This window comes from Rhizobium pantanalense (assembly GCF_030182525.1).
In the GTDB taxonomy this organism is placed as follows: domain Bacteria; phylum Pseudomonadota; class Alphaproteobacteria; order Rhizobiales; family Rhizobiaceae; genus Rhizobium.
In genome coordinates this window covers 224,381-627,081 of record NZ_JAQJCH010000006.1, presented here as the reverse complement: position 1 = coordinate 627,081, position 402,701 = coordinate 224,381, and the positions used below count along the sequence as shown (strand labels likewise).

384 protein-coding genes, 8 tRNA genes and 1 pseudogene are annotated in these 402,701 nt (G+C 59.6%); 186 read left to right on the top strand and 207 right to left on the bottom strand.

The window, feature by feature from the left end; translation table 11 throughout:
- The 4 genes from PH558_RS18995 to PH558_RS18980 all read right to left on the bottom strand — a co-directional run.
- Positions 1 to 240, bottom strand: a 240-nt coding sequence (locus tag PH558_RS18995) for a GTP-binding protein (protein ID WP_234836723.1), incomplete at its 3' end; no start/stop codon positions are given.
- Positions 241 to 637: 397 nt separating this feature from the next.
- Positions 638 to 1,066: a DUF3597 domain-containing protein gene (locus tag PH558_RS18990; protein ID WP_095434657.1), complete on the bottom strand. Its 429-nt coding sequence runs from the start codon at positions 1,064 to 1,066 to the stop codon at positions 638 to 640.
- Between the two features lie 216 nt (positions 1,067 to 1,282).
- A tRNA-Gly gene (locus PH558_RS18985) sits at positions 1,283 to 1,356 on the bottom strand.
- 25 nt (positions 1,357 to 1,381) lie between these two features.
- Positions 1,382 to 1,466: transfer RNA gene (locus PH558_RS18980), tRNA-Tyr, on the bottom strand.
- Positions 1,467 to 1,664: 198 nt separating this feature from the next.
- Between PH558_RS18980 and rlmB the strand changes: the two genes are divergently transcribed.
- Together rlmB and PH558_RS18970 are read left to right on the top strand one after the other, a co-directional pair.
- Positions 1,665 to 2,573 carry a 23S rRNA (guanosine(2251)-2'-O)-methyltransferase RlmB gene (gene rlmB / locus PH558_RS18975; protein WP_285206010.1) on the top strand — a complete coding sequence of 303 codons (909 nt, stop codon included), beginning with the start codon at positions 1,665 to 1,667 and terminating at the stop codon, positions 2,571 to 2,573.
- Positions 2,574 to 2,613: 40 nt separating this feature from the next.
- Positions 2,614 to 3,303 carry an AprI/Inh family metalloprotease inhibitor gene (locus tag PH558_RS18970; protein ID WP_095434569.1) on the top strand — a complete coding sequence of 230 codons (690 nt, stop codon included), beginning with the start codon at positions 2,614 to 2,616 and terminating at the stop codon, positions 3,301 to 3,303.
- A gap of 58 nt (positions 3,304 to 3,361) precedes the next feature.
- Here the strand turns inward: PH558_RS18970 and PH558_RS18965 are convergent, their stop codons facing one another.
- The 3 genes from PH558_RS18965 to PH558_RS18955 form a co-directional block, all read right to left on the bottom strand.
- The gene (locus PH558_RS18965; protein WP_152094270.1) at positions 3,362 to 3,655 is read right to left on the bottom strand and encodes a hypothetical protein; all 294 of its coding nucleotides are present in this window, start codon (positions 3,653 to 3,655) and stop codon (positions 3,362 to 3,364) included.
- Between the two features lie 145 nt (positions 3,656 to 3,800).
- Positions 3,801 to 4,070, bottom strand: a complete 270-nt coding sequence (locus PH558_RS18960; protein WP_285206007.1) for a hypothetical protein — start codon at positions 4,068 to 4,070, stop codon at positions 3,801 to 3,803.
- Between the two features lie 133 nt (positions 4,071 to 4,203).
- Positions 4,204 to 4,279 (bottom strand) — tRNA-Thr (locus PH558_RS18955).
- A gap of 158 nt (positions 4,280 to 4,437) precedes the next feature.
- On the opposite strand from PH558_RS18955, the gene PH558_RS18950 reads away from it, so the two are divergent.
- Positions 4,438 to 5,211 (top strand): NAD kinase, encoded by a 774-nt coding sequence (locus PH558_RS18950; RefSeq protein ID WP_285206006.1) that lies wholly within the window; start codon positions 4,438 to 4,440, stop codon positions 5,209 to 5,211.
- Between the two features lie 106 nt (positions 5,212 to 5,317).
- Here PH558_RS18950 and prfB read toward each other — a convergent pair.
- From prfB to PH558_RS18935, 3 genes are all read right to left on the bottom strand, one after another.
- Positions 5,318 to 6,449, bottom strand: a protein-coding gene (gene prfB / locus PH558_RS18945; RefSeq protein ID WP_112303558.1) for a peptide chain release factor 2 whose coding sequence is annotated in 2 segments (ribosomal slippage) — positions 5,318 to 6,379 and positions 6,381 to 6,449 — 1,131 coding nt in all. Because the reading frame shifts where the segments join, the coding sequence is not laid out codon by codon here.
- A gap of 126 nt (positions 6,450 to 6,575) precedes the next feature.
- Positions 6,576 to 9,038, bottom strand: a complete 2,463-nt coding sequence (locus PH558_RS18940; protein WP_095434565.1) for a penicillin-binding protein 1A — start codon at positions 9,036 to 9,038, stop codon at positions 6,576 to 6,578.
- Between the two features lie 258 nt (positions 9,039 to 9,296).
- Positions 9,297 to 10,547 (bottom strand): N-acetylmuramoyl-L-alanine amidase, encoded by a 1,251-nt coding sequence (locus PH558_RS18935; RefSeq protein ID WP_483314165.1) that lies wholly within the window; start codon positions 10,545 to 10,547, stop codon positions 9,297 to 9,299.
- A gap of 642 nt (positions 10,548 to 11,189) precedes the next feature.
- Between PH558_RS18935 and PH558_RS18930 the strand changes: the two are divergent.
- Positions 11,190 to 13,617, top strand: a pseudogene (locus PH558_RS18930) (Rne/Rng family ribonuclease); the annotation flags it as partial.
- A gap of 667 nt (positions 13,618 to 14,284) precedes the next feature.
- Here PH558_RS18930 and PH558_RS18925 read toward each other — a convergent pair.
- The gene (locus PH558_RS18925; RefSeq protein WP_285206001.1) at positions 14,285 to 15,442 is read right to left on the bottom strand and encodes a pyridoxal phosphate-dependent aminotransferase; all 1,158 of its coding nucleotides are present in this window, start codon (positions 15,440 to 15,442) and stop codon (positions 14,285 to 14,287) included.
- A gap of 212 nt (positions 15,443 to 15,654) precedes the next feature.
- Here PH558_RS18925 and PH558_RS18920 point away from each other — a divergent pair, with 212 nt between their 5' ends.
- From PH558_RS18920 to PH558_RS18890, 7 genes are all read left to right on the top strand, one after another.
- A complete protein-coding gene (locus PH558_RS18920; RefSeq protein ID WP_285206000.1) occupies positions 15,655 to 16,422 on the top strand; it encodes a DsbA family protein in 768 nt (255 codons plus the stop codon).
- A gap of 207 nt (positions 16,423 to 16,629) precedes the next feature.
- Positions 16,630 to 17,067: a type II 3-dehydroquinate dehydratase gene (aroQ, locus tag PH558_RS18915; protein WP_069614924.1), complete on the top strand. Its 438-nt coding sequence runs from the start codon at positions 16,630 to 16,632 to the stop codon at positions 17,065 to 17,067.
- Positions 17,068 to 17,091: 24 nt separating this feature from the next.
- Positions 17,092 to 17,562 carry an acetyl-CoA carboxylase biotin carboxyl carrier protein gene (accB, locus tag PH558_RS18910; protein ID WP_285205998.1) on the top strand — a complete coding sequence of 157 codons (471 nt, stop codon included), beginning with the start codon at positions 17,092 to 17,094 and terminating at the stop codon, positions 17,560 to 17,562.
- A gap of 9 nt (positions 17,563 to 17,571) precedes the next feature.
- On the top strand, positions 17,572 to 18,924 hold the full coding sequence (accC, locus tag PH558_RS18905) for an acetyl-CoA carboxylase biotin carboxylase subunit (RefSeq protein ID WP_285205996.1): 1,353 nt from the start codon (positions 17,572 to 17,574) through the stop codon (positions 18,922 to 18,924).
- Between the two features lie 2 nt (positions 18,925 to 18,926).
- Positions 18,927 to 19,571 (top strand): leucyl/phenylalanyl-tRNA--protein transferase, encoded by a 645-nt coding sequence (gene aat, locus PH558_RS18900; RefSeq protein ID WP_285206037.1) that lies wholly within the window; start codon positions 18,927 to 18,929, stop codon positions 19,569 to 19,571.
- A 49-nt stretch (positions 19,572 to 19,620) separates the two neighbouring features.
- Positions 19,621 to 20,580, top strand: a complete 960-nt coding sequence (locus PH558_RS18895; protein WP_285205994.1) for a DUF2167 domain-containing protein — start codon at positions 19,621 to 19,623, stop codon at positions 20,578 to 20,580.
- A 336-nt stretch (positions 20,581 to 20,916) separates the two neighbouring features.
- Positions 20,917 to 21,552, top strand: coding sequence for a DUF1062 domain-containing protein (locus PH558_RS18890; RefSeq protein ID WP_285205993.1), 636 nt, complete (start codon positions 20,917 to 20,919; stop codon positions 21,550 to 21,552).
- A 66-nt stretch (positions 21,553 to 21,618) separates the two neighbouring features.
- Here the strand turns inward: PH558_RS18890 and PH558_RS18885 are convergent, their stop codons facing one another.
- From PH558_RS18885 to PH558_RS18860, 6 genes are all read right to left on the bottom strand, one after another.
- The gene (locus PH558_RS18885) at positions 21,619 to 22,059 is read right to left on the bottom strand and encodes a DUF2155 domain-containing protein (RefSeq protein ID WP_285205991.1); all 441 of its coding nucleotides are present in this window, start codon (positions 22,057 to 22,059) and stop codon (positions 21,619 to 21,621) included.
- A gap of 103 nt (positions 22,060 to 22,162) precedes the next feature.
- Positions 22,163 to 22,561 carry an NADH:ubiquinone oxidoreductase subunit NDUFA12 gene (locus PH558_RS18880; protein WP_113233007.1) on the bottom strand — a complete coding sequence of 133 codons (399 nt, stop codon included), beginning with the start codon at positions 22,559 to 22,561 and terminating at the stop codon, positions 22,163 to 22,165.
- 106 nt (positions 22,562 to 22,667) lie between these two features.
- A complete protein-coding gene (locus PH558_RS18875; protein WP_285205989.1) occupies positions 22,668 to 23,135 on the bottom strand; it encodes a GNAT family N-acetyltransferase in 468 nt (155 codons plus the stop codon).
- A 20-nt stretch (positions 23,136 to 23,155) separates the two neighbouring features.
- Entirely contained in the window at positions 23,156 to 23,659 is a 504-nt protein-coding gene (locus PH558_RS18870; RefSeq protein WP_285205984.1) for a GNAT family N-acetyltransferase, read from the bottom strand.
- Between the two features lie 3 nt (positions 23,660 to 23,662).
- Positions 23,663 to 25,168 (bottom strand): Asp-tRNA(Asn)/Glu-tRNA(Gln) amidotransferase subunit GatB, encoded by a 1,506-nt coding sequence (gatB, locus tag PH558_RS18865; RefSeq protein ID WP_285205982.1) that lies wholly within the window; start codon positions 25,166 to 25,168, stop codon positions 23,663 to 23,665.
- An 86-nt stretch (positions 25,169 to 25,254) separates the two neighbouring features.
- Positions 25,255 to 25,764: a GNAT family N-acetyltransferase gene (locus PH558_RS18860; RefSeq protein WP_285205981.1), complete on the bottom strand. Its 510-nt coding sequence runs from the start codon at positions 25,762 to 25,764 to the stop codon at positions 25,255 to 25,257.
- 300 nt (positions 25,765 to 26,064) lie between these two features.
- Here PH558_RS18860 and PH558_RS18855 point away from each other — a divergent pair, with 300 nt between their 5' ends.
- Positions 26,065 to 26,322, top strand: coding sequence for a YjhX family toxin (locus PH558_RS18855; protein WP_113406664.1), 258 nt, complete (start codon positions 26,065 to 26,067; stop codon positions 26,320 to 26,322).
- A 74-nt stretch (positions 26,323 to 26,396) separates the two neighbouring features.
- Here PH558_RS18855 and PH558_RS18850 read toward each other — a convergent pair whose 3' ends face one another.
- The 4 genes from PH558_RS18850 to PH558_RS18835 all read right to left on the bottom strand — a co-directional run bounded on the left by PH558_RS18850 (position 26,397) and on the right by PH558_RS18835 (position 31,239).
- Positions 26,397 to 28,397: a DUF4139 domain-containing protein gene (locus PH558_RS18850; RefSeq protein WP_285205975.1), complete on the bottom strand. Its 2,001-nt coding sequence runs from the start codon at positions 28,395 to 28,397 to the stop codon at positions 26,397 to 26,399.
- A 216-nt stretch (positions 28,398 to 28,613) separates the two neighbouring features.
- Positions 28,614 to 30,095 (bottom strand): Asp-tRNA(Asn)/Glu-tRNA(Gln) amidotransferase subunit GatA, encoded by a 1,482-nt coding sequence (gene gatA / locus PH558_RS18845; RefSeq protein ID WP_285205972.1) that lies wholly within the window; start codon positions 30,093 to 30,095, stop codon positions 28,614 to 28,616.
- Between the two features lie 58 nt (positions 30,096 to 30,153).
- A complete protein-coding gene (gene gatC, locus PH558_RS18840; RefSeq protein WP_015339557.1) occupies positions 30,154 to 30,441 on the bottom strand; it encodes an Asp-tRNA(Asn)/Glu-tRNA(Gln) amidotransferase subunit GatC in 288 nt (95 codons plus the stop codon).
- Positions 30,442 to 30,528: 87 nt separating this feature from the next.
- Positions 30,529 to 31,239, bottom strand: coding sequence for a metal-dependent hydrolase (locus PH558_RS18835; protein ID WP_285205970.1), 711 nt, complete (start codon positions 31,237 to 31,239; stop codon positions 30,529 to 30,531).
- 205 nt (positions 31,240 to 31,444) lie between these two features.
- Here PH558_RS18835 and ruvX point away from each other — a divergent pair, with 205 nt between their 5' ends.
- Complete coding sequence (gene ruvX, locus PH558_RS18830; RefSeq protein ID WP_285205968.1) at positions 31,445 to 31,942, top strand: Holliday junction resolvase RuvX; 498 nt, start codon at positions 31,445 to 31,447, stop codon at positions 31,940 to 31,942.
- On the opposite strand, the gene PH558_RS18825 is transcribed toward ruvX, so the two are convergent.
- The 6 genes from PH558_RS18825 to PH558_RS18800 all read right to left on the bottom strand — a co-directional run bounded on the left by PH558_RS18825 (position 31,876) and on the right by PH558_RS18800 (position 35,601).
- On the bottom strand, positions 31,876 to 32,211 hold the full coding sequence (locus tag PH558_RS18825) for a DUF6105 family protein (protein ID WP_285205967.1): 336 nt from the start codon (positions 32,209 to 32,211) through the stop codon (positions 31,876 to 31,878). The genes ruvX and PH558_RS18825 overlap by 67 nt on opposite strands.
- On the bottom strand, positions 32,208 to 32,357 hold the full coding sequence (locus PH558_RS18820; protein WP_168192534.1) for a hypothetical protein: 150 nt from the start codon (positions 32,355 to 32,357) through the stop codon (positions 32,208 to 32,210). Before PH558_RS18820 ends, PH558_RS18825 begins: the two co-directional genes overlap by 4 nt.
- 154 nt (positions 32,358 to 32,511) lie before the next feature.
- Positions 32,512 to 33,168, bottom strand: a complete 657-nt coding sequence (locus PH558_RS18815; protein ID WP_095434544.1) for a TetR/AcrR family transcriptional regulator — start codon at positions 33,166 to 33,168, stop codon at positions 32,512 to 32,514.
- Positions 33,169 to 33,322: 154 nt separating this feature from the next.
- A complete protein-coding gene (locus PH558_RS18810; RefSeq protein WP_285205966.1) occupies positions 33,323 to 33,622 on the bottom strand; it encodes a type II toxin-antitoxin system RelE/ParE family toxin in 300 nt (99 codons plus the stop codon).
- Entirely contained in the window at positions 33,612 to 33,857 is a 246-nt protein-coding gene (locus tag PH558_RS18805) for a type II toxin-antitoxin system ParD family antitoxin (RefSeq protein ID WP_095434543.1), read from the bottom strand. Before PH558_RS18805 ends, PH558_RS18810 begins: the two co-directional genes overlap by 11 nt.
- Positions 33,858 to 33,942: 85 nt before the next feature.
- On the bottom strand, positions 33,943 to 35,601 hold the full coding sequence (locus PH558_RS18800) for an acyl-CoA dehydrogenase family protein (protein ID WP_285205964.1): 1,659 nt from the start codon (positions 35,599 to 35,601) through the stop codon (positions 33,943 to 33,945).
- Between the two features lie 185 nt (positions 35,602 to 35,786).
- On the opposite strand from PH558_RS18800, the gene PH558_RS18795 reads away from it, so the two are divergent.
- From PH558_RS18795 to rpmG, 10 genes are all read left to right on the top strand, one after another.
- Positions 35,787 to 36,743: an aspartate carbamoyltransferase catalytic subunit gene (locus tag PH558_RS18795; protein ID WP_095434542.1), complete on the top strand. Its 957-nt coding sequence runs from the start codon at positions 35,787 to 35,789 to the stop codon at positions 36,741 to 36,743.
- Positions 36,740 to 38,029 (top strand): dihydroorotase, encoded by a 1,290-nt coding sequence (locus tag PH558_RS18790; protein WP_285205961.1) that lies wholly within the window; start codon positions 36,740 to 36,742, stop codon positions 38,027 to 38,029. The genes PH558_RS18795 and PH558_RS18790 overlap by 4 nt, the downstream gene beginning before the upstream one ends.
- Positions 38,030 to 38,063: 34 nt before the next feature.
- Positions 38,064 to 38,681, top strand: coding sequence for a glycerol-3-phosphate 1-O-acyltransferase PlsY (plsY, locus tag PH558_RS18785; protein WP_285205959.1), 618 nt, complete (start codon positions 38,064 to 38,066; stop codon positions 38,679 to 38,681).
- The gene (gene dprA / locus PH558_RS18780; RefSeq protein ID WP_285205957.1) at positions 38,681 to 39,829 is read left to right on the top strand and encodes a DNA-processing protein DprA; all 1,149 of its coding nucleotides are present in this window, start codon (positions 38,681 to 38,683) and stop codon (positions 39,827 to 39,829) included. The genes plsY and dprA overlap by 1 nt, the downstream gene beginning before the upstream one ends.
- 280 nt (positions 39,830 to 40,109) lie before the next feature.
- On the top strand, positions 40,110 to 42,782 hold the full coding sequence (gene topA, locus PH558_RS18775; protein WP_285206035.1) for a type I DNA topoisomerase: 2,673 nt from the start codon (positions 40,110 to 40,112) through the stop codon (positions 42,780 to 42,782).
- Positions 42,779 to 45,157 carry a ribonuclease R gene (gene rnr / locus PH558_RS18770; protein WP_285205954.1) on the top strand — a complete coding sequence of 793 codons (2,379 nt, stop codon included), beginning with the start codon at positions 42,779 to 42,781 and terminating at the stop codon, positions 45,155 to 45,157. The genes topA and rnr overlap by 4 nt, the downstream gene beginning before the upstream one ends.
- Before the next feature lie 32 nt (positions 45,158 to 45,189).
- Positions 45,190 to 45,645: a DUF983 domain-containing protein gene (locus tag PH558_RS18765; protein ID WP_285205952.1), complete on the top strand. Its 456-nt coding sequence runs from the start codon at positions 45,190 to 45,192 to the stop codon at positions 45,643 to 45,645.
- 35 nt (positions 45,646 to 45,680) lie between these two features.
- On the top strand, positions 45,681 to 45,959 hold the full coding sequence (locus PH558_RS18760; protein WP_285205951.1) for a hypothetical protein: 279 nt from the start codon (positions 45,681 to 45,683) through the stop codon (positions 45,957 to 45,959).
- Positions 45,952 to 47,136 (top strand): MFS transporter, encoded by a 1,185-nt coding sequence (locus PH558_RS18755; protein ID WP_285205949.1) that lies wholly within the window; start codon positions 45,952 to 45,954, stop codon positions 47,134 to 47,136. The genes PH558_RS18760 and PH558_RS18755 overlap by 8 nt, the downstream gene beginning before the upstream one ends.
- 96 nt (positions 47,137 to 47,232) lie before the next feature.
- Positions 47,233 to 47,400: a 50S ribosomal protein L33 gene (gene rpmG / locus PH558_RS18750; RefSeq protein WP_003587245.1), complete on the top strand. Its 168-nt coding sequence runs from the start codon at positions 47,233 to 47,235 to the stop codon at positions 47,398 to 47,400.
- A gap of 822 nt (positions 47,401 to 48,222) precedes the next feature.
- Here rpmG and PH558_RS18745 read toward each other — a convergent pair.
- Positions 48,223 to 49,596, bottom strand: coding sequence for a PleD family two-component system response regulator (locus PH558_RS18745; protein ID WP_285205947.1), 1,374 nt, complete (start codon positions 49,594 to 49,596; stop codon positions 48,223 to 48,225).
- A gap of 16 nt (positions 49,597 to 49,612) precedes the next feature.
- Complete coding sequence (locus PH558_RS18740; RefSeq protein WP_028754034.1) at positions 49,613 to 49,984, bottom strand: response regulator; 372 nt, start codon at positions 49,982 to 49,984, stop codon at positions 49,613 to 49,615.
- A 131-nt stretch (positions 49,985 to 50,115) separates the two neighbouring features.
- Here PH558_RS18740 and PH558_RS18735 point away from each other — a divergent pair, with 131 nt between their 5' ends.
- Both PH558_RS18735 and PH558_RS18730 read left to right on the top strand, forming a co-directional pair.
- Positions 50,116 to 50,424, top strand: a complete 309-nt coding sequence (locus tag PH558_RS18735) for a DUF3572 domain-containing protein (protein WP_285205944.1) — start codon at positions 50,116 to 50,118, stop codon at positions 50,422 to 50,424.
- A gap of 2 nt (positions 50,425 to 50,426) precedes the next feature.
- Positions 50,427 to 51,074, top strand: a complete 648-nt coding sequence (locus tag PH558_RS18730; RefSeq protein WP_095434532.1) for a hypothetical protein — start codon at positions 50,427 to 50,429, stop codon at positions 51,072 to 51,074.
- Between the two features lie 21 nt (positions 51,075 to 51,095).
- Here PH558_RS18730 and PH558_RS18725 read toward each other — a convergent pair whose 3' ends face one another.
- Complete coding sequence (locus PH558_RS18725) at positions 51,096 to 51,674, bottom strand: GNAT family N-acetyltransferase (protein ID WP_095434531.1); 579 nt, start codon at positions 51,672 to 51,674, stop codon at positions 51,096 to 51,098.
- 83 nt (positions 51,675 to 51,757) lie between these two features.
- On the opposite strand from PH558_RS18725, the gene PH558_RS18720 reads away from it, so the two are divergent.
- From PH558_RS18720 to PH558_RS18710, 3 genes are all read left to right on the top strand, one after another.
- Positions 51,758 to 53,047, top strand: a complete 1,290-nt coding sequence (locus PH558_RS18720; RefSeq protein ID WP_285205942.1) for a DNA polymerase IV — start codon at positions 51,758 to 51,760, stop codon at positions 53,045 to 53,047.
- A gap of 190 nt (positions 53,048 to 53,237) precedes the next feature.
- Positions 53,238 to 54,281: a glycoside hydrolase family 25 protein gene (locus PH558_RS18715; protein WP_285205940.1), complete on the top strand. Its 1,044-nt coding sequence runs from the start codon at positions 53,238 to 53,240 to the stop codon at positions 54,279 to 54,281.
- 194 nt (positions 54,282 to 54,475) lie between these two features.
- Positions 54,476 to 55,747, top strand: a complete 1,272-nt coding sequence (locus PH558_RS18710) for a L,D-transpeptidase family protein (RefSeq protein ID WP_285205938.1) — start codon at positions 54,476 to 54,478, stop codon at positions 55,745 to 55,747.
- Here PH558_RS18710 and dnaE read toward each other — a convergent pair.
- A complete protein-coding gene (gene dnaE, locus PH558_RS18705; protein WP_285205937.1) occupies positions 55,744 to 59,238 on the bottom strand; it encodes a DNA polymerase III subunit alpha in 3,495 nt (1,164 codons plus the stop codon). The genes PH558_RS18710 and dnaE overlap by 4 nt on opposite strands.
- Before the next feature lie 355 nt (positions 59,239 to 59,593).
- Between dnaE and PH558_RS18700 the strand changes: the two genes are divergently transcribed.
- Together PH558_RS18700 and PH558_RS18695 are read left to right on the top strand one after the other, a co-directional pair.
- Entirely contained in the window at positions 59,594 to 60,187 is a 594-nt protein-coding gene (locus PH558_RS18700) for a hypothetical protein (RefSeq protein ID WP_285205932.1), read from the top strand.
- Positions 60,188 to 60,266: 79 nt separating this feature from the next.
- Positions 60,267 to 60,734 (top strand): DUF5680 domain-containing protein, encoded by a 468-nt coding sequence (locus PH558_RS18695; RefSeq protein ID WP_095434526.1) that lies wholly within the window; start codon positions 60,267 to 60,269, stop codon positions 60,732 to 60,734.
- 9 nt (positions 60,735 to 60,743) lie between these two features.
- Here the strand turns inward: PH558_RS18695 and PH558_RS18690 are convergent, their stop codons facing one another.
- The 25 genes from PH558_RS18690 to PH558_RS18570 all read right to left on the bottom strand — a co-directional run bounded on the left by PH558_RS18690 (position 60,744) and on the right by PH558_RS18570 (position 84,836).
- Entirely contained in the window at positions 60,744 to 61,427 is a 684-nt protein-coding gene (locus PH558_RS18690) for an ABC transporter ATP-binding protein (protein WP_095434525.1), read from the bottom strand.
- Between the two features lie 14 nt (positions 61,428 to 61,441).
- Positions 61,442 to 62,752 carry a lipoprotein-releasing ABC transporter permease subunit gene (locus PH558_RS18685; RefSeq protein WP_095434524.1) on the bottom strand — a complete coding sequence of 437 codons (1,311 nt, stop codon included), beginning with the start codon at positions 62,750 to 62,752 and terminating at the stop codon, positions 61,442 to 61,444.
- A gap of 26 nt (positions 62,753 to 62,778) precedes the next feature.
- The gene (gene proS, locus PH558_RS18680) at positions 62,779 to 64,101 is read right to left on the bottom strand and encodes a proline--tRNA ligase (RefSeq protein WP_285205929.1); all 1,323 of its coding nucleotides are present in this window, start codon (positions 64,099 to 64,101) and stop codon (positions 62,779 to 62,781) included.
- Positions 64,102 to 64,723: 622 nt separating this feature from the next.
- The gene (locus PH558_RS18675) at positions 64,724 to 64,999 is read right to left on the bottom strand and encodes a DUF1467 family protein (protein WP_095434522.1); all 276 of its coding nucleotides are present in this window, start codon (positions 64,997 to 64,999) and stop codon (positions 64,724 to 64,726) included.
- A 149-nt stretch (positions 65,000 to 65,148) separates the two neighbouring features.
- On the bottom strand, positions 65,149 to 65,553 hold the full coding sequence (gene mce / locus PH558_RS18670; protein WP_285205927.1) for a methylmalonyl-CoA epimerase: 405 nt from the start codon (positions 65,551 to 65,553) through the stop codon (positions 65,149 to 65,151).
- A gap of 30 nt (positions 65,554 to 65,583) precedes the next feature.
- Positions 65,584 to 67,257 carry a ribonuclease J gene (locus PH558_RS18665; protein ID WP_095436240.1) on the bottom strand — a complete coding sequence of 558 codons (1,674 nt, stop codon included), beginning with the start codon at positions 67,255 to 67,257 and terminating at the stop codon, positions 65,584 to 65,586.
- Between the two features lie 14 nt (positions 67,258 to 67,271).
- Positions 67,272 to 68,036 carry a biotin--[acetyl-CoA-carboxylase] ligase gene (locus tag PH558_RS18660; RefSeq protein WP_285205924.1) on the bottom strand — a complete coding sequence of 255 codons (765 nt, stop codon included), beginning with the start codon at positions 68,034 to 68,036 and terminating at the stop codon, positions 67,272 to 67,274.
- Positions 68,036 to 69,478 (bottom strand): NADH-quinone oxidoreductase subunit NuoN, encoded by a 1,443-nt coding sequence (nuoN, locus tag PH558_RS18655; RefSeq protein ID WP_095434519.1) that lies wholly within the window; start codon positions 69,476 to 69,478, stop codon positions 68,036 to 68,038. Before nuoN ends, PH558_RS18660 begins: the two co-directional genes overlap by 1 nt.
- A gap of 18 nt (positions 69,479 to 69,496) precedes the next feature.
- Entirely contained in the window at positions 69,497 to 71,008 is a 1,512-nt protein-coding gene (locus tag PH558_RS18650) for an NADH-quinone oxidoreductase subunit M (RefSeq protein WP_095434518.1), read from the bottom strand.
- Complete coding sequence (gene nuoL, locus PH558_RS18645; protein WP_285205922.1) at positions 71,008 to 73,002, bottom strand: NADH-quinone oxidoreductase subunit L; 1,995 nt, start codon at positions 73,000 to 73,002, stop codon at positions 71,008 to 71,010. The genes PH558_RS18650 and nuoL overlap by 1 nt, the downstream gene beginning before the upstream one ends.
- 7 nt (positions 73,003 to 73,009) lie before the next feature.
- Positions 73,010 to 73,318 carry an NADH-quinone oxidoreductase subunit NuoK gene (gene nuoK / locus PH558_RS18640; RefSeq protein ID WP_007689961.1) on the bottom strand — a complete coding sequence of 103 codons (309 nt, stop codon included), beginning with the start codon at positions 73,316 to 73,318 and terminating at the stop codon, positions 73,010 to 73,012.
- A gap of 31 nt (positions 73,319 to 73,349) precedes the next feature.
- Entirely contained in the window at positions 73,350 to 73,964 is a 615-nt protein-coding gene (locus PH558_RS18635; protein WP_095434516.1) for an NADH-quinone oxidoreductase subunit J, read from the bottom strand.
- A gap of 149 nt (positions 73,965 to 74,113) precedes the next feature.
- Positions 74,114 to 74,605 (bottom strand): NADH-quinone oxidoreductase subunit NuoI, encoded by a 492-nt coding sequence (nuoI, locus tag PH558_RS18630; RefSeq protein WP_069614971.1) that lies wholly within the window; start codon positions 74,603 to 74,605, stop codon positions 74,114 to 74,116.
- A 40-nt stretch (positions 74,606 to 74,645) separates the two neighbouring features.
- Positions 74,646 to 75,689, bottom strand: a complete 1,044-nt coding sequence (gene nuoH, locus PH558_RS18625) for an NADH-quinone oxidoreductase subunit NuoH (protein WP_285205918.1) — start codon at positions 75,687 to 75,689, stop codon at positions 74,646 to 74,648.
- Between the two features lie 12 nt (positions 75,690 to 75,701).
- Complete coding sequence (gene nuoG / locus PH558_RS18620; protein ID WP_285205917.1) at positions 75,702 to 77,783, bottom strand: NADH-quinone oxidoreductase subunit NuoG; 2,082 nt, start codon at positions 77,781 to 77,783, stop codon at positions 75,702 to 75,704.
- Positions 77,784 to 78,021: 238 nt separating this feature from the next.
- Entirely contained in the window at positions 78,022 to 78,780 is a 759-nt protein-coding gene (locus tag PH558_RS18615) for an NADH-quinone oxidoreductase subunit E (protein ID WP_285205915.1), read from the bottom strand.
- A 9-nt stretch (positions 78,781 to 78,789) separates the two neighbouring features.
- Positions 78,790 to 80,094 (bottom strand): NADH-quinone oxidoreductase subunit NuoF, encoded by a 1,305-nt coding sequence (gene nuoF, locus PH558_RS18610; protein ID WP_095434513.1) that lies wholly within the window; start codon positions 80,092 to 80,094, stop codon positions 78,790 to 78,792.
- 10 nt (positions 80,095 to 80,104) lie between these two features.
- Entirely contained in the window at positions 80,105 to 81,226 is a 1,122-nt protein-coding gene (locus PH558_RS18605; protein WP_285205913.1) for an NADH-quinone oxidoreductase subunit E, read from the bottom strand.
- 15 nt (positions 81,227 to 81,241) lie between these two features.
- The gene (locus PH558_RS18600) at positions 81,242 to 81,559 is read right to left on the bottom strand and encodes a hypothetical protein (protein WP_095434511.1); all 318 of its coding nucleotides are present in this window, start codon (positions 81,557 to 81,559) and stop codon (positions 81,242 to 81,244) included.
- Positions 81,559 to 82,749 (bottom strand): NADH-quinone oxidoreductase subunit D, encoded by a 1,191-nt coding sequence (locus PH558_RS18595; protein ID WP_037194239.1) that lies wholly within the window; start codon positions 82,747 to 82,749, stop codon positions 81,559 to 81,561. Before PH558_RS18595 ends, PH558_RS18600 begins: the two co-directional genes overlap by 1 nt.
- Before the next feature lie 69 nt (positions 82,750 to 82,818).
- Positions 82,819 to 83,421 carry an NADH-quinone oxidoreductase subunit C gene (locus tag PH558_RS18590; RefSeq protein WP_095434510.1) on the bottom strand — a complete coding sequence of 201 codons (603 nt, stop codon included), beginning with the start codon at positions 83,419 to 83,421 and terminating at the stop codon, positions 82,819 to 82,821.
- 18 nt (positions 83,422 to 83,439) lie between these two features.
- Entirely contained in the window at positions 83,440 to 84,021 is a 582-nt protein-coding gene (locus PH558_RS18585) for a NuoB/complex I 20 kDa subunit family protein (RefSeq protein ID WP_285205907.1), read from the bottom strand.
- Complete coding sequence (locus PH558_RS18580; RefSeq protein WP_028754004.1) at positions 84,012 to 84,377, bottom strand: NADH-quinone oxidoreductase subunit A; 366 nt, start codon at positions 84,375 to 84,377, stop codon at positions 84,012 to 84,014. The genes PH558_RS18585 and PH558_RS18580 overlap by 10 nt, the downstream gene beginning before the upstream one ends.
- 257 nt (positions 84,378 to 84,634) lie before the next feature.
- Positions 84,635 to 84,711 (bottom strand) — tRNA-Asp (locus PH558_RS18575).
- A 48-nt stretch (positions 84,712 to 84,759) separates the two neighbouring features.
- Positions 84,760 to 84,836 (bottom strand) — tRNA-Asp (locus PH558_RS18570).
- Positions 84,837 to 85,225: 389 nt separating this feature from the next.
- Between PH558_RS18570 and PH558_RS18565 the strand changes: the two genes are divergently transcribed.
- Positions 85,226 to 85,301, top strand: a tRNA-Val gene (locus PH558_RS18565).
- Positions 85,302 to 85,333: 32 nt separating this feature from the next.
- On the opposite strand, the gene PH558_RS18560 is transcribed toward PH558_RS18565, so the two are convergent.
- The 4 genes from PH558_RS18560 to PH558_RS18545 are packed head-to-tail and all read right to left on the bottom strand — an operon-like array spanning position 85,334 to position 87,385.
- Entirely contained in the window at positions 85,334 to 86,101 is a 768-nt protein-coding gene (locus PH558_RS18560) for a tyrosine-type recombinase/integrase (RefSeq protein WP_285205905.1), read from the bottom strand.
- Positions 86,044 to 86,469 (bottom strand): hypothetical protein, encoded by a 426-nt coding sequence (locus PH558_RS18555; RefSeq protein WP_285205903.1) that lies wholly within the window; start codon positions 86,467 to 86,469, stop codon positions 86,044 to 86,046. The genes PH558_RS18560 and PH558_RS18555 overlap by 58 nt, the downstream gene beginning before the upstream one ends.
- On the bottom strand, positions 86,466 to 86,735 hold the full coding sequence (locus PH558_RS18550) for a helix-turn-helix transcriptional regulator (RefSeq protein WP_285205901.1): 270 nt from the start codon (positions 86,733 to 86,735) through the stop codon (positions 86,466 to 86,468). The genes PH558_RS18555 and PH558_RS18550 overlap by 4 nt, the downstream gene beginning before the upstream one ends.
- A complete protein-coding gene (locus tag PH558_RS18545; RefSeq protein ID WP_285205900.1) occupies positions 86,732 to 87,385 on the bottom strand; it encodes a hypothetical protein in 654 nt (217 codons plus the stop codon). The genes PH558_RS18550 and PH558_RS18545 overlap by 4 nt, the downstream gene beginning before the upstream one ends.
- 352 nt (positions 87,386 to 87,737) lie before the next feature.
- On the opposite strand from PH558_RS18545, the gene PH558_RS18540 reads away from it, so the two are divergent.
- Genes PH558_RS18540 through PH558_RS18530 form a run of 3 tightly spaced genes read left to right on the top strand, consistent with a single transcriptional unit; the run spans position 87,738 to position 88,835 of the window.
- The gene (locus PH558_RS18540) at positions 87,738 to 88,190 is read left to right on the top strand and encodes a hypothetical protein (protein ID WP_285205898.1); all 453 of its coding nucleotides are present in this window, start codon (positions 87,738 to 87,740) and stop codon (positions 88,188 to 88,190) included.
- Between the two features lie 46 nt (positions 88,191 to 88,236).
- Complete coding sequence (locus tag PH558_RS18535) at positions 88,237 to 88,560, top strand: type II toxin-antitoxin system RelE/ParE family toxin (protein ID WP_285205897.1); 324 nt, start codon at positions 88,237 to 88,239, stop codon at positions 88,558 to 88,560.
- Positions 88,557 to 88,835 (top strand): helix-turn-helix domain-containing protein, encoded by a 279-nt coding sequence (locus tag PH558_RS18530; RefSeq protein ID WP_285205896.1) that lies wholly within the window; start codon positions 88,557 to 88,559, stop codon positions 88,833 to 88,835. Before PH558_RS18535 ends, PH558_RS18530 begins: the two co-directional genes overlap by 4 nt.
- Here PH558_RS18530 and PH558_RS18525 read toward each other — a convergent pair.
- The 18 genes from PH558_RS18525 to PH558_RS18440 all read right to left on the bottom strand — a co-directional run bounded on the left by PH558_RS18525 (position 88,826) and on the right by PH558_RS18440 (position 112,235).
- Positions 88,826 to 89,536 carry a hypothetical protein gene (locus tag PH558_RS18525; RefSeq protein ID WP_285205894.1) on the bottom strand — a complete coding sequence of 237 codons (711 nt, stop codon included), beginning with the start codon at positions 89,534 to 89,536 and terminating at the stop codon, positions 88,826 to 88,828. The genes PH558_RS18530 and PH558_RS18525 overlap by 10 nt on opposite strands.
- Positions 89,537 to 89,642: 106 nt before the next feature.
- Positions 89,643 to 89,960, bottom strand: coding sequence for a hypothetical protein (locus PH558_RS18520; RefSeq protein ID WP_285205893.1), 318 nt, complete (start codon positions 89,958 to 89,960; stop codon positions 89,643 to 89,645).
- On the bottom strand, positions 89,920 to 92,004 hold the full coding sequence (locus PH558_RS18515; protein WP_285205891.1) for a histidinol-phosphatase: 2,085 nt from the start codon (positions 92,002 to 92,004) through the stop codon (positions 89,920 to 89,922). Before PH558_RS18515 ends, PH558_RS18520 begins: the two co-directional genes overlap by 41 nt.
- Before the next feature lie 135 nt (positions 92,005 to 92,139).
- A complete protein-coding gene (locus tag PH558_RS18510; protein WP_285205890.1) occupies positions 92,140 to 93,180 on the bottom strand; it encodes a major capsid protein in 1,041 nt (346 codons plus the stop codon).
- Positions 93,181 to 93,184: 4 nt separating this feature from the next.
- Positions 93,185 to 93,559: a head decoration protein gene (locus PH558_RS18505; RefSeq protein WP_285205889.1), complete on the bottom strand. Its 375-nt coding sequence runs from the start codon at positions 93,557 to 93,559 to the stop codon at positions 93,185 to 93,187.
- A gap of 9 nt (positions 93,560 to 93,568) precedes the next feature.
- Positions 93,569 to 94,573, bottom strand: coding sequence for a head maturation protease, ClpP-related (locus tag PH558_RS18500; protein WP_285205888.1), 1,005 nt, complete (start codon positions 94,571 to 94,573; stop codon positions 93,569 to 93,571).
- Positions 94,570 to 95,094, bottom strand: a complete 525-nt coding sequence (locus PH558_RS18495; protein ID WP_285205887.1) for a hypothetical protein — start codon at positions 95,092 to 95,094, stop codon at positions 94,570 to 94,572. The genes PH558_RS18500 and PH558_RS18495 overlap by 4 nt, the downstream gene beginning before the upstream one ends.
- On the bottom strand, positions 95,094 to 95,438 hold the full coding sequence (locus PH558_RS18490) for a hypothetical protein (protein WP_285205885.1): 345 nt from the start codon (positions 95,436 to 95,438) through the stop codon (positions 95,094 to 95,096). The genes PH558_RS18495 and PH558_RS18490 overlap by 1 nt, the downstream gene beginning before the upstream one ends.
- Before the next feature lie 50 nt (positions 95,439 to 95,488).
- The gene (locus tag PH558_RS18485; protein WP_285205884.1) at positions 95,489 to 95,968 is read right to left on the bottom strand and encodes a hypothetical protein; all 480 of its coding nucleotides are present in this window, start codon (positions 95,966 to 95,968) and stop codon (positions 95,489 to 95,491) included.
- Between the two features lie 146 nt (positions 95,969 to 96,114).
- Entirely contained in the window at positions 96,115 to 96,639 is a 525-nt protein-coding gene (locus tag PH558_RS18480; RefSeq protein WP_285205883.1) for a hypothetical protein, read from the bottom strand.
- Positions 96,606 to 97,334 carry a hypothetical protein gene (locus PH558_RS18475; protein WP_285205882.1) on the bottom strand — a complete coding sequence of 243 codons (729 nt, stop codon included), beginning with the start codon at positions 97,332 to 97,334 and terminating at the stop codon, positions 96,606 to 96,608. The genes PH558_RS18480 and PH558_RS18475 overlap by 34 nt, the downstream gene beginning before the upstream one ends.
- Positions 97,331 to 97,597, bottom strand: a complete 267-nt coding sequence (locus PH558_RS18470; RefSeq protein WP_285205881.1) for a hypothetical protein — start codon at positions 97,595 to 97,597, stop codon at positions 97,331 to 97,333. Before PH558_RS18470 ends, PH558_RS18475 begins: the two co-directional genes overlap by 4 nt.
- Before the next feature lie 361 nt (positions 97,598 to 97,958).
- Positions 97,959 to 99,254, bottom strand: a complete 1,296-nt coding sequence (locus tag PH558_RS18465) for a capsule biosynthesis protein (protein WP_285205879.1) — start codon at positions 99,252 to 99,254, stop codon at positions 97,959 to 97,961.
- On the bottom strand, positions 99,251 to 100,828 hold the full coding sequence (locus tag PH558_RS18460; RefSeq protein WP_285205877.1) for an LTA synthase family protein: 1,578 nt from the start codon (positions 100,826 to 100,828) through the stop codon (positions 99,251 to 99,253). Before PH558_RS18460 ends, PH558_RS18465 begins: the two co-directional genes overlap by 4 nt.
- A gap of 131 nt (positions 100,829 to 100,959) precedes the next feature.
- Complete coding sequence (locus PH558_RS18455) at positions 100,960 to 101,814, bottom strand: SDR family oxidoreductase (protein ID WP_285205875.1); 855 nt, start codon at positions 101,812 to 101,814, stop codon at positions 100,960 to 100,962.
- Positions 101,815 to 101,832: 18 nt separating this feature from the next.
- A complete protein-coding gene (locus PH558_RS18450; RefSeq protein ID WP_244575317.1) occupies positions 101,833 to 103,191 on the bottom strand; it encodes an aminotransferase class I/II-fold pyridoxal phosphate-dependent enzyme in 1,359 nt (452 codons plus the stop codon).
- Positions 103,192 to 103,253: 62 nt separating this feature from the next.
- Positions 103,254 to 110,714, bottom strand: a complete 7,461-nt coding sequence (locus tag PH558_RS18445) for a type I polyketide synthase (protein ID WP_285205874.1) — start codon at positions 110,712 to 110,714, stop codon at positions 103,254 to 103,256.
- Between the two features lie 342 nt (positions 110,715 to 111,056).
- Positions 111,057 to 112,235, bottom strand: coding sequence for a polysaccharide biosynthesis/export family protein (locus PH558_RS18440; protein WP_285205872.1), 1,179 nt, complete (start codon positions 112,233 to 112,235; stop codon positions 111,057 to 111,059).
- A gap of 638 nt (positions 112,236 to 112,873) precedes the next feature.
- Here PH558_RS18440 and PH558_RS18435 point away from each other — a divergent pair.
- From PH558_RS18435 to PH558_RS18405, 7 genes are all read left to right on the top strand, one after another.
- Complete coding sequence (locus PH558_RS18435; RefSeq protein WP_285205870.1) at positions 112,874 to 113,710, top strand: class I SAM-dependent methyltransferase; 837 nt, start codon at positions 112,874 to 112,876, stop codon at positions 113,708 to 113,710.
- Positions 113,711 to 113,850: 140 nt separating this feature from the next.
- A complete protein-coding gene (locus PH558_RS18430; protein WP_285205869.1) occupies positions 113,851 to 114,915 on the top strand; it encodes a hypothetical protein in 1,065 nt (354 codons plus the stop codon).
- A 1-nt stretch (position 114,916) separates the two neighbouring features.
- A complete protein-coding gene (locus PH558_RS18425; RefSeq protein WP_285205867.1) occupies positions 114,917 to 116,200 on the top strand; it encodes a KpsE/RkpR family capsule polysaccharide export protein in 1,284 nt (427 codons plus the stop codon).
- A gap of 13 nt (positions 116,201 to 116,213) precedes the next feature.
- Complete coding sequence (locus PH558_RS18420) at positions 116,214 to 116,867, top strand: ABC transporter ATP-binding protein (protein ID WP_095434501.1); 654 nt, start codon at positions 116,214 to 116,216, stop codon at positions 116,865 to 116,867.
- Between the two features lie 95 nt (positions 116,868 to 116,962).
- On the top strand, positions 116,963 to 118,162 hold the full coding sequence (locus PH558_RS18415) for a KpsE/RkpR family capsule polysaccharide export protein (protein ID WP_244575190.1): 1,200 nt from the start codon (positions 116,963 to 116,965) through the stop codon (positions 118,160 to 118,162).
- 17 nt (positions 118,163 to 118,179) lie between these two features.
- Complete coding sequence (locus PH558_RS18410) at positions 118,180 to 119,286, top strand: hypothetical protein (protein WP_285205866.1); 1,107 nt, start codon at positions 118,180 to 118,182, stop codon at positions 119,284 to 119,286.
- Positions 119,287 to 119,342: 56 nt separating this feature from the next.
- Complete coding sequence (locus tag PH558_RS18405; protein ID WP_095436238.1) at positions 119,343 to 121,529, top strand: glycosyltransferase family 2 protein; 2,187 nt, start codon at positions 119,343 to 119,345, stop codon at positions 121,527 to 121,529.
- Positions 121,530 to 121,535: 6 nt separating this feature from the next.
- Here the strand turns inward: PH558_RS18405 and PH558_RS18400 are convergent, their stop codons facing one another.
- On the bottom strand, positions 121,536 to 124,991 hold the full coding sequence (locus tag PH558_RS18400; RefSeq protein WP_285205865.1) for an ATP-binding protein: 3,456 nt from the start codon (positions 124,989 to 124,991) through the stop codon (positions 121,536 to 121,538).
- Entirely contained in the window at positions 124,991 to 126,226 is a 1,236-nt protein-coding gene (locus PH558_RS18395) for a metallophosphoesterase family protein (protein WP_285205863.1), read from the bottom strand. The genes PH558_RS18400 and PH558_RS18395 overlap by 1 nt, the downstream gene beginning before the upstream one ends.
- Before the next feature lie 221 nt (positions 126,227 to 126,447).
- Between PH558_RS18395 and PH558_RS18390 the strand changes: the two genes are divergently transcribed.
- Positions 126,448 to 127,434, top strand: a complete 987-nt coding sequence (locus PH558_RS18390; protein ID WP_095434496.1) for an aldo/keto reductase — start codon at positions 126,448 to 126,450, stop codon at positions 127,432 to 127,434.
- A 140-nt stretch (positions 127,435 to 127,574) separates the two neighbouring features.
- Positions 127,575 to 128,312: an SDR family oxidoreductase gene (locus tag PH558_RS18385; protein ID WP_095434495.1), complete on the top strand. Its 738-nt coding sequence runs from the start codon at positions 127,575 to 127,577 to the stop codon at positions 128,310 to 128,312.
- A 144-nt stretch (positions 128,313 to 128,456) separates the two neighbouring features.
- Here PH558_RS18385 and PH558_RS18380 read toward each other — a convergent pair whose 3' ends face one another.
- Positions 128,457 to 128,975, bottom strand: a complete 519-nt coding sequence (locus PH558_RS18380) for a winged helix-turn-helix transcriptional regulator (RefSeq protein WP_095434494.1) — start codon at positions 128,973 to 128,975, stop codon at positions 128,457 to 128,459.
- 89 nt (positions 128,976 to 129,064) lie between these two features.
- On the opposite strand from PH558_RS18380, the gene PH558_RS18375 reads away from it, so the two are divergent.
- A complete protein-coding gene (locus PH558_RS18375; protein ID WP_095434493.1) occupies positions 129,065 to 129,706 on the top strand; it encodes a dihydrofolate reductase family protein in 642 nt (213 codons plus the stop codon).
- 208 nt (positions 129,707 to 129,914) lie between these two features.
- Here PH558_RS18375 and hupB read toward each other — a convergent pair whose 3' ends face one another.
- From hupB to clpP, 4 genes are all read right to left on the bottom strand, one after another.
- Complete coding sequence (gene hupB, locus PH558_RS18370; protein WP_015339480.1) at positions 129,915 to 130,190, bottom strand: DNA-binding protein HupB; 276 nt, start codon at positions 130,188 to 130,190, stop codon at positions 129,915 to 129,917.
- Between the two features lie 203 nt (positions 130,191 to 130,393).
- Positions 130,394 to 132,814: an endopeptidase La gene (gene lon / locus PH558_RS18365; protein ID WP_095434492.1), complete on the bottom strand. Its 2,421-nt coding sequence runs from the start codon at positions 132,812 to 132,814 to the stop codon at positions 130,394 to 130,396.
- A gap of 419 nt (positions 132,815 to 133,233) precedes the next feature.
- Entirely contained in the window at positions 133,234 to 134,511 is a 1,278-nt protein-coding gene (gene clpX / locus PH558_RS18360; RefSeq protein WP_047627083.1) for an ATP-dependent Clp protease ATP-binding subunit ClpX, read from the bottom strand.
- A gap of 298 nt (positions 134,512 to 134,809) precedes the next feature.
- The gene (gene clpP, locus PH558_RS18355; RefSeq protein WP_015339477.1) at positions 134,810 to 135,442 is read right to left on the bottom strand and encodes an ATP-dependent Clp endopeptidase proteolytic subunit ClpP; all 633 of its coding nucleotides are present in this window, start codon (positions 135,440 to 135,442) and stop codon (positions 134,810 to 134,812) included.
- 403 nt (positions 135,443 to 135,845) lie between these two features.
- On the opposite strand from clpP, the gene PH558_RS18350 reads away from it, so the two are divergent.
- Entirely contained in the window at positions 135,846 to 137,099 is a 1,254-nt protein-coding gene (locus PH558_RS18350) for a GGDEF domain-containing protein (protein WP_095434491.1), read from the top strand.
- Between the two features lie 127 nt (positions 137,100 to 137,226).
- On the opposite strand, the gene pstB is transcribed toward PH558_RS18350, so the two are convergent.
- The 7 genes from pstB to PH558_RS18315 all read right to left on the bottom strand — a co-directional run bounded on the left by pstB (position 137,227) and on the right by PH558_RS18315 (position 143,652).
- Positions 137,227 to 138,063 carry a phosphate ABC transporter ATP-binding protein PstB gene (pstB, locus tag PH558_RS18345; RefSeq protein WP_095434490.1) on the bottom strand — a complete coding sequence of 279 codons (837 nt, stop codon included), beginning with the start codon at positions 138,061 to 138,063 and terminating at the stop codon, positions 137,227 to 137,229.
- 29 nt (positions 138,064 to 138,092) lie between these two features.
- The gene (gene pstA, locus PH558_RS18340; protein WP_095434489.1) at positions 138,093 to 138,944 is read right to left on the bottom strand and encodes a phosphate ABC transporter permease PstA; all 852 of its coding nucleotides are present in this window, start codon (positions 138,942 to 138,944) and stop codon (positions 138,093 to 138,095) included.
- A gap of 10 nt (positions 138,945 to 138,954) precedes the next feature.
- Positions 138,955 to 139,926, bottom strand: coding sequence for a phosphate ABC transporter permease subunit PstC (gene pstC / locus PH558_RS18335; RefSeq protein ID WP_095434488.1), 972 nt, complete (start codon positions 139,924 to 139,926; stop codon positions 138,955 to 138,957).
- 76 nt (positions 139,927 to 140,002) lie between these two features.
- On the bottom strand, positions 140,003 to 140,974 hold the full coding sequence (pstS, locus tag PH558_RS18330; protein WP_244575315.1) for a phosphate ABC transporter substrate-binding protein PstS: 972 nt from the start codon (positions 140,972 to 140,974) through the stop codon (positions 140,003 to 140,005).
- Positions 140,975 to 141,289: 315 nt separating this feature from the next.
- Positions 141,290 to 141,640 (bottom strand): cupin domain-containing protein, encoded by a 351-nt coding sequence (locus tag PH558_RS18325; protein WP_446740070.1) that lies wholly within the window; start codon positions 141,638 to 141,640, stop codon positions 141,290 to 141,292.
- Positions 141,641 to 141,772: 132 nt separating this feature from the next.
- A complete protein-coding gene (locus PH558_RS18320) occupies positions 141,773 to 143,056 on the bottom strand; it encodes an O-acetylhomoserine aminocarboxypropyltransferase (protein ID WP_095434486.1) in 1,284 nt (427 codons plus the stop codon).
- Between the two features lie 167 nt (positions 143,057 to 143,223).
- A complete protein-coding gene (locus PH558_RS18315) occupies positions 143,224 to 143,652 on the bottom strand; it encodes a CoA-binding protein (RefSeq protein WP_015339469.1) in 429 nt (142 codons plus the stop codon).
- Positions 143,653 to 143,765: 113 nt separating this feature from the next.
- Between PH558_RS18315 and PH558_RS18310 the strand changes: the two genes are divergently transcribed.
- From PH558_RS18310 to PH558_RS18270, 9 genes are all read left to right on the top strand, one after another.
- A complete protein-coding gene (locus PH558_RS18310) occupies positions 143,766 to 144,092 on the top strand; it encodes a hypothetical protein (RefSeq protein WP_285205861.1) in 327 nt (108 codons plus the stop codon).
- Positions 144,093 to 144,914: 822 nt separating this feature from the next.
- Positions 144,915 to 145,751 carry an EamA family transporter gene (locus tag PH558_RS18305; protein WP_285205860.1) on the top strand — a complete coding sequence of 279 codons (837 nt, stop codon included), beginning with the start codon at positions 144,915 to 144,917 and terminating at the stop codon, positions 145,749 to 145,751.
- A gap of 237 nt (positions 145,752 to 145,988) precedes the next feature.
- Complete coding sequence (rplM, locus tag PH558_RS18300; protein ID WP_004122374.1) at positions 145,989 to 146,453, top strand: 50S ribosomal protein L13; 465 nt, start codon at positions 145,989 to 145,991, stop codon at positions 146,451 to 146,453.
- A gap of 2 nt (positions 146,454 to 146,455) precedes the next feature.
- Positions 146,456 to 146,926: a 30S ribosomal protein S9 gene (gene rpsI, locus PH558_RS18295; protein ID WP_075852256.1), complete on the top strand. Its 471-nt coding sequence runs from the start codon at positions 146,456 to 146,458 to the stop codon at positions 146,924 to 146,926.
- Positions 146,927 to 147,067: 141 nt separating this feature from the next.
- Positions 147,068 to 147,331 carry a hypothetical protein gene (locus PH558_RS18290; protein ID WP_285205859.1) on the top strand — a complete coding sequence of 88 codons (264 nt, stop codon included), beginning with the start codon at positions 147,068 to 147,070 and terminating at the stop codon, positions 147,329 to 147,331.
- Between the two features lie 64 nt (positions 147,332 to 147,395).
- Complete coding sequence (locus tag PH558_RS18285) at positions 147,396 to 147,773, top strand: antibiotic biosynthesis monooxygenase family protein (protein ID WP_113229628.1); 378 nt, start codon at positions 147,396 to 147,398, stop codon at positions 147,771 to 147,773.
- On the top strand, positions 147,754 to 148,707 hold the full coding sequence (gene speB, locus PH558_RS18280) for an agmatinase (RefSeq protein WP_285205858.1): 954 nt from the start codon (positions 147,754 to 147,756) through the stop codon (positions 148,705 to 148,707). Before PH558_RS18285 ends, speB begins: the two co-directional genes overlap by 20 nt.
- A 137-nt stretch (positions 148,708 to 148,844) precedes the next feature.
- On the top strand, positions 148,845 to 149,777 hold the full coding sequence (argC, locus tag PH558_RS18275) for an N-acetyl-gamma-glutamyl-phosphate reductase (RefSeq protein ID WP_285205857.1): 933 nt from the start codon (positions 148,845 to 148,847) through the stop codon (positions 149,775 to 149,777).
- Between the two features lie 430 nt (positions 149,778 to 150,207).
- Positions 150,208 to 151,518: a DUF2778 domain-containing protein gene (locus PH558_RS18270; protein ID WP_285205856.1), complete on the top strand. Its 1,311-nt coding sequence runs from the start codon at positions 150,208 to 150,210 to the stop codon at positions 151,516 to 151,518.
- Between the two features lie 23 nt (positions 151,519 to 151,541).
- Here the strand turns inward: PH558_RS18270 and PH558_RS18265 are convergent, their stop codons facing one another.
- Positions 151,542 to 152,645, bottom strand: a complete 1,104-nt coding sequence (locus PH558_RS18265; protein ID WP_285205855.1) for a COX15/CtaA family protein — start codon at positions 152,643 to 152,645, stop codon at positions 151,542 to 151,544.
- A gap of 112 nt (positions 152,646 to 152,757) precedes the next feature.
- Between PH558_RS18265 and PH558_RS18260 the strand changes: the two genes are divergently transcribed.
- Positions 152,758 to 152,967, top strand: coding sequence for a DUF2842 domain-containing protein (locus PH558_RS18260; RefSeq protein ID WP_069616272.1), 210 nt, complete (start codon positions 152,758 to 152,760; stop codon positions 152,965 to 152,967).
- A 134-nt stretch (positions 152,968 to 153,101) separates the two neighbouring features.
- The gene (locus PH558_RS18255) at positions 153,102 to 154,358 is read left to right on the top strand and encodes a GNAT family N-acetyltransferase (protein ID WP_285205854.1); all 1,257 of its coding nucleotides are present in this window, start codon (positions 153,102 to 153,104) and stop codon (positions 154,356 to 154,358) included.
- Here PH558_RS18255 and PH558_RS18250 read toward each other — a convergent pair whose 3' ends face one another.
- Positions 154,359 to 156,617: a GumC family protein gene (locus PH558_RS18250; RefSeq protein ID WP_285205853.1), complete on the bottom strand. Its 2,259-nt coding sequence runs from the start codon at positions 156,615 to 156,617 to the stop codon at positions 154,359 to 154,361.
- Between the two features lie 192 nt (positions 156,618 to 156,809).
- Between PH558_RS18250 and PH558_RS18245 the strand changes: the two genes are divergently transcribed.
- The 6 genes from PH558_RS18245 to PH558_RS18220 all read left to right on the top strand — a co-directional run bounded on the left by PH558_RS18245 (position 156,810) and on the right by PH558_RS18220 (position 163,022).
- On the top strand, positions 156,810 to 157,385 hold the full coding sequence (locus PH558_RS18245) for a polysaccharide biosynthesis/export family protein (RefSeq protein WP_069616269.1): 576 nt from the start codon (positions 156,810 to 156,812) through the stop codon (positions 157,383 to 157,385).
- Positions 157,386 to 157,397: 12 nt separating this feature from the next.
- A complete protein-coding gene (locus PH558_RS18240; protein WP_095434474.1) occupies positions 157,398 to 158,543 on the top strand; it encodes a glycosyltransferase family 4 protein in 1,146 nt (381 codons plus the stop codon).
- Positions 158,544 to 158,619: 76 nt separating this feature from the next.
- Complete coding sequence (locus PH558_RS18235) at positions 158,620 to 160,176, top strand: undecaprenyl-phosphate glucose phosphotransferase (RefSeq protein ID WP_095434473.1); 1,557 nt, start codon at positions 158,620 to 158,622, stop codon at positions 160,174 to 160,176.
- The gene (locus tag PH558_RS18230; protein ID WP_285205850.1) at positions 160,173 to 161,435 is read left to right on the top strand and encodes an O-antigen ligase family protein; all 1,263 of its coding nucleotides are present in this window, start codon (positions 160,173 to 160,175) and stop codon (positions 161,433 to 161,435) included. Before PH558_RS18235 ends, PH558_RS18230 begins: the two co-directional genes overlap by 4 nt.
- The gene (locus tag PH558_RS18225; protein ID WP_285205848.1) at positions 161,432 to 162,667 is read left to right on the top strand and encodes a glycosyltransferase family 4 protein; all 1,236 of its coding nucleotides are present in this window, start codon (positions 161,432 to 161,434) and stop codon (positions 162,665 to 162,667) included. Before PH558_RS18230 ends, PH558_RS18225 begins: the two co-directional genes overlap by 4 nt.
- A gap of 64 nt (positions 162,668 to 162,731) precedes the next feature.
- Positions 162,732 to 163,022: a helix-turn-helix domain-containing protein gene (locus tag PH558_RS18220; RefSeq protein ID WP_285205847.1), complete on the top strand. Its 291-nt coding sequence runs from the start codon at positions 162,732 to 162,734 to the stop codon at positions 163,020 to 163,022.
- A gap of 70 nt (positions 163,023 to 163,092) precedes the next feature.
- On the opposite strand, the gene PH558_RS18215 is transcribed toward PH558_RS18220, so the two are convergent.
- Positions 163,093 to 164,115 carry an extracellular catalytic domain type 1 short-chain-length polyhydroxyalkanoate depolymerase gene (locus tag PH558_RS18215; RefSeq protein WP_285205846.1) on the bottom strand — a complete coding sequence of 341 codons (1,023 nt, stop codon included), beginning with the start codon at positions 164,113 to 164,115 and terminating at the stop codon, positions 163,093 to 163,095.
- Positions 164,116 to 164,338: 223 nt separating this feature from the next.
- Positions 164,339 to 164,551, bottom strand: a complete 213-nt coding sequence (locus PH558_RS18210) for a hypothetical protein (RefSeq protein ID WP_069616263.1) — start codon at positions 164,549 to 164,551, stop codon at positions 164,339 to 164,341.
- Positions 164,552 to 164,787: 236 nt separating this feature from the next.
- Between PH558_RS18210 and PH558_RS18205 the strand changes: the two genes are divergently transcribed.
- Together PH558_RS18205 and PH558_RS18200 are read left to right on the top strand one after the other, a co-directional pair.
- Entirely contained in the window at positions 164,788 to 165,183 is a 396-nt protein-coding gene (locus PH558_RS18205) for a hypothetical protein (protein ID WP_285205845.1), read from the top strand.
- 93 nt (positions 165,184 to 165,276) lie between these two features.
- Positions 165,277 to 165,972, top strand: coding sequence for a thermonuclease family protein (locus PH558_RS18200; RefSeq protein WP_285205844.1), 696 nt, complete (start codon positions 165,277 to 165,279; stop codon positions 165,970 to 165,972).
- A gap of 35 nt (positions 165,973 to 166,007) precedes the next feature.
- On the opposite strand, the gene PH558_RS18195 is transcribed toward PH558_RS18200, so the two are convergent.
- Both PH558_RS18195 and PH558_RS18190 read right to left on the bottom strand, forming a co-directional pair.
- A tRNA-Pro gene (locus tag PH558_RS18195) sits at positions 166,008 to 166,084 on the bottom strand.
- Between the two features lie 86 nt (positions 166,085 to 166,170).
- Entirely contained in the window at positions 166,171 to 166,581 is a 411-nt protein-coding gene (locus tag PH558_RS18190; RefSeq protein ID WP_285205842.1) for a BA14K family protein, read from the bottom strand.
- Between the two features lie 174 nt (positions 166,582 to 166,755).
- On the opposite strand from PH558_RS18190, the gene PH558_RS18185 reads away from it, so the two are divergent.
- Entirely contained in the window at positions 166,756 to 167,016 is a 261-nt protein-coding gene (locus tag PH558_RS18185) for a hypothetical protein (RefSeq protein WP_095434466.1), read from the top strand.
- 119 nt (positions 167,017 to 167,135) lie between these two features.
- Here PH558_RS18185 and PH558_RS18180 read toward each other — a convergent pair whose 3' ends face one another.
- From PH558_RS18180 to PH558_RS18145, 8 genes are all read right to left on the bottom strand, one after another.
- On the bottom strand, positions 167,136 to 167,465 hold the full coding sequence (locus tag PH558_RS18180) for a hypothetical protein (protein ID WP_069616257.1): 330 nt from the start codon (positions 167,463 to 167,465) through the stop codon (positions 167,136 to 167,138).
- A 248-nt stretch (positions 167,466 to 167,713) separates the two neighbouring features.
- Positions 167,714 to 168,817, bottom strand: coding sequence for a porin (locus PH558_RS18175; RefSeq protein WP_095434464.1), 1,104 nt, complete (start codon positions 168,815 to 168,817; stop codon positions 167,714 to 167,716).
- Between the two features lie 354 nt (positions 168,818 to 169,171).
- Positions 169,172 to 169,717, bottom strand: coding sequence for a MerR family transcriptional regulator (locus tag PH558_RS18170; protein ID WP_092710757.1), 546 nt, complete (start codon positions 169,715 to 169,717; stop codon positions 169,172 to 169,174).
- Positions 169,718 to 169,948: 231 nt separating this feature from the next.
- Positions 169,949 to 170,287 carry an integration host factor subunit alpha gene (locus tag PH558_RS18165; RefSeq protein WP_069616254.1) on the bottom strand — a complete coding sequence of 113 codons (339 nt, stop codon included), beginning with the start codon at positions 170,285 to 170,287 and terminating at the stop codon, positions 169,949 to 169,951.
- Between the two features lie 107 nt (positions 170,288 to 170,394).
- Positions 170,395 to 171,366, bottom strand: coding sequence for a beta-ketoacyl-ACP synthase III (locus tag PH558_RS18160; RefSeq protein WP_095434463.1), 972 nt, complete (start codon positions 171,364 to 171,366; stop codon positions 170,395 to 170,397).
- Positions 171,367 to 171,385: 19 nt separating this feature from the next.
- Positions 171,386 to 172,432: a phosphate acyltransferase PlsX gene (plsX, locus tag PH558_RS18155; protein ID WP_095434462.1), complete on the bottom strand. Its 1,047-nt coding sequence runs from the start codon at positions 172,430 to 172,432 to the stop codon at positions 171,386 to 171,388.
- A gap of 102 nt (positions 172,433 to 172,534) precedes the next feature.
- A complete protein-coding gene (locus PH558_RS18150; protein WP_095434461.1) occupies positions 172,535 to 173,092 on the bottom strand; it encodes a YceD family protein in 558 nt (185 codons plus the stop codon).
- A 2-nt stretch (positions 173,093 to 173,094) separates the two neighbouring features.
- Positions 173,095 to 173,658, bottom strand: coding sequence for a ubiquinol-cytochrome C chaperone family protein (locus PH558_RS18145; RefSeq protein WP_113406671.1), 564 nt, complete (start codon positions 173,656 to 173,658; stop codon positions 173,095 to 173,097).
- A gap of 280 nt (positions 173,659 to 173,938) precedes the next feature.
- Here PH558_RS18145 and PH558_RS18140 point away from each other — a divergent pair, with 280 nt between their 5' ends.
- Positions 173,939 to 174,448 carry an outer membrane protein assembly factor BamE gene (locus PH558_RS18140; RefSeq protein ID WP_095434460.1) on the top strand — a complete coding sequence of 170 codons (510 nt, stop codon included), beginning with the start codon at positions 173,939 to 173,941 and terminating at the stop codon, positions 174,446 to 174,448.
- Between the two features lie 79 nt (positions 174,449 to 174,527).
- On the opposite strand, the gene PH558_RS18135 is transcribed toward PH558_RS18140, so the two are convergent.
- The 3 genes from PH558_RS18135 to PH558_RS18125 form a co-directional block, all read right to left on the bottom strand.
- The gene (locus PH558_RS18135) at positions 174,528 to 176,666 is read right to left on the bottom strand and encodes a sodium-translocating pyrophosphatase (RefSeq protein ID WP_285205838.1); all 2,139 of its coding nucleotides are present in this window, start codon (positions 176,664 to 176,666) and stop codon (positions 174,528 to 174,530) included.
- A 249-nt stretch (positions 176,667 to 176,915) separates the two neighbouring features.
- A complete protein-coding gene (gene nusB, locus PH558_RS18130; protein WP_015339432.1) occupies positions 176,916 to 177,398 on the bottom strand; it encodes a transcription antitermination factor NusB in 483 nt (160 codons plus the stop codon).
- 3 nt (positions 177,399 to 177,401) lie between these two features.
- Positions 177,402 to 177,857 (bottom strand): 6,7-dimethyl-8-ribityllumazine synthase, encoded by a 456-nt coding sequence (locus PH558_RS18125; RefSeq protein WP_069616248.1) that lies wholly within the window; start codon positions 177,855 to 177,857, stop codon positions 177,402 to 177,404.
- A 198-nt stretch (positions 177,858 to 178,055) separates the two neighbouring features.
- Between PH558_RS18125 and PH558_RS18120 the strand changes: the two genes are divergently transcribed.
- Genes PH558_RS18120 through PH558_RS18110 form a run of 3 tightly spaced genes read left to right on the top strand, consistent with a single transcriptional unit; the run spans position 178,056 to position 179,623 of the window.
- Positions 178,056 to 178,565 (top strand): cupin domain-containing protein, encoded by a 510-nt coding sequence (locus tag PH558_RS18120; RefSeq protein ID WP_095434458.1) that lies wholly within the window; start codon positions 178,056 to 178,058, stop codon positions 178,563 to 178,565.
- A 36-nt stretch (positions 178,566 to 178,601) separates the two neighbouring features.
- Positions 178,602 to 179,120 (top strand): GNAT family N-acetyltransferase, encoded by a 519-nt coding sequence (locus PH558_RS18115; protein ID WP_285205834.1) that lies wholly within the window; start codon positions 178,602 to 178,604, stop codon positions 179,118 to 179,120.
- A 20-nt stretch (positions 179,121 to 179,140) separates the two neighbouring features.
- Positions 179,141 to 179,623 (top strand): GNAT family N-acetyltransferase, encoded by a 483-nt coding sequence (locus PH558_RS18110; RefSeq protein WP_095434456.1) that lies wholly within the window; start codon positions 179,141 to 179,143, stop codon positions 179,621 to 179,623.
- A 49-nt stretch (positions 179,624 to 179,672) separates the two neighbouring features.
- Here PH558_RS18110 and PH558_RS18105 read toward each other — a convergent pair whose 3' ends face one another.
- From PH558_RS18105 to PH558_RS18075, 7 genes are all read right to left on the bottom strand, one after another.
- Entirely contained in the window at positions 179,673 to 180,293 is a 621-nt protein-coding gene (locus PH558_RS18105) for a riboflavin synthase (RefSeq protein ID WP_285205832.1), read from the bottom strand.
- The gene (gene ribD, locus PH558_RS18100) at positions 180,293 to 181,402 is read right to left on the bottom strand and encodes a bifunctional diaminohydroxyphosphoribosylaminopyrimidine deaminase/5-amino-6-(5-phosphoribosylamino)uracil reductase RibD (protein ID WP_285205831.1); all 1,110 of its coding nucleotides are present in this window, start codon (positions 181,400 to 181,402) and stop codon (positions 180,293 to 180,295) included. The genes PH558_RS18105 and ribD overlap by 1 nt, the downstream gene beginning before the upstream one ends.
- Positions 181,403 to 181,404: 2 nt before the next feature.
- On the bottom strand, positions 181,405 to 181,881 hold the full coding sequence (gene nrdR, locus PH558_RS18095) for a transcriptional regulator NrdR (RefSeq protein WP_015339425.1): 477 nt from the start codon (positions 181,879 to 181,881) through the stop codon (positions 181,405 to 181,407).
- A 9-nt stretch (positions 181,882 to 181,890) separates the two neighbouring features.
- A complete protein-coding gene (glyA, locus tag PH558_RS18090; RefSeq protein WP_015339424.1) occupies positions 181,891 to 183,189 on the bottom strand; it encodes a serine hydroxymethyltransferase in 1,299 nt (432 codons plus the stop codon).
- A gap of 175 nt (positions 183,190 to 183,364) precedes the next feature.
- A complete protein-coding gene (locus PH558_RS18085; protein WP_285205830.1) occupies positions 183,365 to 184,678 on the bottom strand; it encodes a L,D-transpeptidase family protein in 1,314 nt (437 codons plus the stop codon).
- Between the two features lie 513 nt (positions 184,679 to 185,191).
- Positions 185,192 to 185,707 (bottom strand): transcriptional regulator LdtR, encoded by a 516-nt coding sequence (gene ldtR / locus PH558_RS18080; protein ID WP_069616333.1) that lies wholly within the window; start codon positions 185,705 to 185,707, stop codon positions 185,192 to 185,194.
- A gap of 133 nt (positions 185,708 to 185,840) precedes the next feature.
- Positions 185,841 to 186,281 carry a DUF6163 family protein gene (locus PH558_RS18075; RefSeq protein WP_092710715.1) on the bottom strand — a complete coding sequence of 147 codons (441 nt, stop codon included), beginning with the start codon at positions 186,279 to 186,281 and terminating at the stop codon, positions 185,841 to 185,843.
- 143 nt (positions 186,282 to 186,424) lie between these two features.
- Between PH558_RS18075 and hemB the strand changes: the two genes are divergently transcribed.
- From hemB to PH558_RS18045, 6 genes are all read left to right on the top strand, one after another.
- Positions 186,425 to 187,438: a porphobilinogen synthase gene (hemB, locus tag PH558_RS18070; RefSeq protein ID WP_285205829.1), complete on the top strand. Its 1,014-nt coding sequence runs from the start codon at positions 186,425 to 186,427 to the stop codon at positions 187,436 to 187,438.
- 179 nt (positions 187,439 to 187,617) lie between these two features.
- On the top strand, positions 187,618 to 188,076 hold the full coding sequence (locus tag PH558_RS18065; RefSeq protein WP_075852219.1) for an RDD family protein: 459 nt from the start codon (positions 187,618 to 187,620) through the stop codon (positions 188,074 to 188,076).
- Between the two features lie 181 nt (positions 188,077 to 188,257).
- Entirely contained in the window at positions 188,258 to 189,037 is a 780-nt protein-coding gene (locus PH558_RS18060) for an arginyltransferase (protein WP_285205828.1), read from the top strand.
- Positions 189,038 to 189,934, top strand: coding sequence for a DMT family transporter (locus tag PH558_RS18055; RefSeq protein ID WP_285205827.1), 897 nt, complete (start codon positions 189,038 to 189,040; stop codon positions 189,932 to 189,934).
- Positions 189,935 to 189,984: 50 nt separating this feature from the next.
- Positions 189,985 to 190,206 (top strand): AbrB/MazE/SpoVT family DNA-binding domain-containing protein, encoded by a 222-nt coding sequence (locus PH558_RS18050; protein ID WP_069616332.1) that lies wholly within the window; start codon positions 189,985 to 189,987, stop codon positions 190,204 to 190,206.
- Positions 190,206 to 190,595, top strand: coding sequence for a type II toxin-antitoxin system death-on-curing family toxin (locus PH558_RS18045; RefSeq protein ID WP_285205825.1), 390 nt, complete (start codon positions 190,206 to 190,208; stop codon positions 190,593 to 190,595). Before PH558_RS18050 ends, PH558_RS18045 begins: the two co-directional genes overlap by 1 nt.
- Before the next feature lie 184 nt (positions 190,596 to 190,779).
- On the opposite strand, the gene parC is transcribed toward PH558_RS18045, so the two are convergent.
- Positions 190,780 to 193,038 carry a DNA topoisomerase IV subunit A gene (parC, locus tag PH558_RS18040; RefSeq protein WP_285205823.1) on the bottom strand — a complete coding sequence of 753 codons (2,259 nt, stop codon included), beginning with the start codon at positions 193,036 to 193,038 and terminating at the stop codon, positions 190,780 to 190,782.
- Between the two features lie 230 nt (positions 193,039 to 193,268).
- Here parC and PH558_RS18035 point away from each other — a divergent pair, with 230 nt between their 5' ends.
- Positions 193,269 to 194,456: a YdgA family protein gene (locus tag PH558_RS18035; RefSeq protein WP_095434445.1), complete on the top strand. Its 1,188-nt coding sequence runs from the start codon at positions 193,269 to 193,271 to the stop codon at positions 194,454 to 194,456.
- 66 nt (positions 194,457 to 194,522) lie between these two features.
- On the opposite strand, the gene PH558_RS18030 is transcribed toward PH558_RS18035, so the two are convergent.
- The gene (locus PH558_RS18030) at positions 194,523 to 195,179 is read right to left on the bottom strand and encodes a TetR/AcrR family transcriptional regulator (protein ID WP_285205822.1); all 657 of its coding nucleotides are present in this window, start codon (positions 195,177 to 195,179) and stop codon (positions 194,523 to 194,525) included.
- Positions 195,180 to 195,245: 66 nt separating this feature from the next.
- Between PH558_RS18030 and PH558_RS18025 the strand changes: the two genes are divergently transcribed.
- Entirely contained in the window at positions 195,246 to 196,415 is a 1,170-nt protein-coding gene (locus PH558_RS18025; protein ID WP_285205821.1) for a serine hydrolase domain-containing protein, read from the top strand.
- A gap of 74 nt (positions 196,416 to 196,489) precedes the next feature.
- On the opposite strand, the gene aspS is transcribed toward PH558_RS18025, so the two are convergent.
- Positions 196,490 to 198,280 carry an aspartate--tRNA ligase gene (aspS, locus tag PH558_RS18020; RefSeq protein WP_285205820.1) on the bottom strand — a complete coding sequence of 597 codons (1,791 nt, stop codon included), beginning with the start codon at positions 198,278 to 198,280 and terminating at the stop codon, positions 196,490 to 196,492.
- Between the two features lie 394 nt (positions 198,281 to 198,674).
- On the bottom strand, positions 198,675 to 199,031 hold the full coding sequence (locus tag PH558_RS18015; protein WP_095434441.1) for an endonuclease domain-containing protein: 357 nt from the start codon (positions 199,029 to 199,031) through the stop codon (positions 198,675 to 198,677).
- Positions 199,032 to 199,218: 187 nt separating this feature from the next.
- Between PH558_RS18015 and PH558_RS18010 the strand changes: the two genes are divergently transcribed.
- The 4 genes from PH558_RS18010 to PH558_RS17995 all read left to right on the top strand — a co-directional run bounded on the left by PH558_RS18010 (position 199,219) and on the right by PH558_RS17995 (position 204,690).
- On the top strand, positions 199,219 to 200,610 hold the full coding sequence (locus PH558_RS18010; protein WP_285205819.1) for a multicopper oxidase family protein: 1,392 nt from the start codon (positions 199,219 to 199,221) through the stop codon (positions 200,608 to 200,610).
- A gap of 169 nt (positions 200,611 to 200,779) precedes the next feature.
- Complete coding sequence (rnd, locus tag PH558_RS18005) at positions 200,780 to 201,925, top strand: ribonuclease D (protein ID WP_113329047.1); 1,146 nt, start codon at positions 200,780 to 200,782, stop codon at positions 201,923 to 201,925.
- A 191-nt stretch (positions 201,926 to 202,116) separates the two neighbouring features.
- On the top strand, positions 202,117 to 203,169 hold the full coding sequence (locus PH558_RS18000; RefSeq protein WP_285205818.1) for an adenylate/guanylate cyclase domain-containing protein: 1,053 nt from the start codon (positions 202,117 to 202,119) through the stop codon (positions 203,167 to 203,169).
- A gap of 162 nt (positions 203,170 to 203,331) precedes the next feature.
- Positions 203,332 to 204,690 carry an esterase-like activity of phytase family protein gene (locus PH558_RS17995; protein WP_285205817.1) on the top strand — a complete coding sequence of 453 codons (1,359 nt, stop codon included), beginning with the start codon at positions 203,332 to 203,334 and terminating at the stop codon, positions 204,688 to 204,690.
- Positions 204,691 to 204,842: 152 nt separating this feature from the next.
- On the opposite strand, the gene ppx is transcribed toward PH558_RS17995, so the two are convergent.
- The 4 genes from ppx to PH558_RS17975 form a co-directional block, all read right to left on the bottom strand.
- Complete coding sequence (ppx, locus tag PH558_RS17990; RefSeq protein ID WP_285205816.1) at positions 204,843 to 206,363, bottom strand: exopolyphosphatase; 1,521 nt, start codon at positions 206,361 to 206,363, stop codon at positions 204,843 to 204,845.
- A gap of 11 nt (positions 206,364 to 206,374) precedes the next feature.
- The gene (locus tag PH558_RS17985) at positions 206,375 to 208,576 is read right to left on the bottom strand and encodes an RNA degradosome polyphosphate kinase (RefSeq protein WP_285205815.1); all 2,202 of its coding nucleotides are present in this window, start codon (positions 208,574 to 208,576) and stop codon (positions 206,375 to 206,377) included.
- Between the two features lie 75 nt (positions 208,577 to 208,651).
- Complete coding sequence (hdaA, locus tag PH558_RS17980) at positions 208,652 to 209,365, bottom strand: DnaA regulatory inactivator HdaA (RefSeq protein ID WP_285205814.1); 714 nt, start codon at positions 209,363 to 209,365, stop codon at positions 208,652 to 208,654.
- Positions 209,366 to 209,367: 2 nt separating this feature from the next.
- The gene (locus tag PH558_RS17975) at positions 209,368 to 210,498 is read right to left on the bottom strand and encodes an AI-2E family transporter (protein WP_350223814.1); all 1,131 of its coding nucleotides are present in this window, start codon (positions 210,496 to 210,498) and stop codon (positions 209,368 to 209,370) included.
- Between the two features lie 222 nt (positions 210,499 to 210,720).
- Here PH558_RS17975 and purM point away from each other — a divergent pair, with 222 nt between their 5' ends.
- The gene (gene purM / locus PH558_RS17970; RefSeq protein WP_285205812.1) at positions 210,721 to 211,794 is read left to right on the top strand and encodes a phosphoribosylformylglycinamidine cyclo-ligase; all 1,074 of its coding nucleotides are present in this window, start codon (positions 210,721 to 210,723) and stop codon (positions 211,792 to 211,794) included.
- Positions 211,791 to 212,462, top strand: a complete 672-nt coding sequence (gene purN / locus PH558_RS17965; protein WP_285205811.1) for a phosphoribosylglycinamide formyltransferase — start codon at positions 211,791 to 211,793, stop codon at positions 212,460 to 212,462. The genes purM and purN (PH558_RS17965) overlap by 4 nt, the downstream gene beginning before the upstream one ends.
- A 271-nt stretch (positions 212,463 to 212,733) precedes the next feature.
- On the opposite strand, the gene PH558_RS17960 is transcribed toward purN (PH558_RS17965), so the two are convergent.
- From PH558_RS17960 to PH558_RS17950, 3 genes are all read right to left on the bottom strand, one after another.
- Positions 212,734 to 213,903: an alpha-D-ribose 1-methylphosphonate 5-triphosphate diphosphatase gene (locus PH558_RS17960; RefSeq protein ID WP_285205810.1), complete on the bottom strand. Its 1,170-nt coding sequence runs from the start codon at positions 213,901 to 213,903 to the stop codon at positions 212,734 to 212,736.
- A 147-nt stretch (positions 213,904 to 214,050) separates the two neighbouring features.
- A complete protein-coding gene (locus tag PH558_RS17955) occupies positions 214,051 to 214,644 on the bottom strand; it encodes an NUDIX domain-containing protein (protein WP_285205809.1) in 594 nt (197 codons plus the stop codon).
- The gene (locus PH558_RS17950; protein WP_285205808.1) at positions 214,641 to 216,764 is read right to left on the bottom strand and encodes a molybdopterin-containing oxidoreductase family protein; all 2,124 of its coding nucleotides are present in this window, start codon (positions 216,762 to 216,764) and stop codon (positions 214,641 to 214,643) included. Before PH558_RS17950 ends, PH558_RS17955 begins: the two co-directional genes overlap by 4 nt.
- 81 nt (positions 216,765 to 216,845) lie before the next feature.
- Here PH558_RS17950 and PH558_RS17945 point away from each other — a divergent pair, with 81 nt between their 5' ends.
- Both PH558_RS17945 and PH558_RS17940 read left to right on the top strand, forming a co-directional pair.
- A complete protein-coding gene (locus tag PH558_RS17945; protein ID WP_285205807.1) occupies positions 216,846 to 217,697 on the top strand; it encodes a 23S rRNA (adenine(2030)-N(6))-methyltransferase RlmJ in 852 nt (283 codons plus the stop codon).
- Positions 217,698 to 217,725: 28 nt separating this feature from the next.
- On the top strand, positions 217,726 to 218,319 hold the full coding sequence (locus PH558_RS17940) for a glutathione S-transferase (protein ID WP_113406616.1): 594 nt from the start codon (positions 217,726 to 217,728) through the stop codon (positions 218,317 to 218,319).
- Between the two features lie 104 nt (positions 218,320 to 218,423).
- Here PH558_RS17940 and PH558_RS17935 read toward each other — a convergent pair whose 3' ends face one another.
- On the bottom strand, positions 218,424 to 219,056 hold the full coding sequence (locus PH558_RS17935; protein ID WP_095434428.1) for an outer membrane protein: 633 nt from the start codon (positions 219,054 to 219,056) through the stop codon (positions 218,424 to 218,426).
- Between the two features lie 364 nt (positions 219,057 to 219,420).
- Between PH558_RS17935 and PH558_RS17930 the strand changes: the two genes are divergently transcribed.
- The 5 genes from PH558_RS17930 to PH558_RS17910 all read left to right on the top strand — a co-directional run bounded on the left by PH558_RS17930 (position 219,421) and on the right by PH558_RS17910 (position 223,880).
- Positions 219,421 to 220,188 (top strand): SDR family oxidoreductase, encoded by a 768-nt coding sequence (locus PH558_RS17930; protein ID WP_285205806.1) that lies wholly within the window; start codon positions 219,421 to 219,423, stop codon positions 220,186 to 220,188.
- Complete coding sequence (uvrC, locus tag PH558_RS17925) at positions 220,185 to 222,224, top strand: excinuclease ABC subunit UvrC (protein WP_285205805.1); 2,040 nt, start codon at positions 220,185 to 220,187, stop codon at positions 222,222 to 222,224. The genes PH558_RS17930 and uvrC overlap by 4 nt, the downstream gene beginning before the upstream one ends.
- 206 nt (positions 222,225 to 222,430) lie before the next feature.
- Positions 222,431 to 223,018, top strand: a complete 588-nt coding sequence (gene pgsA / locus PH558_RS17920; RefSeq protein WP_069616214.1) for a CDP-diacylglycerol--glycerol-3-phosphate 3-phosphatidyltransferase — start codon at positions 222,431 to 222,433, stop codon at positions 223,016 to 223,018.
- The gene (moaD, locus tag PH558_RS17915) at positions 223,018 to 223,272 is read left to right on the top strand and encodes a molybdopterin converting factor subunit 1 (protein WP_095434425.1); all 255 of its coding nucleotides are present in this window, start codon (positions 223,018 to 223,020) and stop codon (positions 223,270 to 223,272) included. The genes pgsA and moaD overlap by 1 nt, the downstream gene beginning before the upstream one ends.
- Before the next feature lie 140 nt (positions 223,273 to 223,412).
- Positions 223,413 to 223,880: a molybdenum cofactor biosynthesis protein MoaE gene (locus tag PH558_RS17910; RefSeq protein ID WP_285205804.1), complete on the top strand. Its 468-nt coding sequence runs from the start codon at positions 223,413 to 223,415 to the stop codon at positions 223,878 to 223,880.
- A 3-nt stretch (positions 223,881 to 223,883) separates the two neighbouring features.
- Here PH558_RS17910 and PH558_RS17905 read toward each other — a convergent pair whose 3' ends face one another.
- Positions 223,884 to 224,780 (bottom strand): branched-chain amino acid ABC transporter permease, encoded by an 897-nt coding sequence (locus PH558_RS17905; RefSeq protein ID WP_285205803.1) that lies wholly within the window; start codon positions 224,778 to 224,780, stop codon positions 223,884 to 223,886.
- Positions 224,781 to 224,847: 67 nt separating this feature from the next.
- Between PH558_RS17905 and PH558_RS17900 the strand changes: the two genes are divergently transcribed.
- Positions 224,848 to 225,396, top strand: a complete 549-nt coding sequence (locus tag PH558_RS17900; RefSeq protein WP_285205802.1) for a CGNR zinc finger domain-containing protein — start codon at positions 224,848 to 224,850, stop codon at positions 225,394 to 225,396.
- Positions 225,393 to 225,914, top strand: a complete 522-nt coding sequence (locus PH558_RS17895) for a hypothetical protein (RefSeq protein ID WP_285205801.1) — start codon at positions 225,393 to 225,395, stop codon at positions 225,912 to 225,914. Before PH558_RS17900 ends, PH558_RS17895 begins: the two co-directional genes overlap by 4 nt.
- A gap of 73 nt (positions 225,915 to 225,987) precedes the next feature.
- Here the strand turns inward: PH558_RS17895 and ndk are convergent, their stop codons facing one another.
- Positions 225,988 to 226,410 carry a nucleoside-diphosphate kinase gene (gene ndk, locus PH558_RS17890; RefSeq protein WP_069616210.1) on the bottom strand — a complete coding sequence of 141 codons (423 nt, stop codon included), beginning with the start codon at positions 226,408 to 226,410 and terminating at the stop codon, positions 225,988 to 225,990.
- 192 nt (positions 226,411 to 226,602) lie between these two features.
- Between ndk and PH558_RS17885 the strand changes: the two genes are divergently transcribed.
- The 6 genes from PH558_RS17885 to PH558_RS17860 all read left to right on the top strand — a co-directional run bounded on the left by PH558_RS17885 (position 226,603) and on the right by PH558_RS17860 (position 234,132).
- Entirely contained in the window at positions 226,603 to 227,112 is a 510-nt protein-coding gene (locus PH558_RS17885; RefSeq protein ID WP_285205800.1) for a DinB family protein, read from the top strand.
- Positions 227,113 to 227,269: 157 nt separating this feature from the next.
- On the top strand, positions 227,270 to 227,770 hold the full coding sequence (locus tag PH558_RS17880) for a hypothetical protein (RefSeq protein ID WP_285205799.1): 501 nt from the start codon (positions 227,270 to 227,272) through the stop codon (positions 227,768 to 227,770).
- 49 nt (positions 227,771 to 227,819) lie between these two features.
- On the top strand, positions 227,820 to 229,709 hold the full coding sequence (locus PH558_RS17875) for an ABC-F family ATP-binding cassette domain-containing protein (RefSeq protein WP_095434418.1): 1,890 nt from the start codon (positions 227,820 to 227,822) through the stop codon (positions 229,707 to 229,709).
- Positions 229,710 to 229,814: 105 nt separating this feature from the next.
- Positions 229,815 to 230,708: a polysaccharide deacetylase family protein gene (locus PH558_RS17870; RefSeq protein WP_285205798.1), complete on the top strand. Its 894-nt coding sequence runs from the start codon at positions 229,815 to 229,817 to the stop codon at positions 230,706 to 230,708.
- Between the two features lie 116 nt (positions 230,709 to 230,824).
- On the top strand, positions 230,825 to 232,879 hold the full coding sequence (locus PH558_RS17865) for a prolyl oligopeptidase family serine peptidase (RefSeq protein ID WP_285206033.1): 2,055 nt from the start codon (positions 230,825 to 230,827) through the stop codon (positions 232,877 to 232,879).
- 143 nt (positions 232,880 to 233,022) lie between these two features.
- Positions 233,023 to 234,132, top strand: coding sequence for a TRAP transporter substrate-binding protein (locus PH558_RS17860; protein ID WP_095434416.1), 1,110 nt, complete (start codon positions 233,023 to 233,025; stop codon positions 234,130 to 234,132).
- 95 nt (positions 234,133 to 234,227) lie between these two features.
- Here PH558_RS17860 and PH558_RS17855 read toward each other — a convergent pair whose 3' ends face one another.
- Both PH558_RS17855 and PH558_RS17850 read right to left on the bottom strand, forming a co-directional pair.
- Complete coding sequence (locus tag PH558_RS17855; RefSeq protein WP_285205797.1) at positions 234,228 to 235,997, bottom strand: TRAP transporter large permease; 1,770 nt, start codon at positions 235,995 to 235,997, stop codon at positions 234,228 to 234,230.
- The gene (locus PH558_RS17850) at positions 235,997 to 236,572 is read right to left on the bottom strand and encodes a TRAP transporter small permease subunit (RefSeq protein WP_095436231.1); all 576 of its coding nucleotides are present in this window, start codon (positions 236,570 to 236,572) and stop codon (positions 235,997 to 235,999) included. The genes PH558_RS17855 and PH558_RS17850 overlap by 1 nt, the downstream gene beginning before the upstream one ends.
- A 204-nt stretch (positions 236,573 to 236,776) precedes the next feature.
- Between PH558_RS17850 and PH558_RS17845 the strand changes: the two genes are divergently transcribed.
- The gene (locus PH558_RS17845) at positions 236,777 to 237,700 is read left to right on the top strand and encodes a Gfo/Idh/MocA family protein (RefSeq protein ID WP_095434414.1); all 924 of its coding nucleotides are present in this window, start codon (positions 236,777 to 236,779) and stop codon (positions 237,698 to 237,700) included.
- A 75-nt stretch (positions 237,701 to 237,775) separates the two neighbouring features.
- The gene (locus PH558_RS17840; RefSeq protein ID WP_015339373.1) at positions 237,776 to 238,321 is read left to right on the top strand and encodes a GrpB family protein; all 546 of its coding nucleotides are present in this window, start codon (positions 237,776 to 237,778) and stop codon (positions 238,319 to 238,321) included.
- 25 nt (positions 238,322 to 238,346) lie between these two features.
- Here PH558_RS17840 and PH558_RS17835 read toward each other — a convergent pair whose 3' ends face one another.
- Together PH558_RS17835 and PH558_RS17830 are read right to left on the bottom strand one after the other, a co-directional pair.
- The gene (locus PH558_RS17835) at positions 238,347 to 238,796 is read right to left on the bottom strand and encodes a DNA polymerase III subunit chi (RefSeq protein WP_095434413.1); all 450 of its coding nucleotides are present in this window, start codon (positions 238,794 to 238,796) and stop codon (positions 238,347 to 238,349) included.
- A 132-nt stretch (positions 238,797 to 238,928) separates the two neighbouring features.
- Positions 238,929 to 240,425, bottom strand: a complete 1,497-nt coding sequence (locus tag PH558_RS17830) for a leucyl aminopeptidase (protein WP_285205796.1) — start codon at positions 240,423 to 240,425, stop codon at positions 238,929 to 238,931.
- A 202-nt stretch (positions 240,426 to 240,627) separates the two neighbouring features.
- On the opposite strand from PH558_RS17830, the gene PH558_RS17825 reads away from it, so the two are divergent.
- From PH558_RS17825 to rsmA, 7 genes are all read left to right on the top strand, one after another.
- Positions 240,628 to 241,410: a phosphatase PAP2 family protein gene (locus PH558_RS17825; RefSeq protein ID WP_285205794.1), complete on the top strand. Its 783-nt coding sequence runs from the start codon at positions 240,628 to 240,630 to the stop codon at positions 241,408 to 241,410.
- Between the two features lie 102 nt (positions 241,411 to 241,512).
- Entirely contained in the window at positions 241,513 to 242,691 is a 1,179-nt protein-coding gene (gene lptF / locus PH558_RS17820; RefSeq protein ID WP_285205792.1) for an LPS export ABC transporter permease LptF, read from the top strand.
- Complete coding sequence (gene lptG, locus PH558_RS17815; protein WP_095434409.1) at positions 242,688 to 243,773, top strand: LPS export ABC transporter permease LptG; 1,086 nt, start codon at positions 242,688 to 242,690, stop codon at positions 243,771 to 243,773. The genes lptF and lptG overlap by 4 nt, the downstream gene beginning before the upstream one ends.
- Positions 243,774 to 246,167, top strand: a complete 2,394-nt coding sequence (locus tag PH558_RS17810) for an LPS-assembly protein LptD (RefSeq protein WP_285205789.1) — start codon at positions 243,774 to 243,776, stop codon at positions 246,165 to 246,167. It abuts the gene before it with no gap.
- Positions 246,168 to 246,476: 309 nt separating this feature from the next.
- A complete protein-coding gene (locus tag PH558_RS17805; RefSeq protein ID WP_095434407.1) occupies positions 246,477 to 247,421 on the top strand; it encodes a SurA N-terminal domain-containing protein in 945 nt (314 codons plus the stop codon).
- Positions 247,422 to 247,427: 6 nt separating this feature from the next.
- Positions 247,428 to 248,453 (top strand): 4-hydroxythreonine-4-phosphate dehydrogenase PdxA, encoded by a 1,026-nt coding sequence (pdxA, locus tag PH558_RS17800; protein ID WP_285205788.1) that lies wholly within the window; start codon positions 247,428 to 247,430, stop codon positions 248,451 to 248,453.
- Positions 248,453 to 249,280, top strand: coding sequence for a 16S rRNA (adenine(1518)-N(6)/adenine(1519)-N(6))-dimethyltransferase RsmA (gene rsmA, locus PH558_RS17795; RefSeq protein ID WP_285205786.1), 828 nt, complete (start codon positions 248,453 to 248,455; stop codon positions 249,278 to 249,280). Before pdxA ends, rsmA begins: the two co-directional genes overlap by 1 nt.
- Positions 249,281 to 249,282: 2 nt before the next feature.
- On the opposite strand, the gene gmk is transcribed toward rsmA, so the two are convergent.
- The 7 genes from gmk to fabD all read right to left on the bottom strand — a co-directional run bounded on the left by gmk (position 249,283) and on the right by fabD (position 255,982).
- Positions 249,283 to 249,945 (bottom strand): guanylate kinase, encoded by a 663-nt coding sequence (gmk, locus tag PH558_RS17790; RefSeq protein ID WP_069616193.1) that lies wholly within the window; start codon positions 249,943 to 249,945, stop codon positions 249,283 to 249,285.
- A gap of 3 nt (positions 249,946 to 249,948) precedes the next feature.
- Positions 249,949 to 250,836, bottom strand: coding sequence for a YicC/YloC family endoribonuclease (locus PH558_RS17785; RefSeq protein ID WP_285205784.1), 888 nt, complete (start codon positions 250,834 to 250,836; stop codon positions 249,949 to 249,951).
- A gap of 110 nt (positions 250,837 to 250,946) precedes the next feature.
- Positions 250,947 to 252,161, bottom strand: coding sequence for an endolytic transglycosylase MltG (mltG, locus tag PH558_RS17780; RefSeq protein ID WP_095434403.1), 1,215 nt, complete (start codon positions 252,159 to 252,161; stop codon positions 250,947 to 250,949).
- A 213-nt stretch (positions 252,162 to 252,374) separates the two neighbouring features.
- The gene (fabF, locus tag PH558_RS17775; RefSeq protein ID WP_285205783.1) at positions 252,375 to 253,637 is read right to left on the bottom strand and encodes a beta-ketoacyl-ACP synthase II; all 1,263 of its coding nucleotides are present in this window, start codon (positions 253,635 to 253,637) and stop codon (positions 252,375 to 252,377) included.
- A 114-nt stretch (positions 253,638 to 253,751) separates the two neighbouring features.
- Entirely contained in the window at positions 253,752 to 253,988 is a 237-nt protein-coding gene (locus tag PH558_RS17770; protein WP_004122114.1) for an acyl carrier protein, read from the bottom strand.
- 286 nt (positions 253,989 to 254,274) lie between these two features.
- Positions 254,275 to 255,012, bottom strand: a complete 738-nt coding sequence (gene fabG / locus PH558_RS17765; RefSeq protein ID WP_095434401.1) for a 3-oxoacyl-[acyl-carrier-protein] reductase — start codon at positions 255,010 to 255,012, stop codon at positions 254,275 to 254,277.
- Positions 255,013 to 255,037: 25 nt separating this feature from the next.
- Positions 255,038 to 255,982 carry an ACP S-malonyltransferase gene (fabD, locus tag PH558_RS17760; RefSeq protein WP_095434400.1) on the bottom strand — a complete coding sequence of 315 codons (945 nt, stop codon included), beginning with the start codon at positions 255,980 to 255,982 and terminating at the stop codon, positions 255,038 to 255,040.
- Positions 255,983 to 256,177: 195 nt separating this feature from the next.
- Between fabD and PH558_RS17755 the strand changes: the two genes are divergently transcribed.
- Entirely contained in the window at positions 256,178 to 257,221 is a 1,044-nt protein-coding gene (locus tag PH558_RS17755; RefSeq protein ID WP_285205780.1) for an aldo/keto reductase, read from the top strand.
- Between the two features lie 78 nt (positions 257,222 to 257,299).
- Here the strand turns inward: PH558_RS17755 and PH558_RS17750 are convergent, their stop codons facing one another.
- Positions 257,300 to 258,043 carry a histidine phosphatase family protein gene (locus tag PH558_RS17750; protein ID WP_285205779.1) on the bottom strand — a complete coding sequence of 248 codons (744 nt, stop codon included), beginning with the start codon at positions 258,041 to 258,043 and terminating at the stop codon, positions 257,300 to 257,302.
- A 390-nt stretch (positions 258,044 to 258,433) separates the two neighbouring features.
- Between PH558_RS17750 and rpsF the strand changes: the two genes are divergently transcribed.
- The 4 genes from rpsF (at position 258,434) to rplI (ending at position 260,884) form a co-directional block, all read left to right on the top strand.
- The gene (gene rpsF / locus PH558_RS17745) at positions 258,434 to 258,880 is read left to right on the top strand and encodes a 30S ribosomal protein S6 (RefSeq protein WP_069616186.1); all 447 of its coding nucleotides are present in this window, start codon (positions 258,434 to 258,436) and stop codon (positions 258,878 to 258,880) included.
- A gap of 13 nt (positions 258,881 to 258,893) precedes the next feature.
- A complete protein-coding gene (gene rpsR, locus PH558_RS17740) occupies positions 258,894 to 259,142 on the top strand; it encodes a 30S ribosomal protein S18 (protein ID WP_004122103.1) in 249 nt (82 codons plus the stop codon).
- Positions 259,143 to 259,307: 165 nt separating this feature from the next.
- On the top strand, positions 259,308 to 260,285 hold the full coding sequence (locus PH558_RS17735) for a DUF2232 domain-containing protein (RefSeq protein ID WP_095434397.1): 978 nt from the start codon (positions 259,308 to 259,310) through the stop codon (positions 260,283 to 260,285).
- Positions 260,286 to 260,305: 20 nt separating this feature from the next.
- On the top strand, positions 260,306 to 260,884 hold the full coding sequence (gene rplI / locus PH558_RS17730; RefSeq protein ID WP_069616184.1) for a 50S ribosomal protein L9: 579 nt from the start codon (positions 260,306 to 260,308) through the stop codon (positions 260,882 to 260,884).
- A 185-nt stretch (positions 260,885 to 261,069) separates the two neighbouring features.
- Here the strand turns inward: rplI and PH558_RS17725 are convergent, their stop codons facing one another.
- From PH558_RS17725 to PH558_RS17715, 3 genes are read right to left on the bottom strand one after another with little or no spacing between them, the layout of a single operon-like run.
- Positions 261,070 to 262,137: an HlyD family secretion protein gene (locus tag PH558_RS17725; protein WP_095434396.1), complete on the bottom strand. Its 1,068-nt coding sequence runs from the start codon at positions 262,135 to 262,137 to the stop codon at positions 261,070 to 261,072.
- Between the two features lie 17 nt (positions 262,138 to 262,154).
- Positions 262,155 to 263,801: an MFS transporter gene (locus tag PH558_RS17720; RefSeq protein WP_285205778.1), complete on the bottom strand. Its 1,647-nt coding sequence runs from the start codon at positions 263,799 to 263,801 to the stop codon at positions 262,155 to 262,157.
- 8 nt (positions 263,802 to 263,809) lie between these two features.
- On the bottom strand, positions 263,810 to 264,253 hold the full coding sequence (locus PH558_RS17715) for a MarR family winged helix-turn-helix transcriptional regulator (RefSeq protein WP_092710521.1): 444 nt from the start codon (positions 264,251 to 264,253) through the stop codon (positions 263,810 to 263,812).
- Positions 264,254 to 264,583: 330 nt separating this feature from the next.
- Between PH558_RS17715 and PH558_RS17710 the strand changes: the two genes are divergently transcribed.
- On the top strand, positions 264,584 to 266,080 hold the full coding sequence (locus PH558_RS17710; RefSeq protein ID WP_069616180.1) for a replicative DNA helicase: 1,497 nt from the start codon (positions 264,584 to 264,586) through the stop codon (positions 266,078 to 266,080).
- A 62-nt stretch (positions 266,081 to 266,142) separates the two neighbouring features.
- Here the strand turns inward: PH558_RS17710 and PH558_RS17705 are convergent, their stop codons facing one another.
- The 3 genes from PH558_RS17705 to PH558_RS17695 form a co-directional block, all read right to left on the bottom strand.
- Entirely contained in the window at positions 266,143 to 266,445 is a 303-nt protein-coding gene (locus PH558_RS17705) for an AzlD family protein (protein WP_285205777.1), read from the bottom strand.
- Entirely contained in the window at positions 266,442 to 267,146 is a 705-nt protein-coding gene (locus PH558_RS17700) for an AzlC family ABC transporter permease (RefSeq protein ID WP_285205776.1), read from the bottom strand. Before PH558_RS17700 ends, PH558_RS17705 begins: the two co-directional genes overlap by 4 nt.
- A 190-nt stretch (positions 267,147 to 267,336) precedes the next feature.
- Positions 267,337 to 268,158, bottom strand: a complete 822-nt coding sequence (locus tag PH558_RS17695; protein ID WP_095436230.1) for an AraC family transcriptional regulator — start codon at positions 268,156 to 268,158, stop codon at positions 267,337 to 267,339.
- A 225-nt stretch (positions 268,159 to 268,383) separates the two neighbouring features.
- Here PH558_RS17695 and PH558_RS17690 point away from each other — a divergent pair, with 225 nt between their 5' ends.
- Together PH558_RS17690 and alr are read left to right on the top strand one after the other, a co-directional pair.
- On the top strand, positions 268,384 to 268,884 hold the full coding sequence (locus PH558_RS17690) for a GFA family protein (RefSeq protein ID WP_285205775.1): 501 nt from the start codon (positions 268,384 to 268,386) through the stop codon (positions 268,882 to 268,884).
- A 286-nt stretch (positions 268,885 to 269,170) separates the two neighbouring features.
- Complete coding sequence (gene alr, locus PH558_RS17685) at positions 269,171 to 270,334, top strand: alanine racemase (protein WP_285205774.1); 1,164 nt, start codon at positions 269,171 to 269,173, stop codon at positions 270,332 to 270,334.
- A gap of 21 nt (positions 270,335 to 270,355) precedes the next feature.
- On the opposite strand, the gene PH558_RS17680 is transcribed toward alr, so the two are convergent.
- The gene (locus PH558_RS17680) at positions 270,356 to 270,991 is read right to left on the bottom strand and encodes a LysE family translocator (protein WP_095436229.1); all 636 of its coding nucleotides are present in this window, start codon (positions 270,989 to 270,991) and stop codon (positions 270,356 to 270,358) included.
- A 153-nt stretch (positions 270,992 to 271,144) separates the two neighbouring features.
- Between PH558_RS17680 and radA the strand changes: the two genes are divergently transcribed.
- The 12 genes from radA (at position 271,145) to rarD (ending at position 282,861) form a co-directional block, all read left to right on the top strand.
- The gene (radA, locus tag PH558_RS17675) at positions 271,145 to 272,548 is read left to right on the top strand and encodes a DNA repair protein RadA (RefSeq protein WP_285205773.1); all 1,404 of its coding nucleotides are present in this window, start codon (positions 271,145 to 271,147) and stop codon (positions 272,546 to 272,548) included.
- Between the two features lie 91 nt (positions 272,549 to 272,639).
- A complete protein-coding gene (locus PH558_RS17670; RefSeq protein ID WP_069616173.1) occupies positions 272,640 to 273,260 on the top strand; it encodes a CvpA family protein in 621 nt (206 codons plus the stop codon).
- Positions 273,261 to 273,424: 164 nt separating this feature from the next.
- The gene (gene purF / locus PH558_RS17665; protein WP_095434389.1) at positions 273,425 to 274,909 is read left to right on the top strand and encodes an amidophosphoribosyltransferase; all 1,485 of its coding nucleotides are present in this window, start codon (positions 273,425 to 273,427) and stop codon (positions 274,907 to 274,909) included.
- 78 nt (positions 274,910 to 274,987) lie between these two features.
- A complete protein-coding gene (locus tag PH558_RS17660) occupies positions 274,988 to 275,728 on the top strand; it encodes an SDR family NAD(P)-dependent oxidoreductase (RefSeq protein WP_095434388.1) in 741 nt (246 codons plus the stop codon).
- A gap of 223 nt (positions 275,729 to 275,951) precedes the next feature.
- Positions 275,952 to 277,343: a cysteine--tRNA ligase gene (gene cysS / locus PH558_RS17655; protein WP_285205772.1), complete on the top strand. Its 1,392-nt coding sequence runs from the start codon at positions 275,952 to 275,954 to the stop codon at positions 277,341 to 277,343.
- 11 nt (positions 277,344 to 277,354) lie between these two features.
- Entirely contained in the window at positions 277,355 to 277,723 is a 369-nt protein-coding gene (locus PH558_RS17650; RefSeq protein WP_285206029.1) for an endonuclease domain-containing protein, read from the top strand.
- Positions 277,720 to 278,202: a GFA family protein gene (locus tag PH558_RS17645; protein ID WP_285205771.1), complete on the top strand. Its 483-nt coding sequence runs from the start codon at positions 277,720 to 277,722 to the stop codon at positions 278,200 to 278,202. Before PH558_RS17650 ends, PH558_RS17645 begins: the two co-directional genes overlap by 4 nt.
- Positions 278,199 to 278,690, top strand: a complete 492-nt coding sequence (locus PH558_RS17640; RefSeq protein ID WP_095434385.1) for a GFA family protein — start codon at positions 278,199 to 278,201, stop codon at positions 278,688 to 278,690. The genes PH558_RS17645 and PH558_RS17640 overlap by 4 nt, the downstream gene beginning before the upstream one ends.
- Positions 278,683 to 279,159, top strand: coding sequence for a GFA family protein (locus PH558_RS17635; protein WP_285205770.1), 477 nt, complete (start codon positions 278,683 to 278,685; stop codon positions 279,157 to 279,159). The genes PH558_RS17640 and PH558_RS17635 overlap by 8 nt, the downstream gene beginning before the upstream one ends.
- Entirely contained in the window at positions 279,156 to 280,115 is a 960-nt protein-coding gene (gene pip / locus PH558_RS17630) for a prolyl aminopeptidase (RefSeq protein WP_285205769.1), read from the top strand. The genes PH558_RS17635 and pip overlap by 4 nt, the downstream gene beginning before the upstream one ends.
- 91 nt (positions 280,116 to 280,206) lie before the next feature.
- Positions 280,207 to 281,823 (top strand): citramalate synthase, encoded by a 1,617-nt coding sequence (cimA, locus tag PH558_RS17625; RefSeq protein WP_285205768.1) that lies wholly within the window; start codon positions 280,207 to 280,209, stop codon positions 281,821 to 281,823.
- A 108-nt stretch (positions 281,824 to 281,931) separates the two neighbouring features.
- Positions 281,932 to 282,861 (top strand): EamA family transporter RarD, encoded by a 930-nt coding sequence (gene rarD / locus PH558_RS17620; protein ID WP_285205767.1) that lies wholly within the window; start codon positions 281,932 to 281,934, stop codon positions 282,859 to 282,861.
- Between the two features lie 11 nt (positions 282,862 to 282,872).
- Here the strand turns inward: rarD and PH558_RS17615 are convergent, their stop codons facing one another.
- On the bottom strand, positions 282,873 to 283,496 hold the full coding sequence (locus PH558_RS17615; RefSeq protein WP_285173529.1) for an LOG family protein: 624 nt from the start codon (positions 283,494 to 283,496) through the stop codon (positions 282,873 to 282,875).
- A 155-nt stretch (positions 283,497 to 283,651) separates the two neighbouring features.
- Between PH558_RS17615 and PH558_RS17610 the strand changes: the two genes are divergently transcribed.
- The 6 genes from PH558_RS17610 to PH558_RS17585 all read left to right on the top strand — a co-directional run bounded on the left by PH558_RS17610 (position 283,652) and on the right by PH558_RS17585 (position 290,990).
- Positions 283,652 to 285,715 carry a LysM peptidoglycan-binding domain-containing protein gene (locus PH558_RS17610; protein WP_285205766.1) on the top strand — a complete coding sequence of 688 codons (2,064 nt, stop codon included), beginning with the start codon at positions 283,652 to 283,654 and terminating at the stop codon, positions 285,713 to 285,715.
- 204 nt (positions 285,716 to 285,919) lie between these two features.
- Positions 285,920 to 287,806 carry an ABCB family ABC transporter ATP-binding protein/permease gene (locus PH558_RS17605; RefSeq protein WP_285205765.1) on the top strand — a complete coding sequence of 629 codons (1,887 nt, stop codon included), beginning with the start codon at positions 285,920 to 285,922 and terminating at the stop codon, positions 287,804 to 287,806.
- 133 nt (positions 287,807 to 287,939) lie between these two features.
- Positions 287,940 to 288,638 carry an acid phosphatase gene (locus tag PH558_RS17600; protein ID WP_285205764.1) on the top strand — a complete coding sequence of 233 codons (699 nt, stop codon included), beginning with the start codon at positions 287,940 to 287,942 and terminating at the stop codon, positions 288,636 to 288,638.
- 304 nt (positions 288,639 to 288,942) lie between these two features.
- Positions 288,943 to 289,641, top strand: a complete 699-nt coding sequence (locus PH558_RS17595; RefSeq protein ID WP_285205763.1) for a phosphatidylserine decarboxylase — start codon at positions 288,943 to 288,945, stop codon at positions 289,639 to 289,641.
- A gap of 20 nt (positions 289,642 to 289,661) precedes the next feature.
- Complete coding sequence (gene pssA / locus PH558_RS17590; RefSeq protein ID WP_285205761.1) at positions 289,662 to 290,522, top strand: CDP-diacylglycerol--serine O-phosphatidyltransferase; 861 nt, start codon at positions 289,662 to 289,664, stop codon at positions 290,520 to 290,522.
- Positions 290,523 to 290,849: 327 nt separating this feature from the next.
- Positions 290,850 to 290,990, top strand: coding sequence for a hypothetical protein (locus PH558_RS17585; RefSeq protein ID WP_015339320.1), 141 nt, complete (start codon positions 290,850 to 290,852; stop codon positions 290,988 to 290,990).
- Between the two features lie 75 nt (positions 290,991 to 291,065).
- Here the strand turns inward: PH558_RS17585 and PH558_RS17580 are convergent, their stop codons facing one another.
- Both PH558_RS17580 and PH558_RS17575 read right to left on the bottom strand, forming a co-directional pair.
- A complete protein-coding gene (locus PH558_RS17580) occupies positions 291,066 to 291,830 on the bottom strand; it encodes an SOS response-associated peptidase (protein ID WP_285205760.1) in 765 nt (254 codons plus the stop codon).
- Between the two features lie 43 nt (positions 291,831 to 291,873).
- Positions 291,874 to 292,194, bottom strand: coding sequence for a YnfA family protein (locus PH558_RS17575; RefSeq protein ID WP_285205759.1), 321 nt, complete (start codon positions 292,192 to 292,194; stop codon positions 291,874 to 291,876).
- Between the two features lie 163 nt (positions 292,195 to 292,357).
- On the opposite strand from PH558_RS17575, the gene PH558_RS17570 reads away from it, so the two are divergent.
- The 7 genes from PH558_RS17570 (at position 292,358) to PH558_RS17540 (ending at position 296,651) form a co-directional block, all read left to right on the top strand.
- Positions 292,358 to 292,777, top strand: a complete 420-nt coding sequence (locus PH558_RS17570; RefSeq protein WP_095434373.1) for an NUDIX hydrolase — start codon at positions 292,358 to 292,360, stop codon at positions 292,775 to 292,777.
- A 94-nt stretch (positions 292,778 to 292,871) separates the two neighbouring features.
- Complete coding sequence (locus PH558_RS17565) at positions 292,872 to 293,306, top strand: TIGR02301 family protein (protein WP_095436226.1); 435 nt, start codon at positions 292,872 to 292,874, stop codon at positions 293,304 to 293,306.
- Positions 293,307 to 293,410: 104 nt separating this feature from the next.
- Positions 293,411 to 293,668 carry a hypothetical protein gene (locus tag PH558_RS17560; protein WP_068385602.1) on the top strand — a complete coding sequence of 86 codons (258 nt, stop codon included), beginning with the start codon at positions 293,411 to 293,413 and terminating at the stop codon, positions 293,666 to 293,668.
- Between the two features lie 16 nt (positions 293,669 to 293,684).
- Positions 293,685 to 294,443 (top strand): hypothetical protein, encoded by a 759-nt coding sequence (locus tag PH558_RS17555; protein WP_095434372.1) that lies wholly within the window; start codon positions 293,685 to 293,687, stop codon positions 294,441 to 294,443.
- Between the two features lie 176 nt (positions 294,444 to 294,619).
- The gene (gene ygfZ / locus PH558_RS17550) at positions 294,620 to 295,459 is read left to right on the top strand and encodes a CAF17-like 4Fe-4S cluster assembly/insertion protein YgfZ (RefSeq protein ID WP_285205757.1); all 840 of its coding nucleotides are present in this window, start codon (positions 294,620 to 294,622) and stop codon (positions 295,457 to 295,459) included.
- A complete protein-coding gene (locus PH558_RS17545; protein ID WP_095434371.1) occupies positions 295,456 to 296,073 on the top strand; it encodes a YfbR-like 5'-deoxynucleotidase in 618 nt (205 codons plus the stop codon). Before ygfZ ends, PH558_RS17545 begins: the two co-directional genes overlap by 4 nt.
- On the top strand, positions 296,070 to 296,651 hold the full coding sequence (locus PH558_RS17540; RefSeq protein ID WP_095434370.1) for a tyrosine phosphatase family protein: 582 nt from the start codon (positions 296,070 to 296,072) through the stop codon (positions 296,649 to 296,651). Before PH558_RS17545 ends, PH558_RS17540 begins: the two co-directional genes overlap by 4 nt.
- 10 nt (positions 296,652 to 296,661) lie before the next feature.
- Here PH558_RS17540 and PH558_RS17535 read toward each other — a convergent pair whose 3' ends face one another.
- From PH558_RS17535 to PH558_RS17525, 3 genes are all read right to left on the bottom strand, one after another.
- Positions 296,662 to 297,324, bottom strand: coding sequence for an EF-hand domain-containing protein (locus PH558_RS17535; RefSeq protein ID WP_285205756.1), 663 nt, complete (start codon positions 297,322 to 297,324; stop codon positions 296,662 to 296,664).
- Between the two features lie 238 nt (positions 297,325 to 297,562).
- Positions 297,563 to 298,075 carry a superoxide dismutase family protein gene (locus tag PH558_RS17530; protein ID WP_113390074.1) on the bottom strand — a complete coding sequence of 171 codons (513 nt, stop codon included), beginning with the start codon at positions 298,073 to 298,075 and terminating at the stop codon, positions 297,563 to 297,565.
- Positions 298,076 to 298,222: 147 nt separating this feature from the next.
- Positions 298,223 to 298,561, bottom strand: a complete 339-nt coding sequence (locus PH558_RS17525; protein ID WP_285205755.1) for a hypothetical protein — start codon at positions 298,559 to 298,561, stop codon at positions 298,223 to 298,225.
- Positions 298,562 to 298,855: 294 nt separating this feature from the next.
- Between PH558_RS17525 and PH558_RS17520 the strand changes: the two genes are divergently transcribed.
- From PH558_RS17520 to PH558_RS17510, 3 genes are all read left to right on the top strand, one after another.
- Positions 298,856 to 301,615: a DUF2339 domain-containing protein gene (locus PH558_RS17520; RefSeq protein ID WP_483314164.1), complete on the top strand. Its 2,760-nt coding sequence runs from the start codon at positions 298,856 to 298,858 to the stop codon at positions 301,613 to 301,615.
- A 70-nt stretch (positions 301,616 to 301,685) separates the two neighbouring features.
- The gene (locus tag PH558_RS17515; RefSeq protein WP_446740068.1) at positions 301,686 to 302,339 is read left to right on the top strand and encodes an HD domain-containing protein; all 654 of its coding nucleotides are present in this window, start codon (positions 301,686 to 301,688) and stop codon (positions 302,337 to 302,339) included.
- Positions 302,340 to 302,347: 8 nt separating this feature from the next.
- Positions 302,348 to 303,196 (top strand): MOSC domain-containing protein, encoded by an 849-nt coding sequence (locus PH558_RS17510; RefSeq protein ID WP_095434366.1) that lies wholly within the window; start codon positions 302,348 to 302,350, stop codon positions 303,194 to 303,196.
- A gap of 131 nt (positions 303,197 to 303,327) precedes the next feature.
- Here the strand turns inward: PH558_RS17510 and recO are convergent, their stop codons facing one another.
- The 11 genes from recO to rpoZ all read right to left on the bottom strand — a co-directional run bounded on the left by recO (position 303,328) and on the right by rpoZ (position 312,566).
- Positions 303,328 to 304,107 (bottom strand): DNA repair protein RecO, encoded by a 780-nt coding sequence (gene recO, locus PH558_RS17505; protein ID WP_095434365.1) that lies wholly within the window; start codon positions 304,105 to 304,107, stop codon positions 303,328 to 303,330.
- 58 nt (positions 304,108 to 304,165) lie between these two features.
- Complete coding sequence (locus tag PH558_RS17500; RefSeq protein WP_285205753.1) at positions 304,166 to 304,675, bottom strand: response regulator; 510 nt, start codon at positions 304,673 to 304,675, stop codon at positions 304,166 to 304,168.
- A gap of 192 nt (positions 304,676 to 304,867) precedes the next feature.
- Positions 304,868 to 305,620: a Crp/Fnr family transcriptional regulator gene (locus PH558_RS17495; protein ID WP_095436222.1), complete on the bottom strand. Its 753-nt coding sequence runs from the start codon at positions 305,618 to 305,620 to the stop codon at positions 304,868 to 304,870.
- A gap of 87 nt (positions 305,621 to 305,707) precedes the next feature.
- Complete coding sequence (gene era / locus PH558_RS17490) at positions 305,708 to 306,652, bottom strand: GTPase Era (RefSeq protein WP_285205752.1); 945 nt, start codon at positions 306,650 to 306,652, stop codon at positions 305,708 to 305,710.
- Between the two features lie 20 nt (positions 306,653 to 306,672).
- Positions 306,673 to 307,392, bottom strand: coding sequence for a ribonuclease III (rnc, locus tag PH558_RS17485; RefSeq protein ID WP_112337959.1), 720 nt, complete (start codon positions 307,390 to 307,392; stop codon positions 306,673 to 306,675).
- Entirely contained in the window at positions 307,389 to 308,135 is a 747-nt protein-coding gene (lepB, locus tag PH558_RS17480; RefSeq protein ID WP_069616145.1) for a signal peptidase I, read from the bottom strand. Before lepB ends, rnc begins: the two co-directional genes overlap by 4 nt.
- Positions 308,136 to 308,249: 114 nt before the next feature.
- Positions 308,250 to 308,654: a holo-ACP synthase gene (gene acpS / locus PH558_RS17475; RefSeq protein ID WP_015339297.1), complete on the bottom strand. Its 405-nt coding sequence runs from the start codon at positions 308,652 to 308,654 to the stop codon at positions 308,250 to 308,252.
- A 39-nt stretch (positions 308,655 to 308,693) separates the two neighbouring features.
- A complete protein-coding gene (locus PH558_RS17470; protein WP_069616144.1) occupies positions 308,694 to 309,281 on the bottom strand; it encodes a DUF2062 domain-containing protein in 588 nt (195 codons plus the stop codon).
- Positions 309,282 to 309,502: 221 nt separating this feature from the next.
- Complete coding sequence (locus PH558_RS17465) at positions 309,503 to 309,652, bottom strand: DUF3563 family protein (RefSeq protein WP_015339295.1); 150 nt, start codon at positions 309,650 to 309,652, stop codon at positions 309,503 to 309,505.
- A 192-nt stretch (positions 309,653 to 309,844) separates the two neighbouring features.
- Positions 309,845 to 312,067, bottom strand: coding sequence for a RelA/SpoT family protein (locus tag PH558_RS17460; protein WP_285205750.1), 2,223 nt, complete (start codon positions 312,065 to 312,067; stop codon positions 309,845 to 309,847).
- 100 nt (positions 312,068 to 312,167) lie between these two features.
- Positions 312,168 to 312,566 carry a DNA-directed RNA polymerase subunit omega gene (rpoZ, locus tag PH558_RS17455; RefSeq protein WP_069616142.1) on the bottom strand — a complete coding sequence of 133 codons (399 nt, stop codon included), beginning with the start codon at positions 312,564 to 312,566 and terminating at the stop codon, positions 312,168 to 312,170.
- Between the two features lie 311 nt (positions 312,567 to 312,877).
- Here rpoZ and PH558_RS17450 point away from each other — a divergent pair, with 311 nt between their 5' ends.
- Complete coding sequence (locus tag PH558_RS17450; RefSeq protein WP_095434358.1) at positions 312,878 to 313,462, top strand: LabA-like NYN domain-containing protein; 585 nt, start codon at positions 312,878 to 312,880, stop codon at positions 313,460 to 313,462.
- Positions 313,463 to 313,743: 281 nt separating this feature from the next.
- On the opposite strand, the gene smpB is transcribed toward PH558_RS17450, so the two are convergent.
- Positions 313,744 to 314,223, bottom strand: coding sequence for an SsrA-binding protein SmpB (smpB, locus tag PH558_RS17445; protein WP_069616140.1), 480 nt, complete (start codon positions 314,221 to 314,223; stop codon positions 313,744 to 313,746).
- A gap of 128 nt (positions 314,224 to 314,351) precedes the next feature.
- On the bottom strand, positions 314,352 to 315,236 hold the full coding sequence (gene dapA, locus PH558_RS17440) for a 4-hydroxy-tetrahydrodipicolinate synthase (RefSeq protein WP_095434357.1): 885 nt from the start codon (positions 315,234 to 315,236) through the stop codon (positions 314,352 to 314,354).
- A gap of 217 nt (positions 315,237 to 315,453) precedes the next feature.
- On the opposite strand from dapA, the gene PH558_RS17435 reads away from it, so the two are divergent.
- Both PH558_RS17435 and PH558_RS17430 read left to right on the top strand, forming a co-directional pair.
- Positions 315,454 to 317,508 (top strand): lytic transglycosylase domain-containing protein, encoded by a 2,055-nt coding sequence (locus PH558_RS17435; RefSeq protein WP_285205748.1) that lies wholly within the window; start codon positions 315,454 to 315,456, stop codon positions 317,506 to 317,508.
- Positions 317,509 to 317,634: 126 nt separating this feature from the next.
- Positions 317,635 to 318,528, top strand: a complete 894-nt coding sequence (locus PH558_RS17430) for an alpha/beta fold hydrolase (RefSeq protein WP_285205747.1) — start codon at positions 317,635 to 317,637, stop codon at positions 318,526 to 318,528.
- A gap of 125 nt (positions 318,529 to 318,653) precedes the next feature.
- On the opposite strand, the gene PH558_RS17425 is transcribed toward PH558_RS17430, so the two are convergent.
- From PH558_RS17425 to PH558_RS17410, 4 genes are all read right to left on the bottom strand, one after another.
- Entirely contained in the window at positions 318,654 to 319,652 is a 999-nt protein-coding gene (locus PH558_RS17425) for a porin (RefSeq protein WP_285205746.1), read from the bottom strand.
- 442 nt (positions 319,653 to 320,094) lie between these two features.
- On the bottom strand, positions 320,095 to 321,066 hold the full coding sequence (locus PH558_RS17420; protein ID WP_285205745.1) for a porin: 972 nt from the start codon (positions 321,064 to 321,066) through the stop codon (positions 320,095 to 320,097).
- Between the two features lie 542 nt (positions 321,067 to 321,608).
- Complete coding sequence (locus PH558_RS17415; protein ID WP_285206027.1) at positions 321,609 to 321,860, bottom strand: Atu4866 domain-containing protein; 252 nt, start codon at positions 321,858 to 321,860, stop codon at positions 321,609 to 321,611.
- A 68-nt stretch (positions 321,861 to 321,928) separates the two neighbouring features.
- Positions 321,929 to 322,657 carry an SDR family oxidoreductase gene (locus PH558_RS17410; RefSeq protein ID WP_285205744.1) on the bottom strand — a complete coding sequence of 243 codons (729 nt, stop codon included), beginning with the start codon at positions 322,655 to 322,657 and terminating at the stop codon, positions 321,929 to 321,931.
- A 119-nt stretch (positions 322,658 to 322,776) separates the two neighbouring features.
- Here PH558_RS17410 and PH558_RS17405 point away from each other — a divergent pair, with 119 nt between their 5' ends.
- Positions 322,777 to 323,691 carry a LysR family transcriptional regulator gene (locus PH558_RS17405; RefSeq protein WP_285205743.1) on the top strand — a complete coding sequence of 305 codons (915 nt, stop codon included), beginning with the start codon at positions 322,777 to 322,779 and terminating at the stop codon, positions 323,689 to 323,691.
- A 71-nt stretch (positions 323,692 to 323,762) separates the two neighbouring features.
- Here the strand turns inward: PH558_RS17405 and PH558_RS17400 are convergent.
- The 3 genes from PH558_RS17400 to PH558_RS17390 all read right to left on the bottom strand — a co-directional run bounded on the left by PH558_RS17400 (position 323,763) and on the right by PH558_RS17390 (position 326,457).
- A tRNA-Ser gene (locus PH558_RS17400) sits at positions 323,763 to 323,852 on the bottom strand.
- A gap of 127 nt (positions 323,853 to 323,979) precedes the next feature.
- Complete coding sequence (locus PH558_RS17395) at positions 323,980 to 325,197, bottom strand: NAD(P)/FAD-dependent oxidoreductase (protein ID WP_285205742.1); 1,218 nt, start codon at positions 325,195 to 325,197, stop codon at positions 323,980 to 323,982.
- Positions 325,198 to 325,338: 141 nt separating this feature from the next.
- A complete protein-coding gene (locus PH558_RS17390) occupies positions 325,339 to 326,457 on the bottom strand; it encodes a Gfo/Idh/MocA family protein (protein WP_285205741.1) in 1,119 nt (372 codons plus the stop codon).
- Between the two features lie 233 nt (positions 326,458 to 326,690).
- Between PH558_RS17390 and PH558_RS17385 the strand changes: the two genes are divergently transcribed.
- The 5 genes from PH558_RS17385 to iolB all read left to right on the top strand — a co-directional run bounded on the left by PH558_RS17385 (position 326,691) and on the right by iolB (position 333,507).
- On the top strand, positions 326,691 to 327,563 hold the full coding sequence (locus PH558_RS17385) for a MurR/RpiR family transcriptional regulator (RefSeq protein ID WP_285205740.1): 873 nt from the start codon (positions 326,691 to 326,693) through the stop codon (positions 327,561 to 327,563).
- 178 nt (positions 327,564 to 327,741) lie between these two features.
- Entirely contained in the window at positions 327,742 to 329,676 is a 1,935-nt protein-coding gene (locus PH558_RS17380) for a bifunctional 5-dehydro-2-deoxygluconokinase/5-dehydro-2-deoxyphosphogluconate aldolase (protein ID WP_285205739.1), read from the top strand.
- Between the two features lie 125 nt (positions 329,677 to 329,801).
- Complete coding sequence (gene iolD, locus PH558_RS17375) at positions 329,802 to 331,652, top strand: 3D-(3,5/4)-trihydroxycyclohexane-1,2-dione acylhydrolase (decyclizing) (protein WP_285205738.1); 1,851 nt, start codon at positions 329,802 to 329,804, stop codon at positions 331,650 to 331,652.
- A gap of 66 nt (positions 331,653 to 331,718) precedes the next feature.
- Positions 331,719 to 332,636: a myo-inosose-2 dehydratase gene (gene iolE, locus PH558_RS17370; RefSeq protein ID WP_285205737.1), complete on the top strand. Its 918-nt coding sequence runs from the start codon at positions 331,719 to 331,721 to the stop codon at positions 332,634 to 332,636.
- 73 nt (positions 332,637 to 332,709) lie between these two features.
- Positions 332,710 to 333,507 carry a 5-deoxy-glucuronate isomerase gene (iolB, locus tag PH558_RS17365; RefSeq protein ID WP_285205736.1) on the top strand — a complete coding sequence of 266 codons (798 nt, stop codon included), beginning with the start codon at positions 332,710 to 332,712 and terminating at the stop codon, positions 333,505 to 333,507.
- A 63-nt stretch (positions 333,508 to 333,570) separates the two neighbouring features.
- Here the strand turns inward: iolB and PH558_RS17360 are convergent, their stop codons facing one another.
- The gene (locus PH558_RS17360) at positions 333,571 to 334,938 is read right to left on the bottom strand and encodes an MATE family efflux transporter (protein WP_095434343.1); all 1,368 of its coding nucleotides are present in this window, start codon (positions 334,936 to 334,938) and stop codon (positions 333,571 to 333,573) included.
- Positions 334,939 to 335,003: 65 nt separating this feature from the next.
- Complete coding sequence (locus PH558_RS17355) at positions 335,004 to 335,438, bottom strand: glyoxalase superfamily protein (RefSeq protein WP_095434342.1); 435 nt, start codon at positions 335,436 to 335,438, stop codon at positions 335,004 to 335,006.
- A gap of 310 nt (positions 335,439 to 335,748) precedes the next feature.
- On the opposite strand from PH558_RS17355, the gene PH558_RS17350 reads away from it, so the two are divergent.
- Positions 335,749 to 336,147, top strand: coding sequence for a PilZ domain-containing protein (locus tag PH558_RS17350; protein ID WP_173002491.1), 399 nt, complete (start codon positions 335,749 to 335,751; stop codon positions 336,145 to 336,147).
- A 16-nt stretch (positions 336,148 to 336,163) separates the two neighbouring features.
- On the opposite strand, the gene PH558_RS17345 is transcribed toward PH558_RS17350, so the two are convergent.
- Positions 336,164 to 337,072 (bottom strand): AraC family transcriptional regulator, encoded by a 909-nt coding sequence (locus PH558_RS17345; RefSeq protein WP_285205735.1) that lies wholly within the window; start codon positions 337,070 to 337,072, stop codon positions 336,164 to 336,166.
- Positions 337,073 to 337,169: 97 nt separating this feature from the next.
- Between PH558_RS17345 and PH558_RS17340 the strand changes: the two genes are divergently transcribed.
- Positions 337,170 to 337,922, top strand: coding sequence for an SDR family oxidoreductase (locus tag PH558_RS17340; protein WP_285205734.1), 753 nt, complete (start codon positions 337,170 to 337,172; stop codon positions 337,920 to 337,922).
- Positions 337,923 to 338,047: 125 nt separating this feature from the next.
- On the opposite strand, the gene purN (PH558_RS17335) is transcribed toward PH558_RS17340, so the two are convergent.
- Complete coding sequence (purN, locus tag PH558_RS17335) at positions 338,048 to 338,827, bottom strand: phosphoribosylglycinamide formyltransferase (protein WP_285205733.1); 780 nt, start codon at positions 338,825 to 338,827, stop codon at positions 338,048 to 338,050.
- Between purN (PH558_RS17335) and PH558_RS17330 the strand changes: the two genes are divergently transcribed.
- Positions 338,826 to 339,938: a pyridoxal phosphate-dependent aminotransferase gene (locus PH558_RS17330; RefSeq protein WP_285205732.1), complete on the top strand. Its 1,113-nt coding sequence runs from the start codon at positions 338,826 to 338,828 to the stop codon at positions 339,936 to 339,938. The two genes, purN (PH558_RS17335) and PH558_RS17330, sit on opposite strands and share 2 nt — an antisense overlap.
- 134 nt (positions 339,939 to 340,072) lie before the next feature.
- Here PH558_RS17330 and PH558_RS17325 read toward each other — a convergent pair whose 3' ends face one another.
- Entirely contained in the window at positions 340,073 to 340,336 is a 264-nt protein-coding gene (locus PH558_RS17325) for a sel1 repeat family protein (protein WP_015339268.1), read from the bottom strand.
- A gap of 463 nt (positions 340,337 to 340,799) precedes the next feature.
- Here PH558_RS17325 and PH558_RS17320 point away from each other — a divergent pair, with 463 nt between their 5' ends.
- From PH558_RS17320 to PH558_RS17310, 3 genes are all read left to right on the top strand, one after another.
- Entirely contained in the window at positions 340,800 to 341,138 is a 339-nt protein-coding gene (locus PH558_RS17320; RefSeq protein WP_183811594.1) for a DUF2147 domain-containing protein, read from the top strand.
- A gap of 203 nt (positions 341,139 to 341,341) precedes the next feature.
- Positions 341,342 to 341,518 carry a hypothetical protein gene (locus PH558_RS17315; protein WP_168192547.1) on the top strand — a complete coding sequence of 59 codons (177 nt, stop codon included), beginning with the start codon at positions 341,342 to 341,344 and terminating at the stop codon, positions 341,516 to 341,518.
- Between the two features lie 119 nt (positions 341,519 to 341,637).
- Positions 341,638 to 343,140 (top strand): AMP nucleosidase, encoded by a 1,503-nt coding sequence (locus PH558_RS17310; RefSeq protein WP_285205731.1) that lies wholly within the window; start codon positions 341,638 to 341,640, stop codon positions 343,138 to 343,140.
- A gap of 17 nt (positions 343,141 to 343,157) precedes the next feature.
- On the opposite strand, the gene PH558_RS17305 is transcribed toward PH558_RS17310, so the two are convergent.
- Positions 343,158 to 343,388 (bottom strand): hypothetical protein, encoded by a 231-nt coding sequence (locus PH558_RS17305; RefSeq protein ID WP_285205730.1) that lies wholly within the window; start codon positions 343,386 to 343,388, stop codon positions 343,158 to 343,160.
- A gap of 156 nt (positions 343,389 to 343,544) precedes the next feature.
- Between PH558_RS17305 and PH558_RS17300 the strand changes: the two genes are divergently transcribed.
- The 4 genes from PH558_RS17300 to PH558_RS17285 are packed head-to-tail and all read left to right on the top strand — an operon-like array spanning position 343,545 to position 345,927.
- Positions 343,545 to 343,904, top strand: a complete 360-nt coding sequence (locus PH558_RS17300) for a YciI family protein (RefSeq protein ID WP_285205729.1) — start codon at positions 343,545 to 343,547, stop codon at positions 343,902 to 343,904.
- Between the two features lie 10 nt (positions 343,905 to 343,914).
- The gene (locus PH558_RS17295) at positions 343,915 to 344,277 is read left to right on the top strand and encodes a YciI family protein (protein ID WP_095436218.1); all 363 of its coding nucleotides are present in this window, start codon (positions 343,915 to 343,917) and stop codon (positions 344,275 to 344,277) included.
- Between the two features lie 16 nt (positions 344,278 to 344,293).
- Complete coding sequence (locus PH558_RS17290; protein ID WP_095434335.1) at positions 344,294 to 344,671, top strand: YciI family protein; 378 nt, start codon at positions 344,294 to 344,296, stop codon at positions 344,669 to 344,671.
- Between the two features lie 11 nt (positions 344,672 to 344,682).
- Positions 344,683 to 345,927 carry an RNA polymerase sigma factor gene (locus PH558_RS17285; protein ID WP_285206025.1) on the top strand — a complete coding sequence of 415 codons (1,245 nt, stop codon included), beginning with the start codon at positions 344,683 to 344,685 and terminating at the stop codon, positions 345,925 to 345,927.
- 16 nt (positions 345,928 to 345,943) lie between these two features.
- Here PH558_RS17285 and PH558_RS17280 read toward each other — a convergent pair whose 3' ends face one another.
- Positions 345,944 to 346,912 carry a lysylphosphatidylglycerol synthase domain-containing protein gene (locus PH558_RS17280; protein ID WP_285205728.1) on the bottom strand — a complete coding sequence of 323 codons (969 nt, stop codon included), beginning with the start codon at positions 346,910 to 346,912 and terminating at the stop codon, positions 345,944 to 345,946.
- A gap of 96 nt (positions 346,913 to 347,008) precedes the next feature.
- Here PH558_RS17280 and PH558_RS17275 point away from each other — a divergent pair, with 96 nt between their 5' ends.
- On the top strand, positions 347,009 to 348,028 hold the full coding sequence (locus PH558_RS17275) for a glycosyltransferase family 2 protein (protein ID WP_285206024.1): 1,020 nt from the start codon (positions 347,009 to 347,011) through the stop codon (positions 348,026 to 348,028).
- A 31-nt stretch (positions 348,029 to 348,059) separates the two neighbouring features.
- Here PH558_RS17275 and PH558_RS17270 read toward each other — a convergent pair whose 3' ends face one another.
- Positions 348,060 to 349,427 carry an aspartate aminotransferase family protein gene (locus tag PH558_RS17270; protein ID WP_285205727.1) on the bottom strand — a complete coding sequence of 456 codons (1,368 nt, stop codon included), beginning with the start codon at positions 349,425 to 349,427 and terminating at the stop codon, positions 348,060 to 348,062.
- Between the two features lie 128 nt (positions 349,428 to 349,555).
- Between PH558_RS17270 and PH558_RS17265 the strand changes: the two genes are divergently transcribed.
- The gene (locus PH558_RS17265; protein ID WP_095434330.1) at positions 349,556 to 350,896 is read left to right on the top strand and encodes a glutamine synthetase family protein; all 1,341 of its coding nucleotides are present in this window, start codon (positions 349,556 to 349,558) and stop codon (positions 350,894 to 350,896) included.
- A gap of 5 nt (positions 350,897 to 350,901) precedes the next feature.
- Here the strand turns inward: PH558_RS17265 and PH558_RS17260 are convergent, their stop codons facing one another.
- Positions 350,902 to 351,849: a diacylglycerol/lipid kinase family protein gene (locus PH558_RS17260; protein ID WP_113229469.1), complete on the bottom strand. Its 948-nt coding sequence runs from the start codon at positions 351,847 to 351,849 to the stop codon at positions 350,902 to 350,904.
- A gap of 317 nt (positions 351,850 to 352,166) precedes the next feature.
- Here PH558_RS17260 and PH558_RS17255 point away from each other — a divergent pair, with 317 nt between their 5' ends.
- Positions 352,167 to 353,384 carry an MFS transporter gene (locus PH558_RS17255; RefSeq protein WP_285205726.1) on the top strand — a complete coding sequence of 406 codons (1,218 nt, stop codon included), beginning with the start codon at positions 352,167 to 352,169 and terminating at the stop codon, positions 353,382 to 353,384.
- Here PH558_RS17255 and PH558_RS17250 read toward each other — a convergent pair.
- A complete protein-coding gene (locus tag PH558_RS17250) occupies positions 353,349 to 353,753 on the bottom strand; it encodes a winged helix-turn-helix transcriptional regulator (RefSeq protein WP_285205725.1) in 405 nt (134 codons plus the stop codon). The genes PH558_RS17255 and PH558_RS17250 overlap by 36 nt on opposite strands.
- A 105-nt stretch (positions 353,754 to 353,858) precedes the next feature.
- On the opposite strand from PH558_RS17250, the gene PH558_RS17245 reads away from it, so the two are divergent.
- Complete coding sequence (locus PH558_RS17245; RefSeq protein WP_285205724.1) at positions 353,859 to 354,872, top strand: zinc-binding alcohol dehydrogenase family protein; 1,014 nt, start codon at positions 353,859 to 353,861, stop codon at positions 354,870 to 354,872.
- Positions 354,873 to 355,226: 354 nt separating this feature from the next.
- Positions 355,227 to 356,600 (top strand): magnesium transporter, encoded by a 1,374-nt coding sequence (gene mgtE / locus PH558_RS17240; RefSeq protein WP_285205723.1) that lies wholly within the window; start codon positions 355,227 to 355,229, stop codon positions 356,598 to 356,600.
- 47 nt (positions 356,601 to 356,647) lie between these two features.
- Here mgtE and PH558_RS17235 read toward each other — a convergent pair whose 3' ends face one another.
- Complete coding sequence (locus tag PH558_RS17235) at positions 356,648 to 357,121, bottom strand: Lrp/AsnC family transcriptional regulator (RefSeq protein ID WP_285205722.1); 474 nt, start codon at positions 357,119 to 357,121, stop codon at positions 356,648 to 356,650.
- Positions 357,122 to 357,266: 145 nt separating this feature from the next.
- On the opposite strand from PH558_RS17235, the gene PH558_RS17230 reads away from it, so the two are divergent.
- The 3 genes from PH558_RS17230 to PH558_RS17220 all read left to right on the top strand — a co-directional run bounded on the left by PH558_RS17230 (position 357,267) and on the right by PH558_RS17220 (position 358,831).
- A complete protein-coding gene (locus PH558_RS17230; RefSeq protein ID WP_285205721.1) occupies positions 357,267 to 358,169 on the top strand; it encodes a DMT family transporter in 903 nt (300 codons plus the stop codon).
- Between the two features lie 102 nt (positions 358,170 to 358,271).
- Positions 358,272 to 358,469 carry a type II toxin-antitoxin system VapB family antitoxin gene (locus PH558_RS17225; RefSeq protein WP_069616104.1) on the top strand — a complete coding sequence of 66 codons (198 nt, stop codon included), beginning with the start codon at positions 358,272 to 358,274 and terminating at the stop codon, positions 358,467 to 358,469.
- Positions 358,466 to 358,831: a type II toxin-antitoxin system VapC family toxin gene (locus tag PH558_RS17220; RefSeq protein WP_285205720.1), complete on the top strand. Its 366-nt coding sequence runs from the start codon at positions 358,466 to 358,468 to the stop codon at positions 358,829 to 358,831. Before PH558_RS17225 ends, PH558_RS17220 begins: the two co-directional genes overlap by 4 nt.
- A gap of 1 nt (position 358,832) precedes the next feature.
- Here PH558_RS17220 and PH558_RS17215 read toward each other — a convergent pair whose 3' ends face one another.
- Positions 358,833 to 359,360: a GNAT family N-acetyltransferase gene (locus PH558_RS17215; RefSeq protein ID WP_285205718.1), complete on the bottom strand. Its 528-nt coding sequence runs from the start codon at positions 359,358 to 359,360 to the stop codon at positions 358,833 to 358,835.
- A gap of 6 nt (positions 359,361 to 359,366) precedes the next feature.
- Complete coding sequence (locus PH558_RS17210; RefSeq protein WP_285205717.1) at positions 359,367 to 361,031, bottom strand: electron transfer flavoprotein-ubiquinone oxidoreductase; 1,665 nt, start codon at positions 361,029 to 361,031, stop codon at positions 359,367 to 359,369.
- 290 nt (positions 361,032 to 361,321) lie between these two features.
- Between PH558_RS17210 and PH558_RS17205 the strand changes: the two genes are divergently transcribed.
- The 7 genes from PH558_RS17205 to PH558_RS17175 all read left to right on the top strand — a co-directional run bounded on the left by PH558_RS17205 (position 361,322) and on the right by PH558_RS17175 (position 369,907).
- The gene (locus PH558_RS17205; RefSeq protein WP_285205713.1) at positions 361,322 to 362,110 is read left to right on the top strand and encodes an SDR family oxidoreductase; all 789 of its coding nucleotides are present in this window, start codon (positions 361,322 to 361,324) and stop codon (positions 362,108 to 362,110) included.
- Between the two features lie 425 nt (positions 362,111 to 362,535).
- The gene (locus PH558_RS17200; protein ID WP_095434319.1) at positions 362,536 to 363,768 is read left to right on the top strand and encodes an efflux RND transporter periplasmic adaptor subunit; all 1,233 of its coding nucleotides are present in this window, start codon (positions 362,536 to 362,538) and stop codon (positions 363,766 to 363,768) included.
- Positions 363,765 to 366,884 carry an efflux RND transporter permease subunit gene (locus PH558_RS17195; protein WP_285205712.1) on the top strand — a complete coding sequence of 1,040 codons (3,120 nt, stop codon included), beginning with the start codon at positions 363,765 to 363,767 and terminating at the stop codon, positions 366,882 to 366,884. Before PH558_RS17200 ends, PH558_RS17195 begins: the two co-directional genes overlap by 4 nt.
- Before the next feature lie 227 nt (positions 366,885 to 367,111).
- On the top strand, positions 367,112 to 368,401 hold the full coding sequence (locus tag PH558_RS17190) for an Hsp70 family protein (protein ID WP_285205711.1): 1,290 nt from the start codon (positions 367,112 to 367,114) through the stop codon (positions 368,399 to 368,401).
- Between the two features lie 55 nt (positions 368,402 to 368,456).
- Positions 368,457 to 369,353, top strand: coding sequence for a uracil-DNA glycosylase (locus tag PH558_RS17185; RefSeq protein WP_285205708.1), 897 nt, complete (start codon positions 368,457 to 368,459; stop codon positions 369,351 to 369,353).
- Positions 369,354 to 369,491: 138 nt separating this feature from the next.
- Positions 369,492 to 369,683 (top strand): hypothetical protein, encoded by a 192-nt coding sequence (locus PH558_RS17180; RefSeq protein WP_092710297.1) that lies wholly within the window; start codon positions 369,492 to 369,494, stop codon positions 369,681 to 369,683.
- 59 nt (positions 369,684 to 369,742) lie between these two features.
- Entirely contained in the window at positions 369,743 to 369,907 is a 165-nt protein-coding gene (locus PH558_RS17175) for a hypothetical protein (RefSeq protein ID WP_285205707.1), read from the top strand.
- Between the two features lie 33 nt (positions 369,908 to 369,940).
- Here the strand turns inward: PH558_RS17175 and PH558_RS17170 are convergent, their stop codons facing one another.
- Complete coding sequence (locus tag PH558_RS17170) at positions 369,941 to 370,792, bottom strand: hypothetical protein (protein ID WP_285205706.1); 852 nt, start codon at positions 370,790 to 370,792, stop codon at positions 369,941 to 369,943.
- Positions 370,793 to 371,260: 468 nt separating this feature from the next.
- On the opposite strand from PH558_RS17170, the gene pepN reads away from it, so the two are divergent.
- Both pepN and PH558_RS17160 read left to right on the top strand, forming a co-directional pair.
- Positions 371,261 to 373,909, top strand: a complete 2,649-nt coding sequence (pepN, locus tag PH558_RS17165; protein ID WP_285205704.1) for an aminopeptidase N — start codon at positions 371,261 to 371,263, stop codon at positions 373,907 to 373,909.
- 229 nt (positions 373,910 to 374,138) lie between these two features.
- A complete protein-coding gene (locus PH558_RS17160) occupies positions 374,139 to 376,454 on the top strand; it encodes a PAS domain-containing sensor histidine kinase (protein WP_285205703.1) in 2,316 nt (771 codons plus the stop codon).
- Here the strand turns inward: PH558_RS17160 and PH558_RS17155 are convergent, their stop codons facing one another.
- The 13 genes from PH558_RS17155 to PH558_RS17095 form a co-directional block, all read right to left on the bottom strand.
- The gene (locus PH558_RS17155) at positions 376,455 to 379,412 is read right to left on the bottom strand and encodes a bifunctional [glutamine synthetase] adenylyltransferase/[glutamine synthetase]-adenylyl-L-tyrosine phosphorylase (RefSeq protein ID WP_285205702.1); all 2,958 of its coding nucleotides are present in this window, start codon (positions 379,410 to 379,412) and stop codon (positions 376,455 to 376,457) included.
- A gap of 152 nt (positions 379,413 to 379,564) precedes the next feature.
- Positions 379,565 to 380,980 (bottom strand): sensor histidine kinase, encoded by a 1,416-nt coding sequence (locus PH558_RS17150; RefSeq protein ID WP_095434310.1) that lies wholly within the window; start codon positions 380,978 to 380,980, stop codon positions 379,565 to 379,567.
- A complete protein-coding gene (locus PH558_RS17145) occupies positions 380,977 to 381,735 on the bottom strand; it encodes a response regulator transcription factor (protein WP_374815905.1) in 759 nt (252 codons plus the stop codon). Before PH558_RS17145 ends, PH558_RS17150 begins: the two co-directional genes overlap by 4 nt.
- 104 nt (positions 381,736 to 381,839) lie before the next feature.
- Entirely contained in the window at positions 381,840 to 383,396 is a 1,557-nt protein-coding gene (locus PH558_RS17140) for a Do family serine endopeptidase (RefSeq protein ID WP_095434309.1), read from the bottom strand.
- A 167-nt stretch (positions 383,397 to 383,563) separates the two neighbouring features.
- A complete protein-coding gene (locus PH558_RS17135) occupies positions 383,564 to 384,016 on the bottom strand; it encodes a cytochrome c-type biogenesis protein (protein ID WP_285206023.1) in 453 nt (150 codons plus the stop codon).
- 53 nt (positions 384,017 to 384,069) lie between these two features.
- Positions 384,070 to 386,058, bottom strand: coding sequence for a heme lyase CcmF/NrfE family subunit (locus PH558_RS17130; RefSeq protein WP_285205701.1), 1,989 nt, complete (start codon positions 386,056 to 386,058; stop codon positions 384,070 to 384,072).
- A complete protein-coding gene (ccmE, locus tag PH558_RS17125) occupies positions 386,055 to 386,504 on the bottom strand; it encodes a cytochrome c maturation protein CcmE (protein ID WP_174174013.1) in 450 nt (149 codons plus the stop codon). Before ccmE ends, PH558_RS17130 begins: the two co-directional genes overlap by 4 nt.
- A complete protein-coding gene (gene ccmI / locus PH558_RS17120) occupies positions 386,501 to 387,643 on the bottom strand; it encodes a c-type cytochrome biogenesis protein CcmI (RefSeq protein ID WP_285205700.1) in 1,143 nt (380 codons plus the stop codon). Before ccmI ends, ccmE begins: the two co-directional genes overlap by 4 nt.
- Positions 387,644 to 387,738: 95 nt before the next feature.
- Positions 387,739 to 388,170 (bottom strand): hypothetical protein, encoded by a 432-nt coding sequence (locus tag PH558_RS17115; protein WP_285205699.1) that lies wholly within the window; start codon positions 388,168 to 388,170, stop codon positions 387,739 to 387,741.
- Positions 388,171 to 388,261: 91 nt separating this feature from the next.
- Positions 388,262 to 389,656, bottom strand: coding sequence for a sensor histidine kinase (locus tag PH558_RS17110; RefSeq protein ID WP_285205698.1), 1,395 nt, complete (start codon positions 389,654 to 389,656; stop codon positions 388,262 to 388,264).
- The gene (locus PH558_RS17105) at positions 389,646 to 390,317 is read right to left on the bottom strand and encodes a response regulator transcription factor (RefSeq protein ID WP_015339225.1); all 672 of its coding nucleotides are present in this window, start codon (positions 390,315 to 390,317) and stop codon (positions 389,646 to 389,648) included. The genes PH558_RS17110 and PH558_RS17105 overlap by 11 nt, the downstream gene beginning before the upstream one ends.
- Before the next feature lie 123 nt (positions 390,318 to 390,440).
- Positions 390,441 to 390,695 (bottom strand): hypothetical protein, encoded by a 255-nt coding sequence (locus tag PH558_RS17100; RefSeq protein ID WP_113229446.1) that lies wholly within the window; start codon positions 390,693 to 390,695, stop codon positions 390,441 to 390,443.
- Between the two features lie 562 nt (positions 390,696 to 391,257).
- Complete coding sequence (locus PH558_RS17095) at positions 391,258 to 391,566, bottom strand: Dabb family protein (protein ID WP_285205697.1); 309 nt, start codon at positions 391,564 to 391,566, stop codon at positions 391,258 to 391,260.
- A gap of 153 nt (positions 391,567 to 391,719) precedes the next feature.
- Between PH558_RS17095 and PH558_RS17090 the strand changes: the two genes are divergently transcribed.
- Entirely contained in the window at positions 391,720 to 392,049 is a 330-nt protein-coding gene (locus tag PH558_RS17090; RefSeq protein ID WP_285205695.1) for an MmcQ/YjbR family DNA-binding protein, read from the top strand.
- Here the strand turns inward: PH558_RS17090 and PH558_RS17085 are convergent.
- On the bottom strand, positions 392,027 to 392,515 hold the full coding sequence (locus PH558_RS17085; protein ID WP_285205693.1) for a YcgN family cysteine cluster protein: 489 nt from the start codon (positions 392,513 to 392,515) through the stop codon (positions 392,027 to 392,029). The two genes, PH558_RS17090 and PH558_RS17085, sit on opposite strands and share 23 nt — an antisense overlap.
- A 163-nt stretch (positions 392,516 to 392,678) precedes the next feature.
- Here PH558_RS17085 and PH558_RS17080 point away from each other — a divergent pair, with 163 nt between their 5' ends.
- From PH558_RS17080 to PH558_RS17070, 3 genes are all read left to right on the top strand, one after another.
- The gene (locus tag PH558_RS17080) at positions 392,679 to 394,898 is read left to right on the top strand and encodes a transglycosylase domain-containing protein (RefSeq protein WP_285205692.1); all 2,220 of its coding nucleotides are present in this window, start codon (positions 392,679 to 392,681) and stop codon (positions 394,896 to 394,898) included.
- A gap of 210 nt (positions 394,899 to 395,108) precedes the next feature.
- The gene (locus tag PH558_RS17075) at positions 395,109 to 395,696 is read left to right on the top strand and encodes a DUF1214 domain-containing protein (RefSeq protein WP_285205691.1); all 588 of its coding nucleotides are present in this window, start codon (positions 395,109 to 395,111) and stop codon (positions 395,694 to 395,696) included.
- A complete protein-coding gene (locus tag PH558_RS17070) occupies positions 395,689 to 396,237 on the top strand; it encodes a DUF1254 domain-containing protein (RefSeq protein WP_285205690.1) in 549 nt (182 codons plus the stop codon). The genes PH558_RS17075 and PH558_RS17070 overlap by 8 nt, the downstream gene beginning before the upstream one ends.
- 182 nt (positions 396,238 to 396,419) lie before the next feature.
- Here PH558_RS17070 and PH558_RS17065 read toward each other — a convergent pair whose 3' ends face one another.
- Positions 396,420 to 396,587, bottom strand: coding sequence for a hypothetical protein (locus tag PH558_RS17065; protein WP_167078219.1), 168 nt, complete (start codon positions 396,585 to 396,587; stop codon positions 396,420 to 396,422).
- A gap of 526 nt (positions 396,588 to 397,113) precedes the next feature.
- Between PH558_RS17065 and PH558_RS17060 the strand changes: the two genes are divergently transcribed.
- Complete coding sequence (locus PH558_RS17060) at positions 397,114 to 397,320, top strand: hypothetical protein (protein ID WP_285205688.1); 207 nt, start codon at positions 397,114 to 397,116, stop codon at positions 397,318 to 397,320.
- A 442-nt stretch (positions 397,321 to 397,762) separates the two neighbouring features.
- Positions 397,763 to 398,770 carry a DUF2336 domain-containing protein gene (locus tag PH558_RS17055; protein WP_174718590.1) on the top strand — a complete coding sequence of 336 codons (1,008 nt, stop codon included), beginning with the start codon at positions 397,763 to 397,765 and terminating at the stop codon, positions 398,768 to 398,770.
- 7 nt (positions 398,771 to 398,777) lie between these two features.
- Here the strand turns inward: PH558_RS17055 and PH558_RS17050 are convergent, their stop codons facing one another.
- The 3 genes from PH558_RS17050 to PH558_RS17040 all read right to left on the bottom strand — a co-directional run bounded on the left by PH558_RS17050 (position 398,778) and on the right by PH558_RS17040 (position 401,773).
- Positions 398,778 to 399,137: a DUF1491 family protein gene (locus tag PH558_RS17050; protein ID WP_069616307.1), complete on the bottom strand. Its 360-nt coding sequence runs from the start codon at positions 399,135 to 399,137 to the stop codon at positions 398,778 to 398,780.
- Between the two features lie 97 nt (positions 399,138 to 399,234).
- Positions 399,235 to 400,248, bottom strand: a complete 1,014-nt coding sequence (locus tag PH558_RS17045) for a peptidoglycan-binding domain-containing protein (RefSeq protein ID WP_095434297.1) — start codon at positions 400,246 to 400,248, stop codon at positions 399,235 to 399,237.
- The gene (locus PH558_RS17040; protein ID WP_285205687.1) at positions 400,220 to 401,773 is read right to left on the bottom strand and encodes a sensor histidine kinase; all 1,554 of its coding nucleotides are present in this window, start codon (positions 401,771 to 401,773) and stop codon (positions 400,220 to 400,222) included. Before PH558_RS17040 ends, PH558_RS17045 begins: the two co-directional genes overlap by 29 nt.
- 452 nt (positions 401,774 to 402,225) lie before the next feature.
- Here PH558_RS17040 and PH558_RS17035 point away from each other — a divergent pair, with 452 nt between their 5' ends.
- Positions 402,226 to 402,690, top strand: a complete 465-nt coding sequence (locus PH558_RS17035; RefSeq protein ID WP_095434295.1) for a DUF5330 domain-containing protein — start codon at positions 402,226 to 402,228, stop codon at positions 402,688 to 402,690.
- Positions 402,691 to 402,701 lie beyond the last annotated feature (11 nt).

Below are 402,701 nucleotides of genomic sequence, written 5' to 3'. Positions count from 1 at the left end.
GTGGCCGGGGCAGTCAACGTGCGCATAGTGGCGGTTCGGCGTCTCGTATTCAACGTGGGCCGTCGAGATCGTGATGCCACGAGCCTTCTCTTCCGGAGCAGCGTCGATTTGGTCATACGCCTTGAACTCGCCGAAGTACTTCGTGATCGCTGCCGTCAACGACGTCTTGCCGTGGTCAACGTGACCGATCGTCCCGATATTAACGTGCGGCTTATTGCGCTCAAACTTACTCTTTGCCATTTGAATGCTTCCTATGAACGTAATGAGTGACCCCGGCGAACCGGTTTAGTGCCGCCGTTTAAGGCTTTCATCGCATTTGCGCAAGACTTAATTGCAGGCCCTATTCCGGGCGAAGCCTGGCCGATGGCGGATGATCTCAAGCCATCAACATTCCTTCGCCGCATAAGGTCCGCCGGCCGATCCGGAAAGACAAAAAAGCATTTGCCGGTTCAGGCGCTTAGATAGGGAGGCACGGTTAAGAATTCCAGTGCCGATAGAGGGCGAGGCATTCGTCCGCTCTTAAACGCAAAGCGCCCTTCCGGCAGGAAAGGGCGCAGAATTATCAAACGATCAAGCGTCGCTTGTCACGATGCATCATTCGACGCGGCCGACCGGACACGCCGAAGCTTTGCAGCGATCAATCGAGAAGATCGGCCGGCACCTTGCCGCCATTGTCCGCTAGCTTCTTCAGAAGAGCCTTGTGGAGGAATATGTTCATCTTGGCGGAATCGCCGGCATCGCCGGTATAGCCGAGCTCCTGAGCGAGCTCCTTGCGCTCGGAAAGGCTCGCATCCATGCCGAGTGCCTTCATGAGGTCTACGATCGAATGTTTCCAGTCCAGCTTCTGGCCGCTCTTCTTGACGGCAGCATCGAGGATCGAGGCGATATCCACTGGAGCGGACGGCGCGCTGGTGGCAGGCGACGTTGCTGCCGTCGTCGCTGAAGGAGCCGGCGTCGGCGCAGGCGCCGGATTGGCAGTTGCAGCTGTCGTCGTCGGTGCAGGAGCGGCCTCCGCAGCCTTTGCTTCTCCCCAGATTGCACCCTTGATCTTGTCGAAGATACCCATTTGCGCTCTCCCGTTTCGGTTGCCTGAGCAATATGTATCGCTCGCGCAAATATAAGCAACCCTTCATGTCAAATATGCAAAGACGGGAATGCCGGGGCGCGCCGGCAAGGCACGCCGTGATCAAAGCGGCCATGAGGGCACCGACTAAGGATTGCAAGCACAATACCGTTTCCGCGTGGCGAAGAACGAGTGAAGATGCTAACAAATTGAAATTCTTGGAGCGGGTAGCGGGAATCGAACCCGCGTATTCAGCTTGGAAGGCTGCTGCTCTACCATTGAGCTATACCCGCGGGATGGTCAAGATCCGGCACGGAATGGTGGAGGGAGTTGGATTTGAACCAACGTAGGCTGAGCCAACGGATTTACAGTCCGTCCCCTTTAACCACTCGGGCATCCCTCCAGTTTTCCGACTGGATCTTGCGACCAAGCTTGCTAGACGTTAGCGTCGCCGCCGTCATCTGCGCCGCGTATATGACCGGACGATTTCCGTCTGTCAACACAAGGAATTGCCAAAAATGACGAAAAAATTTCGGCCTGTGGGAAAAGCCCGGCACTGAAAGAGGCTAGGCGCTCAGGAAGGCGCTGGTTATAAAGCCGCATGAGCAAAGACAAATCATCCGGCCGTCAGGGCCAAGACAGCACCGCCGGCGACCGCTCGGCCAAGGACACTCATTATGCTACGCTGCGCCGCGCGCATCGCGATGCCAAGCGCGAGCGTGGCGAAATCCCGACGCCCACGCCACAGAAGCGCAAGAAGGCCGGCGCTGACGATTGGAAGCCGCCGGCGCTCGCGCCCGATCAGGTCTTTCTCTATGGCCTGCATACGGTTCGGGCGGCGCTGAGCAATCCACAACGCAAGAACGTCAAGCTGTCCACGACGCAGAATGCCCTGGTACGGCTGGAGGTTGGCCCCGCCGATCAACTCGGCATCCCCGTCGAGATCGTCTCGCCGCAGGATATCGACAAGGTGCTTGGTCCGGAGGCTATTCATCAGGGCGTCATGCTGGAAACGCGCCCCCTGCCCGTGCGCCGCCTCGAGGCATTGAAAGACAGTCCGCTGCTGCTGGTTCTCGATCAGGTGACGGATCCGCACAATGTCGGCGCCATCATGCGTTCGGCCGTCGCTTTCGATGCGGGTGCGGTCATTACCACGCAGCGCCACAGCCCGACAGAATCAGGCGTGATGGCAAAATCGGCCTCGGGCGCGCTGGAACTCATACCTTATATACAGATCACCAATCTCGCCGATGCGCTCGGGGAGCTGCACCGTCTCGGCTTCACGACCATCGGGCTTGATTCGGAAGGCCCGGCACCGCTGGAAGGCACCTTCAGCGGTGACAAGATCGCGCTCGTGCTCGGCTCCGAGGGCAAGGGCCTGCGCCAGAAGACCCGGGAAACGGTGAATGCTCTCGCTCGGCTCGATATGCCCGGCGCCATCAAGTCGCTGAATGTCTCGAATGCCGCCGCGATCGCGCTATATGCGACGCGGTCCTATCTCAAATCATAGTGGCGCTTTTGGCGGCCGCAGCACGTTGGGAGAATTTGCTTTGATTCGTCTTCTTGGTCCCGCGGCGATTGCCGCCGCCCTTGCTTTGACCATGGTCCAACCGGCACATGCTGCCGATGACGAAATGATCCAGGCGCAAGCCGGTGTCTGGCTGGTTGCGCCGGAAAGCGGCGCCAAGGGCTGCCGCCTCATCTTCGGGACGAATACGGTGTCCGGCGGCTACGAGATTACGGGGGCAGACGCGTGCACGACGCCGCTCCCCGCACTCGCCACGGCCAAGATATGGAATTTCACCGATGACGGATCGCTGGCGATCGCGGATGGTGGGGGCAAGCCTCTCGTGCGCTTCCAGCAGGAGGAAGGCTCGCCGTGGGAAAGCGAGGGCGGTGACCCGACCTGGCTGCTGCCGGCGCTCGGCGATGTCGATCATGTGCCGACCACTGCAAGCCTTGCAGGCGCGTGGCGCATCCAGACACCGGACGGCAAGCCCGTCTGCGATATCACGCTCACCACCGACAAGGATCAGGACGGCACCGCCAAGATGTCTTCGAGCGGCAACTGCTCCGGCGAAGTCGGCGACCTCAAGCTTTCCCTTTGGGCGACAGAAGGGTTCGGACTTGTCATGCTGGGCAGCGATGGCTCCTCGCTCTCTTTTGATATGAAGCCCGACGGCAGTTTTCAGAAGTCCGAGGAAGAGGAAGGCGAGCCGCTGCTGCTGGTCCGCAAATAGGCCGGCTGAAGCATATCTAAGCACGCTCACCGCGAGCGCTAAATCAAGCACGAAACGCTTATCGTACGATCATCGGCGCCGGGTGCCAGGCCGATTGGCGCCAAAGCACCCTCTCGGTAACGGGGCAGCCATCCTGCAGCTTCGCCCAGGAGGTGACATTGAGGTTCATTTCGCACTGCGCGAGGTAGCTCCGCCCCCCGACGGTCATACAGGCGACCTCGCCGACCGCATGCTGCTTTCCATCCGCATTTTTACAGTAGCAGTTTTCACCAGCCAATGCTGATGCGCCTGTAAACGCCGTGATCATGACGAGCGGCAATCCCAAGACGACATGCCGCGATATCTCGCGCATGAACGTGTCCTCCCCACCATTCATGGATGAAGTGTATGCCGATTTCCGACGTTGTAAATGCGTCCACAATCCCGAGTAGGCAGGCGAATGGATGCGCGAAGAACCGAGAGCGATTTGATGTGCTCGCCAGGACCTATCGGCAGGTTCAGTGAACCATAGGGTCCGCTTCGTCGAAGAACGACCGGATGCCGTCGCGCGCAATCGTCGCAAGGAACTCGTCGAATGCGTCGCGGTCGGTCGCGAAGGGCTCTTCCCATTCGATCAGGTCTTCCTCCGGCGTGATGACCTCCATCCGCCAGTCGGCATTGGTGCCGGCCGGGCGAAATATATCAACCAGGACGGTCACGCCATCGTCAGTAAATTCACCCGAAAGCTCGGAGTGTTCGAGTTTAGGCTTCTTGGGCTTGCTCGGCATATGGTTCCAGGCACACGAATATAGGATTGATGACTGTGACGAGCGTTCGGAGCCCGTTAGCAACGAGATATTATGTCGTTGCCGCCGGTTTTCCATAGCGGAGATGAAACGATCGACGATATTCAGGAAAAAATGGTGCCCCCGGCAGGGTTCGAACCCGCGACCCCCTGATTACAAATCAGGTGCTCTACCAACTGAGCTACAAGGGCGTATGGGCATGCCAAATAACAGACTTTGAAATCCTGTAAAGGGAAAATCGGCCGATCCACGTTAAAGCTGGGGATCGACCGATTCACCAGTTCGAGCGAAACGTCTTGTCGCGGCAGGGGAATAACATTACGAAGAATCGCTATTCAGAGGACATTGCATGTCGCGCAATCTTCAATCCGTTTGTTTTCTCGCCTCCCCCGCGCCAGAGGCTCAAGCGGCGCAGGAGGAGCTTATTCGCCTCTACGGCCAGGCACCGCAGGAAAATGCGGATATTGTCGTGGCTCTCGGTGGCGATGGCTTCATGCTGCAGACGCTGCACAAGACGATGAACACCGGTAAACGCGTTTATGGGATGAATCGCGGCTCCATCGGCTTCCTGATGAACGACTACCGCACGGATGGCTTGGCCGAGCGCATCGAAGCAGCTGTCGAAAACGCATTTCACCCTCTGCAGATGACCACCCGCAATGCTGACGGCAGCTCCTGCGTCGCGCTCGCCATCAATGAAGTCTCGCTGTTTCGTCAATCCTATCAGACGGCAAAGCTGAAGGTGGAGATCGACGGGCGGGTTCGCCTGCCAGAACTGATCTGCGACGGGCTGATGGTGACGACGCCGGCTGGCTCCACCGCTTACAATCTCTCCGCCCACGGCCCCATCTTGCCGCTGGAAGCGCCGCTGCTTGCCATGACGCCCGTCAGCGCCTTCCGTCCCCGCCGCTGGCGCGGCGCGCTCCTTCCGAACAAGGTGACTGTCGACATCACCGTGCTTGAAGCGGAGAAGCGTCCGGTCAACGCCGCCGCTGACAATACCGAAGTCAAGTCGGTCCTCGGCATTCAGATCCGCCAGAGCGAAGATACGACGGCCCGCATTCTTTCCGATCCGGACAGGTCTTGGTCGGACAGGATCCTGGCGGAACAATTCTCGGATTGAGCGAGACATCTGTGCCAAGCCCAAAAGGGCAGAAGCAACAAGGCAGGATGTACCGTAAAAAAAGCCCCGGAGACGGGGCTTTTTTCATGCGTGAGCGGATACGACCTTATTCGACGTCGTCGATGACGGCATCGGCAGCACCGCTGATGCGATGCGCAAGGGCTGCTTCCATGAACTCGTTGAGATCACCATCCAGAACGTCGCTCGGCGCCGTGCTGGAAACGCCGGTGCGCAAGTCCTTGACCAGCTGGTAGGGCTGCAGGACATAGGAGCGGATCTGATGACCCCAGCCGATGTCCGTCTTGGAGGCGGCTTCGGCATTGGCAGCCTCTTCCCGCTTCATCAATTCGGCCTCGTACATGCGGGCGCGCAGCATGTCCCATGCCTTGGCGCGGTTCTTGTGCTGCGAACGTTCCTGCTGGCACTGCACGACGATCCCGGTCGGGATATGCGTGATGCGCACGGCCGAATCGGTCGTGTTGACGTGCTGACCGCCGGCGCCCGACGAGCGGTACGTATCGATGCGGCAATCGCTTTCGTTGATCTCGATCTGGATCGAGTCGTCGACGACCGGGTAGACCCAGATCGACGAGAACGACGTGTGACGGCGCGCATTGCTGTCATAGGGCGAGATGCGCACGAGACGATGCACGCCCGATTCGGTCTTCAGCCAGCCATAGGCATTGTGGCCCTTGACGAGCAAAGTCGCGGACTTGATGCCGGCTTCTTCGCCGTCATGGACTTCCAGCAGCTCCACCTTGAAACGCTGGCGTTCGGCCCAGCGGGTGTACATGCGCAGAAGCATGTTCGCCCAGTCCTGGCTCTCGGTGCCGCCGGCGCCGGAGTGGACTTCGAGGTAGGTGTCATTGCCGTCGGCCTCGCCCGAAAGCATGGCTTCCACCTGCCGGCGCGCGGCCTCCGCCTTCAAGCCCTTGAGCGCTTCTTCAGCCTCGCGAACGACATCGGCGTCGCCTTCTTCTTCGCCAAGCTCGATCAGCTCGACATTGTCGGCGAGCTGCTGTTCCAGCGCGCGCACGCCACTGATGCCGTCGTCAAGCTGCTGGCGCTCGCGCATCAGCTTCTGCGCTTCAGCAGCGTCGTTCCAGAGGGTCGGATCCTCTGACTTGTTGTTCAACCAGTCCAGTCGTCTTATCGCCTGGTCCCAGTCAAAGATGCCTCCTCAGCAGGGTGATAGCCTGCTTGGTTTCATCGACTATTTTCTCGATTTCGGCTCGCATAATCCCACTTCTTCAGTTCACCGCTCAAGACAAGCGGTCATCCAATTCAAAGAGTGCTGGTGACATAGATATACATGCCGCTGGTGTAAAGCCCCGCGGCATGTCGATCAGACAAATAGGGTCGGATCAGAAGAGACCGCCGGATCCGGAGGTGACCGCCTGGTTCGCCTGCGGCGATGTTCTGAGGATTTCCTCGGGCGCCACCTGAGCCGCGGCATCGCCGCCGCCAATGACCTGCAGGCTGGTAGCCGGCCCTGTGCCGGGCTTGAAGGCTTCCATGATGGCATTCGGTTCGCCGGGCTGCGCGGCCATGCCGGTTGCGCGGTTGACGGCAACCATCGTCATGCCGGCCGGAACCTGGAACTTCTCAGGCGCCTCATCCTTCGTGGCGGCCTGCATGAACTCGTTGAAGATCGGCGCGGCAAGTCCGCTGCCAGTGCCACCGCGACCAAGCGGGGTCGGCGTATCGTAGCCGACGTAAAGGCCGGCGACGAGGCTCGGCGTGAAGCCGACGAACCAGGCATCCTTCTCTTCGTTGGTGGTGCCCGTCTTGCCGGCGACATCGGTGTTGAGCTTGATCTTGCCGGCGGCCGTGCCGCGGATGATGACGCCCTGCATCATCGACGTGACCTGATAGGCCGTCATGGGATCGAGCACCTGTTCGCGATTGTCGGCGATCACGGGCTCGTCCTGATTCTGCCAGGCGCTGACGTTACAATTGTCGCAGACGCGTTCCTCATGCCTGAAGATGGTCTTGCCGTAGCGGTCCTGAATGCGGTCGATCAGCGTCGGCTTGATCTGCTTGCCGCCATTGGCAATGACCGAATAGGCCGAAACCATGCGCAGCACCGTCGTTTCGCCGGCGCCGAGCGACATGGCCAGCACCGGGTTCATATGGTCGTAGATACCGAAGCGCTCGGCATATTCGGCAACCAGCGGCATGCCCATGTCGGAAGCGAGACGCACCGTCATGAGGTTGCGCGAGTGTTCGATGGCGAAACGAAGCGTATGGACGCCGCCGCCCTCGCCTTCGTAATTCGTCGGCTTCCAGACATCGCCATTGCTAAGCGTGATCTGCAGCGGATCGTCCAGAATGACCGAGGCCGGCGTATAGCCGTTGTCCATGGCGGCAGCGTAAACGAAGGGCTTGAACGACGAACCCGGCTGACGCTTGGCCTGTGTGGCGCGATTGAACTCGGACTGCGCGTAGGAGAAGCCACCAACCATGGCGAGTACACGGCCGGTATGCGGGTCCATGGCAACGAGACCGCCCTGCACCTTCGGCGGCTGGCGCAGGCGATAGCTGCTCGAATCGGCATTGCCGGTCTTCTGCACGTAAATCACGTCACCGGGGCTCAATACGCCACTTGGCGATTTGACTGACTTGCCGCCAGCCGAGCGATAGGCCCAGCGCATGTCGGCGGGAGCGATCGTACCGCGCGTCCGCTCCGTCGATACCTTGCCGGCGGCATCGACGCGGGGCTGCAGACCGATATCAACGCCTTGATCGGATACGGAAAGGACGACGGCAACCTTCCATTCCGGCACGTCGGTCAGGCTTGGCACCTTGGCGAGCTCGGCGCCCCAATCCTGCGAGGTGGCAATTTGTTTGAGCGGGCCACGGTAACCGCGGCGCTCGTCATAATCGATCAGACCATCCTGCAGCGCCTTGCGGGCTTCCAGCTGCATCTGCGGATCGAGCGACGTACGAACGGAAAGGCCGCCTTCATAAAGGGTCTTTTCGCCATACTGGTCAATCAACTGGCGGCGAACCTCTTCGGCAAAATAGTCGGAGGCAAAGAGCGAAGGGCCGCTCTTCGGCGGCACGACGCCGAGTGGCTGCTTCTTCGCCTCTTCGCCGTCGCTCTGGCTGACATAGCCATTCTCGACCATGCGATCGATCACCCAGTTGCGGCGGGTGAGCGCTGCCTCGGCGCGGCGGAAGGGATTGTAGTTCGACGGACCCTTCGGAAGAGATGCCAGGTAAGCCGATTCGGCGATGGTCAGTTCGTTGACCGACTTGTCGAAATAGGTGAGTGCTGCGCCGGCGATACCGTAGGAATTGAGGCCGAAATAGATCTCGTTCAGGTAGAGCTCGAGGATCTTGTCCTTGCTGTAGGCCTGTTCGATACGGAAGGAGAGAATCGCTTCCTTGATCTTGCGGTCGAAGGTCTGGTCGGCGGACAGCAGGAAGTTCTTGGCGACCTGCTGCGTGATGGTCGATGCACCGACGAAGCGACGGCCGGAACCGATATTCTGCAGGTTCACGGCGACGGCGCGGATGAGGCCACCTACATCGACGCCGGGATGATTGTAGAAATTCTTGTCTTCCGCGGAAAGGAAGGCCGCCTTGACGCGATCGGGAATGGCCTGGATCGGCACGAAAAGCCGGTTCTCGCGCGAATATTCCTTCATCAGCGCGCCGTTTCCGGCGTGAATGCGTGTCGTTACCGGCGGGGCGTATTTGGCAAGCACCTCGTAATCGGGCAGTTCCTTCGAGACAACGCTCAGATAGATGGCAGCCGCAGCCGCAGCACCCAGAAATAGGAGGCAGCCGAGGCCAAAGAAATATCCAATCAGTCTGATCATCTGATACTACCGGTGCTTGTTCTTCATGCGGCACGTGCGCGAGATCATCGCATAATCACGGGCGTTTTGCACGCTCGCGGCGTGAATGCAAGACGGCAATGGGACAAAGCCGTGCTTCATACGCGAGCAAATGATACTTCGCTGTAACGGCGGGAATGTGAGCAAAATAGGGCTCGCCGTCGGTATTCCAATTTCATCCAATCCTAAAATGCATCGCTGTTACATGGAAGCCACGGCCCTCGGTCCATTTCGATGCGTTCAGCCGCCGTTTGCGATAATCGATACGCGATATTGCTTCACCGCCTCCGTCAGCCGGTCGGCGACCTTCTGCCGCCAGTCGGGATCGAGCAGCAGCTTCTCGTCCTCCTTGTTGGAGAGAAAGCCGAGTTCGAGCAGGATCGAGGGCACGTCCGGCGCCGTCAGAACCTGGAAGCCGGCATGACGATGCGGATTGTTGATCATGGAGATCTGGCCATTGAACGAGGACAGGACATCCTGCGCCAGTGAAATGGAGAAGGCTTGGGTCTCGCGGCGCGTCAGATCCATGAGAATGTCGTTGACGGCGGCCGGCTGGGTCTGAGCCTCGGCACCGGCGATCTGATCGGAGTTGTTTTCACGATCGGCCACTTCGCTGGCGAGCCGATCCGACGCCTTATCCGAGATGGTATAGACGGTCGCGCCGCGAATATCCTTCTGCTTCAGCGTATCGGCATGCAGCGAGATAAAGAGCGAGGCGCGATTCTGGCGAGCGATCGTCACGCGTTCGGACAGGGATAGATACTGATCCTTGTCGCGCGTCAGGAAAGCCTTGATCCCAGGCTGCGCATTCAGCTTGTCGGCAAACATCTTCGCAAATGCGAGCGTGATGTCCTTTTCCTGCGTGACGCCGTCCGTACCGGTCGCGCCCGCGTCGATACCACCATGACCGGCATCGACTGCAACGAGGAACACATTCGGATCGGCCTTCTGCGTCGGCTCGACCGGACCGACATCCTTGGCGGTGTCGTCGCTCGTCCAGTTCTGCTTCTTCACGAGTTCTGCGAATTGTTCCGCCGGCAGCATCTCGGCATCTAGCACGAGGCGCTGCCCCTTGCCGCTTTCATCGGCCTGAACCTTGGCCGTGACCAACTTTACCGCTTTCTTTGCCGTCAGCACGATGCGAGCGCTGTCCGCATCCATCGTGCCGTAGCGAATATCCTTGAAGAGGCCGGTCGGCTTGAGATTGGCGGTCGGAAAGCCGAATGCGGTCGCCGGAAGATCGACGACGATGCGGACGGGATTGTCAAGATAATGAACCGTGAAGGTGGGAGCCCGGTCCATGTCGACGACGATACGTGTGCGGGCATCATCACCGGCAATGCGGGCACCATAGGCGAGCACGGTATCATCCGCCGCCGCGGCGGGCGCAAATGTCGAAACCGAACCCAGAATCACCAGAGCGAAGGCCGCTGCCGCAAATCGCAAAGCCCTCACGCCACTCTCCGCCACATGCCGCAATCCCTTTACCAAGTGCTCAACGCGCCCCATATTGGTTTCGACGTTGTTTTTGAAGTCCCAATAACGGGAACCAGGTTTGACCTGATGGCTGCATCGATGATGCGCCGGGAGACGAATCGACAAGACATCCTCCCGCGTCCTCATCATCCGACGAATCCATCAATATTATGGCATACTTGGCTTTTCCCTTGCTATTGTGACAGATAAAACATACAACGCATATTAGGGTAGAAGTGTTGACGGGATAGAGTCGTCGCAAAGGCAGCCGCCTCGAGTACCAGGCGCCAATAAGCGGCATTCATCCGCCGTCTGCAGTACTTCCGCTCGAAACAGTGGATATCTGAATTTCCGGCTTCAAACGGGAAATTCATCGGTGGAGAGCCACCAAACGCTCTTTAGAGAGCACATTCATCGGACCCATTTGTGGGTCTAAGGCATAGTCGATCTCGCTTGGTTACGGATGTTACCGCAGCAGCTTTTTCAGAAAGTGAACAGACCCCAGGGAAATGATGCCCCGGCTGCCGTCTGGATGCTGTCATCGCCGAACCAATCGCGACTTTCATTATCCGGTGCAACAATTGCGGATCATACCCGGCCTGTCCCAGCGACAGGCAGGCCCCCATCCGGTTGTCTGCGCCGAGGAGCACAGCTTTCATGGCAGACAAAATGCTTATCGATGCGTCTCACGAGGAAGAGACGCGCGTCGTTGTCGTTCGCGGGAACCGCATAGAAGAGTTTGACTTCGAGTCACAGCACAAGAAGCAAATTCGCGGCAACATCTATCTTGCAAAAGTGACGCGGGTAGAACCTTCGCTTCAGGCCGCCTTCGTTGATTACGGCGGCAACCGGCACGGCTTTCTGGCCTTTGCCGAAATCCATCCCGATTACTACCAGATCCCGCTGGCCGACCGGCAGGCGCTTCTGAAGGCGGAGGCCGAAGAGCATCGCCGCGACGATGATGTCGAGCATGTCGAGACGGCGCTCGATCTTTCGCAGCAGGAACAGCCCGATATCGGCATCGTGGCGAAGGAAGGCGAAGAAGCCGAGGTACCGGCTGCGATCGGCGAAGAGGCCCCTGCCGCAGAGGCAGCCGCGCCCGCCGAAGAAGCAGCTCCGGCCAAGAAGGCAAAGCCGCGCCGCAGCCGCAAGAAGGCAGTAGCGGACGCGCCCGCCGAAGAAACCCCGGCTCCGGAAGCAACGTCTGCCATCGATACGCCGAGCGAGGAAGAGGAAGGACCGTCCGGCGAAATGGCCGCGATGGTCGAAACCGATTCGATCTCCGAAGACGTCGCGACCTCCAAGCGCCGCCACGATGACGACGATGATGATGACGATCATGACCATGAAGAGGAAGTGATCGAATCCGTCGGCGCCGAAGACGCGATGGAAGAAGTTCCCGATCGCGCCCAGCGCAAGCCGCGCAAGCAGTACCGCATCCAGGAAGTCATCAAGCGCCGCCAGATCCTGCTGGTGCAGGTGGCCAAGGAAGAGCGCGGCAACAAGGGTGCGGCGCTGACCACCTATCTCTCGCTCGCAGGCCGCTATTCGGTTCTGATGCCGAACACGGCGCGAGGCGGCGGCATTTCCCGCAAGATCACCAATCCGCAGGACCGCAAGCGCCTGAAGGAAATCGCCAAGATGCTCGAAGTGCCGCAGGGCATGGGCGTCATCCTGCGTACCGCCGGTGCCAACCGCACCAAGGTCGAGGTCAAGCGCGATTTCGAATATCTGATGCGCCTCTGGGAAAACGTCCGCACGCTGACGCTGGCTTCGACCGCGCCGTGCCTCGTCTACGAAGAAGGCAGCCTGATCAAGCGCTCGATCCGTGACCTCTACAACAAGGATATCGGCGAGATCATCGTTGCCGGCGAAGAAGGCTATCGTGAAGCCAAAGACTTCATGAAGATGCTGATGCCGAGCCATGCCAAGGTGGTTCAGCCCTATCGCGACATCCATCCGATCTTCTCGCGCTCCGGCATCGAGGCGCAGCTCGACCGTATGCTGCAGCCACAAGTCACGCTGAAGTCCGGCGGCTACCTGATCATGAACCAGACGGAAGCGCTGGTATCGATCGACGTCAACTCCGGCCGTTCGACCCGGGAACATTCGATCGAGGACACCGCGCTCCAGACGAACCTGGAAGCCGCCGAGGAAATCGCGCGCCAGCTGCGCCTGCGCGACTTGGCCGGCCTAATCGTCATCGACTTCATCGACATGGAAGAGAAGCGCAACAACCGCGCTGTCGAGAAAAAGCTGAAGGAATGCCTGAAGAACGATCGCGCCCGCATCCAGGTCGGCCGCATCTCGCACTTCGGTCTTCTGGAAATGTCGCGCCAGCGCATCCGCGCCTCGGTTCTCGAAAGCACAACGCAAATCTGCTCGCATTGCGGCGGCACGGGTCACGTGCGCTCGCAGTCTTCCGTCGCCTTGCACGTCCTGCGCGGCATCGAGGAATATCTGCTCAAGAACACGACGCATGACATCACCGTGCGCACGACGCCGGACATTGCGCTCTATCTGCTCAATCACAAGCGCCAGACGATCATCGATTATGAAAGCCGCTTCGGCGTCGCCATCGTGATCGATGCCGACAATGCCGTCGGCACGCAGCATTTCGCGATCGACCGCGGTGAGCCGGTCGCCAATCCGGTGAAGATCGAAAGCCTGTTCAACTTCGCAGCCATACCGGACGACGATGACGACGATATCGTCATTGAAGCGGACGAGGAGGAAGACGAAGAGCTGGAAGAAAAGGCTGCGAATACCGAGCAGCAGCCATCGGCTCGCTCCGAAGGCAATGATGGCAACCGCAAGCGCAAGCGTCGTCGCCGGCGCCGTGGCCGTAGCAACGATACCCAAGCTGCCCCGGCTTCCGAGGCAGGCTCAGCCGCCAGTGTCGCTGAGGATGCGGACGGTGAAGAAGGTGACGACGACGAAGCTGATGCCGGTGCGGAAAATACCGCATCCTCCGGCAGTGACGATGACGCACAGCAGAAGCGCAAGCGCCGTCGTCGCGGCAAGCGTGGCGGCCGACGCAATCGTGAAAACGAAGGCAACGAACAGATTGCAGCAGGTGAGGAAGCCGGTTCCGGCGAAGCTGATGAAAATGATGCAGAAGACGGCGACGACGCAACCTTAACGGTGGCCGAGATCGCGGTTGCCGAAGGCGAAGCCGCCGTCGAGGCGCAGCCCGCCATGGCAGCGGTCGAAACGGCAGCCGTCGTTACCGAAGACGTCAAGCCCGCCAAGGGGCGCGGTCGCCGCAAGGCAAAGGCTGTCGAAGCATCGCCGGTCGAGACGCCCGCTGTCGAGGAAGCGCCTACAGCGGATGTCGAAATCGAGGCAGTTGCCGAGATCGCCGACGTTATGGACAATTCGGCAGACGCGGCGGCGTCCGAAGCGTCTGAGGAGGTAGCCAAGCCGGCTCGCGCCAACCGCGAATCCAACGTTTCCTCCTCTGCTCCGGTGGTGAAATCCACTCGCGCTAACGAAGGTAGCGAGAGCGACGGAGAGCCGACCAAGCCGAAGAAAGCCGGCTGGTGGCAACGCCGCGGCTTCTTCTAAGAAGATCAATTCGCGATGAATTCAAAATCCGGCCGTGGCGACGCGGCCGGATTTTTTGTCTCACAGGCTTTTACGCATATGGCCACAGGCTCCTGCACATCCCTTCAGCGCCGCGCGTCATACGTGACGCACAAAGGGTCGCTGCAGCACTTTAAAACTGCTGTGTAATTGATTGATTCCAGAATCTATTTCAGCCAGGCGGCCATGCGTTCGGTGGCTTCCTCGATCTCGGCATTCGAGCCGGCATAGGAGATGCGCATCGCGCGATGTCCTTCCACGGGATCGAAGTCGAGGCCAGGCGTGGTAGCGACATTGATTTCCGCCAGCATCTTTCGGGCAAAGGCCATGCTGTCGTTCGTGAAGCGGCTGACATCGACATAGGCGTAGAAAGCGCCATCCATCGGCGAGGCGATGCGGAAGCCGATTTCCGGCAGTCGGCGCATCAGGAAATCGCGGTTGCGGCCGTAGCTCTCGCGATAGACATCCAGTTCGGCACCTGCGCCGAGCGCCGCCTCGGCGGCAATCTGCGACAGTTCCGGTGCGGAAATGTAGAGGCTCTGGGCCACGCGCTCGATGGGGCGAACCAGCCGCTCCGGCAAGACCATCCAGCCGATGCGCCAGCCGGTCATGCAGTAATATTTCGAGAAGGAATTGATGACGATCGCCTCGTCCGTCAGCTCCAGCGCGCTCGTCTCCTCGCCGACGAAGGTCAGGCCGTGGTAGATCTCGTCGGAGATGAAGGCGATGGAACTATCCGCGCAATAATCAGCCAGCGCCTTCAAGGCCGCCCTGCCCGTCACCGTGCCTGTAGGATTGGCGGGGCTTGCGAGCAGCACGCCCTTCAGGCGCTTACCGCTTTCAGCCTGTGCTGCCTCCAGGCTCTCGGGCGTCAACGTAAACTGCGTCTCCTCTGTGACCGGCACCTCGACGACATCGAGACCGAGTGCGGCAAGAATGTTGCGGTAAGCCGGATAGCCCGGGCGGGCGATCGCGACGCAGTCGCCGGCGTCGAACAAGGTCAGGAAGGCAAGATTGAAGCCGGCCGACGATCCGGTCGTGATCGCAATGCGCTTCGGATCGATGCTGAGGCCGTGGCGTACTTGGTAATGGGCGGAAAGCGCCTGCCGCAGGGCCAGAGTGCCGAGCGCATCCGTGTAACCGATGCGGCCATGGCCGAGAGCTGCGCGCGCCGCCTCCAACGCCGCTTGGGGCGCTGGATGTGAGGGTTGCCCAACCGCCATGGAAATGACGGAATGCCCAGCCTGGCGACGCCGCGTCGCTTCCGCGAGCACATCCATGGCATGAAAGGGTTCGACATCGCTGCGCTTGGATAGGGAAAACAAGATCAATTCTCTCTCGGATCGGATTGGCAAGCGACATTTGCCGCAATATCGGCTCGTTCACAATCCTGCGATTGCGGCATTGTCGTGAAAATTCCTGTTTCTGGAAGTAAGGACGCACCGTAAATTGTCGATGCCTATTTGCGGATGTTAACCCGACGATGTTATTGCGCATGCGAGAATGACGTCTCCGCCCAGATCCAAACGAGGACCCAATGACCTTTTCTCTCAAACGCCTGCTGACGGTTTCGGCGATTGCCCTGACAGCGTCCTTCGCCATGATCCAGCCGGCCGCCGCGCTGGACGACCAGCAGAAGAAGGAAATCGGGGATTTCATCAAGGAATATCTCGTCGAGCACCCGGAGGTACTGCTCGATGCACAGGCCGCGCTTGAAAAGAAGCAGGATGAAGCCCGCATTGCGCAGTCGGCCCAGGTGATCACCCAGAACAAGGATACGATCTTCAACTCCAAGGATGACGTGGCCATCGGCAATCCGAAGGGCGATATCACCGTCGTCGAGTTCTTCGACTATAACTGCACCTATTGCCGGCATGCGCTCGGCGATATGGACAAGCTTCTGCAGCAGGACAAGAATGTTCGTTTCGTGCTGAAGGAATTCCCGATCCTCGGTCAGGATTCAGTTGCCGCTTCCCGGGTATCCAGCGCATTCCGCCTGCTCGCGCCGGAAAAATATGCCGAGTTCCATCACAAGCTGCTGGGCAGCGACGGCCGCGCTTCCGAAGACACCGCCATCGATGTCGCCACCTCGCTCGGTGTCAGCGAAGCGGCCATCCGCGCCGAAATGGCAAAAGCGCCGAACACCGACATGATCAAGGCGACCTATCAGCTTGCCTCCGATCTCAACGTCACCGGCACGCCGGCCTATGTCATCGGCAACGAGATGGTTTCGGGCGCCATCGGGCTCGATGCCCTCAAAGAGAAGATCGCCAACGTTCGCAGCTGCGGCAAGACGAGCTGCTGAACGGAGCAAACACCCACTCTCAAAAGCGGTAATCAAGAGGCCTATTCGCTTTTTTAAGAGCTTCGGAGCGGTTCCGCGACACAGCATGGCGCAAAAATGCCAAAATCGCGGCGTTTCCACACCTAGAGGCACGCAACCTTCGTGCCAGGGCTTTCCTACAGAGCCTTGGGAGTCTATAGGTTGCGCTGCACTTTGACGGAACCTCTAATGGCGCAAACTATTTTCGTCCTGAACGGACCCAATTTGAATGCTCTCGGCAAGCGCGAGCCGGGCATCTATGGCGGCAAGACGCTCAAGGATATCGAAGCCGACTGCAAGGCCGCAGGTGAAAGCCTGGGCTTCATCGTCGATTTTCGCCAGAGCAATCACGAAGGCGTGCTGGTCGACTGGATGCACGAAGCCGGCGACAAGGCAGCCGGTGTCGCGATCAATCCCGGTGCCTACGGTCATACGTCCATCGCGCTGCATGACGCGATCCGCGCCATTTCCATTCCCGTCGTGGAGGTGCATATCTCCAATATCCACGCACGCGAAGAATTCCGGCACAAATCGATGATCGCGCCCGCAGCAAAGGGCATGATTTGCGGTTTCGGACCTCATAGCTACATCCTGGCGCTTCAAGCGCTGAAATCCATCACCCAATAACAAAAATACAGGGCAAGAAATCCAATGGCTGAAAAGAAATCGGGTATCGACCAGGCGCTGATTCGCGATCTCGCCAATATTCTCAACGACACGGATCTCACCGAGATCGAAGTCGAGCAGGAAGATTTGCGCATCCGCGTGTCGCGCGCCGGCACGACTCAGTACGTTCAGGCGCCGATTGCCGCCCCGGCCGCTTACGCCGCTCCTGCTGCCGCAGCAGCGCCGGCCGCCGCCGCTCCCGTCGGCAAGACCCGCAATCCCGACAACGTCGTCAGTGCGCCGATGGTCGGCACTGCCTATCTGGCGCCGGCACCGGGCTCGGCTGCCTTCATCCAGGTTGGCGCATCCGTCAAAGAAGGCCAGACGCTGCTCATCATCGAAGCAATGAAGACGATGAACCAGATCCCTGCTCCGAAGTCCGGTACGGTCACTGAAATCCTCGTTCAGGACGGCCGTCCGGTCGAGTACGGCGAAGCCCTGGTCGTCATCGAGTAAGGTCGGCCCATGCCCGTTATTTCGAAGATTCTCATAGCCAACCGCGGAGAGATCGCTCTGCGCGTGCTGCGCGCCTGCAAGGAGCTTGGCATTGCGACCGTTGCGGTGCATTCGACCGCGGATGGCGACGCTATGCATGTGCGCCTGGCGGATGAAAGCGTTTGTATTGGTCCGCCGCCGTCGCGCGATAGCTATCTCAATATCCACCAGATTGTTGCCGCTTGTGAAATCACCGGCGCGGACGCCGTGCATCCCGGCTATGGGTTCCTGTCGGAAAATGCAAAGTTCGCCGATATTCTCGAGGCGCACGGCATTACCTTCATCGGTCCGACAGCGGAACATATCCGCATCATGGGCGACAAGATCACCGCCAAGACCACGGCGCAGCAGCTCGGCATTCCGGTCGTTCCCGGTTCCGACGGCGAAGTGAAGACCGAGGCGGATGCGCTGAAGACGGCGCGCGAGATCGGCTATCCGGTGCTCATCAAGGCAACCGCCGGCGGCGGCGGTCGCGGCATGAAGGTCGCCCGCACGGAAGAAGACCTGATCGAGGCCTGGTCGACGGCACGCACGGAAGCGGCAGCCGCCTTCGGCAACGAATCCGTCTACATGGAAAAGTACCTCGGCAAGCCGCGCCACATCGAAATCCAGGTTTTCGGTGACGGCGAAGGCAACGCCATCCATCTCGGCGAACGCGACTGCTCGCTGCAGCGCCGCCACCAGAAGGTCTGGGAAGAGGCCAACTCCCCGGCGCTCAATGTCGAGCAGCGCATGAAGATCGGCCAGATCTGCGCCGACGCGATGAAGAAGCTGAAGTATCGCGGCGCCGGCACCATCGAATTCCTCTATGAGAACGGCGAGTTCTATTTCATCGAAATGAACACCCGTCTGCAGGTGGAACATCCAGTCACGGAAGCCATCACCGGCATCGACCTCGTGCACGAGCAGATCCGCGTCGCTTCCGGCGGCGGTCTTTCGGTCACGCAGGACGAGGTGCATTTCCAAGGCCATGCCATCGAATGCCGCATCAATGCCGAAGATGCTCGCACCTTCGTCCCCTCGCCCGGCACGATCACGCATTTCCATGCGCCCGGCGGTCTTGGCGTTCGTATCGATTCCGGTGCCTATCAGGGCTACAAGATTCCCCCCTACTACGACAGCCTCATCGGCAAGCTGATCGTGCACGGGCGCACCCGCGTCGAATGCATGATGCGCCTGCGCCGCGCGCTTGACGAATTCGTCGTGGACGGCATCAAGACCACCCTGCCGCTCTTCCAGGATCTGGTTTCCAACCAGGATATCGCCAACGGCGATTACGATATCCATTGGCTGGAAAACTACCTGGCGAAAACATCGGCCTAGCAATGCCCGGAGCGCGCGGCAGACATCCCGGCATTACCCCGGAGATCCTGTTGCGCGCCTATTCCATTGGGCTTTTCCCGATGGCCGAATCGGCAGACGATCCGGAGATCTTCTGGGTCGAGCCGGAATTGCGAGGCATCATCCCTCTGGATACGTTTCACGTCTCCAAGAGCCTCGCCAAGAAGATCCGCCAACGTCCCTTCGATATTCGCTTCGACACAGATTTCGAAGCAGTCATCGCCGCCTGCGCTGAAGAGACGAGCGATCGCCCCAGCACCTGGATCAACGACACGATCCGCACACTTTATGCCACCTTGCATCATATCGGCCACGCCCATTCCGTGGAGGCCTGGGACGGCGATCGGCTGGTTGGCGGGCTCTATGGCGTTTCGCTGGGATCGGCCTTCTTTGGCGAAAGCATGTTTTCCCGCCGTACGGACGCCTCCAAGATCTGCCTCGTCTATCTGGTGGAGCGCCTGCGCGAACGCGGCTTCACCCTGCTCGACACGCAATTCACCACCCAGCACCTGAAGACATTCGGCGCCATCGACGTGCCTAAGGATGCCTATGCCAAGATGCTGGAGAAAGCGATGGAATCGCCCAATCTCAGCTTCTCCGACGGTGGAAATCTGCCCGAAATGAATTGATTCCGAAACGGACTGCCCTAAGTTCGGCACAACAGCCGAGGGTAGAATCGTGAAGAATCATATTGCAATTGTCTTTCTCGCCGCGCTGACCATTGCGACGCAGACCAACGCCAAATCATTCCACGACATGTTCGGAGTCGAGCCGCCGGCGGGCGACGAAGGCGCCGTGCTTAAAACGCTGGATTTCCAGCAGGGCGCGATCAAAATCCCCACCGCCAATGCCACGCTGAATGTCTCTGACCAGTTCTACTATCTCAATCCGCAGGATTCGAAGAAGGTGCTGGTCGAGCTCTGGGGCAATCCGGAAAGCTCGGTCGGCAATCCGCTCGGCATGATCTTCCCGGCCAAATACCTGCCGACCGACCCACAATCCTGGGGTTCCGTCATCGATTATGACGGCAGCGGCTATGTTTCCGATGAGGATGCCGCATCGACCGATTACGACGACCTGCTGAAGAATATCCAAGACGCGATCAAGGAAGCGAATCCCGAACGCGAACGGCAGGGTTTCGATCCGATCACACTAGTCGGCTGGGCAGAGCCACCGCGTTACGATAAGGCGACCCATGCCCTCCACTGGGCGCGCGATCTGATTTTCGGCAAGGATCCCAATGCCGGTCACACGCTGAACTATTCCGTGCGCGTGCTGGGACGCGAGGGCGTCACCGAGCTCGATTTCGTCGCCGGGCTGGATCAGCTGCAGGAAATCAACGCCGCTATCCCCAACGTCATCAACACCGTGCAATATGACAGCGGCAAGCGCTATGCCGACTTCACCAATGGCGACAAGATCGCCGCCTACAGCATGGCGGGCATGATCGCCGCCGGTGCGGGCGTAAAGGTTGCGGCAAAGCTTGGCCTGCTTGCAGTCGTTCTCGGCTTCTTCAAGAGTTTTGGCGTTGCCCTTCTGGCAATGAAGAAAGGCCTCATCGTCGTGCTGGCGGGTGCAGTCGCGGCCGGCCGCAAGATCCTGAGTCTGTTCCGCCGCAAAGGAAATAGCGACGCCTGAAGCAATCCACGCCTGAAGTTTTTACGACTTCAAATCCTGATTGTGGTCTGCTAACACTCCTGGCGAAGAGCGTGGGGGCATAGAGGTTCCACTTTGCCGTCGTAAATACCGGTCTCATCCAAATCACCCCGTGCATCGGGGCGGCGTGGCGCCGTCCGATGCATATTCATGTCCATCGGGTGATGGCCTGAGACCGGTTTGGCATTGTCAAAACGCGCCTAATGCAGCCACCGCTGTCTCAGCTCTTCAGCCGTCCCGCAATATCGCCATACCGCGCCCTGACGGGCTTGTCTCACCGCCAGCTTGGTGGACTTCCAGACGGAAGACCAAGACGGCATGTGCAATATTCTTCAGGTCCGTTGGACCATTTCGCCCAAAACATCGCCTCAACCATGGATCGCCTGTAGCGGCTGCCGATCTCCAAAACCCTTCAGATCGAGCGGCAAGATCAGGCTCAACGCCAATGGCAAGCGGCTCGATGCCTGGCTCGTCTACAAGTGCATCGATTGCGACAAGACCTGGAATCGAACGCTCTTCGAGCGCCGGACTGTTCACGATCTTGCTCCCTCCACGCTCGAGGCGCTGCAGCGCAGCGATCCGGAGTGGGTGCGAGCGCAGGAATTCGACCTCGATGGATTGACGCGGAAAGTAAAACGTATCGACAAGCCGCCCGACGTTATCATCCGAAAGGAGGCGATACGTGCGGCAAGCGACTGGACTTTGCTTGATATCGAGATATCAGCCCAATTCCGGATAAACCTGCGTCTTGATCGGCTGCTTGCATCGGAGTTGGCCATCTCGCGCTCGCGGCTTCAGGCCCTTTGCGATGGAGGCAGATTGAGAGCCCATCCGGACCGGAATGGCGTGTTTCGTCATAAGGTCAAAGATGGCATGAGGATCATTCTCGACTTATCGGAGGTTGCCGATCGTCAGGCGATAGGTGAAGCCGCCGCCAATTCGGATCACGGTTAAAACGAAGCCCGCAGGAGCAAAGCTTCTGCGGGCTACATGATCCTGGTGTGAATGTTTCGAAATCGATTACTTCGCGCCGGCGGTATCCGGCGCCGGGACGTCCGACTTCTGTTTGCACTCTTTCAGCCAGACGTCATAGATCGGATGCTCCACGGCGTTGAGGCCGGGGCTGTCGGCGAACATCCAGCCGGTGAAGATACGGCGGATACGGCGATCGAGGGTGATCTCGTCCACCTCGACGAAACCGTCCACCTTCTGCTGCTCGGTATCGTCTCGCGAATAGCAGGCGCGCGGCGTCACCTGCAATGCACCGAACTGCACAGTCTCGTTGACATAGACATCGAAGGTGGTGATGCGGCCGGTGATCTTGTCGAGGCCGGAGAAAACGGCGACCGGGTTAGCGATGCGGGCAGCCTCGGCGGTGGAAGCTGCCAAGATGCCGGCGACGAGAACAACGCCAGCTACGGCCAGTGCACGCAAAGAAGCGCTCCGCGTGAAAATCATCATATCCGCCACTCTCCGCTTGGTCTCGGTCAAGGCGCCGAGCAGAAGCCGGCATATGTCGCGCCTAAAGCCCAATTGTGGCCAAAGGACGAGCCGGCTGTCGCGCTCAGTTGCCTGGGGTCCAGGCGTCGTAATCACCGGTCACGCGCGGACGCTCGCCGGCAACGGCGAGAGAGCCCGGCGGGCGATAGGCCTGCGGCGAGCCTGTGGGATTGGCGCGGTGTTCCTTCTGCCAGTCCTTGGCGACGTAATTCTCCTTGGACGGAGGAACGTCGGTGCGATGATGCATCCAGCCGTGCCAGCCCGGAGGAATGGCAGAAGCTTCGGCATAGCCCTTGTAGATCACCCAGCGCTTCGGAAGGCCGTAGGAGGACGTGCCGCCTTCGTAATAGACGTTACCGAATTCATCCTCGCCGACACGCTTGCCAAAACGCCAGGTCGCGAAGCGCGTGCCCATGGTCTGACCGTTCCACCAAGTAAATGTCTGTACGATGAAATTCCACATGTCTTTTCCTCGATACCCGCTGAGGGGCGAGCGATACCAGAATTCGATAGTTTGCTTATGCCGCCAGCGGACCGGCTTGTCCAGTGATTCCAGCAGGCAAACGGCTTCATTTCAATAGCATCTTGAAGCCTAGATGCGTCGGCTTGAAACCCAGTCTTTCATAGAAGCGGTGCGCATCCTTGCGAGCCGCATTCGAGGTCAGCTGTACCATCCGCATGCCGCAGCGTTTCGCCTCCTCGATACAGAAATTGATCATCGCCGCCCCGATCCCCTGCCCGCGCACGTCGCCACGCGTCTGGACGGACTCGATGATCATCACGGACGATCCCCGACCGTGCAGCGAGGTGACGACAATTGTCTGAAAGGTGCCGACGATCTCGCCAGCGAGCTCTGCGGCGTAGAGTGCCTGGTTCGACGATGCGGCAATCACGCGAAAGGCATTGGCATAATCGTCATGGGCCGAGGGATCGGCGGTATCGCCGTGACCGCCCATGGTGTCGGCGGCGAAGAGCGCGATCAGGGCATGAAGGTCGGAATCTTTCGCTTCGCGGATTAGTAGGCGGCCGGCTTCCATGAATGATCTCGCCTATTCTTTCAGTGGCCCGCCAGTGGCTTCTCGAATATCAGTGCCGGAATGCCCGACTGCCCGTTGCCGCAGTTTTCCGTGCGGCCGACCTCGATAAAACCGTGGGCCTTGTAGAAGGCGATCGCAGGCGCGTTCTGCGGATCGACCTCGAGGCGCATGATCTCCGCATCCGGGAAGCAAGTCTCCAGCTCAGCGAAAATATCGCGGCCGATACCCTCGCGCTGATGCTCCGGGCCGACATAGAGCATGTGAAGCATGACGGTTTTCGTCATCTCTTTGGACATGGCGGCATAGCCCATGCCGGCGATCGTCCTGCCATCGTCGGCCACCAGGAATTCCGAGTTCTGGTTCGCCAGCCGCGCCTTCAGCGAAGCCGGCGAATGCCAGGAGGCATGCAGCTCGCTGACCTTTTCCGGCCCGTAGATCCGGTCATAGGTCGCATGCCAGGTTTCGCCGAGCAGAGCGCGGACCTTTTCCAAGTCCTGCTCGCTGGCGGTGCGAACGAAGAACACCGACTATTCCTCTTCGATGCCGAGCTTGGCCTTGACCAGCGCCTGCACGGCCTGCGGGTTGGCCTTGCCGCCCGTCGACTTCATCACCTGACCGACGAACCAGCCGGCAAGCGTCGGCTTGGCCTTGACCTTGGCGACCTGATCCGGATTGGCGGCGATGATCTCGTCAACGGCCTTTTCGATCGCGCCCGTGTCGGTGACCTGCTTCATGCCGCGGGCTTCGACGATCTCGGCGGGATCGCCGCCCTCGTTGAGTACGATTTCGAACAGATCCTTGGCGATCTTGCCGGAAATGGTTTCGGCCTTGATGAGATCGATGATCGCGCCGAGCTGGGCGGGCGAAACCGGAGTCTCTTCAATGTCTTTGCCGGTTCTGTTCAGAGCGCCCAGCAAGTCGTTGATGACCCAGTTGGCCGCCATCTTGCCATCACGGCCGGCAGCAACAGCTTCGAAATAATCGGCGATGGCCTTTTCCGAGACGAGCACGGAGGCGTCGTAGATCGAGAGGCCGAGTTCGCGGACGAAACGTTCCTTCTTATCGTCTGGCAGCTCAGGCAGATGCTCGGCAAGCTCAGCAACGAAAGCGTCGTCGAATTCGAGCGGCAGCAAATCCGGATCGGGGAAATAACGGTAGTCATGCGCATCTTCCTTGGTGCGCAGCGAACGCGTCTCGCCCTTGTTCGGATCGAACAGGCGGGTTTCCTGATCGATGGTGCCGCCGTCTTCCAGAATGCCGATCTGACGGCGCGCTTCATATTCGATCGCCTGACCGATGAAGCGGATGGAGTTGACGTTCTTGATTTCGCAGCGCGTGCCGAATTCGCCGCCCGGACGGCGGACCGAGACGTTGACGTCGGCGCGCATGGAGCCTTCGTCCATGTTACCATCGCAGGTGCCGAGATAGCGCACGATCGAGCGCAGCTTGGTCATATAGGCCTTCGCCTCGTCGGACGAGCGGATATCCGGCTTGGAGACGATTTCCATCAGCGCGACACCGGAGCGATTCAGATCGACGTAGGACATGGTGGCGTGCTGATCGTGCATCGACTTGCCGGCATCCTGCTCGAGGTGCAGGCGCTCGATGCCGATCTCGATATCCTCGAACTGGCCCTGACGGTCCGGACCGAGCGAAATCACGATCTTGCCCTCGCCGACGATCGGATCCTTGAACTGCGAGATCTGATAGCCCTGCGGCAGGTCGGGATAGAAATAGTTCTTGCGGTCGAAGATCGAACGCTTGTTGATCTGCGCCTTCAGGCCGAGACCGGTGCGCACGGCCTGTTTGACGCATTCCTCGTTGATAACAGGCAGCATGCCGGGCATGGCGGCATCGACGAGCGACACGTTGGAATTCTGAGGATTGCCGAACTCCGTCGAGGCGCCGGAGAAGAGCTTGGACTTGCTCAGCACCTGGGCGTGGACTTCCATCCCGATAACGACTTCCCAATCACCGGTGGCACCGGGAATGAAGCGTTTCGGATCTGGCGTACGGACGTCGACAATGGTCATGGGAAGCTCTTGTATAATGCTGTTTTCTGCTTTGGTGAGGTAGAGCAATTGGCGAGGCGGCGCAAGGCTTTCGGCATCGACGCTTGCTATATGCCCGGGCCATAGGCGCCGTCGCTGTCATCGATCAACGATTTCGAAAGCCCGACCGTCGGCACGTCGCTGTCGAGCTTGGGGGAATAGACGATCGACAGCCAGCGGATTTCGTAGCCGCGTGCCCTGAAGAAGGCGATGGCATCGGTATTCCCCGCATGGCTCTGCAGCGAAACCTTCTCCAGTCCCTGCCCGCGTACATCCGCTTCGATCCGTGCCAGAAGCGCCGAGCCGAGGCCGCGCCTGACGAAATCCGGATCGATCCAGAAATCGGAAATCGCCTCGTCCAGCGCCTCGCGTGCCGCCCAGCCGGCCGCCTCGCCGTTCAGCTCGATTACCGTGATCGTCAGCCAGAGATTGCGGGTGAAGTTGGAAAAAGCCTCGCTGGCGCTTTCCAGCAGCTCGCTGGTGCCGCCGATCGCGCCCATGGCCTGCTGCCAGGAGCGCAGGCCGATGCTCGCCAACACCGCTGTTTCACCTTCATGGGCATTGCGAATGTGGATCATCGGGCCCCCGCCATTTGGAGACAGTAAAGCATCCGCGAAAGGCTTTTGCCAGCGGCGAGATTCATCATTTTAGCTAATGGTAAAAGGCGAAGCCGGGTTGAAGCTTGACTGTGGAGCGCAACCTGTTTTAGAGAGACGCATCAATGGAGTTTTGATGTCCACCTTTTGTCAGTGCCGGTAAAGGCCTCGCTCGCAAGTTCTCTTGCGTGCCAGGCCTGAAAAACGAAGCCCCGACTTCCCTTGAGGGAAGCTTCGGATCGTTTTGTTGCGCCCTTTGGCGCATTACGGATTCTGACTCCAATGGATATTTCACGCGCGGAACAGCGCATTCTCCACCTGCTCGCCCAGGGCGGGCGCATCGAACTCGAACGCACCGAAAAGAAGAAGATCGAGACCGCCCACTGCTACACACGGGACGGCTGGCTCTATCCCGATTTCGGCATTGAACTCTTTCGCCGGCTCAGACGGCTGAAAGCCATCCGCTCTACCGACGGTCAACCCTACCGGATCACGGAAAAGGGGCTGAAGCTGGTAAGGGCACAGCTGGATAACAGATAGCAAAAGCATGAGAGCCGCCCGGTGGGTGGCTCTCATCTGCCGATGCGGTCCGGGACAAGACACTCCGATAGCGATCAGAATGTCCTGATGATGTCAGTCACATGGTCGTCGCGACGATCGCTTTCCTGCTGCACCGTATCGCGCCTTTCGTTCATGGCGGCGATTTGATCCTCGCTATCCGCCAGAGCCTTCAAATAGCGTTTCTTCATATCGCTGTTATCAGGCACGGCGCCGAGATTGCGCCTTATCCGCTCCTGCTCATTGACGGTTTTCTCGATCTCGCTATCGAGGCTCGCCAGTTCGTTCTGGATCGCGACCTGCCTTTTGCGCGCGTCTGCGAGATTGGCGAGCTTGTCGGTCAGAGCCTTGTCATGGGTCGAGGCCGACCACCTGAGCAGCATGTCCGGATCGGTATCGACCAGAGCGTAACTGTTGCTCTGAAGCTGCTCGTCGACCGCCGTCAGCACTTTCTCGGTGCCTGCCGGCACGTCCGCCTTGAGCCGCTGATGCGTTGCCGTCTTGCCGAAACCTTCAGACGAGGAGAATGACCAGCCGTCCCGGATCGGATGCTCGATGATAACAGTCCGTTCGCCGTCCAGCGCGCCCGATACGGTATATGTCGTCGTCTGGCGGTATTTGACGGTGGCGTTCATCACGCCATCGGCAACTTTCAGGGAGGCAATCTCCTCCGTCGGCGTCTGCTGCTCGCTGATCGTTACCTTGCGATCGGTCGCGAAGCTCGCGAGACGCGTGTCGTCCTTCGGCAGCGCCGATAGCTGAGAATCGCCGATATAGCCGGTCTTGCCGTCGTAGAGCGTCAGAATTCCCGCCGGCATGCTGACGCCGGTGCTGTTCTTGAGCATCACGGCAGCGATGGGATTGCGATAGACACTGCCGGCCCGGTACATGTCGACCATGTCGGCTTCCACATCCGCATCCATGATCGGCACCGATAAGGTATCGCCATTGGCCAGATCGTAGGTCCCCGGAAGCTCGAAAGTGGCGGAAATATCGCTTTCGGTCGCCGTGGTCGGGTTTCCGGCGGCAACCTGCATTGGTTCTGCCGGCCGCGCCAATTCGTCGGCTTCATAGGCCGGCGCACCTGCAATTCTTTTGGCCGCGGGCCGCATTGCTCCGGCGGGTGCAGGCGCTGCGGTGCTCGATGCCAGACGCTGCCTGTTGGACAGATCGCCGCTATCGGGATCAGGAACATTGTTCGACGCCGTGTTGACTGGCACCTCCTGCCGCTCGCGCCAATAGAGCTGGTGCAGACCCTGCTTCAGCGTTACCGGTTCGGCCGAGGTCAGCGTCACTTTCACGCCTTTCCAGTCTTCGCCGCTGGCATTCTCCAGCACCGTCCATGCCTGCAGGCGCGCCTTATTCTTTTCGTCGATCACAACCTTGTAAGCCGTTTTCCAGATAGGAGACGGCACGACATAGGTCAGGCCGACGGCGCTGTTGTCGTTCACACCGTTCACCTTGATGTCGATGGCACGGGTGCGATCGTTCTTGCCGTGGGCGATGGCTGCCGCTGCTTTGGCGATCTTCGCTCTCAGTTCGGCATCCTCAAGCCGGACGGATGCGTCCTCGCCTAATGCCAGCGTCTCCACTGCGCCATCCCTATCGATAACGGTCAGCAGGTAAGCCGCTGCTTTATCGTCAGACTTTCTCGTCTCGATACCGAGAATATTTCCCTCGACGGTCTTTCCCCCGCTGGTAACGGACACCCTGGCGCCCTGCATCGATGTCAGAAGCGACGGCACGGACGAAAGCGCTTCGGGCGTGAATGGCAGGCCCTTGAAGGTCTCCTGCAACGGCCGAGGCCCCGCCAGCGACATGCCGGCCACAGATCCTGCAGACCCGTTGACCATGAGGCTCTTCAGGATGTCATCGACCTGATCAAGGGGAACCTCGATCCGGATCACGCCGTCGCTATTGACATCGGCCGATCGGGAAACCTGGGCCAGACCACCCGAGGACAGGGTAATGGATCGAATGGCTCCATTGTCGGCTGCCAGCGATATCGCTGGAGATGACACGCCGAGGAGCAGGATCGCCGTGACTTGCTTGAGCATGAAGAGACCTTCCGATTCGGTTGCAGAGGACGAGACCACGCGGCTCTCTGCAATTTATGATCGTATTTCGGTCCAAAGTGTGATGGCGTTCAGGCGGAATATTGGCATGTACAAAAAGAGCCGCCCGGATTTCCGGGCGGCCCTTATGATAAGTAGCGTCAGACGTCACGAAGCTTGACGAGATTCGTCATCAAGCCAATCGTCTCATTGCAGTGCTTACCACCACTTCGCCGGCGTGAACTTGCCGGCGGCCTGTTCGATGACGTGGGCGGTCTTGAAGAGGGTTTCTTCTTCGAACGGCTTGCCGATGAGCTGCAGGCCGAGCGGCAGGCCCTTGGGGTCGAGACCGGCGGGAACGGCGATACCAGGCAGGCCGGCCATGTTGACTGTCACCGTGAAGATGTCGTTCAAGTACATCTTTACCGGATCCGAAGCGAGATCTTCGTCGGCGATGCCGAAGGCCGAGGATGGGGTGGCGGGCGTCAGGATGGCGTCGACGCCGGCGTTGAAGGCCAGCTCGAAGTCGCGCTTGATCAGCGTGCGAACCTTCTGGGCGCGTAGGTAGTAGGCGTCGTAATAGCCGGCCGACAGAACATAGGTGCCGATCATGATGCGGCGCTTCACTTCCTGACCGAAACCGGCAGCGCGCGTCTTTTCATACATGTCGACGATGTCCTTGCCGTCGACGCGCAGGCCGTAGCGGACGCCGTCATAGCGGGCGAGGTTCGAGGATGCCTCGGCGGGGGCGACGATGTAGTAGGCCGGCAGCGCATATTTCGTGTGCGGCAGGGAGATGTTGACGATCTCGGCACCGGCGTCCTTCAGCCAAGCGATGCCCTGCTGCCAGAGCGTCTCGATCTCTTCCGGCATGCCATCGACGCGATATTCGTTCGGGATGCCGATCTTCATGCCCTTCAGCGACTGGCCGAGCGCGGCTTCGTAATCCGGTATCGGCAGGTCGACCGAGGTCGTATCCTTCGGGTCGACGCTGGCCATCGACTTCAGCAGGATGGCAGCATCGCGCACGTCGCGGGCGATCGGACCGGCCTGGTCGAGCGACGAGGCGAAGGCGACGATGCCCCAGCGCGAGCAGCGGCCATAGGTCGGCTTGATGCCGACAGTGCCGGTGAAGGCAGCGGGCTGACGGATGGAGCCGCCGGTATCGGTGGCTGTCGCGCCGGCGCAGAGATGTGCGGCAACGGCTGCGGCCGAACCGCCAGACGAGCCGCCGGGAACGAGCTGCTGGTTCGAACCCTTGGCGCGCCAGGGGTTGATCACCGGGCCGTAGTAGGAGCTTTCGTTGGAAGAGCCCATGGCGAACTCGTCCATGTTGAGCTTGCCCAGCATGACGGCGCCGTCATTCCAGAGGTTCTGCGTAACGGTCGATTCATAGTGCGGCTCGAAACCGTCCAGGATGTGGCTGCAGGCCTGCGTATGAATGCCTTCCGTGCCGAACAGGTCCTTGATGCCGAGAGGAATGCCTTCCAGCGCACCGGCTTTGCCTTCCGCAAGGCGGGTATCCGACACCTTGGCCATTGCCAGCGCCTTTTGCGGCGTCACCTTCACATAGGCATTGAGCTGAGCATTGGCAGCCTCGATCGCCGAGATATAGGCCTCGGTCAGTTCGGTGGCGGTAATCTCCTTGGCGCGCAGCTTGTCGCGGGCTTCGGCAATGGTCAGGCTGGTCAGTTCGCTCATTTTGTTTCGCTTCAGATCTGGAATTGGGCAACGGGTCGGAAAAGGCTCGAAGGAACCGTTATTCGACGACTTTGGGCACCAGGAAGAAATTCTGATCGGTATTCGGCGCATTGGCGACGATGTCGGCAGCCTTGTTGCCGTCCGTTACTTCGTCGGTGCGCTTCTTCATCGCCATCGGCGTGACGGAGGTCATGGCCTCGACGCCATCGACATTCACTTCGGAGAGCTGCTCGACGAAGCCCAGAATGCCGTTCAGCTCGCCCATCATCCGCTGCGCTTCGTCTTCATTGACGGCGATGCGGGCAAGATGGGCGACGCGTTTGACAGTAGCGAGATCGACGGACATGGCATTCTCCGGATAGCAAGATTATCCACCAAAAGTGGATTTGCTTCACGCTATAAAGGCCATGCCCGCCATACGCAACGGGTATCGTCAGGCAGAAATGCTCTCGCCTGCCTTCGGCGCGGCAACCGCAGTCTTCGAACCTTCCATGCCGGCGATGAACTTTTCCGGCGTCGGATCGATGATCGGGAACGTGCCGTAGTGGCAGGGAATGGCGGTCTTGAAGTTGAAGAAGCGCTGGCAGGCAAGTGCCGCCACCGCACCGCCCATGGTGAAACGGTCGCCGATCGGCAGGATGCCGATATCGGGCTGATGCAGTTCATTGATCAGCGCCATATCCGAGAAGATGTCGGTATCGCCCATGTGGAACAGTGTCGGCTCGTCGTCGAAATGCAGCATCAGGCCGTTCGGATTGCCGAGTGCGTGGGAAACGCCGTCTTCGGTGATCTGGGCGGAGGAATGCAGCGCATTGGTAAAGGTGGCCGAGAAGCCGCCGAGGCCGACTGTGCCGCCGGTATTGCCCATTTCCAGCTTCTCGACGCCCTTGGTGCTGAGCCAGGAAGCGAGGTCAGCATTGGCGAGAACGACGGCGCCGGTATCCTTGGCGATCTGAACCGCATCGCCGACGTGGTCGGCATGGCCGTGCGTCAGGAGGATATGGGTGACGCCTTGCGCAACGTCCTTGATATTAAGACCGGCGGCGGCAAAGGAAGAATTGTAAGACAGAAATGGATCGATCAGTATTTTTGCCTTGGCTGTTTCGATACGAAAAGCAGCATGGCCGAGCCAGGTGATCTTCATTGGATTTCTCCTTATGACTTGATTTGAAATGAAAGGCTGGTGTCTGGAGCATTTCCGGTGGAAACGCTCCTTCTATTGGCTCTTCCGCATTTCCGCAGGCAAAACCGCTGTACGCTTTTGCTGGAAATGCTCTAGGAGATATCCCAAACCGCAGCAAAGAAAAGCGGTTAGGACTTCAATTTGTTTTGACAGGAGCGAGACCCTGATGACGACGCTGACCATCGAAGACCTAGCCGTGATGCTCCTACCCGGCCAGCCGATCGCCGGTCTCGATCTCGGCACGAAGACGATCGGGTTGGCCATGTCAGATCTCGGACGGCGCTTCGCCACACCTCGTCCCGTCATCAAGCGCGTGAAATTCACCCAGGATGCCGAAACGCTGCTCGCTTTCGCCGAGAAGGAAAAGGTCGCAGCCTTCGTCATAGGGCTCCCGATGAATATGGATGGCTCTGCCGGACCGCGCGTGCAAGCAACGCGCGCCTTCGTGCGCAGCATGTCGGAAAAGACCGCCCTGCCCTTCGTCTTCTGGGACGAGCGGCTTTCGACCGTTGCGGCCGAGCGGGCGCTTCTTGAAATGGACGTCTCGCGCGCCAAGCGCGCCGAGCGCATCGACTCGGCGGCGGCAAGCTTCATTCTTCAGGGAGCCTTGGGCAGGCTATCGGCACTTGGCAGGGCAGCCTTGCCCGATTCGGATGCCTCCTGACGGCGCCTCCACCATCCGATGATCGCAGCCCGTCGGCGGAAGCCGTAGATTGCGAAGACCAGCAGGCTATCGAAGGCGATGGCGCGCGCTACCAGCGGCGGAATGGTCTCGGGCGGAATGCCGAGGATCTTGCCGTAGATATCGAACACCAGATCGTGCATCTGCCGCGTCAGCATGAAGATGCCGAAGCTCATGTCGTAGTACGACAGGTAATACCATGCCCCGAGAAACGAGACCGGTCCGGCCCAGCAAATCAACAACCACTTCATGCGGTACCTCTTCGACGCTGAAATTGCGTCGTGCCAGCCGAAAGGACGAACCAGTTCGACAGCGCCATGGCGCTCAACACCATTGTCGGCAGCGTGATATCTAGTGCGAGCACGGCAAAGAACATCACCGCCGTCACGAGAAACACTAATTTTGCAGGTTTTAACCCCATGGCTGCACGCTTGATGGTTAACTAATCGTCTTCCAACAGTGACGAGTTAACCGCTGCGGCGCAATGTAAACCATTTGTTAAGGTTAACGGTAAGGCGGAGCTGTGGATATCCCCTGCCCGATGGTCGATATCAACCGTAGACGCCGCGCACGATCCGCTTCAAGGCCGTTGCCGCCTTCTCCCAATCCTTGCCGTTCTTCAAGACGAGACCGGCGCATTGGTCGCTGACGGCCGCAGCCAGCACGATGTGCTGAATAGCGGCAAAGATCATGGCATTGACCGCCTGGGCATCGACGCCCTTGGGCGGCACGAGCGAGCCGCGCATGCGGTCGATCCAGCCGGCGAGCGCCTTGGATCGGGCCTCGGATAGCCGGCGAACCTGCTCGCTATTTTCGGAGACTTCCCAGGCAACGATGCGACGCATCAGCGGATCGGCGCGCAAGGCATCGAGAAACAGCATCGAAAGCCGCTCCATCAGATCGCCATAGGTCAAAAGGAACATGCCGCCGGTATCGTCGGGAATGCGATCGGCGACCCAGTTGCCGAGATCGGTACCGATGGCCTCCACAAGACCATTCAAGCCGCCGTAATAGCGGTAGATCAGCTGCTTGTCGCAGCCGGCACCGCGGGCGACCGCATTGATACCGAAATTCTGGAACCCCTCCTCCGCCAGAAGCCGTTTGGCGGCATCGAGGATTGCCTGCTCCGTCGCGGCGCGATTGCGCACGCGCTTTTCCACGACAGGCATTTCCAAAGGGATTTTAACGGCAGCGTTTGCGGGGGCCATCGACTCGACTCCAATCTGTCACCGAGCGGTGAATAACAAGCCGGATCACCTTGAACAACAAAGCCGTCAGACTTCTTGTCCGCCAAATCGCGCGAATCCACAGATTAGAGAAACTGACCAAACCACACTGTCGTTTCCGGCGCCAGACATCTCTTCAAAGATGCCGACCGACATCCATTCGCCGATGCAATATGCGAATGATCGCGATTTCGCCATCCCGTAAAAGATAGTAGATCACATGAGACCCTACGGCATATTTGAAATAGCCGTCACGGACATCAGCAGGACGACCGTTTTTCAGGTCGGATGCCAATCCCTCGAAAGCTTCAACGATTTCGGCATGGTAGATCTCGGCTTGCCTTGCAGACCAGTTCTCGACCGTATATCGCCAGATACCTTCAAGATCGGCCACCGCAAGTGGAGAAAGACCGTACTTGCAAGGCCTATTCACCATAGGTCGCGCGCATCCGCTTGAGGAATGCGGCGTTATCGAAGGAAGCAACCTCCCCGGATTCCTCACCGGCGATCAACGCATTCTGCAGGGCCTTGACCTTTACCTCGTGCTCTTCAAGCAGGCGCAGACCTGCGCGAACAACATCACTGGCAGAGCCATACCGGCCCGTCTTTATCTGTTCCTCGATGAAGGCGCTGAAATGATCTCCCAGCGAGACGGATGTGTTGCGAGCCATGAAGCCCTCCTTGCCGATACCAATAGATAATAAATATTGGTATCGCATCAATCAAGGATGTCGTGACAGAATCGCTGGCGCAGTGCTATGTCGCCGGCGGATACAGTAGATCGACGATGTAGCTGGCATCGAAGCGCGAATCGAGCATGCCGTAGGTGGCGCGCCAGCCGCCGGCGAGACGGGTTTCGATGAAGGCGTCGGCGATCTTGCCGGCTCCGAGACGATAAAGTTCGGCGGCACCGGCCGCGAGCGCCATCTGCTCGACCAGCAGGCGGGCAGCGCCCTCATCCTGCTCGCAAAGCGCCATGGCGGCGCGCAGGACATCGATGGTCTTCTTGCCGGCCGGGCCGAGATCACGGGCAAGGCCGGCAAAGACCGTCTCGAACAGGTCCCTGCCCCGGTTCAACACGCGCAGCACATCAAGCGCCATGACGTTGCCGGAGCCTTCCCAGATCGCATTGACGGGAGCCTCGCGGTAATGGCGGGCAATCGGACGCTCTTCGATATAGCCGCTGCCGCCGATACACTCCATGGCTTCATAGATCAGCGCCGGCGCGATCTTGCAGCACCAGTATTTGGCAACCGGTGTCATGACGCGCGCATAGGCCGCGTCCTCGCTGCTGCCGCTTGCCTTGTCGAAGGCCTCGGCCAGGCGGAAGGCGAGCGCGGTTGCGGCGGCGACATCGAGCGCCATATCGGCCAGCACACGCGTCATGATCGGCTGGTTGACCAGCATCTTGCCGAACACGCTGCGGCCGCGCGCATGGTGTACGGCTTCGGCGAGCGAGGCACGCATGATGCCTGCGGAGGCCAGCGCGCAGTCGAGCCGGGTCAGCGTCACCATATCGAGGATCGTGCGGATGCCGGCATCGGGTGCGCCGAGCAGGAAGCCGAAGGTATCGGTGAACTCGACTTCGGAGGAGGCATTCGAGCGGTTGCCGAGCTTATCCTTCAGCCTCTGGAAATGCAGACCGTTGGCCGAGCCATCCTCCAAAAGACGCGGCACCAGGAAGCAGCCCATGCCGTCCTTGGTCTGAGCGAGCATGATGAAGGCGTCGCTCATCGGCGCCGACATGAACCACTTATGGCCCGAAAGCCGGTAAATGCCTTCGCTCACCTTGTCAGCGCTCGTCTTGTTGGCGCGCACGTCCGTGCCGCCCTGCTTTTCCGTCATGCCCATGCCGATGGTGACGGCGCTCTTCTGCATGGCGGGCTTGTTGGACGAGTCGTACTTACGCGAGAGAATCTTCGGTGCCCAATCCTTCTGCACCGCTGGGGAAGCCATCATGGCGGCGACCGAGGCGCTGGTCATCGTGAGGGGGCAGAGATGGCCGCATTCGAGCTGCGCCGTCAGATAGAAGCGGGCGGCGCGCACCTTGTGCGAATGACCCTTTGCTTCAGGGTCAGCCTGCGCATCCCAGATCGAGGAATGCAGGCCCATCGCCATGGAGCGCCGCATCAGCGCATGCCAGGCCGGATGGAATTCCACGACATCCAGACGCTCGCCGCGCGGCCCATGGGTGCGCAGCTGCGGCGTGCCCTGGTTTGCCATGCGTGCCAGTTCCTGCGCCTCATGCGAGGTGACGAAACGACCGTGCTGCTCCAGCTCTTCCCGTATTGAACGCGGCAGGCCGGAGGTGAGATCGACGATCAGCGGATCGGAACGATAGGCATTGATGCCGGTCCAGAGGCTCGGCTGGTTCAGGTCGGCAAAGGGGTCGTCAGTCCGGGTCGCTTGGGTCATGAATCGCTTGTAGAGCAAGTGGGTTGCAAAGGGAAACTGGAAGTTACGTCTCCCACCGGCATCGCTCCTGTAGCGGGATTCGGGCGAAATTGCATGGGGAACAAACAGGCTCAATACACACCGCCGCTTGCCCCATCGGCGCTCCCTCTTTATAGACCGCCTGACGAAATTCAGAGGGCAGGTTCATGGTCTTCTTTCCCCACCGCCACCTCATCGGCATCAAGGGCCTCACCGAGCAGGATATCACCTATCTTCTCGACAAGGCCGACGAAGCGGTCAAGATCAGCCGCCAGCGCGAGAAAAAGACGTCGACGCTTCGCGGGTTGACGCAGATCAATCTCTTCTTTGAAGCATCGACGCGCACACAATCCTCCTTCGAGCTTGCCGGCAAACGGCTCGGCGCCGATGTGATGAACATGTCGGTCGGCAATTCCTCCGTCAAAAAGGGCGAGACGCTGATTGATACGGCGATGACGCTGAATGCGATGCGGCCTGATGTGCTTGTCATCCGCCATTCGAGCGCGGGCGCCGCCGCGCTTTTGGCGCAGAAAGTCTCCTGCTCGGTCGTCAATGCCGGCGACGGCCAGCACGAGCATCCGACCCAGGCGCTTCTCGACGCGCTGACGATCCGCCGCGCCAAGGGCAAGCTTTCGCGCATCATCGTGGCGATCTGCGGCGACGTGCTGCATTCGCGCGTGGCCCGCTCGAATATCCTGCTTCTCAACGCCATGGGAGCACGCGTCCGGGTCGTGGCCCCCGCTACACTGCTGCCGGCCGGTGTCGCCGACATGGGTGTCGAGGTCTTCCATTCGATGAAAGAAGGGCTGAAGGATGCCGACGTCGTGATGATGCTGCGGCTGCAGCGCGAGCGCATGTCGGGCGCTTTCGTGCCTTCGGTGCGCGAATATTATCACTTCTACGGACTCGACGCCGAGACGCTCAAGGCCGCCAAGGAAGATGCGCTCGTGATGCATCCAGGCCCAATGAACCGCGGAGTGGAAATCGCCTCCGAGGTGGCCGATGGCCCGCAAAGCGTCATCGCCGAACAGGTGGAAATGGGCGTCGCCGTCCGCATGGCCGTGATGGAGACCTTGCTCGTTTCGCAGAACCAGGGACCTCGCACCGAGGGAGCCGGTGCATGAGCAACTCGATCGTCTTTCAGAATGTCCGCATCATCGATCCCTCGCGCGATCTCGACGAGGTCGGCACGCTTGTCGTCGAAGACGGCGTAATCGTTGCCTCCGGCAAGGATGCGAAGAACCACGGCATTCCCAAAGGCGCGACCGTTCGCGACTGCAACGGTCTCGTCGCCATCCCCGGCCTGGTCGATGCACGCGTGCATGTCGGCGAACCGGGCGGCGAGCATCGCGAAACGATCGCCTCCGCAAGCCGCGCGGCTGCGGCCGGCGGCGTCACCTCCTTCATCATGATGCCGGACACGGATCCGGTTATCGATGATATTGCCCTCGTCGAATTCGTCCGGAAGACGGCCCGCGATACGGCCGTCGTCAATGTCTATCCCGCCGCTGCCCTCACCAAGGGACTTGCCGGCGAAGAGATGACGGAAATCGGCCTGCTGCGCGAAGCCGGAGCTGTCGTGTTCACCGACGCGCATTCCAGTGTCCATGACAGTCAGGTTCTGCGCCGCATCATGACCTATGCGCGCGAATTTGGCGCCGTGATTTCCTGCGAGACACGCGACAAATATCTCGGCGCCAACGGCGTCATGCACGAAGGCCTTCTGGCAAGCTGGCTTGGCCTCTCCGGCATTCCGAAAGAAGCCGAACTGATCCCGCTGGAGCGCGACCTCCGCATTGCGACACTGACGCGCAGCCATTACCACGCTGCTATGATCTCCGTGCCGGAATCGGCCGAAGCCATCCGCCTCGCCCGCTCGCGCGGCGCCAGGGTCACCTGCGGCATCTCCATCAACAATCTTGCGCTCAACGAGAACGACATCGGCGAATACCGGACCTTCTTCAAGCTCTACCCGCCGCTGCGCTCCGAAGACGATCGCACGGGGATGATCGAGGCGCTGGCCGACGGCACGATTGACATCATCGTCTCGTCGCACGATCCGCAGGACGTCGATACGAAACGCCTGCCGTTCGGCGAAGCAGAGGACGGTGCCGTCGGGCTCGAAACGCTGCTTCCGGCGGCACTCCGGCTCTATCACAGCGGTCAGGTCAGCTTGATGCGGCTCGTCGATGCGCTCTCGACGCGGCCGGCGCAGATCTTCGGGCTCCCCGCCGGCACACTGAAGCCCGGCGCCAAAGCGGATATCGCTCTCGTCGATCTCGACGAGCCTTGGCTTGTCGCAAAAGACATGCTTTTGTCGCGCTCGAAGAATACGCCCTTCGAAGATGCGAGAATGAGCGGCCGGGCAGTTGCAACCTATGTCGCCGGCAAGCTGGTTCACAGTCTCTGAGGCAAGCGCTAGGGTTTACGGAGAATAGGACGCGATGGCTGATTTCTGGACTTGGCAGCTTACCCTGCAGACCGCGCTGGCAGCTCTGGTCATCGGCTATCTGCTCGGCTCCATCCCATTCGGCCTCCTGCTGACCCGCATGGCCGGGCTCGGCGACGTGCGCAACATCGGTTCGGGCAATATCGGCGCGACCAACGTGCTGCGCACCGGCAACAAAGGGCTTGCGGCCGCAACCCTCCTGCTCGATGCCTTCAAGGGCACCGCCGCTGTCCTGATCACCGCGCATTTCTTTGGCGAGGATGCTGGCATTCTTGCCGGCTTTGCCGCCTTCGTCGGTCACATCTTCCCGGTCTGGATCGGCTTCAAGGGCGGCAAGGGTGTCGCCACCTATCTCGGCATCCTGCTCGGGCTTGCACCGTTGATGGCCCTGATCTTCGCCATCGTCTGGCTGGCGATCGCCTTTACCACCCGCTACTCCTCGCTTTCCGCATTGGTTGCAACTCTTGTCATCCCGGTTGTATTGTGGATATTGGGCGTCGACAAAATCGCCGCTGTCATGGCGCTGATGACCGTCATCTCCTGGTATAAGCATAGGGCAAATATCGCCCGGCTGACTGCGGGAACGGAAGGCAAGATCGGAGCAAAGGGATAATGGACACAGGCAGCGCAAGACGGACGGGAGTTGCGCTGACCGAAAGACAAAGAATCGCCTGGCTCAGGCTCATACGCTCCGACAATGTCGGTCCCACCACCTTCCGCGATCTCATCAATCACTATGGTTCGGCCGAAGCGGCCCTGGCCGCTCTGCCGGAGCTTTCGCAGCGCGGCGGCTCGACGCGCGCGATCCGCATCGCCGACGAGCGGGACGCCTTGCGGGAGCTGGAAGCGGCACATCGTTTTGGCGCACGCTTCATCGGCATCGGCGAACCGGACTATCCCCCTGCCCTTCGCGAGATCGATGGCGCTCCCACACTCCTCGCTGTCAAAGGCAATGTGCCGACAGCGACGCGTCCGGCCATCGGCATGGTCGGCTCGCGAAATGCATCGATCAGCGGCGTCAAATTCACGGCCATGATCGCACGCCTCTGTGGCGAGGCCGGCTATGCCGTGGTCTCGGGCCTAGCACGCGGCATTGATACAGCCGCCCACCGCGCCAGTCTTGCGACCGGCACGATCGCCGCCATGGCCGGCGGGCTCGACCAGCCCTACCCACCCGAGAATATCGGCCTGCTCAACGATATCTGGGACGGCGACGGGCTTGCCGTGAGCGAGATGCCGTTCGGCTGGGAACCTCGGGCACGCGATTTCCCGCGCCGCAATCGCCTCATCGCAGGCATATCGCTGGGTGTCGTGGTCGTCGAGGCGGCAACGCGATCCGGTTCGCTGATAACCGCGCGACTTGCTGGCGAATTTGGCCGACTTGTCTTCGCCGTTCCCGGGTCGCCGCTCGATCCGCGCTGCGAAGGGACGAACGGCTTGCTGAAAGATGGCGCGATGATCGTTACAACGCCGGACGATGTCGTTGAGGCGCTGCGGCCGCTCGCCGAGCCGGACCTTTTTCGCCCGCGCGCCGTAGTACCACCCGTGGAAAGGAGCACGCCGCTCACCGCGCCACCCGATGACGCCGAGCGCGACCATATCGTCGAAGCACTCGGGCCGACGCCGGTCGAGATCGACGATATCGTCCGCCATACCGGCCTGCCGATATCGGCCGTTCACTCCGTTCTTCTCGAACTCGACATGGCTGGTCGGCTGCATCGGCACCCCGGCGGACTTGTGTCGATCTCCATGCTGGATTGAAAACTGTGACACGCGTACCGATTCTAAGCATCGCATCGTCGCGCCAAGCGCAAAAACCGCATTACAGCGCCGCGCGTCATATAATGACGCGCGAAGGTCGCTGTAACACGTTAAAGGTGCTGCATAATTTTGTCCTTCAATCGATTCCGATTTAAGGAATTATGCAGTAGCCTCTTGACCGCGACGATTTCCCTGTCCATGTCGGAAGGCCGGGAAGACGGAAAAACCCGGTATCTCCCGCGTCTTATACCGGCGCGACCTCGTATTCAGAGACTTGATGATGAACGTTGTAGTGGTGGAATCGCCTGCCAAGGCCAAGACAATCAACAAATATCTGGGACCCGGATATAAGGTTCTTGCATCCTTCGGCCATGTGCGCGACCTGCCCGCTAAAGACGGTTCGGTGCTGCCGGATCAGGATTTCGAAATGCTGTGGGAAGTCGATGGTGCCTCGCAAAAGCGCATCAAGGACATCGCCGACGCGCTGAAAACCTCCGACGGTCTGATTCTCGCGACCGACCCGGATCGCGAGGGCGAAGCCATTTCCTGGCATGTGCTCGACGTACTGAACAAGAAGCGCGTCATCAACGGCAAGCCAGTAAAGCGGGTCGTCTTCAACGCCATCACCAAGAAGGCGGTGCTCGACGCCATGGCCGAGCCGCGCGACATCGACGTGCCGCTGGTGGATGCCTATCTCGCTCGCCGCGCCCTCGACTATCTCGTCGGCTTCAACCTGTCGCCGGTTCTCTGGCGCAAGCTGCCCGGCGCCCGTTCGGCCGGCCGCGTTCAATCCGTGGCGCTTCGCCTCGTTTGCGATCGCGAGTCGGAGATCGAACGCTTCATCTCGGAGGAATACTGGAATCTCTCGGCGATCCTGAAGACACCGCGCGGCGACGAATTCGAAGCTCGCCTGGTCTCTGCCGACGGTAAGCGCCTGCAGCCGCGTGCGATCGGCAATGGCGAGGAGGCCGGCAGGCTGAAGGCGTTGCTGGAAGGTGCCTCCTACGTCGTCGACACCGTCGAGGCGAAGCCGGTCAAGCGCAATCCGAGCCCGCCCTTTACCACCTCGACGCTGCAGCAGGCCGCATCCTCGAAGCTCGGCTTCTCGGCCTCTCGCACCATGCAGGTGGCGCAGAAGCTCTATGAAGGCGTCGATATCGGCGGCGAGACCGTCGGTCTCATCACCTATATGCGTACCGACGGCGTCCAGATGGCGCCGGAAGCGATCGATGCCGCACGCCGCGCCATCGCCAACCAGTTCGGCGACCGTTACCTGCCGGAAAAGGCGCGTTTCTATTCCACCAAGGCAAAGAATGCCCAGGAAGCGCACGAAGCGATCCGCCCGACCGATTTCGACCGCGTGCCGGATCGCATCCGCAAATTCCTCGATGACGACCAGCTGAAGCTCTACGATCTGATCTGGAAGCGCGGCATCGCCAGCCAGATGGCATCGGCCGAAATCGAGCGTACGACCGTCGAGATCCTGGCTGACAATGCCGGCAAGAAGGCCGGTCTGCGCGCCGTCGGTTCCGTCATCCGTTTCGACGGCTTCATCGCCGCCTATACCGATCAGAAGGAAGATGGCGAGCAGAGCGACGACAGCGAAGAAGGCGGTCGTCTGCCCGAAATCAATGCTCGCGAAAACCTCGCCAAGCAGAAGATCAACTCGACCCAGCATTTCACCGAACCGCCGCCGCGCTATTCGGAAGCATCGCTGATCAAGAAGATGGAAGAGCTCGGCATCGGCCGCCCTTCCACCTATGCGGCGACGCTGGCGACGCTGCGCGACCGTGATTACGTGACCATCGACAAGCGCAAGCTGGTGCCGCAGGCCAAGGGAAGGCTGGTGACGGCTTTCCTCGAAAGCTTCTTCACTAAGTATGTGGAGTATGATTTCACGGCCGATCTGGAAGAAAAGCTCGACCGCATCTCCGCCGGCGAGCTGAACTGGAAGGACGTGCTACGCGACTTCTGGCGCGATTTCTTTGCCCAGATCGAAGACACCAAGGAACTACGCGTCACCAACGTCCTCGACGCCTTGAACGACGCGCTGGCGCCGCTTGTCTTCCCGAAGCGCGAGGATGGCAGCGATCCGCGTATCTGCCAGGTGTGCGGCACGGGCAACCTTTCGCTGAAGCTCGGCAAATACGGCGCCTTCGTCGGCTGCTCGAACTATCCGGAATGCAATTATACCCGCCAGCTTTCGTCGGAAGGCGGCGCGGAGGCCGAATCCAACGGATTGAACGAGCCGAAGGCGCTCGGCGCCGATCCAGTAACGGGCGAAGAGCTGACGCTGCGTTCGGGCCGCTTCGGTCCCTATATTCAACGCGGCGAGGGCAAGGACGCCAAGCGCGCCTCGCTACCGCGCGGCTGGAAGCCCGAGGATATCGATTATGAAAAGGCGATGGCACTGATCTCGCTGCCGCGCGATATCGGCAAGCATCCAGAAACCGGCAAGATGATCTCTTCCGGCATCGGCCGCTATGGGCCTTTCCTGCTGCATGACGGCAGCTACGCCAATCTCGAAAGTGTCGAGGATGTCTTCACCGTCGGTCTCAACCGCGCGGTGACGCTGATTGCCGAAAAGCAGAGCAAGGCGGCCGGCGGCAAGGCACGCGGCGGCACCCCGGCAGCACTGAAGGAACTCGGCGAGCATCCGGATGGCGGCGGCGCGATCACCGTTCGCGACGGCAAATACGGCCCCTATGTCAACTGGGGCAAGGTCAATGCGACGCTGCCGAAGGGCACGGATCCGCAGGCGATCACGGTCGAGGAAGCCCTGGCTCTGATCGCCGCCAAGGCGGGCAGGAGCGGCGGCGCCACCAAGAAGGCGCCTGCCAAGGCAAAGACCGCGGCAGCCGGCGCAAAAGCGACGAAAACGACCGCCAAGCCCAAGGCTGCTGCAAAGAAGCCTGCGGCCAAGACGGCAGCGAAAAAGAAGAGTGCAGAGTGAGCAGAGAACCGCGCGGTAGGATTTCATCGTCGGAGCGACGCCCCGGCAAGTCTGGTCGCGCGACCAAGCGGGGCGAGAACGCCGAGCCGATGATGGCGATCATCCACGGCGAGTTACCGCCACGCGAGGTCATCCTGCGCTTCATCGCCGATCATCCGCAGCAGGCGTCCAAACGCGAGCTCGCCAAAGCCTTCGGCCTGAAGGGCGAGAGCCGCGTCGCATTGAAGGAATTACTGCGCGAACTCGAAGAAGAAGGCATGGTGCAGAAGAGCCGCAAGTCGCTCATCCGCCCCGGCGCGCTGCCGCCGATTGCCGTTCTCGACATCACGACTCGCGACAAAGATGGCATGCTGATCGGCCGCCCCGCGGAATGGGCTGAGGAAAATGGCGTCGCGCCTGCCGTATTGATCAAGCAATCTTCCTCGCCGGCTGGCCGCAACGGCAAGGGTAAGGCACCCGTCGCCGGCATGGGTGACCGCATCCTCGCGAAGATCTTCTCGGCCGTGGATCGTGGTGGCCCGGCCTATACGGCCCGCATCATCAAGGTCATCGACAAGCGGCAGGGCGCCTCCATGGGCGTCTTCCGCGAAACGCCGGGCGGCGGCGGCCGTCTCATGCCGATCGAACGGCGCGGCGAGGAGATGGTGATCGACCCCGATTATACCGGTGGCGCCAAGGACGGTGATCTGGTCGAAGTCGAAGTGGCACGTCTCGGCCGCTTCGGCCTGCAGCGTGCCAAGGTCTTGTCGGTCATCGGCTCCGTCGCCTCGGAAAAGGCGATCTCGATGATCGCCATCCATGCGCATGGAATTCCGCATGTATTTCCGGCTCCCGTGATTGCGGAGGCCGATGCCGCCAAGCCAGCGACCATGTCCCATCGCGAGGATTGGCGCAGCCTGCCGCTGATAACAATCGACCCGGCCGACGCCAAGGATCATGACGACGCCGTCTACGCCGAAATGGACCCTTCGCCCGACAATCCGGATGGCGTGATCGTCACCGTCGCCATCGCCGATGTTTCCTGGTATGTGCGCCCGAACTCGCCGCTCGACCGCGAGGCGCTGAAGCGCGGCAATTCGGTCTATTTCCCCGATCGCGTCGTGCCGATGCTGCCCGAACGCATCTCCAATGATCTCTGCTCGCTTAAGGAAGGCGTCGACCGTCCTGCCCTCGCGGTTCGAATGATCTTCTCCAAGGAAGGCCGCAAGGCCGGCCATACCTTCCATCGCGTCATGATGAAGAGCGCGGCCAAGCTTTCCTATCAGCAGGCGCAGGCGGCGATCGACGGCAGGCCCGACGACAAGACCGGACCAATGCTGGAACCGATCCTGAAGCCGCTCTGGCACGCCTATGAGATTTTGAAAAGGGGCCGCGACCGGCGCCAGCCGCTCGAGCTCGACATGCCCGAGCGCAAGATCCTGTTGAAACCTGACGGCACCGTCGATCGCGTCTTCGTGCCGCCGCGCCTCGATGCGCACAAGCTCATAGAAGAAATGATGATCCAGGCGAATGTCGCCGCGGCAGAAACGCTGGAAAAGCGGAAACAGGTGCTGATCTATCGCATCCACGATGGCCCGACGCTCGCCAAGCAGGAAGTGCTGCGCGAATTCCTCGCCACCCTCGGCATTTCACTTGCCAAGGGCGGCAATGTGCGTGCCAACAGCTTCAACGGCATCCTCGTCAAGGCCGAAGGTACGGCGCATCAGACCATGGTCAACGAGATGGTGCTGCGCTCGCAGAGCCAGGCGATCTACAGCCCCGACAATATCGGGCACTTCGGCCTGAATCTGATGAAATACGCTCACTTCACCTCGCCCATCCGCCGCTATGCCGACTTGATCGTGCATCGCGCGCTCGTTGGCTCACTCGGCCTCGGTGAAGGCGGGATCACGCCGGACGAAGAGGCGTCGCTCGACGATATCTCCGCCGAAATCTCGACCTTCGAGCGTCGGGCCATGGCTGCCGAGCGCGAGACCGTGGATAGGCTCATTGCCCATCACCTTGCCGGCCGTGTCGGTGCGGAATTCGAGGCGCGCGTCGGTGGCGTCACCAAGTCGGGACTCTTTGTCACCCTGCCGGACTATGGCGCCGACGGTTTCATCCCTATATCTACGCTCGGCACCGATTACTTCATTTATGACGAGGCGCATCAGGCGCTGACGGGTGAAAGAACGGGGCTCGGCTATCGTCTCGGCGACGATGTTACGGTGAGACTGGCGGAAGCCATGCCGCTTGCCGGAGCCCTGCGCTTCGAAATGCTGAGCGACGGCAAGCCTATGCCGACGGCGGTGCGTTCCTTCCACAAGGCGACCCGCCGCAACAAGAGCCAGGTCCGCAAGGCGCCGGGCACGAGACCGCCGCGCGGCCGCAGATAAAACACGGCTGCCGGCACGGAGGAAGCGTATTCATGACGGGCAGCCCATCCGACTCTCCCATCCGTTTCGGTGGTTCAGACGAGAGCGAACGTCCGCTCGGACGGTCGATTTTACGTGGCATGCTGAACCGCTGCCCGCGCTGCGGCACCGGCAAGCTCTTTTGCGCTTTCCTGAAGCCCGTCGACCGTTGTGCGGTCTGCGACGAAGATATCTCCCATCAACGTGCCGACGACCTCCCGCCCTATCTGGTGATCCTGGTACTCGGCCACCTCATCGTCGGCGGCTACATGCTGACGGACATGACCTTCAAGCTGCCGCTCTGGGCGCATCTCGCCATCTGGGCACCCATCACCATCATCGCGGCGCTTGCCATCATCCAGCCGATCAAGGGTGGCGTCATCGGCCTGCAATGGGCGCTGCGCATGCATGGCTTCGGCGGCCATGACGACAGCCCGGAGGAATGGGATCAAGGGAACGATCGTTCGTGACGATAGGTGCCCGCCCCCGAAGCCGACTGGCGCCCATGGCCGAAGTTGTCTTGCGACATCTCGCGCTTCTATCGGGAATCATCGTCGATTCGACCGATATTCGCCATTCGCGCGAGCTCGTTCATCAGCAACGGCTTGACATCGGCTGGATTTCTTGTCTGAACATGCCCCGCGTCAAGAGGACCATTCCGGAGGGTTTGACCGATCTCATGAAAGCCGACCCGTCACCTGAATTTGGCCGAGCCGTGCCTTTCTATGTTCCGCGTCCGGATCGATTCGCCTGCCTCATGCTCCAGGATTTAGTTTATGCTTGAACCGACGAACGACAAGGCCGGCCATGTCGAAGAAATTCACTGGCCTTCGCTCGTCGCAGCCATTACCTCCGTATCCGCCGTCGGTATCGCCATCGGGCTTGGCCTGCCGCTTCTGAGCATCATTCTTGAAAAACGCGGAGTTCCCTCAAGCCTGATCGGGCTCAATACTGCAATGATGGGTGTCGCCTCGATGCTGGCAGCCGTCGTCACGACCAAGCTCGCGCATCGTTTCGGCGTCGTGCAGACGATGATTTGGGCGGTTTTCCTATCGGCTCTGAGCTCGCTCGGCTTCTACTATGCGGAAAATCTGCTTCTGTGGTTTCCGCTGCGCATCGTCTTTCATGGGGCGACGACAACACTGTTCATCCTGTCGGAGTTCTGGATCAATGCCGCCTCGCCGCCTTCCAAGCGCGGATTCGTGCTCGGCCTCTATTCCACCGTTTTCTCGCTCGGTTTTGCGGCCGGCCCGCTCGTCTTTTCCGTTGTCGGCAGCGAAGGTTTGATGCCCTTCATCATCGGCGCCTGCATCATCCTGGCGGCTGCCATTCCGATCTTCATCGCCCGCAACGAGAGCCCGATCGTCGACGAGAAGCCGGAGCTGCACTTCGTCCGCTACATCTTCCTGGTGCCAACGGCGACGGCCGCAGTTTTCGTGTTCGGCGCGGTCACCGTCGGCGGCGGCTCGCTCTTCACCAGCTATGCGACACGTCTCGGCTTCAACGAATCACAGGCCGCACTGCTGCTGACCGTCATGGGCGTCGGCAATTTCGTCTTCCAGATCCCACTCGGCCTGCTTGCCGACCGCATGCGCGACAAGCGGCCATTGCTGTCGATCATGGCCACCATCGGGCTTGTCGGAGCGCTTCTGCTGCCCTCCCTGGCATCGAACTGGGTCATTCTCGCGATCATCCTGCTCTTCTGGGGCGGCTGCGTTTCCGGCATGTATACGGTTGGGCTCAGCCATCTGGGCACACGGCTGACCGGCGTCGATCTGGTGGCCGCCAACGCGGCTTTCGTCTTCTGTTACGCCGTCGGCATGGTTCTCGGGCCGCCGACGATCGGCACCGCCATGGATCTCGCCAATCCCAGCGGCTTTGCCTGGGCTGTGGCCTTTTTCTTCGGCCTTTATGTCCTGCTTTCGGGGATACGCCTGCTTTTCATGGGCAACAGAGGTTGACTTTTCGGGCGCGATTTGTATTTTCGCGCCAGAATTCGCCGTGGACCTCCGCACTGGCCGTCCATGGCGTTCATTTTTATTAAAGGCAGGACGACCATGGCCAAGGCTACCACAATCAAGATCAAGCTGCTGTCGACGGCCGACACCGGTTTCTTCTACGTCACGACGAAGAACAGCCGTACGATGACGGACAAGATGACGAAGACGAAGTACGACCCGATCGCTAAGAAGCATGTCGAGTTCAAGGAAACGAAGATCAAGTAAGTTCCCTAAACTTTAGGTTACAAAAAGGCGCTAAACCTGCGGGTTAGCGCCTTTTTTGTTTTGCCGGCACCGTCTCGATCGGCGCTCGATTTGCGATGTCAGTTAGAAAATTCCCGCGTGGAGCAATGGCCCACCGTGTCGGTAGAAAAGAAAAACGCCGCCTTCGATGAACGAAGAGCGGCGTTTTAAATTGGGGGCCGGCTAGCCTGCAAAACGGCACGAGGAACCGTTATCTTCTGCCTGCCAGCCGACCGACCCCACGACCCAGGAGATGCGGCGGACCTGAGCATCATGGGGTATCTCGGAACCCTTGCGAGTTGTCCATGTACGGGACTAAATTCGCGCGAAATCGAAAGAAAATCAACAAATTCTTAATGATAAAAAATGCTTGTCTGCTCGGATGGTTAAAATTCATGACTTTGGTGGAAAGGAATGTCCGATAGTCTTAGTGAAATAAACTCAAGAAGCTATCAAGAATAAAGTGATAATTCCTCCTTTGCTAGAAAAGATCGAATACAGATATTCAAGAGCATTTGAATATACAAATTACATTTAGTTAATCCGTCACCTTCCAACGGACATCTCATCGACACGCTACCAACAAAACAAAACTATATGTCGACACGACAAGAATATTCCGAAAGTACCCGAAAAGCGAAGGTATATGCCAAATTCAAAAGTATAAGTATGCAGCGTTTCTTTAAAACTGGCCTATGTGGTGATGCCCGCAGGATAAAGAACAAAAAATTTTGAATTGTTGTTCAAAACTTGAAAAATACCCTCAATATTCATGGGCGGCCGCATTTTCTCCGCCACTCGTCCCTAGGCCGCAGAAGCTACAACCCTGTTGCGTCCTGCTCTTTTGGCCTCGTAAAGCGCAAGGTCCGCCTGCTTCATCAACTGCTCCGGTGTCTCGATTGCCTCCAAACGGCACGAAATTCCGAAGGATGCGGTGATGTTAAGCGCAACACCGCTTTCGCGTAATTTCACCGGCATATTTTCTACCGCAGCGCGTAGTCGTTCTGCGACTGCGGCGGCCGTATCGGCAGGCGTATCCGGCATGACCACAACGAACTCCTCGCCCCCATAACGGCATGCGAGATCTGCGCCGCGTACCGTGGAACGGATTCTCGCGGCAAACTCCTTGAGAACTTCATCGCCGGCATCATGGCCATGGGTGTCGTTGACGGTCTTGAAGCGATCGATATCGGTAATCAATATCGAGAGCGGCCGGCCCCGCGCCAAGGAGCGGTCGAAAAGCACCTTGAGATGATTGTCGAGATAGCGCCTGTTGTGCAGGCCGGTGAGCGCATCGGTGACGGCAAGCTCGATCGTCTGCTGTACGCTGGCGCGCAGGCGATCATTATAGCGTTTGCGGCGTATCTGCGTGAGACAGCGTGCGACGAGTTCATTCGGATCGATCGGCCGGACGATATAGTCGTTGACGCCGAGATCCAGCGCGCGGACGATCATGTCGTCTGCGCCCTGCTCCGTCACCAGCAGTACGGGCAGAAAACGCGTGCGCTCCAGCGAACGAAGCTGCGAGCAGAGCCGCAGCGGGTCGTAGTCGTCGAAATTCGAATTGACGATGACCAGCTCGAACGGCCGTTCGGCGGCCTCGAACAGGGCGGCCTGCGGATCGGACATCGCAACGACCTGGGCGATCGGCTTGAGCGTGCGGATGATGCGCTCCTGCGAATTGGCGCGGCCATCGACCAGCAGTACCTGGCCGGCTTCCTCGGTGCGGCCATCGCCAGCCCGCATCAGATCGTCAATACCGAAATTGCGCGCGGTCTCGTTGCGCATATGCAGCTCGTCGCTCAATGTCTTCAAGCGAAGCAGGCTCTTGACGCGCGAAATGAGCTGCAGGTCGTTGACCGGCTTGGTCAGGAAATCGTCGGCACCGGCCTTCAGGCCGCGCACACGGTCGGCAGGCTGATCGAGCGCCGTGACCATGACGACGGGGATATGGGCGGTGCGGGGATCGGATTTCAGGCGTTCGCACACCTCAAAACCATCCATGCCGGGCATCATGATATCGAGGAGGATGAGATCAACCTGCGTGCCCGCGCAAATGGCGAGCGCCTTCAAGCCGTCTTCGGCTGTCAGCACTTCGAAATATTCGGCAAGCAGCCGCGCTTCCAGAAGCTTCACATTGGCCGGAATATCGTCGACTACCAGAATGCGTGCGGTCATCAGCTCTTCCCCATCATTAGGCGTCGCCCAGATAGGTCTTTATGGTCTCAATGAATTTCGGCACCGAAATCGGCTTCGAGACATAGGCCTCGCAACCGCCCTGACGAATGCGCTCCTCATCGCCCTTCATGGCGAAGGCTGTGACTGCGATCACGGGGATCACATGAAGATCGTCGTCTTCCTTCAGCCACTTGGTGACCTCCAGGCCGGAAACCTCCGGCAGCTGGATATCCATGAGAATCAGGTCCGGGCGATGCTTGCGCGCGAGATCGAGCGCTTCCATGCCATTGCGGGTCTGGATCGTCGTGTAGCCGGAAGCCTCGATCAGATCGCGAAAGAGCTTCATATTCAGCTCATTGTCTTCTACAATCATTACCTGCTTAGGCATGGAAAGCTGTCCCTGCATCCGGTATTGCATCCATTCTCTCGAAATATAGGGTCGCGAGGAACCGATTCCAGAAATACTTGAATCGCAAACTACCGGCATTTGGTTGAAAAATAGGTAACTCACCCTTCAAAATGCAAAGTAACTTCAAGAACCCGAAGAAGAGCGCGGCCGACCCGCAAGAGACTGCCATTGCCGTACTCGGCTGGCTGGCCAATGAACCGGATATGTTCGGCCGCTTCTTGGCGCTGACCGGCATAGAGCCGGCACAGGTGCGCAACGCCATCAACGAGCCCACCTTTCTTGCCGGCATGCTCGATTTCCTCATGAACCATGAACCGACATTGCTGGCCTTCTGCGAGGCCAGCGGCATTGCGCCGGAGGCGGTCGCCACTGCATCGGCGCATTTTTCGCCGCCCGGCCTTGCCTCTGGAGAATATTGATCATGGATGCCCCGATCGAATTCGACGTATCGCATATCCGGCTCCAGGAGCGGCCGTTGATCGTTTGCGATGTCGACGACGTCGTCCTGCACTTCTTTGCGCCCTTCCTGACCTTCATCGAGGCCGAAGGCCATGAATTCCTGCCGCGTTCGTTCCGGCTGACAGGCAACATCGTCTCCAAGGCCAACGGTTCCGCGCTGGAAGAAAAGGATGTCCACCGGCTGATCGAGGCCTTCTTCGAGGCGCAGGAACAATGGCAGACACCACTCGATCGAGTGGTCGATACGCTCGGCGAATTCTCGAAAGACGCTGACATCGTTTTCCTCACCGCCATGCCACCGCAGTTCTGGGAACAGAGGCGGCGATTGCTCGACAGACTCGAGCTTGCCTATCCGCTGCTCGCGTCGCTGCAGCCGAAGGGGCCGATCGTGCGTTCGCTGCATCGACAGCGCGAGATGCCCGTCGCCTTCGTCGACGACATGGCCCACAACCTGCATTCGGTCAGCGAATATGTCCCGGGATGCCTCCTCATCAATCTGAAACCGGACTCCATCGTTCACCGAATGGCGCCCACTGTGGCCGCCGGCATTCCGCAAGCCAATGAATGGGGTCAGGCAGCACCGCTGATCCACGCTCACATCTCGCGCTGACTTCACCCGAACCACCACCTTTCAAAGGACCAGGCGCATCAGGGGCCTGCCATCCTTCCGCTTCGCAACTTCAGAAAACCCGGCGGCCTCGAAGATGCGCTGCGAGCCAACATAGAGGCCGACGGATTTCGACTGCTTCGTACGCTCGATCGGACAGCCCTCCAGCAGCCGCGCGCCGGAAGCGCGGGCGAAATTCACGGCCTCCGACAGCATGCGATGGCTGTGCCCCTTGCCGCGATCCTTCGAATTTATGAAGAAGCAGCTTACTGCCCAGACCGAGCCGTCTTCCGCATCGGCTGGATCGAGGGGACGCGATACCGTTTTCGGCGAGTTCCATTGCGGCAGCTCGGCGCGCGGACCAACCTGCACCCAGGCGATCGGCTGACCGTCGCTATAGCCCAGAAGTCCGGGTGGCGGCCCAGCCGAGATTCGCTCGTGGATCAACTGCTTCTTTGCTGCTGCGTCCATCGTCTTGCGCTGCGATGTCGGCACGCGGAAATAGGTACACCAACAGCCATAGCAGGCGCCGCTTGGCCCGAATAACGTTTCGAAATCGTCCCATCGGCCTGGCGTCAACGGCTGCACGATTAAATTCTGCACTCCCGCCTCCCCGGCAGTTTTCCAGCTTGAGACTCGCGAGCTTAAAACATAAAGTGACGACGTTCAATTTTTGTTCTCGTTTCATGACCCATGCGCCCGACAAGATTTCCGGCTTCTGTCGCGATTGCTTGAGCGAGCAATCGGCCACGCGCACGCGCTGTCGAAGCTGCGGCAGCCCTCGCCTCGTTTACCACCGAGAACTCTACGCACTGACGCTGGCGCATATCGATTGCGATGCCTTTTATGCCTCCATCGAGAAACGTGACAATCCGGAGTTGGCCGACAAGCCTGTCATCATCGGTGGCGGCAAGCGCGGCGTCGTCTCCACAGCCTGCTATATCGCCCGCATCCATGGGGTGCGCTCCGCCATGCCGATGTTCAAGGCGCTGGAAGCCTGCCCACAGGCTATCGTCATCCGTCCAAACATGGAGAAATACGTCCGCGTCGGCCGCGAGGTTCGAGGCATGATGCAGGACCTGACGCCGCTGGTGCAGCCGCTTTCGATCGATGAAGCCTTTCTTGAACTCGAGGGCACCCAGCGGCTCCATCACGATCCGCCGGCTCGCATTCTCGCCAAGTTCGCCAAGCGGGTGGAGCAGGAAATCGGCATTACCATCTCCGTCGGGCTTTCCTACTGCAAGTTCCTCGCCAAGGTTGCCTCCGACCTGCAGAAGCCGCGAGGCTTCTCCGTCATCGGCAAGGAAGAGGCCCTCTCCTTTCTGGAGCCACGGCCAGTCACGACGATATGGGGTGTCGGCAAGGCCTTTGCCGCGACGCTCGAAAGCGATGGCATCCGCACTATCGGCCAATTGCAGACCATGGAGGAAGGCGATCTCATGCGCCGTTACGGCGTAATTGGGCAGCGGCTTTTCCGTCTCTCACGAGGGATCGACGACCGAACCGTCCATCCTAACGAAGCGGCGAAAAGCGTGTCCTCCGAAACCACCTTCTTCGAAGATATCTGGCGCCATGAGGATCTCGTGCCGATCCTGCGCGATCTCTCCGAGAAGGTTTCACGACGTCTGAAGCGCAGCGGCATTGCCGGCCAGACCGTCGTGCTGAAGCTCAAAACCTCGGATTTCAAGATCCGCACGCGTAATCGTCGGCTGGAAGATCCGACCCTGCTTGCAGATCGGATTTTCCGCACCGGACTGAGACTGCTCGAAGCCGAAACGGACGGCACGAAATTCCGTCTCATCGGCATCGGCGTGACCGATCTTGGCCATGCCGGGCGTGCAGACCCACCCGATCTTATCGACGTTCAGGCCACGCGACGGGCCGCTGCGGAAGCAGCCATGGACAAGTTGCGAGAAAAATTCGGCAATAACACAGTCGAAACCGGCTACACGTTCGGCGATAGAAACCATAAATAACAATAACTTAGTATAAGTCACCGGCTGGTGATTTTTGATTGCATCGCAAATAATTGCATGACGCGCGCGATTCTTTCGTGCGAAAAAGCTTGGATTCAAACTTTTTTGGTAAATTTCCATTAGGACTTGGATTCTGTGACTTCCGGGCGGCGTGAACTCGTCGCCGAGTGTGTTTTGCGTACGGGTTCCTATGCGTCTATCGGCTGTATCGACCATTTTTCTCGCCTGCCTGACGATTTCAGGCTGCGCCGCTCGAGGTGAGCGCGAAGCCGCGCAAGCCGCACCGCCTTCGAAAGAAGTGACGAGTTCCATTGCAAAGACCAGCAGGCCGGTGCCGTCGGTCGAAATCGGCGAAACGGTTTCGCGCGTGGAGCGACAGCAGGCTCTCGCAGTCGCCATGCCGACGAACCTCCGGCCTGACGGACTTATGCCCTCCGACCAGAGCGGAGACGATGACGCACCAGTCCCGCTGCAACGGCCGCTCGCAATGCTCTCGCCATCGAATCCGGTGCCCCGCGCCCTGCGGCAGCAGCCGATGCAGATCTACAGCCATCGCTTCCGCGACGCCAAGCCGATCAACTTCGGTACGTCCACCTCGCCCCGGAAGCTCGCCGTCCATGGCGTCGACGTCTCGCGCTGGCAGGGCGAAATCGATTGGGACACGCTGCGCACCCAGGGTGCGAACTTCGTCTACATCAAGGCAACGGACGGCGGCGATCATCTCGATCCCATGTTCAAGAAGAACTGGCGTGCCGCCCAGCAGGCCGGCCTGAAGCACGGCGCCTATCACTTCTTCTATTGGTGCCGGACTGCCGGAGAGCAGGCCGACTGGTTCATCCGCAACGTGCCGAAGGAAGCTGGAGCCCTTCCGCCAGTCATCGACGTCGAATGGAACGGTGAGTCGAGCTGCAAGCGGCGTCCTTCGCGCGAGCAGGTTCTCGCCAAGATGCAGGTCTTCATGGACAAGCTCGAAAAGCATTACGGCCAGCGCCCGATCGTCTACACAGCTCCGGATTTCTATCGCGACAATCTGAGCGGCGAACTGCTCGACTACCCCTTCTGGCTGCGCGCCGTGGCTCAACATCCATCCAAGGTCTATCCGGGCCGGAAATGGCTGTTCTGGCAATATTCCGGCTCCGGCGTATCCCACGGCGTCGAAGGCAGGATCGACCTTAACGCTTTCCACGGCAGCGAGCAGGACTGGCACAACTGGGTGGCTTCCAGCGTCCACTGATTCCTAGTTGGTTCAAGATTTCAATCATCGCCGAAGCAGAGTTTGATCGCTCCGCTTCGGCGATGGCGTATTGGGCTGGCGTTCGGCGAACTCACGTCTTCATAGACGCGGAAAGGCATGACCTCTCGGCAAGTCTTCCTTAAACTTCGAAGTCTAACCTTGGGCGCAACGAGTATTGCGTTCTGGTTGTGTCTATGAAGCCATTTTTGTTGCTTGGGCTGGCGCTATTGTCGGCCACCGCCCTTTCTCATCCCGTCTTTGCTGCGCCGGATGCCCGCACCCTTCAGATTGTGGTGTCGAAGGACAGGCAGTCGCTTGCGGTCTATGACGGCGATAAGGTGATCGCGACTTCGAAGGTTTCCACCGGCAAGCGCGGGCACACGACGCCGAGCGGTATCTTCTCCATTCTGGAAAAGAAGGTCTATCACGAGTCCAACCTCTATTCGGCCTCACCCATGCCCTTCATGCAAAGGCTGACCTGGTCAGGGATCGCGCTGCACGAGTCCAACTCGGTGCCGAATTATCCGGCATCGCATGGCTGCGTGCGCATGCCGAAAGCCTTTGCCAAGATGCTTTATCAAATGACGGAGCGCGGCGTACATGTCGTCATCGCCGATCAGCCGCTGGTCCCGCAGCCATTCGAAAACGCGATGCTGTTCCAGCCGCTGGCAGCTCCACCGCCGGCACTGTTTTCGGGCATCGAACTCCGTCCGATGACTGCGAGCTTCCTGCCGCAGGCACAACCGCTGCAGGTCGCGACGAATGACGTAACCTCGATCAAGATACCGAAGGCACAGGAGACTCTAGCGCCACCGGCCGATCCAGCGCCACTCAGCATCCTCATCACCCGACGTGGTCTGCGAGAACACGTGCGCGACCTCCAGGGCATCCTGAACGGAATGGGCTTCATCACCGGAACGCCTGACGGCATGCTCGGACCGGCAACGGTACAGGCGATCGAAGACTTCAAGAAGGCGCATGATATCAAGACGACGGGCGGCCTTGTCAGTCCCGCGCTGATGAAGGCAGTCTATGCCGCCGCCGGCAAGGGCGAACCGCCGAACGGCGCGATCATGGTCCGGCAGAACTTCAAGCCGCTCTTCGAAGGACCGGCCATCATTGCCGAGCCACAAGAAGCGCTCGGTGTGCATTTCTTCACCGCCAACACGATCGACCGGATCAGCGGCAAGGCCGATTGGTTCGGCATGACGCTGGAAGAAGATCTGAGCAAGCAGACGAAAAAGCGCTACGGCATTACCAGCGAGGAGCAATCGCAATCGTTCGACGCAGCCGGACAGGCGCTTAACCGCATCACCATTCCTGACGATATCCGCCATCGCATCGAGGATCTGCTGACATCAGGTTCATCGCTGACGATTTCCGATACCGGCGTCGGACCGGAAACCGGCAACGAGACCGATTTCATTACGATCACCAACAACGGTGCGCTTGGTAAAAAAGGTTAAACAAGCTCCACGTCGATCACGCCGGGTGCCGTGCGCAAGGCAGCGGCGATTTCAGGCGTGATGCGATATTTCTCCGGCAGTGCCACCTCGACCTCGCGCAAGCCCTCTTCCTTGATGACAATGAAGGAAACGAGGCCGTCGCCTTTCGTGTTCAGATGCGCGGCAACGGCTTTCAGCGGGCCGGAATCGCGGACATAGACGCGCAGCGCCTTCTGCATCTGCAACGACTTCTCCTCCAGCGACTGCGCCGTCTGCAGGCGCAGGCTGATGCCTTCCGGGCGCTCGTCCGCCTGGGCCGTGATGACGAAGGATTTGCCGACTTCGAGTACATCGCGATACTGGTTGAGCGTCTCCGAGAAGAGCACGGCTTCGAACTGGCCCGAAGCATCGGAAAAGACGAAGATGCCCATCTTGTTGCCGGTGCGGGTCTTGCGCTCCTGCTTCGAGATGACAGTGCCGGCGAGACGGCCGTTGCTGGCGCCCTGCTTTACGGCGGCGGAGAAATCGGCGAAGGGCTGTACGCGCATCTTGTCGAGCACGCTCTTGTAGGTGTCGAGCGGATGAGCCGTCAGATAGAAGCCGAGCACCTGGAATTCTCGCAGCAGACGCTCCGAGGCGAGCCACGGCGTGTAGGGCGGAAACACGATCTTTTCCGGACCGGAGGCTGCACTCCCGAACATGTCATGCTGGCCGCTGCGCTTGTTTTCCTGCGCCACCTGGGCATAGCCCATGATACGGTCGAGGCCGGCGATCAGCTGGGCGCGGTCGATCTCGAAACAATCGAAAGCGCCGGCACAGATCAGGCTTTCCAGAACGCGACGGTTGATCTGCTTGGGATCGATGCGCAGGCAGAAATCCTCGATGCCGGCAAAGGGTTTGTCGCCGCGCACCTCGACGATATGGTCGACAGCAGATTCGCCGACACCCTTGATGGCGGCCAGAGCATAATAGATACGGTTATCACCCGTCTCGAAATGGCGGAACGAGGTCTGCACCGAGGGCGCGATGACCTCGATGCCCAGCCGCTTGGCATCCTGACGGAAGTCGTTGACCTTTTCGGTGTTGGACATATCGAGCGTCATCGACGCGGCCAGGAACTCCACCGGATAGTGTGCCTTCATATAGGCGGTCTGGTAGGAGACGATCGCGTAGGCGGCGGCATGCGACTTGTTGAAGCCGTAATTGGCGAATTTCGCGAGCAGATCGAAGATGACGTCGGCCTGGCCCTTCGAAACGCCGTTCTTGATGGCGCCATCGACGAAGCGCTCGCGCTGCTGGTCCATCTCCGCCTTGATCTTCTTACCCATGGCGCGGCGCAGAAGATCCGCCTCGCCGAGCGAATAGCCCGAGAGCACCTGGGCGACCTGCATCACCTGTTCCTGGTAGACGATAACGCCCTGGGTTTCCTTGAGAAGATAGTCGATCTTCGGGTGGATCGATTCGATCTCCTCCTCGCCGTGCTTGCGGGCATTATAGACCGGGATGTTCTCCATCGGGCCGGGACGATAGAGCGCCACGAGCGCGATGATATCCTCGATGCAGTCAGGACGCATGCCGATCAGCGCTTTGCGCATGCCCGCACTTTCCACCTGGAACACGCCGACCGTCTCGCCGCGCGAGAGCATCTCATAGCTCAATTTGTCGTCAAGCGGTATGCTGGCAAGATCGATCGAGATGCCGCGCTTAGCAACGAAATCGACCGCCGTCTTCAGGACAGTCAGTGTCTTCAGGCCGAGGAAGTCGAACTTCACCAGACCGGCCTGCTCCACCCATTTCATGTTGAACTGGGTGACCGGCATGTCGGAGCGCGGGTCGCGATACATCGGCACGAGCTTCGACAGCGGACGGTCGCCGATGACGATACCGGCGGCGTGCGTCGAGGCGTGGCGATAGAGGCCTTCGATCTTCTGCGCGATGTCGAGAAGCCGGGCGACGACCGGCTCCTTGTCCGCCTCTTCCTGCAGACGCGGCTCCTCCTCGATCGCCTTGGTCAGCGGCGTCGGATTGGCGGGATTGTTCGGCACCAGCTTGCAGATCTTGTCGACCTGGCCATAGGGCATTTCGAGCACGCGGCCGACGTCGCGCAAGGCTGCGCGCGCCTGCAGCGAACCGAAGGTGATGATCTGCGCCACCTGCTCGCGGCCATATTTGGCCTGCACGTAACGGATCACCTCTTCGCGCCGGTCCTGGCAGAAATCGATATCAAAGTCCGGCATGGAGACGCGTTCCGGATTGAGGAAGCGCTCGAACAGCAACGAAAAGCGCAGCGGATCGACGTCGGTGATGGTCAGAGCATAGGCGACCAGCGAGCCCGCACCGGAACCGCGGCCCGGGCCGACGGGGATATCGTGGCGCTTGGCCCATTTGATGAAGTCCGCAACGATCAGGAAGTAGCCGGGAAACTTCATGCGCTCGATAACGCTCAGTTCGAATTCCAGCCGCTCGCGATAATCCTTCTCCGCATAGCCCGGTGCCATGCCGAGCGAGACGAGACGCTGGTCGAGACCCTCGATCGCCTGAGCGCGCAGCTCGGCGGCCTCGGCACGCTCTGCCTCCTCCGCATCGTCCGTGGCGCCAGTGAAGCGCGGCAGGATCGGCTTGCGGGTCTTCAGGATGAAGGAGCAGCGGCGGGCGATCTCGACCGTGTTCTCCAGCGCTTCGGGCAGATTGGCGAAGAGTTTCGCCATGTCGGCACGGCTCTTGAGATAATGATCCGGCGTCAGGCGGAACCGCGTATCGTCCGAGACAATGGCATTGTGGGCCACCGCCATCAAAGCGTCATGCGCATCATAATCGTCCCGCGTCGGGAAAAAGGCTTCGTTGGTGGCGACGAGCGGAATCTCATGCTCGTAAGCCATCGCGATCATCTTCTGCTCGTGACGGCGATCATAGGTGCCATGACGCTGCAATTCGACATACAACCTATCGCCGAACAGGCGTTTCAGTGTCAAGAGACGGGATAGCGCCTGCGGCGCATGGCCTTCCTTCAACGCCATGTCAACCGGGCCGGTCAGCGAACCGGTGAGTGCGATCAACCCTTCCGTGCCGATCTCGTCCAGCCATGAGGCTGCAATGTGAACGGCATGATTGCCTTCGCCGCCGAGATAGGCGCGGCTAACGAGATCGACGAGGCGCTCGTAGCCCTGCTCGGTGGCGGCAAGCAGCACGATGGATGGCAGCTTCGCCAAGGCCTGCTGCGGCCCGCGCTTCTCGCCCTCGCCGCCGTCTTCCATATCGATCGATACCTGACAGCCGATGATTGGCTGCAGCCCCTCGTCCATCGCTTTCTGCGAGAACTCCAGGGCAACGAACAGATTGTTGGTATCGGTGATGGCAATGGCCGGCTGACTGTCCCCGGCAGCCTTGGCCAATATCTTCTTGAGCGGCAATGCGCCCTCTAGCAGAGAATAGGCGGAATGAACCCTGAGGTGCACGAATTCCGGCATTTCGCCGACCGGCGCTACCGCGCCGCTGCCACCTGCATCCGCCATTTCATACCCTTCCGCAAGCCTGAATGAATCAGAGGCATTTTCGGCATTGCGGACCGTAAAGTCCAGAAGTTGCTCCCATCAAATATGGGAACAGCATGTGCAAATGGGGGACAAAACTCACATCGCCATCATGATGAGGGAAAAGCTGGCAACGAACATGACGATGGAAGTGAATGCTGCAACGTCTCGAATAATGTCGGTCATCTAAGCGCTCCTTACTCGTTATGTTTCTTTTTTGTTCCATTTTTGTTCGAGAGTCAATAGATGCATCAAGAAATTTCATCAGACGGCTTTTCAGCCTGTAATGGACGTCGGGGCGGCCCGGCGCTATGCAGAGGCAAACCGGGAGATCACGATGAAGTCCCTTGGCTGCGCTCTCATTCTTCTTTTGACTGCAACTGCGGCTCGCGCCGAAGACACGATCACCTCAGACCGCATCCTCGACGCGGCGATCGGCGATTGGAATAAGGACGGCAATCCGGACCTCGCATTGCTGGTAACGATGCCGCCGAACGACCATGCCGATTATGAGATCGGGATCTATATCTATCTCCGCGACAAGGAACATGAGCTACTGAAGCTGGCCGCCGCCGCTCCCGATAAGGTATGGGGTCGCGCAGAGCCCGGCGGCATCTACGGCCAGGAACCCTCGATCGCCGCGCTGCCGAACGGTTCAATCGCGATCAGTTCGCAGAACGATGCTATCGGGCGCGACCGCTGGCACCAGACGCTGACACTTGCCTACCGCAACAACGCATTTTTGGTTGCCGGCTATAGCTACGATTTTCGTGACAACCTTGAACCCAACAACAGCTATAGCTGCGATTACAACGTTCTGACTGGCAAGGTGGCAAAGGACAGCAAGATGCTGAAGGCCGATGCCAAGACGGTGAGCATACAGGACTGGCAGGACGATATCGGTCAGAAGGCCTGTAGAAACGGCCAATAGCATCACATGTTCTCTTTTTGTTCTTTACAAAAGTCACGTTGAATGACATCTTGGCCGCTCACCAAAATTGGAGAGGGTCATGCCGGATCTTGCCGAGCTGAACGATTTTATTGTCGCTGCCAAAGCCGAGACCTATGTCGGCGACGGCGAGAGGCTGCCGTCATGCCGAAGCGGCTCGCATGACATTGGTTATGCGAGCGGCCGCTGGCGTTATCTCGACAGCTATTTCGGCGGCACGGATTTCGCGGGACAGGAACTCGTCTGGCATGACGACGAGCCGGTCTGGGCCATGAACTATTTCGGCCATATCGTCGAGCCCGATCTGATCGACGGCACCCGCGCGGGCATGGTTATCAAGGCGGCACTTCTGCGCCTCTATCAGGATGAAAAACGCTTTCTAGGCGGCTTCGAATTCGAACACGTCTACGGCCGCTATATCGACCGCAGCACCGGATCGTGCGACCACTTTATCGGGCACGAAGCCATCATGGTGAAAGAGCGCAAGGCCTATGAGCTGGATTATCGCGGTGGCCTGATCGTTCCGTGACGGGAGCGATTAAACCTCGACCACTTTGCCTTCACTTAGCGTGACACGGCGATCCATGCGGGCTGCGAGCTCGTGATTGTGGGTGGCAATCAACGCCGCGAGACCCGACTGACGCACCAGTGCTTCCAGCGCATCGAAGACGTAATGCGCGGTCGCCGGGTCGAGATTGCCGGTGGGCTCGTCGGCCAGCAGCACCAGCGGCGCATTGGCGACGGCACGGGCGATCGCGACACGCTGCTGCTCGCCGCCGGAGAGCTCGGCGGGGCGATGATCGGCGCGATGGCCGATGCGCATGTAGTCGAGAAGCTGAGAAGCGCGCTCGCTCGCATCTTTACGCGAGAGCCCGGAAATGAGCTGCGGCATCATGATATTCTCGAGAGCCGAGAACTCGGGCAGCAGGTGATGGAACTGATAGACGAAGCCGATTTCGCTGCGGCGCACGGCCGTCCGCCTATCATCGGACAAGCCTTCGCAGGCCTGACCGTTGACGAGTACCTCGCCGCCATCCGGATGCTCAAGCAGCCCGGCCACATGGAGAAGCGTCGATTTCCCCGTGCCTGACGGCGCAACAAGCGCGACGATCTCGCCGCTGCGCAAAGTGAAATCGGCACCCTTCAGGATCGACAGCCGTGTCTCGCCCTGCCCGTAGTGACGCTCCACGCCAGAGAGCTGGAGAACGACGTTGCGTTTCATCAAATGGAATATCCTTATTCGTAGCGCAGCGCCTGCACCGGATCCAGCCGCGAGGCCCGCCAGGCCGGAAAGATGGTGGCAAGGAAGGATAGAGTGAGCGCCATCACGATGACGGAGATGGTCTCACCGAGATTCATCTCGGCCGGCAATTTGCTGAGGAAATAGACCTCCGGATTGAAAATCACGGTGCCGGAAATCCAGGAGAAGAACTGGCGGATGGATTCGATATTGAGGCAGACCAGGACGCCGAGTATGACGCCTGCAAACGTTCCGACAACACCGATCGCCGCGCCCGTCATGAAAAAGATGCGCATGATCGCGCCCGATGTCGCCCCCATGGTGCGCAGGATGGCGATGTCGCTGCCCTTATCCTTTACCAACATGATCAGGCCGGAAATGATATTCAGCGCGGCGACGAGAACGATCAACGTTAGGATCATGAACATCGTGTTGCGCTCGACCTGCAGCGCCGAGAAGAAAGTGGCGTTGACCTGCCGCCAGTCCGTCAGGAAGATCTGCCGCCCGGCCGCCTCTTCGATCTTCGGCCGCAGCTGATCGACGTCATCCGGATTGGTGATGAAGAGCTCGATCTTCTCGACGATGCCTTCGGCATTGAAGAAGACCTGCGCTTCTTCGAGCGGCATGAAGACGACGGAGGAATCATACTCCGACATGCCGACCTCGAAGATACCAGAGATGGTATAGGCTTTGACGCGCGGGTTGACACCAAAAGGCGTCACATCGCCATCCGGTGCCGTAAGGGTGATCTGATCGCCGACCGTCAGGCCCAATTGCCGGGCAAGCCGGCTACCAACGAGGACACCCTGTCCCGAAGCGAAGCCGACCATATCGCCGGAGACAACGTGATCGGAGACCGATTTGAGCTTGGTCAAATCTTCCGGGCGGATGCCGCGCACCAGCGCGCCAGTGCCGGAGCCGCCGCGGCCGGAGGCGAGCGTTTCCCCCTCGACGAGCGGTAAGGCCATGGTGACGCCCGGAACGGCAGAAAACTTCTTCGCCAGATCGGCATAGTCGTTCAGCGGCGAATCAATCGGCTGAACGACGACATGACCGTTGAAGCCAAGAATCTGTTTGAATAGCTCGGCACGGAAACCGTTCATGACGGCCATGACGATGATCAGCGCGGCGACGCCGAGCATGATGCCGACCAGGGAGAAGCCAGCAATGACCGAAATCGAGGCTTCCTTGCGCCGGGAGCGCAGGTAGCGCCAAGCCACAAGCCGTTCGAAACCGGAAAACGGGCGAGACGATGGGCCGGCCTTGAACGAATTTTCCTGCTGTTCCACTGCCGCGCTCACCGCCATTCGCCTTTCATCCTTTGTATCGTCAATCAGCCTGCCAGCCGATTGATCGCTGCTTCGACCGTCATCGTCTCGCGAGCGCCGGTCTTGCGGTCCTTCAACTCCACTTCGCCGTTCGCGATCGAACGCGGACCAACGATGATCTGCACAGGCACGCCGATCAGATCGGCGGTCGCGAACTTCGTTCCGGCGCGCTCGTCACGATCGTCGTACAGCACATCCTTGCCGGCCTTCGACAAAGCGGCGTAGACAGTTTCGCAAGCTTCATCGCAGGCATGGTCGCCAGCCTTCATGTTGATCACCACGGCGTCAAAAGGCGCGACCGAAGCCGGCCAGATGATTCCATTCTCATCATGCGATGCTTCGATGATGGCGGGAACAAGGCGTGTCGGGCCTATACCGTAAGATCCCATGTGGACAGCATGTTCCTTACCGTCCGGACCTTGTACCTTGGCACCCATCGGCTCGGAATACTTCGTGCCGAAATAGAAGATGTGGCCGACCTCGATGCCGCGTGCAGACAGGCGATCGCCTTCCGGGATGGCGTTAAAGGCGGCTTCGTCATGCATTTCCGAGGTGGCGGCATAGACCGAGGTCCACTTGTCGAAAATCCCCTTCAGGCCGGCGGCATCATCGAAATTGGTGTCTTCGCCGGGAATGTCGAAATTGACGAAATCCTTGTGGCAGAAAACTTCCGACTCGCCGGTGTCGGCGAGAATGATGAATTCGTGGCTGAGATTGCCGCCGATCGGGCCGGTATCTGCCCGCATAGGGATGGCTCTCAGGCCGAGACGATTGAAGGTGCGCAGATAGGCGGCGAACATCTTGTTATAAGATTGCACTGCACCTTCCTGCGTCAGATCGAAGGAATAGGCATCCTTCATCATAAATTCGCGCGAGCGCATCGTGCCGAAACGCGGACGGATTTCGTCACGGAACTTCAGCTGGATATGATAAAGGTTCAGCGGCAAGTCCTTGTAAGACTTGATATAGGACCGGAAGATGTCGGTGACCATTTCCTCATTGGTCGGGCCATAGAGCATGGGCCGATCCTGTCGGTCCTTGATGCGCAGCATCTCCTTGCCGTAGGCGTCATAACGGCCGCTTTCCTGCCAGAGCTCAGCCGACTGCAGCGTCGGCATCGACAGCTCGATGGCGCCGGAGCGGTTCTGCTCTTCGCGGATGATCTTGTTGACCTTGTCCAGCACGCGTTTGCCCAATGGCAGCCAAGAATAGATGCCCTGCGACTGTTGCCGGATCATGCCGGTGCGCAGCATGAGCCGATGGGAAACAATTTCAGCCTCCTTGGGATTTTCCTTCAGGATCGGCATGAAGTAACGAGACAGACGCATGACGCTTGTTCCAGATGGTTTAACGTTCCGCTCCCGGCGGAATCGTTAGCAAATTATGTACTGGAGGCAGTTCATAACTGCTTCGGCGCAGGAAGGAAACCCGCATTCTTCAATAGAAGAATTTCACAAAAGCCTGAGAATACAGGGGATAGAGCCTATTTTCGATGTTTCGAAAAAGCGCACGTTTATAAGGATTTACGACGGAAATTCGTCAACAGAAAAATTCTGCGCGGCTGTAGCAAAAAAGCAAAAAAAAGGATGACAAAGCTCAATGTTTGAGCTAATTTTAGCTCACAAAAGAGGCAGGAAGGCTAAATTCTTGCCGTTTCGCGGTCAAGTCTTGGGAGGATCAGATCTTAGGCGCGCTCGTTCGCTGCCCCGGTAACGGATAAGGATCACGCGATACTTTAAAACAAGGCTTTTAGCCTTGTTTTTTTTTGCTTTCTCAGCTTAGCGTCAACTGGCCACTGATTTGCGCGAAACACTCGGCTCGTGCTTCTGCTGAAATAATATACACAGACTGTAAATTCTTTGCGCCACGCTCATGACACGCGTGTGACGAATTGATGGCGATCGCAAGGCACCCGCATTCCGAGCACCTTTAATCTACAGCTGTCATAGATCACTTGTAGCTTGGAACGATCTGCGGAATGGAATCTATACTCAGCCCGAAATAACGCGAGGCGATATACCAGGCGCCATAAATAAAGGCCGATACCAGCGTTGTGACTAGCACGACCCGCCAAGCACGAAATTTCGTCGGCGCGCTTTCGACCGTACCCAGGATGACATGGTCATCCTCGGACTGAGTGCGCAGGCCAAAGGGTAGAACGGCGAAAAGCGTAATCCACCAGATGACGAAATAGACGGCGAAACCGGCGGCAATCTGCTGTGCCATTGTGCTCCCTTCGAGACGAGCCTGCTCGTCTCCTCCTCTTCCAAACTGCTTATAGGGGCAAAGCAGTCGTCTTTCAAAGCGCCGATCAGCGCACTTAAAGCAGATTCAGATTTTAGGCCAGTTCCGCCAAAAATCATCCGGCTCTGATGTCACACCTGCTCAAGCTCGATGAGCGTGCCGAAGAAATCCTTCGGATGCAGGAAGAGTACAGGCTTGCCATGCGCGCCGATCCTCGGCTCGCCATTGCCCAGCACGCGTGCACCGCTGGAAACCAGCCGATCGCGTGCCGCCAGGATATCAGCAACTTCATAACAGATATGGTGCATGCCGCCATCTGGGTTCTTGGCGAGGAAGGAGGCGATGGGCGAAGCTTCGCCCAAGGGCTCGAGCAGCTCGACCTTGCTGTTCGGCAGCTCGACGAAAACCACAGTTACGCCGTGTTCCGGAAGTGCCTGCGGCTGAGAGACGGTAGCACCGAGTGTTTCAAGATAGGTCTTGGAAGCCGCGGCGATGTCCGGCACGGCTATCGCGATATGATTGATACGTCCCAGCACGGCACTCTCCTCCCCAATCGGCCGTTGAACTCAGCCGCCAGTGCGCGTGATGAATACGGTCACGACCGGCTTCTTGCCCCAGCCCTGGTTGGCGGCGGCACGCACCGCGCGGCGTACAGCCTCCTGCAGCATGTCCAGATCCTTGCGGCGCGCGCGCGGAATGCTTTCGATGGCACTGACGATGGCGTCAAAGAGCGTGTCCTCCATCTCCTCGCCTTCATCATCATAAGCCGGCAGGCCGATCGGGACGACATCGGGATCGCCGACGATATCATAACGGGCATCGAGCACGACATTGACGGCGACATGGCCGACATAGGAGAGCTTCTTGCGCTCGCCGATACCCATCTCGTCGAAATCGCCGATCAGAATACCGTCCTTGAAGATGCGTCCATGCGGCGCCTCACCGATGACCTCGACGGGACCCGGTGCAAGGCGCACGACATCGCCATTGCGCACGCGCGGCACGGTGGCAATGCCGCTTTGCTCGGCCAGTTCCTTGTGCGCGGTCAGATGCGTCGCTTCGCCGTGCACGGGGATGACGACCTTCGGGCGCGTCCACTCGTACATCTTCTGCAATTCGTTGCGCCGGGGGTGGCCGGAGACATGCACAAGCGCTTCTGCGTCCGTCACCACATGCACGCCCTGCTCGATCAAGCCGTTCTTGATGTCCTGAATGGCCTTCTCATTGCCGGGAATAGCGCGCGAGGAGAAAACAACGATATCACCAGCGGCCAGTGCGACATTGCGCATCTCATCCCGGGAGAGCTTGGCAAGCGCTGCACGCGGCTCGCCCTGGCTGCCGGTCAGGATGACCACGACCTTATCGCGCGGGATATAGCCATACTCGTCTTCAGCGATGAAGGGCTTGATACCTTCCATGAGGCCGATATCGCGGGCAACATCGACGACGCGCTTCAGCGAGCTGCCGAGCAGCAGCACTTCGCGGCCGGCGGCTTCGGCAGCCTCGGCAATGGTACGGATACGGCCGACATTCGAGGAGAAAGTGGTGATTGCCACCCTGCCCTCGGCATCCTCGATGATCTTGCGCAGACTTTCCGAGACGTCCTTTTCCGAAGGCGAGACGCCATCGCGCAACGCATTGGTGGAATCGCACATTAACGCCAGCACGCCTTCGTCGCCAAGCTGGCGGAAGCGGGTTTCATCGGTCAACGGCCCAAGCGAGGGTTCGTGATCAATCTTCCAATCGCCCGTATGGACGACATTGCCGAGCGGCGTGCGGATCATCAGCGACATCGGCTCGGGGATCGAGTGATTGACGGCCACGCCCTCGATCTCGAAGGGGCCGACATTGATGCGATCACCAGCCTTGAAGAGCGTCACCGGGATTTCGCCCATCGACTTCTCGTAATCGCGCTTGGCTTCAAGAAGGCCAGCGGTGAAGGCAGAGGCATAGATCGGAACATTCAGGCCCGGCCAGAGATCGTTCAATGCGCCATAGTGATCCTCATGGGCATGGGTGATGATGATACCCTTGAGGTTCTTGCGTTCCTTGGCGAGGAAACGGATATCCGGCAAGACGAGATCGACGCCAGGCAGATCCGGCCCCGGAAAGGTGACGCCGCAATCGACCATGATCCATTGACGCTGCTCCGCCGGGCCATAGCCGTAGAGCGCGAGATTCATGCCGATTTCGCCGACGCCGCCGAGGGGCAGAAACACCAGTTCATCTTGCTTCGCCATATGATCCCCAACCATTATCTAAAGAAAACGTCACCCGCCGCGATCGGCATGATCCTGCCGTCCTCGGTTTCAAGCATCAACAAGCCATTATCATCGATTCCCGAGAAATGGCCCGAAATCGAGCGATCCGGCAAGTTTACCGTGATCTTTTCCCCGATGCCGCATGCAAATTCGCGCCAGCGCGCGGTGATCTCGCGAACACCCTTGCCGCAGTTCCAGACACCGAGCGCCTCGGCCATATCGGCGTAAAGATGGGCAAACAGCTCGTCCGGCGACACCATCGAGCCCTGCTGTCTGAGGCAGGTGACGGGATACATCGGATTGTCAGGCATGACTGCAATGTTGATGCCGATGCCGATGACCAGCGCATAACGCCCATCCGGCAAAGCTTCGCCTTCAATCAGAGTGCCGCAGGTCTTCTTGCGACCGATCAGGATATCGTTCGGCCATTTGATTTCTGCAGGTTCTGCGGCCAACGGCAGCACGCCTCGCACCGCCTGATGCACGGCAACCGCGACCGCAAGCGGCAGCGAGCCGAGGCGGTCCATTGGAGCGGGATCGATCAGAAGGAGAGATGCGTAGAGATTGCCGGCTTCCGACACCCAAGGGCGACCGCGGCGACCGCGTCCTCCCGTCTGACGCTCGGCGGTCACCCAAAGGTTCCCGGGGTCGCCGGCGCGTGCCCGCTCGAGGCACACGCTATTCGTAGACGACGTCTCTTGAAGGGCATCGTGCCGGAAGTCGGCGAGCGACTTCCGGCTGTTCATGTCAGACGCCATCAAAACAGCGTGGCAGCAGCGAGATCGGCAGCTCCGCCGATTGCACCGCCGAAGAAGACATAGGTGATGACGAACAGGCCGGAGAGGCCGAAGACGAGGCGCAGCGAACCGGCCGTGCGCGTGAACTCGTCCTTGGCTTCATCGAACCACATCACCTTGATGACGCGCAGATAGTAATAAGCGCCGACGACCGAGGCGAGAACACCGATGATGGCGAGCGCATAGAGATGCGCCTGGATGGCGGCGACGAAGACAAAGTACTTTCCGAAAAAGCCTGCGAGCGGCGGGATGCCCGCCAGCGAGAACATCAGCGCCGTCAGAACGACCGCCATGAACGGGTTCGTCGTGGAGAGGCCAGCGAGATCTTCGATGCTTTCGACCTGACGGCCGTCCTTGCGGCGCATCGCCATGATGATGGCGAAGGAGCCGAGCGTCATGACCATATAGATGACCATGTAGAGCATGACGCCAGATACGCCGGTCTTGGTGCCGGCGGCGAGGCCGACGAGCGCATAGCCCATGTGACCGATCGACGAATAGGCCATCAGTCGCTTGAAGTTGCGCTGACCGATCGCCGCGAAGGAGCCGAGCAACATCGAGGCGATCGAGATGAACACGATGATCTGCTGCCAGTCGGCGAGCACCGGATGAAAAGCGGTGACGACGATGCGGGTCAGGATCGCCATGGCGGCAACCTTCGGCGCAGCCGCGAAGAAGGCGGTAACCGGCGTCGGCGCACCTTCATAAACGTCCGGCGTCCACATGTGGAACGGCACGGCGGAGATCTTGAAGGCGAGACCCGCGAGAACGAAGACCAGACCGAAGACGAGGCCGAGCGAGCGGGTCTCGGCGCTGAGTGCGGTCGCGATCGCATCGAAGGTCGTGTGCCCAGTGAAGCCGTAGACCAGCGACATACCGTAGAGCAGCATACCGGAGGACAGCGCGCCGAGCACGAAGTACTTCAGGCCAGCTTCGGTCGACTTGATGCTGTCGCGATTGATGGCGGCCACGACATAAAGGGCCAGCGACTGCAGTTCCAGCGACAGGTAGAGTGAGATCAGGTCGTGCGCCGAGATCATCAGCAGGATGCCGAGGGTCGCGAGCACAAGCAGCACCGGGAACTCGAAGCGATCGAGCTGCTGCTCGCGCGCCTGCCCCATGCTGAGGAACATGGCGACGATCGAGCCGATCAGCGCGACGATCTTCATGAAGCGGGAGAACCCGTCGGCGAGATAGGCGCCGCCATAAGCCAGGCCCTCGCCCGGCACGAAGATGATCCAGAGACCTGCCACCGCGAGAACCGCGATGGCAAGACCAGTGACCGTGGGGCCAGATCGCTCGCCCGAGAAGACGCCGATCATGAGCAACGCAAGCGCACCGACCGCGAGGATGAGCTCCGGAATGGAAAGATGCAGGCTTGCAAGAATTGTGTCAGCAGTCATGTCGAATAGGTCCCGTCATCAATTCATCGACAGCGCAACATTCTGCGCAGCGTGCAGGGCAGCGGTATAATTGTTCACCAGCAGATCCACCGATGCCGCCGTGGCATCGAAGATCGGAGCCGGATAGACACCGAAGAGGATCGTCAAAGCGATCAGCGGATAGAGGATCAGCTGTTCACGCGGCGACAGATCCAGGAGCTTCTTCAGGTTTTCCTTCTCCAGTGCGCCGAAAATCACGCGGCGGTAGAGCCAGAGCGCGTAAGCCGCCGACAGGATCACGCCGGTCGCGGCAAAGAGCGCAACCCAGGTGTTGGCGCGGAAGACGCCGATCAGGGTCAGGAATTCGCCGATGAAGCCGGAGGTGCCGGGCAGACCGACATTGGCCATGGTGAAGACCATCATGGCGACGGCATATTTCGGCATGTTGTTGACCAAGCCGCCGTAAGCCGCGATTTCGCGGGTATGGGTACGGTCATAGATCACGCCGACGCAGAGGAAGAGCGCGCCCGAGACGATACCGTGCGACAGCATCTGGAAGATCGCACCCTGGACACCCTGCTGGTTGGCCGCGAAGATACCCATCGTCACGTAGCCCATGTGGGCGACCGACGAATAGGCGATCAGCTTCTTGATGTCGTCCTGCATCATCGCCACCAGCGAGGTGTAGATGATGGCGATGACCGAAAGGGCGAAGACGAGTGGCGCGAAATATTCCGACGCGTTCGGGAACATGCCGAGCGAGAAGCGGATAAGGCCGTAGCCGCCGAGCTTCAAGAGAACGCCAGCCAGGATGACCGAGCCTGCCGTCGGCGCCTGAACGTGCGCGTCGGGGAGCCAGGTGTGGACCGGCCACATCGGCATCTTTACCGCGAAGGAGGCGAAGAAGGCGAGCCATAGCCAGGTCTGCAGCTGCGGCGGGAACTTGTAAGCAAGCAGCGTCGGGATGTCGGTCGTACCGGCCTGCCAGTACATCGCCATGATGGCGAGCAGCATCAGAACCGAGCCGAGCAGCGTGTAGAGGAAGAACTTGTAGCTGGCGTAGACGCGGTCCTTGCCGCCCCAGACGCCGATGATCAGGAACATCGGGATGAGGCCGGCTTCGAAGAAGACGTAGAACAGCACGATATCAAGCGAGACGAACACGCCGATCATCATCGTCTCGAGGACGAGGAAGGCGATCATGTAGTCCTTCAGGCGCTTTTCGACCGAGAGCCAGCTTGCGAGCACGCAGAAGGGCATCAGGAAGGTCGACAGGATGACGAACAGCATGGAAATGCCGTCGACGCCCATGTGATAGCTGATGCCGCCCGTCAGCCACTCATGCTTTTCGACGAGCTGGAAGCCCGGATTGGCATTGTCGAACCAGATCCATACGAACAGCGACACGATGAAGGTGACGATGGTCGTCGCCAGCGAGATGTTCAGGACATTCCGGCGGCCATGGGCGCCGTTCTCCTGCGTGAACAGCAGAAGGAGAACGCCCACCAGCGGCAGGAAGGTGACCGTTGAAAGAATGGGCCAATCGGTCATCAGAGGGAACTCCCGAGCATCATCCAGGTAACGAGGGCTGCGATACCGAGCAGCATCGCGAAGGCATAGTGATAGAGGTAGCCGGTCTGCAGGCGCACGACGCGGTTGGTGACATCGACGACGCGGGCGGCAATGCCGTTCGGGCCGATGGTGTCGATGACCCCGATATCGCCCTTCTTCCAGAGGAAGCGGCCAAGCGCCTTGGCGGAGCGGACGAAGAGGAAGTCGTAGAGTTCGTCGAAGTACCACTTGTTCAGCAGGAACTCGTAGAGGACGCGCTGCTGCTGAGCGAGGCGGCGCGGCGTTTCCGGCGACCTGATGTAGAAGTACCAGGCGGTAACGAGACCGAGGAGCATGGCGATGAAGGGGCTGAGCTCAACCCAGACCGGCGCATGTTCCATTTCCTCGAGGATCTTGTTGTCCGGCAGCGTGAACAGCGCATGCTTCCAGAATTCCTCGTAGGCGTGACCTACGAAATCGGCGTTGAAATACATGCCCGCGGCAACGGCGCCGATCGCCAGCAGATAAAGCGGGATCAGCATGACGTTCGGCGATTCATGCACGTGGTGCATGACCTCGTGCGAAGCGCGCGGCTTGCCGAAGAAGGTCATGAAGATCAGGCGCCAGGAATAGAAGCTGGTGAACATCGCAGCGATGACCAGCAGCGTGAAGGCGAAACCGGCGGCTGCGTTGTGCGAGGCGAAGGCCGCCAGGATGATCGCATCCTTGGAGAGGAAGCCGGCAAAGCCGATATGAGTCAGCGGAATGCCGACGCCGGTGATCGCCAGCGTGCCGATAATCATCATCCAGAAGGTCTTCTGGATATGGGGGCGAAGGCCACCCATATGACGCATGTCCTGCTCGCCATCGACGGCGTGGATGACCGAGCCGGCGCAGAGGAAAAGCAGAGCCTTGAAGAAGGCGTGGGTGAAGAGATGGAAGATCGCAGCACCGTAAGCGCCGACGCCGAGGGCGACGAACATGTAGCCAAGCTGCGAACAGGTCGAGTAAGCAATGACGCGCTTGATGTCGTTCTGCACGAGTCCGACAGTCGCGGCAAAGAAGGCCGTGATCGCGCCGATGATGGTGACGAAGGTCAGCGCATCCTGCGACAGTTCGAAGATCGGCGACATACGGGCGACGAGGAAGACGCCGGCGGTGACCATGGTGGCGGCATGAATAAGCGCGGAAACCGGCGTCGGGCCTTCCATGGCGTCCGGCAGCCAGGTGTGCAGCAGGAACTGCGCCGATTTACCCATCGCGCCCATGAACAGCAGCAGGCAGACGGTCGTCAGTGCGTGACCGCGATCGAGATGCATGCCGAGGAAATTGAGCACGATATCGGTCGGCTGGCCGCCCTGCCCGGAAGCAAAGCTCTGGGCATTGCCGAAAATGACATCGAAATTGATCGAGCCGAAGAGGACGAAGACGCCTGCGATGCCGAGAACGAAGCCGAAGTCGCCAACGCGGTTGACGATGAAGGCCTTCATCGCGGCGGCCGAGGCGGACGGCTTCTTGAACCAGAAACCGATCAGCAGATAGGAGGCGAGACCGACGCCTTCCCAGCCGAAGAACATCTGGGCGAGGTTATCGGAGGTCACCAGCATCAGCATGGCGAAGGTGAAGAGCGAGAGATAGGCGAAGAAGCGCGGACGATGCGGATCGTGATGCATGTATCCGATCGAATAGACGTGAACCAGGGTCGAAACCGAGTTCACGACGATCAACATCACCGAGGTCAGCGTGTCGACGCGCAGCGCCCAGGAAACGTCGATGCCGCCGGACTGGATCCAGCGCAAGACTTCAACCTTGATCGGGCCATCCGTATGGCCAAGCGCCACCGTGAAGAAGACGATCCATGAAAGGACGGCCGCAATGATCATCAGGCCGGTGGTAACATATTCCGAAGCCTTGGCGCCGATCGCGCGGCCGAAAAGGCCGGCGATGATCGCGCCAATCAGGGGAAGAAAGACGATAGCCTTATATAAGAACATAGCTTTATCAGCCCTTCATCACGTTGACGTCTTCGACGGCGATAGAGCCGCGGTTACGATAGAAGACGACGAGAATTGCAAGACCGATCGCGGCTTCTGCCGCGGCGACGGTCAAAATGAATAGAGCGAAAACCTGGCCGACGATGTCATTGAGGAACGATGAGAAGGCGACCATGTTGATGTTGACGGCGAGCAATATGAGTTCGACCGACATCAGGATGATGATGACGTTCTTACGGTTCAGAAAGATACCGAAAACGCCGAGCACGAAGAGGATGGCGCTGACCGTGAGGTAATGGGAAAGTCCGATGACCATGTTCTTGTTCCTTTGATCCTCGTGCCTCGCCTCAGACGCCCTGCCCCGACTTGACCTTGACCACCTCGACGGCGGTCGCGGGCGTGCGGGCGACCTGTTGGGAAATGTTCTGGCGCTTGATGTGCGTGCGATGCTTCAGCGTCAGCACGATTGCGCCGATCATCGCGACCAGCAGAACGAGGCCAGCGATCTCGAAGAAATAAACGTAATTGGTATAGAGCACGTCGCCGAGGGCGGCGGTGTTCGTCCGCTGCGTCAGAGCCGGGATCGGCATCGCGACGGTCTTGGCAACGGTCGGCGAGATGACGCTGCCGCCGATGACGACGATCAGCTCGGCCGCCAAGATAACGCCGATCAGCGCGCCGATCGGTGCGTATTCCAGAATTCCGGCCCTGAGCTCGGAGAAGTCGATATCGAGCATCATGACGACGAAAAGGAAGAGAACCGCCACGGCGCCGACATAAACGACCAGCAGGATCATCGCCAGGAATTCAGCCCCCATCAGGAGGAAGAGGCCGGCCGCGTTGAAGAAAACCAGGATGAGGAACAGGACCGAATGGACCGGATTCCGCGCCGAGATGACCATGAACGCCGACGCCACAGCGACAAAGGCGAAGATGTAGAAAAAAAGAGCCTGCAGACCCATGTTGGTGCCTTTTTCGTCTTCCCCCGGGCAGCCGGGAGTTTCCCTGCCCGATGGAGCTCGGCCGGACGATAGGTCCTGCAAAGCCCCGGTCTAGATTCAACCGCGACGGCGATAATCAACCGCCTGTCACGATATATTCAAAACTCCGCTCAACGGTACGGCGAATCGATCGCGATATTGCGTGCGATTTCGCGTTCCCAGCGGTCGCCATTGTCCAAAAGCCGCGCCTTGTCGAAGTAGAGCTCTTCGCGGGTCTCGGTGGCGAATTCGAAGTTCGGCCCTTCGACGATGGCGTCGACCGGGCAGGCTTCCTGGCAGAAGCCGCAATAGATGCACTTCACCATGTCGATGTCGTAACGCACCGTGCGGCGGGTGCCGTCGTTGCGGCGCGGCCCGGCCTCGATGGTGATGGCCTGGGCAGGACAGATGGCTTCGCAGAGCTTGCAGGCGATGCAGCGCTCTTCGCCGTTGGGATAACGGCGCAGAGCATGTTCGCCGCGGAAGCGCGGGCTGACCGGCCCCTTTTCGAAGGGGTAATTGATCGTTGCCTTCTGCTTGAAGAAGTAACGCATCGACAAAAAGAATGCGCCGACAAATTCCTTGAGGAACAGCGAGCTGACGGCGTTGGAAATTCCGGCCATCTTCAACCTCCAAATCTGCTTGAAGCGAGGATCGACATCATCATGCCCATCCCGTCAGCTTCAGCACGAATGCAACGATAACGACCATGGCGAGCGACAGCGGCAGGAAAACCTTCCAGCCAAGGCGCATGAGCTGGTCATAGCGGTAGCGCGGCACGAAGGCCTTCACCATCGCGAACATGAAGAACACAAAGCACGACTTCAGCAGGAACCAGATGATGCCCGGAACCCAGTTCAGGATCCAGATATCGACCGGGGGCAGCCAGCCGCCGAGGAAGAGGATCGTCGTCAGCGAGCACATCAGGACGACCGCGGCATATTCGCCAAGCATGAACATCATGTAGGGCGAAGAGCCGTATTCGACCATGAAGCCGGCAACCAGCTCCGATTCCGCTTCCGGAAGGTCGAAGGGCGGACGGTTCGTTTCAGCCAGAGCCGAAATGAAGAACACGATGAACATCGGGAACAGCGACAGCCAGTGCCAGTCGAGGAACGAGGGAGGCAGGCCGAGCTTGGTGCCGAGGCCGGTCTGCTGCGACAGCACGATATCCGTCAGGTTCAGCGAACCGACACAGAGCAGTACGGTAACGATGACGAGACCGATCGAGACTTCATAGGACACCATCTGCGCCGCCGAACGGAGCGCGCCGAGAAACGGATACTTCGAATTCGAAGCCCAGCCGCCCATGATGATGCCGTAAACTTCAAGCGACGAGATCGCCAGAATGTAGAGGATGCCGACGTTGATATCGGCGACGACCCAGTTCTGCGCGACAGGCACGACGGCCCAGGTCGACAGTGCCAACACCACGGAAACCAGCGGAGCCAGCAGGAACACGGTCTTGTTGGCACCGGCCGGAATGATCGGCTCCTTGAACATGAACTTCAGCAAGTCAGCGAAGGACTGGAACAGACCGAAGGGGCCGACGACGTTCGGGCCGCGGCGCAGCTGGACGGCTGCCCAGATCTTGCGGTCGGCAAGCAGAATGTAGGCGATGAAGATCAGCAGGCAGACCAGGAGCAGCAGAGACTGGCCGATCATGATCAGCGCCGGCCAGAGATAGGTCGAAACGAATGAATCCATAGTCCTCTGCCCTTACTCTGCCGCAACGCGGAAATTGTTGCGGGCCAATGCCGAGCATTCGGCCATGACAGCCGACGCGCGCGTTATCGGGTTCGTCAAATAGAAGTCTTTGATCGGCGAAGCAAATGCCGATTTGCCCATCGCGCCGGCTTTTTTCGCAAGTGCGGCAATTTGGGCGCTATCGCCTTCGGCAATCTCGTCGATCCCGGCGAAATGCGGGTAGGCTGCATAGAGCTTGGCGCGCAATTCCCTCAGCGAATCAAAGGGAAGCTTCTTGCCGAGCACGTCGGAAAGAGCACGGATGATCGCCCAGTCCTCGCGGGCGTCACCTGGTGCGAAACCGGCGCGGTTGCCCATCTGGACGCGGCCTTCGGTGTTGACCCAGGTGCCCGACTTTTCGGTGTAGGCGGCCGCTGGAAGGATGACATCGGCGTTCTGAGCGCCATTATCGCCATGCGAGCCGATATAAACAGTGAACTTCGCGCCCTTGCGGCTGAAGTCGAGTTCATCGGCGCCAAGTAGGAAGAGGACGTCCATCGAGGACAGCATGGTAGCGGCATTGACGCCCTTTACGCCCGGCACGAAGCCTAGGTCCAGGCCGCCGACACGCGCGGCTGCCGTGTGCAGCACGGCAAAGCCGTTCCAGTCTTCCTTGACGACACCAACGGCGGCAGCGAGTTTGGCGGCATTTGCCAGCACTTCACCACCGTCTTCGCGGATGAGAGCGCCCTGACCGATGATGATCATCGGCTTCTGAGCATTCTTCAGCACATCGGCGAAGCTGTGCAAGCCGCTGACGAGATCGGCCAGCGTGTCTGGGCCAGCACCGAGATAATCATAGGAGTAGCGAAGGTCGGCGGCTTCACCGATCATGCCGATCGGGAACTTGCCGCGGCGCCAGCGCTTGCGGATGCGCGAATTCAGCACGGCAGCCTCGAAGCGCGGATTGGCGCCGACGATCAGCAGCGCGTCGGCGGCTTCGATGCCCTGGATGCTCGGGTTAAAGATGTAGCTTGCACGGCCAAGCGACGGATCAAGTGCCGTCCCGTCTTGGCGACAGTCGAGATTCTCCGATCCCAGCGACTTCAGTAGCTCGCCGAGGGCATACATTTCCTCGACCGAGGCGAGATCGCCGGCGATCGCGCCGATCTTGTCGCCGCTGGTGGCCGAAACTGCCGACTTGATGGCGGCGAAAGCGTCGCTCCAGCTTGCCGGCTGCAGGCGGCCGTCCTTGCGAACATAGGGCTTGTCGAGGCGCTGGGTCTTCAGGCCGTCCCAGATGAAGCGGGTCTTGTCGGAGATCCATTCTTCGTTGATCTGCTCGTTGACGCGGGGCAGCACGCGCATGACTTCGCGGCCGCGGGTATCGACGCGGATCGCCGAGCCGAGGGCGTCCATGACGTCGATCGATTCGGTCTTGTTCAGTTCCCACGGACGAGCCGTGAAGGCGAAGGGCTTCGAGGTCAGCGCACCGACCGGGCAAAGGTCAACGACGTTGCCCTGCAGCTCGGAGGTCATCGCCTGCTCGAGATAGGTGGTGATTTCCGCATCTTCACCGCGGCCGATAAGGCCGAGTTCGGAAATGCCGGCAACTTCGGTCGTGAAGCGGACGCAACGCGTGCAGTGGATGCAGCGGTTCATCACGGTCTTGACGAGCGGGCCGATATATTTGTCTTCGACGGCGCGCTTGTCTTCCTGATAGCGCGAGGAGTCGATACCGAAGGCCATTGCCTGGTCCTGCAGGTCGCATTCGCCGCCCTGGTCGCAGATCGGGCAATCCAGCGGGTGGTTAATCAGCAGGAATTCCATCACGCCTTCGCGGGCCTTCTTGACCATCGGCGTGTTGGTGAAGACCTCCGGAAGCTCGCCGTTCGGGCCGCCGCGGATATCGCGAACGCCCATGGCGCAGGATGCCTGTGGCTTCGGGGGGCCACCCTTCACCTCGACGAGGCACATGCGGCAATTGCCGGCCACCGACAGTCGTTCATGGAAGCAGAAGCGCGGGACTTCGGCACCGGCTTCCTCGCACGCCTGGATAAGCGTGTAGTGATCCGGAACTTCGATCTCTTTACCGTCAATCTTCAGTTTAGCCATCGTCCACTCAGTCCTATGTCACGTCTCCAGCCCAACCTGGCCGCAGACAATTTCATGATCGCAAACCGGATTGCCATCGGGGCGGCTCAAACGCCTGATAGCACCGGTTCGCTCACAATAAGCTTTGCCGAGCCTTGTCCCCGCAAGACCAGCTTTGCGATCGAGCCATGCGGGTCACCTGCATCGTCTCCATCGCCGTCATTCACGCTCCCCGGCCGCGATCCAGCCGGGGAAATCCTCAACTGCGGCCCTTCGGCAGCAGCGCCTTCGCCTGGCCAACCCAGTCATCGCGCCGGATGCGACCTTCGAAACCGAGTTCGCCATCGATCCGATCGATATCCGCATCGCTCCAGCCGGCAATATCGGCAAACCGCTTGATGCCGCGTCCGTTCAGCACCTGCTCCAGCTTCGGCCCGACGCCGGAAATTCGCTTCAGGTCGTCAGCCTTCTCAGCTGCCTTGCGGCCGCGCGCAGGAGCCGGCTTCGAGGCAACCGGCGCAGCGGCTTCAGCCTTCGCCGTCTTCTTTGCAGTTGTCGTGGCGACCTTGGGCGCGGCAACTACAGGCTTCGGCTCAGCCTTCTTTACGCCAACCGCCTTCTGCTTGGCAGCAGCTGGCTTCGGTGCGACTGGCTTCGGCGCAGCTGTCTTGACAACGGGCGCTGCCTTTACAGGCTTTGCGTCCCCTGCCCCGCCATTCGTAGCAGACGGCTTCGCAGCAACTTCAGCCTGATGCTTTTCGTCTTCCAGTGCTTCGGCCAGTTTGGTGGTCGCTTCAACGGCGCCTTGGAAAGCACCGAAGAATGCACCCGCCAGCTGCGAGGTAAAGCCGAAGCCGATCGCAGTAACCGCAGCAATGGCTGCGGCAGGATGGGCCATCAGCGGATGGATCGGCATGATCGGCGCGTTCCCAAACATATCGGCAGCGGCGCGGCCAAAATCGACCGATGCATTGCCGGCCGCTCCGCTTTCCTGCCTGATATCGTTGGTCTTCGCCATCTTCGATCCTTACTCGGCTGCTTCCAGAACCGCACCGTGGCTCGTCGCGTTGGCGGTGTACTGGTCGATGCGCTTTTCGATCTCGGGGCGGAAATTGCGGATCAGGCCCTGAACCGGCCATGCGGCTGCGTCACCGAGTGCGCAGATGGTATGACCTTCGATCTGCTTCGTCACCTGGAACAGCATGTCGATCTCGCGCTTCTGCGCGTTACCGCGAGCCATACGCTCAAGAACGCGCCACATCCAGCCCGTACCTTCGCGGCACGGCGTACACTGGCCGCAGCTTTCATGCTTGAAGAAGGCCGAGATGCGGGCGATCGCCTTGATGATGTCGGTCGACTTGTCCATGACGATCGCCGCTGCCGTACCGAAGGACGACTTGACTTCGCGCAGGCCATCGAAATCCATCGGGCAGTCGATGATGTCGGCAGCCGGAACGACCGGGCACGACGCGCCGCCGGGGATGACGGCAAGCAGGTTATCCCAGCCGCCGCGAATGCCGCCGCCATGCTTTTCGACCAGCTCGCGGAAGGTGATGCCCATCGTCTCCTCGACCGTGCAGGGACGGTTGACGTGACCCGAGAGCATGAACAGCTTCGTGCCGACATTGTTCGGACGGCCAAAGGACGAGAACCAGCCGGCGCCGCGGCGCAGGATCGTCGGTGCAACGGCGATGGATTCGACGTTGTTGACGGTCGTCGGGCAGCCATAGAGACCCATATTGGCAGGGAATGGCGGCTTCAGGCGCGGCTGGCCCTTCTTGCCTTCCAGGCTTTCGAGCAGCGCGGTTTCTTCACCGCAGATATAGGCGCCGGCGCCGTGATGAACGAAAACGTCAAAATCCCAGCCGAGCTTGTTGTTTTTGCCTAGCAATCCAGCATCATAGCATTCATCGATCGCAGCCTGCAGGGCTTCGCGCTCGCGCATGTACTCGCCGCGGACATAGATATAAGCAGTGTTGGCGCCCATGGCGAAACCGGCGATGACGCAGCCTTCGATCAGCGTATGCGGATCATGGCGCATGATATCGCGGTCCTTGCAGGTGCCGGGTTCCGACTCGTCGGCGTTGACGACGAGATAATGCGGACGGCCATCACTTTCCTTCGGCATGAAGGACCACTTGAGACCGGTCGGGAAGCCTGCGCCCCCACGGCCGCGAAGGCCAGAAGCCTTCATCTCGTTGATGATCCAGTCACGGCCCTTTTCGAGGATTTGCTTGGTGCCGTCCCAATGGCCGCGCGACATCGCGCCCTTGAGGGATTTATCCTTGAGGCCGTAGATATTGGTAAAGATGCGATCTTGATCCTGTAACATGCTTCACCTCTTACCGCGGCTTCTTGCCGAAGACCTTGATATATTCCGCTTCGCCACCCTTAGCGAGTGCCTCAGCCTGCCTGACCCAGTCGTCACGTTCGATCCGGCCCTTGAAATTCAGATAGCCATCGACCCAGCGGCGCTCGGCCTCATTCCAGCTTGCGATCTGCGCGAAGGTGAAGATGCCGAGCTCATGCAAGGTTCCTTCGATCTTCGGGCCAACGCCTGAAATGAGCTGCAGATTGTCCGGCTGCGCTGGTCTTTCAATACCGGCGGGACGATCCTTGTCGTCGAGCGACGGCTTCCCTGTAACGGGCTCCGCAGCTGCAGTGCCCGAAAGCGGCTGCGTTTCGGCTGCCTTGGCGTTCTTTGCCGCTTCCTTCGGCGCCGTTGCCGGCGTCTTCAGGCTGGGATTGGTTTCGGCGTCCGTGCTTTTCGCGCGACCGGCTTCCGACGGCGGGACCGATACGGCGTCAGCGGCGGCCTTAGCCGTCTTGCTTGCAACACTCTTTGCCTTCGCCTCATCCGAAAGCAGCGACGTCAAGCCGCCTTCCGGAGCGGAGAAAACGCGATCGATCTGCGGGCCGGTCTGAATCTCATGGCCCTTGCCTGCGGCGAACGCATCGATGATCTCTTCGAGACGTGCCGGCGTCAGATCCTCATAGGTATCCTTGCCGATCACCACCATCGGTGCGTTGACGCAGGCGCCCTGACATTCGACTTCTTCCCAGGAAAGCGTGCCGTCGGCGTTGCGCTCGAAAGCATGATCGTTGATCCGGCTCTTGCAGACCTTGATCAGCCCCTCGGCACCGCGCAGCATGCAGGGCGTCGTGCCGCAGACCTGGACGTGGGCGCGGGTACCGACCGGATGCAGCTGGAACTGCGTATAGAAGGTCGCGACTTCGAGCGCGCGGATATAGGCCATGTCGAGCATATCGGCGATCGTTTCGATAGCGGCCTTGGTGACCCAGCCTTCCTGTTCCTGCGCACGCATCATCAGCGGGATGATCGCGGATTGCTGACGACCATCAGGATATTTCTGGATCGTCTTTTCAGCCCAGACCGCATTCTCCGCATTGAAGGCAAAGGCGGCAGGCTGGAATTGATCTTCGGCTAGTCGACGAACGGACATCTTTCACGCCTTATCTCAGTTTAAGGACCCACACCGCGTATTCGTCAGGGACGAGAATTCGCAGGCATAGGCCGACTGGTCTTTCTGCATAAACACAACAAACTTGCCGCCATTCGGCACAGCGGCCTTGATCTCGTAACCGCGGGAAAGGAGGTCACCCATGGTCGAATCTCCGCCCGACGCAACCTCACTTCCACCTTTCGCAGAATTCGAATTGATCGAATTCGAATTCTGCAGGTTGATGCTCGGCAAGCCCTGCGTCTTGCCGGTCTGCTGTGCCGAAGCACCGCAGGCGACGAGAAGCGCTGGAATGAGGACCTGCCAGGCTCGCATCAACGATCCACCTCACCGAACACGATATCGAGCGAGCCGAGCACGGCCGCGACGTCGGCAAGCTGGTGGCCGCGGCACATGAAGTCCATGGCCTGCAGATGCGCATAGCCCGGCGCGCGGATCTTGCAGCGATACGGCTTGTTGGAACCGTCCGAGACGAGATAGACGCCGAACTCGCCCTTCGGCGCTTCGACAGCCGCATAAACCTCGCCAGCCGGCACGTGATAGCCTTCGGTGTAAAGCTTGAAATGGTGGATCAGCGCTTCCATGGAGCGCTTCATCTCGCCACGCTTCGGCGGAACGACCTTACCATCCAGCGACGAAACTGGTCCGGTCTTGGCATCGCCGAGCAGGCGATTGACGCACTGCTTCATGATGCGGACAGATTCGCGCATTTCGATCATGCGGATGAGGTAACGGTCGTAACAGTCGCCGTTCTTGCCGATCGGAATGTCGAATTCGAGATCGGAATAGCATTCGTAAGGCTGCGCCTTGCGCAAGTCCCAGGCAGCACCGGAGCCGCGGACCATGACGCCGGAGAAGCCCCAGGCCCAACAGTCTTCCAGCGACACGACGCCGATATCGACGTTACGCTGCTTGAAGATGCGGTTGCCGGTCAGAAGATCGTCGATGTCATCGAGCGCCTTCAGGAAGGGATCGCACCAGTCGCCGATATCCTGAACGAGCTTTTCAGGCAGGTCCTGGTGAACGCCGCCCGGACGGACATAAGCTGCGTGCATGCGCGAACCGGAGGCACGCTCATAGAACACCATCAGCTTTTCGCGCTCTTCGAAGCCCCAAAGCGGCGGCGTCAGCGCGCCGACGTCCATGGCCTGCGTCGTGACGTTGAGGAGATGCGACAGGATACGGCCGATTTCCGAATAGAGCACGCGGATCAGCTGACCGCGGATCGGAATATCGATGCCGAGCAACTTTTCGACGGCCAGCGCGTAAGCGTGCTCCTGGTTCATCGGCGCGACATAGTCGAGGCGGTCGAAATAAGGAACAGCCTGAAGATAGGTCTTCGATTCGATCAGCTTTTCAGTGCCGCGATGCAGCAGGCCGATATGCGGATCGACGCGTTCCACAATTTCGCCGTCCAATTCGAGGACAAGACGCAAAACGCCGTGCGCAGCCGGATGCTGCGGGCCGAAATTGATGTTGAAGTTGCGAACGTTATGTTCTGTCATGGCGGCGATGCTCGCGTTTTCAGAATGTCAGAGGATGGCAGGCTGGAAAGCCCGCCACACGCCATCAAATTATGCCTTCGCCTTCTCGTCGCCGGGCAGCACATAATCGGTGCCCTCCCATGGAGACAAAAAGTCGAAGTTGCGGAATTCCTGCTTCAGTTCCACCGGCTCGTAGACAACGCGCTTGGCGGCGTCGTCATAACGAACCTCGACGAAACCGGTCGTCGGGAAATCCTTGCGCAGCGGATGGCCTTCGAAGCCGTAGTCCGTCAGCAGGCGGCGCAGATCCGGGTGGCCGGTGAAGAGAACGCCGTACATGTCCCAGGTTTCACGCTCGAACCAATCGGCACCGGGATAGACGCCGCAGGCGGAGGGAACGGGCTGATCTTCGCCGACAGGAACCTTGACGCGAATGCGCAGGTTCTTCTTGGGCGACAGCAGATGGTATACCACGTCGAAACGCTCGGCGCGCTGCGGCCAGTCGACGCCGCAAATATCCGTCATGTTGACGAAGCCGCACTTGGCGTCGTCACGCAGAAAAGTCAGCAGGGCGATAACGTTTTCGGTCGTCGTCGTCACGGTCAGCTCGCCGTACTTGATCTCGCTCGAGGAAATCAGGGCGCTGCGAACTTCCGTGAGGTAGGCGGCGAGTTCGTTCAGGGCTTCACTCATAGTACCTTGTCCCCTGCCTTACCGTTCGATCGTGCCGGTGCGCCGGATCTTCTTCTGCAGCAGAAGCACGCCGTAAAGCAGCGCCTCCGCCGTGGGAGGACAGCCCGGAATATAGATGTCGATCGGAACGACACGGTCGCATCCGCGAACGACGGAATAGGAATAGTGATAGTAGCCGCCGCCGTTGGCGCAGGAACCCATCGAGATGACATAACGTGGCTCGGGCATCTGGTCGTAGACCTTGCGCAGCGCGGGCGCCATCTTGTTCGTGAGCGTGCCGGCGACGATCATGACGTCGGACTGGCGCGGCGAAGCGCGCGGCGCAAAGCCGAAGCGCTCCACGTCATAGCGCGGCATGGAAACCTGCATCATCTCGACAGCGCAGCAGGCAAGTCCGAAAGTCATCCACATCAAGGAGCCGGTACGGGCCCAGTTGATCAGCTCGTCGGTGGAGGTGACCAGAAAACCCTTGTCGGCGAGCTCATTGTTGATTTCGCCGAAGAACGGATCGTTGCTGCCGACCGGCCGGCCGGTTGTGGGATCGATGATCCCCTTCGGCTGCGGCGCCACGAGCGTCGTGTTGCTTGGGGCTACTCCCATTCCAGGGCTCCCTTCTTCCATTCATAGATAAAGCCGATGGTCAGCACCGCGAGGAACACCATCATCGACCAGAACCCGAACCAGCCGATGGCGCCGAAGGATACGGCCCACGGAAAAAGGAAGGCGACTTCCAGATCGAAGATGATGAAGAGAATCGATACGAGATAGAAGCGGATATCGAACTTCATGCGGGCGTCATCGAATGCATTGAAGCCGCATTCGTAAGCCGACAGCTTTTCCGAGTCAGGCGCCTTGAAGGCGACGGCAAACGGCGTGATCAACAGCGCCAGGCCGATTACCACGGCAATACCAATGAAAATCGCTATCGGAATATAGGAACTGAGCAGTCCAGTCATCATGTCCATCCCTGCTTGCGTCAGCGCCGGGGCGGCGCATCTGAGCAAATGCCCAGCAAGCGAAAGAGCGTTGCAACAGAGCCGTGGTTAGCGCAGCCGGAGCGCGCGCGCAAGCCTTTTGAATCTGTCTGTTAGGGTACTATCGAGCGGTAGATATCAATGTGTTGCGACTGCAACGCGACAAATCAGCGCTGGCGCGAAAAGGCTCCTTCGCAATCGCAATAAATTGATGTTTGATTGTAAGGGCTTGGAGAGAATGGCGCGAGTGACGGGGCTCGAACCCGCGACCTCCGGCGTGACAGGCCGGCACTCTAACCGACTGAGCTACACCCGCGCATTGTTTGGCCTTTCAGCCGATGCAGATCTGAAATTTGCCTCGAAATGGCGCGAGTGACGGGGCTCGAACCCGCGACCTCCGGCGTGACAGGCCGGCACTCTAACCGACTGAGCTACACCCGCATTTCATTTCAAGCATTCCAGATGCTTCCGCACCATCAAAGCGGCCCTCGCCGTTCGATGAGCGGCTAACTACGGGGTTCGTGTTTGGGTGTCAAGCAGGTTTGAATACAAATCGATGACAGAATGCGAATTGTTTTGGACAAGCACTCCCGCAATTTTCGGTCCTCTCGATTTCACATGGCAGGTTCCCGCCCCACGCATTTCACCAACGCCTGATATGCATGGAACCAATCGGGCAGCCTCCCATCCGCTCATGTGGATGACCACGATCAAAGAGGTGGAAAATTCAAAAAAATCAAAAAATCTTCACAAACACTCTTGCGGTTTGTCGTCGTTCCGCATAGATCACGGCCACCGAACGCGGCGGGCAAATGACCCGCTTTGCAGAAGGGCGATTAGCTCAGTTGGTAGAGCGCCTCGTTTACACCGAGGATGTCGGGAGTTCGAGTCTCTCATCGCCCACCATTCCCAAAAAATCACATTGATTTATCATCGTTTTATTCCTCGTTTGTCTCATTCGCCGTTTTTGGCTCGAAAAGTGGGACACTTGATCGCTTTTCGTATGCCGCTTTGCGCTCGAATGCGTTCGTGCGCATGCGCCGCTTTTCAGCCTTCTCGATGTAGATTTGAGCCGTCTTGAAATTCGTCCATCCGAAAAGCGCCATCAGCTCCGGAGCGGACGCGCCGCTTTCGGCGTATGCGACGGATGCAGCCTTGCGCAGACCATGGGACGAGCAATGCGGCAAACCCGCCTCCCCGCACCAGCGGGAGAAGGCGTTTCCGAAGCTCTCTATAGTATAAGGAGTGCCGCGCGCGCTGAGCACATAGGAATCAGTGCCGACTTCCGTCTTTTCCAGCGCATCTATCAGCTCCGGCGTAAGCCGAGCTTCCATTTCCACAGGAAAGCGGTTGCGGCCCTTATAGGCAGTGAAGCGCGTCCAACGCTCGCCCTCACGCTTGAACTCGTTCTTCGGCCCGATGCGGGCAGCGTCGGAGCGGCGCGCACCAATGTTGATCATGACCTCCATCGCGAGGCGCGGTGTGGTGCCAATGGCCCAATGGGCGCGAAACCTGTCGATCTCGTCAGGCGTCCATGTATGAAAGCCGCCCTTTCGCTTGTTGATCGGCTCGATCCCAATAGCTGGGTTATGGCTGGCAAGCGCCGGCTTCTGGTTCATCGCCCAGTTGAAGACGGCGCGCAGAACCTTCACCAGCTTGTCGGCCGCTCCAGGCGTATCCTTACGAGCCTGCTGGCTCTTCTCCATATCTTCGCGGCGATACTTCTTATATGGCAGCTCGCCCGCCTTCTCTGCGAATCGGCTGAGAACACTACGCTTGTCCCTCTGCGTATCAGCTTCGAATTTTTGAAGGCAGCCGAGCGATAGTACTGGTCGAAGAGCCAGTTGAAGGTCTCCTCACGCGGCAGTTCTGGCTTTTTAGGTGCCTGCTCAGATTGCAGCGCGGCCATGGCGGCCCAATAGGCGGCCATGAATTCTCGGGTAATGTTGCCCTTGGCATCCTTGAAGGTTTCTCGGATGCGGATTTTCGGCCGCCCTTTGATTCGGACGTAGTAGCGATCATTACCGCGCTTGTCGGGATCGTGCACCAAGTGACGGAGCTCAGTCTTCATCACGCCACCATATTGTCAAACGGGTTTTCACCCCCGTCGTCGGCATGCGATTCGCGGTACTCGTTCAGAGCCTGCCAGGCGGCTCGAATCAACTCGGTGTCCCAAAGGACAACGCCGCCGATCTTCCTGCCCTCTGGCATAAGACCGTCCTGCACCCAGTTATCGAACAGGGACGGTGAAATCGCCAGAGAAGCAGCAACCTCGTCTCGGCGAAGCGCGAAGCGAGGCAACGACAACGAGCGTAGGGTTGCTCCGGCTACACTTTTCATGAGCGTCCCTCAAAACTGGCTGCTGCGAACTCCGCTCCCGAAAAAGAGCGCAATAGGTGCAGAGCATAGTCCGAAGCCAACCCGCACAAATGGTCATTGCTCAGAAACAGATTAGCCTTGCGCTGAATATCGCCCAACGAAGCACAAGGGTAAGCGGCAAGGGCCAAAAGCGCCTTCTCTTCCGTATCCGCTTCGAACGTATTGGTAGCAACCGCGCCGCCTTTTTCAGTATCGATCCATGCGGCGTGCGCGGCCTTCCACGCGGAAATACAATCTTCGAGTCCGGATGCTTTGTCGCCCTTAGCGGCGGCGCGCATTTCGTAAGAGAGTTGCAGAAGCTCTTCGGAAAGCTCAGTTGCGAGACGGTCAGCGCGGGATGCGCGATCCACCATGTCGCTCGTTATGAAGTCGATATGTCTGCGTTCGCGCGCATCAATCTGGTAATAGTCGTCGGCCCAAACAGCCTTGATATGATCGCTTGCCTTGCGTCCCGGAAAAAGAACGTCAACGATCTGACTTGTCGCAATCTCGGCGGCACAGAGCGTGTCCTGAGTGTCGCCGGTCAGGCAGTCTAGTCGGGTAGCGAGCTTGGAAAGTCGATCGAGAGCGGTTGCATGATCGATGTTTTCTGTAGTACGTTTCACCTGCACTTTGATGCACCTTTCGAAGAGGTTAGATAAAAAGCCGACGCAGGTTCCTAGGCCGTTGCGTCGGCTTTTTTCGTTTCTACGTTTGATGTTTCCATTCCAACTTGGACGAGCTGCCGGATAGCTTCCGCGCGGGTACGAATGCGATTTGCGAAGCTCCAATTGTCAATTGCTTCCAATGCGGATTTCTCAAGCATGAATGCGATGCGTTCCGTTTTCATCTTGGACACAAGTATCACCATAAAAATCAGACCAATCGGCGCTTTTTGTGCCGATTTTTATTTATTGACCAATCCGTCAGCGTGGGTCAATAAATATTTGTGCTTTTTGTGCCGATTTTTTGGGATTGGGCTATATGGTGAAGCCGCGAGAAAACCGAGTTCCGATAATGATGTCGGATGAAGAGTTGAACCTGGTGGATGACTGGCGGTTTAAGAACCGAGTTGCCACTAGGTCTGAGTCCGTCCGTCGGCTCTGCCATATAGGCTTGACTTTTGATGAACATCGCGCGGAATTCGTTGAAGCGTTCAAGGGCCAGTACGAAGAGCTGACAAAGGCCCTGGCAATCCTTGCGGATATGGTGCAGGGGCAAGATGCGACGGAACGCGAGAAGGCACTCGGCCAAATTGTCCTGAGGACTATATCGAAACAGATATCATCGCTGGTACTTGTCCGCGTTATAACTGGAATAGCAAACAACGCGAAAGCTGACAGAGACATAGAGGACATACTGAAAGATACTCGTGAGCTTACGGACGGCCTCTCAGATGAATTCCATGACCGCCAAACGGGGCCAGATGCCGATTAAATTTCTGCATCTTGCATCATAATAGCGTATCCGCTATATAGCACATATGAGATGGACGGTCGAAACGCACGATGCCGCTGATGCTGAAATCGCGGCGTTGCCTCCCGGCCTTCAGGCGCGATTGATCCGCCTCATGGAAGCGGTCGAGAATGTCGGCCTTGAACAACTGCGCGAACCGCATGTGAAGCATCTGGAAGGCAAGCTTTGGGAACTACGCGCCAAAGCCGCCGAGGGTATAGCGCGCGGGATTTACGTGACTGTCACAGGCCGCCGCGTCATCGTACTGCATGTTTTCGTGAAGAAGTCGCAGAAGACGCCACCGGGAGCACTGGCGATTGCCAGAGAGCGAATGAACGAGGTGAAGCCATGACAAAGATTGCCGAACTGAAAAAGAAGCTGATGAGCAATCCCGAATTCCGGCAGGAGTACGAGAAGGCGGATGCAGAATTTCAGCTTGTTGAGGCGCTTATCAAAGCTCGCACTAAGGCCAAGCTATCGCAAGCGGAAGTTGCTCGCCGCATAGGCACGACACAGTCCGCTGTCGCAAGACTTGAAGGTGGTGGTGTCTCGCCTTCCCTTGCCACTCTACGCCGGTACGCAGAGGCCACCGGGGCGAAGCTGGAAATCAATCTGATTCAATCTTGAATGGTCTCTGGTGCCTGTTGAGCGATAGCTTCAACGCCAAATAGCTGATAAATCTCGCCTACCTCAACATGCCGACCGGCTGGCTGGTCCTTGATGTATCTAACGATGCGCGAAAGCGGAAAACCCCATTGGGAAAAATTATATCTAACTGAGCATGTCGGACGCGACTCAACCGGGTTCAAGCATCTTATAACGTAAGTCATGAGGTCTGCCCCTCTGAGACACCACTCATCCTCCATGGGCTCCTGACGACTTGGACACACTAGCAGAGCACGGATGCGGCAGTCGCCTACTACCAAACCTTCTCTCCGCTGTTGAACTTCCAGCTTGCCTGTTACTAATGCTTCTATCGCCTCGACAGCATCGCTGGCTTGATCTGGTTGAAACAAGCCTGACCAGCCGACAATCGCCTCGCGGACTGTCTTGTCAGTTTTTATTGGATTATTGAAGCAGATACGCGTCGGGTCACTTTTGACCTCGCAAAGTAGAAAATCTGCAACTTTACCTTCTACAAGCAGAAACTCGCTTATATCCACATTGCGCTCGGGCTGCGTATGGAATGGATGTCTTATCGCAAGGCCATCGATTTCGGCCAAGGCTCGACCATGTTCGGGCGAATGAACGATCAAACCAGTCGTGAAATAGCCGTTAAGGCGAAGATAGAGGGTCGCCAGCATTTCATCAACGTCAGACGTTCTCATCGTTCCTTCCATGCGAACTATATCGATTTCCCACCTTCTGATGTATTATCATAACCGCATCGGAAATACATCAATTCATATCCGGTAACGCCGGAATATTACACTCTTACAAATTTGAATACTTCTTGATCTCTTCGAGATACATTCGCTCGCTTTCGTCTTTGAATCGCTTTTTATCGTCAACTAGCGAACTTAATTTTTCGTGGATACTTCTGTATATTATCGAATGGGCTTGGTTGCTAATGGGAAAATCTTCAGGCGAATCCATCTCTACATCTTTACCGAGAAAAAGGTCGAGGAGCTTGAGCAGTCCGTTTTTGTCAATTACGTCGATTTGCTGCCACTCCGAACTCTCTTCGACGCGAAAGAATCCGTTCCCATTTTCAATTTTTAAGATTTTCATAGCTCCGTCTTCTTTCTTCATACGCTGCGGAACCAGCTTCCAGACTTCCCATCATTACATTCCAGGTACTCACGGTTTTACCATCTGGTGAGGTCAAGACTTTACTAGTCGGATAACCGGAATAGATCCGCCAAGACACTTTCCGATCCTCAAGCTCTTTTTTTGTACAGAGCAAATAGTCCGGCTTAATAGAAGCTCCGACGGTATTATTGTGGGTTATCACCACAACAGGCATCTTCCGCGACATCTCCTTAATGATAACGTTCACATCCGCTTTGAGAAAATTATTGTCGAAGGAAGATTCTGGCTCATCTATAAGGAGCATATCGTGTTCATTCGCCCCCTCAATTTCATCTAGCAAGAAGAACTCAGACCGCTCTCCCCCAGAAGCCTCGAAGCCATCTTTATTCAAAATTCGGTAGGCAATCTTCACAAAACACTTTGAGAAATCTGCGGGCATCAGCGGCGCACCAACGCCCTTTAATTCCTGTAAGAATTTGTATGGATTCTCATAAGCATCGAATGCTTTGCTGAAGGAGAGCTTACGTGCAATTGCTGCCTTAAGCTCGCCAGCCCCAGCGAATGGCCCAACTTCGGCAACTACGGCAAAGCCTCTCTTTTCCTTTCGCAAGGGTGTCCGCCGCGATCTGGCAAGTTTCGCCACTGTCACAAATTTTTCAACTTTCCGTTTGTTCAAAGCAACGGTGTAAAGGTCAACGTCCGCAATTTTGGGGGCTGCCGATCTGAGCTGAAGCTGTCCCTTGATGTTCTGCACAAGCTCATTGATCCATATTTTTTTCAGTCTAACTTCCTCACGCTCCGAATATATACCCATCAAATCAATGTATAGAGATACAAGTTTCGTGCGTTCTAGGTGTTTTTCGACTATTTCCTTGAATTCGACGTTACTGATTAAGTTTTTCGTCGACGCTATTAGCTCCTCAAGGCCTTTCTGGTTCCTATCGGGAAAGGGATCTTCGCTATAGATTTTCGCTTTTGAGAATGAATCGTGCTTTTCGGTCTCCTTGGCGAATTCTAGCAGCGTTGAGACGTATTGACCGACATCGCGTGCGTCCCGGTCGAGGTCGATATCGAGAACGTCCTCAATTACTCTCTGGAGGTCTGACAGATAGTCCTTTGAGAAGAGCCCTTGTTTTTGGCTGAGATAGGCATTGAACCTTTTTTCGTCTTCATCTTCGTCTCTGGCAACCAAGGCAAACTGTCTAATATAGTAAGCGCCAGGAAACTGCTTCTTGATGGCCTCCAATGTGTATGATTTCCCCGACGACCGGTCGCCGAGCACAACATTAAGTCCGGTCGAAAGCTGCTGCCCGTTTTCGAAAACTTGAAATAATTCGTTCCCGTCTTCTTTGGACAGGGCAACTTTGTTCTTGTCGCGGAGACACTCCTTGACTGCGCTAAAGCTCGCCTCGCTGCAATCAACGAATGTTTGCCGAACGGGAAGAGGAGATAAATCCGATCTGATTCGACAATCGCTGAAGTACACGGGGACAAGGCGCTCCTCACTCTTGATACAGTACACAAACTTTTTCGGACTGCTTACCTCTCCAGCGGTAACGAAAGGGGAGAGACTATTAAGCGTGTCATTATCAATCGACGGTTTTTTCTCGTAATGAGGGATAAGTATGTATCCTTCGAGATCACCAAAAATTCGTTTGAATTCATCAACGCTGATCGAATCGCCAACATCGCGGCACATCGATGCAACTTGCGTGCACGCGGCGTCAAAGTCATCAAGCGCCACGCCATTAGATATCACTAACATTTGACCTTTCCCGAGATCGACTTCGATGCCAGGATAGACGGGAATGTTGATATGATCCCTAATTGCTACGAACTGCGCTTTGTCGAAGAGGTTATGGTTGGTGATGGCGATGCCGTCCAAACCCGCTACCTCGATGTACTCATCAAGCTTTGAGTGGGAAAACTCGAAATTCTCATCCAGGATGCTGGTCTTTGTATGAATATGGAAATCAATCTTCTTCATGGCTGTGCTCGACAACAATAGTTTAGTCGCTGCTGCATGATAGCTGAAGTCGGTCATGTATATGATCCATGAACGATAATATTTCGCAGTTGAATACTCAATGAGAACGGACCAAAATTTTCTGTTGTTTACTAACGTTCGAAACCAGAGAAACGTAAGCCGCCAATCTGGCGGCTTACGGCGTGGCGAGTTTCACTTCATCTTCAGCCGAATAAGAAGCTGCGGACGAATGCAGATCGGCAACACGTTCGACTCTGTGTGGATTTCGCGGCCCTTATCGTGGGGAAGATCGTCGGTGGAAACGAAGACCTTCGTCTCCGGTTCTGGACGACGGTTCGCGCCGCTGATCGTATCCGAGGGAGCGATATAACGCTTGAAGAACGGCGTCCCGAGCGGAACGACAATCGCCTCATCGTCAGCCACGGCCTTGCGGGAGACAAGCGTGCCATTCGGCTGGCGCACCTTGTATTCCTCGTCAATGCGCTCAAGCGTCAGGCCGGCATAGGTGAAGGTGTCCTGAATGTCATCGCGGCCCGGATTGGCGGTATCGCCCTTGTAGGCGCGAAGCTCTTCCAGCACGTTCGGATGCCCCACATACTTATCGAAGAAATCAGCGCCGGCCAGAACACGAAGGCCTGACGCCGGCGTGCCGCGCAGCTCGCGACGGATATAGGCTTTCACCTGCCGATTGAGCGGCGCGATTTCCGTGGTGGCGGTGCCCAGATCGTATTCGACGCTATGTTCGATCAGATCGAATTTCTCGTAAACGTTCAACAACTGCTTGCCTTCGCCATCGAGCACGATGCCGTTCAGCGCGCCCCAATCGAGGTAGCTATGCGTCAGATCGTGCTTGCCGCGCATGTTGATCAGACGGTCGTTATAGACATCCTCAAGGCTCGCCATGATCACGTCGCCCTCACCCCAGGTCGTGAGGTTCTGGATATCGGCCGGAGTGATCGCATCATCGAGCGGGAAATGCGGAATATCGAACGACACGCCATTCTTGTCGCCGCGCATGTTGAAGTTCGTTTCGCCGCCACGCTCGCGAGCCGGGATGACGGTCAACTCCTGCTCGGAGACGCCGAGACGAACATAGGTCGTGTGGATTGGCGTGTCGGTGAATATGCCGAGCTGTGCCGGACGCCCCGTGACGTAGGGCGGGATGTTGATGCTGTCGGTCAGCCGGTCGTCGGCAAATTCGGGAGCGTTGAGATAGTCGAGCGGAGTAGGCACTGGATTACACTCCCATGCGTGCGATGATGCCGAGGGCGGCGAGTTGGTCGAGGGCGGTTTGTTTCTGCGCGGCGGTGATCGCGCCGGGCCAGACGAGGTTTTGCAGAACGACTTGCGCGCGGCGCTTGAGGTTGACTACCTCCTGATCGCCAGCGGTCGCGTCCGCACGCTGAAGGATGATGGCGGCGGCAATCTGCGTGCCGTCCGTCGCATCGGGTGCAAGCGGCTTGAACTTACCGCCGTTCGTGAGTTTTCCGAGAACGGTTCCGGTCACGACCTTGCCGGAACCGGAAGCGAGAGTATCGGTGTCGCGGGAGAAGCGATTTTTACCCTCGTCTTTGACGATATCGCTCTCCGTCTTGTAGCTGAACGTCTGCATGGCAGTTCCTTATTCGATGCCGTAACGGCGCTTCATGTTGGCGGAGAGGCTGGCGCGCTTGTCTGCGCCGGCACGTTCGCTTGCCGAGGGCGACATACCGCCACGGTTCAAGCCCTGAGCATTCGCGGTCCAAAGGCGCCGCGGCTGGAATTCCGGTTCGCTTGGAGTGGCCGCGCCATCGGAACCGCGCGGCGCGGCGTTCATGAGTGCGACGGCCTCTTCAACGGACATGCTGGTTTCGAAGGCCAGGTACTCGGCAAGCGCCTCGCGGCCTTCGGCTTCATCGGATTTCATAATGGCCTTCATGCGGGCCTTGACCGCGCTGGCTGCATCATCGTGCGGCATAGTTTTCTCCTTGGGTTTCGGCGTTTTCTGCGCCTTCGGCGGGTTGCTGGAACCCCAGTTTCGAGAGGCCGCAAGCGCCACCAGCTTTTCAGGCGCGTTGCGGAATTGGCGGTAGTCGAAGGCAGCGACAATCGCGCCGGACTTGGCGCTGCTGGCATCCGCGAAGCCGGCGCTTTCCGCCTCTTCTGGCGTGAACCACGTTTCGGCCTTCATGATTTCGCGGCAGGCGGCGACGCTCTTGCCCGACTTCGCCGCATAGACACGGGCATAAGCAGTCGCGAGCGCTTCAAGCGCCTCGATGGTCTTGGAATGATCGTCGCTATTGCCGACCGTGACGGCGGCAGGATCGTGGATCATCATCACCGAACCCGCCGCCATCGTGACTTTCTTGCCGGCCATGGCGATCAACGAGGCGGCGGAAGCGGCAATGCCCTCCACGACCACATCGAGGCGACCCGGATGGGATTTCAGTAGCGCGTAGATCGCTGCACCTTCGGTAGCGATACCGCCCGGAGAGTTGATGTGGACGGTGATCGCGGCTTTGTCATCGAAGCCGGCCAGCGCATAAAACACGTCCGTCGAGGTGAAGCCTTCCTCACCCGACGGAAACTCGCTGGATTGCACGGAGCCGGTCAGGCGAATGGTATTCTTGTCAACGATAGCGCTCATTTCAGAAACTCCCCGGAGCAAAGGACGGCGCGCGGATCGGCGTCGATGCGACGAAGCACGTCGATCCCGCATTGTTCGGCATGGCGAATGATCGCCTCTTCAGCGCATTCAAATTCCAGCAGCTCGCCTTCGGCCTTTGCGAGCTCGCGAGCGCGATCAGCGGCCGAGATGCCTTTTGCCGAGCCGTAGCTTTTAGAGATCGCGCCGCCGATCAGTTCGCGGAGCGGCCCGGCAATTGCGGCGGCGATGATTTCCGTAGGAACGCCGCTGGTCGGCTGGCGATAGCCGGGAGCAACGAAGCGGGCAGCAAGGTTTTCGACGGCGCTGCCAGCGGTCGTCGTCTCGATCCACTCGTTCAAACGCTGCAAGGCTTCATTGGGCGAAGCCGGAGCTTGCTGGATTTTGGTGATGGAATAGCGCTTCAGGACAATGCGCTTGCGGACTTCCTCAAGCGTCGTCATCAGGGTTTGGCCACCCGCAACCGACTTTTCCACGATACGGCGGAGATCGATATCGCTCATTACGCGCCTCCGTTCTGGACGTGCTGCGCGGCCCATGCTTCGCAGCTCTTGCGCAGGCGGTGGGCGGCGGTCGAACGCTCCTGAAGCAGTTCGATCGAGGCTTCCTGCTCCTCGATGCGCTGGTCGATTTCGGTCTGTTTGGCGCGAAGCTGTTCGATGCGGCGGCGGATGCCGCCGCGCTCGCTGGCCAAGCCGTCACGGCGCTGCTCGGCGAGAAGCTGGCGACGAACCTCTTTCGAGGCGGTCAATTCCACGTCGAGCGTGGCGCGGGCCTGTTCGAGCGCGGCGGTTTCGCGGGCGCTGATCGTGCCGAGCACAGTCAGGCGGCTAAGGTCGATGGTCATTCGGTATATCCCCGTTGATGATTTGGAAAATCCCAGCCGCGACCTGAAATTCAAACGGCCTCTTGAATTTCGCGTTCGAGGATCTGGCGAAGGCGGGCTTCTTGCGGCATGCGCATTCCGGCGTTGAGGACGCGCCAGAAGGTGGTCGCCGGCTCGGAGGACGGCGCGGATGTGGCGCTTTTCTCGCGTTTCCAACGCCCGGCCTCGTAGCGCTCGAAGGCTTGCCGCATGCGGCGACTGGCAACGCTCGGAGCAAGAGCGCTCCATTCCGGGTGAATATTGCGCAGGTGCCGCAACATGTCGTCGCGCTGCGCGTTCTTCACCGCATTGGCGGCACTGATGCCGCCGTGGCGACGCGTTCCGAAGGCCTGATCGAGCGAGATTTCGCCAGCGGTTTCGAGGAAGGGCGAAAGCCCTTGCAGCAGGAAGAGCGAGAGGTGGTACGGGAGCGGACGGCCTGCCTCCACGTGCTGCGCAATTTGCCCCAACCAGCGCAGCGTCGTAGTCGGGTCGGTGCTTGCTTTAATCACGGCTGCCACCCGTGCAGATGCGTGCAAAACACATGTGCACACGTGTATCCGTGTACCGTTTGCGAAGGGTGCAACTGACGAAATCGCGCAGTCCCCCAGGCCCGTCCAGCAGGCTCTTCGGTCGCACGGTCCCTGAATGGGGGGTGTCAGCCATGGCTCGCCTCCATCTCGCGATGACGAACCGTCAACTCTCGAAGCCAGATGGATTGCCTTGGTGTGATGGCGAACCGGTCGCCGCCGCATTCGGCGCGTGCCAGCATGTTGCGAACAAAGTCGTGCTCCCGATCATTCAGGTAGGCGTCCGCAAGCAGCATCCGCGCCGCCTGCAACACCTCACCAGACGACATAGCCGCGCCGGCAAGCTCTTCAGGCGCTTCTTCTCGGTCGCGGTAAACGATCCTCTCTTCCACCACGATACGATCACGGTAGACGATGCGTTCGATGACGCGCGGCCTTTGCGGCTTACCCAAAGCCGCGACCAGATCGTGTATCGAAGCGCCGGCACCGCTCAACGCGCGCAGGATCGCCGCCACAGTGGCAAGAACTTCTCCCGGCTGATCGCTGGTCAGCATCGGTAGGAGCTTGCGCAGCCTTTTGATTGTGTTCGTATTCAGTTCGGCCATGCTCGTGCGCTCGGTCACGTGCCGCTGGCTACGGTCGAAGCCTGCCAAAAGCGCGACCATTTCTCAGGGGGCCGGGCCTGCCACGTCCGCAGGCAATCTGAGAGATCACGGAAGGAGGCCACGCACTCCCTCTCAAAAGCCGATTTTTCAGTTTCCACGCTCTCGGAAGGAGAGGTTTTAACTTTAGTCACTGAAGCGTTCAAACTTTTGAACCCTATGGCCCGACCGATCCAACCACGCCACGACAGCGAAACAATCTTGATGATGTTGGTGAGGCTCTTGCCGAACCGCTGCGGGCGCTCTCGAACGGAGATATGCTCTGTGCCCTTCGAGCGGGCCTTACGGACGGCGTTCTGCACCGACGTGCGCCCGACACCGGCTAAGCGTGCAATCTCATCGAGGCAGAGATCGCAGAAGCCTTTTTTGCGGCAGCGATCCGCAATCACGCCGAGGGCGGCGCGTTCGGCTTCTGAATAGCAGCCACGGATTTCGGGCGGCATGTTGCCAGCACTCGCCCATTTGCGGCGGCGCTGGATTTCCTTGGAGCGCTGTTCAGACGTAACAGGACGGCGCGCCTTCGCCACGACACGTTCAGCGGCTCGCGCCGACGATTGCTTTTCGTAGGCCTTGCTTGCGGCCTTGGTGCCCTGTCCGGTTTCAAAATAACGGTCGCGCTCATCGTATGGGCGCGACAAGATACGCGTGCGCAGCAGCGCGTTGCTGACTGGGAAAGTGCCGGTCATTGCACTTTCCCGTACTGCAGCACATGAGCGGCCTTCCTCACCTCGATAGCTTCGGGGTTCGATAGGCCGAACTTTTCTTTCAGGAAGGGTATAACCGGGCCAACGACGGCCGAACGATTGAGGACAAGCCAGCGGGCAGCATCCTCGATTGGTGAGACACTGCCATTTCCAAAAGACTGAAAAGCCTCAACTTTTTTAAATGTCTCACTTACCGCTAAACTATTGTTTTGTCGGTTATCTTGTGGGCTCTCATCGCCCACCATTCTTTACATATTTGATTGTCAGTTCGAATGATCGGCGGCTGTAGACAGCAATCGCGATGAGCGCCTTTGTGCGCCCGACACCTGTGGCTCAGTAGTTGCCGAGAATGATGACGGCCAGAAGCACGACGGAAACAAGCACGAGGGCTGCTATGATAACAAGCAGCTCCTTCAACATGAATCGTTCCATCTTGCTGTCATCCATAGCGTTTGCTCCCGGCAAACCGTTATCCACATTCATTCCCAGTGTCGAATCGCTGCGCTGAGTTCCGTGTCAGTCCACATGTAAGTGGCCTCGTTGTCAATTTCAGCCTGAAGACCCTCACAGGGGCAACAATTCCTCTTCCATCTCCTTGTACCTTCATTACGGCACATGAAATTTTATCGGTCGCTGCCTTGGCGGCGGCTCGATGTAGGCATCCGGCAGGTTGACCGTCCGCGACAACAATCTCTCCGCGATCTGCGCGGCGGCGGCGCGCGCACCCTCCCCGGAGCAAAAGTTGCCGCGTACCTGTACCGCCGCGGCCAGCAGGCGAAAGAATGCGCTGCATAGCTCCGGCGACGGCGGGATCGGCTCGCACCAGAATCGATCCAGGCTACCTTGATCGCTCAAACCATCTATATCGTAGATCGCTGCTCCCAGCGCTTTGACCGGCTTCCCAGCCTGCAGCGCGGAAAGCGCCGCCGTCGAGTTGACCGTCACCATGCCCTGGCTGGCGGCAATCAACCGATCGAGATTGCCACCATCGATCAGATGAATGCGAGCAGACAATCCACATGAGGCGCCGATGCGGTCGACATAGCCGCGCCAATCCACCAGCCCGTGATCGAGCGGATGCAGCTTGAGGACGAGATGCGCGTCGGGTGCCGCATACTCCGCGAAGGAACGAAGAATCGACTGGATAGCATCTTGCTGCTGATGGAAGGGCGAGTGCGCTCGCAACTGAAAATCGGTCTGAAGCTGCAGCGGATAAACGAAGAAGCGCTTGCCGGCGGCAATCAGATCCTCGATCACACCCTCTGCCTCTCGTGCCCTCCTGCCCCTGAAAGGAAGTTTCCTCAGCCAGCCGGCATATTCCATTAGCGGATGGTAGAGTCCGTGCCGCCGGTAGCCTGGATAGAGGAACCGCAGAAAGACGGCCGGGAGATAATAGGCAAGATCGTAAAGGGCTTCCGCCAGGAAAGTCTGATTGTAACGGCGCTTCCAATCCGGCTCCGGCAGCTTGGACGCTGCTTTCAATATATGGGCAGGATCGGCCGGAAAGTGCGAATTTGAGGAGAGGCCATCTCGCTCGAGCGTCACCCAGTCCGGCCGCAAATATCCCATCTCGACGACATTGACGGTAACGCCGGCACGCCGCGCCTCCTCGATGGCAATCTTATGGTAGGGGCGCTCCTCGCCGTGCAGGATCAGGTCGGTGATGTTCTCGGCCTCGATTCGCTCTCTGACATAGGCGCGCCATCCGGCAAAGTTGCCGCGATAATTGGAGGCGCCGCGGCAGCGCCAAGAAATCCAGTCCCCGGCATTCAGGTTGATTCGGATGCAGCGGCCGCCAGCCTTTTCCAATATCCTGGCAGTCTCGACGAACAAAGGCGAGGATGGACCCTGCAGGAAGAGGAAGACGCGCGGGCGCGTGACCCCTTCCCCGCTGGGCATCATTCCGCGACCTCGGTGGCAAGCCCGGCATAGTGCAGCAATGTGCCGATCAGATTCCAGGGCGCCTCTTCCTGCGGAGGCTGCGGCTTTTGCGAATGGGCGCGCGCGCGGCCTAGCGGAACGATGACGTAATCGGTGCGCGGATCGGGGAAAGGATCGGCAAAGGCTTTCAGCAAGGGCGCATGATCACCATAGAAGAGCAGCCAGACCGGGCGATCCAGCCTGTCGAGGTGATGGGCGAGATTGCCGAGCGCATGATCGGCGCGCATCAGGAGCTCGCCATAGATATCCACCGGATTGACGAGGTCGCCACAGCGGCCCGGCTCCCAGGGGCCATGATTCGCCATGGAGGCAACGAAGAGGAAATTCTTGCCCACGCCGTCGTCGTCGATCGTCCGAATCACACTCTTGGTCAGCGAGAGATCGCTGACATAGGGGCCATCGCGTTCCGGATTGTGATCGAACTCGTCCAGCATCATCATCCGGTCGAAGCCGAGCTGCGGCAACGCCTTGTGGCGAAGGAAGAACGTTTTATCGTAGGGATGGATGAACTGCGTTTTCCAGCCCGCCTTCTTCAGCCGCGCCGGCCAGACCACATCCTTATAGTGGCTGGCGCGCAGATAGGGGTAGCTGGCATCGATATGCACATTTTCGGGCAGCAGCCCGCTCAAGACGGCAAATTCGGTTCGCAGCGTATAACCACCCTCGAAGACACTGGTCATGCGGCCCCATTGTGCGGCCTGCTCGCGCAGGCGATCGAGATTGGGAAGCTTGATGTTGTCGACACCGAAATGTCTGAGGTCGATGAAGGATTCGGATTGCCAGACGACGATGAGCGGTTCGTCTTCGCCATGTTCCCAAAGCTCCTGCAGCGCCGACATGAAGCGCCCGGATAATTCCGCGACGATGGCCTCGCGCCGGACACCGACCCAGATGACGAAATGAAAGACGACGGAGGCGAAGGTGCCGAACCTTACCGTATCGATCTTTACGTCAACCTTGCCGAGAAACTTCTGTGTGAAACGGCAGACCGGCTCGCTGACGACCCTGCTGAACAGCGCGAGCCATGGCATGAAGGCGACAACCAACATCAGCAGGACCCATAACAATTGGTTCGACGCCGGCAAAACCGATGGCTCGAGATACATGTAAAGGCCGCTGAGGCCGAAAACATAAGCGAAGGCGATGATCCAAAAGACGATGTTCAGCGAGGTCGCGTAGAAGATCTCCTTGTATTTGAAAACATCCACGACCAGCGCGATATCCGAAAAAACCAGAGGCTCACGGATAAACTCGAACTTCGCCCTCGATATGCCCGTGAAGATGACGAAGAAACTGATGACAGCCTGCGTGCTATAGAGCGGGCGCCAGGAAATGGCGAAGAAGGCGACATAGATCAATATGATGACCGGAATCCTGGCCACCCAGTCACAGACTACCCGCCGCCAGCTTCTTTTCGGGCGATTTTCGGCGGTGACGGCAGCCGGCATGGCGAAGGGATCGGTTAGCAGGACGATGACGCAGGAAAACGCGAAGCAGGCAAGCGTCAAAAGAACTGGAAAATCATGAAGCTTCAAGATTGCGCCATCCAAATGCCCGCCGCCTCTATGATATTTCTCATATCCGCGAGGACCGGGCCGCCAATTCCCTGACTTACCTTCTCTTGCACGTGTTTCACCGACAGCGCAACACCGGTAGTTGTTTCGTATTACTTATCGCTATCAAAGCCTTGCTCGGCGGTATCGGCAAGACCGCGATCCCCCTCCCCACCAAATATTTTTCGCGTCTTGCGCGAAAACCACCATAGTAGCGGCGGTTTTATCAATGGTCCGAAAAATGCAAGCGCCGTCAGCGAAAATCCGAAATGGATTCTCTGCTTGCCGCGATCCAGACCGTCAACGATTTTTGCCGCGACCGCCTCCGCACTCCAGGGTTTGACGGCCGCCATCACCACCTCCGCCTCGCGAGGTCTGAGAGAGATTTCTCGGCGATATTGCGGCGTCATCGTATCGGGCGGAAAGCAGATCGAAATCTTTACGCCCGAAGCACCAGCCTCGGCACTCAACGCTTCGGCAAAACCCTCCAACGCAGATTTGGATGCGCAATAGGCGGTGTAGCCGAAGATACCGATCAAGGCAGCGCCTGAAGAGATCATCATGATCCGGCCGCCGCGCCGGCTTTTCATGCCTTTATAAACAGCGCGAACCGCATTGGCCGTCCCAAGGACATTGATGGAGATCTGCTCATCGAAGACCGACGTCGGCATCGCATCGAAGGTGAAGGGCTCGACGATACCCGCAGAAGTTATGAGGATATCACAGGGACCGAAGGACGCCTCGCAAAGCTTTACCGCCTCCGCGGTCTGTTCGGCCGAGGCCACATCAGCGGAAGTCGTTCGGATGAAGGCGCCGTCGACACCGGGAAGCGCTGCGATTTCGGCGCGTGCCGCTTCGAGCCGCCCCACATCGCGGGCAAGAAGCGAAACTCGAGCGCCCCTGGCCGCATAAAGCTTCGCTACCGCCAGACCAATTCCGCTTGAACCTCCCGTGACGATAACGTGCATGAGACGACCGCCCGGAACTTATGAGCCGCCTGGAGCCTGAGCCAGGGGCAGCAGCTGCATCATCTTGTCCATATCCAGCGAGGCAAGACCGAAATTGCGGTCCTCCAAACTCTTGAGTTTTTCGGCCGTGAGCGTGACCGCCCGCCGGATCTGTTCCTCGGTGTGATTGCAGGTAATGAAGAAGCGGAGCCGCGCCATGCCTTCCGGCACCGCCGGATGGATGATAGGCAGCACATTGATGCCTTCGGCGAGCAGGTCGTTCGAAAGCTGCGCCGCACGAAGCGAATCGCCGACGATCACAGGCACCACCGAATGGCCCATGCTGAGGCCGGTATCGAGGCCCGCCGCCTCTGCTTCTTCGAGAAAAAGATGGCCGTTGCGCCTGAGGCGTTCGGTTCGGTCCGGTTCGGATTCGAGGATATCGAGGCCAGCAATGGCGGCGGCGGCGAGAACCGGTGAGAGACCGACGCTATAGACGAAACCGCCGGCTTCCGCTTTCAGAATATCGGCAAGTGCACTGCTGCCGGCAATATAGCCGCCACAGCTGGAGGTCGTCTTCGACAACGTGCCCATCCAGATATCGACATCACGCGGATCGAGATCGAAATGCTCGAACGTGCCACGGCCCGTCTGGCCCAGAATGCCAAGCGCATGCGCTTCGTCGACCATCAGCCAAAACCCGTAGCGCGCCCTTAATTCCAGGAGGGCGGGAAGGTCGGCAATATCGCCATCCATCGAATAGATGCCTTCGACGATGACGAGGATGCGCCGAAAATCCGATGAGAGCGTCTTCAGGATATTTTCGAGGCTGTCGACATCATTATGCTGAAACAGCCGGCGTGCCGCGCCGGAAAGCTTGATGCCGGCAAGCGCACTGTTGTGAATGAATTCGTCGTGGATCACGAGATCCTGCGGCCCCATCAGGCAGCTGATCGCGGCGACATTGGTCAGATAGCCGCTGACGAAGCAGACAGCGGCATCGACGCCATAGACTGCGGCAAGCCTGCGCTCGAGCTCGACGTGATCAGGCCGCTCTCCTGCCACGAGGCGACTCGCCGAAGCCGAAATTCCAAAGCGGTCGATCGCTTCCTTGGCACGTGCGGCAACATGCGGATCGGTATTGGTCGCCAGATAGTCATAAGAAGCAAAATTGACGAACTCGCGGCCGCCGATGCGGGTCGTCGCGCCCGCGGCGACATCGTGCGACCGGTAGAAGGGATTGGCAACGCCAAGCAATTCTCCCGCGATGCGCTGCGTTGCGACGCGCTTGTATTCCGGCAGATCCTCGAAGCGCGTCACCTGGCGCGGCTGTGCCTGCGGCTGCCGGTTCAACCGTTCGGTCCGATTGCGGCCGGAGGATTCGCCAACTCTGCGCATCTGTTCGAGCAACTTGCTTTTCTTCCGCTCCGCCGGATTGCCATCATCGGCATCATACGTGGTCACTGGACGGCCCTTTTTTCCTGGTCTGAGGCATGGCTGCGCGCCAGACGCTCGACCACCTCGTCTCCGGCCGCGTCACCACTAGCATCATCACCACTGCGATTCATGACTCGATCACGCAAGCGACTGACGACATCGCCCACGGTCGTGCCCTCGCCTACGCCGCTCAAAGGAATATCGAAGCCGGTCTTCTGCTGGAAGCTCATGCCGAGCTCCATGGCCATCAGGCTATCGAGCCCGATATCCTTCAACACCTTGTCAGGCGTCACCGTGTCTTCGGTCACGCGCAGGATGGCAGCAATCTCCGCAGCGACGAGCGCATGCAGGACGGCCTGAGCCTCCTCTTCCGATTTCCCTTTGATCAGCTCCTTGAGATCGATGCCATCTCCCTCGTTCAGAGCCTGATGGCTGCCTGTATGCCGCATCAGCGGCTCGAACAGCGACCGGCCGGAGATCGGCAGCAGGCGAACGGCATTCCAATCGATCTCGGCGATCATGACTGCCGCCGCATCGACCGCGCCTCTGTCCGCCAGCATATAACGCTCGACCTGCTCCAGAGCGTCGCGCGCCTTCAGCGCTGCCTTACCGATGCGCTTGGAAAGGAGATCATTGACCTCGATATTGCGGGCAAGGAAGCCCTTGTCGGCGATGGCGCCGAAACCGACGGCGAGCGCGGGCTTGCCGGCAGCGCGGCGCGCACGCGCCAGGCCCTCCAAATAGCCGTTTGCCATCACATAATTCGCCTGGCCGGGATTGCCGAGCATGGTCGTTGCCGAGGAGAACAGCAGGAAAAGCTCCAGCTTGTCGTCCCGCGTCAAGCGATCCAGGTTTTCGGCGCCACGGATCTTGACCTCGAGAACGGGACGGTTGCGCTCCGGCGTCAGGTTGGCGAGCAGCGCGTCGTCCAGAACCATGGCGGCATGAACGACACCCTTCAGCGCTCCTTCGGCGCGAAGCGAGGCAAGCAGCGTCTCGACCGCGGCAGCATCGGTGATATCGCAGGCATGCAGCGTCGTCACGACGCCCCGCTTGGCCCAATCGGCTATCGCCTTTTTCGTTTCCGCATCGGCAATGCCTCGGCGCGAGCACAGAGCTATGCGGCGCGCGCCCCTGGAAACAAGCCAATCGGCGGCGGATAGGCCGAAGCCGCCAATGCCGCCCGCAACGAGAAAAACGCCCCCGGCATCGAAGCGCAGAGATTTCGCGGGCGCTCGCAGGACATTGTCGACACCCGCAACAGGCGGGCGCACCACGATCTTGCCGATATGGCCGGCATTCTGCATCAGCCGGAAAGCGTTACCGATCTCGTCATAAGCGAAGGCGCGATACGGCAGCGGCGTCAGTTTTTCTTCGGCGAAAAGCTGACCGATCTCCCTGAATATGCGCCGTGTCAGGTCGGGTACATTGACCAGAAGCTGATCGGCATCGATACCGAAGTAGCTGACATTGCGCCGGAATGGACGCAGGCCGATCTTGCGGTCGACGTAATAATCACGCTTGCCAAGCTCCAGGAAGCGGCCAAAAGGCTTGACCAGCTCGATGCTCCGTTCCATCGCTTCCGAAAAGAGCGAATTCAGAACGAGGTCGACACCCTCGCCGCCGGTAAGCCGCCGCACGCCGGAAACGAAATCCAGAGAGCGGGAATCAAGCACGTGATCGGCGCCGAGCATTTTGAGGAAGCCGCGCTTCTCGACCGTGCCGGCCGTGGCGATCACTTTCGCCCCCCTGTGCTTGGCGATCTGGAGTGCAGCCAGGCCGACGCCGCCGGCAGCTCCATGGATCAGGATGCTCTCGTCAGGCTGAATGCGCCCAAGCTCGACCATGGCATAATAGGCGGTCAGAAAGGCAACCGGCACAGTAGCGGCAGCAATGGTTTCCATCCGCTCCGGCAGCTTTGTCACGCCGTCGCGATAGACACGCACATGAGTCGAGAATGCGGCAGGCCCGATCCCCATCACCTTATCGCCCGGCTTGAGATCATCGACAGCATCGCCTACGGCAAGAATTCGCCCGGCGAATTCCATGCCGATCGTGGCGCCGGCAAAGCCGTCTTCCAATGCTTCCTCGGGCAGAACGCCCATAGCCCACATGACATCCCGGAAATTGAGGCCGGTGGCTTCGACGGAGACGACAACCTCGCCTTGGTCGGGTGCAGGAAGGCCCGTCTCCTCCCAGGCTACGCTATCCAGGCGCCCGCTCACATGCTGGCGGATCGTTGCTGCCGTGAAATCACTGGGGTTCGCTTCGATGGCATCGAAGGGACCAGCCACAGCTCGGACTTCCCGGACCCTTCCGGTCGCATGATCCAGGAACCATTCCCTATTGTCCGTTTCCGCGACCATCAGGGCATCGACCACCGATAGCGCCCGACTACCAGCCATATCGGCATCCAGCAGGTGCACGTCAAAGGCATCATATTCATTCTGAAGAACACGGCCGAAAGCCCACAGGCCGGCATTGGCACCATCGATGGAGCCAGTCGACAGCGGAGAGCCGCCGGGCGCCACGATGACCAATCGAGGCCGTGTTCCATCGGCGTGCTGAGACAGCAGGTTCGCCATTTGCGCGAAGGCGGAGAGACGTGACAACGAGAGTTCCGCTGCATCGCCGCGCTTCATATCCGCAAGATAAACGATGCGGCGCGTAGCCGGGTCAATGGTATCGAGAGCGTCGACAATATCCGGAGACGATGCACCAAGATCGATCACCGTTATATTCCTGCCCAGCTTGCCGAGACCCTTCCGGCCCTGCTCCGACAAGATCAGAATCGGATCGACGGCTTCCACGACAATATCCTCTGCCGGCTGCCGCTCGGAGACGGCCGACACCGTAATCAGCGCACCTTCGGGGAAAGTTTGTTCCTGGATCAGAGGCTTGGCAAAGCCCAGAGTTCCGAGGAGATCGGCAATCTGCTGGGGCGTGCCGAGCCGCCCGACCGGGAATTCCGGCGACTGGCTATCGGCAAACCAGCCTTCGGAAAGACCGAAGACGAAATCATTGAAGGCGCTCGGTGCGCGATCGACGAGCAGCAGCTGCGCGCCGCTGGCGGCGACCGACCGGACCATCCGCTTGATCTCGTCATTGTGGCGCATCAGATGCTGGCTCTGATCGCCGGAGGCGACCACGATGTCGGCGACGTGCTGATCCGTCAGCCTGACGGGATCGACAACGATAACATGCGCGTCGCGCTCGAAGGCGATCTCCAATGCTCGACGGGCTTGCTCGCGCGGCTCGGCGATCACGAGACATGCGCCTGCGGCCGCAGCGATCGTTGCCAGCTTTCGACTGAAAGCAACCGATACCGAGCCGACCTCAAGAACGTGCCCGATCGCCCCGTCGTTGGCCTCGATGGAAGACGCCAATGCCTCCGCCAGCATCGAAAGCCGTCTCTGGCTCAAGGGAGAATGGACAAGCACATGCTCCAGCGTCGCCCCACCGGGCATATTTGCACCCTGGGCCGCAGGCTCACGCTCCAGCACATGCGGGCGTATCATCGTCAGATGCTCGAGCGTCTCGCGATAGGCGTCGCCAACGAGGACACTCTCGGCCACGCGCCCGGCGTCCTCGCGATAGATTTCCTGCACCAGCTCCCCCACCGGCGGCAGCGTCGGCTCCAGGGGTACATGCCACCTGCCGTCCCCCGTCTCCGCGATGCCGGCGTCCTCCAAAATGTAAAGGCAATTGACGAGGAAAGACCTGAACTCGGGATCACCGGGAAGGCCGGAGAATGCGACAGTACCGTTGCGGTCCGCAACCTTCAGCGCGATATCATGGCAGGCCCGATAGATCGCGGCGTCAAGAAGAAGACTTGCATTGTTGAGTGCACGGTTCCCATCGGAGGCGCCATGCGATGAAATCCACCGTGTACCGGCGCTAGGTCTGTCTCCGCGGGCGAAATGAGCTGAAGGCACTCCCTCATAATGAAAGGCGACGGAATCGAGCGTTGCCCTGCGGCGCAGCTGCGTGCGGCGGAAACGGCAATCGTCAAGAACGACGACCGGCCTGCCGTCTGCATCGAACAGAGTGAAACGGGCCTTGATTGAATTCGCGCTAAACCGCTCGATCTCGATAACGGCTTTGACGATCGGTCTTCCCTTGCCGAAAGCTCTCACGGTGCCGAAATGAACGGGAATATAGGGAGCACCGGTTTCGTCGCCGGAGAATTGATCGAACAATGCGACGAGTCCGTGAAACGCCGCATCGACCGACATGGGATTAAGATTATAGCTGGCGAAGGGATGAGACGGCGGGGCAGCCGGCTTCAGGTCCACTTCGATCACATGATGACCAAACGCCACGGCTTTCGACAGAAGCTGAAAATACGGACCGTAATGCAATCCGAAACGTCCCGCCGTTTCGTAAGTCACATCGGAGGTCAACATCGATTTGCGCTCTGTGCCCGATCGCTCAAGGGATTTGCCGGTCCCCTCGCCCGCCAGCGGCTTGCGGCAACGTCCAACCACATGAACCGTCCATTCGTCATGGCTTAGGCGTTCGCGCGACCGGATCTCGATATCTCCGGTCTCAGGCGACAGAACGGTCGACAGCTCGACCATTCGATCCTGTGACAATTCCAGCGGCCGGATGATTTCGAGATTGCCGATTTCAACCTCATCCGTCCCGTAATAGCGTTGCGCCGCCGTTACCACGATCTCGACGAAACCACTGCCTGGCATGATTGCCTTGCCGTCGACCACATGTTCCGCAAGGTCCGGGAAGAGACGGGCATCGAGATGGTTCTTCCAATTCGAACCATTAAGATCGGCGCGCCAACCGAGCAGCGTATATGGGCTCTTGCGATCTCGACCGAAGATATCGATCTCGTCCGTCGTCGGAGGGGTGCGAAGCTCCACTGGCTCGAAAGGCAGAGACGGCAGTTTGACGAAGGCGTTGCGGGTGGCGCTGCCGCGGGCACGCAGCGCAGGCGCTCCATTGGCGACTGCCCGCGCAAATGATTGCGAAACGGGATCATGATCGGCAACAGGCGCCTCCCGTAGCAAGGTCGGTATCGCAATGAGCTGAACCGATGCCTGTTTGGCGATCTCCGCCACATAGTTCGACAGGATCGGGCGCGGCGAAATCTCGATGAAGAGGTTGCATCCCATCGCCATCGCGGCCTGACAACCGGCCTTGAAGAGCACGGGATCGCGAACATTGCGCCACCAATATTGCGTATCCAGCAGGCGCCCGTCACGCAATTCACCTGTTACCGTCGAAATGAAAATCCCCGTGCCGCTATCCGGTGCGAGATCGGGCAAGTCCGCGAAAAAGGCCTCTTTGGCGCGGTCGATAATCGGATGATGGAACGGATAATTGATATCGAGAACATGCGCGACGATCTGGGATTTGCGCGCAGCGTCCCTGTAGGCCTCTATCTCATCGGCAGGACCGGAGATCGTTACCGAATTCGGCGCGTTGATCGCCGCGATACATATATTGTCGAGACCCCTGGATTTCGCAAAGGCTAGCGCGGCATCCTCGCCAAGCACCACGGCGGCCATCCTGCCCTCACCAGCGAGGAGATCCTGATGCAGCGAGCGTTTGGCGACGATGGCAACCGCTTCGGCAGCCGTCAGCGCCTTGGCGGCATAAGCGGCTGCGATTTCGCCGACCGAATGGCCGAAGACCGCATCGGGCTTGACCCCCATGGACCATAGACAATCCGAAAGAGAAGCCTGGATTGCGAACAACAGCGGCTGCGCGATCTTGGTATCGGCCAGGCGTGCTGCAAGATCGGAAGCGACGAGTACATCGGTCAGCTTCTCGCCGAGATAATATTCGAAAAGTGCGCTGAAGGATTGGAAGCATTGCCGGAAATGGCGATTTTCCTGATAGGCGCCGACACCCATTCCCGCCCATTGCGAGCCGTTGCCGGAAAAGACGAAAGCGATCTTGGCGGCCTGCGCCGGAGCTTCGCCTGCCTCGCCGACCGAATTTTTGCCTGCGAGATGCGCATCGATCGCGGCAAGCACAGCCGCGCCGTCCTTCGCACGGGCAGCAAAACGATGGCGCATGGGTTCCCGATTGGCGGCAGCGGAAGCAACGATCTGACGAGCCTCCTTGGGCTCGGCAGTTTCAAGACGGGTCCTGTAGTCTTCGAGCAGTGTCGAAAGAGCGGACGCCGTATGAGCGCTGACGGCAAAAACGATCCCATCGCCCCGGATTGGCGGCTCCGGCGGCGCAATCGGATCGGGATCGCTGATGACGACGTGAGCATTCGTTCCGCCGAAACCGAAGGAATTGATCCCGGCAAAGCGTGCCTGCTTGGCCGGAAGAAGCTCGATCGTTGATGTGTTGACCCGAACGTTCAGTCCCTCGAAATCGATAGACTCATTCGGGTGATCGAAATGCAGTGAAGCCGGAAGGAAATTATTCTCAAGCGCAATGACGGCCTTCAGCAGCCCGAAGAGGCCGGATGCCGGTTCGGTATGGCCTATATTCGTCTTGATCGAGCCGATCGGCACAGGCGCCCGCCGATTGCGGCCTATGACTTCACCGATCGCCCATATTTCGGCGGGGTCGCCGACCTTCGTCCCCGTTCCATGCCCCTCGATGAAGGCGATGCGATTGACATCGATATTGCGGCCTTCATAGATCGACTGAAGCAAAGCGGCCTGCGCCTCGCGGGACGGCATGGAAATGCCGTTGGTGCGTCCCGAAGAATTGACGCCTACGGCATGGATCCTGGCATAGCTGCGGTCCTTCTCGCGCAGTGCAACGTCCGTCCGGCGCAATACGATCGCCGCACCACCTTCTGCACGAACGTAACCGCGGCCGTTGTCGTCATAGGCGCGGCAGAGCCCTTCCGGCGATAGCATGCGCGCCTGGGCGAAGCCCACGAAGGACATGGGGTTGAGCAGGATATTGATGCCGCCGACGATCGCCGTATCGATCTCGCCGTTCTCCAACGCCTTCACCGCCTGATCGAGCGCGACCAGCGACGACGAACAGGCCGTGTCGATCGTCATGCTCGGTCCGCGCAATCCGAATATGTGGGAGATACGGTTGGAAACGATGGAAAGCGTGTTGCCCGTCATGAAATACGGGCTGCCCGAAGCGGGGTCTTCCAGCGTCAGATTGCCATATTCAAGGGAGGATGCCCCGACATAGACACCGACGCGCTGCCCCTCGAATCCATCGATCGGCAAGTTTGCATCTTCCAAAGCGCGCCAGACTATATTCAGAAGGATGCGCTGCTGCGGATCCATCTGCATCGCTTCGCGCTGGGAAAGGCCGAAAACCGCGGGATCGAAGGCGTAGACATTATCGAAAACGCCGGCTGCAAAACTGTAAGTCTTCCCCTGAATACCAACAGCCGGATGCCAAAAGCGCGCGAGATCCCAGCGCTCCTCTGGTATGCGGCTTACGGTACAGCGCCCCTCCTTGAGGACAAGCTGCAGTTCTTCAATCGAACTCGCCCCTGGGGCGACGCTTGCGCGTCCGATAATTTCAACTGTCATGTTCTCTCAGCAATACTCGAAGAAGGGCACCAAACCGGCCAAATTCAATATCAACTGCACACGTTATTATCTGTGGTTGTTATCGACAAAAAAATGCGTGTGCAACCAATATGCGGCAGCGCAACAACCGATGCAATATGCGATCTCTTACACCCTTCAATCCAAGTCGAAGATCGCAGCTATTGCTTGCGACGATTGTCGTGTTTTCGACAAGTCAGTTCGCGATGAATTTCCGTTGCCGACAAGGCACGATCCGTCACAATCATACAGATGTCGGCATCCGCCGACGAATAGGAGCGCAGGTAGACCGGATGGAACCGCTGCTCCTTCATTTTTCCAGGATTACTGTCCCAGATTCACTGCTGTTGCTGCTCCCTGGGACGCGATACCTAGCGGCGTACCGATAAGATTCAAGAACTTCCTGATGTCGACGGACGGATGGCGCGACACGTAGATGACGTCGCGGCTCTTGACCGGGAAGGTCTGCCCTACGATCAGGCTGTCAGGATTGGACATATCGAACCGATAAACGATTGGATAGCGTCCCTTGGCATCCGGCACCATTCCCTTGCGCAGCAGGTCCTGGAAACGGGCGGGGCCGAGCAGAATCTTCGCGATTTCAGGCTCTTCGTAGCGGAACAGGAAGAAGCCCTTGGCATTGCTAGAATCGTCGATCGCGCCATGACCGAGGGCAACGGCCTCAAGCAGATTCAGATCGTTCGCTCCGAACTCGATACGACCGTCTCCACGAACAGAACCGAGCAGGGTGAAGGTTCGCGGATCGCGGACGAGGAAAATCTGGTCGCCCGGCTGTACATAGATATCTTCCGAAGGATGCTCGATGATCGACTTCAGCAGAACCGTTCCGGTTCTACTGCCCCGAACCAGCGTAACATAGGTTTCATAGGGTTGCGTCGAGGGTCCACCGGCCTTGGCGATGACTTCGGTGATCTTTTCTCTGGTCAGATCGAGCGGAACCATAGAAGGACGGCCAACGGCGCCCGAAACCGTAACGGTGCGCGACGGCGTGCCCATGCTCGTCACGATGACATCCGGTTCGACGGCCTTGGTTGCCAAAGCCGCCAGGATCGCCTTGCGAGCCTGATCAAGCGTCTTGCCGGCGAATCGAACCGAGCCGGCATAAGGGATTGCCGCCGTGCCGTCCGGCTGCACGACGATATCGAGCGATACCTGCTTCGATTGCGCCGTCGAGAACAGGCCATCGGCGCCAGCTTCGAAAATCGTGACCTTCAATGCGTCGCCGACACCGATGACGACCGAACCGACGCCACCGCCCATGCCAAAACGACGATTGAGCGTGGAGGAAACATAGTCGGAAACCAAACGCGCACTGCGGCTGTCGATGTCGACAATGTCGAAAACTGCGGCATTCCTGCGACCCAATTCGACACTGGATTGACCGGCATCTTTTACAATAGCGCCAGCCAGCGGACCTTCGCTCGAAACGGAATTACATCCCGCCAGAACCACGCAACAAAGTACGGCGCCAATACGAAACAATTGAAACCCTCAAACCAATTAGCTGCCGTGATTACCTGATGGCATACATCGACATAGAATGCATCAAATCTATCGACGCCTTGAAAAGCATAACGGGCGCGCGTCAACAAGCCCAAACGCCGGGAATACAATCAAAAATATCAGGTGCGATCATCTGAACACACCCGGGTTTAAAGAAGCGCCCGATCAAATGGGTTTATAAGGGGCAAAGGCAGGTAAAGCAATTTACACGAGTATTATTTGGAATTTAAAATTAAAATTTTCTGAAAAATAAAAAGAAACCGTTAAGTAACGGCAATGGTAAAAAATCGCCCGATCAGCGACATAAAGTTCCACAGAATCGCACTTGTGCCGCTTTTCATAAGATTGCGATTGCCTGTAAAAGAGTTGAGTCCTGACCCGCAACCCATGCAGAGATGACAGACCACAACAATCGGTACTTGCCGAATTTCTGCCTCCAGCGAGATAGCATCGATGGCTCCTCGAATCAGCCTCGGCAATCCTCGATTGTCCACCGGCACTTATAAATTCCGCCAACTTGCTGCGAGGCAAAAAAGCGGTTTTGGAGGCTGCGATACGCCAGAGCGAGAACGTCTCCGGATCGGCGGGATGCCGATTGAAATGAAGGTTATGTATTAATGCTTGGTTTTTCAAAGCGCTCCCAGAAGAAAGCATCGAAAAGTCCTCTGGAGATATTCGATCAGTACGAGCAAGGCAGGCCAGCGCACCAAAATGCCATCGATGCGCTTCAAGGATGGAACTGTGCGTTCCCGCCGGAATTCGGTCTTAGCGCCGGCAACCTGCCCCTTTATGCCGATGACCGCATCGATTGGGCATTGCGCACATTCGGATCGATAGAAGGCAGGACCGTTCTCGAAGTCGGGCCGCTCGAGGGGATGCATACCCATATGCTGAATTGCCATCGCCCGGCGCGGATCGATGCGATCGAAGCAAACCGTCTCTGTTTTCTAAGATGTCTGGTTACCAAACAGATTCTGAACATCGACGCCGCCTCTTTCATGCTCGGCGACATCCAGGCGTGGCTGACGGAAGGCGAAGAAATCTACGACTTAACGCTTGCATCGGGGGTTCTCTATCATATGGCCGACCCCGGCGAGTTTCTTCGCTTGCTCGCAAAGCGGTCCCATACAGTTTTCATCTGGACGCACTTCGTCCTTGAGGACGCAATGCCCGAAGGCGACGTGCGTTGGCTGCCTTTCACCGGCAAGGTAGAGACGAAGCTGATAGATGGCATTGCGGTGCGTTACTACGAGCGTAGCTATCACCATGCCAATGCCAATGCATCTTTCTGCGGTGGCATGAAGGACCGGCACTTTTGGATGCACAGGGATGACATCTTGATGCTGCTGCGTACATTCGGCTTCAATGACGTTGTCATCCGGGATGAAAATCTAAGCCATCCAGGCGGCCCCAGCTTCTCGCTACTGGCACGAAAAGCGCCCAACGAGGCCTGACGAGGTTCGAATGCCAAGGCCCGACATCTGCGATATCGATAGGCATCTTGATAGATGTGATGCTATGCAGGGCGTAATGACGTCACTCCATCACCCATTTCGGCGCTGTGCCGATCTGGTAGAAGCGCCGGAGCAACTCCGTGCTTTTTAACCTCGAATATGATCATGGCAATGTTATCGAGGGCTATCTGATCCCCGATGGCTTTTCCGACAAACCGCAAATCAGAATCTCCGACGCCGATGGCGATCTGATGATCCTGCCATGCGACCAGCTCAAACAGGCGGTCATCGACTCGGGGCGGCACGAAGATGGCTATGTCGGATTCAGACTCGACACAACAATCATGCCTGACCTCATGGAACGTACATCGCTGATGATCCATGACGCCAAATCCGGATTGTTGATCTATCGGCGACCGCAAGTATCGAACACGATTCCATTAAAGATTGTAAGGCTTGAGACACAGCTGCTGCCAATGGTCAAATTCGACTATTATTGCGGCCGCAACTTTCAATACGAGCTTTCATCCGTCGAGCGCTTCGGTCACGAAACGACCCTTCAGGCCTTTCATCTGAACGCCATCCAGTCGATCTATCTTAGCGGCCGGCTGTTGATGCGCAATTATGAAGAATTCCTTGACAAGGGATTCAAGGCCATCGTTCTGCTTACCGATCCCTATTACGAACTTGCTCTGCGGATATTCCTACTGAAACGGATGGCGAAAACTCAGATTTCCTTCTTCGGCGATCGCGACAAGATTATCCTGGCGCCTGCTGCGGAGCATTTTGCCGAGGTAAGCCTCGAAAATGAAGCCTCTCTCAAGACGGCCTTGAAGAAGGCCCCTCAGAGTGTCAGAAACGTTCTGGTATCTCCGGTCACCCGGCAATTGGCCACAACCATTCCGGAACAGACCGTGACACGCGCCGATGTCGCCAGCGCGATCGATCTTCTCTCGCGCTTTGCAATTGTCGGTTTCGATACGGACAGTCTTTATTTTCAACAGGCGCTCAGCGAGCTCATCGGGATTTCGGTTGACGATTTTCCGTTGCCACCCAGACACAGCACCCTTGAAGACGTTGCGACAAGGTTGCGTTCACTGCATATTGCCGAGCTCATGCTCGAAGAGGATTTGATTTTCGACCACTATGTGCGTCAGGCGATGAAACCAACCGCGCCCGGACTGCCGGAAACGATTGCAAGCTGACATGCCGAAGCCAGTCATTGAAGACGCGATAGTTCAGGACTCTCCGCGGGTAAAAACGAGCACCCGGCATATTCTGCCTTCGCTGTTTCGGCGCAGGCTGCCGGCGCAGCGTGCGCGCACCGATATCGAGGACATCGAATACATACCGGTGCATGACAGCAGCGAGCCCGAAACACAGTCGGGCGGCAAGCCGCCACTGAGACTTATCGGCTTTGTATTGCTCGTTATCTTGCCTTTCCTGGCCAGCTCGGTGTATTACGCCTTCATTGCCTCTAACCAATATGTGGCGGAAGCACGTTTTGCCGTTCGTGCCGTGTCGGGAGCAGGCGACACCAGCGATGCCGGCGACCCCGGGGGAGCCACCAGCGCTCTGAACATGCGCTCGGCTTCGCAGGACGCCTATGTCGTCACCAGCTTCATTCACTCGACGGAAATTCTGAACCGGATCGGCAAGAAACTCGATTATCGGGCCATGTTTACCCGGCAGGATGCGGATTTCCTGTCGCGATTCAGTTCGGCGCGATCCGACGAAGAGTTCCTGAAGTACTGGAACGACCATGTCAGCGCCTACATAGACGTCACCTCCGGCATCATCACGCTGAAGGTCAGGGCTTTCACGCCTGATGATTCCGTCAAGCTTGCGGACGCCATCATCGAGGAAAGCGAAAAGCTCATCAACGAGCTTTCCGAACGGGCGCGCAACGACATCGTGCAGAGCATGAAGGCCGACGTTCAGAAAAGCGGCAAGACGTATGGCGACACACTGGCCGCCCTCAACCAGTTCCAAAATGCATCCGGCCTTCTGAGCCCGCAGATGCAAGCCAAGAACAGCGGCACGCTTCTGACGGGGCTGCTTGCGCAGAAGCTGGAATTCGAAACGCGTCTCTTCGTCATGCGGCAATCCAATGCCCAGAATTCTCCGACCTATCAGCAGCTCAATCTCGCCAAAGACAGCCTCGATGCACAGATCGAGAAGATGAGATCGGAATTGACAGGTCCTGAGAACGCAAGCCTTGCAAAGGCCCTGCTGGACTATTCCAGGCTGGAGACCGATCGCATGATCGCGGAAAAGCTCTACGAAAGCGCGCAGAAGAACTACGATGCCGTGCTTGCGGAAGCTCTGCGCAAGACGCTCTATCTCGCCGTTTTCGTCAAGCCGGTGCTGCCGGACGAATCGATCTTTCCGCGTCGCGTCAGCACACCGCTGATCATATTGCTTGCGCTTATTGTCACCTGGGCGACGCTTTCTCTCATCTGGGCATCCGTCGAGGATCACCGGATATGAGTGGGAAAGCGCCATGATCAGCTTCAAGAACGTCTCGAAATCCTTCAAGACACAGAGCGGCAAGAAGATCATCCTCGACCGGGTGCATTGCGAGTTCGAATCCGGCTATTCCTACGGCCTGCTCGGCGTGAATGGTGCCGGAAAATCGACAACGATCCGCATGATTGCAGGCACGATGCTGCCGAATTCGGGCAAGATCAGCAAAAACGTTCGGGTATCCTGGCCGCTGGGCCTCGGCAGCGGCTTCAATCCCTTCATGACGGGGCGGGCGAATGTTCATTTCGTTGCGCGCGCTTACGGCGAGGATGTCAGGCGCGTCTCCCGCTTCGTCGAAGAATTCGCCGAATTGGGCGACTATCTTGATGCGCCGGTGCGCACCTACTCCTCGGGCATGAGCGCGCGATTGGCATTCGGGCTCTCAATGGCGATCGAGTTCGAATGCTATCTGGTGGACGAGGTTCTGGCCGTCGGCGATGCGCGCTTCCAGGAGCGTTGCCGCATCGCATTCGAGAACAGGCGCAAGAATTCCGATATCATCATGGTGTCCCATAGCATGAGCATGATTAATACACATTGCGACAGGGGTATTGTACTTGTCGACGGCAGACTTATCGTCTTCGATAAGGTAGAGCAGGCCATCGAAGCCTATTATAGATTGAATCGGTAGAAGATCAGGGATCGACGGCAAGGCCCAATATGGCTCATGATACCGAAAACGCGCCAAAAACGCTTCAGCTCAGCGCGACGGAGCATAGCCGGAACGTGGCCACGAATCTGTCGGTGACCGCGCGGAAACTGCGCTTCTCGACATCGAGGCGCAGCCAGCTGTTCAAGGCCGTCGGCCTGCGGCCGCGGCCGATGCAGCAGATCATCGGCAAGGTCATGCTGGCATCGACCTTTCTACTGATTGTCGTCCCCAATGTCGCTTCGATCTACTATTTTACCTGTGTCGCGTCCGATCAGTATCAATCGGAAACGCGCTTTACGGTCCGCACCTCCACGCCCGCACTCGGCAGCAATCAGATTACCAAGGTGACCGGCCTGCCGCCGGCGCAGATCGTCCAGAACACCCTGATCGTCACCAACTTCATCAAGAGCAAGGACATGGTTACCGCGCTCGAGGAAAGGGTCGACTTTCAAAAGATCTACGGCAACGACTCGATCGATCGGATTGCGCGCCTGAAGAAGGATGCGAGCTCGGAAAAGCTGCTCGATTACTGGGAAGACATGGTTTCGGTCAAAATCGATGCGAACAGCGGCATCGTGACGGTCAAGGCACGGGCTTTCACCGCGGCCGACGCTCAGAAAATATTGCGCGAGGTTGTCGCCGCGTCCGAGGTCGTTGTCAACGACGTCAACACCCGCATCTGGCATGACGTCATCGCAACCGCCCAGGCGAATCTCGACAATGCTAGGGATCAGCTGCAGAAGGCGCGAGATCAGCTTTTGATTGCGCGCAACCAGACGGGCGTCCTCAGCGTCGAGGGATCGTCGACCGTTATCACGAACCTGATCTCATCCGTGCAGAAGGAGAGGATAGAGCTTCAACAGAAATATGACGCGCTGCTTGGGACCGTCTCCGCCGATGCACCGCAGATGCGCGTGTTGAAACGCGAGATCGACAGCAGGCAGAAGCAGATCGACCAGCTCAACAGCCAAGTCGCCGGGCAGAACAAGTCCGAACAGAATCTCGCGGATGTTTCCGTGGATATGTCACAGCGCGAACTGGAACAGAGCCTTGCCGAGCAGCAATTTGCCTCGAGCATGAAGACGCTGGAGCAGGTCAAGTTCGTCAGCAAGCAGCAGCTGCTCTACCTAGATACGTTCCTGGCGCCCAGCCTGCCTGACGAGGCGGAGTATCCCCAGCGGGCGCTCTGGATCGGCGGGATCTTGGGTGTGACGCTCCTTGCCTGGGGTGCCGTTTTCGGCATCCTCGCAAATCTCCGAAGTCGCCTGGCGTGATTTTGCGCGGAAGCCCCATGCAAGTTTTGCGCGACATCGTCTATCAATTGCTTCCAAGACCACGGCCATCCGGTGCGTTGGCGGAAGATGGTGAGCGCGTTGCTCGGCGCCTGCTCATCTTGTCGCGCCATCCCAACCCGAGCTTCAGCTATTATCTTGCTGAGCGGGCCAAGACACTCGGCCACATTCCGGTCATCATGAAAGGCCTCGACGACCCCCTCGACGCTATCGATAGCGAGGGCCTCTTCGTTATCATTTGCCGCTACATCAAGCAGCCGCAGTTGCGCTGGCTGGAACAAAGGCGAGGCACGCTTGCCGGGGTCGCCTATTTCGTCGACGATGACATTCCCGCGGTTGTGACAGGCAACGAAGCCGGTTGGCTCTATAAGTTCAGACTGATCAAATTGGCCGTCCGCCCAATGCCGAGGGTCAATAGGCTCCTCACTCATGTTTGGACCTCGACCGAACCCCTGGCAAACGCGCTCGCGATGAGAAGCCATCGGATCGATATCCTGCCCCCGCTTCCAGCGGATGCAACAGAAATCGTGGTCAATGGCAGCGATGACGGGGGCGCACCGCTGAGGATGGTCTACCATGCCACCGGTGTTCATCGCCGCGAACACGAGTTCCTCATGCCGATCGTCAAAGCCGCGATGGAAAAACACGGCAACCTGCATTTCGAGGTTTTTGCCGCCGGCGCTCTCGCCCGACGCTGGGCTTTGCAAGGGATCGACCCGGCGAGAATGACGATCATCCCGCCGCTTTCGTGGCCTGCCTACCTCGCAAAGACAGAGCATCATCAAGCAGATATCGCTCTGGCCCCTCTTCTGTCCGGAAAGACGAATGCGAGCCGTTCGGATACCAAGCGGATCGACATCAGCCGCCTGCAGGCAGCAGCCATATTTTCCCGATGCCCGACTTTCGAACGATGCGTCGTTGCTGGGGAACTTCACATCGGCAATACCGCCGACGAGTGGCTTGCCGCTATCGACCTGCTCATCGGCGACCGCGTGCTGCGGCTTTCTGCCCGCGATGCCACACGACATTCGATCGAGAAAATGCGGCTATATGCCAGTCCGACATTTCCGGGCATACGTTTTGAACCTCTCAGCGGCGCGGGCTAGGCCAGGAATTTCGCAGGCAATGCCTCTACTCGCATGTGGATGAAATCAATATTTCGATGACACTCAAAATCATACCGAACGCCGATCTCGAACGGGAAATCTCTGCTGACGCCGATCTCAGCCTATGGAAATCCTTGGGGGATGATCCGGCTTTCGAGATCAGATTTTTGCCCATGCGAAAGAAACTGGTCGTTATCCATGTGGTCGCGACCGACGAGCCGCTAGACCCCAAGTTCTATATCAATCGCGGCTATGGCTTCCGAGAGAAAGATACGGTCTCGCTCCCGGAAGGGCACCGCTTCGTCATCACCGCCGACATCGGTTCGGTCGGCTCCATTTGCGCCCTGCGTGCCGATCCGGCCAGCTTCCCAACGACGTTCCAGTTCGCCGCCAGGACCTTTGCGTCAAAAAAATCGGCCGAGGCATATATTGCGACCCTTCTTGAACCGGATGGACGGACCAAGCGTGTCGATCTCGGCAAGCTCCCCCAATATTGGATGAAATTGCCCAGGCTTCGCTTCGGGCGACGCGCCGCAAGCCTGACCGTGCAATATGCCGACGCCAGCTATGGGCTTGCCTCCGCACTGGAGGCGACACCGGTATCCGCAACGGCCGGAACCTGGCTGAGCGTCGTCGTTCCCGTCTACAATGCGCCGCCTCGCTATCTGGACGACCTCATCAAATCTTTCGAAGAACAGGGCGAAACAGGCACCGAGCTCATCCTGAGCGATGATGGCTCGGCGTCGCCGGAAACGCGGCAATGGTATCAAAGCCGGCAATCGAAAGACGATATCCGCTTTGTGCTGAATGAGCGCAACGGCGGCATCGCGGCCGCTACCAATGCGGGTCTGTCCCAAGCACGGGGACAATGGATCGCCTTTCTCGATCATGACGATGTCATCGCACCGCATGCCTTCAAGCTCATCCGGCATACGCTGGAGCAAAATCCGGACGCGAATTTCCTCTATACGGACGAGCTGGTGGTCGACGACATCTTGAAGCCGACCGGCGTCATGTTGAAGCCGGCCTATGATTCCGTGCTGCTGACGGGCGTCAATTACATCAATCACTTTTCCATCTACCGCCATGATCGCCTTCGGGAGATCGGCTATCTCCGCATGGGCTACGACGGCTCGCAGGATTACGATCTGCTGTTGCGTTATCTAGAGGGCGTTCCGGAGGAGAGCGTCCTGCACCTGCCCTACCCGGCATACTGGTGGCGCCGCAATGGCAAGACCTTTTCACGCAAGTTCATGGAGGCCGCCACAACGAACGCCAGGAAGGCGCTGGTCGAACGATTTGAGCGGCTAAAGCAGACGATCGCCGTCGAGGACGCTCTCACCACGACGCTGCACCGGATCATCTTCGAAGCCCCGCATGCGTGGCCGAAAATCTCGATCGTCATTCCGAGCAAAAACAATTTCGATCTGATTTCACGCATCCTCGGCGATCTCTTTGAAAAGACGGATTATCCGAATTTCGAAGTTCTGGTCATCGACAACGGCTCTACGGATCAACCGGTCCTCGATCTCTACGAGCGCTACCGCCAGAGCGAGCCGCGATTCTCGGCGACTATCATACCGGAAGCCTTCAACTTCTCGCGCTCGGTCAATCGCGGCCTGAGCGCAGCGACGGGGGAGCACTATCTCATTCTGAATAACGACGTCGAGGTCATCGAAGCGGACTGGTTGAAGGAAATGGTCTCCTGCCTCGCCTATGACAGGACCGGCATCGTCGGCGCCAAACTGCTCTTCCCCAACGACAAGATGCAGCATGCCGGTGTAGTCATCGGTTTCGGCGGTCTTGCCGGTCACTGGTACATGAACAAGCCGAAGGAGTTCGGCGGACCGATGAACCGGCTGCATGTGCGCAACACCATGACCTGCGTGACCGGAGCGGTGATGCTGATCTCGGGGAACTGCCTACGGAAAATCGGCCTCTTCGACGAGGAGAATTTCGGGGTCGCCTATAATGACGTGGATTATTGTCTGCGGGCGCACAAGGCCGGCTATCGCATCGTCTGGACGCCGTTTGCCTGTCTTTATCACCATGAATCGCTGTCGCGTGGCTCGGACAAATCCGGCGAGCGAAAGAAGCGCTTCGAGCAGGAAAAGCAGAACTTGCGCCGGCTCCACGCCACGCAGGGTTTCATCGACCGCGCGCTCAATCCGGCCTATAGCCGCGATAAATCGGACCCCAAGATCGTGGTGCCGACGCGACTGCATATCCCGTCGATGTCTTAGAGAGATTCAAAGCTGGATCAGATCGAGACCCCGACCGATCTCGCTCTTGGCGATCTCGACCACGCTTCTCTCATGGGTAAAGAGGATCGTCTGGAACCGATCGGCCGTAGCAGCCAGCACCTGCAGACCGGCCCGAACGCGCTCGTCATCGAAGGTCTGGAATATGTCGTCGACGATCAACGGCGCCGGCTCGTTGCGGGCGGCATAATCTTCGAGGAATGCCAGCCGCAGCGCGAGATAAAGCTGGTCGCCCGTTCCTTCGCTCAGGCCATCGAGCGGTACGCGTTCGCCCGCCGCACGTTCCGCCAGCAGCTGCAGCGCGTCACTTTCATCATGCGCTTCGACAAGGCGGGAGAAACGCCCGCCTGTCAGCTGCGAGAACAGTTCGCCGGCCCGCCTGATGACGGGATCGGCCTGCTTCTCGCGATAGGCTTCCATCGAGCCTGCCAGCATGCGGGCCGCAATCTTCAGCACGACCCATTGCCGTGCGAGATCCTTTGCCTCTTGCTCGGCCGAGAGCTTTTCGAAAACCGCATATTCGGCACTGACACCGGTTTCCAGCGCTTGCCGTTGCCGACGGTTCTCCGCCAGACGCGCCGAAAGCTCGCCATGCGTTGCAAATTGCCGCTGATCTTCCTCGGTCAATCGTTCGATTTCGAGATCGGCGACAACGCGTTCGAAGCCTGCCAGCTCAGCGCGGAGTTCGTCTTCGGCCTTGCCGTCGGCCTGCAGCCGGAATCGATCACGGCTTTCGGCGAGCCGGGCAGTGAGACGCGCGCGTTCACGCAGGCGAGAGAGGAGTGCCGGCAGATCTTCGACGCCGTCGAGATCCGCGGTCAGATGATCGAGATCGGTAGCGATGGCGGCAAGAGCAGCTTCCTGGCGGACGACGAGCCCTTCCCCACGCTGCCGTTCCTCCTCCAGGGCGTCGCGCTTCTTCAGTTCGCCGCGCATGGCGTTGACGCGGGTATGCAGTGCCTCGGCAGCGGCATCCGGCGGCAGATGATCCAGCTCATAGCCGCTATTGGCGCCAAGGGTCGCCAACCGCCGCTCGAAATCCGCCATGTCGCGCCGCATGCCATTGACCCGGCGCAGGCGGTTTTCGCGCTCCGCCAGGACATCGGGCAGTTCCTGCCATGCCTTCAAGGCGGCATTTGCCATGTCCAAGGTCGTGTCGCATGGCAGACCAAGCAGTTCCACGGCTTTAGCGAATGCGCCGCGCCAATCGGTGTACTGTCGTTCCAAGCTCTTTTGCTGGTCGTCGAACCGGACCAGCCTTTCACGCGCCGCGCCGATCTCCCCTTCCCGCGTGCGGCTTTCGCTCCAGCGTTCGGACAGAAGGCGCAGATGCTTGCGCAGGCCTTCCGCAATCGCTGCCGGCGGAAGGCGGCCGCTCTTATAGCCGCTTGCCTCGACGATATCCTGTAGAGCGGGCAAGACGCGGTTTTCCGCCAACGCATTCTCATGCCGTTGATCGATTAGATCCCGCAACGCTTTGCGCTCGCGCCGCAGCAGCTCCACTCCACGGCGCCATTCCAGCATCGTCGATGGATCGAGGGCATCGACACCGCAACGCTCAAAAAGGGCTGCGAAGGCTTCCTGTGCATCCTTCAGCGTCTTCTCGAAGCCCTTGAGCCGACTGGAAGCCTCCTCCCGCTCCTGCAGCAGACGCGCCTGCCGCAAACGATAGTCGGCGTGGCGCGCGACCCGATCCGCATCGCTCAGGGCGGCATCGGCCAGACGGTCCGCCTCGGCCACGCTGGCAGTCAGTGCCGCAAGGATCTTCGCTTCCGGAGCCGCGCCGTCCTTCCACTTTTCCTGGATGGAGGCCCATTGCGCATCACGGCTTTCGCGTGCAGCGGCGATCTGCTCGCGCGTGACAACTGGCCCGGTGCGCTCGGCATCCACAAGCGTTCGTTCTACCTCCGTCAGCTGCTCATCATAGGTCTGCAGCTTGCCGGCAGCCTCGCGCACCTTTAATCGAGCGGCGTCGATGATATCGCGATGCCCTGCGATCTCCGTCACTTCCGGCAGCGGTACCGAGAACAATGCATCAATGTCGCCGACGGGTGGCTGCAGCCGTCCAGCCGCCTCGTGGAGTTCGGCCTCGGTGCGACGTATCTGGGTTTCCAGCCCATCAAGGCGAGCCAAGGCGGAGAGATCGCTGCCCAAAGCCTCAAGCTGGTCAATATAAGGTCTCGGATCGATCAGCCGCCCGTTAAGGCTGTCCCTCTCCAGAGCGGCCAGCTGTCGGCGTTCGCTCTCGGATTGCTCGGCAAGCGACTGCATCTGCCGCGCAAGCTGCCTGCCCTGCTCCACCAATTCGGACAGGCGAGTACGATCGATATCGCTCGGCTGCTGTCGTTCCAGCTCGGCTTCGGCAAGACCGAGGCGACGGGCAAGCTGTGAAAGCGTCGTGTCGTAACCGGCAAGTTCCTGATCGACGCGCGGCAGATCGTGACGCTGGGCGCGGTAGTTGCCGGTATCGGCAAAGAGCTGCGTGATATCGCCCGACATCTGCAACAGCGTTTCATCCACCTGGATACGTGCGAGATCTTCCTCGGCGCGCGCAACAGCTTGTCGCGCTCGTCGCAGTTCCGCTTCGCTCGTCTCTTTATCCCGCAGTCTCTGTTCTAGCTTGTCGGCAAAGCCGTCCGGTATGGCGGCAATATCGGAAAGGCCATCGAGCGCAAGAGTTTCCGCATCGATTTCTGACAGCAAGGGCTGCAGGGTTTTCAGCCGCTGGAGCCGATCCAGCGCCTCGCGCGTGCTGCGGCGCTCCGCCTGCAGTCGCTCCAGCTCCGTCTCCAGCTCGGCCGCTTCGACAAGCAGCTTCTTCCAGTCACGGGATTTAAGCTCGTTGTCCTTCTCAGCCTTGCGGGCATCCTCATAGCGGTCGAGAGCCTGGTAGAAGCCACGATCCTTCGAGCGCCTAGCCGCATAGATGCCGTCAGCCTCCGCTTCCAGCGACTGGCGCAGACGTGACAGGTCCGTCAGACCGGACGCCGCCGAAAATAGCAGACTGCCGATCTCGCCGCCGCTGCGCAGCATCGCCGTCGCGCCCTGCCGCAGTCGCTGCGAATCGAGCCCGAAGGCGCGTTCGAAGACATCGCGGCTGAGATTACCAAGGAAGGACGAAAGCGCATCTTCAGCGAGCGCCGTCTCCTTATCGTCGGGCGCGAGAAGCGTCCCCTTGCGGCCACGGCGGCGGCGGAAGCTCAGCTTTGCACCATCACGCGCGCTGATATCTGCGCCGATCCTCAAGGTATTTGGCTCATGCAGGAAGCTTTGTTCGGCGGCGGTTGGGAAACCGAAGAGAAGATCGGAGATCGCGCTCAAAGCCGAGGATTTGCCCGCCTCGTTCGGACCGTAGATCACATGCAGCCGTGCATCGGGGCGAAAATCGATCGCTCGATCGGTCAGCGCGCCATAGCGGAGAATATCGAGCCGGGTGAAGCGCATCAGCCTGCCCCCTGCCCGCGCGCCAGCAGCAATTGTCGCGCCTCTTCGATGAGGGCATCCATGCTGTCGTCCAGCGGCTGTTCCGTCGCGCCGAGGCCACCCGGCAGGCGCACCGCAATCTCATCGATCAACCGGGCCGCCTCTGCTGCAATATCCGTATCGCCGGCATGGTCTGCCAGTAGCTGGCGCAGATCGAGCGCGCCGTCCGCCTCCGCCGATCTTTCCGGCGGCGGCTCAAGGCGCAGTTCCAGCTTTTCCAGCCAGATATCCTCATGCACGCGGTGACAGGCGGCTTCCACCTCGTCGCGCCATTGCTGACGGTTGGCAGCGATCGCACCCTGCAGAGGCGTCACGCCGGAAAGCCGCACACGCAGAGCGGTCATGCGACCTGCCATCTCATCGGCAATCGGCTGCACCGCCTGCTCTACATGGCGCAGGATTGCTGCCTGATCGTCCTCCGGTCCAACCACGATATCGACTTGCGCAAAGCGCGCCTCATCGACGATCAGACGCTCATGATCGATCCGCCCATCTTCCACGGTCACGAGTACCGCGCCCTTGGCACCGCGTTCACGGATATTGCGGCCCTGCAGATTGCCTGGAAAAATGACAAGTGGATCCTGAGCCACCACTTCGAAATCGTGCACATGGCCGAGCGCCCAGTAGTCATAGCCGCGCGACCGCAGATCATCGACGGAGCATGGGGCATAGAGCGCATGCGGCTCGCGCCCGGTCAGCGAAGTGTGGAGAATACCGATATTGAACCAGCCGGAGACAGGTGCGGGATAGGTGATCGCCAGATTGTCGTTGGCGGAGCGTTCGGCAAAGCCCTGGCCGTGCAGCGCCACCTTCAGCGCCTCCAGCCTGACGCTGCCCGGCTTGCCGGTCGGAAACTCGTGGACGTTCGGCGGCAATGTGATGGTTTTAGTGATGACGCTTGCCGCATCGTGATTGCCGCGCAGCAGGTAGACCGGAATTCCCGCACGTTCCAGCCGCGCCATCTCGCGATTGAAGAAAAGCCCGATCTTGTTGTCCTTCCAATCCCCATCATAGACATCGCCGGCAATGACGAAGAAATCGACCCGCTTTTCGATCGCCAGCCCGACAAGCGTCGAGAAGGCCTTGCGGCTCGCTTCCACGAAGACGGCAGCGACGGCGGCGTCCTTCAAGGCGAGCCCCTGGAAAGGGCTACCAAGATGCAGATCGGCGGCGTGGATGAAGCTGAAAGAGGGCATGGGCTCCGATAACAGTCAGAAATCCGGTCTTTCCTTTTAAGGAAATAGAGGCGCAATGAATACCGCGCCAGCGGCTTCATCCAACGGTTTCGTGAGTCGGCCCGCCTCGCCCTGTTTCTCAGTCACGCGATTGCGATCCTTGATCGCCAATGTACGCTTGTGGCCCTGTCGGACGGCTGCTACTGCGCTATCATCATACAAATAAAAGAGAGGAGATTCTCATGAGACATCATGCTTTCGGACGGACGCCCTTTATCGTGACCGATGTCGGCTTCGGCGCCTGGCAGATCGGCGGCGCATGGGGCGATGTCAGCGAGGCCGACGGTCGCGCGGCGTTGAATGCCGCTCTCGATGCCGGCATGACCTTCATCGATACCGCCGATGTCTATGGCGACGGTCGCTCGGAAAAGATCATCGCGGATGTGCTGAAGGCGCGCGATGGCGCGCGGCCGATGGTGGCGACGAAGGCTGGCCGCCGGCTGAGCCCGCATGTGGCCGACGGCTATACCAAGGCCAATCTCGAAGGCTTCATCGACCGCAGCCTGAAGAACCTCGGCGTCGAGAGCCTTGATCTCGTCCAGCTTCATTGCCCGCCGACCGAAGTTCTCTATCGGCCGGACATTTTTGCCGAGCTCGACGAATTGCAGAAGGCCGGCAAGATCAAAGGATACGGCGTCAGCGTCGAGAAGGTCGAGGAAGCGCTGAAGGCGATCGAATATCCGGGCGTGCTCAGCATCCAGATCATCTACAACATCTTCCGTCAGCGTCCCGACCATCTATTCTTCAAGGAGGCCAGACGCAAGAACGTCGCCGTCATCGCCCGCGTGCCGCTGGCCTCCGGCCTGCTCTCCGGCAAGATCACCCGCGACACGCAATTCGCCAGCGATGACCATCGCAATTTCAACCGTCATGGCGAGGCCTTCGATGTCGGCGAGACCTTTGCCGGCGTACCGTTCGAAGTTGGTCTCCAGGCCGTGGAAGAGGTGCGCAAGCTGGTTCCGGCCGGCGCGAGCATGGCTGCCTTTGCGCTCCGTTGGATCCTGATGAACGATGCCGTCACCGTCGTCATCCCTGGCGCCCGCAATGCCGAGCAGGCAAAGGCTAATGCAGCCGCCGCCGATCTCGCTCCGCTTCCGGCCGATGTCATGGCGGCGACGCGTGAGATCTACGAGCGCCTGATCGCGCCTCATGTTCATCATCGCTGGTAACATCCATATCTGAAATGGATGGCCGGAATGCGCTTTCGGCCATCCGTGGACGTATTGTTCGCAGGTGCAGAGACAGCGTGCTACTGGCCAAGCTTAGAGCCATTGAGGAAAAGGGCAGGACGCCCCCAAGGAGGAATATCATGAAAGTAGCGCTGGTAACGGGCGCCTCTCGCGGTCTGGGTGCGGTGATCGCCTTGGAGCTTGCCGAGGCCGGCTGGGCCGTCGCCGTCAACTATGCGAGCGACACTCAGAGGGCCGAGAAGATCGCCGATACCATTCGGCAGCGTGGTGGGCAGGCTTATGCCGCGAAATTCAGCGTGATCGACAAGGATCAGCTCGTGGATGGTCTGGAAAAGATCAGGGCATCGCTCGGACCGGTCGATCTCATCGTCAACAACGCGACCGGTCCTCAGCCGGACATGCCGCTCATGGAGCAATCCTGGCGGACTTACCTCGACCAGCTCGAATTCTTCGTCAAGGCGCCGCTGGAACTGCTGCAAGCCGTGCTGCCGGACTGGCGGGCGCGCAAGTCGGGCCGCGTCATCAACATCGGTTCCGAGATCGCTGAGCTCGGCAATCCGAATTTCGGCAATTATGCTGCCGCCAAAGGCGCTATGCTTTCGATGACGCGCTCCTGGGCGAGAGAGCTCGCGCCGGAAGGCATCACCGTCAATCTCATCGCGCCTGGCTGGATTCCGGTCGAGCGCCATACCGATGCTTCCCAGCAGGCAAAGGAAGGCTATCTCGCGCAGACGCCCATGGCCCATTTCGGCAAGCCGGAAGACATCGCCGACGCCGTCGTCTTTCTCGCCTCGAGCAAGGCGGATTTCATCACGGGCCAGAAACTTGCCGTCAACGGCGGCCGGACGTTGCTCTGATGCCGCCAGGCAGAGAAACGGATTCGATAACAGACGACTTGAACCGGAATAGCGGTGCTTGCCACTATTTTGCGCCTTTGCTGGACGGTTCCTGCGCAAAGCCGCCGAAGCGGAGCATTCCGCCGTTAGCGGCGCAAAACGATGTCACTCTTTGCGCTCCATTTTTGCACGGACCTCGAGAAAGGCGTTTGTAAGCCCCATCAAGACGGGCGATGTGACACTCCCATTTGCTCCGCCGATCGGATCCGCAATGTGAATATTTCTGAGATCGTTCATGAAGTCGTCCCAAAGGGCGGGTCCGCCTTTCTCAAGAAGTTCGGCGCGGATGCTCAGATCTTCGCTGACAGGCAGATGCCGCCGACCCCAGGCGCCGATCATAGCGATCATCGGCACAAGCTGAATCGCCGGTTCCGTCAGACTGTAAATCGCCTTCTGACTGTGGCTGGGATCATCCAGCTTGGTGATCAAGCCGAGTGAAACAAGACGCTTCAGGCGCGCGGCAAGTATGTTGGAGGCAATCCTCTCCTCGGACCGATTGAGCAGTTCGCGAAAATGCCGGCGATTGCCGAACATGATGTCCCGAATGACGACCAGACTCCAGCGATCCCCCAACACTTCCATTGTCAGGTTGATCGGGCACCCCGACCGCCGCTCGATATCCATATTCGCTTCCTTTGGTGAATCGATTGCAATGTAGGACGAGCCATGCTACCACACAACCAGTTGCAAATTGCAATTGGATGGAGGACAGTATGTCAAAAGTTCGTGTTGCAGGATTCTCGCTCTCGATCGATGGTTTCGGGGCTGGATTGGAGCAAAGCCTGAATGACCCCTTGGGCAAGCGCGGGCCGGAATTGTTTGAGTGGTTTTTCCCGACCCAGACATTCCAGGCGATGTTCGGCAAAGAGGGTGAAACCGAAGGTGCCGATGCGAAATATGCAGCATTGGCGAATACGGGTTTTGGAGCCTTCATCCTCGGCCGCAATATGTTCGGCCCCATTCGCGACGAATGGCCCGATGAAAACTGGAAAGGCTGGTGGGGCGACAATCCGCCCTATCACGCGCCGACCTACATCCTGACGCATTATCCCCGCGAGCCGATCGTCATGGAAGGCGGTACGACCTTTTATTTTGTCACGGGCGGGATCGAGGATGCGCTCATGCAGGCCAAGGCCGCGGCCGGAGGCAAGGATATCAAGATCGGCGGCGGTGTCAGCACGGTGCGGCAATATCTCCAGGCAGGCTTGGTCGACGAGATACACTATGCCATTTCACCGGTCGTGCTCGGGAGGGGAGAGGCAATGTTTGCCGGCATCGACCTGCCTTCGCTTGGCTTTCAGGTTGCCGCCCATGAGGCGACGGCGAAAGCCACGCACATCGTCCTGAAGAAATGAGAGCCATCATATCGTTGGTCATCCACGCGCACTGGAGCCATCCGCTTTGACGACGTTGCGAATGTTCGCGTCTCTTGTCGATCGCTCACCGGCCCGGCATTGAACTTTCAGCGCGTAATGCTGCATGAGACCATAAAAAGGGCCCGCTTTTGCGGGCCCCAATCTTGTCCACCCGCAAGGCTAAAGCCTCGCAGCGGGTGAAAACGAATTAGCTGTTGACCGAGTCCTTCAGGCCCTTGCCGGGCGTGAACTTCGGTACGTTACGGGCAGGAATATCGACCTCGGCGCCGGTGGACGGGTTACGGCCCTTGGTGGCTGCACGGTGAGAAACGGTGAAGCTGCCGAAACCAGCAAGGCGAATGTCGCCGCCCTTCTTCAGTTCGGCCTGGACAGTATCGAAAACAGCGTCGACAGCGGAAGCAGCGTCAGCCTTCGTGATACCGGCCTTCTCGGCCACTGCGGACACGAGCTCATTCTTGTTCATGTTTCCACCCCTTTCTCTGGTATGAAACGACTTATCAGTAAGCGGGGCGCAAAATAGCAATGCTCTTACCCGCCGCACCCCCAAAAGCCCTGCAAATCAAGGAAAAGCAAGCGTTGCCATGCGCTTTTCACAAAAAAAGACCGGCAAAAATGCCGGTCTTTTCGTCCATTTACGTCAATTCGACAGAATTGAGGCGAAGGCACTCAATGAGCGATGGCAGAACCCACTTCGTCGACGCCTTCGACCGTTGCGATCACAGGCGTTTCCACAGTGCCATCCCACTCGATCGGTTCGGGACGGCGAACAAGCGCGTGCTTGATCACCTCGCCCATGCGCGACACCGGGATGATTTCCATGCTGTTCTTCACGTTGTCCGGAATCTCCGCCAGATCCTTGGCGTTTTCTTCCGGGATCAGCACCTTCTTGATGCCGCCGCGCAGCGCTGCGAGCAGCTTTTCCTTCAGGCCGCCGATCGGCAGCACACGGCCGCGCAGCGTGATTTCACCCGTCATGGCCACATCCTTGGAAACCGGGATGCCGGTCATGATCGAGACGATCGCGGTTGCCATGGCGACACCGGCCGACGGACCATCCTTCGGCGTCGCACCTTCCGGCACGTGCACGTGGATGTCGCTCTTGTCGAAGCGCGGCGGTTCGATGCCGAAATCGACGGCTCGCGAACGGACGTAAGAGGCCGCCGCCGAGATCGATTCCTTCATGACTTCCTTCAGGTTGCCAGTGACCGTCATGCGGCCCTTGCCCGGCATCATCACGCCTTCGATCGTCAGCAGCTCGCCGCCGACTTCAGTCCAGGCGAGACCGGTGACAACACCGACCTGATCGTCGCGCTCGGCTTCGCCGTGGCGGAAGCGCGGCACACCGAGATAGTCCGGGACATTCTCAGCAGTGACGGCAACCGACTTCACCTTGCCCTTGATGATCTCGGTGACCGCCTTGCGGGCGAGCTTCATCAATTCGCGCTCGAAGTTACGCACACCGGCTTCGCGGGTGTACTGCTGGATGATGACCATCAGGGCGCCGTCGGTGACCGAGAATTCATTCGGCTGCAACGCATGTTCTTTGATGGCCTTCGGCAGCAGGTGCCGCTTGGCGATCTCGCGCTTCTCGTCCTCGGTGTAGCCGGCGATACGGATGATCTCCATACGGTCCATCAGGGGCGCAGGGATATTCAAAGTATTCGCCGTCGTGATGAACATCACGTCCGACAGGTCATATTCGACTTCCAGGTAGTGATCCATGAAGGTCGAGTTCTGTGCCGGGTCCAACACCTCAAGCAGGGCCGAAGACGGATCGCCGCGATAGTCCTGGCCGAGCTTGTCGATCTCGTCGAGCAGGAACAGCGGGTTGGACTTCTTGGCCTTCTTCATCGACTGGATGACCTTGCCGGGCATCGAGCCGATATAGGTGCGGCGGTGGCCGCGGATCTCGGCTTCGTCACGAACGCCGCCAAGCGCCATGCGGACATACTCACGGCCGGTCGCCTTGGCGATCGACTGGGCGAGCGAGGTCTTGCCGACGCCCGGAGGGCCGACGAGGCACAGGATCGGGCCTTTGATCTTGGTGGCGCGGGCCTGGACGGCCAGATATTCGACGATGCGCTCCTTGACCTTGTCCAGACCGAAATGATCCGCTTCGAGGATCTTCTCGGCATTGTTCAGGTCGGCCTTGATCTTCGACTTCTTGTGCCAGGGGATACCCAGAAGCCAATCGAGATAATTGCGCACGACAGTCGCTTCAGCCGACATCGGGCTCATCTGCCGCAGCTTCTTCAGCTCGGCATCGGCCTTTTCCTTGGCTTCCTTCGACAGCTTGGTCTTGGAGATGCGCTCTTCCAGTTCGGCCATCTCGTCGCGGCCTTCCTCGCCGTCGCCAAGCTCCTTCTGGATCGCCTTCATCTGCTCGTTCAGATAATATTCGCGCTGCGTCTTCTCCATCTGGCGCTTGACGCGCGAGCGGATACGCTTCTCGACCTGGAGAACCGAAATCTCGCCTTCCATGAAGCCGAGCGCCTTTTCCAGACGAGCCTTGACGCTGGTGGTTTCCAGCATTTCCTGCTTTTCGGTGATCTTGATCGAAAGATGCGATGCGACGGTGTCCGCCAGCTTCGAATAATCATCGATCTGGCTGGCGGCGCCGACCACTTCCGGCGAAATCTTCTTGTTGAGCTTCACATAGCTCTCGAATTCGGAAACGACGGAGCGGCTCAGAGCTTCGAGCTCGACCTGGTCTTCTTCCGGCTCATGCAGGACATGGCCAAGTGCTTCGTAGAAGTCTTCACGGCCGGTATATTCGTCGATCTCAGCACGCGCACGGCCTTCCACCAGCACCTTGACGGTGCCGTCGGGCAGTTTCAACAGCTGCAGGACATTTGCAACGGTACCGACCTTGTGGATCGCGTCCGGCGCGGGATCATCATCGCTGGCATTGATCTGGGTGACGAGCATGATCTGCTTGTCCGAACCCATCACCTCCTCCAGCGCGCGAATGGATTTCTCCCGTCCGACGAACAGAGGCACGATCATGTGGGGGAAGACCACGATGTCGCGCAACGGCAATACCGGATAGGCAATGCTGTCGTGTGTCGCAGACGTTTTCTTACTCATGTCATTTCCTTTCCGTCGTCCCGTTCCCGGGCTCTCTGCCGGCTGGGGGGAGTTAGCCGGCTCTCTCACTTGGTAAACAAGTGGAGCTTCACACTGCCTATTTCAAGTCACAGGAAACACCGCCACGAGGCAACGATCCCGCATATCCGCAAGGAGGAACGCAACAACAAAACACCAAAGCCCGACAACTCGAACACTGCCGGCGACGCTAAGATCCGAAGAAAAAACGCCGGGCCTGCGCCCCATCCGCCTCATGCTCCAGAATCATGCCATCATGGCTGCAGCAGGGGCTCTTCACAACCGGTTTCAACGGCATTCCCATAAGCTTATCCAAGACTTTATCAGCAAACCGTGCGATTTTTCAAACAGAAAGGGGCCCGTCGATGACGAGCCCCCGATTCGTGATCACGGATGATGGATCAGGCCGTTGCGTTGGCCTTTTCCTCCTGCCGGTCGGCATAGATGTAGAGCGGACGGGCGGAGCCACGAACCACTTCCTCGGAAATGACCACTTCGCGCACGCCTTCCAGGGCCGGCAGCTCGAACATGGTATCGAGGAGGATCTTCTCCATGATGGAGCGCAGACCGCGGGCGCCCGTCTTGCGGACGATCGCCTTGCGGGCGATTTCGCGCAGAGCATCCTCGTGGAAGGTCAGTTCTACGTCTTCCATCTCGAATAGGCGCTGATACTGCTTCACCAGGGCGTTCTTCGGCTCGGACAGGATCTGGATCAGCGCATCCTCGTCGAGGTCTTCCAGCGTCGCCAGAACGGGCAGACGGCCGATGAATTCCGGGATGAGGCCGAATTTCACCAGATCTTCCGGCTCCAGCTCGCGCAGCACTTCGCCGACGCGGCGGTCATCCGGCGCCTTGACGGTCGCGCCGAAGCCGATCGAGGTCTTCTCGCCGCGGGCAGAGATGATCTTGTCGAGGCCGGCAAACGCGCCGCCGCAGATGAAGAGGATGTTGGTCGTATCCACCTGCAGGAATTCCTGCTGGGGATGCTTGCGGCCGCCTTGCGGGGGAACCGAAGCCACAGTGCCTTCCATGATCTTCAGAAGCGCCTGCTGCACGCCTTCGCCCGAGACGTCGCGCGTGATCGACGGATTGTCCGACTTGCGGGAAATCTTGTCGACTTCGTCGATGTAGACGATGCCGCGCTGAGCGCGCTCGACGTTGTAGTCGGCGGCCTGGAGCAGCTTGAGGATGATGTTTTCGACGTCTTCGCCGACGTAACCTGCTTCGGTCAGCGTCGTCGCATCGGCCATGGTGAAGGGAACGTCGATGATGCGGGCGAGCGTCTGGGCAAGATAGGTCTTGCCGCAGCCGGTCGGGCCGACGAGCATGATGTTCGACTTCGCCAGCTCGACGTCACCGTTCTTCGATGCGTGAGCGAGCCGCTTGTAATGGTTGTGAACGGCCACGGAGAGGATCTTCTTCGCCTGCCGCTGGCCGATGACGTATTCGTCAAGAACCTTGATGATGTCCTGCGGGGTCGGAACACCGTCACGAGACTTCACCATCGAGGATTTGTTTTCCTCGCGGATGATGTCCATGCATAGCTCGACGCACTCGTCGCAGATGAATACGGTCGGTCCGGCAATCAACTTCCGGACTTCATGCTGGCTCTTACCGCAGAACGAACAATAAAGTGTGTTCTTTGAGTCGCCGCCGTTGCTGCCGCTGACTTTGCTCATATCACTTTCCTTCCAGCACGCCGCAAATTTCCAAATTGAAATCGCGGTCCACTCTATGCGCCCGCCGGACCTGCCCCTCGTTTGCAGATCGCGGCGCCCTTCAGGGTACTGAACGCAGGCCCGGCAACCAAACCGGAACTGCGTGGCAACGAATCCCCCTTCGAATGCCGAATGCTATGTCACAAAAACGCTACATAGCATTAATGCGTACTATTACCGCGTTCCGCTGCACATTAAACCCCTATTCGATCACAAATGGGATAGAACTGTGGCGTAGAAGTCACCGCCTAGTGGATAATCACGAGGCGGTTTCACCTTCTATTTCAGTACGCGACGTCAGCACCTTGTCGATCAGACCCCATTCCTTGGCCTCATCCGAGGACATGAAATGGTCACGATCGAGCGTCTGCTCGACCTCTTCATAGGTCCGGCCGCAATGCTTGACGTAAACTTCATTGAGACGGCGCTTCATCTTGATGATGTCGCGCGCGTGGCGCTCGATGTCCGAAGCCTGGCCCTGGAAGCCGCCCGAAGGCTGGTGAACCATGATGCGGGAATTCGGCGTTGCGAAACGCATGTCCTTGTCACCGGCGGCCAGAAGCAGCGATCCCATCGAGGCAGCCTGGCCGATGCAGAGCGTCGAAACGGCCGGCTTGATGAACTGCATCGTATCGTAGATCGCCATGCCGGCGGTCACAACGCCGCCTGGCGAATTGATGTAGAGCGCGATTTCCTTCTTCGGGTTTTCGGCCTCGAGGAACAGAAGCTGGGCGCACACCAGCGTTGCCATATGGTCTTCGACCGGCCCGGTCAGGAAAATGATGCGTTCCTTCAGCAGGCGGGAATAGATATCATAAGACCGCTCCCCGCGGTTGGTCTGCTCGACAACCATCGGCACCAGAGCCATAGCTGTATCGACTGGATTTCTCATGTGCGTCCTTTATCAAACTTGCCCCGGCGACGGAGACGCCGGGAATCGGAGTAAAAATCCTTTACTCCTACATAGAGTGTCCCTGCCCTGCACTTCAAGACGCCCGAAAGCATAACGTCAAAAAGCACGAATGCCCCACGAAGCGTTCACAAAGCATTTCTAACCACGGCGCCTCGAATGCCAAGACGCCGTAGCGACACACCGGCCGCTACCCACTACAATTCGCGGTCGCAAGGTGAAGGAAGCATGAAGGTCGGTACCCGTCGGGTGGAGATCTCCACCCCAGGCAAAATTTACCAACTCATTTAAGGAACTTGCCATCTTATTGGGCAAGGATGAGCCGATCGCGGAAATCGTCGTGCCGCTTGCGCCGACGGCCCAAAAACAGCGGAGACGTCCGATCGTGCTGAATATGACCACAGGCCTCACCATCTGGTGTTCGGAAGCCATCACGCTGGCGACCGTTCTCCTTCTTGCCTGGCGGCACGACCGCAAATCTCCCGCCTATCTGATCTGGGCTCTGGGCTTCACCATCAGTGCCGCGGGATTCGCCCTGGTGGCAGCTCGCGGCGTCATCCCCGACATCTGGTCGATCCAGATCGGCAATGCCGTCGGACTGCTTGGCGAAAGCGCCTGGATCGCCGGCTTCCGCATAATGGACAAACGCAAGCTGGAATGGTCGGCGTTCCTGCCTCCCGTGCTCTGGCTGATCGGCGTCAGCCTGCCCTGGGTCACCGATAATTTCGTCAATCGCATTATCGTCTATGATCTCGCAGGCGCCGTCGGTGCGACCCTGCTCGCCTTTGCAGTTCACCCGGCCGATGGCCGGCGCGAGCCGGCGCGCGGGCAGCTCGGCATCGTCTTCGTGACGCTCGCCTGCTTCTGCTTCGGTTCGGCCCTCTGGATGGTATTGATGGCCCCGCCATTGGAACAGGCCATGATCTATCGCGGCTACATAGCACTCGGCTATGCCCTGCTCATCATCGTCGCCATCATTCTTAACGGCAAGCTTCTCATGGAGCGAGCCGAGCGACGCTGGCGGGCGATTTCCATCACCGATACTTTGACCGGCGTCCTGAACCGGCGCGGACTTCAGGAAAGCTACGAAATCCTTGCCGGCGAAGGGCAGCACCGACCACGGAAACTCGCCGCCCTGTTATTCGATCTCGACCATTTCAAGAAGATCAACGACCGCCATGGCCACCAGGCAGGCGACGCGGTTCTGGTCGAGTTTGCCCGCATCGCTCGTCAATTCGTGCCGCGCAGCGGTGCATTCGGCAGAATGGGCGGTGAGGAATTCGTCGCCTTCGTCCCGATAGACGAGCAATCGCAGGCCGAAGCGCTGGCGGAAACCATCCGCGCCGATTTCTGCCGCGTGCCGCTGCTTGCCGGCCGTTCGCTAGTGCCGGCAACCGTCAGCATCGGCGTTTCGATCATGCCCCACGATACCGTCAGCTGGGACCGGCTGGTATCCTTTGCAGACCGTGCGCTTTACGCCGCCAAACGCGCCGGCCGCAACTGCACCATCGTCTTCAATGAAATGGAGACAGCCAGGGAGCCCGACGCGACGATCGCTGCGGATGAAGGCGAGCTTGTGCCGACGCTCGACGACCAGATCCACGCCTTGCGACGCATGGGCACGCTCGCGAGGATGTGATCGGCTCATTCGGCACGCCCATGACCAAATCGTGCGAGTGCCCAACAAGGAAGGCCGCCATTCTCAAACGCAAAAGGCGCGCCTGAACAGCGCGCCTTCGCAAATTGTGCGGCAATGTCCAGCCGTATCAGCCGTAACGACCGGTGATATAGTCTTCCGTGCGCTTGACCTTGGGCGCCTGAAAGATCTGCTCGGTCGCGCCGTATTCGATCAATTCGCCGAGATACATGAAGGCGGTGCTGTCGGAAATGCGGCTTGCCTGCTGCATATTGTGGGTGACGATGACAATGGTGAAATCGCCCTTCAGCTGCGACACCAATTCCTCGACCTTGGCGGTCGAGATCGGGTCCAGAGCCGAAGTCGGCTCGTCGAGCAGGAGAACCTCGGGACGAATGGCGATGGCGCGCGCGATGCAGAGGCGTTGCTGCTGGCCGCCGGAAAGGCCAAGTCCGCTCTGGTGCAGCTTGTCCTTCACTTCGCTCCACAGCGCCGTTTCGGTCAGCGCCGCCTCGACACGGGCATCCATTTCCGCCTTGGAGATCTTTTCATAGAGGCGGATGCCGAAAGCGACGTTCTCGTAGATGGACATCGGGAACGGCGTCGGCTTCTGGAACACCATGCCGACCTTGGCGCGCAGATCGTTGAGATCGACGTCCTTGGTGAGAATATTGCGGCCATCCAACAGGATCTCGCCAGCCACCGTCTGACCCGGATAAAGGTCATACATGCGGTTGAAGGTGCGCAGCAGCGTGGACTTGCCGCAACCCGAAGGTCCGATGAAGGCGGTGACCGCATTCTTGCGGATATTCATATTCACACTCTTCAGAACGCGATGGCCGTTCTGATAGGTGAAATCGAGGTTCTTCACCTCGAGCTTTGCGAGCGCACCGAGATCCGACTGGGAAGCGGCGTCCTTCCCCTGTTGTGCGTTGACGCTCTGGAATTTGCTGTCGCTCATGTTCATGGTCTCATTCCTATCGTTCGACGGCTGCGTCATTGACGGCGCCCACTCAGGACACGGGCAAGGATGTTCAGGGCAAGGATGGCTACGGTGATGATCAGCGCGCCGGCCCAGGCCAGTTGTTTGAGATCCTCGCCAGCATCGGCGGCAAGCGTGTTGATGGCAACCGGCAGCGTGGCGATCGGACCGGTCAGGCCCGTATTCATGAATTTGCTGTAGCCGGCAGTGAAGAGAAGCGGTGCGGTTTCGCCGCTGATGCGGGCGATGGCCAGCAGAATGCCGGTGAGAATACCGGTCCAGGCGGAACGGTAGATCACCATCATCATGGACTTCCAGCGCGGCGCGCCGAGCGCGGCGGTCGCTTCACGAAGCGCATTCGGCACCAGCAACAGCATGTCCTGCGTCGTACGGTTGACGACCGGGAGCGCGATCAGCGCCAATGCGAGGATGCCCGCGATGGCGGAGTTGCCGTGCATAGGCACGACCACGGCGCCGTAGACGAACACGCCGACGATGATCGAGGGTGCGGACAGCAGAATGTCGTTGATGAACTTGGCGGCCTCGGCAAGTTTGGTGCCGTTGGCATATTCCACCAGGTAGGTGCCAGCGAGAATGCCGATCGGTGCTGCGATCAGGATGGCGCAGCCGGTGACTAGTACCGTACCGTAGATCGCATTGATCAGACCGCCGCGCGAGCCCTGGGCCGGGATCGACATGGTGAACACGTCGAGGCTGAGCGCCGATACACCGCGATAAACCAGGCTGACGAGGATCACGCTGAGAAAGAATATGCCGAGAATGGCCGCGAGGAAGGACAGGGCCATCATCACCTTGTTCTTCGTATAACGCCTCGACACGAGATTCTGACGAACTGCATTTTCCATGGTTTTATCCTCAGAGCGAGTCGCCGCGGCCGATCATCCACCTCGCTGCGGCAAGCACGCAGAAGGAAAGGACGAACAGAAGCAGGCCGAGCGCAATCAGGCTCGACAATTGCAGACCGTCGGCATCGCCGAAGTTGTTCGCGATCTGGGCGGAAATGGTGGTGGACGGCGAAATGATCGACGATTGCAGACGACTTACCGAGCCGACGACGAAAGTGACGGCCATGGTTTCGCCAAGGGCGCGGCCGAGGCCGAGCATGATGCCGCCGACGAGGCCGCGGCGTGTATAGGGGATCAGGATGTGGCGGGCCACTTCCCATGTGGTCATGCCCATGCCGTAGGCGGATTCGCGCAGCATCGGCGGCACGGTGCTGAACACGTCGCGGGAGATTGCGGTGATGAACGGCAGGATCATGACGGCGAGCACGAGGCTTGCCGTCAGCAGGCCGACGCCCGGGGCCGGCGGCTGGAACAGCAGGCCGATCACCGGCACCTGGCCGACCGTCGCGATCAGGAAGGGCAGGATATAGTTCTGCATCAGCGGCACCAGAATGAACAGCCCGACGATGCCGTAGATAATGGAGGGAACGCCCGCCAGAAGCTCGATGGCCGTGCTGATCGGACGGCGCAGGCTGCCGGGGCAAAGTTCCGTCAGGAATATCGCGATGCCGATGCCGAGAGGAACAGCAATCAGCATGGCGATGAACGAACTTACAAGCGTACCGACGACGGCAGGCACCGCGCCATAAATATCAGCCGGCGCGCTCCACTTGGTGCCCCAGAGGAACGACAAGCCAAAGGTCTGAAATGTGGGCAAGGCATCGATGACAAGAACCACGAGGATTGCCAGCAGCAGAAGCACGACAAGAACAGCCGAGCCAAGCGTCATCAAATAGAAAATCCGATCCTGTATCCGGAATTTTCTAGTCGCGGCGGAGGTATTCACAGCCTGAAAGCCCGCCATCTGAGTCGCGTCAGCCATCGATTTCCCCTTGTCCTGTCACGAAAGGCGGACAGGGAAATACCCTGCCCGCCGCAACTTTCTCGCCTAGCACAAATTACTTCGTGCCGAAGTCCGTCTTCCAAGACTTCTCGACGATCTCGACAACATTGTCCGGGACCGCGAGATAAGACAGGGCGGTCGCGTCCTTCTGGCCATGCTCATAGGACCACTTGAAGAACTTCAGTGCCTCTTCGTTCTTAGCAGCATCGGCCGGCTTCTTATAGAGCAGAACCCAGGTCGAGGCAGCAATCGGCCAGCTCTTTTCGCCCGGCTGATTGGTGATGATCAGGTTGAAGTTCTTAGCCTTGGCCCAATCGGCGTTGGAAGCTGCAGCCTTGAAGGTTTCCAGGCTCGGCTCGATAACCTTGCCGGCAGCGTTCTTCATCTTCGCGAAACCGATGTGGTTGGCGACGACGTAGGAATATTCAACGTAGGAGATCGAACCAGCCGTCTGGTTGACCGTGGTGGAAACGCCTTCCGAACCCTTGGCGCCGAAGCCAACAGGCCATTCAACAGCCGTGTTCGAGCCAACCTTTTCCTTCCACTCCGGCGAAACCTTCGACAGGTAGTCGGTGAAGTTGAAGGTCGTGCCCGAGCTGTCGGCGCGGTAAACGACGGAGATCGGCGTGGATGGCAGCTTCACGTCCGGGTTGAGAGCCTTGATGGCTGCATCGTCCCACTTGGCGATCTTGCCGAGGAAGATGTCGGCCAGGGTCTTGCCGTCGAGAACAAGTTCGCCCGGCTTTACGCCTTCGACATTATAGGAAACGACGATGCCGCCGGAGATCATCGGGAACTGGGCAATGCCGTTCTTCTCGAGGTCGGCATCGCTCATCGGCTTGTCCGAAGCGCCGAATACGATGGTCTTGTCGAGAAGCTGCTTGATGCCGGCGCCCGAACCGACCGACTGATAGTTGACGACATTGTTCGTCGCAGCCTTGTAGCCTTCGGCCCACTTGGACAGAACCGGAGCGATGAAGCTCGAGCCGGCGCCCGTGATGTCGGCAGCCGAGGCCGAAACGGACATGGCCGCGATGAAGCCTGCAGTCAGGCAAAGCGAACGAAATTTCTGATTCAACATGATTGAACTCACTTCCCAGAGTGATGAAAGGGATGGCGGGCAGGAGCTGAGCACGAAGTATCCCATCGGTTAGGAACCCCACCTCGACCTCCTGACGACAGTGATGGCTCTAATGCCGCATTGTTTCAGTTTGATGACAGTTTAATGAAGCAGCGGTGACACAACCTACAGCAAGCATGGCGGCCATTGCGTAGCCACAGGGAAAGGCTCGCGTCCTTTCACAAAGCAAGGCGATCTTCACGTTTTGAATCAAGATCATACTCAAAGGCGGATTACATAGTCCTTGCGAGTCGTTTCAATAACTTCCCATGTCCCCTTGAAGCCCGGCTTCAAGATCATGCGATCGCCTGCGCGCAAATGAAACGTCTCGCCGTCATCGGCTGTCACAATGGAATAGCCGAAGAGAATGTTGAAATACTCCCACTCGTCATAGGCGATCTTCCACTTCCCCGGCGTCGCCTCCCATATGCCAGCGTAAAGGCCGCCTTCGGTCTCATCGAGACTCCAGGTTCGGAAGGTTGGGGCTCCCGAAATGAGACGGTCCGCCGCGGGCTTTCCCGCCTCGGGCTCCACGCCATCGACATTCAGTTGCACATAGGTTGTCACATACATCTCCCGTCGGTCACACTTCGCAAGACCAAAAAAGTCCGCGACTGCCGTTGGCGATCGCGGACCGAAACAAGCATGAAATTCACTTCGGTCAAAGTGGCCGGCAAGCTTTTTCCGCTTTCTGCGGGCCAGTCCTCAGACTTTCGCCAGCGCCTGCTCCAGGTCGGCGATGATGTCCTTGACGTCCTCGATGCCGATGGACAGACGTACGACATCCGGGCCGGCGCCGGCGGCAACCTTCTGCTCATCGGTCAACTGCTTGTGGGTCGTCGAGGCGGGATGGATGACGAGCGAACGCGTATCGCCGATATTGGCAAGATGCGAGAAGAGCTCCAGGCCTTCGACCAGCCCCTTGCCCGCTTCATAACCACCCTTCAGTCCGAAGGTGAAAACGGAGCCCGCGCCCTTTGGTGAATAACGCTGCTGTAGGGCGTGGTTCGGATCGTCCTCCAGGCCGGAATAGTTGACCCATGCCACCTTCTCCTGTGCCTTCAACCAGCGTGCAACGGCAGCCGCATTGTCGGAATGGCGCTGCATGCGCAGCGGCAACGTCTCAATGCCCGTCAGGATCAGAAAGGCATTGAACGGCGAGATGGCCGGGCCGAGATCGCGCAGGCCCAGCACCCGGCAGGCGATGGCGAAAGCGAAATTGCCGAAGGTCGCATGCAGCACGATGCCGTTATATTCCGGACGCGGTGAAGACAGCATGGGATAATTGCCCGAGGCGGACCAGTCGAAAGTGCCGCCGTCGACGATGATGCCGCCCATGGAATTGCCATGGCCGCCGAGGAACTTCGTCAGCGAATGCACGACGATATCGGCGCCATGCTCTAGCGGCCGGATGAGATAGGGGCTCGCCAGGGTGTTGTCGACGATCAGCGGCAGGCCATGCTTATGTGCGATGGCTGCGATCGCGGCGATATCGACGAAGGTGCCGCCGGGATTGGCAAGGCTTTCGATGAAGACGGCGCGGGTGCGGCTGTCGATCTGTGCTTCGAAGGTCGCAGGATCGGCGGAATCGGCCCAGCGGACCCGCCAGTCGAAATTCTTGAAGGATTGCCCGAACTGATTGACCGAGCCACCATAGAGCCGCTTGGCCGCGACGAAATTGTCGCCCGGCTGCATGATGGCATGGAAGACGAGGAGCTGGGCCGCATGACCGGAAGCAACCGCGAGGGCCGCGGTTCCGCCCTCAAGGGCAGCCACGCGCTCTTCCAGCACGGCCTGCGTCGGGTTCATGATACGCGTATAGATATTGCCGAACTGCTGCAATCCGAACAGAGCGGCTGCATGATCCGCATCCTGAAAGACGAAGGATGTCGTCTGGTAGATCGGCGTCGCACGCGCGCCTGTCGCCGGGTCCGGCTGCGCGCCGGCGTGGATCGCAAGCGTGTCGAAACCTGGGTTGCTGGTTGGCATAATTTTCCTCCCGCCGGATCTTGTTTATAACGGGAAAAGCATAACGCGTGGCATATGAAAGTTAACCGCGAACTTTGCCGTGCTTCTCGGCTCGCGGAAAAAACTTGCCATCTTTCAGTGAGATCGCGCGATAAACGGCCGAATGCCGCCGTCATGCATGATCTCGGTCAAGCGACCAGGCGCGGATACTCGATAGCCGGGCAGCGGTCCATGACGACCCTTACCCCCGCCGCTTCCGCTCTCGCCGCAGCCGCATCGTCACGCACACCGAGTTGGCCCCAGATGACCGGGGGCCGCGGCTCGATCATGATCGTCTCCTCCACGACCGATCGGAGATATTCGGGCGCCCGAAAAACATCGACCATATCCACAGGCTCGGGAATGTCGGCCAGGCGTGCATAGACCCATTGCCCCAGAATTTCCTTGCCGGCCTGTCCAGGATTGATGGGGATGACGCGATATCCCCTGTTCAGGAGATAGGCCATCACACCGTTGCTCGGGCGCGCGGGATTGGGCGAAGCGCCGACGAGCGCGATGGTCCTTACGGACAAGAGGATATCGGCTATATAGGAATCGTCATAACTATCGTGGTTCATCACGAAGCCTCCCACCTCGATCACACTTGCGTTTTGTCACAAATATGGAAACCGCAATGGCGGTCTCCGCGTATATATATTGTATTATAACAACTTCAGGGAGGATTACTCAGATGAAAAATTTCATCCTGCTGGGCCTGCTCATCACTTCGGCCGCGACGCCGGCATTGGCGATTTCGCGATATAATTCCATGTCCATGACCTGCGCCGAGGCCAGGGCGGTCATCAATCGGGAGCGCGCGGTCATCATGCGCTATCCGGCCAGAAGAACACCGAACATGACGCTCTATGATCGCTATGTCGCCGACAGCGGCGCCTGCGATATGGGCTTTTATGCCTATCAGGATTATCTTCCCACGAAGGATCGCGCTTCCTGTCCGGTCTACATATGCCGGCCGGCAACCGATCTCGATGACGATGATTTGATTTTCCGACGCTGATCGCGATAGATTACGACTGATATGGCGGACGGCTCACGGGTTCGGTACGACCATTGATTGTCGCAGGCACGGTGCATCTTCGGCACTGTGGCCGTGCGCGGGCATTTATACGCCTGCGTTCAAGCCCTTCCCCAAAGCGCTTTCATAAATTTTCCCAAAGCCATAGGGTTGCGTTCTCAGGAAATGCAATCTTTGTTCGCTATTTATTCGCATATAAATTAGAAACTTCGCATGGACAGTCAATTCCAACGAGAACCGAATGCGAACGCGGAACATATGCTATTTCATTATTTTTTCCACAGAATAATTTTCGAGTTCGCGCAATGATATACCCCATCAAGTTTTGATTCGATGATTCTATACTTAGCTCTTAGTATGGTTTTTATCAGCGGCATCGCGCGCTAGCTGTAATATTTTTCATCTCTTGTAGAATTATCCACTTTATTCATGGGGAGAAGAGAGATTGCGCGCGGCGTTTGCGCGGCGATTTTCGCGCGCCCGGCAACACACGGCGCTGCAGGCGACACAGCCCTCTGTCGTTTTTAAGTAAGAAGTGTCTAATGCTACTCCCGCGTTCACAGGACATGCGATATTTGTTCGCGCTTCATACTCCAATAAATTAGTTATTTATAATTCTAGAAAGGGCGATTTGGAACATAACGAAAACCCCATTCTCGGCGCCCCTCATGACCGGAGCGAAGGGGAAGCCGTCAGAATGATCGATATTTCGTTGCTTTTCGATGTATTGCGGATCATATGGGGACCGCACTCCCACAAAATACCAAGCATTGCCATTACGCCTGCCAATTTCCGAGGTTTTCCGTGTCTCTCGACGTTATCGCGCTCGTTCTTTTCGGCGCCCTGCTGCACGCGACGTGGAATGCGATCATCAAGGCCGGAACCGACAAGTCGCTCGATGCGGCGCTGGTTTCGGCCGGCGGCGCGGTCGCGGCATTGCCCCTTCTACCGTTCCTTCCCCTGCCCGCCTCTGCGGCCTGGCCGTTCATCGGTGCCTCGGCCATCCTTCAATTCGCCTACTTCCAGCTGGTGGCGGCCGCTTATCGCGCCGGGGATATCGGGCTCGTCTATCCGCTGATGCGCGGTGTAGCTCCCCTCATCATCGTCTCGACAAGCAGTTTCGTCTTGAAGGAAACTCTTTCGGGTGGCGCATTGATCGGCACCATGACCATTTGTGCCGGCATATTGACGCTTGCCTTCGAGGCCCGAAAGGGCAGCCGCCGGGCGATCGTTCTGGCCCTTGCCAATGCCGTTGTTATCGCGACCTATACCTATGTCGACGGCATCGGTGCGCGTGCGTCGGGCAATTCGGTGTCCTATACCCTATGGATGGCGCTCCTGCCGCCCATCCTCCTTTTCGCCTGGGCGATATCGCAACGCGGCCTTAATGCCGTCGCCGCCCACGTCCGCTACAACTGGTGCCGCGGGCTTATTGGCGGGGGCGGTTCGATCGCCTCCTACGGACTGGCATTGTGGGCGATGACGAAGGCGCCGGTTGCCATGGTCGCCGCCTTGCGCGAGACTTCGATCCTCTTCGCTTTGGTAATATCCGTCGTTATTTTGAAGGAGCGATCCAGCATCTGGCGGTATATTGCCGGCGCCATTATTGCTGGCGGAGTGCTGGTTTTGCGGCTGGGTTGATGATAAATTATGTGGTTTTATTTTACCACATAAGCAACATATTGATTTTGCTTTATAATTTTTACAGCCCGCCAGTCAGGCGATATTGACCCTGGCTCTTAATCGATCTATAAGCCGCCGCAGATTGCAGCCTTTCCGGGCTGCTTTCTTTTTGGCACGCATCCATGCGCGCCAAACCAAGCAACAAGAAACGCCCAGACGCCTTCGGGCCAAGGGTCCTAAAAGAGAGTATGCAACATGGCAACCTTCTCCCAGAAGCCTGCAGAGGTGGAGAAGAAGTGGGTTCTCATCGACGCCGAAGGGCTTGTCGTTGGCCGCCTCGCTTCTATCATCGCAATGCGTCTGCGCGGCAAGCATAAGGCTACCTTCACGCCGCACGTCGACGACGGCGACAACGTCATCGTCATCAATGCCGACAAGGTCGTCTTCACCGGCAAGAAGTACGAAGACAAGGTTTATTACTGGCACACCGGTTATGCCGGCGGTATCAAGGAGCGTACGGCTCGCCAGATCATCGAAGGCCGCTTCCCGGAGCGCGTCGTTGAGAAGGCCGTCGAGCGCATGGTTCCCCGCGGCCCGCTCGGCCGTCGCCAGATGAAGAACCTGCGCGTCTACGCCGGCTCCAACCATCCCCACGAAGCTCAGCAGCCGGTCGTCCTCGACGTCGCCAAGCTGAACAAGAAGAACGTAAGGAGCGCCTGATAATGGCTGACCTTTCCTCCCTGAAGGACCTCGGCACGACGTCGGAAGCAGCCGCTGCTCCGGTTCACGTCCGCAAGGTTGACTCGCTCGGCCGCTCCTACGCGACTGGCAAGCGCAAGGACGCCGTAGCCCGCGTATGGGTCAAGGCCGGCTCCGGCAAGATCATCGTCAACGGCAAGGACTACACGGCTTATTTCGCCCGTCCGGTTCTGCAGATGATCCTGCGTCAGCCGATCGTCGCTGCTGCCCGTGACGGCCAGTTCGACATCATCGCAACCGTTGCCGGCGGCGGCCTCTCCGGCCAGGCCGGTGCCGTTCGCCACGGCCTGTCCAAGGCGATCACCTACTTCGAGCCGGGCCTGCGCTCGGTGCTGAAGAAGGGTGGCTTCCTGACCCGCGACAGCCGCGTCGTCGAACGCAAGAAGTACGGCCGTGCGAAGGCACGTCGTTCCTTCCAGTTCTCCAAGCGTTAATCGCTTATCCGAGATCGGATTTTTGGAAAGGCTGGGTTTTCCCCGGCCTTTTTCTTTTGCAGCATGAGAAAAGGCGCAGATCCGCCGAGGCAAGCGGCGCGTTTTGTGGCAAAGTTCCGATACAAGCATCGGGAGAGTTCAATGCGTGGATTCATCTTTTCGCTTCTGCTTTTGATTGCCGGCGCCGCACCTGTTCTGTGCGACGATGCCCAGCCAGCTCCGCCAGCCGATAAGGCCGCAGAAATGCAGAGCATGAAGGATTTTCTTCAGGCAAATCCGGACTGTCGCGAATTCAACGACAGCTGCTCCTATTGTGTCGTGACCGATGGGCGGGCCGATTGCTCGACGCCGCAGATCGCCTGCGTGAAAAAGGCGTATCAATGCACCGCTCGATCGGGCAAATAAGCATCGAACACGACCTATCCGCGATTCACAGAACGGAATTCCGTTCCATCCCGTGAGGCACGTCATGAGCACCAACAAGGCATCCCGCTTTGCGGCCACTCCCGAGCCGCCCTATTATATCGTCTCCTTCGCTTCGATCCGGACAGCCGGCGACAATGGCTATGGCGCCATGGGCGAACGCATGGAGGAAATGGCATTGGCGCAAGACGGCTGCCTTGGTCTTGAGAGTGCGAGAGGCGCCGATGGCTTCGGTATCACCAATTCCTTCTGGCGAGACGAGGAAAGCATTCTCGCCTGGAAGAACGTCGTCGCCCATCTGGCGGCGCAGAAACTGGGCCGCGAGCGCTGGTATGAACAATATAAGGTTCGCATAGCGCGGGTAGAACGGGCTTATGATTTCCAGCTGCGCAAGGGAGACGCGCTTGCCGAGCACCTCGATTGATCACGCCTTCACTGCCGCCAGCCTGACCTCGGCTGCCAGCGACCCGACCTTTGCCGGTGCGCTCTCCTTCATGCGCCGCCGATTTACCAAGTCGCTCGAAGGCGCCGATGCCGTGGTCTGGGGCATCCCCTTCGATGCGGCCACCTCGAACCGGCCGGGAACGCGTTTCGGGCCGCAGGCGATCCGCCGTGCGTCGGCCATCTTCGACAATGATCCGCAATATCCGTTCAACCGCGACCTCTTCGCCGAGATGGCCGTGATCGACTACGGCGATTGCCTGCTCGACTACGGCAACCATCAGGAGACGCCCGCTGCAATCGAAAGACAGGCGGCGACGATCCTGGACAGCGGCGCCTTCCTGCTGACGCTCGGCGGCGATCATTTCGTCACATGGCCGCTGTTGAAGGCGCATGCCGCCAAGCATGGGCCACTGGCGCTGGTGCAGTTCGATGCCCATCAGGATACCTGGTACGACGACGGCAGGCGTATCGACCACGGCTCCTTCGTTGCACGCGCCGTGCGCGACGGGCTGATCGACCCCGACCGCTCCATCCAGATCGGCATCCGTACGCATGCGCCTGACGATTTCGGCATCGAGATTCTGTATGGCCATCAGGTCGAGGACATGAACGCCGGCGAGATCGCTTCGATGATCATCTCCCATACCAAGGGCGCGCCGACCTATCTTACTTTCGATATCGACTGCCTCGATCCGGCCTTTGCTCCGGGCACGGGAACGCCGGTCGCCGGGGGCCCTTCCAGCGCCAAGATCCTGTCGGTGCTGCAGCGGCTGCATCAGCTGGATATCCGGGGTGCCGACGTCGTCGAAGTGTCGCCCGCCTACGACCACGCCGACATCACCGCCATTGCGGGGGCGACCGTGGCGATGTATATGCTCGGTCTCCATGCCGAACGGCGGGCGAGCGGCCGCTGAGGCTTGGTTTCGGGACAGGCATGACGGTTTTCCAAGGTCGTCCTGCTGCTTTCGGAGCGGCTGTTATGAAATTGAATCAACTGCATGGCAAACTGAGTCCGGAAACACTCTGAACCTATTGAAAGAGCAGGAATAAGATGGCACCGAAAATCTTCATCGATGGCGAACACGGAACCACGGGCTTGCAGATCCGCACGCGCATGGCCGACCGCCGCGATGTCGAGCTGCTGTCTATTCCCGAAGCCGAACGCCGCAACGCCGCCATGCGCGAGGACATGCTGAATAGCGCCGATATCGCCATCCTCTGCCTGCCCGACGACGCGTCGAAGGAAGCGGTGAAGATGGTGGCGGGCAACAACAATGTCCGCGTCATCGACACCTCGACGGCTTTCCGCATCCATCCGGACTGGGCCTATGGCTTTGCCGAAATGGACAGCAACCAGGGCAGCAAGATCAAGGCAGCACGTTTCGTCGCCAATCCCGGCTGCTATCCGACAGGCGCGATCGGCGTCATCCGGCCACTGCGCGCCGCCGGCATCCTTCCGGCGGACTATCCCGTGACGGTCAATGCAGTGTCCGGCTACACCGGCGGCGGCAAGCAGATGATCGCCCAGATGGAAAATCCGGATCATCCGGATGCGATCACCGCGCCGCACTTCCTCTACGGCCTGCCGCTGACCCACAAGCATGTGCCCGAGATGACGACGCACGGCCTGCTGGAGCGCGCGCCGATCTTCTCGCCCTCCGTCAGCCGCTTCCCCCAGGGCATGATCGTGCAGGTGCCGCTGCATCTCGGCGACCTCGCGGAAGGCGCGACGCTGGAGAGCATTCACGCCGCGCTCGTCGAGCATTATGCCGGTCAGGATATCGTTCAGGTCGTTTCGCTCGATGAGAGCCGCGCCCTGCCCCGCGTCAACGCCGTCGAGCTCGCCGGCAAGGACACGATGAAGCTCTTCGTCTTCGGCACGCCGGGCGGAGCACAGGTCAATCTGGTGGCGCTGCTCGACAATCTCGGCAAGGGCGCATCAGGTGCAGCCGTGCAGAACATGGATCTGATGCTGAGCGCTTAACTCAGCCTGATGCGGATTGAAATTCGATAGGCCCGGCCCGTTCATCCCTGGAGGATCGATCAGGCCGGGCTTTTTCACGTCAGAAGCAGTTTGCGCAATTTCAGCCCTGCCGCCGTCCTCGGCCTTATTTTTGCCGTTGCTCTAAATTAGCCGAACCTACACGGAAAAGTGAACAACCGTTGGGCTTACGACCAATTGTCGGCCGGATTTGCTCTTTAACGGCTTTGCTGGCCCGGATGAGTGGGGCGTTCAAAACTATCCCTTTTTTCAATGAATATCCAAGAATGAGCCATCGTAAAGGAATTGGTTACCATAATTCGGCATGCTTCCAGACAGCCGGCAAGTTGGCGACCGAACGCGACACTCGCGTTAGGGCGCGTGTGCGTTCTTGAGCCGGTTCAGTGTCTGTGTAGTTTGGATAACGAGTATCATGGCGTTCGTGACCGAAACGTTCGGTAACTTCAATTCGCGCTCCGGCTACGCCTCGCGATCGAAAAAATCCCTCAGCATCCATCCCGGCACCCTGACCACCGGAGTCGCAGTTGCGGCTTTCGCCTGGATCGCGGCAACGCTGATGACAACGCAATCGATGGTGCTGTCGCTTCCCGGCGCGGCGGCGCCGACCGATAATTTCCTGGCACCGCGAGCATCGGCCTTCATCGTTCCGCAAAGCTACGTGGCGCACCCTGCCCGCTATGCCAGCCAGACCACTTCGCTGCATGGACAAAGCCGCTTCGGCAACATCGCCACTGCGGAGGTTCAAACGAAAGCCGGCGGGACGGATGCGGTTCGTGCGCAACTGGCGCAGGCACTTGCACAACAGACATCCGATATGAAGCAGGCTCAGATTGCAGCGGCCAGCATCAAGAGCGGCCGTCTCGAAGTGGCAGCGGCTTCGCCCGAGACGATCGCCCATCTGCGCAAGGTGATCGCGATCAATTTCGCAACCGCTGTGCAATCGCTGAGCCAGGCAAAATATGCGGCTGCCCTGATGCCGGCTGCAGGCCCGCTGAAAACCACGGAGCAGCCAGCGGCGGTCGCTTCCGCGGCCCCGGAGATCAGCCTGCCCGCCATTGCGGAAGCAAAGCCGGTGCCTGCAAAAGACGCCGACATTGCAGTGGCGGAAGCCGTGCTGAACGTCATTCCCGTGGCCCGCCCCGCCCGCGAAACGCCCGTGCAGCGCGCCGGTGCCACAAGCGCCATCGCCAGGGCAACGGGCAGCGAAACAACCACGCAACCGCCATCGCGCGTGATGGCCTATGCCGATCCGGATGACAGCTCCGTCCGCAAGAACAAGCCTTTCATCAACCCGTTTGCCGCAATCAGCCCCGGCCCAGGCACTGCGATCTACGATATCGAGGCGAAGACCGTCTATCTGCCGAGCGGCGAACGCCTCGAGGCCCATTCCGGCCTCGGCCACATGCGTGACAATCCCCGCTATGTCGATCGCAAGAATACCGGCCCGACGCCGCCGGAAACGTATAACCTGACATATAGGGAAAGCCTGTTCCATGGCGTGCAGGCGCTGCGCCTGACACCCGCAAGCGGCGCCCGCGTCTATGGCCGCGACGGCCTGCTGGCTCACACCTACATGCTCAGAGGCGGCCGTGGCGAATCGAATGGCTGCGTGGTCTTCAAGGACTACAATCGCTTCCTGGCTGCCTTCCGGCGCGGCGAAATCAGGCGGCTGAAAGTGGTTTCGCGGATGTCGTCGGCGGCAAGTGTCGCTTCCGCACGCTAAAAGGATTTGAGGCGCAAAGCGCCTCAATCTCTCACGACGATCGATGTCTGGCGCGGCAGTTCACCATAGAAACCGCGCCAATTGGCAATTGCGAAGCCGAAGACGATCAGGGCGCCGGCCTGATGCGCCAGGGCCAGATCCAGCGGCACGTGCAGCAGCAGCGTCGAAATGCCAAGGATCGCCTGGATCAGCACAAGCACGAAGAGAACGACGGATCGCCGCGCGTGGGTCGTTTGCGCCGCCGCGCGCAGCGAGATGATCATATTGATGGCGACGACGGCGAAGAGCGCATAGGCCCCGAGACGGTGAACGAACTGGACCGTCTTCGGGTTCTCGAAGAAATTGATCCAGCCCGGTGACTGTATGAAGAGATCGCTGGGCACGACGGCACCATCCATCAGCGGCCAGGTATTGTAGCTGAGACCCGCGTCCAGCCCGGCGACGAGGGCACCCAGATAGATCTGGAACAAAGCCATGAAGACGATCAAACCGGCGAGTTTCGCCGAATGACGCGTTGGTGGCGGCTCGTTCGAATGCGGCGACAGGGCGCGCATAAACCACATGCAGGCGGCAAAGATCAGACAGGCGGTCACGAGATGGGTCGCAAGCCGGTACTGGCTGACGTCGGTGCGCGCTTCGAGCCCCGAGGAAACCATCCACCAGCCGATCGCACCCTGAAGGCCGCCGAGCAGAAAAATGCCGGCAAGCGGCAGCCAGAGCTTGCGTTCGACGCGGCCCGTCAGAACGAAGAACAGCAGCGGCAGACCGAAGATGACGCCAATGGTGCGGGCAAGCAGGCGATGCGCCCACTCCCACCAGAAGATGCCCTTGAACTCTTCGACCGTCATACCCTTGTTCAGGATCTGGAATTGCGGGATGCGCTTGTAGAGATCGAATTCGTCCTGCCATTCCTGCGCATTCAGCGGCGGGATCACGCCATGGATCGGCTGCCACTGCGTGATCGACAGGCCGGAATTGGTGAGGCGTGTCGCACCCCCCACCAGCACGAGAGCGAAGAGAACCAGAAGCACACAGGCGAGCCAGATGCGGATGGCGCGGCGATTGCGGTCCTGACGGGCCACTTCCTTCAAAATTGCCTGTTCGGTCGTGAAATTAGTGGCAGCCATGGCTTCTCCCTTCGATCAGGCTGTTGATTTGCCCGATAGGGGCGTGCAAAACAAGTCCCGGGAGTTTGCGGCATGCCGTCGCGGCATGCTGTCATAAAGAGGAGAAAACCCCGTGCCCCTTCGCCTGCGCAAATTCATTGGCATGATCCTGCTCGTGCTGCTGGTTGCAATCTATGCGATCGTCGCCATGATCGTTGCAGTGCGAACGCTTGCAGATCAACCCGGCTGGGTGCATTTCCTCTATTTCCTTTTCAGCGGCATCATCTGGGTGCTGCCGGCAATGGGCATCATCAAGTGGATGGCCGGACCGCGCCCGCAATAGCGCTCGTCCCGGCCCGATTTACTTTGGGCTAACCCTGATCCGCGCCTATCCCGCGCGAATGTCCCATCTTAAGCCAAAAATAAGCCGTTGCCCGCCAGACTGCGCCCGAATACCGCCGGAGCGGAGAAGACCGGATGCAGACCCAGACGCGAGATATCGCCGGCATGGCCGCCGAAGCAGCGGATAAGTGGATTGCGTCCATCGAGATGGAGCCTGCCGCTGCCGATCAACTGCGGGTCGACATCTTCGACAGTATGGCACCGCTCGAAGCCGAATGGCGCGCGCTGGAACGGGACGATCTCAACTCGCTGCACCAGAGCTATGACTGGTGCGCAGCCTGGGTGGAGAACCTCGAACGCCCTCTCGCCATCGTCAGGGGCTCCATCGAAAATCACGTCGCCTTCATCCTGCCACTTGAGATCATCCGCAGTCACCGGATAAGACGAGCCGAGTTTATTGGAGGCCACCACAACAATATCAATACCGGCCTGTTTTCAGCCCGGTTCCTGGCAAATGGAGAATTGACGGCCGCTCAGGCGAGCACCATCGCGGCGGCTCTGCGCGGCAAGGTGGACGTCGTCATCCTGCGCAACGTCCCGCTCGAATGGCGCGGCCGCAAAAGCCCGCTCGCCTCCCTGACGTCGATCGAAAACCAGAACCATGCCTTTCAGATGCCCTTCCTCGGCAGTTTCGAAGCAAGTCTGAAGCAGGTGAATGCCAAGCGCCGGCGCAAGAAGTTCAAGCACCAGAGCAGGCTTCTCGATGCCAAGGGTGGCTACGAATATGTGATCGCCGGTCCTGACCGGCAGGACGCATTGCTCGATCTGTTCTTCCGGCAGAAAGCAGTCCGCTTCCAGGATGCCGGCTTGCCCGATGCGTTCAAGGATGAGCGGATCAAGGCCGCGCTGCACGCCATGCTGCACCGACGCCAAGACGATGGCATCGGCGCGACATTGCAGATGCATGCGCTGCGCCTGAAACGCAAGCACGAGGGCCATATTCCAGCCATCGCTGCCCTGTCCCGCAAGGGAGATCACGTCATCTGCCAGTTTGCCTCGATCGACGAGGCTCTGGTTGCGGAGGCGAGCCCCGGCGAATTGCTGTTCTGGCTGATGATCGAGCGGCTGCATCGCGAAGGCGTCGCGCTCTTCGATTTCGGTATCGGCGACCAGATTTACAAGCGCTCCTGGTGCTCGATGGAAACGGTGCAGTATGATCTCTTCCTGCCGGTCTCAGGCATGGGGCGTCTCGCGGCAATGGCGAACCGGATCATCACGCGTACGAAGGTCGCGATCAAATCCAATCGCAAGCTCTATTTCTTCATCCAGCGGCTGCGGGCGCGACACGGAACCGGCGCCGCATCGGATGCAGGAGGCGGTGACGCGGATTGATCAGGCAGCGTCCCGGCGCGTATCCGGATCATGCTCCTCGCGCCAGCCGGACATCAGAATGATGTGCTCGTAGCCGGCCTTCTGGAATTCCGTCATGGCAGCAATGAACTGGCTTTCGTCGGGTTCGGGCATGGAGAGGATGATTTCCGTCTCCTTGCTGCGCGTCAGCCGCGCGACACCGGAGACTTCGGCCGCGCCACACTCCACCAGAACGATGTCATAGGCCGAGCCCAGTGCGTCGAGGATCAGCGACAGACGATCGGCGCCGCGCATGGCGCGGGCAAGGTCGCTCATGCCCTGCGGCACGAGATGAGCGTCCGACAGGCGATCCGGATGGATCGTATCGCCAAAGGCCGCTTCGCCGCACAGCAGGTCGGTTACGCCAGGAAGTTCGTCATGCTCGGCCATGAGCCTCGAGGGACATCCAGTACCGGTCATATCGACCAGCACGATGCGGCTCCCTGCATCGGCAATGGTCCGCGCCAGCATGACGGTCGCGGTCGAACCGTTGTCACCGGTCGGGGATATGGCGATCGCCAGCCGCGAACCGCTGTCGATCAGATAATCCGCGACGGATTGGATGGAGAAATCTTCCTCTTCATCCGTGGCAGCCTGAGCAACCTGCTTCGGCCCATGATCCGGAGCGATTGCGGTGTCCAAGGCGATTGCCGTCTCCGAAGCAATTACGGTATCCGCAGCCTGAACCGGGATTTCCTCTACGGGGACGGAGAGCATGCTTGTGGGCGCCTCGACGCTGCTTGCTCGCGCAACTGGCCGAACCGGCTCCGGTTCGGCGATGGGTTGAATGCGCTTCGCCGCCTCCAGCGCGACGGCATCTTCCTTGCGAATAGGCCCGACCGGCCGCAATGCACGGCCGCTGAACAGCTCCGCGAGCATGATAACGATGGCCGTGAGGATGAAGGTGGCAAGGGTAGCGACGACGACGATCGGGCCGACCTTCGGGAAAGACGGATCGACCGGTTCGACCGCCGTGGAAACGATGCGTGCATCGGCAGGGCTGGAATTCTTGTCGACGCGAGAAGCCGCCTCGCGATAACGGGCGAGATAGGTCTCGAGCAATTGCCGCTCGGCCGCAGCTTCGCGCTCCAGGGCGTTGAGGCCGACTTCGTCCTCCCCTGCCCGGGCGCTATCGGCCTTCAACGTATTCGATTGGGCGAGGAGCTGCTGTTCGCGCAGCTGCGCGACCTTTGCCTCGTTCTCGATGCTTGCCAGAATCCTCTGGGTCTCGCGATCGATCTGCTGACGGATATCGACGAGCTGCGCCCGCAGGCTCTTCAGCCGTGGATGCCCGTCCATCAGCGTCGTGGACAGATCCGAAATCTGCGACTCGAGGTTCGACTGGGTCGCCTTCAGCCGCTGAATAGTCTGCGAGCCTGCGACGTCGGCAAGCGTATCGGTGGAGCGGCCGCTGGACAGCGCGCTGCGCACCGCCTGCGCCCTCGCCTCGGCATTGGCCTTGTCGCCACGCACCTGCGCCAGCTGCGTCGAGATATCCGCGAGCTGCTGCGTGGCGAAATTGTTGTTCTGACTGGTCTGGAGAAGACCGTTGGCGGAACGATAATCCGCAACCTTCTTTTCCGCCTCGCTGACCTTGTCGCGCAGCTTGGCGATCTCCGGCTCCAGCCAGCGTGTCGCCTCGCTGTTGGAATCGAGCTTGGCGCCGCTCTGCATGGATAGATAGACCTGCGCCATGGCATTCGGCACGCTGGCAGCGAGATCCGGATTGCGGGACGTGAAGCTGATGCCGATCACGCGCGAGCTGTTAATCTGATAGACCTGCAGGCGGCTGTTGAAGGCGTCCAGCATCCGCTCTTCCGGGGCCTTATCGGCCGCCGCCCGCTTCAGATGCAGCTTGATCAGAATATCAGAGAGCGCGGAGCCGTTGTTGCCAGCAGCGAATTCAGGGCGATCGTAAAGTTTGAGATTGGTGATGACCTGCTTGACCAGATCCGCCGATTGCAGGATCTGCACCTGACTGGCAATATTCAACTCGTCCAGCAGAGGGCCGGCACCGGCATCGTTGCCCGATGTCGTCGCCGCAAAGGCGGGCGCACGCTGCTCGATGAGGATGCGGGCTTCACTGCGATATTCCGGCGACATGACCTTGGCGATCGCGAATGCCGCGCAGGCGCCTGCCAGCGTGATGGCGATGACGCGCACCCGCCGCTGCCACACAGCGCGAAAGAGCTGAGCGAGATCGATGTCCACATCCTGCTGGGTGTTGTTGACACCGGACATATGCAAAACTCCGTAATAGAAAGCCGGAATTAATCGTAAACGACTATAGTAACCCAAGCGTTAATAGTATTTCGCCAGCATTATTTTTGATGTCGCTAATTTTTTCCTGGATTTTCATTTGCTCTTTACCGACCGTTAACCCTAACGGATCGATAACGACAGCAGTGTCCTTCCCTTTCCAATGAGCGCGAAATGCCCTTCGCAAAGTCAAAGATTGTCCTTGCACTCGGCATGGCCGCCGTGAGCGCCGCGCTCACCGGCTGCAACACCTATCAGCCGGCACCCAAAGCCTTCAACGAGGCCACGATCCAGCCCTATACCCTTGATAGCGGCGACCGGTTGCGCGTCACGGTGTTCGATCAAGCCGGGCTGACCAACACCTATACTGTCGACCAAGCCGGCTATATCGCCTTTCCGCTGATCGGCCAGGTCGCTGCCCGCGGCCGCACGCTGCAGCAGCTCTCCGGCCAGATCGCGCAGAAGCTTCGCCAGGGATATATTCGCGATCCAGACGTCACCATCGACATCGACCGCTATCGCTCGGTCTATATCATGGGCGAAGTCGGCCAGCCGGGCCAATATTCCTATGTGCCGGGCATGACCATCCAGAATGCCATCGCGGTCGCAGGCGGGTTCACCAGCCGGGCCAACCAATCCAACGCGGATGTCACCCGCAAGATCAACGGTCATGTCATGACTGGACGGGTCGGCATCTCCGATCCGGTGCTGGCAGGCGACACCATCTATGTCAGAGAGCGGTTATTCTAACCGCGCCCGCTCATGGCCCGACCGCTTCGTATCCTTCATTGCTTCAGATCGCCCGTCGGCGGCGTCTTCCGCCATGTCCGGGATTTGGCGGAAGAACAGAGCAAAGCGGGCCACGAGGTCGGCATACTTTGCGACAGCCTGACAGGCGGCGAGCATGAGGATCGTCTGTTCGACGATATCGCGCCGTTCCTGGCTCTTGGCGTCGTCCGCCTGCCGATCCGACGGCAAATTACCCTCTCGGATGCTGCAACACTTTGGAGCAGCTATAAAGAAATCAAGAGTTTGCGGCCGGATGTGCTGCACGGGCATGGCGCCAAGGGCGGCCTGCTCGCGCGCGTTCTCGGCTCGATCCTGCGGGTCAACAGGTATCGCGTAGCCCGCCTCTATACAGCGCATGGCGGAAGCCTGCATTTCTCGCGCGGCTCGTTCCAGGGCATGCTTGTGCACAGCCTGGAGCGAATGCTCGAGTTTCTCACCGATGGCCTGATCTTTATCTGCGACTTCGAGCGCCGCACCTATGAAAGAAAGATCGGCAAGCCGCGCACCCGCTCTGTGATGATCTATAACGGCATCAGCGAAAGAGATTTTCGCACCATACCGACACGATCGGACTCCGTGCATTTCGTCTATATCGGCATGCTGCGGGACCTCAAAGGTCCCGATCTGTTTGTGGACGCCTTTGCAAAAACGGAGCGCCGGATCGGCAGGCCACTGTCAGCGCTCATGATCGGTGACGGACCGGACAGAGACAAATATCACCGGATGATGGTCGAACGGGGCCTCGGTCACCGTATCGGCATGCTGCCGGCGATGCGCGTGCAGGAAGCCTTCACGGTATCACAGAATATCGTCGTCCCCTCGCGCGCCGAGGCGATGCCCTATATCGTTCTGGAAGCGCTCGCAGCTGGAAAGACCGTCATCGCCTCGCGCGTCGGCGGCGTTGCGGAAGCACTTGGCGAAAACAGCCCCGCACTCGCCAAACCGGAAGATGCCGATGATCTCTCGCGCATCATGGCCGAAGCGATCACCGAGCCGCTATGGGGCGCCCGCAACATGCCCGATATCGGGACGATACGATCGAATTTTTCGGCTTCCGCCATGGCACGGGATACTTTGCACCTGTATCAAAATATACTTGGCCTGAACAGCGACGGTTAGAATACAGCCAAGTGTTGTAAGTGTTTCTTAGCTGATATCTGATAGGGCTTGTCCGGTAACGACCGGATAAGCTGCCATGAACACTACCCAAAAGTCCGAGCAATTCAACTTGGACAATCTTCGCAAGCAGGTTTCGGAAATCCGCACCCGCGGTGCCGGCGAGACTCATAGCGATCGCCCGGATGGCATGAATGCCTATGCGCGGCAAATCGCCGAACAGCTTCGCGAAACCAACCAGTCTCCGGCGATCATCGTCGGACAATACCGGCTGTTCGAATTTCTGTCGCTACTCGCATTCGGACTTGCGATCCTCCTCTTCGGTACGTCGGACAATCATCCTTTCCTGTCGAAGACTGTGGTGACGATCGCCCTCTGCGGTCTTGCCATCGTCTTTCTGCAGATTGCGGATGCCTATCAGATACCGGTCTTGCGCTCGCCACATCATTTCCTGCACCGGATTCTCGGGTCCTGGGGGGCCGCCTTTGCGGTCATGGTCATTGCCCTTCTGCCCTTCGACATCAACAATATCTACTCCCTTTCGCTTCTCAGCCTTTGGCTCGCGGCAGGCGCAGGGTTCCTTCTCGTGGCTCGCCTCCTGTTTGCCTACGGTATCCGCCACTGGGCTCGCAACGGCGTCATGGAGCGGCGCGCCGTCATCGTCGGCGGCGGCGAACCGGCAAAGGAGCTCATCCGCGCGCTCGAGCATCAGCCCGACAACGATATCCGTATCTGCGGCATCTTCGACGATCGCGGCGAAAAGCGCTCGCCAGTCATGGTCGCCGGTTACCCGAAGCTGGGCACGGTATCGGAACTGGTCGAATTCGCCCGGCTCGTGCGCATAGACATGCTGATCATCGCGTTGCCGATCAGCGCCGAGGATCGCATTCTGCAATTGCTGAAAATGCTTTGGGTGCTGCCTGTCGACATTCGCTTGGCGGCCCATGCCAACAAGCTGCGGTTCCGCCCCCGCGCCTACTCACATGTCGGCGCCGTGCCGATGCTCGACATCTTCAACAAGCCGATCCGCGACTGGGATGGCGTTGCAAAACGCATCTTCGACATCTTCTTCAGCCTGGTCGCACTTGCTTTGCTATGGCCGATCATGCTCGGCGCGGCAATTGCCGTGAAGACAACCTCGAGAGGGCCGATCTTCTTCATGCAGAAGCGCCACGGCTTCAACAACGAGATCATCAACGTCTTCAAGTTCCGCTCGATGTACACCCATATGAGCGATCCGTCGGCGCGCAATGCCGTGACCAAGAACGACCCGCGCGTCACCCCCGTCGGCCGCTTCATCCGCAAAACGTCGATCGACGAGTTGCCGCAGCTTTTCAACGTACTGCTCGGCAGCCTCTCGCTTGTCGGGCCGCGCCCTCACGCCGTTCTGGCCGCCAGCCATAACCGCACCTATGCCGACGTCGTCGAAGGCTATTTCGCGCGCCATCGCGTCAAGCCCGGCGTCACTGGCTGGGCGCAGATCAACGGCTGGCGCGGCGAAATCGACAGCGACGACAAGATCAAGTTCCGCACAGCTTACGATCTGTACTACATCGAGAACTGGTCGCTGCTCTTCGATTTGAAGATCCTGTTCCTGACGCCGTTTCGTCTGCTCAATACGGAAAATGCCTATTGAGCGCGATCGACCTGCCATCGCCCCGCGTCGCGCAGCCGCAACTTGCCGCCATGCGGCTGGTCGGTACGGCCAGCGTCGTCATCGGTGTGTTCCTGTCGGGCTTCGTCATCGCCGAGCCGGCGCCTTATGAGTTGTGGCTCGCTTTTCTGATCGGTACCTGGTTCATTCTCGGGCTGAAAATCTCGCGCAGCGTCGCGCCACTACTGGCGCTGTTTCTGCTGTTCAATATCGGCGGCATGCTCTCGATCACGCAGATGCACGATCTTGCTGCCGGCAACCACCTCGACGGCCCGATCTATATCGCCGTTTCCACCTTCCTGGCGCTGAGCTCCGTTTTCTACGCCGCCATTACCGAAGACAACGAAAAGCGGCTGAAGCTGATCTTCAGTACCTGGGTCGTGGCAGCGCTGATCACCGCAAGCCTCGGCATCCTCGGCTACTTCCATGCCGTGCCGGGCTTCGACATCTTCACGCGCTACGACCGCGCCATGGGTGCGTTCCAGGATCCGAACGTCTTCGGCCCCTATCTCGTGGCGCCAAGCCTTTATCTCATGCACGACTTGCTGATCGGCGACCTGAAAAAAGCGCCGATCAAGGGCATCTGCCTGTTCGTGCTCGCCTTCGGCATTTTCCTGTCCTTCTCCCGCGCAGCCTGGGCCCTCTTCGCCTTCGCCTCAGCGATGCTGATCTTCTGTATGCTGTTGAAGCATCGCAGCAATACCTTCCGGCTGCGCATTCTGGTGATGTCGCTGGCGGCCATCATCCTCATGGTCGTGCTGCTTGTCGTCGCGCTGCAATTTCCGCAGGTCAGCGACCTGTTTTCGACGCGCCTGCAGCTGGTTCAGAGCTACGACGGCGGCCATCTCGGCCGCTTCGAACGCCACAGCATCGGCTTCCAAATGTCCATGGAACGGCCTTTCGGCATCGGGCCGCTAGTCTTCGGCCAGATCTTCCGCGAAGACGAACACAATACCTGGCTAAAGACGCTGACCACTTATGGTTGGCTCGGTTTCGTCACCTGGGTCAGCATGATTTGCTGGACCATCTATATCGGCTTCCGCAACCTCCTCAGAGAGCGTCCCTGGCAGCCCTACCTGATGATCGCCTGGATCGTCATTCTCGGCCATGTCGGCATCGGCAACGTCATCGATACCGACCACTGGCGCCATTTCTACATGCTGATCGGCACCGTCTGGGGTTGCGGCGCCCTGGAGCAAAAGTATCAGCGTGACCTGAACAAAAGGAAAGCTGCGCCGTGAACATTCGCACCAACGTCAAACGCCTGTCGTTGCTGCAGGTTCTCGAGCCGAGCGGCGGTGGCTCCGGACGACATTTTCTCGACCTGTGTCGGGCCATGCAGCATCGCGGCCATTCCGTGACCGCCATCTATTCCCCGGTGCGCGCAGAGCCCGCTTTCGTCACAGAACTGGGAAATATCGGCCTGGACAATGTCATTCCGCTTGGCATGCGGCGCGCGCCCGGCCCCTGGGATCTGACTGCATGGTGGCAACTGCGCAAGATCGCGGCCAGTCACGGGCCGTTTGATCTGATCCATGGCCACAGCTCGAAAGCCGGTGCATTAACGCGCCTGCGTTTGCCGGGGCGCCACGTCCCCGTTCTCTACACGCCGCATGCCTTCCGCACCATGGACCCGACGCTCGGTGTGAAAGGCCGTTTGATCTATGGCGGTATCGAGCGTCTTCTCGGGACATGGCTGACCGATCGCCTAGTCTGCGTTTCGCAGGATGAATATAATCACGCCCTGTCGCTCGGCATCCCGGAAAAACGCCTGCGCGTCGTCGTTAACGGCGTCAACGCACCTCCCCTCAGCCAGCGAGCAGCCATCCGCAGACGATACGGCATTCCTCAGGAAGCTTTGCTCTTCGGCTTCGTCGGCAGGATGACGCAACAGAAGGCGCCTGAACGCCTGATCGCGGCTTTTGCACGGATAGCAGCCCAATTGCCGCAAGCCCATCTGCTGATGATCGGGATCGGTGAGCTGGCCGACACAGCAAGAGAGATGATCAAGGGGGCCGGGCTTGAAGATCGCGCCCGCATCGATGGCAGCGTGCCGGGGGTGACGGCCATCGACGCCTTCGATGTTGTCGTCATGCCAAGCCGCTATGAGGCAATGTCCTATGTGATGCTGGAGGCGGCAGCTGCGGGCAAGCCGCTGCTGCTTGCCGATGTCGGTGGCGCACGCACGGTGCTGGAGCACGGCAAGAACGGATACATCGTGCCGAACAGCGATAATCCGGAAGCGTTGGCGGCCGCAATGGTATGTCTTGGCGATCCGACGTTGCTGGCGAATTTTACTGTCGAGGCCCGTCGCCGCAAGGATGAATATACGCTCGCCGGCATGGCGGATGCGACCGAAAAGATCTATCACGACCTGCTCGGCTACCCCACCCCTGCCCCGCTGGAGTTGGTAGCAAATTCCAGTTTGGACGATAAGCGCGAGGGCCGGGAGAAAAGCGCGGCGGCCCTTTAAACTCGCAGAGGATTTTCGTCGGAAATCGGTTCCGCTTTTCAAGCCGATGCGATAGACTTAACTCATGATTACTTCAGCACAATTGCGCGGCGCGCGCGCCATGCTTGGACTGACGGTGGAGACGCTTGCCAGCGAGAGCAAACTCCCGGTTTCAGCGATCGAAGCGCTGGAAACAGCGACCAGCCCGGCGGATATGAGGGCGCTTGCGACAGTTCGCTCCGTCCTCGAGAGCCATGGCGTGCTTTTCCTCGCCGGCGGCAGTGACGGCACGGGCGGTCCTGGCATTCGCTTCAAGCATTGGTCCGAAAATGATGGCATTCGGCCTGAGAACCTGAATGCCACCAATGACGATTGACGGCTGACGCAGCGTCTGAAATCTCCAAGAGCCGCTTCGCGCCTTCAGGCCTTAGGTTTTGCGACCGGCCTCAGGCCGCGAGCTTCCAGCCTTTGACAAGCTCTTCGGGCGCAGAGAGGGCTGCAGGCAGGATGTAGCGCTCGGTGTTGTTTGCCGGCTCCCAGCCTTCAACAATGGAGCCAACCGGCAGACCATGGCCGAAATCGGTCAGCGTCACAAGCTCAAGGATCATATGGCCATAGTCGTCGCGCCATTCGCGCCGCTCGCCACCTTCGAAGAGACGCAGCCGACCCTTTGTACGCGGACGCTCGCGTGCGGTCAGCCATTGCGCGACGGATGCCTCGGCATTGGCGAAGGACACCACATCATCGGCATCGCCATGCCAGATGGAGACGGCCGGATAGCGGGCAGCTTCGGGGGAAACTTCGCGAACGAGCTCGCCCCATTTTTCCGCCGGGCGGCTTGAGCCACGCTTCATGACGTCAAGCGCCGATATGGCATCGCGGGCAGCGCCGAAAGGCAGGCCGCCGATGATGGCGCCTGCGGCAAAGAGTTCCGGATAGGTCGCGAGCAATGCGGCTGCGACAGCGCCACCGGCCGAGAGGCCCATGACAAAAATCCTGCTATCGTCGATCGCATGCAGATGGCGACTGAAATCGATCATTTCTCTGATGGAGCCGAGCTCACCGCGATCGCGCGTGACCATGCTCGGGCGAAACCAGTTGAAACAGAGATTTGGGTTGTTCGATGCCTTCTGCTCCGCATAAAGTACGGCAAATCCATGCTGCCGCGCAAGTGCCGTCCACCCGCTCGCGCGATCGAAATCCTCGGCATTCTGATGACAGCCATGCAGGACAACGACGAGCGGCATCGGTCCCTTTACGCCCGGAGGCACATATTCGAGCATGCGCAAATCGCCGGGATTGCGGCCAAACCACAAAACTTCCGTCAGCCGCTGCGGCGACGGGCGCGTGGAAAGGCGACGGCGCGACGGCTGCGATTGCGGCTGCATCATCGGAAATTTGAGCTGCGGCAGCTCGACGGAATCGACGAGCAAGCGGCGAAGCCGGCTCGGAACTTTAAAATTCATCATGGACCTTTCTATCCACGTCAGCCACGGCCGGTTTTTTCCTCTGCTGCGGGCTGGCGCGCACTGTTCCTCTCCAGAAGCAGTGACATCGAGAAATCGAATCTCTTTGTGCAACGCAGCAAATATAGGGAGGCCGGCCCGCTTCGAACAGGCACAAAGCATCATTGCTGCTATGTGAAATCAGCTTAAATCGATTAGATTTTCGGCCACAAAAAACGCAACTGCGTCAGAAATAAGCCCGTGCAAGCGCGAGAAGCTTCGCGTCGTCCTTTACGCCCTGGCGATAAAGCTGAATAATCAATGCGCCGAGGCGTTCTGCCTCTAGGCTTCGCGGGCTCATGCCACGATCCTTGCAGACCGTGTCCAGTACCTTCTCGAGCCGGTCCAGATCGTCTGAAAAAAGCGGCAGATCTCGTGGATGGATAGGTGTGTCCAGCATTTGCGCGTCTCATGGTCCGTGGGGCAGAAGCACGCAGAACCTCGCCGGCACCCGTTTTATTCCCGACGACAGGATTAGACTATGCGCCTTGCGTATGGGGTTGGCAAGGAAGCATTTCGGCCGACGCATTTCTGATTCGCAAACTCTACGGAAATTCGATCGAAAGTACAATTTTAAGTTAAAGCATCACCCAGCCTTTATCCGCATCTGCAACAAGCGGAAAAAACGGAGATATAATGATGACCAGATTTCTGATCCGGGCTGCGCTCAGCTTGGCGCTTGCAGCAACGGCCCTGCCTGCCCTCGCGCAGAATTTTTCGAATCTTCCGCTGCGCAATCCTCGCCAGCCGCCCGAAGGATATATTTCCGTGCAATCGGGAATATCGATCTCCTATCCCATAACGGATGGCGACAGCGACGAGCAGCAGGAGAAGGCGTTGAAATCCTTCTACAAGATTGCCGCAAGCAGCTGCGCCACCCTGCTCGATACGATTGCCGATGCCTGCGAGATCAGTGCCCTGTCGAGCAATACCTCAGTCAACAATCCAGACAATCGCGGCACCAGACTTTCCATCAACGGACAGGTGACGATGGCGGTGAAACTGAAGCCGCCGACAGGGGCCGCGAAATAGCCTTGCCCCATCGCAGTTCATGATCTCCGCCAAAGCCAACGGATCGGTAAGAAATGACGGCGATAATCCCCCTCGCAATTGAGGGATGATACCATGGCGAAAGCGAAACGACGCACGCGGCGCAAGCCGCAATCCAAGGCGGGCAATTCGATGTGGCTATGGGGTGTTGTCGGCCTGGCAACGATAGCCGGCATCTACGCCTATCAGCATCGCAATGATATGCCGTCGATGCTGGCGCATGCCGGCACAGTCGCGGGCATGCCGCATATGGCTCGGGAGACGCCCGTGCCGGCGGCAAAGCCGCAAATAAGGACGGCAGCAGTGACATCGGAGCCGCGCGCAACATCCGTCCTGCCGATACCGCCCGCCGCCATTCCCGTGGCAATGCCGGTCAACAAGATACCGGTCGAACGGCCGATACCCGGCTTGCATGCGCAGTCCGGCGGTCGTTTCGTGCTATGCGGCGCCGGCTCGGGCACGAATTGTGTCGTCGACGGCAATACCTTCTGGCAGGATGGCATACGGATTCAGTTGGCCGATATCGAGGTCCCGGACGCCGGTGCCGCGCGCTGCCCCAGCGAAAGACAGAGAGGCGTAGCCGCGAAACTGCGCCTGCAGGCCATTCTCAACGATGGAAGCTTCGTGCTTTCCGGCAGCAGCCGTCGCGACGACCTGAATGGCGGCAAGCTCCGCATTGCCATGCGCGCGGGGCGCTCGCTCGGCGATCAGATGGTGTCGGAAGGTCTCGCGCGCCGCTGGACCGGCCAGGCGTCGTCCTGGTGTAGCTAATTTTCAGAATTCGATTGGGAGTTCAAGGAGATAAATGGTCGGGGCGACTGGACTCGAACCAGCGACCCCTTGACCCCCAGTCAAGTGCGCTACCGGGCTGCGCTACGCCCCGACCTGCCGAAACGGCTTGTTTCGTTTAGAGTTTAGCGTTTCCCGACGCAAGCGAAAAGTGTCGGCCTGCTCAGAAAAAGTTGCCGCTCAACGGCACAGCTGCCTCGGTCCGCGGCTCGGCTGATAGGTGTTATCGGAGGCGCGATAAGAGCGATAGCGGCTTGCGCAGTCACGCGCGTGAGCGCCGTAATAGCTCTGTGAGCTCTGCCTGTTGAACAGAGTACCGGTCACAAAAGATTTGAAGAGAACGCCGCTATCCGAATCGTCGTCATAATAGCTGTCCGAGCCATGCAGCCGATGGCCGCTGCCCCAACGATTATGGTGATGATGCCAATGGCCGTGGCCATGACCGTGATCGCGAACCTGGATGATGTCCGACTGTCCGGTTGCAGGCACCGTCAGGGTCGGCATGGTGACGGCATTCGCCGGCATGGCGGCACCTGCCGCCAGCAAAAGACCAAAGCCTGCGGCAGTTATCGATCTCGCAATCGTAAACATATGCGACTCCTTCGAAATCCGGCGACGCGATCAAGTAAATCCGCACAAGAACCTTGCTGCCGACCACGCCGTCATTATCTCTATATAGTGATTTGGAGCCACACTCATAGATGCCCTTCCGTCTTTATGTGCGACGGATATCGCACGACGGAAAGTGGGCGGAAAGTCAAAGCAATGAAGCCCTATATAATGACTCTCCTGTTATGCGCACCGCTGCTCTCCGCGTGCAATACGACGGAATCGGTGCAGCCCATTCCGGGCAGCATCACCTATGGCGGCCAACCGCATATGAAACTGACGAAATCGCCTCCCGGATCGCAATTCCAGCATCACTTCACGAACCAGTGGGGCCAGGATGTTATCGAAACCTATATTGTCCAGCCGGACCGAAGCGTGAAGCTCGTGAACCGCCAGGAAATGAGCCCGCCAGACTAGATCCTTCCGACGTAAAGTCGCTGCAGTCTACTGGAACTGCACTGAAGGTTCGTTGGCCTGAACAAAACTCCGCCGGCGGGAGCCGACGGAGCGTGTTGGAATGCAGATGAAAGCCACGCTTACCAGCAGCGATAGCACCGACGGTAATAGGGCCGGCCGTAATAGCCGCGGTGATGATGATTATCGCTGACAGCGGCGCCGACGAGAACGCCGCCGATGATGCCGGCAGCGGCCAAAGCGGCGGCCTGGTTTTCAGCCTGTTGCGCCTGGGCGCGATTGGACTGGTATGTGGCGCCGACGCAGCGATTGTAGCGCTGCGTTCCCGGACGGAACCCCTGCGACTGGCAGGTCATTTCCGCATTCATCGCAGATTCCTGCGGTGTCTGACAGCTCGATAGAATGGTTGATATAGCGACAAGGCTCGCCGCCATCGTAGCACGTATGCGCATATTCCCTCCGGCAATTTAGGATACAACCCCGGAAAGCGAAATACAGCCAAAGGTAAGCTCTAGCAAGCCAACCTCATCAAGCACCGCGCGAAAATCCGTCAATCGTGGCAAAACTGCACGCAAGGATGGCATCGTGCTTTACGGCCGAATAGCAGCATAGTGCAAAATGAAAAGACCCCGCCAATGGCGGGGCCTTCACATCCGATTTGCACGCCCGCAACCCATCGAGACCGCGGGCGTGTTTTCGATCAGAAGTTCCGTTCGAAACGAAGGATGCCGGCGACCGTATCATCCTTGATGTAGTCGTAGTGCACATAGGTGAGTTCCGGCTCGACCAGGAAATCCTTGACCGGATAGATCTTGAGGTTTGTGGTCGCCTCGAACATCTTCGACTCTGTATAGGCGAGCTGCAGGTTCCACTTCAGCTTGTCGTTGACCGGGACGCCGACGCCGCCCCAGAGAGCCCAGTCACCCCAGCCGCATTTGGCCGCGTTGGTGCCGCTCGAGGTCGTGCAAGCTGAAATATCCTGGTTGGTGCCGGCATATTTGTTCAGCTTGTCGCCGTCGGTATTCCAGCCACCCATCAGGAAGGCTTCCACGCCGCCGAACTTGGCGTCGAGACGAGCCTTGATGGCACCTTCCTCAACAATGGAATCATAGCCGCCAACGATCTTGATGCCCCAGTTGCCGGCCTTGTAGCCGAGCCCGGCAACGACGTCGGGAGCATAGTGGTTGGATTTGTCGTCCGTCCACCAGCCAGCACCGTAAGAGGCCTCACCGTCGGAGGTAGAATTGGAGTCTTCCAGCGAGATCACAGCCGAGAAGCCATTGTCCGGCTCGTATTTATAGGTCAGCTGATTAAGTTCATACGGGCCGTCGTAAATCACGTCGTCGTTGATGACATCGCCGGCATAGCCGACGTAAAGATTGTACTGAGAGTCAAGCTTACCGACCGTGAAGCCGCCGAGGCTGATGTTGGCAAACAGCAGCTTGGAGGAAGTCGCGCCTCCATCATTCCACTCCCAGCGGAAAATGGTATTGGTCTTCAATGGACCGTATTCGGTGTCGGTCGCCGTATCGACATTGAGCTCCACACGCTCATGCCAGAGCGTGCCGACCCTGCTGCGCGGATTATAGGCGTCATACCACTCGCCTTCCGTGCGAACCTTTCCGCCGACTTTCAGGCAGGTTTCAGTGCCGGGAATATAAAAATAGCCTGTGCCGTATCCATCGCAGATACGGACATATTCAAGCGGTTCGGGTTCCGCAGCGACAATGGCGTCGGCGGCATGGGCGGCGCTCGCGGCTGCGATGGCAGCGGCGGAGCCAAGAAGAAGGCTCTTGATGTTCATGGTGTCTCCATTCGACTATCCGTCAGAGATGGAGTCTCCCGGCAGACAACGACGTGCCCCTCCATAGCCTGACTGTTCCCCTCAAACAGGGCGAAGCAATAAGCTTCGCCGCCAAACTGAACCCGTGAGCTTGCCCCGGCAAGTTAATAAGGCTGCCGAACTAATTTCCACAACGCAGAAGAGTGGCAGACGTGACAAAAATGTCACACGCCTGTCGTAATGACAAAACGACGCACCACACGCGGCCGATACATGCATCGGACAAGAGAATGCATACGATAGTTGCACACCTGCGAAACACAATAGGCTTTAGCCGCAATCCCCAACACGCCCGACCCACGCGTGCGGGCAGCCTTATCGTACCTGATCGAGGAGACGCTTGCATTCCAGAAGATCGTAAAGCGTCTCCTGAAGCAAAGCGCGATCTTCCTTGCCGACACTCGATTTGCCGATGGAGACATCAGGCACGCCATCGTCACCGCTGACAAAATTGAAGAAACGGCGGCTGATCGGTGCCTTGGCGCGGCCGACGATCTGGTCTTCGTCGGAATTGGCAGAGGCGACACGGGGCTCAACGGCGGCAGGCTCCTGGGCCGCCGCAAGCGCTTCCACACTGGCCAGATCACCATGCCCGACAGCGATGACGAACTTGTTGCCGTTGGTCTTCAGAAGCTTCTGAACACCCTTGATCGTATAGCCGTGATCGTAAAGCAAATGGCGAATACCATTCAGCAGGTCGACATCCTCGGGGCGATAATAGCGCCGGCCGCCACCCCGCTTCATCGGCTTTATCTGCGGAAACCGGGTCTCCCAGAACCGTAGGACATGCTGCGGCAGATCAAGGTCTTCCGCGACTTCGCTGATCGTGCGAAATGCATCCGGGCTCTTGTCCATCATCATACTCCCACACTGCGCATGCGGCGCCGTTTGGCCGGATCACGCAAAAACGGATGTCGGCATTCGTACCGCTCCATGATACGACTCACCATATTTCAACGGTTTGGCGGTGGAAATTCAAGTCACATCTTCAGCCGCTGCACAGGCTGGCGACAAATCATCACAGAAGATGCACGGGAGCGACCGCACGACAAGGCATGCGGCGGAGCGAAAACAGAAATCGCAAGGATGGAATTAGGAGGCAGGATTTACCGGCTTGGCCTTCGCCTTGCGGCTCGCATGTGCTTTCAGAATGCGGGTCTTGAGGACGTTCGACGCCTTGAAGGTCATGACACGCCGCGGAGAGATCGGCACTTCCTCGCCGGTCTTCGGATTGCGGCCAATGCGCTCATTCTTGTCACGCACCTGGAATGTCGCAAACGAGGAGAGCTTTACCGTTTCTCCACGCACGATAGCGTTGCAAATTTCATCGATCACAGTCTCGACGAGCTCTGCCGACTCCGTTCTGGAGAGACCGACTTTCCGGAATACCGACTCCGCCAGGTCTGCGCGCGTCACTGTCTTGCCCGTCATAGCTCCCCGCCCATATTGCTGCGTAATCTTCTTCAAGTTTTGCGAGACTATTGCCGTTGCGCCGAACGGTCAAGCTCTTGTTCGGAACGGCTTTTAGAGATGTGGCACTACCAGCGCAGCAGGACCGCGCCCCAGGTGAAGCCGCCACCCATGGCCTCCAGCATCACCAGGTCGCCCTTCTTGATTCGTCCATCACCGGCCGCAACGGCGAGCGCAAGCGGAATTGATGCAGCCGAGGTGTTACCATGAAGGTCCACGGTGACCACAACCTTCTCGGGAGCAATTCCGAGCTTCTTGGCGGAACCATCGATGATGCGGCGGTTGGCCTGATGCGGCACGAGCCAATCGAGATCGTCGGGCGTTGTACCCGTCGCATCGAATGCCGCCTGGATGACGTCGGTAATCATGCCGACGGCGTGCTTGAACACTTCGCGGCCCGCCATATGCAAGACACCAACCGTTCCCGTCGTGGACGGGCCGCCGTCGACATAAAGCTTTTCCTTATGGGAACCATCGGAGCGCAGGCTTGCCGTCAGCACGCCGCGATCGCTATTGGAACCGCTTCCCTCGCCGGCTTCCAGGATCAGCGCGCCAGCGCCGTCACCGAAGAGAACGCATGTCGTGCGGTCGGTCCAATTGAGAATGCGGGAAAATGTCTCGGCGCCGATGACGAGTACGCGCTTGGCAAGGCCGCCGCGAATATAGGCGTCAGCCGTGGTCACCGCATAGACGAAGCCGGTGCAGACGGCCTGGACATCGAAGGCGAAGCCATGATGCATGCCGAGCCGGTTCTGGATATTCACCGCCGTTGCGGGAAAAGTATTGTCCGGCGTCGAGGTGGCAACGATGATGAGATCGAGATCATCCGGTGTCATCCCGGCATTGGCGAGAGCCGCACGCGCCGCCTGCTCACCAAGCGAGGCCGTCGTTTCGCCTTCGCCGGCGATATAGCGTTGGCGGATGCCGGAGCGCTGGACGATCCAGTCGTCGCTGGTATCGACAACCTGCTCCATCTCGGCATTGGTCATGACGCGTTTGGGGAGCGCCGCCCCAAAGCCGCGAACAATTGAACGGATCATTCTGCTTGTACCCCGTCTCTCATGCCGCTTCCGGCCCGATAGGGGGCAGCCGTTTGGCATGATATCTCTTCAAATCGTTTTCGATTTTCTGCGTGAGCCCATTCTTGGCCATATCATAGCCGACATCGATGGCGGCTGCGAAGGCTTCCGCATTCGCGCCGCCATGGCTCTTGATGACGATGCCGTTCAGGCCGAGGAAGACACCACCATTGACCTTGCTGGGGTCGAGCTTTTCGCGCAGCAGGTCGAAGGCGCCCTTGGCAAAGACATAACCGATGCGCGCAAGCAGCGTGCGCGACATGGCGGCGCGCAGATAGGCGCCGATCTGCTTTGCCGTGCCTTCCGCCGCCTTCAGCGCGATATTGCCGGAGAAGCCTTCCGTGACGACGACATCGACCGTACCCTTGCCGATATCATCGCCCTCGACGAAACCGGAATATTCGAGCGATTCGAGATTGGCTTCGCGAATGAGGCGGCCGGCGTCCTTGACCTCTTCCTGGCCCTTGATTTCCTCGACGCCGACGTTCAGCAAGCCGACGGTCGGGCGTTCGATCTCAAAGAGCGCGCGCGCCATGGCGCCGCCCATCAGGGCAAAGTCGAGCAATTGCTGGGCATCGGCGCCGATCGTGGCGCCGACATCGAGCACGATGCTTTCGCCGCGCAGCGTCGGCCAGATCGCCGCGATTGCCGGACGTTCGATATTGGCCATGGTGCGGAGACAGAATTTCGCCATCGCCATCAGCGCACCGGTGTTGCCGGCCGACACGACGACATCGGCATCGCCTGTCTTCACCGCCTCGATCGAGCGCCACATGCTGGAGACGTAGCGGCCGCGGCGAAGCGCCTGGCTCGGCTTTTCATCCATGCTGATGGCAACCTCGCATTCGTGAAAGACCGATTTTTCGCGAAGCTTGGGATATTTGGCGAGGACCGCCTCGCAGCGCTCCTTCTGTCCGTACATGACGAATGTGATATCGGGATGCCTATCCAGCGCCTTGGCCGCGCCGGGAACAACAACCTCAGGGCCGAAGTCGCCACCCATTAGGTCAAGAGAAATTCTGATCACGCGTCCCTAGTCCTTTTTCTCCGCCGCGACGGGCGAATTTGGCGTCAAAATACCGTTTTCTCCCCCGGTTACAACTGAATTGTGCTCGAACGGCACCGGGGCCTATTCCTTTTTCCAGTCTTTCAGAACAGCAAAGGGCGACGGTTTTCTGTCATCTTCGCCCGTGTCTTCAATATGCGCTTCGAATTCCACGCCAGGCTTGCGCGGATAGGGATCGATGGCGAGAGCGGCAAATTCTGCAACGACCGCGCCGGCGTCAATCGTGTCACCGGTAAAGGTCTCCGGAAGATCCGGACCATCGGGATCAAGTATCATTTCTCCGGCATCCACAGAGGGCGCACGCGCCAGTTTGGAATCCTCGGGCACGAAGATGTGCTCGAAGTCCTCGTCGATATCAGATTCGACCGGCTCGAGTGTGACAACGCAAGCCTGCACGATCTTTGCCTTCACATTGCCCTTGATGCGCACGCCGTCACGCTTCCAGCGAGAAATCTTGAGGTCGGCTTCGAGCTTGCCGACCGAGAGAACATCCCATAGGGCGGCGAGCCCGGCCAGTTCGCGATCGTCAGCCTCGAGGTGCACATCCACCGGATTGGCGGAGATATGTCCTACCTTCACCGGATAGGAAAACGGCGTTTCATCGGAGTCGTGTCTTTTCATTTTTATTTCCTAACCGGCCCGTGGCCGACTTTATCTGGCATTGGCAGCGTCGCCGAACCCGTAGCGATCTGATTTTCGGTTATGGTCGCCAAGTGCGCTTCTGCGATCATCATCCAATCGGCCAGCGAACGCATGGATGCCGCATTTTCATTCGCCTTGGGATAGATGTTGCGCTGTAGCGCCGCGGCAAGCGCGATGCGATCATCGCCATCCATGGCACCCGCATAGCTTTCGAGCCGCCCATAAAACATGCCGGCCAGCTTCTTCATGCGCTTCGGCACGCTGTTGTCGCCTATACCGAGCTCGCGGATCGAATAATCGATATCCTCGAAGAAGGCATCCACGATTTCCTGCGCCAGTTCCTGACCGCTTGTCGCCGACGATCGCGTGCGGCGAAAGAACAGGATCATCATCACCGACAGCAATTCGAAGCGCCCCATCACCGTATCGGGCACCTCGTAGTCGGTATAGAAAACCGGCTGTCGCGCCATGGATGTCAGCGCCTCATACTGCCTGACGACGATGATCTGATTGTGATTTCTTTTGCGGAAGAGCCCAAAAATCATGAAAATTCCCGGAATTGGCTCCCTCAGAGCGCGCCGTTTTTGCTTGGCCTTGTTGCATCCACGCAAAAGCTGGTTTACCGAAGCAGGCGCGAATTGCAATGCCGTTTGTGCCCGCTTCGAGGCTCCAGCCCTTACCGTCGTCACGTTGTGCATGATCGGTGACGAAGAGTGCCGAACAACATGATTGTGCCTTTTGCCATCGCGGAAAGGCCACAATGATGTGCACAGCAAGGTCATATCGGCCGCCCGGCCATCGGATTGATACATTAGGGGAGATGAGATGTCGTTGACCAGACGGTATTTCAAGTCTGACATTACTTTCAGCAGCGCTGCCGCCATCGCCCTGGTGATTGCGACCGTGGGCCTTTCGGGTTGCAAGACCAGCGAGGTCATGAACAACGGCTACATCTTCGACCCGCAGTCGCTGGCGCTCGCGCCGGTCGGTTCGAGCCGCGAACAGGTCCTGCTGTCGCTCGGCACGCCTTCCACCACCGCGACCTTCGATGGCGAGGTCTTCTACTATATCTCCCAGAAGCGTACGCGCGCCGTCGCCTTCATGAAGCCGAAGCTGGTCGACCAGAACATTCTGGCGATCTATTTCGACAAGGACGGCGTGGTGAAGCAGGAAGCCAACTACACGCTGAAGGACGGTAAGGTCTTCGACATGATCAGCCGCACGACCCCGACCGGCGGTCGCGACATCACCTTCCTGCAGCAGATCCTCCAGGGCAGCGGCAGCGGCGTCAACGGCGCAAGGAACTTCCTCAACAACCTCAACCCGGGCCAATAAGACCGGGACGGTATCTCAACGAAAAACCCGCGAGGCACTGCGCCCCGCGGGTTTTCTTTTTGCGTTCGGTCTGCTTCGCTTAGCCGGCAAGAATCGCAAGCAATAGCAGGGCGACGATATTGGTGATCTTGATCGCCGGATTGACGGCCGGACCCGCCGTATCCTTGTAGGGATCGCCGACGGTGTCGCCCGTTACAGATGCCTTGTGAGCTTCCGAGCCCTTCATGTGGCGCGTGCCGTCCTTGTCGACGAAACCATCCTCGAAGCTCTTCTTGGCGTTATCCCAAGCGCCGCCGCCCGACGTCATCGAGATGGCGACGAAGAGACCGTTGATGATCACGCCGAGCAGCGAAGCGCCGAGCGCGGCAAAGGCAGAGGCCTTGGAGCCGGACAACAGCAGGACGCCAAAATAGACGACCACCGGCGCCAGAACCGGCAAGAGCGACGGGATGATCATTTCCCGAATGGCAGCCTTGGTCAGCAGATCGACAGCGCGGCCATAATCGGGACGCTCCGTGCCCTGCATGATGCCCGGCTTTTCGCGAAACTGCCGGCGCACCTCCTCCACGATCGAACCGGCGGCACGACCGACGGCCGTCATGGCGATACCGCCGAAGAGATAGGGGATGAGACCGCCGAACAGCAGGCCGGCAACGACGTAGGGGTTCGAAAGCTCGAACGAAATCGTGCCTACATTGGCGAAATACGGGAACTTATCGCCGTGCGCCGCGAAATATTGCAGGTCGTTCGAATAGGCGGCAAACAGCACGAGTGCACCGAGACCGGCCGAACCGATGGCATAACCCTTGGTGACGGCCTTGGTGGTGTTGCCGACCGCGTCCAGCGCATCGGTGGATTTGCGCACTTCCGGCGGAAGATGTGACATTTCCGCGATGCCGCCGGCATTGTCCGTCACCGGACCGAAGGCATCGAGCGCGACGATCATACCGGCAAGACCGAGCATGGCGGTGACCGCAATACCTGTGCCGAATAAGCCGCCGAGCTGGTAGGTGGCGATGATACCGCCGACGATGACGATCGCCGGCAATGCCGTCGATTCCAGCGAGACGGCAAGGCCCTGAATGACGTTGGTGCCGTGACCGGTAACCGACGCCTGGGCGATGGAATTGACCGGCCGCTTGTTGGTGCCGGTGTAGTATTCGGTGATGACGACGATCAGCGCCGTCACGATGAGACCGACGATACCGCAGGTGAAGAGCTTCGTGCCGGTGATGTCGAAGCCGCCAACGGTGCCGATCGAACCCCAGCCGATGGTGAGCGAGGTGGCGGCAGCCAGACCGATGATCGACAGCACGCCGGTCGCGATGAGGCCCTTATAAAGAGCGCCCATGATCGAGCCATTGACAGCGAGCTTGACGAAGAAGGTGCCGATGATCGAGGTGATGATGCAGGCGCCGCAAATCGCCAGCGGGTAGATCATGGCAGAACCGAGGATCGGGGAGCCAGCGAAGAAAATGGCGGCGAGAACCATGGTCGCAACGACGGACACCGCATAGGTCTCGAACAGGTCGGCCGCCATGCCGGCGCAATCGCCGACATTGTCGCCGACATTGTCGGCGATGGTGGCGGGATTGCGCGGATCGTCTTCCGGGATGCCGGCCTCGACCTTGCCGACGAGGTCGCCGCCGACATCGGCCCCCTTGGTGAAGATACCGCCACCGAGACGGGCAAAGATCGAAATCAGCGAGGCGCCGAAACCAAGGGCGACCAGCGCATCAATCACGTCACGCGAACCGGCTTCGTGACCGAGGATGCCGGTCAGCACATAGAAGTAGATGGAGACGCCGAGCAGGGCGAGACCTGCAACCAGCATGCCGGTAATGGCACCGGACTTGAAGGCGATGTCGAGGCCTGCGGACAGGCTCTGCGACGAGGCTTGCGCGGTACGAACATTGGCGCGCACGGAGACATGCATGCCGATGAAACCTGCGGCGCCTGAGAGGATTGCGCCGATCAGGAAGCCGAAAGCGGCTTCGGCCGACAAGAGGAGCCAGGCCGCGATGAAAACGATGATCCCGACGATGGCGATGGTTCTATATTGGCGCGCCAGATAGGCTTGCGCTCCTTCACGAATATACCCGGCAATCTCCTGCATGCGGGCGTTGCCCTGATCGGCAGCGAGCACCGACCGGGTTGCCCATACGGCATAGATGACCGAGAGCAGTCCGCATGCGATCACTCCTAAAAGAATCGACATTTCGCTTTTTCCCTCCAAAAAAGCCGGCGGTTCACTCCATCCCCCGGCCGCCTGCGACAACGGTCGGCCCCCTCCTCCAGGGGATCGGTCGCTGTGCAGTTGCGAGATTGCTGTTGGGAAAACGTCGCGTCAAGACCGCCCGCAGGTAAAACACCCGCAAGAGGTTCAAAAGAATATTCGAAGATGAAATCAGGCGCGAACGAAGGAAACGAAAATGCGTTACATCGCGATCTGAACGTCCGGCGAAGCCTATTTCTTCGCTTCGCCGCGAATCTGCTTGGCGATTCGGTCGAGCACGGCATTCACGAGCTTCGGCTCGTCCTCCTCGAAGAAGGCATGCGCAATCTCGACATATTCGGTGACGATGACCGGGACCGGCACGTCCTTGCGATCGATAAGCTCGAAAGTGCCAGCGCGCAGGATAGCGCGCACGGTGCTGTCGAGACGCGACAGCGCCCAATCATCCTGTAGCGCGGAACCGATCAGCGGATCGAGCCGGGTCTGCTCACGCACGACCCCCGACACGATGGAGCGGAACCAGGATGCGTCGGCCTTCAGATAGGTCTCGCCATCCAGCTCCTGCCCGAGACGGTGGGCCTCGTATTCAGCCACCACCTCCAGAACGCCGGTTCCGCCGATATCCATCTGATAGAGCGCCTGAACCGCCGCAAGACGTGCGGCACCCCGCTGGTTGGCGGGTTTTGCCGGTCGCTCGTTATCCTGATTGCTCATGTATTATGCACCCAACTTCTCTTTCAGCGCGATCATGGTCAGCGCCGCACGGGCGGCAAAACCGCCCTTGTCCTTATCCGAACGGCGCGCACGCGCCCATGCCTGCTCATCGTTCTCGACGGTGAGGATACCATTGCCGATCGCGAGAGATTCGCTGACGGCCAGATCCATCAGAGCCCGCGAGGATTCATTGGCGACGATATCGAAATGATAGGTCTCGCCGCGGATAACCATGCCGAGAGCCACATAGCCGTCATAAACCACATTACCATTGTCGCCGCCATCGAGCGCCATGGCAATTGCCGCGGGGATCTCCAACGCGCCTGGGACGGTAACGACGTCATAGGTCGCGCCTGCCTCATCGAGAGCGGCCTTGGCGCCGTCGAGCAGGGCATCGGCCATATCGTCATAGAAGCGAGCTTCGACGATAAGGATATGAGCATTGGAAGAGCTGGTCATACATCACCTGCAATTTGAGAGGGCGCGGCACCTTGTTAGGCCCGGGTCAAATCACGGCGGGCCTCGCTTGGCAAGTGTTTTTCAATGGCCCGCGCCGATTCCGACCCTATTTGGAAATGATCAGCGCGCCGCGGAAATTGTGGCTTTCGCACACGCAACCGCTTCGATAATAATTTGCAACCTGCGAGGGGGAGGTTCATGACGAAGAAATCCGCACCCGCCATCAATGTCGGCGAGCTTGAACTGGAACATTGGCAGCAAGGCAGCTTCTTTGCCGGCAGCGATACGTCCTTCGGGACAAAGCTCGGGCTGAAGCAGCTCGGCATCAGCTACAACGAGGTGCCTCCGGGCAAATCCGGCTGTCCGTTTCACAATCATCATGTCGAGGAGGAGATGTTCGTCATTCTCGACGGCGAAGGCGAATATCGCTTCGGTGACCAGCGCGTCGCGGTCAGCAAGGGCGATGTTCTTGGAGCTCCGGCCGGCGGCCCGGAAACGGCACATCAGCTGATCAATGTCGGCCCCAGCGTGCTCACCTATCTCGCCATTTCCACGAAGGCGCGGACCGAGATCGTGGAATATCCCGATTCCGGCAAGTTCCTGGCCAAAACCTATAGCGACGGCAAGACGGCGTTCCGAGCCATCGGCCGCGCCGCTGCCACCAACCTGGACTACTGGGACGGCGAACCCGGCGCCTCGGACGACTGACCACCACCCAAAACATTTCGGCAAAGACCTGACCCGATGACCCATATTCCGACACTGACGACCGACCGGCTTCTGTTGCGCGGCCACACGCTTGATGATTTCGGCGAATTCCTCGAGCTCTGGAAACAGAAGGAGATCGTCCGCTTCATCGGTGGCGAGATGCCGACACGCGAGCAGGTTTGGGCCCGCCTGCTGCGCTATGCCGGCCTATGGCATCATCTCGGCTTCGGTTTCTTGGCCGTCGAGGAACGCCAAAGCGGCCGGCTGATCGGCGAAGTGGGATTTCTGGATCTGCATCGCGACATGACGCCGATGACGGAAGGCACGCTGGAAGCCGGCTGGGCCATTACGCCGCCGATGCAGGGCAAGGGCTATGCGACGGAAGCCATGAGCGCCGCGATCGCCTGGGCAGACAGACTGTTCGCAGGCCGTCGCATGACCTGCATCGTGGATTTCGAGAACCTGCCGTCGATGCGGGTTGCCGAAAAGATCGGCTTCCGCCGTATCGGCGAACTCGTGCTCAAGGACAGGCCCAACGTCCTATTCGAACGTTAGGCTTTGCGGGGAGACCTATCATGCCGGCTCAGCAGGACGGGTTTTCCGTCAGATCTTACGAACCGGATGACGTCGAAGCCACGATCGACATTTTCCTGAGAGCCATTCGCGAGGTGGCGTCCAAGAACTACAACCCGACCCAGATCGCTGCCTGGGCAAAGGTCGATGATGCAGAAATATGGGCACAATATCGAGCGAGCCGGCCGACCTGGCTTGCGATGGATGGTTCAAAACCCATCGGCTTTACCGATCTGAAATCGGATGGTTGCCTGGATATGATGTTCGTTTCGCCCGATTATCAGGGAAAGGGCGTCGCCAGCTTGTTGCTTGCGACCGTCGAAAATGCGGCCCACGAACAGCGCCTTCAACGGATCTTCACCGAAGCGAGCCTGACGGCCCGCCCCTTCTTCGAGCGCAAGGGCTTTGTCATCGTGACCGCGCAGCAGGTAGAAAAGCGCGGTCAGATCTTGTCGAACTTCCTGATGGAAAAAACTCTCGCGTAAGCTGCCAAGGCACCGAACGGCGCCCTCTACTGTAGCGAGCTTGTGACACTCAGTCCTTGCGGACGACAGGGAATTCCGCCAGACGAGCGGCGTAGCGGGCCATTGTGTCGACTTCAAAATTGACGAAATCGCCAGCCTTGCGCTCGCCCCAGGTGGTAACCTCTAGGGAGTGGCGGATCAGGAGCACATCAAATTCCGTACCCTCGACGGCATTGACCGTCAGCGAGGTACCGTCGAGCGCGACCGAGCCCTTCGGCGCCACGAATCTTGCGAGATGCTCCGGCGCGCGCAGGCGGAAGCGGGTGGCCTCGCCTTCCGATGTCACCGAGAGGATTTCCGCCTTGCCGTCGATATGGCCTGATACGATGTGGCCGCCAAGCTCGTCGCCGATCTTCAGGGAACGCTCGAGATTGATCTTGTCTCCGGCCTCCCAACTGCCGATGGTCGTCAGGCGGAGGGCCTCTTCCCAAGCCTCGACCTCGAACCAGCGTCCATTGCTGCCCTCTTCCGGCAGTCCGGTCACCGTCAGGCAGACGCCTGCATGCGAAATAGATGCGCCCATGTCGATCGTCGCCGGATCGTAATTGGTCGCAACGCGCAGCTTGATGCCTTCCTGCATCGGGGAAATGGATTCGACCGTGCCGACGTCGGTGACAATTCCGGTAAACATCAAAAACCTCTCTCGTATTCGTCGCAGAGATCGTCGCCGAAGCGGCTCTCGCCGACATGCATAAAGTCAGCTGGGATATTGGACTTGAGGACTGGCGATTCAATACCGCCCGCGCCGATATCGGCGGGCCCCCGGAATAGCAGAATGCGATCGACCAGCCCGGCGTCAAGAAAGCGCTGCGCCGTCCTGGCGCCGCCTTCCACCAGCAAGGATGAGATGCCGCGCGTACCCAGAGCTTCCAGCAGCTCTCCAGGCTCGCTGGAATTGGATTGCAACACCTCGACACCGGCGGCGTCGAGCGCCGCGCGCCGTCCGAGGAATGCAGCATCGGTATTGTCATCGAAGGACGGCGGATGGCCGGCAACTGCGATCACCGGATACTGCCGGGCCGTCCGGACCAGCTTGCTGCCGAGGGGCAGCCGCAGTTCGCCATCGATGACGATACGGAGCGGCGAACGATCCTCCAGGCCAGGAAGCCGGCAGGTCAATTCCGGATCATCCGATATCGCCGTGCCTATGCCGACGAGAATGGCGTCGCTTTCGGCGCGCAGCATCTGGACCTGCGCGCGCGAGATATTGCCGGTAATGCGCACCTGCCCCTCGCCCGTCTTGCCGATCATGCCATCGGCGGAAACGGCAAGCTTGAGAGTCACATAGGGCCGGTTTCTCGTCTGGCGCATGAGATAGCCGGCGAGAGACCGCCTACCTTCCACCTCCAGAATACCGGCATCGACCTCGATGCCGGCATCGCGCAGCATGGTGATACCGCGCCCGGAAACGCGCTGGTCGGGATCGGTGACACTGATGACGACGCGTGCCACGCCGTAAGCGATGAGCGCCTCGGCGCAGGGCGGCGTCTTACCGTAATGCGAACAGGGCTCGAGCGTCACGTAGGCGGTGGCGCCTTTGGCCGCCTCGCCCGCCTCGGCTAGCGCCTGAGGCTCCGCATGCGGACGACCGCCGAGTGCGGTTACGCCGCTGCCGAGGATGACGCCGTCCTTGACGACGATGCAGCCGACGGACGGATTGGTGGAGGTCAGTCCCAGATGCCGGCGCGACAGGCGGATGGCCGCGGCCATGAAACGCTCGTCCTCGGGCCGCGGCGCCATGGTCAGGGATCCAGCGGATCGCGGGCGATCTTGGCGTTGATTTCGTCGATCACATGCTCGAAATCCTCAGCATGCGAGAAATCGCGGTAGACGGAGGCGTAGCGTACGAAGGCGACGTCATCTAGGCTTTTCAACGCTTCCAGTACCTGCAGGCCGATCTGCTCGGAGCTGATTTCGGTCTCGCCGGAGCTTTCGAGGCGACGCACGATGCCGGAGACAGCGCGCTCGATCCGGTCCCGGTCGACCGGACGCTTGCGCAGCGCGATCTCGAAGGAACGCACCAGCTTGTCGCGATCGAACGGCACTTTGCGGCCCGTCTTCTTGATGACCATGAGCTCGCGCAGCTGCACACGCTCGAAGGTGGTGAAGCGGCCGCCGCAATCCGGACAAATGCGCCGACGGCGGATGGACGTATTGTCCTCCGCCGGGCGCGAGTCCTTGACCTGAGTGTCTTCTGAGCCGCAGTAAGGGCAGCGCATGCGCTCTCCTTAGCCCATGTAGCCGTACATCGGGAAGCGGTCAGTGAGCTTGACCACCTTCTCGCGCACGGCAGCCTCGACGGCAGCATTGCCTTCGTCGGAATTGGCGACCTTCAGGCCATCGAGCACTTCGATGATCAGATTGCCGATCTCCCGGAACTCGGCTTCCTTGAAGCCGCGCGTCGTGCCGGCCGGCGTGCCGAGGCGGACACCCGAGGTTACGAAAGGCTTCTCAGGGTCGAAGGGAATGCCGTTCTTGTTGCAGGTGACGTAAGCGCGGCCGAGCGCGGCTTCCGCACGCTTGCCGGTCGCATTCTTCTTGCGCAGGTCGACCAGCATCAGGTGGTTGTCGGTGCCGCCGGAGACGACGTCGACGCCGCCGGAGATCAGCGTTTCGGCAAGAGCCTTGGCGTTCTTGACGATCTGGGCGGCGTAGTCCTTGAATTCCGGCTGCAGCGCTTCGCCAAGGGCAACGGCCTTGGCGGCGATGACGTGCATCAGCGGGCCACCCTGAAGGCCGGGGAAGACGGCCGAGTTGAACTTCTTCGCCAGATCCTCGTCATTGGTGAGGATCATACCGCCGCGCGGGCCGCGAAGCGACTTGTGCGTGGTCGTGGTGGCAACGTGGCAATGCGGGAACGGCGACGGATGCTGACCACCGGCCACGAGACCGGCGATGTGGGCCATGTCGACCATCAGATAGGCGCCGACGCTGTCGGCAATCTCGCGGAAGCGCTTCCAGTCCCAGATGCGGGAATAGGCAGTGCCGCCGGCGATGATGAGTTTCGGCTTGGTTTCCTCGGCCTTGCGCTGCACTTCATCCATGTCGAGCAGGTTGTCGCCTTCGCGCACGCCGTAGGACACGACGTTGAACCACTTGCCGGACATGTTAACCGGCGAACCATGCGTCAGGTGACCGCCCGAATTCAGGTCGAGGCCCATGAAAGTATCGCCCGGCTGCAGAAGCGCGAGGAAGACGGCCTGGTTCATCTGCGAACCGGAGTTCGGCTGAACGTTGGCGAAGTTGACGCCGAACAGCTTCTTGGCGCGCTCGATGGCAAGTTCTTCGGCGATATCGACGTATTGGCAGCCGCCATAATAGCGCTTGCCCGGATATCCCTCGGCATATTTGTTGGTCATGATCGAGCCCTGCGCTTCCAGAACGGCGCGCGAGACGATGTTTTCCGAGGCGATCAGTTCGATTTCGTGCCGCTGGCGACCGAGCTCCTTGCCGATCGCGCCAAAGATTTCCGGATCGGTGTCGGCAAGCGAGCGATTGAAGAAAGGTTCGGTGGACGCGTTGGTCATCGTGAAAGCTCCTGAACGGGCCGGAACGGCAATGCAGACGGTATTAGCGCTCGGGTCGCCGGAGAGCAATACGACCAGCGACATTTGCTGGGCAAACTACGATAGCTGACACCGAGACACGAAAAAGCCGCGTCCGAAAACGCGGCTTCGATAGGAATTGCAATTGGAATGCCGATTATTGAACCGGCTGCTCCATGCCCTCAGTCGTATTGAGCGCCAACTGGGAATTGCCATCGAGATTATAGATGTCGTCGCGGAACTGGACGATGCCGTCGCGGGCGCTCCAGGCCGAAATATAAACGAAATAGACAGGCACTTCGGTCGCCAGCTTGATCGGCGTGTTGACGCGGGTGGAGATGACCTGCTCGATGTGCTGACGCGGCCAGCCCGGCGTTTCAGCCAGCAACCAGGTCGCGAGGTCGCGCACGTTCTGGACGCGCACGCAGCCCGAGCTGTCGAAACGCATGAGCTTGTTGAACAGGCCCTGCTCCGGCGTGTCGTGCATATATTCGTTGTTGGGATTATAAAAGTTGATCTTCGTGGACGCCATGGCGTTCGTCTTGCCCGGGTCCTGACGGAACATCAAGTCCGGGGCCTTGTCCGAGTTCCAGTCGATCGTCTCGGGTGCGACTTCCTGGCCCTTGCCGTCGAGAAGACGGATGTTGTTCTTCGTCAGGTAGGTCGGGTCCTTGCGCATCAAGGGCACGATGTCCTTGATGATGATGGAGCGCGGCGCCGTCCAGTATGGGTTGAGGATGACCTCATAGATCTTCGAATTGATGATGTGCGTAGGGCGCGATTCACGGCCGACGATCGCCTGGTGGCGCAGTGCAACCTGACCATCCTCTACGGCTTCGACACGTGTCGCCGGGATGTTGACCATGACGTGACGACGGCCGAGGTCGGACGGGAACGTCTGGAGGCGGACGAGATTCGTGTTGAGCTGCTGCAGGCGAACATTGGCGGGGATGTTCATCGCCTTCAGTGTGAAATCGCCTAGGACGCCATCTGCCGGCAGGCCGTGACGGGCCTGGAAACGCTTGACCGCACCGTCGACGTAGGAGTCGAAGGCAGAGGACATACCAGCCTCACGCGGAAGGTCGCCGGTAATCATCAAATGCTGACGCAGCGACTGTACGGCCGGGTCGGTTGCACCGAGCTGCAGCGGCTGCTGGCTTGTCGGATTGACCTGCGGCCATCCGCCGTTAGCGGCAATATTCTGATATTGCGCGATCGCCTGCTGAATATTCGGTACGGAATCTGGCCCGAGGATTGGCGTGTTCGACTGAACAGCGGCGGCGGTGCGCGCCGCGGCCTTGGCGTCGAACTGATCATCCCAATTGCCGCGAGAACGGTCGTTGATCAGCGCTTCCAGTGGGGTCGCGTTTTGCGCGAGAGCCGGAGCAGCCAGTGCGGCAGCGCCAAGAGTTGCAGCCGACCGCAGGAAAGCGCGGCGCGAAAAGGGTCCAATTCCGTTTTTCTTCGACATATCCTAACCGTTCAACGCTGCGATCCAATCATGCGCAGCTTAGAGAGGAAGCAGTAAATAGCGCAGCTTGCGCCAAGTAACGTGGCTCAGTATCAATCCGTTCCCTTAATGCACCACCAAAAACTTGGCCACGAACTATCACAATATCGCGAAGCCAAGATCTTCAGGTCGGAAGATCGTATTTCGAGAACGCTGTCTGCAGTCGATTTCCGCTGTCATAGCAATATGGCCAATTCGTGTCTCGCGGCATGAAACTTGCTTTGCTGCGCAAGTGCGAAAGAAAAGCCAAACTGCATTTGCTAAAATACCACAGCTGCGCGTGGTTCATAGCGTGTCCTGATACGGCGTCAATGGCTTAGCCGCCTGGGACGTTACATGGGACGAAAGGTGAAGCGCTGACGTGGCAAAAAGCGCACAACGGCCGGCTCGGCAATGCGCCTCAAGCCGGACACGCAGGGAACGTGTCCAGCTTGCTTTTACTGGAAGGTCTTAGGATCGATCCCCGCCCGTTACTTACAGGCGATAGAGGATCTGATCGTTCCAGAAGCGGTCCAGACGCTGCAGGAGCTTGTTCATCTGGGTGAATTCATCGGTGCCGATACCGCCGACCTTGTCGATCGAGCCGATGTGGCGCTCATAGAGCTTGGCGACGGTTTCGGCGATATCCTGGCCGGTTTCCGTCAGGCTGATGCGGACCGAGCGACGGTCGATGCGCGAGCGCTGGTGGTTGATGAAGCCGAGGTCGACCAGCTTCTTGACGTTGTAGGAGACGTTGGAGCCGAGATAGAAACCGCGGGAGCGCAGCTCGCCGGCCGTCAGCTCGGAATTGCCGATATTGAAAAGGAGAAGTGCCTGTACGGCGTTGACGTCGTCGCGACCCTGACGGTCGAACTCGTCCTTGATAACATCAAGCAGGCGGCGGTGCAGACGCTCGACCAGGTGAAGGGATTCCATGTAGAGAGCCCGGATGTCATCAACCTGCTGATCCCGAGCGTTTGCAACTGCCTGCGGCTTGATTTTCGTGTTCATCATGACTTGGCCTCACTCTGTTTTGTTTGGCGGTGTCGTTTTCTTCCCGCCTTGAGTGAGACCCTATCGAATACACATAAAATTCTACTTAAACTGCAGGCTTAACAGCACCTTACCAGGAAGTGTTGCTGTCTCAGGGTAAATCAACCATTACCTGCTGCTGCCGGCGCCGGCGTTTCTCCTGCCACAGCAGGACGCGGAAAGCGCAATAAATCACCGCCACACACGCATGCAAGATCATGATCAGCGGATTGGATCCGAATATCTCCGGCCAGACGCCATACATCAGCCCCTGCCCGCCTGCAGCCAGCACCCACATGACCGGCCCCCAGGAAACGGTAAGCCATAATCCAAGGGCTGCGACCGGAAAAACCACGGCAAGCCCGGCCCCTGCGACCTTCCAGGGCAGAGCGAGCAGATCGAAGCGGGCGTGACCATCCAGCGAATAGCCGACCAGCATCGCCCAATATTGCAGGCCGAGCCAGAAGCAGGCGATCGCGATCAGCCGCAGGAACAGCACGAACAGGATGTCCGTCAGCGTATTCTTGGGTACGGTCGAAGAATCAGGTTCCATGCGCGAACAATACGTAGGAGGCACGCGCCTCGCCAGAATATAATGGCTGCGGCCTTTCGCCTTGTTTTGAATCCTGGGGACGGCGTGATAGGTACGCGCCCCATAGAGAATGCCATAAATAGACGAAGAAGGATGGCGGCATCATGGAGAACAAGACGCATCTCGTTGACGAGATCACCGGTCATCGGCGCATGCGGCGCAACCGCAAGGCCGATTGGACGCGCCGTCTCGTGCAGGAAAACCGGCTGACGGTCGACGATCTGATCTGGCCGATCTTCGTGATCCCGGGCACCGGCATCGTCGAGCCGATCCCGGCCATGCCCGGCGTCAACCGCATGACCGTGGACAAGGCCGTGGAAGCGGCGAAGGAGGCAGCCGATCTCGGCATTCCCGCGCTCGCGACATTCCCGAACATCGAGATGGAACTGCGCGACGAGACTGGCTCCAACAGTCTCGAGAAGAATAATCTCATCAACCTCACCACTGCCGCAATCAAGAAGGCCGTGCCGAACATTGGCGTCATCACAGACGTCGCGCTCGACCCTTTCACCAGCCACGGGCATGACGGCATCCTGCGCGGCAACGAGATCGTTAATGACGAGACGGTCGAACAAGTGGCGCGCGCCGCCGTCTACCAGGCGGATGCTGGAGCGGACATCATCGCGCCTTCGGAAATGATGGACGGCCGCATCGGCGCGATCCGCCAGGCGCTCGATGCAGCCGGCCACCAGAGCGTCGGCATCATGAGCTATGCGACGAAATTCAGTTCGGCCTTCTATGGCCCCTATCGCGAGGCGATCTCGACCGGCGGCCTGCTGAAAGGCGACAAGAAGACCTATTACATCGACCCGGCAAACGGCACCGAGGCCGTGCGCGACGCCACGCTCGACGTCGAGGAAGGCGCCGATATGCTGATGGTCAAGCCCGGCCTGCCCTATCTCGACATCTGTTGGCGACTGAAGGAGGCCTTCGGCCTTCCGACCTTTGCCTATCAGGTCTCGGGCGAATACGCGATGATCAAGGCTGCCGCGGCCAATGGCTGGATCGACGGTGATCGCGTGATGCTCGAAACCCTGCTCGCCTTCAAGCGCGCCGGCTGCGACGGCATCCTCACTTATTTCGCTGTCGATGTGGCGAGACATCTGGCGAAGAAATAACGTCACGCCGTCCGCTTATTGTATTTGCTGAAGCCGATACCATATGTTCGGCAAATGTTTCCCCGCCGCGACTTTTGCGTGCCCTACCGGTCGCATAAAAGTCGCAGAGGGATCTTTAACTGGCATTGGCCCCTTGCGGATTCGAAGAATTGACGGGGCTAGCGCGAAGGAGCAAAACGATGAGCCTGAACCCCAGCCCGCTCTATGCAGCACCGGATGACTGGCGCGCCTATAGTGGCGTTCTGAGCCGGCGCATCTTCGCCTTCATCGTTGACTACATCATCGTCGCGCTGCTGTGCATTCCAGCGGCCGTACTGCTGTTCTTCGTTTCGATCCTGACACTGGGGCTCGGCTTTTTCCTTTATCCGGTGCTGTTCGTTCTCGTTGCCGGCCTCTATTTCGGCTGGACGCTTGGCGGCCCCTATCAGGCGTCGCTCGGCATGCGCGCCATGGGCCTCACCATGGTTCGAGTCGACGGCCGACGCATGGATTTCCTGACGGCGATCGTCCATTTGGCGCTGTTCTGGATCCTGAACTCCGTCCTGACGCCGCTCATCCTGCTGGTGGGTCTCTTTACCGACCGCAGCCGGCTGGTGCATGACCTGCTGCTCGGCACGGTCATCGCCCGGACGGCCTAAAACAACGCATAAGCACAGGACACCTCGCGATTTCCCACGGGCCATGGGGCGCGCGGGAGATATTTCTGTGCATGGTCAATTAGGAAACTTCGATCTTTAGCGAAGGACGTAGTTGACGTTTTCTAAACTTGGGCCATGCTTGTAGAAAACGGGTGCCGAGAGAAAGGTCAATCAACGGCAGATGAACACGCAGTCGACGCCATCTCCGCAGTTTTATCTGACGGCACCGGCTTCCTGCCCGTACCTGCCGCACGAGATGGAACGCAAGGTCTTTACACACCTTGTTGGTCCGCGCGCCGCCGAGATGAACGATATTCTGACCCAGGGCGGCTTCAGGCGCTCGCAGAACATCGCCTATCGTCCCGCCTGCGAATCCTGCAGAGCCTGCATATCGGTACGCATCCTCGCCCAGGAATTCGAGCCCACCCGATCGATGAAACGGGTGCTGACCGCCAACAGCGATATCATCGCCACCGAATTTCCGGCGCAGCCCTCCAGCGAGCAATATTCGCTCTTCCGTCGCTATCTCGACTATCGTCATCAGCAAGGCGGCATGTCCGACATGACCGTGCTCGATTATGCGATCATGGTCGAGGACACGCATGTGAACACGCGCATTATCGAATATCGCCGCCGCGAGGAAGGATCGGGCCTCGAGCAGCGTCCGAAGGGCGAACTTCTGGCCGCAGCCTTGACCGACGTCATGAGCGACGGGCTTTCCATGGTCTATTCCTATTTCAATCCCGATCTTGATGCGCGGTCGCTCGGCACATTCATGATTCTGGATCACATCAAGCGGACGAAAGCGCTGGGATTGCCGCACGTCTATCTCGGCTATTGGGTCAAGGGCTCGCGCAAGATGGACTACAAGACGCGCTTCCAGCCTCAGGAGCATCTCACCCCACGCGGATGGGAGCGCTTCGATCCTGCCGCCGACGGCGAAAAAGATAGCCTTCGCTAGATGTTCTCCCAGCTCTCGGATCATAAGAAGGGCCTGCTGCTGACGACGCTCGGCGGCTTGGCCCTGTCGATGGATATTCCCTTGATTCGACTTTCCAGCGGCGAAGTATGGTCGGTGCTGTCGGCACGCAGCCTTGCGACCATCATCGTGGCACTCGCAGCCCTTTTCGTCATTCGCCGTGTCACGGGTTCGCTGCGTGACGTATTGCCGGGCTGGCTCGGAATTCCCGTCGGCTTCTTCTACGGGCTGACCACCATCACCTTCCTGCTTGCCGTCTATTATACGAAAGCGGCAAATGTGGTTTTCATTATCGCGTTGAACCCGATGTTCACCGCCCTCCTCTCGTGGATCTTCCTCAAGGAACGCCCAGCCCTTTCGACCTTCATCACGATGGCGGTGATGATTCTCGGAGTCGGCCTGATCGTCGGGGATGGCATGGAGGGCGGGCATCTGCTTGGCGATGCGCTGTCCGTGCTCGCCTCGTTCTCCATTGCCTGTGCCATCACGATCAGTCGCGCCTCGGGCCGAGATATGGGTTTTGCCTCCTTGTTGGCGGCCGTCATTCCGGCGGCCGTCGGGCTCTATCACATCGTGCCGCCAGACTTTTCCATCGACCATCCCGGCTGGATCCTTTTCGACGGCGCGGTGCTGATGCCGCTTTCCTTCTGGTGCCTTGCGACAGGCACACGCTTTCTCTCGGCGCCGGAAGTGGCAATGTTCTACCTCCTGGAAACGATCCTGGCGCCGATCTGGGTTTGGCTGATCTTCTCGGAGGCGCCGACCAACATGACGCTGGCCGGCGGCGCCATCCTGATCCTGGCACTGGCCGCTCACTCGCTATGGCAGGCGCGAGTTAAAGCCAGAGCGGCAATCACCACTCAGAGTCTTGTGCATTGAACTGACCGTCAGCCAATGTTATAACTGAGTTATTACATTGGAGCTGAGACATGAACGTCACCATCCGCAAGATCGGCAATTCCGAAGGCGTGATTATTCCGAAGGAAGTTCTCGACCAGTTGGGACTCGGCGCTGGCGATACCTTGGAGCTCAGCCTGAAGGATGGTGGATTGCTGATGCAGCCAACCGACGCGGACTTTGCGCGTCAGATGGAACACGCGCAACGTTTCATGGATCAGTATAAAGTGGCGCTCAAGAAGTTGGCGGAGTAATGCCTTTTATCTTCCTGACTAGGCCGCTCATCGAGCAATTGCACAGGATGCAGATCAAAAGGTTCGGCGGCTCCTATGGTCTACGCGACGAAGGCTCCCTCGAATCCGCCTTGGCGCGCCCGATTAACAAGGCCCAATACGGCACAAATGATATCATCGAACTGGCGGCCGCTTATCTATTTGGGTTGGCAAAAAACCACGCGTTCATAGATGGCAACAAACGCATCGCCATCGTGGCAACAGCAGTCTTTCTCATGGACAACGGCTACCGTATTCAAACGACGGACGCCAATCTTTACAGCTTTGTCTTGGCTGTGGCCGCTGGTGAAATCGACGAAGAAGGAGCAACGCGCTTCCTACGGGACGTTTGTGTTCCGGAGGCAGGTTAGAAACTAACCGCCTCTTGTTCGCCTCGGCGTTGGGTTTCCGATGTCTGTCGGCAATCGATCCGGCGGCCGATTGCCGTCTGTTGACAGTCAAGCCGTAACACCCCGGCCCTTCGCTAGGGCTCAGGACGTTCGTCCCTGCAACCGACCCACTGGCCGACTGCAGGGATTTTAGATCAATCGATCCTTACCCAGAAAACCTGCCGCTTCTGGGGAAGCCCTTCGGCACGGCTCTGCCGGCACCGGCGCGGTCGCCCAGCCATTCCACCAACTCGTCCTTGGTCTTGGTGAAGGTGCGGCCGGCACTATCTTCCCATGTCAGGCCATCGGCGATCGCGAAGCACCTGATATCGGCGATGCCGCCATCCTTGTAGCGCTGCAGACGCACGCCTTTGCCACGCGACATTTCCGGCACCTGCGAAAGCGGGAAGATCACCATCTTGCGGTTCTCGCCGACCACGGCAACGTGGTCGCCCGAAACTGGAACCAGAAGCTTCGTCTCGTCGGGATAGGAGACGTTCATGATCTGCTTGCCCTTGCGGGTATTGGCGACCAGTTCCGCCTCGGCAACGATGAAGCCGTTGCCCGCCGTCGATGCGATCATCTGCTTGCGCTGCGGATCATGGACGAAGGCGGTTAGCACATCCTGATCGTTCTCCATGTCGATCATGATGCGCAGCGGCTCACCGTGGCCACGGCCGCCGGGCAGCTTGTCGCCGCCGAGCGTATAGGCCTTGCCGCCGGTCGTAACGATCAGGATCTTGTCCGTCGTCTGCGCCGGGAAGGCAACCTTCAGTCCGTCGCCCTCCTTGAAGGTCAGCGACGAGGTATCGGAAATATGGCCCTTGAGGGCGCGAATCCAGCCCTTTTCCGAGACGACGACGGTAATCGGTTCCTTCTCGATCATCGCCTGCTGGATAGCCTCGTCATCGGCTTCGGGCGCTTCGGCAAACTGCGTGCGGCGCCGACCGATGTCGGTGGCCTTGGCGAATTTCTTCTTCACCTCGCCGATTTCCCAGGCAACCGTCTGCCACTGCTTCTCGTCCGAAGCGAGCAGTGCCTCGATGTCGGCCTTCTCCTTCGTCAGGCCGTCGAACTCCTTGCGGATTTCGAACTCCTCCAGCTTGCGCAAGGAGCGCAGCCGCATATTGAGGATCGCCTCGACCTGATTGTCCGTGAGGCCGAAACGCTCCATCATGACAGGCTTCGGCTCATCCTCCTCGCGGATGATGGCGATGACCTCGTCGATATTGAGATAGGCGATCAGCAAGCCGCCGAGAATTTCTAGGCGCTTTTCGATGGCCGCCAAGCGGAAGCGCGAGCGGCGCAGCAGGACTTCCCGGCGGTGATCCAGCCATTCCTTCAGCACTTCGTTCAGCGCCATGACCTTGGGAATGCGGCCCATGGACAGAACGTTCATGTTGAGCGGAAACCGGCTCTCAAGCTCGGTGAGCTTGAACATCGATTCCATCAGGATCGTCGCGTCGACTGTGCGGCTCTTCGGCACGAGAACGACGCGGATATCCTCGGCGGATTCGTCACGGATGTCCTCGAGCAGCGGCAGCTTGCGCGCCAGAAGCAACTCGGCAATCTTTTCGATCAGCCGCGACTTCTGCACCTGGAACGGAATTTCCGTGATGACGATCTGATAGCCGCCGCGACCGAGATCCTCGATTTCCCATTTGGACCGAACGCGGAAGCCGCCACGGCCGGTCTTGTAGCTTTCTATGATGCTCTGCCGATCATCGATAATGATGCCGCCGGTCGGAAAGTCGGGACCTGGAATATACAATTCCACCAGCTTCTCGACCGTCGCGTCGCGATCCTTGATCAGATGCAGGGCGGCGTCGCAAAGCTCGTGAGCATTGTGCGGCGGGATGGAGGTCGCCATGCCGACGGCGATGCCAGAAGAGCCGTTGGCGAGCAGATTGGGGAAAGCCCCAGGCAGAACGATCGGCTCGGAATTCGACTCGTCATAGGTGTCACGGAAATCCACGGCATCCTGGTCGATGCCCTCGAGCAGCAGCTCGGAAACCGCCGTCATCTTGGATTCGGTGTAACGCATCGCGGCCGGGCTATCGCCGTCGATATTGCCGAAATTGCCTTGGCCGTTGACCAGCGTGTAGCGCTGCGAGAAATCCTGCGCGAGACGCGCCAGCGCATCGTAGATCGATTGGTCGCCATGCGGGTGATAGTTACCCATCACCTCGCCGACGATCTTGGCGCATTTGCGGAAGGCGGCGTTCGGGCGGAGCCCCATCTCGCTCATCGCATAGACGATACGGCGATGCACCGGCTTCAGCCCGTCGCGGACGTCCGGAAGCGCGCGTTGCGTAATCGTCGACAAGGCATAGGCCAGGTAACGCTCTTCGAGCGCGGCCTTCAGATCGACCGGAAGGATGTTGTCGTCGCCATCACTGGGCGGCGGTGTCAGATTTTTTCCCATGGCCCTTGACTATAAGAGATGGCGATTCACGGCAAGAAATCAGCCGAAAGCACCTGTGGATGAAGGCATTTCAGACATATTGCAGGGTGGCTATCGATACATTTTTGCTGCACTCGCACTCTACATTCATTGCCGTTGGATTTTCACAGAAAGATCAATATAAGTCAGCGCAGTACACGCTCAATCTGTACGCCCCCGCCAATACCACCGGCTCAACGAGGAACGCCATCATGACTTTCTATCGGACCACGCGGCTGATGCTGTGCAGTGCCGCCATCCTGTCTTTCGCCAGCTCCGCCTTTGCGCTCGACGGCAATGATCTGCTGAAGAAGATCAACGACGTCTATGGCCAGCAGGGCGGTTCGATCGCCGCGACAGGCATTGATGTCGATGGTAGCACGGTGACGCTGAAGGGCGCGAGCTTCAAGGCGGCCGGCATGGAAGACAGCATTCCGCTCGGCGACATCACCCTTGATGGCGTCGAGGAAAACAACGGTGGCTACACGATCGAGGAAATCGATTTTGCGGATGTCGATTTCAACAAGGACGGCGCCTCCGTTTCCGCCACCGATCTCAAGCTGACCGGCGTCGAGATTCCGGCCGACTCCAGCAAGGGCGACCTGAGCTCGCTGCTCTATTACAAGAGCGCCCATGCCGGTGCCGTATCGGTGACCAAGGACGATACCGAAGTGTTCTCGATCGAGGGCGCCGACGCCAACATGAAGAAGCGCGACGACAAGTCGGGCCTCGACTTCGACGCCAAGATCAATGGCATCAAGGCCGATCTCAGCAAGGTCGACGATGCGAAGACCAAGGAAGCGATCGACGCGCTGAAGCTGCAGCAAATCGACGGCACTGTCTCCATGAAGGGCAGCTGGGACATGGGGCCTGGCACCATCAACATCAGCGAATATTCCTTCGACTTCAGGGACATCGGCAAGCTGAACCTCGCCTTCAGCATTTCCGGCTACACGCCTGCCTTCGCCAAGTCGCTGCAGGATGCGCTGAAGACGGTTCGCTCCAATCCGAACCAGCAGGAAGCACAGCAGTCGGCCGGCCTCGCCATGCTCGGCCTGCTGCAGCAGCTCACCTTCAACAGCGCCCAGATCCGCTTCGACGACGCGTCGATTACGGCACGTGCGCTCGACTTCGCCGGCAAGCAGCAGGGCGTCACCGGCAAGCAGCTTGCCGACACACTGAAGGCAATGACGCCGATCATGATGGCGCAGCTCAACATTCCGGAGCTGCAGAATGCCGTCTCCGCGGCGGTCAGCACTTATCTCGACAACCCGAAGAGCCTGACCGTCACCGCCGCTCCGGGCAAGCCTGTGCCGGTGCCGATGATCATCGGCGCCGCCATGGGCGCACCGACGACGATCCCGCAGGTTATTGGCCTCAAGGTTTCCTCGAACGACTAATCGGTCATTCCTAAAATCATTCCGGAACCCGACGGCTTAGGTCGCCGGGTTTTTCTTTGCCGCGGCTCAGGCTTCCCGCTGCCGCTGATACGTTTTCAGTTCGCTGAGCGCATGGGACAGGAGGGCAAGCAATTCCTCCGTGGTCGCACCGTCGCGGGCTTGAACGGACATGCCCTGCACGATCGCGCCCAGAAAGCGGGCAAGCGAGCGAGCGTCCGCATCCGGCCGCATATCCCCTTCGGCGATGCCGCGCTCGATGCGCGCTGTGAAGATATCGAGCGTCTGCAGGCGCATCGATGCGACATGATGGGCGATCGGCTCGTTCTCCTCCGCACAATTCAGTACCGCCGTAGATATCATGCACCCCTTTGGATGCTCCGGTGCCGTGAATATCCTGGCGGAGTTCGTCAGAAAGCGCTCGAAGGCAGTCACGGTATCCAGCTTGTCCTGAAAGGGATTGCCGGGTTCCGGACGAGGCATGCGCCGATATTGATCAAGCGTCTCGCGATAGAGGTCGGCCTTCGAACCGAAGGCCGCATAGAGGCTTTGCGGCGTGATGCCCATCGCCGCCGTCAGATCGGCGATGGAGGAACCGTCATAGCCGTGCTTCCAGAAGGTGTCCCGGGCGGCAGCCAGAACCGTCTCGCGATCGAAGGCCGGTGGGCGTCCGCGCTTGCGCGGTGGAGAATTGTTCTTCTCTTCAATATTTTTCACAATGGTCACTCTAGAATTATTTCTCGACTTGGTTTATTCAGGAATGGTCATTGTGATTATATAAGGTTTTGCCCCATGAGTCTTCCCCTGGAAAATTCCGCACGCATCAGCGACGGCAGCCTTGCTGAAGGCGTCGATGCTGCAATCGATTCCGCCCTAGCTGAAAAGAGGCTGGTCGGGAGCGTCGTTCTGATCGCTCAGGATGGAGAATTGGTCTATGCCCGCGCCGCCGGTCTGGCGGATCGGGAAAACAGGGTGGCTATGCGGGAAGATGCCATCTTCCGCCTCGCCTCCGTCACCAAGCCGATCGTCACCATTGCCGCCATGCGGCTCGTCGAACAGGGCCGTATCGGGCTCGACGATCCGATCACCAAGTGGCTGCCGGATTTCCGGCCGCGTCTGCCGGATGGCGGCGAAGCCCTTATCCGCGTCCGGCATCTTCTCACCCACACCTCCGGGTTGGGCTACACATTCGCCGAGGCGCAAGACGGCCCCTATCACAAGGCTGGCGTATCCGACGGGCTGGACACGCCAGGCCGGTCGCTGGCTGACAACCTCCCGCGCCTCGCCAGCGCGCCTCTTCTCTTCGCGCCCGGCGAAAACTGGCAGTATTCCCTGGCGATGGATGTCCTTGGCGGCATCATCGAAAAGGAAACCGGCGGCCCGCTCGGCGATGCGGTTGCCGATCTTGTCATGAAGCCGCTCGGCCTTTCTGACACGGGCTTCTACGTGCGCGACCGCAGCCGCCTGGCAGCTGCCTATGTGAATGGTACTCCAGAGCCGCAGCGAATGGGCGACGAGGCGCTCGTTCCAATCTTCGACGGCGTGATCCGCTTTGCACCCGACAGGATATTCGATCCCGCGTCCTATCACTCCGGCGGCGCCGGCATGGCCGGAACGGCAAGCGACATCCTTGCCATTCTGGACACGATCAGGAAGGGCGGTGCACCGCTGCTATCGGCCGATACAGTGAAAACCATGATGGCCGATCAGGCGGGCGGGCATATGCAGGCGCAGCAGGCCGGTTTCGGGTTCGGCTACGGCTGGTCCGTTGTCCTCGATCCCCTGGTCGCGCAGGTCCCCTTCTCGGCTGGCACGATCAAATGGGGAGGCGTCTATGGGCACAGCTGGTTCGTCGACGCCGAAAAGGGCCTGACGGTGGTCGCCCTGACCAATACGACCCTTGAGGGTATGTGGGGTCAGTTCACCACGGACCTGGCGAAAGCGGTCTATGCCGGGATCTAGCTGATATCAGTAGACAAGCAAAAACCCGGCGATTTCGGTCGTCGGGTTTTTCATTTTGTCAAACCGTAGAGGACTTAGTCCTTCTTGACCGGCGGTACCGGGCGGATCGCCAGTTCGCGCAGCTGCGTCGGCGTGGCAGCCGAAGGAGCGCCCATCAGCAGATCCTGCGCCTGCTGGTTCATCGGGAACAGCGAGATCTCGCGCAGGTTCTTGGCGCCGACCAGCAGCATGACGATACGGTCGATACCGAAGGCAGCGCCGCCGTGCGGAGGCGCGCCGTACTGGAAGGCGCGGTAGAGACCGCCGAAGCGCTCTTCGACGTCGGTCTGGCTGAGGCCCACCTTTTCGAAGGCGGCGACCATGGTTTCCGGCGACTGGTTACGGATCGAGCCCGAAGCGATTTCGAAGCCGTTGCAGACGGCGTCGTACTGGAACGCCTTGATCGTGAGGGGATCCTGGTTCTGCAGCGCCTCGAGGCCACCCTGCGGCATCGAGAACGGGTTGTGGGCGAAATCGACCTTCTTTTCTTCCTCGCTCCATTCGAAGAACGGGAAGTCGACGATCCAGCACAGCTCGAAGCGGTCGCGGTCGACCAGGTTCAGCTCTTCGCCGGCCCGAGTGCGAGCCTCGCCGGCAAACTTGTAGAATTTGGCGGGATCGCCGGCGACGAAGAAGCAGGCGTCGCCATCATCCAGTCCGAGCTGGGTGCGGATCGCATCGGTGCGCTCTTCGCCGATGTTCTTGGCAAGCGGACCTGCGCCTTCGAGCTTCTCGCCTTCCTTGCGCCAGAAGATGTAGCCGAGGCCCGGCTGGCCCTGGCTCTGCGCCCACGCGTTCATGCGATCGCAGAATGCGCGCGAACCGCCGGTCTTGGCCGGGATGGCCCAGACTTCGACCTTCGGGTTGGAGGCGATCATGTTGGCGAAGACCTTGAAGCCGGAGCCGGCAAAATGCTCGGTGACGGCTTCCATGACGATCGGATTGCGCAGGTCAGGCTTGTCGGAGCCGTACTTGCGGATGGCAACATCGTAAGGGATGCGCGGCCACTCCTTGGTGACCGGCTTGCCTTCGGCAAACTCCTCGAACACCTGGGTCATCAGCGGCCCCATTGTGTTCCAGACGTCTTCCTGGGTGACGAAGCTCATCTCGAGGTCGAGCTGGTAGAATTCGCCCGGCAGACGATCGGCGCGCGGATCTTCATCGCGGAAGCACGGCGCGATCTGGAAATACCGGTCGAAGCCGGCGACCATCAGCAGCTGCTTGTACTGCTGCGGCGCCTGCGGCAGCGCGTAGAAGGTGCCGGGGTGGATACGGCTCGGCACGAGGAAGTCGCGCGCACCTTCCGGCGACGATGCCGTCAGGATCGGGGTCGTGTATTCGGTGAAGCCCACTTCGCCCATGTGGCGACGCATGGAGGAGATGATCTGCGTGCGCTTGACGATGTTCTTGTGCAGCGTTTCGCGGCGCAGATCGAGGAAGCGATACTTCAGGCGAACGTCTTCCGGATAATCCGGCTCGCCGAAAACAGGCAACGGCAGCTCCTTGGCGGCGGAGAGCACTTCGATCTCCTGAGCATAAAGCTCGATCTCGCCGGTCGGCATGTTCTTGTTGACGGTGTCTTCCGTACGGGCCTTAACCAGGCCGTCGATGCGGATGACCCACTCGCCGCGAACGGTTTCGGCGAGCTTGAAGGCCGGAGAATCAGGGTCGGCAACGACCTGGGTGATGCCGTAGTGATCGCGCAGGTCGATGAACAGCACGCCGCCATGATCTCGGACGCGATGGACCCAGCCGGCAATGCGGACGGTCGAACCGACGTCGGACTTGCGCAGGGCGGCGCATGTGTGGCTGCGATAGCGATGCATAATATATATCCTGGACTTGGCGGGCGGCGGCGAAAGGACACGCAGACCCCTCGCCCGCCGACGAGAAAATCGGGCGGAAAAGCGCATGGTGCGCCCGATTTGTCAAGGCTCGAACGCATGGCTTATCCCGCCCCCGGCGGGCGAGAAAGCAAAAACTTAGGCTTAGTTGAGGGTTCGCCCCTCTTCTAAGCCTTAGTTTTTGCAAGAGAGGGGGTAGGTAGGGACGCACCTAATCTTCGAATTGTACGAGCGAGAAGAGGCCCCCGCTCTTGCAATTTCAATGGCTTAGAAATTGCGCTGCGCTTTGGGAAACGTCGCAGCTCCCAGTTCGCAATTCCTAAACCAGTGAAATTGCTTTCTCGCCCGCCAGGGGCGAGATAAACCTGCGCCAGCCTCATTCTCCGCTATTTTTCAATTCCAGGAGAATTGTCAAACAAACTCCCTCGACATTCGTCGTGACCTCGTGGTTCCAGACCCGCAATGTACGAAAGCCCTGCTTCGTGAAATGTGCGTCTCTGGCTAGATCCCCGATGCTTTCGGCATGTTGCGCACCATCGACCTCGACAATCAACCGCGCCTCGAAACATACGAAATCGAGAATATAACCATCGATCGGAACCTGTCGCTTGAATTTGAATCCCTCAAGCTGGCTTCGACGCAAGGCCTGCCAAAGCATGTTTTCAGCCTTGGTGGCATCACTGCGCATCGCTTTGGCGAAATAACGCAACCGATCTGGAACGTCGCGGCGCATGAGCTCTCCTAGTTACCGTCTAGAAAGTGTACATGTTAAACAACATCTACTTCAACGAGAATCGGTCGCTACCCAGGACAGCATCCGCAAGTAGCCTCTGCGGCAGTTTGGCTACCTCGATGCTATTGCTGAACATCGCGGTCAACTTTAAACAGACAGCCATATATCTTCGCCTCCGGAGCATGACATGCCGATCCTTACCCGCCGCAATCTTCTGAAAGCTTCAGCTGTTGCCGGTGCTTATGGCGTCGGCCTCGGCATTGCGGACAAGTTCGCGGGCAAGGCGGCGGCGGCCGAGCCACTCACGCTGAGGACAGCCAAGATCGAGGCCAATCTTACCGATAGCGGCACGACCAAGAGCGTGCTCACCTATGGGGACGCCGGCATGCCACCGATCGTGCGGATGAAGAAGGGTGAACCCTTCGCCGCGCGACTGATCAACGGCATAGACGATCCGACGACCATTCATTGGCATGGCATCCGCCTTCCGAACACTATGGACGGCGTGCCGTTCCTCACCCAGCCCTATGTCTACACCGGCGATCATTTCGATTACGCCTTCACTCCCCCCGATGCCGGCACCTTCTGGTATCATCCGCATTGCAATACGCTGGAACAGATGGGCCATGGCATGACCGGCGTCATCGTGGTCGAGAACCCCAAGGATCCCGCCTTCGATTCGGAAGTGGTACTCAATCTGCGCGACTGGCGGCTCGGCAGCGACGGTCAGTTCATCGCCCAATTCAAGCCTCGCGATGCCGCGAAATCCGGCACCTACGGCACGGTGCGGACCGCAAACTGGCAGCAGGAGCCACAATATGACGCGCCTTCCGGCGGGCTAGTGAGGCTGCGCATTGCCATTACAGATGTCACGCGCATCTATTCCTTCCGCATGGACGGCGCCGAGGCGACTGTGATCGCGATCGACGGCAATCCCGTGCCGCAGCGCTTTCCGCTCGATCTCCTGCAGCTCGGACCGGGGCAGCGGCTGGAGCTTGCGGTGCGTATGCCCGACAGCGAAGGCGCTGTCGTCAAGCTCGAGGATATCAAGGGCACCAAACCGAAGGTGCTGGCAACGCTGCGGGCGGTCGGCAGCTCTCTGAAGCGCGATGTCCGCGATCTGGCGCCGCTCGAAGACAATCCTGTGCGGAAGGCAGACCTCGGTTCCGCCACCCATATTCCGCTGATTCTCAGCTCGACGGCGGAGAACACAGCCGATAACAGCATTTGCGGCTCGCTCGGCTACAGCTTCTGGGCGATCAACAAGGTGCCGTGGCCGGGCGATACCCCCGACCCCACAGCGCCGCTTGCCGAACTCAAGCTCGGCAAGAGCTATGTCATCGACATGGAAAACGTCACGCCGCACAGTCATCCGATTCACCTGCACGGAATGAGCTTTACGGTTCTCTCCTCTTCGACCAGGCAAGTGCTGCCCTTCGTCTCCGATACCTATCTGATCCAGCCGGATGAAAAGGTGCAGCTTGCCTTCGTTGCCGATAATCCCGGCGACTGGCTCCTGCATTGCCATATCATCGAACATCAAAAGACCGGCATGACGAGTTACGTGCGCGTGGCCTAGCCGATCGCAAGCCACTCAAGCGCATGCGGTTTCAATGGAAGCTGCCGCAGTCCCAGGCAATTTCAGCGAAAAGCGAAATGCGGCAAGAGCTTTATCCGCGAAAGTATTGACATATCCGACTGAAAGGAGAAGGAAGTTAAGAAAGTATTTTACCATTGAATGTGTTGATATGATCGAAACTACCGCCCAATTGGAGGCGGCCTGCCAAGAGCTGGCCAAGTCGGAATTCATTACCATCGATACGGAATTCCTGCGAGAAACGACCTTCTGGCCGGAACTGTGTTTGATACAGATGGCAAGCCCCACCACGGAAGTGCTGGTGGACCCGCTAGCCAAGGGGCTGGATCTGGCACCCTTCTTCGAACTGATGGCCAACCCGTCGGTTTTGAAGGTGTTTCATGCTGCGCGCCAGGATATCGAAATCATTTTCCATCGCGGCAATCTCATTCCGCATCCGATCTTCGATACGCAAGTTGCGGCGATGGTCTGCGGCTTCGGCGATTCCGTTTCCTACGACCAGCTCGTCAGCCGCATCAAGAACGTCCATATCGACAAATCCTCGCGCTTTACCGACTGGAGCCGGCGGCCGCTCTCGGAAAAGCAGCTCGACTATGCACTCGCCGACGTGACCCATCTGCGCGACGTCTATCTCTCGCTCAAGGAGCAATTGCAGCGCGAAGGGCGCGCATCCTGGCTGCAGGAGGAGATGGCGATCCTGGAGGCGCGCGAGACCTATGACCTGCATCCCGACGATGCTTGGCAGCGGCTGAAGATGCGACTGCGCAAACCGCAGGAACTGGCCGTCCTCAAATTCGTGGCCGCATGGCGCGAACGCGAGGCACGTGCCCGCAACGTCCCGCGCGCCCGGGTGCTGAAGGACGATGCGATCTATGAGATCGCGCAGCAGCAGCCGAAGGACACCGAAGCGCTGGCGCGGCTGCGCACCATCCCCAAGGGCTGGGAGCGCTCGGCCGCCGGTACGGCGGTGCTTGAAGCGATCAATGCAGCGCTGGCGCTGCCGAAGGCCGAAATGCCGCATCCGCCGCGCCACCAGCAGGCTCCCGAGGGCACGGCAGCGGCTTCCGAACTGTTGAAGGTCCTTTTGAAGCTGATTGCGGAAAAGCATGGTGTTGCGCCGAAGGTCATCGCCAATAGCGACGATCTCGACAAGATCGCCGCCGAGGGCGAGAAGGCCGATGTCGCCGCTCTGACTGGCTGGCGTCGAGATCTTTTCGGCGAAACTGCCCTGCAGCTGATCCAGGGTCAGGTGGCCCTGCGCTTCGTCGGCAAGCGGATCGAGACCGTCGCCCTCTAACTGCGACGTTCTCCTTTTCCGGCGTCTTGCGATGGCGTATGATTCGCGCATCGAGATGTGGACCGCCATCACGATTGCGCCGCAAATCTCGTGGAATGAACGTCTTGTGTAATCGTTCTATTCGATGACGTTCCAGTTTGCCGACGCAATCCCGCGTCGATGACAGGCGTCGCTTCTCGGCGGAAAAGTGAATGGGCATCCTCCATTCGATGCGCAACTGGATCCTGACATCGCTGTTCCTCGCTTCGACGGGCGTCATCTACGGCAAGCTATTCTTCCCACAGGCGCCGATGTACATCGGTGCAGTCTTCGCGCTGTTCTGCGGCATGCCACTGCTGGTGTTCGAACGCCGTATGATCCTGCCGCAGCTGAACAACTGGATGCATAGACTGCCGACGCCGGCCTTCATCCTTTCGGCCCTGGTGGTCGATTTCCTGCTGATGAGCGCCGGCTACGCCATGGCCGGCAGTATCATGAAGCTGCTGGGGGCCGTCGATGGCTCCTGGGAAGATCTCACACTGCTGAAGATAGATGTCTATCTCTACGCCGTCGTCGTGACCGCCATCGTCATTTTCATTGGCCGCGTGCGGGAATTGCTCGGGCGCGACGTCTTCTCCAGCCTGTTGACCGGCCGGTACCGCAATCCCGTGCAGGAGGAGCGCGTCTTCCTTTTCATCGATCTCGTTGGCTCGACGGCTTTCGCCGAGGAACATGGCGACCTGAAAACGCAGGAATTCCTGGGCGCGGTGTTTAGTGCCATGGCTGAGCCCGTTCGCCGGCATAAGGGCGCGATCGACGACTATATCGGCGATGCCGCCATCATCACCTGGCCGCTGCAACGGGGCGTCAAGAATGCCAATTGCGTGCGCTGCGTCTTCAACATCCTCGACGATATCGAAAAGAGTGCCGAGACGTGGCTGAAATCCTACGGCAGGGTGCCGCGTTTGCGAGCCGCTCTGCATGGCGGCAGTGTGGTGACAGCCGAAATCGGCGTCGACCACCACAAGATCGCCTATTTCGGCGACACCGTGAATACGACCGCACGGCTGGAATCTCTTTGCAAAACGCTGGAGCGCCAGGTGCTGATTTCCAGTGATCTTGCCAGACGGGTGGAGCTTCCCGACGGGATCATCAAGGAAGAGCTCGGCGAACATGCCGTCCGCGGCCGCGATCAGCACCTCGGCGTCATAGCCCTTCATACGCAGGACCGGCAGGCGTTGAAGACCGTTCACGGCAGATCGTGAACAATACGAGTTTTGCGCTGCAGTTCAGCACTGACGCACGCCTAAGCTTCACAGCCTATGGGTTGTCCACAGTCACCAAATCTTCACCTAAGCGTTAATTGGCAGACGTAGGTCGCCTGTTAAGCGGAGTTGTTTCGCCACTCCCCACCACAAGGTGACATGATGACCCGAATCCTTTCTGCTTCCACGGCCCTCTTCATTCTGCTTGCCGCCTCGGCGCAGGCAGACGAGCAGCAATTCAAGGCAAAGCTTGTCGGCCAGGCGATCCTGCCGGCCAACACCATCACTGCCGGCCCCACCGATGCACCCGATTTCCTGAAAACATCAGGTAAGTTCACCACGCCCGATCGCAAGCGCACGGACGCTCTCGGCACCGTGCCGGGCAAGGACGGCGCCCGCGTCACCGACCTGAAGCTGCCCTTCGCCGGCCAGCCGATCCAAGGCTTTTCCGGCATCAAGACCATGCCCGACGGCACCTTCTGGACGCTCTCCGACAACGGTTTCGGCTCTAAGCAGAATTCCTCCGACGCGATGCTTTTCCTGCACCAGCTGAAGTTCGACTGGGATAGCGGCAAGGTCGAGGTCGTCAAGAACCTGTTCCTGTCCGATCCCAACAAGAAGGCCCCCTTCCCGATCATCATGGAAGGCGCCGACAAGCGCTACCTGACGGGCGCCGACTTCGACATCGAATCGATTCAGCCGGTTGCCGACGGCTTCTGGATCGGCGATGAGTTCGGTCCCTACCTGCTGAAATTCGACACGGATGGCCAACTGACCGACGTCTTCGCAACGACGCTCGAGGGCAAGCCGGTCATGTCGCCCGACAATCCGCTGATCCAGCTGCCCGGCAACCCCACACAGAAGATGCCGGCCTTCAACCTGAAGCGCTCCGGCGGCTTCGAGGGCCTTGCCATGTCGAAGGACGGCTCCAAGCTCTACGGTCTGCTTGAAGGCCCCATCTACAAGGATGATGGTCAGATGGAGAGCGTCGATGGCAAGACGGCCATCCGTGTCATCGAATTCGACATCGCCTCGAAGAGCTGGACCGGCCGTAGCTGGCTCTATCCATTCGCTGACAAGGGCGCCTCGATCGGCGATTTCAACATGCTCGATGAAACGACAGCCCTGGTCATCGAACGCGACAATGGCGCCGGCACGAAGGACAAGGCTTGCGCCGATCCCAAGCAGCCGAAGCCGGATTGCTTCGAGGCGCCGGCTGAGCTGAAGCGCGTCTACAAGATCGAGTTCAGCGACGCCAATGTCGGCAAGGCCGTCCGCAAGATCGGCTATATCGACCTGCTGCACATCGAAGATTCGGACCACAAGCGCCGCCAGGGCGGCGGCGAAGGCTTTTACGACATGCCCTTCGTCACCATTGAGAATGTCGACCGCGTCGATGCCACGCACATCATCATCGGCAACGACAACAACCTGCCCTTCTCGGCAGGCCGTGCCGTCGACAAGGCTGACGACAATGAATTCAGCCTTCTTGAAGTGGGTGATTTCCTGAACGCGAAGTAAGAAAATTCCCTTCTCCCCTCGGGGAGAAGGTGCCCAAAGGGCGGATGAGGGGGGAATGGCTTTCTCATAGGAGCCGAAACAAGTCCTATCGCGAGCGCCCCCTCAACCCGCGCTGCGCGCGACCTTCTCCCCGCTGGGGAGAAGGTTGTTCTTCATTCGAAGCTGAAGGCCAGGCGGCGGTTGGTGAGCTTGCCGAGCTGCTGCAGGCGCCCATCCAGCCTCTCGCCGGCAAAATCGTGATACTCGGCCGGAACGACGAATTCGAGATCGAGATCCGGGTTCGTCGAACGGCGGAACGACAGATTGCGGACGATACCGGGCATCGATGCCGAGAACAGGTAGACGACCCGCAGCAGGCCGCCGAGCAGCTTGGCCCGCTCGATGTAAAGCGGCGTAGCGATCTTCGCCAGCGGCTCGGTCGCTCCGTCGTCGTTCAAGCCCTCGAAGCGATAGTAGTTGGCAAGCGCGATGAAGGCGCGGCCGGCATGGGTGATACCCACGAAGGACGTATGGGCGATGATGTTCAGCGCCTGCAGGCCGCGATAATCCGGATGGGCACGCCAGCTGATATCGGCAAGCAGGCAGGCTGCCTGGCGATAGCGGCTCTCTTCCTCGGTCTCGGTGATCCCGAAGAAGGGCATCATCCGCCCGGTCCAATCGGCAAGCTCGCGGGCATGCTCCGGCGAACGCGCACGCAGGATGGCAAGTTCACCGGCTGCGGTGAGCAGCGGATCGCTGTTGCGCTCCGCCTCCGTCAGCAGCGAATAGAGATAACCTTCACGCACGCCCTGAGCGGAGAAGGAGATGACAGACGGCTTCATGGCCGTCAGCACCTCCCGCATCGCGACCGCGCCGAAAGGCAGCAACGAACGGCGATGCTTGGACACCGCCTGAAATGCCGGATCCTTCGAATCCTTTGATTCGACGATCTGGTCCAGGAAGCGCAGCATCTCGTCGAGCGGCACTTCATAGCCCTGCATCATATGCAGCGGATATTTGCGGATTTCCATGTGCAGCTTGGCGACGCTTCGCCATGTGCCGCCGACGGCATAGAAGGTACGCCCCTCGCCCTTGCTCAATAGTTTCGCCGTCTTCACATGCTTGCGCGCGAAACTGCGCGCCTTATCGATCGAGCCGCCGGCATATTCCGACAGGCGAAGGCCGCCGAGCGGCAGCGTGATGCCCTTGCCGATCTCCCGATCCTTGATGTCGATCAGCTCGAGCGAGCCGCCACCAAGATCTCCGGCAATGCCGTCGGGGTGGTAAAACCCGCTGATAATCCCGAGCGCAGAAAACCGTGCTTCCTCTTCGCCCGAAAGCACCCGCACCTTGCGCTGGAGGATGGCTTCTGCCTGATGGATGAACTGCGGACCGTTGCTGGCTTCGCGCGCCGCGGCCGTTGCCAGGACGTAGATGGTGGCGGCACGCGCCTGGTCGGAGAGTGCTTTGAAGCGATGCAGCGCGGCAAGCGCCCGCGCCACGCTTTCCTCATCCATCTTTCCTGTCAGTGCTATGCCCTTGCCCAGGCCGCATAGCACTTTTTCGTTGAAGAGGATGGTCGGCGACCGCGAATGGCCTTCATAGACGACAAGACGGACCGAATTCGACCCGATATCGACAACGGAGACAGGGGCGATGCCCGGAAGACGCCCCTGGGCTTCTGATTCAACCATGCAGGTCCAATTTATTTGTTGCGGCCCGACAGCAGCCCAGCGATGAGTTTCGGTGCGCTGGATTTCAAGGCTTCACCACGGCCGGACAGGCTGGGATTGGTCATGAAATACTGCTGTGCATTGAATGGCTCTTTTCCCTGACGCACTTCCATGCGCCGTGAAGTCCCGTCCGGCAATATCTCGTAGCTTTGCTGATTGTCAATGATATTGCCCAGCATGATCTGTGAAAGCACCTGTTCATGCACGGTCTTGTTGGTAAGCGGCACAAGCGTTTCGACGCGGCGATCGAGATTGCGCGGCATCATGTCGGCAGAGCCGATATAGACGAGCGCCTTGTCCGACGGCAAGCCGTGACCGTCGCCAAAGCAGAATATACGGCTGTGCTCGAGGAAGCGGCCGACGATCGACTTGACGCGGATTCTTTCCGAAAGGCCGGGGATCTGCGGACGCAGGCAGCAGATGCCGCGCACGACAAGTTCGATATCGACACCGGCGTTGCTGGCGCGATAAAGCGCGTCGATAATCTCGGGATCGACGAGCGAATTCATCTTCATCCAGATCGCCGCCGGACGGCCGTTCCTGGCGTGTTCGATCTCGCCTTCGATATGCTGGAGGATGCGCGGACGCAGCGTATAGGGCGAAACCGCAATCTTCATGCCCTGTTCCGGCTCACCGTAACCAGTGATGAAGTTGAAGATATTCGCCATGTCGTGAGCGATCGTCGGATCGCAGGTGAAGTAGGAGAGGTCAGTATAGATCTTGGCGGTGACCGGATGGTAGTTGCCGGTACCGAGATGGCAATAGGTGCGCAGCTTGCCGTCTTCGCGGCGCACGACCATGGACATCTTCGAATGCGTCTTGAGCTCGATGAAGCCAAAGACGACCTGCACGCCGGCCCGCTCCAGATCGCGCGCCCAGCGGATGTTGGCTTCTTCGTCGAAGCGGGCCTTCAGTTCCACCAGCGCCGTAACCGATTTGCCGAGGTCGGCTGCATCGATCAGCGCGCGGACGATGGGGCTGTCGTTCGACGTCCGGTAAAGCGTCTGCTTTATCGCCAGAACATCAGGATCCCTAGCAGCCTGGAGAAGAAACTGGACCACCACGTCGAAGGATTCATAGGGATGGTGGACGACCATGTCCTTTTCACGGATTGCGGCGAAGCAATCGCCGGCATGTTCGCGGACGCGCTCAGGAAATCGGGCATTGTAGGGCTCGAAGCGCAGATCGTCGCGCGGCGCCTTGCAGATTTCGGAGAGCGTGTTGAGCGCGAGAAGGCCGGGCAGAACCGCGATGCGGTTTCCCGGAACGTTCAGCGATTCCACCACAAACTGGCGGAGCTCGAGCGGCATTTCGGAGTCGGTCTCGATGCGGATTACGGAACCACGGCGGCGGCGCTTCAGTGCGGTTTCGAAGAAGCGCACCAGATCTTCGGCCTCTTCCTCGACTTCGATATCGCTGTCTCGAATGATGCGGAACGTACCGGAACCTTGCACCTCATAGCCGGGATAGAGCCGGTGGATGAAGATGTTCACCACATCTTCGAGCGTGATGTAGCGGATGACGTTGCTGGCGTCCGGCAGGCGCACAAAACGGTCGAGCGCCGGCGGCAGGCGCAGCAGCGCCGTCATCGGCTCGCGGCCGTTCATACTCTTCAGCTGCAGCGCAATCGAGAAGCCAAGGTTCGGAATGAACGGGAACGGATGGGCCGGATCGATGGAGAGCGGCGTCAGGACGGGGAAGATCGCCTGCTCGAACTCGCCATGGAGCCACTGGCGATCGGCATCAGAAAGGGCAGCCGGACGGACGATCAGAATATCTTCCTTGGCGAGATATTGCTGCAGGACGGCGAGCGAAGCCTGCTGCTCCATCTGCAGATTGTCGATCTCACGCAGGATATCGTCGAGCTGCTCGGCCGGCGTCTTGCCATCCGGGGTGCGCACGAGAATCTTCTGGCGGACCTGGCCTTCGAGGCCGGCGACGCGTACCATGAAGAACTCATCGAGGTTGGCGGCGGAAATCGAGAGGAAGCGGACGCGTTCCAGCAGCGGATGGGCGGTGTTCAGCGTCTCTTCAAGGACTCGGCGGTTAAACTGCAGCCAGGAAAATTCGCGGTTGATGAAGCGCTCGGGGCTGGTCAGCAATTCGCTGACCGGAGGTGCTGCCTCTGGAGCCTCCTGGTTGGCGTCCTGATGTTCCGTGAGTGCCGAGTCCATGTTCCACCTACCCTCTTTCCAATCCTGTGCCACGTATATCAGTTTGACGACGGAACTGTGACAGCCGACCTCAACTCAATCCGGCTGAGCGGAGCTACCCAGTTCGTTCAAGACCTCGGCGGCCAACAGGCGCGTGATCCTTGTTCCTCGCGCCAATGCCAGCCGGTCTAGCCTGTCGACGATCAGCTGTGCGGCGTTCAGAGAACGCTCCATGCGATTGACGATATAGAGGACGAGTTTGTCATCGATATAAAGCTGACGGTCGGCGAAGAGTTTGACGATCACCTGCGACAGCAATTCTTCGTCCGGCTCGCCGATTTCAACCACCGTTGCCGCTTTCAAGCGTGAGCGCAAATCGGGCAGCGTCACGGGCCAGGACATCGGCCAAAGCCTGCTCGTCATCAACAGACTATGCCCATTTTCGCGGACGCTGTTGATGACATGAAAGAGTTCGGTGTCGTCAAAACCGAGGCGATCCACATCTTCGAAAATGACGGGGCCGTTCGCCGCTACGACTGCGGCATCGGAACCTGCAGCGGGATGAATGTGGACTGCCCCGCAGCGCTCGGCCCAGATGTTCGCAAGATGCGATTTGCCCGAACCGACCGGACCCGCGAGAATGACGACCGGCGACGGCCAGTGCGGCCAGGAATCAACGATCCTCACTGCCGCGTGCAAGGGATCGGCGACGAGCAGATCGTCGCGCCCGGTTGCGGGATCATGCGTAAAGGCCAAGGGCAGCTGCTCGGCGGCCTTCCGCCTTAGATCAGCGTTCTTTGCGTCGGTCATGTCTAGCTATTCTCGGTCTTGCCGGCCTTGGCTCTGCGCGCCTTGCCCGCTTCCGAGCGTCCGTAATAGAGATCGCTCTGAAGGTAGCGCGAAAGGGCGAAACGGACAAGAACACCGCAGGCGGCAGCGGCCGGGACCGCTATCAGCAGCCCGACGAAGCCGAAAAGCGCGCCGAAGGCAAAAAGGGCGAACATCAGCCAGACCGGATGCAGGCCGACGCTTTCGCCGACAAGCTTCGGCTGCAGCACATTGCCTTCCAGGAATTGGCCGGTGAAGAAGACGACGAGCGTCAGGCCGACCCAGAGATAATCCGGCCAGAACTGAACGAGCGCGACGCCAACGGCCAGAACAAGGCCGACCATCGAGCCGACATAGGGAATAAAGCTGATCATACCGGCAAAAAGGCCGATCAGCAGGCCGAAGTTCAGGCCGACCAGCGAGAGACCGACGCCGTAATAGACACCGAGAATGATGCAGAGCGAGCCCTGCCCCCGGATGAAGCCGGCGATCGCCTGATCGATCTCGCGAGCGATTTGGCGAACGGTGGCAACATGATCGCGCGGGATCCAGTCGTCTACCTTGGCGACCATCCGATCCCAGTCGAGCAGCATATAGAAGGCGACGACGGGGGTCACGACCATCAGCGAGATGATGTTGACCAGCGCCTTGCCGGAGCTCCACAGCTGCGCGAACAGGCCACCGACGAAGCTCAAACCTTCGGACATGATGCTGGAGAAATTGTCTTTGATCGCGCCGAGCTGATTGCGAATCCAATCCGGCAACACCATCGTCTGCGCCTTGGCGATCAGCTGCTGTATCTGTTGCACATAGGTCGGAATGTGCTGAATGAAATCGTTGAACTGATTGATGATGATCGGGATGAAGATCGTCAGCGCCAGCGCGAAGATCAGTATGAAGGAAACGAGGATCACCACCGTCGCCATCAGGCGGCTGAGGCCGATCCGCTCCAGCCGGTCGGCGACCGGATCGAGGAAATAGGCTACCGCCATGCCGGCGATGAACGGCAGCAGGATCGTGCTGAAGATATAAATAAAGGCGATGAAGACGACGAGCACGATCACCCAGAAGGTGACTTGACGCTTGAGGCTCGCCCCGCTGACCTTTTGCTCCATCATCTTCCCCGTTACTTCGCGCCCGTTTGCCGTGTGCTTAGGACATAGGATGATGCCGCAATTATGGTCAAGCCTGCGGCCGGAAATCTACTTTGAGCAATGGGAAGCGGGGAAAATCAGGAGTGTTGCGGCGCTTGCGCCTTGCATAACGGCCCCTATCATGCAATGGCGAGCCGATCAAAGCCCTGTCATAATGGATGGGCGGCCATCGGAGGCGGAAGCATGAGCCAGTCTGGAAAAAACGGTCTGACCTATAGCGACGCCGGCGTCGATATCGATGCCGGCAACCTGCTCGTCGAAAAGATTAAGCCTGCGGTCCGTTCGACACGCCGGCCGGGTGCCGATGGCGAGATCGGCGGCTTTGGCGGCCTCTTCGACCTCAAGGCCGCCGGCTTCACCGATCCGGTTCTGGTTGCCGCCAATGACGGCGTCGGCACCAAGCTCAAGATCGCAATCGATGCCAACTATCATGACACCGTCGGTATCGACCTCGTTGCCATGTGCGTGAACGATCTGGTCGTCCAGGGCGCGGAGCCCCTCTTCTTCCTCGACTATTTCGCCACCGGCAAGCTCGACCCCGACCAGGGCGCGGCGATCGTTGGCGGCATTGCTGCCGGCTGCCGTGATGCAGGCTGTGCGCTGATCGGCGGCGAGACCGCGGAAATGCCGGGCATGTATTCCCACGGCGATTACGATCTGGCGGGCTTTGCCGTCGGTGCCGCCGAGCGCGGCCAGCTGCTGCCGTCTGGCGATATTGCCGAAGGCGACATCATTCTCGGCTTGGCATCGTCAGGCGTTCACTCCAACGGCTTCTCGCTGGTGCGCAAGATCGTCGAGCTTTCCGGCCTCGGCTGGGATGCGCCGGCCCCCTTCGCCGAAGGCAAGGCGCTCGGGGAAGCTCTGCTGACGCCGACGCGCATCTATGTGAAGCCTCTGCTGAAAGCTATCCGCGAAACCCATGCCCTCAAGGCGCTCGCCCACATCACCGGCGGCGGCTTTCCGGAGAATATTCCGCGCGTCCTGCCGAAGCATCTGGCTGCGGAAATCGATCTTGCCGCCGTCAAGATCCCGCCAGTCTTCTCGTGGCTTGCCAAGACGGGCGGCGTCGAGGCCAAGGAAATGCTGCGCACCTTCAACTGCGGCATCGGCATGATCGTGGTCGTCGCTCAGGAAAATGTCGATGCCGTGAAGGCCGTGCTTGAGGCCGAAGGCGAAGCCGTCGTTACGCTCGGCCGCATGGTCGCGCGCGAAGAAGGCGCTTCCGGCACCGTCTATAAGGGCACGCTCGCTCTATGACCACGCCGCGTAAACGCGTCGTCGTCTTCATTTCGGGCGGCGGCTCCAACATGCTGGCTCTTCTGAAGGCCACGAAGGCAGCGGACTACCCGGCCGAGATCGTTGGCGTCATTTCCGACAAGGCGGATGCCGGCGGGCTGGCAAGGGCTGCAGCTGAAGGCATTGCGACCTTCGCTTTCGTCCGCAAGGAATTTGCCAGCAAGGAAGCCCATGAAGAGGCGATCCTTGCGCAGCTTGAAGCCCTGTCGCCCGATATCATCTGCCTTGCCGGCTATATGCGGCTGCTCTCCGGCCGCTTCATCCAGGCCTACAAAGGCCGGATCATCAACATCCATCCCTCCCTGCTGCCGCTTTTCCCCGGCCTGCACACGCATCAGCGCGCCATCGAAGCCGGCATGCGTATCGCCGGCTGCACCGTGCATTTCGTCACCGAAGGCATGGACGAAGGTCCTGTCGTCGGCCAGGCTGCCGTGCCTGTCTTGACCGACGATACCGCCGACAGCCTTGCCGCCCGCGTGCTCACGGTCGAGCATCAGCTTTACCCGCAATCGCTGCGGCTAGTGGCGGAAGGCAAGGTCAGGATGGAAGACGGCAAGGCGGTGAGCCTTGGTAAAACGCTTGCTGTCGATGGGCGTCAGATCATATCACTGCTTGGGGACGCAGGTTAAATAGGGAATTTCTGTGGCTAAACGCCCCTCATCCGCCCTTCGGGCACCTTCTCCCCAAGGGGGGAAGGGAGAAGCGCTTCAGGTGCTCCCATTTCAGCAAAGCCATCGCGTTTAGGGTTATGCAACTTCCTTTGAAGGCGGAAGTCTGGTCTTCCCGGCAAAGTGCTTTTTGCCGGGATCGGCGTTTATAGCGACCCTCCTTCTCCCCTCGGGGAGGAGGTGCCCGAAGGGCGGATGAGGGGTGCCAGATGTCTCACCCTCACAATCTTCCTCAAGCCGCAATCGCCATCAACGGGTGCAGCGTGCCATCGCTATAGACGATACGGCCGCCGCGGAAGGTGGCGCGGATGCGGTGAACCGAGCCGGGCTCGACGGCGACCAGATCGGCAAGCTGGCCCACGGCAATCTCACCGCGATCCGTCAGACCGGCCGAACGGGCAGCATTGGAAGTTGCGGTTGCAACCGCTGCCGGCAGACCACCGGAAACTACGTCCGCAATCTTGAAGATCGCGGGCACGAAGGCCGCCGGGTGATAATCGGCTGCGATGATGCCGAGCAAGCCGGCGCGCGCCGCATCCAGGGCACTGAGGTTGCCGGACATCGACTGGCCGCGCAGCGCGTTCGGCGCTCCCATCAAGGTCCAGAGACCGCGACGGCAGGCTTCTTCGGCCGCTGGTCCCGTCACCGGAAATTCACTGATCGTCACGCCGAGATCGTGCATCGCCGCGACCTTTTCGGCACTGTCGTCATCATGTGAGGCGAGCGATAGCTTGTGCTTCAGCGCAAGTTCGACCACGTCATGGAGCTTGCGCTCGATCTCCGGATCCTGGCGCTGCGCGATGCGCTGTGCGACCACTTCCTCGGCGGCCTCCCGCGACATGGAGCGGCGCTCTGACATGCTGCGGACATAGCTTTCGATATCATTATACTGCCCCTGCCCCGGTGTATGGTCGGTCAGGGAAACCATGTCGACGGAGCCCTCCTCCAGCAGCCGCTCCAGGGTCGGCGCCGCGCCGAGATTGGTGATTTCGTAGCGTGCATGGACACGGTGGTCGATCAGGAGCTCGTCGCGCAGGCTGCCGATGCCGCGAATGACAGCCGAGGTGGTTTCGAGCGAGCGAACGTGGCCGTAGACGCTTTCGGTCGCAAAAGAGAGCGCCGCAAAGGCCGTGGTGACGCCGGCCGCCGCCAGCTTCTTGTCCAGCTCGTGAATGCCGAAATCGATCGGCATCATCGCATTCGGCCGCGGCGCGATCTCGCGCTCCACCATGTCACAATGCAGGTCGACGAAGCCCGGCATCAGCAAACGGCCACCGCCGTCGAACGTCGGCTGTTCCACCGGCTCCGAGCGGATCTCGGCAATCACGCCGTCCTCGATGCGCACCGCGCCCTTTTCGACGGCTTCATTGGGAAGAACGAGCGTGAAATTGCTGAGCCACATCGGCTTTCTCCTGAAACAGCGTCCATGATCGAAGGAGGCTCGGAAACATTCGAATGTTTCCGGCCAGCACGCCCCGGTAAGCTCGATTCGTGACATTGTGATGAATGGAGAGCAGAGTTTTCACAAAGCTCCTGCTCACCCGGTGGTCTATCTCAAGCTGGCGACATTCAAAGCTGCCCATTGCAGCAGCATGATCGTCTTGGCATCGTAGATGTCGCCCTTCTCGATCATGACAATCGCATCGGACAGGCGAACTTCCAGGACCTCGATGTCCTCATGCTCCTCCGCAAGGCCGCCGCCATCGGCGACACGGTCGGACGTATCGATCACGGCGGCGAAGAAATGGATGACCTCGGTCGAGGAACCGGGCGACGTCATCGACTTGAAAAGGAAGCGGACATCGTGCACGCGAAAACCGGTCTCTTCCATGGCTTCTCGGCGGATCGCGGCCTCCGGATCGTCGCCATCGAGCAGGCCGGCAGGCACCTCGATCATCCGGTCGGGAAGACCGACAAGATGGGACGGAAGACGGTATTGCCGGACGAGCACCACCGTTTCGCGCCTGGGATCGTAAAGCAGGATGCAGGCCGCCGGCGTGCGATGATAGACCTCGCGCTTCAGGCGATGTTTCTCACCGCGCGAATCCGTGTAGTCGACCTCAAATGTGCTCAGCCGCGTCCATTGATCCGCCAGCGTCCTTTCGCCGACGATTTCGGCCTTCGCCTTTTCGAATTTACTCATGCCACGTCCTTGCAAAGCCACACCTTATTATCGTGGACAGCCGCGCCGCCATAGGGAGCGACCGGATCGGCACCGGTGAGCACATTGATGCCCTCGCCGTCAACGTGAGCCTTGTTCGGCCAGAGCCCTTCAGCAATCAGCACGCCCGGCTTCACTTCCGTCGTCACGCGCGCATGCAGGCGGATATCACCGCGTGTATTGCCGATGCGAACGAGTTCGCCATGAGCAATCTCAAGCCGCTCGGCATCGGCCGGATTGATCATCACCTCGGGGCGCCCTTCCTTCTGCCGCGATGTCTTCGTTTCCGCGAAACTCGAATTCAGGAAGTTGCGCGATGGCGAAGTTGCGAGCCGGAACGGATGCTCGGGGTCGGCCACCTCGATAACATCGACCTGATCCGGAAACTCCGGAAGCTCGATATGAGGGCCGAGCAGACCGATTGATGCTGGCGGGCGGTTCGGCGCCGGCTGGTTCGTCCAATCGGGACGGAACCGGAACTTGCCGTCGGGATGGGCAAAGCCATTGATGAAATGGGCCTCCTCGAAATCCGGCTGACGGTCGAACCATTTGTGCTCGAGGAAATAATCGTAGTCCGGCAGGCCGCTCCTCGACAGAACCCGGTCGATCATCTCGCGGGCAGAGAAGCCGAAACCGGGACGATCCGAGACGCCGAGGCGTTTGCCAAGTTCCTCGATGACGAAAAGATTGCTGCGAACGGTCGGCGGCGGCTCGACGAGCTTGGGACCGAGCAGGATGTGGTTCTGCCCGCCGGCGCGGTAGATGTCGTCATGCTCGACGAACATGGTGGCGGGGATCACAATATCGGCCATCTCGGCCGTATCGGTCATGAACTGCTCGTGTACCGCCACGAAGAGGTCGGAGCGGGCAAAGCCGCGCTTCACCAGCCGCTGCTCCGGCGCGATATTCACCGGATTGGTGTTCTGGATCAGCATGGCAGTCACCGGGCCGCGATGACGCAGCGCCACGGCATCGCCGGTCAAGGCGCGGCCGATCTGCGACTGATCGATCATGCGGATATCCTGATCCTTCATGGCGCGGCCGGTGAGTTCGCTCGCGTCCATGCGGAAGATATCGCTGTTCGAATGAAAGGCGCCGCCACCCTCATATTGCCAGGAACCAAGAACGGTGGCGATCGACGCCGCGGCATGCATGGCGATCGCGCCGTTGCGCTGACGGGTAAAGCCGTAGCCGAGACGGAAATAGGTCTTCTTCGTCGTTCCAACAAGCTTTGCGAAGGCTTCGATCTCGTCTACCGAAAGGCCGGTGATGGCGGCTGCCCATGCCGGGGTCTTCGATTTCAAATGCTCTTCAAGCCCGGCGGGATCGTCGGCATATTTGGCCATGTAATCGCGGTCGGCGTAGCCGTCACGGAAGGCGATGTGCATGACGGCGCAGGCAAGGGCCGCATCCGTACCCGGCTTGACGATCAAGGCCATGTCGGCCTGCTTCATCGTCGGATTGTCGTAGATATCGATGACGACGATCTTCGCGCCGCGTTCCTTGCGGGACTTCACCGCATGGGTCATAACGTTGACCTGGGTGGCAACCGCATTGGTACCCCAGATGACGATGCAATCGGTGCGGCCCATCTCGCGCGGATCGGGACCGCGCAGCACGCCCGTCGCCATGGTGAAGCCCGTCCAGGCCGGATTGGTGCAGATCGACGAGAAGAAGCCGGAATAACGCTTGGCATGGCGCAGCCGCTCGATGGAATCGCGCTGCACCCATCCCATCGTGCCGGCATAGAAATAGGGCCAGATCGCCTCGCTGCCGTCCTTGGCTTCGGCCTTGATGAAGGCTTCGGCGATTTCATCCAGCGCCGCATCCCAGGAGAGCTCCTGCCAGCGCCCCCCGCCCTTGGCGCCGGCGCGGCGGAGCGGCTTCATCAGGCGATCGGGATGGTAAAGCCGCTCGGCATAGCGGGCGACTTTGGCGCATATGACGCCGGAGGTGTAGGAATGGTCGTTGGCGCCGCGAACCCGGCCGATCCTGCCGTCTTCAGTCAGATCGACCTCCAGCGCGCAGGTGGAGGGACAGTCATGCGGACAGGCTGTATGGCCGATGCGCGATTTGGCTTGGATGGGGGTCGCAATGTTCATGAGGTTTGTATATTTCAAGCGGAGACCGGCCACTAGAGACAATCCGGCCCATCTCAACAATTCATGCGGACTTCACCGACAATGAACTATCGGCACATCTACCACGCGGGCAATTTTGCCGATGTCTTGAAACACGCAATCCTCGCGCGCCTCGTCCGCTACATGCAGAACAAGGACAAGGCGTTTCGCGTTCTCGACACCCATGCCGGCATCGGAATCTACGATCTTTCCTCCGAGGAGGCGCAGAAGACCGGCGAGTGGCGTGACGGTATCGGCAGGGTGCTGGAGGCGGAACTCGTGCCGCAGGTCGCCGATCTGCTGGAGCCCTATCTTGCCGCCATAAGAGAATTGAACCCCGAAGGCGGCGTCAGGCTCTATCCCGGCTCGCCCAAGCTCGCCCGCATGCTGTTTCGCCCGCAGGACCGGCTTTCGGCGATGGAGCTGCACCCGGATGATTTTCAGCGGCTGCACCGCCTGTTCGAGGGCGATCATCATGCACGCATCACCGAACTGGACGGCTGGCTGGCGCTCGGCGCACATCTGCCGCCGAAGGAGAAGCGCGGCATCGTGCTCGTCGATCCGCCTTTCGAAGAGGAAGGCGAATATGAGCGGCTGATCGACGGCCTCGCAAAGGCTTGGCGCCGCTTTCCTGGCGGCACCTATTGCCTCTGGTATCCGATCAAGAAGGATGCGCCTATCAAGCCTTTCCACGAGGCGCTGCAGGCGCTCGAAATTCCGAAGATGCTCTGCGCAGAGCTGAGCGTCAAAAGCGACCGCGGCTTCACCGGGCTTACCGGCTCCGGCCTTATCATCGTCAACCCGCCCTTCACGCTGAAGGACGAACTGCATGCACTGTTACCGGCCTTGAAGGATATTCTGGCGCAGGACCGCTTCGCCTCGCAGCGCGCCTTCTGGCTGCGCGGCGAGCATTGAATTTTCCCACATACCTACAGGTGATTTCATGAGACTTCTTTGCTCGCCCACCTCCCCCTTCTCCAGCAAGGTGCGCATGGCGGCACGCCATCTCGGCATCAAGCTCGAGGAGATCCATGTCGACACGAATGCCGGGCCGACGCTGCTGATCGACAACAACCCGCTCGGCAAGATCCCGACATTGCTGACCGGCGACGGCGAGGCGATTTTCGACAGCCGCGCCATCATGCATTATTTCGACCGGCGCGAAGGCGGGCTCTATCCATCGAAGAAGGGCAAGCGCACTGAAATCGAGGTTCTGGAAGCGCTGATCGACGGCACTAACGAGTGCCTGCTGTCTATCGTCTACGAACGGCGCCTTCGCGAGCCCGAGAAGCAGCATCAGCCCTGGATCGACCGGCAGTGGACGAAGGTCAGCCGCGCCCTCACCCATCTCGACGCCGAGCCGCCGAAGATCGGCAAGAAGCTGCATGCGGGTCACTTCGCGCTTGCCTCTCTCATCGGCTATCTGCAGCTCCGCTTCGAAGGGCAATGGGAAGCGGACTATCCGGGATTGACGGACTGGGCACGCAAGTTCGAGAAGCATTTCCCCGATTTTCCGGCGATGAAGCCGCAGGTCTGACGCTGTTCTGCGACGTCGCGCGTCACATCGGCGACTGATATTGGGCAAACAAAAAAGCCGAGGTTTTCACCCCGGCTTCTTCTTCATTCCGTGCCATCAAGTGATTAGAACTTGACGCCGATACCGACCTTGACGCTCTGCTCGTCGTAGCCGCGCGAGAAGCTACCAGAGTCGAGATCGAAGTTCTTCTTGCCGTAGTCCGTGTAGCGGTACTCGAGACGAGCCGTGATGTTGTTGGTGATGAAGGTTTCAGCACCTGCACCGACCGTGTAACCAACAGCAGTCTTGCTGTCAGACGAGGTGTCGTCGGAGAGCTTGTTCTGGCCGAGTGCCAGACCGGCCGTGCCGTACAGCATGAACGGGTTGAAGTCGTAACCGAGGCGACCGCGAACCGAGCCGTTGACACCGTTCTTGGCGGTCAGGCCGTTGCGGGTGCTGTCGGCGCCGGAGTAGCCGAGGTCAGCTTCGATACCATATACGATCTGGCCCTGCTGCCAGTTGTAGCCGGTGAAGGCCTGACCGCCCCAGGCGTAAGCGTCGCCGTTGCGGTTGAAGTGACCGGCGTTCCAGTCGCCAGCGCCACCGATGTAGAAGCCGGACCAATTGTTGACGGCCGGAGCTGCTTCCTGAGCGACGGGCGGCTGCGGAATCTGCTCAACAGCGTCAGCAGCCTGAGCTGCGGTGTAGCCGCCGAGAGCGAAAGCGGAGACCATGAGGGTCGTGATAAGAGTACGCATACTTTTCTCCTTTCAGTCCCGTGTGCTCCGCTTACTGTCCTTGACTTCGAAGCGCCACGAGCAATTAAAACATATCCCTCCCGGATCGAGGTTGAAATTGGAATGCAAATGAGGAATTGGAAGAGCCAAAATATGATATCATTGTGGCACAGACGTGGCTGAATTTCGATGTTGCTTCATCGCAACAGAGGAATTGTTAACCCTAATCATCGGTTAAACAGTGTATACTTATTTTAAAATAAATATAGCTCAAGTTTTACATAAGAAACCTCAAGGCGCATCATTCGCCCGCGTATCTTTTCATATGGTGTATCGAAGCCCTATATGAGCATCGATTGGGTAACGACGAGCAAAAGGCGATCTCTTGAGCCAGGAAAAACTACGCACGGCGCTGATAACCGGCGCTTCCAAAAGAATAGGCCTGGCAATTGCCGAGGATTTGTCGGCTAATGGCTTCGCCGTGGCGTTACATGCCAATCAGTCCCTCGCCGAGGCCGAGGAAATTGCGGCGAAACTGCGGCAGATGGGCCGGAGAGCCATTGCGATCAAGGCGGATCTGCAGAATTTGGCCGAGACTTCAACTCTTGTCGAAAGGGTTGCGGATGCCCTCGGCCCGCTAGATCTTCTGGTGAATAATGCCTCAGCCTTCCTCGGCGATTCCGCCGATCATTTTGACGAAGAAGCCTTCGAGGCTCATTTCGCAATCCATGTGCGGGCGCCGTCGATTCTGGCTGCCGATTTCGTCCGGCAGCTTCCCGAACCGCATCAAGGCCTGATCGTCAACATGGTCGACCAGCGGGTCTGGGCGCTCAACCCGCGCTTCTATTCCTATACACTGTCGAAAGCCGCCCTCTGGACGGCGACTCAGACGATGGCGCAGAGCTTTGCGCCGCGTATCCGCGTCAACGCGATCGGCCCAGGCCCGACGGTGCGCAGCGTGCGGCAGAGCGAAGAGGACTTTCAAGCGCAGATCGACGGCCTCATCTTAAAGGCGGCTCCAGGGCTCGAAGAATTCGGCCGGACCATCCGCTTTCTTTTTGACACGCCCTCGATCACGGGCCAAATGATAGCGCTCGATGGCGGCCAGCACCTTGCCTGGGAAACGCCAGACGTGTCGGAGAGTGCGGAATGAATGGAAGAAAGCTGCCTGACGGCGGCGTTCTCTATGACGAATCAGAGGATATTGAAGACGACATCGAGGTGGAGGGCGATGCCGCCGCCTCCCCCGTTGCGCCTGTCGACTGGAACGAAGGCGGAAAAAACGAAACCGGGCTTCGCGGCGCCGAGCTGATCGCCGAATTCGTCAAGCGACTGCCCAACAATCCCGGCGTCTACCGCATGTTCAACGAGGCCGGCGACGTGCTTTATGTCGGCAAGGCGCGGAACCTGAAGAAGCGCGTTTCCAATTATGCGCTGGGTAAGGTGCACTCCAATCGCATCGCCCGCATGGTGCGCGAAACCGCAAATATGGAATTCGTGACCACGCGGACGGAGACGGAAGCGCTCCTGCTGGAAGCGAATCTCATCAAGCGCTTGCGTCCGCGCTTTAACGTTCTGCTGCGCGACGACAAATCCTTTCCCTATATTCTGATTACGGGGGATCATCGCGCACCGGCGATCTTCAAGCATCGCGGCGCCCGCGCCCGCAAGGGCGATTATTTCGGCCCCTTCGCGTCGGCTGGTGCGGTCGGGCGCACCATCAATTCGCTGCAGCGCGCCTTCCTGATCCGCACCTGCACCGATAGCGTTTTCGAGACGCGCACGCGGCCCTGTCTGCTCTATCAGATCAAGCGCTGTTCCGGCCCCTGCACGCATGAGATCAGCGATGCCGGCTATGCGGAACTGGTACAGGAGGCGAAGGACTTCCTTTCCGGCAAGAGCCAGAACGTCAAGGCGCATATGGCCGAGGCGATGAACGCCGCCGCAGAAGATCTGGATTTCGAACGCGCCGCCATTTTCCGCGACCGTCTGGCGGCGCTCTCGCATGTGCAGAGCCATCAGGGCATCAACCCCGCCGGCGTCGAGGAAGCCGATGTCTTCGCCATCCACCACGAGGGCGGCATTTCCTGCATCCAGGTCTTTTTCTTCCGCACCGGTCAGAACTGGGGCAATCGCGCCTATTTCCCTAAGGCCGATCCGTCGCTCTCTGGCGCTGAAGTGCTGAACGCTTTCCTGGCGCAATTCTATGACGACAAGCCGGTGCCGCGGCAGATTCTGCTGTCGGGGACGGTTGAGGAAATCGAACTGCTGGCGGCGGCCCTCAGCGAGAAGGCTGGTCACAAAGTTACGATCCTCGTGCCGCAGCGCGGCGAGAAGCGCGATCTTGTCGAACATGTCATCGCCAACGCCCGCGAGGCGCATGGCCGCAAACTCGCGGAAACCGCCTCGCAATCGCGGCTGCTCGAAGGCTTCAAGGAAACGTTCAAGCTTCCCTATACGCCGCAACGCATTGAGATCTACGACAACTCCCACATCATGGGCACGAATGCGGTCGGCGGTATGGTCGTGGCCGGGCCGGAAGGCTTCGTCAAAAACCAGTACCGCAAGTTCAACATCAAATCGACCGACATCACGCCGGGCGACGACTTCGGCATGATGCGCGAAGTCATGACCCGCCGTTTCTCTCGTCTCCTGAAGGAGGAAGGCAAGCCCGACCGCAGCGGCGAGACCGACGCCAGCGTCGATACTGCCGATCGCGCCTTCCCCGCTTGGCCCGATGTCATCCTCATCGACGGCGGCCAGGGGCAGATGACGGCCGTGCGCGCCATTCTCGATGAGCTCGGGATCACCGACAGTGTCATAGCCATCGGTGTCGCCAAGGGCGTCGACCGCGAAGCCGGGCGTGAGCGTTTCTTTGCTCCCTCGCGCGAAAGCTTCTCGCTGCCGCCGCGTGATCCCGTGCTCTATTTTATCCAGCGCTTACGCGACGAAGCGCACCGCTTCGCCATCGGTTCTCACCGGGCCCGGCGCAAGAAGGAGATGGTGAAGAATCCGCTGGACGAGATCGGCGGCATCGGCCCTTCGCGCAAGCGCGCGCTTCTCCAGCATTTCGGCACCGCGAAGGCCGTGTCGCGCGCCGCTCTTTCCGACTTGATGGCCGTCGAGGGCATTTCCGAAGCGGTGGCGCGTCAGGTCTACAATCATTTCCACGAGGACGCCGCGAAATAGGGAAAGCTCGTCGCAAATTCCACGCAATAGCGGTGAAAAAACAGAAACAATATTGACGATAAACCGACCAAACCATCATCTAGGGTGTGACCACCAAAAAGTGCGGAGCGGTTTTTGGGATCACATTCCATCAGACGACTTCAGCGGGGTGGGATCAACAGTGCCCAATCCGATTCGGTCGAGACAACAGAAACGAAACGATTTCCATGGCTTCGCGCGCTTACAGCATCCCTAATCTGCTCACCTACGGCCGCATTATCTGCGTACCCCTGATCGTTCTTTGCTTCTTCATCGAGGGTAAGCTGGAAGGTTCGGATTTCGCGCGCTGGGTTGCGCTCTGGATCTTCATCATCGCCTCGATCACCGATTTCCTCGACGGCTATCTCGCGCGCATCTGGAACCAGACCTCGAATATCGGCCGGATGCTCGATCCGATCGCCGACAAGCTGCTGGTCTCGGCCATCCTGCTTCTGGTCGCCGCCGACGGCACGATCGCCGGCTGGTCGCTCTGGGCCGCCATCATCATCCTTTGCCGCGAAATCCTGGTTTCGGGCCTGCGCGAATATCTGGCGGCGTTGAAAGTCAGCGTTCCCGTAACCCGCATCGCAAAATGGAAGACGACTGCCCAGCTCGTCGCCATCGCCTTCCTTCTGGCTGGGCCGGCAGGCGACAAGGTGCTACCCTATACCACAGAGATGGGCATCGTCCTGCTCTGGGTCGCAGCGCTTTTGACCATCTACACCGGCTATGATTATTTCCGGGCCGGGCTGAAGCATGTCGTGGATGAAGAATGATGACGAAGCTCGTCTATTTCGCCTGGGTGCGTGAGCGGATCGGTAAGGCCGAGGAAGAGATTTCCCTTCCCGCCGATGTCGTCACCGTCGGCGATCTCCTGAGTCATTTGAAGGGCTTGGGCGAGGAATACGAGGCGGCACTTCAATTCCCCCAGGCGATCCGCGTCGCTATCAACATGGAGCATGCGGAACACGATGAGCCGATCGCCGGAGCGCAGGAGATCGGGCTCTTCCCGCCGATGACCGGGGGGTGAGGAGCGGCCGGGCGAAGCCCGAGCAATCGATCCAGTGGATCGATTGCAGCGACGAACGCCCCTTCGGCAGGCTCAGGATGCCTTAGCGAAGGGGCGGGAGGCACCTCAGCATGTTTGCGAAGCCGATCAAGGAAATTGCGATGATTTCACTATTCGTCAAAGTCCAGCGCGAGGATTTCGATCTCCGGGCGGAGATCGACCAACTAACCTCCGGGCGGCACGATATCGGCGCAGTCGTCACCTTCTCCGGTCTCTGCCGCGACGAAGGCGGCGCACTCGGTGCCCTTGAGCTTGAGCACTATCCCGGCATGGCGGAGGCGGAGATCACCCGCATTGCCAGGCTCGCCATCAAGCGTTTCGAGCTTCTCGGCCTGACCGCCATCCATCGCTACGGCAAGATTGCGCCGGGCGAGAACATCGTGCTCGTCATCGCCGCTGCATCGCATCGGCAGGCCGCCTTCGACGGTGCCAATTTCGTCATGGATTTTCTGAAGACCTCTGCGCCCTTCTGGAAAAAGGAGCATGGCAAGGATGGCGAAGAAGGTGGCTGGGTTTCGGCTAGGGATGCCGACGATGCCGCGCGGGCCAAGTGGGCCGGCAACACGTAAGCTTCAAGGCACCACTCTTTCGCGCCGGCTCATGACCAGCAGCAGGACGAGGAGCGAGAAGATGACGAAGTCGCGCCACAGGAACGGGCCGTAAGCACCCCACATGGTTTCGAAGAGGCCAAGGAGCGCCGCCCCACCCGCCGATTTCAGCGGATCGGAATAGCCGCCGACGGCCGCGATCATCAGCACCTTGAGCCCGAACATCAGCCCTGCCCCGAAATCCATCGTTCCATAGTAGGAAGTAGCCAGCAGGCCGCAGATGGTTGCGACGAGGGCTGACGCGACATAGGCAAGCAGGAAGACGCGGTTCGCACTGGCGCCGCAGAGCTCGGCGGCAAGGGAATCGTCTGTCACCGCCCTCCAGATACGCCCCCAGCCGGTGCATTTCAGCACATAGGCGCCCGCGAGGATGACAAGGATCATCAGGGCTGTGTTGAGCAGCTGGATTTCCGTCAGTGTCACGCGGAAAACGCCGCTATCCCAGAAGACGACGGCATCGTTCAGGAAGGGTGGCAGCCAGATGCCGCGCGTATTCGAGGCAAGCCGCGCCGTTTCCATCAGGATGATCATCATGCCGAGTGCTGCGACGATGACGGTATTTGGCGACTTGCGCGACAGCGGCAGCATGATTGCACGGCCGACGAGGAAGCTGGTGCCGATCGTATAGCCGATGGCGACAACGGCACCGAAGGCAAAGGCGGCCGGCAGGACGAGATACATCTTGGTGTAACCGACGTCGGTAAAGAGCACGAGCATCTGGCCAGCAAAGGCGAACAACGCGCCGTAGGTGATATCCGCCCGCTTCATGACCCCGAAGGCAATGGAATAGCCGAATGCTAGCGTCGCATAGAGCGCAGCGAGCGGAACCGCATTCGCCAGTTGCTGCAAAAGATAAGCCATTCCACTTCTCCGAAGAACCAGCAAATAGTAACTGGCAAAATTCATTTTACCAGTTATAATTTTCGCCATGAGTTTTTCCTGGACCCCACATCGCTTCTCCGGTGGCGCACTCGCACTCGATGTCGCCAACAGCGTGATCCTGCGCCATGACGACGAGCGTCGGATCGACCGCTTCGAGGCAGTGGGACAGATGGATAGCTTCCCGAAGGCCGCTGCCAATTTCTGCGCGGAGCGGGCGCTCTTCGGCGAGATCCTGCCGGTGAAGCGGGAAAACCGGGCCGATTTCATTGTCCTCCGCGAGTTGATCGACCGCTATTTCCGAGCACGCGTTCTTGGAGAGGCCGCAGATCTGCTGCTTGCGGATCTGCTTGCGGCATTGGGAAGAGTCCTGAAGCGCGCCTCATCCCATGGGCTCGATGCCGCGACGGTACATTCGACGCTACGCCTCATCGCCATGCCCGATCCCGAGCGGATGAAGATCTGCCGCAACTGCGGCTGGCTCTTTATCGACCGCAGCAAGAACAAAAGCCGCGCCTGGTGCGACATGGCGGTTTGCGGCAACCGCGCCAAAGCCAGCCGGCACTACCGGCGCAAGAAGGAGGAGACTGCGCCATGACAATAAGAAGGATTCTGCTGACAACGATAAGTGTCGGGATCATCGCCGGCCTGGCACTGGCCGGCTGCCAGCGGAAAGACGACGAAGGCCCGACGCAGCTTACCGGTCGCCTCTTTGTCTTCAACTATCGCGTGGCGAGCGCGAGCTATATGATCACGCTCAAGAAGATCGCCCCGATCCCTGAAGGAACAAAGGCGATCGCGGAATTTGAAAATCCGGCCGGCGGCGACCCGTTTGTCGTCAACCAGAAGATCTATACATTCTGGGACAAGATCACGCTGGAAAGCCCGGATCTCCATTGCGTCCGCAAGGACCGCCCCTATTCCGTTTCAATCAAGCTGGTCGATGCCGGCGACAAGACGATCCAGACGATCAAGACCGAGGTCAAATCCGATCTCGATCAGACCGTGCTGCCGACGAAGCCGCTGGTCGTCGGCCCGGTCTATACCGCCAATCCAGATGTCTTCAAGGGCGATGGCAGCGCCGATTACGGGCGTGATGCCGCCTGCCCGGCATGAAAAAGCCGGGATGCGAAGTCCCGGCTTTCATAAGTCATTTCAAATCGTTCAGCGTTAAAGCTGAAAGGCCGATTCAGCCGACGATTTCGGTTTCGGAGAACCAGTAGGCGATTTCGACGGCAGCCGTTTCCGGAGCGTCCGAGCCGTGAACGGAGTTTTCGCCGATCGACAGAGCGAAGGTCTTGCGGATCGTGCCTTCGGCAGCGTTGGCCGGGTTGGTCGCGCCCATGATCTCACGGTTCTTCAGAATGGCGTTTTCGCCTTCCAGAACCTGCACGACGGTCGGGCCGGAAGTCATGCCTTCGACGAGTTCGCCGAAGAAGGGGCGTTCCTTGTGAACAGCGTAGAAGCCTTCAGCTTCGCGCTTGCTCATCCAGACGCGCTTGGAGGCGATGACGCGCAGGCCGTTATCTTCAAAAACCTTGGTGATGGCGCCAGTCAGGTTGCGCTTCGTCGCATCCGGCTTGATCATCGAGAAAGTACGTTCAATCGCCATGGGTCCATTCCTTGTAATCAGAGAAAAGTGGGCGGTCTTTACCTGCCCCAAGGCCCGAAAACAAGGGGGATCGGCCAATTTCACGCCACTGTCACGGTTCGAGCGGCTGATTCGCGATCCGCCGGGTGGCGAAGTGGCTACCCGCCACCGAACTTCGCGATAACATCACTGCCACTATAAGAGGAGACACAGATGCTCAAACATTTCAGGATGCTTGCCGATTACAATCGCTGGGCCAATGTCCAAGTCTACAATGCCGCGGCAGATCTCAGCGACACGGAATTCCATGAGGATCGCGGCGCCTTCTTCGGTTCGCTCCACGGAACGCTGAATCATCTCCTGCTGACCGATAGGCTATGGATGCACCGTTTTAATGGCACCGGCGGGGTGCCGGCGTCACTCGGGACCGTCCTGCATGACACGCTTGAAGGACTTCACAGTTTACGGGAGGCGGAAGATCGAAATATCATCACCTGGCTGGAAACGCTCGATACCGATGCACTTGCCGCCGACATTACCTATACCTCGATCCTGCGACCGGGCGCCATTACCGTTCCCCTCCATGCGGCGGTATCCCATATGTTCAACCACCATACCCACCACCGCGGCCAGTGCCATACCATTCTCACATCCATGGGCAAGCCGTCGCTGGAGCTGGACCTGCTGAATTTTCTGCGCAGTGAAGGGACACGCTGGATGTGAGCGAGAAGCGAACTGCTGTTTTCTGCTTTCGTCAAAGCGTTGAGCACATGCCCCGTTTTTGTTGCGACGCAGCTTGAACAAGGCATTTTGTTCATGTTCCCTTAACCTGCCGACCTGCAGATTGATAAGATATATCAGCTCACGGTCAAAGGCAGGCATGAAGAACTCGCAGACAAGCGTTTCGGCATATCCCATCGATGACGATGAAACGGAAACCGAGCTCGAGGTCATCGGCCGCTTCATGACGCGGCTGAAGGTCAAGAACCTGCCGCGCAACTATCAGCTTTTTCATGAGGCGCTTTACGGGCAGGATCGCCATCTTGCCGAAGAAATAGAGGCGCTTGGCCCTCGTCCCTCGCAAAGCGGGCTCGATGAGATCGGCCTGAAGTATCGTCTCGTCAGCCATTGCGGGCTGGTGGCGCGCAAATCGGAAAGCGATGCCGCCGAAATGCTCCGCGAAGTCGCAGATCAGCTCGCCAAGGGGCTGATGAAGAAGCAGCATTTTTCTCGCGCGATCGATACGGCTCCACATGCCGATGCTGCACTCGACAACCTGAATGCCTCGCTCAGCAATCTCATGCTCTATGAAACGGAGCTGACCGAGCGGCTGCGCAACTGCGCCAACCTATCGAAATCCTCGCAAAAGGCCGGCGCCTAAGCGTCTTCCCGCTCTTGCCTTCGGCGCCGAGTTCGGCCAAAACCGCGCCATGATTTCGATTTCAGACCTTTCCGCCCGCATTGCCGGCCGCCTTCTCATCGATCATGCCAACGTGACGCTTCCGGCGGGCACGAAGGCTGGCCTCGTCGGCAAGAACGGTGCTGGCAAATCCACGCTGTTCAGGATCATCACCGGCGATCTCGCCGCCGAGAGCGGCTCGGTCTCGATCCCTCGCAATGCCCGCATCGGCCAGGTCGCGCAGGAAGCGCCGGGGACCGAAGAGCCTCTGATCGATATCGTCCTCGCAGCGGACAAGGAGCGCTCCGCTCTGCTCGCGGAAGCTGAAACCGCGACCGATCCGCACCGCATCGCCGATATTCAGACGCGGCTTGCCGATATCGATGCACATTCGGCCGAAGCACGCGCCGCGAGCATCCTCGCCGGCCTCGGCTTCGATCACGAAGCGCAGAAGCGTCCTGCCTCCTCCTTCTCCGGCGGCTGGCGCATGCGCGTGGCTCTCGCGGCTGTCTTGTTTTCCGAGCCGGATCTGTTGCTGCTCGACGAACCGACGAACTATCTCGACCTTGAAGGCACGCTCTGGCTGGAGGACTACATCCGCCGCTATCCGCACACGGTCATCATCATCTCGCACGACCGCGATCTGCTGAACACGGCGGTCAATTCCATCGTGCATCTCGACCAGAAGAAGCTCACCTTCTATCGCGGCTCCTACGACCAGTTCGAGCGGCAGAAGGCTGAGGCCGACGAGTTGCAGATGAAGGCGAAGGCGAAGAACGACGCGGCGCGCAAGCACCTCCAAAGCTTCATCGACCGCTTCAAGGCCAAGGCCTCGAAGGCGCGGCAGGCGCAATCGCGCATCAAGGCACTGGAGCGCATGGGCACCGTCGCCGCCGTCATTGAAGACCATGTGATGGGCTTCAGCTTTCCGGAACCCGAAAAGCAGCCTGCCTCGCCCATCATAGCGATCAGCGGCGGGGCTGTCGGCTATGAGCCGGGCAAGCCGATCCTCAAGCGCCTGAACCTGCGCATCGATGCCGACGACCGCATCGCGCTGCTCGGCTCCAATGGCAACGGCAAATCGACCTTTGCGAAGTTCATTTCAGGCCGGCTGGGCGCGGAGAGCGGCGAAGTCAGGCTGGCGCCGAACCTGAAGATCGGCTTCTTTGCCCAGCATCAGCTCGACGACCTCATCCCCAACCAGACCGCTGTCGAGCATGTCCGCCGGCGCATGCCTGAGACGCCGGAGGCGAAGGTGCGCGCCCGCGTCGCGCAGATGGGCCTTGCGACGGAGAAGATGGACACGCAGGTCAAGGATCTCTCCGGCGGCGAGAAGGCGCGGCTGCTGATGGGCCTTGCCGCCTTCGACGCGCCGAACCTGCTGATCCTCGACGAACCGACGAACCATCTCGATATCGACAGCCGCAACGCGCTGATCCAGGCGCTGAACGACTATTCCGGCGCTGTCATTCTGATCTCGCACGACCGTCATCTGATCGAGGCCACGGTCGACCGCCTCTGGCTGGTGCGCGACGGCACCGTCTCGACCTTCGATGGCGATCTTGAAGAATACCGCAGCCTCGTTGTTGCCAGCCCGAAGTCCAGAGAGGACAAGGCCAAGGCAAATACCAGCGATGATTCCGTTTCCAAGGCGGATCAGCGCAAGCTCAATGCCGATCGGCGCGCCTCGCTCGCGCCGCTCAAGAAGAAGATCAACGAAATCGAATCCTTGACCGGCAAGCTTGAGAAACTGATTCAGGCTCTTGATGCAGAACTTGCAGACCCCGCCCTCTACGAGAAGGCGCCGGCAAAGGCTGCGGAAAAGGCAAAACAGCGCGCCGATGCGGCCGAAAAGCTCGCGGCGGCAGAGGAGCAGTGGCTGGAACTTTCATCGGAATATGAGAGCGGCATGGCCGGCTGAAACCTCGCTGCCTCTTAACGAATTAGGACCCGATCCTAACCGTTCATTAACCATAACTGCAGAAGATGCGCTCAACTTTCATAGACATATTGTTGAGCGATTCTGATGAACTACCGTGTGTTGCTGGGTGGCCTCGCCGTGTGTCTGGCCCTCGGAGGATGCGCCACAAAGCCAGGCAATGAAGCGTCGCTCAAGAGCAGCTATGCCGCCGAGGAGCCGCGTCACAAGCCGCTGAAGGCCAATGATCCCATCGAGATGGAGCCGAAGAAATGGCTCGTCGCCGATCTCGAAACCCGGGATGATCTGGCGGGCATGAAAGGCCCGCACAATCTCGCCGGCCGGACGCTGGAGGTCTCGTCGCTCAAGGACATCAGGCTCGCCGACAAGGAGGTCGTCCTAACCTTCGATGATGGCCCTGCTCCCGGCAGAACGGAACGCATTCTCGCCACGCTCGACAAATTCGGCGTCAAGGCCGCCTTCATGATGGTCGGCGAAATGGCACAGGCGCACCCGGCGACGGCACGCGAGGTGCTTGCGCATGGCGATGCGATCGGCAGCCACACCTTCCGCCACCCCGATCTCGACAAGATGACTTTCGACGCGGCGATGACCGAGATCGCCCGCGGCAAAGATGCCGTCACCAAGGCGATCGGCACGGACGTTCCCTTCTTCCGCTTCCCCTATCTTGCCGACTCCAAACGCCTGCGCACGGCGATTGCCGCTCGCGACATGATCGTCATGGATGTCGATATCGACAGCAAGGATTACTTCACTTCAACCCCCGCCTCTGTGGTCGACCGCACAATGAAGCAGCTCCACCAGCGTGGCCGCGGCATCGTTCTGATGCACGACATCCACCAGCGCACCGTCAGGATGCTGCCTGTTCTCCTGAGCCGGCTTGAGAATGAGGGCTACAAGGTCGTCACGCTGAAATACAAGCGCGAACCGGCTCCGGCGACCAATATGGTCGCACAGGCCGACACAAAGATGGTCCGCTAAGGCGGGTCGACACCGAAAAATTTATGACCGATACGGGCGCGGAAGCACGGTTGCTTCAGCGCCCGTATTTTGGTTTGCTGAGGGCGACCACCACCAACAATGGAATGGCGAGCCCCATGCACCTCTACCTTGAACGCGACGACGATCCACAAACCCTGCAATTCGTCGCCGAGAAGGATACGGAATCCGAGCGGCTGCTGATGACGCCGGAATTCGAGGCGGATCGCAACGCGATCAAGGAGATGATCGAACGCGAGGATCGGCTGATCGCCACGACCCGGCGCGGCAGCTGGCTGTTCGATTTTCATCGCAGCGCCGATCATCCGCTCGGTCGCTGGTATCGGCTGCCGGCCGATCTCGCCCCTCTGCCCGACGCTCCCTGGGAACCGATCTTCGATCTCGATGCCTTCTGCGCCAAAGAGGGCAGAAAATGGCTCTGGCGCGGCGCCATAACTTGCCCCTGGGAGCCGACGCGCGTGCTGCTTTGCCTTTCCGACGGCGGCTCCGATCCCATTCGGATGCTCGAATTCGATTGCGAGACGAAGAGCATCGTCGAAGGCGGCTTCGACACGCCGGCCGTGCGCAGTCACGCGACCTGGCTCAGCCGCGACGAAATCGCCTATTTCGGCTCGATCGACCGCGAATCCTCGACGCGTTCCGGCTGGCCGCGTGTCGGCCGCCGCCTGAGGCGTGGCCAGGTGCCGTCCGATGCACCGGTACTCTATGCCGCCGATGACAGCGACATCTATGGCTCCTGTTCGATCTTCGATCCGCAGCTCGCCGGTCTGGCGACGGGAGATGCGGCAAGGTCGATCCGGATCTTCAGCGCAGGTCACGAAATCGGCAGCGCCAGCCATTTCATCGAGGACGGGGACGGTTCGCTGCGGCGGATCGACCTGCCGAAGGATGCCGAGTTCGGGTTCAACCACTCCCATCTGATCTGGCTTGCCAAGACAGACGAACGGATCCCGGCCGGCAGCCTGGCCCTGCAGCCCCTGCCGCGAGAGCCCGGCGGTGCCGGTGCGAGACGCATACTGTTTTCGCCCAATGAGCGACAATCGGTTTCGCAATTCCTTTTGATGCGCGAATGGTGCGTCTTCATCGTCTCGGACAATATGCAACCGCATCTCTTCGTTCTCGACCTGACCAGCGCCGATGCCGAAATCCGCGAAATCGCACTGCCTGATGATGTTCAGACGGTGTCGGTCGCCCCGCTCTATTCCGATCTGCATCTCGGTGACGACACGCTGCAGGTCTATGGCGCTGGCTTTCTGCAGCCGCCCTCTTCCTACCGGCTGGATCTTGGCGATCGCAAGGCCCCGCTTGAACTCAAGTACATTGCCAGTTCACCGACCTATTTCGACAGCGAAGGCATGACGTCCCTCCTACTGGAAGCTACCTCCGAGGACGGGACGAAAGTGCCCTATCACATCGTACTGCCGAAGGTCTGGACCAAGGGCGAACTGCCGGTGCTGCAATATGGCTACGGCGGCTTCGACGTCCCGCTCGGCCCCTATTATTCCGGTGTCATCGGCCGCTGGCTGGAGCAGGGCAACGCCTATGTGATGGCCTATATTCGCGGCGGCGGCGAATTCGGGCCGAACTGGCATCGCGTCGCAAAAGGCCAGGGTCGCCACAGGGCATTCGCGGACTTTGCCGCCGTCGCCCGCGATCTCGTCGCCCGCGGCTACACCAAACCATCGCGCATTGCCGGCAATGGGGGCAGCAACGGAGGTTTGCTGACTGGCGTCATGGCGACACGCTATCCACAGGATTTCGGTGCGATCTGGTGCCAGGTACCTGTCCTGGACATGACCCGTTTCCATGTCTTCCCGGCCGGAAAAGCCTGGATCGACGAATATGGCGATCCTGACAATCCGGCGGATCGCGATTACCTGCTGAGCTATTCGCCGCTGCACAATGTTAAGCCTAACTCCGAGATCACGTATCCGTCGATCTACATCGAAAGCTCGAGCAATGACGACCGGGTTCATCCCTCGCATGCCCGGCGGTTTGCGGCCCAGTTGGAAGCGCTCGGCCATCATTCACTGTTCCACGAATTTGGCTCGGGTGGCCATGGCGGTGACGGCGCATCAATCGAACTCGCGACGCGCACGGCTCTGGGCTACAGTTTTTTGCGGGAGACGATCGTGAAGGGAAAAAGCCTTTAGCTCCACGCTTACGCCTCGCAACGAAAATCAATGGTTGCACCAGCTTCCGATACGCTTGAAACGCGCCGAGGGGCGTGATTAGCTGTGGCTGTGATCACGAAGAGCGGGCGAGCCCGCCCGCTCGTATCCGGGGGGAGTAATAGATGGATCGTCGTTCATTTCTGCGGAAAGCCGGCGTCGCCGGCGCCGGGTCGGTGGCAGCGGCTGCAACGCTTGCAGCACCGGCCATTGCGCAGAGCAATCCGAAAATCAACTGGCGCCTGACATCGTCGTTTCCGAAGTCGCTCGATACGATCTATGGCGGCGGCGAAGTGCTGTCGAAATATGTTTCCGAGGCTACCGACGGCAATTTCAACATCCAGGTGTTTGCAGCCGGCGAAATCGTGCCGGGCCTGCAGGCAGCAGACGCAACCTCAGCCGGAACCGTCGAGGCCTGCCATTCAGTCGCCTATTATTATTGGGGCAAGGATCCGGTCTGGGCCTTGGGAGCTGCCGTTCCTTTCGCGCTCAATGCCCGCGGCATGAATGCCTGGCAGTATCACGGCGGCGGTATCGATCTCTTCAATGAATTCCTGGCGACGCAGGGATTGATCGGCTTCCCGGCCGGCAATACCGGGGTGCAGATGGGCGGCTGGTTCCGCAAGGAAATCAACACTGTTGCCGATCTCAAGGGGCTGAAGATGCGCATCGGCGGCTTTGCCGGCAAGGTGGTCGAACGCCTCGGCGTCGTGCCGCAGCAGCTCGCCGGCGGCGACATCTACCCGGCGCTCGAGAAAGGCACGATCGATGCGGCCGAATGGGTCGGCCCCTATGATGACGAGAAGCTCGGTTTCTACAAGGTGGCGCCCTACTACTACTATCCCGGCTGGTGGGAAGGCGGCCCGACCGTGCATGTCATGTTCAACAAGGCGGCCTATGAAGGCCTGCCGAAGGCCTATCAATCGCTGCTGCGTACGGCCGCACAGGCGACGGACGCCAACATGCTGCAGAAATACGATTACCTGAACCCCGCCGCCATCAAGCGAGTCGTGGCCGAAGGGGCGAAGCTCAGACCCTTCAGCACCGAGATCTTGAATGCCTGCTTCGACAAGGCCAACGAGGTCTATGCGGAAATGGAAGCCAACAACCCGACCTTCAAAAAGATCTGGGACTCGATCAAAGGCTTCCGCGGCCAGCATTATCTCTATACCCAGGTCGCCGAATACAGCTATGACGTCTACATGATGACGCTGCAGCGCTCGGGGAAGATTTGAGCGAATAGCCGATCTCAAAAGAGGAAACCCCGGAACATCGCTCCGGGGTTTTTCGTTGCGTTCGATCGACAAGCGGCCGATGCGCGCCGTGTGCATCAATTAAACGACGGAGGCTGGCTGAGATCGTTGGCTGGCGGCTTCGGCTGATCGCCGCCGCCCTGATCCGCCGGCTTGCCGTCAAGCGGATTGCCGCCTGGAAGCTGCAGCCCGGGCAGACCGAGGTCGCCGCCATTGTCCTGGCCGGGTGCGCCGAAGCCGGGAACCTCGATCTTGATCGTGTTGGGATCGACACCCGTGCCGGCTCCCTTGTAGTGCATGACCATCTGCGGGAACATGATCGTCAAAGCCACCATCAGGATCTGGATGCCGACGAAAGGCACGGATCCCCAGTAGATCTGCCCCGTCGTGACGGGCGCGATCTGCTTGCCCGTCACCCTGTCGAGATAAGGCACGCGCGCAGCGACCGAGCGGAGATAGAACAGCGCGAAACCGAAGGGCGGGTGCATGAAGCTCGTCTGCATGTTGACGCCGAGCAGCACGCCGAACCAGATGAGGTCGATGCCGAGCTTGTCGGCCGCAGGCGCCAGCAGCGGCACGATGATGAAGGCAAGCTCGAAGAAATCGAGGAAGAAGGCGAGCACGAAGACGAGGATGTTGACGGCGATCAGGAAGCCGACCTCGCCGCCCGGCAGCGACACCAGCAGATGCTCGACCCAGACATGGCCGTTGACGCCGTAGAAGGTCAGCGAAAAGACGCGCGAGCCGATCAGGATGAACAGCACGAAGGCAGAAAGCCGCGTCGTGGACGTCAGCGCCGAGCGGACGACCTCCATGTTCAATCGACCTTTGGCAGCCGCCATTATGAGCGCGCCCACCGCCCCCATTGCGCCGCCTTCCGTCGGCGTCGCGATGCCGAGGAAGATCGTGCCAAGCACGAGGAAGATCAGCGCCAAGGGCGGAATGAGAACGATGATGACCTGCTGGGCCAGCCGCGACATCACGTTGAGTTTCATCCCCTTATCGAGCACGGCGATCGCGTAGATGAAGGCGACGCCAACTGTTGCACCGAGAATATCGGCGTTTTCGCCATAGGTGGGCGTCAGGTAAACATGTGCGGCATAGGCCACGCCGGCGCAGATCAACAGAGCAAAGAGCAAGGACGTGACGCCGGCGCCGAGCGAGCGGGCCTCCTTCGGCAATGCCGGCATGGAGTTCGGCTTCACGATCGACATGATCAATACATAGAGCATGTAGAGACCCGTCAGCACGAGGCCGGGAATGAGGGCACCGGCATACATGTCACCAACCGAACGACCGAGCTGGTCGGCCAGTACGATCAGGACAAGCGACGGGGGGATGATCTGCGCCAGCGTACCCGAGGCGGCGATGACGCCGGAGGCGACCCGCCGGTCATAGCCATAGCGTAGCATGATCGGCAGAGAGATCAGACCCATGGCGATAACCGAGGCAGCGACGACGCCGGTGGTGGCCGCCAGCAACGCACCGACGAAAATCACCGCATAGGCAAGACCGCCGCGAATAGGTCCGAAAAGCTGGCCGACAGTGTCGAGCAGGTCTTCGGCCATGCCGGATCGCTCCAGCACGATGCCCATGAAGGTGAAGAACGGGATCGCCAGCAGCGTGTCGTTCGACATCACCCCCCAAAAGCGATCCGGAAGCGCGTTGAGGAGCGGCCATGAGAGATTGATGGTGCCGCCCGAATAGGGTGCGAGCTCGACGCCGACCCAGAAGAACAACAGCCCGTTGGCGGCAAGCGCGAAGGCGACGGGATAACCGAGAAGCAGGAAAATGATGAGCGAGGCGAACATGATCGGCGCCATGTTCACGCCAAGGAATTCGAGCATCAGCGCGCCTCCCCGGTCGGGGTTTCGATATCGAGCGGCGCATGCGTCGGCACATAGGGCGTCGGATCATCCATATCGCCGCGCATGACGGCGATCTTCTTGATGATCTCGGAAAGCCCCTGCAACGCCAGCAGAAAGAAGCCCGCCAGCAGCACAGCCTTGCCCGGCCAGATGATCAGGCCGCCGGCGCTGGAAGACACCTCTCCGGACATGAAAGAGGTGCGGACATAGGGCACGAGATCGTAGACCATGAGCAGCACGAAAGGCATCAGGAACAGGCAGTGGCCCAGCAGGTCGATCCAGTGCTGCACCCGGCGCGGCAGGGAGCCGTAGACGATATCGATGCGGATATGTTCATTCTGGCGCAGCGTGTAGGCGGCGGCGAGCATGAAGGCGGCGCCGAACAGATACCATTGCGCTTCCAGCCATGCGTTAGACGAGGTGTTGAAGACCTTGCGCACGACGGCATTTCCGGCGCTGACCAAGACGGCCACCAGAATAAGCCATGAGACTGATTTTCCAATAATCTCAGTCACATAGTCGACGATTCGGCTGAAGCCGAGCAATGTTTTCATGATTTCCCCCCGCAGCGATTCTTCCCGGATCTTTTGGCTGCGCAGAGGAAGAGTGCCGATTTCAGGCTGTGAATCAAGAGCCGGCACCCGTTTTCCAAGCATCAAGATTGGACCTGCCGCCTGCATTTGCGATTTGCCGCCCTTGCCCACATCAGGCATTCTGATAAAGATCGCATCAATAATCATACTAATCGAGAGACACTCATGTCCCCCATCAACCTCGCTATCGTCGGTGTCGGCAAGATCGTCCGCGACCAGCATCTTCCGTCCATCGCGAACAATGCGGATTTCAAACTGATCGCGACGGCAAGCCGTCATGGCACTGTCGAAGGCATCCCCGCCTTCACGACGATCGAAGCCATGCTCGATGCCGTGCCTGACATCGATGCCGTTTCTCTCTGCATGCCGCCGCAATATCGTTATGAAGCCGCATACAAGGCGCTTTCGGCCGGCAAGCATGTTTTCATGGAAAAGCCGCCGGGCGCGACGCTCAGCGAAGTGGCGGATCTTGAAAACCTTGCAAAGAGCAAGGGCGTGTCGCTCTTTGCAAGCTGGCACTCGCGTTATGCGCCGGCAGTGGAGGCTGCAAAGAGCTTCCTCGCCAGCACCAATATCCGCAGTGCCCATGTGATCTGGAAGGAAGATGTCCGCCACTGGCATCCGAACCAGGAATGGATCTGGCAGGCCGGCGGCCTTGGCGTCTTCGATCCGGGCATCAATGCCCTGTCGATCGTGACCCACATCCTGCCGCCGCTCTTTCTGACCGGCGCGACGCTCGAATTCCCGGAAAACCGTGATTCGCCGATCGCCGCCGACCTGCATTTCAAGAGCGGAACCGGCCTTCCTGTCCGCGCCGAATTCGACTGGCGCCAGACGGGCAAGCAGAGCTGGGATATCGTCGCCGAGACGGATGCCGGCCAGATGCTTCTTGCCGAAGGCGGTTCCAAGCTTTCGGTCAATGGCGAGCTGAAATTCTCGGCGCCCGAGGCCGAATATCCCTCGCTCTATCGCCGCTTTGCCGAGATCGTCAAAGCCGGTACATCCGATGTCGACGTTTCGCCGCTGCGCCACGTTGCCGATGCCTTCATGCTCGGCAAGCGGAAATTTGTCGACGCATTTTACGATTGATGAGGCTTTCCCGGTGAAGACAATGCCGCCCGCGGCGTGCTAGCGTGGCGCATCGTCTTCACTGGAGAGATGCCTATGGCATCGGAGCATGAACAATCTTTTGGCCTCGGCGTCGGCAACAAATCCGTCAAACTCGCCGACCCGAACCAGAGCTGGCACGAAGCATATTTGCTGGAGGAAGCTGCCATTCGCAAGGCTCTCGGCGACCTTGCCGTCGATGTCCAGCATTTCGGCAGCACCTCGATCCCAACGATAAAAGCCAAGCCGATCATCGATATTGCCGTTGGCGTGCGGCGGTTCGAGGATGGGCTTGCCTGTGTCGAGCCGATGGCCTCCATCGGCTACGTCTATGCCGGCAGCAATATCGTACCGGACGACCATATTTTCGGCCGTGACATTCAAGGGGATACCCGCACGCACCTCGTGCATGTGGTCGAATATGGCGGCCCGACCTGGCGCAACTTCCTGATCTTTCGCGACCGGTTGCGTAGGGAACCGGATCTTGCGCATGCCTATGAGGCACTGAAGATCGAACTGGCGGCAAAATATGCCAATGATCGCGCATCCTATACGGCGGCGAAGAAGGATTTCATCCAGAAGATCCTGTCGGAAGGCGCGTAAAGCTGCTCTTCACGATGGGGAAAGGTCAGGCCTTCTTCTCCCACCGGCCGTCCTGCGTCTGCTGCCAATAGGTGAGATTATGCCCCTCGCCCTTCAGGCGTTTCCATTGGGCGCGCGCGCTTTCCAACTGTTCCTGATCATAGCCGTCGAACATCAGCACGACGCGCTGATAGGCTCCGACATCCGTCACCTCGGCGCCATCGATGAAGAAACGCACGGTGGCATCATTTATATTGTCAGGCGAAATCGTCAGCAGCACGGGCTGGCGACTTGCCATTTCGTCTTCATCGGTGCCATGCGGCAAAAAGCTATCCTCGCGATAGGTCCATAGATGGCTATCGAGAAGATCGCGCCGTGCCGGCTCGCGCATCTGCACAGCGACCTGCCAGCCGCGTTCGACACTCTTGTCGATCAGCGGCGGCAGGGCATCTTCGAGCTTCGATTCCGTCAGGTGGTAGAAGAGAACGTCGGTCATGGCGCCTCTTCTAGAGCAATTCCAGGCAAAGTGCGAAGCAGTTTTCCGTTCGGAATGCGTCACAAGGGAGGATAGCGCATTTTCGCGATTCGAAGAAAAGCGGAAAGGCGCTATCTCACAAAATCCGGCTGGTCACGATTCGTAGTTGGCACGGACCAGTTCATCGAGCAGGCGCACGCCGAAACCGGAACCCCAGGACTGATTGATCTCATCCTGAACCGAGCCCATCGCCGTGCCGGCAATATCAAGATGCGCCCAGGGCGTGTCGCCGACGAAGCGCTTGAGGAACTGGGCAGCGGTGATCGAACCTGCGTGGCGTCCACCGGTATTCTTCATATCGGCGAACTTACTGTCGATCATCTTGTCGTAGTCCTTGCCGAGCGGCATACGCCACAGACGCTCATCTGTCACAAGGCCTGCCGCCGTCAACTCACCCGCCAGCTTGTCGTCATTGCAGAACAGACCGGCCTGTAGATTGCCGAGCGCGACCAGGATCGCGCCGGTCAAGGTCGCCAGATTGATCATGAACTGCGGCTTGAAGCGGTCATTCGTGTACCAGAGCGCATCGCAAAGAACGAGCCGCCCCTCGGCATCCGTGTTGATGATCTCGATCGTCTGGCCGGACATGGAGGTGACGATATCGCCCGGGCGCTGTGCATTGCCGTCGGGCATGTTTTCCACAAGACCGATGACGCCGATGGCGTTGACCTTGGCTTCGCGTGCCGCAAGCGTATGCATAAGGCCGGTCACGGCCGCAGCCCCTCCCATGTCCCCCTTCATCTCCTCCATGCCTGCAGCCGGCTTGATGGAGATACCGCCGGCGTCGAAGACGACGCCCTTGCCGATGAAGGCGACCGGCTTGTCCTTCGCCTTGCCGCCCTTCCATTGCATGATCACCAGCCGCGGCGGACGGGCAGAACCTTGCGCGACCCCCAGCAGGGCCGCCATACCGAGCCGGCGCATTTCACGCTCCGTCAGGATCTCGATCTCGACGCCAAGCTTTTCCAATTCTTTTGCCTTGGCCGCAAATTCCACGGGCCCGAGAACATTCGACGGCTCGTTGACGAGATCGCGCGCGAGAATCACGCCCCCAGCCACGGCTTCGGAGGTCGCGTATAGCTTCTTGGCAGCTGCCGCTTCCTGGGTGACGATCGTCACCTTCACCGCCTTGCGGGAGGCGCCCTTCTCGTCCTCATCGCCCTTCTTCGTCTTGTAGGTATCGAAGCTGTAGGCACGCAGAAGCATGCCCAGGGCAAAATCGGCCGCTTCCTTTGGCCCGACTTCGACGCTAGGTGCATCGAGGAAGATCGCGACCTTCTCCGTATTGCGGATTTTTGCAGCTGCTGTGCCGCCGAGCTTCAACCAGTCGTGCGCGTTCAGGCCCTTGGCCTTGCCGGCACCGATGACGATGATCCGGTCGACGGGCGAGGCTTCCGGCGCGATGATATCCAGACTGCTCAACGCTTTGCTCTTGAAGCCGGACACCGGCGCCGCCTTGGCGAAAACATTCGCCGGATCGGCGCTCTCGGCACCAGCCGGCAGCTCACTATCCGTGCCTTTCAGGAGAATGGCCAGACCGCCGCTGAGACGAGCCGACTTGGCGAAGGAAATCTCGAATTTCACAGACATTTCTGCTCCGATAATATGCGTCGTAGTGAGAGAACTTTGCACAACCATCATTCAAGGTCTGACTAAGGAATACAAGCGTTTAGCGCTGCATTCCTTATATATGGCGGTTGGCGGCTTCAAATCCCTGTCATTTAGCGAGGCTAGATTGCGCGCGACGGTGTTTTAGCCGCCTCGGCGGCACAATTCTTGTCGGAAAGCCGCCTTGATCATAGATTTCAATAGCCTCAATCGCGAAGATCGCTTTCCGGAGATTCTACGGCCGCGCACGGCGGGTGATACCTTCATCGCTCTCTTCTGTCTTTGGTGGGCTTTGCTGGGTCTGTTTTCACTTTTTCCACAGATCGATCTCGGCGTCGCGACCATGTTCTTCCAACCGCAGCAATGCCTCGGAAGCACCAAGCCCGACCAGATCTGCGGCATTTTCCCTTATAGCGGCGATCAGCACATGCGCCTGCTGAGGGAAATATTCTTTCAGCTACCTTACGTCGTCGCTTTCGTGCTGCTCTGGATGCTTCTCAGATGCTGGCAGGATCACGGCGCGACCTTCAACGCGCTCAGAGCCCGCAATCTCAAGATCGCGCTCGGCTCCCTGCTCCTGGGCCCCGTGCTGATCGTCAATCTGTGGCTGAAAACCTTCTCCGGGCGCCCGCGCCCACGACAGACCGATCTCTTCGGCGGCACGCTCGATTTCGTGCATGCCGGATCCTTCGCCGGCAAATGTGTCAGTAACTGTTCCTTCGTCTCGGGCGAAGCGGCAGCGGCAGGCTGGCTGTTCTGTCTGATCCTCATCATTCCGCAGCCGTTCCGATCGGCGGCCGCCCTGCCGATCGCGGCAGTTTCGCTGCTGATTCCGGCACTTAGAGTAGCCTTTGGCGGACACTATCTTTCCGATGCCGTCCTCGGCTGGCTTTCCTCGCTTGTCATATTCGCCGCGCTGCTCGCTTTATCCCAAACGACACACGACAGAAGAATCTCGGAAAATTAACGAATTTTTTTCAAGTTGGTTGTCGCCAAAAAAACGTAAACAGCGTAGAGGAGGGTGAATCTCTGTCGGCTCGTTCGGCAGCTGTTGCGTTTAAGGGCCGGCATGAAGTTATTCGAGACATATATCGTACGGCGTGTCGGTATGATGTTCCTGGTAGCGCTGCTGCCAGTGCTCGCCATTATTTGGACCACCCAGGTCCTGCAACGCATCAATCTCGTGACCGATAGCGGCCAGTCGATGGGGTCGTTCGCGAAGCTTGCGACGCTCATTCTGCCGACGATCATCCCGATCGTTCTGCCTTTCGCGTTGGTCATCGGCATCACACAGACCTTGACGGCGATGAACAGCGATTCCGAGCTGACCGTCATGGAAGCTGCCGGCGCGAAGCGCAGCATCATCATCCGCCCGATCATGATTCTCGCGATTGCGATTAGCGTGTTCTCCTTTTTCGTCGACAATGTCGTCGAGCCGAGAGCGCGTGTCGCCGCCCGCCAGATGGTGGCCGAGGCCTATGCCGATCTTCTGTCCACCGTGATCGAAGAGAAGAACTTCCGACGTATCGAAGATGGGCTCTATGTGCAGATCTCGCAGCGGCTTTCGGGGCGAATCCTGAAGGGGCTGTTTGTCGTCGATTCCCGCGACCCCGCCTTTGACCTCATCTATTATGCCAAGGAAGGCGCCGTCGATCCGAGCGGTACGTCGCTGCTGATGAAGGACGGCGAGGTCCACCGCAAGACGCCCGATGGCAGCGTCTCGGTCATCAAGTTCGATTCCTACTCCTTCGACCTGTCGGATATGACGCAAAGCCGCGGCCAGGCAAATGCCCGTGCCAGCGACCGCAGCCTTGGCTTCCTGCTCAATCCGGATACGAACGATCCGGACTACAAGCAAAGACCTGGCGATTACCGCGCTGAATTGCATCGCCGCCTCAACGACTGGGCGCTGCCGGCAATCTTTGCGCTGATATCGCTTGTTATCGCCGGTGATGCGCGATCACATCGCGAGGCACGGCTACATCCGATGGTGTCGGCGCTGACCCTATCCTTCGCGTTGCGCTGGGCAGATTTCTACGCTGCCAACCAGATCGACCATTCAGCCAAATTCATCGGCGTTCTCTACGCAATCAATATCATCGCGGCGCTTATCGCGATCATCCTCTTGCTGCGGAACCGGAAGATGACGATGCCCGTCTCGATCCGCAACCGCCTCAGCAACTGGCGGCAAAGAATTCAGGACCGCATGCCGACCGCACCAGGCAGCTCGAACGGGGGCGGTGCATGATTTTCGGTACGCTCGGGCGCTACTTCTTCACGCGTTACATCGTGACGACGTTCTGGTTCTTCCTTGGCGTCGTCTCGATCGTTTATCTCGTCGATTTCAGCGAGACCGCTGGACGGCTCGCCGGCCTGCCCGGATATACCGTCTCCATCGGCTTGCTGATGACGGCGGTCAGACTGCCGTTCATCCTGCAGCAGACGGTGCCGTTCATCGCGCTCTTCGTGGGCATGACGGTGCTGATCGCCCTCAACCGCCGCCGCGAGCTGGTTATCGCGCGCGCTGCCGGCATCTCCGTGTGGCAGTTCATGACACCCTTCCTGATGGGTGCTTTCTGCGTCGGGCTTCTGACCATGCTTGCCCTCAATCCGGTAGCGGCATGGGGCCAGCGACATGCCGAAGCGATCGAAGCCGATCTGCGCGGCGACCCGTCCTATCGCAATACGCTTTCGATTCCATGGCTGCGCCAGTCCAACGGAAAAGACGACACGATCATTGGTGCAAAGGCCATTCTGAACAACGGAACGACCCTGACGGGTGTCGTGTTTATCCACTTCGATTCACAGGGAAATATCGTCCTGCGACAGGATGCGGACTCGGCAAAGTTGGAAGATGGTTACTGGCTTCTTAACAATGTTGTCGAACGGCGGCCGGGCGAAATTCCGGATCACAAAAATTCGATACAGGTCCGTACGAATCTGAAACAGGATTTCGTCTCGCAACGTTTGGCGCAACCGGAAACCATTGCTTTTTATGATCTTTCTAATCGAATAAAGGTCGCACGCTCCTTCGGCATCTCGACCAACGCACTTGAGACACAGTTTCACTCGCTGCTGTCACAGCCATTCCTTCTCGTGGCAATGACTCTGATTGCGGCAACCGTGTCCCTAAAATTCAGTAGATTCAATCAATCGCGCTCTGTGATTCTGGGTGGAATCCTCTCCGGCTTCGTGCTTTATGTTGTCACCGTGCTTGTAAAGGCATTCGGGAGCAGCGGAGTGGTTCCTCCCTACGTGGCGGCATGGATACCCGTGATCGTCGCATTGGCATTCGGAGCAACGATCCTGCTTCATCAGGAGGACGGCTAAGTGGCGGCAGGCAACCGCAAGAGTATCAGAAAGTATGTGGCTGCCCTCGTTACGGGCACGGCCGCGTGTGCATATATTTTGAGTCCGGTCGTCGCTTACGCCCAGGCCAATAATAATAATGCCAACACCAACAATGGCGGCACCGGCGCTGCGACCTCCCCTATCAAGGTGAAGGTGCCGGAAGGCTCTAAGCTAGTCCTTTCGTCAAACGAATTGGTCTACAACAAGGATACACAGATCGTCACGGCGACGGGTGCGGTCCAGATCAACTATGGCGGCTATAGAATGGTCGCCCAGAAGGTTGAATATAATCAGAAATCCGGCCGGATGACGGCTCTCGGAAATGTTGAGCTGATCACCCCGGACGGCAATCGCATGTACGGTGACAAAATGGACGTCACCGACAGCTTCTCCGACGGTTTCGTCAACGCCCTTCGCATTGAAATGCCTGACAACACCCGCATGGTCGCCGAAAAGGGCGAGCGAGTCGGCGGCAATCAGCTGATTCTTACAAAGGGCGTCTATACCGCTTGCATGGCCTGCTCAGAACAGGGCCGTGCGCCGCTGTGGCAGGTCAAAGCACAGCGCGTCGTCCAGAACGGCGTAACACACACGATTCGTCTCGAGCACGCCCGTTTCGAGTTGTTCGGACAGCCGATCGCCTATGTTCCTTGGATTACGGTCCCAGACAATACGGTCAAGCGCAAGTCCGGCTTCCTGTTCCCATCGGTGACCGTTTCTCAGCGTCTCGGCGTCGGTGTAACGGTTCCTTATTATTACGTCATCTCGCCGAGCATGGATGCGACGGTCACCGCAACGGGCTACAGCAATCAAGGTCTGTTGCTCCAAGGTGAATTCCGCCAGCGCTTCGAGAACGGCACCCACACCCTGCGTGTTGCCGGCATCAGCCAGATGAATCCGGACGCCTTCACGGCCGGTACGACCGATGCCGAGCACAAGACGCGCGGCATGATCAATTCCAAGGCCGATTTCAGGATCAATCCTCGCTGGACTTTCGGCTGGGATGTCATGGCGCAGAGCGATAATAACTTCTCGCGCACGTATGGACTGGACGGGCTCAACCAGAGCACCCATACGAACCAGGCCTACCTGACTGGTATCGGAAAGCGCAATTTCTTCGACATGCGCGCCTTCTACTATAACGAGCAGGATACAGACAATAATGCCACGGCGCAGAAGCAGCAGGCATATGTCTATCCGAGCGTCGATTATCACTATGTCGATCCAAACTCGGTTTACGGAGGCGAGCTGTCGGCAACGATGAATTTCACGCATCTGTCGCGTGACAAAACGTCTGTGCTCGATAATGTCGCAAATCTCGGCGACGCCAATCTGAATGACCGCTATCTCGGTCTTTCCGGAGATTATACGCGCCTGAGCACCGAGCTGCAGTGGCAGCGTACCTTCACCACGGATCAAGGCTTGGTTTTGACGCCGCTGGCAGCACTTCGCGGTGACGTCTACGGCCTGGACATGAACGGGCCGGCCGCCAATACCTACTCCGGCAATTATGACAACAGCGACTATGCCGCGCGCGGCATGGCGACCCTGGGTCTCGAAGCCAAATATCCGTTCCTCATCACGACAAGCAACAGCACCCACGTGTTCGAGCCGATCGCGCAGATCTATGTGCGCCCGGACGAGCAGCTTGCCGGGCGGCTTCCGAATGAAGACGCGCAGAGCTTTGTCTTCGATGCGACCAACCTGTTTGATCGTGACAAGTTCTCGGGCTTCGACCGCATTGAAGGCGGCACGCGTGCCAATGTCGGGTGGCGCTACACCGCCAGCTTCGACAGCGGTTACAAACTGCAGCATATTTTCGGACAGTCCTATCAGCTCGCGGGACGCAACTCCTTTGCGACCGACGATCTGGCCGGTGCAGGTTCGGATTCAGGACTTGAAACCACCCGTTCCGACTATGTCACCATGTTCGGCTTGACGACACCGCAGGGCATTTCGCTGTCGCAGTCCTACCGCTTCGACGAGAAGGATTTTGCCTTCCGTCGCGGGGATACGGCAGTTGGCTTCTCGAACGATGTGTTCCAGACATCCTTGATCTACACGCATATTGCGGCCCAGCCGCAATATGGTTTCACCAGCAATCAGGACGAAATCCAGTCGCGCGCGCAGATCAAGTTCAAGGAATACTGGTCCGTCTTCGGCACGGTCAGCTATGATCTCAACAGCAATGAGATCACTCGCCAGGGCGTCGGTCTTTCCTATGAGGACGAATGCACGATCTTCACCGTGTCATTCCTCGACAAGAAGGATTCGACAGCCAGCTCGGCCACCAATTGGTCGATCGGCGCTCGCCTGACCTTCCGTACGCTTGGCGACGTCAACCTCGGCAGCGTTCAGGACGCAACATTCTGATCTGAATCGAAACTGCAGAGAGCCGGCTTCATCGCCGGCTCTTTTGCATGGATGCGGTTGGTCGCTGCCTACCGCGTAATTCCTTAAATCTGGATCGATTTAAGGAATTACGCGGCAGTTTTAAAATGCTGCAGCGACCTTTGCTCGTCACATGTGACGCGCGGCGCTGTTGTGTCATTGTTTCGCCGCAAGGATTTTGCAATTCATCGCGCTTGATGTAGACATGTGGCGCGAAGTTGCCGTATTGCGCGACAGACGCACCAAAACAGCGCTATGCTGGCAGGAAATACCTTTGGGAAGGGGTAATTGATGTTTTCTGGAAAGACACCGATGCGCGCTCTGTTGTTCGGAGCCGCGGCCTTGGTTATGGCGAGCTTCGCCGTGCCGAGCGGCGATGTTGCTTTCGCAGCAAGCGAAGTGAAAGTCCTCGTCAATAGCCAGGTAATCACATCCGGCGACATAGCCAGGCGCGTCGCCTTTCTCAAATTGCAGCGCCAGAAAGGCGATCTGAACAAGCTTGCCAAGGAGCAGCTCGTCGACGAAACGCTGAAGCGCGCGGAGATCTCCCGCCTGCGCATGTCCGTTTCGACGACGGACGTCGATGCCGCCTTCGGCCGTTTCGCCTCCAGCAACAAGATGACACCGGCACAGCTTAGCCAGATTCTCGAAAAGGCCGGTGTCGGCGTTGATCACTTCAAATCCTATATCGCCGTTTCCATGAGCTGGCCGCGGGTCGTCAATGCACGTTTCGGCGCAAGAAGCCGCATGTCGAACGACGATCTCGTGACGCGCATGACGGAAAACAAGACGAAGCCGGTCACGACGGAATATTTCCTGAAGCAGATCGTCTTCGTCGTTCCGGCTGCAAAGCGGAACGCCATTTTGAACCAGCGCAAGGCGGAAGCGGAAGCATCGCGGTCGAAGTTCCCGGGCTGCGACCAGGCAAAGGTCTTCGCCGCGACCATGCGTGACGTCTCCGTCCAGGACCTTGGCCGCGTCCTTGCACCAGAAGTTCCGGAAATGTGGAAGCCGCTCCTGGAGAAGGCTTCCGGCAACACGACCACGCCGATCGTAACCGATCGCGGCGTCGAATATGTTGCCATTTGCTCGCAACGTCAGGTGAATGATGACGTCGCCGCCGCTGCCGTGTTCCGTGCCGAGGATATCGGTAAGGACAAGGCAACGGGTGTGAGCGCCAATGACAAGAAGTATATGGATGAGCTGCGCTCCAAGGCGCAGATCGTTTATCGCTGATTGACGATGCCACGGCGCTCTTCCCTCCCCCTCGCGCTCACACAGGGGGATCCGGCTGGCATAGGTCCCGACATCACCCTCGCCGCCTGGCTTCGCCGCGGCGAGCTTGATCTGCCACCCTTCCTGTTTCTTGGCGATGCCGCCGTGCTTGCGGCGCGAGCTTCTCAGCTCGGCCTGACCGTACCGCTTGCGACCGCCGATCCGGCGAATGCCTGTAATATCTTTCCCGATGCGCTGCCGATCCTGCCGATCGAGGCTGGCATGGATGTCATCGCCGGCGAGCCGCATGTGGCGACCGCAAAAGGCACGATTGCCGCCATCGAAACGGCCGTTTCCCTCAGCATGATTGGCCGGACATCCGCAGTCGTCACCAATCCTATCGCCAAATCGGTGCTCTATGATGCCGGTTTCGGCTTTCCTGGCCATACGGAATTCCTGGCGGATCTTGCAACCCGCGCCACTGGAAAGCCGGTCATGCCGGTCATGCTGCTTGCCGGTCCGAAGCTTCGCGCGATCCCAGTCACCATCCATATCCCGCTGAAGGAGGTGCCTGAAACGTTGACCTCCGATCTGATCGCCGAGACATGCCGGATTGCCGATCGCGACCTCCGCGTCCGTTTCGGCATCTCCAAGCCGCGCCTTGCCGTTGCCGGTCTCAATCCGCATGCGGGAGAGAATGGCGCGCTCGGCAAGGAAGACGACGAAATCGTATGGCCTGCGATCGACAGGCTCCGCTCCGAGGGCATCGACGCATTCGGCCCCCTGCCCGCCGACACCATGTTTCATGACGACGCCCGCCGGCGTTACGATGTCGCCATCTGCATGTATCACGATCAGGCATTGATCCCGGCCAAGGCGCTCGGCTTCGACGATTCCGTCAATGTCACGCTCGGCTTACCTTTTGTCCGCACGTCTCCGGATCACGGCACGGCTTTTGGCATCGCCGGTAAGGGTATTGCCAAGGAAGACAGCCTTGTCGCTGCGTTGAAGCTGGCCAGCGAAATCAGCAGCAAGACCGGAAACAATCCCTGATGGCCGCTCTCGATGGCTTGCCGCCCCTTCGCGATGTAATTCAACGCCACGGCCTCGATGCGCGCAAGGCGCTTGGCCAGAACTTCCTTCTCGATCTCAATCTGACCCAGAAGGTCGCGCGCGCAGCCGGATCGCTCGAAGGCGTCACCGTCTTCGAAGTTGGCCCTGGACCGGGTGGCCTCACGCGCGCCATCCTGGCGCTCGGAGCGGCCAAGGTCATCGCCGTCGAACGCGATGCGCGCTGCCTGCCGGCTCTGGCGGAAATCGCCGATCACTATCCCGGCCGGCTGGAAGTGATCGAAGGCGATGCGTTGAAGACGGATTTCGCCGCCCTTGTCCCGCAAGGGCCGGTCAAGATCATCGCCAATCTGCCCTATAATGTTGGGACGCAGTTGTTGGTGAACTGGCTTCTGCCGGCGCAATGGCCGCCCTTCTGGCAATCTCTGACCCTGATGTTCCAGAAGGAAGTCGGCCAGCGGATCGTGGCGCAGGAGGATGACGATCATTATGGCCGGCTCGGCGTGCTCTGCGGCTGGCGAACAGAGGCCCGCATGGTTTTCGACGTACCGCCACAGGCCTTTACGCCGCCACCGAAGGTGACCTCGACCGTGGTGCATCTGACGCCGAGGGAAAACCCTATCCCTTGCGCCGTCGACAAGCTGGAGAAGGTGACCCAGGCCGCCTTCGGTCAGCGCCGCAAGATGCTGCGACAGAGCTTGAAGCCGCTTGGCGGCGAAGCCCTACTGCTAAAAGCCGATATCGACCCGCAGCGCCGCGCCGAAACGCTTTCGGTGGAAGAATTCTGCCGGCTGGCGAATTGCCTGTAAGCTTAGAGCTTCGGCGTCTCTTCGAGCAGGTCCCGAACGAAATCGAACATGCCGTGCCGACGGTCACGGCGCAGGCGTTCGGCCTTGACGATCGACTGAACGGCATCGAAAGCAATGTTCAGGTCGTCATTGACGATGACATAATCATATTCGCGCCAGTGAGCGATCTCGGCCCGGGAATTGGCGAGACGCATGGCGATGACCTCTTCGGAATCCTCTGCGCGGCGATGCAGCCGCGATTGCAGCTCCGTCATGGTCGGCGGAAGCACGAAGATTGAGACGACATCAGCCGGCATCTTCTCCTGCAACTGCTGGGCGCCCTGCCAGTCGATGTCGAAGAGCATGTCACGGCCTTCCGACATCGCCGTCTCCACAGGCTCGCGTGGCGTGCCGTAGAAATTGCCGTGCACCTCGGCCCATTCGAGCAAGGAGTCGGAATCGCGCAGACGCTCGAATTCGCGCTGCGAGACAAAATGATAGTGCACGCCTTCGATCTCGCTCGGCCTGCGCTGCCGCGTCGTGACGCTGACCGAGAGGCTCACCTGCTTGTCCTTGTCGAGCAGTGTGCGCGCGATCGTCGACTTGCCGGCTCCCGAGGGCGAGGAGATGGCAAGCATCAGCCCCCGGCGGGCGATCGGAATGGATGTGGATGTCGCCGGCTTCATGGCCTACTCCAAATTCTGGACCTGTTCGCGGAACTGGTCGATTACCACTTTCAGCTCGATGCCGGCGGCTGTCACGGCCGCTGCATTCGATTTCGAACAGATGGTATTCGATTCCCGGTTAAATTCCTGTGCAAGAAAATCGAGCTTGCGGCCGACAGGGCCGCCCTTGGATATCAGATCGCGCGCCGCCGCCACGTGCGCCTTCAGGCGATCGATCTCCTCGCGCAGATCGGCCTTGGTGGCAAGAAGGGCAGCTTCGGCGTGGAGCCGGTCACGATCAAGGCCCGACGAGCCATCCAGAAGCATCGAAACCTGCGTCGCCAGTCTCGCGGCAATTTCCTGCGGGGAACGAGAAGGGTCACGCTCGACCGTTGATGTCAGCGCCTCGATCGTCGCGACATGACCGAGCAGAACCTTGCCGAGTGCATCGCCCTCCTGCCGGCGCATGTCGCGGAGATCGGCGAGTGCCGCCTCGAGGCCGGCCATGATATCTGCGTCGCGCGCGGCGACAACGTCCTCGTCTTCCTCGGCTTCCTTGAATTCCACCAAGCCGCGCACAGCCATCAGACTTTCCAGGCGCAGCGGAGCGGGATCGACGATGCCGGCCAGCTGATCGCGTAGCGCCAGGACCGCCGTCAGCGCATCCTGGTTCACGACGACCTCGACACGGCTTTCTTCCACCGAGAGCGACAGGCTGACCTGAAGATTGCCGCGCGAGAGCCGATCCGCGATCGACTTGCGGACATCGGTTTCGAGGCGCTCCAGGCCCGGCGGCAAGCGCAGGCGGATATCCAACCCCTTGCCGTTTACCGAGCGCAGTTCCCATGCCCAGCGGCCACGACCACTCGTTCCCTCACGCCGGGCAAAGCCGGTCATGGACTGCAACGCCATGCAAGCCTCCGATAGTGCCTATCCCCAATCCATCGAAAATCTTCGGATTACGGGCCAATGTAAAGTGAATCCGCGCCGGGCTCTCTGTGCAGACCACGATGCGGTGAGGATTAGTTGGTCTTCTTCTTCTGCTGCGCGCCCGAACCGGGGGCTATGGCAGCATCGTCGGGTTGACCATCAACGGCAATGGCGCTGGGATCTTCGCCCTTCTCGGCAACCAGCTTGCGCCAGCGCCTGACATTGGCATTGTGCTCGTCCAGCGTCGCGGCGAAGACATGTCCGCCGGTGCCATCCGCCACGAAATAGAGGTCCTGCGTCTTCCAAGGGTTGGCGACCGCCTCCAGAGCATCCTTGCCCGGATTTGCGATCGGCGTCGGCGGCAAGCCCTTGATGAGGTAGGTATTATAAGGCGTGTCCTTCTTCAGGTCGGACTGGTAGATCGGGCGATCGGACGGCTTTCCTTCACCACCGAAGAGGCCATAGATGACCGTCGGGTCGGACTGCAGGCGCATACCCTTGCCCAACCGGTTCAGGAAGACGGAAGCGACATGGGCGCGTTCGTCCGCCACGCCGGTTTCCTTCTCCACCATGGAAGCCAGCGTGATGAAATCCTGCTTGCTCGCCAGCTGGACGCTTGAATCGCGCTTCTCCCAGATCTGATCGACCAGTTTGGTCTGTGCCGCCACCATCTGCTGAACGATTTCGGTGCGCTTCGTGCCGCGCGTGAACTTATAGGTGTCCGGCCTCAGGCTGCCTTCCGGCGGCAGGGCTGACGGCAGATCGCCCTCCAGCACGACATCCGCCTGCAGCTTGTTGAACATCTGCCGCACCGTAAGCCCTTCCGGCAAAGTAACCGAATAGAGGATCGACTTGCCGGACTTCAGCAGCTCCATGATGTCCTTCATGGAAGCGCCGGCCTTGATTTCGTATTCGCCGGCGCGAAGCGTTTCACCATCATGCAGATAGGTGGCCGTCAACCAGCGGAAGATGCGCTGATCGGTGATGATGTTATTGGATTCCAGGCGGTTGGCAATCTCGCTGAGGCCAGCACCATTGCGCACGATGAAATTGGTGTTGGTCGTCAGAGGACCGGGACCCTGATAGATCGAAAACGCGTAATAGGCGCCGCCGATGGCGGCAACGGCGACGAAAACCGCAAGCGTCATCAGAAAGTTCAGGAAGATGACCATCTGGCTGCGGGCTTTGCGCGAACGCTTCGGCGGATCCGGAACACGCTCCGGACGCAGGGCTTCATTCGCCGATTTCGGGATAATCGGTCCTTTCTGCCCGTTCGGAGTTCCGTTGCTCTGGTTCGTATCGCTCACCGGCAATCCCTTCCTTTTTGTCATTGCCTGCTCTTTGGCCAAGCAATGCGGCAAAAAGCAGGTTCAGAAGATAAGGCGGAGCTCCAGGCTCCGACTTCGACCGATCAGGCGTTCCCGCACCACATTCCCGAGAAAGACGAAGGCGCAGCAACAATCAAGGATGCGGGCGAGATTGCCGCAAGGCACCCTCACCCCAACAGTTACGCGTTGTTATTAAGCCTCATAACGGCGCAGGACAAGCGACGCATTCGTGCCGCCGAAGCCGAAGGAGTTCGACAGCGCAACGTTGATTTCGCGCTTGCGGGCCTTGTGCGGAACGAGATCGATGGCGGTCTCGCGCTCCGGATTATCCAGATTGAGCGTGGGCGGGGCGACGTTGTCACGAATGGCGAGCGTCGCAAAGATCGCTTCGATGGCACCGGCAGCGCCAAGAAGATGACCCGTTGCCGACTTGGTGGACGACATGGAAATCCTCGACGCGGCATTGCCGACCAGCCGCTCGACAGCGCCGAGTTCGATCGTATCGGCCATGGTCGATGTGCCATGGGCATTGATGTAGTCGATATCGGCCGGCGTCAGGCCGGCGCGCTTCAGCGCTGATGTCATGCAGCGGAAAGCGCCTTCGCCGTCTTCGGACGGAGCGGTGATATGATGCGCGTCGCCCGAGAGGCCGTAGCCGACGACTTCTGCATAGATCTTGGCGCCCCGCGCCTTGGCGTGCTCCAGTTCTTCAAGAACAACGATGCCGGCGCCCTCGCCCATGACGAAGCCGTCACGGTCGCGGTCGTAGGGGCGCGAGGCCTTTTGCGGCGTATCGTTGAAGTCCGTCGACAGCGCCTTGCAGGCAGCAAAGCCCGCAAGCGAAATGCGGCAGACCGGAGCTTCGGCACCGCCTGCCACCATAACATCGGCATCGCCGAGCATGATCAAACGAGCAGCGTCGCCGATCGCGTGCGCGCCGGTCGAGCATGCTGTGACGACCGCGTGGTTCGGGCCGCGCAGCTTGTGACGGATGGAAACCTGACCGGAGACGAGATTGATGAGACGACCGGGGATGAAGAAGGGCGAGATGCGGCGCGGCCCCTTGTCGCGCAGCGTATAGCCGGCTTCGACGATGCCTTCGAGGCCGCCAATGCCCGAGCCGATCATGACGCCCGTGGCAATCTGGTCTTCATCCGTTTCCGGGTGCCAGCGGGCATCGGCCAGCGCCATGTCGGCGGCCGCCATGCCATAGATGATGAAGGGATCGACCTTGCGCTGTTCCTTCGGCTCCATCCAATCGTCAGCATTGAACGTGCCGTCGGTGCCGTCGCCGACAGGAATGCGGCAGGCAATCTTTGCCGCGAGGTCTTCGACCTCGAATTCAGTCACGAGGCGTGCACCATTGTGCCCAGCGAGCAAACGCGTCCAGGACACCTCAGTGCCACAGCCCAAAGGTGATACCATGCCGGTACCCGTGATAACGACACGTCTCATCGCCCGCAGACCCCCGTCTTTTTATGATGATATGCGTATAAACTTGCTTCGCCCGGCGTCGCCGGACGAAATAGGGCGGACTCTTCAGCCCGCCCCGTCAAAAAGCGCGAAAGATTAGGCCTGAGCCTTCTCAATGAACTTTACCGCGTCGCCGACCGTCAGGATCGAGTCAGCAGCGTCGTCCGGAATTTCAACGCCGAATTCTTCTTCGAAGGCCATGACCAGTTCGACGGTGTCGAGCGAGTCCGCACCCAGATCGTCGATAAAGCTTGCGCTTTCAACAACCTTGTCGGCGTCAACGCCAAGATGATCAACAACAATTTTCTTTACGCGTTCTGCGATATCGCTCATGTCGGTTTCCTCGACCTTATATCCTGATGAGAATGCCTTGTGACATCCCTACCCTAATTCAAACCTGCAGCATCTGTTCCGACGCCGCTGGCAAACCCGTTCAACCCGGCATTGAGATCCGGTCCAGCGCCTTGAATGTGGCCCAGTCCGCCTGAATTTTCCGGACGACTGTTCACAGTCATGGCCCGCTTAACACGGTTTAAGTCCGTCGCAAAGCCAGAAAATAGCCGGCTCCGGGTTGCTCAACATGCTATTGGCGGGAAAGTTCCCCCCAACAGCAATTCCTTTAGATCATCGCCATGCCGCCGTTGACATGGATCGTCTGCCCCGTGACATAGCTCGCCTCCGAGGAAGCGAGATAAGCGACGGCGGAAGCGACTTCCTGACCCGTGCCCATACGCTTCATGGGGATCGCCCCCATGATGGCTTCCTTCTGCTTGTCGTTCAGCTTGCCCGTCATCGCGCTTTCGATGAAGCCCGGCGCAACGCAGTTGACCGTGACGTTGCGGGTGGCGATTTCCTGCGCCAGCGACTTGGTGAAGCCGATCATGCCGGCCTTGGAGGCGCAATAGTTCGCCTGACCCGGATTACCCGTCACGCCGACGACGGAAGTGATGTTGATGATGCGGCCGTAGCGGCGGCGCATCATCGGATGGGTCAACTCCCGCGTCAGGCGGAAGACGGCGGTCAGATTGACTTCCAGCACGGCGTCCCAGTCCTCGTCGCTCATGCGTACGAAGAGGCCGTCCTTGGTGATGCCGGCATTGTTGACGAGGATATCGACGCCGCCGAGCTCCTCTTCCGCCTTGGCGCCGAGCGCCTTGACTTCATCGCGGTCCGACAGGTTGGCCGGGAAGATCTTGACGCCATCGCCGAGCTCGGAGGCCAGCGCCTCCAGCTTTTCGACGCGCGTGCCGTGCAGGCCGACGATGGCGCCCTGCTTGTGCAGGAGCCGGGCAATTTCTTCACCGATGCCGCCGGATGCGCCGGTTACCAAGGCCTTGCGGCCGGTCAAATCAAGCATGTGCGTCCCTCGTTCCTTGAATATATCAGCCGAGCAATGCGGCAAGCGCCGTGTCTATATCTGCAGCATTGTTGACGGCGATGCCGTTGACCGACTTGTCAATGCGGCGGGCAAGACCCGTCAGCACCTTGCCGGCGCCAATTTCATACAATGTTGTCACATTGTAGGCGGCAAACCATTCCACCGTCTCACGCCAGCGTACCTGGCCGGTAACCTGCTCGACCAGCAACCGCGCAATCTCATCAGCATCGGTAACCGGAGCCGCCTTCACATTAGCGATGACAGGCACGACCGGGTTGGCCTTGGCGACGCCGGCAAGCGCTTCGCGCATCGCGTCTGCGGCAGGTGCCATCAAAGCAGAATGGAACGGCGCGGAGACCGGCAGCAGGATGGCGCGTTTGGCGCCCTTACCGGTCGCAAGCTCAGCAGCCTTTTCGACCGGGGCTTTCTCGCCGGAGATAACGATCTGGCCACCGCCATTGTCATTGGCGATCTGGCAGGCGCCGAGCGCGGAGGCTTCTTCGCACACAGCAACGACATCAGCATGTTCAAGGCCAATGATTGCGGCCATGGCGCCAACGCCGACGGGCACTGCCGCCTGCATGGCATTGCCGCGGATGCGCAGCAGGCGCGCCGTATCGGCAAGCGAGAAGGTGCCGGCGGCACAGAGCGCGGAGTATTCGCCGAGCGAGTGACCGGCAACATAAGAGACCTTGCTCTTCAGATCGAGGCCGCGAGCCTGCAGCACGCGGATGACGGCGAGCGAGACGGACATCAGCGCCGGCTGCGCATTGGCCGTCAGCGTCAGCTTGTCTTCCGGGCCGTTGAAGATGACGTCGGAAAGCTTTTCACCGAGCGCTTCATCGACTTCCTCAAAGACGGCGCGCGCCTCGGCGAAATTGTCGGCAAGGTCCTTGCCCATGCCGACAGCTTGGCTGCCCTGGCCGGGAAATGTGAAAGCAACAGTCATTATAAAGCGTCCTTTTGGGGGTCGTTTCGCTTCCCAATGACATTGTTTGCGGCGGAGTCAATAGTGCAAGCCCCGCAGCCACAGGCTTTTGCACCCGCGAAGCGCAATGATTTTTTTCTTGCGCTCGCTCAGATCGGGCCTAAATTCTCGCGACCTCATTCATTTTGGCTTTCTCCCATCTCCCAAGGTTTTCCCATGAAATATAAGAATTTAGGCCGCACCGATATTTCCGTTTCGCAGATTTGCCTGGGCACGATGACCTGGGGCACGCAGAACAGCGAAGCCGAAGCCCATGAACAGATGGATTATGCGGTCCAGAAGGGTATTAATTTCTTCGATACCGCCGAAATGTATCCGACGACGCCCGTCGGACCGGAAACACAAGGCCGCACCGAGGAATATATCGGCACCTGGTTCGAGAAAACCGGCAAGCGTAAGGATGTCGTGCTCGCCACCAAGGTCGCCGGCCCGGGCCGCGAATATCTGCGCGGCGGCCAGGGTCCGGATGCCGCGAATATCAACGCAGCGGTCGACGCCAGCCTGAAGCGGCTAAAGACCGACTATATCGACCTCTATCAGGTTCACTGGCCGAACCGCGGTCATTTCCATTTCCGCCAGAACTGGCGTTATAATCCCTTCAACCAGGATCGCGAGAAAGTCATCGCCGAGATCACCGAGATCCTGGAGACAATGGGCGAGCTGGTGAAGGCCGGCAAGATCCGCGCCGTCGGCCTCTCGAACGAGACGACCTGGGGCATCCAAAAATATCTCACGATTGCAGAGCAGAAGGGCCTGCCGCGCGTCGCCACCACGCAGAACGAATACAACCTCCTCTACCGCCATTTCGACCTCGATCTGGCTGAACTGTCGCATCACGAAGATGTAGGCCTGCTCGCCTATTCGCCGCTCGCCGGCGGCATCCTCACCGGCAAATATGTCGGTGGTGCCCGTCCGGCCGGTTCGCGCGGCTCGATCAATCTCGATATCGGCGGCCGCCTGCAGCCGCTGCAGGAGCCGCCGGTAAAAGCCTATCTCGAAATCGCCGCCAAATACGGCATCGATCCTTCGAAGCTGGCGCTCGCCTACTGCCTCACCAAGCCCTTCATGACCTCGGTTATCATCGGCGCGACGACGATGGCGCAGCTCGAGACCGATGTGGCCGCCGCTTATGTAACGCTGCCGGAAGAGGCACTTGCCGAGATCGAGCAGGTACATCGCAAGTATCCGATGCCGATGTGAGGCTGGAAAAGCGCCCTATTTCAGGGCGCCTCAACATCATAAGGTGTACCGGGCCGAACCTGCACGACAGATACTCTATTACTCCGTCCTCGGCGCAATCGCCAATTCGGAGCCATGGGCCCCGCGCAACTCGTCCTGCCCCTTTACCCGGTCCGTGGACTTGTGAAGCAGGATCGAGCGATAGCCGTCCGAACTGCGCCCTTCGATCAAGGTGACATCGGCATTTCCCGGATTGTCGGAGCGCTCGAACCAATCGACCGGGTGGTGCAGGAAGTTCATCTCGAAAGCCCTGTTGGTGACGCCGTGGCCGACGATGATGACATTGTTTCTGCCGTTTTCGGCGTCGTGCATGACGGTCTGCAGGAACAGGCGGACGCGCTGGGCGACATCGGCGCGGCTTTCGCCGTCAGGCGGACGCGCGTAGAATTTGCCGTTATTGTTGCGCAGCCTGGCCCATTTCTCGAACTCATCAGGGAATTTCCGCTTCTGTTCGGCGTGATCGTAGATTTCGGTGAAGAGGCCGAAATCCTGTTCGCGGAGCAGATAATCCTCTCTCACATCCCTGATCAGATCGGCCGACAGAACCTCCAGCAGGGCATCCTTGCTCTGCCGCGTCCTCAGGAAAGGCGAGTACCAGACGCTCAGCTTGCGTAATTCGGCTGATGGCAGCCCTTTCAGATAGGCGGATATCGCCTCCCCTGCCTCCAGCACCTGCCGGTAGCCCCATTCGGTCAAGGGGACGTTATGATCGCCAAACTGCCGATAGGCCCGGTCATCGATATTGCCGAGGGATTCGCCGTGCCGAACGAGAAAGATGCGCATGAACCATCCCTGTTGCTGCAATTCGCATCCCATCATATGGGAGAGTGCGGCGGGTGCAACGCTGCGGCGGACGGGAGTTCGCGATTTGGCCCGAGCATCAAGGCCGCTCTCGGGCAAAACGGCATAATTTCGCTCGTACCCTTGCCTTTCGGAGAAAAATCCGTATAAGCCGCCCTGTTCGCAACCCGGTCTTCTGGCTGGTGGCTGAACGGAGGGCCGGTTTCCGATAAGGGAATCGTTCGGAACGGAAGCGTTCCAGCCTCCCGTGTCTCCGCTCTCGACCGTCTCGGAAACGCTTTTCTTGCTTGGGTTTACCCTCTCAGGAGCAGTCGTTGAGGCTTAGCCGCCGAATATCGGGTTCAGACCAACGCAAGAAAGGCAAAGCTATCCATGGCTCTTTACGAACATGTATTCCTTGCCCGGCAGGATATTTCCGCTCAGCAGGTCGACGCCCTCGTAGAACAGTACAAGGGTGTCATCGAAGCTCACGGCGGTAAAGTCGGGCGTATCGAGAACTGGGGCCTCAAGTCCCTCACCTACCGCATCAAGAAGAACCGCAAGGCTCACTACGCCCTGATGGACATCGATGCTCCGGCCGCTGCGATCCAGGAAATGGAACGCCAGATGCGCATCAGCGAAGACGTCCTGCGTTACATGACGATCGCTGTCGAGCAGCACGAAGACGGCCCGTCGGCCATGATGCAGAAGCGCGACCGTGACGACCGTCCGCGCCGCGATGGCGACCGCCCGGAGCGCAGCTTCGGCGATCGTGGTCCGCGCCCGGATCGTGGTGACCGCGAAGACCGTCCGCGCCGCCCGCGCGAAGACCGCGTATAAGGAGATTTGAGAGATGTCTGAAGTTTCTTCCGCACCGGTCCGCCGTCCGTTCCATCGCCGCCGCAAGACCTGCCCGTTCTCGGGCGCCAATGCGCCGCGCATCGACTACAAGGACGTTCGTCTCCTGCAGCGCTACATTTCCGAGCGCGGCAAGATCGTTCCTTCCCGCATCACGGCCGTTTCCCAGAAGAAGCAGCGCGAACTCGCCCAGGCGATCAAGCGCGCCCGTTTCCTCGGCCTGCTGCCCTACGTCGTCGCCTAATATAAGCTGACGCCGAACGAATTAGAGGGAAGGCAGCGATGCCTTCCCTTCCCCCTTTCGCGATGGGCGCGGATCGGAACCTTGAAACCCCATGTTGGGGATAAGCTTTCAGGCCTGCGTGGCGAAGGCATCCTCTAACTGCTCGATACGAAGCAGGACAGCGACGTGAAAAAGTTGAACGCAAAAGAGCTTGGCATCGGCGCGCTCGCCGGTCTGACCGCCGCCCTACTCGTGTATGGCGCGACGGTGCAGCCATTGTTGTTCATCCTGTTCGGTGCACTTTCAGCTCTCCCGATCCTGATCGTCGGCCTCGGCTGGGGCAATATGGCCGTCATCGTTGCCGTCGTGGTCGCCGGCATCGTCGGAACCGTTGCGCAGTCGGTCTATTTCGGGCTATTCGTCGTTCTCCTGACGCTGATCCCCGCATGGCTCAGCCATCTCGCCAATCTGGCCCGTCCCGCCTCCGAACTCGGAGGCCCGGACAATCTGATGGCCTGGTATCCGCTCTCCGACATCATGTTGCACCTGTGCGGTCTCGCAGCCGTCGTCATCGTCGTCGCCGGCGCGGTCATGGGCTATGGCGCCGATCTGGTGGGCCAGGTCGTGGACGCCTACATCGCCGCGGTGAGCCAGCAATCTCCCGATCTTCAGCTCAATCCGGCTGCGATCGCGAAGATGAAGTCGCTGATGCTCTACATGATCCCGATCGCCTGGGGCATGATCTGGGTCATGATGCTTCTGGCTGCCTATTATGTGGCGACCCGCATCGTCGCGGCTTCGAGCCACAATTTACGCCCGCGCGAGGATATTCCCTCGGCGCTGCGTATGAACCGTAATGCGATCTTCGTCTTTCTCGTGGCGATCGTCGCGATCTTCTTCGGTGGCGTCCTCGGCCTCATCGCCGCCGCCGTGCTTGGCGCCTTCGGCGCTGGCTTCATCGTTTCCGGCTTTGCTTCGCTGCACTACCGGACGCGGGGCAAGGACTGGCGTCTGCCGGTTCTGATACTCTGCTACCTGGTATGCTTCTTCGTGACGCTGCCGCTCTTTATCGTTCTCGTTCTCGGCCTCTACGATACTCGCAAGGCGATATCGCTGACCCCGAACAAGAATGTCGACACATCCAAACAAGACACGAAAATCTGACATCGAAAGGAACAACGAAAATGGAAGTCATTCTCCTCGAACGCATCTCCAAGCTCGGCCAGATGGGCGAAACCGTCAAGGTTCGCGACGGCTTTGCCCGTAACTACCTGCTGCCGCTCGGCAAGGCGCTGCGCGCCAACGCCGCCAACAAGGCTCGTTTCGAAGCCGAACGCGCAACGCTCGAAGCCCGCAACCTCGAGCGCAAGAGCGAAGCCCAGAAGGTTGCCGACGTTCTCGCCGGCAAGTCCTTCATCGTCGTTCGCTCGGCTGGCGAAACCGGCCAGCTCTACGGTTCGGTCGCTGCCCGTGATGTCGTCGAAATCCTCGCCGCCGAAGGCTTCAACGTCGGCCGCAGCCAGGTTCACATGAATACGCCGATCAAGGCCATCGGCCTGCACAACGTCACGATCGGCCTTCACGCCGAAGTCGAAATCACGATCGAACTCAACGTTGCACGCTCCGCTGAAGAAGCCGAGCGTCAGGCCAAGGGCGAAACCCTCACCTCCGCCGACGCCATCTACGGCGTTGACGAAGATGCCCTGCGTCCGGAAGACTTCTTCGATCCGGAAGCTGACCGCGACGGCGACGAAGAAGCTTGATCTTCAAGCCTCCGCAGGATTGCGAATGAAGAAGCCTGGGTCTTGCGGCCCAGGCTTTTTTTGTTAGTTGGAATGACGAGCCATCCTCGCCCTTCGAGGTTCCGCGCCGCAGGGGTAAGGATGGAGTGCGTTATAGTATAAAGCTCGACGCAATATCCTGCCTTGCACAGGACAAAGCCCGATTTTCAGTCACCGGTCCTCGGCTCTGGCAACGGAGCCGAATCCTTATCGATCGAAACGACGACGGACATGCCGGGCGCCAGCTGATCCGCCAGAGGCTGTCCATCTTCTATCTTGATCCTGACCCCGATACGCTGGGCGACCTTGGTGAAATTGCCCGTGGCATTATCGGGTTTGATAACAGCAAATTCCGAACCTGCCGCCGGGGAGAAGCGCTGGATGCGGCCCTTGATCTCGCGATGCCCGAGCGCATCCACGGAGATCGTGGCGGGCTGATCGAGCTTCATGCCATCAAGCTGCGTTTCCTTGAAATTGGCGATGACCCAGACGTCCTTCGGAACGAGGTTCATCAGCTGCGTGCCTGATGTCACATACTGGCCAAGGCGGACGCTAACCTCCCCGACACGGCCGTCCTGCGGCGCCCTAATGGTCGTATTGTCGAGATCGATATCGGCAAGCTGCACGGCCGCTTCCGCGCCGCTGACACCGGCTTCCAGCGAAGCGCGGTTGACGATGATCGTCGTCAGGTTCTGCTGGGAGACATCGAGAGCGGCCTTTGCCTGATTGACCGATGCCTGGGCCTGCTGCAGCGTCGCCTGCGCCTGTTCGGAATCGCTCGTGGTCGAGACACCTCTGGAAACCAGCGTCGTGACGCGATCGAAGGCGAGCTGGGCACGCTTCAAGGCAGCATTGGCGCTGTCGATCTGCGCCTGACTCGAGACGATGCCGGCCTTGGCGGCCTGCTCCTGCTGCTGCGAATTGGCAAGTGCCGCCTTCTGCCCGTCCAGCGTCGCGTGGGCCTGCGCCACCTTCTGTTTGTAGATACGGTTATCGATCTGGGCGAGCACATCGCCCTCCTTGACGAGCTTGTAGTCCTTGATCGGCACGTCGGTGATATAGCCGCTGACCTGCGGGCTGATAGTCGTGACATAGCCTTTGACATAGGCGTCGTCCGTGGTCTCCACCGCGGTTTTGAACGGCGGCAGATGCCAGGCATAGAGCACCAACATGACGCCGCCGATGCCGGCAAGAACCGCAATGACTTCGATGGGGGAGCGAACGAGCCTCGACATGGAGCTATTTCATATCCTCATGGGTTGGATGTCGCGACCTCTACCCGATAGTCGGCCACGCGAGCCCTGACGAACTGGAAGAGAACATGGATGGTTAGGCCGGCAAGCGAAAGGAAGGCGATTACGGCGGCGACAAAAAACGCATCTCCATAGGCAAGCATGTTGGCCTCACGGCTCACCTGTGCGCCGAGCAGCGCCAGCCCCTCCCCCTTCAGCAGCGCGCTATCCCCAATCACCTTGCCATAGGAGGATGAAAGCTGACTGACGCGTGTGGCCACATGCGGATCCGTCAGCAGCACGCGCTCGGTCAGGACGGCCGAATGGAACTTCTCGCGAATGGTGATCAGCGTGCCGTAGAAGGCCGAGCCGACGAGGCCGCCGATGCTTTGCGTGAAGGTGAAGACGACGAAGAAGGTTACCAGATAGGGCGGCCCCTTGGATATAGCCTCCTTGAAGCCTGCCGACATGGATGGCGGCAGGAAGAGCGCCGCGCCGGCCGCCACCAGGGCCTGGCTGAGATACATCTGCTCGGGACGGGTCAGGTTCGTCACCTGCGAATCCATCAGCGAGCCCACCCCCATCAGGATAAGCGCGACGAACTGGATCTGCCACGTGTAGCCATAGCTCATGAACGCGGTGCAGATGAGGCCGCCGATGATAGAGAAGGCGAGGATGATCCAATAGAGCAAGGCAAGCTGATCATAGAGCAGGCCGACGGCATTCTGATAGAAGGTCATGATGACGGAGGTCTGCTCGGCGGCAATGATGCGGAAGACCAGCAGGATCGCCGTCAGATGCAGAATTTCCGGCCGAAGCAGCCAGCGAACGTCGATCAAAGGCGTCGACCGCCTCAGTTCGACGACGATGGCAACGGTCAGGGACGCGACGGCAATCGCCAGCACAACCCCGAGCCATGGTACCTCCAGCCACCAATAGAGGCGCCCGACCGACAAGGCGACGGCAAGGCAGCCGAAACCGATCGCGACAAGAAGATAGCTGAAGATATCGCCCAGCACGATGACCTTGACGCGCGGCGGTGGTGTCAGCGGCAGCAGATAGATGATCGGCATGACGAGCAGCGCCAATGCCATTTCAAGCGTGTAGAGGCCACGCCATTCGCCATAGTCGAGTAGCGAGGGCGACACGAGGCGAGTGATGGGGGCGGCAAGCAGCGTGTTCATCATTGCCAGACTGACGCCGATCGTCATCTTCTTGGCCGGCTCGAAGGCCTCCAGCATATAAAGGAAGCCGAGCGTCGATAGCGGCGCGCCGGCAATTCCGCTCAGGAAGCGGACGACGATCGCAGAATGCAGGTCGGAGACGAAGAGATTGAGCAGCGAAGCGAGCACGAAGCCGAGAATGCTGACCTCGGCGAAATTGCGCACGCCATATTGAAGGCGGATCTTCACCAGCGCGATGGCGAGGCTGACATTCGGCGCCATATAAGCGGCAGAGAGCCAGGCCGATTCTGTGGTGGTCGCCGCAATGGTTCCCTGAATTTGCGTAAGGTTGGCGAAGGCGAGATTGAGACCCAGGCCCTGCGTCAGAAAGAACATGACAGATGCCGCAATATAGAGCGGCACTTTCCAGCCCGGCATAGGCGGTGGAGCGGGTGGGACGGCGTTGGCTTCCGCATTGGCGACCGGGCCCGGATCCCCGCTCATGCACTACCTCATGATTTACCGATATTCTGAAGATTGGCAGTCATGGCACGGATAACCTTCAGCGCCATGCCGACATCCTCGTCCGAAATCCCCTCCAAGATATCCGCACGCACACCGGTGGCAAGAGCCTCGACCTCGGCGGCAACGACTTTTCCGGATTCCGTCATGAAGATCTGCTTGGCGCGGCGATCGGACACCGCGGCACGGCGCTCAATGAAATTCTGCGCTTCCATTGCGTCAAGGATGCGCACGAGCGTCGGCGTTTCCAGCTCCAGTTCGTCGGCAAGCTCCCTCTGGTTTATTCCGTCCCGGCGGGAGAGCTTGCGAAAAACCCTCGCGCGGGAAAGGGTCATGCCGTGCTCTCGAACGAGAGCGTCGAAAGCCGCCCTCAGCTTGCGATTGAACGCGGAGAGGTCGTCGAAGAGCTCTTGTCTTGATGGCGCACCTGGCATTATTGCAACTTTATACTATAAGCATCCTACCCTAATTTAAGGGGAATACCCGGATTTTCCCAGCTTTTCAAGCAGGATAGCCGCAACAGTTGATGCGTGCAGAGAAAGACCCGGCTAAAATGTTCCCCACGGATAGTTTGCATAAGTGATTCGTGTGTCGATCTTTGCGTTGCAAAGTGGCCACAAGGGATTTTTTACGTGGCGGAAACTTGTCCCTGTGGACGAGTGGAACAACGTTGATAGGTCGGTGTGGCCATCCGTTTGCACGGTTGACCATGACATCGGAACATCGCAAACCAGACGACACCCTAAAGCATGAAGAGATGGAAAATGAACGAAGCTGCGCGCAAGCTCGCCGCCATTGCTCCCGCCGACCAGCATTATCGCGAAGCGCCCAATAACATTGAGGCGGAACAGGCTCTGCTCGGCGCCATCCTCGTCAACAACGATGCTTATTACCGCGTCTCCGACTTCCTGAAGCCGATCCATCTCTACGAACCGCTGCACCGCAAGATCTTCGAGGTCGCCGGCGATATCATCCGCATGGGCAAGACCGCCAACCCTGTGACCATCAAAAGCTTCGTGCCGGCTGACGAGAAGGTCGGCGACATGACGGTCGCGCAGTATCTCGCGCGCCTCGCCGTCGAAGCCGTGTCGATCATCAATGCGGAGGATTACGGCCGCGCCATTTACGATCTGGCGCTGCGCCGCGCGCTGATCACCATCGGCGAAGACATGGTCAACATCGCCTATGACGCGCCGCTCGACATGCCGCCGCAGACGCAGATCGAGGATACGGAGCGCCGGCTGTTCGAGCTTGCGGAGAATGGCCGCTACGACGGCGGCTTTCAGTCGTTCAATGATGCTGTCGCACTGGCGATCGACATGGCGGCCGTTGCCAAGGAGCGTGACGGCGGCCTCTCCGGCATCTCCACGGGCATCCACTCGCTCGACAGCAAGATGGGCGGCCTTCAGCGCTCCGACTTGATCATCCTCGCCGGCCGTCCTGGCATGGGCAAGACCTCGCTTGCCACCAACATCGCCTATAATATCGCCGCCGCCTATGAGGGCGAAGTGCAGCCTGATGGCTCAATGAAGGCGAAGAACGGCGGCGTCGTCGGCTTCTACTCGCTGGAAATGTCGTCAGAACAGCTCGCCACCCGTATCATCTCCGAGCAGACGGAAGTCTCCTCCTCGAAGATCCGCCGCGGCGACATCAACGATGCGGATTTCGAAAAGCTGGTGGCCTGCTCGATGATGATGCAGAAGGTGCCGCTCTATATCGACCAGACGGGTGGTATCTCCATCGCCCAGCTTGCGGCCCGCGCGCGTCGCCTGAAACGCCAGCGCGGCCTCGACGTTCTGGTCGTCGACTACGTACAGCTCATGACCGGTTCGAAGAAATCGGGCGAAAACCGCGTTCAGGAAATCACCGAAATCACCACCGGCCTGAAGGCGCTCGGCAAGGAGCTCAACGTTCCGATCGTGGCACTCTCCCAGCTCTCGCGTGCGGTCGAAAGCCGTGACGACAAGCGGCCGCAGCTTTCGGACCTGCGTGAATCCGGCTCGATCGAGCAGGACGCCGACGTGGTGCTCTTCGTGTTCCGCGAGGAATATTATGTGAAGAACCAGGAGCCGCGCGATCCGAACGATCCGAAATATGCGGAATGGGAAGCGCTGTTCGACCGCGTGAAGGGCACGGCCGATGTCATCATCGCCAAGCAGCGTCACGGACCGACAGGCACGGTGAAGCTCGCCTTCCAGTCGGAATTCACCCGATTTGCCGACCTCGCCGACCCGTCTTTCACGCAGTATGAGGAACATTGACGCTTGCCGCGTCAATGTTCCGCTGGTACGAGAACCCCTTCGCATTTTTCCCGGAAAGGGCTTCAGAGTCCCGCAGCCCGTAGCAAAGCCACCGTCGCAACGCCGACAACAACGGTTACCAGCATGGGCAAGCGGCGTGAGGCGATTGCGGTGGCGGCGCAGGCCAGCGTCTCCGCCCAGCCGGTGGCAAAAGCCGTCGGCGCAATGACAGCCATCAGCACGGCCGGTGGAATGGCTTCGATTGCGGTTCGCCGGCGCTCGTCAATCCTAACGTAGCGAATCAAGACAAGACCACCAACACGGGTGAAGATCGTTGCGGCAGCCATGGCAAGGATGGCAAGCAGAGTGCTGAGATCGAGCGTCATGCCGCCTGCTCCGGCACCCTGCCTTTCCAGAAAGCCATTGCCAGCCCCGCCAGCGCACCGGCTGCAATATGCCAGACACCGGGCACGAACTGGTGGACTGCAACGGCTGCGATTCCGCTTGCAGCAAGCACCGCGCCGGTTTCCGGCCCTTTCCAGAAGCCCATGACCAGCACGATGAAGACGGCCGGAAAGGCGAAGTCGAGACCGATGACGGCGGGATCGCCGAGAAAGGCGCCAAGCAGAGCACCCGCAAGCGACGAGCCGACCCAGGCCAAGTAGAAGGGCGTGACGATGCCCGCATACCAGGCGGGCGTGAGCCGCATCGTGCCCGCGCGGAATTCCGCCATGGCCCAAATCTCATCGGCGAGAAACAGCATGGCGATATAGCGTTTGATGCCGGAAAAAGACTGCATCTTCGTGCCGATCGAAGCGCTCATCAGCAAGTGTCTGACGTTGACGAGCAGGGCCGCAAAGCCGGCGCCAATCCAGCTTGCGGGATGTGTCCAGATATCCATCGCCACGAATTGCGAGCCGCCAGCGAAGACGAGCGCGCTCATCAGTGTGGTCTCCAGCGGCGAAAGCCCCTTGGTCGCCGAAACCGCGCCGAACACGAGGCCGATCGGCAGGACGGCAACGATCAAGGGAAAAATGGCACGCATCCCGGCTTTGAATTCGCCGGCCGGCCGGCTTTGCTGCAACATTGGCAACCTCCACTTCAACAATGACAGAGAGGTAGCCGACGGCAGCCGGCGCTGTATTGAACGAAAGTGACTGGAGTTCCACCCAGAATCGGCAAAGCGTTTTCAACATTCGCAGAAAAGCGGAAATGCTATGTTTTGTTTCTTTACGCATTCCGGGCGGAAAACCGCTGCGCACTTTTCCTGAAATGCGCTAGCCGACGCGGAACTGACCCGGGGTGACGCCGGTGCGCGATTTGAAGTGGCGCGTAAAATGCGCCTGATCGGCGAAACCGCATTCCATGGCGACATCGGCCGGCATGCGGCCTTCCCTGAGCAATCGGCGGGCAACGATAACACGCCGGTCGGTCAGAAAGGCATGGGGCGTGATATGATACTCCCTGCGGAAGGCGCGGATCAGGTGCGCGCGGCTCAGCCCCGCGACCTTGGCCAACTCCTCCAATCCGACATCGCTGTCGAAATTCTCAGTGAGATAATCGCGAGCACGCGCGACCGCGCTGCGCTCCTTGGTATCGACGGGAAGGACGATCGTGCTGCCGTAGCGCGCAAAAAGCGCCGCCAGCACCGAGAACATGCCCTCATCGGATTCCAGAGCGCCAGCACCGCTCTCGAGTGTACGGTGCGCCTTGTGGAAAGCGCTCGCAAGCTGCGGATCGCGCAACAACGAACGGGCGAAAGATGGCGTCGCGTTGAAGGCTTTGCCGGTGACGTCTTCCAGAATATCGACGAAGAGCTTCGCGTCCGGGTAGATCATGCGGTAGCGATAGCCTTCGCCGCCCGGAGCGCCGTCATGCACTACTCCGGGATTGATCATATAGAGATCGCCCGGTCCGGCTTCTTCCCGACTGCCGAGCAGCGTGGTGATCTGGCTGCCTCTTTCAATCGTCCCGATGCTGAAGGTGTCGTGCGCATGCGGCGCATATTCATGCGTCACGAAGCTTGCGCTCAGGCATTCCATGTCACGAAAGCGACCGTCTCGCCAGAAGCGGGTCGATTCCACCTTGGCAAGCGGCATGGCGTCAGCCGCCTCTTTCTGCGAAACGTTCTGCATCCCCGAAGATTAGCGCGCCGGCTCCCGCGCGTCTTGAACAAAAGTGATCGCATGTGGAAAAGGCTGGTACCTGCCTGTGCGCGCTTTCTTGAGAAGGCGTGATGGGATCCGTCGTTCTGCTGGACGATCCAAAGATGAAAACCTAAAAGGCATTTAGGCCCAAACCCGCTCTTTGGAGGAGAAGCAAAATTGAAACGCATCGAGATGAAGGTGAGTGGCGGCTGCCAGTGCGGTGCCGTGCGCTATCAAGCAACTTCCATGCATGATAATTCGCATCTCTGCCATTGCCGCATGTGCCAGAAAGCCTCCGGCAACATCTTTGCTGCGCTCGTCGCCGCGCCTGATGATGCGCTCACTTGGACACGCGGCAAGCCGAGCGTCTGGAAGAGTTCTGAGCTTGTCGAGCGCGGCTTCTGCGCCAATTGCGGCACGCCATTGTTCTTTCATCACCTCGAAAACGGCCGCACCAACCTGATGATAGGTTCGCTGGACAATCCGCACGCCTTCCCGCCGCATGCCAATACCTGCACCGAGAACATGGTGGCATGGTTCGATACGATAATGGGCCTAGAAAATACCGGTGTGACTGAAAATAACGGTGCCGAATGGGCTGCGGCGATCAAGACGAGCAACAACCAGCACCCTGATCGCGATACCGCCTCATGGGCGGTGAGAAGGCGTGACGACTGAGTCCTATCCGGCGATCGCCCGCGGGGCACTGTCCGTCGCCGCTATTCCGAAATAACCACCATCCCGGAAACTAAAGGCCGCAACAGCCTACTTCCAGGATGATGCGCGCAGCGTATCTGAAGGGCAGCCCTTCAGCTCATTCGTGCCTCGAAGCAGCCTCTTGGTGTGGCGGCAGTTTCTGCCTAATTCCGCATACATGCCTCGCAGCACTTTTTCTTTTCATCGACGGCCAGTATCCTGATCCAAGCCAAATCACCTCCGGCCACTTCCTTATTCAGGGCGCCCCATGACAGATAATTTCAATGACGATGATGCTTTCGCTTCCGCCGGCCTGCGACTGACGGTGGATCTCGGCGCGCTCGTCGAAAACTGGCGCGACCTCGCGCGCCGCTCGGGGAAGGCCCGCACCTCAGCCGTCGTCAAGGCCGATGCCTACGGGCTGGGGATCGAGGATGTCGGCGAAACGCTTTATGCTGCAGGTGCGCGCGATTTCTTCGTCGCCACCGCCGATGAAGGCGCGACATTGCGGCTCTACGCTCCGGAAGCGCGCATCTTCGTCTTGAGCGGTATCTGGCCGGGCATGGAGCGGCGGTTCTTCGAAAACGACCTCGTACCGGTCGTTGCTTCGGAAGAACAGTTGACCTTCTGGATGTCGGTTCTATCGGATTATGGCGACTATCCCTGCGCGCTGCAGGTCGACACCGGCTTCAACCGGCTCGGCCTGCCAATGGATGATGCGATCGCACTTGCGGATGACGTTTCCCGTCCGGCAAGCTTTGCGCCGGTTCTCGTCATGAGCCATCTCGCCTGCGGCGACGATCCTTCCAATGCGATGAACGGGCAGCAGCTCGAGGCCTTCCGCAAAGTCAGCGCCGCCTTCGAAGACATCGAGGCGAGCCTTGCCAATTCAGCCGGCATCTTTCTTGGGGCCGACTATCATTTCGACCTCACCCGCCCCGGCATCGCCACCTATGGCGGCGAGGCGGTCCCCGGCATGGCCAATCCGATGCGCCCGGTAGCAACGGCGGAGGCGCGGATCATCCAGACCCGATCGGTCAAGGCGGGCGAAACGGTGGGATATGGCCGCGCGCTTCAATTGACCCGCGACAGCCGGCTGGCGATCGTCTCGGCAGGTTACGCCGACGGCTACATGCGCAGTCAGTCGAGCGCCGGCGTGCCATTGCGCCAGACCGGCATTGCGGGCGGCCATGGCTTCATTGCCGGGCATAAAGTGCCCGTTGCCGGCCGCATCACCATGGACCTCACCATCTTCGATGTCACCGATCTGCCGGAAAATCTGGCCCGCGCCGGCGACTACGTTGAACTCTTCGGCAAAAATATCCTGGTGGATGAAGCCGCAAAGGCTGCAGGCACTATCGGTTACGAGATGCTGACCAGCATGGGGCTGCGGCACGAGCGTCGGTATATCTCGGAAGAGACCGAGGAATAGCCCAGCTACTCCTCAAAATACTTAGCGGGCGCTGATCGCCAGCCGAACGCCAAGGGCGACAAAGAGCGTGCCGAGCCCGCGATCGAGCCACAGGCCGAGGCTGCGATTGCGCCGAAGCGCGTCACTCAATCGGCCGCCGAGGAGGATCAACGGCGGTTCGATGAAGGCGGCGACTACGATGATCAGGCTTCCATGCAGCAGAAGCTGCGCCCAGACCGGGCCGGCGCCTTCGACGACGAATTGCGGTAGGAAAGCCAGGAAGAAGATCGCGACCTTCGGGTTGAGCAGCGAGACCATGATGCCTTGCCGATAAATGCGGCTGAGGGACAAGGCCCTACCGGCCTCCTTGATCCATGCCCCCTCGCCCTTCGAGCGCAGCGCCTGAATGCCGAGCCAGATCAGATAGGCCGCGCCGATCCATTTGACCGTCGAAAAGGCCAGCGCGGAAGCGGCAAGAATCGCCGAGAGGCCGGCGGCCGCCATCAGCACATGCAGGCACGCGCCGCTCCAGATGCCGAACAGCGCTGCAAAGCCGGAGCGCATGCCGCTTCTGATCGTGTGACCGAGAATGAAGGCGATATCCGGTCCCGGCGACAGATTGAGAAGGATTGCCGCGGTCAGAAAGCCCATCCAGTGCGCAAGCGAATAGTCAAACATCGATTATCGTCCATAAAACCCGGCATAAAAGCTGACACGATCGCCATTGATACGGAAATCATTAGTTTTGATAGGCCGGGAAAGACATTATCTGTCAGCCGAGCGCGATTCGTCTCGAAAAAGCGAAGTATTTGAACTTGAGAATAGCATCCTATGGCTAAAGCCCGCACACAATTCATCTGCCAGAACTGCGGCACGGTCCACAATCGCTGGGCCGGCAAGTGCGACAGTTGCGGCGCGTGGAACACCATCGTCGAGGAAGATCCGATGGGCGGGATCGGCGGCGGACCGACGAAGACGCCGCGCAAGGGCAAGCCCGTCACGCTGACCACGCTTTCGGGTGAAATCGAAGAGGCGCCGCGCATCCATACCGGCATATCCGAACTCGACCGCGCCACCGGCGGCGGTTTCGTGCGGGGATCGGCCGTTCTCGTGGGCGGCGATCCTGGCATCGGCAAATCGACGCTGCTGATGCAGGCGGCGGCCGCACTCGCCCGTCAGGGGCACAAGATCGTCTATGTCTCCGGTGAAGAGGCTGTGGCGCAGGTCCGCCTCCGCGCCCAACGTCTGAAAGCGGCTGACACCGAAGTGCTGCTGGCGGCCGAAACCAATGTCGAGGACATTCTCGCGACGCTGGCGGAAGGCAAGCGGCCGGATCTCGTCATCATCGATTCCATCCAGACGCTGTGGAGCGAGCTTGCCGAGTCCGCGCCCGGCACGGTGACGCAGGTGCGTACCGGCGTTCAGGCGATGATCCGTTTCGCCAAGCAGACCGGCACGGCGATGGTGCTGGTCGGCCACGTCACCAAGGACGGCCAGATCGCCGGGCCGCGCGTCGTCGAGCATATGGTCGATGCCGTCCTCTATTTCGAGGGCGACCGCGGCCATCACTACCGCATCCTGCGCACCGTGAAGAACCGCTTCGGCCCGACCGACGAGATCGGCGTGTTCGAAATGTCCGACGCCGGGCTTCGCGACGTGCCCAACCCGTCCGAGCTCTTCCTCGGCGAGCGCAACGAAAAATCGCCCGGAGCGGCCGTCTTTGCCGGCATCGAGGGTACGCGGCCGGTGCTGGTGGAAGTGCAGGCGCTGGTCGCGCCGACATCGCTCGGCACGCCGCGCCGCGCCATCGTCGGCTGGGATTCGGCGCGGCTGTCGATGATTCTCGCCGTTCTGGAGGCACATTGCGGCGTACGGCTCGGCCAGCACGATGTTTACCTCAATATTGCCGGCGGCTACCGCATTTCCGAGCCTGCTGCGGACCTTGCGGTCGCTTCTGCACTGGTTTCCTCCCTGGCCGGTCTTGCTCTGCCCGCCGATTGCGTCTATTTCGGCGAAGTCAGCCTGTCGGGCGCCGTCCGGCCGGTTGCGCACACCGCCCAGCGCCTCAAGGAAGCCGAGAAGCTGGGATTTTCCGCGGCCGTTCTGCCTGCCGCTTCCGCCGATCTGCCAAAGGTCAATGGCGGACGCTGGAGCGAGATCGACAGCCTGCCGGATCTGGTGGCGCGCATTGCCGGATCGAGAGGTGCGCTCAAGCGCGCGGAAGACGAAGACTGAGCCTTACTTCAGCCGTTCTTGGCAAAGAAGAGGCTCATGATTGAGGCCGATGCCGACCATGAGGTCCGGCAAGTCTTGAAGTGGATTATAGATGCCCATTACGATTTTCGACGGTATTGTTATCGGCGTTCTTCTCTTCTCCGCCATTCTGGCCATGGTTCGGGGCTTTTCGCGCGAAATTCTCTCGATCGTCAGCTGGGGCGGCTCCGCAGTCGCCGCCTACTATCTTTATCCGCTGCTCGTTCCCTATGCCCTGCAATACAAGGCCGACACCAAGATCGCCACGATCGCGTCTGCCGCCGTCATCTTCCTGCTGGCGCTCATCATCATTTCTTTCATCACCATCCGGATTGCCGATTTCATCATCGACAGCCGCATCGGCGCGCTCGACCGCACGCTCGGCTTCCTTTTCGGCGCGGCACGCGGCCTGCTGCTGATGGTCGTCGTCGTTGCCTTCTGGAACTGGCTGGTGGCACCGGCCGCACGTCCGGACTGGGTCAACAACGCCAAGTCGAAGCCTTTCCTCGATTCGATGGTCGAGAAGCTGACGGCGGCGCTGCCGCAAGACATTCAGGCAAGGCTGCCGGCTGAAATCCTCAACAAGATCGCGCCAAATCAGCAGCAACAGCAGCAGCAAGGAAGCGGCGACAACGCCACGCCGAACGATACCGCGCCGTCGGATGATGCACCCGCGCCGCAGACAAACAATTGACGGTGCGTTTACAGGCTTGACCTGCCGCCCGAGAATCGCCATTTGAGCGGCGTGACAATAGAAGATCCGGCCCGATATTTTTTCCGGCCGGATTTTGAGCTATTTTAATGGTCACTCGTGACGCCGCCCCGATCCGCCCACGTTGAGAGCAAAGGCCCGCAGCCATGAACCATTCCGTTTCCTTCGAGGACGATATCGACGGCGACACGCTGCATGAAGAATGTGGCGTCTTCGGCATCTTGGGGCACCCGGATGCGGCAACGCTGACGGCGCTCGGCCTGCACGCCCTGCAGCATCGCGGCCAGGAAGCAGCCGGCATCGTCTCCTTCGATGGCCAGCGCTTCCACTCGGAGCGGCGGATGGGTCTTGTCGGCGACCACTATACCGACCCCGCCACCCTCGCCCGCCTCCCCGGTGACCGCTCGATCGGTCATGTACGCTACTCCACCACCGGCGAAACCATCCTTCGCAATGTCCAGCCGCTGTTTGCCGAGCTGGAAGTCGGCGGCATCGCCATTGCCCATAACGGTAATTTCACCAACGGCCTGACCATGCGCCGCCAGCTGATCGCCGATGGTGCCATCTGTCAGTCGACCTCGGATACCGAAGTCGTCCTCCATCTCATCGCCCGCTCCAAGCATCCCTCCTCCTCAGATCGTTTCATCGATGCCATCCGCCAGATGGAAGGCGGCTATTCGATGCTCGCCATGACGCGCACGAAGCTGATCGCCGCCCGCGATCCGATCGGCATCCGGCCGCTGGTCATGGGCGAACTCGACGGCAAGCCGATCTTCTGCTCGGAAACCTGTGCTCTCGACATCATCGGCGCGAAATATGTCCGCGACGTCGAAAACGGCGAAGTCATTATCTGTGAGATCCAGCCTGATGGTTCGATCACTATCGATGCCCGCAAGCCGGAAGTTTCACAGCCCGAGCGTCTCTGCCTGTTCGAATATGTCTATTTCGCCCGTCCTGATTCCGTCGTCGGCGGCCGCAACGTCTATGTCGCCCGCAAGAACATGGGGATCAACCTCGCCAAAGAAGCGCCTGTCGCGGCCGATGTGGTCGTGCCAGTTCCGGATGGCGGCACGCCCGCCGCGATCGGCTACGCGCAGGCAAGCGGCATTCCCTTCGAGCTCGGCATCATCCGCAACCATTATGTCGGCCGTACCTTCATCGAGCCTACGCAGCAGATTCGCGCCTTCGGCGTCAAGCTCAAGCATTCCGCCAACCGCGCCATCATCGAGGGCAAGCGTGTCGTGCTGATCGACGATTCCATCGTGCGCGGGACCACGTCCGTGAAGATCGTGCAGATGATCCGCGAAGCCGGCGCCAGCGAGGTGCATATCCGCGTCGCCAGCCCGATGATCTTCCATCCGGATTTCTACGGCATCGACACACCGGACGCCGACAAGCTGCTTGCCAACCAGTACAGCAGCCTGAAGGCCATGTGCGATTACATCGGCGCGGATTCGTTGGAATTCCTGTCGATCGACGGGCTCTACCGAGCCGTAGGCGGCGAGCCGCGCAACAATGCGCAGCCGCAGTTCACCGATCATTACTTTACCGGGGACTATCCGACGCGTCTGCTCGACAAGGAAAGCACCAGCAACGTGCGCAAGCTTTCCGTTCTCGCGAGCAATGGTTGACCTTATAAACGGTTGACCCCAGAAAGGTTAGGGGCGTTCTGCCCCTATTCCTTTGCAACATATCCGGATCAAAGCAGCATGAGCGTCAATCTCAAGGACAAGATCGCACTCGTTACCGGCGCATCGCGCGGTATCGGCTATTTCACGGCACTGGAACTGGCCAAGGCCGGCGCGCATGTGATCGCCTGCGCCCGTACCGTCGGCGGGCTTGAGGAGCTTGACGATGCCATCAAGGCTGCCGGCGGCTCAGCGACGCTTGTGCCCTTCGATCTTGCCGACATGAATGCCATCGATGCGCTCGGCGCCTCCATCTATGAGCGCTGGGGCAAACTCGATATTCTCGTTGCCAATGCCGGCGTTCTCGGCGTGATCTCGCCGATCGGCCATGTCGAGGCCAAGGTGTTCGAAAAGGTGATGACGATCAATGTCACCGCCACTTGGCGGCTGATCCGTTCCGTGGAACCGCTGCTGATGCGCTCCGATGCCGGCCGCGCCGCCATCCTCTCCTCGGCCGCCGCCCATCGCTGCCGGCCCTTCTGGGGTCCCTATTCCGCCTCTAAAGCTGCCGTCGAGGCGCTAGCGCGGACCTGGGCCGGGGAAACGCAGAGCACGCCGCTGCGCATCACCAGCGTCGATCCAGGCGCTACCCGCACTGCCATGCGTGCTCAGGCCATGCCCGGCGAAGACCCGGATACGCTGCCGCATCCGCGAGAGGTCGCCCAGGCGATCCTGCCTCTGGTCGGCCCTGACGTCACCGAAACCGGCAAGCTTTTCGTCGTGCGCGAAAACAGGCTCGTCGACTATCGGATGCCGGAATAAAAACATCCCGGGCCTTTACGCGGGACGCCTTATCCCTACTTGACCAAATTCATCCGGCGCGCGATAAAGCCGCCCATGAAAACGGTTATCTGCATTATCTGCCGGAAGATTATTCGCTAGCGTTTCGCTGGCCTGGCCGTTTTCGTCTCCCAAAATCCAAGATGACAAACGTCCGGCCTGCCGGTGACGGTATTTTTTCGGATTTATGCCTTGGGAGAGTGACATGGCCGCCGAGCCGCAATTAAAGTTCTACAACACGCTGACGCGCGAAAAGGCCGATTTTCAGCCGATCGATCGCGACAATGTCCGCATGTATGTCTGCGGCCCGACGGTCTATGACTTCGCCCATATCGGCAACGCCCGCCCGGCGATCGTTTTCGACGTGCTGTTCCGGCTGCTGCGGCATGTCTACGGTGAGAGCCGTGTCACCTATGTCCGCAACATCACCGACGTCGACGACAAGATCAACTTGCGCGCGTTGCGCGACCATCCCGGCTTGCCGCTGAACGACGCGATCCGTCTGGTGACGGAAAAGACCGAACGGCAGTACCGCGAAGACACGACGGCGCTTGGCTGCCTGGAGCCATCGGTACAGCCGCGTGCCACCGACAATATCGCGCAGATGATCGCCATCATCGAAACGCTGATCGACAAGGGCCATGCCTATCGGGCGGCCGGCGAGGTGCTGTTCGACACCAAGTCGATGGCCGATTACGGCCAGCTTTCGAAGCGCAATCTCGATGAGCAGCAGGCAGGCGCTCGCGTCGCCGTCGACGAGCACAAGAAGAGCCCTGGCGATTTCGTTCTGTGGAAACTTTCGGACGAGAACGAACCCGGCTGGGAAAGCCCCTGGGGCCGCGGTCGTCCGGGCTGGCATATCGAATGCTCGGCCATGAGCGGACGCTATCTCGGCGATGTCTTCGACATTCACGGCGGCGGCCTGGACCTGATCTTCCCGCACCATGAAAACGAAATTGCCCAATCGCGCTGCGCGCATGGTACGCATGCCATGGCGAATGTCTGGATGCATAACGGCTTCGTGCAGGTCGAAGGCCGCAAGATGTCGAAGTCGGAAGGCAATTTCGTCACTATCCACGAGCTGCTGCAGACGGACAAGCTCGGCGGGCGGACCTGGCCGGGCGAGGTGCTGAGGCTTGCCATGCTGATGACGCATTATCGCGAGCCGATCGACTTCTCCGTCAAGCGGCTCGAAGAAGCCGAACGGCTGATCGCCAAATGGCCGGCTGCCGACATTAGCGACGTCTTGCCAGATCCGACGGTTCTTGTCGCTCTCGCCGACGACCTCAACACCGTTGCCGCCATCCAGGCATTACATGCCCTGGCGCAAGCCGCCAATGCCGATGCCAGCCTCCTGCCCGTCTTCGCGGCCAGCGCCGATCTTCTCGGCCTGCTGCCGAAGAAGGCAGAGATCGACGAAGCTGTGGTCGCCGAGATTGATGCCAAGGTGCGCCAGCGTCTGGAGCTGCTGAAGGCGAAGAACTTCGCCGAAGCCGACAAGCTTCGTGAGGAGCTGACGGCAAGAGGTGTTCAGCTCAAGGACGGCAAGGACGCGGCGACGGGCGAGCGCATTACGACTTGGGAGATCAAGCGGTGAACTTCGTTACCTTGCCGCATACTCCAGTCCCGCCGAAGATCCGCAGTAACGCCCGCCGCATGCGCAAGGTCATGACGGACGCGGAACTTCGGCTCTGGAATGAATTGCGCGCGCACCGCCTCATGGGTCTCGGCTTTCGCCGCCAACTGCCCATCGCCGGTTATATCGTCGATTTCGCCTGCCCTGCTGAAAAACTCATCGTCGAAGTCGATGGCTCCCAGCATGGCAATGACCACGATCAGACCTATGACAAGGTTCGCACCCGCCGTCTCGAAGCCGGCGGCTGGACTGTCCTGCGCTTCTGGAATGACGATGTTCTGAAGGATATCGATAACGTCTGCATGCATATTCTCATCGTCGCCGGAAAGGATAGATCATGACCGCCTCGACCTACACCGGCGGCTGTCAGTGCGGCGCGGTTCGCTTCCGGGTGCGGGGTGAGCTGAAGGACGCCTCCATCTGTCACTGCCGCATGTGCCAGAAGGCCTTCGGCGCCTATTATGCGCCGCTGGTTTCGGTGCGCGGCACCGAGCTTACATGGACACGTGGCGAGCGGAAGGTGTTTCAATCATCCAACTATGTGAAGCGCGGCTTCTGCGGGGATTGCGGCACGCCGCTGACCTACGAGGCGCCCGATGGCATTGCAGTCGCGGCTGGTGCCTTTGACGATCCCTCGCAACTGCCGCCCGTTGTGCAGTATGGTACGGAAGCCAAGATCGGCTTCGTCGATCGGCTGCATCTGCTGCCCGGACACTCGACGGAGGAAGACGCTGCGCAAGCGCCCTTCGTGCTGAACATCGTGTCCAACCAGCATCCTGACCACGATACGGCAGCATGGCCACCGGAGAGCGGCAAATGACAATGGTTGCAGGACATAGCGGCGGATGCCAATGTGGCGCGGTTCGTTATCGCACAGCCAGTGCGCTCGGCTATCCGCACCTTTGTCATTGCCGCATGTGCCAGAAAGCATCTGGCAATTACGCCCTGCCATTGGGCAGCGCCAAGCGTGTCGATTTCGAGCTGACGCGTGGCGAGCCCTCCTGGTTTCATTCGTCCGATCTCGTGCGCCGCGGCTTTTGCGGCACCTGCGGTACACCATTGTTTTACGACGTACCCGGCACGGATTCCATCAATGTGACACTTGGTTCGTTGGATGAGCCTGCGCTGGTCCAACCCGTCGCACAATCGAACCGCGCAGGAAAAATGCCTTGGTTCCATGCACTCGATGCGCTGCCGATGGAACCGGATGAGGACAGCTCAGACCGTGCGATATCGATCAGGCTCTCCAATCATCAACATCCCGATTACGATACCTCAAGCTGGCCAGAGGAGAAGAGCCATGAGTGAAGCTACCAGAAGCGGAGGATGCCAATGCGGTGCTGTGCGGTTTCGCATTCGCGGTGAGCTCGGCCGCCCCTCGATCTGCCATTGCCGCATGTGCCAGAAGCAGTTTGGCAATTTCTTCTCCGCGCTCGTTACAGCCCCTGAGGACGGCGTGGAATGGACGCGCGGCGAGCCGACCTATTTCCAGTCCTCCGTCAATATCGACCGCGGCTTCTGCAAGAACTGCGGCACGCCGCTGACCTACCGTCATCCCGGCGGCCTCGAAATCGCCATCGGCGCCTTCGACGAGCGCGACGATCTCGCGCCGCAGATCCAGGTCAACCACGCCTATCGCTTGCCATGGGTGGAGACGATCTTCGAAAAGCCCGTCTATCAGGATCCGGATTTCTATTCGCGGCAGGAGCACATCATTTCCTTCCAGCATCCCGACCACGATACCGATGTCTGGCCGGCGGAGGGGCTAAAAATATGACCGAAGTCCTGCGCACATTTTATCCGGAAATCGAACCCTATGCCTCCGGTCACCTCGATGTCGGCGACGGTCATGTGATCTATTGGGAACGCGTGGGAACGCCCGGCGCCAAGCCCGCCGTCTTCCTCCATGGCGGCCCGGGCGGCGGCATTTCGCCCAGCCATCGTCGCGTATTCGATCCGGCGCTTTACGACGTGACCCTGTTCGACCAGCGCGGCTGCGGGCGCTCGACGCCGCATGCCGGCCTGGAAGCCAACACCACCTGGCATCTGGTCGACGATATCGAACGACTGCGCAAAATGGCCGGTGTGGAAAAGTGGCTGGTTTTCGGCGGCTCCTGGGGCTCGACGCTGGCGCTCGCCTACTCCGAAACGCATCCGGAGCGGGTTTCCGAGCTGGTCGTGCGCGGCATCTATACGCTGACGAGAGCCGAACTCGACTGGTATTATCAGTTCGGCGTCTCCGAGATGTTCCCCGATAAATGGGAGCGCTTCATTGCGCCTATCCCGCCGGAAGAGCGGCATGAGATGATGGCCGCCTACCATCGGCTGCTGACGCATCCAGACAAGGCTGCCCGCCTGGAAGCCGCCAAGGCATGGTCGATCTGGGAAGGCGAGACGATCACGCTTCTGCCGGAGCCCGCCGTCAGCGCCCAGTTCGAGGATGCGGAATATGCGCATGCCTTCGCCCGCATCGAAAACCATTTCTTCGTCAATGCCGGCTGGCTGGAAGAAGGCCAGCTGCTGCGCGATGCCTACAAGCTGAAGGACATTCCCGGCGTCATCGTCCATGGACGCTACGACATGCCCTGCCCGGCGAGATATGCCTGGGCGCTGCACAAAGCATGGCCGAAGGCGGAATTTCACCTGATCGAAGGCGCGGGCCATGCCTCGTCCGAGCCTAGCATTCTCGATCAGCTGATCCGCGCGACGGATAAGTTTGCAGGGAAGATCTGATCTCGGAACGCCCCTCACCCCAGCCCTCTCCTCGTTAACGGGGAGAGGGAGCGACTGAGCAAGAAGAAACCGGTTCGCCGGAGGAAACAGTATGACACGCGAAAAAATCTATCTCTTCGACACGACGCTCCGCGATGGCCAGCAGACGCCCGGCGTCGATTTTTCGGTCGAGGACAAGATTGCCATCGCCACCATGCTGGATGAGTTCGGCCTGGACTACATCGAAGGCGGCTATCCCGGCGCCAATCCGACGGATACGGCTTTCTTCAACGAGAAGCGCACGACATCGGCCTCCTTCGTCGCCTTCGGCATGACGAAGCGCGCCGGCATCTCCGCTTCCAACGATCCCGGCCTTGCGAGCCTGCTGCAGGCGAAGTCCGACGCGATCTGTTTCGTCGCCAAGAGCTGGGACTATCACGTCAAGGTGGCGCTAGGCTGTACCAACGAGGAAAACCTCGAAAGCATCGCCGAAAGCGTCAAGGCGGCCATTGGCGCCGGCAAGGAGGCTCTCGTCGATTGCGAACACTTCTTCGACGGCTACAAGGCCAATCCGACCTATGCGCTCGCCTGCGCCAAGACGGCCTATGACGCCGGGGCCCGCTGGGTCGTACTCTGCGACACCAATGGCGGTACGCAGCCGCCTGAGGTGCGCGCCATCGTCGAAGCCGTCATCGCCTGCGGCGTTCCCGGGCACTGTCTTGGCATCCATGCCCATAACGACACCGGCCAGGCCGTTGCCAATTCGCTTGCTGCGGTCGAGGCCGGCGTTCGGCAAATCCAGGGCACGCTGAACGGCATCGGTGAGCGCTGCGGCAACGCCAACCTGATCACGTTGATCCCGACGCTGGCGCTGAAAAGAGCCTATAGCGAACGTTTCGAAACGACGATCGATGCCGAGCGGCTCGTGGGCCTGACTGGCCTTTCGCACGCCTTCGACGAGCTGCTGAACCGCTCTCCGGACCATCAGGCTCCCTATGTCGGCGCCTCTGCCTTTGCCACCAAGGCCGGCATCCACGCCTCGGCGCTGCTGAAGGACCCGCGCACCTATGAGCACGTGCCGCCGGAGAGCGTGGGCAACTTCCGCAAGGTCATGGTCTCCGACCAGGGCGGCAAGTCGAACTTCATCAATGCGCTGAAGCGGCGCGGCATCGAGGTCGGCAAGGACGACCCCAAGCTCGACCAGTTGATCCAGATCGTTAAGGAGCGGGAAGCGACAGGCTATGCTTACGAAGGCGCGGATGCGAGCTTCGAGCTTTTGGCACGGCGCACGCTCGGCACCATCCCGGAATTCTTCGCGATCGACGGTTTCCGCGTCATGGTCGAGCGCCGCTTCGATTCCCACGGCCGGGTGAAAATCGTCTCGGAAGCGGTGGTGAAGATCATCATCGATGGCGAGACCATCATGTCGGTTGCCGAAGGCGACGGACCGGTCAATGCGCTCGACCTGGCGCTGCGCAAGAATTTCGGCAAGTACCAGCACGAGATCGATGATCTGGAGCTGGCCGACTTCAAGGTGCGTATCCTCAATGGCGGCACGGAGGCCATCACCCGAGTCCTGATCGAATCTACCGATAGCGACGGCGTACGCTGGTGGACGGTCGGCGTGTCCGAGAACATCATCGATGCATCGTTCCAGGCGCTGATGGATTCCGTCATCTACAAGCTGATGAAAAACCGCCATATGGCAGGCAGAATAGCGGCGGAGTGATCCGCCGCCCATCAAAAAGCTTGACGATGCAGTCAAGGAAATGAATTAGCCATGCCGCATGCATTGGAGTAATCCCGTCTCAAATAATTGTGAAAGACGGGAAAATTCATGGCCACCGACGCGGTCAAACCTGAAATCAAGAACAACGACGCTATCCGCGGCTTCGGCTTCGCGATGACGGCCTACCTCTTCTGGGGCGTCCTGCCGCTCTATATGAAGGCGCTGGCGCATATCCCAGCTTTCGAGGTCATCGCCCATCGCATCGTCTGGTCGGTGCCTGTCGCCGGCATCGTGCTGCTGGCCTTTGGGCATCTGGGTGACGTGAAGGCGGCATTTCGCAACCCGCGTACGATCGCTATGGCATCGCTGACGGCAGCGCTCGTCACCATCAACTGGGGAACCTATGTCTGGGCGATCGGCGCCGGCCATTCGCTCGATGCCGCGCTTGGTTACTTCATCAATCCGCTATTCAGCATTGCGCTCGGCGCCATCGTGCTCAAAGAAAGGTTGGCGCCGATACAGATCGTCGCCATCTGCCTTGCAGCTATTGCGGTCATCATCCTGACGGTGAAAGCCGGCACCCTGCCCTGGGTCGCATTGTCGCTGACCTTCTCCTGGGGCTTCTATGCCTTTTTCCGCAAGACCCTGCCTGTGGGAGCGAATCAGGGCTTCTTCATCGAGGTGCTGCTGCTCTGCATCCCGGCAGCGCTTTACATCCTCTATCTGGAAGCGCGCGGCGAAGGCCACTTTTACCAGACCGGCATTTCGGATACGGCGCTTCTGCTCGGCTGCGGGCTCGTGACGGCGCTGCCGCTGATGATCTTCGCCAATGGCGCGAAGCTTCTGAGGATGTCGACCATCGGTATCATGCAGTATATCGTGCCGACCATGGTGTTCCTGATCGCCGTCTTCCTGTTCAAGGAACCCTTCGGCACGATCCAGCTCGTTGCATTTTCGCTGATCTGGGCCGGTCTCGTGCTCTACAGCTGGTCGATGCTGCGTCAGAGCAAAAGGAGGCTAACCAGCGGGCCTGGTTAGCAGATCCCCAATTAAAGCTTGGAAATCACGGCCTCTTCGCCGCCTCGGTCGCCATGCGTCTCGGCGGCGTGTTTGCGGATGGCCGGAATGATATCGGCGATCTTGTCGATGACGAGAGGCTGGACGCGATGGGCGGTATGGACGAAGCCCTCTTCCGTCATATGGCGGATAAGCTCCATCATCGGGTCCCAGAAACCATTGATATTGGCGAAGACCATCGGCTTTTCGTGCCGGCCGAGCTGACCCCAGGTCATGATCTCGACGATCTCTTCCAACGTGCCGATGCCGCCGGGCAGCGCAACGAAAGCGTCGGCGCGCTCGAACATGCCGTGTTTGCGCGCATGCATGTCAGGCGTTATGATGAGTTCGTCGAGTTGACCGAGCGAATGGCGCGTCGCTTCCATATCGACCAGAAATTCCGGAATGATGCCGGTGACCTGACCGCCGTGCGATAGCACGCCGCTCGCGACAGCGCCCATGATGCCCTTCGTTCCGCCGCCATAGATCAAGCGCAGGCCGTTTTCGGCAATGCTTTTACCCAGTTCGCGGCCGGCAGCCATGTGGGAGGGATCGCGCCCCGGCCGCGAGCCGCAATAGACGCAAATGGTTCGAATTGGCGTGGAATCGTCGGTCATGAATGCAAACAACTATGCTGCAGATGCTCAGTCAAGATTTTTCAAAGGAAAACTTGTGTCGGAACATGCGAAAATGGCTGAGAAAGCTTGTAAAAGCAGGCGAAATCGCTAGCAATTTCAGGAGTTGCGACGACTTCGCCGCGTGGAGATGAATGATGATGAAGAACCGTGCCGGTTGGCTGGCTCTGTTGGTGTTGGCAGTGGCGACCCTGTTGATGGTCTTTTTCGTGATGCCACGCATCAACGGCGACAAGACCCCGATCGGCAATGTGGTCAATCAGGCCAACGACGCGGTGAAGAATACGATCGACCAAAATGCGCAGAAGGCCGGCGAGACCGCCGAGAACGCGACCAAGGCCACGCAGAATGCCGTATCGACCGCCGTCAACACTGCAGACCTCGCGAAGAAGCTGACCGACCTGACGGGCGCGGCAACCACCTCGCTGGCCGATTTGAAGGCGCTCTTCAAGGACGGCAATGCACCGACCGAGGATGCCTTCACGGCTGCGAAGACGAAAGCGATTACCGCGCTGCAATCGATCGTCGGCTTCGCGCTCCCCGCAGGGGTCGACGCAACAGTGACGGGACTTGTGAAGAAGGTTCAGGACGGCGCTGGCAAGGCGCTCACCATCATCCAGTCCCTTCCCGACAATGCCGCCGAAGCGAGTGCGGCGATCGACAAGGCTTTCGCAGCGTTGACAGGCCAACAGGCGCCCCAGACCGACGCGGCTGCCAACCCTCGCGTACCGTCATTCGACGTGTTGCGCGTCGAGCCGGATGGCTCGACGGTTATTGCTGGTTCGGCCGAGCCGAATGCCAAGCTGGAGATCGTCGACGGCGAAAAGGTCGTCACGACGATCAATGTCGGCCCGAGCGGCGACTTTGCCGCCGTACTCGACAATCCGCTGCCGCCTGGAGACCACGAACTGGTGCTGCGCGCCACCGGCAAGGACGGCAAGGCCGTCAATTCCGAGGAAGTCGCCACCGTCTCCGTGCCGAAGGACAACTCCTCCCAGGTCCTCGCGATGGTGTCGAAGCCAGGCGCTGCAAGCCGCATCATCACCGCGCCTTCCGCCAAGCAGGGCCGCGTGGCCGCGGGCGAACAGGACACGTCAGCAGCCGACGCCCAGGCCAAAGCGACGGATAAGCCGGCGGCAACGGCAGATGCCAAACCGCAACAGAATGGTACGGCAATCGCATCCGCCAATCCTGCGGCAGGCGCGGCAACGCCACCGGCAGCAAAGGCGGAGGCGGATCAAGACGTCATGGTCAATGCGGTGGAGATCGAAAACAACCATATCTTCGTTGCCGGCACCACAAAGCCGAACGCCAAGGTCCGCGCCTATGCCGACGAGAAGCTCATCGGTGAGAACGTCGTGGGTGCGGACGGTCACTTCGTGGTAGACGGACCCATGCCGCTTGCCGTCGGCGATCACAAGATCCGCGTCGACGTGCTCGACGGAGCCGGCAAGGTCGTGGTGCGGACCAGCGTCAACTTCACGCGTCCCGAGGGCAATCAGGTGACGGTCGCGGCGCAGACCCCCGCCGCCAATGGTCAGGCACAGGCGACCACAGCAAACATGGTACCGCTCGACGAGGGCGAGCTTGCCAAGCTCAAGGAAGGCGCTGGAAAGGCTTTTGCGCTGCTCAAGGGCCTCTTTACCGACGGCAAGCAGCCGAATACGGAACAGCTCGCAGCCGCCCGCTCAGGCACGGAAATCGCGCTCAAGTCACTGTCGGAATTCCGGCCGACCATCAACGCCAGTGCTGCGCTGAAGAAAGCTGCGGCCGACGCTTCCAGCACGGCCTCCAGGGCGCTTGCCACCTTGCTTGCTTTGCCGAAAGATCCGAAATCGGTCGGCGCGGCGCTGCCTGGGCTCGAACAGATGATCGCTGTTATCACCGAGCCTGTTCAGACGGCACCGGCACAGCCGAACACAGAGGTCTCATCCAACGACAGCGGCCCGAAGACGCTCGAGCAGGCACCGCTGTCGCAGGACACCAATGCCGTCATCATCCGTCGCGGCGATACGCTGTGGCAGATCTCACGCCGCATCTACGGTGCGGGCGTGCGCTATACGACGATCTATCTGGCCAACGAAGACAAGATCAACGATCCGGACCGTATTCTGCCGGGTCAGGTCTTCGGCCTGCCGAAGGATGCATTGCCGAACGCCGAGGAGCTTCATCGTAAGCGGCTTTCGGGCGAGCATCTCTAGTAGCAACTGTAGTGCATTGAGGACATTAGCAGCGACCAGGCGCATCCACGCCTGGCCGCTGCTTTTACACGGCATGAAAATAGTATAAGCGTCGCCCGACCCCATAGCCTTCCCACAACGGCCATGTCTTGGCTATGAAGGCTTGCCAGTCGGCTGTGCAAACACTGTCACGCCCGGCTGCCCAATCATTCGCCGGAGACGGACATGGCAGGCCAGAAGAAAACCATATCGGCGGATTCCAGCAATCCGTTGAACACGATCGTCAATCTCTGGCCTTACATGTGGCCAAGCGGGCGCATGGATCTGAAGATGCGGGTGGTCTGGGCGACCGTCTTCCTACTGGTCTCGAAATTCTTCCTGCTGCTGGTCCCCTACTTCTTCAAATGGTCCGTCGATGCGCTGAACGGCAAGCTCGACATGCAAGGCATACTGCCGGCCTTCCTGGTCGGCGCCATCGCCTTGATCATCGCCACGAACGCGACACGCCTGATCCAGCTCGGCCTCAATCAGTTGCGCGACGCGCTGTTTGCGAGTGTCGGCCAATATGCGGTGCGCCAGCTCGCCTACAGGACCTTCGTGCACATGCACGAGCTCTCGCTGCGTTTCCATCTGGAGCGCAAGACCGGCGGCCTCTCGCGCATCATCGAGCGCGGCACCAAGGGCATCGAGACGATTGTCCGCTTCACGATCCTCAACACGTTTCCGACCTTCATCGAATTCCTGCTGACCGCCATCATCTTCTGGCGCGGCTATGGCTTTTCCTATCTCGCGGTCACGGCTGTCACGGTCTGGCTCTACATCTGGTTCACCGTCAAGGCGAGCGACTGGCGCATCTCCATCCGCCGGACGATGAACAACAGCGACACCGATGCCAACACCAAAGCGATCGATTCGCTGCTGAACTTCGAGACGGTCAAATATTTCGGCAACGAGGAGATGGAAGCCAGACGCTTCGATCAATCGATGGAGCGGTATGAAAAGGCAGCCACCAGTGTCTGGACGTCGCTTGGCTGGCTTAACTTCGGCCAAGGCTTGATCTTCGGCCTTGGTACGACGGTGATGCTGGTCATGTCCGGCTGGTCGGTCCTGAACGGCCATCACACGGTTGGCGACTTCGTCTTCATCAACGCGATGCTGCTGCAGCTCTCCGTGCCGCTCAACTTCATCGGCTTCGTCTATCGCGAAATACGCCAGGGCCTGACCGATATCGAGGAAATGTTCGACCTGCTCGAGGTCAAGCCCGAGGTGGTCGATGCGCCTGACGCCAAGGAGCTCGTCATCGGCAATGGCGCGATCGCGTTCAAGGACGTGCATTTCGCCTATGATCCGGCACGGCCGATCCTGAAGGGCATCTCCTTCGAGGTGCCGGCAGGCAAGACGGTCGCCGTGGTCGGGCCTTCGGGCGCCGGAAAATCGACACTGTCGCGGCTCCTCTATCGTTTCTACGATGTGCAGGACGGCACGATCACCATCGACGGCCAGGACCTGCGAACCGTCACGCAGAAGAGCCTGCGAAAAGTCATCGGTATGGTGCCGCAGGATACCGTGCTCTTCAACGACACCATCGCCTACAACATCCGCTATGGCCGGCCGGGCGCGAGCGAAGCGGAAGTGACTGGAGCAGCGGAGATCGCCCAGATCGGCGATTTCATCCGTCAGCTGCCCGAAGGTTTCGAGACCAAGGTCGGCGAACGCGGCCTCAAATTGTCTGGCGGCGAGAAACAGCGCGTGGCGATCGCGCGCACCGTTCTCAAATCGCCGCCGGTTCTGATCCTCGACGAGGCGACCTCGGCGCTCGATACGACGACCGAGCGCGAAATACAGGCCGCCGTCGACGTCGTCTCCAAGAACCGCACGACGCTTGTCATCGCGCATCGGCTGTCGACCGTCATCGGCGCGGATGAGATCATCGTGCTGAAAAGCGGCGTCATCGCCGAGCGTGGCACACATGCCGATCTTCTGGCGCGAAACGGCCTCTACGCCTCCATGTGGAACCGCCAGCGCGAGGCGACGCAGGCCGAGGAGCATCTGAAGCAAGTGCGTGAGAGCGACGATCTGGGTGTTATCGACCGGCTGGCACCGGCAAAGTGAGAAAGCCCGAGAGACGTTGCATTCTGCGCCCCGATGGCAAGCAGGGGGACGCAGTGATTATGCACCGATTGTTGTCACGAGACTGAGATGACAGCTTGCTAGGTACGAGGGTCTTTTTCAACGGAGCCCCCAAATGCGTACTTTTGCCAAAGCTTTAAGCCTGTTGCTCGTTGTCGGCCTGGCCTCGCCGGTTTTCGCCGAAGATGCCAAGCCTTTCACCGATGCAAAGGAGATCAACCTCCTCGATCTGCTGCCGCCTCCGCCGGCCAATGATTCCGCGCAGATGAAGGCCGAGCTCGGCGAAATCCTAACGATCCAGGTGACTCGCACGCCGGAAATGGCGGCTCGCGCAGTGGCCGACGCCGAAGAGAACGTCTGGCGCTTCTCCGACGTCATCGACAATCCGAAATTCACCAAGGAAAACCTGCCGAAGTTTTCGGCCTTCTTCGATCGCGTCGTCGAGACCGAAGGCGCCGTCGTCGATCCCGCCAAGGATGTCTGGAAGCGTCCGCGCCCGCATCTCTACAGCGATCTGGTCAAGCCGATTGTGCCGCTCTCCAAGTCCGGCTCCTATCCGTCCGGCCACACCACGGTCGGCACGCTGATGGGCATCGTGCTTGCCAACATGATGCCGGAAAAGCGTGCCGTCATCATGGCCCGCGCCTGGGAATATGGCCATAATCGTATTGTCGGCGGCATCCACTATGCTTCCGATATCGAAGCAGGCCGCATCGCAGGCACCGTCATCGCCGAAACCATCATGACGCATGAGGACTACAAGACCGAGTACGAAGGCGCCAAGGCTGAACTGCGCGCCGCTCTCGGCCTCTGACTTCCTATCGGCCGACGCAGTACACAGGAGGCCGCCGCCATCGGCGGCCTTTTCGTTGCGTCCTGCAGGGTTTCCAAGGGCGACACTTTTCAAGTCAGGGGAACGTTGGCATCTTGCTCGACGCGGATTGCGTTGAGGACGAGCGCGCGAAACCATTGCCCATGACAGAGTTTGCCTGTAGTCACGCTCGACTGGTATTCAGAGCAAGACCGCTTATCTTGTTCTCATTCTTTTGACTGGCATGATCTTGTCGAGGACCGAAAGTCGGTTCCTAACGGGAATGCCCTAACGGAGTAGGCCATAGATGAGCTTGATGAACAGCGTACGCAATGTCATCGTTCCCGTACACAAGGAGGGCTATCCCTTCGTTGCAGGCTTCTTCGTCGCGTCGCTGGTGCTCGGTTGGATCTTCAAGCCGCTCTTCTGGATCGGCCTGATCCTGACGCTTTGGTGCGCCTATTTCTTCCGCGACCCCGAACGCCTGACGCCCCAGGACGATGATCTGGCGATATCGCCGGCAGACGGCAAGGTTTCGAGCGTGCAGATGGTGACACCGCCGGCTGAGCTCAACCTCGGCAGCCAGCCGATGCTGCGTATCTCGATCTTCATGAACGTCTTCGATTGCCATGTGAACCGTTCGCCGATGCGCGGCCGCATCACCAACATCGCCTATCGCCAGGGCAGCTTCCTCAATGCCGAACTCGACAAGGCCAGCGAACAGAACGAGCGCAACGGCCTCGTGATCGAAACGAAACATGGCGAAATCGGCGTCGTGCAGATTGCCGGCCTTGTTGCCCGGCGCATTCTTTGCTTCGTCCATCCGAACGAGCCGCTGGATGCCGGCGAGCGCATCGGCCTCATCCGCTTCGGCTCGCGCCTCGATGTCTTCCTGCCGGAAGGTGCTTCGTCGCGTGTTGCCGTCGGCCAGCGGGCGATCGCCGGCGAAACCGTCATTGCCGAATTCGGCTCGGCCAAGGGCGCAACCCTTAGCCGCCGTAGCTGAAGTGTAGGAATACGAGCGAGATGAAGACGCCTTTTCCGCCTTTCGAGCCACACGGGCCTAACGACGAAGCACGCGGACCGCGTCTCCGGGAAATTCCGTTGCGGCTGATCGTGCCGAACATGATCACCGTGCTGGCGATCTGCTCGGGGCTGACCGGCATTCGCCTCGCTTTCGAAAACCGCTACGAACTTGCCGTCGTGGCCGTGCTGGTCGCCGCCTTCCTCGACGGTATCGACGGGCGCGTCGCGCGGCTGATGAAGGCCACCTCGAAGTTCGGCGCGCAGATGGATTCGCTCGCCGACATCGTCAATTTCGGCGTTGCCCCGGCACTCGTCGTCTACGTTTTCCTGCTCGACCAGGCCCGCTCGCTTGGCTGGATCGCGGCGCTGATCTACACGATCGCTGCCGGGCTGCGGCTCGCCCGCTTCAACGTCATGGCCGAGCGCGAGCACAAGGCCTCCTGGCAGTCGGAATATTTCGTCGGCGTACCCGCGCCTGCCGGCGCCATGCTGGTGCTGCTGCCTGTTTATCTGGGCTTTCTCGGCTTGACGCCGGACCACACCTTCGCCTTATGGGGTGCAGCCTACACCGTCCTCATCGGCTTCCTGCTGGTCAGCCGCCTGCCGGTATGGTCCGGCAAATCGGAAGGCAATGGCGTAAGGCGCGATCTGGTGCTGCCGATCATGCTCGGCCTCGTCGTCTATGTCGCGCTGCTGATGAGCTATACGTGGCATGTCATGGTCGTGACCGTCGTCATCTATTTGCTGTCCCTGCCCTTCGGCGCACGCTCCTGGGCAAAGAAATACGGCACCTACACCATCAATGGACCCGCCGATCCCAATGTCGACGATTCCAACGACGACATCGGCCGGCATATCTAGCGCCGGCATATCAAACCGTTGCACAACAGTCCTCTGGTGGCATCGCCGGGCTGCAACCGCTAGTCTGTAAGCCTCCCTTATCAATCAGAGGCATGACGGTCGCTCATCGGCGCAACGGGAAGCCAGATCGGCGCGATATTTCCGCAGATTCAAACATTGCGGCAGCGCGGATTCTACACGAGGTTTCGGCGCTAATCTCTCGAAATATGGTCGTTGTTTACAAAAGCTGATTGGAAAACGCCTTCGATTTGTCATGATTTACGACAAAAAGCACTACTCGACTGTGAATCGAAAAATGCTCCGGGGGAGCATGGTGAGGAGTGAAACATGACGCAGAAGAAAGACCAGCCGGCACAACCGCAGGCAAAGATCGATCCCAGCAAGCATTATCGTCCGCTGGGGCTGAAAGCCGTTCTTGCAGCCCATCTGATGCTGAAGACGAAGCCTCTCAAGAAGAAGATCGCCTGAGAATATAGCTCTGCCCGCCGCCGACAAATACCGGCAGGCAGCATTTCCGGTCACTGGCCGCTAAATGGCGGCCGCTTAGAGAAGACTTAGCTGGCCATCGTCCGGATCCGCCTTCTTCGGCGGTTTCCTGACCGGATCGAGTACCACGGGTGTCTGCACATCCGGCCCCATATTGGCAACCTTGTTGACGCGATCCGAAACCGGGATCGCCTCGAAAAAATCCTCCTGGACCGGCTTCATCAGACCAAGGACATCGCAAGGCTCCTGCGTCTTGCAATCGAGCCAGCGGGCAAAATCCTCCGGCTTGATGACGACGGGCATGCGGTCATGGATGGATCGGATGGCGCTGTTTGCCGCCGTGGTCAGGATCGCACCCGTATCGACTTCCGAACCGTCGGCCGACGACCAGGTTTCCATCAGCCCGGCAAAAGCGATGACGCCGCCACTGCGGGGCCGAATCCAGTAGGCTTGCGGCTTCTCACCGCTTTCCTTCGGCGGCCGGTGCCATTCGTAGAAGCCGGATGCTGGGATGAGGATGCGGCGATGGCGCATGGCCGCGCGGAAGGAAGCCTTGCCGATCGCCGTTTCCGCCCTCGCATTGATCAGAAGCGGGAAATCCTTGGGGTCCTTCACCCAGTCGGGCATGAAGCCCCAGCGCACGAGCAGGGCGCGACGATCCGGCAGGTTGCTTCCCGGTCGCTGCCGATCGCCCGATATCACGACAAGGATCGGCTGCGTCGGCGCGATATTGTAGCGCGCGGGAAAAGCCTCGTTCAGCAGGACGCCGAGCGCTTCCCCCACGTGATCTGCCGTTGATGTCAAAGCGAAACGTCCGCACATGAGGCCTGTGTTGCACCCGAAAAGCGGCGGGTCAAGCCTAAGATCAGCCGCGCGGCCCGAAGAGAATGATCCCCGCGCCGGCAAGGCAGATGGCGGCCCCAGAAATATCCCATCGGTCCGGCAGCCGTCCTTCGGCGAGCCAGAGCCAGAGAATGGAGGCAATGATATAGACACCGCCATAGGCAGCAAAAGTGCGGCCGGCCGCCTCGCTCGGCACCAGCGCCAGCAGCCAGGCAAAGAGCGCCAGCGAGACGAGGCCGGGTGCGAGCCACCAGACGGGCTTCGACAGACGCAACCAGGCCCAGAAGGCAAAGCAGCCTGCAATTTCGGCAAGAGCCGCCAAAGCATATAGCCCGAAGATCATCCCGATCGTTCCTATATTCGGTGCATTCAGAATCGTCGCCTTAGCCGGAAGCGAGTTAAGGGGCTTTCCTGTGGGACAGCAAGCGCCGTTTCCTGTAGAAATTGGCCGCAGATGGCTCGTTGCCATCGCGCATCGATCTTCCTATCCGAATGCAAAGCGATCCATGACCTCCAATCCTCGCCCTGCCTCCTCGGCCATTCTCCAACGCAACGGCCGCTTCCTGCTGGTGTTGCGCAGCAATCCCCCGTCTGCCGATATGTACGCCTTTCCGGGAGGACGGGCCGAAGAAGGAGAGACACCGGCCGACGCGGCACTGCGTGAGTTCAAAGAAGAGACGGGCATATCTGCGCGCAATCCCCGACTGTTCGAGACGTACGACCTGCGCTCCCACGCGGCGGACGGAACACTGACGAGCCACTTCCTGCTCTCGGTCTTTCTTGTGGATGCCGATGAGGATGCGGTCGCCGAAGCTGCCGACGATGCGGCTGCCATTGGTTGGTACACGCTGGAGGAGGTGCGCACCTTGCCCGTTCCCGCCAGTGTGCTCGAGTGCGTGGAACGGCTTGCTGCAGAAAACGCATAGCTCGGCGCCGAAATTAACGATGCTGAGCAATATCGGCGTGGAAACCGCCTGCCACGCCTTGTTCCCGTCATGCTTGTCCGGTCAACATGGTTACATGATTCATAACAGCCTTGGCCGACCGCTTCTGATCTGCATCGCGCTTGCCGCAGCCTTTCCCGCTGCCGCACAGCCAGCAGCAAGCGCGCCGCCGGCACAGGCTGCCGATAATGCGAATGCCGAGCAGCCGGCACCCTATGACGAGCAGCTTTCCCGACTTTCCGAAATTCTCGGTTCGATCGACTATCTGCGCAATCTATGCAGCCCGACGCAGGAAGACGGATGGCGCGGCGACATGCAGCACTTGCTCGACACGGAGACCAAGAGCGAGCCGAAACGAAAGGAAAGGCTCACTGCGGCTTTCAACCGTGGATATCGGTCCTTCGCATCGGTTTACACGAATTGCACGCCGCAGGCCCGCACCGCGGAAGAGCGATACCGTAACGAAGGTGCAACACTGGCGACAGAAATCACCGCACGCTTTGGAAATTGACGATTTATTAACCTCTTTTCATAGCGAGCCGTGTCGTTTTGGGAAAAGGCTGATAGAGTTATTAAGCAAGTGGTAAGGACATGAACGTCTCGAGGAAAGAAACAATGGAAACCAGCCTGAACGAAATCGACGACATGATCGTTCATGAAAAGATGCAGGCAGCGCTGGAATACCAGAATGAGGCTTGGGCCGACGGCATGGCAGATGGCATCGAGCCCGAAATCATCGCCGACGCCGCCATCGCCCACGCGATTCGCGAGACGATCCGGAATCAAGGGGAACAGGGCGCCGAAGCCTTGCTCGAATCGCTGCGTGAACGCATGCTCGCTGGCGAGTTCTCTCCGAACCGTACCCTGCAATAACACTCAGAGATTGCTAATGCGTATCTTTCCAGGCAATGCGCTCACCTGTTCCATTGCCTCGTTCGCTGCCGTAACCCTGCTTTTGGGCAGCACTGCCTTGCCGCTACCGGCCAATGCCTTTTCCCAGCTCAACCCGCCGGCTCCCCAGGCGAAAGACGCAGTACAGTCCACTCCCAAAAAGAACGAGAAGCCGATCGAGCAGGCGCTGGAAGCGCCTGCCAATAACGCGCTGCCAATGCCCGATCCGCTGATCAACAAGCAGGCAAGCCAGAGCAGCGGCGATGCTTCAAACACGAACAAGTCAGTCGAATTCCTCTACGATATCGACAAGGCGCCGGAGCCGGTAAAGAAGCTCCGTGCGGCAATCGTCGAGGCTGCCGCTTCCGGTGATCTCGAACGCCTGCGCCCGCTGATGAATGTCGGCGGCGGGCTCAAGCAGACGCAGGTCACCGCCGACGACCCCGGCGAAGATCCGATCAAGACCCTGCATGATCTTTCAGGTGATCCCGACGGCATCGAGATCCTTTCCATCCTCCTCGACATCATGTCGACCGGCTTTGCTCATGTCGGCCAGGGAACCCCTGACGAGGTCTATGTCTGGCCCTATTTCGCCGAGAAGGACATCAAGACGCTCTCCACGCCGGAGAAGGTCGATCTGATGCGCATTGTGACGGCTGGTGACTATGCCGACATGCTGGAATTCGGCGGCTATAATTTCTATCGCGTTGGCATCACGCCGGACGGCCGCTGGAAATTCTTTACCTCGGGCGAATGATCCGGCCGGGGAACTTGCGGTTCCCCGCCGAAGGCCCTACCTCTGCGTGATGAAGCATGTCGCGCAAAAGTGCGCAGCGGTTTTGCGGCAACGACATGCGCAAGATCAAAGACCTGAAGCGCAGGAAGCGATCTGAAAGATCGCGACGTGCTTTAGGCCAAATCAGCGGAACCATCATGCCAGCCGTATTCCTTAGAGAGCGCTCCTTCATCCGCATTGCCGGCGCGGAGGCGGAGACGTTCCTGCATAATCTCATCACCACCGACCTTGCCTCGCTCGGCACCGACGAGGCGTGCCCAGGCGCGCTGCTCACGCCGCAGGGCAAGATCCTGTTCGACTTCATGATCTGGCGGGATGGCCCTGACTTTCTGCTCGAAACGGACACGGCGCAGCGGGAGAGCCTGCTCAAACGGCTCACCATGTATCGCCTGCGCGCCAAGGTCGATTTCGTCGCGGAGGAGATGCAGGGCGTCACGGTCGTATGGGGAGATGCCACGGGCGACAGTCCCAAGGACAGCCGCTTCGCAAGGGCGGGAATTGTGCTGACCCGGACGCCCGGCGAGCACGGCAGCGATCCCGAGATACTTTATGACGCGCTGCGTATCGACAACGGCATCGCCGTTTCCGGCCGCGATTTCGCATTGCAGGAAGCTTTCCCGCATGATGTGCTGATGGATCTGAATGGCGGGCTGGGCTTCCGCAAGGGCTGCTATATCGGCCAGGAAGTGGTTTCCCGCATGCATCATCGCGGAACGGCGCGCAGGCGTGTCGTCATCGTCAACGGCAGCGCCGAGTTGCCGCCCTCCGGCACGGAATTGACTGTCGGCAGCAAGCCGATTGGAACGCTCGGCTCGACCGTCGGCAATATGGGCCTAGCCATCATCCGCATAGACCGGGCCGGTGAAGCCATTGCCGAAGAGGTTCCGATAAAGGCTGGTGAGGTCGACGTCACCGTGTCTCTTCCGACCTGGTCCGGCCTCTCCTTCCCCACCCGCGCCGATGAGGCGTCGGCATGACATCGGTGACGACCGCGCGCGCCTGGCAGCGCATGTTATCCGGGCGCAGGCTCGACCTTCTCGATCCCTCGCCGCTCGACGTCGAGATCAGCGACATTGCGCATGGGCTTGCCCGTGTCGCGCGCTGGAATGGACAGACCGCCGGCGACCATGCCTTTTCGGTGGCGCAACACAGCCTTGTCGTCGAGGCGATCTTTCGCCATCTCAATCCGGCAACGCCCGACGAACTGCTTGCCGCCTTGCTGCATGACGCACCGGAGTATGTGATTGGCGACATGATCTCTCCGTTCAAGTCCGTCGTGGGCGGCGATTACAAGGTCGTGGAGAAGCGACTCGAGGCGGCAATCTACCGGCGCTTCGCCCTGCCCCCGCATTGCGCGCCAAAGCTCAAGGAAAAGATCAAGAAGGCCGATACGATCTCGGCCTATTTCGAGGCGACGCTGCTTGCCGGCTTCACGCCCGATGAAGCCCGCAAATTCTTCGGCCAGCCGCGCGACATCACACGCGAGATGCTACCGATCGACCCCATGCCGGCAATCGAAGCACAACGGCTGTTCCTCAAGCGCTTCGAGGCGATCGAGGCAGAGCGCGTTACCATGAGGGTTGGAGCGTGACCGCGATCGTCATATCGCCGCTTGCGCGCATCGCCGAAATGGCCGTTCACCATGGCGCGCGCGAAATGATCAGCCTGATGGCCAAGGAACACAGCTTCCACCGTCCCGCGGTCATTCAGGCGGATCGGCATCTGCTGCTCAATATGAACGACATCAGCTTTGCCGGAACCGGCGATCTCGTCGCTCCCCAGGAGACACATGTTCGCGCCATCATCGATTTCGCGACTGGCTGGGATCGCAGCGCGCCCTTGCTCATCCATTGCTGGATGGGCGTCTCACGCTCGCCGGCGGCAGCACTGATCGCGGCCTTAGCCGTTCACCCGGAGGAGGACGACCTTGTGCTGGTGCGCCGCCTGCGCGCGAGCTCGCCATTCGCCACGCCGAATGCCCGACTCGTTGCCATCGGCGACGACATGCTTGGACGCCGGGGGCGGCTGGTTGCTGCAGTCAAAGAGATCGGCCGTGGCGCGGATGCTGACGGCAATGCGCCTTTCATGCTGCCCTTGGCCGACTCGAGCACTGGCGCTTTAAAAAACGGAGACAGCGTTGCGCAATCTCCGCTCGCTTCACAGCAATGAACCACCGCGATCACGCGGCGACGACATCCGTTTGATCCGGGTCATACTGACCGTAAGTATTCTGATAAAGCGACGGCGGATCCTGCATGTCGTTCAGCAAGACGTCCAGCGCCTGATCTTTAGCAAGTGTCGCGGCATCCGTTGGACTGCTGTCGCTCGTATCGGGCTCCAGCGACAACATATCGGCGGCTGAGGCATCCGACGATTTCAGGGCATCGAGACCCTCGGCGAGCTGATCCTTGGTCAGGGAGCCGGCGTTTTGCATATCAAGGCTCTTGAACAGGTTTTCCGCATCGCTCTCGCTCATATCCTTCGGACGCCCAGCAACGAACTCGTCCTGCGAGACTTTGCCGTCCTTGTCGATGTCCAGGCTGGCAAACAGCTGGTCCATGGGCGATTCGCCGGAAGAGCCAGCGGCCGACGTGGAACCGCTTAACTGGCTGTTCTGCTGCATCTGTAACAGCATCGAGGCCAGATTGCCGGAAAAGACATCCGTCGCGCTGGGATCACTGCTGCCGTTACTGTCCTCATCGTTGAGAATGCTCGCCGACAGAAGACCGGACTGCGCCGCCTCCTCCAGCTCCTGCGCATCCACGACGCCGTCCTGATTCTTATCCAGGGGACTGTACGAGGCAGCCGTCATGCTGCTTCCAATTGAAGAAACCCCGCTCATCCAAATCTCCTACGGCAAATGCCATCGCGTGTTTGATAGACCCCGGCACGCTTAGTCATCTGCAGATAGGATAGATCTGTTTGCCCTGCCGGTTGAAGATCGGTGTTAATTCACCATTAACCATAATTGACAGACACCGAATCATATCGCCGGTGGGCGCCTAGGCAGCAGAAACAACCGCTGCTTGGCACCGCCGCTTCATTGGCGCGAATCATCTTTGCTTGCTTAAGGACCGGCTTCATTGGATGACGGCACATGCCAGGCGCTTGCCGGCGCCGCCGACGGGCTGACTGCGATAATCATCCGAGTCGGCATGGATCATCAGCGTGCGGCCGCGGATGCCGTTCTTCCCGTTCAGCGATACCATGCCATTGAAGACCTGGGCACGCAGCTTGCCATCCTGATCGACATACTGGTTGGGCATATCGCCGGCATGCGGACCGTTCGCGGCCAGAAAGCCGTGTTCGGCCTTGGTGGGATTGAAATGGCCACCGGCGGACTCGAAGCCGTGTGCATGGTCGCAACGGCTATTTTCATGGATATGGAAGGCGACCCAGCGATTGGCCGGCATGCCTGACACTTCCATCTCGATCAGCACGCCCTTTTTGCCCTCGGTCAAGGTCGCCCGGCCGGCTTGTTTACCGTCGAGACCGACGAAATCAGCAGTGGCGGTGTTTTGACTTTGGGTTTGCGCTGCCGCGGGCGCGGCTGCGGCAAGGGCAAGAATTGCAACGATCGTCATCCGCTTCATGGAACACCCTCCCTGTTCTGCGTGGCAATTGCCCAACGCGTGGCAGGCATGAGGGTTCCGGCGAATGGAAAAAATGACCTTAATCAAAATGATAAGGCGACTTACCGGCATTCCGGCGGGCCGCCTTACATCGGATGAAAGTGCTTGTCAGGCCGCTATGCTGTCGACGTCATACTGGCCGTATGTGCTGTTATAGGCATCCATCGGCGACAGCAGATCCAGGTCGAAATCGACATTGGATTCCGGTGACTTGGCCGTGGAAGCGATATCGGCGCTCGGCAATTGCATGAGCTTGGCAATGAAGCCGCTCAGTGCACCATTCGAACCATTGGCAGCAGCGTCGGTACCGCTGGCCTCGAGAATGCCGGGGCGCTCGTCCACCGCGCGTTCCTCTTGGCTCAAAAGACCATCGCCATTCGAATCGAGACGCGAAAGCGTGCCACGATACGGGTAGGAGCTGTTGGATACGGAAGAAACATGGGACATACAAACCTCCTAAGGTAGGAGCCGCCTCATGCGACGTCGTTTGTACGCAATACATTCAGAGTTAGACTATGAGACGTTATTAAGCTGCTTCGCGCTGCCGGTAAAGACAAATTATTAATGAGTATTAACCATAGTTCTCAAGCGGTAAATCTGAATTTCCTAATGTTCCCTTTGCAATCCGCTATGAGGAAATCCGGCATAATCCACTGGAATCATAGGGGAATCTGACTATCTAGTCTTACCCGGCGAGCGGTTTCGTATATGCTACGGCGGATCGCCCATGGAGAAGACATGATGGAATTGTTACCGCTCGTCATCCTGGTCGTCGGTATCCTGGTACTGCGGGGCCACAACCTAAGGATAAAGCAGCTGGAAGCGCGCGTTCAGGAGCTGCAAAATGCTCTCGCGGGTAAGATGCTGACGGCGGAAACGGGCAAATCGATTCCTGCGACGGATTCGACGGCTCTTACTGCTCAACAGCCTGTCGAAGAGGAGCCGAAAGCGGTGATCGAAGAGATCTCCGCGCCCGATACCGAGCAGCCGGCCCTCGCCGCAAACAATGTCGCGGATGCGGCCGCGGAAGAGCCCACTCTTCTTGCCGGCCAGACATCCGCGCAGGCCAAGGAAAGCCTGGAGAGCACGATCGGTGCACGCTGGGCCGTCTGGGTCGGCGGCATGGCGCTGGCGCTCGGCGGCATCTTCATGGTCAAATATTCGATCGAGAGCGGTCTTCTCAGCCCCGGCATCCGGCTTGTTCTTGCCGCGCTCTTCGGTCTCGTCCTGATCGCCGCCGGTGAAGTGATCCGCCGCCGCGCCGCGCCGGTTCTGAACAATGCCTTCCAGAATGCAATGATCCCTGGCGTCTTGACGGCGGCTGGCGTCGTTGCACTGTTCGGCGCGACCTATGCCGCGCATGCCATCTACGAATTCATCGGCCCCACGACCGCCTTCATTCTTCTCGCACTGATCTCGCTCGCCACGCTCGGACTATCGCTGTTGCACGGACAAGCGCTTGCCGGCCTCGGTCTGCTGGCATCAATGGCAACCCCTGCGCTGATCGCATCGACTGCGCCACGCCCTTGGACACTCTTCGGCTATCTCGTTTTGACCTGGTTTGCGACCCTGCTGGCGTCGCGCCTGCGTCGCTGGCTGATCGTGCCATCACTCGCAAATGGGCTGCTGAGCCTCTGGCCTCTGCTCTACATTACCTTCAGCCCCGCGGTCGATCTGACGCCGGTTACGCTTGCTGTGCTTGCGATGATCGGCGGCACCATCTTCCTCTGGCCGGGGCGCTATCCGATCTCCGAGGTGGCAAAAGAAGGCAACGCAACAGCACCGTCCGAAGATATGCCCCAGCAATCCAGCGCCGGCATGGAATGGGCGGCGTTTCTCGCCCGGCAGCCGCTCGGAATGACGCTGACGGCAGCGATTGGCGCGCTTGCGGTATCGCTCTGTATCGTCGGCTACAGCCTTCGATATGGATATCCCATTGTTGACGCCGCATTCATGTTTGCGGCGATCGTTGCGGCGGTAGCGGCCTTCGGTGCCGGCCGCCTGCATGCAGCCTGGGCAACGATCCTGTCAGCGCTTGTCGCCATTATTGGCACGTCCGGCATTCTGACCAACTGGATTGGCGGGATCGAATCCACAGGTACGGACGGAACCGCCAGCCTGCAAAGCACAGTGCTCTATGAAGTGCTTGGCCTCGGCGTCCTCTTCGTGCTGATCGGTGCCTTCTTCCTCCGGCGCTTCGCCCAGGCGGAGAAACCCTATGCCGCGCTTTGGAGCCTTGTCATGGCCGCCACGCCGCTGGCGATCGCAACGATCAGCTTCGTCAACTTCGGCAATTGGACGCTCGACTGGCTACATGGGCTCTACGGCATCGGACTGGCACTAGTTCTCATCGGGCTTGCCGAATGGCAGGATCGCCGAGACGACGAAGTGCTGAGCCTGCCGGCGAACATTCTCGCTGCCGGCTCCTTCGCCGCGGCCGTCTTCGCCCTGCATACGCTTGCGCATCATGCCACCGCGACGATCCTGCTGCCGATTCTCGGTATCGCCTATCTTTTGGCGGGGCGCTTGCGCAATTGGCTCGTTCTGCCCTGGACCATGGTTGCCGCGCTCGTCATCGCCATGGGGCGCATCGCCTGGCAGCCGACGATCGTCGATCCCTCTGAACTTGGGACGACGCCGGTCTTCAACATGCTGCTTGCCGGTTACGGCATTCCGGCCGCCCTTGCCGTCCTTGCGGCGTTCATCACGCGTGATTCGCCGAGCCTGCGGCTGCGCAACGCTTTACAGGCGCTCGCCTGCTTCCTCGTGTTGTTGACGATCGCCATCCTCGTGCGCCACGCCATGAACGGCGGCATTCTGAACGATGCGGCTCCAACGCTCGGGGAACAGTCGATCTATACGCTGCTGGCAATCGGTGCCTCGGCGACGCTGATGGCGCTCGATCTCAGCGCGGCGAGCCCTGTCTTCCGTTATGGCGGCATGGCGCTCGGCGTCATTTCGGTCTTCATGATCCTGACCCTGCATCTGCTGGGGCTGAACCCGTTCATGACGGGTGAGAGCACAGGTGGCATCCTGCTTTTCAACCTGCTGCTGCTCGCCTATCTCCTGCCAGCCATCGCCTATGGCGGCCTGGCGCTCTTTGCCCGCAATCGTCGTCCCCTGCCCTATGTCGGCATGCTGGCGGTCGCTGCGGCCGTGATGGCCTTCGCATGGGCAACCCTGTCGGTGCGGCGCTTCTGGCAGGGCGAGTACATTCCCTTCTGGAACGGTTTCATCCAGGGGGAGCTCTATTCCTATTCCGTCGTCTGGCTGCTGATCGGCATCGCGCTTCTCGGGCTCGGGACCCGCCTCGAGGCCCGGAGCCTGCGCATCGCCTCGGCGGTGCTGGTCTTCATCGCCGTCGTCAAGGCCTTCCTCATCGACATGGCGAACCTGGAAGGCTTCCTGCGGGCGCTGTCCTTCATCGGCCTCGGTGCCGTGCTGATTGGGATCGGCCTGTTCTACCAGAGGATCCTGACGCGCAAGAAAGCGACGGAATGATTGCGGCGAATCCTTTCGCCCGGTAGGAAGAAAGAACCTGCCGACTGACCATCCCGGAGCAAGTGCGACCATGGACACCGACAAGATGGCGCGGGCTTTCGCCCCGTTCGAAGCACTGGCTGCGGATCTCATTCCGCACGCCGCGGATGGCGATGACGGTTCGCACGATATTGCCCATATCCTGCGCGTCTTCCGCAATGCCATGGCCATCCAGGCCGAAGAAGGCGGCAATGCCCGCATTCTCGCCGCTGCCGTGCTGCTGCATGATTGCGTTGCCGTGGAAAAGAATTCGCCGCATCGCGCGCAAGCCTCGCGGCTTGCAGCCGAGAAAGCTTCGGGCATCCTGCGGCAGCTCGGCTGGGCGGAAGAGGATATCGCGGCTGCCGCGCATGCGATCACCACGCATAGTTTCTCCGCCAACCTACAGCCGGAAACACTGGAAGCGAAGATCCTGCAGGATGCCGATCGGCTGGATGCCATCGGCATGGTCGGTGCGGCACGTTGCTTCTACATTGCAGGCCGCCTCGGCTCTGGCCTTTACGACCCGTTCGATCCGCTTGCGACAGAGCGGCCGCTTGACGACAAGCGCTTCGCCATTGACCATTTCGAGACAAAGCTGTTCAAACTGGCGGACGGATTCCAGACCGAGACCGGAGCTAGGTTTGCCGGTGCACGGCATGACCGGCTGAAGACCGTGCTGGCAATGTTCATTGACGAAATCTGAGGCCACCCATGCGCGTCAGCGATCTTTTCATCTATCCCCTCAAGAGCGCCCGCGGCATCGCCATTCCGTCGGCAGCTGTCGATGCTTTCGGTCTTGCCGGTGATCGCCGCGCCATGCTGGTCGATCCTTCGGGTAACTTCATCACCCAGCGCGAATTGCAGGCACTGGCGCGGATCGATATCCAGCCAGCGCCTTCCTATCTGCGCCTGAAGATGGAGGGCAAACCAGACATCATCGTTCCGCCGCCACACCCCGACAACCGCATGGACATCATCGTCTGGAAATCGGCCGTCAATGCATCCGTCGCGGATGAGGACACCAACAAGGCGCTGTCGACATGGATGGGCCGCGAAGTCAAAATGGTGTTCTTCGACAGGCTCGCGAAGCGCATCGCCAACCCGGAATGGGCGGGCGAGGATACGCCTGTTACGTTTTCGGATGGCTACCAGATTCTGGTCACCACCACCGGCTCGCTGAAGGCGCTCAACACCGATCTCGCCGCTCACGGCGAGGGCGCAGTCGGCATGGAGCGCTTCCGCCCCAACATCGTCATCGATATCGACGAGGAATGGCCGGAGGATCGCTGGGCCGCCATCGAAATCGGTAGTATCCGTCTCGATCTCGTCAAGCCCTGTTCGCGCTGCATCATGACGACGCAGGATCAGCAGACAGGCTCGCGCGACGTGCCGAACCCGATGCCCGCCATGGGCCGCATCCGCATGTCGGCCGACCGCCGCGTCCCCGGCCCGCTCTTCGGCTGGAACGCCGTGCCGCGCGGCGAAGGCTCGGTGAAGATTGGCGACATGGTGACGGTGCTTGAGGAGCGGCCGGAAGGTTGGGCACTCAAGCGGCGCTAGAGCCGTTTCGCTTTTCTTCGAATCGCGAAATGCTCTATCCTTTTGTTCTCTCGCAATTCCGGACGGAAAATCGCTACGCACTTTTCCTGGAATTGCTCTAAAACTGATCCTCTGCGCAGGCTGTTTACTGCTTAGCCTTTGGCGACAAGGGTTGGAGATGCCATGCCCTCGTTCAGTGAAGCGACGGCAACCGCCTTCAGCGCGGCTTGCATAAAGCCGTCGCGCGCCGCGGCGATCTCTATGCCGCGCGGCTCGTAGACATGGCGATGCAGGAAAAAGCCGGTCAGGCGGAAGGCGGCTGAAAGGCTTTCCCTATCTGCGGCGATCATGGCCCCTGTCGTCAGAAACGGCGGCAATGCCAGCATCTTGTCCGCCCAGGGCATACCGGCCGCCCGGCAAACGGCACGCCCGGACTTCGGCGAAACGAAAGCCAGATCCTCACGCACGCCCGTTGCCGCGCATTCCGTCAAATCGAGGCCGAAACCGAGATCGTTCAGCACGGCAAGTTCGAAACGCACGAAGAGTTCGCCGGCATCGGCGGGATTCTGCAGGTTTTCAAGGATGACATCGAGCGCATCGTAGAGGTGCGGGTGCGGATCGCGCTCCGGCAGCAGCCGCAGCAAAGCGGCCATCGCCTGCACGCCATAGACAGCGGTCGCTGTCTCCATCAGCCGCGCAGCCCGCAGTGTCACCGGCTCCATGCGAAATTCGCCGAGATGCTCATGCAGTCTTGCCCGCCAGGTGACTTCGACGAGATTGCCGGCCTGCAGTACCGGCTGCATGGCCCGCGAGCGGCCGGATCGCACCAATCCCATATGGCGACCGCGGGTACGCGTCATCACCTCGGCGACGACGCTGGTCTCGCCGAGACGTTTGACGCCCAGAATGATCGCATGGTCCTGCCATTGCATCGGCCGGTTGCCCCGAAAGATTTCCGCGATTCGAGTTTAGGACAAATGACTGCCGCTGTCACATGGCGAGCGGGGAACTGCCGGCCAGCGTCTCGACGAAGAGGCGCATGGATTGCTCATCGAAAGGCTTATTCAAAAGCGGCACATGCCGCAGATCTGCCGGAAAATCGAGTGTATCGGAATAGCCGCTGACGAAGCCGAAGGAAATGCCGCGTTCCATCAACAATCGGGCAAAGCCGAAACTGGTCGACTCCCCAAGATTCACATCGAGCATTGCAAAATCATAATGTTCAGAATGAATGGCGTTGACCGCCTGCTCCAGATTCGAAGCAATCTCAATTTCTCGAATTCCGACGAGGTGAAGAATTTCCTCCGCCTCCATGGCAATGATAAGATTATCTTCCAGTATAAGGACGCGCTGAAACGTCATATCAGCGCCATCCTTGCACGTACGCGCCAATTGGCGCACCCCGTAAAAAGTCCCGCATCTATCCCTCCGGCGCCAATCATCGGCCCGTCTTGAATGGATGGCTTTGCCCATCCGTTTTGGCTCAGTCTCTTGTGACATGACTTCGCCTCCAATCCGCTTCGCACTTTTTGCACTGCGGGACTATGGGCTCGTCACCATGCTCCAATCGCTTTTGCCGCCGCGGTTAGTAAAAGGTGAAACTGGTCGAAAAGTGACGATAATAATAATCTATGCTGATACAGTTGTCGTCAGCATTTAAAAAAGACATGTCCTTTGTGCAAAAGGCTACCCTCAAATGAAGGGGCGCCTGACCGAATCAAGGCCGTCCCAACCGGCAAGCTCAGCAAGCCCTTCGCCGTCCAAAACCTCGCAGCCTCGCTCGTTCCAGAGCAGCAGCTTCCGCGCCGCCAACTTTTTCAATGTCTTGTTGGTATGAACCACTGAAAGACCAAGCGTGTCGGCGACGTGCTGCTGCCGGATGGGGATGATCTTACTGCCGTTGAACAAGCGGAGTGCGCTCGCGCGCTGATGCAGATACGCGATCAGATAGGCTGCACGCTCGAGTGCAGAGCGGCGACCTATGCTTAGAAGATGTTCATCCAGTATCCGCTCCTCACGCGATGCGATCCAGGTCAGATCGTAGGCCAGCGAAGCATGGGAATTGTAGAGCGTCATCAATTCCGTGCGCTCGAAGACGCAAAGCGATATCGGCGAAAGCGCCTCCGTCGAGTGCTGCATCTCGCCCATGATCGAACCTTGCAATCCAATAAGGTCGCCGGGCATCACATAATTCAGGATCTGGCGGCGCCCATCCTCCAGCGTCTTGTAGCGGAAGCCCCAGCCGGAGAGGATGGTGAAAAGATGCGCGCTATGCGCACCTTCGAGGAAAATAGTAGCCCCGGCGTCGACAAGAAGTTCGCCCTTCTTGAAACCGCTGATGAAATTCAGCTCGTCGCGCTCGAATTCCCGGAAATGCGGCAAGGATCTTAGCGGACATTGCTGGCAGGGCGTGCGTTGTCCATGCACAGTCGCGGCTGCCTTCATCATGAAACGCTCCCCTCAGTCGCAGCGGCAAAACGACATGCCCGATAAACCGCTGCAATATAAAGCGCTCAGGGAAGCAAAGTTCCATCAATGCGGGAAATCGAGCCCCATCTCCCGGAAACGCTCGGGATCGTCTCCCCAGTTTTCGCGGACCTTGATGAAGAGGAAAAGGTGTACGGGCTGTTCCAGAATTTCGGAGAGCTCCTTGCGCGACGCGGTCGAGATCGCCTTGATCGTCTCGCCGCCCTTGCCTAGCGCGATCTTTTTCTGGCTCTCGCGCTCGACATAGATCACCTGTTCGATGCGCACCGAGCCATCCTTGCGCTCTTCCCATTTTTCGGTCTCGACATGCGAGGAATAGGGAAGCTCCTGGTGCAGGCGCAGAAACAGCTTTTCCCGGGTAATTTCGGCGGCGAGCTGGCGCATCGGCAGGTCGGAAATCTGGTCCTCGGGATAGTACCAGGGACCTTCCGGCAAGGTCTTTGCCAGATAATCCATCACGTCGTCACAGCCGGAGCCGTTCTCCGCCGAGATCATGAAGGTCTGCTCGAAAGCGATCTTCTCGTTGGCGGCGGCGGCAAGCGCCAGCAGATCCTCGCGGCGGACGCGGTCGATCTTGTTCAAAACCAGGATCTTCGGCTGGGAAACGTCCTTCAAGCCTTCCAGAATGGCCTCGGCATCGCCACGCAAACCACGCTCGCTATCGATCAGCAGCATGATGAGATCGGCATCCTTGGCGCCTCCCCAGGCAGACGTCACCATGGCGCGATCAAGCCGGCGGCGAGGCTTGAAGATGCCGGGCGTGTCCATGAAAACGATCTGCGCGTTGTTGTGAATGGCGATGCCGCGCACGATCGCGCGCGTCGTCTGCACCTTGTGGCTGACGATCGATACCTTGGCGCCGACAAGCCGGTTGACGAGCGTCGACTTGCCGGCATTGGTTGGGCCGATAAGAGCGACGAAGCCCGAATGCGTCGGACCGATATGTTCAACCGCGCCGTCTTCGGCGGGCGTATCCTGCTGATTGCTCATTTTACACTATTCCCCGGCAGTCACTTCTCAGTCAACTGAGGCTGCCATATACCTTCGCGCTCCAGAATCCGCGTCGCCGCCATCTGCTCGGCGGCACGCTTGGAGCGCTCTATTCCCGTTTCGGGCGCTGTACCCTTGACTTCCACGGTCACCGTGAAGCGCGGATCATGATCCGGTCCGCTGCGATCATCAACCCTGTAGACCGGGGTGACGCCGAATTTCGCATGCGCCCATTCCTGCAATTCCGTCTTCGCGTCGCGCCTTGCGCCTTCCGGCCGAATAGCGCGGCGCTCCCAGAAACGCAGGATGAACGCGCGGGCGACTTCGAGCCCGCCATCCAGATAGAGCGCGGCAATCAGGCTTTCGACGACATCGGCGCGCACGTTCAGCATGCGCTTGCCCGTCAGTTTCTTCACGTCGGCGCCAGTGCGGATGTAAAGATGCAGCTCCATCTCATCGGCGACTTCGGCGCAGGTCTCTGCACTCACCAGCTGGTTGAGACGCACCGAAAGTTCGCCTTCCGTCGCCGCACCGAAGGTCTTGAAAAGCAATTCTGCGATACAGAGGCCAAGAACACGATCGCCGAGAAATTCCAGCCGTTCATAGTTGCCCGTCTTGTGCGTGCGCGCGCTGGCATGGGTCAGCGCGCGGTCGAGACGCTCCTTTTCGGCGAATTCGTGGCCTATAACGACCTCAAGCCTGGCACGATCCGCCTGGGAGAGCGTCTGCGCCTTCGTCATTCGACAACCTTGAAAATACGGTCCCAACGCATGTTGGTCGGCCATTTCCAGACTTCACGGAACGAGGTGTCGTGACCCAGCGAGAAGAAGATGATGCTGGCGCGGCCGATCAGGTTCTCGGCAGGGACGTAGCCGACATCGAAACGGCTATCGTCGGAATTGTCGCGATTGTCGCCCATCATGAAGTAATGGCCCGGCGGAACGACATATTCCTGGGTATTGTCGCCACGCGAATTCGGCGAAAGATCCAGCGTGTCATAGACCTTGCCCGTATCCGGCAGGCGCTCGCTGTAGACGGCGATGTTGTCGCCCGGCTCCTGGCTGTAGTCCGAGGAGAAGGTGCCATGCGGCTCGCGCGGAACGGCCTGACCATTGATGTAGAGGATATCGTTCTTGACCTGGATGCGGTCGCCCGGCAGACCGATCACACGCTTGATGTAGTCGACATCCGGATTCGGCGGGAAGCGGAAGACCACGACGTCGCCACGCTTCGGCTCGCTGCCCAGGATGCGGCCGCTGAACAGATCCGGCGAGAACGGCATTGAATACTTGGAATAGCCGTAGGCGAACTTGTTGACGAAGATGTAATCGCCGACGAGAAGCGTCGGCATCATCGAGCCTGACGGGATGGTGAATGGCTGAAAGAGAAACGTGCGGATGATCATGGCCAGGACGAGCGCCTGTACGATGACCTTAATGTTCTCCCACAGGGCGTTCTGCTGTTTTACGGCTTTCTCGGACACGCAGTCTTATTCCTTTTTCGCACCCCACCGGCGCACTTGCATTCAGGCACTGTCTACTCGCTTCACATCATCGCGGCAATGGCGTGGTTGCCAAAAGCGACATGCAGTCGTGATTCAGGCATCCATCGGCAGCGCTTCGATGATCACAAAGGCCTGAGCAAGAGGAAAATCATCCGTTATCGTCAAATGAATGGCGGCGCGATGATTTGGAGGCAGCATGGCCGCCACTCTTTCGGCAGCACCGCCGGTCAATTGCATCGTCGGCTTGCCGCTTGGTAGATTGACGACCCCCATGTCGCGCCAGAAAACACCCTGCGCCAACCCCGTGCCCAAAGCCTTGGAGCAGGCTTCCTTGGCAGCAAAACGCTTGGCATAGGAGGCGGCCTTGTTCTTGCGGCGCTCGGACTTGGCGCGCTCGATATCGGTAAAGCAGCGCTCGGTGAACCGGGCGCCGAAACGTTCGATCGTCTTCTCGACCCGGCGGATGTCGATAAGGTCGCTGCCTATGCCGATAATCATGGGAAGGCCCTCCTGGCGGCCCGGACGAGGTCAGGCACGTCAGACGCTCGATGCGTTTTCGGCGAGCGCGAGCCGCTCGCGGGCACGTTCCATCAGGCGCTCCTTGCGGCGCGTCTTGAAGGTCTTTACACCATAATAGGTCAGCGCATAGACGATCACACCCGTCACGATGGCGGGCGGAATGCCGCCGATCAGCATCGGCTTCAAAACCGGGTCCCAGATTTGCGTGAGATCGCCCTTGTGCCACAGCGCCGGCAGATCAATGCTGCCGCCCTGGCCGCCGCTGTCGCGCGCCAGGATCAGATGACCGATTTCCCAGGTCAAAGCCCAGATGAAGGGGTAGGTAATCGGATTGCCGGCAGCCAGACAGCCGAGCGCGGAGGCAATGACATTGCCGCCGACGAGATAGGCGATGATGATCGCCATGACGAAATGCACACCGATGAACGGCGTCCAGGACACGACGATACCCGCCGCAAAGCCGGCCGCAACCGAATGCGGCGAGGCGGCGAGGCGAACGAGGCGCTTACCAAAATATTGGAATGAACGAACGAAACCCTTGCGGGGCCAAAGATGTTCCCGCAGTTTTTCCTTGAATGTCAGTGGTTTTCGGCGACGAAACAGCATGCGGCTTATCTAGTGCAATGGGGGCGGTCGTGACAAGAGCGGCCGAACGTATCATGCACTGATTAAGAACCGAAAGTGCGGCTCTTTTTTGGAACGTCAACTGCGCAGCGCGCAGAAAATGGACGCTCTCTTCATTTGCAAGAAGCAATCCCGCAAGATCAGGATGCTCCAAGGGCGCAACAACGACGCGCCCCTTCTGGTCTTTCAAGTATTAACAGCGATTAACGCGTGCGGAACAGACCGCGGTCGACCTGGCGCTGACGATACTCAAGGTCAAAACGGTCATGCGAACCATTCAGGTAAGCCATTTCGCGCTCTTCAACACTCGGAACACGCAGGGCACGGGCGATTTTCTTGATCGGGCTAAACATTGTCTTCTCTCATCTCAGTTTCGTTTCTTCGATGATCAGAAGATAGGCCTGACAAAGGTTAATTACCACCGCTCTAAAATATACACAGCCATGCGCTCAATGCATATCTATCCAGAAAGACGCTCGAATTTGGTCATAAAATGATCACAAAATATGCAGCCTGCCTCGGATCGACAGCAATCCCGGCGGATCTCATTCGTAGAGGCGCTTTACGGTGGCGATGCAGTCCAGTTCCTTGAGCTGCACCAGAAGCTGGTTGAGCTGGCGCAGATCCCAGACTTCGACATCGAGGGCCATTTCGGTGAAATCGGCTGCAACCCGAACGGTGTTGAGCACGCGAATATTGACGTCCACATCCGCCACGGTCTGCGCCACCTTCGCCAGGGTGCCCGGCTCATTGAGGGCATTGATCAGGATGCGGGCGGCAAAGCGGGACTTGTTGGCCTCGTCCAGATCCCAGCGCACATCGATCCAGCGCTCCGGCTCGTCATCGAACCGCTGCAGGACCGGCGACTGGATCGGATATATGGTGATGCCCTTGCCCTTTTCCATGATGCCGACGATGCGGTCGCCGGGGACGGCGCCGGTTGGCGCGAAATGCACCTCGACATTCGAGGAGATGCCGCGGATCGGCGGCGCATCGAGATCGGCGCCGTCGGAAACGTCGGCCTTGTTCTTGCCGGGGATCTTGAAGATCATGCCCGAGGCGCTGCGAACGTTGAACCAGCCCTCGTCGCCGGCGGGCTTCACAGTCACGCGTTCGTCCTGATGATCGGGATAGACGGCGCGCAAGACATCAAGCGACGACATCTCCCCTCGCCCGACGGCGGCGATCGCGTCCTCAACGTCCTTCTGGCCGAGGCGATGCAGAGCCGGCTTTAGGGCATCGCGCGAGAAGACCTTGCCGGCGCGCTCGAAGGTGCGCTCCAGAATGCGATGGCCGAGGCCGGCATATTGCTTGCGGATGGCAAGGCGGGTGGCGCGGCGAATAGCGGCGCGCGCCTTGCCAGTAACGACGATCTCCTCCCAGGCGGCCGGCGGCACCTGCACGCCTGAGCGGATGATCTCGACCTCATCGCCGTTGTTCAGCCGCGTGACGAGCGGCATGATGCGGCCGTTGATCTTGGCGCCGACCGTGGTGTCACCGATATTGGTGTGGACGGCATAGGCAAAGTCGATCGGCGTTGCGCCGCGCGGCAGGGCGATCAGCTTGCCCTTGGGCGTGAAGCAGAAGACCTGGTCCTGGAACAGTTCAAGCTTCGTGTGCTCGAGGAATTCTTCCGGACTGTCGCCCTCGGCCAACGCCTCGATCGTATGGCGCAGCCAGGAATAGGCGTTGCTTTCCCTTGACAGGAGCTCGTTGTCGCCGTTGCCGTTAGCGCCATCCTTATAGAGCGTGTGGGCGGCAATACCGAATTCGGCGATCTCATGCATGCGCTTCGTGCGGATCTGCAGCTCGATGCGCTGGCTGGAAGGGCCGACGATCGTCGTATGCAGCGAGCGATAGTCGTTCTGCTTGGGCGTCGAGATATAATCCTTGAAGCGGCCGGGAACGACACGCCAGCGGGTATGAACGATGCCGAGCGCCCGGTAGCAGGAGGGAATATCGTCGACCAGAAGGCGGAAGCCGTAGACATCGGAGAGCTGCTCGAAGGAGAGTGACTTGGACTGCATCTTGCGGAAAACCGAATAGGGCTTTTTCAGCCGGCCCTTGACCATGGCGTTGGCAAGGCCATTGGCGACAAGCAGATCGCGCAGCTCGGTCTCGATCTTCTTAACCAGACCCTCGTTACGGCGCGACAATTCCTCAAGGCGCTTGGTGACGGTATCATGCGCTTCGGGATTGATATGGCGGAAGGAAAGCTCCTCCAGCTCCTCACGCATGTCCTGCATACCCATGCGGCCGGCAAGCGGCGCATAGATTTCCATCGTCTCCTCGGAGATGCGGGCGCGCTTTTCCGGCGACATGTGATCGAGCGTGCGCATATTGTGCAGGCGGTCGGCAAGCTTCACCAGAAGCACGCGCACGTCGTCGGAAATGGCGAGCAGCAGCTTGCGCAGGTTTTCGGCCTGCTTGGCCTTCTTGGTGACGAGATCCAGCTTCTTGATCTTCGTCAGGCCCTCGACTAGGCGACCGATGTCTTCGCCGAACATCTCATCGATTTCGGCGCGCGTCGCCGTCGTATCCTCGATCGTGTCGTGGAGAAGAGCGACCGCGATGGTCGATTCATCCAGGCGCATATCCGTCAGGATCGCAGCAACTTCGAGAGGATGGGAAATATAGGGGTCGCCGCTGGCACGTTTCTGCTGGCCATGCTTCTGCATCGCATAAACATAGGCTTTGTTGAGGAGAGCTTCGTTGGCATCGGGCTTGTATTTCTGCACGCGCTCAACAAGCTCGTATTGCCGCATCATTCCAAAGCTACTCCAGCAAAAACAAAAGCGCGCCAGTCATATGACCGGCGCACACATTTCCCCATCATATCGCTCCTGCCCGGAGCATCAAGATCGACGATCAGTAATCGTCGCTTTTTTCGGGCGGAACCAGACCTTCGATACCGGCCAGAAGCTCTTCTTCCGACATCTGATCGAACGTAACGGTCTCCGGCAAATCTTCTTCCTCGTCGCTGGAGGCGGAAGCGCCGGCGGCGAGCAGGCTTGCGGGATCTGGCTCCGGCTCATCCACTTCGACATGCTTCTGCAGCGAATGGATGAGATCTTCCTTGAGATCGTCCGGCGACAGCGTCTCGTCGGCGATTTCGCGCAGAGCAACGACCGGGTTCTTGTCGTTGTCGCGATCGATGGTGATCGACGAGCCCTGTGAAATCAGGCGGGCGCGATGGCTGGCGAGCAGCACGAGCTCGAACCGGTTCTCTACTTTATCAATGCAATCTTCTACTGTGACACGGGCCATTGCCTGTCCTTTGCGGTCGTGATGTCGTCATCATGTCTCGGAGTAGCACGCCGATACAAGCAAACGATGGCAAATTCAAGTTTTTCCTGTTTCAGCGCCTTTGCACCCTTCCGGAAAGTGCTAAAATTCCCCCAGACAAACAACGATTTCCACCTTGAGTTGCTTGGAATATCGCATTGCGTGCCCTAAATCTTGGTTATATGAATAATTCATAAAGTAATACGAATTATTCTGCAACGCCCTACAAGGCATTGTTTTAGCTTGTGTTTGAATGACGTGATTACGTTTTTATAACAGTGGATATGTAAGAGATGTTTGACCCACGCGAAAAAATTGCACTCTTTATAGACGGCGCCAATCTCTACGCTGCATCCAAGAGCCTCGGCTTCGATATCGACTACCGGAAGCTCCTGAAAGCATTTCAGAAACGGGGCTATCTGCTGCGCGCCTATTATTACACCGCCCTCATCGAAGACCAGGAATATTCCTCCATCCGGCCGCTGATCGATTGGCTCGATTACAACGGCTACAAGGTTATTACCAAGCCGGCCAAGGAATTCACCGATTCCATGGGACGCCGAAAGATCAAGGGCAATATGGACATCGAGCTGGCGATCGACGCCATGGAGCAGTCCGAAACCGTCGATCACCTGGTGATCTTTTCCGGCGACGGCGATTTCACGACCCTCGTTGAGGCTCTCCAGCGTCGCGGACGCAAGGTATCGGTCATCTCGACCATGGCGACCCAGCCGCCGATGATCGCCGATGATCTGCGCCGCCAGGCCGATCATTTCATCGATCTCGTATCGCTGAAGGCGGAAATTGGCCGCGAGGCTTCGGAGCGTCCACAACGTCCGGCCGAACCGACGTCAGCCGCTTCGGATGTCGAAGAGTAATTGAGACTGCGTCAGCTAGGTTCGTTGTCTGCCGAGGATAGCTGTGGACGCCGGCAAGCGTTTCGTGTTTGCCGCGACAGCCGGCCCTTCGCTAGGGCTCAGGGCGTTCGTCGCTGCAATCGATTGACGCGCAGCCGTGGTTGCGCAGGGATGGTTGTGGACGCCGGCAAGCGTTTCGTGTTTGCCGCGACAGCCGGCCCTTCGCTAGGGCTCAGGGCGTTCGTCGCTGCAATCGATTCACTGGATCGATTGCTCGGGCTTTGCCCGACCGCTCCTCACCCTCATCCATTGTCCTTGAGCAGGCGGCTCTTCTGCCTGTTCCAATCGCGCTCCTTCTCGGACTCACGCTTGTCATGCAGCTTCTTGCCCTTGGCAAGGGCCAGTTCCAGCTTGGCGCGGCCGCTGTCGTTGAAGTAGATCTTCAGCGGCACGAGCGTCATGCCTTCGCGATTGATGGCCGAGCGCAGCCGGCCGATTTCGCGGCTGGAAAGCAGCAGCTTGCGGCGGCGACGCGGCTCGTGATTGAAGCGGTTCGCCTGCAGGTATTCCGGTAGATAGGAATTGATCAGCCAGATCTCGCCATCCTCGTCCGAAGCGTAGGACTCCGCAATATTCGCCTTGCCTTCGCGCAGCGACTTGACCTCAGTGCCCTTCAGCACGAGCCCTGCTTCGTAAGTGTCGATGATCTCGTAGTTGAAGCGTGCCTTGCGGTTCTCCGCCACAATCTTCTTCACCACACGCTGGCTGCCTTTGGGTGCCATGATTCTTCTTCTTTTCTTGCGTCATTCCGGCAGCGGCCGAACGCGCGCCTGTCCCCTAAATAAGCGAGACCGCCCTCCTTGTGAAGAGAGCGGTCCGGCAGAGTTTCGGCAACGCGCCTGTGACGCCGTTAGTTCAGGAGGCCAGCATGGCGCATGGCCGCGTCGATCGCTGCCTCGGTGCCCGGCTCCAAGGTCGACAGGAGCGGCGAGCGGACGTTGCGGCTCATGCGGCCAAGACGCGAAAGACCGTACTTGGCGCCGCAGAGACCGGGTTCGAGGAAGATCGCCTTGTGTAGCGGCATCAATCGATCCTGATATTCGAGAGCCTTGGCATAGTCACCGGCAAGTGTGGCCGCCTGGAATTCGGCGCATAGACGCGGCGCGACGTTGGCCGTGACCGAGATGCAGCCGACACCGCCATGGGCGTTGAAGCCGAGCGCCGTGGCATCCTCGCCGGAAAGCTGGCGGAAATCGCGGCCGCAGCTGATGCGCTGTTCGGAGACGCGTTCGATCTTGCCGGTCGCATCCTTTACACCGACGATATTGGCGTAGGCCTTGGCAAGCGCGCCCATCGTCTCCGGCGTCATATCGACAACCGAGCGGCCGGGAATGTTGTAGATATAGATCGGCAACTTCACCGCTTCCGCGATCGCAGCGAAATGCGCGTAGAGGCCCTTCTGCGTCGGCTTGTTGTAATAGGGTGTCACAACCAGCACCGCATCGGCGCCGACCTTTTCGGCGTGCTGCGCCAATTCGATCGCCTCGCGCGTGTTGTTCGAGCCAGCGCCTGCCATCACCGGGACGCGCTTGTTGGCGATCTCGATGCAGAGCTCGACGACGCGCTTGTGCTCGTCATGCGAGAGGGTGGGAGATTCACCCGTCGTTCCAACAGGCACCAATCCCTTGCTGCCCTCTTTTATCTGCCAATCGACATGCGAGGCGAAGGATGCCTCGTCCACCTTGCCGGCGTCAGTAAAGGGCGTAACGAGAGCGGGAATGGATCCCTGGAACATGCAAGTCTCCTAGCGGCGCGGCATTCATGCTTCAGCCGCAATCCATGGTTATGAATCCGCGCACCATAAAGCGCCGGCTTGACGGCGACAAGCACGCTTTGAATGGTAAAGGGCAGTTTCCGATATCATAATTGATTGAAATTCGGGCCATCGGTAAGGTTTCGTTAATATAGCATTTGGCAAATGGAAGGGGCCTGTTTGTTTTGTGAGTAGCCGGATGAAGAGACCTGTCATGATCTGGACCGCCGTGGGCTTGGCGGTCGCCTGGGGCGCGGTTGCCTCGCAACTTCCCGGCCAGCAGATACCGACGAGCGCCAATGCCTATGTCGCCATGGCGCCGGACCCCATGAGCACGGCCGCGATCCCGCGCAGCGGCGGCGCTATCGCGCCCGTCAGCGGCGACCTGAAAGCAGGCCTCGACGCCCTTTCCAACAAGAACCCGACGCAGGCGCTCGCCATCCGCAACGGCATGGGTGAAGGCACGCTCGATCGCCATATCCTGACCTGGGCGATCGCCACTTCGGGGCAACCGGGCATCCCCTCCGGCGAGATTGCCGCCGCCGCCCGCGAGCTTGTCGGCTGGCCGGGACTTGGCAGTCTGCGCGCCAATTCCGAGCGGGCGCTCTACACGGAGAATCCGGCGACGGATCAGGTCCTTGCTGCTTTCGGCAGCTCGCAGCCAGAAACCGCGGAGGGCACGATCATCCTCTCGCGTGCTCTTATGGCGCGCGGCGCAACCGCACAAGCGGGTAAGCTGATCCGCAAGATCTGGCGCGATGAGCCGCTGGACAAGTCTCTCGAAGACAAGATCCTTGCGGAATTCCCAAGCCTGCTTTCGCCTGCCGATCACAAGGCGCGCATGGATTATCTGCTTTACCGCGACCGGACCGCGCAGGCCAAACGCTTCGGCGATCTCGGCAAGGCACAATCCCTCTACAAGGCGTGGGCGGCGGTCAATGATCGCTCGCCGAAGGCCGATGCGCTGATCGCAGCCATCGACGCGCAATGGCGCAAGGACCCCGCCTATCTCTTCATGCGGATCGAAAACCTGCGTCGTCAGAACAAATATGACGATGCCGCCAATCTTCTGGCGCAAATGCCCAAAGACCGCAGCGTGCTTGTCAGCCCCGGCGCATGGTGGGCCGAGCAGCGCATCGTCAGCCGAGGCCTGGTGGATCAGGGTGAGTTCAAGGCCGCCTACCGCGTCGTCGACGCCAGCGTTGCGGAAAGCCCGCAAGATGTCGGCGAGGCTGAATTCCATGCCGGTTGGTACGCTCTGCGCGGCCTGCAGGATGGCGCAAACGCGTCAGCCCATTTCCGCAGGATCCTGCAGGTCTCGAACGGCCCGATCTCGCAATCGCGTGGCTGGTATTGGCTCGGCCGCGCCGCCGAAGCGGGCGGACCGGGCAAGGCTGCCGATTTCTACGCGAAGGCCGCCTCCTATCCGAGCACCTTCTACGGCCAGCTTGCTGCCGAGAAGCTTGGCCGCCGCACCCTCAACGTCACCTATCCCTCGCCCTCGGCAACGGATCGTCAGCGCTTCCAGGGACGCGAGGCGGTACAGGCGATTTCGCGGCTTGAGGCCGCAGGGCATGGATGGCGTGCCGATGCGCTCTATCGCGCGCTCGCGAAACAGCTGGATAGTCCCGGCGAGGTCGCCATGCTGGCTGCCCGCGCCGAACGTTCCGGCAATCACCAGCTTTCGCTGCAGATCGGCAAGATCGCCTATGGGCGCGGTATCGATGTTGCTGCACTCGCCTTCCCCATCGGCGTCATTCCGGACAATGCGAATATTTCCGGCTCCGGCAAAGCGCTAGCCTATGCCATTGCGCGGCAGGAGAGCGCCTTCAATCCTGCCGCCGTTTCCTCTGCCAATGCCCGAGGCCTGCTGCAGCTGCTGCCGAAGACGGCAAAGGCGGTTGCCGGCCGGCACGGCATGACCTATTCCGCCGACAAGCTGACGCAGGATGCCGGCTATAATGCCACGCTCGGCGCCCATTATCTCGGCGAGCAGATCGACACCTTCGGCGGCTCCTACATCCTGACCTTCATCGCTTACAATGCTGGGCCGAACAAGGTGCCGGAATGGATCAGCCGCTATGGCGATCCGCGCGGCAAATCGCTCGACGATGTGATCGACTGGATCGAGCGCATCCCCTTCCCCGAGACCCGCAACTACGTGCAGCGCGTGATGGAAAACTATCAGGTCTACAAGGCCCGGCTGGGACAGAAGACCGATATCGTACACGATCTGGTTGACGGCCGCGGCTAAGCCCCATCACCATCGCAAATCCGCCGTCCGGCCTTGCGCGATATGCTTCAGCCAACAACCGCAGTTGTGAAGGCTACGGAAATGACGTTACATCCCTCGTGATAGCCAAAGCACGAGGGATGACGCATGCGCAGCGACGACGAAAGCGGTTTTCTTGCCAGAACGATCGCAGCGGAAGATGGCCTGAAGCTCCATGTGCGGGACTACGCCGGCGACGAGACGGCCACGAAGGCCAGAACACCCGTCTTCTGTCTACCCGGCCTGACGCGCAACTCGCGGGACTTTCATCAACTGGCGCTGCTTCTGTCACAGGATCCGGTAGCCCCGCGCAGGGTGATCACGCTCGATGCCCGCGGGCGCGGGGCATCCGAATGGGATGAGGACAAATCCCACTACAATCTCATCGTGGAAGGGCAAGATGTCCTCACGGTTTGCGCTGCGCTCGGAATTCATCAGGCCATCTTCATCGGCACCTCGCGCGGCGGTTTGGTCCTTCATATGCTCGCGGCCTGCCGGCCGGATGTCCTCAAGGCGGTCATTCTCAACGATATCGGTCCATTCCTTGAGAAGATCGGATTGGCAGATATCCGCGATTATCTCAACCGGGACAAGAAACCCGCCAATTGGGACGAGGCGATCGAGATCCTTCGGGAGAACCATGGCAGCGCCTTTGGCGCACTTGACGAGGAGGATTGGCAGGACATGGCACGAGCAATCTATGCCTCTCGCGACGGCAAGCCGATTGCCGATTACGATCCCGCCATTGCAGCGCAGATGCAGGCACTCGACCTTGAAGCGCCGATTCCAGACCTCTGGCCGCAGTTCCAAGCATTTCAAGATATTCCGTTGATGGTGATTCGCGGGGAGAATTCGAAGCTTCTGACACAGACCACAACGGACGAGATGGCAAGCCGCCATCCGGGAATGGCCATCAAGATCGCGAGAGGGCAAGGACATGCCCCGATTTTACATTTGGGCGATGTTCCGGATGCGATCCGGCATTTCATCTCGGGGTTCTGACAACAGGCACCTGCGCACGATTGGACGTCCGCCCAAGGCAAAAGGCCCGGTTGGGAAACCGGGCCTTTCCTCTTCTGATCGGAGGTCTGATCAGAAGATTTGTCAAACTTGCTCGGCGAACCGAATTAGAACACACGCTGGAAGCGGAGGATACCAGCCCAGGTATCCTTGTTGACGGCGTCGTAGTTGACGTAGGTCACTTCCGGCTCGATCAGCAGGTCCTTGACGGGGTTGAACTTGACGTTCGTCGTCGCGGCGAAAGTCTTCAGGTCGTCGTAGGAAAGCTGCAGGTTCCACTTCAGCTTTTCGTTGATCGGAACGCCAACGCCGCCCCAGACAGCCCAGTCACCCCAACCGAGGCCTGCACCGCCGGCGCCGGCATACTTGTTGAGCTTGTCACCATCGGTGTTCCAGCCGCCCATAACGAACGCGGTGAGAACGCCGAAGTCCGCATCGACGCGAGCCTTAACGGCGCCTTCTTCGACGATGGAGTCATAGCCGCCAACGACGCGGAACTGCCATGCGCCAGCCTTGTAGCCAGCACCGGCAACGACGTCCGGAGCGTAGTGGTCGGAGCTGTCTTCGCCGTTTGCACCGGTCGCACCCGTGCCGGAATTGGAATCTTCCAGCGAGATCACAGCCGTGAAGCCATTGCCGGCGTCATACTTGTAGGTCAACTGGTTGAGTTCGTCGGTGCCGTTGATGCCGTATTCGATCACGTCGTCGTTGATGACGTCGCCGGCGTAGCCGAGGAAGGTCGAGTAGACGGAATCGGCCTTACCGACGAGGAAACCGCCCAGGCTGATGTTGGCCCAAAGCAGCTTGGTCGTGGTCGCATTGCCGTCATTCCAGTCCCAACGAACAACGGTATTGGTCTTCAGCGGGCCGTATTCGGTGTCGGTGGCAGTGTCGAGAGAGAGTTCAGCGCGGGTATGCCAATAGGTACCGCGGGCACCTGCGTCTTGGCCAGCCTTGTAGGCGTTGTACCAACCGCCTTCGGTACGGACGCGGCCGCCGATCTTGAGCGGCTCGGGCTCAGCAGCGACGATCGCGTCAGCAGCATGAGCACCGGATACTGCTGCCAGCGCAGCAGCGGAGCCGAGAAGAAGGCTCTTGATGTTCATAGTAACTCCAGTTCCAATATCGATTAGGTATGACAAATCACGCCGAGAAAATCGACGCGCCCTACCCCACCTGGTTTTAAAGTTGACCCCTGATCTGGGAGAACCAAGACGCTAAGTCTCGCTTCCGATTTGGAACCTACAGATCGTTTTTTTCAGAGCAATATCAGAGATAAACTATGAACAATTGTGACGGTAGTTTCAAACGAGTGCGTTGCACAAAAATCACGTCGCAAAACTGTCATACTACCGACACGTTAGCAGCCGAAAACTACTTCAGATTACTTGAAATAAATGCGCAAGCACGGGTCGATCGCGCCGAAAAAGAGCATAGAGCGCTCTCAAGACTGAATTCTAATTGTCGATATTCTCAAATAAAGAAAGCCCAGCTATTTGCCGGGCTTTCCCTCATCGTAGTGAACAATCTTAAATGACCGAGGTCAGATCAGATTAGAAGCTGGTTCCACTTGACGTTGGTGGTTGCGGCAAAGATCTTGGAGTCGGTATAGGCGAGCTGGAGGTTCCACTTCAGCTTTTCGTTGATCGGAACGCCAACGCCGCCCCAGACAGCCCAGTCACCCCAGCCGATACCGGCAGCATCGCCAGCGCCGTTCGAACCAGCATACTTGTTGAGCTTGTCGCCATCGGTGTTCCAGCCGCCCATCAAGAAGGCCGAGAATGCGCCGAAGTCGGCGTCAACACGAGCCTTGACAGCGCCTTCTTCAACGATCGAGTCGTAACCGCCGACGACCTTGAAGCCCCATGCGCCGGCCTTGTAGCCAACACCTGCGACAACGTCAGGAGCGTAGTGGTCGGAGCTGTCTTCGCCGTTGGAACCAGTAGCACCAACGCCAGAGTTGCTGTCTTCGAGCGAGATCACAGCCGTGAAGCCGTTGCCGGCGTCGTAGTTGTAGGTGATCTGGTTCAGTTCGTACGGGCCGTCGTAGACCACGTCGTCGTTGATGACGTCGCCGGCGTAGCCGGTGAAGACGTTGAACTGCGAGTCCGTCTTACCAACCGTGAAGCCGCCGAGGCTGATGTAAGCCCACAGCAGGTTGGTCTTGGTGGTGTTGCCGTCGTTCCAGTCCCAACGGATGATGGTTTCGGTCTTCAGCGGACCGTATTCGGTGTCGGTCGCGGTGTTGACGTTCAACTCAGCGCGGGTATGCCAGAGCGTGCCCAGACGAGAGTTCGGATTGTAGGCGTCGTACCACTGACCTTCGGTACGAACCTTACCGCCAATCTTGAGGCAGGTTTCCGTGCCCGGAATGAAGAAGTAACCAGCACCGAATGCATCGCAGATACGGACGTATTCGAGCGGCTCCGGCTCAGCAGCGACGATAGCGTCAGCCGCATGAGCACCGGATACTGCTACGAGTGCAGCAGCGGAGCCGAGAAGAAGGCTCTTGATGTTCATATTGACCTCCAGTCAAAGTTTTATCTCGAGAATGAGAACTACCCGAAGGTATTCCCTGTCCCATCCTCGTGTTTCAAGAAGTGGACGATCAATCGCCCTCGCTTCCGAGAGTGAAAATACAAGACGTGCACTGTCACGCAATCGACATTTTCGCGGAACAGGGGATTTGCGTAAGCCTTCCGCAAGGCCTGTTGCCGAAAGGACACAAGTCAGCAACACGGCGGCCGCAATTATTTAGACTTCATTAAGAAACTCCTTAATCTACCGGCACTTACGCGCGCGGTGAAAATGGTCCCCGCTGATTGGAAAAAGGCATTCGAATGGCCTTTCCATGGCTAACCGGCGGATTTTGCTGGGTTTGGTAAGCTCTGTATGACGCTTGCCTCGCCGACCCACCCAGGATCGACAGCCACTGGCGGGCCCGGCCCTCGTCCCAAAACGACGCAAGGACGTGGGTGATTCCTTGAAATGGCCGATTCGACTGCGACGTGTAGGCATCGAGCAAGGCCAAGCCGCCAATGACCAGATATCGCCCTACACCGTCATTTCCTTCGATAGAGAATCATTCCGGCGTGATGGAGCACGCCATCGATGAAATCGCCATCGGCGGTGAAACCGGTATCGTCCCAATAGTCGATATGATCGCGCGTCACCACGTAGCGCCCCTGATAGGCACGCTCACGGCTTCCCCGCGCTTCGATATATCGGCCGTTTGGCAGGAGTTCATGACGGATATGATTGTCGGCCGTCGTCCACATGCCGACGTAAGCATGTATCGGTGTCTTCATTTCGATTCGATCCTCGGAAAGTGCGGGCGGCGCGAATACGACGCCGGCCAGGGCGAGAGCAAAGAGACCACGAATCAATGTGCCGCCCGCGTCGGGCGAACGACGATCTCATTGACATCGACATCATCGGGCTGCTCGACGGCGAAGCGTACCGCCCGACCGATGGCGTCGGGGGTCAGCGCAACGGCCCGATAGGACTTCATCGCTTCGGCCGCCGCCGGGTCCGTGATCATGTCGGCCAGCTCGCTCTCGACGACGCCCGGATGGATGCAGGTGACCCGGATATCGCGGCATTCCTGGCGCAGCCCGTCGGAGATTGCCCGAACGGCATACTTGGTCGCGCAATAGACGGCGGCGGTCGGAGAAACCGCCAGCGCGCCGATCGAAGCGATATTGATGATGTGGCCGGCGCCGCGTGCCGCCATTTCCGGCAGCACCGCCGCAATGCCGTGAAGCACCCCCTTGATGTTGACGTCGACCATTCTGTCCCATTCCTCGACCTTCATCGAAGCCATCAAGGAAAGCGGCATGATGCCGGCGTTGTTAACGATTACATCGACGCCTCCCCAGGCCAGGCGTGCGGCCTGTGCAAAGGCAGCTACGTCAGCCCTGTCGGTGACATCGAGCCGGCGGGTCATGACCGTGCCGCCCTTTTCGCGAATCTCGGCCGCCAATGCTTCCAATCTGTCGATGCGCCTGGCGCCGAGCATGACCCTTGCGCCGGCAGAAGCGAGTTCGCGGGCGATGCCAGCACCAATGCCGCTGGAGGCGCCCGTGATGAGAATGATTTTATCGATAGGCATGCGATCACTCCTTCTTGTGTGAACGGCTCTCTTCCAGAACCGAACGTGAGGAGGATACAAAGCTTCATTGTCGTGATAAGCCATCCATTCAGTGACAGCTTGGAAAGCAGTAGTTACCAATGTGGCCCGATCTTAACGCTCTCTCCGTCTTCATCCTCGTCGCTCAGGAGCGCAATTTTCGCGCTGCTGCCGATAGGCTCGGCGTCACCCGCTCGGCAGTCAGCCAGACGATCCGGCGATTGGAGGAGAGCCTGGGCATCGCGCTGCTGCAGCGCACAACCCGCAGCGTCAGCCTGACCGAGGCTGGCGAACGGCTTTATGCGGACGTGGAGCCGGCAGTCTCGGACATACGCACCGCTATGGAAAAGACGGAGACTTTGCGCACCCGACCTCGCGGTCAATTACGGCTTGCCGTCTCGTCGATCGCGGAGCGTTTTCTCGCCGGCGACTTTCTCGCAGGCTTTGTGGACGCCAATCCCGAGATCCAGCTCGACATTACCGTGACCGACGAGGAATTCGACATCGTATCGGAAGGCTACGACGCAGGCGTCCGGCTTGGCGAAGTCATCGAGCAGGACATGATTGCCGTACCGGTCGCCGGCAACGAGCGGCAATTGGCCGTCTGTTCCCCGGCCTATCGCGACCGATTCGGCATCCCCCGGCATCCGAAAGAACTCTCGATGCATCGATGCATAGGCTGGCGATCCTCACCAAAGGCTGTCCCCTACCGCTGGGAGTTTGCCGAGGAAGGCAAGGAATTCCGGGTGGAGGTCGCACCGGAGGTGACGACGAATGATATGGGCGTGATGATCAAGCTGGCTATCGCCGGAGCGGGAATCACCTTCGGGATGGAAGAAAGCTTCCGCACCTTCATCGGCAGAAACGAGCTGATGCCGATCCTTGAGGAATATTGCCCCTATTTTCCGGGCTTCTACCTCTACTATCCCAACCGACGGAACATGGCTCCCAAGCTGCGCGCGCTCATAGCATATCTGAAGCGCTACGAAGGCTTTGCAGGCCGCAATTCTCTATAATATCTGGTTTTGCTGGATTTGGCGGAACCGGCATCGCGGGCCGTCTGCTGATGATGACAATTGAGTCAAAATGGCGGAGAAGATGGGATTCGAACCCACGATACCATTTCTGGTATACTCCCTTAGCAGGGGAGCGCCTTCGACCACTCGGCCACCTCTCCGGTGCGGCCCTGATAGGGCCATTCATTTATGGACGCAAGCGCTTTTTCGCGCTTGTGTACGTTCTTTCTGTGATTCAGCAACAGGCGATTGTCGGCCGAAGCATGCTCCGGCCGATCTGAATTTACATCAAGCCAGCAGCTGCTTCAAATCCGCGGCCGGGTCGGCAAGAACCTCTCTGGACGGACTCGCGCCGGTCTCCAGCAGCTTCTTTCCGGTAACATAGGCCTTTGCATCGTTTATGGCGTCGACCGCGATGAAGCGGCCCTGCTTGAAATACCAGACGGAAGCCGCGCCTTCGCGGGCGCCTGGACGCAGCAGCGTCTCGTCATAGCCCAGATTGAAGCCGGCGATCTGCAGCTTGACGTCATATTGATCCGACCAGAACCACGGCTTCGGATCATAGGCCTTTTCGTTGCCGGCTATGATTCCAGCAGCGGCTTCCGCCTGATCGACGGCGTTCTGCACGGATTCGAGACGGATGCGACCGCCCTCCCAGGGCAATTCCACGCAATCGCCTATGGCGAAGATTGCGGGATCGGAGGTGCGGGCAAACGAATCGACGACAATGCCGTTGCCGACCTCGAGGCCGGCCTCCTTGGCCAGCCTGTCGTTGGGCGCAACGCCGATGCCGACGACGACGAAATCGACATCGATAGTAGACCCGTCGGACAATTCGGCGGCGGCGACATGACCGTTGCGGCCGATGAGCTGCTTCAGCCCGGTCTTTTCGCGAATGATCACATCGTGCTTCTGATGGATGGCCCTGAAAATATCGGCCGTTTCCTTGGCCGCCACCCGCTGCAATATCCGGTCGCCCATCTCGATGAGCGTGACCTCGAGGCCGCGATGACGCGCGACAGCAGCAGCCTCGAGCCCGATATAGCCGCCGCCGATGATGAGCACCCGGCGTCCGGGACGCATCTCGCCGGCAAGAAGATCGGCATCGCGCTTGTCGCGGGCGAGATAGACGCCTTCGAGCGCGCCGCCGACGGAGGGCGGCAGGCGGCGGGGCGTCGAGCCCGTCGCAAGCGCCAGCGTCTCGTAATCCAATCTGGAGCCGTCCTGCATGACGATCTGCTTTGCGGCCCGATCGATCTGCTCCACCCACGTCGACACACGGATATCGACATTATTATCGGCATACCAATGTTCAGGCCGGAATAGCAGACGATCGAAAGTCATCTCGCCCAGCAGATACTTCTTGGTCAGTGGCGGTCGCTGATAGGGAAGGTTCTCTTCGGCACCGACGATGGTGATCGGCCGCGAATCACCCAACCCGCGCAATTTGGCAGCGAGCGCGAAACCCGCCTGCCCGGCCCCGATAATGACCAATCTGCCCGTCACGATCCGTACTCCATTGTTATTATGGCCGCCTTCCGTGCACGCGGAAGGTTGCCTATGGACTTCAGGGGTAACGCCTGCATCCGCAAGCGTCAATCACGGCTGACCCTGCGCACCGGATCGGGAGAAAATTAGGCCGAACGCTCAGCTTGATATTTCGACCCAGCGGCGTTCGTGGAAGGATTGGGCCATGGCGTGCACCGCTTTTTCGATGCGCAGGCCGTCTGCGAAAGCCACGACCGACGCAGCTTCGCCCGCTATGGCGCGGATCAGCTCTCGACATTCGATGATCTTCAGATCGTTGAAGCCAAGGCCGTGGCCGGGCGCCGGGATGAAGCGGTCATAGGGCTTGTGCGCGGGCGCGGCCAGCACCTTGCGGAAGCCTTGTTCGCTGTCCCTGCCCTCGGCCTGATAGAGCTCGAATTCATTCATACGCTCCTGGTCATAGGAGATCGAACCCTTGGAACCGAAGATTTGTAGGGCAATCCGGCCCTTGCGGCCCCAAGCCGAGCGGTTGGCCATGAGAACAGCGGAAATGCCGCCGCCAAGGCGCATCAGCACATTGGCAAGATCATGGTTTTCGACAGCACGGCTGCCGCCATCCTTCAACGGCCGTTCGGCATAGGGCTTCACCATGTCGGTGATCACGGCCTCGACATGGCCGAAGAGGAACCAGAGCAGCGAAAGCGGATGCACGGCGAAATCATCGAGAGCGCCATAGCCGGAGGCAAGCTCGCTCTTCCAATAGAATAGACCGTTCGGATCGGCCATGAAGTCCTCGTCCATCTCGACGCGGACGTGATTGACCGTACCGATCGCGCCTTCTGCAATCAGCGCCTTGATGTGCCGCATCACCGGGTTCTGGATATAATTGTAGCCGAGGATAGCGACTTTGCCCGAAACCTTGGCTGCAGCCAGCATGCGTTCGGCATCGCCATAAGCGGGCGCCATCGGCTTCTCGCACCAGACGTGCTTGCCAGCTTCAAGGGCTGCGATCGCCATTTCCGAGTGGAACTGGTTGGGGGTAGTGACCGAGACGACGTCGACATCCGGGTCTGCGATCAGCTCCCGCCAGTCGGCCGTTGCCTTTTCGAAGCCGAACTCGTCCCCGCGTGCCTTTGCCAGATCGGCATTGGCTTCGGCGAGATGCACCAGGCGGGGCCGCGCGACATCACCGAATACTGTTTTGACCGCATTCCATGCCAGCGCATGGCATTTGCCCATATAACCGGTGCCGATCAATCCAACGCCCAACGGCTTCATTTGCCCTTCCTCCTCAAATCCGCTCCCGAAGTCGCGCGATTTTTGGAATATTTAGACCGTTTTGACAAGCGCACTCATGGCATCGGCATCTTTTCCGCCGGCAAGAATTCATATTTATTTATGTAGAATCATAAACTTAAAATTATTCGTGCCGAACAATTCAAAATCCGGTATCGTTAGAAATATGGAACGTTTGTTTCATTACGGGCATTGGGGGAGCTGAAGGACGGTGCATGGACAACAATATCGAGACGCAGACCAAGGTACCACGCGACTTCGAAAGCCTGCGCAGCACCATCATAGAGCGCAAGAATGCCATGCCGAAGCGATTGGCCCAGGTTGCCGCCTTTGCGCTCGGCAATCCCGATGAGATCGCCTTCGGCACGACAGCCAGCATTGCCGCAGCCGCCGAAGTTCAACCCTCCACGCTGGTGCGCCTTGCCCATCACCTCGGCTATGAGGGCTTTTCCGATCTTCAGAGTATCTTTCGCGAACGGCTGCGCGACCGGACGCTGAGTTATGAGGAGCGGCTGGTGACGCTCGAACGCTCCGGGGTAGAGAACGAGGAGGCCAGCATCCTCTCCGGCTTCCTCTCTGCGGCGAGCCAATCCGTCAACAAGCTCGCCGCAACCATCGAGACCGACACCTTCGCCAAAGCCGTCGACGTGCTTGCAGCGGCCGAGACGATCTATCTGATCGCCAAGCGCCGCTCCTATCCGCTGACGGCACATATGACCTATGCCTTTTCCAAGCTGAACATACGTCACCAGATCGTCGCCTCGCCGAACGGCATCGACGGCGAGATCACCCGCTTCGCCACGGAGAAGGACGCCGCCATCGCCGCAAGCTTTTCGCCCTATGCCGCCGATAGCCTGGCGCAGGCGCAGGATCTCGCCTCGCGCAACGTCCCGGTCATTGCCATTACCGATTCGGCTTTTTCGCCGCTTACCGCTTGCGCGGGCTACTGGTTTGAAGTGGCGGAAGCCGATTTTGCCGGTTTCCGCTCGCTGTCGGCATCGATGGCGCTGATCATGGCCTTTCCGGTTGCCATTGCCGAGCGCCGGCGAAAAGCTGCGACAAAAGCCGATAAAACGAAAATGGAATAAACATTCCGAATTGACAAAATCTCGGAACCAATGTTTCACTACAACCAGATCACGGCTGCGGGAGATGGCCGCCAGATCCATAGCAACCGGGACGAAACGAACACCGGCACTTTCAATAACGCATGATCTCGGCGCAGGCTGAAGAGCAAAAGAGGTCATGCCTCGACGGGAGGACATCATGGCACACGACAATCCTGGCGCGGAGCCGGAAGCAAAACTCGATGTGATCACCATCGGCCGCTCCTCCGTCGACCTTTATGGTCAGCAGATCGGCTCGAAGCTCGAAGATATCGCCTCTTTCGCCAAGTCGGTCGGCGGCTGCCCGGCCAATATCGCCATCGGCACCGCGCGGCTCGGCCTGAAATCCGGCCTTATCACTCGCGTCGGCGACGAGCAGATGGGCCGCTTCATCCGCGAGCAGACAGCCCGCGAAGATGTGGCTATCGACGGGATCGCGACGGACAAGGAGCGCCTGACGGCGCTGGTGCTGCTGGCGGTCGAGGCCGAAGGCGTCTCGCCGATGATCTTCTATCGGTCCGATTGCGCCGACATGGCGCTGAACGAAGACGATATCGACGAAGGCTTTATCAAGTCCTCGGGCGCCGTTCTGGTCTCCGGCACGCATTTCTCCAAGCCCAATACCGAGGCGGCACAGCGCAAGGCGATCCGCATCGCCAAGGCGAACGGCCGCAAGGTGATCTTCGATATCGATTACCGGCCGAACCTCTGGGGCCTCGCCGGCCACGCCGAAGGTTTCGAGCGCTATGTGAAGTCGGAACGCGTGTCCTCCAAAATGAAGGAGACGCTGCCGGATTGCGACCTGATCGTCGGCACGGAAGAAGAGATCATGATCGCCTCCGGTGCCGACGACGTACTCGGCGCGCTCAAGGAAATCCGCCGTCTTTCGTCCGCCGTCATCGTGCTGAAGCGCGGCGCCATGGGCTGCATCGTCTATGAAGGCCCGATTTCCGACGATCTGGAAGCCGGCATCGTCGGCCAGGGCTTCCCGATCGAAGTCTTCAACGTTCTCGGCGCTGGCGATGCCTTCATGTCCGGCTTCCTGCGTGGCTATCTGCGCGGCGAACCCTTGAAGACCTGTGCCACCTGGGCGAATGCCTGCGGCGCCTTCGCCGTTTCCCGCCTGCTCTGCTCGCCGGAATATCCGACCTGGACGGAGCTCGATTTCTTCCTGAAGACGGGCAGCAAGCATAGGGCACTGCGCAAGGACGAGGCGATCAACCACATCCATTGGGCGACGACGCGCCGCAGCGACGAAATCCCACTGCTGATGGCGCTTGCGATCGACCATCGTTCGCAACTCGTCAGTGTCTGCGATGAACTGGGCATCGGCCATGACAAGATCGTCGCTTTCAAACGGCTTGCCGTCGAGGCGGCGGCGCGGGTGGCCGATGGCCGCCCCGGCTACGGCATGCTGATCGATGAACGCTTCGGGCGGGACGCCTTCTTCGATGCCGCCACCAAGAACTTCTCCTGGATCGGCCGCCCTGTAGAATTGCCGGGATCGAAGCCGCTGAAATTCGAGTTCAGCCAGGACATCGGCTCCCAGCTCGTCGAATGGCCGCTCAACCATTGCATCAAATGCCTGTGCTTCTATCACCCAGACGATCCGCAAGATTTGAAGGCAGAGCAGCAGGAGAAGCTGCGGACACTGTTCGAGGCTGCGCGCAAGGTTGGCCGCGAACTGCTGGTGGAAATCATCGCCAGCAAGAACGGACCGCTGACCGACGACACGATCCCGACTGCGATGGAAGAGCTCTATGCGCTCGGAATCAAGCCGGACTGGTGGAAGCTGGAGCCGCAGGAATCGGCGGCTGCATGGAAAAAAATCGATGCCGTGATCGCCAAAAATGATCCATGGTGCCGCGGTATCGTACTGCTCGGCCTGGAGGCGCCGGCGGAGGAATTGATCCGCAGCTTCGAGGCGACGCTGGCGGCGCCCTCAGTTAAGGGCTTCGCCGTTGGGCGGACCATCTTCTCCGATGCGGCCCGCGCTTGGCTCTCGGGCGGCATGAACGACGAGGAAGCGGTTGCCGACATGGCCGGCCGCTTCCAGCAACTGACGGCGGCGTGGCTCAAAACGCGCGGCCGGTGAAATTCCAGAGCGGTTCAGTTTTTCACAAAACCTTGCACCGCTCTATCACTTTGGTTCCGGCAATTCCGGATGGAAAATCGCTATGCATTTTTCCTGGAATTGCTTTAGCATTTGGGAGGCGCCCGATGGGCAAGACGATCCGATTGACGATGGCGCAGGCCGTCGCGCATTTCCTCAAGAAACAGATGACCATCATCGACGGGCAGAAGCAGCCGATTTTCGGCGGCGTCTGGGCGATCTTCGGTCACGGCAATGTCGCGGGCATCGGCGAGGCGCTCTATCAGGTGCGCGAGGAGCTGCCGACCTTCCGCGCCCACAATGAGCAGGGCATGGCCCATGCCGCCATCGCCTATGCCAAGGCGAGCTTCCGTCAGCGCTTCATGGCCTGCACGACCTCTATCGGCCCCGGCGCGCTGAATATGGTGACTGCCGCCGGCGTTGCGCATGTCAACCGTATTCCGGTTCTCTTCCTGCCAGGCGACGTCTTTGCCAACCGCGCGCCCGATCCGGTGCTGCAGCAGATCGAGGATTTCGGCGACGGCACTGTTTCCGCCAATGACGCCTTCCGCCCGGTCTCCCGCTATTTCGACCGCATCACGCGGCCGGAACAGATCATGACAGCGCTGAAGCGTGCCATGCAGGTGCTGACCGATCCCCTCGATTGCGGCCCGGTGACCCTCTCGCTGTGCCAGGACGTACAGGCCGAAGCCTATGATTATCCCGAAAGCTTTTTCGAAGAGCATGTCTGGACCCAGCGCCGACCGCAGCCGGATGCCGACGAACTCGCCAGCGCCATCTCGCTGATCCGTCGTTCGGAAAAGCCCGTCATTCTCGCCGGCGGCGGCGTGCTCTATTCGCAGGCGACGAAGGAACTCGCCGCTTTCGCCGAAGCCCATGATATTCCCGTCGTTGTCACGCAGGCCGGCAAATCGGCCATCGACGAGACGCATCCCCTAGCACTCGGCTCGGTCGGCGTGACAGGCACTTCGGCCGCCAATGCCATCGCCGAGGATACCGATCTGGTGATCGCCGTCGGCACACGCTGCCAGGATTTCACCACCGGCTCCTGGGCGCTGTTCAAGAACGAGAAGCTGGCCATGATCGGCCTCAATATTGCGGCCTATGACGCGCTGAAACACAACAGTCACCCACTGGTGACAGATGCGCGCGAAGGGCTGAAGGCGCTTTCCGCCGGCCTGACCGGCTGGCGCGCGCCGGCATCGCTTGCTGAAAAGGCGACACGGGAAAAGAAGGTCTGGATGGAAGCCGCCGCCAAGGCAATGGCGACCACGAACGCTGCGCTGCCCTCCGACGCCCAGGTCATCGGCGCGGTAACGCGCACGCTCGGCGGCAAGGACAGCATTCTGGTCTGCGCAGCTGGCGGCCTGCCCGGCGAATTGCACAAGCTCTGGCCGGCGACCGCACCTGGCAGCTACCACATGGAATATGGCTTCTCCTGCATGGGTTACGAGATCGCCGGCGGCCTTGGCGTCAAGATGGCGCGGCCGGAGAAGGATGTCGTCGTCATGGTCGGCGACGGCTCCTATATGATGCTGAATTCCGAACTGGCGACATCAGTCATGCTCGGCCTGAAGATCACGGTCGTTCTCCTCGACAACCGCGGCTATGGCTGCATCAATCGCCTGCAGATGGCGACCGGCGGCGCGAACTTCAACAATCTCTTGAAGGATGCCCGCTACGAGGTCATGCCGGAAATCGATTTCCGAGCGCATGCAGCCAGCATGGGCGCGATAGCCGTAAAGGTCTCGTCTATCACCGAGCTCGAACGGGCCATCGAAGCCTCGAAGAAGAACGACCGCAGCTCGGTCATCGTCATCGACACTGATCCGCTGATCACGACGAATGAAGGCGGCCATTGGTGGGATGTCGCCGTTCCCGAGGTCAGTCCGCGCGCCGAGGTCAACAGGGCCCGCGCGGCTTACGAACAAGCCCGCGCCGCCCAGCGCATCGGCTGATCCATTTCCGTCCTACTTCTGGAGGAGCTTTCGGCTCCTCCAATCGTGTTTTCAAGGAGACTATCGATGAAGGCCAAACTCGGCATGTCGCCCATCGCCTGGTGGAACGACGATCTTCCGGAGCTCAGCGACGACGTATCTCTGGAAGAATGCCTACGCCAGTCGCGCGGCGCGGGTTTCACCGGCATGGAACAGGGCCGGCGCTTCCCGAGCAACCCTGATGAGATGCTGCCGATCCTGCGCGCCGCCGACGTGACGCTCTGCGGCGGCTGGTTCTCCGGCACGCTGGTCAACGAGGAGCTTGCCGCCAACAAGGATCGCATCGCGCCGATGATCGAGCTGTTCAAGGCCGTCAGCGCGCCTTGCATCGTCTACGGCGAAGTCGGCCGCTCCATCCAGGGCGATCGCTCCAAGCCGCTCGCCACCAAGCCGCGTCTTTCGGACGACGAGATGAAGGCCTATGCCCGCCGTGTCACCGAGTTCGGCGAATGGTGTGCCGACCAAGGCATGCCGCTCTCCTATCACCATCATATGGCAGCCGTGGTCGAAACCGAGCCGGAACTCGATGCCTTCATGCGCAATTCCGGCGAAGGCATTCCGCTGCTGCTCGATGCCGGTCACCTCGCCTTTGCCGGCGGCGACGTGCTGCGCGCCATCGACAACCACCACGCCCGCATCAACCATGTCCACGTCAAGGATATCCGCAAGTCGGTCGTCGACGGGCTGGATCGCAGCCGGCAGTCCTTCCTCGATGCCGTCGCGCTCGGCGCGTTCACGGTACCGGGCGACGGTTCGCTCGACTTCGGCGCCATCGTCAAGCGTTTTGCGCATTACGGCTATGAGGGCTGGTTCGTGGTCGAAGCTGAACAGGATCCGCGCAAGGCGCCGCCGCAGAAGATGGCCGAGATCGGCCATGCCGAGCTGATGCGCGTCATGACGGCCGCAGGCTACACGGTGGAAACAGAAGGCTTTCCCAAGGGATAACGGAAGATGAGCCCCTCTCTCCTGCGTCACAAGTTGGCGAGGGGCACACTCCCAAGCAATGGAGGAAGAACCCATGCCCAATCTCAAGGTCAAACCTGACGGCTCTCATGGCCGCGTCACCCATGTCACGCCCGAAAGCGCCGGCTGGACCTATGTCGGCTTCGATCTCCACCGCCTGAAGCCGGGCGAAACCGCTTCGGCCGAGACGGGCGACCGCGAAGTCTGCCTCGTCTGGGTCAGTGGCAAGGGAAGCGCCAAGGCGGGTGCAAAGGATTTCGGCTCGCTCGGAGGGCGCATGAGCCCCTTCGAGGGCGCGCCTCACGCGCTCTATATTCCGGCAGGCTCGATCTGGTCGGTGACCGCCGAGACCGATCTGGAACTGGCCGTCTGCTCGGCACCGGGCGGCGGCTCCTATGAAGCCCGCGCCATTCCGCCGGGCACGCATCCGGCGCTGACGCGCGGCAAGGGCACCAATGTCCGCTACGTCAACAACATCATGCCGGAAGACGATGGCGCGGCGCATTCGCTGCTCGTCGTCGAAGTGATCACGCCGGGCGGGCACACCTCGTCCTATCCGCCGCACAAGCACGATCGGGACAATCTCCCGAACGAGAGCTTCCTGGAGGAAACCTATTACCATCGCCTCAACCCGCCGCAGGGCTTCGGCTTCCAGCGCGTCTATACAGACGATCGGTCGCTCGATGAAGTCATGGTTCTGGAGGATGGCGACGTGACGCTGGTGCCGAAGGGGTATCACCCTTGCGCCGCCTGCCACGGCTACGATCTATATTATCTCAACGTCATGGCCGGCCCGAAGCGCATCTGGAAATTCCACAATGCCACGGAGCACGAGTGGCTGCTGAAGTCCTGAATAACGCCTGACATCGATTCATAGTTGAAAAGGCCGCGCCCGAAAGTGCGGCCTTTTCCATTCTTACGCCGGCAACAGGCCGTAGCGCCATTTCCGATCCCTGGCATTGCGCGACAACACCAGCCAGGTCAGCAGGATCATCCCCATCTCCGCGAAGATCGGTGTCATCCAGATCCCCCGTTCGCCGAAGACGAGCGGCAATAGGAATGTCAGCGGCAGGGTGAACAGATAGGACCGTGACAGACCGAAGATCGCGCCTCGCTTCGCATCACCGATCGACTGGAAATAGGACGACAGGATGATCGCCTGGCCGAAGAGGAAGTAGGCGCCGATCGTCCAGGGCAGAATACGGCCCACTTCCGCGACGATCACAGGATCGGCCACGAAGATCGATCCCAGATGTCCCGCCAGCAGCTCAACGATCAACTCGACCGCGGCGCAATAGACCAAAGCCGAGATCAGGGCGATCAGGACGCTATGACCGACGCGCGCCGGAAGGGCCGCGCCGTGATTGTGACCCGATATCGTCTGCAGCGCGATGCTCAAGCCGAGAAGCGGCAGATAGGCGAAGGTCATAACGCGGGTCACGATCCCGTAGGCGCCGACGGTCGCGACATAATCCCCTTGGTGCCAGATCGACACGTTGAAGAGGATGGCCGCCGAGCTTAGCGAAATGCCGATGAAGCCAAGGCTCATCGGCGCGCCGAAGGCAAAGATGCCGCGCCACTCGCGAACATGCAGCGTCATGTCGACCCAAAGCCCATTCGGCCGACGCAGGCGATAGATGACGACGATTGCCAGGCAGATGAATTGCGCCAGGACCGAGCCGCCTGCGGAGCCGACCACACCCCATTGGGCGACGGCCATCAGCAGCCAGTTTGCCAGAATGTTGAGCAGCGTCGAGGCAAGCGTCACCAGCGTCATGAAGCCAAGCTTCCCTTCGCAACGCAGCCCGTCGAGATGGATCGAAAGAAAGAAGCTGATCGGCGCGAAAGCGACCATGACACCCATAAACGCTTCGGCGCTGCGGACAACATCGACGTTCCCTGCCGCGGCCACGGTAATGAACTGCCGGCCTGCGAGCCAGTAGATAAGGTTGATCGCCACCACGACGGCGAGTGCCAGCGTATGGGCGCCGGTGAATACCGACCTCGCCCCTTCTCGATTTCCAGCTCCGAGGCGCCGGGCAAGAATGCTCGCCATGCCGTTCGAGACCAGCGTCTGCAGCGCGATCAGCAGCATCAGCGCGGGAAAGATGAGGCTGACGGCTGACAACGCTTCGGCGCCGACGTAGACGCCGAGAAAATAGGCGTCGACGACGGCAAAGAGGCCGCTAACCGTGGTGATGACGATGATCGGCGCGGCTGTCTTGGCAAAGACGCCAGGCAGCCAGCCGGTGAGGAACATGTTGTTTTCGAGTGTGTGCGTCATGATGGTACCCGGACGGAATCGCTCGCGAGCGGCGAAGATAGCGGCGTAACAAGCTGGGATGAAGATTAAAGGTCGAGAACCAGGTGCGGCAGGCCGTTCGATGTCCGGCGCGGCGAAATGCCGTCGGCATCGACCTGGGCGTTGATGCGCTGGCGGAATGCCGAGAAGCTCTCGAACTCCACCACATCGACCGGCTCGTCAAAATGGATCGTTATCTTATAGAGCCCGCCCGACTTCGCCGACATCGCCAGAACCTTGCCCGTGAACGGCTTGTTCAGATAGCGTCCGCGCACGGCGGAGCCGACATCGAAGGGCGCATCCGGCCCATCGTTGGGTTTCGCGGCAAGCGCCGACAGCGTGTTCCAGTCACGCAGCCCGTGTTGCTTGGCGATGAGCTCCAGCGCCGTCGAGTGGCTCATATCATTGCCGCGCTCAGCCATCGCCTGACGCAGACGCCGGGCCTGAGCCTTCAATTCATCTATGGACGGATACGTCGTCATAGGATCAGCCTTTGCTAAGGCACGCACTTACGACCGTGAAACGGAGCTCGCATTACCGTCAGTCAGCATGCCCTGAATGGCCGTGACCCAAAACAGCGAGGACTTCACCTTGGATTTTCATCCGCGAGCAGCAGGCGCCTCGAACCGAACCCTCGTATGATCGAAGCCGATGCGCCTGTCAAGATGCGGCCAAATCGGCACAAAAGACGAGCCCGTTAAAATTCTACCAATGCAATTGACGCTTCCGCAAAATCTCCGTGCAAGGTTCATGGAGTAACCGAGATGAATTCGGTCTGTTCTTCAACAGGGAATGACAATGCTTCGCGCAACCCATCTGGCGAAAGTCAAATCCGAAGTCTACGAACGCAGCTGGGAACGGTTCTACGTCCAGAGGCCGGCGCGTCTCGTGGCGGTTCGTCCCTGTCTGACGGGTATTTCCGTACGCAGCGCCGAGATTACCGACATTTCGCGCGGCGGCGCGAGCTTCACCGTGGCCACGACCGTCGGCCTGCCGACTCATTACTATCTGAACATCCTCGGCCTCGCTTACCGCATCGCCTGCGCTGAAACGAGCCGCAATGGCAACCGCGTCCACGTCCGCTTCATCAACCTGATCGAGCCGGAAACGCTTCGCCGCGTCGTGCGTGCCGACTTCATGATCGGCAATGTCGAAGCCCTGGCTGCACGCGGCAAGAGGCGGCCGGTATAAATTCGGCTTCACATCCTCAATCGCTTCGCACCTCCCCGCGGGCATATCGTGCAGGCGGCATACCTGCGTATCGCGCAAAGGCAACACTGAAAGTGCTTGCCGATCCGTAGCCAACGCGTTCAGCTACCTGATCCATGCCCAATTCGCGGCTGCGCAATAGCTGCTTTGCAAGAGCCATGCGCCAAGCCAATAGATATTCCATTGGCGGCAGGCCAACGACGCGGCTGAAACGCGCAAAGAAAGCCGATCGGGACAGAGCCGCTTCGGTCGCAAGATCCGCAACGGTCCAAGGATGGGCAGGACGCGCATGAATCGCGTGAAGTGCTGCGGCCAGGCGCTCATCGGCAAGGCCGCGACTCAAGCTCGACGTGAAGGTTGTTTCCGTGCCGGATCGCAATGCCTCGATCAACAACACCTCCAGCAGCCGTTCCAGCACGAGTTCGCGTGCCGGCCGGCGCTCGCGCGTTTCCTCACCGACCAATTGCATCAACGTCGCAAGTCGGGGCTCGTCACGAACGATAACCACCTCAGGCAAGAGGGAAGTGAGCAAGGCCGCATCCGGAGCACCGAAGCTGCAATGCCCTATACGCATGCGCAGATCCGCCGGCCCTTCGAGGCGGCCGACACGGAAATGGCCGCCACTCAATTGCGTTGGAACCATGGGGGACAGACCGGCCGGTGCGTCGACACTCTCGTTGACAAGGTCGCGCATAGCCGGAACGAGCACGAAATCGCCGGCTCGGAGGATGAAAGGCTGATGTCCTCCAAACGTTACGCGGCAATGCCCCTCAAGGATTGCGCAGTAGAATGGCTCGCCTGTGGCCTCGCGATGAATTCGCCAGGCGCCGGCGCATTCCACCAGCTTCGAAAAGCGGGCGGCCGGCTGCAGCAGCGTGACGATTTCGGCAAGGGGATCGACGGCCATAATCAGGACTAACGCTAAAGAAATGGAGACTATAGCATATATAAAGTCTCTCGCCCGGTCACTACCATGGCCTCATTCCTTTTGTTTGGAGAGGCTCATGTCCACGATATTGATTACCGGTTGCTCGTCTGGCTTCGGCCTGGAGACTGCGAAACTGTTTTTTGAACGAGGGTGGGATGTCATCGCGACAATGCGCACGCCCAAACCCGAGCTGCTACCGGTTTCCGAACGCTTGCGTATTCTCGCGCTCGACGTCACCAATCCGGCAAGCATCGCGGACGCCGTGAAGGCTGCCGGCCCGATAGACGTATTGGTCAACAATGCCGGTTTCGGAGTGCCCTCACCAATCGAACTGACTGCGCCGGAGACGGTGCAGTCGCTGTTCCAGACAAATACGATCGGCACATTGGCGATGGTCCAGGCCGTATTACCCCAGATGCGTCAACGTCGGGCCGGAGTCATCGTCAACGTCACCTCTACGGTGACGGTCAAGACCCTGCCGGTGATTGGGATCTACCGGGCGAGCAAGGCAGCGGTGAACGCCTTCACCGAGTCGCTATCGGTGGAGATGGAGCCATTTGGCGTGCGGGTGCATATTGTCCTGCCAGGCCGGTCGCCGGAAACTCGCTTTGGGGAGAATGCGCGTCCACATTTGCGTGGTCTGGACGATCCGGATTATGCGCCCTTGATCCAGCAATTCATAAAGAATGTGCAGGATGACACCGGCCCCGTGACCTATGCTCCCGACGTAGCGGAGGCAGTGTGGCGGGCAGCCACCGATCCATCCGCCCCGCTGCGAATTCCGGGCGGTGCGGATGCTGAACTCTGGATGGCTGAGGCAAGTTTGTAACCGGAATCGACGACAGCCAAAAAGCTGCTGCCGTTCCGACTCGACCGTGCATTAGAGGGAACACGCAGCCGTCGGCCCCGGGAGCCCGGCCAACGGCTGCGTTCGGCCTTTTATGGACTCTCGTTCTATAACGGCAGGCGCAGCCTGCCTCTTGATATGCGGCGTATGAGATCGATGAAAAGGTCGCATTCCGCGGCCATGACCCGTTGCTCCAGGGAAAGTACGCTATCGTCGGGATGGATTTGAACGGTCGTTGTGGCCACAGTTCTTCCGTGGTCATACTCACCGTCCACAAGGTGGATTGTTGCGCCTGTTTCCGTCTCTCGATTGTCGAGCACGGCTTGGTGAACTCTTCGCCCATACATCCCCGATCCGCCGTATTTGGGTAGCAGCCCCGGATGAACATTCAATATTCGCCCACCAAACGCGGCTAGCGTAAGCGGGCCAAGCTTCTTGAGATAGCCGGATAGGACAACGAGTTCGGCTCCACAGGCGACAAGCGTATCGCGAAGCTGTTTGTCCGCATCAGCTTCCCTGCCCTTCGTCGGAATGTGAAACGAGGGAATACCATTGGCCTCAGCATAGGCTAGTGCTGCGGACGAAGCCCTGTTGCTAACTAGCACGACGGCGGCTGCGTTCAGCGTGTTCGCTCGGATGGCCTCGTTGACCGCCCCAAACGAAGTTCCATTGTTTGATGCAAGAAACGCTATTGCGAGCTTATCCATCAGGGCCTCGTTGATCGATGCTCTCGCAATGACCGAGACTCCTTTTAATGGCAACAGACAAGGATTTTCAATGATTGCGACGACGCGAGCCGAAGGCCGCGTCTTTCCGCCCTTGCAACCACCCGCCAAGCGCCTATTCTGCCGCACCCTGCAACCGAATTCGGGAAACAAAGCCAGCATGTCCGCCTTCTCGCGCTTCACGCCGCTGATCAGCGCCCTTCCCTCCACCGTTCCTTTCGTCGGCCCTGAGGCGCTGGAGCGTCAGCGCGGACTGACGGTCAAAGCCCGTATCGGCGCCAATGAAAGCGGCTTTGGGCCAGCGCCCTCCGTCATCGCAGCCATGCGCGAGCGAGCCGGCGATATCTGGATGTATAACGATCCGGAAAATTACGAATTGAAGCAAGCGCTCGCGGCCCATCTCGGTATCCGGCCGGCCAATATCGCCGTCGGCGAAGGGATCGACAGCCTGCTTGGCCTGATCGCGCGTATGGTGATCGAACCGGGTACGCCCGTCGTCACCTCGCTCGGCGGCTACCCCACCTTCAATTTCCATGTCGCAGGTTTCGGCGGTCGGCTCGTTACCGTGCCCTATGTCGATGATCGCGAAGATCTCAATGGGCTGCTCGAAGCAGTGAAGCGCGAAAACGCACCGCTGGTCTATTTCGCCAATCCCGACAATCCGATGGGCAGCTGGTGGGATGCCGACAAGATCGTTGCCTTTGCCCGTGCGCTGCCGGAAAACTGTCTGCTGATCCTCGACGAAGCCTATAGCGAAACCGGACCTGCCAGTTCGCTGCCCGATATCTCCATGCTGATCGACCTGCCGAATGTCTTGCGCACCCGTACATTCTCCAAAGCTTATGGGCTGGCCGGCGCCCGCGTCGGCTATGTCATCGGCGCGCCCGCGACGGTGCTGACCTTCGACAAGATCCGCAACCATTTCGGCATGAACAGGCTTGCGACCGTGGCGGCGCTCGCAGCGCTGAAGGATCAGGCCTATCTCGCCGAGGTGATCGGTAATATCCGGGCCGCGCGCGAGGAGATCGGCACCATCGCCCGCGACAATGGGCTGCTGCCTCTCGCCTCGGCCACCAACTTCGTCGCCATTGATTGCGGGCGCGACGGCACCTATGCCCGGGCGATCGTCGACGGCTTGATCCAGCACGGCGTCTTCATCCGCATGCCGGGCGTGGCGCCGCTCAACCGCTGCATCCGCGTCAGCGTCGGGCCCAGCCAAGATCTCGATCTCCTGGCCGAGGCGTTGCCGAAGGTCCTGAAGGCGATCGGTTAAGCCTAAAACGACGAAACCGCGCCTGCCTTGTCCCGGCCGGTCACGGTTTCATCATTTCGGCGCTCGCCTCTCCATCGACCGCCGACACCCCTCCTTCGAGATCGGTCAGTAAGTCCGCCTTGTTTGCGGCAGCCTCAGTGCGTGGTCATCCACTCGCGGGCGGCGCGCAGCGCTGCTGCGAGCTGCATTTTGGTCAAGGTCGCGGCGACGTCGGCGCGAAGCTCGGCGGCGCGCTCGCTGCCGCGGATGGCGGCGATATTCAACCATTTGTGGGCAGCAACGAGGTCTGCATTGCAGCCCCTGCCGGTCGCGTAGTTCACGCCCAGTTCGCAAAGGGCATCGGCGCTGTTACCACCCATCATGGCATTTCCAGACATCGGCGTTTCGAAGCGTGCCATTGCTATTATCCCTGTTTGACTTCTGTTCGTATCTGCCCTGTTTTCCGTCCGAACCTTGCCGTCGTTCGCGGCTTTCCGGTTCTTCCGGCCGGCGGGTTTGCCCCGCTCGTTTGATGGCTTCACTATCGCAGACGGCCTTCAAAAAACGCCTAAAATGCATGATTAATTCGATGCAAACAAAGTGCAAATGCTTGGTAAACTTGGGATTTTGTTAAACATGGCTTCCCTTGCAAATTAAGGATTTTCGGGCAGGCTTTACCTTTCGTTAGGATTTGGATTTAAACTCTTTCTTCACCACAAAAAGAGCGCAGTTGAATTCGATGTCGTGTTTCGACGGCGCGCGGATACCCGCTGAAACGGGTATCCGAGCTCCGAAAACCATATTTACCTTTACGTTCGCGTTAGATAATCTCGCGACGTTCCCGGCCATGGAGCCGGATGGCGTCTGGGGAGGAATAAGATTATGATCCGTGCCACCATTCTTGCTGCTGCAATGCTGTTGAGCGCGAGTGCGGCCTTTGCAGAAGAGCCGATCGTCGGCAACTGGAAAACGGTCGCGGGCGATACCGCCGCCATCGCACCCTGCGGCGACAGCTATTGCGTGACCCTGAAGACCGGCAAATATGCCGGCAAGCAGATCGGCAAGATGCAGGGCAAGGGCAACAGCTATACAGGCGAGCTGACCGACCCCTCCGAAGACAAGACCTATAGCGGCTCCGGCACGGTCAGCGGCAACAAGATCAAGATGCAGGGCTGCGTGCTGAAGGTATTCTGCAAGTCGCAGACCTGGACGAAGCTCTAAAGCAGCACCTGCCTGTTCCGGAAAGCACTTGACGTGCCTGCCCGCCCTCGGCTGGCAGGCTCTTTTTATTTGCTGCGGAAGATGCAGGCGCTCTTTCGAAGCTGGTAATATTTATGAACGCCGGATGAACCGGTATCTCAGCACCTGTTCAGCCTGACCATGGCAAAACAGTGTCCAGTATAGGGCACGGGTAGGCCAGGAATATGGACTCGATCATCATCGCGCGGCGCTTCGTTGTTATCATGCTGTTTGCAGCCGTCTTCGCATTCGGCTTTTCGGTTGCGGTCGAGCATGGCGGCCGCAGCGGCGCACAATCGCACTTCGGCGCAAGCTTCACCTGCGTGCAAACTGGTGCGCCTTACTGCACGACAGTGCAATAACGAACGCCTGCGCGTGATCCCCGCGCAGGCTCGTGGGCGGCTCTAAAAATAGCTGCGAGAATCCGAGCCGCCTGTTGCAACGTCGTTTGCTTGTAACCAACGACACTCTATAATGACGCATGAGCAACAGAATCTCTCCCTTTTCACCCCTCGACATCTCCTCCCCCAGCCCGTACCAGCCGCGGACCTTCGATGATCCGGGCAAGGCCGTGGAAGTGCTGACGGAGCTTTACGATCGCAACACCGCGTTCCTGATCGACAATTTCACCAAGCTTGCCAAGGGCGCGCCGATCACCGCGCGCTACCGCGCCTTCTATCCGCAGGTCAGCATCGAGACCACAAGCTTCGGCCATGTCGATTCGCGCCTCTCCTACGGCCATGTCACGGCGCCCGGCGTCTACACGACGACGATCACCCGCCCGCAGCTCTTCAAGCATTATCTCAAGGAGCAGCTGACGCTTCTGATGCGCAGCCATAATGTTCCAGTGGTCGTGTCGGAATCGACAACACCTATTCCGATCCATTTCGCCTTCGGTGAAGGCGCTCATGTGGAAGCAACCGCCAGTATTTTCGAAGATATTCCACTGCGTGACCTCTTCGACACACCGGACTTGAACACCACGGACGACGAAATCGCCAACGGCGAATATATCCCGCCGCCCGGCGAGCCCTCGCCGCTTGCGCCGTTTACTGCACAGCGCATCGACTATTCGCTGGCCCGCCTCGTCCACTATACGGCGACCAGTGCGGCGCATTTCCAGAATTTCGTGCTGTTCACGAACTACCAGTTCTATATCGACGAGTTCTGCAAATGGGCACGCGACCTGATGGCGAGCGGCGGCGATGGCTATACCGAGTTCGTCGAACCGGGCAACATCATCACCAAGGCTGGTTCCAGCCAGCCCGAGGGCGATGTGGCCGCGCCACGGCTGCCACAAATGCCGGCCTACCATCTGAAGAAGAAGGGCCATGCCGGCATCACCATGATCAATATCGGCGTCGGCCCATCCAACGCCAAGACGATCACCGACCACGTGGCGGTGCTGCGCCCACATGCCTGGCTGATGCTCGGCCATTGCGCCGGCCTGCGCAACAGCCAGCGGCTCGGCGACTATGTGCTCGCCCATGCCTATATGCGCGAGGACCACGTTCTCGACGACGACCTGCCGGTCTGGGTGCCGATCCCGGCGCTCGCCGAAGTGCAGGTGGCGCTTGAAGCGGCCGTTGCCGAAATCACCGGCTATGAGGGCTTCGAGCTGAAGCGGATCATGCGCACGGGCACGGTCGGCACCATCGACAACCGCAACTGGGAACTGCGCGATCAGGCAGGCCCGGTGAAGCGGCTATCGCAGGCCCGCGCGGTCGCGCTCGATATGGAATCAGCGACCATCGCTGCCAACGGCTTCCGCTTCCGCGTTCCCTACGGCACGCTGCTCTGCGTTTCGGACAAGCCATTGCATGGCGAACTGAAGCTGCCGGGCATGGCGACGGCCTTCTATCGCACGCAGGTCAACCAGCATCTGCAGATCGGCATCCGTGCCATCCAGAAACTGGCTGCCATGCCACCGGAAGCGCTGCATTCGCGCAAGCTGCGCAGCTTCTTCGAAACGGCTTTCCAGTAAACGACTGCGCTTGCTTCCTACTGCCCATCCACGGGCACCGAATATACATTAGCAGCGGCCGCAACTTGCGGCCGCTCGTCGTTTGGCTGCGCACCCCAGCTCAGGCACAGGATCAGCAGGGCAAAGCCTGCCAAGCCGAGCCAGGTGCGGAAAACGACCCTTCCGACATCCGCTGCGTCGAGCAGTTCTTCTTCCGACAATGTCTTCCTTTGCCAGTAATGAACGATTGCGGCTTCCAGACTGTACATTTCCGTCTCTCCTTGTCGTGTTGACGGAACTGGTCGACCGGGCTCGAGCTTTTTCGACAGCATCGAAAATTTTTGTCATGCTGCGGATCGGGATGTCGATTTGCCTGGCGGCCGCTCGTCTATGGCTGTCAGCAAATTGAGAGAGGAGACGCTGTGATGAAATATCTCTGCCAGGTCTGGTTCGATGGCACGACGCTCGACCTCATGACCAAGGAGGAAAAGCATAAGCTCGACGCGGATTCGCTCGGCTATGACCGTGCCCTGATGGCGAGCGGCAACATGATCCAAGCCGAAGCGCTACAGTCACCAAAATCGGCGGTGACTGTACGGGTCCGTAACGGCGAGACGGCGGTGACGGACGGCCCCTTCATCGAAACCAAGGAACATCTCGGCGGCTTCATCCTGATCGAGGCGAAGGACCTGAACGATGCGATCCGGATTGCCGCCGGCATTCCGCTCGCCAAGCTCGGTGCGATCGAGGTGCGGCCGATCCATAACTTCAACCCGGATGCTTGAGGATGTTCAGATGAAGTTTCTTTGTCAGGTCTGGTTCGAAAGCGCAGAAATCGCCAAGATTTCCGAAGAGGAAGGGCGAAAGCTGACCCAGGATTCCGTCGACAACGACAACCGGCTACGCGAGAGCGGCCACCTCATCGTCGCCAATGCCTTGCGCGAACCGGAGACTGCGAAAACAGTTCGCGTGCGCAGGGGCGAAGCCGCCGTGACGGATGGCCCTTTCACTGAGATGAAAGAGCATCTCGGCGGCTTCGTTCTGATCGAGGCCCGGGACATGGAGGAAGCGACGGCGATCGCCGCCACCTTCCCTGTCGCCCGCTACGGCATGATCGAGGTTCGCGCGGCTTACGACATCCGCTTTCCGAACGAATAGCCGTGAGGGAAAATATATGCGGTTTCTGTGCCTGATCTACACGACAGTCGATGTCGACGGACGATTGACGCCGAACGAGATGAACCATCTGATCGCCGAGCACTTCATCTTTGATGAGGGCTTACGGCAGGACGGTACCATGATCGTTTCCGATGCGCTGGCGCTTCGGGACAAATCGATCGTCATCCGTCCAGACGGCGACAAATTTTCGGTAACGGACGGGCCGTTCGTGGAGACGAAGGAGCATCTGGCCGGCTTCTACCTCATCGAAGCTCCCGATCTTGAGGAAGCAGCCGGGATCGCCAAGCGCATTCCCTCGGCGCGCTATGGCGCCGTCGAAATCCGCCCGGTTCGTATCCTCACTCTGCGGGGAGACCTGGCGGAGACATCCTGACATCCATGTCGCTGAACCAAACCCTCGAAAGCATCTACCGCAGCCACTCGCGCCGCGTGCTGGCAACGCTGATCCGTCTGCTCGGTGATTTCGACCGGGCCGAGGAAGCGCTCCATGATGCTTTCGCGGCGGCGGCGCAGCAATGGACGGAGGAGACGATCCCGGCCAATCCCTATGCATGGCTCGTCTCCGCCGGACGCTTTCGCGCCATCGATCATATCAGGCGGCGAGCGCGCTTTGACACCGCCCGCTCCGATATTGCCGAGAGCCTTTATCCGGAGGGAGAGGCAATGGAGATCGCCGAACATGAAGAGATCGAGGACGACATGCTGCGGCTGATCTTCACCTGCTGCCACCCGCTTATTCCCGCCGAAGCGCGGATGGCGATGGCGTTGCGGGAGGTGTGCGGGCTGACTACGGAAGAGATCGCTCATGCCTTTCTGATTCCGGCTCCGACAGTCGCTCAGCGCATCGTCCGCGCCAAGAACCGCATACGCACCGCCAACATTCCCTATGAGGTGCCTGACAAGACCCAGCTGCCGGAGCGGCTGGCACAGGTGCTGCATGTCATCTACCTCGTTTTCAACGAGGGCTATTCGGCCTCCTCCGGCTCTGCGATCGTGCGCGCCGATCTGGCTGCGGAGGCCATACGGCTCGGCAGGCTTTTGCTGCAGCTATTGCGGGATTCGGAAGTTGAAGGGCTGCTTGCAATCATGCTGCTGCAGGATTCGCGGCGGCATGCGCGTACCGATACCTCCGGCGATCTCGTTCTGCTCGTCGATCAGGATCGTGCGCTGTGGGATCATGGCCAGATACGCGAGGGCCTGCAACTGTCGGCGCGGGCCATGTCCGCGGAGAGCGTCGGCAGCTATGCCCTGCAGGCGGCGATCGCGGCGGAACATGCGCGCGCCGCAACCGCGGACGACACCGACTGGCGGCAGTTGGTGACACTTTACGACCTGCTGCTGATCGCAAGCCCATCCCCGGTGATCGAGCTCAATCGGGCGGTGGCCATCTCCATGCGCGACGGGCCTGCTGCAGCATTGTCCATCGTCGACGGGCTGTTGCGGGAGGAGCGTATGGCACGATATCATCTCACCCATGCGGCGAAGGCGGATTTCCTGCGCCAGCTTGGCCGGACGGACGAGGCGCGGCAATCCTATCAAACGGCGCTTTCGCTATGCCAGCAGGCGCCGGAGCAGACTTTCCTGCGCAAGCGATTGGCTGAGCTTTACGATAAGACGACCCGACATTGAAGCGCATCACAAGCTTTCAGAGCGCGGTCACCCGTTTGCGCGAAACAAGCAATCCGATCGCGGTTCCCGTCAGCGCTGAGACCACGATCAGCAGATGGGCATTAATGCTGGCCTGGGCGAGATTTTCAATCGCCGCTTTCTCGCCCGATGCACCGAAGGCCATGGCTCCGGCCGTGATGCCGGCCGGATAGGTGCCCACGCCTCCGGGCGCATGCACGGGCAGAACTGAGGATAGTTCGCCGCCGAGCGCGCCACCAAAACTTGCCGAAAGCGGCGTCACATTCATGAGGCCAAGTGCCCAGGCAAGCACCACGACCTTGACGAGCCAGTTGACGATGGTCGTCAGCCAGGCGCGCGCAAAGGCGCTGCTATCGACCGGCAGGCCGCGCTCCAGCTCGTGCACCAGTCCTTGCACCTTCTTCGGCAGGGTGCGGGCGGCAAGGCGGATTAGCGGTTGGCGGGAAGCGAAACCCGCGACCGGCAGCAGCAGGAAGGCCGCCCATACGATCCAGGCAAGAACGTGATGGGGCGAGGCAAGTGCAAGGCCGACACCGGCGGCAGCCAGCAGCGCATGCAGGTCGAGCAGCCGCATGACCAACAGCGCCGAGGTGCCGCGGGCCAGCGGAATGCCGAATTCGGAGCGCATCAGCACCGGGAAGCTGGTCTCTCCGGTGCGGAAGGGCATCATGATATTCAGCAGGTTATGAACCTGCGTCACGCGAAACAGCGCCGCAAAATGACCCGAGGTTTCCTTCGGGAAATAATCGTAGATGCGCCATGTGCGCAGGAAATAGGTGCTTGTCAGAAGCGCCAGAGCCAGGAGGATCGGCAGTGCGCCGACCTTGCCCCATTGTGCCAGGATCGAGCTCCAGCCCCAAAACCATTCGATGAAGGCGGCGTAGGCCACGACTACGGCGAGCGTCAAGAGCGTCATTCGGTTGCGAATAAACCAATTCTGTCGGCTGGCAACCGTCGGAGTCTTCATGTAGTTAGGGCACCCAAATACGAGCGGAAGGCTGAAACCGGACTTTTCGCTCGTTTCGTCCGGCAAGTACTGCCGGTCTTTTAGGAGAAAGAAGTGTTGCAGACAACGGCAGAGTCGACCCTCCCCCAGGCCGATCCGGCAAGCCCTCTCGAGCTTTCGCTGGTCGTGCCCGTCTTCAACGAGGAAGAAAGCGTCGGACCGCTGATCGAGCGCATCTGTTCCGCCATGGCTGGCTATGCCAAGTCCTGGGAACTGATCCTGGTCGATGACGGCAGCACGGACGCGACGCTCGTCAATGCCCGCCGGTCGCTTTCGCAGGAAGGGCTGACGCTGCGCATCGTCGAGCTTCAGCGCAATTTCGGCCAGACGGCAGCCATGCAGGCCGGTATCGATGCGGCGAGCGGCCGTCTCATCGCCACCATGGACGGCGATCTGCAGAATGACCCGAAGGACATTCCTTCCATGGTCGAGGAGCTGGAGCGGCGCCAGCTCGATCTGCTGGTCGGCTGGCGCAAGAACCGGCAGGACGGCCTCCTGCTGCGCAAGATTCCCTCCTGGTGCGCCAACTACCTGATCGGCCGCATCACCGGCGTCAAACTGCACGACTATGGCTGCAGCCTGAAGATCTATCGCTCCTCCATCATCAAGCAGGTCAAGCTGATGGGCGAGATGCACCGCTTCATCCCCGCCTGGGTTGCCGGCGTCGTGCCGAGCTCGCGGATCGGCGAAGTCCCGGTCACCCACCATGCCCGGCAGCACGGTACCTCGAAATACGGGATCTCGCGCACCTTCCGCGTCATCCTCGATCTGCTGTCCGTGATGTTCTTCATGCGCTACAAGGCGCGGCCGGGGCACTTCTTCGGCTCGCTCGGCCTTGGCCTCGGCGCGCTTGCCGCCCTGGTCCTGCTTTGGCTCTTCATCGACAAGTTCATCTTCGGCGACGATATCGGCAGTCGTCCGCTGCTGATGGTCGGCGTCGTGCTGCTCCTGTCGTCGGTGCAGATGATCACGACAGGCATCCTCGCCGAAATGATCGCCCGCATCTATTATCGCGACGATCTCTCGCCAAACTACATCGTGCGCAAGATCTTCGATCGCGATCATCAGGACGCCTAGACTCCGGTCGATCGACCGGGCGCTGGCAAAGCTATGATCTCACCTCCGCCCATACGGCATCGAGCGCGCCACGCGCGATCCGCACCATGGTATCCACCTCCTCATGGCTGATGACGAGCGGCGGCGAGGCCAGCATGCGGTCGCCGGTGGCGCGCAAGACCAAGCCGTTCGCCAGGGCATGGTTGCGGACGGCGGAACCTATAGTGTCAGGCTTTTCGAAACGGCGGCGTGTCGATTTATCGGCGGCGAGCTGCAGGCCGCCCATCAAGCCGATGCTGACGGCTTCGCCGACCATGTCGTGATCGGCAAGGCTGCCCCAAGCCTTGGCAAAGTAAGGGCCGATATCGTCGCGCACGCGCTCGACTAGTCTTTCCTCCTCGATGATCCGCAGATTTTCGAGGGCGGCGGCGGCGCAGACAGGGTGGCCGGAATAGGTGAAGCCGTGGTTGAATTCGCCGACTTCATTGATGAGCACATCGGCAATACGATCGCTGACGAGCACGCCACCGATCGGCAGATAGCCTGACGACAGCCCCTTGGCGATCGGGGCCAGATCCGGCTCGACGCCGAAATGCTGATGGCCGAACCATGCGCCGAGGCGGCCGAAGCCGCAGATCACCTCATCGCAGACCAGCAGGATGTTCCTTACCTTGCAGATGCGTGCGATCTCCGGCCAATAGGTGGACGGTGGAACGATGACGCCGCCGGCACCTTGCACAGGCTCGGCGATGAAAGCTGCGACATTCTCCTCACCCAATTCATCGATCTTGGCTTCAAGCTCACGAGCCATCTTCAGGCCGAATTCCTCCGGCGAGAGATCGCCGCCCTCGGCATACCAATAGGGCTGACCGATATGGACGACGCCAGGGATCGGCAGGTCGCCCTGCTCGTGCATGTATTTCATGCCGCCCATGCTGGCACCTGCAACCGTCGAGCCGTGATAGCCATTCCTGCGGGCAATGATGGTCTTCTTCGTCGGCTTGCCTACGGCAGCCCAATAGACCCTCGCCATGCGGAACCAGGTATCGTTGGCCTCGGAACCGGAATTGGTGAAGAAGACATGGTTGAACTGCGGCCCGGCATGGGCGCAGACCTTCTCGGCGAGAAGCGTCGCCGGCGTAGTCGTCGTGCCGAAGAAGGTGTTGTAATAGGGCAGCTCGTTCATCTGCCTTGCGACAGCGTCGGCGATTTCGGTGCGCCCATAACCGATATTCACGCACCAGAGGCCGGCAAATCCATCCAGATACTTCCGCCCCTCCGCATCGAAAATATAGACCCCCTCGCCGCGCTGGATGACGCGCGCGCCATCGGCGTTGAGCTTGCGCATATCGGCAAAGGGATGGAGGTGATGGGCGGCATCGAGGGCAGCGAGATTGGAGCGGCTGGACGTATCGGACATGGCTTATTCGAACCCTCTTTGAATTGGCATTTGTCAGGCAAGTCCACCGACGCCGCAACGCAGCTGGACTTGACTGCAAGCTATCTTGGTTTACGACCATGCCGTGAGCATCGGGGATTTACAAGAGAATGGCGGCCGACAACGCAACCGAAGGTAACGCGCGCATCGAGGTGCTGATCTCGGACATGAACGGCCGGCTGCGCGGCAAGCAGATCCCGATTTCAGCCGAAAAGAAGGTCTGGTCCGGCGCCGTGCGGCTGCCGACCTCGACGCAATCGCTCGATATCTGGGGCGACGACAACGACAATATAACCGGATTGTCGCTGACGATCGGAGATCCGGACGGAACCTGCGTTGCAGACGAGCGCACGCTGGCTGACATGCCCTGGGCGCCGGCGGGATCGAAGCAGGTGCTGGCCACTATGCATGAGCTCGATGGCAGCCCGAGCTTTCAGGATCCACGTGCTATTCTTTCTGCCGTGGTAGAGCGCTACAAGGCGCTCGGATTGACGCCCGTCATCGCGACCGAGCTGGAATTCTATCTTCTGGCCGGAGACTGGCGCGAAAGAGGCATCCCCTCGCCGCCCCCGGCCCTGACCTATCAGGGCGAACCGAACGGCTTTCAGCTCTATGACATGGATGCCGTCGATCTTCTTGACGATTACATCGAAACGCTGCGCGGCTACGCCCGGGCGCAGGGGTTGCCGGCGGATGCGACGACGGCGGAGTTCGGCCCCGGCCAGTTCGAGGTCAACCTGCTGCATCGCCCGGATGCGCTGGCGGCAGCGGATGATTGCATCATGCTGAAGCGCGTGGCCGAGCAGGCGGCGCGCAAGCATGGCCTGAAATCGACCTGCATGGCAAAACCCTATACCGACCATGCCGGCTCGGGGCTGCATGTGCATGCGAGTATCATCGACGCTCAAGGGCGCAATGTCCTCGATGCTGCGGGCGGTGAGCCGAAGAGACTGAAGTCGATCTGCGCGGGGCTGCTACAGACGTTGCAGGACGCGCAGCTGGTCTTTGCACCCTATGCCAATTCCTATCGACGGTTCCAACCAGGCTCCTTTGCCCCTGTCGATCTGACCTGGGGCTTCGGTCATCGCGGCACGGCCGTGCGCATTCCAGAGAAGGATGGGCCAGGCGCACGCATCGAACACCGCGTCGCCGGTGCGGATGCCAATCCCTATCTCATGCTGGCGGCAATCCTAGGCGGCATGTTGCTCGGCCTGGAGAACGACCTCGATCCCGGTGAAGAGACGACACCGGCTCATGCGCCGGCCGATGCGCCCAAGCTGACGCATGATTTTCTGACGGCGGTGGAGCGCTTCCGAGGGTCAGCCTTCGTTGCCGACATTTTCGGCGAGCGGTATCAGAAGCTCTACGGCGAGACGAAGCATAAGGAAGCGCTCGGCCACCTGCGCACGGTTTCCGATTTCGATTACAGGACCTACCTGCCCCGTCTCTGAATCCGTCAAATAGCGACGCTGTCGACGGCGCCTTCGCGCGCAACGCTGGCGGCCGTCCCCTCTCGCACCATCACCTTGAGCTCACCCGGATGCACCTTGAGCGTCACATCGCGCTCGAGCGGCAATAATTCGCCATCCATGACGCAGTTGGCGAGCTGGCGCAGTTTCGGGAAATGCAGATGCACCTCGGGCGCGTGCATGACCATGACATCGGCATTTTCGCGAACCCGGCCACGCAGCATGTCGATAGCAAGCCGGGCGACGCCGAGCGGCCGCAGGGGCTTTGCCGTGTAGAAACCCAGCTCGCCGCTGCGCAAGCTGTCGGCATACAGCAGCGCATTGGCGCCGAAGGGATTGTTGGAGACGGAGATCGCCGAGACGTGCCGGCGCTCGCGAATGTCACCGGCCTCGAAGTCGACGTCGAATTCCGGAGGATTGGCGATGACGCCGAAGGCCGCGCGGGTACTGGCTGACATCTTTCCGATGCGGGAGCGATAGGTATAGCCATTGCGGTAGCGGACCATGCGCGCATGCAAGCCCGCTGAAAACTGATGAATGAAAGCACGACCGTTGGCGCTGCCGATATCGACATTGTCGACCTCACCCGTCGCAAGAACATTCAGCGTCTGCCATATATCGAGTGGCAGGCGCAGAGAACGAGCAAAGAGGTTCATGGTGCCAGCCGGAATGACGCCGAGAGCGACGCCGTTTTTCCAGGCAATGGCGGCAGCCGCCGAAATGGTGCCATCGCCGCCACCCGCGACAATCCCGTCAATATCATCACGACGCGCAGCACGCTCCATCGCCGAGACGACGTTGCGCCCCTCCACGACAACAGCTTCGAAATCGTGACCGGCGTCACGGAAGACCTGCTCCGCTCTCTTTTCATAGGCAGCCATGTCAGTCGTGCGGAACGTTCCGCCATCGCGATTGAAAAAGCCGATCAACTTCATCGGGGGTTCTCGGTCTTTCCGCAAATTGTATCAGGGGCTAAGGCCCGTGCGCTTCTTCTCAGATGGTTTTGGAGAGAACGATTTCAAGCGCTGTAGCCGCTTCGCCGAGATCGGCTGCAGCGCACTTATGCATGATCCGCCATGCTGCACTGCAAAAAATGCACGCGACAGAAACATTGCCCTCATTGATAGTATCAACAAGGGTGTGTCCATGCCCGCGTGTCCCTTATTCCATTTTGATGCACTGAGCGCCGAATGCCGGGATTTGCCGCATCATTCGCGGCGCTTGAATTTCGTGCGCCGCCCAAGGAGTTTTCGTGAGCGATATTTCCGTCGAGGCCCTCGATAGCCAGACCATCGTCGAAGCGCCGTCTCGCACCGCCATAGCGCTGGTGACTTTGGCGCTGGCCGTCGGCAGCTTCGGTATCGGCACGGGTGAATTCGTCATCATGGGACTTCTGCCCAATGTTGCCGACACCTTCGGCGTCACCACTCCGGAAGCAGGTCATGTGATCAGCGCCTATGCGCTCGGCGTCGTCGTCGGTGCACCGATCATCGCCGTGCTCGCCGCCAAGATGGCGCGTCGCACGCTGCTCCTGCTGATGATGGCGATCTTTGCCGCGGGCAATATTTCCAGCGCTTTCGCACCGACTTTCGAAAGCTTCACGGCGCTGCGTTTCATCACCGGCCTGCCGCACGGCGCCTATTTTGGGGTTGCCGCCCTCGTTGCTGCCTCGATGGTGCCGGTACACCGCCGCGTGCGCGCCGTCGGCCAGGTCATGCTCGGCCTCACGATCGCGACGCTGATCGGTACGCCGATCGCGACTTTCCTCGGGCAGCTTCTGAATTGGCGCGCAGCCTTCATGATGGTCGGCGCTATCGGCCTTGCCACCATGCTGCTGATCGCCCTCTTCCTCCCCAAGGACAAGGTTGAGGAAGGCGCCAGCATCACGCGCGAGCTCGGCGCGTTGAAGCGCATTCAGGTCTGGCTGACGCTGGGCATCGCCGCCGTCGGCTTCGGCGGTATGTTTTCGATCTTCAGCTACGTAGCCACGACCACGACCGAAGTCGCCGGCCTCGGCTCCGCCATGGTGCCGGTCGTGTTGGCACTCTTCGGCATCGGCATGAATGTCGGTAACATCGTCGGCTCGCGCCTTGGCGATATCTCCATCAAGGGAACGATCGGCGGCATGATGATTTTCAACATCGTCATCATGACGCTCTTCTCGCTGACGGCGGCCAACCCGATCATGCTCTGCATCTGCGTCTTCCTGATCGGCTGCGGCTTTGCCGCCTGCCCGGCCGTACAGACGCGCCTGATGGATGTGGCTGCCGATGCACAGACGCTGGCCGCCGCCTCCAATCACTCCGCCTTCAACATCGCCAATGCGCTCGGCGCCTGGCTTGGCGGGCTGGTGATCTCCTGGGGCTTTACGGCGGCTGCGACCGGCTATGTCGGCGCGGTGCTTTCCGTTGGAGGCCTCGCCGTCTTCGCCGTTTCAGTTGGCCTGGAGCGCCGCACCGGGCGCGCATGACATGCCGGGGGCGCCCAGTTGCTGGCGCCCGTCGCGGCAAAATACATTCTCCTCGCCCCACACGGCCATCGCTTTGATGATCGGCCCCAGGCTGGCGCCAAGTGGCGTCAGCGCATAATCGACGCGCGGCGGCACGACCGGAAAGACGGTGCGTGATAGCAGCCCGGATTCTTCCAATTCCCGTAATTGCTTGGTCAGCATGCGTTGCGTTACCGACGGCAGCTTACGCCGGATTTCGTTGAAGCGCAGCGTTCCTTCCATCAGGTGAAACAGGATCACGCCCTTCCATTTGCCGTCGAGCACGCTCAGCGTCGCCTCGACCGGGCAACCTGGAAAATTTCCGACAAGCTTGGAGCGGGGAACCGACATTTGACAGTATCCTTTTTGTATCTACGTACAGAAAATGTGCATTCTTGCGCCCTTTGAGGATAATGCGCATCTAGCCTCTGTGCAACCAACCCAGGAGCTTCTCCCATGCGCGCAGTCGCCTACAAGCAGCCACAACCCATTTCCGCAGAAACATCCCTGATCGACATCGAACTGCCGATGCCCGAGGCAAAAGGTCATGATGTGCTCGTCGAAGTGAAGGCCATTTCCGTCAATCCGGTCGATGTCAAAGTCCGCGCCAACGTCGCCCCGCCCGAGGGTGAATACAAGGTCATCGGCTGGGATGCTGCCGGCATCGTCAAGGCGGTTGGACCTGATGTCACCATGTTCAAGCCCGGAGACGAAGTCTTCTATGCGGGTGCCATTAATCGCAGCGGCTCCAATGCCGAATTCCATCTGGTCGATGAGCGCATTGTCGGCGCCAAGCCGAAGAGCCTCGATTTTCCGGCGGCGGCCGCTCTGCCGTTGACCTCGATCACCGCCTATGAGGCGCTATTTGACCGCCTGAAAGTGCAGGATCCGGTTCCCGGCGCGGCCAATGCCATTCTCATCATCGGCGGGGCCGGCGGCGTCGGATCGATCGCCATCCAGATTGCACGCGCGCTGACCGATCTCACCATCATCGCCACGGCATCCCGGCCGGAAACACAAGCTTGGGTGAAGGAATTGGGCGCGCACCATGTCATCGACCACTCGAAACCACTTGCGCCGCAGATCGAGGCGCTCGGCATCGGCGCTCCGGCCTTCGTCTTCTCCACGACCAATACATCGGATCATACCGGCTCGATCGTCGAGGCCATCGCGCCCCAAGGTCGGTTCGCCCTGATCGATGATCCGAAGACGCTCGATGTCGTGCCCTTCAAGTGGAAGGCGATATCGATCCATTGGGAGATGATGTTTACCCGCCCGCTCTACAACACCGCCGACATGATCGAGCAGCACAAGCTGCTGACGAAGATCGCCGGACTCGTCGATTCCGGCAAGATTCGCTCCACCCTGACGGAGACCGCGGGCACGATCAACGCCGCCAATCTCAAGAAGGCACATGCTCTCGTCGAGACCGGCAAGATGAAGGGCAAGGTCGTTCTGGCGGGCTTCTGAGCGGCCAATATTCGCGACAAATAGGGCCGGGCGAATATCGTCCGGCCGCTTTGTTTTAACGCATTTGCATCGGGTTTTGTTGCGTCGCAAAAATTTGCAGCCGCCTAAACAAATTTTTATCGCGGGATCGAGCATTTAGGCTCCTCAGCCTCTTGACTTTTCATGCCTTCGGCGCGACTTCTCCGCACGTGGGAAACAGCGTTTTCCATGCCGATTAACCGGAGCCATCTTTCGATGCCTAGCGACAGTAGTAGTCGATTGCCTTTGCCGTCAGTAGCATTCGTGCACTAACCGACTCCTGTCGGCTCGCCACGATCCGCTACGACGGCGGATCGACCGGAAAGGCGAGCTATAATGAATATCAACAGCTTTCCCGTGCGGGCCGGCAATGCCGCTCGCGCATTTATCAATAACAATCGCGCCGTCACCATTGCGGAGCGCGTCGAGGCTCTAAACGCAACAGACGTGGCAGAGGCTGCCCGCATTCTCGCCAAAATGCCGGAAGAGCGCGCCGTGCGCATTCTCGACCGGCCGGAGCTGCGCAACGCACCCGCCATTCTCGAAGTCATGGGCAATGCAGATGCCGCGCGTCTGCTGCATGGCATGTCCAACGACCGCGTCGCCGACGTGCTGCTCGAAATGGATGTCGACGCACGCGCCCGGTTGTTCGCGACCTTTGACGAGCATGCAAGGCAGGCGATCCAGGGCCTGATGGGCTATCCGCCGCGCACGGCCGGCGGCATCATGACGACGGAATTCGTCAGCGTTTTCGCGAGCTGGACGGTCGCCCAGACGCTCGATCACGTTCGCCAGGTCGAGCGCTCCCGAGAAACGGTCTATGCCATCTATGTGCTCGATGACGAGACGAATGTGCTGCTGCACGTCGTGACGCTGCGCCGTCTCATCACCGGCGAGCCCGATGCCTGTATCCTGACGGTTGCCCAAAAGGGCACGCCGGTGACGGCACCGCCGCTGATGAAGCAAGAGGATGTCGCCCGCCTGATCCGTCGCCACGATCTGCTGGCGCTCCCGGTCGTGGACGACAAGGGCATGATGCTCGGCATTGTCACGGTCGACGACGTCATCGATACGATGATCGCCGATACGACCGAGGACGCCCAGAAGTTCGGCGGTATGGAAGCCCTCGGCCAACCCTATATGAAGATCAGCTTTGCCGGCATGATCCGCAAGCGCGCTGGCTGGCTCGCAGCCCTCTTCCTCGGCGAAATGCTGACGGCAAGCGCCATGCAGCACTTCGAAGGCGAGCTGGAGAAGGCCGTCGTGCTGACGCTCTTCATCCCGCTCATCATGAGCTCGGGCGGTAATTCCGGCTCGCAGGCGACCTCGCTGATCATCCGGGCGCTGGCGCTCGGCGAACTCAAGCTTTCGGACTGGTGGCGTGTGGCCTTCCGCGAACTGCCGACAGGCATCGTGCTCGGCGCCATCCTCGGCCTCGTTGGCTTTGCCCGCATCATCCTCTGGCAGACCATCGGCCTCTTCGACTACGGCCCGCATTGGCAGCTGGTCGCCTTCACCGTCTTCGCGGCCCTGATCGGCATTGTCACTTTCGGTTCGCTCGCCGGCTCCATGCTGCCATTCGTTTTGCAGAAGCTGCGGCTCGACCCGGCCAGCGCATCGGCGCCCTTCGTCGCGACGCTGGTGGATGTTACCGGTCTGGTGATCTATTTCTCGGTCGCGCTGCTGATCCTCAGCGGAACGATGCTCTGAGAATAACAAATCTCTCACGTCAAAAAGGGGCCAGAAACGGCCCCTTTTTAATCCGGCATAGGCAGTTTCAGCGCACCATTGGTCTTGATGGTCCGGATCGCGAAGTTCGAGCGCAGATCGACCACGCCGGGAAGCACCAGAAGCTTTTCCGACATCACCTTCTCATAGGCGGCCAAATCCTCCACGACGACTTCCGCCAGGAAATCGGCCGTGCCCGAGATCAGATGGCAGGCGACGACCTCCGGAATGGCGAGCAATGCTGCCTGCTGCGTCTCGGAATTCTCCTTTGAATGATGACCGACCTTGAGTTCCACGAAGACCGTCAGACCCAACCCGGCCTGCTTGCGGTCGATATCCGCGCGGTAGCCGCGCAAGAGCCCGGATTTTTCCAGATTTCGGATGCGCCTGAGGCAGGGCGACGGCGAGAGATTTACGCGCTCGGCAATCTCGACATTGGTGGCGCGCGCATCCTCCTGCAGGCAATTGAGGATCGCAATATCGAATTTATCCAGTTTTAGCATTTTCGGGGAACTCAATTATTGATTTTGGCAGATCATTGCTCATAGCACGATTTTAGAGCCATAACTAGCAAGGACATGCCTCGGCCTTCGGCGCTATCTTCTCTTCATTCGAAAGAGAACCGGATCGTTGGGAAAGGATATGTCGATGACCGCTTTGTCTCTCTCCACCCGCAAGGCAACCCCCACCATGGTCGGCTATGCCGGTGCCATCGTGACCGTCTTGATCTGGGCAAACTGGATTCTTGCCACCCGTCATACGGCCGAAACGCAGATGGGCACGATCGATCTCGGCCTCATCCGCTATGGCGTTCCTGCCCTGGTGCTGGCTCCCGTCTGGTGGAAGACTGGCCTGCTGCCGAAGGGCGTGCCACTGAAGCTGCTGGCGCTGATGGTCTGCGGCTCCGGTGCCCTCTTCTTCCAGCTCACCACTCTTGCCATTCAGTTCACACCCGCCTCGTCGGCCGGCATCCTGCTCGGCGGTTCCATGCCACTGGCAACCGCGCTGATCGGCGTACTGTTGTTCCGCGAGCGGCTTGATATCACCCGCTGGCTAGGCCTTGCCGGCATCGTCGCCGGCGTCGCGATCCTCCTGGCACGCAGCCTCTATGGCGTGCAGATCTCCTGGGAAGGCTTTACCCTGCTGCCCCTATCAGCCGTGCTCTGGGCAAGCTACACCCATGCTTTCCGCCGCTCCGGCCTGAGTGCCGTGCAGTCGAGCGCCATCATCGCCGTCTGGTCGTTCCTGATCCATCTCGGCCTGGCCGCTGTCTTCGGCAGCTCACTCGCCTCGGTGCCGCTGCCGGAAATCGGCCTGCAGATCGTCAGCCAAGGGCTGTTATCAGGTCTTGCCGCCACGCTTGCCTATGGTCTTGCTGTCCAGGCTCTCGGTGGCACGCAGGCCGCAGCCTTCACCGCCATCACCCCTGTTCTTGCCACGATCGGCGGCGGCTTTCTGCTCGGCGAGGAAATCGGAATGGCGGGCATTGCAGCCGCAATCGTCACTGGACTTGGGGTGGCACTTTCGACCGGGGTGCTCGCCCGGAGATAAACGCATCATCTGCAAGACAATGGATCGAGGGCTGCCATGTGCAGCCTTCGGCATTGAAAGCGACATCATCTGATGCTAGTTTTGATGACAACGGAGATATCAATGCGCACCACCGTAGCCATCGACGATAAGTTGCTTGCGGATGCACGCGAGGTTACCGGTCTCGCCGAGACCTCGGCGATCCTGCGTGAAGCGTTGAAAGCGCTTGTGGAACGGGAAGCCGCCAAAACCCTGATACGTCTCGGCGGCACCGAACCGAATATCACAGCTCCCCCTCGTCGCCAGTTTGGCGTCGAATGATCCTGGTCGATACGTCGATCTGGATCGATCACTTTCATAAGCCGGAGGCGCGGCTCCAATCTCTGCTGGAGCAAAAGCAGGTCGTCGTTCATCCTTTCGTCGTCGGTGAGATCGGCCTTGGAAATCTGCGGCAATATGATCTCATAATGGGAAGCCTCCGCCGACTGCCCCCGATTGCGAGAACCTCGGATGAGGACGTTCTTTATTTCATCCGAAGCAACAAACTGCAGGGTACGGGAATCGGCTATATCGATGCTCATCTCGCGGCCGCGACAATACTGGCGCCTGGAACCTATCTCTGGACGCGAGACAAGCGGCTGCAACGTGTCGCCGAAAACCTCGGAATTGCCGCGCCGCTATAATTCAGAAGCGCAGCGCCATGGCTACACGTCTGGCCGGATCGGCGCCGTGGGCCAATTCATTCTCCAGGATCTGCGTGAGAACGGCTGGCCTTTCTTCGTCATCGAGGATTTGAAACCCCACTGAGGTATAGAATGGCGCGTTGAAAGCCACCTGCCGGTCTGTCGTGAGCGTTACACCCTCAGCACCTTGAAGTCTGGCCGCTTCAATCGCAGTCTTCATCAGCCGGCGCCCGACGCCTCGCTTCTGCCAACGCCTGACCACATCGAGTTCGGCGATATGGACCGAGCCATCTTTGAGAAGGCCGGCCACGAAACCGAATGGCTGATCCATGCCGTCGACGGCAACGAACAGCAAGCCTTTCGCAAGGGATTGCTCCAACACGTCAAGCGGCAGCGACGTCGGCTCGCAAGCGACCGCGCCGGCCTCATGCAGAGCCCAGAAGGCATCGATCTCGATGGCGGCGAGCAGATGCAGTTCGTCGGCCCTGGCCGAACGGATCGTCCATGCGCCTTGTTCGATCTCCGTCATCGCATCTCACATATTCGGATAGACCGGTCCTTCGCCCCCCTGCGGCGGCACCCAGTTGATGTTCTGGTTGGGGTCCTTGATGTCGCAGGTCTTGCAGTGGACGCAGTTCTGGGCGTTGATGACGAAGGTATCCTTGCCATCCTTCTCGACCCATTCATAGACGCCGGCCGGACAGTAGCGTGTCGATGGACCAGCAAAGACATCATGTTCCGACGACACCTGCAGTGCCATATCCCTGACCTGCAGATGCACCGGTTGATCTTCCTCGTGGTTGGTGTTCGACAGGAACACTGAGGAAAGACGGTCGAAGGTCAGGACGCCATCCGGCTTCGGATAGTCGATCTTCTGATGCTGGGCGGCCGGCTCCAGCGAGGCGGCATCCGTCTTGCCATGCTTCAGCGTGCCAAAGAACGAGAAGCCGAATAGCTGGTTCGTCCACATGTCGAGGCCGCCGAGCGCCACGCCAATCGCCGTGCCGAACTTCGACCACAGCGGCTTGACGTTCCGGACGCGCTTCAGATCCTTGCCGATATCCGAAGAGCGCCATTCATTCTCGATCTCGATCACTTCGTCATTGCCGCGGCCGGCAGCGATCGCCGCGGCGATCTTGTCTGCCGCCAGCATGCCCGACAGCACCGCATTGTGGCTGCCCTTGATGCGCGGCACGTTGACGAAGCCGGCGGAGCAGCCGATCAGCGCGCCGCCCGGGAAGGTGAGCTTCGGCACAGACTGCCAGCCGCCCTCGGTGATGGCACGGGCGCCATAGGAAATGCGCTTGCCGCCTTCGAAAGTGCCGCGGATCGCCGGATGCGTCTTGAAGCGCTGGAATTCCTCGAACGGATAGAGATAGGGGTTCTTGTAGTTCAGGTGCACGACGAAGCCGACGGCGACCAGATTGTCTTCCAAATGATAGAGGAAGGAACCGCCGCCCGTCTTCATGCCGAGAGGCCAGCCGAAAGAGTGCTGCACGAGGCCTTTCTTATGGTTTTCGCGCTTGACCTCCCAGAGCTCCTTGATGCCGATGCCGAACTTCGGAACGTCGCTATCGCGCGACAGATCGAACTTGGCAATGAGCTGCTTTGCGAGCGAGCCGCGCACGCCCTCGCCGATAAGCACATATTTGCCGAGCAGCGCCATGCCGCGGGTATAATTCGGGCCGGGTTCGCCGTTCTTCTCGATGCCCATGTCGCCGGTCGCGACGCCGATGACGGCGCCCTCGTCATTATAGAGCACTTCAGTCGCGGCAAAGCCGGGATAGATCTCGACGCCGAGGGCTTCGGCCTTCTCGGCCAGCCAGCGACAGACATTGCCGAGCGAGACGATATAGTTGCCGTGATTGTTCATCAGCGGCGGCATCAGGAAATTCGGCAGGCGGACGGAGCCGGCAGGCCCTAAGAACAGGAAGTGGTCGCTCGTGACTTTGGTCTTGAAGGGATGCCCTTCCTCGTCACGCCAGCCCGGCAGCAGGCGGTCGATGCCGATCGGATCGACGACGGCGCCCGACAGGATATGCGCGCCAACCTCGGCCCCCTTCTCGAGCACGACGACGGTCAGATCAGGATTGATCTGCTTCAGCCGGATCGCAGCCGACAGGCCCGCTGGACCTGCGCCGACAATCACAACGTCGAATTCCATGCTCTCGCGTTCCGGCAGCTCGTGCGCGTCAGTCATTCATCTTCTCCGCTTGGCCAGCGTCCGATCATCGGATCGCAGCCTTGTCCCCTTGGGCGTCTTCCCCGTTTCGGTTATCTCTTGTCAAAATGGGAGGGGATTGTCGAGCCGGGAAGCGACAGGCAATCCCCCAATTTGCCCAACACGTAAAACAAGTTAAATGACCCTTACGTTAACGTCAATATTCTGATGGTATTTGCCGTCAGTTGTGAAGCGCACCTTCCATAGTCGCCCGATGGCCCTCTATAAATGCCAGTCAGACAATCCAAATAGCATGAAGGGTGATCAAGATGGATCTTCGTATTGGCGGGAAGCGCGCACTGGTGCTCGCCTCATCGAAGGGGCTGGGCCATGGCATCGCCGTGGCGCTCGCCCGCGAGGGCGTGAACGTTCTGCTCTGCGGTCGTAGCGGTGACAGGCTCGAAAACAATTGCAAGGCCATCAATGCCGAGGGCAACGGCCGCGCCGACTGGATCTGGGCCGACCTCAACGACGAGAGCTTCGTTGAGGTCGTCACCAAGGCTACGACCGAGAAGCTCGGCGGCATCGACATCCTCGTCAACAATAGCGGGGGCCCGACTCTGGGGACGACGGAAGATATGACGGCCGACCGGCTGGAGACCTATTTCATCTCCATGGTGTCGCGGATCATTACCCTCACCAATGCGCTCTTGCCTGAGATGAAGGTACAGGGATGGGGACGCATCCTCACCGTCGCCTCCTCCGGCGTCATCGAGCCCATTCCTAATCTTGCGCTTTCCAACACGCTGCGCCCGGCGCTTGTGGGCTGGAGCAAGACGCTGGCCAGCGAAGTGGCGACCCACGGCATTACCGTGAACATGCTTCTGCCAGGCAGCATCGCGACCGACCGGCTGGCGGAGCTCGATTCGGCCACGGCGAAACGCGGCGGCAGAAGCCTCGACGAGGTCAGCGCCGAGCGCCAACAGCGCATCCCCGCCGGCCGCTACGGCCGTGTCGAGGAATTCGCCGCCACCGCCGCCTTCCTTTGCAGCCAACCGGCGAGCTACGTCACGGGCACCATGGTCCGCTGCGATGGGGGAGCTGCTCGCTCCCTTTGAGGTCGCTACCGGCAAACAGAGTGCAGGCCCTTGCAACAGGGCCTGACAACACAATTCCGTGAGCTGCAGCAACGCTCCTATGCACGCTGCAGCACATCTTTACACTATAAATACCGCCTGAAGCTGTTTTGCCGACCGATTATTACATAACGGCAATCAAAAAATAGTCATTTGACCGTTTGCTGCACCGCACAAACAGAAACAATTCCAAAGCTTTCCAAGCTTTAATTTTTCGTCGTCCGGAATTGTGGTAGATTCCACAGCATCAGCGTTCATGAATTCGCGTTAAAGGGACAGAATTACCGAACGTTAGCGGTAACAGCGATGTATGGATTGCGGCCAAGCTCGTCTTTGTTGTGCGACGCAATAAATACACTTCAACGTCACTGCGCCTCCTGCAACAAGCCCCGACCGGTTCTTTAAGTATGAAAAAATTCTGGCTTCCCCTCGGCCTTCTTGTCGTCGCAGCCCTTGCCGTATGGGGCTATCGCGACCGTATTCCTTTCCTTTCCGCATTTGTCGATCAAGCCTCTGCAGAAACCAAAGATGCCGGCAAGGCGGCGCAGGCCGGCGGCAAGCGTCAGGCCGGCCCAATCGCGGTAAAGACCGTTGCTGCCGTCAAAACTTCGCTCCCCATGGACGTTCCCGCGACCGGCTGGGTCGTGCCGATCGATTCAACGACGATTGCCGCACAGGAAGCCGGGCTGATCACCCAGATCGCGGTAAAAGACGGTGCGACGGTCAAAGCCGGCGACCTGATCGCAAAGCTTGATCCGCGCACGGCGCAGGCTGCCGTCAACAAGGACCAGGCGAACATTGCGAAAGACCAGGCAAACCTTGCCCAGGCGGAAACCGCGCTGACCCGTGCCAATAGCTTGCTTACGAGCAGCGCCGGCACTCAGGCGACTGCCGATGAAGCGCGTGCGACCCGCGACTCCGCCATTGCGACGCTCAGCGCGGACCAGGCACAGCTTGCCTCCGATCAGGTCCTGCTCGGAAATACCGACATACGGGCACCCTATGATGGCCGGCTTGGCGATGTTCAATTGAGCCTGGGTGCTTATGTCAGCGCCGGCACGCCAATCGTGACGATCAGCAAATATGATCCGGCATATATCAAGTTTACTATGCAGGAAAACAATCTGCGGGAACTGCAGGAACAGCTGGCCGCGGGTCCCGTCCACGTCACCACCGTTCCCCGTTCCGCACAGGGCAAGCCTCGCACCGGAACGATCACCTTTTACGACAACACAGTCGACCAGGCTTCCGGAACGATCGCCGTGAAGGCAACCTTCGAAAACGCCAACGGTGCCTTGTGGCCGGGACGCTCCGCGAATGTTATGGTTCACTTCGCCGACAACGAGCAGCTTATCGTCGTGCCGACCGTTGCCGTCAGCCCCGGGCCGGACGGCTATATCGCCTTTGTGGTGAAGGACAACAAGGTCAAGATCACGCCGGTGACAATTGCTCGCGCCAATGGCGGTCGCACAGCCGTCGCCACAGGCCTTTCGGTCGGCGATCATGTCGTTGTCGAGGGCCAGTCGCAACTGAACAACGGCACCGAGGTCAAGGAACAGTTCAGCGACAATCCAAACGAGAAGGTGGCTTCGGCCGATGATGGAAAAACCGAAACCATCGCAGTTGGAGCGCAACAATGATCCCGACCTTCTGTATCCAGCGTCCGGTCGCGACCACGCTTCTCGCGATCGGCGTGGTGCTTGCCGGTCTCGCCGGCTATCAGCTGATCCCCGTCGCAGCAGTGCCGCAGGTGGATTTCCCGACGATCAACGTCTCGGCCCAGCTGACAGGCGCCTCACCACAGACAATGGCGACATCGGTCGCCACGCCGCTAATCAAGCAGTTCGAGACGATCCCCGGCATCAGCGAAATTTCTTCTACAAACTCGCTTGGCAATACCAGCATCGTGCTGCAGTTCAATCTCGACCGCAACATCGACGCGGCCGCCGGTGACGTGCAGGCGGCGATTTCGACCGCACAAAGAAAACTTCCCAACAACCTGACCACCCCGCCAAGCTACAGGAAGACCAATCCAGCCGACGCGCCCGTCATGCTGATCGCCGTACAAAGCGACACCTTGCAGCGCAGCAAGCTCGACGATATCGCCGAGAACATCATCTCTCCATCGATCTCGACACTGCCTGGCGTCGCTGAAGTGACCGTAAACGGGGCGCAGACCTACGCGGTGCGTATCGACGTCGATCCGAACAAGCTTCTGGATCGCGGCATCGGTATCGACACGGTCAACACAGCCGTTGTCAACGCCAACAACCAGGTCCCGGTCGGCACGTTGCAAGACGCGGCGCAGAGCATGACGATCAATGCGGATACGCAGCGCGTCAACGCCGACGAGTTTCGCACGCTTGTGATTGCCAATCCCAACGGCAAGCCAATTCACCTCGGCGACGTCGCCGACGTGCAGGACAGCGTGGAAAACCAGAATATCGGTAGCTGGTATGATGGCCAGCGAGCGATCATTCTGGCTATTCAACGCCAGCCCGATGCCAACACGGTTGACGTCGTCGATGCCGTCAACAAGACGCTGCCGAAGCTGCAGGCCGAAATGCCGGCTTCCGTCAAAATGACCGTTATGAACGACTCGGCCCAGCCAATCCGCGAGGCCATCTCGGACGTCAAGTTTACGTTGCTGCTGACCATCGGTCTCGTCGTTCTCGTCATCTACCTGTTCACGGGCCACGTGACAGCAACGATTATCCCCGGCCTCGCCGTGCCTCTTTCGCTGATATCAACTTTCGGGATGATGTACGTGCTCGGCTATAGCGTCGACAATATCTCGCTGCTCGGATTGACGATCGCGGTGGGCCTCGTGGTGGACGACGCCATTGTCATGCTGGAGAACATTCTACGGCATATGGAAGAAGGCATGCCTGTGCGGCAGGCGGCTATCCAGGGCGCGGCCGAAGTCAGCTATACGATTATCTCGATGTCGGTCTCGCTCATCGCCGTGTTCATCCCTATCCTGCTGATGGGCGGCGTCGTTGGCCGTATCTTCAACGAATTCGGGATGGTCGTGGCAATCGCCATCGTATCGTCCGCGGTCGTCTCGCTGACCGTCACGCCGATGCTCGGTTCGCGTCTCTCCAGCGCTCACAGCCACCCTCCCCTGCCGGTGCGCCTCTTCAACAAGAGCTTCAACTGGACCGAGGTCAACTACGGCAAGGGCGTGGAATGGTGTATTCGCCATCGCTATATCGTGCTTGGAAGCTTCCTTGCTTCGGTCGCGCTCTCGGCCTACCTCTTCCTGACACTGCCAGCCAGCTTCTTCCCGCAGGAAGACATCGGGCGGCTGCAAATTTCAACGCGCGCCCGCCAGGATATTTCCTATCCGGCGATGCGTGACCTGCAGAACCAGGCCGCTGCCGCAATCAAGGCGAATCCTGCCGTCGAGCACGTGATGTCGGTTGTCGGCGCAAGCGCGCGTCAGACACTCAACAACGGTACGATCTATGCCCAGTTGAAGGACAAGAAGGATCGCGAACCGCTTGACCAGACGCTGCGCGAATTGCGCGCCGCCGTCGCCAAAATCCCAGGCATTCAGGTCTTCATCAACCCTCAGCAAAGCCTTCGTTTCGGCGGCCGCCAGACCGCTAGCCAGTATCAGCTCGTCATCCAGGCGCTCAACGCTGATCTGACGAACCAGTGGGCCAACAAGATGCTGCAGGAGATGCGAAAGGATCCACGCTTCACCGACGTGACCACCGACGCGCAATACAATGCGCTGCAGGCCAATATCGTGGTCGATACCGAGAAAGCCGCCGCCTATGGCATCAACAACAACCTGCTGCGCACCACGCTTGAAGAGGCCTTCAGCGACTACGCCGCCGCACAGATCCAGTCCACCGGCGACAGCTACGACGTGATCATCGAATATGATGCAAATCAGCCTTGGGACGACCAGAAACTGTCGCGTATCCATGTGACATCCTCGAGCGGCCAGCAGGTTCCATTGTCGGCCTTCGCGCACATCGAGCGCAATACCGGTCCGGTGACCATCAACCAGACCGGTCAGCTCGTCTCGACCACGGTATCCTTCAACCTGCCGGCCGGCGAAGCGCTTGGCGACGCCACGGCACAGATCGAACAGATCAAGAAGGACATCAACATGCCGGCGGATATCTTCACGTCCTACGGCGGCACGGCGCAGATATTCCAGCAATCGCAGGGCAGCACGCCCTATCTGATCCTCGCTGCGGTGTTGACGATCTATGTGGTTCTCGGCGTTCTCTATGAGAGCTTCATCCACCCGCTGACCATTCTCTCCGGTTTGCCGGCCGCCGCTCTCGGCGCCCTGCTCGCCCTGAAGCTCTTCGGCTTCGACCTGTCGGTCATCGCGCTCATCGGCTTGCTGATGCTGATCGGTATCGTCAAGAAAAACGCGATCATGATGATCGACGTGGCGCTGGAAACGCTGCGCTCGAGTACCGGCATGTCGCCGGCGGAAGCGATCCACGAAGCCTGCGTACGCCGTTTCCGCCCGATCATGATGACCACCTTCTGCGCCCTGCTCGGCGCGCTGCCGATCGCGGTCGGCAGCGGCGCAAGCTCCGAGCTGCGCCAGCCGCTCGGCATCGCTGTGGTTGGCGGCTTGGTGGTTTCGCAGCTTCTGACCCTGTTCATCACGCCGGTCATCTTCCTTGAGATGAACCGCCTGAGCGACTTCCTCGGTCGTTTCGGCCGGCGCAAGGACGACGACCCGCACCAGAAGGAACCGCCGTCGGCGATTGCCGCGGAATGACGAAAACGGGCGCCGAAAGGCGCCCATTCCTTTTCAAGCAACCGAAACGCATCGCTGGTGAAATACTGTCGGCGAATGCCATGGCGAGCAAAAATAAAAGCACCTCTCCGTCTTGAACTTGACGTCCAGCCATGTCATGACGCGCCCTCTTTGCGGCAGGGCGCGTCATGCGTCCCATCAGGGGCTTGGCCCCAATCCAGACAATTTCGACGGAAAGGAGTGCGGGCATGGCTCGGGCGCTTGGTTTCGACTTCGGCACGACGAACACGGTTCTGGCGATGGCCGATGGACCTGCGACACAATCGGTCGCCTTCAACAGCACGGCCGGCACGGCCGACAGCATGCGTACTGCGCTCTCCTTCATGAAGGATCCGGGGCTGGGTGCGGCCGCGCTCAAGGTCGAGGCCGGCCATGCGGCGATCCGGCAGTTCATCGACAATCCCGGCGACTGTCGCTTCCTGCAGTCGATCAAGACTTTTGCGGCGAGCGCGCTTTTCCAGGGCACGCTGATCTTCGCCAAGCGCCACAGCTTCGAGGATCTGATGGAGATCTTCGTGCGTCGCCTGCGCGCCTACGCCGGAGAGGGATGGCCGGAGAATGTTTCACGCATCGTCACCGGCCGACCGGTGCATTTTGCCGGCGCCAATCCGAACCCTGCCCTTGCCACCGAGCGCTACAATGCCGCGCTCGCCCGGTTCGGCTTTCCGGAAATCCATTACGTTTACGAACCTGTGGCGGCGGCCTTCTATTTCGCCCAACACCTGAAGAAGGATGCGACCGTGCTGGTGGCCGACTTCGGCGGCGGCACGACCGACTATTCGCTCATCCGCTTTGAGACCCACGGCGGAAAGTTGACGGCGACGCCTATCGGCCATTCCGGCGTCGGCATCGCCGGCGATCATTTCGATTTCCGGATGATCGACAACATCGTCTCGCCGGCCATCGGCAAGGGCAGCTTCTTCAAGAGCTTCGACAAGCTTTTGGAAGTGCCGACCTCCTACTACGCCAATTTCGGCCGCTGGAACCAGCTTTCGATCTTCAAGACCTCGCGCGAATATGCCGACCTGAAGACGCTGGTGCGCAGCAGCCTGGAGCCGGAGAAGCTGGAGACCTTCATCGAGCTCGTCGAGCATGACGAAGGCTATCCGCTCTATCAGGCCGTATCGGCGACGAAGATGGCGCTTTCGAGCGAGGAAGAGGCCGAATTCAACTTCCCGCCGCTCGGCAAGGCCGGCCGCAAGCGTGTTCGCCGCGCCGATTTCGAGACGTGGATTGCGGAAGACCTTGCCCGTATCGAAGGAGCGCTGGATGACGTGCTGACAACGACGAACACCTCGCCCGATGCGATCGACAAGGTGTTCCTGACGGGCGGCACCTCCTTCGTGCCGGCTGTGCGGCGAATCTTTACGGAACGCTTCGGCCAGGAGCGGATCGAGACGGGCGGCGAATTGCTGTCCATCGCCCATGGTCTGGCCCTGATCGGCGAGCGCGACGATATCGCCCAGTGGACGGCGTGAGATCGCGCCGTTCCCTGCCCTTTCGTTCCTGCGCCGCTTTGGATAGAGTTCGCGCATGATTTCCGCCAACGACCTCACACCGGCCGAGCTTGCCGCCCTTCTGCATTTCCATGCGGATGCCGGCGTTGATTGGCTACTGGAAGACGAGTCGGTGGATCGGTTTGCCGAATTCGAGGCGATGCGCGCCGCGCGGCAGGGCTCGCGCGCAACGCAGCCACGGGCCGAAGCACCAGCACCCGCACCTGCCACACGGTCACAGCCCGAGCGTCGCCCCGCCGCAAAGCGGGCGACACCTCCTGCTACGGTAACAGCGCCGCGCGCCACGCCGGCCATTCCCGACGAGCAAGCCGTGGAGCAGGCCCGATTCGCGGCCGAAAGTGCGCGTTCTCTCGGTGAGTTGAAGACTGCGATCGAAGCCTTCAATGGCTGCAATCTCAAGAACAGCGCTCGTTCGACGATCTTCGCGAGCGGCACGCCGGAGGGCCGGATCATGGTGATCGGGCCAATGCCGAGCGCCGACGATGATCGCGAGGGGGCGCCGTTTGCCGGCCGCGCGGGACAGTTACTCGACAGGATGCTCGCCGCCATCGGCCTGCAGCGCGATGAGATCCTGCTCACCAACGTCATTCCGTGGCGGCCGCCGGGCAATCGCGCCCCTTCTCCGGCGGAAATCGAGATATGTCGTCCGTTCATAGAACGGCAGATTGCGCTTGCCGAACCGAAGGCTCTGCTGCTGCTCGGTAATTTCACCGCCCGCCACTTTTTCGGCGGCGGCGAAACCATCCATGGATTGCGCGGACAGTGGCGGGAAATCAGCATTCTCGGCCGAACCGTCCCCGCTATCGCCAGCCTGCATCCGCAGGAACTGCTGACCGCGCCGATCAATAAACGTCTGGCCTGGAGCGATCTTCTAGCCTTCAAGAATTATGTCGCCGCTGAAATATTAGGCTAATTTCGACAGCCATTAACGAAGAATGACACAAGTTATGCATTTTTTGCATGTCAGTCTTCTTTTGCTGTGCGTTGCAGAATCTATGTTGCACTGCAATATAAAGCTTGTCTTGGGAGGAATTCGAAAGGAACCAAGGCAATGACTGCACGTTTTCGCCCTATTCACTGCGGGTTTGACACCCTGCGCCGCGCCATTGAGCCTGTGCGCGCCATAAACGGCCATCGCAATCTCGGCATTGCTGCCAATGAGCAGATGACCGCACGAGGCACCGGCATCTCCGCCCGCATCAGCCGCCCGACGGCCATTTTCGCCGATTTCCGCGCCTGCTGACCTGCGGGCGCGAATTGCCGGGCGGTCCAGCGTAACGTTCAAATATCAGGATTTCCATCATGTCTTCAGGTTTGCGTTCATTCGTCGCTCTGCTCGATTCCGTCGGCCATATCGGCTCTGCGGTGCGGGCCGCCGAGGAATTCGAGCGCGCACGCAATTTTCACAAGGACGAGTGCCGCAGCACAAGCGCTGCCCGGATCGTCGCGACCAGCATTCCGCTTTGAGCTTTTGCGGGCGGAGCCGAGAGTCCTTGCACTCTAGGCGGACCGCGCCCAGGCGAAAGCCTCATCGACCGCCGCCAATTTTACGGCCTGCCATCCGCAATACTGATCGAGAAAATTGCGCGATATCCACATACGCGTCTTCTTGGGTTCGTCATGCCAGCCGATGTCTCCCCGGTCGGCAGATTTGCGCAGGATACGCTGCAAATGGGTGCGCGATATCATGAAATGTGCCGCCAGAGCGCGGGCGTCGACATGGCCGATATCGATTCGATCGCCGACTTGTCCATTGAGATCCAGCCTGGACACGATATGATCGACGACAAGACCGCCGGATTCCGTCCAGAGAAATAGGCCAACGCTTTCCGGCGGTTCGCGCCAGGTGTCGGCCGCCAGACAACTGCGGGTCATACGCGGCTGTGCCAAATCCATCAGCATCGGCGAAGCGACCAGCGCAGCTGCGCGGCTACCCTCGTCAAGGAGATCGAGCGCGGCCAGATTGGCGAGATACCAGCCGAACATGCCCGTGTAGCTGATTTCCGTCGGCACGTAGCGGCGGGGACGGCGGGCGGGTCCGGGAGCCAACTCCAGGAAGCGGTAGGTCAGTAATTCCTCGACAAAACTCAGGACCGTGTTGCGGCTGGCGATGCGGTAATGCGTGATGAGATTGCGCAGGGCAACGACGGTCAGTCCCGAGCCCGGAATCCCCGGATCATATTCGAGATGAAGCGCATAAGCGGCCTGGGTCAGAAGCCAGCGCTGATGTGACGCAAGCATGCGCGCAACCCTCGGGGCGTTGTCATAACGGTTACGCAATGTCTCGGAGAGAAAGCTCAAGGATGCTACGAACTTGGGATGACGAGCAAGTTGCTCGATGGGAAAACTCAATCGGGCCTCCTGGGTGCCCTTCTTAAAAAGCAACAGAAAGTGGATGTTTCATTTTTGTGAACGAAATCATCGGAATCGATCATAATTCCGACATCTAATAGCATGCTATAGTTATGCAAGTGCTCTTATATCGCAAGGGGTTAAACAAATAATTTACTTTAAATTATTGTTTCCCGACCGTAACGGCGCGCATCTAACAGCAATGCAGTCATGATGATCCACCTGAACGTTATGGTAGCAATTGTACTGCCGGTCTGCAAATGCAGGCGTAGAGCTGCCACTTTTTATTCGAATAGCTGAATCGAGAGCGGCCCGGCGAGCGAATACTTATTGTGCCATAACAAAACATATCGGCATTGCGATATGACTTTAACTTTGGTTCAGATTTCGGTGTAATGATGCGGCACTTCAGTCCGGAGGAGGGCTTCGGACTGTGCCCGCCACAGCATAGCCTGATCAGGATAGACCATGCGCACAGACACCGGCCAGATCGTCAATCTGGCAGATTATCGTCCCACCGACTTCGTTCTGGAACGCGTGGACCTCACCTTCGATCTGCATCCGACCGAGACCAAGGTGGAGGCGCGGCTCATCTTCCATCGCCGCGAAGGTATCGATCCCAAGGCACCGCTGGTGCTGGATGGCGATGAGCTGGTCCTCTCCGGCCTGCTGCTCGATCAGGCGGAGCTGCCTGCCGCGCAATATGACACCACGCCCGAGAGCCTCACGGTTCGCGATCTGCCGGAAAGCACGCCTTTCGAGCTGACGATCACGACCGTCATCAACCCGGAAGCCAACACCCAGCTGATGGGCCTCTACCGCACCGGCGGCATTTATTGCACGCAGTGCGAGGCCGAAGGCTTCCGCCGCATCACCTATTTCCCCGACCGGCCGGATGTTCTCGCCCCCTATACGGTCAACATCATCGCCGACAAGGCCGCCAATCCGCTGCTGCTGTCGAACGGCAATTTCCTCGGCGGCGCCGGCTATGGCGAAGGCAGGCATTTCGCCGCCTGGTTCGATCCGCATCCGAAGCCGAGCTATCTATTCGCGCTCGTTGCCGGCGATCTTGGTGTCGTCGAGGACACGTTCACCACAATGTCCGGCCGTGAGGTCGCTCTGAAGATCTATGTCGAGCACGGCAAGGAGCCGCGTGCGACCTACGCCATGGATGCGCTGAAGCGCTCGATGAAGTGGGACGAAGAGCGGTTCGGCCGCGAATACGATCTCGACATCTTCATGATCGTCGCCGTATCGGACTTCAATATGGGGGCGATGGAGAACAAGGGTCTCAACGTCTTCAACGACAAATATGTTCTAGCCGATCCCGAGACGGCGACCGATGCCGACTATGCCAATATCGAAGCCATCATCGCGCACGAATATTTCCACAACTGGACTGGCAACCGCATCACCTGCCGTGACTGGTTTCAGCTCTGCCTCAAGGAAGGCCTGACCGTCTATCGCGATCACGAATTCTCCGCCGACCAGCGCTCGCGTCCTGTCAAGCGCATTGCCGAAGTTCGTCACCTGAAATCGGAACAATTTCCTGAGGACAGCGGCCCGCTTGCCCATCCGGTGCGGCCGACGACATACCGGGAAATCAACAACTTCTATACGACGACTGTCTATGAGAAGGGCAGCGAGGTCACACGCATGATCGCGACACTGCTCGGCCGCGATCTCTTCAAGAAAGGCATGGACCTCTATTTTGATCGGCATGACGGACAGGCGGTGACGATCGAAGATTTCGTCAAATGCTTCGAAGATGTCAGCGGCCGCGATCTCACGCAGTTCTCGCTGTGGTACCATCAGGCCGGTACGCCCCTCGTCACCGCATCTGGCGCTTATGACGCCGATGCCAAGACATTCACCCTCTCGCTCGAGCAGATGGTGCCGGCAACGCCGGGCCAAACCGTGAAGAAGCCGATGCATATTCCGTTGCGCATGGGCTTGCTCGCCGAAGACGGTGCCATCATTACGCCGGCATCCGTCACAGGAGCCGAGCTGACCGGCGACGTATTGCACCTGAAGAAGCAGACGCAAACGGTGACATTCCACGGCATTCCCCGGCGGCCGGTTCTGTCACTCAATCGCAGCTTCTCGACGCCGATCAACCTGCAGTTCAGCCAGAGTGCCGGCGATCTCGCTCTGATCGCCCGTCACGAGACTGATCATTTCGCCCGTTGGCAGGCGCTGATCGACCTCGGCCTGCCGAACCTCCTGCAAGCCGCCCGCGATGCACGCCAGGGCGTCGAGATCACCTGTGATCCGGCCTTCACCGACGCCCTGCTGGCGGCCGCGGCCGACGAAAGCCTGGAGCCGGCTTTCCGCGCTCAGGCGCTCGCCCTCCCGAGTGAATCCGACATCGCCCGCGAGCTTGGCGGCAACAATGATCCCGATGCTATCCATGTGGCGCGCCAGACGATCATCAAGCGGGTCGCCGAGGCCGGAAAGGACGTCTTTACCGCGCTATATGATGCCATGCAGACGCCGGGAGCGTTCAGCCCCGACGCGGCAAGCGCCGGGCGCCGTGCCCTGCGCAACGCGGCACTAGGCTACCTGTCACAGCTGGACGAGACGCCCGCGAGAGCGAAGGCCGCCTATGATGACGCCAACAATATGACCGATCTCAGCGCGGCACTGACCATTCTCGCCCAGCGGTTCCCCGACACGCCGGAGACGGCGGCAGCGCTTGCGCATTTCCGTAACCGCTTCGCGGACAATGCGCTCGTCATCGACAAATGGTTCGCCATTCAGGCTGCAATTCCCGGCACTAGGGCGCTGGAGCGCATCCGACTGCTCATGGAAACGCCGCTCTTCAAGCGCACCAATCCCAATCGCGTCCGCTCGCTTATCGGCACTTTTGCCTTTGCAAATCCCACGGGTTTCGGCCGAGCCGACGGCGCCGGATACAATTTCCTGGCCGACGAAATCCTCGAGATCGATCAGCGCAACCCGCAGCTTGCGGCCCGCATCCTGACTTCGATGCGTTCCTGGCGCCTGCTGGAGCCAGTGCGGGCCGACCATGCCCGCTCGGCGCTGATGCGGATCGAGCGCGCAGGCGGTCTTTCGACCGACGTGCGCGATATTGTCGAGCGTATCCTCAAGGAGTGATTTCGATCGCCGGGTGCGCCGATTTCAAAGGCTGATTTGCATTGCCCTTTTCAGCTTCAACGAGTCCCGAATGGGTGCAACTTACCGCTGCGTGTGTAAAATATGCTGAAATCGCAGATGGTTAAGAAAGTTTTACCGCACCCTCTGGACAAGCCGAATCACGAATGATTCATTAGGGCAGATTCGGGCGAGCGGCGCAGCGAATCACACGAGGGACAAGGCTAAAGCGATGGTGGACGTGCGGCGGGCAACCGCGGCCGATGGACGGCTGCGTGTGAATTTCGACGGTCTGAAATCCTGGCATAGCGGCGTTACCGATCGAACCGGAGTGCGAATGGAGACGATTTCGCGTCGTTTTCCGCAGACGGAGCATATTCTCAAGCGCATCATTCCCGTCCTCATCGTTTCCTTCCTGATGGTCGTTGCCGCCTCGCATTTTTTTGGCATGATCACGGAACATAGCCGCATGGCGGCCTCCGCCCGCCGCACCACCTCTCTTTCTATCGCCGCCGCATCTGCCGCCTTTTCGAATGACGCCAGCCTGTTCCAGGCCGGGGACCGCAGCGGCGCAGAACGGAGGCTGGCCTCTTATCTGCCGCAGGATCGACTGGACGCCGGCGCCTTCGTCCTGTTGGTGCAGGCGAGCGGCCGGGTGTTCGGCTCGTCGGCCGCCGGCTCTGGCTATATCGGCATGCTTGTCTCCGATTTCTTTCCGGAAGTGACGGCCATCCGCAGTTTTGGCGACCATGCCGATGTGATCGAAACCATGATCGGCGGCGAGCCCTACTACGCAGCCATTTCCCTGATCGGCGACAAGGGTGATTTCATTCTGTCGGCCGCCTCTATGGATCAAATCGACAAGCTCTGGCGCGACGAGCTGACGCTCAATGTCACGCTGTTTGCCGGTATATCCTCCATCCTGCTCGTCATCCTCTACGCCTATTATACGCAGGTGAAACGCGCCCGGGACGCCGACGAGATCTTCCTCGAATCCAACCTGCGGGTCGAGACCGCACTGTCGCGCGGACGCTGCGGCCTCTGGGATTTCGATTTCACCAGCCGCCAGTTTTTCTGGTCGCGGTCGATGTACGACATGCTCGGGCTGCCGGTCGCCGACAAGCCACTCGCCTTTACGGATGCGGCGCGGCTGATGCATCCGGACGACAACAGCCTGCATATGCTTGCCCGCACCGTCACCCGCGGCAATGCCGGCCAGGTGGACCAAATCCTGCGCATCCGCCACGCCAAGGGACATTACGTCTGGATGCGCGCCCGCGCCCAGGTGATCCGCACCAATTCCGGCCGCGTCCACATGATCGGCATCGCGATGGACGTGACCGAACAGCACCGGCTGGCGCAGCGCTATGCCGAGGCCGACCAGCGGCTGGCCGATGCCATCGAATGCACCTCTGAAGCCTTCGTGCTGTGGGACAAGAACGATCGCTTGGTCATGTGCAATGCTCATTTCCAGCAGGCCTATGGCCTGCCCGACAATGTACTCGTTCCCGGCACCGAGCGCGCCGTCGTCAATGCCGCTGCAGCACGACCGGTCATCGAGCGCCGCATCGTCGATCCCGGCCGCTCCAATCATTCGCAGACGACGGAGGTGCAGCTCGCCGACGAGCGATGGCTGCAGATCAACGAACGGCGCACCCGCGACGGCGGCCTTGTCTCCGTCGGCACCGACATCACACAGCTCAAGCGCAATCAGGAGCGCCTTCGCGACTCCGAGCGCCGGCTGATGGCGACGATCAATGATCTCTCCGCATCGCGGCAGATCCTGGAGAAGCAGAAGGCGGAGCTTTCAACCGCCAACGCCAACTATCTCGCCGAGAAGGAGCGCGCTGAAGCCGCCAACAGGGCCAAATCGGAATTCCTCGCCAACATGTCGCATGAGCTGCGCACGCCGCTCAACGCCATTCTCGGCTTCTCGGAAATCCTGCAGGATCAGATGTTCGGCCCGCTCGGCTCCACGCGCTACAACGAATATGCCAAGGACATTCACGACAGCGGCAAGCATCTGCTCAACGTCATCAACGACATTCTCGACATGTCCAAGATCGAAGCCGGGCACATGAAGCTCTCCTGCGAGCGGATCAATCTCGCACCGCTCATCGAGGAATGCCTGCGCTTCACCCGCATTCCGGCCGCACAGAAGAATATTCTCGTTGAGCAGGATATTTCCTCCGAGATCAAGCTCAATGTCGACCGGCGGGCGATGAAGCAGATCGTACTCAACCTGCTCTCCAACGCGGTGAAATTCACCAATGACGGCGGCCGCATCGCGGTCCGTACACGCAGGGTCGACGATGCCGTCATGCTCGTCATCGCCGATACCGGCATCGGCATTCCGAAATCGGCGCTCAGCAAGATCGGCCAGCCCTTCGAACAGGTGCAAAGCCAATATGCGAAGAGCAAGGGAGGCTCGGGCCTGGGGCTTGCTATTTCCAGATCGCTGACTGCGTTGCATCACGGCCGCATGCGCATCCGCTCGCGCGAAGGCATCGGCACGGTGATCGCAATCCGCATCCCGGATCAGAACTGATCAGCTTGCGACCGTCGCCTGAAATACCTTTCGCACCGCCTTCGACAAGCGTTTCAGCTCCGCTTCCAGCGTGCGGATATCCGGGCAATCACCGGCGCGGCAGACCAGCTCGATCAAGCCGGAAGGCGTATTTTTCGGATCGAACGTGCCGTCGATGCAAAGGCGGATCAGCTGTGACACTTCCGTATAGAGCTGCAGGGCCTCCAGGCAAACGTCGAGATCGTTGCGATCCATCAGACTGCCACCGAGCAGTTTCAACGCTTCGGCCGTGCTGAGGCCGTTTGCATCGATGCCGACGCCGCGGACCGACGCGGTCAGCCGCAAATATTGCGCGATGAATTCGATATCGATTAGGCCGCCCGGGATCAGCTTCAGATCCCAGATGCTTTCCGGCGGCTTTTCCTGTTCGATCAGGGCGCGCATCTCGCGCACATCCCTAGCGATCTTGGCGACATCTCTCTTCGTCGAAAGAACCTCGCCGATGATGCGCTCCGCATCGTTCACCAATTCCTCGTCGCCACAGATCAGGCGAGACCGGGACAGCGCCATATGCTCCCAAGTCCAGGCTTCCTCGCGCTGGTACTTCTCGAAGGAATTGATGCGCGTGGCGACCGGCCCCTTGTTGCCGGAGGGACGCAAGCGCATGTCCACCTCATAGAGCACGCCCTCGGCCGTCGGTGCAGAGAGGGCCGCGATCAGGCGCTGCGTGATACGTGTGAAATAGCGCGTGGCATCGAGCGGCTTCGGACCATCGGATTCACCGGCTGCGTCGTCGTAATCGTAAAGCAGGATGATATCGATGTCGGAACCGGCCGAGAGTTCGAAACTGCCGAGCTTACCCATTCCGACGATGGCAACGCGGCCGCCCGAATATTCCCCATGCGCCGCCCGGATTTCCTTCATGACGGCGTCCAATGCCGCCTCGACGATGAGATCGGCCAGATAAGTAAAGGCGCGGGCCGCCATGACCCCACCGATTGCGCCCGTCAACAGGCGAATGCCGATCAGGAAGCGCTGTTCGGAGGCAAAGATGCGCAAGAGATCGAGCGTCTCTTCATAATGCCTTGCCGGGGCAAGGAAGCTCTGGAGGCGCTCGGCGAGATAGTCGCGCGTCGGCAATTCCGCCATGAGCCTTGGATCCAGCATGCCGTCAAAGACATGCGGCTTGGCTGCGATGATCTCGGCAAGGCGTGGCGCCGACGACATGATGTTGACGATGAGCGAAAGGAGCGCCGGATTGGTCCCGAGCAGCGAGAAGAGCTGGATGCCTGCCGGCAGGCCGGAGATAAAGCTGTCGAAGCGCAACAAAGCCTTGTCGGCACGCTTGCTTTCGCCGAAGACGCGCAACAGCTCCGGCGTCAGTTCCGTCAACCGTTCGCGCGCCTCTACCGATTGCGTCGCGCGATATCGGCCGTAGTGCCAGGTGCGGATGACGTTGGCGATGTCAGACGGACGATCGAAGCCGAGGCGGCGTAGCGTCTCCAGGGTATCGGGATCATCGCCCTGGCCGGTAAAGACTAGATTGCCGGTTTCGCTCGACAGCTTGGTTTCCTGTTCGAACAGGCGCGCATAGCGGCGCTCGACGGTTTTCAGCGTCGTCACGAGCGCTTCGGAAAAAGCCGACACGTCGGCAAAACCCATCATGTAGGCGATGCGCCGGAGTTCGGCATCGGTTTCCGGCAGCAGATGCGTCTGCTCGTCGCGTACCATCTGGATGCGATGCTCGACGTCGCGCAGGAACCAATAGGCCGTCACCAGTTCATCGCGCGTTTCCGCATCGATCCACTTCGCCTCGGTCAGTTCGAAAAGCGTCTCCTCCGTCGATCGGCTGCGCAGAGACGGCATACGACCGCCAGCAATCAGCTGCTGCGTCTGCACGAAGAACTCAATCTCGCGAATGCCGCCGCGGCCAAGCTTGACGTTATGGCCTTTAACCGCGATGGCGCCGTGTCCCTTATGCGCGTGGATCTGCCGCTTGATGGAGTGGATATCTGATATCGCGGCGTAATCCAGATATTTGCGGAAGACGAAGGGCACGAGATCGCGGATGAAAGCCTGACCGGCAGCGATATCGCCGGCGACGGGGCGCGCCTTGATGAAGGCGGCGCGCTCCCAGTTCTGCCCCCTGCCCTCGTAATAGATCATCGCAGCGTCCACAGGGATCGCGAGCGGCGTCGAGCCTGGATCGGGACGCAGGCGAAGATCGGTGCGGAAGACATAGCCATCTGCCGTGCGCTCCTGCAGGATGCGCACCAGCCGGCGCATCAGCCGCGGGAAGATGTCGATGGCATCATCGGGATCGGGCACGATGCCTGCCGTCTCGTCAAAGAAGACGACCAGATCGATATCGGAGGAATAGTTCAGCTCTTCGGCGCCGAGCTTGCCCATGCCGAGGACGATCAACCCGGATTTCCGGCTCGGGGCGGCGGGATCTGGAACCACGATCTTGCCGGCGTCGTGCGACGACAGCAACAGGTGATCGATCGCTGCTGAGATGGAGGCTTCCGCAAGCCTGCTCAACCAGCGTGTCGTCACCCTGCCGTCATAGATGCGCGCGAGATCGGCAAGGGCAACGAGGAAGGCTGCACGGCGTTTGGCAATGCGCAGACGGCTCATTACGTCAGATTCAGGAGGAGAGGCACCTTCCCCATCCGCAGGCAGCCAGGCACGGCGAGCCTCTTCCACCAGTCCTTCGATCTGTGGCGACAGCGGCTTCTCGATCGCGGCGACGAGGAGCGACGGTTCGAGATTGACGATTTCGCGCAAATGAGGGGACAGGGTCAGAGCAGCGACGATGAAATCCCGCAACGCACTCTCGCCCGCAAGGAGATCGGCAACGACCGGCTCCGTTCCGGCGATCTGCTTGAGATCGGCAAGCGCAGATTTCGTCTCCGTCTGGTTCAGCGGCCGCAACCGCCCGGCCGGAACATCCCGTAGCAAATCGCTTTGCGTCGTCATGCAGTTCTCCCCAACAGCAAGCGGATAGAGCATGATGCCGAAAGAATGAGCGGTTTTCGGGCAACATCATGCTCTACTTCTTTGACGCCAGAGCGGATTCAGATTTTAGGTCGTTTCGACCTAAAATCATCCGGCTCCAGTGCAGGATTAACCTATTGTTTCTGCATGGGGAAGATCATGGTGACCGTTAATCCCTTGGCGTCGGGACTGTCGGGGACCGTATGGGAAAGCTCAAGCCGGCCACCATGCAGCTCCATGACAGCCTCCACCAGTGCAAGGCCGAGGCCTGTTCCCGGCTTAGAGCGGCTTTCGTCCAGACGGAAGAAACGCTTGACCACATCGGCACGTTGATGGGCGGGAATGCCTGGCCCATGATCTGCGACCGCGAGCGTCACGGCGTCGTTGGTGCGCGCCAGCTTGAAGGTGATCGTCTGCTCGCCATTGCAGCCCGTCGCATATTTGAGGGCATTGTCGATGAGATTGAAGAGTGCCTGACCGATCAGCTCGCGATTGCCCTGAATTTCGACATTCGGCTCGATATCGGCCGTCAGCGTCAGACCCGCCTCTTCTGCGACCGGCTCATAGAGTTCGGCGGTATCGGCGACGATGGAAGAGAGATCGACTTCAGTCATTTCCGCCGCCACCGACCCCGCCTCGACGCGGGAAATCATCAGAAGGGCATTGAAGGTGCGGATCAGCTGATCGGATTCGCCGATAATGCCCTCAAGGGCGACACGACGACCCTCGCTGTCGGCACTGTCGAGCGCGTCGGCCGCCTTGTTGCGTAAGCGCGTCAGCGGCGTCTTGAGGTCATGAGCGATATTGTCGGAGACCTGCCGCAGCCCTTCGTTCAGCTTCTCGATGCGCTCGAGCATCGCATTCAGCGAAGCGGACATGCGGTCGAACTCATCGCCGGAACCACCGACCGGCAGTCGTTGCGAGAGATCGCCCGCCATGATCTTGCGGCTTGCATCCGTCATCCGGTCGATGCGTTTCAATGCGTTGCGGCCGATACCGAACCAGATGACCAGTGCGCCGAGGCCCATGATCGCCAGCGCCAGCATCAGCGCCTGGCGCACCAGCACGCGGAAGCGCTCGGGCTCGCCGAGGTCGCGGCCGATCAGGATGCGCAAGCCATTGTCGAGAATGAAAATGTTGGCAATCGCCAGATGCCGGCGCTCCGGATCGTTGGAGGCGTCGGTGTAGCGCTCGTAGGAAAAGGGCAGCTCCGTCCAACCAGCGGCGCCGAGCACACCGGGCTGTACGGAGGCGACGTTGCCGGCCAGGATATCGCCCGATGGCCCGGCAATGACATAGAGATTGGCACCCGGCTGGCGGGCGCGGCGCTCCATGGTGCGCAGAAGCAGGTTCAGACCGCCGATGTCGTAGGCGCGCTTGACCTGGCTGACCTCCTGTTGAACGGCATCGCGGATCTGTCCCGTCAGCAGCCGTTCGGACATGGCCGTGACATAGAAGACCAGCGTCGCGGCGCAAAGCGAGAAAAGAAGGATGTAGAGGGCTGAAAGTCGGACTGCGGTAGACTTGAAGAGGACGCGGAAGCGGCTCATCCCTCGTCCTTGATCATGTATCCGGCGCCACGAATGGTCTTCAGCAGCGGCTGGCTGAAATCCTTCTCGATCTTGGAGCGCAGGCGCGAGACATGGACGTCGATGACGTTCGTCTGGGGATCGAAATGATAATCCCAGACATTTTCCAGCAGCATGGTGCGCGTGACGACCTGGCCGGCATTCTTCATCAGATATTCCAGCAGGCGGAATTCACGCGGCTGCAGCAGGATTTCCTTGCCGCCGCGGCGCACCTCGTGCGAGAGGCGATCCAGTTCCAGATCGCCGACGCGATAAAGAACATCCTGTTCCGGCGTTCCCTTGCGGCGGCCAAGCACTTCGACGCGTGCCAGAAGCTCGCTGAAGGCATAGGGCTTGGGCAGGTAATCGTCGCCGCCGGCGCGCAGGCCGGTGACGCGGTCATCGACCTGGCCGAGTGCGGAGAGAATCAGAACAGGCGTATGAACGCCCTTGCGACGTAATTCGCTGATGACGGAGAGGCCATCGCGGCGCGGCAGCATGCGGTCGATGATGGCGACATCGTAGGTGTTTTCGGTGGCCATGAAGAGCCCGCTCTCGCCGTCGCTCGCGTGATCGGCAATGATGCCGGCCTCGCGAAACGCCTTGGTGAGATAAGCCGCCGCTTCGAGATCGTCTTCGATGATCAGAATCTTCATATGAGCGACATTACCTGCCGACGCAGCCTCGGCACAACCAGAATCAGGAGAATTCACGGCATGTTGGCTAGCGGTTGTCATCTTTCACCTGCCTTGGAGCCAGTCATCTTTGACATGTTGTAAAAAGGAAGCCGCGCAAGCCGTGGCCTGCGCGGCTTCCTGATTCATTTCATTCGCTTAAAGGATCAACCGGCATTGATCGGGAGAGCGACGAAGCGGCTGCCATTGCCGGACTGAATCTGGAACAGGGCGCGCGTGCGGCCATCCTTCTTCGCCTGCTCGATAACCTTGGCGATGTCGCCGGCGTTCGAGACCTGCTGGTTGTTGACCGAGGTGATCTTCTCGCCCTCCTTCACGCCCTTGTCGGCGGCATCGGAGTCGGGATCGACCGCAGTGATCGCGACACCCTTGCCATCGTCGGAAGGGCCGACGGTGAGGCCGAGGTCAGCCAGCGCCTTCTCGGAGGACGGCTGCTGCGGCTGCTGATCCGGCTGCGAGTCGTCATTGGAAGCCTGGTTCTGATCGGCAGGCAATGTGCCGAGTTCGACCGTGACCGACTGCGACTTGCCGCCGCGCCACAGCGAAACCTCAACCTTGGAGCCCGGCTGCATGGCCCCGATGCGACGAGCGAGATCGCGCGGGTCCTTGACCGGATCGCCATTGACCGCCGTGACGACATCGCCATTCTTGATGCCGGCCTTCTGGCCAGGCGAGCCATCCTGCGGGGAGACGACCAGAGCGCCGCTTGCTTCGGACAACCCAAGGGATTCGGCGATGTCCTTGGTGACGGGCTGGATCTGAACGCCGAGCCAGCCGCGTGAAACCGTGCCGGTCTTGATCAGGTCGGTCACGACGTCCTTGGCGGTCGTCGCCGGGATTGCGAAGGCGATGCCGACGCTGCCGCCCGACTGCGAGAAGATCGCGGTGTTGATGCCTACCACCTGGCCGTTGAGATTGAAGGTCGGGCCACCCGAGTTGCCCTTGTTCACCGGCGCATCGATCTGGATGTAATCGTCATAGGGGCCAGAATGAATGTCGCGGCCGCGAGCCGAGACGATACCGGCGGTGACCGTGCCGCCGAGGCCGAAGGGATTACCGACAGCAACGACCCAATCGCCAACGCGGACCTTGGAATCATCGGCCCAGCCGACATAGGTGAACTTCTTGCCCTTGGGATCGACCTTAAGGACTGCCAGGTCGGTGCGGCTATCCTTGCCGACGAGCTTGGCGTCGAGCTCGGTGCCGTCATTGAGGACAACGACGAAAGCGGCACCGTCGGAAACGACGTGATTGTTGGTGACAATGTATCCGTCTTCGGAGACGAAGAAGCCGGATCCTTGAGCGACCGGACGCAGGCGGCCCTTGTCATCGGAATTCTTCTGTTGGTTCTGGCCATGCTGCTGACCGCGACCCTGCTGCTGCTCGAACTGGCGGAAGAACTTCTTCAGCGGGTGATCGTCCGGAAGATCATCGAAGCCGCGGCCGAGACCGAAGGAATCGTCGTCATCGGCAACCGGATTGACACGGGATTCGACGCGAACCGAAACGACGGCCGGCGATACGGCGTCTACCACATTGGCGAAGCTCGGAACCTGCGGCGCCTGAACGTTGACGGCATCGGCATAGGCGCCGGTGACGACGGCCGGAACACCCGTAGCCAGGGCAGCAACAGCGAGGCCGGCGACGACGGAAGCCTTCATAGCAGTGCTGCGGGACAAGGTGTCCTTGATATTCCTGAACATATGCGAGTTACCTTCTCTTTTCTCGTCGGATTGGGCCGGCAGAACCGGCTGTGGTTCATTGTGATACTGATATAGGGCACGGCACCTTACAACGAACTGTCCGGCCCATGAAAAATTCGTAATGTAAGGAAATCGTTGCAATGTGACGACGGAAGATGACAGTCGCGTCACTTTCCCAGGATGTCTTTCAACTGCGCTTCTTCATCGGCGCTTAATGGGCTACCGGTGGGCTTGCCGGTACGACGACGCGCATAGACGGCAAGGGCCAGTCCACCTGCTACGAAGAGCGCAATCGGCGCTCCCCAGAGGATGTATGTCTTCCCGCTCAGGCGCGGCTTGAGCAGCACGAACTCGCCATAGCGGGAGACGATGTAATCAAACACCTGCTGATCGGTGTCGCCGTCGGTGAGGCGCTTGCGCACTAGCAAGCGCAGGTCACGCGCGAGATCGGCATTGGAATCATCGATGGATTGGTTCTGGCAGACCATGCATCGCAATTCGGCCGAGATCGTGCGCGCCCGTGCCTCCAAGGCTGGATCGGAAAGGACTTCGTCCGGGTTGACCGCAAAGGCGCTCATGGGCGCCAGAATCGCGACAAGGCAGAGAAGAAGTAGCCGCATGGCGCCGCGAAGACTGCGAATGCCGGCAACGTGCAATATTGGCCGATAGCTGTTCATTCTGCCGGCTCCATCGCCGGGCGAACCGGTTTCGCCTTGCGGCTCGGTGCACCGACGCGCAGCCGGCGGTCGCTGAGCGATACGAAGCCGCCGATCGCCATGACCAACGCGCCCATCCAGATGCAAAGAATGAACGGCTTCCACCAAATGCGCACGACCATGCCGCCATCCTTGCTGGCATCGCCGACCGACACATAGAGCTGGTTGAGGCCGAGCGTGAGAATGCCGGATTCGGTGGTCGCCGTGCGGCTCGCGGTGAAGACGCGCTTCGAGGAAGACATCTGGGCAAAAGCAACCCCGCCACGGCTGACGGTGAAGTGGGCGCGATCCTCGGTGAAATTGGGGCCGACGCCCGGCTGCACTCCATCGAAGCGCAAGCTGTAGCCGCCAAGCTCGGCGATCTCGCCCGGCTTCATGCTGGTGATGTGTTCTCCCTCGAAAGTCGTCACAGCGACGATGCCGAGTACGGTGATACCAAGGCCGGCATGGGCCAATGCGGTGCCAAAAGCCGACCGAGGCAGCCCGCTCAGGCGACGCCAGGCGACGCCAGCCGCCACTTTACCGACGCCGGCACGATACCAGAGATCGGCCAAGGCGCCGAAGACCAGGAAGAAGCCGGCTGCGAGGCCGAGAGCAGCCAGTACGGGGCCGCCGTGCTCCACATAGAACAGGACAAGGCCGGCCAGGAACGCCAGACCAGCGATGACGTAGAGCCTCTGCAGCGCACCAAGCAGATCGCCGCGCTTCCAAGCGAACAACGGGCCGAAGGGCATGGCAACGAGGATCGGCGTCATCAACAGCCCGAACGTCATGTTGAAGAAGGGCGGGCCGACGGAAATCTTGTCGCCGGTCAGCGTTTCAAGCGCCAGCGGATAGAGCGTGCCGGTCAACACCGAACCGCAGGCGACCGTGAGGATCAGGTTGTTCAGCACCAACGCGCCCTCGCGCGAGATTGGCGCGAACAATCCGCCGGCAGCAAGCTTCGGTGCACGCAGCGCGAAAAGCGACAAGGCTCCGCCGATGAAGATCAGAAGAATGCAGAGAATGAAAATGCCGCGCGTCGGATCGCTGGCAAAGGAATGCACCGAAGTCAGCACGCCGGACCGGACGAGGAAAGTACCGAGCAGCGACAGCGAGAAGGTGAGGATCGCCAGCAGCACCGTCCATATCTTCAGGGCGTCGCGCTTTTCCATGACCAGTGCCGAATGCAGCAGTGCCGTGCCGGCAAGCCAGGGCATGAAGGAAGCATTTTCCACCGGATCCCAGAACCACCAGCCGCCCCAGCCGAGCTCGTAATAGGCCCAATAAGAACCCATGGCGATGCCGAGCGTCAGGAAACTCCAGGCGGCGAGCGTCCAGGGCCGGACCCAGCGCGCCCAGGCGGCATCGATGCGACCTTCCAGAAGGGCCGCTACGGCAAAGGAGAAGCAGACAGAGAAGCCGACATAGCCGAGATAGAGCAAGGGGGGATGGATCGCCAAACCGATATCCTGGAGGACGGGATTGAGATCCTTGCCCTCCGCCGGCGCCGGGTTGAGCCGAATAAAAGGATTGGAGGTGAGCAGAATGAAGACGAGGAAGGCCGAGGAGATCCACGACTGCACAGCCAGCACATTGGCGCGCAGCACATCGGGCAGATTGCGGCCGAAGAGCGCGACGAGCGCACTGAAGAGTGCCAGGATCAGGAGCCAGAGCATCATCGATCCCTCGTGATTGCCCCAGACGCCAGAGATCTTGAAGATCAGCGGCATCAGCGAATGGGAGTTGGCCCAGACGTTGAGGACGGAGAAATCGGAGGCGACATAGGCATAGGTCAGCACGCCGAAGGAGAAGGCAACCAGCAGAAACATGACGATGGAGCCGACCGGGGCGATATTCATCATCGACACGTCACCGCGCCGGGCGCCGACGACAGGCAGGATGGAGACGATCAGCGCGGTCGCGAGCGCCAGCACCAGGGCATAGTGTCCGAGCTCGATGATCATTGGCTGGCCTCCTCGCCTTTCCACACGCCATCAGCCTTCAGCTTGTCGGCGACCTGCTTCGGCATGTAGCGCTCATCATGCTTGGCGAGTACGCTGTCGGCAACGAAAACGTCGCTGCCTGGCTCAAACTTGCCTTCGGTGACGACGCCCTGTCCTTCGCGGAACAGATCCGGCAGGATGCCGTCATATTTGACCTTGATCGTATCGGTGCCGTCGGTGACCGAGAATTGAACCTGAGTTCCCTGACCGCGCACGATCGAGCCCTCCCCGACAAGCCCGCCGAGGCGGATCAGCGTGCCGGCATTGACCGGCGTCTTGGCGAGATCGGCCGGCATGTAGAAATAGGCGACCGACTGGCTGAAGGCGAAGAGGACGAGCAGCACGGCAACAGCGATGAAACCCATACCGCCGGCGATCACAGCCAGTCGTTTCTGCTTGCGGGTCATTGCTGCGTCTCCTCCGTCGGCAATCCCAATTCCTTCGCCAGCGCCAAAAGCTGCTGGCCCTCCCCTCCATTGGCCGGAAAGGCCGCGAGACCGCGCTTCAACGCATCCGCTGCGCGTTCCCGATCATTCAGCACCGCATAGGAGCGGATCAACCGCATCCAGCCCTCGAAATTCTTCGGATCCTGCTTGAGCTTGGCATCGAGGCTGTCGACCATACCGCGGATCATCTGCTGGCGATCGCCGCTGCTCAGCGCATTGGCCGCAGCGATATCCTCCGCGGTCGGATTGCCGGGTGCCTTGTCGTTCGCCGATGCCGTCGGCTGGCCACCATTCTTGACGATGTGTTGGTCAACGACAGCAAGCCAGGGCGCATCAGGCGGCGATTGCTTGGCGAGAGCCTCGAAGGCGGTCTTTGCATCTTCAGCTTTGCCCTCCTGCTCCAGTGCCAGCGCCAGATAGAAAAGCGTGCGCGGATTGGCGGCATCGAGCGCTAGGGATTGCTGCAGCACGTCGCGCGCCTCCGCCGTCACGATGCCATTGGCCTTCACGACCAGCACCTCGCCCAGATCGCCAAGCCGGGTCGCGTTCGGCCCCAGCAGGCGGATCACGTTGCGATAGGCAAGCTCAGCATCGCCGATACGGTTGGTCTTAAAATAGATCGGTGCCAGGACCTCCCAGCCCTTGGCATCATCCGGATTCTTGGCCAGATGCTGCTCGATCTTGACGATCGAAATGGCGAGATCGTTTCCCGGCTTCTCCAGCCGCGCTTCCAGCGGCTGCGCCGGCAGGCCGGGATCGCCATTGACGAGATAAAGACAGAGACCAACGGCCGGAAGAAGGACGATGATGAAGGCCTGGGCAAGACGATAGCTGCCATGCGCAGGCGATTTAGCTATCGTCTTCTCATCCTTGGCAGCAGCGATGAGGCGCCGTCCGATTTCGGCGCGGGCATAGCCGGCCTCCTGCGCGGAGATGAGGCCGCCGGCAAGATCGCGCTCCAATTCACGAAGCTGATCGCGATAGACCTCGGCCTCTCCGGAACGACAGTCCTCCGCCTCCTTTGCACCACGCAGAAGAGGATAAAGCAGCACAGCGCCGACAACCGCCGTAAGAACGGCCACGAGAATCCAGAACAGCATAGACGCCCAATACTTTAACGGGGCGCTTATTCCAACCGGGAAAGGCCATCTGACGAAGATTTGAGGCGTTTGGCCGCGCCTTTCAGTGCAGACGCTTATTCAAGCGGCGTCCAGGTGCCGTCGTCATTGCGGCAGGCCGCGCCCCTCGCGGTCGTCGGCTTGCCGTCGACCGTGACGGTATGCGTATATTGCCGGCAATTCTGCGAGCCGACCTGATAGGGTGCCGCGGGGACAACCTCGCCACTTGCATTCCTGCCCTTCCATGCCACAGGCTGGCCAAGAGGCGAGGTCTCGAGCGCGCGATATTCCGCTTCCAGCGCACGCTGCTTGTCGTTGTCGCTGAGCTTGATACCAGTGCGCTCGACGATACCACCATCAAGGGCATTGATGAAGGTTGCGGAGGCCGGTGGCTTCGCAGACGAAAACAAGCTCTTGCCGCCTCCCAGACCGCTCGTCGTGGAGCAACCTGAAAGCGCAACCGCTGTGAAAAGAGAGGGGGCAATTAGAAAAAAGGTACGAAGCTTCATACAACCGAACCAGTATCAAAAAGCAAAACCATAGGTACTGCGCTGCGGCATCATCATGACCCACAACGCCTTTTTGGCATCATGCCGTTCTTCACGCAACATCCTTCGTCAAGCCCGGCAAAATTAGGCTCGCGCGAAGCCCGCCCCAGCTGCCCCGGGAGAGCTCGAAACGGCCTTGATATTCGTTGGTGATCTCGCTGACGATCGATAGGCCGAGACCGGTGCCGGGCTTGCTCTCGTCCAGCCTGCGCCCGCGTTTCATGGCTTCGCGGATCTGATCTGGTTCGAGACCGGGGCCGTCGTCCTCAACCACCAGTTCCACCCAATGGCGCCGCGCCGGATCGATGCCCTTGACTTCCGCCGGCGCCTCGTTTGCAACCAGACGCACCTTGTGTTCGGCAAAGCGGGCGGCATTTTCGAGGAGATTGCCGACCGTCTCCTCCAGATCCTGCTGCTCCATGGCGAGCGCCAGATTGGGCGAGACGGAGAGTTCGAACTCCTTGTCGGCGTTCAGCCGCCGCATGACGCGGACCAGCCGCTCCAGCGCCGGCTCGGCCTCGGTGCGCGCCAGCACGGATTCGCGCTGAGCCGCGATGCGGGCACGATTGAGATAGGATTGCACCTGACCCTGCATCGCCTCGGCCTGGTTCTTTACCAGATCGCCATGCGAGCGCTCCAGGACACGGGATTCATTCAGAAGAACCGCAATCGGCGTTTTCAGCGAGTGCGCGAGATTGCCGACCTGCATGCGGGCGCGCTCGACAATACGCCGGTTGCTGTCGATCAGCGCATTGATCTCATTGGCAAGCGGCAGGATCTCGCGCGGGAAATCGCCTTGCAAACGCTCGCTCTCGCCGGCGCGGATGCGCTCCAGCGCCGCGCGCGCCTTATCGAGCGGTTTCAGACCGTAGAGAATGGCGAGCGCATTGACGATCAGGCTGCCGACGCCGAAGCCGACGAGTGCAAAGTAGAGGCTGTGCGAGAAATTGCGGACATCATCCTCGACCACAGCGACATTGCCGGTGACGCGAAACCGAGCCGCATGGTCCGTATCGAACTGGATTTCCGTTTCCGCCACCTGCACGCGGTTTCCGAAGGCGTCGGTGACGATATAATAGCGCTCGTAATTCTTATCGAAAGGCGCTTCCAGCACGGATAGAACCGGCAGGTTCGACGCGCCGAGCGACGACGAAACCAAAGGGGTTGATGTATATGTGCCGAGCGGCTCGACTATCCAATACCAGCCGGTTTTCGGCTGTGAGAAACGGAGGTCTCCAAGCTGCGGACTGCCTGACAGCGCACCCTGATCACCAATCGTCACAGAATTGATGACGTTATAGAGCTGGGCGCGCAATAGGTCCTGAAAGCCGCGCTCGGCGTTCTTGCGGTAGATATCGGAGATGACAAGGCCGATCACCACCAGCGCCACAGCGGACCAAAGCGTGGTCAGCAGCAGGACGCGAGCGGTGAGCGACTTAATTCGCATTGGTCGGAGCTTGGATTCTGTAACCAAGGCCGCGAACCGTTTCGATCAGGTCGACCCCCATCTTCTTCCGAAGGCGTCCGACAAACACTTCAATCGTATTGGAATCCCGGTCGAAATCCTGATCATACATGTGCTCGACCAGCTCGGTGCGGGAGACGACCTCGCCCTTATGATGCATGAGATAGGCAAGCAGCCGGTATTCATGAGATGTAAGCTTGAGCGGCTTGCCGTCTACGGTCGCTTTCGAGCTCTTGGTGTCGAGCCGCACCGGGCCGCAAACGATTTCCGAAGAGGCGTGACCCGCGGCGCGGCGGATGAGCGCGCGGATGCGGGCAAGCACTTCCTCGACATGGAAAGGCTTGGCGACGTAATCGTCCGCACCGGCATCGATGCCCGCCACCTTGTCGCTCCAGCGATCACGGGCGGTCAAGAGGAGCACCGGCACCGTGCGTCCGGCACCGCGCCATTTTTCAAGCACGGTGATACCATCCATTTCAGGCAAGCCGATATCGAGGATGATCGCATCATAAGGTTCGGTATCGCCGAGGAAATGCCCCTCTTCGCCATCAAAGGCCGTATCGACCACATAACCCGCCTCCTTCAAGGCTTCGGCAAGCTGGCGGTTCAAGTTGATATCGTCTTCGACTATGAGAATGCGCATCTCTGAATCCAATTTCCCCGGTTCGAGAAACAGTACTGTAAATCACGCTGCAGTGGAATCACTGAAACACTAAGATTTTGTGTGAGATTCAACGCTTTAGGTTGATGCAGATATGCCTTGGCATCACATCGGCACCTTCATCGTCACCTTGCGCGGGCGCTGGCCGTTGCCCTGCACGAGAACGGTGATGATGCAGCTGTCGCCGGAAGGTTGTGCCGAAAGAAGCTGGCCGCCGGTCTTGGCGACGACCTCCTCGGCTGCCTCACTGCAATCGCTGTTGGCGCGCGCGACCAGGGTCGACGTCGGCGCTGGCGCCGGCAGAACAGACGAGCCGGCCAGGACGAGGGCCGCTGCTGCCATGCTTGAAAATGAGGCCATGCTTCGGACTTCCCACAGGGATATGAACTTGGCCGATTATTTACCCAAACACGTCTGAATGGCAAATGAATGGGCTGTAATTTTCGGTCCACCGGGCGCAAGGGGCCTCGGACTGATGCACTAAGGCTTTGAAATTATTCAAAGTGAATCCGCTGCAACGTGACAACGGCAACCGTTTGTCGCTCCACAGCGCGGCGCCGATACAATCTATCGGCGATATGCGTGAATCGATGCATGCCCGCGCTCGCGGGCACCACACCCGGAGCCGCAGGCTTAGCCATTTTTAATCATTCTCGCTTATCATCGGTTCATGTGGGCGAGATGACAGCGCCCTCTCGTGGCCAATGCAACTGGCCTGGAGACGCCTGATCGACATAAGGCGTGGCGATTTCCTTGAGTCCTTTGAATCGCTTGCCGCGATTTCCTCTCAAGTTGAGTCCGGAGCTTCAAAAGTTGATTCAAGAACCTCAAGCCGACAATCCGGTTGCCGACAATCCGATTCCGCTGGCGTGCTCAATCCATTGAAAGACTGGCGGGAACGGTTCTGCCCCGGGCCAGACGTTCAGAAAGGCTCGCGGACGGCCGTCGCCGTCTCGTAGTCTGCCGCAATGCGCATTTCGCGCAGCGGACGAACGCGCTCGATGGAGCGCTGATAGTTCGGATGGGCCTTGTAAGCCGCCAATGCCGCCTCGTCGTCGAATTCGCCATAAACCACGAGATCGACTTCGGTTCCGAGCTGATCGGTCTTGGCGTTCGTGCCGATCTCCAAAAGCCGCGCGTGCGGAATGGCCGTGAGGATCGAGAGGCCGGAGCGGACCTCCTCAAGCTTGACGCGATCGGGAACGGTGAAGAAGACGATATGACGGATCACGCGGCGGCTCCTTATGCATATGCGAGGGCACGGGCGCGATACCATGTGGGCAGGCTCAATTCAATGAACTCACCATTTCGTCGCGGAACCGTTTGGTCGCACCCTTTTCAAGCTTCCATTTACTGCATGGAAGGACATGATAGTGTCGCGGCCATGACCGACGAGGAACTCGCAAACCTCGCCCTCGGCTTGCCTGAAACGGCGGAGGGCTCACATTTCGGCACCCGTGACTTTCGCGTGCGGGGCAAAATCTTCATGACACTTCGGGGACCAGACTTTTGCGTCGTCAAGCTGACGCCCGACCAACAACAGATGGCTTCGGCCGTCACGCCAAGGCATGTCGCCGCTGCGCCCGGCAGCTGGGGCCTGAAGGGGTGGACGCGACTTTTCCATCGCGATGCCGGGAACGAGGAGATCAAAAGGCTCTTGCGCCAGGCTTGGCGAAACGTGGCGCCGAAATCTATGGCTTTGCCGGAGGATTAGGCATCATGTCATCCTCGACGGTCAGCGGCCAGTCGACGACATAATCCTCGAAATCGTCAAGATCGACATCGTTCTCGCTGACGGTGCGCCCTTGGGCGGAAACACCGGCGATATGCACTGTTTCCGGATCGCCCGAGATCAGCGGATGCCACCAATAGAGATCGCGGCCGTCATTGACGAGGCGGTAGGCGCAGGTGGGCGGCAGCCACTCCAGCTCCGGCACTTTCTCCGGCGTCAGCTGCACGCAATCGGGCACGAAATCCCAGCGATTGGGGTAGCTGGTGCAACGACAGCTTTCGCCATCCATCAGCTTGCAGCGGATCGAGGTGAAATAGACGTCGCCGCTATCCCACTCCTCGAGCTTGTTGAGACAACAGAGGCCACAGCCGTCGCAAAGGCTTTCCCATTCCGACGAAGTCATCTCCGTCAGGGTCTTGCTTTTCCAGAAAGGTATCTCGTCTGTCATCGTCGTCGTCCTCGCCACCCGAGAGGAATTCGGGCTGCGGCATGCATGTCTCTTGTTCTTTTCTCTAAATCAACCAATTATTCAATTAGCCGTTCTATGAGATAATGGGCTTTGCGTGTGTCACAAGGAGACATGCGGCAGTAATGTGGTCGGGAAGTAGAGCGTGGAAGACCCATCCAATCCAGAAAACGGGCCGAAGATGGAGCCCGAGTCGCCTAGGGATAACGGGGCCGAGAAGCCGCGGCGTCGCAAGCGCTATTTCTTTTTGCGCCTCGATTCATGGATCGACTCCACTTTGTGGAATGCCGGCTTCGGTCTCGCCGAGGCATGGGAGGAGATCACCATCTTCTTCCGCCGCTTCCGCGTTCGCGGCTGGAAACGCATTCTTTTCGAACTGCTCGGTGAAGGCTTGACGCTGGGGACGGCCGGCTCCGTGGTCATGTTGATGCTTGCCATGCCGGCCTTCGAAGCCACACAGGGCGACTGGCGCAACCGCGGCAATTTCGCCGTCACCTTTCTCGACCGCTACGGCAATGTCATCGGCCATCGCGGCATCATTCACGAGAATTCGGTGCCGGTCGACCAGCTGCCGGATTATTTCATCAAGGCGGTACTGGCAACCGAGGACCGCCGCTTCTTCGACCATTTCGGTATCGATGTGATCGGCCTGTTCCGCGCGGTTACCGTCAATGCGCAGGCCGGCGGCGTCGTCCAGGGCGGCTCGACGCTGACGCAACAGCTTGCCAAGAACATCTTCCTCAGCAACGAGCGCTCCATCGAACGCAAGGTCAAGGAAGCCTTCCTGGCGATCTGGCTCGAGGCCAATCTCTCCAAGAAGGAGATCCTGAGCCTCTATCTCGACCGCACCTATATGGGCGGCGGCACCTTTGGCGCAGCGGCGGCGGCGCAATTCTATTTCGGCAAGAGCATCACCGACGTCAATCTGGCGGAAGCCGCGATGCTCGCCGGCCTCTTCAAGGCACCGGCGAAATATGCGCCGCATGTCAATCTGCCAGCGGCGCGTGCGCGGGCCAATGACGTGCTGTCCAACCTCGTGCAGAGCGGGCTGATGACCGAGGGACAGGTTGTCGCCGCGCGGCGCAATCCGGCTTCGGTGGTCGACCGCGCCCAGATCGAATCCCCGGACTATTTCCTCGATTGGGCCTTCGATGAGGTGCAGCGGCTTGCTACGCGGTTCCCCGAACGCTCGCTGATCGTGCGCACCACCATCGATATGGGGCTGCAGAAGGCGGCGGAGGATTCGGTTCAATCCAGTCTGATGGAGTTCGGCGAGCGCTATAAGGCCAAACAGGGCGCTTCCGTCGTTATCGAAAACGGCGGCGCGGTACGCGCCATGGTCGGCGGCAGTGACTACGGCGAAAGCCAGTTCAACCGCGCGACCAAGGCGCTGCGCCAGCCGGGTTCATCCTTCAAGATCTATACCTACTCGGTCGCGATGGAAAACGGCATGACGCCGACGTCCACCATCGTCGATGCGCCGATCAGCTGGGGCAACTGGAGCCCGCATAATTACGAGAACCGCTACGAAGGCAAGGTGACGCTCACCCAGGCGCTGACGCAATCGATCAACACCATCCCCGTGCGGCTCGCCAAGGAGAAATTCGGCATTCAGCCGATCCGCAACATGGCCAAGGCCATGGGCGTGGAAACGCCGATCCGCAACGACAAGACGATTCCGATCGGCACATCGGAAGTGACCGTTCTCGACCAGGCGACGGCCTATGCGGTCTTCCCGGCCAACGGCATGCAGTCGCGCCGTCACGGTATCGAGCAGATCACCGGCTATGACGGCAAGGTGCTCTACGATTTCAGCCACGACGAACAGCCGGCCAAGCGCGTCCTCAGCGAAAAGGCCACGTCCTACATGAACCAAATGCTGACGCAGGTTCCGGTGATCGGTACCGGCCGCAAGGCAGCCCTCGACAACGGCATCGTGGTGGGCGGCAAGACCGGCACCACGCAGGCCTATCGCGACGCCTGGTTCATCGGCTTTACCGGCAACTACACCTGCGCCGTCTGGTTCGGGAATGACGACTATACCTCCACCAACAACATGACGGGCGGCACCCTGCCGGCCATGACTTTCAAGAAGATCATGGATTACGCCAATCAGGGCATCGTACTGAAGCCGATCCCGGGAATCACCAACCCCTTCCCTGTACAGAAGCCACAAACCGTCGCCGCCAAGAAGCCCGCCGACCCAGCCAGTGGCGGCCTGCCGCCGCTGGTGCGTCCACGCTCGCTTTCGGTGGACTCCACGAATATCCTGCGCGATATCGGGGAAAGGCTGAAGGCGGCAACACCGCTCGGGGCACAAAAGGTGGCGACGGCGGAGCATCGCAGCACGACGGCGCCGGAGTGATCAACTCCCCCTGAAAATGCACCGCGCCGCAGATGACGACGGCGAACCTGCCGTCGAACCTCAGGACGGAAGCCGGTATTTTGGATGGCCGCTGCCGTTCCCAATCTTCGTCATTGTTCTCACGACAGCCGTAAATAGTGGCTTGCCCTTCCCCCTACCGCCAGAATCAGGAATAAATCGACACTGATTTGTCACGAGGACGATCCCAGGGTGTTCCGAGTTCCCCTTCTTGTTGCGCTTTCGCTTGTCATCGCCTTTGGCGGCGGTATCGTGTTCACGCTTCTGGCGCTTGATGCCACCTCCGGCTTCGGCGCGATCAAGCTTGGCGCCTGGCAGGCGTTCCCTGAAATGCAGACGGCGGATGCCGACCCTTATGCGAAATCGCATCGAGCACGCGCAGGGCGTTTGCTGTACGGCACAGCCGAAGGGCTGGTGTTTACCGCCTCCGACGATGACACCAAAGCGCGGCTGACCGCAAATTGCACCTACCGCATCAGCGGCCAGACGCCGCCGGCAAGGCTTTGGACCCTCTTCATCGCCGGCAATGACGGCCGGCCGATCGAAGACGCTGCCGGCCGCCCTTCCACCATCAATTCCTGGGTGGTGCTGCGCAAGCCGGATTCGACCTTCAACATCACCGTTTCATCCTCGGCCCAGGCGGGCAACTGGCTCGCCTTGCCCCCGTCCGGCAATTTCCGCCTGGTATGGACGCTTCTGGATTCGCCGGCGGCCAGCAATTCCGGCCTGATCGATCTTGGCATGCCGAAACTCGAGAAGATCGGGTGCGGCAATGTTTAGATTCGTCTTCGCGATCCTGACCGGCCTATTCGGCGCGGTGCTGCTGCATATCATCATCATTCTGTCGCTGCCGCATTTCTCCGACCGGGATGCCTATACGCGCGTGTCGGACGAGGGCGACGAGAACCATTTCTACATGCTCGACAACAAGGACGACGATGCGGGGCTTTCCAATACCGATCCCTATATCCGCACGGCCGTCTGCGCCTTCGACATCGAGGATACGCCCGTTCATCTGACCGCGAAGGGCAAGGTGCCGTTCTGGTCGCTTGCCATCTATGACGCGGCATCCAACGAAGTGTTCAGCATGAGCGACCGCACATCGGTCGGCGGAGCGCTCGATTTGCTGCTTGCATCGCCTGTCCAGCTGACTGGCATACGCAAGGCGCTACCGCCCGCCCTTGCCCAATCGATCCTGGTGGAAGTGCCGCGAGCTCAAGGCTATGCGGTGCTGCGCACCATGGCACCGCAAGCAAGTTTCGACGATGCGGCGCAAGAATTTCTCTCCCAGGCCGGCTGCGAGGAATTCGACAATGGCTGATATCTTTAGGGCTGATATCTTTGGAGGCTGAAATCTTGGGCTGAAACCCTGGATCGAGAGTTATGCGGCTGAATCTGGCGGACCGTGGCGAGCTGCGCCTGCAAGCGCTATCCGACTGGATTGCGGCGGCAACTGGCAGGGCGCGCGCGAACACGCCATGTGCTCGCATATATTGAAGCGCTTTACTTTCCCTTTGCCCGCTTCGGCCCCGTCCCAGGGCGATGCGTTGGGGTATCAAGATGCTCGTAACGTACGCCGGTGAACAACAGTATCTTTGCCTCCACCGGCTCTTTCTGGGCGCGCGGCGGCAGGCGCAATCGCCAGTCCGAAAGAGATATGATCTTTGCCATTCTCGTCTCCATTAACGTCTCGAGACGGATGAACCTGCGACTTAATTTCACCCTGCCCGCCACTAAAGCGGGCTAGCGCTCCCCTCCATTCCAGCCTTTGTCTTTGGCCTTCAATGGAGGCATTCGCGCCTTCTCACGGCATTTCCCTTACACCGTGGCATGAGCACACCGATTTTCGGCTCCCATGCTGTCTTTACACTCGACCACATTCTGCCACTGGCTGCTTTCAATCGGAATTCAGACATATCGCAGTTAACAGAATGCTAATTCTCGTCGCTCGTCACTCTCGGCATCACTCGTCATGCTCTATTAACGCGGTGAAGGCAGCTTTGGTTTCATCCGCCGTTGAAAAATTGCGGAACGCGTGTTCGCCATTAAATCACGCAATATCATGTACTTAATTAAACAGATGACCCGGCAGGCAAATGGAAAGCGCGAATGCCACGTTGCAGAAAAGCGTCACACAAATATTATTTGCGCTCACGAAAAATTAACGTAATGTAAGGTCGTAATTCGAGGGCAATCAATGTTTGCGGCGGGCAGTTCCGTCTTTTCACCGGAGGATGTCACCGTCCTGCGCGATGCGCTGGATGGGTGGTGCCTGGAAAAGCGGATCGATATTAAAAGTACGGAAGCCCAGTTCGCGGCCACGGCGGCAATCGGCCTTTTTCAATCCGGCTATAACACCTCGGAAAAGCTGCTCGCAGCCTTGCGCGAGCATAAGGGCATCTGAAGAATCCCATCTGCATCAAGAGGCCGGACCTTCGCTTTTGCAGTGGGTGGCTTCGCTTTTGACTATCTCCACAACCGAGGCACTCATAGGTTGAATTTGCCTGCGGGCACCTATGCCCTGAAAGGTTTTCCACAGACCCGCTTGTGCCCCAAACTGCCGTCCATGCGGACAAAATGCGGCTGCACTCCTCGCGCAAGCTTAACGCGCAATTTTTATTCGGATTTTAATAAAGTTTTCACGAACCATTAACCCTGCCGGCCTTAGTCTTTCGCGAAAGCCAGATAAGGACGACCGTGTCCAGACCCGTTTCGACAGTCATCATCGAGGATGCCCTCTTTATCGAAAGAGTCGTCCCGTTCGACTGGAGTGAAGTAAAGCGGAAGCCATGGTCGACCTTCGGGCTCCCTGCTTTTTTGTTCGGCGTATCAGTGTGGGTGTTGGCGTGCGTGATCGGTTTAGAGACCTTGAAGAGCCTGCGACTGTCCGCAAAAAGGACGTGGTTCTGATGGCGACGATCACCAGCTTCGAAGGCATGGGCCATCCATCCAAATCGGAACTTCGCCAGTTCGCCGAGCTTTTCACCCCCGTTTTCCAGGCATCTTCGGACGAGGCGAAGCGGCAAGCGGTTGCCGCCCTCTCCCAATGTGAAACCGTGCCCCAAGCCGTTGCACTGTTCATCGGCTGTCAGCCGATCCCAATTGCCGCTCCGTTCCTTACGAGTTCGCAGGCGATCGACGACGATACACTCATCACCATCGCACGCACGCAAGGGGCCGCCCATGCGCGGGCGATCGTCCGCCGCTCCTCGCTCTCTCCCAAGGTCATCGACGCGCTCGTCGGCCTGCATCAGGCCGAACCGGAACGCGGCATGACAGTGCCGGAACAGCCGGCCGCCGTCGCTTCATCCCAAGCCGAGACAACAGAAACCGAACGGCAATCGCGCGAAGAAATCCTGCGCCAGCAGATCAAACAGGCTGCGCGCCATCTCAACCGCGATGACAGCGACCGGCTCGGTCTGCGTAGCCTTAGCGAGACGCAGGAAGCTCTGCTCGTCCGCTTTGCCCGTGAGCGCGATGCGGTGCAATTCGCAACGACGCTCGCCGATGCCCTCTCCTCCAGCTACTGGCTTGCTGAACGCATCCTGCTCGACACTTCGGGGCAACAGCTCGCCGTCACGCTCGTCAGCCTCGGCATGGGCATCGCCGATGCCGTCTACTCGCTGGAGCGCTTCTATCCGCATCTGGCCGAACGGCATGGCAGCGTCAGTCGGGCATGGCTGGTGCTCGATGATATCGACCAGGAGGAGAGCCAGGCACGCGTCGAAGCATGGCGCCGCGCCGACAGCTATACCTATCTGCCGCAGGAAAAGCCGGCGCAGCGTCCTGCAGCGCCGTTGTTCGGGGCAAAATCAGGTCCTCTCCGCGAATTGCGTGTGGCAAACCGTCGGTAAAAGCGGCTCAATCCAGCGGATTGGCGCGGAAACCGGCTAATGGGACGATATCGGCGATATCGTCCGTTTCCAGTTCGACGATCCATAAATCAGGATCGAATTTCAGCTCGCGATCAAGGGTTTCGCGGATTTCCTGCGGCTCCTTCCGCTCGATGCGGATCTCGAAGAGCCGCGTACCGCTCTCCTCCTCATCGAACAGGCTCTGCGGTGCCGGCGCATAGAGGGTCTCCGATCCGTCGCGGAAGCGTTGACGGATGAAGATCGCGCCCGCCTGCTCTTCACCCTTGTGCTCGACAGCGGCAAAATCGCCACGGGCAAACAAGCGGCGGACAAGAGCGGAAACAAAGATGTCGCTGCGCAATCTCATGTCGCAGCTATAACGGTGCATGCCCGCCAAGGCAATTGAAGCCGCCCTACAGCGCGTAGTCGTATCAGGTTGACGACAGAGGCTTGTACCGCGGGCTTCAGAGCGCGCCGATATCCTGCAGCTTCTTGAGGACCGCCATGTTCGGTTCCCCGGTCTCCGGCAGGCGATAGTGCTTCTGGAAGCGGCGGATCGCTGCCTTCGTCTGCTCTCCGGCTACGCCGTCGATGCTGACATTGCTGTAGGCGATATTGCTCAGGCCCTTTTGGATCTGCATGACCATATTGACCTTGTTGACCGCATCGCTCGGCGTTGCTTTGGCGACGACAGCACCGGTCCGGATGTTCTTCTCAGCATTCTGAATGGCGGCGGCAACCGGGTCGATCGCATCCGCCGTGGCGGAAACGTTGACGGGGCGCTCGGCGGGGACGGCCGCCGCCGCATTCGCTCTGCCACCGGCCGGCTGTGCAGCGGCGGCATTGCTGGCCCTGAGAGCGGCCAGAAGCTCCGGTGTCGGCGTGCCGGTTTGCGGAAGACCAGACGCCTCCTGGAAGAAGAGGATGGCCGATGTCGTGCGCGATCCCGGCTTTCCATCGGCTGCGCCATCATAGAGGCCGTGACGGATGAGTTCGGCCTGTACATCGGCAATCAGTTTCGACGGCGCGCTGGACGACTGTGCTGTTGAGGGTGCCGTGGCGGAATCGGAAGCCGAATCCTGCCTTTCTATCCGAAAAGTGGTGACGTTGCCGGCGTCGGCCTGCTGCGCGTGCAGAAAGGATTTGCGGCCGGGGATCTGGTAGGGAGACGCGGGATCGCGGGTGCGCAATATGGGCGATGGATGCGCGCCCGTCTGATACCAGAGCGCATTGGCGGTGACGAAGCCAAAAACCCCGAAGAAAAGCGCCATGCCGCCGGCAATGGCGGGATGACGGCCCACTGCACTGCCGATCAGAGCGGCGAGCGCGCCCGCACCGCGAAGGCCAAGGCCGCCCAGCGCGGTGCTGCCGCGCAGGCTCAGGCTGCCAAGGGCAACCGCACCACGGGAGGCCAGGCCGGGCTGCTTGCGCTTGCCCCTTCCTCGTCCCTTAGGCGATTTTCGCTTTTGCGGGGCCATTCATCAGTTCCTTGTTTCGCCCTTCATCTATCTCCACAGTATGTTTCAGGCGCGGCGGAAAATCGACAGGACGATTAACATCCACAGGCTGCTGCATCGTCACGGCGCCGGAACCATCGAACGGAATGAGGATGGTAATGACCGTGCCCTCGCCCGGCGCGCTGGCAATCGAGAAGTTTCCGCCGTGCAGGCCGACGAGGCCCTTGACCAGCGAGAGGCCGAGGCCGGTACCGGCGTAACGGCGGGTATAGTCGTTCTGGATCTGCACAAAGGGCTGGCCGAGCGATGCCAGGCGCTCGCTGGCAATGCCGATGCCCGTATCGCCGATCGACAGCTTCAACATGCCATCAGCCAAAGCAGCATCGATGGTGATCGCACCGCCGGCATCGGTAAACTTGATGGCGTTGCCGATGAGATTGATGAGGATCTGCTGGATCGCCCGCTGGTCGGCGACGATCTCGCCGAGGCCCCGCTGGATGCGGCTTGTCAGCGTCAGTCCCTTTTCCTTCGCCTGCAGCCCGAGCATTGCTTCGCATGTCGCAATGGTGTCCTCGATCGCGAAGGATTCTAGCATCAGCTCATAACGGCCAGCCTCGATCTTGCTCATGTCGAGCATGGTATTGACGACCGACAGAAGATGCGCACCCGACTGACGGATCAAGCCGACATATTCACGCTGGCGATCGTTTTCCAGCTTGCCGAAATACTCGCCGCTCAGAATATCGGAAAAGCCGAGGATCGCATTGAGCGGGGTACGCAGCTCATGGCTGACGGCAGCCAGGAAGCGCGACTTGGCATCATTGGCCGATTCCGCCTCAGCCGCCTTGCGCGCCGCATCCTCGCGGAGCTGCTGGTCCTGAGAGATATCGCGCAGCTGGCTGACGATTGCCGTCAGACGCCCTTCGGCATCGCGACGCGCGGTCAGTTCCATCCGCGCATGGACGAACTGGTCATCCCCACCGACAACTGTCGACCGTTCCAGTCGCAAGTCGGCGCTATGGGCATCCCTTCCCTGGCGCAGTACATCGATCGCCTGCAGGAAGACGATTCTGTCTGAGACGTGGATCTGCTCGACGAAGCCACGCCCGGTGGGGTCGCGCATCCAGCACAGAAATTCCGCACGATCGCGGCCACCGACTGTGGTCACATTGCCCTGAGGGTCGAGTAACAGGACGAGGCCGAAGGCCGACTCCAGCATCAGATCGCGGTGCTCGACGACGACGGCCTCTGCCGGACGGAGGGCAGGCCGCTGACGCGACAGCGCGATGCTGCCCACGGCCGAAAAGAGGAAGGCAGCGCAGACCGTGGCCACACCGGCAGGCAGCGCCACGGCCGGGCTGGTGACGAGGGAAAGACCGGCCGGAACGGCAAAGAGCGCGACGGAAGAAGCAAGCGCAAGCCGGCGCAGGATCGCCAGTTCCTGCCCACGAACTTCGCCATCCCCGCTCGTCCGGGAGAGCCAGCTTCGGCCTACCCGGTCCACGAGGGCTACAGTCCCGACAGAAATGTCACTCAATACGCGCACACTAGAACCCGTTAAAACGGTCACTTATCGGACTGCACAATAGGCCCCGCCGACTTAAGGAAAGAATAAAGAAGGAACGCTGAGGACGGCCGAAAAGGGGCCAAAATCCCGTTTTGACGCAGAATGAGGGACCTTTGTTTTTTGTGGTTAACAGCGGGTAAGCAACGGATTTTATTCGTATTTCCGCCCCACGTTAACTTTTGCGGCAAAGCTTGCATCCGCAAACCCCTGCATATCAGGCGGATAGGGCGAGACATGCTTAACAGCAATCGCTACAATTTGAACCAAATGCTGGTCAAAGCCGGAAAGCTAAAATTTGAATCAAAATTGCAGAAAATGCTGCCAAGTTTTGAAAAGCGCTGTTGTCCTCTGCCAGATAGGGTTCGAACCAGATCGGACGGGCAAGTCCGAATCGGCGATCGAGCCGAACGACAGAGAGGTTGGGCTAGGCGATGTGGTTTCTGATTAGAGCAGGGTTCTGGTTTTCGCTGGTTCTCATGTTCCTGCCAATCTTTGCAAAGCCCGAGGGTGCGCCGCGGCCGGCAGGTGAAGCGACGCTGCAGGTTTCCGATGCGATTTCGGCGGCATCGGGCGTCGTTCAATATGTCGGCGCTATGTGCAACGAGAAGCCGGATGTCTGTGCCAAGGGCGGCGAAACGCTGACGGCGCTCGGCTATCAGGTCGGCGACGGCGCTCGCGTCGCCTATGACATGCTCGGCCGTCACTTCAAGGATCAAGCCGCAAATCCGCAGGCGGCTGCCGCAACGGCTCACACAGGTACCGATCAGGTTGCCGCCATGGCGCAGCCGATGCCGGCCAAGCGCATCACGGGTGCAGAAACGGCCGACGTCGTCGTTACCGGCACGGTCAAGCTGCCGTCCTCCATTCCACTGCCGATGCCGCGCCCCCATATCTGACATTCTTCCAT

Coding starts and splice junctions, on each gene's coding strand:
- PH558_RS18990 (WP_095434657.1), bottom strand. CDS start 1,066: ATGGGTATCTTCGACAAGATCAAGGGTGCAATCTGGGGAGAAGCAAAG.
- rlmB (WP_285206010.1), top strand. CDS start 1,665: ATGAGCAAAGACAAATCATCCGGCCGTCAGGGCCAAGACAGCACCGCC.
- PH558_RS18965 (WP_152094270.1), bottom strand. CDS start 3,655: ATGCGCGAGATATCGCGGCATGTCGTCTTGGGATTGCCGCTCGTCATG.
- PH558_RS18960 (WP_285206007.1), bottom strand. CDS start 4,070: ATGCCGAGCAAGCCCAAGAAGCCTAAACTCGAACACTCCGAGCTTTCG.
- PH558_RS18950 (WP_285206006.1), top strand. CDS start 4,438: ATGTCGCGCAATCTTCAATCCGTTTGTTTTCTCGCCTCCCCCGCGCCA.
- PH558_RS18940 (WP_095434565.1), bottom strand. CDS start 9,038: ATGATCAGACTGATTGGATATTTCTTTGGCCTCGGCTGCCTCCTATTT.
- PH558_RS18920 (WP_285206000.1), top strand. CDS start 15,655: ATGACCTTTTCTCTCAAACGCCTGCTGACGGTTTCGGCGATTGCCCTG.
- aroQ (WP_069614924.1), top strand. CDS start 16,630: ATGGCGCAAACTATTTTCGTCCTGAACGGACCCAATTTGAATGCTCTC.
- accB (WP_285205998.1), top strand. CDS start 17,092: ATGGCTGAAAAGAAATCGGGTATCGACCAGGCGCTGATTCGCGATCTC.
- accC (WP_285205996.1), top strand. CDS start 17,572: ATGCCCGTTATTTCGAAGATTCTCATAGCCAACCGCGGAGAGATCGCT.
- aat (WP_285206037.1), top strand. CDS start 18,927: ATGCCCGGAGCGCGCGGCAGACATCCCGGCATTACCCCGGAGATCCTG.
- PH558_RS18890 (WP_285205993.1), top strand. CDS start 20,917: ATGTGCAATATTCTTCAGGTCCGTTGGACCATTTCGCCCAAAACATCG.
- PH558_RS18885 (WP_285205991.1), bottom strand. CDS start 22,059: ATGATGATTTTCACGCGGAGCGCTTCTTTGCGTGCACTGGCCGTAGCT.
- PH558_RS18880 (WP_113233007.1), bottom strand. CDS start 22,561: ATGTGGAATTTCATCGTACAGACATTTACTTGGTGGAACGGTCAGACC.
- PH558_RS18875 (WP_285205989.1), bottom strand. CDS start 23,135: ATGGAAGCCGGCCGCCTACTAATCCGCGAAGCGAAAGATTCCGACCTT.
- gatB (WP_285205982.1), bottom strand. CDS start 25,168: ATGACCATTGTCGACGTCCGTACGCCAGATCCGAAACGCTTCATTCCC.
- PH558_RS18860 (WP_285205981.1), bottom strand. CDS start 25,764: ATGATCCACATTCGCAATGCCCATGAAGGTGAAACAGCGGTGTTGGCG.
- PH558_RS18855 (WP_113406664.1), top strand. CDS start 26,065: ATGGATATTTCACGCGCGGAACAGCGCATTCTCCACCTGCTCGCCCAG.
- PH558_RS18850 (WP_285205975.1), bottom strand. CDS start 28,397: ATGCTCAAGCAAGTCACGGCGATCCTGCTCCTCGGCGTGTCATCTCCA.
- gatA (WP_285205972.1), bottom strand. CDS start 30,095: ATGAGCGAACTGACCAGCCTGACCATTGCCGAAGCCCGCGACAAGCTG.
- gatC (WP_015339557.1), bottom strand. CDS start 30,441: ATGTCCGTCGATCTCGCTACTGTCAAACGCGTCGCCCATCTTGCCCGC.
- PH558_RS18835 (WP_285205970.1), bottom strand. CDS start 31,239: ATGAAGATCACCTGGCTCGGCCATGCTGCTTTTCGTATCGAAACAGCC.
- ruvX (WP_285205968.1), top strand. CDS start 31,445: ATGACGACGCTGACCATCGAAGACCTAGCCGTGATGCTCCTACCCGGC.
- PH558_RS18825 (WP_285205967.1), bottom strand. CDS start 32,211: ATGAAGTGGTTGTTGATTTGCTGGGCCGGACCGGTCTCGTTTCTCGGG.
- PH558_RS18815 (WP_095434544.1), bottom strand. CDS start 33,168: ATGGCCCCCGCAAACGCTGCCGTTAAAATCCCTTTGGAAATGCCTGTC.
- PH558_RS18810 (WP_285205966.1), bottom strand. CDS start 33,622: ATGGTGAATAGGCCTTGCAAGTACGGTCTTTCTCCACTTGCGGTGGCC.
- PH558_RS18805 (WP_095434543.1), bottom strand. CDS start 33,857: ATGGCTCGCAACACATCCGTCTCGCTGGGAGATCATTTCAGCGCCTTC.
- PH558_RS18800 (WP_285205964.1), bottom strand. CDS start 35,601: ATGACCCAAGCGACCCGGACTGACGACCCCTTTGCCGACCTGAACCAG.
- PH558_RS18795 (WP_095434542.1), top strand. CDS start 35,787: ATGGTCTTCTTTCCCCACCGCCACCTCATCGGCATCAAGGGCCTCACC.
- PH558_RS18790 (WP_285205961.1), top strand. CDS start 36,740: ATGAGCAACTCGATCGTCTTTCAGAATGTCCGCATCATCGATCCCTCG.
- plsY (WP_285205959.1), top strand. CDS start 38,064: ATGGCTGATTTCTGGACTTGGCAGCTTACCCTGCAGACCGCGCTGGCA.
- dprA (WP_285205957.1), top strand. CDS start 38,681: ATGGACACAGGCAGCGCAAGACGGACGGGAGTTGCGCTGACCGAAAGA.
- topA (WP_285206035.1), top strand. CDS start 40,110: ATGAACGTTGTAGTGGTGGAATCGCCTGCCAAGGCCAAGACAATCAAC.
- PH558_RS18765 (WP_285205952.1), top strand. CDS start 45,190: ATGACGGGCAGCCCATCCGACTCTCCCATCCGTTTCGGTGGTTCAGAC.
- PH558_RS18760 (WP_285205951.1), top strand. CDS start 45,681: ATGGCCGAAGTTGTCTTGCGACATCTCGCGCTTCTATCGGGAATCATC.
- PH558_RS18755 (WP_285205949.1), top strand. CDS start 45,952: ATGCTTGAACCGACGAACGACAAGGCCGGCCATGTCGAAGAAATTCAC.
- rpmG (WP_003587245.1), top strand. CDS start 47,233: ATGGCCAAGGCTACCACAATCAAGATCAAGCTGCTGTCGACGGCCGAC.
- PH558_RS18745 (WP_285205947.1), bottom strand. CDS start 49,596: ATGACCGCACGCATTCTGGTAGTCGACGATATTCCGGCCAATGTGAAG.
- PH558_RS18740 (WP_028754034.1), bottom strand. CDS start 49,984: ATGCCTAAGCAGGTAATGATTGTAGAAGACAATGAGCTGAATATGAAG.
- PH558_RS18735 (WP_285205944.1), top strand. CDS start 50,116: ATGCAAAGTAACTTCAAGAACCCGAAGAAGAGCGCGGCCGACCCGCAA.
- PH558_RS18730 (WP_095434532.1), top strand. CDS start 50,427: ATGGATGCCCCGATCGAATTCGACGTATCGCATATCCGGCTCCAGGAG.
- PH558_RS18720 (WP_285205942.1), top strand. CDS start 51,758: ATGACCCATGCGCCCGACAAGATTTCCGGCTTCTGTCGCGATTGCTTG.
- PH558_RS18715 (WP_285205940.1), top strand. CDS start 53,238: ATGCGTCTATCGGCTGTATCGACCATTTTTCTCGCCTGCCTGACGATT.
- PH558_RS18710 (WP_285205938.1), top strand. CDS start 54,476: ATGAAGCCATTTTTGTTGCTTGGGCTGGCGCTATTGTCGGCCACCGCC.
- dnaE (WP_285205937.1), bottom strand. CDS start 59,238: ATGGCGGATGCAGGTGGCAGCGGCGCGGTAGCGCCGGTCGGCGAAATG.
- PH558_RS18700 (WP_285205932.1), top strand. CDS start 59,594: ATGAAGTCCCTTGGCTGCGCTCTCATTCTTCTTTTGACTGCAACTGCG.
- PH558_RS18695 (WP_095434526.1), top strand. CDS start 60,267: ATGCCGGATCTTGCCGAGCTGAACGATTTTATTGTCGCTGCCAAAGCC.
- PH558_RS18690 (WP_095434525.1), bottom strand. CDS start 61,427: ATGAAACGCAACGTCGTTCTCCAGCTCTCTGGCGTGGAGCGTCACTAC.
- PH558_RS18685 (WP_095434524.1), bottom strand. CDS start 62,752: ATGGCGGTGAGCGCGGCAGTGGAACAGCAGGAAAATTCGTTCAAGGCC.
- proS (WP_285205929.1), bottom strand. CDS start 64,101: ATGCGTCTGTCTCGTTACTTCATGCCGATCCTGAAGGAAAATCCCAAG.
- PH558_RS18675 (WP_095434522.1), bottom strand. CDS start 64,999: ATGGCACAGCAGATTGCCGCCGGTTTCGCCGTCTATTTCGTCATCTGG.
- PH558_RS18665 (WP_095436240.1), bottom strand. CDS start 67,257: ATGGCGAAGCAAGATGAACTGGTGTTTCTGCCCCTCGGCGGCGTCGGC.
- PH558_RS18660 (WP_285205924.1), bottom strand. CDS start 68,036: ATGGCGTCTGACATGAACAGCCGGAAGTCGCTCGCCGACTTCCGGCAC.
- nuoN (WP_095434519.1), bottom strand. CDS start 69,478: ATGACTGCTGACACAATTCTTGCAAGCCTGCATCTTTCCATTCCGGAG.
- PH558_RS18650 (WP_095434518.1), bottom strand. CDS start 71,008: ATGACCGATTGGCCCATTCTTTCAACGGTCACCTTCCTGCCGCTGGTG.
- nuoL (WP_285205922.1), bottom strand. CDS start 73,002: ATGTTCTTATATAAGGCTATCGTCTTTCTTCCCCTGATTGGCGCGATC.
- nuoK (WP_007689961.1), bottom strand. CDS start 73,318: ATGGTCATCGGACTTTCCCATTACCTCACGGTCAGCGCCATCCTCTTC.
- PH558_RS18635 (WP_095434516.1), bottom strand. CDS start 73,964: ATGGGTCTGCAGGCTCTTTTTTTCTACATCTTCGCCTTTGTCGCTGTG.
- nuoI (WP_069614971.1), bottom strand. CDS start 74,605: ATGGCCGGAATTTCCAACGCCGTCAGCTCGCTGTTCCTCAAGGAATTT.
- nuoH (WP_285205918.1), bottom strand. CDS start 75,689: ATGGATTCATTCGTTTCGACCTATCTCTGGCCGGCGCTGATCATGATC.
- nuoG (WP_285205917.1), bottom strand. CDS start 77,783: ATGGCTAAACTGAAGATTGACGGTAAAGAGATCGAAGTTCCGGATCAC.
- PH558_RS18615 (WP_285205915.1), bottom strand. CDS start 78,780: ATGGCGAAGACCAACGATATCAGGCAGGAAAGCGGAGCGGCCGGCAAT.
- nuoF (WP_095434513.1), bottom strand. CDS start 80,094: ATGTTACAGGATCAAGATCGCATCTTTACCAATATCTACGGCCTCAAG.
- PH558_RS18605 (WP_285205913.1), bottom strand. CDS start 81,226: ATGTCCGTTCGTCGACTAGCCGAAGATCAATTCCAGCCTGCCGCCTTT.
- PH558_RS18600 (WP_095434511.1), bottom strand. CDS start 81,559: ATGCGAGCCTGGCAGGTCCTCATTCCAGCGCTTCTCGTCGCCTGCGGT.
- PH558_RS18595 (WP_037194239.1), bottom strand. CDS start 82,749: ATGACAGAACATAACGTTCGCAACTTCAACATCAATTTCGGCCCGCAG.
- PH558_RS18590 (WP_095434510.1), bottom strand. CDS start 83,421: ATGAGTGAAGCCCTGAACGAACTCGCCGCCTACCTCACGGAAGTTCGC.
- PH558_RS18585 (WP_285205907.1), bottom strand. CDS start 84,021: ATGGGAGTAGCCCCAAGCAACACGACGCTCGTGGCGCCGCAGCCGAAG.
- PH558_RS18580 (WP_028754004.1), bottom strand. CDS start 84,377: ATGACTGGACTGCTCAGTTCCTATATTCCGATAGCGATTTTCATTGGT.
- PH558_RS18560 (WP_285205905.1), bottom strand. CDS start 86,101: ATGGAGAAGAGCCAGCAGGCTCGTAAGGATACGCCTGGAGCGGCCGAC.
- PH558_RS18550 (WP_285205901.1), bottom strand. CDS start 86,735: ATGAAAAGTGTAGCCGGAGCAACCCTACGCTCGTTGTCGTTGCCTCGC.
- PH558_RS18540 (WP_285205898.1), top strand. CDS start 87,738: ATGGTGAAGCCGCGAGAAAACCGAGTTCCGATAATGATGTCGGATGAA.
- PH558_RS18535 (WP_285205897.1), top strand. CDS start 88,237: ATGAGATGGACGGTCGAAACGCACGATGCCGCTGATGCTGAAATCGCG.
- PH558_RS18530 (WP_285205896.1), top strand. CDS start 88,557: ATGACAAAGATTGCCGAACTGAAAAAGAAGCTGATGAGCAATCCCGAA.
- PH558_RS18525 (WP_285205894.1), bottom strand. CDS start 89,536: ATGAGAACGTCTGACGTTGATGAAATGCTGGCGACCCTCTATCTTCGC.
- PH558_RS18520 (WP_285205893.1), bottom strand. CDS start 89,960: ATGAAGAAAGAAGACGGAGCTATGAAAATCTTAAAAATTGAAAATGGG.
- PH558_RS18515 (WP_285205891.1), bottom strand. CDS start 92,004: ATGACCGACTTCAGCTATCATGCAGCAGCGACTAAACTATTGTTGTCG.
- PH558_RS18505 (WP_285205889.1), bottom strand. CDS start 93,559: ATGCAGACGTTCAGCTACAAGACGGAGAGCGATATCGTCAAAGACGAG.
- PH558_RS18500 (WP_285205888.1), bottom strand. CDS start 94,573: ATGAGCGCTATCGTTGACAAGAATACCATTCGCCTGACCGGCTCCGTG.
- PH558_RS18495 (WP_285205887.1), bottom strand. CDS start 95,094: ATGAGCGATATCGATCTCCGCCGTATCGTGGAAAAGTCGGTTGCGGGT.
- PH558_RS18490 (WP_285205885.1), bottom strand. CDS start 95,438: ATGACCATCGACCTTAGCCGCCTGACTGTGCTCGGCACGATCAGCGCC.
- PH558_RS18475 (WP_285205882.1), bottom strand. CDS start 97,334: ATGACCGGCACTTTCCCAGTCAGCAACGCGCTGCTGCGCACGCGTATC.
- PH558_RS18470 (WP_285205881.1), bottom strand. CDS start 97,597: ATGGTGGGCGATGAGAGCCCACAAGATAACCGACAAAACAATAGTTTA.
- PH558_RS18465 (WP_285205879.1), bottom strand. CDS start 99,254: ATGATGCCCAGCGGGGAAGGGGTCACGCGCCCGCGCGTCTTCCTCTTC.
- PH558_RS18455 (WP_285205875.1), bottom strand. CDS start 101,814: ATGCACGTTATCGTCACGGGAGGTTCAAGCGGAATTGGTCTGGCGGTA.
- PH558_RS18450 (WP_244575317.1), bottom strand. CDS start 103,191: ATGCGCAGAGTTGGCGAATCCTCCGGCCGCAATCGGACCGAACGGTTG.
- PH558_RS18445 (WP_285205874.1), bottom strand. CDS start 110,714: ATGACAGTTGAAATTATCGGACGCGCAAGCGTCGCCCCAGGGGCGAGT.
- PH558_RS18435 (WP_285205870.1), top strand. CDS start 112,874: ATGCTTGGTTTTTCAAAGCGCTCCCAGAAGAAAGCATCGAAAAGTCCT.
- PH558_RS18425 (WP_285205867.1), top strand. CDS start 114,917: ATGCCGAAGCCAGTCATTGAAGACGCGATAGTTCAGGACTCTCCGCGG.
- PH558_RS18420 (WP_095434501.1), top strand. CDS start 116,214: ATGATCAGCTTCAAGAACGTCTCGAAATCCTTCAAGACACAGAGCGGC.
- PH558_RS18410 (WP_285205866.1), top strand. CDS start 118,180: ATGCAAGTTTTGCGCGACATCGTCTATCAATTGCTTCCAAGACCACGG.
- PH558_RS18405 (WP_095436238.1), top strand. CDS start 119,343: ATGACACTCAAAATCATACCGAACGCCGATCTCGAACGGGAAATCTCT.
- PH558_RS18400 (WP_285205865.1), bottom strand. CDS start 124,991: ATGCGCTTCACCCGGCTCGATATTCTCCGCTATGGCGCGCTGACCGAT.
- PH558_RS18395 (WP_285205863.1), bottom strand. CDS start 126,226: ATGCCCTCTTTCAGCTTCATCCACGCCGCCGATCTGCATCTTGGTAGC.
- PH558_RS18390 (WP_095434496.1), top strand. CDS start 126,448: ATGAGACATCATGCTTTCGGACGGACGCCCTTTATCGTGACCGATGTC.
- PH558_RS18385 (WP_095434495.1), top strand. CDS start 127,575: ATGAAAGTAGCGCTGGTAACGGGCGCCTCTCGCGGTCTGGGTGCGGTG.
- PH558_RS18380 (WP_095434494.1), bottom strand. CDS start 128,975: ATGGATATCGAGCGGCGGTCGGGGTGCCCGATCAACCTGACAATGGAA.
- PH558_RS18375 (WP_095434493.1), top strand. CDS start 129,065: ATGTCAAAAGTTCGTGTTGCAGGATTCTCGCTCTCGATCGATGGTTTC.
- hupB (WP_015339480.1), bottom strand. CDS start 130,190: ATGAACAAGAATGAGCTCGTGTCCGCAGTGGCCGAGAAGGCCGGTATC.
- lon (WP_095434492.1), bottom strand. CDS start 132,814: ATGAGTAAGAAAACGTCTGCGACACACGACAGCATTGCCTATCCGGTA.
- clpX (WP_047627083.1), bottom strand. CDS start 134,511: ATGAGCAAAGTCAGCGGCAGCAACGGCGGCGACTCAAAGAACACACTT.
- clpP (WP_015339477.1), bottom strand. CDS start 135,442: ATGAGAAATCCAGTCGATACAGCTATGGCTCTGGTGCCGATGGTTGTC.
- pstB (WP_095434490.1), bottom strand. CDS start 138,063: ATGAACATGAGCGACAGCAAATTCCAGAGCGTCAACGCACAACAGGGG.
- pstA (WP_095434489.1), bottom strand. CDS start 138,944: ATGGAAAATGCAGTTCGTCAGAATCTCGTGTCGAGGCGTTATACGAAG.
- pstC (WP_095434488.1), bottom strand. CDS start 139,926: ATGGCTGACGCGACTCAGATGGCGGGCTTTCAGGCTGTGAATACCTCC.
- pstS (WP_244575315.1), bottom strand. CDS start 140,974: ATGTCCGTTTCGGCCTCGGCTGCCGACATCACGGGCGCCGGCTCGAGC.
- PH558_RS18325 (WP_446740070.1), bottom strand. CDS start 141,640: ATGTATGTGACAACCTATGTGCAACTGAATGTCGATGGCGTGGAGCCC.
- PH558_RS18320 (WP_095434486.1), bottom strand. CDS start 143,056: ATGCCAACCAGCAACCCAGGTTTCGACACGCTTGCGATCCACGCCGGC.
- PH558_RS18315 (WP_015339469.1), bottom strand. CDS start 143,652: ATGAACCACGATAGTTATGACGATTCCTATATAGCCGATATCCTCTTG.
- PH558_RS18310 (WP_285205861.1), top strand. CDS start 143,766: ATGAAAAATTTCATCCTGCTGGGCCTGCTCATCACTTCGGCCGCGACG.
- rplM (WP_004122374.1), top strand. CDS start 145,989: ATGGCAACCTTCTCCCAGAAGCCTGCAGAGGTGGAGAAGAAGTGGGTT.
- rpsI (WP_075852256.1), top strand. CDS start 146,456: ATGGCTGACCTTTCCTCCCTGAAGGACCTCGGCACGACGTCGGAAGCA.
- PH558_RS18290 (WP_285205859.1), top strand. CDS start 147,068: ATGCGTGGATTCATCTTTTCGCTTCTGCTTTTGATTGCCGGCGCCGCA.
- PH558_RS18285 (WP_113229628.1), top strand. CDS start 147,396: ATGAGCACCAACAAGGCATCCCGCTTTGCGGCCACTCCCGAGCCGCCC.
- argC (WP_285205857.1), top strand. CDS start 148,845: ATGGCACCGAAAATCTTCATCGATGGCGAACACGGAACCACGGGCTTG.
- PH558_RS18270 (WP_285205856.1), top strand. CDS start 150,208: ATGGCGTTCGTGACCGAAACGTTCGGTAACTTCAATTCGCGCTCCGGC.
- PH558_RS18265 (WP_285205855.1), bottom strand. CDS start 152,645: ATGGCTGCCACTAATTTCACGACCGAACAGGCAATTTTGAAGGAAGTG.
- PH558_RS18255 (WP_285205854.1), top strand. CDS start 153,102: ATGCAGACCCAGACGCGAGATATCGCCGGCATGGCCGCCGAAGCAGCG.
- PH558_RS18250 (WP_285205853.1), bottom strand. CDS start 156,617: ATGTCCGGTGTCAACAACACCCAGCAGGATGTGGACATCGATCTCGCT.
- PH558_RS18245 (WP_069616269.1), top strand. CDS start 156,810: ATGCCCTTCGCAAAGTCAAAGATTGTCCTTGCACTCGGCATGGCCGCC.
- PH558_RS18240 (WP_095434474.1), top strand. CDS start 157,398: ATGGCCCGACCGCTTCGTATCCTTCATTGCTTCAGATCGCCCGTCGGC.
- PH558_RS18235 (WP_095434473.1), top strand. CDS start 158,620: ATGAACACTACCCAAAAGTCCGAGCAATTCAACTTGGACAATCTTCGC.
- PH558_RS18220 (WP_285205847.1), top strand. CDS start 162,732: ATGATTACTTCAGCACAATTGCGCGGCGCGCGCGCCATGCTTGGACTG.
- PH558_RS18215 (WP_285205846.1), bottom strand. CDS start 164,115: ATGATGAATTTTAAAGTTCCGAGCCGGCTTCGCCGCTTGCTCGTCGAT.
- PH558_RS18210 (WP_069616263.1), bottom strand. CDS start 164,551: ATGCTGGACACACCTATCCATCCACGAGATCTGCCGCTTTTTTCAGAC.
- PH558_RS18205 (WP_285205845.1), top strand. CDS start 164,788: ATGATGACCAGATTTCTGATCCGGGCTGCGCTCAGCTTGGCGCTTGCA.
- PH558_RS18200 (WP_285205844.1), top strand. CDS start 165,277: ATGGCGAAAGCGAAACGACGCACGCGGCGCAAGCCGCAATCCAAGGCG.
- PH558_RS18190 (WP_285205842.1), bottom strand. CDS start 166,581: ATGTTTACGATTGCGAGATCGATAACTGCCGCAGGCTTTGGTCTTTTG.
- PH558_RS18185 (WP_095434466.1), top strand. CDS start 166,756: ATGAAGCCCTATATAATGACTCTCCTGTTATGCGCACCGCTGCTCTCC.
- PH558_RS18180 (WP_069616257.1), bottom strand. CDS start 167,465: ATGCGCATACGTGCTACGATGGCGGCGAGCCTTGTCGCTATATCAACC.
- PH558_RS18175 (WP_095434464.1), bottom strand. CDS start 168,817: ATGAACATCAAGAGCCTTCTTCTTGGCTCCGCCGCTGCCATCGCAGCC.
- PH558_RS18170 (WP_092710757.1), bottom strand. CDS start 169,717: ATGATGATGGACAAGAGCCCGGATGCATTTCGCACGATCAGCGAAGTC.
- PH558_RS18165 (WP_069616254.1), bottom strand. CDS start 170,287: ATGACGGGCAAGACAGTGACGCGCGCAGACCTGGCGGAGTCGGTATTC.
- PH558_RS18160 (WP_095434463.1), bottom strand. CDS start 171,366: ATGATCCGTTCAATTGTTCGCGGCTTTGGGGCGGCGCTCCCCAAACGC.
- PH558_RS18150 (WP_095434461.1), bottom strand. CDS start 173,092: ATGAAAAGACACGACTCCGATGAAACGCCGTTTTCCTATCCGGTGAAG.
- PH558_RS18145 (WP_113406671.1), bottom strand. CDS start 173,658: ATGATTTTTGGGCTCTTCCGCAAAAGAAATCACAATCAGATCATCGTC.
- PH558_RS18140 (WP_095434460.1), top strand. CDS start 173,939: ATGTCGTTGACCAGACGGTATTTCAAGTCTGACATTACTTTCAGCAGC.
- PH558_RS18135 (WP_285205838.1), bottom strand. CDS start 176,666: ATGTCGATTCTTTTAGGAGTGATCGCATGCGGACTGCTCTCGGTCATC.
- nusB (WP_015339432.1), bottom strand. CDS start 177,398: ATGAGCAATCAGGATAACGAGCGACCGGCAAAACCCGCCAACCAGCGG.
- PH558_RS18125 (WP_069616248.1), bottom strand. CDS start 177,857: ATGACCAGCTCTTCCAATGCTCATATCCTTATCGTCGAAGCTCGCTTC.
- PH558_RS18120 (WP_095434458.1), top strand. CDS start 178,056: ATGACGAAGAAATCCGCACCCGCCATCAATGTCGGCGAGCTTGAACTG.
- PH558_RS18115 (WP_285205834.1), top strand. CDS start 178,602: ATGACCCATATTCCGACACTGACGACCGACCGGCTTCTGTTGCGCGGC.
- PH558_RS18110 (WP_095434456.1), top strand. CDS start 179,141: ATGCCGGCTCAGCAGGACGGGTTTTCCGTCAGATCTTACGAACCGGAT.
- PH558_RS18105 (WP_285205832.1), bottom strand. CDS start 180,293: ATGTTTACCGGAATTGTCACCGACGTCGGCACGGTCGAATCCATTTCC.
- ribD (WP_285205831.1), bottom strand. CDS start 181,402: ATGGCGCCGCGGCCCGAGGACGAGCGTTTCATGGCCGCGGCCATCCGC.
- nrdR (WP_015339425.1), bottom strand. CDS start 181,881: ATGCGCTGCCCTTACTGCGGCTCAGAAGACACTCAGGTCAAGGACTCG.
- glyA (WP_015339424.1), bottom strand. CDS start 183,189: ATGACCAACGCGTCCACCGAACCTTTCTTCAATCGCTCGCTTGCCGAC.
- PH558_RS18085 (WP_285205830.1), bottom strand. CDS start 184,678: ATGTCGAAGAAAAACGGAATTGGACCCTTTTCGCGCCGCGCTTTCCTG.
- ldtR (WP_069616333.1), bottom strand. CDS start 185,707: ATGAACACGAAAATCAAGCCGCAGGCAGTTGCAAACGCTCGGGATCAG.
- PH558_RS18075 (WP_092710715.1), bottom strand. CDS start 186,281: ATGGAACCTGATTCTTCGACCGTACCCAAGAATACGCTGACGGACATC.
- hemB (WP_285205829.1), top strand. CDS start 186,425: ATGGAGAACAAGACGCATCTCGTTGACGAGATCACCGGTCATCGGCGC.
- PH558_RS18065 (WP_075852219.1), top strand. CDS start 187,618: ATGAGCCTGAACCCCAGCCCGCTCTATGCAGCACCGGATGACTGGCGC.
- PH558_RS18060 (WP_285205828.1), top strand. CDS start 188,258: ATGAACACGCAGTCGACGCCATCTCCGCAGTTTTATCTGACGGCACCG.
- PH558_RS18055 (WP_285205827.1), top strand. CDS start 189,038: ATGTTCTCCCAGCTCTCGGATCATAAGAAGGGCCTGCTGCTGACGACG.
- PH558_RS18050 (WP_069616332.1), top strand. CDS start 189,985: ATGAACGTCACCATCCGCAAGATCGGCAATTCCGAAGGCGTGATTATT.
- PH558_RS18045 (WP_285205825.1), top strand. CDS start 190,206: ATGCCTTTTATCTTCCTGACTAGGCCGCTCATCGAGCAATTGCACAGG.
- parC (WP_285205823.1), bottom strand. CDS start 193,038: ATGGGAAAAAATCTGACACCGCCGCCCAGTGATGGCGACGACAACATC.
- PH558_RS18035 (WP_095434445.1), top strand. CDS start 193,269: ATGACTTTCTATCGGACCACGCGGCTGATGCTGTGCAGTGCCGCCATC.
- PH558_RS18025 (WP_285205821.1), top strand. CDS start 195,246: ATGAGTCTTCCCCTGGAAAATTCCGCACGCATCAGCGACGGCAGCCTT.
- aspS (WP_285205820.1), bottom strand. CDS start 198,280: ATGCATCGCTATCGCAGCCACACATGCGCCGCCCTGCGCAAGTCCGAC.
- PH558_RS18015 (WP_095434441.1), bottom strand. CDS start 199,031: ATGCGCCGCGACGTTCCAGATCGGTTGCGTTATTTCGCCAAAGCGATG.
- PH558_RS18010 (WP_285205819.1), top strand. CDS start 199,219: ATGCCGATCCTTACCCGCCGCAATCTTCTGAAAGCTTCAGCTGTTGCC.
- rnd (WP_113329047.1), top strand. CDS start 200,780: ATGATCGAAACTACCGCCCAATTGGAGGCGGCCTGCCAAGAGCTGGCC.
- PH558_RS18000 (WP_285205818.1), top strand. CDS start 202,117: ATGGGCATCCTCCATTCGATGCGCAACTGGATCCTGACATCGCTGTTC.
- PH558_RS17995 (WP_285205817.1), top strand. CDS start 203,332: ATGACCCGAATCCTTTCTGCTTCCACGGCCCTCTTCATTCTGCTTGCC.
- ppx (WP_285205816.1), bottom strand. CDS start 206,363: ATGGTTGAATCAGAAGCCCAGGGGCGTCTTCCGGGCATCGCCCCTGTC.
- PH558_RS17985 (WP_285205815.1), bottom strand. CDS start 208,576: ATGGACTCGGCACTCACGGAACATCAGGACGCCAACCAGGAGGCTCCA.
- hdaA (WP_285205814.1), bottom strand. CDS start 209,365: ATGACCGACGCAAAGAACGCTGATCTAAGGCGGAAGGCCGCCGAGCAG.
- PH558_RS17975 (WP_350223814.1), bottom strand. CDS start 210,498: ATGGAGCAAAAGGTCAGCGGGGCGAGCCTCAAGCGTCAAGTCACCTTC.
- purM (WP_285205812.1), top strand. CDS start 210,721: ATGAGCCAGTCTGGAAAAAACGGTCTGACCTATAGCGACGCCGGCGTC.
- purN (WP_285205811.1), top strand. CDS start 211,791: ATGACCACGCCGCGTAAACGCGTCGTCGTCTTCATTTCGGGCGGCGGC.
- PH558_RS17960 (WP_285205810.1), bottom strand. CDS start 213,903: ATGTGGCTCAGCAATTTCACGCTCGTTCTTCCCAATGAAGCCGTCGAA.
- PH558_RS17955 (WP_285205809.1), bottom strand. CDS start 214,644: ATGAGTAAATTCGAAAAGGCGAAGGCCGAAATCGTCGGCGAAAGGACG.
- PH558_RS17950 (WP_285205808.1), bottom strand. CDS start 216,764: ATGAACATTGCGACCCCCATCCAAGCCAAATCGCGCATCGGCCATACA.
- PH558_RS17945 (WP_285205807.1), top strand. CDS start 216,846: ATGAACTATCGGCACATCTACCACGCGGGCAATTTTGCCGATGTCTTG.
- PH558_RS17940 (WP_113406616.1), top strand. CDS start 217,726: ATGAGACTTCTTTGCTCGCCCACCTCCCCCTTCTCCAGCAAGGTGCGC.
- PH558_RS17935 (WP_095434428.1), bottom strand. CDS start 219,056: ATGCGTACTCTTATCACGACCCTCATGGTCTCCGCTTTCGCTCTCGGC.
- uvrC (WP_285205805.1), top strand. CDS start 220,185: ATGAATGGAAGAAAGCTGCCTGACGGCGGCGTTCTCTATGACGAATCA.
- pgsA (WP_069616214.1), top strand. CDS start 222,431: ATGGCTTCGCGCGCTTACAGCATCCCTAATCTGCTCACCTACGGCCGC.
- moaD (WP_095434425.1), top strand. CDS start 223,018: ATGACGAAGCTCGTCTATTTCGCCTGGGTGCGTGAGCGGATCGGTAAG.
- PH558_RS17910 (WP_285205804.1), top strand. CDS start 223,413: ATGATTTCACTATTCGTCAAAGTCCAGCGCGAGGATTTCGATCTCCGG.
- PH558_RS17905 (WP_285205803.1), bottom strand. CDS start 224,780: ATGGCTTATCTTTTGCAGCAACTGGCGAATGCGGTTCCGCTCGCTGCG.
- PH558_RS17900 (WP_285205802.1), top strand. CDS start 224,848: ATGAGTTTTTCCTGGACCCCACATCGCTTCTCCGGTGGCGCACTCGCA.
- PH558_RS17895 (WP_285205801.1), top strand. CDS start 225,393: ATGACAATAAGAAGGATTCTGCTGACAACGATAAGTGTCGGGATCATC.
- ndk (WP_069616210.1), bottom strand. CDS start 226,410: ATGGCGATTGAACGTACTTTCTCGATGATCAAGCCGGATGCGACGAAG.
- PH558_RS17885 (WP_285205800.1), top strand. CDS start 226,603: ATGCTCAAACATTTCAGGATGCTTGCCGATTACAATCGCTGGGCCAAT.
- PH558_RS17880 (WP_285205799.1), top strand. CDS start 227,270: ATGAAGAACTCGCAGACAAGCGTTTCGGCATATCCCATCGATGACGAT.
- PH558_RS17875 (WP_095434418.1), top strand. CDS start 227,820: ATGATTTCGATTTCAGACCTTTCCGCCCGCATTGCCGGCCGCCTTCTC.
- PH558_RS17870 (WP_285205798.1), top strand. CDS start 229,815: ATGAACTACCGTGTGTTGCTGGGTGGCCTCGCCGTGTGTCTGGCCCTC.
- PH558_RS17865 (WP_285206033.1), top strand. CDS start 230,825: ATGCACCTCTACCTTGAACGCGACGACGATCCACAAACCCTGCAATTC.
- PH558_RS17860 (WP_095434416.1), top strand. CDS start 233,023: ATGGATCGTCGTTCATTTCTGCGGAAAGCCGGCGTCGCCGGCGCCGGG.
- PH558_RS17855 (WP_285205797.1), bottom strand. CDS start 235,997: ATGCTCGAATTCCTTGGCGTGAACATGGCGCCGATCATGTTCGCCTCG.
- PH558_RS17850 (WP_095436231.1), bottom strand. CDS start 236,572: ATGAAAACATTGCTCGGCTTCAGCCGAATCGTCGACTATGTGACTGAG.
- PH558_RS17845 (WP_095434414.1), top strand. CDS start 236,777: ATGTCCCCCATCAACCTCGCTATCGTCGGTGTCGGCAAGATCGTCCGC.
- PH558_RS17840 (WP_015339373.1), top strand. CDS start 237,776: ATGGCATCGGAGCATGAACAATCTTTTGGCCTCGGCGTCGGCAACAAA.
- PH558_RS17835 (WP_095434413.1), bottom strand. CDS start 238,796: ATGACCGACGTTCTCTTCTACCACCTGACGGAATCGAAGCTCGAAGAT.
- PH558_RS17830 (WP_285205796.1), bottom strand. CDS start 240,425: ATGTCTGTGAAATTCGAGATTTCCTTCGCCAAGTCGGCTCGTCTCAGC.
- lptF (WP_285205792.1), top strand. CDS start 241,513: ATGAAGTTATTCGAGACATATATCGTACGGCGTGTCGGTATGATGTTC.
- lptG (WP_095434409.1), top strand. CDS start 242,688: ATGATTTTCGGTACGCTCGGGCGCTACTTCTTCACGCGTTACATCGTG.
- PH558_RS17805 (WP_095434407.1), top strand. CDS start 246,477: ATGTTTTCTGGAAAGACACCGATGCGCGCTCTGTTGTTCGGAGCCGCG.
- pdxA (WP_285205788.1), top strand. CDS start 247,428: ATGCCACGGCGCTCTTCCCTCCCCCTCGCGCTCACACAGGGGGATCCG.
- rsmA (WP_285205786.1), top strand. CDS start 248,453: ATGGCCGCTCTCGATGGCTTGCCGCCCCTTCGCGATGTAATTCAACGC.
- gmk (WP_069616193.1), bottom strand. CDS start 249,945: ATGAAGCCGGCGACATCCACATCCATTCCGATCGCCCGCCGGGGGCTG.
- PH558_RS17785 (WP_285205784.1), bottom strand. CDS start 250,836: ATGGCGTTGCAGTCCATGACCGGCTTTGCCCGGCGTGAGGGAACGAGT.
- fabF (WP_285205783.1), bottom strand. CDS start 253,637: ATGAGACGTGTCGTTATCACGGGTACCGGCATGGTATCACCTTTGGGC.
- PH558_RS17770 (WP_004122114.1), bottom strand. CDS start 253,988: ATGAGCGATATCGCAGAACGCGTAAAGAAAATTGTTGTTGATCATCTT.
- fabG (WP_095434401.1), bottom strand. CDS start 255,012: ATGCTTGATTTGACCGGCCGCAAGGCCTTGGTAACCGGCGCATCCGGC.
- fabD (WP_095434400.1), bottom strand. CDS start 255,982: ATGACTGTTGCTTTCACATTTCCCGGCCAGGGCAGCCAAGCTGTCGGC.
- PH558_RS17755 (WP_285205780.1), top strand. CDS start 256,178: ATGAAATATAAGAATTTAGGCCGCACCGATATTTCCGTTTCGCAGATT.
- PH558_RS17750 (WP_285205779.1), bottom strand. CDS start 258,043: ATGCGCATCTTTCTCGTTCGGCACGGCGAATCCCTCGGCAATATCGAT.
- rpsF (WP_069616186.1), top strand. CDS start 258,434: ATGGCTCTTTACGAACATGTATTCCTTGCCCGGCAGGATATTTCCGCT.
- rpsR (WP_004122103.1), top strand. CDS start 258,894: ATGTCTGAAGTTTCTTCCGCACCGGTCCGCCGTCCGTTCCATCGCCGC.
- rplI (WP_069616184.1), top strand. CDS start 260,306: ATGGAAGTCATTCTCCTCGAACGCATCTCCAAGCTCGGCCAGATGGGC.
- PH558_RS17725 (WP_095434396.1), bottom strand. CDS start 262,137: ATGTCGAGGCTCGTTCGCTCCCCCATCGAAGTCATTGCGGTTCTTGCC.
- PH558_RS17720 (WP_285205778.1), bottom strand. CDS start 263,801: ATGAGCGGGGATCCGGGCCCGGTCGCCAATGCGGAAGCCAACGCCGTC.
- PH558_RS17715 (WP_092710521.1), bottom strand. CDS start 264,253: ATGCCAGGTGCGCCATCAAGACAAGAGCTCTTCGACGACCTCTCCGCG.
- PH558_RS17710 (WP_069616180.1), top strand. CDS start 264,584: ATGAACGAAGCTGCGCGCAAGCTCGCCGCCATTGCTCCCGCCGACCAG.
- PH558_RS17705 (WP_285205777.1), bottom strand. CDS start 266,445: ATGACGCTCGATCTCAGCACTCTGCTTGCCATCCTTGCCATGGCTGCC.
- PH558_RS17700 (WP_285205776.1), bottom strand. CDS start 267,146: ATGTTGCAGCAAAGCCGGCCGGCCGGCGAATTCAAAGCCGGGATGCGT.
- PH558_RS17695 (WP_095436230.1), bottom strand. CDS start 268,158: ATGCCGCTTGCCAAGGTGGAATCGACCCGCTTCTGGCGAGACGGTCGC.
- alr (WP_285205774.1), top strand. CDS start 269,171: ATGACAGATAATTTCAATGACGATGATGCTTTCGCTTCCGCCGGCCTG.
- PH558_RS17680 (WP_095436229.1), bottom strand. CDS start 270,991: ATGTTTGACTATTCGCTTGCGCACTGGATGGGCTTTCTGACCGCGGCA.
- radA (WP_285205773.1), top strand. CDS start 271,145: ATGGCTAAAGCCCGCACACAATTCATCTGCCAGAACTGCGGCACGGTC.
- PH558_RS17670 (WP_069616173.1), top strand. CDS start 272,640: ATGCCCATTACGATTTTCGACGGTATTGTTATCGGCGTTCTTCTCTTC.
- purF (WP_095434389.1), top strand. CDS start 273,425: ATGAACCATTCCGTTTCCTTCGAGGACGATATCGACGGCGACACGCTG.
- PH558_RS17660 (WP_095434388.1), top strand. CDS start 274,988: ATGAGCGTCAATCTCAAGGACAAGATCGCACTCGTTACCGGCGCATCG.
- cysS (WP_285205772.1), top strand. CDS start 275,952: ATGGCCGCCGAGCCGCAATTAAAGTTCTACAACACGCTGACGCGCGAA.
- PH558_RS17645 (WP_285205771.1), top strand. CDS start 277,720: ATGACCGCCTCGACCTACACCGGCGGCTGTCAGTGCGGCGCGGTTCGC.
- PH558_RS17640 (WP_095434385.1), top strand. CDS start 278,199: ATGACAATGGTTGCAGGACATAGCGGCGGATGCCAATGTGGCGCGGTT.
- PH558_RS17635 (WP_285205770.1), top strand. CDS start 278,683: ATGAGTGAAGCTACCAGAAGCGGAGGATGCCAATGCGGTGCTGTGCGG.
- pip (WP_285205769.1), top strand. CDS start 279,156: ATGACCGAAGTCCTGCGCACATTTTATCCGGAAATCGAACCCTATGCC.
- cimA (WP_285205768.1), top strand. CDS start 280,207: ATGACACGCGAAAAAATCTATCTCTTCGACACGACGCTCCGCGATGGC.
- rarD (WP_285205767.1), top strand. CDS start 281,932: ATGGCCACCGACGCGGTCAAACCTGAAATCAAGAACAACGACGCTATC.
- PH558_RS17615 (WP_285173529.1), bottom strand. CDS start 283,496: ATGACCGACGATTCCACGCCAATTCGAACCATTTGCGTCTATTGCGGC.
- PH558_RS17610 (WP_285205766.1), top strand. CDS start 283,652: ATGATGAAGAACCGTGCCGGTTGGCTGGCTCTGTTGGTGTTGGCAGTG.
- PH558_RS17605 (WP_285205765.1), top strand. CDS start 285,920: ATGGCAGGCCAGAAGAAAACCATATCGGCGGATTCCAGCAATCCGTTG.
- PH558_RS17600 (WP_285205764.1), top strand. CDS start 287,940: ATGCGTACTTTTGCCAAAGCTTTAAGCCTGTTGCTCGTTGTCGGCCTG.
- PH558_RS17595 (WP_285205763.1), top strand. CDS start 288,943: ATGAGCTTGATGAACAGCGTACGCAATGTCATCGTTCCCGTACACAAG.
- pssA (WP_285205761.1), top strand. CDS start 289,662: ATGAAGACGCCTTTTCCGCCTTTCGAGCCACACGGGCCTAACGACGAA.
- PH558_RS17585 (WP_015339320.1), top strand. CDS start 290,850: ATGACGCAGAAGAAAGACCAGCCGGCACAACCGCAGGCAAAGATCGAT.
- PH558_RS17580 (WP_285205760.1), bottom strand. CDS start 291,830: ATGTGCGGACGTTTCGCTTTGACATCAACGGCAGATCACGTGGGGGAA.
- PH558_RS17575 (WP_285205759.1), bottom strand. CDS start 292,194: ATGATCTTCGGGCTATATGCTTTGGCGGCTCTTGCCGAAATTGCAGGC.
- PH558_RS17570 (WP_095434373.1), top strand. CDS start 292,358: ATGACCTCCAATCCTCGCCCTGCCTCCTCGGCCATTCTCCAACGCAAC.
- PH558_RS17565 (WP_095436226.1), top strand. CDS start 292,872: ATGATTCATAACAGCCTTGGCCGACCGCTTCTGATCTGCATCGCGCTT.
- PH558_RS17560 (WP_068385602.1), top strand. CDS start 293,411: ATGGAAACCAGCCTGAACGAAATCGACGACATGATCGTTCATGAAAAG.
- PH558_RS17555 (WP_095434372.1), top strand. CDS start 293,685: ATGCGTATCTTTCCAGGCAATGCGCTCACCTGTTCCATTGCCTCGTTC.
- ygfZ (WP_285205757.1), top strand. CDS start 294,620: ATGCCAGCCGTATTCCTTAGAGAGCGCTCCTTCATCCGCATTGCCGGC.
- PH558_RS17545 (WP_095434371.1), top strand. CDS start 295,456: ATGACATCGGTGACGACCGCGCGCGCCTGGCAGCGCATGTTATCCGGG.
- PH558_RS17535 (WP_285205756.1), bottom strand. CDS start 297,324: ATGAGCGGGGTTTCTTCAATTGGAAGCAGCATGACGGCTGCCTCGTAC.
- PH558_RS17530 (WP_113390074.1), bottom strand. CDS start 298,075: ATGAAGCGGATGACGATCGTTGCAATTCTTGCCCTTGCCGCAGCCGCG.
- PH558_RS17525 (WP_285205755.1), bottom strand. CDS start 298,561: ATGTCCCATGTTTCTTCCGTATCCAACAGCTCCTACCCGTATCGTGGC.
- PH558_RS17520 (WP_483314164.1), top strand. CDS start 298,856: ATGGAATTGTTACCGCTCGTCATCCTGGTCGTCGGTATCCTGGTACTG.
- PH558_RS17515 (WP_446740068.1), top strand. CDS start 301,686: ATGGACACCGACAAGATGGCGCGGGCTTTCGCCCCGTTCGAAGCACTG.
- PH558_RS17510 (WP_095434366.1), top strand. CDS start 302,348: ATGCGCGTCAGCGATCTTTTCATCTATCCCCTCAAGAGCGCCCGCGGC.
- recO (WP_095434365.1), bottom strand. CDS start 304,107: ATGCAATGGCAGGACCATGCGATCATTCTGGGCGTCAAACGTCTCGGC.
- PH558_RS17500 (WP_285205753.1), bottom strand. CDS start 304,675: ATGTCACAAGAGACTGAGCCAAAACGGATGGGCAAAGCCATCCATTCA.
- PH558_RS17495 (WP_095436222.1), bottom strand. CDS start 305,620: ATGAAGGCAGCCGCGACTGTGCATGGACAACGCACGCCCTGCCAGCAA.
- era (WP_285205752.1), bottom strand. CDS start 306,652: ATGAGCAATCAGCAGGATACGCCCGCCGAAGACGGCGCGGTTGAACAT.
- rnc (WP_112337959.1), bottom strand. CDS start 307,392: ATGACGAAGGCGCAGACGCTCTCCCAGGCGGATCGTGCCAGGCTTGAG.
- acpS (WP_015339297.1), bottom strand. CDS start 308,654: ATGATTATCGGCATAGGCAGCGACCTTATCGACATCCGCCGGGTCGAG.
- PH558_RS17470 (WP_069616144.1), bottom strand. CDS start 309,281: ATGCTGTTTCGTCGCCGAAAACCACTGACATTCAAGGAAAAACTGCGG.
- PH558_RS17465 (WP_015339295.1), bottom strand. CDS start 309,652: ATGTTTAGCCCGATCAAGAAAATCGCCCGTGCCCTGCGTGTTCCGAGT.
- PH558_RS17460 (WP_285205750.1), bottom strand. CDS start 312,067: ATGATGCGGCAATACGAGCTTGTTGAGCGCGTGCAGAAATACAAGCCC.
- rpoZ (WP_069616142.1), bottom strand. CDS start 312,566: ATGGCCCGTGTCACAGTAGAAGATTGCATTGATAAAGTAGAGAACCGG.
- PH558_RS17450 (WP_095434358.1), top strand. CDS start 312,878: ATGTTTGACCCACGCGAAAAAATTGCACTCTTTATAGACGGCGCCAAT.
- smpB (WP_069616140.1), bottom strand. CDS start 314,223: ATGGCACCCAAAGGCAGCCAGCGTGTGGTGAAGAAGATTGTGGCGGAG.
- dapA (WP_095434357.1), bottom strand. CDS start 315,236: ATGTTCCAGGGATCCATTCCCGCTCTCGTTACGCCCTTTACTGACGCC.
- PH558_RS17435 (WP_285205748.1), top strand. CDS start 315,454: ATGAAGAGACCTGTCATGATCTGGACCGCCGTGGGCTTGGCGGTCGCC.
- PH558_RS17430 (WP_285205747.1), top strand. CDS start 317,635: ATGCGCAGCGACGACGAAAGCGGTTTTCTTGCCAGAACGATCGCAGCG.
- PH558_RS17425 (WP_285205746.1), bottom strand. CDS start 319,652: ATGAACATCAAGAGCCTTCTTCTCGGCTCCGCTGCTGCGCTGGCAGCA.
- PH558_RS17420 (WP_285205745.1), bottom strand. CDS start 321,066: ATGAACATCAAGAGCCTTCTTCTCGGCTCCGCTGCTGCACTCGTAGCA.
- PH558_RS17410 (WP_285205744.1), bottom strand. CDS start 322,657: ATGCCTATCGATAAAATCATTCTCATCACGGGCGCCTCCAGCGGCATT.
- PH558_RS17405 (WP_285205743.1), top strand. CDS start 322,777: ATGTGGCCCGATCTTAACGCTCTCTCCGTCTTCATCCTCGTCGCTCAG.
- PH558_RS17390 (WP_285205741.1), bottom strand. CDS start 326,457: ATGAAGCCGTTGGGCGTTGGATTGATCGGCACCGGTTATATGGGCAAA.
- PH558_RS17385 (WP_285205740.1), top strand. CDS start 326,691: ATGGACAACAATATCGAGACGCAGACCAAGGTACCACGCGACTTCGAA.
- PH558_RS17380 (WP_285205739.1), top strand. CDS start 327,742: ATGGCACACGACAATCCTGGCGCGGAGCCGGAAGCAAAACTCGATGTG.
- iolD (WP_285205738.1), top strand. CDS start 329,802: ATGGGCAAGACGATCCGATTGACGATGGCGCAGGCCGTCGCGCATTTC.
- iolE (WP_285205737.1), top strand. CDS start 331,719: ATGAAGGCCAAACTCGGCATGTCGCCCATCGCCTGGTGGAACGACGAT.
- iolB (WP_285205736.1), top strand. CDS start 332,710: ATGCCCAATCTCAAGGTCAAACCTGACGGCTCTCATGGCCGCGTCACC.
- PH558_RS17360 (WP_095434343.1), bottom strand. CDS start 334,938: ATGACGCACACACTCGAAAACAACATGTTCCTCACCGGCTGGCTGCCT.
- PH558_RS17355 (WP_095434342.1), bottom strand. CDS start 335,438: ATGACGACGTATCCGTCCATAGATGAATTGAAGGCTCAGGCCCGGCGT.
- PH558_RS17350 (WP_173002491.1), top strand. CDS start 335,749: ATGACAATGCTTCGCGCAACCCATCTGGCGAAAGTCAAATCCGAAGTC.
- PH558_RS17345 (WP_285205735.1), bottom strand. CDS start 337,072: ATGGCCGTCGATCCCCTTGCCGAAATCGTCACGCTGCTGCAGCCGGCC.
- PH558_RS17340 (WP_285205734.1), top strand. CDS start 337,170: ATGTCCACGATATTGATTACCGGTTGCTCGTCTGGCTTCGGCCTGGAG.
- PH558_RS17330 (WP_285205732.1), top strand. CDS start 338,826: ATGTCCGCCTTCTCGCGCTTCACGCCGCTGATCAGCGCCCTTCCCTCC.
- purN (WP_285205733.1), bottom strand. CDS start 338,827: ATGCTGGCTTTGTTTCCCGAATTCGGTTGCAGGGTGCGGCAGAATAGG.
- PH558_RS17325 (WP_015339268.1), bottom strand. CDS start 340,336: ATGGCACGCTTCGAAACGCCGATGTCTGGAAATGCCATGATGGGTGGT.
- PH558_RS17320 (WP_183811594.1), top strand. CDS start 340,800: ATGATCCGTGCCACCATTCTTGCTGCTGCAATGCTGTTGAGCGCGAGT.
- PH558_RS17315 (WP_168192547.1), top strand. CDS start 341,342: ATGGACTCGATCATCATCGCGCGGCGCTTCGTTGTTATCATGCTGTTT.
- PH558_RS17310 (WP_285205731.1), top strand. CDS start 341,638: ATGAGCAACAGAATCTCTCCCTTTTCACCCCTCGACATCTCCTCCCCC.
- PH558_RS17305 (WP_285205730.1), bottom strand. CDS start 343,388: ATGTACAGTCTGGAAGCCGCAATCGTTCATTACTGGCAAAGGAAGACA.
- PH558_RS17300 (WP_285205729.1), top strand. CDS start 343,545: ATGAAATATCTCTGCCAGGTCTGGTTCGATGGCACGACGCTCGACCTC.
- PH558_RS17295 (WP_095436218.1), top strand. CDS start 343,915: ATGAAGTTTCTTTGTCAGGTCTGGTTCGAAAGCGCAGAAATCGCCAAG.
- PH558_RS17290 (WP_095434335.1), top strand. CDS start 344,294: ATGCGGTTTCTGTGCCTGATCTACACGACAGTCGATGTCGACGGACGA.
- PH558_RS17280 (WP_285205728.1), bottom strand. CDS start 346,912: ATGAAGACTCCGACGGTTGCCAGCCGACAGAATTGGTTTATTCGCAAC.
- PH558_RS17270 (WP_285205727.1), bottom strand. CDS start 349,427: ATGTCCGATACGTCCAGCCGCTCCAATCTCGCTGCCCTCGATGCCGCC.
- PH558_RS17265 (WP_095434330.1), top strand. CDS start 349,556: ATGGCGGCCGACAACGCAACCGAAGGTAACGCGCGCATCGAGGTGCTG.
- PH558_RS17260 (WP_113229469.1), bottom strand. CDS start 351,849: ATGAAGTTGATCGGCTTTTTCAATCGCGATGGCGGAACGTTCCGCACG.
- PH558_RS17250 (WP_285205725.1), bottom strand. CDS start 353,753: ATGTCGGTTCCCCGCTCCAAGCTTGTCGGAAATTTTCCAGGTTGCCCG.
- PH558_RS17245 (WP_285205724.1), top strand. CDS start 353,859: ATGCGCGCAGTCGCCTACAAGCAGCCACAACCCATTTCCGCAGAAACA.
- mgtE (WP_285205723.1), top strand. CDS start 355,227: ATGAATATCAACAGCTTTCCCGTGCGGGCCGGCAATGCCGCTCGCGCA.
- PH558_RS17235 (WP_285205722.1), bottom strand. CDS start 357,121: ATGCTAAAACTGGATAAATTCGATATTGCGATCCTCAATTGCCTGCAG.
- PH558_RS17230 (WP_285205721.1), top strand. CDS start 357,267: ATGACCGCTTTGTCTCTCTCCACCCGCAAGGCAACCCCCACCATGGTC.
- PH558_RS17225 (WP_069616104.1), top strand. CDS start 358,272: ATGCGCACCACCGTAGCCATCGACGATAAGTTGCTTGCGGATGCACGC.
- PH558_RS17220 (WP_285205720.1), top strand. CDS start 358,466: ATGATCCTGGTCGATACGTCGATCTGGATCGATCACTTTCATAAGCCG.
- PH558_RS17215 (WP_285205718.1), bottom strand. CDS start 359,360: ATGACGGAGATCGAACAAGGCGCATGGACGATCCGTTCGGCCAGGGCC.
- PH558_RS17210 (WP_285205717.1), bottom strand. CDS start 361,031: ATGACTGACGCGCACGAGCTGCCGGAACGCGAGAGCATGGAATTCGAC.
- PH558_RS17205 (WP_285205713.1), top strand. CDS start 361,322: ATGGATCTTCGTATTGGCGGGAAGCGCGCACTGGTGCTCGCCTCATCG.
- PH558_RS17200 (WP_095434319.1), top strand. CDS start 362,536: ATGAAAAAATTCTGGCTTCCCCTCGGCCTTCTTGTCGTCGCAGCCCTT.
- PH558_RS17195 (WP_285205712.1), top strand. CDS start 363,765: ATGATCCCGACCTTCTGTATCCAGCGTCCGGTCGCGACCACGCTTCTC.
- PH558_RS17190 (WP_285205711.1), top strand. CDS start 367,112: ATGGCTCGGGCGCTTGGTTTCGACTTCGGCACGACGAACACGGTTCTG.
- PH558_RS17185 (WP_285205708.1), top strand. CDS start 368,457: ATGATTTCCGCCAACGACCTCACACCGGCCGAGCTTGCCGCCCTTCTG.
- PH558_RS17180 (WP_092710297.1), top strand. CDS start 369,492: ATGACTGCACGTTTTCGCCCTATTCACTGCGGGTTTGACACCCTGCGC.
- PH558_RS17175 (WP_285205707.1), top strand. CDS start 369,743: ATGTCTTCAGGTTTGCGTTCATTCGTCGCTCTGCTCGATTCCGTCGGC.
- pepN (WP_285205704.1), top strand. CDS start 371,261: ATGCGCACAGACACCGGCCAGATCGTCAATCTGGCAGATTATCGTCCC.
- PH558_RS17160 (WP_285205703.1), top strand. CDS start 374,139: ATGGTGGACGTGCGGCGGGCAACCGCGGCCGATGGACGGCTGCGTGTG.
- PH558_RS17155 (WP_285205702.1), bottom strand. CDS start 379,412: ATGACGACGCAAAGCGATTTGCTACGGGATGTTCCGGCCGGGCGGTTG.
- PH558_RS17150 (WP_095434310.1), bottom strand. CDS start 380,980: ATGAGCCGCTTCCGCGTCCTCTTCAAGTCTACCGCAGTCCGACTTTCA.
- PH558_RS17145 (WP_374815905.1), bottom strand. CDS start 381,735: ATGACAACCGCTAGCCAACATGCCGTGAATTCTCCTGATTCTGGTTGT.
- PH558_RS17140 (WP_095434309.1), bottom strand. CDS start 383,396: ATGTTCAGGAATATCAAGGACACCTTGTCCCGCAGCACTGCTATGAAG.
- PH558_RS17135 (WP_285206023.1), bottom strand. CDS start 384,016: ATGCGGCTACTTCTTCTCTGCCTTGTCGCGATTCTGGCGCCCATGAGC.
- PH558_RS17130 (WP_285205701.1), bottom strand. CDS start 386,058: ATGATCATCGAGCTCGGACACTATGCCCTGGTGCTGGCGCTCGCGACC.
- ccmE (WP_174174013.1), bottom strand. CDS start 386,504: ATGACCCGCAAGCAGAAACGACTGGCTGTGATCGCCGGCGGTATGGGT.
- ccmI (WP_285205700.1), bottom strand. CDS start 387,643: ATGCTGTTCTGGATTCTCGTGGCCGTTCTTACGGCGGTTGTCGGCGCT.
- PH558_RS17115 (WP_285205699.1), bottom strand. CDS start 388,170: ATGAAGCTTCGTACCTTTTTTCTAATTGCCCCCTCTCTTTTCACAGCG.
- PH558_RS17110 (WP_285205698.1), bottom strand. CDS start 389,656: ATGCGAATTAAGTCGCTCACCGCTCGCGTCCTGCTGCTGACCACGCTT.
- PH558_RS17105 (WP_015339225.1), bottom strand. CDS start 390,317: ATGCGCATTCTCATAGTCGAAGACGATATCAACTTGAACCGCCAGCTT.
- PH558_RS17100 (WP_113229446.1), bottom strand. CDS start 390,695: ATGGCCTCATTTTCAAGCATGGCAGCAGCGGCCCTCGTCCTGGCCGGC.
- PH558_RS17090 (WP_285205695.1), top strand. CDS start 391,720: ATGACCGACGAGGAACTCGCAAACCTCGCCCTCGGCTTGCCTGAAACG.
- PH558_RS17085 (WP_285205693.1), bottom strand. CDS start 392,515: ATGACAGACGAGATACCTTTCTGGAAAAGCAAGACCCTGACGGAGATG.
- PH558_RS17070 (WP_285205690.1), top strand. CDS start 395,689: ATGTTTAGATTCGTCTTCGCGATCCTGACCGGCCTATTCGGCGCGGTG.
- PH558_RS17065 (WP_167078219.1), bottom strand. CDS start 396,587: ATGGCAAAGATCATATCTCTTTCGGACTGGCGATTGCGCCTGCCGCCG.
- PH558_RS17060 (WP_285205688.1), top strand. CDS start 397,114: ATGTTTGCGGCGGGCAGTTCCGTCTTTTCACCGGAGGATGTCACCGTC.
- PH558_RS17050 (WP_069616307.1), bottom strand. CDS start 399,137: ATGAGATTGCGCAGCGACATCTTTGTTTCCGCTCTTGTCCGCCGCTTG.
- PH558_RS17045 (WP_095434297.1), bottom strand. CDS start 400,248: ATGGCCCCGCAAAAGCGAAAATCGCCTAAGGGACGAGGAAGGGGCAAG.
- PH558_RS17035 (WP_095434295.1), top strand. CDS start 402,226: ATGTGGTTTCTGATTAGAGCAGGGTTCTGGTTTTCGCTGGTTCTCATG.